We start from the raw sequence: 461,373 nt of genomic DNA on the forward strand, positions 1-461,373 counted from the left end.
AACTGATAAATGTTGGTCATGGATAAGTATCCTCATCACTTTTTTCTTGTGTTTCTAGTTCTAATGAAGCCGAGTTTACACAGTAACGTAAACCTGTAGGCTCAGGTCCATCTGTAAAAACATGGCCTAAATGAGCATCACAGTGATGACATACAATTTCGGTACGCACCATGCCATGTGTTGTATCTTGATGCTCTTCTATCACAGTCGTATTGAGTGGCTTATAAAAACTTGGCCAGCCGCAACCACTGTCATATTTATTTTCAGAATTAAATAATGGCGTACCACAGCAGCGACATACATAAGTGCCGGCTTGTTTAGTATTCCAATATTTCCCCGTAAAGGCTGGTTCCGTCCCCTTTTGTCGCGTAATGCGAAATTCGTCAGGTGATAACTCTCTTTGCCATTCTCGGTCTGTTTTATTGAGTTTTCCCATGATCACGTCCCTTTCTATCTTGCTATTTAAAATAGGATAATCCTATATTTACGTGATTCAACTTAAAATTTCTAGTGTTTAGTTCACAATTTACAAAAGACCTATAATTCCAATAAAAGCAAAAAGAAAGCAATTAATAAAAATGGTAAGCAATTTATTTTCTTAAATGCTTTTTTGTGAGCAAATTTAGTGTTAGTCTTATTGACATTCTTGCTCAGGATTAAAAAAATGTCGCAAAAAAAGAGCGTTATTTTTAAACATCTACTGCCTGTGATTAAACAATATCAACAGGTGGGTTTTACGCATGAAAAAATTGTTGCTTTACTCAGAGATGAACATGATCTCGACCTGGTGACAACTGAAACATTTAAAAGCTATTTATACCGTTATGCAAAAGTGACCTCCACTCTTTCCGAGAACATCAAAATGCCGAACACTCTCCAAACCCCACGCGAAATAAAAAAATCGTCTAAGCTCGAGCATGTATGCTACGACATCCGTGGACCAGTGTTACGAGCGGCCAATGAAATGGAAGAAGCCGGCCATAAGATTATCAAACTCAACATTGGTAACCCTGCACCGTTTGGTTTTGAAGCTCCTCAAGAAATTATTAATGATGTGGCTTTAAACCTGCCAAATGCAGTGGGTTATACCGACTCAAAAGGGATTTTCCCTGCGCGTAAAGCCATCTGTCAGTACTATCAGCAAAAAGGCATCTTAGATATGCATGTCAATGACGTGTATATCGGAAATGGTGTCTCTGAATTGATTATGATGGCCATGCAAGGCTTGTTAGATGATGGTGACGAGATGCTCGTGCCAATGCCTGACTACCCCCTTTGGACGGCTGCGGTAAATCTTTCAGGCGGTACAGCTATTCATTATAAATGTGATGAAGAAAACTTTTGGTATCCCGATATTACGGATATGGAGAGTAAAATCACACCACGTACCCGTGGTATCGTGATTATCAATCCAAACAACCCAACAGGTGCAGTTTATCCACGCCATGTACTTGAGCAAATCGTCGCATTGGCTAAAAAGCATGATTTGATTTTGTTTGCAGATGAAATTTACGACAAAATCGTTTATGACGGTATTGAACATGTTTCTGTAGCAGCATTAGCTGGTGACCAACTCTGTATCTCTTTCAATGGTTTATCTAAAGCATACCGTATTGCGGGTTACCGTTCAGGCTGGATGGCAATCACAGGCGATAAGTCTCGTGCAGTCGACTATATTGAAGGTCTAGACATGCTCGCTTCTATGCGTTTGTGTGCTAACCACCAAGCTCAGTATGCCATTCAAACTGCTTTAGGCGGCTACCAGTCAATCAATGATTTAATTCGCCCAGGTGGTCGTTTATACGAACAGCGTAATATCGCTTGGCAAATGTTGAATGACATTCCAGGCGTATCGTGTGTTAAACCTGAAGGCGCAATGTATTGCTTCCCGAAATTGGACCCAGAAATCTATCCAGTTCAAGATGACGAAAAACTGATGCTTGATCTACTTCGTGCGGAAAAAGTACTTCTGGTTCAAGGCACAGGCTTTAACTGGCCAACACCAGATCATTTCCGTGTGGTGTTCTTACCTGCTGAAAATGAACTACGTGAAGCTATTACCCGAGTAGGTCGTTTCCTTGCGAAAATGCGTTAATTGATCACTTAAAAAAGCCGTACTTTATGTACGGTTTTTTATTTACAAAACTGTAATACTTCACTTTTTAAGTTTGGCATAAGTTTAAATTAAGCAGCCACATTGCTGTGATTCCATGTAAATGATGGGGAGTCGCTTATGGGGACAATTGCGGTAACATCTTGGAAATACAATGCTTCCACACGCTATTTAAAAATTTTCTATGCCGATGGTTCAGGCGAGCTGTACCACCCTGTGCCTGAATTTATTTATAACAACTTAGTTCGATGTAATAATAAAACAGCTTTTGTTCATAAATATTTAGAATATGATTTGCACTTTACGCGCTTAAGTATTCATTAATTTTTGAATCTCAAACAATCAGGATTTATCCTGATTGTTTTTCATGATCCCACGTCACCACCAACAAGCCGGCACCAATCGCTAATGTAGACAGGTTAAACTGCTCGTCCTGCTGAATAATCGCGATGAAGTCCGTGACTTGATCTGCATGCGATAGAACATTATCAACCACCAAAACTCCGCGTGAAACACACATTAGTCGTTTCAAATCTGGCCAATAGTCGACATAAGCATCACGTTCAGCATCTAGCAATATAAAATCAAAGATGGCTTGCGACTGCTTCAAATATTCAGCTGCATCACCCACCCAAAACTCAACACCATTGGATAAATTGAAATCCGCAAGATGGCTAGCGGCTTGTTGACTTCTCCCAGCATCAATTTCTAAAGTGGTTAATCGAGCATTCACTTGTTGCGCTGCATAAGCCAACCATAAGGTTGAGTAACCTGTTGATGTTCCTATTTCTAATATCTGCTGAGGCTGCTGAATATGAACCAGTTGCGCCAAAAATTGTGCAGACTCAGGCTCAATATTGCGAAAGCGCGCAATACGATCTGCTTGCGTACTGTCATGTTCTTGAAAGCGTTGATATAAAGCCGATACTTTACTCAAAAATTCTGCATGCATCATCAAATCCCCCTCTACTTTACTTAGCTTCGTTTATACTTCTTGAATCAGCTTAAAGCGCTCAACTTCACGGTCATCTTCTAGCATTACCGTTTCAGTAAACATGACAAGTGGACGTACCCAAATCGAGTAATCACCATATAAACACTGATAAACCACCAGTTTTTCTTCGGTTTCACTATGTGTCGCTACATGTAAAACTTGATACAGTTGCCCTTTACAATGCTGATAGATACCGCGCTGTAATTGCATCGCTTGCTTCCCTATTTTTTAACTGTCTCGATCATACCTAATTTATACGGCTTAAACTGCAAATCACTTGAAGAATCATTTAAATCCCCCATATAGCTTTATGAAATGATTGAAGAAAACATCTTTAAATCTATAAAACCGATTATTAAAATAAAAACAAACTGTTTTATCTATTTTTAGATTTACTCTATGATTCTTCTATCAAATAATTTTACAGACTGCTTTGGAGAGCTTAACAATGTTAGATCAAAATACTTCAGCTCAATTAAAAACACTTCTTGAACGCCTAGAAGGTCCGATTGAATTGGTTGCGACTTTGAACCGTTCTGAGAAATCAGACAAAATTAAAGAATTGGTTGAAGAAGTTGCAGCACTGTCTCCACTGGTGACTGCACGTTTTGATGGTCAAAACTCACGTGCACCTAGCTTTGGTGTAGCAAAAGCCGGTGAACAACCACGTGTGTTCTTTGCGGGTTTACCGATGGGACATGAGTTTACCTCTTTGATCTTGGCATTGTTACAGACCTCAGGTTATGCACCCAAAGTATCTGATGAAGTTTTGGCCTCAATCAAAGCTTTGGGCATCCAGTCTGACTTTGACGTATTTGTCTCTTTAAGCTGTCATAACTGCCCAGACGTGGTGCAAGCGTTGAACCTGATTGCCATTTACAATCCGGGCACGACAGCAACCATGATTGATGGTGCATTCTTCCAAGACGAAGTCGAAGAGCGCAAAATTATGGCTGTACCGATGGTGTTCCAAGACAATAACCATATCGGTCAAGGCCGTATGACCTTGGAAGAAATTATTGCCAAACTGGATACCAATTCCGCTGCCAAAGAAGCTGAAAAACTCAATGCCAAAGATGCTTTTGATGTTTTAGTGATTGGTGGTGGCCCTGCAGGAAATACCTCTGCCATCTACGCAGCACGTAAAGGCATTAAAACAGGGATCGTGGCTGAACGTATGGGTGGTCAAGTCATGGATACCATGGACATTGAAAACTATACCTCGATTCAAAAGACTCAAGGGCCGAAGTTTGCTGCTGAAATGGAAGCACATGTACGTGAGTACGGTGTGGACATCATGAACTTACAACGTGTTTCTAACATCAAAGGTGCGGATGAGACAGCAAATGGCTTGGTTGAAGTCACTTTAGAAAATGGTGCGAAGCTTGAATCTAAAACAGTGATTCTTTCAACAGGTGCACGTTGGAGAGAAATGAATGTGCCAGGCGAAGCAGAATACCGCACTCGTGGTGTTGCTTACTGTCCACACTGTGATGGTCCACTGTTTAAAGGCAAACGTGTAGCAGTAATTGGCGGGGGGAACTCAGGTGTCGAAGCTGCGATTGATCTTGCTGGGATTGTTGAACATGTAACTTTGGTTGAGTTTGATACCAAACTACGTGCCGACCAAGTGTTGCAAGACAAATTGCATAGCTTGCCTAACACTACGGTGATCCTGAATGCACTCTCGACCGAAGTTGTGGGTGATGGTTCACAAGTGACGGCATTGAAATATAAAGACCGTGCAACTGATGTAGAACATACGGTTGAGCTTGCAGGAATCTTTGTGCAAATTGGTTTATTACCAAACACTGATTTCTTAAAAGAGACTGCTGTTGAGCTTTCAAACCGTAATGAGATTATGATTAACGATCGCAACGAAACCAATGTCAAAGGTGTATTTGCCGCAGGTGACTGTACGACTGTGCCATACAAGCAAATCATCATTGCCACAGGTGAAGGCGCGAAAGCATCTCTATCTGCTTTTGATTATATTATTCGTTCTGGCGTGTAATCCTCTCAGACGCCTCCCTGCTAAAGGCTTATAGGTAACTCAGCTTATAAGCCTTTTTATCACGCTGTTTTTTATAAAAAATTACATTTTTTTAACAATAATGCAGTCTGCTTTACATTCAAAGTAGATTATATTTTGCCCAACCCCTACTTTTGGGTATAAAACGAAAAGGATATGAAAATGAATAAATTACTTATTGCTTTAGGTCTTGCTGCTGCTGTTGTTTTAGTGGGTTGTTCAAAAGAAAAAGCACCTGAAACAGGTGCAACGACAGGTGAACACCTTGAAAATGCTGCTGAACAAGCAGGTCATGACATTAACCAAGCTGCAAGTGAAGCTGTATCTGACACTCAAAAAGCTGCAGATGAAGCATCTGCAAAAATTGGTGCTGCCGCTGACGAAGCTGCTGCGAAAACTGAAGCTGCTGCTGAAGATGTTAAAAATGCCTCTAAAGAAGCAACAGCTCATGTTGCTGGCGCCGTAGAACAAGGTGCTGCTGATGTGAAAGAAAAAGCGCAATAATATTTCTAAACTCAAAAAAGCCTCCCACTCGGAGGCTTTTTTATGGGCTGTGCTATAGTAGATGAAACGTGCATTATTAAATAAATCATAACTTTAAAATTTGAGGATGATCTATCGTCATGTCCTATTCTCACCATGTTGAACCTCATTTAATTCATCGTACTGGTTGGCTACGTGCAGCGGTTTTGGGTGCCAATGACGGCATCATTTCAGTGACCAGTTTGATTATGGGGATGGCGGCCAGTGGCGCAACCAGCCATACCTTACTCATCACATGTATTGCAGGGCTCATTTCAGGTGCAAGCTCTATGGCTGCGGGCGAGTATATTTCGGTGAAGTCTCAATCGGATATTGAAGAAGCCGATTTAAAACATGAAGCTAGGGAATTAGATAAAAACCCGCACTTAGAACTTAAAGAACTGACTCAAATTTATATACAACGTGGACTAGAACCCGAGCTAGCACATGAAGTCGCGGTGCAACTCAGCGCACATGATGCACTGTCTGCACATGCCCGTGATGAAATAGGCATCCATGAAAATACCAGTGCCAAGCCACTTGAAGCCGCGGGTTCTTCTGCCCTCGCCTTTTCACTAGGTGCTCTGTTTCCTATGCTGGCCATTCTCTTAAGCCCTCAAGGTTATCTAACTCAGTCAGTTGCTCTTACAGGGGTACTATCGTTGTTCGGTTTAGGCGCTTTATCAAGTTACTTTTCTGGGACATCTATGTGGAAAGGTGCATTTCGTGTGACGCTATGGGGGATTTTCGCGATGCTGTTTGCCAGTTGGATTGGCTCCCTATTTAATGTGCATGTTTAACGTCAACAACACGATAAGCGTTAACAATCTACCTATTAAAAATGTAAAAAGCCCATGGATTGAATGGGCTTTTTACTATTTACAGCATCATTTATCATCAACTTTAAGCTTGCACATTTTTCTCTGAGCCACTACTCAAATGCACTATTACTGATGGTTGTGCTTCAAGTCTACAGGTGCAACAGCTTATTTTTTTAATTAATATGAATTGTTTAACGTCTGTTCTCCTTCCCATAGCGGCCTAAAACATCATAGAAATGATGAGTCAACGCCATACTTGCATCTCGCTAGATTGTTTTTTCATTCATATAACGCCAGTAGCGTTTAGGAACATATTGCACATGTAGTTTGATATTTGTTCTTGCCTTGATGTTGATACTTTTAAAATAATCTTTCCATAACTGGTCATACAACAGCTCATCATCATCTAATTCAACATTAAAGGACTGACTGTGTCCGACTTTGTGTGCATGATCAATTTGATCCACATCCATCTTCACCTGATGGACGGCTGTCAAATCAAAATAAATCCCAAAATTTCTTTTCTCATCATAAATCAACCATCTTTGATCTTCATATCGGTTTCTAAAATGCCGTTCTATCAACGGTAAAACATTAAAATCTGGCTGTACCAGACTTAAAAACAATCCATCCTTACATTTTTTAAAGCGAACAAAAGCTTCCATACGATGCTTTTCCCTGCCCACTTGTTTGGCCCAGTGCGAAACAGCCAATACATCCGTATGCGCATAGTTACGATCTACCGCATGTGTATTTTTAAATACATAGATACAGAAATTAAAAAGATGTTGATGTGCCTGTTCCTGCTCAGACAGAAAGCAATAATAAAAAGATCGTAGACTTTCAGCCGTAATTTTTTGCTTTAACCCTCGCCAAACTCGCTCTGCGTGTTCGTCATTTGAAGCAACCTCAATACACTCATCAAACAAGCTGGCTTGGGAATTGTTAGATGCAAGCTTGACGTCAAAATCTTTAAACTGAAAGCTTCTATATACACAACTCAGTAGTCCAGTCATGGTTCGATCAAAACGATATATCGACATACTAAAAACCGAAGCCCAGTTGAGGCGAAAGCTGTTTTTGATATTTGGATTGCCCCGATTGCAAAATATGCTGCCGAATCTGGTTCGCTTGTTGTTCTTTTTTAAACTTTGGCGTATCTGCACAGCGAATAAAATGCTGTGCCCGATTGTAAGCAATGCCCATACGCTTTAGTTGATCGATATGAATTTGCCCAAAACGACGAGCTTGCACAATTTTTTTAGCCGATTGAACACCTATACCCGGAACACGTAAAATCATACGATAGTCTGCATGTTGAATATCAACAGGAAAATGCTCAGGGTTACGTAATGCCCAACTTAGCTTCGGGTCGATGTCCAAATCTAAATTCGGATGCTGATCATTCACAATTTCCTGCGCATCAAAACCATAGAAACGCATGAGCCAATCCGACTGATACAGCCGATTTTCTCTTAATAATGGCGGTGCAGAACCCACGACAGGAAGCATTTTTTCCTGTTCATTGATTGGGATATAGCCTGAAAAATACACCCGTTTGAGCTGATACACTTTGTAATGATGATCTGCCATTAAAATAATATCTTTGTCTGTTTCTTGATGTGCGCCCACCACCATCTGAGTGGTTTGTCCAGCGGGTACAAACTTCGGCACATGTTGAATCACACGCCGCTCATCCGTCAACTGAATTAAGCGATCGCGTACAATACCTAAATCCTTTTGTACTTCTGCATGCGATTTTTCTGGTGCAAACTGTTTTAAACCAACTTCTGTCGGCATTTCCAAGTTAATACTCATGCGGTCTACATATAAGCCCGCCTCGGTAATAATCTCTTGGGAAGCACCAGGTATCGTTTTTAGGTGAATATAACCATTAAAGTTTTCTTCAAGACGTAACTTTTTCACCACTTGCAGCATTCGCTCCATAGTGAAATCAGCTGATTTAAAAATACCTGAACTGAGAAATAACCCTTCAATATAATTGCGGCGGTAAAAGTTGATGGTTAAATCCACCACTTCTTGTACAGTAAAAGCGGCTCGCTTGACATCGTTAGAGCGTCTAGAAACACAGTAGGAACAATCAAAAATACAGACATTTGAAAATAGAATTTTAAGCAATGAAACACAGCGACCATCTTCTGTATAACTATGACAAATACCGTTTCCTGTATTTCCCAAACCTTGGTTTTTGTTTTTACGATTGCTACCACTGGACGAACAGGACACGTCATATTTAGCTGCATCAGCTAGAATCTGTAGCTTTTCGCGGATACGATCGGTCATGACGATCCTCGGTAAAATCTAAAATAAAAGTATAAAAAATTTCAGACTAAAAGCATTGCCAATACACATACCCAACGACATGACTTGTCGCTAAAAACCGAAAAATAAACGTGATTGATTTAGATATTTTTCGAGAAAATACTGAATATTATTTGCCAAATTTGCAGTGCTTGGGCAAAGTGTCTATATGTAAAAGGAGCAAGTACATGTCTTTATTATTAGAACGTCTTGAAATTAAACATCCTATCTTCCTTGCACCGATGGCTGGTGTTTCTACACCAGAGCTTGCGGCAGAGGTTTCAAATCAAGGCGGGCTAGGCTCACTTGGATTAGGTGCAAACACCGCAGAAACCGCACGTAGCCAAATTTTAAAAACCCAAGCACTGACCGAACAACCTTTTCAAGTTAATTTTTTCTGTCATCAAAGTATCGAACTTGATCCAACTATCGCACAAACATGGATTGATTTTTTAAGACCTCATTTTGAACAATACGATGCAGAACCACCTACTCAACTGCACTGTATTTATCCTAGCTTTTTGGACAATGATGACTTTTTAAATGTCGTACTTGAAACTCGCCCTAAAGCCGTCAGTTTTCACTTCGGTATTCCGCATCCGCACCAAATACAGGCGCTAAAAGACGCTGGCATTTTAACCATGGTTTCTGCAACCAACTTAGCGGAAGCACGAGCCATTGAAGCAGCAGGGATTGATTTTATTATTGCTCAAGGCATAGAAGGAGGTGGACACCGCGGGATTTTTAATGAACATTTTGATAGCGCATTACGTACGATCGACCTCGTACAACTTCTGACGCAGCACTGTCGGTGCCCGATTATTGCTGCAGGTGGCATTATGAATGGTACACAGGCTCAGCAGATGTTAAGCCTCGGTGCGAGTGCGGTACAGTTGGGGACAGCTTTCGTACAATGCAAAACATCGAATGCCAATGAGGCCTACCGTCATGCACTTTTCCATGAGCACATCACACAAATAAGTGCCAGTATTTCAGGTCGCCCTGCTCGCGGTTTACTGGGTCACTGGCATACTCAAATTGATTTACCGAACCGCCCTGCTGTTGCTGCTTATCCGTACTGTTATGATCTTGGAAAACAATTACATGCCGCAGCGACCAAACAAGGCGATCAAGGCTTTGGTGCATTTTGGGCAGGCACGAATGTTTCGCAAATTCGTGCCATGGAAGCCCCTGACTTAATTAACCAACTGTTGGTTGAAATGCAACAAGTCAGCTATTAAGTCATATTATTCACTTAAAGCTCCATAAATCGAGCTTTATTTATTTAGTTTCCAATAAATTGACCTGTTCAACCTGTACGTCATTCATGGTTTCACCATGAATGAGTAATTGGTCAAAGTAGTCTGCGACCACTTTAAATTGTTCAGTAGTACTTTCCACTTTGTACATGTTCTGACGAAACTCATTACTTGAACGTAAACCTTTGGTGTACCAAGCAATATGTTTACGTGCAATTCGGCAGCCCGAATATTCCCCATAAAATGCATACAGTTCGGCAAGATGTCCAAGTAGAACTTCTTTTACTTCTTGAATGCTTGGTGCAGCCAAATGTTCACCTGTTTCCAAATAATGTGCGATTTCACGAAATATCCATGGACGCCCTTGCGCAGCGCGACCAATCATAATTGCATCTGCACCGGTATAATCGAGTACATATTTCGCTTTTTCTGGACTATCAATATCCCCATTGGCAACCACTGGTATACGAATCAGCTGTTTTACTTCTTTAATTAAATCATAACGAGCCGTATTCAAATACATGTCTTCACGGGTCCGCCCATGCAATGCTAACGCAGCAATACCCGCCTCTTCCGCTCGTTTCGCTACACGCAAGATATTTTCATGACCATTTAAGAAACCCAACCGTGTTTTAAGTGTGACAGGTACATCAACTGCAGCCACAACTTCATCCAAAATTCGAGCCACCAAGTCTTCATCTTTTAAAAGTGCAGAACCCGCCAGCTTATTACAGACTTTCTTGGCAGGACACCCCATATTAATGTCCACAATTTGAGCACCATTTGAGACCTGATATCGTGCAGCTTCCGCTAACTCTTTGGGATCTGATCCTGCAATTTGCGCTGAAATAGGCGCCAATTCACCATCAAAATTAGCACGATATAGGCTTTTTTTACTCATCCGTAACGTTTGGTCTGATGTCATCATTTCACTGACAGCATGCCCTGCACCAAAGTATTTGCACAGAGACCTAAATGGACGGTCAGTTACGCCTGCCATCGGAGCCACAATCAAATTATTTGACAGTTGATACGGACCAATATACATATGAATTCATCACTTTTTCGACCGGCACAGTATACTGCATCTACACTTTCAGCTCATCTTTTATCATGTGTTCTGTGACTACGAAATACTCATAATATAAAAATGCCAGACGAATCTAAAAGGCAACCATATGATAGCCTCTAAATCACATCATTTTTTAAAAAGCATACTTTTTAGGACATTATCTTTGAAAATGAAGTGGTGAATCAATGCCGCACAGGCATGTAAACCCACGAGTGCAATAAAGAGATTCCCTAAAAATTGATGCGCATCTGCAATATAGTCACTCCCCCAAACAGTGCTCAAAAGCGGTAAATTTAACGATAAAACTTGGAAATTATCAGTAAAACTCGATAATGTCATCCAGCCCGCAATTGGAACAATACATAGGCTTAAGTAAAGGAAAAATCTGACCATTTTAAATAACACTATTTGATAAGAATTAATTATTTCAGTTTTAGGAATACTTTTTCTATACAGAAAAACAAAACTCAATCTCAAAAAAAATAAAATAAATATTAAAATCCCACCTGCAACATGAATCTGGCCTTTCCAGTCTGTTATTGTGGGATCACCTGCAGTCAGATACACCATTGCAACTAAAGCAAGGGTAATCCAATGCATGATTATTATAGGTTTTGGATAGTTATTCTTCATCGCTTTTCCTAAGTTTTAAATATTTTTATAAAACGGAGCTGTTAAAAAAAGCTTAAGCGAAAAATGTAAAAAAAAATAGAATGCTCAGCTTTTCATTCAAGCTAGGCTTTACTTAAACCTTAAAAATCAATTACCTGCCTATCCACTATTTCCAACATCTTGTAGATTAAAGTACTTTTAAGTACAACATCCTTCATCCCTTCAAGTATTCCTTACATCCTTTGTAAAACTTCTGGTTGAACATTTGTGCTACATCAACTTTTCTGATCACAATATTCTGCTATCTTTAATTTATTATTATATCCGTAGCAATAGCCCTAATATCTTTTAGATTGTTCCATAAATTGCATCTTCCATGCACATGACATAGGCAACCATATCAATCATTTTATAGGTTGTTGATTATATTGTATAAACTATAAATCAGCATTATTCATTAATTTAAAGTCTAATTTATGATATTAATAAGAATAGGTACAACAATAAAGAAACATAGTGATTCACTCCAATATGCCTCAATATTCTGAACACAAAAAATTAACAGCGACTGAATTAAATAGTTTAATGGCTTTGGCAATTCAGCAATCATTTAATGCGATCGTCATTACAAATGCATGCTTTGAGAATAATGGCCCACACATCCTTTTCTGCAATCCAGCATTTTGTGAAATGACAGGTTATAGCGAAGAAGAGTTAATTGGACAATCGCCCCGTATCTTACAAGGGCCTGAGACAGATCTAACCGTGATTCAGGAATTAAAAGACTGCATATCTCAAGGACTATTTTTCCATAACCATACGATTAATTATCGCAAAGATAAAACACCGTACGATGTAGAGTGGAACATCTCCCCGATTAAAACTGAAACAGGTGAAATCACCCATTTTGTATCCGTTCAACGAGATATCACGGAAAAAAACGAAAGTCTTAAATATCAAGCGATGCTGGTTGCAGCAATCAATACAACACCCGATACGATAGTGATCACGGATGATCAAGCTAAAATTAAATTTATGAATCATGCCGCAGAGGAACTCTCGGGCTACACCCTAGCAGATTTAAAAGATGAACCTATCACAAAATTATATCCACATGATCAAAAGCTGATAGAACTACAAAGAATAAAAAATCAGGATATTGAAAATAAAGACCATGTATATGAAAAGCATTTCTTAGAGCTCGTTTCATCCCCTCTAAAAGACCGTAATGGCACAATTACACACAATGTGAGTATCGGTAGAAATATTAATCATCATATCGAGATCAAGAGTCAACTTGAAGAGTGGGCCAATTACGACAGTTTGACGAGTATTTTTAATCGTCGCTATGGTGAACATCTTCTAGATACCATTCAAAAAGACATGTGCAATGAAGATAACTCTTGCTGCGTGTTATTGGCTGATATCGATTACTTTAAAACCATTAATGATACTCATGGTCATGCATTAGGAGATAAGGTCTTACAACAAGTCATGCATGAGCTCTCCAAAAATTTGCGTAGCAAGGACACTCTCATTCGTTGGGGAGGAGACGAAATATTAATCGTATTACCAAGTATCAAACTAGATTCAGCTTTGAAAATGGCTGATCGACTACGCACAGTCATTGAATCTTGTAAGTTTCCGAGGATTGAAGAAGTGACTATGTCCTTTGGAGTAGTGACTTGGAAAAGGAAAGAGCTTAAAACAACTGTTCTACGAAGAGCAGACGAGCAATTATATCTTGCTAAAGCAAATGGACGTAACTGTATATTTCCACACTCAGTACCTTAAGCTAAAATCCATTTGTAGTACAAAAATCATTCAATTTATCCATTCACAAAAGATTTTTTGCTAGGAATACTTTTTAGCTATGTCATTAAACCACTTATTAACAAAAGTGTTCTGCCTGACATAGCCCTCTTCAAATTATCTAAAATAACTGTTCTATAATTCAAATAGATTTGAGGAGGAGTAATTGGGGCTGATTAAGATAATGTAGTATTAGTCATCACGACCAAATTAAAACTAATAACATTCAGATCAACTTGAAAATTTTACCGCTATTGAGACTTTGGAAGAACATTTCAAAACCAGGACGAATATCTTCGCCATCAACAGTGATATATCTTAAATTTGAATGCAACATTGTGCTGCAAGAGTTTTTATCTACAGTTGCCTGAATAGAGTATTCAGTACCGAATTGATCTTTGACAGTAACATTTTTCTTTAACATTTTTTCTATACCTATAATATTAATTCATTTAAAAAACAATATAATCAAATATTTAGTTAGGCAACTTTATAGTTAAATTTAAATAATTGATTTAAAGCGGTATAGAATGTTCTACCATCTAAATTTAAGTCCACTTCGATTCCAGACTGAAGCAGCACACGCTTACCCACTTCAATAGATTTCAAGCCATCACGGGTATTTTGCATTTTATTTAGAGGAATTAACGAGACTATAATTTCAGTACCATTTGAAGATTTAGCAATTAATGTATTAAGTTTTTTCAAATTTCACCAGTTTTTTTCATATATTCCAACAAGGAATAATTATTTAATTAATAATTTTTAGTCATTAAAAAAGCACTGTTCAGTGCTTTTTTATATTTAATGCTTCTTATAAAGCAACAATATTTACAGCATTTGGGCCTTTTTGACCTTGCTCTATGCTGAATGACACTTGTTGGCCTTCATGCAATGTTTTAAAACCTGAACTAGCGATTTCGCGAAAGTGAGCAAAAACATCTGGACCAGATTCTTGTTGAATGAAACCAAAGCCTTTAGTTTCATTAAACCATTTAACTGTACCGGTAACTGTAGTAGACATAATATATCCTGCTGAATTTTAATAATTTTAGTCAAAAATAAATGACTAGATGTAACTTTGAAAATAATAAAAGTGGAGCTTAAGATCTGAAACAACGGAGGATTATGACTAAAACTGCGATACTTAAAGAAGATTTACTAAACATTACTTTTTTCTAGTTAGGCCAAGTATACATGAAAAAAATAAATATTCAAGTTATTTATAGCTGTCATAAATTTTAATTATATTAAGTGTTCCCTGCAATGAATTGAATCGTCCTTAAAAATAGTAGTTGTAGCATCTAAAAAGCCTTAGTCGTATGTTGAGCTTTAGAATAGCTTGAGCCAAAACATTGAGGCTAGAGATGAAATTTCAAACGTCTCGCATAGGGTGTACTATGGGTTCATTCTGGATAAATAAAATAGCCTTTAAATAAAATTTTTTTAGGATCAATAATGAATAATAAAGTTAGATTAATCTTTTGCATCGCCCTACTCTCAAATTTGGGAGCATGTGTTGGCAATATGAACCCTACAGGCGGCAATGGTAGGCCTGATTATCCTTATTACACCACGACACAACCAATGATCGTGAAAAAGATCAATGTACCTATAGGCACAAAACTAGAATATGAAGAACAACATTTTAAATCAGGCCAACAAGATTCATTACTGAATGAAAAAAAACTCATCAGGATTTCCTTCCCAGAAGATCAATCAATGAATTGGGCTGGTGTACCCATTGGTTTTATTCACAAATATTTTAACTCAGAAATGAAAGGCTTCAGCGTTTATGCACGTTTCAACCAACTCCCAAGCAATAAACAGACACGTTTTTCTCAACTTTGGCAGAAATGTAGTGATGACTTAGGCATTCGTGTTAAAAATACGGATGATTGGACATTCAATCTCAATAATATCGCCGATATCGATAGTTGTAGTGTGAATTATCAACGATACTTTAAAGATAACGTCCAACAACAACATTATCTTGATCAGCTTTACCAAGAAATGCAAAAAGCAGGAACAGTGAAATAGCTCTTGGGTGTTCAAATAATCACAATTATACGAAATCTTCTGTGCCTAAGATTTTTAATACTCGCAAAGCAATGTTTTGATTTAACTTAAATAAGAATAAAGCGCTACACGGCGCTCTATCTAGACTTATGCTGAGAATAATATATTAAATCAAAGTTGTGTGTTTTATTCTTTACAACATAATACTTAATGAATTGAAAAAATTACTCCAAAAGCTCTTTATTATATGTACATGAGTGAAACGAATTTCGAAAAAAGGACAACCATCCTAGTGCGCTGAACCCTAGAATGGCCTTGCTGAGAATATTGATCCTAATTGTATAGTTTCAAGTGTTTAACTTAAAAATTAACCCACTTATTTAAGTTGAGCTTAAAACTATAGTTAAAAGCCTTCCAAAACGATTTTTCCTTTCGCTCGGCCAGTTTCAATCAGTTCATGAGCAAGTTTTAAATTTTTCGCATTAATTTTGCCTAAAGTCTGATTCAGCGTGGTTTTAATTCTGTGGTTATCTACCAGTTCTGCAACCTGATGTAATAGCTGAGATTGTTGTTCAATATCTGTAGTATTGAACATTGAACGTGTAAACATGAACTCCCAATGTACAGAAACTGACTTAGACTTAAACTCAACGATATCCAGTGATTTCGGATCATCAATTAAGCCAAACTTTCCTTGTGGAGCAATTAGCTTAGAGATTTGAGGAAGATACGTTTCTGTTTGATTGGTTGAAAAAATATATCGAGGTGCGTCTAAACCCAATGCTTTGATTTGCGTGTTTAAATCTTCGGTATGATCGATGACATAGTCAGCCCCTAAAGACTTAACCCATGCTTTAGTCTCTTCCCTAGATGCTGTAGCAATAACTCTTAAATTTGTCTTCGCTTTGAGTAATTGAATCGCAATAGACCCTACACCGCCAGCGCCTCCAATCACTAAAATATTATCAAATTTGTCTAAATCAACATTGAAACGATCAAATAACATTTCCCACGCTGTAATAGCGGTTAATGGCAGCGCAGCAGCTTCAGCATCACTCAGGCTTTGAGGTTTTAAGCTAACAATACGCTCATCTACTGCTTGATATTCCGCATTACTCCCATCCCGAGTTAAATCACCTGCATACCAGACCTGATCTCCGACTTTAAAATGTTGCACGCCAGAACCGACTTCAACAACCTCACCCACTGCATCCCATCCTAAGATACGTGTGTTGCCTACTGCTACTGGGTTTCGTCTAACCTTAGTATCGACAGGGTTAACCGAGATCGCTTTGACTTTAACCAACAAATCCCGATCTTTTAAGGTCGGCATTGTTTTTTCAATATCTACCAGTGGATTTTGAAATCCATGATCCATACCGTCAATATAAGAAATAGCCTTCATTCACTTGTCCTCTTGTTTTGTTATTTGAGTTTACTTAATATTCTTTTTTAAGTTATACAGACAAATTCGTCTTATAGTTACCAAAAGGATACTATTGAAATGGGTAAGCTAAAACATTCACGTTTTGATTGCACACCAGGATGTTCTGTTGAAGCTGACATAGGCTTACTTGATGGTAAATGGAAGAGTATTATCTTGTGGCATTTATTAGAAGACGACGTTTTAAGGTTTAATGAACTGAGAAAGAAAATTCCAAATGTCACTCAAAAAATGCTCACTAGACAATTACGTGAACTTGAAGAGGATCAACTGATTCTACGAAAGGTTTATGCCGTTGTTCCACCTAAAGTAGAATATCGATTATCTACACTCGGTACTTCTTTAGCACCTATTTTGGTTGCATTAAAACAATGGGGGGATAAAAATATTGGTTTATTTGGAAAACCCATTATGCCTTTAGAATCAGAATAAGACTTAAACCTGTTTTACGTCACTTACAACTCTGATGTTTTCTAGAAATACTGTGCTTTCACTGCTTACACACCATTCCAGTAACTTGTATAAAAGCACGTTCTTAGAAACCGCTATGTATAAAATTAACTAGCCATAAAAAAAGCCTAATCTGTGAAGACTAGGCTATAAACTTTGAATCTTTTTCGTTGGTAGCGGGAGCTGGATTTGAACCAACGACCTTCGGGTTATGAGCCCGACGAGCTACCAGACTGCTCCATCCCGCATCAACGAGTTAGCTTTATACGCCCTAAGCGTGCACAAAGCAAACTTTATTTGTAATATAAGCCGTTATTACATAAGCAGCATACAAAATACTAGTGTTTAACCAATGCTTGCTTCAGTGATAAAAGCAGGATGTAAAGCTCTATAGATGCTTAATCTTGTTTTTTCACTGTCTAAAAATGACCTAGGCTCTTCAGACCATATTGATTTCCTAGAATCAAGACCCGAATGACTTAAAGCCCAATCAGAAACAGTACTATAAACAAAAGTATTATCAGCGAAAACTAATTTTGTCTTCCTTCCTACACTACTTATAAGAACTTTATGTGTAGGTAATGATCCAAATGTACTAATTTGGGTGTAAATGTATTTATAGGTTTCAGACATAGAAAAAAGTACTTAAATGACAGCGCTACTATACCATTTTAACTCTTGAAAAAGCCCACCATTTGGCGAGCTTTTTCTTACTGATCTTTATCCATGGAATGTGGCGTTGTAGTTTTATCCTGCTCTTTCGTATCTGTATCTCTTTTTTGGCATGCCGTTAATCCCAGCATTAAAACTAAACTTACTATTGCAAATATTTTCATCATTTTTGCCTAGCACGATTTAAAAATATAACTTATCAAAATCTAGAGATTTAAATGTTTAATTTATGAAACAACATGATTCTCTTCTTACAAATGAGGTGCTTAGCGATTTAGAGCTTTATGTGCCCAATGAATAAATTTTTCCTTTTCATGGAAATGTGGAATATTTAATAAATGAATATGAGTAACCTCACCGAAATTACCTGAAATTTTATTCGGGGCCAAAACAACAAAATTCCTCTTATCCCCCACATGTAACTCCCTAAAGAATTCCATAACTTTAAAATGAAGATTCAGAGCAGTGAATCCTTCTCTTTCAATTAGAAAGTCATAGATTTGGCTGAGTACATGTAATTCAAATTTTTTGTTCATGATCTTTTATTCTCATAATTATTTTAACAATCGGTATAATTTAACCTAATTTTATTTTTTGTTAAAGCAGATAAAAAACCCAGCCTCTGGAGAATCAATAGAGCTGGGTTAATGAAACATCATTGTCAAATTTTATTTTATTCTTGAAATTGATTCTAACGCACAAACCCAATAAATGCAAATAATTCTCAATTACAATGCAGTGATTTCAAATATACCATGCCTAAAGATACATACAATTATCTACATCACCTATCAAACAGTGGGCTTACGATATAGATTAAGCAAAGAGAGTACGGGTATCGGGAGGTAGTTACCATTCACAGACACCTCTCCCCCATCTTTTCTGTGCTGTTCCCAGTATTCAATTAATAGTAAAGCAGCTTGTTTAATGGCAGATGGATATTCCGATCCAAAATTATCTGTAATATAATTTTTAATTATAGCGTCAGCAGCAACAATAAAGCTTTTTAATGAGGCATCATTGCTATCATCGGCATAGTGTAAGTGGCGCTTCACTTCATGTAATTCAACAATACTCATAAATCACTCCATTTTTCCGAGTCAGCTTTTACACTTTCATCACTAAACTCGTTCCTAGAGTCTTTTAGGGTGTCATAGCAAATATCACAATTTCACCTCATTCCTATTCTCATATTGATTACTTGGCATTGAAATCCCTTTATCTAGGGATTTTTCTACTATTCTTAATCAGTCCTTCAAAAGATTTCTTATAGATCAATTAATATTTGTTCATATATTTTTTAAATAAGCCATTCAGGCTAAAAAACTAAATCTTTTCGATCTGCTTTTAAATAAACTTCAGGTGCACTATATAAATCAGAGATAATTGCAACTTCTTGAGCACCTAACAAATCTTCATAAATTTTTCTTGCGAAGTTATTCACGCCTGTCGTCACCAGTACGTTTTTTATCTTCTGATTTCTTTGCAATAATTCATTCTCAACGTCCTTAAGCGAGTCTATAATTAGTTTTTTGCTTAATCCCAAACCTTGAAAATCTGGATGGATCGCTATTTGATCTAGTTCCAGTATCACTTCCTCTCGAAAGCCAGACTTTTGAGCCCAAAAAATATAGCCAACCGTTTTATCAGACACGATTACGTGACAAAAAACCGAGGATAAGCCGCAAGTGTTGATGCTATCCATTGCTTAGAATCTGCTTGACGTATAAATGATTTGTGATGAATTTCTGCGATGTCTGTTAAATCATTTTGATGTGCTTTTCTAACTAATTTTTCCATGAACTCATATCGTTACCTGTTTAACTGAAGATTCTATCAATCCCTAAAGGCAGCGGAATTACGGGATCTTAACAACGAATAGTAAACAAGCTGCCATTAAAAAACCCGCTAACTGAAGCGGGTTTTTTAATTCACAATATTCTTAGATTACTGTGATAGAGCTTGCTTGAGGGCCTTTTTTGCCAGCTACAATCGTAAACTGAACACGTTGACCTTCATTCAACACTTTGAAACCGTTTGATTGGATTTCGCTAAAGTGTGCAAAAACGTCTTCTCCAGTATCGCTAGAAATAAAACCAAAGCCTTTAGTTTCATTAAACCACTTAACGGTACCAGTTGTAATGTTTGACATAAATATTCTCTTAAATTTTGAAAAATATAAGAATTAATCTTTTAAATCATATACATCGGATAAACCGCAGAGTTGAATCAATTGCGAAATAACTTTAGTAAATACAATAAAATAAATAATTCTAATACACTATCACTATAAGCTTTTTAGCGCGCAATAGATAGACCTTAACATATTATTTTATTGCTACCACCCAACCCCACATGAAATGCTTTTTCATCGATATTGATAAGAAAATCTTCACTAAAAGCGAATAAAGCTTATTTACCCGCTTCTAGCTAATTTTTCTTTCCTAAAATCAACTCAACTTGATGAGTAACATCCCATATTTTCATTTCTGCATGTCGCCAAAAATTAAAGACTTGATCGCCCTTAACATACTTTTGCTTGATATAGCTCGATGATTTATTTTGATCTATCTCTTTTGCATTAAATCGCATCTTATTTAAAATCACTACTTGACCATCCAAGTCACCACCAATACAGATATTCATATTGTTCTGCCTGCTAAGTAACAATTAAACTATAGCACAAATAGAAAAGCCTACTCTTTGATAAGCTTTTGAGGCTTGTTATCGAGCCTTTGGCTGTACTCCATAACTATTGTTCATAGTTCATCGAAAATTAGAAACATCGTTTTGATATCTTTTTTGCATGATGGTCACGCCCAAAGATGACTTGTAATGACAAAGTAAGGCCTATCCTATCTCTTAAGCGTGAGTTGTATTAGGAATTAGATGCCTTTTAAAGTTGTCATCCTATTCATTGAACTATTTTCTGTTTAATTTATTAAAAAAAAGAATTTCAAAAAATGGAAATATCATAAGTTAAACTCTCCTCAATCTATTGCACAAATTTTGCGCCAGCCGTCATAATAAAACCGATAACAGACTAAATAATACTCATTATCCTTAATAATCGAACCCACCCAGCATCGGAACAGCAATCAAATGATTTGACAGTTGATATCGACCAATATACATATAAACTCATCACTTTTTCGACCGACATAGTATACTGCAACTGCTGTTTCGGCTCACCTTTTATCATGTGTTCTCTGTTTATGAATAAAAAGCTGTTTCTTTCTTCTGGTTTAAAAACACTAAGTGTCTTGGCCATATCTATAGGCTTAACTGCCTGCGGTGATCGTTCATGGTGGACAGATGATGAGCCTAAGCTCAATGCTGAACAAATCGCACGCATCATTCCTGGACGCGTAAATGACCGCCGTTCATGGGCTGAAGATATTTACGATATTTCAGAACAGTTTGGCATTCCTCAAAATAAAGAGAATATGTGTTCGATCATTGCCGTGGTTGATCAAGAGTCTAACTTTGTTGCAGATCCACAAGTTTATGGTTTAGGTGAAAAAGCGGTTAAAGAAGTCCAAGATCGCTTAGATGAAAAATTTAAAGATAAGCTCGGCGATGCCATTGGTGGCACCATCGCAGGCTATTTCCAACAGGTTTTAAAAGAGCAGCCGAGTCCTGAAGATAACTATTTAAGTCAAATGCGCCGCGTTAAAACAGAACGCGAACTGGATGAACTGTACCGTGAAATTTTTGACTATATGTCAAAGCACTATCACGTCAGTGCGCTCACAGGTGCAGCCAAACTTGTCGGTCAGGACGTAGGCGAAAAAATGAACCCGATTACCACGTTGGGTTCAATGCAAGTGCATATCGGTTATGCCAAAGATAATAAACGTGAAGGTGGCAGCATGGCTGACCTACGTACCGACCTTTATAGCCAATATGGTGGTCTGTATTACGGTATTCACCGCCTGATGATGTACCCTGCTGACTATGACAAACCGCTCTACCGTTTTGCCGACTATAACTCAGGTATGTACTCAAGTCGAAATGCAGCCTTCCAAAGTATGTTGAATGACTTAACTGAAGCAGAACTTGATTTAGACGGCGACCTGTTACTTTATGGCAAAGATGGCTCACCTAAATCTGCAAAAAGCCAATCAGAACGTGAACTCATCAGTGTTTTCGCTCAGCACAATATTTTGGTTACGCCGCGTCAAATTCGCTCTGACCTGAAAAAAGAGAAAGAGAAGAAATTTGAAGATACAGCAACCTATCGCGCGGTGGCTAAGCTTTATCAAGAAGTCACTAAAAAAGAACCTTTCTATGCCATGATGCCAGAAGTTGTCATTTCTGGTCCAAAGCTCAGCCGTGACTATAATACCAACTGGTTTGCCACTCGTGTCAATGGACGTTATCAAACATGCATGCAACGTGCAAAGCGCATAAAAATCTAGCCTTATTTGACTTTGATGGTACCCTGTATGACAAAGACAGTTTTACAGGGTTCATCTTCTATGTACATTCAAAACGGCATATTGCTCTACAAGGCTTAAAAGTTCTGCCTTATATTCAAAGTTATTATTTAGGTTTTTATCCTGCCCATCATATGCGCTCTAAACTCTTCCATGCGATGTTTAAGCAAGCTGAAGTGAGCGAAATTGACGCTTATGCAAAACGCTATGCAAAAGTCTTAATCAAAGGACTCAACCCAGCACTTTATAGGCAACTAAAACAACACCAAAGTTTGGGCGATGATGTGGTTTTGGTCTCTGCTTCAATTGATATCTATTTAAAATATGTGTGTGAAATACTCTCAATTGAACTGATCTGTACCAGAGTTGAACAAGACCAACAACGCTATACAGGGCGCTATCTGACTGCGGACTGTAGCTGTGAGTACAAAGCTCAACGTATCCAAGAAAAATATGAGCTAGATAGCTATCATGCCGTTTATGCTTATGGGAATAGCATTGAAGATAAACAAATGTTGTCTTTGGCTGATTTTAGCTATTTGGTAGGGACAGATTTAAGCCTTCCCGACTTGTCAAAAACATCAAATCATCGTCAAATAAGCTAATTATTAAGAATAGATTAATAATTAATCATGTTGAATTTTTTAAAATATTTATTATTAAAATTCAGCATGTTTTATTTACCAAAAAATATATTTATGATAAATTTTGCCTAATAAAAATATTTTGAGAACCATTCCACTTAAATTATAAAAAGGCATCAGTATGGAACAGTTATCTCCACCCAAGTATGTCAAAGGTCTTTCGATCAAATTCGGTGAAAGTCCCTTTGTATTATTGGCGCAGTTCGCTTTTAATGCTTCAAAACAAAAATGGTTAAAACACGAAATTGAACATGTGCTCAATATCGCCAAACAAGGTGATTACAATCATCTGGTAAAGACATTACGTCAATTTAGTAAATAACAAAAAAAGCCACTTCAAATGAAGTGGCTTTTTACTTACTTTTTAAAGGGAAACGCATATTTCACAATACGTTTGATGACGCTACCATACTGTTTTAATAAGCTGGCATTGTTATAGTTAATGCCATACTTTTCACACACCGCTTGTACTTTCGGTGCCATTTTGCGGTAACGACGCGCAGGTACGTCTGGGTATAAGTGATGCTCAATTTGATGACTTAAGTGCCCTGTCAAAATATGGAATGCTTCTGAACCAGTTAAATTCGACGAACCACGAATTTGGCGCATGTACCAGTGACCACGGCTTTCATTTTCCAGTACTTTTTTCGGGAAAACTTCAACGTCTTTGGTGAAGTGACCACAGAAAATCACACTAAATGTCCACATATTGCGGATACCATTTGCAACCAAATTCCCTGTAAACACAGGCAACGCCGCAGGCCCTGCAATGAGTGGGAAAAACACATAATCTTTAAACAATTGTTTACCAATTTTGCGCTGCATAGGTTTCCATTCAGCTAAAGTCTGCGCTTTGCTTTTACGTCCCTTGAAGTATTTGCCTAATTCCAAGTTTTGGATCGCAACGCCCCATTGGAACAACAAACAAAATGGAATGCTATAAATCGGTTGCAATAAAAAGCCCGGTTTCCAACGTTGTTCTGGGAATAATCGAAGCAGACCATATCCAATGTCATCATCCATTCCTTTAATATTGGTATAGGTATGATGCTTGTAGTTATGGGTCTGACGCCAATTGTCTGCTGTACCTACGATGTCCCACTCATAGTTTTGACCATTAAACTTAGGGTCGTTCATCCAGTCATATTGACCGTGCATCACGTTATGACCTAATTCCATGTTTTCCATAATCTTGGCAAAACTCAGCAAGCCCGTGCCCAACACCCATGCAGGTGGGAACCAACCTGCAAATAAACATGCACGACCTGCAATAGATGCATAACGCACCGCTGCATAGACACGACGAATATATTGCGCATCTTTCTCGCCAATATCATCCAGTACTTCTTGCTTAATGGCATCTAGCTCACGTGCAAGTTCATCTAACTCAAATGTCGTTAACTCACGATTCTTCGGGTTTTTAAAATATTCAACTTTAACAGGCATATTCATTGTATTTATTCCCCTTATAAATCAACAATAAGATCGGTTTGTGCCGTATTGACACAAATTTTTAGAAAATTTCCAGGCTCAGAATTTTGTGCACCATTGACCAAGTTTTTGGTTGAACCTTCCACTTTGTTGCAGGCACATTTGTTACAGATTCCCATACGGCAGCCATGTTGAGGCTTCACATTTTGCTGTTCCAAACTTGCAAGAATAGATTGACCTTTTGGAATGCTTAAAATCTTTTTCGACTTTGTTAAGGTAATATTCACAAAACCAACATCATCGTTTGCAAATGGACTCATGCTAAAAGCTTCAGTTTTTAAGGTGTTAGCATGAGCGAAAAGCTGCTCAACCGTAGCCACAAAACCTGAAGGGCCACATGCATATACCGTTGCATTTTCAATCTGATCCAATCCAGACATATGGTTTTGGTTTAAACGCTCACCTTCATCTGATTCTTGGGTATAAAACATGCTGAATGTAAAGTTTGAGTATTGTGCTGCCAACTGCTCAAAATATGCTTTGAAAGCTGCATCAGTATGTTTTTTCACCCAATACATCAAATGTACATGCTGCTTTTTAAGCTTGGCAGTCTTCTCTAAACGTTTCAGTAAACTCAGCATGGGGGTAATACCACTGCCCGCAGCAAGTAAAATTAGCTGTTGATCATTTACAGTCAATTGCATATCGCCATAAGGCTGGCCGAATTCTAAGACATCGCCGATTTGAGCCTGCTCACATAGCCAATGACTTGCCTTGCCTTGGTCTACCATTTTTACATTGAGTAAGACATGTTGCGTATCAATCTGGGTCAAACTATAGGTACGTTCATAACGTACGCCTTGCACCACGACATATACAGGATGGTGTTGCCCCGCTTGCCCCATTTGAAAATGACGATTGGTTTGCAGCGTTAAACTCACCATATCGTGTGCAACTTGCTCTTTTTTTACCACTTTACCCAAAGCTTGGTGTATCGACCAAAGTGGGTTGATTTTTTGAAGCCAAAAGTTAGCAGTGTGTCGGTCTATAACACTCTCAGCATACTCAGTTAAAGGAGATTTAGTTTTTTCAAGGATCTGCATAGTAAAGGACCACGCCATAGATTTTTAATTATTATACACATGTATATATATTTGTATATATACTCTGATTGTTTCGTTTCGTTTCACAATGCCGACCAGTGGGGCTATAATGAACCGATTGATTTAATTGCTTGATAAATATGACACCGACCACCATTCAAACCCATACAACCAACACAGAGCATGAAGCTTCAAAAAAACATGCACCAGTGCTTGCACGTAGTGTTGGTCGAAAAGCAACGATTACAAAAGATGAACTGTTTCAAGCTGCTTTAAATTTGATTGGTCCTGAAAAAAGTATTGCATCCCTGAGCTTGCGTGAAGTCGCACGTGAAGCAGGCATTGCGCCGAATAGTTTTTATCGTCATTTTAAAGATACCGATGAACTGGCTATCGAGTTGATTGAACGTGCAGGTGTTGTGCTACGCCAAATTTTGCATGAAGCACGGATCAAGGCCATTCGCCAAGAAAGTATTATTCGTAGCTCAGTCGAAGTTTTTATTGAACAACTCGATGCGGATGATGGCAACTTAAGCCTGCTATTACGCGAAGCATATACGGGTTCGGCATCTTATAAAAATGCGGTCGAAAGACAGTTGAATTATTTCCAACAAGAACTGAAAGACGATTTAATTCGTTTAGAACGTTTAAATAATAGCAAACTCTTCCACCCTGAATTGGTGTCCATGGCAATCACCCAATTGGTTTTCAATATGGGTGCCAAAGTGATTGATATGCCAAGTGTAGAGCGTAAAAAAATGGCTGAACAAACCATGATCATGATTCGCATGATTTTGGAAGGTTCACGTCATTTGGATGAGGCGATGATTCGCTAATCTGTTATTACACTCAACAGACTCACAGAAATATTTTCTTATTTGTTTCGCTGTTGCTCTTTAATGAGCTGGTGTACAAATTCTGCGGTCTGTTTCGGTTGTTCTAGCGGAAACATATGCCCGCCTTCAAGCACACTATAGTCGATCGCATAGGTTTTTTTCATCCCTTGGGGTAAACCTTGCTTATAGAAATGGCTATCTTTTGCAGTCAACACATGAATCGGCATATCAGGTGCTTTGCGTGGGGTACGCCACCACCATGCAGGCACTGTCCTGAAGATCTCAGCTTCAGTATGTTTGGGAATGGTTAGCGTCACCCCATTTCGAGTCGGATCACTTTTTAAACCACACGCTATAAAGTCTGCAAAACACTGTTCATCAAAGTCTTTAAAAATACGATTCGGTCTGAGCACCTGACTGGCCTGCTCAATACTTTCCCAATGATCACGCCGTTTGACGGTCACCGCAGCTGGGGTAAGTTTTTCAATGGACTTTGATCCCAGCTTTTGTAACGCTTCAAATAAAAAGGCTTTTGAACCGATCACAAACGGTGGGTCCATGATAATCACTTGAGAAAACAACTGTGGTTTTTTATAAGCCGCCATAAGCGTAAGTAAAGAACCAAAAGAATGCCCTAAACCAATCACTTGTTGCCGTGGAAACTGCTGTTCAATATCTGAAATAACTTGATCGACCAACGCTTCCCAACGGTATTCCACAGGATAGTGCGGATCTAGACCAATCATCGGGATCGCTTTGACATCAAAATCTTTATTTAAAAATTGGAAAAATTTTTGATAGCTGCCCGAGGGAATGCCGTTTGCATGGGTAAAGTGTAAGGCTGGTTTGCTCATGTCATTCAGATCTATTGTTTTATAGCCTATTTACCATAATCGTTTTTCAAACTAAACGAAATGGCGCAGGATGAATCCTAAGTCATGGACTTTGATCACTTCGGCCAATTTTTAAAAATATTCTGGGATAGATCTGAGATCACTTTGCAGAAACAGTTAGATTTTGATTGCCTAAGAAAGTAGCGCCACAGTTGGTTTTGTCTCCTGCAATCACCACAGCACGCCCCAAGACCGTTGTACTCTGATCTGCTGCAATCGCAGAAACCACCATTCGACACTTTGGACAAAAGTGCTTCATTCCATTTAAATGCACAGCAATACCATTGATCACAAAACTGTTTTCACACTCAGTGACTATGCCACCATGTGTTGTTTTTGAACCCATTGTTACTAGAGCTTTAGACATAATTTATTGTTCGATACATTAGAGTTTTAATGGCGAAAATTCTAGCATAAGCAAGCGCTTAAAATTTCAATGAATTACTTTTCAAATACAACTTAGACATCCCTTTTTTAAGGATCCATTAAAAAAGCACCCAAAGGTGCTTTTCATACAGCAATTCCAATTATGGTTTAACCACAACCATCACTTGAATTGCTTCTGGTGTAACCGATAGGCCATCTAGCAAACCAAGACCTTCTTTTTGCAGTTTTTGTAGACGTGAAATTTCGTCTTCACGAATACTCGGATTAAACTGCTTTAAGTAAGTCAGACGGTCAATTTCGTATTGCCACTTACTGCCGTAGACTTCTTTCGCCTGTTGCACAAAGCTCGGTAAAGCCGCACGTGCAAGCTCTAATGCTTGTACATAACGCTGTTCAATCACTTCACGGCGTGCTTTCACGACTTGGCGACAGCTATTACCATCCAAATGATGTAAATATGGTTTTAAGATTTCAGGCGCAATTTTCTGCGACAGGTCTTGACCCTTTTCACTCAACAAAACGCGAACCAGCTGCTGCGGTAAGCTTGAAGGCAAATTCAATGCTTTCGGTGCAACCACATCGACCTTAAACCACACTTCTAACAACACCGAACCTTGTGGTAAAGCAGCTGACTTCAACACTGCAACGTTGGTACTACCAAAACCTTGAGTGTTGATCATTTCCATCACACTTTCAGTAAATGGATGTTCAAGGGTTAAATACTGAGCATCTTCACGTATCTGAGCTTGATCGCGGTAGAAGGTTGCAGTCATGCCTTCTTCGTCCAAGGTTAAACCTTGAACTTGCATTTGATCGGTTGGTTTAATGATGACTGTACCATTGCTTTGCTCGTCAAAATCAATGTTTGTCGACGCCATAAAACGCTTCATAAACATTGGCAAAGTGGTGTTGTCATCATAAGACTCAAGCGCTTGCACAATTTCTTGCGCCACAATTGGACGACAAGAGTTGTATTCAAGCAAACGGTCGCGACCTGATTGTAACTCTGCTTCTAAGGCTTCACGTTGTACGCTGACCGCTTCGAGTAAGTCATCAAACTGCTGACCTTGATCTGTCAGTAAACAATCTTTCAATTCAACAATAAAGTTTTCTTGTAAAGTTTGAGCAGTTGGCGAGATATTACTGAAAATATTCAAGGCTTCGTTATACCAACGGAACATACGTTCTTGCGCTGTACCAATTAGATACGGCACATGAATTTGAATCCGGTTTTCTTGACCAATACGGTCTAAACGACCAATACGTTGTTCAAGTACATCTGGGTTTGCAGGCAAGTCAAATAAAATCAAATCTGATGCAAACTGGAAGTTACGACCTTCAGAACCAATTTCAGAGCACAGTAAAATTTGTGCACCATAAGATTCTTCAGCAAAGTAGGCCGACGCTTGGTCACGCTCAAGTAAACTCATGCCTTCATGGAACATAGCGGTACGAATACCCGCATGTAAACGGAGTACATTTTCAAGCGCTTCAACTACTGGACCACTACGTGCAATCAACAACACTTTTTTGTGTTTTAAATCTGTACGTAGTTTTTCCATGAGCCACATGACACGCGGGTCAGCTTCCATCCATGCACCGTCAAGCTGCGCTTCTTCTGGCCACATTTGTTCACGTAATTTACCATCTTTAGACCAGTTTTCTGGTGCAGGCAAAGGTGCAGGTTGACAGTCACGACCTGGGAAGCCTTGAATGGCCTCACGGGTGTTACGGAACAAAATACGCCCTGTACCATGACGGTCTAAAAGCTCATGAATGGCACGGAAACGTTGTTCGGGTGCATCTTCAATGCGATGCCCTAGCAAACCTTCCAATGCAGCCAAATGCCCTTCTTCAAGTGGCATATCTGACATCAGTACTTCAGCAATTTTTGCAGTTTGTTGATACTGGGTTTCTTCATCCAAGAAACGATCCAGTGAACTAAAACGCTGTGGGTCAAGTAAACGTAAACGCGCAAAGTGACTTTCCACACCCAGCTGTTCTGGAGTTGCCGTTAACAGTAAAACACCTGGTGTTTTTTCTGCTAACTCTTCGATCAAGTCATAGCGGTCATTACCACCGTCTTCTTCATTCCACATCAAGTGATGCGCTTCATCGACCACTAACAGATCGAAACCAGCTTCTAGGGCTTGTTCACGCAAGTCATCATGATCAATCATCAAATCGATTGACGCAATAATGCATTGTTCAGTCAGGAATGGATTCAGTTCAGGGTCATGTTCTTTGATTGAAGCCGTACGGGTTAAATCAAATAATGAGAAGTTCAAATTGAAACGACGACGCATTTCAATCATCCACTGATATTGCAGTGAATCGGGTACCAAAATTAGGATGCGTTCTGAACGGCCCGTTTTAAGCTGTTGATGGATGATTAATCCAGCTTCAATGGTTTTACCTAAGCCCACTTCATCGGCTAAAAGGACACGGGGAGCAAAACGCTGACCCACTTCGTGTGCAATATACAACTGATGAGGAATCAAACCGACACGTGAACCGACCATGCCACGTAAAGGGCTCGACTTCATATTGGCTTGCATCAGCATTGCTTCAATACGTAAGTCGTACCATTCTTTATAGTCAATTTGGCTTGCCAATAAGCGATCAAGCGGTTTAGACAGCTGAATTTGAGCGCCAATGCGAGTCTCATTCAGTGATTTACGTTCTTCCGTACTATCTTCTAAGCGACGAACAACATTATAACGCACCACACCATGACGGTCTTCATGTGATTCAACCGTCCACTTGGTGCCTTCTTGATCTTGTAATTCATCGTTCACGTTAAAAATGATACGTGATAAAGGTGCATTATTCCGTGCATATACACGTGTTTCATCACTTTTAGGGAATAAGATGCTGACAGATCGCTCATCTACATCAATAAGAACTCCTAGACCGAGTTCCGTTTCAGTATCTGATAACCAACGTTGACCAATAGCAAACTGCTGCAATTTTTCCACCTTCATCTACAAGTTAGGACTGCAAATTTAATGCTCAAACATTGTTTGATATTTGAGCAAAATTATACACCTTTAAGCAATATATTTTGACATAAAGCTCACTAAAAAAGTGAGCAAATTTGATGATTCCACGTACTTAAAATGGTACTGGACAAATAAATTCGATACGTTCATTGGTTTGGGGATGATGAAAACTCAAACGCTCTGCGTGTAAACACAAACGCGGCATCAAATCTTGCTGGTCAGGCGCAGCATAGAGCGTATCTCCCACGATAGGATGACCTAAAAACTGCATATGTACACGAAGTTGATGTGAACGCCCTGTAATGGGGGTGAGCGCCACACGAGTCACGGGCTGACCCTGTATTTCAAAATGTTCAATGGCTTTCCACTCCGTCAAAGCAGGCTTGTTATGACTGGGCTCTGCAATATGTAACGGTGGACGGGATGGATCATAAATCACAGGCACATCAACAGTGCCCTGACCATCTAAATGACCAGCCACAATCGCTTGATATGTTTTATCGGTTTGACGTTCTTGAAACTGACGAGAAATGGATTTTTGCCCCCAACGGCTGAGACCAAAAACCAAGATACCTGAGGTATCGCGATCAAGACGGTGGATCAGTAGTGTTTTAGGTTCTAGTTTGACTAAACGATTGATCATACAATCTTGTAAGTCTTCTGTCTTCCCCGGAACGGTGAGTATACCTGCAGGCTTATGGATGACCATAAAGTCTTCATCTCGATGAATCAGGTGTTCGGTTAGAAAATTACTCAAGGTTCCATTCCAAGCTGATCGCGAAAACAAGCGGGCAATAATAAAAAGCTTAAGCCAGAAATACAATGCAAAAATCGTTTTTTTTAATCATGAACCGATATTGATTGCATTATTTAACGTCAAATGCCTGATCACAGTCTGTATCGATAAGCGATACATAAAGATACACTCTATTATGACAAACGATTTCGAAATAACCACGCAGCCAAAGGCAAAGTAATTATGGCTAATATCAACATCGGTACAAAGTCCCATTTCACTTGCGCAAAACTCGCACCTTCCAAATACACCCGTTGTACCAAGTCTATGCCAAAGCGTAGCGGGTTGGCATAAGTCAGCCAATTCAACACTTTTGGCATATTTTGTACAGGAGTTAGTAAACCAGATAAAAGTGTCAAAGGCATGATCAAAAAGAAAGTATACAGCATGGCTTGTTGCATATTCAGTGCAATTGCTGAAATCGACAGTCCCACACCCACAACGGCAATATTAAAGGCAAATAATCCAAAATAAAGTAAGGTCAAGGAGCCATTCATCGGGATCTGAAACCAGAACAGAATAATCGCTAAAATAATGGAAGATTGAATAACTCCAATAATAATCGGCGGAATGGCCTTACCAATCATAATCTGCGTCGGGGTATAGGGTGTAACTAAGAGCTGATCAAAAGTCCCTTGTTCACGCTCGCGTGCTACTGAAAGTGCCGAAAGTAACAGTGTCTGCATCATACTTAAAGTTGCAATCAGAGATGGCATGATGCCCCATCTCGACTCGACATTCGGGTTATACCATGTCCGCGCTTGTACCGTAATCGCTAAGCTAGTTCCCAATCGTTCTTGATTGACCTGCCCCACCACACTACTGATGTAGGAGCCCGCCATACTTGCAGTCGATGAGTTTCTCCCATCTAGAATCACTTGAATCGGCGAAGACTCTTGATTATTTAGCTTATCCTCAAAATCAGCAGGAATGGTGATGACCGCCAAGGCTGTTCGATCATTAATCACCTGTTGGATTTGTTGATTATTTTGCAAATCTGCTGTTCGTTTAAAAATTCCTGAACCATCTAAATGCGCTAAAACTTGTTGTGAGCTTTGGCTTCGGCTTTGATCCAGCACGGCATAATCAACATGATTCACATCATAACTTGCGGCATAACCAAACAAGACCGCTTGGATAAATACAGGCGCGATTAAGGTCACCCGATTGGCTGGATCGACTAAAATAGCTAAAAACTCTTTTCGAATCAGTACCCAAAGATAACGAAACCAGCGCATTAACGTTGCCATAACACCATTTTTCCTTTCGTTAGCCCAAGCGCTTTTTCAGTGTACGCGCGGTCATTGCTGTGAATAGCACGATATAAATCAATAAAATGCCACACTCTTTGAGCCACAAAGACCAATCATCACCACCGAGTAATAGAGTTTTAATCAAAGTCATATAGTGCGTTGCAGGTAAAACATTGCTGACGATTTGCACAATTAGCGGTAGGTTTCGTGTGTCGAACACAAAACCTGAAAGCATCAAAGCGGGCATGAAGCTGGCAAGCAGTGCCATCTGACTGGCTTGAAACTGACTTTTTGATAGGCCTGAAATCATCAGCCCCAACAGTAACGACACCATTAAATATAAAAAAGAAGCGCTCATGACAGAGAGCAGTGATGCGCGAATGGGTACATCAAACAGAACATGTGCTGCAACTAAGCACATCACAATATCAATCATCCCAATCACGATATAGGGCGCCAGTTTTGAAAGTACAATTTCTAGAGGACGTACGGGCGTAACATATAATGCTTCTAAAGTGCCACGCTCGCGCTCACGTGCAATCAGCAAACCTGTTAAAAATGCTCCGACCAAGCTCAAAATCAAGACAATTAAACCCGGTACTAAAAACCACGTACTATTTGCGGACTCGTTAAACCACATACGTTGTTCAACCGTGATGACGCTACCCACCGAAGCTGCATTTGTTCGGTCTGCTTGTATCAAACTGGCGGTATTGAGCGCACTGGTAATATAGCCCTGCAAGGCCGAAGCAATACTGGTCGAACGGCCATTGGTAATGACCTGAACAACACCCTCTCCATTTGTATATTGCTCCGCAAAGTTGCTGGGTATATTGACGATGGCATCAATTTCAGCCTTGCCTATTGCGGCTTCAGCTTGGCTAAAGCTTGGATAGTGCTTGACGGTAATGTATTTAGAGCCGTTTAAGCCACTCATCAGTTGCTGACTCTGTGGCGTGGGCTGTTGCTCCACAACCCCAACTCGTCCGTTGGTTAAGTCGAAAGACAGCCCATAACCAAACAGCAAAATTAAAATAATCGGTAGAATGAAACCGATCGCCATACTACTTTTATCACGAAGCAGCTGTTTGGATTCTTTACGTGTCAAGGCAAACAGTCGTGTCCAGAAAGCTGAGAAATGATTCATCTGACGCTCCTCAGTGAGCCTGCATGTCCGCACGGGACTGTTCAACGATGGCAATAAAAGCGCTATTCATATCGTTTACACCCTCTAATTGTGCCATCCCACGAATCTGTTGAGGTGTGCCAATCGCCAACAATTTCCCTGCATCTTGAATCGCAATCCGATCACAATATTCAGCTTCTTCCATAAAGTGTGTGGTCACAATAATGGTTATGCCTTGGTTCGCTAGCTCTCCAATGGTGTACCAAAAAGAGCGCCTTGCTAACGGATCAATACCACTGGTCGGTTCATCTAAAAATACAATTTCAGGCTGATGTAACAGTGCTGCTGCCATCGACAAACGCAGTTTAAAACCATTTGGTAGATCACCGCTTTTTGCGTATGGCTTAAGTTCAAATTGGAGCAACGCTTTATCAATTTGCTGCTTTAACTGTTTGCCCGATAAGCCATAAGCGCCACCAAAGAATTTTAAATTATCCAACACGCTCAAATTGCCATACAGGGCAAACTTCTGCGATACATAACCAATTTTTGCCCTTGCCTGCGCACGAGCTGTACGTAAATTCATGCCTGCCACTTCCAACACACCACTGCTGGCGGGCAGTAAGCCACAGAGCATACGAAACGTCGTGGTCTTACCTGCACCATTAGGGCCAAGTAAACCAAAAATTTCGCCTCGATACACATCAAACGAGGTACTGGCCACGGCGGTAAAATCACCAAAGGTGCGTACCAAATCCTTCACCACAATCACAGGTTTTTCAAGCTGCTGTTTTACACTCTGCTCTGTTTTCACTTGTGGTGGATCAGAGTTTTCTATCAAAGTTATTGAAGGGTCTAAAGCTAAATTTTCCTGTGCCAATACCATTTTTTGAGTATGCTTCGCCACATGTAAAAGCAACATAAATGCATCTTCTAATTCTGCTGGCCTCTGTTCCGCAACAAGGCCTTTGGGTAACAGATCTGTAGGAAGTGTTGAGCTTTCAGTTCGCGTAATAAAACGCACTACATCTCCTTTGGGCACTGTATCGGCAATATAATATTGATTATCAAGTAAATGTGCTTGTAACACCCGCGCCTTCATGTCAGGTCTGGGTTTTACTTGCCATGTTTGTCCCTGTGCCTGAGCCGTCAGCTCGTCGGGTGTACCTTGCTTTAAGACTTGCCCATCCAACATGACATAAACCTGATGACAGCGCTCAGCTTCATCCATATACGCCGTACTGAGAATGACACTCAGGCTCTCCTCCCTCACCAATTGTTCAATGATGATCCACAAATCACGGCGTGAGAGTGGATCGACACCGACACTTGGCTCATCCAACAGCAATAGTTCAGGTGAACGGACTAAAGTGCAGACCAAACCTAACTTCTGCTTCATACCCCCAGAGAGTTTTCCTGCGGGACGTTCAGTAAAGCGCGCCAAGTCGGTAATCTTGAGCAAACGTGCAAAACGCTCCTTGCGAACGTCCATTGGCACGCCATGCAAATCCGCATACAAGTCTAAATTTTCTTGAATACTGAGGTCTTCATACAAACCAAACTTTTGCGGCATGTAGCTGATACGATCTTGCACAAATTGCGGGTCTTTGGCGACATCCATTCCTAAGACTTTTAAGCTTCCAGTAGTTGGCTCATATAAACCTGCGATCAATCTTAAAAATGTAGTTTTACCTGCACCATCAGGCCCAACCAAAGCCGTCAATTGTCCTGTTTTGATCTGCATATTTATGCCTTGCAAAGCCTGCACATCATCCAAACCTTTTTGTTCTGCTTTAAAGGTTTTGTTTAAATCCGTGGCAATCACAATGCTCTCTACTGACATCGACATATTCCCCTGCCTTAAGGATTGTTCGTGGCCATTGGGCGAGATGATTTGGCTATGTTCACCGTCACAGGTTGTCCCATCTTCAGTTGGTCATTCGGGTCATCGACATAAATACGGACTTCATAAACCAAAGTCGTGCGAATATCTTCGGTCTGTACCGTTTTCGGGGTAAATTCCGCGACAGATGAGATATAACCAATTTTTCCTGTGATGGGCTGATTCGGTTGTGAGTCACGAATAACTTGTGCTGCTGCGCCCATGTTGATATGCCCAAGATCCATTTCATTGGCATAAACACGCACCCATTTAGGATGGATCAGGGCAATGGTATAGACGGACTTGTTTGAAGTCGTCATGTCACCAACTTCTTGTAAACGTGCACGAATTACGCCATTCACAGGTGCTTGCAGCTGACTTTGTGTAATTTGATAATCAATCAAATCAAGATTGGCTTTGGTCGATTCATATTGTGCTTTAGCCGCTTCACGATCTTCTGCGCGTGCACCTTTCAAAAGTAGCTCTAGGTTGGCTTTTGTTTCACCTACGGCCGCTTCCGCCATTTTCATATTGCTTTTTGCAGCATCAACCTCTTGCTTACTCACCGCTTGACCCGCAGTACTCCGATTCAAGACATTTAAACGTTGGTATTGTTTATCGGCATTTTCAAATTGGGCTTGGGCAGACTGTACTTTCGCTTTCGCTTGGGTAATCTCTTCAGGTCGATTGCCCGCAGCTTGTTCATTTAAGGTTTGCTGTTGAACTTGTAACTGCGCTTGGGCTTGCTGTGCTTGTATAGTCAGCGAGTCAGTATTCAGTTCTGCAAGAACCTGACCTTTTTGAACGCGATCACCTTCTTGAACAGCCAAGCTTTGAATACGCCCAGCCGTTTCAAATGCAAGCGAGACTTGTCGAATATCAACATTGCCATATAGCACCAGATGATCGGGATCGGCTTTGTCTCGACTGAACCACAACAATGCAGCCGCTACAGCAATGAGCAACACCCCAACCAGCAGTATGAACTTACTTTTGTTCATGCACACCAAACCTTCGCTTAGTTTTAATACAAGTTTAAATTTAATTTAAACTATAACAATTCAGTTAAGAAAGATATACTTCAAGTCTAAATTTTGATGCAGAGTAAATAATGTCTAGAGCTGGACGTAGCGATGGTGATTTAACCAAATCGAAAATTTTGGATGCTGCTGGCCGCCTAATTGCTCAGGATGGTTTTGCAAAAACCACGAGTAAAGCTATTGCCAAGCTGGCCGAAGTCGATTTAGCTGCCATTAACTATCACTTCGATGGTCGTGATGGCTTATATCGTGCCGTACTTGCCGAAGCACATACACATTATATTGATGAACAAGAACTCTTGACCTTGCTTAACAGCTCTAAAACGCCCACTGAAAAACTGGAAGCTTTTTTTGAAAGCCTGATCGGTAAACTGGTTGAAACCGATGTCTGGCACAGCAAAGTGTTTGTTCGCGAACTTTTTTCACCGACTACCCACCTATACACGTTTATGCAAAATGATGGTGCGCGAAAGTTTCTTTTGGTTAAAAAAATTATTAGCCAAGTTTCAGGTATCGATGAAAATCATCCTGCACTTTTGCCTTGTGTACTCAGCACCGTCGCGCCTTGTATGATGCTGATTTTGGCAGATGCAAATGGTCCAAGCCCTCTTAAAAATGTCTCCAAGCTTGAACCTGCACTTTTAGTCAAACATCTCATGACCTTTTCAGTCGCAGGTTTACAAGCCGCTAAACAACTTTATCTTTGATAAACCAACTGTCCTTGCTTATAAGTTGCAAGGACTTTGATATCTTTGATTTTAGACGGATCAATTGTGATTGGATTGTCACTTAAAATAACAAAGTCACCGTATTTCCCTGTACTTAAAGTGCCTTTAATATCTTCTTCAAAATACTGATATGCAGCCCAGTCCGTCATCGTTTTAAGTGCGATATACGGGCTGACTTTTTGTGCCTCACCCAAAACTTTGCCTGTTCGCGTGGTGCGATTAACCGTTGCATCCAACACCATCATGCTTTTCGGTGGGATAACAGGAGCATCGTGATGCTCGGTGAAAATCATGCCTTTTCTTAAGGCTGAACCTGTTGGTGAGATGTGTTCAGCACGCTTTTCACCTAAGGTTTGTGCCACATGCCAATCCCCCCAGTAGTAGGTATGCAAAGAAAAGAAGGATGGAATCAAATGAAGCTGCTTTGCTCGATCCAGTTGATCCTCTCGCATAGTTTGCGCATGAATAATGACATCTCGTCGCTGTGAGGCATCATATTTCTTTTGCGCATTGGCAATCACATTGAGGTATTGATCAATCGCAGCATCACCATTGGCATGTGCCAAAATGGGCCAATGCTGCCTGAAAGCCAAATCAATCATGTGCTGGACTGTTTTTTGCTCTGGAAATGCAGGATAGCCACGATAGTTCCTATCTTTCCCTTCAGGCGGAACCACATAGGGTTCAGTTAACCATGCTGTTTTACCTTGGGGTGAACCATCTAAGCTAATTTTCACGCCACCAATTCTAAAGTGATTGACATAGTTTTTGCTTACTCCTTTTTCGAGCATATACGCCTGTTCTGAACTGATATCAGGATAAGAGACGACATCGATGGCTAATTTGTTTTGATTAGCCAAACTGCGCCAAAGTTCTGAAGTACCACGATCAGCTCGTCCTTCTTGTACCGTGGTATAACCATTTTTCATATAGGTCTGTACCTCAGTCAACGCCATCTGCTGCATCATTTCAGGTGGGACCGTTTTAAAAGCCTGTAACATGGCTTCAATCACAACACTTTCTTCCAGTACACCATTTGGAATATTGGTCCCGACTACGCGTCGAATCACACCACCACTGGGGTTGCTACTTTTTTCATTAATGCCTAACAACTCTAGCGCTTTGTGATTCACAGAGGCCAAATGTCCAGACTGATGCAAAATCAGCACAGGTTGAGCCGTTGAAATCTGATCTAAATCTGTGGCTGTCGGATGGGTTTTCTCTTGTAGCTGGGTATCATCATAACCATTGCCAATAATCCAACCAGAAGTCGCTTGGACAAAAGTTGGATTTTGCTTAGCCCACGCCTTCATTTCTTGGATAAGTGTGGCAATACTCACCACCTTGCCATCTGGCGGCGGATATAAATTTGCCACAGTTTGCTGCATACCGACAGAGTTTAAATGACTATGGGCATCAATGATGCCTGGGATGACGGTATTGTTATTTAAGTTTAAGCGTTTCGCCTGTGGCGCAAGCTTTTCAGCCTCAGACAATGGGCCTGTATAACGGATCTTTCCATCTTGAATTATCATGGCATCGACATAGCTGGGCTGCATGCCTTGCATGGTTAAAATGTGGCCACCATAGACCAATAAGGCATTTTGCGCCTGTTGTTGTGTGTTTGAAGCGGTGCCAGACGGGCTGGTTGTACAACCACTCATCATTACCACAGTGGAAGAAAGTAGAGCCGTGAGTGCAAAAGAAACCTTATTAAAAAGCATGGGTTAAACACCTCATATTGCTAAATATTATATTTTGCTCCATACGAGCATTCGTTATAGGTATAAAACTTTAAATACAACACATTATCACTATACCTTAGCACTTTAAGCCGGCTCTTGTCAGGCAGAATAAGGTGCTCAATATTCAACAGATTATTGCAATAACTTTAAGATGTGTTGCAAACGGACATTGTCTATATTTTCTTTATACACTGCATAAATCGGCGCAATACATGGGTTATTGGCCTTAAGCGTTTTATAAACAATCTGCTTATTCCAAAAGTCACGAATGGCCTCAGGAACGATGGATAAACCAATCCCTGCAGCAATCAAGTTTAAACTCGAGGTTAAACGTGGCGCTTCTTGTACAATTTTGGGACTAAATCCAGCTTGGTAACAACTGGCCAAAATATTATCGAATAAATCTTGTCCAGCTAAACGTCGGTATAACACAAAATCATGCGGTTCAAGATCCAGCAAGTGAATCGGTTCGGCTTGTTCAGCCAAAGGATGATTGTTGGGTAAAGCCACAATGAGCGGTTCATCTAATACATGTAGACTGGTTAAACCAAGGCCAATCGGTGCAGGTTTGCGCAAGAACACAATGTCATTTTTTTCATTACTAATGGAGTCTATCAGCGAGCTACTGCCATCTTCTTCCAGATGAATTGAAACACGTGGAAAAGTTTCCCGAAAGTTACGCAGCAAAGCCGGTAAAAAAGGATGTAAGCCAACCGAGTTGGTAAAGCCAATATTAATCTGACCTTCGACCCCCAAAGAAATATCCTGCACACGTTTAGGAATTAACTGTGCATGCGCCAATATCGCAAGGGCTTCTTTGTACAAAACCTTGCCCGCTTCTGTTACCTCGACACCACGCGGCAAACGCTTTAACAGCTGAGCATTCAGCTCTTCTTCCAAACTTTTTATAATCCGTGTCAACGGTGGTTGTTGCATATTCAAGCGAACAGCAGCATGCGAAATATTACTTTCTTCTACCACTGCAACAAATGCTCTGAGTTTATGAATATCGATCATGTCTGCCCCATCAAACATACTTTTTCAGTATATATAACGTCAAAAATAGCATTTTTCAACATATCTCTACAGGTTCATACTGGGCACATTCCACAAAAGGCGAAAGACATGAACACTGAAGTGCTCCCTGCTGAACAAATAACCCATCCAACTTCACGGGAATTATTTGCAGGCTTTATGAAGCTGGGACTCATGGGCTTTGGTGGCGTATTGCCACTTGCACATCAAATGGTTGTAGAAGACCAAAAATGGCTCAACACAGAAGAGTTCACGCACTTATTGGGTGTCTGTCAAATTCTCCCCGGTGGAAACATCATTAATATGGCTGTTGCGATTGGTTATGAGTTTCAGGGTGCTAAAGGTGCTATTAGTGCTGTTCTCGGGTTGATTTTTGCACCGACGGTGATCGTGATTTTGCTGTATCAGCTCTATACCCAATTTCAAAGTATCCCCGTGATTCAGCACATGATACAAGGACTAGCAGCAGCGGCAGCAGGTTTACTATTTGCGATGGGGTTAAAAATGTTGAAACCCATTCTGAAAAGTTACCTCACGATCTTTACCATTGCGCTGACCATCGTCTTTATGCTGATCATTAAAATTCCCTTGGCATTAACGTTACTGATTTTAGTGAGCATCAATGTCGCAGTCTTAAACTTGAAAAAAAGAGGAAAAAACGCATGATTTTAATCACCCTAGCCATCGTTTTTACCCAACTTTCTATACTGGCATTTGGTGGCGGCAATGCCATTTTGCCTGAAATGCAGCATCAAGTGGTTGAGGTGCATCGCTGGCTCACTGCCACAGAGTTCAGCACCATGTTTGCCATGGCTCAAGCGGCACCGGGCCCCAATATGATGATTGTACCTTTGGTCGGCTGGCATGTGGCTGGACCTGCTGGACTGTTCGTGACTTCATTGGCGAAGTTTGGGCCCTCTTCTGTACTGACTATATTTGCACTCAAGTTTTGGAATCAGTTTAAGGATCACCCGCTACGTAGCATGTTTGAAAAAGCACTGAAACCGATTACCGTTGGCTTGGTTTTGGTCAGTGCATATATTATTGCCGCTGCATCTGCTCAGAACTGGTTACTTATCGCGATCGTTATCGTTGCAACTGGCTTAAGCTTAGTGAAAAAAATTCATCCACTGTGGGTCATGCTCTTTGGAGCAATGTCAGGCGCACTATTTTTATAAACAGTCTGTTCATTATAGTCAGTATCTAATAACACATACTTTCCATTCCATTGTTACTTTCAAATAAACAGTATAAGCCTTATATCTGAAAACCAAGAGCTAAGGCTTAGCCGTTTGAGCCAATAACCATGTGAAAAAACTAAGGCGTTAGGAAATATTTCCACCCAAAGCAGTCATTAATTGCGCTGTATTTTTTAATTGGATTTGTTGCAACTCTAATGTGCTCTGTTCAGCTTGCAGTCTTAAATTCTGCGCCGTGACCACTTCCAAATAACTGACTAAACCTGCGTTATAACGTCGCAACACCACTTGTTCATTTTCTTTGCTCAGTTGTAGTAACTGAACTTGCTCCAGTTGTTGTTGTTTCAAACTTGAAGTTTGCATTAAAGCATCATCAACTTCCTTCCAGCCCGTAAGTACGGCTTGCTTATAGGCTGCTAATTTTTCATCATAACTTGCCTGCGCATGGGCAATTTCAGCTTGACGTTTTCCACCATCAAAAATAACCGAAGCTGCTTCTAGTCCCGTAGACCATAAATATGCAGGGGCTTGGAACAGTTGACCCAACACTTGACTATTTAAACTCGCATTAAGACCAATACTCATATCTGGCAACCAAGCCGTTTGTGCTAAACCCAACTGTGCATGTGTACTCGCAAGCTCCCGCTCTGCACGAATCACATCGGGACGTTGCATGAGTAAGCGACTGGGTAACTGTGCAGGTACAGTAGGAATACTCAAACCTTGCTGTCGTTTCACCAGTTGAAACTGGGCCACACTTTTACCTTGCAAGACCGCCAACACATTTTCCTGTAAATTGCGTTCACGCTGCGTTTCGATTTGCTGTATTTGCACTTGTTTCAACTGTGTTTCTGCCTGTATTACATCTGCCCGCGCAATCATCCCTGCTGTATATTGGTTTTTTAAAATTTGTACTGAACGTAGGTAACTTTTTTGGGTTTGCTGCAATACATCAAGTTGCGCATCCAAAACACGAATGTTCCAATAGGCCTCGGTCGCCAATAACTGTTGATTTAATTTCACTGCGGCTAAGTCCGCCTGCACTGCTTCTAAATTTGCCTGTTGTCCCTCTATCGCTTTCGCTACACGCCCCCAGACATCGGGAATCCAGCTGGCCTGAACCCCTGTGCTAAACTGACTGTTTGGAGAGGTATGCTTTGCGCCATTACGGTTGGCAGCACCTTCTAAGCTTAGACTGACAGAACGACTGGCTTTTTGCTGCTCAAGTAAAGCATTGGCTAGTCTATAACGTGCCTCGGCCTGTTTCAAATTTAAGTTTTCTGCACTTAACTGTTGCAACAGTTGGCTTAAAACAGGGTCTTGATAAATATTCCACCATGCGACTATCGCGCCTTTTAAGCCTACTGTTTCTGTCCAATTAAGCGCAGCATATTTATATTGCTCATCCGCGTGAATCAGCGGTGTTTTATATTCGGGAGGATGTACAACCGCCGTAGAACTACATGCAGTCAACAACAACACACAGCTTAGGCTTAAGACATTTTTATAAACCAAATCTGACATTCTATTTTCCTATTTCTTTATCTATTTGCCTAAGCTTTGCAACACAAATTTACGTTTAAATCTCGAACAAGATTCAGCCCATTTTTCAAAGAGCAAATACAAAACAGGCGTTGTGTACAAAGTTAAGAGCTGCCCAAGCGCTAAGCCACCCACAATGACCACACCCAAAGGCTGACGTAACTCAGCCCCCTCACCCCAACTACAAGCCAGCGGAATTACACCCAATAATGCTGCGGTATTGGTCATTAAAATCGGGCGAAAACGCAGAGCCGCCGCAGACATTACAGCTTGATATGCCGACTTTCCTACCCGCCGTTCATATAAAGTAAAATCAATCAATAAAATGGCATTTTTCACTACGATACCAATAAGTAAAAACATGCCCAACAATGTAATCAGGGTAAACTCAAAGTTAAATATCCATAAGGTCAGCAGTGCGCCCAAAGCCACAACGGGTATGGTCGATAAAATCGTTAACGGATGAACCACACTTTCATAGGTCACCCCAAGCACGATATAAATCAACAAAATCACCGCAAGAATCAGTAACGGTGTACTTAAGCCCGCTTGTAAACTTTCTGCTTCTACATCTTTATCCGTGGTCATAAAAACGTTGTTTGGCAACATCACTTCAGTTAAAACAGATCGGATCGCGGCGTCGGCCTGTTCATAGCTATAGCCCTGTTTCACCACATAGCCAATATCCATCGCGGCATATTGATTACGTCTATACACTCGATCATTGGTAATTCCATAAGACCATGTCGCAAAGTTACGCAGCGGCACAGCTTGTCCATCTTTATTAGGAACTTGTACATTGGCTAAGGATTCAGGATGTTCCGTGAAGTGCCTATCTACTTCCATGACCACATGAAACTGTTGGGTCTGATCATAAATGGTTGAAATCTGGCGCTGTGAAAATGAGTTGTTCAGCACACTTGAAATGCTTTCAATATTCACGCCCAAACGGCGTGCCGCTTCACGGTCTACATCTAGGGTGACATGCTGCGCACCTTCATCCCCCATAGTTTCCACTTCCTCAAGTTCAGGCAGTTTTTGCATGGCCTGTGCGACTTTCGGCACCCATTGGCGTAGCTGTGCAACATCATCTGACTGTAGCAACAGCATATAGTCTTGACCACTGCCACTTGAAAAAGGATCATCCAGTTCTAATTCTTGTTCCACACGTGCTGAGAAAATTGCCCCAGCCTGCCACGGCGCATTTTTTTTCATACGCTCGACAATGGCATGTGAGCTTTGCCCCTCACGCTCTGTTTTGGGTTTTAAACTCACCATGAAAAAAGAATTGGTGGTTCCACCTGCTCCGCCTGAGGTGCCAACCACATCTTTTACAGCAGGGTCACTCAACAAGCTTTCACTAAAGGCTGCAATTTTAGGTTGCATAATTTGAAAGGAAAACCCGTCATCACCACGAATAAAAGCCTCAACTCGTCCTGTATCTTGCTCAGGCAATACCCGTTTAGGAAGGTGTTGATAGATATAAAATGAAGCACCTATCGCACCCAACCAAAATAAAATCACGACATAGCCATGTCCTAGCATCCATTTTAAAGATGTTAAATAAGCATGATTGAACTGCTGCATGCAACGATGGCTAAATTGATATAAAGGCTGATGTTGGTCGCTCTTTAACGGTTTTAGACAACGTGCAGATAAGCTTGGTGTTAGCACCAAAGAAACAAAAACAGATAACACCACAATAAAAACTAAGGTCAGTGAGAACTCGCGAAAAAGCCGCTCAATCACACCGCCCATAAACAGCACTGAAATGAAAATTACCACCAAAGCCAAATTCATGGCCACTAAAGTCAACCCCACTTCTTGAATACCTTTAATGGCAGCCTGTACAGGAGAATCTCCCTGCTCAATATGACGCTCAATGTTTTCCAGCACCACAATCGCATCATCCACCACCAATCCAATAGCGACAATCACCGCCATAATGGAGAGGCTATTGAGCGAAAAGCCTGCCAAATACACCAAACCACAAGCCCCGACCAAAGTCACCAGCATGGCAATACTTGGCACAAGGGCGCTTTGTACACGCCCTAACATTGACGCAACGACAATAATGACCAACAGCATGGAAAACAACAACGTATCGCGGGCTTCCGCTAAACCTGCGCGAATGATTTCAGAACCATCCATCACCGTAGTCAATTGCGCATCTGCAGGAATCAGTGATCTTAATTCAGGCAGTTTTTCTTTGATTTGATCAATGGTCTCCACGGTATTGGCATTGGGTTGACGGCTAATTTTGATAATCACCGCAGGATGACCATTATGAAAACCACTGACATAGCGGTTTTCAACAGAATCTTGCACCTCAGCCACATCTTTTAAACGCACGATGGCTTGAGCATTACGATGAATCACCAAGTTTGAAAAATCTTGCGCTTGTTTTAAATCATTCGACAGTGCAACTTGCCAACGAAGTTGATCGGTTTCAACCACGCCCAATGCTTGTACTGTATTACTTTTTTCAATTGCAGTACGGACTTGTTCCAATGAAACGCCCTGTGCAATGAGTGCATTCGGATTTAAGGTGATCCGCACCGCAGGCATAGACGCACCATCAATTTCAACCTCACCAACTCCACTTATCTGCGCAAAATTGGGCTGAAGTTGATTGCTGGCAATTTCATATAATTTACCCGCAGATAAATGCGCTGAACTCAATGCCAAATAAAAAATTGGGCTTTGGCTTGGATTAACCTTGAAATATTCAGGTGGGCTAGGCATTCCTGATGGAAGCTGTGACATTGCAACATTAATGGCCGCCTGTACTTCTCGTGCCGCCTCATTGATATCGGTCTCTAAGTCAAAGTGCAAAGTCACTTGCGTTGCATTTTGACTACTGGAAGAGTTAATTGCTTTTACCCCAGAAACGCCCATCATGGCCCGTTCTAAAGGTGTTGCAACCGTCGCCGACATACTTTCAGGACTTGCCCCAGGTAAACTGGCTCGCACCACGATGGTCGGAATATCTGCCTGAGGTAAGGACGCCACGGGTAAGCGGAAATACGCCAATACACCAAGCAACACAATTGCGATGCCCAGCAACACACTGGCAACAGGACGATGAACCAAAGCAGAGAGTAACTTCAAAACTCGCTCCTTGATTCATCAAGTTCAACGAAAGGCAACTTCGGCTTTTGAAAAGCATGCTGTAAACGGTCAAAAAACAAATAAACCACAGGCGTAGTAAATAGCGTCAGTACCTGACTTAAAATCAAACCACCAACCATGACAATTCCTAGAGGCTGGCGTAATTCAGCTCCAGTGCCTGATGCTAACATCAGTGGAATAGCACCGACCAATGCCGCCAGTGTCGTCATTAAAATGGGGCGGAATCGCATCAATGCCGCCTGATAAATCGCTTGCTGAGGCGAAAGACCCTCTTGGCGCTGTGCTGCCAAAGCAAAGTCCACCATCATGATGCCGTTTTTCTTCACCAAACCGATCAATAAAATAATGCCTATTAAAGCAATCATATCGAGTGGTCGACCTACCATAAACAGCGCCAATAAAGCCCCGATTGCAGCAGACGGTAAGGTTGAAAGAATGGTGATGGGATGAATAAAACTCTCATACAACATTCCAAGCACGATATACATGGTCACAATCGCGGCGATCACCAACCAAAAAGTATGCTGTTGCGAGTTTTCAAATGCTGCAGCAGCCCCTTGTAACTGAAGTTTAACTTCAGCAGGTAAATTCAGCTGCTGTTCTACACGTTGAATGGCTTGGATGGCATCACCCAAAGCCACACCTGTCGCAAGATTGAAAGAGATAGCATTGGCAGGAAACTGAGCGTGTTGCTGTAAAATAGTCGGGACTCGTTTTTGCACAATGCTTGCCACAGAACTGAGTAAAATCGGCTCTCCGCTGGCATTATGGATATAGGTTTGCTCTAAAGCTTGTATACCTTGAGTTAATTCTGGCGCCAGCTCTAGCACAATGCGGTACTGATTTGACTGGGTATATAGAGTTGCAATTTGTCGCTGTGCAAATAGATTTTGCAAAGCCAAACTAATGTCTTCTACTGTTAAGCCGAATCTCGCTGCTGCATCTCGATTGACATCAATATACGCCTGTAAACCTTGCCCACCGTTTTCACTGCTCACTTCTGCAAATTCAGGTTGTTGGCGTAAAGCATCTACCAAGATAGGTGTCCATAACGCTAAGTCTGTGTTTTTTGCTGCCGTCAAACTGAGTTGATATTGAGTTCGACTAATTTTGTCTTCAATACTCAGCTCTTGCACAGGTTGCATCCAAGCGTGAATACCCTGAACATGGCCCAACTCTCCACGCAGACGTGCCATGACTTGATCTGCACCCTCTCGTTCAGCATGTGACTTTAAGTTAATAAGAATTCGGCCATTACTGAGTTTCGGATTATTGGCATCTATACCAATAAAAGAAGACAGGCTTTCAACAGCGGGATCTTTTACAATTTCAGCCGCTAGTGCTTGCTGACGCTCACTCATGGCTTGAAATGAAATATCGTCTGGCGCTTCGGTCACTACTTGGATAACGCCACTGTCCTGCACAGGGAAAAAGCCTTTCGGAATCATCCAATACAAAAAACCTGCGAGTAACACTGTACTCAGCATAACGGCCAGTGTCAGGGTTTGATGCTGAAATACCCATTGCAAAGCTTTTCCATACTGCTGCATGATGCCATCCAGACTCCATCTATTGGCTGAGGTTTGATGCTCTGCTTCTTCTAATGACGCTTTGCCTTTGAGTAAATAAGCGCACATCATCGGCGTTAAGGTTAAAGAGACCACTAGAGAAATTGCTATTGCAGCCGCCAAAGTCACTGCAAACTCATGGAATAATCGACCTACTACATCGCCCATAAACAACAGTGGAATGAGAACAGCAATCAATGAAATGGTTAAAGAAATGAGCGTAAAACCTATTTCCTTCGACCCTTTGAGTGCCGCTTGCATCAGGCTTTCACCTGCTTCACGATGTCGTGCAATATTTTCCAACATCACAATCGCATCATCCACCACAAAGCCTGTGGCAATGGTCAGTGCCATTAAGGTCAGGTTATTAACTGAAAAACCTAAAAAATACATCAGTACAAAGGTACCAATGATTGACAGTGGAACGGCAATACTCGGAATGATGGTGGCAGATAAATTTCTTAAAAAGAGAAAAGTCACCATTACTACTAAACAAACCGCAAAGACCAATTCCTTTTGCACATCGTGGATCGAACTACGAATACTCTCAGTACGATCGGTCAGTACTCGAATTTTGACATTGTCGGGTAGGTTCTTTTGCAGCTCAGGCAATAGCTGCTTAATCTGATCCGCCACTTGAATCACATTGGCATTCGGTTGACGCTGTACATTCACCAAAATGGCGGCTTGACTGTCTGCCCATGCTGCCATGTAGCGGTCTTCACCACCCTCAATCACCTGTGCCACATCTTTTAATCGAATCGGAGCACCGTTATTCCAGCGTAAAATGAGGCTTTCATAGTCGCCAATTGAACGAATTTGATCATTGGCATCCAGCATAGTACTGCGATATGGCCCATCAAAACTACCTTTGGGTTGACTGGCATTGGCTGCATTAATTGCGGTGCGGACATCTTCGGCACTCATTTTATAAGCGGCAAGCGCAGCAGGATTCATCTGCACCCGTATCGCTGGTCGTTGCCCACCAGCAAGGCTCACCATACCCACACCCGTGAGTTGAGACAGCTTTTGTGCCACCCGAGTATCCACCATGTCATAAACCGTGGTAAAGGGTAAAGTCTCTGAACTAATCGCTAATGTAATGACAGGCACATCGGCTGGATTGACCTTTCGATATACTGGTGGCGTTGGCAAATCACTTGGTAATTTACTGCTTGCAGTACTTAGTGCCGATTGTACTTCTTGCTCCACTACACCCAGCTCAGCACTTAACTCAAACTGTAAGGTAGTGACAGACGCCCCGACAGAACTCTGCGAAGACATTTGCTTTAAGCCCGCAATTTTGCCCATTTCCCGCTCAAGCGGTGCAGTGATAGTTCGTTGTACCGTGTCGGGGTTTGTCCCAGGCTGAAAGGTATAGACCTGAATAATGGGGTAGTCGACCTGTGGTAAAGCCGACACTGGCAAAAGCCGCCAAACCAATAACCCACTAAACAGCAAAGCCAGCATCAACAACGTAGTTGCGACTGGACGGACAATAAAGAACTTTGAAATATTCATGTCTTATCCAACAGCAGGTTTTGATGTGGCCATGGCTTGAGATTGATCCGAGACAATTTGAACTTCTTTGCCTTCTGCAAGTCGGTCAATCCCTTCTAAAACCACCTGCTCCGTACCGTTTAAGCCTGTTAAAACTTGAATCTGCCCGTTAGAACTTAAACCCAGAGTGAGCATCCGAATTTCTGCTTTTTTCTGCGAATTGACGATATACACATAGGTGCCTTTGGCCCCATGTTGCACGGCGTCGCTTGGAATACTGATGGCATCTTGAACGGTCTGTGCATTTAAACGAACATTGACAAACTGATTAGGAAATAAAACATCATCACGATTATCAAAAATGGCCTTGATCTTTAATGTGCCTGTATTGGCATCAATCTGGTTATCCAAAGCCTGTACATGCCCAACCGCAAGTTGCGTTTGTTCTGCTTTATCCCATGCCTTAACGGGTACTTGATGTCCCTGTTTCATGTTGTTACGCAAATGAGCTAGATCATGTTCCGCAACTGAAAACTGTACATAAATAGGATGAACTTGGGTGATGCTGACCAAACCTGTCGTATCATTGGCCTGAATTAAATTACCTGCATCTTTCTGCTGAAAACCAACTCGACCATTAATCGGTGAATAAATTTTGGTATAAGACAATTGTAATTTGGCTGCATCAACCTCAGCTCGGTTGGCTTGTATTTGCCCTTTCAACTGATTGACTAAAGCTTGCTGTTGCTCAACTTGTTGTTTAGCAATTGAGTCTTGCTTAAACAGCAGTTGATAACGTGCTAACTCCGTTTCTGCATTTCGGAGTTGGGCTAAGTTTTGCTGTTGTGTCCCCTCTGCCTGTGCCAAAGCCACTTGAAATGGTGCAGGGTCAACTTGAGCAAGAAGTTGCCCTTTCTGGACAGTCTGACCTTCTTTAAAATAAATCTGCTTGAGAACACCCGAAACCTGAGTTTGAACATTCACTGTATGGGTCGGAATGACTGTACCAATGGCTTTGATTTCCACCTGCAGGTCTTGTCGCTGGACAGGAACGACACGTACAGGCACAGGTTTATCCCATTGACTATATTCTTCGCTAGGCTGCGACATGGCCTTTTTCCAATACAGCCCTCCCATGCCTAACAATAAAATGACAATGATGAATCCAATCCAAAGTGTTCGACGATGAAGAAAATGTTTTGTTGGGTCGTTATTATTCAATGGCTCACTCATTACATTTCCTATTCATTACAAAAAATTCTCGCCCAACACATACTGTTCAAAACCGGAAGTTCCATACAATTTTTTAAAATTTGATCAAATTAAGTATTTAAAAAATTGAAACTTCCTATCCCAAATCACGCATATCTATTAATAAGACGGATGAAAACAAAAAACAGCTCACGCTAAATGTTGCGATTTGTAATTGCATTTAATAATGATTTTCATTAATATTCAATCTTTCATTTCTTTATCCCACTTTTACTGCTGAGATTCAGGATATTTTTCTAGGGTCATGAGTTAAAAATATGAACTTAAATGTCCAAAAAAAATTGTGGTTTAGTCATCTCTACAACACCCATCAAACAACCTTGTTGTCATGGTTTAAACACAAACTGCAACACCACCATCAGTCTGAAGACCTGAGTCAGGAGGTGTTTTATCGTGCACTTAAAAGTGAATATTGTTTTGAAAAAATTAAAGAGCCTCAAGCATGGCTCATGGGTATTGCTAAACATGTGATCATTGATCACTGGCGGCATCAGCATGTTGAAAGGTTGTATTTAGATGCGTTGGCACAACTACCAGAAAACTACTACCCTTCGGCAGAACATGAGGTGTGCATTCGAGAAACCTTGTATCAGGTTCATCGTATGCTTGAGAAACTACCGACACGTACATCTCAAGTCTTTTTGTTGTCTCAGTTAGATGGTCTGACCTATCGAGCGATTAGCGAAAAGCTGAACATTTCTGAAGCAACGGTAAAAAGAGATATGAAGCAGGCTTTTTTAGCTTGTATAACTCTTTATAATCCCGTTGATTAATTCATTTCTTTATAACGCTTATGCCTCAGCACTCTTCTTTACCTAATCATATCCTAGATGAAGCAGCCGATTGGCTGGTACTGATTCATTCTGGAGAGGTAACGGAGGAACAACGAGAGCAATTTGAGCAATGGAAGTCTGAAAGTAAGGAACATGCTTTAGCCATTTCACAGATCGAACGTTTTACTCAAGGTTTATCGGGTTTACCTTCCTCTTTCCAACCTGATGCATTAGTCGAGTCTAAGCAAAAATTTAATACTTCTTTAAAACACAATATGCTGTTTGGGCTATCGGGCTTTTTAGTCCTTGGTTTAAGTGCATATAGTATGCCGTGGGCAAAGTGGCAAGCCGACTACCATACCCAAGTGGGTGAAATTAAAACAGTGCCTTTGGCTGACGGCACGAAGCTGATTTTAGCCAGTAATAGTTATGTGAATGTCGACTTTTCAAAACAAACTCGACAAATTGAATTGGTGGAAGGTGAAATTTATATTCAGACGGCAAAAGATCCGCAGCATCGTCCATTTATGGTTACGACCCAAGATGGCAAAATTGAAGCACTCGGTACTCAATTTACCGTTCGCCAAGAAGACCGACATCGCACCAAAGTCAAAGTTTATGAACACTCAGTAGCTTTATATCCTGCTGAAACAACGACACGAAAACTTTTACAGCAAGGTCAACGTACCAGTTTTGATGCCAGTTCAATTTCAGTCATCAACCCGCTTCAAAATGACCAACCCTATTGGACACAACATTTACTAGTTGTAGAACAATGGCCACTTAAAAAAGTGCTAGATGAATTGTACCGTTATCAAAATGGAACTTATTTTATCGATCCTGAGTTAGAAAAAGTTCGTGTTTCAGGGGTGTTTTCATTAAAAAACCCAAAGCAAAGTCTAGAGAACTTGGCCTATACCCATCGGCTTGAATTAGATTATTACAGTGCTTATTTATTAAAAATAAAAAAAAGATAAAAATTTGACCCTTTTTTTGAACTGACTCGACTTATACAGAAATACACTCCCAGTCGAGAACACCGCATGAAGGATTATCAGGCAAAAAGTAGATTAGCGATGGCTATTCGCGCAGTTTTATGGGGCATGCCACTGATGGCAGGAAGCTTCGCTACTACTGTTGTTTATGCTGCCACAACGTATCCTGTGAATATTACTCAACTCCCTTTAGATGAGGCGCTAAAACAACTCGCAATCCAAACAGGGACAACCATCAGCTATGACTCAAAGGCTCTTTCAAATTTGCAAGCGAAGGCGCTAAAAGGTAATTATGCAGTCGATCAAGCGTTGGCTGCATTATTACAACCTCATGCTTTGCTTGCAGTAAAAGTCAACAATAGCGGCTATAGTGTTCAAGCAAGAGAAGTTCAACTCGAAGCCATTCATAGTCAAGCCAATAACGCTTCAGGTACAAACAATAGTCAAGTGACCAGTGCAGACGGCACAGCTCAACTGGCAACTATTTCTTTAAAAGCAAACTCAGGCAATAACTTAACCACTGAAGGCTCGGGTTCTTATACAGCCAAAGCCACCACAGCCTCGACGGGTTTGGCACTTTCACTCAAAGAGACGCCACAATTGGTGAGTGTTATTACCCGCCAACAAATGGAAGACCAAAACCTGACGCAACTGACCGATGTTGTTTCACAGGCCGCAGGTTTAACTATTAACCAAAGCGGTAACATCGGCAGTGATAATTCGCCTATTTATGCACGTGGTCAAACGGTTGATAACTATTTGCTCGATGGCGTAAAGCTGATGAGTTCATATAGTAGTATTTTCCAAAGTCAGGACACTGCTTTATTTGACCGTGTTGAGGTGGTACGTGGTGCCAATGGTTTAATGACAGGTGCAGGCTCTGCCAGTGCAAGTATTAATATGGTACGTAAGAAACCCTTACAAGACTTTAAAGCCTCTGTCAGCGCTAGCGCAGGTTCATGGGACACCTATCGTACCGATGTCGATGTCTCGGCTCCATTAAACCAAGCAGGCACGATTCGTGGACGTACCGTTTTAGCCTATCAAACGGGTGACTCTTATATCGACCGCTATAGTGAAGAACGTAAAATTGCCTATGGTGTTGTTGAGGCAGACCTCACAGAAAAAACCAAAGCCAGTTTAGGTGTTAGCTACCAACAAATGGATATTTCAGGTATTGCCCGTGGCGGTTTACCTTCATTTTATACCGATGGCAGTCTCATCGATTGGTCACGTTCGGATTCAAATGCTGCCGATTGGACCTATTCAAATCGGACAACAACTGCATATTTTGCAGATGTTGAACACCAGTTTAATGAACGTTGGAAGCTCAAAGGTACAGCCTCCAGAACCATTACTGCCTCTGACGAAGTGGTTGGTTATGGTTATTCTAGTTCTGGTATAAACAAACAAACTGGAGCTGGTGCAGTCCTTTACGGAACACGTTGGGACTATGAACCCACTCAGGACCTATTTAACTTAACTTTAAATGGCTCATTTGACTTATTTAATCAAACTCATGACATGGTTTTAGGTACGACTTATACCAAAAGTGAAAATAAACGCCCAACTTATTCAGGTTGGAGTGTAAGTACTTTAAATAATATTTTCGAGTGGGACGGAAATACACCTACACGCCCTGAAATGCCAATTAATGGTTCTTATAGTGGTGACGACCAAAGCCAATCTGTATTTGGCGCAATCCGTCTAAAACTGTCAGATCCACTGGCGATGATTTTAGGAACGCGTGTGGAAAACTGGCAACGCGTTACTCGTAATTATAATACTGCTGATGTTGTTACCTCATACAAAAAGCAACAAGAAAATGGCGAAGTCATTCCATACTTCGGTATCACTTATGACTTAACAGAGCAGTGGACTGGCTATGCTAGCTATACCACCATTTTCTCTCCGCAAGACAAAATGGATATTAATTTGGGCTATTTAGAGCCTCTGGTCGGGAATAGTACAGAACTTGGGATTAAAGGTGAGTTCTTTGATAATCAGTTAAACGTTGGTGCTGCCATTTACCAAACCCAAGAGGACAACAAGGCTGTAGAAGTCCTTGATGCAAATGGCAATAAACATAAAATTAAAGGGCCTGATGGCAATCTAATTCAAGTTTATCGCACAGAGTCAGGGACAAAAAGCCGCGGCTTTGAGTTAGAAACCACAGGCAAACTGACAGATACATGGCAAGTTTCTGCAAGTTTTGCTCGAAATTTATCTCAGGACAAAAATGGCAAGAACTTAAATACAAGTATCCCAAACAATACCGCTAAATTATTTACCACTTATACCCTGCCTTATCTTGATGAAGCTTTAACAGTAGGTGGCGGCCTTCGCTGGCAAAGTGAAATTTATCAAGATGGCGGGCCGAATGGTGCTCGATTCACACAGGACAGCTATGCATTGGTTGACTTGATGGCACGTTATAAAATCAATGAAAATCTGTTAGTGAACTTCAATTTAAATAACTTATTTAATGAGAAATATCATTTATCCACTACCAATAGTTATTATGGCGCACCAACTAACTTTAGAGTGGGACTAAAATACGACTGGTAAAACTTAAATCTAAGAAATAAGTTTATATCAAGCTTTCACTGATCATTTAGTTGCACATCTACGGCATTATTTTCATATGAAAGTAATGCCGCTTTTTTATGTATTATTTTTCTCTAATGAAACGAGTCGGCTAGACAAAACGTTATTTCTTGCTCAAGAGCGCTCTCAAATGCTGCTGCACCGCAGGCCATTCACTTTTTAAAATACTGTACACATATGTATCTCTTAAAATATCATTCTGCACAATTTGGTGACTTCTAAGTACCCCGTCTAATTTTGCCCCTAAACGTTCAATCGCAGCCCGACTTTTAAAATTAAAAGAAGACGTACGGAACTCAACCGCAATACAATTCAAAGTATCAAATGCATGCGAAAGCAGAAGATTTTTACACTCCGTATTGACATAACTACGCTGCGCGGACTGGCGATACCATGTTGAACCAATTTCAACACGGCGGTGCTCGGCTTCGATATTCATAAAAGTCGTCATCCCTAACAGCCTACCACTGTCTCTTTCTTCCACCGTAAATGGCAACATACTACCCATCTGCTGTAAATCTAGGCGGCGTTGGATTTCAGCCGTCATCTGCTCAGGTGAAGGAATGCGGGTATACCACAGTTTCCATAACTCACCATCACGCACTGACTCACACAGTGCTGGTGCATGTTCAAATTCAAGCGGTTTTAATATAATTCTCTCACCTTGTAAAACCACAGGTTTTAAGCACTGCATGCTCACTCCTTATATTTCAATTCGTTAAATTGGATCATCTGTGGCTAGTTCGAGTTGATTTTTGATGCGGCAATCAAATGCATTGCATCGGCTATCTCAAGCTGTCCCGTTTTTGTCAGTGCATTCGCTACACCTAGAACATCTCGGTGCTCTTTGTTTTGGCCAAGTTTCGATTTGCCTTGCAACTGAGTAATTTCGATTTCGATCCCCACAATTGCTTTTAGCATAGGTTCAAGATAGTCCTTCGGAGCATCTGACATTTTCCACGGCTCGGGTTGTGTCGCTTCATGGGTTCGTGTCAAACGCGCCACCACACCACGAACATAACGTTCATCATCCCAGATAGTCACACGACCATAAGCATGTACCACTCGATAGTTCCATGTCGGTACTTGCTGATGATGCTCTTGTTTGCTGGGATACCACTGCGGTGAGATATACGCATCTCCAGCTCGAAAGACCACCAACACTTCATCACCATTCTTCAGGTCTTGCCAAACAGGATTATTTCGAGAGACATGGGCATGCAATATTCCAAATTCTGTATTATCGGCTTGTAACTCAAAGGGTAAATGATTTGCATCTAAGCCACTGATCCCATGTGTAAATAAGATTCCCAATGGAGCATTACGCATCAACTGGTGCATCTGATCTATTTGAGTCACTTCAAAATCTGCTGGAATATACACGGCACAACCTCCTTAAACTCACTGTTGCTATATTTGTTGTTGTAAATTTTCAGGTTTAATTGGATTATTCAAAAGTACCAGTTTGTATTACTTTAAGTAGACCAGAATTATGGCAAGAATGGCAAAAGTTGTAGAGCTCCCCTCTATCGCAAAACTCAATAAAGTGCAGGGACAAATAGCCGCCCAACTGATTCAAGCCTTGCGACAAGCGGTGCAAAATGGTGATTTACAAGCAGGCGATCCCTTGCCTTCATCGCGAGAATTGGCGATGACATTAAGTGTTTCGCGTGGCACCGTAATTGAAGCATATGATCAACTCTTAGCTGAAGGAGTTTTAGAGGCACGTGCGCGACAAGGAACTTTCGTTTCAGATGCCTTATCGCATTCAAAGTCTCAGCAAACGCAGGAGCGGAGAAATACTCAGCCTACTCACGTTCAGCTGACACCCGCAGCTCAGGCTTATGCTGAAGTATTGAAAGAATTTAAACCGCTTCCCCATCTTCCTTTTGCAGTCTCTGTGCCTATTGGGCGCACCCAACCAGATGATATTTGGAGAAAATTTGGCAACCGCTATCGTGCTCGAGGAGTAGGCGCACCCTCAGGTTATGATGACCCACAAGGTGTATTTTCCTTACGAGTTGCGATTGCTGACTATGTACGACGCTCTCGTTCTGTACACTGTGAACCTGAGCAAATAGTGATTACCAGTGGCATCCAACAGGCACTCTATATCTGTAGTCAGATTCTATTTAAAACACAAGACCAAGTTTGGGTCGAAGACCCTGCCTACCGAGGTACAACCGCGCTACTAGAAAACTCAATACAACCCTTACACATTGTTCGTGTTCCCGTGGATGAAGAAGGAATTCAAGTCGATACAGGTATAAACCTCGCGCCAAATGCCCGAGCTGCTTTTGTCACCCCATCTCATCAATACCCAATTGGCATGCCGATGAGTTTAGCTAGACGCACAGCATTGCTCACGTGGGCCAAACAGCAAAGCGCTTGGATTATTGAAGATGATTATGACAGTGAACTGCGCTACAGTGGCCAGCCTTTTCCAGCCTTGCAAGGGTTAGCACCTGAACAAGTCATCTATTTGGGGACATTTAGCAAAGTGCTATTCCCATCACTGCGACTCGGCTATGCCGTACTACCCAAAGCGTTGGTCGCTCCTTTTTGTGGATTGCGTGTTTTGATCGACCGTCATCCTCCCTCTGCTGATCAGCATGTTTTGGCTGCTTTTATTCAAGAAGGTTATTTAGAACGTCATATTCGACGTATTCGTAATGTCTATGCAGAGAACCGTCGATATTTGATTGACATGATTGAGCGTTATATTCCAAAACACTTAGGCTATTTACAAGCTGGAGATCAAGGCATGCATATGGTGCTATGGCTTGCACATTACATGGATGATCGGAAAATTGCTCAAGCTGTACTAGATGCTGGTATCGCGATTAAAGCGGTTTCTCCAACCTTTTCCTTAGAATGTAAACGCTCTGGCTTAGTGGTTGGTTTAGGAGATTTTGAGTTGACACAAATGGAGTGTGCTGTACAAAGTTTGGCAAATATTCTCAAGCAGCATGAGCAGCCCCTTGAGGTGAAGTAAATTCACGTGATTCATCCTCAGGTTTATAAGCGACTGCCCCCCATTTTTCCGTATAATGTCTGCGGCGCTTAGTAGCCTTTAAAATTGCACTGTAAATCTGTTTTTAAACTAAACAATGGAGATGCTAAACAGAATTTACAAATTAAATGAATATGTTAAAGACTACAAACAAAATGAACTCAACGAAAGCAACATGGATTGGTCTGGCGGCCATTGTATTATGGAGTTTAATTATTGCTCTGATTAAAGAAGTGAGCAACAGCTTTGGAGCAATTGGTGGAGCCGCCCTCATTTACTCGTTGGCCTCTGTTTTTTTGTTGCTCTTATTTGGTTGGCCTCGGCTAAAAGAATTTCCTCTTCCCTATCTGGTTTGGGGTAGCTTGCTGTTTGTCTCTTATGAAATTTGCCTTGCCCTGTCCATTGGTTACTCAACCAGCAGTCGACAAGCCATCGAAGTTGGTATGGTGAACTACCTGTGGCCGACCTTTACCATTATTTTTGCGATTGTATTTAATAAACACAAAGCCAATTTTCTCATCGTACCCGGCTTTTTAATCTCACTGATCGGTATTTGTTGGGTGCTGGGCGGTGATCAAGGATTAAGCTTTAAAGGCATGCTCAGCAATGTTCAAAATAACCCTCTAAGCTATGGTTTGGCATTGCTCGGCACTGTACTTTGGGCATCTTATTGCACCCTCACCGCAAAAATGGCGAAAGGTAAAAATGGAGTAACGCTATTTTTCATTTTAGTTTCAATTGTGCTGTGGGTTAAATGGTTGTTGTTAGGTGAGGGCACTTTCAGTTTTGAACTGCAACCCACCATTTATTTAGTCCTCGCAGCCTTTGCAATGGGTATGGGCTATGGCGCATGGAATATTGGTATATTGCATGGCAATGTCACGCTCTTGGCTGCTGCGTCGTATTTTATTCCTGTGCTTTCTGCTGTGGTTTCCGCTGTCATTTTAAATACTCATTTAACTTTCAGTTTTTGGCAAGGCGCGTTGATGGTCTGTCTCGGTGCTTTGCTGTGCTGGGTTTCGACCAAAACCAAAGCATAAATGATTAAAAACAGCGTCTATCTCAGGCAAATTTTCAGCGCTGATTCTTATTTGTAAAACCCGTAACTTAATAAAAAAGCCAACGCATATGATGTCACCGTTGGCTTTGTTAGTGTTTTAAACCAGTGGACGGATATTAGCGTTCACGCAGCGCTTCTTTGGCTTTGTTAAACGGTTTTATTAAATAGTCCAACACAGTCTTATGCCCCGTTTTAATATCCACGACTGCCACCATACCCGGTGTAATGTTAAATTGTTTACCCTGCTTATTGATGAGTTTGTCAGAGTCTGTACGGATATAAGCACGATAATAGAACTGATCTTGTTTGACTTCATCACGTATTGTATCTGGTGAAATGACCGTCACTTTTCCATGCAAACCGCCATAAATTGAATAATCATAGGCCGTCACTTTCACCAAAGCCTCTTGGTCAGGTCGAATAAAAGCAATATCGCGTGGCGAAATGCGGGCCTCAATTAAAAGCTGTTCATCTAAAGGAACGATGGTCATCAACTTTCCATTTTGTGGAATGACACCACCAATGGTCATCACATCAATTTCTTTGACAATGCCCCGTACAGGTGACTTAAAAACAGTGCGCTCTAAGGTATCCGTTTTGCCTTTAATCACCTGTGCTTGAGTTTCAATATCAATATTGGCTTTGGCCAATTCTTCCCGTGCTTTCACATAATATTGATTGCGAATATCGTTCATCTGATTTCGAAGGTCATTGGCCTCTCGTTTCAAACGAAGTACCTCTACTTCACTGGCTGCCCCTTTTGCGACAAGGGGTTCTGTCATCGCAAGCTCCTGTTCCACCAAAACCAAAGCCTGACTTAAGCCAGATACCGAATCATTTAAATTTGAACGGCGAGATTGATATAATGCAGTTTCTTCACTGACTAACTTAGGTATTTTTAGCACATCTTCTGGAAATACCAAGGGAGTAGCGTTGACCTCCGCACGAAGTCGTGCAGCAGTCGCTTTTGACGCAATTAAGAGTGATTCTGACTCACCTACATTTGAAGCAAAACGCGTTGGATCTAGCTGTGCTAGAACTTGTCCTTGCTTTACAATTTCCCCTTCACTGACATACAGTTTAGTTAAAATCCCGCCTTCTAAGGATTGAATCGATTGTTCTTTAGATGATGGAATGACTTTACCTGAGCCTGTAGAGACTTCTTCTAATTCAAAAAACCATACCCAAGCCAACAGCACAAGTAATCCAATACAAATCACCCAAATGAACTTGCTAACACTCGGTAAAGGCGGTTGAAAGTTGAGAGCAGAAACGCTTTTTTTACTAGATTCCGTTTGACTCATGACTTCAACACCTCAGCAGTTTTTTGTTGTTTTGATTGATTTAGAATCTGATCTCGTGGTCCATCCATTACAATCTTTCCGTCGTTCACCACAATAATCCGATCGACAAGTTCTAAAACCGCACGACGATGCGTCGCAATAATCATGGTTTTTGGTCTTAACCAGTGCTTTAAATGATCAATTAATTGTTTTTCTGTGACTTCATCTAAAAATGACGTTGGTTCATCGAGCAGTAAAATATTCGGCTGACAAATCAACAAGCGCGCCATTAACAAAGCCTGACGTTGCCCACCTGAAAACCCAGTACCACCTTCTAAAATTTGAAAATCAAGCCCTTCCTTTTTAGCTTGAATAAAATCGAGTGCACCTGTAATTTTTAAGACATTTAAAATTTCTTGATCACTGGCCAGAGGTGCTCCAAGCGTCAAATTCTCTCGAACTGTGCCAAAAAAGAGATGTGCATTTTGATTGAGCAATCCCATATCTCGCCTTACATCTGCGGGATCAATCAGTCTTAATTCCAGTCCATCGAGTTTAATTTTGCCTTGTGTGGGTTCTTGCATCCCCGATAACAACTGTAATAAGGTCGATTTACCTGCACCATTTCGTCCAAGAATCGCAATTTTTTCGCCAGCTCTTATGACCAATTTAGCAATGTGTAAATTGGGTTTTGCATCTTCATCGCTGTATTTAAAGCTAACATCTATTAAATCGTAATCACCATTGATCACAGGTCGATGAATTAAATGTGCCCGCTCAGGTTGATCAACAGCACGTTTCATCAGTTCATCTAGACCTGTTTTTGCAACTTTTGCCTGTTGTAAGCGCCCAAGTACCCCTGCAATTTGGGCTATAGGTCCAAGCATGCGAGAAGACAGCATCGAACATGCCACCAATGCCCCCGTTGTCATTTCACCTTTCATGACCGCAAAACACCCCACTAACACGACAACAGCAAAGGTCAACCCTTGAATCTTCTGTGTCCATGCATTCAACACACCCACCAACTTTCTCTGACGCATAGAAATATCCGCAGAAATTTCATTCATTCGGTTCCATTGATTTTGAAAGCGAGACTCAGCTCTAAGCAGTTTTATGTCTTCAATACCCTGTACCACTTCAACGAGCATGGCATTACGAATCGCACCCTCACGCATACCTTCTTTAGCCAGTTTTGCTAAAGGCTTTTGAATCAGCAAACCTGGTAAAATCATCAGGGGGACAACCACAAGCATGACCCAAAACAGATTGCCGCCAATGAGCCAAAAGATTACTAAGAACATTAAGAAAAAAGGTAAGTCGGCAATTGCTGAGATGGTGGTTGAAGTGACTAGTTCACGAACCCCTTCTAATTCTCTAATTTGAGAAATAAATGTCCCCGTAGATTTTGAGCGTTCTTTATTTTTAATGCGTAAAGCATGACCAAATACCCGATCCGATATTTTTAAATCTGCTCTTTTACCAATAATGTCCGATAAAAAAACCCGTGCAACGCGTATCGAAAACTCAAAAATTGCCGCAATTAATACCCCACCTGCCAGCACCCACAACGTTGGGATTGACTGTGCTGGAATGACGCGGTCATAGACATTCATAGAAAATACGACGGTTGCTAATGCAAGAATATTCGCCATTAAAGAGGCAAACATAATGTCGATATAACGTTTCCAGTCTTGTAATACGATGCTCCAAAACCAACTGGCTTCATAAGGCTTGATGTATTCATCAACCCGGACATCACTCACCGATTTTTCAGGTCGAATAATATAAACAAAGCGAATATGTTCTTGTAGTTTCGTAATGGTATAGGTTTGTGTAAGCCCTTCGTCAGCACTGAACTGCATGCTGATATTGCCATCTGAATCGGCTTTTTCAATTACAGCGACTTGTCCATCTGATAACTCGACAACGACAGGTAACAACCATGGGTTGAGTAAATCTTGACTGAATGGCACTTGACGCAGACTCATTCCTAGTTGACGGGTTATGAGTGTCAAAGTCTCCGCGATAGAATCACTTTGATTCCAGTTGAGTTGTAAACGAAGTTGTTCTTCTGATGTTTCGATACGATAATGCTTTGCAATACGAAGCACTGCTTTTAGCCATGGTTGGTAATTCAATGAACTGCTCATGACACCACCTCAAACCCCTGAATAGGCGTATTATTTAACTGATAAACCGCTCTACTACGTCCAGTAATTTCAATGTATCGAATCAGTGCCGCATAAATATCATAGCGCGCGGCCTCAATTTCCTGAGCTGCGCCATGTATTGCTTGTTCTGCATTGAGCAAGTCAACAACAGTTCGTGTGCCTAATTTATATTGTTCTTGATAGAGTTCTTTAGTTCGTTTTGTGGTTTCACGTCGTTGCGCAAGAACCACCATTTGCTTTTGCTTACTTTCCACTTCTGTCTGAATCAAACGAGTTTGATCCAATACATCTAAATAAACAGTACTGACTTGTGCTTTAGCTGCTTCCTCTGCATAACTAGCAGCACGGTTTCTCGCACTAATCGCTCCACCTTGAAAAAAGGTGCTTGAAGCTTCAAGCATGATAGAATTATAAAAACCATCATCTTCGTTATTATTTGGATTACGACCATTTACCGCCTGACTCAGGCTGCCTTTAATATTTAACGTTGGATAGACATTTAATTTAGTTTGCTGCTTCTGAAATTTCGCAATCTGAACTGCCGTTTGCGCTGCCATCATTTTGGAAACGTTATTAAAATCAATTTCATCGTATAGCCCTGCTTTTTCAACTAAAAAACTGGGCATATTTATATTTACATTTGAAACGTCGTATCCCAATAAAGTTCTGAGTTTTTGTTGATACTGATGTAATTGGGCTTCCTGAACCACCTTGGTCGATTGCGCTGCTTCTAAATTTGACTGCGCTTGAATCGGATCTGCTTGACTACTAATACCAGCTTGTGCACGTAACCGCGCTATTTCGGCGATACGACCAATACCACTAATTTGTTGATCAGCAATTTTTACGAGCTCTTCATAACGTTTGATGTTCACAATTGCATTGGCTACTTGGTATGAAATATCATCAATTTCAAGTAATAACTGTGCTTGGTCTTGCATCAACTTTGCTTGTTCGACAGTCACAGCACTTTTTATTTTGCCGAAGTCATAAAGCATTTGTGTCGCAGAAATACTAAAAACTTGTCGGCCACGCTCTCCTGTCGTAAAGTCGCCAGTATTAAATCCTCCTGAAATTTGAGGAAAATACTGTGATTTAACGGTATCAATATTTGCTTGCTGCTGAGCAACTTCCGCAATGCCTTGAGTAATTTCGGGACGACGTTGCAATGCCTGCCGAATCGCATCTAAAAAATCCAGTTGGCTTCTTTTTGTTACAGCGACAGACCTTACACTACTACTAGGCATGTCAGTCGTCACTGCGGCGCTTATTTTTGGTAACTCTTGGACTGACGATGTATTGGTGAATAAACGATTAAAATCATCAATTTTAATCGTATTGGCTTGATCGTCAGGTTTAGGCTGCCATATTTGATTGATTTTACTTTTAACAGAAGATGGTTGTTCTGTATTGGCACTTGCAAATGTCACGGGAAACAATAGAACTAAACTTAAATATAAAGAGGAGTGCCAAAAACCAGAACTCTTAAGCATACAAATAAAATGCGTTCTTTTTTCGGCAATAGACCATTTGTTCATTAAAAAGATGGATTCAGATTTTGATTCAGAGCGAATCATTTCCTTTTTTTTCATTTATAAAATTTCTCATTTGCCAACATGCGCACTTGCTGTGTCTTCGGGTACTTTTTTTCTGTTAGCAATTTTTGCATGGCTTCTTGGCCTTGCTTTTTATATATTTTACAATAGGTTGCTGAAACAGCCAACTCATCTAATGCTCGCCACTCATAGATACTTGCATCCACAAATAACCCGTCTTTGGGGCTAGGAATATCGATAGCTTGCATAGCAAAATAGCAAGCTAAGTCAAAGTCTTTTTTTAGCCGATAGTAACGTGCTAGAGCATAGAGTGGTTCAGCGCGTGACTGATTTGAAATCCATGATTTTAAATATTCACGATGAATGATGACTTCATCTAGCCCTAGACGTTCAGCCATTTGCGCCGCCCGAAATTGGGCCATCCAGCGCTCCTCCTCCCAACCAACTGCTACAGCACGCTTTAAAAAATACTCGCGTGCTTTTTCAAACATGCCAGCATCACGGTAACTTTGTGCCAAATAAAAAACATAGCGCAAATTATCTGGCTCATCTATGAGTCCTTGTTCCAGCAAAGCAATATCATTGAGATATGTATTTTTATTTTTTGCTCGAGCACCATCATGCTGAACAAATATGTTCAAGCCTTCAAGTGTTTGCCAACGATGTAATTGCTGTGAGTGAAGATATTCATGTATGACCCCTTTCCAACTCCACTCTAGAGCTGTAGAAATCATGGCATTGCGTCGATAGCGCAAAGCACCATAAATCACAGGAAAATAATAGGCTTTCGCCGTAAGTGCAGGTAAAACAAAATCTTCAGCGGCTTGTAACTGTTCATCCGCATCAATGAATAATAGATAATCCGCAGCAGGCAGATCTTCTGAGACTGCAAGCTGTAGTGCCTCTGTACGGTTGTACCCAAAATTTTTCCAAGGCCGTTCATATAACTGCCCAGGAATGTCTTTTAAATAGTCTTGAATAATGTCCTGCGTACCATCACTAGAACCGGTATCTACAATGCACCATGAATCTATCCAAGGTTTAACTGACGCCAAACATCTTAAGATGACATGCGCCTCATTTTTAACAATCATATTTAGGCGAATATGCTTTTTCATTTATTATTTATATCCAATTCATCAAATACATAGAGAAGAGATGCTTTGTGTTTAAACCCACAAAGCATCCTTTTTATTCATTTCCTTCGTGTTTAGAAAATGATTTGATTATTGTCTAACAGTGTTTTGAGTTGATCCTCAGCAGTAGCACCCAAATCAATAGCATTGATATTATTGAGAACCAAGAGATCTGCTTTACCAAAACCTCCTGCACTGCCATCACGGTCAATTGCAATCACTGCATGTCCATTCACATCAGTTGTCACAGAGATATAGTTACCTATATTAGTCGCAGTCTGTTGCCCATCAAGCAATGCAGAAACATCAATTTTGTCCGCCCCTGCACCGACAGTAAAGTCAGTCCAAGTATCGACTCCATTGCCACCTGTTGGCGCGTTACCTAGATTATCGAGTAGTTCATACAACACGGTGTCGCTACCTAAACCACCTATGAAGGTGTCATTTCCTGACCCTCCAATCAGTAAGTCATTCCCTGCACCACCAATCAGTGTGTCATCGCCATCGCCACCACGTAACAAGTCATTGCCTGAACCACCTGTTAATGTGTCATTACCAGCATAACCATATAAACGCACCCCATCGGTTGCGGTAGATTGGTCTAAAGCATCTACACCTGTCGTACCCTCAAAAATAAACTCACTACCATTACTGAAGTTATCCAGTAGGTTGATATTAATTAGACTACCGCCACTCTCCGTTGAGGATGCACCTTGACTATCAATGGCTGTCATTGAAACTGAGTTCAGTACATTTGTAGTTAACAAATTACCTGTAAGCAATGTGCCATCTTCCGCACGCATTTCAACTGCTGCTAAAAGCTCATTGATAGCCAAATTGCTAATCGTTCCACCATCTAGTGCCGTAATGATGAGTGTATTGCTATAGCCGAGTAGATTGAGTAAACCACCATCTGTCACTGAGGTAACTTTCAAACCTAGCTCAGTAGCCAACTCTGTACTGACGGCAAAGTAAGCACGTGTTAAGCCAACATTAACTACAGGTTGATAAACCAATTCAACACGTTGCAGGTTGTTGTTTACATCGACAACTGAATAAGCTTGGCGACTTAGATCAAGTAGACCTAGTGCATCTACACCGATTAAGCCTAAGAGCGTAGATACTTCTAGGCTAATTTCTGGAGCCACGTTATTTGGATCAAAGTCTGGTTGATATTTATTGGCATCCTCTAAACTACCAACTGTTAAATCCACGTTATGCGTATCAGTATCGCCATCGCCATCTTTGACTTCAATACTAATATTTAGCTCATTATCCGTTTTAATGGCATCATAAGTAGCTTGGTCAACCGTTTGCTCCCCAATCACCAATTTTCCAGATTTAAGCAAGTAAGAAATTAGTTCATCTTGAGACGAAAATTGCCCTACAAAGCCAGTTACACCTTGCAGAACAATAACTTGATCTACTCCACCATTCCCTGCAGTGCTGATATGAATTTCTGTATTGCCTGCTACTTCAACAAACGATACATAGTCCCCAATGTTGACTGAACTTGTACCTACTCGGTCTGCATTTGGCAACAATCCAGATAAATCAATAATGTCTCCACCTTGGGCAACTGAACGAATATCAAAGTCGGTGACTGTATCTCGTGCAGGAGTAACAGTCGTCCCTTGGTCGCCAAACTCCCACTTAAAGACATCACGACCTAGGTCGCCTGTAAGCGTGTCATCACCTTTGCCACCAATAATAATGTCATTACCTGCACCACCATTAATTGTGTCATTTCCAGTACCACCACGGATAATGTCAGCAAAGTTACTGCCAGTGATAGTGTCATCGCCATCTAAACCAAAGATTTGGACAGAGGTAGTCGCGCCACTTTGATTAAGTGTAAGATCATTGCCAACTGTACCTTTGATTACGCCAACCGTACTTCCTGTACCTGATGTAATCAAATCGACATCAACTAAAGTACTCAATGGGGTTGCTGAGCCCACTGCACCATTTGCATCTTCAGCTTTTAGTGTCATATTTGTTGTGAGTTGGACTCCTGAACCCAGCAAGTCTAAAACGCCTTGGCCATCTGTGGTTCGAACTGTACCCAAAAATTGATTTAAGGCTAAGGCATCTACTTCTACACCAGCTTGCAATGACTCGACCGTTAAACTAGCTTTGAAACCATTACTATTATTTGCAGGAACAGCTGTTACTTTTAATCCTAACTCTGTAGCAAGCTGAACATCATATTCAAGCTTTAATTCACCATTCAATGCAGTTTGTACATTCGCTAATAGTGGATTCAAGATTGCATCACTAACCCACGCCTTAACCAATGGAGAATTTAGTAATGCTGATACTGCACTTAAACTACTGCCTAATATATCGCTAAGAATATCGCCTAATAATGGAATAGGACTCAATGCTGCACTAATACCAGCCTTAACTGCAGTATCTAATGCTCCAATTAATCCTTGTATTTCATAACCAGCGTCAACCTTCACTAAATTATTATTAGCATCTGAAACTGAAAAGGTCTGTGTTTGTGAAAGATCAATTACGCCCAGTGCATCAGCATTGATAATGCCTCCACCAAGTAATCCACCAGCACCAGCAATGTTCGCCTCAGGTGCCTCATTCATCGCTAGACCTTGGCCTGTAACCTCGACCGTATAGTTTCCAGTATCCAAATTCACTGTAATGGTTTCACCACGAACAGTGGTCACCACTAAAGACGTATCTGAGCCATCCGCTACAGTATGTGAGGCAATAACACCTGAGTTGCCAAAGTTAGTAGGCGTTGTCACTATCGTACCATCATAAGTAAACTCAATTCCTTCGATAGTCACTTTACTGACATGTGCGCCTTCTGCATCGCCACCAAAAGTTTCAACAGCAGAGCCACGGTAAGTTTGCGGTACGCTGATATCGAGCGTATCTGCACCTTGTGTAATTTGCTGTGTTAAGTTAGCAGTGCTATCTGTCGCTGCAGTAGGCACACCATCTACAACGTCTAGTATCAATACATCATGCGCAACACCACCATCGAGAACAGGTACAGTAATTGTGATTTTGTCTGCACCAGCCAATGCATGATCCAAACTATGGTTTTGAACAATCGTATAGTCGCCATTGTTATTGATCGTGATACTCAATACTGGTTCTGCAAGACCTGCTACCGTTGCAACAAATGGACTTGCTGCTGTTCCTGCCCCACTCCAAACCACAGCAACGCCACCTACAGCAAGTGTAACTGGGTCACCATTGCCATCCACAGCTGTGACTGGCGCTGTTGCATGATCCATCGTTAGGCTTGTACCTGTTTTAACAGTACTGCCTGTAACAGGTGGATTTAAACCAACTCCTGCAAGTTCAGAGTCATTCAGTACGGCTGGAATATCTAGGGTATAAGCCGCATCAGCCGTTGCAGGTGAAGCATTTCCTGCAGCATCTGTAAATACAGCCTCTACAGATACATTTCCTGCACCATCTGCAAACTGACTACCTGGAATACTGGCTGTCCACGTATTGCCCGTTACTATTGCTGGATAATCCGCTCCATTCACAGTAACTATGACGGTTGTAGTGGCTGCATCAGTTGGAGTCGTAAGCGTTCCTGTAACCGTGATAGTGCCACTCGCCTCGGTTGTGTCAACTACACCATCCACAGCGATAGGCGTATCAATTGAAACAGCGCCGCCTGTTGGTGCAACTGTATCAATTTCGAAAGTTAATGATGGTGACGAAGTCGAAGTATTCCCGTTAGTGTCCGATACCGTGTATGTAATAATATAATTATCATCATCCCAATCCGCTGCTGGGGTATAACTCCACTCACCATCAGGCTGAACGATAATTGGTGTTCCTGCTCCAGTGACTGGTGCTCCATTGACATAAAGGTTAATGGTTTCACCCGGAGCTCGACCAGTCCCTGTAATTTCAGGACGGCTATCATTGGTCACAGAATTATTGGCAATATTTCCAGTTTGAAGCTCAACATCATCTACTGCTGTAGGTGCAAGTGTTGGTGTAGCTGGTGGTAAAACATCGACAACAATAGCATCAGAAATTCGATCTACATTACCCCACTCATCTGTTGCACTAATTTCGATTGGGTTCTGACCTTCACGTACCGAAACATTGACATTTAAAGTTCCATTCGCAACTTCCGTTGCACTCAGAACATATTTGTCACCATTAACAACAACAATGTCTCCAACTTGAGCATCGGCTCCTAAAGTAATTTGAACAGGTGTATTGTTTTTACCATTGAGTTCTTGTCCATTTAGCGTACTGTTGTTATCTAAATCATCTGGGAAATCAATAGACTCCACAATATTACGAGCCGCTCCATCAATCTGCACATCCCTAGACGCATCGTCTAATACACCTCCTGCATCTGATATCGTAACCTGCAACGTTTCTGTTTGCCCTTGAGTGACTGGAACACCAGTAAAGTCAACATACATATTGGCTAAATCTGCTGCTGTAACCGTATGTGGAGGTTGACCCGCTAAAGTAACGATGTCTCCTTCGCGGACATCTGCACCAAGCTGGACGCGTACATCTATTGTGCCACCATTTCCTAGCTCACTGTTATCAATAATATTATTGCCATTCGCATCATTAATGATATTTACATCACCAATATATTGTCCGTCTAGCACTTCAAAGAATTTGAAATCTAGCTCTGTTTGTCCATCCGTATTAGAAGCATCTACACGGATGAAATTCAGACCATCTACTACAGTTACAGGAACGGTTATTTTTAAAGCATCAATTTCAGTTTGAGTTAAGGTGTACAAAGTTCCATTAACAACTATCGTATCCCCAACTTTAGCATCTGCCCCTAAAGTGATCGTGACTGTATTTGTTTGTTGGTCACGAATTTCTCCCTGAGTTAATTTTCCGTTTGTATCGGTATCTGCATTTAATGTAATGCCATTAATCAAATCCGCAGATCCGCTCGCTCCCGTTGCGCCTGTCGAACCAGTGGCTCCTGTAGCACCTGTATCACCCGTTGCGCCCGTAGCGCCCGTAGCACCTGTGGCACCTGTAGCTCCCGTGGCACCATCAGCACCATCTGCGCCTGTGGCTCCTGTTGCACCATCAGCACCAGTAGCACCATCTACGCCCGTAGCTCCAGTGGCACCTGTTGCACCATCAGCACCCGTAGCACCTGTAGCTCCCGTGGCACCATCAGCACCATCAGCACCATTCGCGCCCGTAGCGCCTGTAGCTCCCGTGGCACCTTTTAAGTATTCTATAAGATCGTTAATGTCTGAACCCGGTGGTAATTCACCCGCATCAATCAAAAGCTCTAGTGCTGACTTACCATCTGCACCTGTGGCACCTGTTGCGCCAGTCGCACCATCTGCACCTTTGAGGTAGTCAATCAGATCGTTTGTATCAGAACCTGGTGCTAACTCACCCGCATCAATCAAAAGCTCTAGTGCTGACTTACCATCCGTACCTGTGGCACCTGTTGCGCCAGTCGCACCATCTGCACCTTTGAGGTAGTCAATCAGATCGTTCGTATCTGAACCCGGTGGTAATTCTCCAGCTTCGATCAGCAACTCTAGTGCTGACTTACCATCCGCACCTGTGGCACCTGTTGCACCTGTTGCACCAGTCGCACCATCTGCGCCTTTGAGGTAATCAATCAAGTTATTCGTATCTGAACCCGGTGGTAATTCTCCAGCTTCGATCAGCAACTCTAGTGCTGACTTACCATCCGTACCTGTGGCACCTGTTGCGCCAGTCGCGCCATCTGCACCTTTGAGGTAATCAATCAAGTCATTCGTATCTGAACCCGGTGGTAATTCTCCAGCTTCGATCAGCAACTCTAGTGCTGACTTACCATCTGCACCTGTGGCACCTGTTGCGCCAGTCGCACCATCTGCACCTTTGAGGTAATCAATCAGATCGTTTGTATCAGAACCCGGTGGTAATTCACCTGCATCAATCAAAAGCTCTAGTGCTGACTTACCATCTGCACCTGTGGCACCTGTTGCGCCAGTCGCACCATCTGCACCTTTGAGGTAATCAATCAGATCGTTTGTATCAGAACCCGGTGGTAATTCACCTGCATCAATCAGCAACTCTAGTGCTGACTTACCATCTGCACCTGTGGCACCTGTTGCACCAGTCGCACCATCTGCACCTTTAAGGTAATCAATCAGATCGTTAATGTCTGAACCCGGTGGTAATTCACCCGCATCAATCAGCAACTCTAATGCTGATTTACCATCTGCACCTGTGGCACCTGTTGCGCCAGTCGCACCATCTGCACCTTTGAGGTAATCAATCAGATCGTTTGTATCAGAACCCGGTGGTAATTCACCCGCATCAATCAAAAGCTCTAATGCTGATTTACCATCTGCACCTGTGGCACCTGTTGCACCAGTCGCACCATCTGCACCTTTAAGGTAATCAATCAGATCGTTAATGTCTGAACCCGGTGGTAACTCACCCGCATCAATCAAAAGCTCTAATGCTGATTTACCATCTGCACCTGTGGCACCTGTTGCACCAGTCGCACCATCTGCACCTGTGGCACCTGTTGCTCCGGTTGCGCCATCTGCGCCTTTGAGGTAGTCAATCAGATCGTTTGTATCAGAACCCGGTGGTAATTCACCCGCATCAATCAGCAACTCTAATGCTGATTTACCATCTGCACCTGTGGCACCTGTTGCGCCAGTCGCACCATCTGCACCTTTGAGGTAATCAATCAGATCGTTTGTATCAGAACCCGGTGGTAATTCACCCGCATCAATCAAAAGCTCTAATGCTGATTTACCATCTGCACCTGTGGCACCTGTTGCGCCAGTCGCACCATCTGCACCTTTGAGGTAGTCAATCAGATCGTTTGTATCAGAACCCGGTGGTAACTCACCCGCATCAATCAAAAGCTCTAATGCTGATTTACCATCTGCACCTGTGGCACCTGTGGCACCTGTTGCACCAGTCGCACCATCTGCACCTTTGAGGTAGTCAATCAGATCGTTTGTATCAGAACCTGGTGCTAACTCACCCGCATCAATCAAAAGCTCTAATGCTGATTTACCATCTGCACCTGTGGCACCTGTGGCACCTGTTGCGCCATCTGCGCCTTTGAGGTAATCAATCAAGTCATTAATATCAGAGCCCGGTGGTAACTCACCCGCATCAATCAGCAACTCTAGTGCTGATTTACCATCTGCACCTGTGGCACCTGTGGCACCTGTTGCGCCAGTCGCACCATCTGCACCTTTGAGGTAATCAATCAGATCGTTTGTATCAGAACCCGGTGGTAATTCACCTGCATCAATCAAAAGCTCTAGTGCTGACTTACCATCTGCACCTGTGGCACCTGTTGCGCCAGTCGCACCATCTGCACCTTTGAGGTAATCAATCAGATCGTTTGTATCAGAACCCGGTGGTAATTCACCTGCATCAATCAAAAGCTCTAGTGCTGACTTACCATCTGCACCTGTGGCACCTGTTGCTCCGGTTGCGCCATCTGCGCCTTTGAGGTAATCAATCAAGTCATTAATATCAGAGCCCGGTGGTAATTCACCTGCATCAATCAAAAGCTCTAGTGCTGACTTACCATCCGCACCTGTTGCTCCCGTTGCGCCATCTGCACCTTTGAGGTAATCAATCAGGTCATTAATATCAGAACCCGGTGGTAACTTGCCCTCATCTATCAAAATCTCTAAAAGTGATTTGCCATCTGCTCCTGTGGCACCTGTTGCGCCATCCGCTCCTGTCGCCCCAGTAGCACCATCATTACCCGTAGCACCTGTTCCCCCTGTGGCGCCTGTTTCACCCGTAGATCCAGTGGCACCCATTTCACCTATAGCGCCTTTAGAACCAGAACCTGAATCATCATCTGAATCATTTGCTGCCCAAGCTATCATGCCTCCCGCAGCTAATGGAATTGCAATCCACGCTAATGCAGACATTCCATTATCATCGTAAAGTAAAGGTTCAATATCACTCAAAGTTGAATATGTTGCATTTATAGCATCGCCATTAGCAACAAAATCTACCCATATTAAGGCATTACTACCTTCTAAAACTAAACTATTATCCGATGCGAAAAAACCAACAATTGTTATAATCTCTCCATTATTTAAAATAACTTTGAGATCATTCCCTTCTTTTGAAAAACTCTTAACATCATCTTTATTTAGCTGAAGCTTGACTACCGAAGGGTTTTCTTTTGATAACTGAACTTTATTTGATCCTCCCATATTAGCCACAGCTTCTTTATGAGATTCCTTACCTACTATTGAAATTTGAGTAACCATACAAATAACCCTCTGAAATGGTATTGATTTGTTATTTCCATCCAAAAATAAAAAAACGTTTTCTAGTCTTATTAAACTTAAACAACTTTCAGCTACTCATAACCTGTATGTTCTTATGGTTCATTAAATAAAAAATGAGTATTAAAAGTAAATTCTTTCTTCTCTAAGTGTTTTTACACTAGTTTATTATTCTTTAAAATACACCTGCATAAACCCACTCAATTCTGACAAAAAATTATTAAGATTTTTTAAAAAATCTTATTAAACCTTTTAAAATCCACATGTTAAACCAATGTTTTAAAAATTATTTTTTATATAAAAAACAAATAGATAACAATAATTAATATTTTTAACAAATCGAAAGATATCTATTTTTAAAATTATACACATTAAAAATAAAATTGTTTTTTTATGTAACATTAAGAATGAAAATGCACATTTTTTTTATGGCTTTTTATGAGAACAAAATCACAATAATTTATATATACTGTATTTAAAAACACAATATTTTATACACTGAGTACAACCCACTCCCAAAACCACAAAATCACTATTTTGATTTTACACACACTTTTTTTTATTTTAGATACCCATACATCTAGTACTGAATTAAACGGCTTTGTTGCACAAACATTCAAAAGCTAAACTTCTTCCAAGTTATCTAAATTTAAGTGGCAACTTGGGTGTGAGGTCGGCCTAAATCTGTAAATTTATTTAATACGGCCACACGTGCATGAATCTCATTGACTTGGCTTTGAAAGTTTCTCGCACGGAGTTTATCGCCTAATAATTTGATGCAATGCATCTTGGTTTCTATCAGACTTCTGCGATGATAGCCTGACCAATTTTTCCATATTGTTCTTCCTAAACGTTTAACTGTTCGAAGTAATTCATTTCGCTCTAGCGAGCTGGTCTTTGTATCTTTCCAAGGTTTCGCATTTTTTCTTGGCGGAATCACCGCATGTGCTTGTCGGTCTGCAATTACTTGACGGCATTGCTTGGTGTCATAAGCCCCATCAGTATAGACAGAGTCAATCTGCTCATCTTGTGGAATCTGATCGAGTAAATCACCAAGCACTTGTGAATCACTCACATTATTTGTAGTGAGTTGAATAGCGCGTATTTGAAGAGTTTCAGCATCTATACCAATATGAAGTTTACGCCATTGGCGACGATATTCAGGTTGGTGTTTCTTACGCTTCCATTCACCTTCGCCTAGAAACTTTAAGCCAGTAGAATCGACGAGTAGCTGGAGACCATTACTGCTTTTTTGATAGTTAATTGCAATATCAATATGCTTTTGTCTTCTGCAGATGGTGGAATAGTCTGGTGCTGTCCAATCTAATCTACAAAGATGAATGAGACTTTGCACAAAGCCAGTGACCATGCGTAAAGAAAGACGAAATAAGGATTTGATCATTAAACAGCATTGGATGGCTGTATCTGAATAAGTTTGATTTCGACCATGTTTACCTTTGGGTTGAGCGTACCATTGAGTCTTGGGATCAAACCAAATTGAGAGATTTCCTCGATTTATTAATGCACTGTTATAAGAAGACCAATTGGTTGTACGATAGATTTTAGGTGTGGGCTTATTCATTTGAGAATTATATTGTGGAATAAGCCTTTAGAGATAGGTTTGTGCAACAAAGCCGGATTTAATCATACCTTATCAACAAAATTAAACTTATAAAAAAATCGTTAGTTTTATCATTCACCAACGATTTTAATATATAAAACTAAAATAGATATCATTAAAAAATAAGACTCAAATTTATAAAACCCGAGATAAAAAGTTTTGAGTACGCTCTTCTTTAGGATGTTCCAGAACTTGTTGAACGGTTCCTTGTTCAACAATTCGCCCTTGATCCATAAACACCACATGGTCGGCAACTTCTCGTGCAAAAGCAATTTCATGCGTTACAATCACCATGGTTTTACCTAATTTCGCCAAGTTTTTGATTACATTCAAGACTTCACCTACCAACTCAGGGTCTAAGGCGGACGTTGGCTCATCAAATAAAATTACTTTGGGGTCCAGTGCCAAAGCTCTAGCAATCGCAACACGCTGCTGCTGCTGCTGCCCCCCAGAAAGTTGTTTGGGCCATGCTTCAACTTTATCCCTTAGCCCAACTAGACCCAATAATTGATTGGCTTTTAAAATCGCTTGATCTTTACTAAGTTTTTTATGTGCTAAGGGTGCTTCAATAATATTTTGCAAAACATTTAAATGTGGAAATAAATTAAAATTCTGAAAAACATAACCCACCGATTTACGTTGTTTTAAAATGTCTCGTTCTTTTAACTCATAGAGTTTATCGCCTTTTTTATGATAGCCGATAAACTCATCATCAATTTGAATAAATCCTGCATCTACACGTTCTAAATGATTTATCGTGCGTAGTAAAGTTGATTTACCCGACCCAGATGGACCAATAATTACCGTGACAGATCCCGCAGGAATATCAAGACTAATATCCTGTAATGCCGCATGTCACGCATAGTTTTTAAATACATGGCTCACTTGAATATGACCATTTGTAGGCGATGCTGATTGATTAATTATCATAGCTGGCTCCTATACGCGGCTGAGTTGTGTGTGGCTGCGCTTTCTTGAAAAAAGCAAAGCTATTAATCGCTGATTTCCGTTCACCTTTCGCCAATATTTTTTCGATATACCATTGCACTATGGAAAAAACACTGGTGACGATTACGTACCAAACGGCGGCAACCATCAACAACGGAATCACTTCTTGGTTGCGGTTATAGATCATTTGTACTGTGTAAAAGAGTTCAGGCATTGCCAAAACATACACAATTGATGTGCCTTTAGATAAGCCCACACATTCATTGATAATCGCGGGGATAATACTGCGAATCGATTGTGGTAAAATAATGCGCGTCGTACGGCGCCACCATGACAGACCCAATGCTGCCGCTGCTTCAAATTGACCATGATCGACAGACAGAATCCCACCACGGATGACTTCCGCGGTATAGGCACTTTGTACAATCACCAAACCGACTAAAGCTGTTGAGAACTGATCTAGTGCATTGATGGTTTTAAACTGGGCAAAGACCGTGTCGGTAAAAGGTACACCGACATTAATGTATTCATATAAATAAGAAAAGTTATAGAGAATAATCAACACCAACAGCAATGGTAATGATCTGAACATCCAGATATACACCCATGCCAATGAGCGAATTAACCAAGATGAAGACAGTCTCATCATGGCTACAATGGTGCCCAAAATTAAACTAAACACGATACCCCACTGGTCGATGTGATGTTGGTGCTATTGATCGTGTTTATCATCACGGCGCCTTTATTAACCAATAGCGTCAAGGTCAACTTACCCAAAGCTGCACCGACACAATCTACAGATCAAAACAAAGCACTGGTGATTAGTGTAAAACCTGATGGCGCAATCTTTTTAGATAAAGACCCAGTCAAACTCGAAAATTTTGAGCAAGAAATCACACAGCGTAAAAATACCAACAGCAAGTTAGCATTAAACCTAAATGCCGATGAAACTGTCCCTTATGGCACTGTGGCTAAACTTTTAGCCAGTATAGAACGTGTCGGTGTAGAGAAGTTATCGGTGATTACTGAACCGAAATAATTGATTTTCCATTTGAAAATGAGACCTCTACAACATATCGGTCTGTATTGATAAAAAAGCACCTTCAGGTGCTTTTTTATTCATTCAATATAATCCAAATTCTCTATTGATAGACTTAGCGACTCACTCGCTGAATGGCCTCATCATAGGTCACACTTGGCTTGTATTGATTTGCCAATTGATAATGTTGTTTGGCTTGAACATAGTCCTGATTATTTTCATAAATTTTACCAATGTTGTAATGTGAATACGCTTTGGTATTGTCATTAGACGCTAAGGCTATCGCCTTTTGATTTGCCCATAATGCTTCAGATGAACGATTCAACTTTTGATAAGCAACAGCAAGATTGCTATAGGTTTGTCCAACGTTTGGATTATAATCAATGGATTGTTGATAAATCAGGGCAGCTTGTTCAAATTGATTGTTTTTATACGCTTTATCCGCTTTCAAATTCAGAGCTTTAGCCCTTGCCTGTGCGTTGGCTGAAACAGAAACAGAATGCAACTGCATCGCTTGGCTTTGATAACTCGATACAGTTGAACCAACTTGGCTTGCGCCAATAGTTGTCCCCGAAATACGGTTAATATCTTGGATTTCCCCCTCTGGACTAATGCGGAACACAGTCCATAAGTTCCCTGTCCGCCCGGTTGGAATATAATAAGAACGGATCAAAGACTCGCCAGCATAGACCATAACTTTTGCTTGGCTATTCGATAGGTTCGCAGTATTGGGTTTGGCGCGATCTGAATAATCATGCACTGAATAAACATAATATTGCCCGTCTAAACGTTTATCGATGGTTACGGTTTCAGGGCCATAAGAGTCTGTGTCGTCGACATCTAAATTGGCATCTTGCCCTTGTTTATTGTCCCAATAGACATGTTGATTTTTATAGCTTAAATGCGAGTCCAAATCTAAAGGACTCTGTCCCCAGTTTAAAACAATTCGCATACTGTTTAAGTCTTTCAATACAGGACTTAAAGCATAGGTCATACCATCACAGGGACATTTTGCAACCAGTGTTGAATAGCCTGATTTTTTGATAATCAATAAATTGTCTGCGCCATTCGCACTGCTACTGTTCACCGTTGCTCGGCCGTCTGCATTAGTTGAAGTTGATGCAGACTGTTCACCATTTTTTTGTAAAATGACTTGTGCATTCGCAATATTTTGATCTTTTACCGTTGCACTTAAAACATGAATATTGGTTGTATCTGCATAGCCCAAAGTAGGGATGCTTAAACCCAAGATAGAAGAATAAAGTAGATGTTTTTTCATTGCATATCTCTTATTAAATTGCTTATTTCATTTTAAAGTCTTTTTCAACGCTAGAACTTAAACATTAAATCATTCAAATTATGCGGTACATTTGATGCATATACTATGGCTTAAATATCGATAGTCTGCTTAGGCTATTTCAAAGATGCATCATCAATGTTTACTCTTCATCACCTATCTAACTCAGCATTAGCCATGCTCTAAGCTCTTTGAATGATGCTATTTTAATAAATTAAGCAAGCGTCTCTTCACTTTTTAGGACGGGTTCTAAACTCAGTTTCTGCGCAATAAACTGGATAAAGACCTCTATTTTCGGAGCTAAATAGCGTGTCGGTGGATATAGTAACCAAGCATCTCCACTATAATAAGTCTTGAAATGCCAATCTGGTAATACTTGAATCAGTGCTTGGTTATTTAAAGCATATCTCGCCATAAAATAAGGCAAACTTGCGACTCCCATATGCTTTAAAGCCGCATCTAGTCGGATACCCGTATGATTCGCCGAATATCGTCCTTTTACAGTCACACTGGTGGTTTTATTGCCTTTTTGGAATTTCCACTTTGAATCACTGACTTGTTCACCCAAATAAATACATTGATGTTGGCTTAAATCACTCGGTTGCTGAGGTGTTCCATTCTTTTTTAAATACTTGGCTGTCGCCACTAAGACATGGTCAATGCGAATGAGCTGTCGGCCCTTTAAGCCTAACGGTGGTTCATTGGTAATGCGTATGGCCAAGTCAATTTCATCATCAATAAAGTCTATGAAACGATCTTCCAACAGCAGTTGAATATCTATTTGAGGATAAAGTTCAAGAAACTCGGGTATATACGGATGAATCAGATAATGCCCTACGGCTTTCGGTACACTGATCCGAATGGTCCCACTCGGTTCAGTATTGAATTTGCCTGAATGCTCAATTACGGCTTGGGCAGCTCTAACCATCTCTAAACAATGGTCATACGTTTGTTTCCCACTCTCACTTAAACGCAATTTTCGTGTTGTTCTTTCGAGCAGCCGTGTTCCTAAAGCCCGTTCCAATCGGCTGATGGCTTTACTCACTGCGGACGGTGTATTTCCAAGCTGTCGAGCCGTTTCTGAAAAACTGCCAGTCTCCACAACTTTAACAAAAATAGCCATTTCTTGGAGTAAAGCCATACTTTGATTTGTGCTCATGAGGAAAAAGTAATTTAATTTTTTACTAGATTATCATCAATAATTAAGCCTCATATAATCTTTTCTGTGAAATTTTGACAGAGATAACCATGACTCAAGCTTTATATCTATCTGACATCACTCAGGCTGAGGTAGAAATTTTAAGATGTGAACCTACTGACGATGGACGATTTTCCATTCAGCTTGCCCAAACACCGTTTCATCCGCAAGGTGGTGGTCAACCTAGTGATTTAGGTAAAATCAATGGTGTGGATGTGCTTCATGTCGCTATGCAAGATGATCAAATTATTCATTATTCTAATCACGCGATTACTTTAGGTCTGGCACAGGCTCAAGTTGACCTCAACCGACGCCACTATCACAGTCGCCTACACTCCGCAGGACACTTAATCGGGCATGTGATGCAAGCCTTTGGTTGGCAACCCACCAAAGCACAGCACTGGCCAGACGAATGCAAAATCCAATTTATCAAACAAGACCATTCTGAAAACCAAGATTTAGAAACTTTACAGCAGATATGCAATCAATATATTTCAAGTCAACTCGTCAGACTGACCCAACAAAATGCTGATGGCTACCGTGAAGTCAGTTTTGGGAATTTACCTGCATTTTCTTATGGTGGAACTCATGTCCAAAATTTATCTGAAATTGGAACGCTCAAAATTACAGGCTATAAACTAAAAGAAGATAAGTTAACTGTGAGTTATCGCGTTTCGGATGAGCATCAATAATATGTGGATGCAATATAGTTCAGAATTTTTAGCTTTGGCTTTGGTGCATTTTCTTGCGGTCCTTTTACCCGGCCCCGACTTCGCAATTACAGTTAGAAATAGTGTGCGCTATGGCTATGCAATTGGGTGCATCACGGCTATTGGCATTGGTATAGGAATTTCAGTTCATGTTTTATATACCCTTGTAGGCTTGGGCATTATTATTCAACAAAGTCCGTGGTTCATGCTTATTTTAAGAATCTCAGGCGCACTATATTTAATTTATTTAGGTTGGAGTTTATTACGTGCCCCCTCTGTCAATATCGACCCCTCAATTGAAGAAACTGCCAATATACCTTTGAGTCAAAGCAAAGCCTTTATAACGGGCTTTATGACCAATGCACTCAATCCCAAAGCGACTATTTTTTTTCTGGCTATATTTACCACACTCGTCAGTCCTACAACCCCCATGAAAGTGCAATTTGCTTATGGGATATGGATGTGTAGCATCAATACACTCTGGTTCATGCTGGTCGCTGTTTTGTTTTCTCGACCCGTCGTTCGACAGCAATTTTTAAAGATGGGAAAACAGTTTGAGCGATTGATGGGCCTCATATTAATTGCTCTGGCGCTGAAGCTATTATTTATCCATTTATGATGTTTCATAGCACCAGCAACTGTGGATTATTCAGAATATCGGCGCTGCCGATATTCTGAATAAGTACATAAAAATATGAGCAGCATATTTAAATTATAAAATGTGCAATCATTTCACTAAATCTGGCTGTACATTGGTTTCTATTGATCTTCTAAGGATATCTTTTCGACTCACCCGACATTAAAATAAAACTGTGCTAAAAATAATCAAACAAGCCATACTCTATTTTTATATCATGTGGTAAAAATATATAAAAAAAGGAAATGACATGAAAATAAAAGTATATTCATTACTTTCAATCGGTATTTTTATGAGCCAAAGCACTCAGGCTAAACGCTTTATAGAAGGCTGGCACAGCGCGTTAAAACTGAACCCGAACATGTATGCCTTTGGTGCAGATGTAGACAACACAATAGGCCAAAAAAACTTGAATTTTTTTGCTGACTGGAAAACAACTACAACCTCTCAAGAAAAACATGCATTGTCCCTACCTATTGCTTTAAATACCCAATTAGATCAAACCAGTTATAGAATTTACAATCAAGCGTATCTATCTCCTGAGACTACACAATTCAAAGCAATCTAAAATAAATCTCGGAACGGGTTATCGTTATTTTGAACACAATTATAAAGCGAACAATTTTTATTAAGACATTTAACACCACAGTTACCTATTTTCTAAGAGAGCATGATAATGAACAATGTATTAAAAAAAGTATTATTTGCCGCAGGAATATTTGTGGTAGCAGAAGCTGCTATGGCATGTACTCGTGTGGTTTATCTAGGCAATAATGACGTCATGACAGCACGTTCGATGGACTGGAAAAGCGATATTGGAACCAACTTGTGGATTTTACCCAATAATGTCAAACGTAATGGTATGGCGGGGCCAAAATCGATTCAATGGACATCAAAATACGGCAGTGTGGTTGCAACGGGTTATGACATCTCCACTACCGACGGCGTCAATGAAAAAGGGCTAATGGCAAACTTACTGTGGTTGGTTGAATCTGAATATCCAAATGTGAAAACCTCTAAAAAGCCAACTTTGGGCATTTCACTGTGGGCGCAATACGTCTTAGATAATTATGCCACAGTGAACGAGGCCATTCAGGCATTGGAAAAAGAACCTTTCACGGTGGTGACCGACCAAGTCCCAGGTGAAAAACGGTTAGCGACACTGCATTTATCTATTTCAGATGCCACAGGCGACAGTGCCATCATTGAATATATTGGCGGAAAACAAGTGATTCACCACAGTCGCCAGTACCAAGTAATGACCAACTCACCAATCTTTGATCAGCAGTTGGCGCTAAATGCTTATTGGAAGCAAATTGGTGGAACAACCATGCTCCCGGGTACAAACCGCGCGGCCGATCGTTTTGCGAGAGCATCTTTTTATATCAATGCCATCCCGAAAAATGCGAATTATAAACACTCATTAGCGAGTGTTTTTGGTGTCATTCGCAATGCTTCCGTACCCTTTGGATTGAACACAGAAGAAGAACCAAATATTTCATCAACCCGTTGGCGTACAGTGGTCGACCATAAACGCGGTTTATATTTCTTTGAATCTGCTGTTTCACCCAATGTGTTTTGGGTCGATTTAAAGGAAATTAACTTTAAAGATGGTCAAACCAAGAAGTTAGAACTTGGCCCAGACCAAGCGATGACATATGCAGGCAAAGCCAATGCATCCTTTAAAGTCACCAAACCTTTTGAGTTTTTAGGAACTAATCTCTAAGTTTTCATTTAGATCATCGGCTTAACGATATAATCCCCCCCAATAGTAGCCCTGATCAAAGGGCTACTTATCATCCAAAAGAAAGTTTCTTACTTTTTCTTACCCGCGACCAAAATTGACGGAGCATTGTTTATTCAGCATTTTTAAATTTGAGATTTCTCCCACATCAGCATATTCTAAACAGACAGATTTCACTTCCAAACACGCCTTGTAGCGTAGGAGTATTCACCATGTCAAAGAAGTTACCCATCTACTTCTCGGACGACGCATGGTCGTCTTTACAAGATCTCATGGGGCCAGACGGCAAACCCAGCCCCACCATCAATAACATGCTCGAACAAATTGCGCAGCAAGCTGAACTTGCGGATCAACTTGGGCTGACTCCTGTTCTACCTCAGTCCAAAGTATCTATTCCTGTTTCTTTAGAACGCATTCCAGCAGGCCCAGCGTTCAGCACTAAAGATGAGCAAGGCAAAGCCATCGATCTCAATGAATTCTTAATACAAAACCCCATTTCAACGTTCATCGCTCACGTAGACAGTGAGTCAATGTTGGGCGTAGGTCTTGAAGTAAATGACCCGATTATTATTGATCGGAGTATTGAAGCCAAACACTACGACATCGTGGTGGCTTTAATTGATAATAAAGACTCCACTATTAAAAGACTGATGATGACAAACAAAATGTCAAAGTCGGACATCAAAGACATTTTTGGAGATGAAAACTACCCTCTGCCTCAACTTTGGTTGAAAGCTGAAAACCCTGAATATGAACATATTATTCCTACAGAAAATCAAACCTTTGTTATTTGGGGAGTGGTGACATTTAACTTAAAACGTTTGTATCACCGTTAAAAATAATAAGAAGAAGCAACATGAAAAATGAAACTGAAATATTCGCGCTCGTTGACGTGAATAATTGCTATGTCTCGTGTGAACGCGTATTTAATCCAAAGCTCAATGACCGTCCTGTGATTGTGTTAAGTAATAATGATGGTTGTGTGGTTGCTCGAAGCCAAGAAGCCAAGGATCTCGGCATTGGCATGGCTGTCCCTTTTTTTCAAATTCAAGAACTTGTCCAGCAGCATAATATTCAAGTGTTTTCGAGTAACTATGCTTTATATGGGGAAATGTCTCGCCGCTTCATGCAGTTATTGGGGCAATATGTGGCAGCCGATGAACAAGAGATCTATTCCATTGATGAATGTTTTTTAAAGCTAACGGCTTATGAGTATTTATTTAACCTCACTGACTATGCCAAAGACATGAAAGACAAGGCATGGCAGTGGCTTGGTCTTCCCTGCTGTATTGGAATTGGTCGTTCCAAAACAGAAGCCAAAATAGCCAATCATTTAGCCAAGAAAAATAAGGCGTTGAATGGCGTGTGCAATTTGGCACACATGGATCCATGTACTGCTGAATACATGCTTGCAGATGTGGAGGTCGGTGAAGTCTGGGGCGTCGGTCGACAGAACTGCAAAAAGCTGAACGCGATGGGTATTTATACGGTTTTAGATTTGATCGACTCCAAGCCGAGTGAAATTAAAAAGCAATTTAGCATAGTGATGGAAAAGACTGTCCGTGAACTTCAAGGGATGTCTTGCATCAATATTGAAAGTGATGCGGTTGCACATAAGCAAATTATTAGTAGTCGCTCATACGGTCAAGCTGTGTATGAAATTGATGACATCAAAGCCTCTGTACGCTTATACGTTGCCAGTGCAGTTAAACGTCTACGTCATGATGGCTCTATTTGTAAAATGATCGGGGTGTATATTCAAACAGGTCGTTTTAGTCAAAGTGAACGTTACTCGCCCTATACCATTGTGCACATGCATGAACATACCGATGATCTACTTGAAATTACACAAGCAGCTATGAAAGGCATTGACCAAATTTACAAGTCAGGGTTTAAATACAAAAAGGCAGGCATCGTCCTTTTGGAAATTATGGATAAATCTAAATTTGTGCATGATCTTTTTACCGACTATAGCCATAAAAATAACCGTGAAGAACTCTCCAATACCATGGATGCTATTACTGAACGTTTTGGTAAAAGTATGATTTCTTTAGGGGTTTGCCATGAGAAAAGAGAACCTTGGCAAATGAATCAGTGCAATCGCTCCCCTGCCTATTTAAGCAACTGGTCGGAGCTATTTAGAGTGGGTTGAAGTTAAGTCTTCATAAAAGTAGCTCACTTTATACTACACGAATACTCATAAGGATTTTTTAATGAACATCACGATTCGAGACGAACAGCCAGAAGATATTGAAGGCATTGAGAAGTTGACTCGCGCTGCATTTTTAAATGCAGAACATACCAGCCATACGGAACAATTCATTGTGAACAGTCTCCGAAAAAGTGGTCAACTCCCGATCTCTTTAGTTGCTGTTGAAGATGATTCAATTATCGGTCATGTCGCCATTTCACCTGTATCTATCTCGACAGGTACAACTGGTTGGTATGGCCTAGGCCCAATTTCTGTCTACCCAACTAAACAAGGTTTGGGCATTGGGTCACAGCTGATGCAGGCATCCCTTGAAAAATTAAAACAACTGGGTGCCAAAGGCTGTGTTCTACTAGGGGATCCCAATTATTATCATCGCTTTGGGTTTCGACCTTATCTAGAGTTGGTTTTACCTAGCGTTCCTAGCGAATACTTTCAATCCCTTAGTTTCAATGGAGAAATACCTCAGGGCGTTGTCAGTTATCATGACGCATTTAATGCCACTGAATAAATTGAACTTTTAAATATCAATTTACTCTGTTGTGTAAAGTTTGAATGAATACTTTAAACCGTATTTTGAACCGCTTAAGGTGAATAACAGTACGTTTATACAACGTAAAACTCCATTTATGTAAAGCGAATGTAAAGCAAACTTTTAAACTTAAGATATACCAAATAGTATATATGGACTTATGATTTATATATAAAAAGGTCATTTTTATGAAAAATGCTTTAGGTGCAACACTCGTTACTTTAGCCTTAGTGGGTTGTACTTCTGCACCAACAGGAAAAGTCACTCAAGAAAACACATCAAGCAATAATACTGCAGAAACACAAGTGATTCACTTCACAGGACCAATGGATTTAACCATTGAACTGAAGTCATCTGATAATTTTGAAACAGCGATGATGACGGATAACTCAGATCGAACATTCATGCTGAAAAGTGCACCAGCCGCAAGCGGTATGTTTATGACGGACGGCAAAGGCGTATCGATTCACATCAAAGGAAGTGAAGGCATTGTCGAGTTTGTCAAAGATAAGCCGATCCAGATTACTGAGTTTAAGAAATAAACGTCATAGCTAATACAGCTAATCGTTTATTAGAAAAGGTCATGTAGGACAACTCCCACATGACCTTTATTTTGTCTTTACTCAGGATACGTTAATCAGTTTTCAATATTTAGTGAACTAATACACCACTCAACTTTTGAAACTCATAAGGTGTGTGATTCATAGAGATCGTTTCAATTTAGCGATCTCTAAATCCATCTTGTAATTGGCGTGGGCTTTGTTGCACAAACCTATCTCTAAAGGCTTATTCCACAATATAATTCTCAAATGAATAAGCCCACACCTAAAATCTATCGTACAACCAATTGGTCTTCTTATAACAGTGCATTAATAAATCGAGGAAATCTCTCAATTTGGTTTGATCCCAAGACTCAATGGTACGCTCAACCCAAAGGTAAACATGGTCGAAATCAAACTTATTCAGATACAGCCATCCAATGCTGTTTAATGATCAAATCCTTATTTCGTCTTTCTTTACGCATGGTCACTGGCTTTGTGCAAAGTCTCATTCATCTTTGTAGATTAGATTGGACAGCACCAGACTATTCCACCATCTGCAGAAGACAAAAGCATATTGATATTGCAATTAACTATCAAAAAAGCAGTAATGGTCTCCAGCTACTCGTCGATTCTACTGGCTTAAAGTTTCTAGGCGAAGGTGAATGGAAGCGTAAGAAACACCAACCTGAATATCGTCGCCAATGGCGTAAACTTCATATTGGTATAGATGCTGAAACCCTTCAAATACGCGCTATTCAACTCACTACAAATAATGTGAGTGATTCACAAGTGCTTGGTGATTTACTCGATCAGATTCCACAAGATGAGCAGATTGACTCTGTCTATACTGATGGGGCTTATGACACCAAGCAATGCCGTCAAGTAATTGCAGACCGACAAGCACATGCGGTGATTCCGCCAAGAAAAAATGCGAAACCTTGGAAAGATACAAAGACCAGCTCGCTAGAGCGAAATGAATTACTTCGAACAGTTAAACGTTTAGGAAGAACAATATGGAAAAATTGGTCAGGCTATCATCGCAGAAGTCTGATAGAAACCAAGATGCATTGCATCAAATTATTAGGCGATAAACTCCGTGCGAGAAACTTTCAAAGCCAAGTCAATGAGATTCATGCACGTGTGGCCGTATTAAATAAATTTACAGATTTAGGTCGACCTCACACCCAAGTTGCCACTTAAATTTAGATAACTTGGAAGAAGTTTAGCTTTTGAATGTTTGTGCAACAAAGCCCTTTAAAGCTCAACTTGCTGAAATTACAAAAAAAGAGAAAAAACCTTTAGTCTTTATTGTTGATGAACTTGACCGCTGTAAACCTGAATTTGCGATTCGCCTAATCGAACGTATCAAGCACTTTTTTGACATTCCAAAAGTTGTATTCATTCTTGCTGTGAATAAAAATCAACTAGAAGAATCGATCAATAATTTTTATGGATTTTCGAGTACTGCAAATTATCTTGAGAAGTTTATAGATTTTTCTGTGATGTTGAAAAATAAAGACTTAGATGGGAGCAGGTATGCTGAAATACTAAATAACTATAATAAAGATTATCAACTTGACCTTCAGAGAAATGAACTTCATACTTTCATAGCCTTATGTAAGACATATTCCCCTAATCCAAGGCAACTTGTTAAAATTATTAATAAGTTTTCCTTATTAAAATATGATTTGAATGAGACACAAAAAGTTTTTCTATTTATTTTCCTAATCTATTCTGAATTAAGATTAATTACCTCCTTTACAGATACAGAATTTTCTACGCATTTCTACAATCACCATAAAAATGTTTTCCATAAATTCAATTTTAATAGTACTAATAGCCCAGCAGAAAAGAGAGCTTCATTTTTTCAATTCTTAACTAATGATATTTACTCTAAAAATTCAAACACTAATATTTTCGCTTATTTATCTGCGTACATTGAGTATCAAAATTTATCACCTGCTGAGTCAATAAATTCTAAATATCGCCACTATAAAGATTGCAAAAACCATTACTACCCTACTGAAAATCAATCAAATGATCTAATGGATGAGTGGTATAAGTATGTGCATATGATTGAGGGGTAAAACTTCGATTTTAGCAAAAGAAAAGTGCCTCTTAGGCACTTTTCTTTTGTTGTTTTTCTTCATTGTTATTCATATATTTACAATATTCTAAGTAATCAATGTTGTATTTAATAACTGTTAGTACGGTTTCCGTATATTCATTTTTTCTAAGCTCCTCCAAGAATGAATCAATCATTCCTAAGTAGTTATTTTTTTGCTCGATATGTTCTTTGCAAACGTCTATACTTGAATCCAAATCAGATAGTGAGTAAATTGAAGCTGAATTACATCTAACTTTTTCATAATATACTGGCTCTCTTCCCTCCACCTTAAAATAATTTTCAACATACTCAATCATACTCTTATACTCTTTTATATACCCCTCATAATCTTTAATTTCATTAATTTTTTTATAATATGAAATAGATTTTTCCTTAATAATTTCAATGTTATTTTCCGTGAAAATTAATTCATTCATCTTCCAAGAAATTAGTGAATTAATTGATGCAGCAACTCTAATTGAGTTTAAATTTAAAATGAACTTTACATCTTTTAGTTTTATACAAATACTATTAAAATCCTTCTCACTCAAACCAAATTTAATTCGACTTAACTCATCAAAATAAGATTTATATGCATCACTATCTTCGAAAGCAATTCCATTATATTTATACGCGAATCTAGATATTTTATTTATAGCCTTATGATCATAAACATTGTTTTCAAAAAGAATATGTTCAAATATCCCATATTTTTCAACTAAACTCTTAAAATTATCCTTGCCATATTTCCCTAAGCAATTAAAGAAAAATACTTGGCGAATTCAAACATGAGGTGCGACAGTTTGAAAAGTCTTATGATAATCAACAAGCTGAGCAAATTTCTCTAATGGTGTAAGCCAATCTAACGCTTTTCTAGGACGAGTATTCAGTGACATGGCAACTTGATTTAAATAATGCTGATCTGCCTGATTTAAATCAATCCCGGCGAATTCAAACATGAGGTGCGACAGTTTGAAAAGTCTTATGATAATCAACAAGCTGAGCAAATTTCTCTAATGGTGTAAGCCAATCTAACGCTTTTCTAGGACGAGTATTCAGTGACATGGCAACTTGATTTAAATAATGCTGATCTGCCTGATTTAAATCAATCCCTTTAGGTAAATATTGCCTAATTAAACCATTCATATTTTCGCATGTGCCTTTTTGCCAGGGTGAATGTGGGTCACAGAAATATACATCTATGCCTAAATCTTCTTCAAGTATTTTATGTTCTGCCATCTCGCGTCCACGGTCATAGGTCAACGTTTTACGCAGTTCTGCAGGTAAATATTTCAGAGCTTCAGTTAAAGCCTTGCGCACTGATTCTGCCTTTGCATCAGGTAATGTTGCCAAGATACAGAGCCGTGTATTTCGTTCAATAAGTGTTGCTATCGAACTTTTATTGTCTTTACCTTTAATTAAATCAGCTTCCCAATGACCCGGTATTTTTCTTTCTTGAACTTCGGCTGGGCGCTCATGAATAGTTTTAATATCCTGTAATATAGAATCTTTTTTAGGTTCACCGTTAGCTTTTCGCTTTTTATTTTCATGACGTAGACAGGATAATAAGTCTTTTTTCAACTCACCCTTGGGTAATGCTCGTATCGTTGAATAAATCGTTGTATGGCTTACATTCATTGTTTGATCCAAATCAGGAAATGTCTTTAAACGCTTTGCTATTTGCTGAGGAGACCATAAACAACGGATCGCTTCAACAATAAATTTCCAGAGGATTGAATCGATTTTGAGTTTTCTGTGACCACGTCTACGTCTAGCAAAAGTGTTATCAGAAGCATATCGAGCTTGATAAACGTCATTGATGCTATTTCTTTTAAGCTCACGATAGATCGTACTAGGATGTCTTTTAATAAGTTCAGCAAATTTTCTGGCTGAAAAGCCTTCTTTTCTTGACTCAAGCATTAATGCAGTACGATCTTCAAAGTTAAGATGATGGTATGACAATTTTATATACTCCATAAACCCTTTAAATTAATTAGGTGGTTTATGTCGCACTTCAAGTTTTACTCTGCCCTTCAAGCTCATATTGTGTCAATGTTGCTCTAAAGATATCAAAATATTCTTTTCTCTTTTTAGAGTAGTGTTCAGTATCAGTATGACCATTAAGATCATCTGTATTATCAATTAATTTTGTAATTTGATAGCAAATTCGAAAATAACTACCCATGTAATCTAAGAGGTTATGCCGATAGTATTCTTCCCAAGCCATAGAGGTTTGAGATTGTTTGAATCCTTCTATACCATATTTTATGGCTTCTTTTCCAACAAATAATTCTGCTTCCTGATGTCCTTTAGCTGTTCTAAAATATCTAATATCATTCGTAATATCAGTTTTTGCTTTTAACAACTGGAAAAAAAGGCTTTCAAAATTTTGAAGTGCAATTTGTTGTTGTTGTGCAATTGCTGCATCTTGCTGACTCTTCAATGTATCTTTATTTAACTCTAAAATCTCAACTTGAGTTTTTACGTTTTCACTTTCAAGCCTAGCAATTTCTTCTTGATGTTTTGCTGACTCTTCTTGAGCTTTAGTCGCTTTAGCCAACTCTACTCGTGTTTCTTTTAACTCTTTAATTTGTAGTCGAACTGAATATGTCAGCCAGTAAAAGGCAAATAATGCAAAAATTGGGTTAAGAATGCCCCCAAAGAAATCGCCTACTGGTCCCCAACTTTGAGCAGATTCAGTAACTTTAAGATTAATAAAAATCATATAAAAAAATATAGCTGTAATAAGAATCAGAAAAACCATGATTCGATGGAAATTGATATCTCTATCAATTTTGTCTAAATCAGCATTGTCTTTTTTATCAAGTTGGTTCATATCAAATTATTAGCAAGCAAGTCGATTCAAGCCACAAGTATAATTTGATACGCAGTATCTATCTATTTTTAATTAATATTTTTAAGTGATTTAGGCAGTCAAATTAATTTGAGTCAATCGGTACTGCTCTGCTTCATGAATAAAAATTTGAACATCCTGCTCATATTGAGCATGACTTTCTGATTTATAAAACTCAAGCACAAAATAATGATGTATACCGTTATGCTCGAAATAAGAATAAACTAAATAGCTATCGCTGGTGCATTCCCATTGGGTTTTCGCAGAACCATCAAGAAAGTCCCACTTAGAATGAGGTTGCTTTACGTGCAAGTGTTGAATATTCTGATTACTAGCTTCAGGGTATTTTTTATCGAAACGATCACGCCCAAACAAAGGAGATAAACTTTCGTAGGTTTCTTGTGCATGACGTCTAGGTGATGGGTGTTCATGAGGTTCACTATTTTCTTTGTAATAGCAAAACTCCTCAAAAACTTCTTTGAAATCTGAGTCATTATTAAATTTTGAGTGATATGCAAATACAAATTGAGACAATCTTAGCCTCGAAGACTAACAGACTGTCTCACTTTTTCCATACGTTCTGTACCACGTTGAGCTGCTTGTTCAGCAGTATTTACTAACGTAGCTAAACGTTCTGGTGACATTTCACGACGGTTGGTACGTTTTTCGGCTGGACGAGGTACTACCATAGTGTTCATAACAGACCTCCTTTTTTAATAAATGATGGGCATATAAGATACTATGCTTGGAAGTTCTTAAGAACTTCCAAGCATAGTATCTAAGTAGCATTTTTTGTTCAATTGTTTTTACAAAACTTATACTATTTCTTATCTATCTAAAAAAAGAAAAACTCCATGAACTACATGGCGATTATCTAAATAATCGCCATGTAGTTCATGGATTATACCAGAGTATCTAAGTACCCACAATTGCCGAAATGACATTTCTTATTTTTTTACACCTAATTTAGAAAATTGTATCACATTTAAACCCAACCACTCATTAATCGGGTTTGCAATTCTTTGCATGAGAGGTTCTATCTCCGCATTCCAATGAACTTCTTGCGCTTCCGTAATAGAGCCAAAACCACCCGTATTATTGGGAATAATGCCTAGTAACTGAGGTGGTGTACGCATAGCCGCCAATATGTCATCCCGAGTAATAGACTTAATATGTGCAAACTCATCCTTCGCTGCCACTTCCGACACGGGTATTAACTTAATACCATCGGGCTTACCACTGGGTGAGTACAAAAACAGATTTCTAAAGTTCCCTGGTCCTTTACTGTCTTTAAGTGCCTGACGTAAATTATTTACATCGTCTTCATTCTGCTGCGGATCGGTCAGGTACAAAATAAACCCAGCATGAGAACCATTGTTATAGTACTTACGACGGAACAAAGTCGCAGACTCATTTAACCAAGCAGACTGCAAAGCTGCCAAATATTCAGGTGTGCCATACACTTCCTGATTTATATCGCACTCACGTACCTGAAAAACTGAATCACGCTCAAAATGGTGGTACTTCCAGTTTTCTGTAATCATTAAAAATTCTTTCGGGTCTTGTTTACGTCGCATGTATTTGGCCAAAGGCGTAGTCACCTGCACCACTTGGTTTGAACGACTCTTTACTGCTTCCACATAGCCCATACCAAACACCAAAAAGTCCATGACCAACTGCTCAAAGGCTTTGGAAGACATCAACTTATTCGGCTTAAATGCAGAAACCAACTGATTGCGCTTATAAATAATAGCGGTCGACAAATAAGGTGTAGAACGGAAAGACTTTGCCAAGCCCTCAAGACTCACTGGCGGCTCATAGTAAGTCCCATTCCAATACACCTGAAACATACTCATGTAATCATGCGTATTCATGACAGGTTCAGGGTCACCAAAGGTAAAGGCTTGAATCGCATTGTTTTGCGCCACAGCAGGCAAGTTTTGAGTTTCAGACATTAGAATATTTCCATTGCAGCAGTATTGTGGACGTTACGCCCTTCCAGTGGTTCATTTGCAAAGACATGCATGCACGCCCAAGCAAGGTCGGCATGCCCTACTTCTTCTGAACGTGTAGCTTCAAAAGTGAATTGGCGACCTGAGCCTGTCATGGTCTTTTTGATGGCCATAAAGCTTTGTGCGACATCGGTCCAGCCTGCATCAAACTCAAAACGACCTTGATGAACCACATCCATGGCTTTCAGTACCAACATTGTTTTAACCTCTACCGAATAGCTAAAAGTGGTTAGTGCTGGGAAGAACTGGCGTACCAATTGGGCAACCCCTGTCCCCATGCCTGTGGTGTCTAAACCAATGTAGGTCACACGGTAGTTTTCACAAACTTTTTTGATGTAAGCCGCCTGCGCCTGAAAGTCCATACCTTTAAATTGATGACGTTCCAGTAGGCGGAATTTTGAATAATTAATCGATGGTGGTGCAATCACCACTAAACCCGCTGTGTCACCCGATTCAGCAGGGTCATAACCGACCCATACTTCCTGATAACCAAATGGCCGAAGGGCTAAAGGTTTAAAGTCTCTGTCCCACAGTACCCATGAGTCCACCATGCACGGCTGCATAACTGAAAGTGGAAAGACCGAATGTCCATCATCCATGAACATACACATGAGCAAGTTGGCAAAACTTTCTGCCGAATACTCAAAGCGTAATTCATCAATATCGAATAGGTCACAACCGCCGCGTTCAGCATCTAAAATAGTGACAATCTGTCGCCAAATTTTGTCTTCACAGAGTCGACCATCTTTTAAGGCTTCATGGCTGACATCAATATTCAGTCGTTTATCTTTAGGTCTGCCCTTGTTAAAGATTTCCCCTGTCCAAAAGTTAAAAGCTTCGTGGCTTTTTGATGATGGCGTAGAGAAATAGGTTTTGCGCCAGCGTTTGTGCATAGCCATACCAGAGGCAACTTTCTGTAAGGTCTGAAAACCATGTACCCAAAAGTATTCATCGAAGTAAAAATTGCCGTGGAAGCCCTGAGCTGTTTTGGCATTGGTACCTAAAAATATTAGTTCTGAAGGTGGACCTTCTTCAAAGTTCAGGACGATTGGATCGCCCTGTAGATCAAGATCAATCGACTCAGCAGCAAAGGACTTAATATAGGATTTAAAAACGTGTGCCTGTGCTTTGGAAGCAGAAAGAAAAATCTGATTACCTCCGCCTGTGATCGCATCAACGAAAGCTTCTCGCCCAAAGTAATACGTCGCGCCAATTTGACGACTTTTTAAGATATTGCGTGAGCGCTGATTTTTGGCTTTGAACCAAGTACGTTGATAGTCAAATAATCCCTCATCAAAATCTGCCTGAACCTTTTCAATCATGGCCTGCGTAATCAAGTTTCGCTTAGGCATCTTTTTCGGTTTGGCATTACGGTTTTGAATTTTGGGATTGATGTCGGCTTCATTACCGCCATCACTGAGGTATTTTTCGCGTCGGCTATATTTGTCTTTTTGACGTTCTAATAGGTCGATTTCTTTGAAATCCCCTGGTGTTTTTTTCTCGAGCAAATACAAGGTACACAAACGGGCTTCGAGTGCCTGTGCAGCAATTCCTTCAGGTGCTTCTTTGTCCCATTCGTCACGGGCTTTCCATGAATGAACGGTTTTTTCATTTTCCTGTAGGTATTCCGCAATGCTGCTGATACGCCAACCCATCCAGTAAAGGAACTTTGCCTTTACTCGGTTATCAAATGTTAGCTCGAAGCGTTCGGTGTCAAATGTATTCATGCGCCAATTAAAGCAATGCACTTTGTACAAAGCTTGATTTAGCTTTTGTATGATCCCCTCTTACAAAGGGCTTTATTTAAGAACTTGGATAAGGTTAGAAAGTGCTAAAAGGATTGGTGCAGCTTGAGTAATCAAAATTCCAATTAAAACGTAGGATATGACAACATAAGTCCAAGTACGTAATTCCTTATTTTTAGATTGTTTTTCCATCATTGAGGTAGGCCTACATAAAATGAAATTATATTTAAAAGTGTTCTTGTCGCCATTAGAGCTATAGCAATTAATGCAAGATTCCAGAATATTTTCACAAAACTTTCTGGTTTTAAGTTCATAGCTTCCATTGTCGCTCCTAGAAACTTAACTAAAAATTTAGTATTGTTATCTCTCATATTTTTGATCCTTACTTGATCTAAGGGTTGGAAATAAAAAAGCCAAGAATTGCCGTTCTTGGCTTTTTGCTTTTGTGCCTATTATTCAGTTTTCCTACCTCAGATCATTCCTTGTGATTTGTAGCATCCCCTCTTACAAAGCAGATTTATTTACTAATGCCGTCGGACTTTCAATGATGCTCATTATTTGATGAGCAAATTTCTGAACGGTTAAAACACCATGACAAATAAATCAAAGTTCTTTCGTGTTGCAGTCGAAGGAGAAACCATTGATAAGCGCGTGATTGAACGCTCTTGGATTGAACAAGCTGCAAAAAACTACAACCAGTCTGTATATGGCGCGCGTATTTGGGTTGAGCACCTACGTGGTGTAATGCCCGATTCTTCCTTCCGTGCTTATGGCGATGTGCTTGCAGTCAAAGCCGAAGAAGTCGACATGAACGGTGAGAAGAAGCTGGCATTGTTTGCACAAATTGACGCAACTTCTGACTTGGTCGAAATGAACAAAAAGCGTCAGAAGATTTTCACCAGTATCGAAATTGACCCGAATTTCCAAGGTAAAGGCGAAGCCTATTTAGTAGGCCTAGCAGTGACTGATTCCCCTGCTTCTATCGGTACTGAAAAACTCAGCTTTTCCAGCATGGTTGCTAAGTTTGGTGAAAACTCTGAGAAGAATGCCTTTTCCATTGCTGCAGAAACTCAAATCGAGTTTGAAGACGACAGCAAAGGCTTATTTGCTGGAATGGTTCAGAAGTTCAGTGACCTATTCTCCCCGCAAATTGAACAACAAGGCGCAGAAGCCAAACTGAACTTTACCGAAGTCAAAAAAGTACTCGAGCAAATTGCAGAAACCTTTGGCAAGCAAAGTACGGCTTTCTCAAAAATGCAGCAGGAACTAAACGAGCTGAAAACCCAATATAGCGAACTTGAGCAAAAACACAGCACCCTTTCAGACTCATTCAATCATCAACCTGACCCAAATCATAACAAACGACCTGAAAGCACTGGGCATTCAGGCAGTAATGCTGCTGTCGTTTACTAATACGGAATTTCTTAATCATGCGTAACGATACACGAAAAAAGTTTAATCACTACATGGGCGAAGTTGCCCGCATTAACGAAGTCGACAGTGCAGCGGTTCAGTTCACTGTTGCACCAACACCGGCACAAAAGTTGGAAGAAAAAATTCAGCTATCAAGCGAGTTTTTAGGTCGTATCAATGTCATTGAAGTGGTTGAGGCAACTGGTCAAGCCATTGGTCTTTCTGTAAATAGCACCATTGCTGGTCGTACTGATACCACAGGTGATGCCAAACGTAATCCATCCGATCCGACAGGTCTAACGGCTAACACCTATGCCTGTCAAAAAACAGACTTCGACATTGCCTTACTCTATTCAAAAATCGATGCCTGGGCAAAGTTTGCCGACTTCCCTGAAAAATGGGCAGGTGCTTGTGCCAAAGCGATTGGCTTAGACCGCATTATGATTGGCTGGAACGGTACAAGCATCGCAACAACCACCAACCGCAACACCAATCCATTGCTGCAAGATGTAAACGAAGGCTGGCTATATAAAATTCGTACCCGCAGCCCTGAACGCAATATGACCGAGGTCGTACAAGGCTCAGGCAAAATTACTGTGGGCTCTACAGGTGACTATAAAAACTTGGATGCCTTAGTGAAGCAAGCTGTTGATAGCTTGATTGATGAAGTTCACCAGGATGCGACGGATCTAGTAGTGATCTGCGGTCGTTCTCTATTGAACGATAAGAACTTTGCCATTTTGAACCAAGATCAAGACAACCAAAACACGCTTGCAGGTCAGGTTTTGGTAGGTCAAAAGCAAATTGGTGGCTTACCTGCCGTTCGCGTTCCCTTCTTCCCAGATAACACGTTCCTGATCACCTCTCTCGACAATTTGTCAATTTACTACCAAGAAGGTGGCAAACGTCGCTTCATTCGTGAAGAACCTGAGAAAAACCGTGTTGCAGACTATCAATCGAGCAACGAAGACTACGTGATCGAAGCCTATGAAAAAGTGGCTTTGGTTGAAAACATCGAAGTTCTGTAGGTGACAAATGAATCACGCACGTAACCACTTTCTTCGCGTTTTGGCAGAGAAATCTGCCAAGGCGGATGCCTTTGGAGCAACCCGCCATGATGCATCGATCTATCAACTCCAGTTGGCGGAACTGAAAAATGATAAATCACTGCTTTCACATATCAAATCAGATGAAAGCCGTGCTGAAGCTAAAGGCAAACTGATTCCAAAATACCAACCTTATGTCGAAGGTATTTTGGCGGCCAATCAAAAGGTGGACGACGAAGTTGTCACCACCATCATGCTGTGGTGTTTTGATGCTGGCATGTTCCATGAAGGCTTAAAGATTGCTGTGTTTGCTTTAGAACACGGATTAGATATGCCTGACTCTTTTAGCCGGGACACTCCAAGTATTGTGGCTGAAGAAATTGCTAATGCTGCATTGACCAAGCTGAAAGCAAGCGAAGTATTTGATTTAAATACTTTGCTTGATGCTGAAAAACTTACTGAAGGTTTTGACTTACATGATCCTATTCGCGCCAAGTTGTACTGCGCAATTGGGAAAGTTTTTCTGTCTGAAGACAATTATGTACCTGCAATTGAGTACATGAAAAAAGCGATTGCCAAGAAAGACAACGTCGGCTGTAAACAAGACCTTGATCGTGCTGAAAAGCTCTTGGCCAAACAATTAGAAGAACAGCAAGCTGCTGCATCTTCTTAACCTGTGCCCCCCGCACCTGGTCGGCATGATGGGGATGACAAAACTTTTAAGTTGTTGTTCTGAACCATCATCCACCGACCACCTAGGATATGACTATGACTGGTTTTAGCTTTAATGCACCTACAACCATGCCAGATGAGTCGATTAGCAATGATGGGTTCTTTCCCAATCTTCAATTGAATCTGATCCGGGAATCTGTGCGTTTAGATGGCAGCATTTCCAACCCTCGTCTAAAAGATGCCGCGATTGCAGCCATGTTAGAAATCAATGAGCAACTACGCTCGCTCAAATTTAAAGCATCGGCACTAAGTGAGCTCGCAACTTCGACCATCGATGGAAAGCCCAATACTGAACTTCTGTATTTACGTGCAATTCATTCTGCGATCGCAGCGGACATTAATGAAAAATATCGAAGCTATGACAGCACAGGTGATGGCCAGAAACGGGCTGAAGAATTGTCACCGACCATTGATGAACATCGACGTAACTTGCGTTGGGCGATTCGTGACTTGCTTGGTACCAGTCGCTGTACCGTGGAATTGATATGAAAACAGTGAAGTCCGTTCAGGGGGACACGATTGATCTGATCTGCTGGCGCTATTACGGTCGAACCGCTGGTGTTACTGAGACAGTGTTGGAAAGCAACCCGGCTTTGGCTGAACAAGGTCCAATACTGGTGCTTGGCACTGAGGTTGTTTTGCCTGATATCCCCGCCCAACAGCAGATGACAAAAACAATTAATTTATGGGATTAAGCATGCCTGAACCTACCACGACAACCACAACGGCAACAGCTATCAGTTTAAGTGCCGTTTCCATCCTGCCTTTTATTAATGGTAATGCCCTACTCGGCGCTGTTTTAGGTGCAGCATTTATTGCCACCTATGAAAAAGATTTATCTGCTTGGCAGCGCTTACGCACGATGCTGCTTTCAACGGGTATTGGCTATTTGCTTGCATCTGAAATTACCAGCCGAACTTTTATCACCAGCGATGCGACAGCAGCGCTTATTGCATCCACATTTTCACTTTTCATTTTGATTAAAGCAGTTGATTGGGTGAAGACATCCAAACTGTCTGACATTTGGAAGACTTTTAGAGGTGGAGGTGCCTCATGATCGAATTCTTATTTCAATTTATCGCTGTTTTGGCCTATCTGATTTGCGGTATCCGCATTGCTTGTTATAGCCCTAAAGAAACCGCTTTCCATCGTGGTTACTCATGGCTGGCAACATTGCTTATTGCCTCTTTTCTTGGGCAGTCGGTTCACATTCTCTTCTTTAAAGATCCCGTCACCCTATGGGATGCCATCTTTGCACTGCTTCTTGCTGTCATCGTGCTTCGCAGCAGAGGAAATGTGGCCAAACTAATTTGGAGTCCATCATGAAGCTACTTAAATTTGGAGCTAAGGGTTCAGCCGTTTCTGAGCTACAGCAACTTCTGATTAAAAATGGCATGAAAGGTAAAAATAATAAACCTCTATCTATCGATGGCCACTTTGGTGAAAGTACTGAATATGCCGTGATTCAATTCCAGAAGAAGATGGACATTAAAGTGGATGGCATTGTCGGGAATACCACATTGAATGCCCTCAAAGGTCTGGACCTATCTAAACATCTAAAAGATGCGGACTTAACGATTGGTGCAAAACGGCTTGATGTCCCTGAAATTGTGATTCGTGCGATTGCCGAAGTTGAAACACAAGGCGAAGGGTATTTGCCTGATGGTCGACCGAAGATTCTGTTTGAACGTCACCGTATGTATTTCTACCTCAGCCAGAAACGTGGCAAAGCTTTTGCAGACAAAATGATGAGCCAATATCCCAATGTGATAAATACCCAAACAGGTGGGTACCACGGCAATGCTGCCGAATACACACGGTTAGCTTTAGCAAAGCAAATTGATGAAGACTCTGCTCTGATGTCGGCTTCATGGGGGCGCTTTCAATTGATGGGCGAAAACTGGAAAGACCTCGGTTATTCCTCTGTTCAGGAATTTGTAGAGCAGCATTATCAAAGTGAAAGCCTACAGTTTGAAGCCTTTCTCCGCTTTTGTGAATTTAAGTCGGGAACGGTCGCTGGGAAAAAATGGACTTTGCTAGAAGCATTACGCCAAGAGAATTGGGATGCAGTCTTTAGCTTATATAACGGTCGCAACTATAAAAAGCTGGGCTATGACAGCAAGTTCCTTCGAGTGATGAATCGCCTCGATCCAAACTACCAGAGAAAAACTGCATGAAAAAGCCGATTAGTCTGCGCGAACATTTGGTGAGTCATCTGAAGTTCCTCCAGGACAACCCAGATAAGCTCAGCATGCATATTGAAAGCGGTCGTTATCGTACTACGCTTGCAAATGGCTACGGCATGGAAAGTATTTCACCTGTGAAGTTTGTCATTCAAGACTTTACAGGTGATGCTGACCTGATTGCCTTCTTACTGTTTCAATGGATTCGCGTACACCAATCAGAGTTACTCGCCAATTTAGATAAAAACAAAGATGCTGTGAAGTTCGAGGCTGAATTTATTGATAACGATAAAGTCGATGTCATGTTTGAATTAGAACTGACAGAACGTGTGATTATTCAACTGCAAGAGCATGGTGGCTACAACTTTTCTTATCCCGAAGAACCTCAGTACCAACCCGCTTCACCTGCAACCGAATGCGAATTGCTAGATGATCAAGGCAACCTCTTAGCAACGTGGACCAGTGTTGAAACTTTAAATATAGTCGCACTCGAAATGCCTTTAGCGAAGAAACCATAAGGGTCAAGCCATGCGTGATAACTTAGACGATTTGGTCAAATACCTAACGCCGATGCTGAATAAACTCAGCGATGCTGAAATGACGAAGCTGAATAAAAAGGTTGGAGCAGATTTAAGAAAAAGCCAACAGCAACGTATTGCGGCACAAGTTGGCCCAGATGGCTCAAGCTTTGCTCCGAGACGTTTACGCGAAGGCAAAAGAATTCGTCGTAAAATGTTCACCAAACTCCGATCGCAGCGTTATTTTAGAAATTTTTCAAATGCCGAGATGGTAAGCGTTGGTTTTCTGAGTAATGTCGTTTTTGTAGCTCGTATCCACCAAGATGGTTTACGTGCCCGTGTCAGTAAAAATGGGCCATCCATTACCTATCCCAAACGTGAATTGTTGGGGTTTGCTCCAACTGATATTCAAATGATTGAAGACTCAGTCATGAGGCATTTAAAGCCCTAAATCTTAGAGCAAAATGAAGTCTCTCTATTTGTAATATCCCCTCTTACAAATTGCCATTAATGCAAGCTTTGAACCCTTAACGCAAAGTAGGCACATGAGTGCTGAAATCCATCGCCGCTTAGAAAATTTGATCCGTTTAGGACGAATTAAAAGCGTTACCCCTGCTAAACCTTTTCATACCGTCACAGTCGACCTCGGCGATATCGTGACCGATGAATTACGTCTATTTAATTTACGCGCAGGTGCAGACCTAAGTCATGACTTACCTAGCATCAATGAGGAATGTGTCGTCTTCAGCCCAACTGGTGAGCTTGCCCTCGGCATTGTTTTGGTTGGTTTAAACAATGAATCTTTTCCGACTCCATCATTGAACCCAAATATTAAATTAAGAGTCTATGAGGATGGGGCCATGATCAGCTATGACACTGCTAATCATTCATTACAAGCCATCCTCCCCAATGGAGGAACGGCCATTCTTACTGCATCTGGAGGTATCACGATCAATGGCGATACCTCCATTAACGGTAATTTACAGGTCAATGGCAGTACTGCCATGACTGGAAATAATACAGTAGGTGGCAGCCAATTGATCCAAGGTAGCAGTCACTCTACTGGCAACTTCAGTACAGAATCTGATGTGAATGCCGGAAGCATTAGTCTTAAAAACCACAAGCATAGTGGGGTTCAATCTGGTGGATCAGATACAGGAGTGTCAAAAGCATGATGTCACGTGAAACTGGTCAAAGCCTCGAGGTCATTCCTCACATTAAACAATCCATTCAAGACATTTTATTTACGCCCATTGGCAGCCGAGTGATGCGTCGTGAATACGGTTCTATGATTTTTAAATTGCTCGATCAACCCTTTAATGATGCTGTCCGCCTTCAAGTGATGGCCGCAAGTGCTACAGCCATTTTGACTTGGGAAGACCGAATCAAACTGATCAATGCTCATTTTTCTAAGGCAGAAAATAGCCGTTTCCAATTGGATCTAGAAATGCAAATTGTTGGTTCTTCAGACATCAATAAATTATCAATTCCATTAACAATGGGCGCTTCAACATGACTCAATCGACTAATGCAATTGATCTATCTCAACTACCTGAACCAACAGTTGTAGAGCAAATAAACTACGAAACAATTTTAGATGCTGGACTACAAGAATATTATCGTCGTATGGATGCCCTTGGTATTTCTTATACACGACTTCGTGAATCTGATCCTGCTTACAAACTAGCAGAAGTCTTTGCATTTCGAGAAATGATTGTACGTCAGCATGTCAATGATTCGGCTAAAGCCGTATTACTTGCATATTCTTCAGGAATAGACCTTGAACATAAAGCTGCTGAAAAAAATCTAAAACGCCAATTAATTACTGCTGAAACCTCAACAACAAAAGCTATATACGAAACTGATGCATCACTCCGTAAGCGTGTGCAACTTGCACCTGAAGGCCAAACTACTGCTGGTAGTGAAGGTTCATACATTTTCCATGGCCTCAACGCCGATGTACGGGTTAAAGACATTTATCCTTATGCGCCATTAGATGAAAACCAAAACCCAATGGGTATTTGTAATATCTATGTGCTTTCTACTGAAGGCAATGGTACTGCATCAGAAGACCTTTTAAATGTTGTGAATACAGCTTTGAATGCTAAATCAGTTCGCCCTTTGACAGATCGTCCTATTATTTATTCGGCATCTATTATCAATTACATCATTGAAGCAGAAATTTATATTGATGAAGGTCCAGATGAAACTATCGTTTTGAACAGTTGCTATAAAGCCACAGAAGAATATATCCAAAAAGTCCATTCATTTAATGATGGCGTTTCATTGTCTGGGATTTACCAAGCACTCCACCAAGCAGGTGTCAGCCGTGTCAATTTGATTTCACCTGCAAGCAATATCGATACTTCAATCGGCCAAGTTGCGTATTGCACCAGCATTAATATTTCAAAGGTGGACACATGAGTAAATTACTGCCCCCAAACTCCACTAAATTTGAAATGAATTTTGAAAGTGCATTTTCACGTGTTTCAAATATTGAAGTAAATATACGCAGCTTTAATGATCCACTGAATGCACCAGTTGAAGTTTTGCCATGGTTAGCATGGGAACGTTCAGTTGATGTATGGAATAAAGATTGGACCGAAATTCAAAAGCGGCAAGTCATACAAACCTCCCTGAAGAACCATAGTATTAAAGGTACGATTGGATCGTTAGATGGCGCGCTTAATTCATTGGGGTTTCCAATTGTCGTACAAGAATGGTTCAACATGGTGCCACAAGGTAAGCCTTATACATTCAATATTTTTATTAAGACTAGTCAAAATAATATCAGTAAGTTTGATTTTAAAGAGTTAACGAAAGTTGTCCGTACTTATAAAAATTTACGTTCTCACCTTACTGGAATATCACTCGTTCTTGAAAGTACTTCGAGTATTTACACAGCAGCGGCCGTTATTACTGGCCAAGAAATTGAGTTCGCTCAGGCCGCAGGTGGATTGTATTTAGATGGTACTTGGTTACTCGACGGCAGTTATAGATTAAATGGAGTCAATTTAAGTGAGTGAAATAATCAGTAAATCAGAGTGGTCCCCAATTCGTTTACTTGAAAAAAATGAATTAGCTTTGGGCGGCATTAATGGCAACATGAATGAACAAGCAAAAGCACTAGGAAATCGAACTCTTTTTTTGAAAGATCAAATAACAGAGATAAGCAACTATTTAGGCCAAGATTCCACTCAAGAAGCTTTTCATATCATTGAAAGTACCATCCCTCGTTTTTCCGCCGACTGCTGGACAATTGATGGGCCACGAAGTATGTCCTTCTGCCTTGTGGGTGAGGCTGAAGATGCTTTTGATGTCTATTTTACTTCACGACGTCAAAACGATTTCGCTGCAGCTATTTTCTTTAGTGAAGATCAAGCGATGCACCCATATTTGGCCTATGAAACAAAAGGTGATTTTAGAAACTGTACTTTATCTTTTTCTATCGATACTTCAGGTGATGTGCCTGCAATTGATAATGAACATCTCGGGTTAGTCATGACGATTATTGTTAATGACGATAGCGAAACAGGCCAATCACCTTACTATTTACGATTAGCAAATCTTGCTGATCCAGTAACTTTAACAGCAACCCATGCCGATATCACGATTGATTGGAACACTGTAGTCAGTGGTTATGAGCAGAACATTCCATTTCCGAAAGAAGACATTCACCGTATCTTTATTGGATGTTTAACCCATGGATTTAATGCTGAGTTAAGTGATCCTTTGGAGCGACCACAACAAGGTGAATTGCATGTTAGCAAGATTCGATGTACTGGAAGCAATAGCACGTATAAGCGTAAATCTTTAAGTATTCCACAACATACTTTAGGCATGTGTACTGGCTATGACGATAGCTACAATGTGAACCCAGCTCGCTTGATAAAAAACTGCTATGACTTAGGTTATCGAGGTTTTATTAATCACTATTGTGGAATGTCTCATTTTTATGATTCCCGTTGGGATATAGAACAACAGCGGTTTATCGTCAGACGCGGTCCGGGTGACGACCAATTCGACTCTTACTTGAACCGAGAAGCAACAATTTGGCATACCCATTTTGCCCGTGCAGCACATAAACATTTCATGAAAATGATTTTTTCTATTTCATACGAGATTTATAGTGAAGCAGCAGAGCTTAGTTGGACGCAGCGGGATTGGGATAACAATTATGCATATACAGGTTATGAACCCCCTAGTTATTTGCTGAGTCCCTGTATTCCTGAAGCAATGAATTGGCTACAACAAGTCTTTATCGAGTTTGCAGGCATTTTAAATAATGAAGGTCATACTCCTTACATGCAAGTAGGTGAGCCGTGGTGGTGGATTAATCCCAATGATAAACCGTGTATTTATGACTATCCAACAAAGGTTAAATTTAATAACGAAACAGGTTTGTATGCACCAGAAATTGCCGATCGGATGAGTGATGTTTCAGGGGCGACAGAACAAGAATATTTGCTTTTCTTGCAAGAGGAGCTGGGCAACTCCGTGCGTCGCATACGCGCAGTAGTCAGGGATTATTATCCTAAGGCTCAGGTCTCCACACTTTTCTTTTTACCAAGCATCTTAGGTGAAGGTAGTGGCATTGCTTCAATCATGAATTATCCAATTGAACATTATCGTTATCCGAATTTGGATTTCATTCAAACTGAAACATACGATTGGTTGATCGTCGGAGAGTTTAATAAAGCGCTTCGGGGATTTACCTCAGCAATTGATGAATTGGGATATCCAGCGGACTTAGTACATTACTTAGCAGGATTTGTTCCTGATAATTTCTTAGGAAAGCTAGTAAACCCTGAATATGACTTAATCAATGATGGCCCTAAGGTTTGGCAAGCCATTATGGGTAGTGCCTATCTTGGTAAAGAGTACAACGTCGCAAAGCAATATATCTGGGCATATAACCAAATCATGCGAGATGGCTTAGTTGTACTGCCAGAAGACACGCTTAAACGGTTTTGGCTTGCAGATAAAGCTTATATGAGTCAAACAAGACAAAGTGAAATTACAGGTACTCCTATTCCTGGATTACCAGTCAATCCAACTCGCCCTCCGAAACCCGAAACACCAAATTATCCTGCATGACCTGAACATTGTGGAATTATAAGATTGGAGAATTTTTAGAATGTTATATAAAACTATTCATACAACAATAGGTCTGCAGCTATTAGCAAGTGCCGAGGCTACGGGTTCAAAAATTGAAATCACCCATATGGCTGTTGGTGATGGAAACGGTAATGAAATCATACCCAATCCGACGATGAAACAATTAAAACGTGAACGGTTTCGTGCACCAGTCAACCGAATATACCAAGATCCAGAAAATGAAAATTTATTCACTGCAGAGTTAATTATTCCCGTTGAAACAACGAGTTTTGTCGTTCGTGAAATTGCTGTATTTGACAGAAATGGCAATATGCTCATGATTGGTAATACACCTGAAGTACATAAACCATCTTTAAGTGATGGTGCATTCAGTGACTCTGCATATCGCATTCCATTTGTTGTGAGTAACAGTGACAGTATTGAGTTAAAAATTGATCCCAACGTGGTTACTGCGACACACAGTTGGATCATGAATACTTTGACAACAGCATATTTTTTCCCGGGTGGAACGATTGGTCAAGTTCTGAAGAAAAAATCGAACATTGAAGGAGACATAGAGTGGGATGATGCTTCTAATGCGGACGTCTTTGTTAATACAGTTGAAGAAGAGCAATCGCTAGTTGCTAACCAAACTATTGTAGATCTCACTAGCACGACTACCCGTGGTGCAGCGGTGTACATTAATGGCGAACGTATTACCAACAAAGTTGGTGCCAATGGTTGGCTTGCAACCTCAAATACGCAAATTACTTTGGGTAAGGCTTATGCTGGGGCCAAAATCCTGATTGTTCAAAATGAACCTTTAGGAGCTGCACCTTATCCTTTGGCTCAAAAAAATAACCTTTCCGACATCTTAAATAAACCTTTAGCACGCCAGAACTTAGGTGTCATGAGTTCGGATGAGGCGAGATACAATGACTGTCCACCTGGTACTGTTATCACTTTGGCTTCACAAAATATCCCGACTGGTTACCGATTATTAAAATGTAATGGTGCAGCTTATTCTCGGACTGCTTATGCAGATCTATTTGCTGCAATCGGTATTTATTATGGTGCTGGCGATGGCGTAAATACTTTTAACGTGCCTGATGCACGTGCAGAGTTTCCACGTTATGCAGATGATGGACGTGGTATTGATGTTGGTCGTTTAATCGGCAGCAAACAAGGTGATGCAATTCGAAACATTACAGGTGACACACCTGGTGGGTCAGGTGCAAGAGTGCCCGCATCTTCATATACTGGCGCTTTTTCTCTAAGTGAAAAAGCGGCTGGAAGAATTTCAACAGGTGAAAATTGGGGCTTACTCACAGCAACATTTGATGCATCGCGTGTTGTACCCACTGCAAATGAAAACAGACCACGTAACATCGCATGGCTTGCCTGTATCCGCTATTAAGGAATGAAACATGAATCAGATTACCGTGTATCAAACCAATTATTCAGGTTTATTTGTTGGAGAGACAATAGCCAATGAGTCACCACTTGAACCTGGTGTATTTGCTATCCCTGCAGGTTGTGTCGAGATAGCACCACCTTCTGAATGGTCTGAAGAACAATGGCCACGTTGGAATGGTTTCAAATGGGAACTGATCCAAAAGCCTGAAGTTCAGCAAGTGGAAACACCAGAAGAAAAACTGGCTGAATTTTTGAAAAACAATCCTGATGTTCTGTCTTTAATAAACTCCAATTTGTAGCATACCCTCTTACAAAACCTCGCGCTTAAAACGTGGGGTTTTGTATGTAAGCCTTTTGATGAACTAGAACATCAACAAAAGGTTGCCCTATGGCATTAGATGAATATCACCACGGTGTCCGTGTTGCAGAGGTCAATAACGGTACGCGTTCGATCCGTACAGTGGCCACCAGTATTATCGGTTTGATTGCAACCGCTTCAGATGCGGATGCTACCTCCTTTCCACTCAATACACCTATCCTCATCACCAATATCCAAAGCGTGATTGGTAAAGCAGGAAAGTTAGGTACCTTAAAGTCGTCGCTACAAGCGATCGTCGACCAAACCAATACAACGGTTGTAGTTGTCCGTGTGGATAGCGCTGAGACAGAAGCAGAACAAAGTTCACTTGTCATTGGAACTACAACAGCTTCAGGTCAATACACAGGCTTAAAAGCCCTACTCACGGCAAAAGCAAAACTGGGTGTGACTCCTCGTTTAATTGGTGCACCAGGACTTGATACCCAAGCAGTAACGACAGCACTGGCGAGCACTGCACAAAAGCTACGTGCTTTCGCTTATGCCTATGCTTATGGCTGCGGAACCAAAGAAGAAGTTGTGGCTTATCGTGAATCGTTTGCTGCACGAGAACTCATGCTGATCTGGCCTCAGTTCATTCATTTCAATACCGAGACTTCGCAAAATGAAGCTATCTCCCCTGTAGCTTATGCACTGGGGCTACGTGCCAAAATTGACAATTTAACAGGTTGGCACAAAGTTATTTCCAATGTCGCGGTCAGTGGTGTTGTTGGTATTAGTAAAGATGTCTGGTGGGATCTACAGCAAACTGGCACAGATGCCGACTATCTCAACTCAAATGGCATTACTACGCTCATTCGTGAAGATGGCTTTCGCTTTTGGGGCTCTCGTACCTGCGACGCGGAAGGACTATTTCCTTTCGAGAACTACACACGCACGGCTCAAATCATTGCTGACACGGTTGCTGAAGCGCATATGTGGGCAGTCGATAAACCACTTCATCCATCACTGGCCAGCGACCTCATTGAGGGCATTCGCGCCAAACTCAGTGACCTAACCAATAACGGCTACCTCATGGGTGGTGAAGCTTGGTATGACGAGACAAAGAACCCTGTAGAAAATTTAAAAGCAGGAAAATTCCGCCTCTCTTATGACTACGGTCCAGTTCCACCACTTGAAGATCTTGGCTTCTACCAAATGATCACAGACGACTACCTCGCAGATTTTGGCGCACGAATCACAGCATAAAGCTGTGATTTGTCCTCCCCCTATTTGAGTAAACACACATGGGATTACCAAACAAACTTAAAAACATGAACCTATTCAATGATGCTGAATCATTGGTCGGTGAAGTTGCGGAATGTACGCTTCCAACCTTAGGACGTAACTTCGAGAACTGGCGAGGTGGTGGTATGAATGGCCCTGTTGCCATCGACCAAGGTATGTCTGAAGACTCTATCGATTTTGAATGGAAAATCGGAGGTCTCAATCTGACATCACTACGTCAGTTCGGCATTACCTCTGCCTCTGGCGTCTTACTACGCTTCGCTGGTGCATATCAACAAGACGACACAGGTGCAGTCACTCCTGTCGAAGTTGTGATTCGTGGTCGTCATGAAGAAATCAGTATGGGTACCCAAAAGCCTGGTGATGACACTGAACAAACCATTAAAACCAAATGGACCTATTACAAGCTTACGGTCAACGGCAATAAAGAAATTGAAATCGATACTTTGGCCATGAAAGAAATCGTCAACGGTGTCGATCGTTTAGAAGCACAGCGTAAAGCCTGCGGTCTGTAATGCCCGACCTACTGCACAATTTTATGCAGTAGGTCTTTTTTAAACTTAGGAATTCAAACGCGATGAATATGCAACAACAAGCAGAAAACCTCGAAGTAATCAAAAACCCAAACGAAGCCCAATACACCCTTGAAACACCAATTCAAGTTGGTGGACAAACCATTTCGGAAATTATGATTCGTAAGCCAGGTACGGTCGCACTTTCTGGACTCTCCCTCCAGGACATTTACCGTTCCGATGTAAATGCACTCTGCCAAATCATTCCCAAATGTGTATGGCCACAAATCCCACGTGAAGCAATGCCCCTTTTAGACCCAGTTGATCTTGGTCAAATTGCAGGTCACATCATCTATTTTTTGATGCCGAAGTCGCAACGTGCAGCGACCGATATCCAATTATAGACAGTATTCCCGATGTCATGGCCAACATAGCTTTGGTCTTCCACTGGTCACCACGCGACTTCGCAGAAATGAGCCTCAGCGAATTATTTATGTGGCACCAAAAAGCTTTAGAGCGTAATCAAACCAACGAGTGAAGGTATTCCCACCAATGTCGACCTTAAATTTACGCGTTTTTTTTGACGCAAAGGACAATATGTCTGGCCCCATGAAGGCGATTATTGGTGGCTCACAGAACCTCGGTACCGCCTTTAAAAAAACGCGTACTGAGCTTAAAGCGCTTCAGGATCAACAAGGCCATATCAACCGCTATAAGGAAACGCAAACTGCCTTAGAGGCTACAGCCAATAAAACGGCAGAGTATCGGAGTGAATTAAAGCAACTACAAAGCTTACAGAAAAACGGTAACACCTTAACCGAGACTCAACTCAACAAAATTAAAAACCTCGAACAAGGGATTCGCCGGCTCAAGAGTACTGAAACCACCCAACGTAACGAATTGCAAAACCATATCCAAACTTTGCAAAAAGCTGGACTCAATGTCGACAAACTATCCAGAGGTGTAGAACAGCTCACTGACGAAGAAAGTGCGCTTAAAAATAAAATCCACCTCACCACCATGGAGTTGAATAAACGTCGTGATGCCTTGGATAAAAACAGTAAGGCGCAAGAGCGTTTTGCCAAAACCCAAGCCATCCTACAAAAAGGTTCAGACTTCGCCAAAAAAGGCTTAATGGTGGCAGGTGTTGGCACGGCAGCCATGACTGTGCCCGTAAAACTGGCCATCGATTATGAGTCCTCTCTAGCCGATGTCAAAAAGGTCTTTAACGGTACCGAAGCTGAGTTCAAATCCATTAATAATGAAATTGTTGAAATGTCGACTCGTTTGCCTATGGCAGCCAAGGACATTGCTGCGATTGTCGCCGCTGGTGCGCAGTCCGGTATTGCAAGTAAGGAGCTCACCACCTTTGCTGAAACGGCTGTAAAAATGGGTGTAGCCTTCGATATTTCGGCTGAAGAATCTGGTCAGTCGATGGCTGAACTACGAACAGCTTTTCGGATGTCACAGGCACAAGTAACCACCCTAGCCGACCAAATTAACTACTTAGGCAACAATACCCCAGCAGCAGCCAAAGGCATTTTAGAAATTGTACAAAGGATTGGACCCCTTGGTGAAGTCGGAGGCTTTGCTGCCTCTAGTATTGCCGCGTTAGGTGCGACCTTACGAGGTATGGGTATTCAAGAGGAAATTGCTGCGACTGGTATTAAAAATACTATGTTGGCCTTGGTTGCGGGCGAGTCTGCAACTAAGGGGCAAATCTCAGCCTATAAAGAGCTTGGTTTGGACTATGGCAAAGTCGCAAAAGACATGCAAAAAGATGCCAACGGGACGACTCTCATGGTGTTAAAGCAGATTGCTGCCTTAGACAAATACAAACAGGCTTCCGTTCTTTCAGATTTATTTGGTAAAGAGTCATTGAGTGCGATCGCACCGCTGCTCACCAACATGAGCGCCCTTGAGAAGAATCTGGGCTTGGTAGCAGATAAAAGCCAGTATGCCGGCTCCATGGAAAAAGAGTATGCAGCACGTGCAGCAACGTCGGCGAACAATATCAAATTATTAAAAAATGGCGTGGCTGCATTAGGTATCGATATCGGTAACGTCCTACTGCCACCACTAAATAGTTTAATCCTCAAAGTACGTACGTTTACCAATGACGTCCGTAACTGGGCAAAAGAAAATCCAGCACTTGCTGCAACCCTCACCAAAGTGGCAGTCGCAGGCATTGTTTTACTGGGTGGTATATCAGCGCTTGTGCTGGGTATTGTGACCTTGCTAGGGCCGTTAGCTATTTTAAAAATGACATTCGGCGCTTTAGGGATTGGTTTTGGTGCCTTAGGTGCAATTTTCTCCCCTGTCGGTTTAGTTATTTTAGGGGTAGTCGCTGCGGTAGCAGGTGCTGCCTATCTCATCTACCGCAATTGGGAGCCAATTTCAGGTTTCTTTAAATACGTTTGGTCAACCATCAAAACCGCTTTTAGTGGTGGGATTTTAGGTGTAAGTGCACTCATCCTAAACTGGTCACCATTAGGTTTGTTCTATTCTATATTTGCCAAAGTCCTTTCTTGGTTTGGCATAGAGCTTCCCGCTAAATTCACTGGCTTTGGTAGCATGTTGGTGAAAGGTTTAATCAACGGAATTAAATCAATGTTCCCTGGGCTGCAAAGTATTTGGTCACAAGTCACCAATTTCATGCCCGACTTTATGCGGAAGAAAATGGATATTCACTCTCCGAGCCGTGTCATGGCAGGCATGGGCGGTCATATTGTCGATGGTATAGGTGTAGGACTGAATAACCGCACACCTGCCCTACAGAGTCAGTATCGGCAAACGCTTGGCGTCTTTGATAGTGCTATGCCAACAGTGGGCTCAGGCACCAAACAACCTTTGATAGGTGCAAGCGCCTCAAAGGGAAATACCCAACCATCAAAATCGATGAGTGGCCACGATGCTTGGAATCAAAATGCACCCAAATTTCAGAGAGCAACGCCTATTCAAAACCATAGGAATATCACGATTCATAATAGCGACAATATTCAGATTCACATCGACAACAGCGGTAAAGGTGTTTTACACAACGCTGCCAATGAAGTACGCCAAGCTTTAGCCCAGCGCGATCGGGAACGCAGTGCGCTGATCCGTCGTATGTTGACAGATCGGGAGTAAGACACATGATGATGGCACTTGGTTTATTCGTATTTCAACTCTCGACCGCATCTTATCAAGAGCTACAGCGCTCAACGGCTTGGCGACATCCAAGTAACAGCCGTGTGGGCAATACCCCTGCCTATCAGTTCACTGGAAAAGATGAAGAAACCATCAATTTATCCGGTGTAATTTATCCTGAAATTACGGGCTACCAAAACTCGCTCGATATGCTACGCAACATGGGTGACACAGGTAAGCAGTACATTTTAATTGAAGGGACTGGAAAGATTTATGGGTTGGTGATTATTAAGGACGTTCAGGAAACCCGTTCCAACTTTTTCCATAATGGCGGTACCCGAAAAATTACGTTTAGCGTCTCTTTAATCATCACCGAAGACACTACCAAGAAACTGTTGGGTGCTACAGGTCAGGCATTGTTAAGTCTTGGGGGTCTCATTTTATGAGTTTTATGCCCTCTAACACTGAGCAATATACAAGCCTCAATAACTATCCGCATGCTATTTACCGCATTACCGTGAATGATATTGATATTTCATCGACTTTGGCATCGCGTCTCGTTGGACTGAGTTTGCAAGACAACCGAGGAATGGTGGCAGATAGTGTCGACCTCACTTTAGACGACAGTGACAACGCGCTCGAAATTCCTTCTGTCGGTGCAGAAATGAAAGTTTGGCTCGGTTGGTCGGACACGGGCCTGATGTATAAAGGGTCTTATTTGGTCACGGGCGGTTCACATTCTGGTGCCCCAGATGTTCTGAGAATATCGGCTGAAAGTACCGACCTTGCAGAAGCATTTCGTCAAAAGCGAGAGCGATCGTTCCACCAACAGACCATAGCAGAAATTTTCCAGGCATTGGCCTTTGACTATGGTTTAAAAGTGATGGTACACAGCAGTTTAAGCAGTCGTAAGGTTTCACATATCGACCAGAATGACTCCGATGCCAATATCATGACCCGCATAGCCGATGAACACGATGCGATTGCAACAGTCAAAAACAATACCCTTCTTTTACTTCCCATTGGTGAGGCACAGACCAGTTCAGGGCTCGACCTACCTGCAGTTGAACTGGTCAGATCTGACGGTGACCAACACTCATATTCTTATGGGCAAAGTCATGACAAAGTGGAGTGTGTAAAAGCCTATTATCACAGCCCGAAAAAGGGTGAAAAGCTGTATGTGATTGTCGGTAGTCATACGGATAACCCTAAAGAAATTCGCTTTATTCACCGTGACAAGAAAACAGCCGAACTGGCCGCTTTAGCTGAATTAAAACGATGTAAACGGGCTGAGCAATCTTTGTCTTATACCTTGGCCAAAGGTCGACCCGATTTACTCCCGGAGCAAGAGTTTTCATTTGTGGGTTTAAAGGCTCAGATCGATGAAATCGTTTGGCTAGGCAAAACCATTACCCATGACTTAAACGAATCTTCAGGCTATACCACACGTATAGAGCTAGAGGTACAACTGCCTAATGCTGACGATGTTTCCATAGTGTTTGATGACACGACTAAAATTGAGCAAGAGAAAAAGACCAAGACAGGTTCAGGGCAAAGAAAAGCGAAAAACTATAAAACCTATACTGGTGTAAAAACATGGTATTCGGCAAAGCCTAAACCTCAGCTTATGACGGTAGGTGACCAAAGCCAGCCTTTGATATTGGTACGCACTTATAAGAGTAAAAAGACGGCTCAAGTGGCATTAAATCGGGAGTGGGCTCGTATTCAAAAAGCCAAAGGCGAAAAATAAAAAAAGCTGCCAGTTATTCACTGAGCAGCTATCAAGAGGGTCTAATTAAAATAACGATATTTCGTACATAAATCAACATTAAATCACCATATATAATACTTTTATTATACAATAAGTACGATAAACCGAGAACAGGTCACGTATGGCAAATACAAGAAATCAGAATGCTTGTCCGCACTGCGGATCTAAAGTGATTATTCGGCATTCTCAAGTTGAAAATCCGCTTTTAAAAACACTTTATGGACAGTGCCAAAACCTTGAATGTGGTTGGACTGGTCGGGCTCATTTGGAATGGGCTGCCACGATTTCCCCATCAGCTACACCTAACCCCGCTATCAAGCTTCCTCTTTCACAATGTGCGCTTGCAAGAAACATCATTAACCATGACGCACGCCAGCTTCGGAGTCGTCATGGCTGATATTATAGATATCGCTCAACAACGCCAGCTAGAACAGGTTCGTATCCAACCTAAGGACTATTCACAGCCTTCACTTTCTGAGTGTGAAGAATGTGGGAATGACATTCCACCAGAACGTCAAAAGTATGGTGCAGTGACTTTGTGTGTTGCTTGCCAGAGTAATTTAGAGTTAAAGCGGAGTTTATACCGATGATTCATTTTGGAATTATTTTTATTGTTTTGTTTGTGGTGGCTTTGGTTCTTTTATGGATGATTTTGGACTATCAATACATTCGTATGCAAAGCTTGCTAAAACAAGAGCACAGCATGATTGAACGTTGTATTGATAAAGTGCGAGCAAGGGAGATCTAAATGTGGATCTACCCTTTTCTCATGGGCATTATGATTGGCTGTATTTCTATCAGTATTTATTTCTTATATTTCATAAATTAAATGCAAGTTTTCAACTTGAAAGCTCATTTCCAAAATAAGAAAAGTCAATTTGTATTATCCCCTCTAACAAATTGAAGTCCGTGAAAAATGCTTCTTTCAAAAATAGACTCACCAGACAAAGCAAAACCCCAAAGATTCACAGTCTTTGAGGTTTCTGTATTCAAGCCTTACACCAACTAAGGATCAAATCATGTCTGAAAGTATAGCATTAATCGTTAAAAGTTTAGAGGTCATCATGGAAAAATATGGCTACTGGAAAGTTAGTTTTCTGATTATCTTATGTATGATCATCTGGCGGTGTTCGTATATTATTACGGCACTAAGATGGTGGTGACTTTAGAATTATCTACCCAAGAATATTTCCTACATCTATAAAACTAAAAGCTCGTAAAGAGCTTTTAGAAAATCCAAATCAAAATAAAGAAAACAATAATTCCAATCCAAATCCAATGAACAGAGCTTTTACTTTTAGGTTTGCTTCGAACATACTGCGAATATGAAGAATATGAAAGACCCGTTTTAGGAATACCGACTGTAGTCCTAGTTCCTTTCTTTCCTAAATTTACCCTTGCACTCTTTCCACCTAAAGAAACACTACTGATTCCTTTTTTGGATACATTAAGTTTTACGCCAGGTGCAATTTTAAAACTTTTTCTAAAATTAAAACCCATCATAATTCTCCTTAAGAATTATCTTCCTGTGCATCTCTTTTTAGACTGGCTAACTGAACCATCTCTACACATAAATTTTCCTTCTGCGGTACAGTGTTTAACTCCACCCTTAGAACCTGAGCATGGTTGGCGTCCACGCCCTGCATCTGCGATAGAAGCAAACCCCACAGAAAGGATTAAACCTAGACAGATTTTTTTAGATATATTTCTCATGATACTTCCCCCTAATTATTAATTTTAAATGCAAGGGAATAGTATCTAAGCTACTTATTTTTATCTACAAAAATACAAATTGTTTAACCCTCTTTAGTCTAATTCCGACTCAGTTCACGTTTATTTTTATACTCTTCTCTTATCACCCAAATTGATTTTATTGCGCCCAAAGTACACGCAAAATATGAGTGTTAAAATAATGGACAATAAGAAGAATACTGGCGCGATCGTGCCTTCAGGATACTTAACTGCCGTTTCGATGCCTAAACCGAGAATCATAAACAGCGTAAGGATCGATAAGAAATGGTGTGTAAAAATAGACATCCGTGAAGGTGTCTCACCATTAAAAGTCAGGAAGTAAGTTTTCGGTAGTAGCAAATACCAAATCATAAGTACTGGGATCGCACACCAAATACCTAAGCCAAACATCAAAGCGTAAATCATATTTTACCGCTCCTTATCCAACCTTATTTTCTTTAACTAAGACAGGATTCTTAGCAATATTTCTTTCTTGCTGACTTTCATCTATTTTTTCTATCTCTAAAAAGTAAAGCGCGGCAAATGGTTTCAAAGTTCTGAATGTATACACTAGCGATATGATAAAAAAGACTATAAAGAAAGAAATGCTTTCAAGTACATTAAAATTAAAAGAAATAAGCTCTGGAAATAAACTAGAAATAAGGTTTAAAAAAATTGGTAGGCCACCTATACCATTTATACCAAAGTACATATAAGGAGTTCTCTTTTCTTGGAGTTCTATACTCTCTTTCGTATATTTAGGTTTTAACTTATATGTTTTTGTCTCTTTATCTTTTTCTAAATACTCACAGCCTTTTTTGTACAGACGAATTGCTCTTTGAGAATCCCTGCATGAAATAATATATTTCAGTAAATCTATATCTTTGTTCTTAAATTTTAAGAAGTTTTCAAGTTTAGAAACTTTGATATGGTATTCCATATCGCCTTTAAATTCGCTTAATGCTTCATCATTCAAAAGGTCTTCTTTTTGCTCAATTTCTCTCAGATATTTTTTATTACTATATTCAGAGTAGACTTTAAAGTGTGAAATTATTCCTGACTTGCCAAACATGTATAAAAATGCAGCTAGAACAATTATAAAAAGTAATGAGCAAATGAAAACTAAACCATATTCACTTTTCATGATTTCACTCAGAATAGCAGTAAAATCTACTTTAGCATCAACATTCGCAGCCATACCTTACCCCTTAACTTTCAACACATCAGTTGCAGCTTTCACCATTTCTGTTGTGCTTTTCAATTGGTCAGAGATCAGGTTACTCATATCTTTATGAGCAGCTCCATCTATTTCACGACCGAAGTATTTCAGCGCAAGTTCTTTACGTACCGAAGCGGCCTCTTCAGTTGGTATGCTTTCCATAAAACTTGGATATGCTTGTAGCTCTACTTGGGTTTGGTAGTTTTGGTCTGCAAGACGCTGATAATGAGTAGATTGCTTTAAAAAATAAGTAATTAAAGTAACTCCGACTACTATTATTGAAGCCTTAAGTACCCAAAACTCAACATTTCCAAGAAAAGCTGGAATTAATACTTTTTTTAGAAAAAATGTCCCTAACGAAATTGCTACCGTTAGTCCAAGTGCCCAATAGAAATACCATCTATAATCTTTTTCTAAACCACGATATTTAGTAACAGCTTGATCATAAATATTCTCAGTTTTCGCATTATCTGCTATATTTCTAATACGACGAAATCTACTTATTTCATCATCAGCATGTAATATTATATTTCTAATTTCATCTGTTATTACTCGACTGTAATTATCTTTTTCACGTTTTAATGCTGTGATAAATGATTCCATAGAAAATAAACTAGCATTCGTTACAGCCAAATCATTTGGCATTAAATAGTAATTTTCCTCATCATACTCCTTGATTACAGTTTTTAAAGGAAGGGATATTGAAAATAAATAATCTAAGTTTTCACTATCTGTTTCAATACTTTCAATTATACTTTTTAACCTTGCGGCTTGCCTGACGCATCCACCTATCAAGTGTTTATTAAGATCAAACAAATCAGGATATTTATCACTGGCTTGATAATCAATATGCTTACCGTCTTTTAATTCCTCTAAGTAATCTATCACCTTTTCAATTTCAACAGTAATTTTTGATTTTATCTTCATATTATCATCTTTAATTCTTTCTATTAGTTTCTGATTATCGCTACTAGTATTACGAATTAAATTCTTTATTGGTTCATCTATTATCATGTTAAATTCAACTTAAGTCACATTCTTTAAAATATTGAAGTTCGTATAGCATCTAAGCTAAAAATTTTTCTATAATAAAATCAGTTACAAACACTAAATATAAAATATCAAGCCGCATCTTTCGGTGATTTATCATCCTTTGGTGCTTCTGCCTTTGGCGACAAATCCTTCACTGCTTTAATAAAGTCTGTATTAGCTTTAATGTTTTCATGCATCAAGTTCTCACCACCTGTATAACTTTCGTGGTGAATACTATTACCAAAGTACTTATAAGCAAGGTCAAAGCGAATTTTTTCTTTCATTTCTTCAGGCATACCTTCCATATATCGTGGAAGTGCATCTAACTCTTTAGCTGTGCGGTAGGCATCATCAGCCAAACGACGGTTCATAAACGAACGTTTTAAAAGAAATGCCGCAAGTGTTGTAGAAAGTACTAGCAGGGATACTTTTTGAATATAAAACTCTGGCGAAAGTTTGCCATGAATTTTTTCTGGAAAATCGGCTTCAATAAATAAAAAATTAAAATTATTTACATAAAATGTTAAGCCTAAAAAATAGAGTATCAATACACCCACTATTGAATAAAATGCAAATTCATAGAAGCGTGCTATTAATCTAAATTTTGTTGAATCATCTTCAAAAATTTTATGGACTTTAATATTTTTCTGATCATCTATCAATGTATTAAGATGATTAATTTTAAGACTTAGCATCTCCTCTTTTGACTTTAACACGTCAACAAGCTCTTCTGACTTCCCCTTATAATCCTTATATGTCTGAATTTGAAAGTCTTTCAAAACACTTCTAGCTAAAACTAAAATTTTGACTTTAAATTCAAGAATGAAAGCCTTAAAATGATTAAAATCACTTATATTTTTTATCTCCTCTCCACTTAAGGAAATAAGATTTTCAATTTCAATCTCAAGTGTTTTTGAAATTACATTAAGTCTTTCAATATAATCAAAAATTTCATTAAATTTCTCGTCTATATCTATTAATAATTTTTCAAAATATCCTGCTTGATCAATAGGAACACAAACTTTATCTAGTGTTTTAGATATTAAATCTTTCAAAGATGAAAGTTCTGACTTTATTTTATTGAAGCGTTCAGTATCATTATGACAGCTTAAATTTAATTCCTCACCCATCCCCAAACCCCCACCCAAATCACAATTTTTTATAAAGTATTGACGCGCATATAGTATCTAAGCTACTCTAAATTTACCACAGCAAAATCTGTGGTTAGGCGTGGAAACCTAAAAACACTAACAGGCGTAAAAAGTCCGCCCATGCGGCTATTTTTTTGCGTAAAATTCGGCTGTGCCTTTTATGGCAGGCTGGATAGGGCAGCTTCGGCTGGCCGTTACCTGTTAGTACGGTATTTCCACCCCTATTCAGTCTGTCACCAATACCGTGGAAAGTGTTGGTGTCAGGTTTAAAACTTGACTAACAGGAACAAGCCAATGAAAACATTCGCTTCAATGCATTCGCACACTTCAAAAAAAGTAAAAGAACATTCCCCTATCTATGACCTAGAGGCATATCTCGAGCGTCAAAGAAAACTCAAACAGCAAAAACTCCTCAAAAACTTTGTCGATGCCACAGTATTTCTAAGCATGGCTGTCATGACCTTTTCTATTTTATTTATGGGGAGCTGATCATGAGTGTACCCACCCAAAACACGACTAAACCAAGCTCAAGGCTTCGCCTAAAGTCGTACTAAAAACGTCATAAAATCAGTAAGTAGTGCGACACTGAAAGTCGCACTACCCTATATTTTGTTAAAGATATTTTAGAAAATATACCCATGATCAATAGACAGGGGGAGCAATGCACTCAACAATAGAAATTAACAGCCATAAAGACATGACTGCCGAACAAATACTGGAAGAAGTTAAATTCCCAATTGAAAACTTAGAACTAATGCTTTCCGCACTCACAAAAATGCATTTAGACCACCCACTCACGGGTGAAGAATTAACGGCTCTATTCAACACACTTCACTATCAAGTCGCCCAAATCTCAAAGGCGGTAAAGAATAAATGAGGAAAACCCTAGCTTAGGCTAGGGTTTCTTTTTTTTCATCGAATACTTTTTGCCAATTAAAAGATTCAAAATTTTTATCTTGGTAAAACTGTATTCCATAGTGAACGAGTTTTTTGTTAAAAAATAGATTAAATATTCTGCCATTTTTTAACTTAGCGTAAACTTGAGGTGTTACAGGTGCAATCCAAAATAAAGTTATTTGCTCTCTCATCGTCATTGACGAGCGTAATACATTAAAATAAAAGTCTTTATCTTTCTCTGTTAAATCGCTTGTATTAATAAAATCAATTAAATTAGCTATTTGTAAAAAATGTGCATACCAATCAGAAAATTCTTTTCCATCGTTTACTTCTAAATCACACTTTCTTATGTGGGAATATATATCCTGCTCAATATATGTAGTTAATTCCTTCCACTCTTTTTTAAAGAGGTTATCAAAGTAACAAAAATAAAAATCAAAAATTTGACATCCAAAATATTCAATCCCATCTCTCTTTACACTTAGTGTTTTTAACTTCTCATCTTTGTAGTTAAGTAATGCATAAAATTTAGTCGCAAAAATTGCATTTCTAGATTCATCCATTTGCTCAGTAGTAATTTTTCTTGTTTCCTTTAAGGAAATAACTTGAAGATAAGTAGTGAATGCAATTGCACATAATGCAATAGATGAAACTATTGTATTCAAACTTCCATAAATATCACCAAGTGGTCCTAATTTAGTAAAATCTGTAAGTTCATTTTCAGGAACATTCCAGAAATTTACTGCCCACCAATTGAAAAAAATTGGATATGTCAGCAATACAAACAAACCTAAAGTGATTGAAATTAACCAAACATAGCTAACTTTTCCTGTAGTAAACCAATTTTTTAAATTTGGAAAAAACTTATGACCCAGTGCAAAAAAACCAACTGCTAAAATTACCCACGCAGATACTTGTAAAATTATTGACATATTTATTAGTGATTTAAAAATTATTTAAATTGATTCGCATAAGTTTCAATAAGTGAAACTAATCCCCCACGCATTTCTTCACGCGTCTGACGGTACAGCTCTATTAGCTTTACTTCAGCCTCAGAGAGCTCCCCACTTTTTACAGGTTGTTCACCCCATAAAATAAAATGAATATTAAACCCGTGAGCTTCGAGCTTGTCTAAATAGTCAGTATTCAGCGGCTCATTGTGCTTCTCAAAACGTCCAATAGAGTTCTTTTTTACCCCAAGTATTTCCGCAAGTTCTTCTTGAGTTTGTATCCCCAAACGCTTCCGTTCATCTCGCAAACGTGTACCGCGAGTATTTAAATCATCATTTTTCATACTTTTTCCTAAAAAAGCACTTATAAAGCATCATAAATAGTACTAAATTTAGAAACACTAAGTATCTAAGTACGATTTATGGTGATTTTCGCATGACTTCAACAAACATTCAAACAAAACCAAAACACACCGAACTAACCCAAGTGCGTTGGACGAAAAAACAGTTAAAAGCCCTCAAGAAAATTGCATTCGAAAATGACACCAAAATTGCCATCTATATCCGTGACTTTATGGTGAAACATCATCCCGAACTACAAGACCCTCCAAGCGATGCGCAATTGTAATGAAAGCATTTTAATAAACATCGCATTGCTACAAAAATGCAAAAAAATACACAAACTCAAACAGTTAAGCCGTTAAATTTTAGTGGGTCTAAATGTCAAATATTCACGTTCTCATAGACGAAAAACTGAATCAGCTCTTCAGCTTTAAACGCGTTGGAGAATGGTATCGTCAAGGCATCTGCCCGAACTGCGGTAAAAAAGAACTCTACACACATGCAGTCAACCCGCGTGTGGTCAAGTGCGCCCGCTTAAACAAATGCGGATATGAAGAACACGTCAAAGAAATCTGCGAAGACCTTTTTAAAGACTGGTCAAAAGACTTTCCGCGTACCAAAGAAAATCCAAATGCCGCAGCAGATGCCTACCTACTCCATGCCCGTGGTTTCGACCCAAACATGCTCAAAGGTCTGTACACGCAGGAACTCTTTAGAAACGACCTCAAATACCCAAACGAAGTCACCGCAACCATTCGCTTTAAACTGGCAAGTGGTATTTATTGGGAACGCTTTATCGACCGTCCAGAGCGCTTCGGACGTCAAAAAGCAAACTTTATTGGTAAGTACGAAGGACATGCATGGACGTTAGAACAGCTCGACACCCTGTGTAATGCACAGTCTATTTGGATTACAGAAGGTATTTTTAACGCAATTGCCCTGAGTTTTAGCAAACAACCAAGTATTGCTACGCTTTCGACCTCAAACTATCCAAGCCTCATTCTCAAGCAAATTACCGACCGTTGTATCGAACTTAAAAAAGACCGACCGCGCCTACGTTGGGCTTTTGATAACGACAAAGCGGGCAAAAAAGCCATTAAGAAGTTTCACCTCCGTGCATTACAGGAAAAGTGGAACTCCACCGCAGCCCTGCCATCTGGTCAGTTAGACTGGAACGACCTCTACCAACGCGACCAACTGCACTCCGAATACCGTGACCAGTACAAACATTATGGCGAACTGCACATAGCTGAATCACCTGAGCAAGCAGGTCTACTCATCTATAACTATAAAGATGCTCGTAGAAAAACCTTTTGGTTTATTCATAACTTCCGCTTGTACTGGTTTAATCTCGACATGGACAAATACACTAAAGAACTGGAACGCATCGAGGCAGATCCAGAGCGCGATTTACTTCTCGATAACCAAAAACGAGAGCTCGCACTCCAGCAGTGTGCTGCGGTTTCCGAAATCTGTAATCGACAGCTCAACCCTCTGTATTTTCAGCGGAATGAAATAACCGATGAGTCCTGGTACTACTTCCAAATTTTAAACCCGGAGAGCGAGGCCAAAGCGACCTTTACCGCAGACCAAATTTCCGCACGGGGTAAGTTTGCCCCGCGTTTATTGTCGGTCCAGGTAGGTGCATGGTGGACGGGGAATGACCATCAACTACTCACCTTCATGAAAAATCAAACCGAGCGTTTACGTGAAGTTAAAACCATCGACTTTATTGGCTACAGCAAAGAATATCAGGCCTATATTTTCAACAAACACGCGGTTTATAAAGGACATGTCATCGACATAAATGACCATGACTTCTACAAAGTCGGACGTATCGAATTAAAAACCTTGGCCAACAGTCCAAATGTTCAGTTAAACCCAAAGTCCACATTTAAACCGACATGGTGGAAAGACTTCTACCGCGTGCGTGGTGCCAAAGGTCTGGTCGCTTTAGCATGGTGGACAGGCTCATATTTTGCCGAGCAAATCCGCACTATGCACAGCTCTTTCCCCTTTATAGAAATCGTCGGTGAAGCGGGTGCAGGTAAGTCACGTTTAATCGAATTTATGTGGAAACTTTCAGGTCGACCAGACTATGAAGGTTTCGATGCAAACAAATCGACCAATGTTGCGGTGTATCGTAACTTTGCTCAAATCTCAAACTTACCTGTCGTACTCATTGAGGGCGACCGTAACGACCAAAACGGTAATTCTGTGGGTAAGCCTAAGTTTTCATGGGATGAATTAAAAGACGCCTATAACGGCCGTGCAATTCGCTCAAAAGGCTTAAAAACCGCAGGAAATGAGACCTATGAGCCTCCGTTTCGTGGTGCAATCATGATTAGCCAAAACACCGCTATTCAGGCATCTGAAGCAATTCTGACACGTACTTTGCACCTACATGACCCATTGCCTCCGTCATGAGGACGCCTTTCTTAAAACCTATGCCGAAAAACTAGAGCAAACCGAAAAAGAGTTTCATAACAATGGCATTACCCATACACGTATTGCCCTTTGCCATGCACAGGTTTCGGCACTCATAGATGCTGTGGCCAAACACATTTTGCATGACGTCATTGACCTTGAAGAAGTCTGTGCAGCCCAAGACATGCTACTCGATATGGCGCATGAACGTGTGAAACAGCTCAATGGTGACCATCCATTGGTGGAGCAATTTTGGGACGTTTACGAATACCTCAATTCAAGCCGGTCTACCGAGTTTTCTATTAACCATTTTGACCATGACGCACATCAAATTGCCATCAACTTGAACGAAGTCTACAAAGTCGCTGCGAAGAACTATCAGCAGCTCCCAGACATTAAAGAAATGAAGAATCTTTTAACCGCCAGCCGACGCTATAAATTTGTCGACAAGAGCCGAGTAGTTAAAAGCCACCGTTATCCAGCAGATGAAGTTAAGAATGCCCTGGAGGACAAAACCTTACGCGAACATACCGTTCGTTGTTGGATATTCCAAAATCCTGCCATTTCAGGAAGCCCAAACTCATGAAAATACAAAACAACAGTAAATCTATAGACTTAACTCATGCACAATTTCACGCAATAGAAAAACAGGGAGGCATAAATGGCTGAGTATGTGATTACGGTTGAAGCCGACCGAGCACCTGAAATTTTATTGGGGCAAAAGCTTTTTGGTGGCAAAGTGACTGCATTAAATTTGGGTAAACGTAAACTCGTGTCGGCATCAGAACTTGCTAAAAAGTATGGTTTATCTAACACGACCGTTAGAACCAAACTGGCCACTATTAACCAGGGAACTTGTGGGAAACATTTATACGATCCAGAAATGGCAGATGCCATGCTCACCAAGAACACACGCACCCATAACCGTAGAAAAAACTAAGTAAAAGAATTAAAAATACCCGCCTTGTGCGGGTTTAATTTTCTCGATTAAATGCTTCCACCAAATCTTCAGCATTTGGGTTGTAGTAAGTATTTACCAAGACTTCAATTTTCTTATGGCCAGTAATTTTCGCTAAAATCTCTACTGGCAATTTACGCACCCGTACCATACGCGTAATCGCCTCATGGCGCGTATCATGAAAGTGCAAACCATTCAGACCAATCGCTGCTTTTCTCTTTTCCCACATCAACCGAAAGGCATTTTCAGTCTGTGGAATAACTTTCTTTCCATCATGTTTAATTAAATCGAGTAGTGCCCTGGCTTCTTCAGACAAAGGTACATTGCGCGGTTCACCATTTTTTGTTTTAGGCAGATGAATATGACGTTCATGCACATCCTTCTTTTCTAGTGAAATCAGCTCACCACGACGTAAGGCAGTTTCTAAGGCAAATAAGAAACCCCAAGCAACATAGTGCTGCGGTAAAACCGGTGTATCACCGACTTCATAATCTAGTGCTTTCAGCACCAGTGCAACTTCAGACGGATGGATCCGTCGAGATCTGGCCTTAGGTTTCTTCGGCTTGGTAATGAGCATCCATTGATTGTCATCGAGTAGAAATAGCTCTTTCTGAGCATAGGTAAAAATTGCGCTATAAAAAGAGATCTCTTTTAAAACAGTATTTGCCCCAACTTGAGTCAAACGTCGATTACGCCAGTTGGTTAATTGCTTGGGAGAAATATCATGTACCGATGTACCAGACAGAAAGCCAAATTTCTCATCAAAGGTACTAACCTGTCCTTTAATCCAATTCCTTGAACTCTTGGACTCCCTAAACTGGCCAACGTGCTCATAATAATGATCGACCAACTCTCTAAAGGTAAATTTAGGCTTTATCCCTTGCTCTACTTCTTTCGTAGCAATTTTTGACTCTAAAAATTTTGTCGCAGCCCAATGCTCACATTCTTTAATAGTGTCACGGGTACAGGAGATTCTTTTTCCATCAATTTGGATTTGAATACGGTAAACATCGCCTCTTTTTACGGGCTTTGGGATTTTCATTGGGGAAATCTTGGTGCATTTCTGGGGAAGTTTATTAATTATTTCTACTATTTTTTGAAATATCTAGGGAAAACAACAAAATTCAAACCATAAAAAAAGGGCCTACAAGTCGTTGAAATTGCTTGTAAACCCTTTGTATATCTTGGTAGGTATATCCAGACTCGAACTGGAGACCTCTACGATGTCAACGTAGCGCTCTAACCAACTGAGCTATACACCTGAAGTAAAAGCATAATATTCACTTTTAAAAAGTATGACAAGCGCTATTTCTTGTTTTTTAAAGCAGATGCACAAGTTTTAAGCACTCGTTTAAATTGTTGAATATTTTTTGAATTCAACCTATTGGAATAACGCATTTGCTGATAATAATCAGCCGCCTGCTTAAATAAAACTTGCTGTTCAGGTTTAACGTCTTGAGCTAAACGCAACAACCATTTGTTTACCGTTTCGGCATCTTGTTTACGCTGCTCAGTTGTTAAGCTTCGAGAAAAAGATTGAATGACAATGTCATATTCAGAAGTTTGAGCACGTTTACGGCAAAATATAACCCACCAGTACAGTAAAACTAACCCACCAATGCTAATAATAATCAGCAATACCAATGAATAAGTGGATTGGAGTCCTAGCTTCTGCAACCAACCTCGTTGAGCCTCTGCATTATAGCCAACCACCTTACTTTGCCATTGGTAACTTGCATAGTCACTCCAAATGCGGATTTTGTTTAATACCGAATAGCGCTGTACATTCCATCGACTACTCTCACCCCAAACACTGGCATCTTGGCTCATTAAATCTTGCATACCCTGTTCAATACGCTGCGGTGCAATCATGGCTGTTGGGTCATAGCGTTTCCAGCGCCCATCCACAAAGACTTCCGTCCATGCATGCGCATCTAACTGTCGAACTTCCCAACTTTTTGCATTTGGTGAAGGCTGACCACCTTGATACCCAACCACAATACGTGCTGGAATTCCTGCATAACGCATCAGCATCACGAAGCTAGAAGCATAATGTTCACAAAAACCTTGTTTGGATTGAAACAAAAATTCATCAATACGATGCTGCCCCAACAAACCTGGTTGCAAGGTATAGCTAAAACCATTGTTGCGATACCATTGCAAAACATTTTGGATATAACGTTTCGGGTTCTCGTTACTTTGCTTAAGCAGCTGTTGTGCCAATTGCTGCGCTTTCAAGTCCATGTGCTCAGGCGCTTTTAAGTTTATGCTTCGTTGTATCTTAGATAATTCACTTTGGGAAAATTGAACATTTCCCATCCATTGCAATGCAATAGGTTCCACACGCTGCACTTGACGATAAGCCTGAATACTCCAATCCTGACGTAGCTGATAACGTCGCTCTAAGGGTTGTGAATATTCCAATGCCATAATCCACGGAATCGCGACATCAGCGGGTAAATATTGATAGTTCCATTTTTTGGATGTAGAGATTTGCGTTAATGTATCATCCGAAATACTTTGTTGATTAATAAAACTACTGGTCCACTTTTGCCCATCATATTGATCTAAGACCATCGCGCGCCAATAAAGCTCTGAACGATTTGGGAGCTGAGTGACATCACCAATAATACGAAAAGCCAAATGACTGGACTGGGATAATTGCGCAATATCTCCAGGTGACATACTGTCACTCATGCCTGTCACTGCTTTATTTTCAGGAATGGGAATATGCCAAAGTGGGGGTAAACGCGGAAAAAAGATAAACAGCAGCACAAAAAAAGGCAGTGCGAGACCTACAAATTTAATGACGTGTTTTGCATCTTGCCTTAATGCCATACGATTCGAGTTTTCAGATGCAAAAGCATGGGTTTGCACTCGATACAGCCCCAACAAACAACTCAATAAACACAGCAAAACCATGGCAGCCGTCATAAATGACTGACTATATAAAAACATACTCGCCGCAACAAATAAAGCAAAGTTAAACAAAATGATCACATCACGCTGCGTTTTTGTTTCTAAGGCTTTCGCAAAGAGAAAGATGCTTAAAACAGCTACGCCCGCTTCTACCCCTAAAAAGCTTTGATAGCTCCAAAAAGTGACCGCTAGAACAACAAGGGTCAAAATGTAAATTGCCCATTTCGGGAAATGGTTGCCCGTGGATTTCATGAAATACCATAGACAGCCGATACAAATGGCGAAAATGACACTCAATAGCACAGGACTAAAACTTAGTTGTGTGATCCAAATCAAACTTAGTGTCAGTACAATGGCAATACGAATAGAAGAATGCATACTGTTCTCGCTATGCCTGCGCCAAAAGTAATTTGGCTTGAAGGTATTGTTCTCGTCCTATCCCTTTGGCTAGTTCAGTATGGGGGAAATACAGTGCATAGGCATACTGCAACTGCTCACATTGTTCAACCAAGCCCATCATCAAGCTTAACTTTTCTTCATGCGAAGGACTCGGCATATGTGCATAGTGAATGTCTAAACTGTGTTGATCCTGATGTTGCTCAAAGACTTTAATAAATAAACCTTGTCCTTGTGCCACTTGTTTCCATGAAACCGCCTGTAAAGAGTCGCCCTCTTTAAAATTTCGTAATTCTCGAAATTCATCCATGTCCGGTTCAAAACCGTGCTGTTGCTGTTTATTTTCTGCCGCTAAAGACTTAGCTTTAGGCGCTATCCACACAGGTGCTTGGATAAAAAAATAACTCCATGCACGAACGAGACCAAATGGATAAGTCGAGTAAATTTTAATCTCGGGAAAACTAAACTGTCCGCGCTCTTTTGGAAAAAAATTTAAATCGACCACCTGATGGGTATCTTGAATAAACAACTGTTCTATATGATCAGCATAAGCGAGCCAAAGGTATCGAGGCTGTGAATGCTGTTGTTTGAAATGCATTTGTAATTGCAATGCACTCTCAACCTGCCCTATTTCAGGCAATACAAGATCAACACTTAACCCATGTAGCTGTTTAAAGGTCAAATAAAAACTCATACACAGCACGGCACTGATTAAAAAACAAAACGCTAAAATTAAGTTATTGGCATAATTCACCCCAGCAATAAAGGTGATTAAAATCAGCACCACATATACATATCCTTGCTGATAAATAAACACCAGTACATCTTTTTGGGTCAGTTGTTTTTCAGCCTTAAATTTAAAGCGTTTATTGATCCAGTTTTGCCACAGCATGCGTCAGCTTATCCTATTAGTGAACTTTGACTTGCTTCATAAGCTGCTCAGTTTCAGCTTCACCCAGCCCAATACGATGCGCGGTCACTGCGACAAATACAGCCTGTACATCATCGGGTGTAACAAATGCACGGGCTTTAACCAGAGCATAGGCTTGTGCTGCTTTCTTCAAAGCCAGTACGCCACGTGTAGATAACCCATGTCGACCTTTACGAGTCTCAGCCACCAAATCTAAAATATAATCCAAGACTTCCTCAGACAAATAAATCTGTGGCACCAAAGTTTGTAAGGCAAGAATGTCTTGTTCAGAAAATACAGTCATCAACTGCTGAATCAAGTCATGACGGGATTGTTGCTGCAATAAAGCCTTTTCTGCCTGACGGGATGGATAACCCAAAGATAAACGCATAAGAAAACGGTCGAGCTGTGACTCTGGTAGTGCATAAGTTCCACTTTGAAAAAGTGGGTTTTGCGTTGCAATTACCCAAAAAGGCTGCGGTAGTACATAACGACTTGCATCGATTGTCACCACACCCTCTTCCATCGCCTCTAAGAGCGCACTCTGCGTTTTCGGACTACAGCGGTTAATTTCATCTGCGAGTAAAATTTGAGTAAAAATTGGCCCTTGCTTAAACTCAAACAGATGTTCTTTTTGGTTAAACATATTCACCCCAATCACATCGCTTGCCAGCATGTCATTGGTAAACTGAATCCGTTTAAATTGAAGACCAGCCAAATGGGCCAAGCTACTGGCCAATGTGGTTTTGCCTAAACCAGGCAAGTCTTCAAATAAGATATGCCCACCAGCTAAAAGGCTGCATAAGGCTAATTGGGTTTGTTGATTTTTATCTAAAACGATTTGATTAACTTGATTGAGGAATTCTTGGATTTTTGGATAAAAAATACTTAACTGTGATTCATCGAGCATGTCATATTGCAACGTTTCTACCGTTTTCTCTTTTCCCCAAAGCACCTTATTCTCCCCAATCAAAATATAAATCAAGGTTTAACATACAGGTTTTTCAACCATACTCAAAGATGATCCTTATAAATATTCAATGATTTGCGTATGAATGACTTACCTCACCTCAAGCTATTGTTTCGATGCCGATTTCAACTGATCTTTTACAGCATCTGCGCTCATTGAAAATGATAGAGATGATTTCTCTGCTTGCTTAATCAATTCTATGAGTCGTGCATTGATTGGAGCCTGTCTACCACATTGCTCTGCAAGTTTTAAAACCTCACCATTAATCCAGTCGACCTCTGTGGGGCGACCTGCAATTAAATCATCTTGCATAGACGACCGGGCTAGTGGATCGATTGCCAACATTTTACGACTTAATAATTTAAATAATGGATTGGGTAAACTCAGTAATTTTGGAATCAAATGGGTCGGAACTGCGGTTAACTTTGCAGGTTTAATTTGTGCATAATCAAGCAGTGCTAAGGCTTCCTGCTGCGCCATTGCCACACATGGGCGATATTTATGAATCGACAATTGTTCCTTTAACGGTTTTTTTGACAATACATTGATTGAATTATTTAAATTAAGTAAAAGCTTGGCCCACTGCACAGCCGGCATGTCTTTTTCAAAAACAATCTCTAACCCTGCTTTTTGAAATGCATTCTCAAGCAAATTTTGATTCGGATATTGCTTAACACTTAATGCACCAGAGGTACCTTGATGATAATGCCCAGCTTCTTGCGTGGCGACGTTAAAAGGAACCATTCCCTCTAAAATCATTTGCTCTTGCAAAACCCTTTTTAAAATAGGGACATTGCTTAAACCATTATGAAAGCTGATGATCAGCGGTATTTTAGTTCCTAAATATTCTTTAAGTTCATGCGCAACTTGTTCCGTTGCTGCCGATTTCACACAAATAAAAACAACATCAGCATTCACAACCTGAGCAGGATCAGTCGTTAGTTTGAGTTGATGAGGTGCAAGTTTGATCTTTTTGCCTAAATAATCAGTTAAGACTAAGCCCCATTGGGAAGCTCTGCATGAATACGTGGACGCGTGATAAAAGTAACATCATTACCTGCAGCAACCAACCTTCCGCCTAAATAACACCCAATGCTTCCAGCACCATAAATATATATTTTCATTCAATTTCCCTTTGCAAACATTCCAGTATTTTAAGAACTATAACAATCAAAAGCTGTCAAATATACAACATGAACCTTTTATGCCTCACACTCCGTGTTGCGTTATGATTTAAGCCGTGATGTAACAACTTGCTTCATGCAAAAAGTACACTGTCGAATCTAACACGAGCAACCGCATGTAATTGAGTATTTTCACAAAAAAAACGGCACCGAAGTGCCGTCTTTGAATTGATTAATTATATTAACATGGGCACTTTTTCATGCCATTCGTTGCAGATGGATAACGCGCATCCACACAATGACGATAAAAAGTTTTAGCATCCATCGCTTCTAAATCAGGATGGTGCTTTTTCATATGTTCCAAATAGTTGGGATAGTCTGGCACTCCCACCATCAAGCGAAAACTTTGCTGCAAACGTTGCCACAGCGTCGCAATTCGAGACCAATTTTTAGGGTTCAGAATCAAATCTTTCTGCGACATCACGGTCATTTTGATGATTTTATAAATCATCGTCTTTCCACTTTTAGCAAATTTTAGATTCATCTGACTCTCCTTAATGTCCTGCTTTTGATGGCTGAATGTCTTCAGGATCACGATAAATGGCTTCTGCTTCATGCACAGTCGGGACTGGGCTTGCCAATGCACGACGAATCACTCTAATCGCAGCAAACAGCATCACAATTGCCACAATCATAAAGAATCCACACAGTGCAGCGTTGATCTGATTCGACATTGCAACAGTCTGCATTTCAGCAACAGTTTTTGCTGGTGCTAAAATTTCATTTTTTGCAATTGCATTGTTAAAGCGTTCAGCTTGCGCCAAGAAACCAATTTTTGGGTTTTCGTGGAAAATTTTCTGCCAGCCCGCTGTCATACAGGTTACCAACAAGAAAATGGTCGGAATAATCGTAACCCAAACATATTTTTCTTTCTTCATTTTAAAGAGGATTACAGTACCTAACATTAGCGCCATGGCAGCAAGCATTTGGTTACCCACACCAAACAGTGGCCATAAGCTATTGATACCACCGAGTGGATCCACCACACCTTGATAAACGAAGAAACCCCAACCTGACACAGCAACCGCTGTACCCAACAAGTTTCCAAAGAAGTTATGTGAGTTTTTCACCGCAGGAACCACAATACCTACAGTATCTTGCACCATGAAACGGCAAGCACGCGTACCCGCATCAACCGCTGTTAAGATGAACAGTGCTTCAAACAAAATAGCGAAGTGATACCAAAATGCCATCATTTCACGACTATTGAAAATCTCTGTGATGATATGTGCCATACCAATGGCAAAAGTTGGTGCTCCACCTGTACGCGACAGAATCGTACTTTCACCCACTTCCTGTGCCAACAAAGTTAAAGCTTCTGGAGTAACCACAAAACCAAGATTTCGTATTGCTTCAGCAGCAGTATCAGCACTTGTTCCAATCAATGCTGCTGGTGAGTTAATTGCAAAATATACACCTGGTTCTAATACTGCAGCACAGATCAAGGCCATGATTGCAACAAAAGACTCCATAAGCATACCGCCATATCCGATCATTCGAATATCACGTTCATTGTTCACAAGTTTCGGCGTGGTGCCTGATGATACTAGAGCATGGAAACCTGAAATTGCACCACAGGCAATGGTAATAAATAAGAATGGGAACAACGAACCTGCAAACACAGGACCTGTACCATCAACAAATTTAGTAATCGCAGGAAGTTTCATCTCTGGCATGGCAAAAATAATACCAACCGCTAAGCCTGCAATCACACCAATTTTTAAGAAGGTTGATAGATAATCACGTGGTGCAAGCAATAACCACACAGGCAGTGCTGAAGCAACGAAGCCATAAATAATCAGCGCCCAAGTCAACTGAGTGCCCGACAGTGTAAAGAACGCACCCCAATATGGGTGCTGTGCGATATTTTCACCGTAGACAATGCCGAGCATCATCAAAACGAAACCAATAATAGATACTTCTGCAATTTTACCCGGGCGGATAAAACGCATGTAAATCCCCATAAAGAGTGCAATTGGAATCGTTGCCGCAATACTAAATACGCCCCATGGGCTGTGTGCAAGTGCTTTGACCACGACCAGTGCTAAAACTGCAAGGATAATAATCATTACCCCCAATGCACCAAGCATGACCACAATACCTGCAAAAGTTCCAAGCTCTTGCTTCGCCATTTCACCGAGTGAACGTCCATCACGACGGGTAGAAATAAACAACACCAAAAAGTCTTGTACTGCACCTGCAAGCACAACACCGACAAGTAACCAAATTGTGCCAGGTAAATAGCCCATTTGCGCTGCTAAAATAGGCCCTACTAATGGACCTGCACCTGCAATCGCTGCAAAGTGATGTCCAAATAGAACACTTTTGTTGGTTGGAACATAGTCCAGACCATCATTCAAACGATGTGCGGGAGTTAAGCGGCGTTCATCAAGCTCAAAAACTTTATTTGCAATAAATAAACTATAAAAGCGATAAGCAATACTATAAATACAGCCCGCAGCAAGTACGAGCCAGATGGCATTGACATGCTCACCACGACTCAGTGCCAATATCCCAAAAGAGACTGCACCGACGATGGCTACCAGTAGCCAAATGATTTTCGAAGTCAGAGTTGACTTCGGCTGAACAGATTCCATTTCAATCCCTCATATTTGTTGCATTCAATCAGCGTCTTTAATTATTCGAGGTACTGCTGTTTTCCTTTGCGACTTTACTCTGCATCTCCTTGTTTTGATCTAATACTTTGGCATAAAAAAAGGGATGATTTTCATCATCCCTTCCGATAATAGTCTATTTTTAAACCATTATGCACGTTCTAAATAATCGCCAGTACGCGTATCTACACGAACGCTTTCTTCTTGCTGTACAAATAATGGAACACGAACTACAGCACCTGTTTCCAATTTTGCTGGTTTACCACCACCACCAGAAGTATCACCACGTACACCTGGATCAGTTTCAACAATTTTCAAAACGACGAAGTTTGGTGGGTTTACTGTTAATGGCACGCCATTGAATAGCATAATAGTACATTTTTCATTTGAATCATCTTTTAACCATTTTGCAGCATCGCCCATTGCTGTTTTGTCAGCAGCGATCTGTTCAAATGATACAGGATCCATAAAGTTCCACATTTCGCCGTCGTTGTACAAGTATTCCATTTCTACTTCTACAATGTCAGCCGCTTCTAGAGAATCACCAGACTTAAATGTTTTTTCTAAAACTTTACCAGAACGTAAATTACGTAATTTTACGCGGTTAAATGCTTGACCTTTACCTGGCTTTACATATTCATTTTCCATGATTGAACATGGGTTACCATCAAGCATAACCTTAAGGCCTGACTTGAAATCATTCGTAGAATAATAGGCCATGACTGGCGCACTCCAAACTAACTAACTTAAATATTTATGTCTTTATCTTAGACACCAAAGCTTTGAAAAGCAGGGCCATAAAGATAGGGCATCTTTTTTGATGCCTCGTATTGTAAATGAGCAAGGTGTTATGAATCAATGAAAATCCACTGCCTATAAACCGAAGATCTTGATAAAATAGCTTTGTTCCGCGTGTTTTTGTGTACTAAAAAAGCCTTTTTAGACCGTCCGCATTCGAACAACTCGTTTTGACATCACCCGATTTGATGACCTAACTTTCTTTTGACCTAGTATTTGACCCCTTATTGCATGACTCATTATTTGTACCAAGAGCAAAATTGGCAAGCTCAACTCAGTGATTTAATTACCGATCCTTTAGAATTACTTAACATTCTAGAGCTTTCTCCTGAGCAACTGCTGTCAGGTGCACTGCTTGCATCAACCCAATTTAAACTCCGTGTTCCACGTGCTTTTGTGACAAGAATGCAAAAAGGCAATCCAATTGATCCTTTGCTCCTTCAAGTCCTGCCTCATCATCTTGAGCTTGAAGAACATCCCGACTTCGTGACCGACCCTTTGGGTGAGGAACAAGCCAACCAGCAACCAGGTGTTCTGCACAAATATAAAACTCGCTTTTTACTGACACTGACTGGAGCTTGTGCCGTTCATTGTCGTTACTGTTTTCGCCGACATTTCCCCTACCAAGAGAACCTGCCAAAGTCAGAAGATTGGATCAATATCCAACACTATATTCAGTCGCAACCTGACATTAATGAAGTCATTTTGAGTGGCGGAGACCCCTTAACGCTGTCCAATCGTAAAATAAAATTATGGATTGAACGCTTAGAAAGTATTCCTCAACTTAAATTTTTGAGAATTCACTCACGAGTTCCTATCGTAATGCCTAACCGTGTCGATGATGAGCTAATTTCCATCTTAAAAAACAGTAGGCTGCGCATTATTCTAGTGGTACACTCAAATCATGCATCGGAATTGGATGATTTTACCTGCCGTCAATTGCAGCAATTAGTCGCAGAAAAAATCACCGTTTTCAATCAGGCGGTTTTGTTGAAAGGGGTCAATGATCAGGTTCAAATTTTGACAGATTTGAGCTACCGTTTGTTCGATGCAGGTGTTTTGCCATACTATTTACATGTTTTAGATAAAGTAAAAGGGGCTCACCATTTTGATTTAAACCCGCAAGACATTGATTTGCTGTATCAAGGATTATTGGCAAATCTACCCGGCTATCTGGTTCCCAAACTGGTCAGGGAAATTGCGGGAGAAAAGAATAAGACACCACTTTTCGGGGTTTCAACTTTTTGAGTTAAATAATAACGATGATGACGACGAGCACTTCAGATATCTTCCAGAAACCAACCGAATTGAAGTTGGATAAACTTAGTTTTTGCCCAAGCACAGTCAAAGGCTTACAAGAGTGGTTGGCAAACTTATCCATTTTACAATTGGGTGACTCTTCTCGCTCCTTATTTCAAGCATTACTTGAAGTATCCGAGCTTCAAGTCAGCGAAACACTTCGCTTTGACTTAGTTCAAGTTCTTCATTCAAATCTAGAAAATGTGCTTACCAGTTTAGAGAAACATTTTTTTAATCAGGGCCTCATCACTACAGATCGAAATGACCATATTATTGAGCTTGCCTTATTAATGCGTAGTCATTTTGCTAAAGTCTATATCGACATTGCAAAACGTGTTTCTCAGCAAATCACTCAAAATAAGTTTTCTCTATTTGCTTTTAATCAAAAAAAGAACCTACATACGGCTCGAACCGTATCGAGTTATTATGCTTTACAACAACTGTCCCTTTTGTTGTACCAACAACACTTACTTTATAGCTCCCCGATTCCGGGTCAGTGGCTAGCTGCTCATCAGCTCTTGGATTCTGCTATCCAAAATAACTTCTATTTAACCAACATTAATCAAATACAAGGTACGCAGCATCAGCTCAGCAATATCAGCCAAGCCTATGCGCAGCTCATTCTATTGGATATTTTCAATACCCATCAAATCCGCCCGGGTGAAATTCAAGGATTGTTTTTGTGTAGCTTTGATTGGGCGAAACTGATTCAAATCTTACCTAAAGAAACAACGTTATCTCGCTATATTGTCGATGCATCAAAAGATTATCCACCAACTTATAATTCTCAAAAAAACAGTCACATTCAGCCGAATATTTTTATCTCGACGCAAGCCTTGCTTGATCATCTCTCAGAGATGCAAACCAAACGCGCAGAACCACTGTCACGCGATGAGAAGATTTTTCTTACCCCTGCTTTGCATTTTCACATTCATAACTTATTGACCAATAATATTGAACGTAAGCATGAACGTTATGAATACTCTGCCCAATTACAAATTTGCTTTGGCCTATCAGTCGCACATTTCTATTTATCTAAAGGCAAAAACTTTAATGAAACTTTAGAGCTAGAAGGCAACTACAACTTTCAGAATGAAAGTCACGTGATCAACTCCATGAACAGCAATATTCCTGTGGAGACGAGTTCTGCTCGTATGATTGATCGTGAATCGAAACAAATCTACCCTGCCGAAGTTTTAGATATTAGTGTGAATGGTTACCGTATTCGTTGGACTGGACCAACACCTGCACATTTAAAGACAGGTGAGTTCATTTTGGTTCAAGAAAATGCACATAGCCAATGGCGTGGTGGTGTGATTCGCTGGATTAAACAATCAAGTGAAAAGAGCTTGGAACTAGGGTTAGAAATCTTAGCGCAAGATCTTTTCCCATGTGCTGTTATGGTCAAAACAGACCGAACCACTCAGAACTATCAGCCTGCGTTATTGGTACAAACGTCACAGCTAGATGAAGTACAAACCAGCCTCATTGTGCCGGGTTCGAATATGTACAGAGAAAAACAAACCATTCACTTACGCCTAGGTGATGAAGATCTTAAAATTTATTTAGTAAAAGCACATTTAATTACGCAAAGTTTTATTCGTTTTGATTATGAATTGTTGAATGACCAACAAGAACCATTGGTTCAAAGTTTTATTCAAAAGCAAATGAATGCTATTAAGAATCACGATTTATGGGAAGCATTGAAGTGAGAAATCCATTATTATCTAAAAAGTTAAAACGTACGGAAACACGTTTACTCATTATTGATGATAATCAGATCCGTTATAACCAAATTCGTGACCTTTTAACTTCTAGCGATCATCAAGTTCATGCCACTTTACTGGATGACTTACAAAACTTTGAAAAACAGCTTCATCTGCCTTGGGACGTGGTGATTTTTGGTCGCGCTTATGACCTAAAGTATGAACAAGCACTAACTTTGATTCGCAACTCTAACCAAGTCAATTTACCACTAATTTTATTAAAGCCCGATGAATATCAATCAACCCAATACGCAAGTTTTATTCGTAAAGGGGTCTATGATATTTTGGACTTAGAAGAAGCGGATAACTTTTACTTAGGTCTACTGCGTGCACTGTCATTAAGTCGTTTATTGCAAAGCCAACAACAACTCATGAATGAGCTTGAAACAGCGCAAAACCAAGCACAGGCTTTAGTTGAAGAAAGTAATAAAGCCATTGCTTTAATTCAAGAAGGGATTCATGTTTCAGCCAATGCTGAATACTTACAACTGTTCGGCTTAAGCTCTGAAGATGATATTATCGGTCAACCTTTGCTTGATATTCTCCAGCCGAAAGATGTAAACGATTTTAAAATCCGTTTTAAGAAAATTTCACAAGGTCAGTTTGATTTAGGTGCTTTTGAAGTTGCTACTCTCAATAGCAATGCCCAAACTCACAATCCTTTAAAAGTTGAGTTTTTAACTGCGCCTGAAGATGATGCGCTCCAACTGACGATTGAAGCCGAATCTGAACGCTCTGCTGCTCCATCAGTCAACACTGAAAATCATGCGATACAACCTAATACGTATCAACAAATTAACCGTGCTATGACCAAACAACCTTCTGATCTGAATGCCTTAGTTAGCTTTGCACTCAGCTCTTGTCCAGATGAAATTTTTAAAGCCAACTGGGCAACCACGCGTGATTATTTTAACAATATTTACAGCTTTTTAAATGAACAAACTCATATTCCTCTGTTTAAGGCGGGTGGGCAAACCATCGTTGGTTTATTCCAAGCAGAATCACAGGCCAAACTTGAATCTAAGCTGATTGCGTTAAATGCGCTCACCAAACCACAACTCATTACCGTAGAAAACAATAGCTATCCAGTAAATTTGCGCATTGGCTATACTTTATTGAAAGGTGAAATTTCAAATCAAGATCAGTTTGAAAACTTATTGTGCTCAGCCTTTAAAACCGCTTTACCGACCAATCAAGACGATTGCGAAATTGAGCAAAAAGCCAGTATTGACATGCCTGTGATTGAGTTGATCAACCCTACTGTCAGCGATACTTTAGACACTCAAAAAACAGCAAATGAACCTACGGTGCTTAAAGCCTTACATCTTGCATTAGAGCGTGGCGAGATTCATCTTAAATATCAACAGCTTTACGACAAAGAAGACACTAATTTATACACCTATGAAGTTACTAGTGGCTTTATTTATGGTAATACGTGGAAAAATATATCGAGCCTCAAAGAGTTAAGTGAAGACCACGAACTGTCTATTAAACTTGACCGCTGGATTTTAGTTGAGTCGTGTAAACAGCTACACAATTTTATCACTCAGTATCCTGAAGCAAAGTTGATTGTAAATTTAAACAAAGCCGTACTGTTGAATGACCGCTCTTTCCCTGAATTTATCGCCAAACTGATTACCATTGTACGCAGTAAGTTAAGTCACCCAATTACCCTTCAGTTCTCTGAGGATGATATCAGCCAGAACATTGCTGAAGCGCAAAAATACATTGCCCAGCTTCGCCAATATGGTGCTGAAGTTTCGATTCGTGACTTTGGTAATAGCATTTATAGTGAATCTATTCTACGTCAGCTCGATATCAACAATCTCACCTTACATGAAAACTTAACTCGCATGCTCAGTAGCGACGCCAACACGGAAGAGTTGCAAGAAAAAGTTGCGGTATATCATCAATTGAAAAACATTCAAATTATGTTACGTGATCTGAATGATATGACGTCATTTGCCAATGCATGGAATGTCGATGCCCGCTTCATTCAAGGCGATTATTTCCAAAAGAAACTCGATCATCTGATTGATGTGCAGGATCAGTAAAGCTTTGACCTTGGATACTAACCTCTAAATTTCAAGACCCCTATACGGGGTCTTTTATTATATGGTCTAACTAGCAGCCCTATGACTCTGTATTCAAATATCATAGGCATAAAAAAACGGGCAAATGCCCGTTTTTTTCTTTTGCTATTAGTCGCGTTTGATAGAACGTGACATGCCAGCAAAACGTTGTTTGAACTTGTCGATACGACCGCCAGTGTCAACGTTCTTTTGCTTACCAGTGTAGAATGGGTGGCAAGCTGAACATACGTCTAGGTAAACAGTTTCTTTACCAAGTGCTGAACGAGTTTCGATTACGTTACCGCAAGAACATGTAGCAACTAAAGTTTGGTATTTTGGGTGAATATCGGCGCGCATCGTCGATTACTCCATAAAAATTAAAGAAGGTTTTGCTGTCATCGCAATTGATCACTCTCAAAATTGAGGAAAGGACCACTTAATTAAATTAAGTTGCAGATCAACACCATAACAGACCATTCTTTTGGCCCACCGAGACGGATACCGTCAGAGCTAAGCACAACAAGTGGCAAATATTATACGAGATATAGTATCAGATAGCCAATTATTCTTTCGTTTCAATTTCAGATTGCTTGGCCCAATAGTTAGCAATAATCCCACACACCATCAGCTGGATTTGATGAAAAATCATAATCGGTAAAACAATCATCCCCAAAGGTTGTCCAATAAAAAGAATCTGTGCCATTGGAACACCACTAGCCAAAGTCTTTTTTGAACCACAGAAAAAAATGGTTTTCTGATCGGCACGGTTAAAGCCTAACCAACGTGGTAAAAACAACCCAAGCAACATAATAATCGTCAATAAGACTGAACACACAATAATCAATAGGATTAACGTACCAACACTCACCTCTTGCCATAGGCCCGCTACCACAGCACTGCTGAAAGCACCGTACACCACCATTAATATCGAACCCTGATCGAATGCTTTGACGATGCTTGGCATTTTCTGCATATACGGAAATACATATGGTCGAAGTAACTGCCCAAGGACAAACGGAACTAGCAGCAATAAGGTAATTTGAAGTATAGACGAGGTTGGATCAAAACCATGCTCTGATTGCCCCAAAATAAAAAAAGCCACCATCACAGGGGTAATAAACATCCCAATCAAATTTGAGAATGAAGCACTACATACCGCCCCAGCCACATTGCCTTGCGCGACCGAAGTAAACGCAATTGAAGACTGTACTGTCGATGGCAAAAAGCACATAAACAAAAAGCCCCAATACAACTCCTGCCCAAGTAGTGGTACCAATACAGGTTTAGCAAGCAAACCTAAAACGGGAAAAAGGATGAAGGTAAATGCAAAAACCAAAGCATGGAGTTTCCAATGCATCATGCCCTGAATCACCGCTTCACGGGATAGTTTAGCGCCATGCAAAAAGAATAATATAGCAATCGCGACCGTCGTCAATACACCAAATACACTGGCGGCTTGGCCTGAAACAGGGACTAAGCTGGCTAAGAGCACCATAACAAATAGCAATAACGTAAACCGATCGAGTGCCAATAATTTCAACATACCAACATCCTGTCATTCCTCTAAAAATGAAAAAGCCCAGTGACTCATTTACCTTTGGGTAAATTCATCTTACTGAGCTATATAAGTAAAGCTAGCTTTTACAGGATATGTTCAATATTTTTTTAATTAATACTGTGCATACACACTGCATATGACCTAATAACGGCTTAGTTATTACGTGCATTACTATCTTGTTGAATCAGTTCAATTTTATAACCATCCGGATCTTCTACAAAGGCAATAACCGTTACACCACCCTTCATTGGTCCAGCTTCACGCACGACATTACCACCGCGCGCTTTGATTTCCTCACAAGCTTTATATGCATCGTCTACCGCAATAGCAATATGACCATAAGCATTGCCCAATTCATAACTGTCCGTATCCCAGTTATGTGTCAGCTCTAAAACCGTATGATTTTCTTCATCACCATAACCCACAAATGCCAAAGTAAAACGACCTTCTTCGTAATCACGCTTACGAAGTAAAGTCATACCAAGCACTTCAGTATAGAACGCCAAAGATTGTTCTAAATTGCCTACACGTAGCATGGTATGTAGCATGCGCATGGAATTTCCTCATGATTTATTCTCAGCCACCAATATAGGCAAAACCGTCCTATATTTCAAACCTCAACCATAAAAAAGTAGCCACAAGAGCTACTTTTTTAATTCGAGACAAGTCGATGCTTTAACTTTGTTCAGCGGCATGCTCTCGTAGAAGTTTCGCCACCCAGACCACTAAGATTAAAATTGGGATTCCAATGAGTGTGGTCAGCAAGAAGAAATTTGGATAGCCAATATTGGACACAATTGTCCCCGAATATCCACCTAGAATTTTAGGTGTTAACGTCATCAATGAACTAAAAATCGCATACTGAACAGCAGTGAAAGATACGCTGGTCAAACTTGATAGAAATGCAATAAATGCAGCACCGGCTAAACCTGATGCCAAGTTATCGACAATAATCGCAAAATACAGCCAGTTTGAACTATATTCCTTAATCACCTTCCCTTTAACTTCTAACTGTCCATCAACTGCTTTATTCAAGTTGATTGGCTGAAGATCAACATCTAGAGTTGCAGATTTTTCAGCTGCAGGATCCACCTGATAATTCAGTGCAGTGTGTTGTTGCGCACGCTCATTTTGCATCAATACAGCATTCAGCTTTTTAGAGTTTGAATCAAGGAGCTGTTTCACAGGGATTGCCGCACTAAATACACCTTCTTTGTCTAACTTTGTATCAAAGCTTTGACCATCTAAGCTCAATTTAATACTTTGGTTTTCAGCCAGTGTAGCAAGGTATTGACCTCTTACCACGATGCTTCCTTCAGACTCTCGTTGATTAATCACATTATCAGCCGTGATCGGAAGCAACAGCAATACCCTAGATGCACCCGTTTGACTGATATAAGGCAATGTGACCGAGACAGGCTGTGAAGTATCATTTTGAAAACTGGCCGTTGCAGTTAGACTTTCATTTGCCTGAAGCTGCTTAACAGGAACCTTAATTGTCCATGCACCTGTCTCATCCGCTTGAGTTTTGAAACTTTGCTCACCGACATTGATCACAACATCATTTAAAGGTTGTCCTGATTTGACCAAGCCAATAAAGATGAGATTGGTTGAACTGGCCAAGATTGCTCCGACAAACATCAATTTCATGATGTTCATACGCTGCGCCAGTAGTCCTCCTAAAAAACCACCAACCAAACTAAAAATCACCCCATAAACTTTCACCGCTTCAGCAATCTGTTCTTTGGTAAAGTTTAAGTCTTGATAAAACACATTGGAGATCACACCTGCAATAATGTCGGAAATACGGTAAAATCCAATCAACAACAGCAATACCAACGCCAATTTCACGCCATAACGCTTAAAGAAGTCTGCAACAGGATTCACCCATGTTTCATAGGCCATTTGTTTGTTCACAGCACCCATTTTGACTAGGCTTGAACCCACTAAAAATGCAACAGCACCAGAGCCAATAAAACGTAAAGCCTCAAAACAAAACAGTGCAAAACTATCTTTGATCGACCAGAGCTGAATCAGCATTTCAGTTAAGTTGCCTGAATAAATATAGCTCAGTACAAAACTCACCACAGACACAAAGAAAACTGCCACTAAACGATAATAATCTACTCGTTTATATTCTTTACGTACCCGATCAACTTGTGGCTCACGTATGCATAAAGTGGTTGCGATCCCGACCAACATGACCGCCGCCATTGCCAAATACGTCCACTTCCACGCCTCATAAATATAGTTACCTTTGGCTGTACCCAAATAAGCCGCTAAAAATAACGCACCCGCACCTGCAACGATCATGCCGATGCGATAACCAGCGTTATAAGTTGAAGCCAACACTGTTTGCATTTGCGTTTCTGCCAGCTCAATACGATAGGCATCAATCACAATATCTTGTGTCGCAGCAGAAAAACCTAAAAGCACCGCACCCGCAGCCATTTGGTAAAGATAACTCTGACCAAGAGACGGATCTGAAAAAGCCATGATAGAAATGGCACAGATAATTAAGAGTTGTGCGATCAATAGCCATGCACGGCGACGACCCAATAATTTGGTTAGCACTGGTACAGGTAATTCATCGACCAAAGGGGCCCAAACAAATTTGAATGAATAACCCAGAGCAGCCCAACTAAAAAAAGTCACAGCGCTCTTATCGATACCTGCCTCACCTAACCATAAAGATAAGCTCGAGAAAATTAACAGGATTGGGATACCTGCTGAGAAACCCAAAAACAGCATGATCAACGCACGGCGATCTAAAAATGCAGTAAAGGCGGATTTCCATCCTGAAGATTGTGTTGTCATTACGTTTTTGTTGTCTTAAAACCAATGCTGCTATTCAAACCCTTAATACAATTTGTTTCAACCTGATTTATAAAATCAATGTTCTATTTTTGTCGACAAACACTGCGACTTTGCTTGATCTTTTGCATTAAACCTGTATACCTTTAAGTTTCTAACGCAATCTTTAGTTTCGGATTTCAAAGTGACCCAAAAACACGATCAAATGAGCTCTTCTTTATCTGTACCGCCCGCATTAAATAGTCAAGAAAATCCAGAAAACAACCTTAGTTCAGCATTTGACCAACCCGAAATTCAAACGACCTTAGCAAAGACACAACTTCAAGCAGAGCAACTGACGCATATCCCTGCTCTGGATAAGATTCCAGCCTCAACGCGTCGTATTAAACCGCTCAATAATTTTTTAGGGCAAGATCGTGCACGTGCTTCAGTTGAAGCAGGCATTTCCTTACCTTATTCTGGCTATAACATTTTTGCCGTAGGGACAGCTGGTTTGGGCAAGCGCACCATGGTCAAGCGTTTACTCCAGCAACACGCCAAAAATATGCCGACACCGAACGATTGGGTTTACGTTTATAATTTTAAAAGCCCACGTCAACCGATTGCTTTAGAGTTGCCTGCGGGTCAAGCAGTAAAATTTCAAACCATGTTACATCAAACATGGCAAACCACTTTAAAGCAGCTCGAGCGCCGCTTTACTGCTGAAACCTACCACAACCGTATAGAAGCCATTCGCCAACAAACGGGTGACGTTCAGCAACAAGCCTTGATTGAATTGACCCAAGAAGGCGAAGAACTCGACCTCAAACTGGTCTCTCGGAATGATGAGCACTGCTTTATCCCTGTCCAGTATGTAGACGATAAAGTATTGGAAATGACGCAGGCCGACATCAATGCTTTAAGCTCTAAAGAGCGTTCTGAAATTAATGCCAATATACGCCACATGGATAAAAAACTTGAACGTTTAGGCATGCATTTAGGCGACTTGGAAGAAGATGCCCGCGATAAAGTTCAAGTGTTGAACCGCGATATTGCCAAGCAAGTTTTATTGCCTAAAGTCGAACAGTTACTGACTAAGTTTGCTGAGGTTGAGGGCTTAAAAGACTATTTAAAATATTATGCTGAAGACATTATTAACAATGTCGAGGTGGTACTCGAACAAGAAGAAGATGACTTTACCCCAGGCCTGTTTAGTCGTATCCCTTCGCGCTACCAAGCCAATGTGATTGTGTCGCATAAATCCAATGCTGGTGCACCGGTTATTTTTGAAGACTTCCCCACTCACTACAATTTACTTGGCCATGTAGAGCAACTGACTCAACATGGCACCATTACTACAGACTTTACCCTAATCCGCCCAGGGACATTGCATAAAGCCAATGGTGGTTTTTTAATGTTAGAAGCAGAACAACTGCTTGAACAGCCTTATGCATGGCAAGGTCTAAAACGTGCTTTAAAATCAGGCCAGTTAAAACTTTCTTCACTTGAGCATATGCTAACACTGACAGGAAGTATCTCAATTGAACCTGAGGCAATCCCACTGAATTTGAAAGTGGTTTTATTGGCTGAGCCTGAAATTTACTATGAAATACTCGAAGTAGAACCTGAGCTTGGCAGTGTCTTTAAAATCCGTGCCGACTTTACTGATACGTTGCAGCGTAATGAAGTAAATGAACAAGCCTATATGCAACTGATTGCAGACTATGTACAGGCCGACAAACTGCTTCCTTTCGATCGATCTGCACTTTCTGCACTTTTGACCGACTCTAGCCGTCAAGCCGAAGACCAAAGCTCCTTATCTCTACATGCCCTCACTTTGGGTGATTTGATTCGTGAGGCGCATCATCACGCCTTCCAATCAGGTGATAAAATGGTCTCGGATCAACACATTAATATGGCACTAGATCATCGTAAATATCGCTTAGGCTATTTACGTGAGCTCTATTGGCAGGATTTATCTCGTGGTACACAGCTCATCGAAACGCGTGGACACCGCCTCGGTCAAATTAATGCGCTTTCGGTCATTCACTATGCAGATGTTGAATTTGGCTTGCCGTCACGTTTAACAGCCTCTGTGTATCAAGGCGGCGGCGATATTCTAGATATTGAGCGTAGTGTCGAGCTCGGTGGCTCTCTGCATGCGAAAGGTGTGCTTCTGATGTCCTCATTCTTAAAAGCACATTTCGGTCGTGAGCAAACCCTACACTTCTCTGCTGCGCTTGCCTTTGAACAAAGCTATGGTCAAGTCGATGGTGATAGCGCCACAGTTGCTGAACTCTCCGCTTTAATCTCTGCAATTAGTCAGCTACCGATTGATCAGTCTTGGGCGATTACTGGCTCAATGAACCAATTGGGTCAAGTTCAACCGATTGGTGGTGTCAATGCGAAAATTGAAGGTTTCTTTGATGCATGTAAACTTCAAGGTTTAACTGGTAAGCAAGGTGTGATTATTCCACGTCAAAACATGCAACATTTAATGTTACGTAAAGACGTGATTGAAGCGGTTTCAAATGGCCAGTTCCACATTCATGCTATAGATACGATTGATCAAGCGCTTGAACTACTTATGGCTCGACCAGTCGGCACTTTAGACAAGAAAGGACGCTATACCAAGAAGTCTATTTATGCGGCGGTGATGGATCAGCTAGATTATTGGCAAGCCATTGAAGATGGTGCTGAGTTTGAAGAAGAGCCGAAGAAAAAGAAAAAAAAGAAGAAGGACAAAAAAAAGGCAAAAGCTGAAAAGAAGACTGTTGCAACTGAAAATGCAGCGGAACACACTTCTGAAGCTGTAAGCACTGTAACTACAGCGGATTAACACTTTCCCTCAAACAAAAAAAAGCGCCTCAATGGCGCTTTTTTTTACAACTGAAGATTAAGCTTCAGGTGCTGGACTATGCTGTTCAACTAAAGGTTGTAATTCACCTTTTTGGAACATGTCTAGAATAATGTCACTACCACCAATCAACTCACCGTTGATCCATAACTGTGGGAATGTAGGCCAGTTTGCAATTTGTGGTAACAAAGCACGAATATCTGGATTTTCAAGAATATTCACATAAGCAAACGGACGACCAATTTGACTAAGCGCTTCTACAGCACGTGCAGAGAAACCACATTGTGGAAACTGTGGGGTGCCTTTCATATAAAGAAGTACAGCGTGTTTTGCAATTTGGTCACGAATTAACGCTTCGGTATCGCGTGCTTGTTCAGTCATTGATCAATCCTCAACTAATCTAACCCGCATTATACCCAAAACGTAGAAAAACAGTATGCCTAAAGCAATATTTCGACTTTTATTTAGATTTAGGCTTTAAAACTACAAGCATAATTGCTTAATATTGGATTTCACTTACCCTCTAACAGATAAGAGTTAGTCATGAATAACATTACCCTTGCTCCTGTACAAACTGATCAACCCTCTCATTTGATGCCAGTATTTGGCCGTCAGCCGATCAGCTTTGTCCGAGGTCGAGGCTCTTATCTGTACACAGAAGATGGTACTGAATACTTCGATGCACTGACGGGCATTGCAGTTTGTGGTTTAGGTCATGCACACCCTGTCATTGCAGAAGCGATTGCAGAACAAGCTGCAACGCTCATTCATACCAGTAACTTGTTTGAAGTGCCTTGGCAAACGGCTGCAGCACAAAAACTTGCTGAAGTTGCTGGCATGGAAGAAGTATTCTTTTCAAACAGTGGTGCAGAATCCAATGAGGGTGCAATCAAAATTGCCCGTAAATTTGGCTACATGCAAGGCATTGCCAATCCAAAAATCATTGTTGCAGAGCACTCATTCCATGGTCGTACCATGGCAACTTTATCAGCAACAGGCAACAAAAAAGTCCAAGAAGGCTTCGGCCCATTGGTTGAAGGTTTTATTCGTGTTCCATTCGGCGACATTGAAGCCATTGAAGAAGCCGCAATTCACCATCCAGACATTGTCGCAATTTTTGTCGAGCCAATTCAGGGCGAAGGTGGTGTCAACACTGCTCCGCAAGGCTTTAGCTATTTGGAAGAGATTCGTCAAATCTGTAATCAACACAACTGGCTGATGATGCTGGATGAAGTTCAAACAGGTAATGGCCGTACAGGTGAATACTTTGCCTACCAACACACCAACATCATTCCTGATGTACTCACCACAGCCAAAGGTTTAGGTAATGGTTTCCCCATTGGTGCGGTGATGACTCAAGGTCGTGGTGTAGGCGTATTGACCGCGGGTAACCACGGTTCTACGTATAGCGGTTCAGCATTGGGTTCGCGTGTGGTGTATACCATCATCGACATTATGCAAAAAGAAAACATCGTTCAAAATGCGGCTGAACAAGGCGCTTACATCGTAGAACAACTGCGTAAGCAACTTGCCGATCAAAATGTGATTGTACGTGGCTTTGGTTTGATGATTGGTGTGGAGCTACCAAAAGCATGTGGTGACTTGGTCAACATCGCTCGTGATGAATACCACACTATTATTAACGTTACTGCAGGTTCTGTGGTGCGTTTACTGCCGACCTTGAATATTACCAAAGAACAGGCGAATCAACTGATTGAACGTCTAGTGAAAATGATTAAAGCGTACTTGGCTTAAGACAAAAAAGTCTGGTTCTAAAATTGCTTTTTGCATATTTCGGAACCAGACTTTTTGAAATGAATCGGCCAACTAAATATTAAAGTTTTGGATCACGCATTTGCACCAAACTTGCATTGGTTTTAGTTAAGGTTTCTATCACTTTATTCATGACTGCTGGTACCAAGGCATCTGCAATTTGCACAGCTTGTAAGCCCAACTTCTCACCTAAAGTCGGTTTCTTACGCGTTGAGATGACATAAACATCATGATCGGTCAGTAAATTAAGTAAATAAGCATCTGAAGTTTGTAACTGATCGACCAAATTCAAATCTAAAGCATCTTTCCCATACCAGTGCTCACCTGTCGCAACTTTTTCAACATTGAGTTGCGGACGGTATTTTTCAACAAAGTGTTTAAACAGCACATGCGTCTGTTGTAACTCTTCTTCAAACTTCGCCTTACCTTCGGCTGTATTTTCACCAAACATCGTCACTGTACGTTTATATTGGCCTGCTGTGTACAGTTCAAAATCGATATTGTGTTCTTTTAGCAGACGATTAAAGTTAGGAACTTGCGCGACCACACCAATTGAACCAACAACCGCAAAAGGTGCAGCAATAATCTGATTGGCGATACATGCCATCATATAACCGCCACTCGCTGCAACTTTATCGACACAAATAGTGAGATTGAAACCTGCATCACGTAAACGCACCAATTGGGCAGCAGCCAAACCATAACCATGTACCATACCGCCTGGGCTTTCTAAACGCACCACAACGCGATCACGCCCTGCTTTGGCTGTCGCTAAAATCAAGGTGATTTCTTCACGTAAGCTTTCTACCGCTGTTGCCGCAGTATCACCTTTAAAATCTAGAATATAAACTTTTTGATTAGCCTTTTTACGGTGACGAGACTCTTTCGCTAACTGCTGAGTCAGTTGCAATAACTCCAATTTAGATGCTGTAGTTTGCGTAATTTTTTTACGTTGTTCATTAATACGCGCATTTAAATGTGTAATTCGAATTTCAGCGGGAAGTTTCGGTAAATGAAATAACATAGAAATTATATTCTCTAAAATAATACGTCGGTATATGACCTAGATTAGGTCAATGGCATTTTTTTTCAATAGCCATTTTTTGTTTTATTCTGTAATGCGTTACCTTTCACATTTAATCATTTACAAGATGAGTCTATATCTCAGACGGCACATCTTCGCATCTTTTGTTCAATGTGACGCTAATACGCAATGTCCATCATCATGGCTGTTTTAGTCACCAGACTTAATATCTGCTTATAACAAAAAAACAGAGCATTTAGGCTCTGTTTTTTCAAATATTTCAAGTTATGCGTATTAACCGAAACGACCTGTAATATAAGCTTCAGTTAGCTGATGATCTGGCTGAGTGAAGACTTTCTCGGTTGAGTTCACTTCAATCAAGTCACCTAAATGGAAGTAAGCGGTACGGTCTGATACACGTGCAGCCTGCTGCATTGAGTGCGTCACAATCGCAATCGTATACTGCGTTGAAAGCTCAGAAATAAGCTCTTCCACTTTCGCTGTTGCAATCGGGTCAAGCGCTGAACATGGCTCATCCATCAGAATCACTTCTGGGCTTACCGCAATGGTACGCGCAATACATAAACGCTGCTGCTGACCACCCGACAAGCCTGTGCCCGGTTGGTTTAAACGGTCTTTGACTTCATCCCAAAGACCCGCTTTACGTAAGCTGTTTTCTACAATTTCTTCTAAGTCATACTTATCACGGGCCAAACCATGGAGTTTAGGGCCATAAGCCACGTTATCAAAAATTGACTTTGGGAATGGGTTTGGTTTCTGGAATACCATACCTACTTGAGCGCGAAGCAGTACCACATCTAGGTTTGGGTCATAAATATCTTGATTATCCAACATCACTTTACCCGTCACACGACAGCTATCAATGGTGTCGTTCATACGGTTCAAAGTACGTAAGAAGGTCGATTTACCACAGCCTGATGGCCCAATAAATGCAATCACTTCATTTTCGTAGATATTCAGATCAATCCCTTTAATCGCTTCAGCTTCGCCATAGTAAACATGTACATCTGAAGTGCTGAGTTTGACTTGTCCTTGTGCCTGATCTTTCTTAGTAGAAGTCTGTGTATCAAACTGCGACACAAAAGAAGTACCCTGCTGACCTGAGGTCGTATTTGGGTTTGTAAATTGAGTGTGTTCTTGATTCACTGTTTGATCCTGATCTAAGGAATTTTTAACAACGGTATTCATATTTTGCCCTCACTTACCAACGGACTTCAAATTTCTTACGTAACCAAATTGCAATACTGTTGAGTCCAATCATCATTGCAAGCAGAACAATAATCGCAGCTGCTGTACGTCCTTCGAAGAAGTTACGCAGCTCATTACCTTGCCACAAGAAAATCTGTACAGGTAAAGCACTCGATTGATCAAATGGAGTTGTAGGTACACTTGCAACAAATGCACTCATACCAATTAATAACAGCGGTGCAGTCTCACCTAATGCTTGCGCTACACCAATAATTGCACCTGTTAGAATCCCTGGTAGTGCAAGTGGTAAAACGTGATGGAATACGGTTTGTACACGTGAAGCACCTAGCCCTAAAGCGGCCTGACGAATTGAAGGTGGTACAGCTTTCAACGATGCACGTGTCGTAATAATCACCGTTGGTAAAGTCATTAAGCTCAGCACCAAACCACCGACCAATGGCGCAGAAAGCGGTAAATGCATCCAGCCAATAAAGATCGCAGCACCGAGCAAACCAAAGACAATTGATGGTACAGCTGCAAGGTTGTTAATATTGACTTCAATGACATCAGTGATCCAGTTTTTAGGCGCAAATTCTTCAAGATAAATTGCAGATGCCACGCCAATTGGAATCGAAATAATGATCACGATCAGCATCATGAACAGCGACCCCATGAATGCCCCTGCTAAACCTGAAGTTGCAGGAGAACTACGCGAGTCTGGACTGACAAAGATGTTGGTATTGAAAGTATTTTCCATTACCCCTGAAGCTTTCATTTCATCGGCAAGTTGACGAACTTCTGGGCTCAACTGTTGCTGTTCATCAGGCAAACTACGGTCAATATTTCCTGCGAGCCACACATCAACGTTTGCATCAGCAAGCACTTTAATGTCTTCTTTCTTACCGACCAATGATGGATCTTTCATCACCATATCACGTAAGCGATATGCTTCAGAACTAGTGTACAAAGAAGCCAAGTCATCTCGTTTAGAACCAAGTGCTGGATCTTTTGCAATCATGGCATTCACGATTAAAGCATCCCAATCCACCATACCCATTTCAGTTTGCCAAGCAATAAAACGCTCTTCAAACTGTGCTGGAGATTCACCTGCACGCTGTACAGGTTTTGCACCTGTCGTAATAATGGCAGGGTCAAAGTACACGGGTAAACTCATGCTACTTTGCCAAAAAGCAGGTAAGCCTTTCGATAAAATACTGCCAAAAAGTAGCGCGACAAAGAATAAACCTGCAATCACTGCTGAGAAACCAAAGAAACGAAAGCTTTTTTCTTTACGGTGACGTTTTGCCAATGAATTACTGATCGTTTGCTTACGCTTTTCTCGTAATTCTGCCGCATGTTGTGGATCAAATACTTGATCTGCTGTGCTATTAGAAGTCGTCATTAGTCGTATTGCTCACGATATTTACGCACGATGTACAGTGCAACAATGTTCAAACCAAGCGTAATTACAAAGAGGGTCAGACCTAGTGCAAATGCCACCAAAGCTTGCGGGCTTGCAAAGTCAGTATCACCGGTCAATTGGTTTACGATGGTAATGGTCACAGTTGAAATGGCTTCAAGTGGATTGGCATGCAATAAAGGACTATTCCCTGCTGCAAGCACCACAATCATGGTCTCACCGATGGCACGTGACGCTGCAAGCAAGAACGCGCCGATAATGCCCGGAAGTGCTGCAGGTATCACCACCTGACGAATGGTTTCAGACTTTGTCGCACCCAAACCTAATGAGCCATCACGTAATGCACGTGGCACCTGCGTGATAATGTCATCAGACAGCGATGATACGAAAGGAATAATCATGATCCCCATGACGAAACCAGCAGTGAGTGCGCTGGTTGCGTTGATGTGTAAACCAACGGATTCGCCAAGCATTTTAAAGAATGGGCCAATGATCATCAGTGCAAATACACCGTAAACAATGGTTGGAATCCCTGCGAGCACTTCAATGGTTGGTTTTGCCCATGAGCGGAAACCAGAAGATGCATATTCAGCAAGATAGATCGCGATCATTAAACCCACAGGGACTGCAACCAAGAGTGCAATACCACTGACCATTAAGGTGCCCCAAAGTAGAGGAAGCAAACCATAACTGCCCTCTGCACTACCTGAAGTACTAAAACCTGGGTTCCATTCTGTACCGAAGAAAAAGTCGAGTGGACTCACGAAGTGGAAGAATCGCATCGCTTCGCTGAACATCGACATCACGATACCAATCGTGGTTAGAATCGCGACACCAGAACAGAGCGCAAGTGCAACATTAATGGTTTTTTCAACTTGGTTACGCGCGCGGAATTGAGTTGCAATGCGCTTTTTCGCAGCGACTAAACCTGCCAGTGCAGCACAAATCACCACTGCAATTTTTGCAAATGTTCCAATGCTTTGAAACTTCGCCAGTTGCTCCGCAGCAGCAAGCTCATACGCGGCTGGTGTATCTGTGACACCAAAACCTGAGGCAATCGCTTCTACACGGTTAATCAACACATCCGTACTAGCAGCATCTAAGGTTGCAGCGACTTGTGCTGGCACGTGATTTAACACCACATGATTCAAAACATTTGGTTCAACAATATTCCAAACAATCAAAATTAAAAAAGCAGGGATACCACACCACAAAGCCACTAACGCACCGTAATACCCCGGACGTGAGTGTAATTTTGCAGAATTATTTCCCTTACCTGCTAAGTTACGGCTCTGACTTAAGCCCATTTGATAGGCTATGGCAATCAGTGCCAATAACACACCTATAAGTAGCAGATTCATGTATTCTCCACGGTTCTTTCAATTTTCATTATTTGAAAAAACTTAATCCTAGTAAAAAACGTCAAAGGTAGGACTTGCCTACCGTTGACTGTTTCTACGCTTAATTACTTAACCGCTTTGCCTGCTTTGAAGTTCGCAAGAACTGCTGCACGCTCTTTGTCTGACATTGAGATCAAACCAGCACGCTCAAGCTTAGAACCTTTACCTGATACTTTCTTGCTGATGAAGTATTCCGTGTATTCTTTTAAGCCTTTGATTGATTTCAAGTGCTCACCCTTCACGTAAAAGAATAGTGGGCGAGAAACTGGGTATGAACCATTCAAAATCGTCTTTTCAGATGGTGCAACATTGTTCACTGTAGCTACGCGTAACTTGTCACGGTTTTGGTCGTAGAAACCCAAACCAAACACACCTACTGCGCTAGGCGAGGTTTTTAAGCGCGCTAAAGTTTCAGTGTAGTCACCCGCAATCTCAATCACTTTGCCGTCTTTACGGAAAGTTGAACATGCTTTCTTTTGTGCATCTTTATCCATTGCTTTGATTGCTGCATAAGTTTCGCAGCCTGCATCAACCATTTTTTCTTGGAACACTTCACGTGTACCGTGGTTTGATGCTGGAATCACTAAAGTGATTGGTTCGTTTGGAAGGCTTTTGTCAATTTGGTTCCAACGTGTATATGGGTTTGCAACCATTTTACCGTTAGATGGTAACTGCGCTGCTAAAGCTGCATAGACGTGCTGTGGACGTAATTTATATGCTGCTTTGCTTGCATTTGAAGCGAATACAATACCGTCATAGCCAATTTTGATTTCGATCACTTGGTTCACACCAGCTTTCTTACAAGCAGCTAATTCTGTATCTTTAATTTTACGAGATGCGTTTGCGATATCAATTGTGTTATCACCCACACCATTACAGAACTGTTTTAAGCCACCTGAAGAACCGCCAGAACCAACAACTGGTGCTTTAAATTGTGGGAAAGTATTGCCAAATTCTTCAGCAACAATACTTGCATATGGTAAAACTGTTGAAGAACCCGCAATTTGGATTGTGTCACGAGCTGCGTTTGCCGTGGTTGCTACAGCTGCCCCAGAAACTACTACTGCAAGTGCGATATGGTTTAAGCGCATATTTGTTATCTCACATATTAAACATTTTGAAGTACGCCACTTTTTATTCAGTCTTGTACTTTTTTGGATAACTGCATTTTGATTTCAGAATATGACAAGCAAGTTACAGCATTGTGACACTTTCATGATGTTTATTTTTATTTTTCCATGATTCGTTACACTTTGTTCAATTTCACCCAGTCTAAACACGTAAAGAATTTTTCTTATTTCGATATACCGAGAGTGCGTAATTCATTTTACATAAACATCTTTTACGCTTTTATAAAAAATAAAACACATTTAGAATCAATACATAAAGCAAAAAAGAACTCCATAGACTTTGATTTATTTAACATTGAATATCCCTTCTAATCTATAAAACTTTGCGTATACCTATATGCAAAATCCATATAAATTTTCGCCATTTGTCAGAATTTCATAACCTATAAATGACAAATGAGTGGTGTCATATTTAGAAAATTGAGCATCATTTAGGTCTTAATTTTTACCTTTTATCCCTTATTTATTACTGAAAAATAGCATGCTCATCTCAAATACGAGAGCAAATTTATGACTTTCAGACTCAGGTACTTTTCTTATTTTTAGAAATATTTGTCCGAATAATGGGTATTTCTGACGACACCGCTTTATCTTTTTTCTAAAAGATAGCTCAAAGAAGGAGATTTTGGGTTTCTCCTCCCCTTACTGCCGCCTTAACCATTCATTTTTCGTAATAAGCGTGACAAGTCATATGAGTGCGACATTTCCCATGACAGCTAGCCAAACACGTTTATTTACCCCCCAATTTTTCGGGATTATGATAAGGACTTGCCTGTCGTGCAGGTCATACCTTTAACTTGAAAATTCGTGAAGGAAATCATTTGCCTGTTGAAAATCAAAAGCCCGAATATTTAGCTTTAGTCTTAACTATTGAAGCTCATTTTCCTGAAAATCATAGTTGAAGCAGATATCGACAACTACTTCATAGAAAAATAAAGCATCTCCAACATAATTAAAATTAGAAACTTAGCCAGTGATGTTATGTTCTTTAATATTTAGAACACATAAAAAAGGAGCTGATATCAGCTCCTTTTTTAACACAAACAATCGATTAAGCAATTGCAGGTGTATAGGTTCCATCTGCGATTGGACCTTTGATACGATCCGCTTCTGCAAGGACAAGACTAAGCAGGTTCTTCACGTTATCTAAAGTCGCAACTGGACTTAAAGTCGTCATTTTCAATGATTGATTTTGGCCTACTTTAGTTACACCAATATTCGCTTCACCACGTGCAAACAATTCATCTGCAACGTTTTGGTTTAAGGTATCAAGCAATTCTACTGGATAGCCTGCTGGAACCACACGGAACAATACAGATGCAAATTGTGGATCAACCAACATCTCTAAACCAGCAGTTGCATTGATATAATCAGCAACGTCACGAGTTAAAGTAACGCCGTGGTCAATCATAGAACCATAGAGCTCTTCACCAAGTGCTTCAACAGTCATCCAAAGCTTCAACGCATCAAAACGACGGGTTGTTTGAAGTGACTTAGACACCAAGTTTGGCACGCCATGCTCTTCATCATAAGCTGAGTTTAAATACTCAGCTTCGTAGTGCATGAAACGATAGTTCGCTTCATCTTTTAACAAGAACGCACCACAAGAGATGGTTTGGAAGTAATGCTTATGGAAATCAAGCGTAATAGAGTCAGAAAGCTCGATCCCATCCAACATATCACGGTGATTGTTCGATAGGATTAAAGCACCGCCCCACGCCGCATCAATGTGCATCCACGCGCCATATTTGTTGGTGATTTCACGAATTTGCTTCAGTGGATCAATCGCACCTGCATCGGTTGTGCCCGCAGTTGCAACCACACATGCCACGATTTTACCTTCAGCTTGAAGGTGAGCCATGGTTTTTTCAAGTGCATCCACATCCATCTGAGCGTTTTCGTTCACAGGAACGGTTACGACTGATTGGAAACCCATGCCCATCATCGCCATGTTCTTTTGCACAGAGAAGTGTGCATTTTCAGAACAAATAACTTTGACGTTGCGCATCGCATCGCCCGGCACGCCATCACGCTGTACAGACCACGGATTACCGTTTTCGTCTTTCCAGTTTTTCGCAATACATGCATCACGTGCAAGCAGTACACCCATCAAGTTTGACTGTGTACCACCAGAAGTGAACACACCAGCTTGACCTGCACCATAACCCACTTTTTGACGAAGCCAGTCAATCAACTGAACTTCCATCAATGAACCTGCAGGACTTTGGTCCCAAGAATCCATTGATTGATTCGTTGCATTAATCAGCACTTCAGCAATTTGACTAGTCACCATAGTTGGGCAGTGCAAATGCGCGAGCGAGTGCGGGTGATGGACTTTTAAGCTTTTGTTTAAGAAAAGCTCAATCATACGTTCAAGTGACTTTTGTACACCCAAACCTTCTTTAGAAGGATTAAATGCAATCGCGCTGCGTAGCTCTTTAATGCTACCGCCTGTGTACATTTTATCATTTTGCAACCATGCTGCAACTGCTTTAGTCGCTTGGTCCATTGCTGACGAATAGTCAGCAATGGATGCAGCATCATTGCAGAGTAACGCCTTACGGTGTTCTGCAAAATCAACCATGATTACGCGCCTCGAGTTGCAACAAGTGCTTCAGCAATTGCTTTCTTAAAGCGAACAATTACTTCTTCACATTCAGCTTGAGTGATAATAAGTGGGCAAAGTAAACGAATCACTGTACCGTTACGACCGCCTTTTTCTAACAATAACTTGTTGTTAAAGCATGCCGCTTGAATCGCTGCTGCCAGTTGACCATCTGCAGGTAAAGACCCCATATGATCCGCTGGTTTACGCTCATCAACAATTTCAACACCAATCATCAAACCACGACCACGCACGTTACCGATACATAGGAACTCTTGAGCAAGCTTTTTAAATTCAGCTTGTAAGAAATCACCACGTTCTTGTGCATTTTGCGCAAGCTTTTGTTCTTTGATAGTTTTGATCGTTGCAAGACCAGTACCCATTGCCAATTGGTTACCACGGAAAGTACCCGTGTGACCTGCTGGCTGCCAAGCATCAAACTTACGTTTAATACCCAATACAGCAAGTGGTAAGCTACCACCAACGGCTTTAGACATTACTACTACGTCAGGTTCAATACCCGCATGTTCAAATGCGAACATTTTGCCTGAACGTGCAAAGCCTGCTTGAACTTCGTCAAGAATCAACACAATGTTGTGTTTTTCAGTCACTTCGCGGATTTTTTTCAACCATTTGGTTGGCGCTGTTACCACACCGCCTTCACCTTGAATTGCTTCAAGAATGACAGCAGCTGGCTTGGTTACACCACTTTCAACATCTTCAATGAAGTTTTCAAAGAAATATGTCAAAGCATCCACACCCGCTTCGCCACCTAAACCAAGTGGGCAACGGTATTCATGCGGATACGGCATAAATTGAACGCCTGGCATTAAACCATTTACAGCATTTTTCGCAGACAGATTACCTGTCATTGCAAGAGCGCCGTGCGTCATACCATGGTAGCCACCAGAGAAACTAATCACTGTGCTACGACCGGTATACGTCTTCGCTAATTTAATTGCTGCTTCCGTGCCATCTGCACCAGATGGACCACAGAACTGTAAACAATACTCTTCCTTACCGCCTGGTAATTGTTCAAGCAATGCTTCAGTAAATGCATCTTTTAAAGGTGTCGTTAAATCCAAAGTATGTAAAGGAAGGCCACTTGCAAGTGTATCTTGAATACTTTGAATTACCGCAGGATGATTATGGCCCAAAGCCAATGTTCCTGCCCCAGCTAAACAATCGAGGTACTCTGTACCTTCAACATCAGTAACCCAGCAGCCTAATGCTTTGGCTATCGCTAACGGTAATTTCCGTGGATAGCTACGAACATTGGATTCCATCTGACTTTGGCGAGTCAAATAGTATTCGTTAGTAGTATTAGTGGCAGGGTTTACAGAAGAAACGCTCATATCGAATTACCATCTCTGATATGGGTTGAAAGAAATAAGTCGGGTGACTTTTGGTCCTTTGACTCGGCGCTTTATAAATTCTAGTCAGATAGAGTTTGGATACTTCATAACTAGGAGGCGGATGATACAGAAATTTTCAATAAAATAAACAGCTTTTGCACATTATCTGCCAGAAATTTACTAAAAAAATATATCATGCCAAACCATAGCTTAAATTATCCTCTTATAGTGTGACAACGTAAAGAAAAGCCGATGAATTTATTTATTTTTCAACTTCGCCACAAAAATTCAAAATACTCACCTTGGTTGAAAAATAAGTTTTTGAAATAAATAGATTTATCTAGGTTTTTCTGAAAAATATTTTATACCTTTTTTTTACAATCGAACCACAATATTTTCGCAAATTCACCACAAATTGGCTTTAAGCTTTTTACAAATGTTGCAAAACTCCTCCTAAATAAAAAAGGAATAAAAATGCGTCAATTCTTCATCCCAGCAATCGCGCTTAGTGCTTTATTTAGCTCAGCAGTTTTTGCTCAGTCTGAGAACCAATTAAACTACAATATTGTCAATGTTCAGGCCGAGGCAACACGCCAAGTATCCAACGATTTAATGAATGCAACGCTTTACGTTGAACGTAGTAACAAACAACCTGCCGAGCTCGCTACACAAATTACGCAGCTGATGAATCAAGCCACAGCTTTAGCTCGTAAATATCCAAGCGTAAAAGTCGAAACAGGTTCTCAAACCACCTACCCAATTTACAACGATGACAACCAAAAGTTAAAAGAATGGCGTGGTCGTGCTGAAATTAATTTAGAAAGTACCGATTTTAAAGCGGCGAGCCAATTGATTGGTGAGCTACAGCAAAACTTCCAAACACAGTCAATCGGCTTCAGTGTGTCCGACACACAACGTAAGAAAGTGGAAAATGAGCTGATTGTTGAAGCATCGAAAAACTTTCAACAGCGTGCGCAATCATTAGCACAAGCATGGAGTAAGTCAGGTTATAACTTGGTTAACTTAAACATTAATACCAGCAACTACTACCCTCGCCCAGTCATGATGCGTGCAGAAAGTGCAAAATTTGCAGCAGCTGATGCGCCAATGCAAGATGTTGCAGGCGGTGAATCTAAAATCACTGTGAATGCAAATGGTACTGTTCAACTTAAATAATAGATTTCATTCAAATTCATCTCAAAAGCCATGTTAAACGTGGCTTTTTTATTGTGTATCCATCAATAAAACTTTAATTCGCCTATTAATTTTAGTGTTTTAATTGCAATAAGTGATAATGATTATTATTTAATTTCAACAAAGTTCAGCATATGATAGCCGCGCTCTTTATTATGGATTGCGCACAAAAGAATGATTTCATCACGTCTTCATCTGCAGGATCGCAGATTATTCAAAGCCAAACAACTCAGTATTGCGATTGGACTTTCTATGAGCTGCTTGACCTATGCACAAGCAGAAGAACTCACTGAAGCAACCAGCAACAATGTGCTTCCGACCATCAAACTTGAAGCACAAGGCAACTGGTTAGAAGATGCCAATGCAGAGAAAGTGCAAAAGCATGCAGGCGCTCGTACGATTATTACTCGCAATCGCTTAGATGAAGTTGCTGCGACTTCAATTAAAGATGCCCTGAAGCAAGTGCCTGGTGTTCAAGTCCAAGAAAATAATGGTACTGGTGGCAGTGATGTTTCACTCAATATTGGGGTCCGTGGTTTAGCCTCTCGTTTATCTCCTCGCTCTACAGTACTGCTTGATGGTGTCCCGCTATCATTTGCGCCTTATGGACAGCCTCAGCTTTCTCTAGCACCAGTATCATTAGGCAATATTGAATCTGTGGATGTGGTTCGTGGTGCAGGCTCTGTACGTTTTGGACCGCAGAACGTTGGCGGTATCATTAACTTTGCAACTCGCGCGATTCCTCAAGAGTTTGCAGGTAATGTCAGCCTAACGACCGAATATGCTTCGGGTACAGATCAAGTCAAATACAGCCCGAACTTATTTGTAGGCGGAACCTTAGATAATGGTTTAGGCCTTGCTTTACTGTATTCTGGCACAAAAGGTGATGGCTACCGTGAAGCCAATAATAAAACTGACATTGACGATGTCATGTTAAAAATGGCCTATCAAATTACAGATGCGGATGCGATTGCCTTAAACCTATATCACTATGAAGGTTATGGTGAAATGCCTGAAGGCTTAACTGCTGAAAAATATGCACAAAACCCTTATCAGTCAAATAAGTCACGTAATTATTTTTCTGGTCGCCGCTCAGATGTGTCATTCCGCTATACCCATCAAGATGAAAAAATAACTTTGAATTGCTGACCTATTATATTGACTCATTTCGCACGAGCGACTTAGAGACAGATGTTAGTGCAACGACTTCGCGTATGGACACCTCTCCACGCGACTACAAAGTTTTTGCCATTGAACCGCGCTGGTCTCGTGCATACCAATTAGGTAACTCAAATAGCGAATTCACTATCGGCTATCGTTATTTAGATGAAGATAGTTCTGAGTTCTCAGGTCGCTCATCGACATATGCATTGAATGTACCTGTGACCGAAATTAAAGCACGTACCACGAGTGAAGGTGGCACTAAAGCACATGCAATTTATGCAGATAACCGCTTCGATTTAGGTAACTGGGTCATCACACCGGGACTACGTTTTGAATCAATTGAAACGCATAACAATTTTACTGCCTATAACCAAGGCGTAGCAGTTAATACCGTTTCTCCAAAAATTGATTCACATGAGTTTTTACCCAGCCTATCGGTCATGTATAAAGCAACAGACAATTGGAACATTTTTGCCAATGCGGGCGTTTCATTCGGCCCACAGCAATATAACCAATTGGCACGTTTAGAAGGTGGTGTTGCACAAAGCACAACTGATGGCTTGCATCCTGAAAAGTCCAATAACTATGAAATTGGGACGAAATATTTAGGCAATGGTCTAAATGCAGAATTAACCGCGTTTTATTTAGACTTCAAAAAAGAGTTAATTTTAGAACGCGATGCCCAGAACAATGGCATTTGGACAGACTTAGGCGCAACCAGCCACAAAGGTGTAGAACTTGGTCTGGCTTATGACTTTGCCTATTTAACCGATGCGCTTGAGGGCTTAAAACTCTATAGCAACTACACCTTCACCAAAGCTGTGGCTGAAGCAGGCGACTTTGAAGACAAAGATCTTCCATTCTACTCACGTCACACAGCAAATGTTGGTTTAGGCTATAAAGTGAATCAATGGAGAGTCAATGCAGATATGTTTGCCCAATCTAAGCAGCATTCTCCAGGTTCGGGTGATACCTATCAAACTGACGAATCGGCTGATGGAAAATTAGGTGATATTCCAGGTTATTCCACTTTTGCCGTGCGTACAGCATATGACTTTGGTGAGCAATTTCACGGTTTAAAAATCGCGGGTGGCGTTAAAAACGTGTTTGATAAACAATATTTCACACGTTCTACTGACTCAACAGGCGGAAAATATGTAGGGCAACCACGTACCTTCTACCTTCAAACGTCATTTGATTTCTAAAACTGAAAGCTAATTAGTTCAACTACATTGAACTGTTAAAAAAGACTACATTTTTGTGGTCTTTTTTATTTTAACAATATGACAAAATTATGACTCTCTTCCGTACTTTATAAACACAATCCACTTTCATGACTCTTTCAGAACTTAATTTATCGCTTTTTTCATGGATTAATGCTTCTCCTGAAGCCACTAATACCAGTATTCATTTTGCCATTTTTATCGCCAATGACCTGCTCTATTGTATGATTTTACTGTTTGCTTGGTTTTGGCTACGTGGTAACTATGACACTAAAAAACAGATATTGAAGGCGTTTATTTTTACCAGTATCGCCATTTTGATCAGCCAATGTATTTCTCATGTGTATTATCACCCACGGCCTTTTGTCATGGAGGTCGGACGCACTCTCATTTACCATGCACCCAATGGCTCTTTTCCAAGTGACCATATGCTGATTTTTAGCAGTATCGCCTTTTCTTATCTATTCTCTGCGCAGCGTAAACTGGGAATTTTTCTCTTGGTCATGGCTTGGCTGGTTGCATGGTCACGTGTCTATCTTGGTGTACATTTTCCTTTAGATATGCTCGGCGCTTTTCTATTGGCTTTTGCCTTAAACTTCTTTGGATTAAAGCTTTGGAATCTCTATAAAGAGAAAATCATGCAATGGGCACTCACCCTTCACTTTTACTTATTTAAGCCCCTCATTCAAAAAGGCTATATCAAATAACTTTTGCTTTAAAACAAAAAATCCCGCTCGAAAGCGGGATTTTTTTTAATGCATTTAAATCAGTAGATCGCCATGTGGTTGCGATGAATCATCTCAAGTGAACGTGCTTCACCTAGAACTTGGTGAACTTTATCTGACGCCAAGCCCTTTACCAGCTCCGCAGAGCGCGAACTAAAGTTGACACGCCCGACCGCAACACGGCCACCTTGGATATCAACACATTCAACCACGTCACCGCGTTCAAAATGCCCTTCCACAGCTTTCACACCAACTGGAAGTAAACTACGATGATTATCTTTAATGGCTTTGACAGCACCATCATCCAACACTAAACGACCCGCAGTTTGTAAGTGAGCCGCCAACCACTGTTGATGAGCGGTAATGCGGTCATTATCTGTAATAAACAATGTCCCGAGCATTTCACCATCCATCAAACGCGCAAGCACATTGTCGCTTTCACCACTGGCAATCAGCGTTGGACAGCCAGACTTTGCAGCTAAGCGTGCAGCACGGACTTTGGTCAACATACCACCACGACCAAACTTGCCGCCACCGCCAGCCATATCAAACAAACTCTCATCTAGAGCACGCACAGTATGGAACAGTTTAGCGTCTGGATTTGAACGTGGATCTGAGTCGAACATACCTTGCTGATCAGTCAAAATAATTAACAAATCTGCATGGACTTGACCTGCAACCATCGCAGCAAGCGTGTCATTGTCACCAAAGCGAATTTCATCGGTCGAAACCGTGTCATTCTCGTTGATTACAGGAATGACATGCCATTCAATCAAGTTCTGTAAAGCGTCACACGAGTTCAAATAACGACGACGGTCTGCCAAATCATCATGGGTTAATAACACTTGCGCGGTCTGAATATGATGTTTTTCAAGCACACTTGACCACGTATGAATAAGGCCCATCTGACCAATGGCAGCACACGCCTGAAGACTGGGTAGATCGGTGGGTCGGCTGTCTAGCTTCATACGAACCATACCTTCAGCCACAGCTCCTGACGACACCAGAATAATCTCATGTCCTGCATTGTGTAGATCTGCAATTTGTTTCGCCCAATGCGAAATTGCATCTATATCTAGACCTTGCCCATTTGCTGTGAGTAAAGATGATCCGATTTTAACAACGATTCGTTTACAAGCTTCGAGCTTACGTTGCCCATCTACCACTTCTATCATCTTGTCCTCAGTTACTCATTACGAGCTTAACGTACGTAAAACACTTCCATTTCGCCGTCATCTTCATCATCGTCTTCATCATCATCAGCCAACAGGCCTGCAAGACGTTGTTGGCGACGCATTTCACGATATGCTTCTTTAGCGGCAATAGTTTGTTCGCGTGTTTCAGCTTCAAGCTGCTCACGGAATGCTTTCACTTCTGCTGCATAGTCAGGATCTTCAAGCTCACGTTCACGTTGTTGCTCAATTTGATCCATCAGGTAATAAACAACTGGTTTTGTCCCTTCAGACATCAAACCTGAAGTTTTAAATACAGGGCCATCCCACTGCATTTCATCTAAGATATGCTGACACCATTCATCACGCGTATCGTCTGCAAGTTGGTCAACTTTGTTTAACACTAGAACGATAGGTAACTTTGAAAGTGTCGGAGAGAATTTCTCTAACTCACCCAAGATCGCTTTTGCATTGTATGCAGGATCAGAACCATCAATCGGCTGAACATCTACAATGTGAAGCAAAATACGCGTACGCGCCAAGTGCTTTAAGAAACGAATACCAAGACCCGCACCTTCAGAAGCCCCTTCGATCAAGCCAGGAATATCCGCCATTACAAATGAACGGTGACTGTCTGCATCAACCACACCAAGGTTTGGAACCATCGTAGTAAATGGATAGTCTGCAACCTTAGGTTTTGCTGCTGATACGGCACGAATAAACGTCGATTTACCTGCGTTTGGCATACCCAGTAAGCCAACATCGGCCAGTACTTTTAGCTCTAAGCGAATTTCACGGAATTCACCTTTAAAACCATGGGTACACTTACGTGGCGAACGGTTCGTCGATGATTTGAAGTGAGTATTCCCCAAACCACCATCACCACCCGCTGCAACAAGCACACGTTGACCACTTTCAACCAAGTCGCCAATAATGTCACCTGAGTCAGTGTCAACAATGGTTGTACCTACAGGAACCTTTAATACTGTGTCTTCACCACCACGGCCTGCGCAGTTCGCGCCACGACCATTTTTAGCTCGCTCCGCACGGAAGCGGCGAGTATAACGGAAGTCTACAAGGGTACTGGTATTATCATCAGCTTCGATAAATACGCTACCACCACGACCACCATCACCACCGTCTGGACCACCAAAAGGTACGAATTTTTCACGGCGAAAACTGGCTACGCCATTGCCACCGTCGCCAGCCTCTACGGTAATGACTGCTTCATCAACAAAGCGCATGCTGCCAATCCTCTAAATACTTTAAAACCGCATATTCTGCCATATTTTACAAAATTTCTCGAATAGAATTATTCAGCGAAACATGAAATTTAGTCACAAAAATACCAAAATCTAATTTTTTGACACTTTTCACCTGATTTTCTTCATTTTTTAATTTAAATGTGCTGACCATTTAGTCGTTAGGCCACTCTTCGATTCACTTTATTCAATCCTACTCAACTTTTACTTTCAAAAAGGATTTTCACATCAAAATAGCGCACTAAAAGAATAGCTTGTTTGATAACAAGACTTTTCACAGCCTGAAATTTGAATCAGCTCTAATCCACTTCCGCACTCCTGAGGGATTCACTATTAAAGTGTAATTAAGAATTCACGCAACCAATCCACATTACTTGTCATCTTTTATTTTAAAGCTGCTACTCGCTCCTTGCTTTCTAGAATTTCAGGCAAACTTTTTTCAATCCAACCAATCAAATACATGGTTTTCTCAGCGGCTTGAGAACCCAAGATCGTCAATTGGTACTCTACTTTGGGCGGCACCACGGGATAGACCGTCCGTAGAATAAAGCCATCATGCTCAAGCGTTTTGAGCGTCTGAGAAAGCATTTTCTCACTCACTCCTTCTATACGCTGCTTGAGCTCACTAAAACGATGTACGCCATCACTTAAACAGCGCAACACCAGTACCGACCATTTACTCGTAAGATGCTCCAAAATTTCACGAGATGGACACTCCGTGGATAAAACTTGACCTAACAATTTGCTTGTCGCATAGGTGTGCATCATTTCTCTCCATTTGGTTTATTACTTACTTTTTGGTACGTACTTACATTTAGTAAGTTAACAGATTAAGATACAACCATCAAGTATAGAAAACAACCAACATAGGTGAATTATGAAAATTGCAATCACAGGCGCAACAGGACAACTTGGCAACCTCGTTATAGAGCAACTTTTGCAGCTGACCGCTGCCCAGAATATTGTTGCGCTGGTTCGTAACATTGATAGAGCTGAACATTTCAAAGTCCAAGGTATTGAGCTGCGTGAGTTTGATTATGACCGCCCTGAAACACTAGCTCCTGCTTTATTAGGAATAGATAAGTTATTACTCATTTCAGCCAATGAAATTGGTCGCCGTACACCTCAACACAAAGCAGTGATTGATGCTGCGAAAGTGGCCGGCGTACCTTATCTTGCTTATACTAGCTTACTTCGTGCAGATAAGTCCCCACTCGGCTTAGCCCAAGAACACCGTGAAACCGAAAAACTAATTCAAGACAGTGGAATCACTTATACCTTCTTAAGAAATAACTGGTATAGCGAAAACTACCTTGCAGGTGTTGCTCACACCATTGAAATTGGGACGCTTTTTGGCGCAGCTCAAGATGGCCAAATTAGCTCAGCATCGCGTATAGATTATGCTGAAGCTGCAGCCAAAGTTTTAACTTCAACAGGTCATGAGAATAAAACCTATGAATTGGCAGGTTCTGAAAGTTTTACTAAAGCTGATTTGGCTCAATTCATCAGTCAGGCAACTCATAAGCCAGTTATCTATCAAAATTTGTCTGCCGATGACCTGCGTCAAGGCTTAATTCAAGCCAACCTCCCATCACACTTGATTGATGTGATTGTGGATGCCGATGTGCAGACCGCCAAAGGCGCGATGTACAGCAACAGTAAAGACCTAGAACAATTGATTGGACATAAGACCACCAGTATTCAAGATTCGATTAAAGCCGCACTTTAAGCCAATCATTTAATCTTCACATTCAAACACCACCAGTGATTGGTGGTGTTTTTTATGGATGAATGTTCTTCACAGGTAGTGTCATATTCATCTCCAAATTCGCAGTCGTACTCCGTTCCGTGTTATACATGGTCGCATTGAAGCTTGCTATTTTTCGCATAGTCATTGGGTCATTCAAATTTAACTGTGGTGCAAACTGATGTAACACATGCAGACGCACTTGCTCATCAAACTCAAAATAGACCAAGCCATTAAACATAATTTTGATTGGGATCTGATAGTCTTGCTTTAAATGAAATGGTACAGCCAGCTTAATCGGAATATCTAAAGTGAGTGGGAACTTAGGCAATAGTTTATTTTGATAAATTAGGTCTGTAGTTGTCTCCAACGGCATATTTTGATCAATGAGCACCTCTGTTTGATAATCAATAGATACTGAAACGGGTACTTCTACTTCAAACTCTAAATTTGCCAAATATTTCCCTGTCAAAGGCAGGTTGATTTTCTGATCGATTTTCAGTTGCGTATCTAAAGTCCCAACGGATTGGGTTTCTAAATAATTACCCACTTGGATTTTGGTCGGTAAGGAGTCTGATAGTTGAATTTGGGCTTCACTCGCTGACACTTGCATATTAGCTTGAATATTCAGGTACAACCAAAACAGCACAGCCACCAAAATTACAATGCACACAAAACTCAGTATAAGCCGCTTTGCAGACTGGAATATCCGCATACTCCCCCCCTATGGCTTCACGTGTTCTTGAGGTTGAGGTTTTTCACGCAGTAATTGCAAGCTATTGAGTGGAATTTTCAACTCCCCCTGCTTAATTTCAATTGGCAATGTATTCTGTACATCCACCGACGCTTTCAATGCCGTTTTAATGGGAACCTTTAAATGCCCCTGTATTGGAATATTGGTCTTAACCACTGTATTTACTGGAATATGTAGATTTTCTTTCAGTACGGTTTTCACAGGTGCATCAAATTTGAGGTGTACTTGCTGTTCAAGTGGCACATCGATATGAATCGGCACATCCAACTGAATAGGAATATTGCCTTTTAAAGGCAAAGTCACATCTCGCCCCATGACTTTCACCTGTACCTTGGTATCTACAGGCATGTTCTGATTAATTTTCAAGGTTTCACGCACTGGAATGGTGGTTTTAATCGGAACCTGATTATCAAAATACACTCGTGGAGTCAGCGTTTGGGTCAGTGGAATATTCAGGTTTTCACGGATCGGAATTTCTGCATTGACGCGCCCTGTGATATCAACATCTAAGGCATCATGAATTTTAACCTCAGCTTGTAAAGGCTCTTGCAGATCAATACTGACTTTTTGATTTTCTAAGGGAATATAAATATTAAAGTGTTTAAACATCCAAATAGCGATAAGCACACCGCATACAGATGCCAACACAATGAATGCCAATCCACTTAGCACATGCTTCACTTGCAAATTCAAATTCCTTTTGTTTTATTTTCTTTTATCTGACAAATATCATCCGGTTGTCAGCTTAGAAAGTCATTGGGGGCGGTATACCAACCAGACTCTATAATTTTTATCACCCTATTCTACACAGTATTCTAATTATTCTAAGTAAATTAGTAGGGATTAAACATTGGCAACTCTTACCACTCAAGCCAATACTTATGTCACCCCAACGCACCTGATTGGCCTCATCCACAACAACAGCGCAAAAAAAAGAGCCTCAATTGAGGCTCTTTTTAGTCGCTATTACAAATTATGCATTTGTTTCAGCTGGAATTTTTGGATAGCTTACGCCGCCCATTTGCTCTGCAATACGTAAAACTTGGCAGCTATAACCAACTTCATTATCGTACCAAACATATGCAGTTAAACGGTTGCCCGAAGTGATTGTTGCTTGCGCATCAAATACACCTGCTGTACGCGAACCGATAAAGTCAGATGATACAACTTCAGTCGAGTTGGTATAACCGATCTGACCTTGAAGGCTAGAGCTGATTGAAATTTTACGAATGTATTCGTTCACTTCATCACGATCAACTTCTTTATCTAAAGTTAAGTTCAAAATCGCAAGTGAAACGTTTGGTGTTGGAACACGTACAGAGTTACCTGTTAATTTACCTTGAAGTGCTGGAAGTGCTTTAGCAACCGCTTTAGCCGCACCTGTTTCAGTAATCACCATGTTCAACGTTGCAGCACGACCACGACGGTCTGCTTTATGGTAGTTGTCGATTAAGTTTTGGTCGTTTGTGAACGAGTGAACTGTTTCAACGTGACCATTCAACACTGTGTATTTGTCATGTAAAACTTTAAGTGTTGGTGTAATTGCGTTGGTTGTACAGCTTGCAGCAGAGATAATGGTATCTTCATCAAGAATGTCTGCTTGGTTCACACCAAACACTACGTTCTTCATGTCGCCTTTACCTGGTGCAGTCAAGATCACACGTGCAGCGCCTGGGCACTTAAGGTGTTGAGCAAGACCTTCAGCATCACGCCATTTACCCGTGTTGTCGATCACTAACGCATTGCTAATACCATAATCGGTATAATCAACTTCAGTTGGGTTCGACGCATAAATCACTTTAATGAATTGACCGTTTGCAATGATTGCTTCGTTTTCTTCATCAACAGAAATCGTACCAGAGAATGGACCATGGATTGAGTCACGGCGTAATAAAGACGCACGTTTTTCCAAATCACCATCAGATGACTTACGAACCACAATCGCTTTTAGGTTCAAACCACGGCCAAGACCAGACTGACCAATCATTAAACGTGCAAGAATACGACCGATACGACCAAAACCGTAAAGAACAACGTCACGGCCTTCTACTGAAGTCGCACGACCTTCTACAGATTTAACAGCTGCTGCAACAAATGCATCAACATCGCCACCTTGCTCTTTAAACGCAACGGCTAATTTGCCTAGATCAATTTCAGCAGTACCGATATTTTCAATTTTAGCTAACGCTTCAAGAATTGGGAACGTGTGTACAACTGAAAGTTCAACGTCCATCATACGAGTGAAACGGTGCGCTTTTAAAATTTGGATAACTGAACGGTTAACTAAAGAACGTCCAAACACTGAAACCACAATATTTTTTTCACGGTAAAGCTGACCGATCAAAGCGATCATTTGTTCCGCGATTTCTTCACGGTTTTTCCAGCGACCTTGGTGTTCTGCGTGTAGGGCGATGATAGTCTCTTTGCTCACAGATACGTCCTCTAATTAATTTAATCTAAGCATAAATTTTAAAACCCAACAATTGTAAAGGATTTAGCGCCAAGTTTGAATCGAAAGCTGTAAATGCATGATGTTTTTTGTCGTATATTCATTATTAATTTAAGAAATGATTGCATTTAGTCTTATGATTTTGCAGTATAAAAATTAAAAAAATATTTTTTTAGATAAAAAATAAACAGTTACGCAAATGATGTTTTATCAAACAGTCAATTATTCTTAAAGGGCAAAAAACAAATCAGAAACATGCTTATCGCCCAAATTCTAGTGCAATGACAGCTCCAAACATCATCAAATTAGTCTGAATGTTGCTGTTTTTCAAAATGCTCAATATTTCGTTCGAGCTGTTTTTTATTTTGTTGCTGTTTATATAAATGCAACACGCCTTCAATAATAAGCAATAAGACTGCAAACCAAATTGGAATATAAGTAAACCACTCACCTGCCTCTATACGCTCTCCCATGGCAACTGATGCTCCTGCCAGTAAAACTGGCTCCAAATAACTCAGCAAACCAAAAATCACAAAAGGTAAATAACGACTCGCGAGTATATAACTTCCAAGCCCCATCGCACTTAAGAAACCCAGTCCAATGACCGCCAAAATCAGATGTGGAAACTGTTGTATCAAAGCCAAACTATCGCTATGCACAAAGCCCAAATAGAATGCGACAGGTAAAATCAAAAACAGATCCCACCAGAAGCCACCCAAATGATCCGTTTTACAAACACGGCGCAGGAAGAAATACAAAGGATAAGCCAAAGCGATATAAACCGTTTCCCATGCCATGCTACCAATACGCCAAATTTCATGTCCTACCCCAAGCATAGCAAGGGCTACCGCAGCCATTTGCCAGCGGGATAGTTTTTCCTTGTAAAGGATGCAACCAACCAACACCATGACCAAAGGCAGTAAAAAATAGCCGAGCGACACCTGTAGGCCGCGACCATTCATGGGCCCCCATAAAAATAGCCACAACTGCGTGGTACATAAAACCGAACTAAACAATAACCAAGCAAACATCCAAGGTTGTTTAAAGATACGCTTAAACAACTCCGAAATGAGTTTTAAATCACCACTCCACCACATGAATGCGGTTAAAAAGGGTAAGGTCGAAAGCATACGCCAAGCAAAAGTTTGTTCACTATCCAAAGGCTTTAAAAAAAAGGTATAAAAATACAAAACCCCAAAAGTGACGGATGCTAAAACCGATAGTGCAACACCTTTATACATCCTTCACTCCACATTGATTTACGCGATTTTTACCAGGCTCCGATTATAAAGCGTTCGACTGTATAAAGCTTTATTATTCAAGTTTTAAAATACGTATATGAAACTAAAAAAGCCATGCTTCAGCATGGCTTTCAAGGCTTAATAGATTTTATTTTTGCAATTGTTTGGTATGAATCAAATCATTCAAGTCATAACCCACTGACTTTGCATATTCTAAGTATTCATTAATGACTTTTTGGTCTGGTTGTGGCGAGCGAGAAAGCACCCACATATACTTACGGCGTGGCTCACCCACTAAAACCGTTTCATAGTCATCATCAATTTTTAAAATCCAATAATCCCCCCGTGCCATGGGTAACCAACGCACCACTTCAGGTAAAAAACTCACTTTCAACTTACTGTTAAAAGGTGGGTTTTGTACAAATGCTTCACCTATGGACTGCATCAACTTACCATCTTGGGCATAACATCGGTTATCTACCGTCACATTGCCATTTTCATTCAGGGTATAAGTAGCCGAGACATTACTTCCACATTTATTTTGGAAGTACATGGGCTTACGTGCAATTTCGTACCAAACACCCAAATAACGGTCTAATTCAACCTTATCCACCACAGCTAAGGGTTTGCTCTGGGCATAAGCCATGGTTGCCATGCCTAACCCGACTAAAACAGCACCACCTACAGCAATTTTGGCAAGCGTAAAACCCGCCTTTGGAAGATTTGCAGACATAAACTGTACCTTTAATATTTCAGAATTTATGATCTAAAAATAAACATCTCTTTAAAAAATAATGCTTTCTGCCCAAATTACTGTAGCGTTATGTAAATGCAACTTAGGTTAGAAGTTGTGCTTTTAAGCGCAAAATTTCATCTCGCAGACGTGCAGCTTGCTCAAACTGTAGCTCTTTAGAAGCTTTTAACATTTCTTTTTCCAACTTGCTTAAATGCTTGGCAAGAAGTTTCGGATCGGACAGCAAGTGCTGCTGATCTGCACTTAAGGTTTGGTGTTGATCTGTGATACCACTTTCAACTTGATCATCTGTCAGCACTTCGCCTGTATCAATATCCTTTTTATTTTGTCTGATAGTGCTACGCGGAATAATGCCATGCAGCTCATTAAAGGCCATTTGTTTTTCACGACGACGGGCTGTTTCATCAATGGCTTTTTGCATCGAATCGGTAATCCGATCACCATATAAAATCGCTTTGCCTTTTACATTACGCGCTGCACGACCAATGGTTTGAATCAAAGAACGCTCAGAACGCAAGAAACCCTCTTTGTCCGCATCTAAAATAGCCACTAAAGACACTTCAGGCATGTCCAAGCCTTCACGTAGTAAGTTGATCCCGACGAGGACATCGTAGACACCCGAACGTAAGTCATGAATAATTTTCACCCGTTCAACGGTATCAATATCTGAGTGCAGATAGGCAACCTTGACGCCATACTCTTTCAAATACGAGCTTAAATCTTCTGCCATACGTTTGGTTAAGGTGGTTACCAAAACACGCTCATCTAGATCTTTACGGATATTGATCTCAGACAACACATCATCAACTTGAGTCAATACCGGACGTACTTCAATTTCGGGGTCAATCAACCCTGTAGGACGAACCACCTGCTCAGCTATTTGCTCGGCTTTTTCAATCTCGTATTTGGCTGGTGTAGCACTGACATAAATCGTTGCTGGCGTAATCCGCTCCCATTCTTCAAACTGCATTGGGCGGTTATCTAGCGCACTAGGAAGACGGAAACCATAATTCACCAAGTTTTCTTTACGCGAACGGTCACCTTTATACATCGCGCCAATTTGCGGCACAGTCACGTGTGACTCATCAATAATTAGTAAGGCATCGTCAGGAACATAATCAAATAAGGTTGGCGGCGCTTCGCCCGCAGGACGACCGGATAAATGACGTGAATAGTTTTCAATACCGTTGGTATAGCCCAACTGCTGCATCATTTCTAAATCATAACGGGTACGTTGTTCAATTCGCTGTGCTTCAAGCAATTTGTCATGTGCACGAAAGAAACCTAAGCGTTCTTTTAACTCTTCACGAATCGTGCCGATGGCGCGCTCTAAATTATCTTTCGGTGTTACATAGTGACTTTTTGGGTAAATAGTTATGCGCGGAACTTTACGTACCAGTTTGCCTGTCAGTGGATCGAACCAACGAATCGAATCGACTTCATCATCAAACAACTCGATTCGAATCGCATGCTGGTCTGATTCCGCAGGGAAAATATCAATAATTTCCCCACGAATACGATAGGTACCGCGTAAAAACTCAAGCTCATTACGGCTATATTGCATTTCCACCAAACGACGAATGATATCATCACGTGCAATACGATCGCCCTGTACAATATGCAGCAGCATGCTCATATAGGCATTGGGGTCACCCAAACCATAAATAGCAGAAACTGAAGCAACAATAATTGCATCGCGACGTTCTAAGAGCGAACGTGTTGCAGATAAACGCATTTGGTCAATGTGGTCATTGATCGCTGAATCTTTTTCAATAAATGTGTCTGAAGATGGCACATAGGCTTCGGGTTGGTAATAGTCATAATAACTGACAAAATATTCGACGGCATTGTTCGGAAAGAAAGATTTGAACTCACCATAAAGCTGTGCGGCTAAGGTTTTATTATGTGCCATGACAATGGTCGGACGTTGCGTCCGCGCAATCACGTTGGCCATGGTATAGGTTTTACCTGAACCCGTAACCCCAAGTAACAACTGGTCGTGATAGCCCTTTTCTATTCCAGCAACAAGCTTTTCGATGGCTTGCGGCTGATCACCTGCGGGTTGGTAATTGGTGACTAAATCAAAAGGTTGTTTCTCACTCACAGACATATCCCAAGATTTGCTTCTTCAACCGACTATTTTAACAGATTCAATCCCGAGCAATTCTTGCTTTTAGATTTTTAATGTAATTTACTGAAAATATTACAAAGATTTTTCACTTGACCCCCCCGTATTTCAAGGGCAACATGAAGTGAAGAAGAGCGAAAAATCAGAGCCTATGACATACCAATATCATGACGAAAGCATCGTCAAAAACCTAGATGAACATACCGTATTTGTGTTTGGTAGTAACATGGCAGGTCAACATGCGGATGGTGCTGCCCGAACTGCACTTGAACACTTTGGCGCAATAAAAGGCGTCGGACGTGGTTGGTCAGGGCAAAGTTATGCCATTCCCACCATGAACGAACACTTACAGCAAATGCCGCTCTCGCAAATTCAACACTATATTGATGACTTTAAAATCTATACCAAAAATCACCCTAAAATGACTTACTTTCTAACCTCTATCGGCTGTGGTATTGCAGGTTATAAAGTTGAAGAAATTGCTCCTATGTTTAAAGGCATTTCTCATAATGTTATTTTCCCCGCATCATTTCGCCCATTTGTGGAAAGAACACTACCACGTCTAAATAAAAAGTTTTTGCATACCATTTTTAATGATGCCGTGATTTTCAGCACTCAAAATGATGACATGCTGATTCAGCATTTGGCCTTAACCGATAATGAAAAAAGTTTAGCCAAAATTATTCTCAACACACGCATGTATCCAACCGACAGTAATGGTCGCGATCGTGTTTTTGAAATTGAAGATATTTTACATGCGCTGTCAGGGAAAATATTTGATTTTGAGACCAACGCGGAGGGGCGCATGCTTTTTGGTGGTGCCATTTTAGCGCTGTTGGAACTTTATAATATCAATGAACAAGACTTCATTGAAGTTTGGCAAGGCAGCCGAGAAATCGCACCGCCAAAACCCGAACATCGTGCGCGGAAAGCCTCTCGTTGAAACCCATCTTTCAAACCCCAAAAGCCAACTCTATGAGTTGGCTTTTTAGTTAAAAATAATAGAGTTGTTGAAATCTTCCCTACCCCCCAATCGCCAACTACTACAAAAAATGTGACGGTATTGTTCCTGCTTTTCCCTTTTTAACTTTTAAAGGTTCACTTACACTCTGAATCATAATCATACTTTTCAAAAACTTAAATAAATCATGAAAACAAATAGACAACTTGAAGCCTTAAAATCCAAAAGAAACAAGCATGCACTTTTCAGTATGGCTATTGCCGTTGTCATGCTGATTGCATTTTATCAACTGCCTCAATTTCAGGATTTTAGTTTTATAAATCTATCCCCAGTCTACTTTATCTTCATTGTATGCTTATCCTTCCTCAAAAAGACAAAGAACGAACAACCGAAAAAGAACAACCTCCTCTTAAATATTTTATTCATGACGGCACCCTTCTTCATCATTAATGTTTTTGCACTTTCCAGTCTCAGCAAATTTACTGACTATTCGGCTGTACGTATTGCAAAACATATACCTAACCCACAACACATCGAGGGCCAAATTCGGTTAAATAGCTACACTGTGGGCTCTGGGCGTAATAAATCACACTATGAAGATATTGTATTAAATGAAGCTTCTCAGCAGCAACCACTAAGACTGGTTTGTAATTTCATGGATCGCTTTAAAAGCTGCCCGCTATTAGAAGACCTTCAACAACAAAAGGTTAGTATCCGTTATTACACAGACAACCGTCAGTTTATCTACCCAGAAGTTTTAGTGTTATCGGTCACAGCAGACAACACAACCATCAGCAGCCAAGACTTCATGCAGATCTATCAACAACAACGAAAGAATTTTTTGATTTATTTATTCTTCATGGTATTGATTCCAAACCTATTGGTAATCAATTTATTTTGGCGCGACCATCAATATCAACAATCACAAACTTTTCGCTATCGACCTCAAAGCATTTAGCGCTTATCGCTATCAGCATAAACGCTCTTTAAGCTCCAAAACCATTGGAGCTTATGCACTTTCTATGCGCAATCAATATGCATTTTTTGACTAAATCCCCCATAAACTCACATAAATTTTAAAAATAACTTTTTTTATCACATTATTTTAAAAAGTTTTTTTAGCGCTTATACTGCTTTAAATTCCAACATAAAAACGAGATATAAATGCAATTATTGGACTCTCCTATTTTTGAATTATCTCCCATTGCCATGTGGTTAGAAGACTTTAGTGAAGTACAAAAACAATTTGATCTTTGGCGGAGTGAAGGTGTTGAAGATATTGCGTCTTTTCTGTTGGAAGACAAATCACGTATTTTAAGTTGTGCGCATAAAATTAAAGTCCTGCATGTCAACCCGCAAACCTTAAAACAATTTGAAGCCGAAAGTTTTGAAGATTTAACTGCGAACCTTGCGCAAATTTTTAAAGCAGATATGTCAAGCACTCATTTAAATGAGCTGGTCGCGCTTTGGAATGGTGAGACCTTATTTGAAAACACTGCCGTAAACTATACGCTTACAGGTCATCGCCTTGACATTCGCCTGCGCGGGACAGTACTTCCTGGTCATGAACACGATCTTTCATTGGTTCTGATCAGCACGGAAGACATCACGCCTTATGCCAATGCACAACGCTTAGAAGAAAAAAGTCGTTTAATTGCTGAAGCACGTTTTCAATACTCGCCTACTTCGCTTTGGGTTGAGGACTTTAGCCGAGTCAAAGCACGTTTAGATCATTTACGTCGTTTGGGGATCAGTGACTTTAAAACTTTCCTTGATGTCCACAATGACTTTATTAATGAATGTCTCAGAGACATCATGGTTACCGATGTCAACCAAGCTACACTCGATTTGTTTGCTGCACGTGACAAAGACCATTTACTTAAAAATTTGCATAAAGTCTTTCAGAACGCAACCCAACAGACCTTTCGACATCAGCTGCTCGAACTGTGGGATGGCAATATTCAACATAACTGCGAAGCAGTCAATTATGCACTCGATGGAAGTATTCGCCATGTGTTGTTGCATTTTGCCGTGTTTCCAGGCTTCGAAGACGATTGGGGTATGGTACAACTGGCGCTCACTGATATTACTGCGCGCAAAAAAGCCGAAAATTATCTTGAGTATTTGGCCAAGCATGATGTCTTAACCAAACTTTATAACCGCTCTTTCTACAGCACCGAAATCAACAGACTTGAGCGCAACAACCTACGTCCTGTGTCTTGTATTTTCCTAGATATGAATGGCTTAAAAGCTATCAATGATAACCTTGGTCATGATCAAGGCGATAGCTTATTACGCCGTATGGGTAATACCCTGAATCAGTTAATTGAAAATACCCAATACTCTGCTTCAAGGATCGGTGGTGATGAATTCGTGGTGCTATTACCTGCCGCCGATGAAGCCGCATTGAACCATTGTATTGAAAGTTTGCATGAGCTTTTAATGGTAGATAACCAATTTAATAATCATCAACCGATTAGTGTGTCGATTGGCACTGCTACCAGCCAGCCAAATGAGCGGGTTGAAGATATACTTAAACGTGCCGACACTGCGATGTATGAACACAAAAAAACCTACTATGCACAAAATGATCGACGGGTTAGCAATTACAACCCAGCGAATGATCAATAAAAAAGCGCCCTAACCAGGGCGCTTTTTTATTTCAATGGCGAATTAACGTTTACCCATTGAACGACGGGTGCCACGTGGTGGCATCCAAGTACGATCTGCATATTGTTCAGGTTTTGGACGAACCTGATTATGTGCAACATCGTCAGCACTTTGTTCTGCATTTGGCATTGGGAATGGGAGATTCACCAAAGGTTTTTTTGAAGTAGGCTGTTGCTTACTCATGACCATCACTCTCATCAAATTGCGCTTATTTTAAAGTTTTTTTCATAAAGATGCGAGAAACTTCCTAATTCTGTACATTTTTGAAATCATTAGGGTGTGTTGACACTTTTAGCTTAAAAAAATAGCGAAGTAGTAAAATCAAATCGCCAAACCCAATTTTACTATTCGCTATGCCTCGTACCATGCTGACAGATCAACACTGGCAAAAGTTGAAAGTTATTCTGCGTAATTTATCCATTCACCACAACTCAAATTTACGCAATTTTATTGAAGCTATTCTCTATAGAATTAGAACAGGCTGTCCGTGGCGAGATATTCCTTGTTGTTTTGGTCATTCAAACTCTATTTTCAAACGTTTTAATCGTTGGTCAAGCAGCGGTAAGTTACTTAGATTATTCAAATTACTAGCCTCATGCCCCGATATGGAGTGGATTTTTATTGATGGCTCTCATGTACGTGCTCATCAACATTCTGCCGGCATAGCGAATCAATCTATTTCTAAAAGTGTAGGAGGAAACTCCTCAAAAATACATTTGATTGTTGATGCACATGGCAATCCTATTGATTTCATGATTACCGATGGAACCACACATGATGTTAAAGTTGCACCTGATTTAATATCAACATTAGATTTAAAAGAGACAAAAGTGGTATGTGCAGATAAAGGCTATGATTCAGAACCACTGCGTGAACAGATCAGGAAAACAAGGACTAAAGCGAATATACCAAAAAAAACAAATAGCCAATCGAACAATGACCATATGGACTGGTGTTTATATAAAATCAGGCATTTAGTTGAAAATATGTTTTGTAGATTAAAGCAATTTAGAGGAATAGCTACTCGATATGACAAGCTCAAAAGAAATTATCAAAGTTCTGTTGCTTTAGCCTGTATATTTTTATGGCTACCTTTATAGGGTTAATTATGAACAGTAAATGTCAACAGACCCTAATTCAAAATTGAATTTTTTTATGTTTTTTGCAGAAAATCTGTGTTTTTAAACGCCTTGCTTGAGTTTTTTAAGCTAATATAGTGTGCTTTTTATTTTTTAAACCCTATAAGAAGGAATACTGCCGTGGACGTACGTCTCTCTGATCGTGTGAATGCCATCAAACCGTCCCCAACTCTTGCTGTTACCAACAAAGCTGCTGAATTAAAAGCGGCTGGCAAGAACGTTATTGGCTTGGGCGCAGGTGAACCTGACTTCGACACCCCACAACACATCAAAGATGCAGCAATTGCAGCGATTAACAACGGTTTCACAAAGTACACCGCTGTAGATGGTACGCCTGGCCTTAAAAAAGCGATTATTGCAAAATTCAAGCGTGACAATAACCTTGATTATGCTGCAAACCAAATTTTGGTTTCTTGTGGCGGCAAGCAGTCATTCTTTAACTTAGCATTAGCTTTGTTAAACAAAGGTGATGAAGTAATCATCCCTGCACCATTTTGGGTAAGCTACCCAGACATGGTGATTATCGCTGAAGGTGTTCCTGTTATTGTAAAATGTGGTGAAGAACAACGTTTCAAAATCACACCTGCTCAACTTGAAGCAGCGATCACAGACAAAACTCGTTTAGTGGTTTTAAACAGTCCATCAAACCCAACAGGTATGATCTACACTAAAGCTGAATTAGAAGCTTTGGCTGATGTTCTTCGTAAATACCCAGAAGTTTATATCGCTTCTGACGATATGTACGAACCAATCCGTTGGGATGACGAATTCTACAATATCGCAACAGTTGCACCAGACCTTTATGACCGCACAATCGTGTTAAACGGTGTGTCTAAAGCATATGCAATGACTGGCTGGCGTATTGGCTATGCAGCGGGCCCTGCTAAGCTTATTGGCGCAATGAAAAAAATCCAATCTCAATCAACTTCAAACCCAACTTCTATTTCACAAGTTGCTGCTGAAGCTGCGTTGAATGGCCCTCAAGACGTTCTTGAGCCTATGATTGAAGCATTCAAACGCCGTCATGACTTAGTTGTTAGTGGTTTGAACGACATCAACGGTATTTCTTGCTTACCTGCTGATGGCGCATTCTATGCATATGCAAACATCCGTCCATTAATTCGTGCGAAAGGCTTAAAATCTTGCACAGAATTCTCTGAATGGTTATTGGAAGAAACTGGCGTTGCCGTAGTTCCTGGTGATGCATTCGGCTTAGGCGGTTTTATGCGTATTTCTTATGCAACTGCTGATGACGTACTTGTAGATGCGCTTGCACGTATCAAGAAAGCGGCTGACTCAATCGAAGGCGTAGACGCTGCGATTGCTTCAATTGCTGCTGAAAAATGATTTAACCTTTAAAGTTAGATTAGAGAAACCCGCGAACTTCGCGGGTTTTTTATTTTTAAACAAAATCTGAAAAATTTGCTCTTAAGCCCGTTTAAATAATTTTAGAGCCGTGTAGTACCAGCAGAATCTATTGTATCTACGTCTTTCTTGCGAGATGACGCCGAGATCACCAAGGCAATGCCTGCCAGAATAATCGTCGCAGAAATAATGATTCGGAAACTCAACGCTTCCCCAATAAACAATGCCCCACCCAGAATCGCCAAACATGGCACAGACAATTGCACGCTACTGGCCGTGACCCGATCAATTTTCTTCACTATTGCATACCAAAGTACATATGCTCCACTCGATGCCAAACCACCAGATAAGAGCGCCAACAGCATACCTTTTGGCTGGATAAAACTCTGTGTGTAAAAAAATAAATAGACCAAGACAACAAAAGGAATCGCCACTACAAAATTTGCCAAGCTACTGGCCAGTGGGTTATGCATCTTTTTACCTACAATGCTATACATCGCCCAACCTATGCCTGAAAGTACCATCAATGCAGCATAACCCAAAGGAGGTGCCGAAGACGCTGGTAGCAATAAAATCAAAAGACCTAAAATAGCGATCACCAGCCCCAACCCGCGTCGTAAATTGATTTTTTCACCATGACACAGGCCATAACCAACCATACTTAATTGAACTGTCCCAAACAGTAGTAATGCACCTACACCCGCGTCGATATGCAAATAGGCCAGTGAAAAAGCCACAATATATAAGGCAAGAAAAAAACCGTTTTTTACACTCCACTCTATTTTGGCCTTATGAGTAGAGAGCATATACAGTAGAAATAACACCATTGTACCGCTACAGACCCGAAGTAAGCTAAAACTCATCGGATCAATCTGCTGCTCAGCCAACGCTAAACGACATAGCACCGAATTGGCTGCAAAGGCCAACATTGCAATGGAAATTTTAAGCAGCATGTTTGAGCATCCTTATTCAACAGCCTGCTGATATATCGAATATATCTTATTAAATCTAGAGAGTTTTTCTCATACAATTTATCAATAATCTCGATGTGCAACTCAGATGATTCAGCCTGAATATCTTATTTTTTAGCATCATCTGGTGAAAATAAAGCAATCACATCCGCTTCAGTGAGCTGCTCTGTAGAATACTTGAATTGGTAAAAATCAGGCTTATTATCAATATAAATTTCTGTTGTAAGTTTTAAATCTTTTGGCTGTTCTTCCATCGCAAACACATTGATATTACAATAGCTGCCGTCCTGAGTTCGCCAAAAAAGTGACGTGCCACATTCGCTACAAAAACCACGCTCCCCCCAATCCGATGACTTGAATAATTTTAAATATTCTTGATTGTCAAACTTTAAACTATTGGGTTCGACATCAATACTCATGAGTACCCCGCTCGACTGCTGGCGGCACATCGAACAATGACAAGCATGCACATCATGATTTTTGAGTGCGGCTTGGAACTTAGTTTTACCGCATAAACAGGACACGTTCATTGTGAGTTCCTTCTTCATGTGAAGACTGTATAAAATTACTAAAACCTTGTTTATCTTATATATAAATAAAAAACAAAGAGTGTATAAATTTTGTGCACCACATTAAAACAATGCTCACGTTTAGGTTACTCAGTTCTATCAACACTCAAATCATCAAAATGAATACGCTTACACTTTTTACATGCAATCCGTTCGCAACATCATCTCAATCCGTGATTACGATTTCGTTGATTTTGTACTGATCAATCCAATGCTCAATATTGACGAAAAGACTGAATTTTGTTTAATTGGACAACAAGTTCCAAAAAGGAACTCATAGATAAATATAGGAATGAACAAGATGAATCCCAAAGAAATGACAGGACTACAACTCTTAGAAGCCATGTGTGCAGGAAAAATTCCACCAGCAAGTATCAGTGAAACTATTCCCATGCAGCCTTTTGAAGTTTCTGAAGGAAAAATTAGCTTTAAAGCAAAAGCGGATCACCGCCATTTAAATCCGCTTGGTGGCGTGCATGGTGGCTTTGCAGCAACAGTACTCGACTCAGTAACAGGTTGCGCTGTACATACTATGCTTGAAGCAGGTGTTGGCTATGGCACCATTGATCTGAATACTAAAATGTGCCGACCGATTCCAAGAGACAAAGAACTGCTTGCCATCGGCAGCGTGATCAACATCAGTAAGAACTTAGGTATTTCTGAAGGTAAAATTGTAGATGAAGACGGTAAACTCTACGCCCATGCCACAGCCACCTGTATGATTATTCGTTCCTAAAAACGAAAGGCACTGATAAATTTCAGTGCCTTTTTTACGCCAAATTAAACTTTACTTCAGCATGACAGATCAAATTGCGGTTTTAAACGTCTTCAGCGTCTGCAATTTTGAGGCATCAGGACGCTCAACTCCTTTATAAATACAATAGTATTTAAATGCGCTGTCTAAACTCACGTCTAAACTTTTACCTTCAGCAGCAGACCAGACTTTTGAACGATTATTACCTGATAAAGCACTGCCTGACAACTGATACAAATACAGATCATGTTCTCGCTGCACAGTCTTTTTAAGAGTACTTGTCGACTGTGCGGAAAGCAACTGACAAGGACTGTTGACCAGCCAACGCTCACTAAACCAAAGTTGTAATAAATCACCCAAATACAAGTCTGTACAACCGACTGGCCAAACATCAATATAGGCTGACTCTACAGAGATATAGTATTGTTCAGGGTTGGAAATAATAGAAAGATACTGATTTTGATAATCAGCTAGGTTTGCAAAAATATCGGAAATAGTAAGCGTATTCATTCGCTTTCTCCTGTTTAGCCATTTTAGTGCTGGCAAGTTGGTTATAAATCCACACTGTTTAAGTTTTCACTTAAACGCTCTGTTGTTAAAGTCAGACTATCAACGACTTTCCCACATTGCAAGCACTTCAATACGATTTTTTTTGAAAATGATTTTTTTGTTCAAATAAAAAGCATCCAATATAAAAATGACAGCAACATGACATTTTAGACTTGACCCACTATGAAATGTCCTTATAATCGCATGCAGATTCTCCAATAGCTCAGTCGGTAGAGCGACGGACTGTTAATCCGCAGGTCCCTGGTTCGAGCCCAGGTTGGAGAGCCAAATTCAAGAAAGCCCACACTATAAGTCGTGGGCTTTCTTCTTTTCTACACATTAAAAGTTTTACCGCTTAAGGTGTAAATCCTCCAGCTAAGTTCAACAGAAAGCCAGAACTAAACTATTCTCGAAAAATAACTTATCTTAAAAACACTAAAAAATGATTCACAAGAAAAATCATGAGCACATTTAAAACACATGTGGATGTTCGTCCAGATCACAGCAACTGAAATGAAAAAATGGAAAGGGCAAAAAAATTGGGAATACCAGCTTAGTTTTAGTGATCCTGCTTATAAAGATATTTCTACTGGATGTAATCATTATGAGTAAAATGACAGATTATTTTTAATTTTTATTCACCCACCACAGCCAATCATTAAAAATATTTTTTAAGAAAATAGATCTTTCCACCCAATTAAGTCATGTCTCTGAGACTTTGCGAAATACTCTTTCTGATGTAACCATTTTTCATGATGTGCAATGGTGGAACGTGGAAGATATAAAAAAGTACAAGAAATCATCGTCAAAATTCTAAGCACACCTACTCAAATAACTCATTCCACTGACTCATATTTCGCGATTTTATGGAAAGGAATTACAGCTCTCAATACATCATATCTACCCATCTCTAATTAAAAAGCCCAATCGATAAAGATTGGGCTTTTTAATGAGTTAGAATTATCTACACTGAGAATTTGCAACTTTCGAACAGTCTACAAACTGTGGCATTCACCCACCTTATTTCTAAGTCGCTTGCATAGGCACGCCACTATGGAAACGAAACACATCATCAGGTGTAATAATTAGCTCTTTTTCGACGTTACGGATATGTTCAATACGGGCTTGAATATCTTCTTTCGGATTTTTCAATTTCCCCGTTTGCGCAACATCTAAAGCCAAAGCTAAATAGTCTTCAAAATGGCGTGATTCAGACTTCAGCAGGTAGCGATAGTAACGACCTAATTCATCATCGACCAAAGGTGCTAACGCGTAGAAACGCTCACATGAACGTGCTTCTACAAAGGCACCAATGATTAAAATATCAATTAAAGCCTCAGGCTCATAAGTCCGCACTTCTTTACGTAAACCACCCGCATAACGACCAGCGCTCAGATTGCTCCACTCTAGCCCGCGCTTTTTCATAAATTCAAGCACTTGCTCATAATGCAGCATTTCTTCACGAACCAGTTGTGCAAGCTTGACTTGTAAATCGGTAAAAAAACTATATCGAAACATAAGGTTCATCGCTGTACCTGCAGCTTTCTTCTCACAATTCGCGTGGTCTTGCATCAGCACATCAAGATTAGTTAGTGCTTCAGCCAACCAAGCTTTTGGTGTTTCACAGCCCAAGAAGTCCATGACGGGCTTCATGAGTTCATCATAATTGATATTCGACATATTCAAATCTTAAAAACTTTAAAATTAACGTGCAGCTTTAATCACTGCTTTCATTTCACGCACGGCTTGTTCCAAGCCCACAAAAATTGCATCGGCAATCAGTGAATGACCGATATTTAATTCGTGGATCTGTGGAATTTGCGCAATTGGGGTTACATTTTCAAGGTTGAGTCCATGCCCAGCATTGACTACTAAACCCTTAGATGCCGCATATTCAGCACCTTTGACAATACGTTCAAGCTCATGTTGCTGAGCTTCAGGTGTTTCTGCATCAGCATAAGCGCCTGTATGAATTTCAATGGTTGGTGCACCACAAGCAACCGCTGCATCAATTTGTGCAAAGTCAGCATCAATAAACAAGGACACATCACAACCAATCTCAGACAAGGCTTGAGTTGCCGCTTTAACATCGTCAAAATGTCCAACCACATCCAAACCACCTTCAGTCGTCACTTCTTGGCGTTTTTCAGGAACAAAACATACATGGTGCGGTTTAATTTCTTTGGCAAATGCAATCATTTCATCTGTGACTGCCAACTCCAAATTCATACGTGTTTTAAGCGCTGGACGCATACGACGCACGTCATCATCTTGAATATGACGACGGTCTTCACGTAAATGCAAGGTAATCCCTTCCGCCCCTGCTTGCTCACAGATCAGTGCTGCATTGACTGGATCAGGATAAGACGTTCCACGCGCTTGTCGTAAAGTTGCCACGTGGTCAATATTTACACCAAGTAATGCAGCCATATTCATTTCCTAATTACGATTGAGTTTGAGTGTTCTGAATCCACAACTGACGACTTTTTAAGGGGCGATCGCCCAACAATGAACTGATCATTTGTCGATACAACTTGGTCAGTAATTGTAACTGCTCCAAACCAAAATCCCTACCCTTTTCATATTGGCACATGCTTAAAATTTGCTGTCCATTTAAGGTCGATCGCGAGGCTTGTGCAGTAGGAATAAAGCCTTCATTCAGCTGGAATATATAGTTGAGTGATGCCTGAATTTCAAGTTGATTGGCATCGGTCGAAAAATCTAAGGCATAGCCTAAATCTTCCAGCAGTTCGTGCTCAAACTGTCTTAGAATTTGTTTTAAAAATTGATTAGGATCGGCTTGCTGTGCCAGTTGTTGTAATTGCGTTAGCGTATGCGCATATTGAGCAAAACTTTGCTCCATTTGTACTTCGAGCGGACACAGCCTGAGCAGGATCTCATTGAGATAAAAACCTGAAAAAAAAGCATCCCCGAAGAAAAAAATCGGCTGATTGACAATTTCAAGTTTTGTAAAATTTTTGAGTTCAGATTTACCCGAAGCTTGTAAACAAATCGGCTGATATTGTGGCGGCGGGGTTTGCCTTAGAATACCATCAACTCGCCCATGCTCTTGGGTAAATAAATGCACAATATGACTACGTTCACGGTATTTTCTATGGTGAATTAAATAACCATGCAGTACTTCATTGCGCATGAGAAATTAACTAATCTTTTTTATCTTTATCATTCTGTTCACTGTCTTCATCATCCCCATCTGGGATAACAGCACCAACCACAGCTGCGGTTCCTTTCACCACGCCTTTTGTGGTTTTATAAGCAATCTTTACAGGAACGGTGACGATCTTGTGTATACAACCTTGCAAAAACAACATACAAGCCATTACTGCGAACACTTTGACCATAACACCATCCCTATAAAAATTTGTTTTCTTAAAACTTAGATATCGCTATAACCTAAGCTTTTCAATGCACGTTCATCATCAGACCAACCGCCTTTCACTTTAACCCAAAGTGTCAACATGATCTTTTGTTCAAACATTTTTTCCATATCGATACGGGCATCCATACCGATTTTCTTAAGCTTAGCGCCTTTTTCACCAATCACAATTGCTTTCTGGCCTGGGCGGTCTACAAAAATCGTTGCATCAATATATGTACATGCTGGTTTAGGACGACCTGTTTTTTCATTCACCGTTGCTTCTTCAGTCTTAAACGACTCAATTTGCACGGTTAAATCATAAGGTAGCTCTTCACCCAACTGACGCATAATCTTTTCACGGATAATTTCTGATGCCAAGAAACGTTCAGAACGATCTGTCAATTGATCCAATGAATACATCGGTGGCTGGAAAGGTAAATATTTTTCAATGGTATCGCGCAGATGGTCTAAGTTTGCACCACGTAGTGCAGAAACAGGAACAATCTCAGCAAAATTCATTAATTTTGCACGCTCTTGAATCAAGGGTAATGCATGGTTTTTATTTTCAAGTGTATCAATTTTATTGATCACTAGAATCACTGGCATCTCTGCATTTTTGAGTTTTTCCAAAACGAGCTCATCGTTTTGAGTCCACTTGTCTGCATCCAGAACAAACAATACCAAGTTGACATCACGCAATGCAGAAGACGCAGCACGGTTCATCATTTTGTTGATGGCGCGTACTTCTTTTTTATGCATCCCTGGCGTATCCACAAATACTGCTTGAGATTTTGCACGTGAATCAATTCCCACAATCTTATGCCGTGTGGTTTGTGGTTTACGTGAAGTAATCGATAATTTTTGACCCAATAAATGGTTCATCAACGTAGACTTGCCTACGTTTGGACGACCTACAATTGCCACAAAGCCGCTACGAAAATCCGTTGGGATTTCTGTGCCTTGTTCGCTAAAAAACTGGCTAATTAAATCATTACTGTCGCTTTGCGACTCGTGATCAGCATCGATGTGATCGGAAGAATTTGACATGGCAGATTACTGCTCCAAAAGTTTTAAAATATCCGCCGCAGCAGCTTGCTCAGCAAAACGACGACTGGTGCCCTCACCATTTACAACAGACAATCCATCCACTTTACATTCCACTTTGAAATGCTGATTGGGTGCATCACCTTGAATATCAACCACATCATAAACTGGGAGAGCTTTTTTTCGTGCCTGAAGATATTCTTGTAAACGAGATTTAGGATCTTTAAGTTGATCGGTTGGCTCGATATGGTCTAAATATGGCTCGTACCATTTTAACACAATCGGCTCCAACACCGTTAAATCACTACAATCCACATAGATTGCACCAATAATCGATTCAACCGTATCCGCAAGGATGGACTCGCGATGATGTCCACCTGATTTTAACTCGCCTGTACTTAAAATGAGTGACTGGCTCAGTTTTAAATCATTTGCAATTTTACCTAAAGCTTCCTGACGAACCAAGGTTGCACGCATACGCGTCAAACGGCCTTCGTTCTCAGTTGGATAAGCTTTATAGAGATAATTTGCAATAATCATCCCTAACAAAGAATCGCCTAGAAACTCTAGGCGCTCATAATTGTATTTGTGGCTCACCGATCGGTGGGTCAGTGCAAGCTGAAGTAATTCAGGTTGTTTAAACTGATAACCGATACGGCTCGCTAAGCGGGCTTCACTTAGCTTGGACTGAGCTTTGATCAAAACTTTTCTCGAACTTTAATACTAAATCTATATTCAGTAAGAAGGGTTTTCTTACCTCATACTCCTTTTTCACCTGCAACCCTTCGGTATTGGTGACTTGCATAATTTCTTTAATCTTCACATCGCGAATACCATTCATTTCCAGACGTTTTGAAAGTTGCTTTTCAAACTCCGCAGGCTGAATGCTTTTCGGGCTGCTTTGAAATACTTCCTCAATTTGGCTATTGATCATCCGATCATCAAAATAAGGAGCCCAAACTGCAATTGCCACTTTCGCCATAAATGCAAACCCCATGATTGCAAATAAAATGGCGATATAAGATGCCCCTTGTTGATTCTTGCGCATTTTTTATTTTCCGAATCGATATTAGTCAATGCTACCGTTACGGTTAAATGACGGCAACTTAAAGCCAGGTTCTTTATGCATCCAAATATAAAATGCACGACCTGTTAGGTTCTGTTCAGGAACCATTCCCCAGAAACGACTGTCAGCACTTTGATCGCGATTATCCCCCATCGCAAAGTACTCACCTTCTTTTACTTTCACTTCCCAATATAAACCATTTTCAGCAGAGTATTTACCATTTTCTACAAAGTTAATATACGGTGCTTGGCGTGCCACATTAACACCTTCTAACTCACGCATAGTAAAGGTATGCTTGCCAATGGTTTCTTTATGATATATCGAAGTAGGCGTATCTAAACGGTCTTTTTCACGGCTAAATTCAACAGGAACTTTAGCAATTTTTTGACCATTAATGGTTAATTGCCCATGATCAAAAACAATGTGATCGCCCGGAATACCAACCACACGTTTGATATAGCTGATCGTCGGTTGCGGTGGATAACGGAAGACTATCACATCGCCACGCTCAGGTTCACCCACATCAATCACTTTTTTATTCACAATCGGCAGGCGCACACCATAGTCAAACTTGTTGACCAAGATGAAGTCACCAGTTTCTAAAGTCGGCACCATCGAGTCGGAAGGAATATTAAAAGGTTCATAAAAGAATGAACGTAGACATAGGACAATCGCAAGGACTGGCCAGAAATCATAAGCCCACGTAATGACAAAATTTTCATTTCCCTTGCCTTTCGTCGCTCGTTGTTTAAATACAAACTTATCGAGCAACCACACCAAAAAGAAAATCAGTGTGACAGGAACAAGTATCAAATTAAAATCAAAATCCATGGGCTTATATTCCTACCTTTTTATCTTTCTACTTTCAACACAGCCAAGAACGCTTCTTGTGGGATTTCTACACTTCCCACTTGCTTCATGCGTTTCTTACCTTCTTTTTGCTTCGATAGCAGTTTCTTCTTACGAGAAACGTCACCACCATAACATTTCGCCAATACGTTTTTACGCATTGCCTTTACGGTTGAACGAGCAATAATTTGTGCGCCAATGGCCGCTTGAATTGCCACATCAAACATTTGACGTGGAATCAAATCTTTCATTTTTTCAACCAATGCAATACCTCGGTGACGGGCATCTTGACGGTGACAAATCATTGCCAAGGCATCGACTTTATCGCCATTGATTAGAACATCGACTTTTACCAATGATGAACTTTCAAAGCGTACAAAGTTATAATCGAGCGACGCAAAACCACGTGAACACGACTTCAATTTATCAAAGAAGTCCATCACCACTTCCGCCATTGGAATTTCAAAGGTAATTGAAACTTGGTTCGCCATAAACTTCATGTCTTTTTGAACACCACGGCGTTCAACACATAAAGTCATGACATTACCCAAATACTCTTGCGGTACAAGGATATGGCACTCAGCAATCGGCTCACGTAAGTCTTCGACCGTTGAACCATCTGGCATTTTAGATGGGCTATCGATATAAATCGTTTCACCATTCTTCATCACCGCTTCATAAATCACTGTCGGTGCAGATGAAATGAGGTCTAAATCATACTCACGTTCTAAACGCTCTTGCACGATTTCCATATGTAGCATGCCTAAGAAGCCACAACGGAAACCAAAACCTAAAGCATCTGAGCTTTCAGGTTCAAAAAATAACGCCGAGTCATTGATCTGAAGTTTGTGCAAAGCTTCACGGAACGGTTCAAATTCACTTGAATCAATTGGGAACAAACCTGCATAAACCTGCGGCTTCACTTTTTTAAAGCCCGGTAAGGTTTTGACTTCTGGTGTGTTGGCAAGGGTAATCGTATCACCCACTGGCGCACCAAAAATGTCTTTAATCCCTGCAATTACGAAACCAACTTCACCCGCTTCAAGGATGTCTGTCTCAGTATGCTTAGGATTGAAAATCCCCACAGAAGTAATAATGTGCGTTTGGCCTGTTGATTTCATCAACATCTTGTCGCCCTTACGCACACGACCTTCTTTCACGCGCACCAAAGAAACAACGCCTAAGTAGTTATCAAACCAAGAGTCGATAATTAAAGCTTGTAATGGCGCATTACGATCACCAGTAGGTGCAGGAATGACATTAACAAGGGTTTCTAAAACGCTATCAATCCCAAGACCTGTTTTTGCCGAACAGGTTGGTGCTTCAGTCGCCTCAATACCAATGATGTCTTCAATTTCTTGAATCACACGTTCAGGCTCAGCCTGCGGTAAATCAATTTTGTTGAGCACTGGTAGAACTTCGAGACCTTGCTCAATTGCGGTATAGCAGTTCGCAACTGACTGTGCTTCCACGCCTTGCGCCGCATCTACAACCAACAATGCACCTTCACAAGCCGCCAATGAGCGTGACACTTCATATGAAAAGTCGACGTGCCCTGGTGTATCAATAAAGTTCAATTGATACTCTTGACCATTTGGATGGGTGTAATACAAAGTAACCGACGCAGCTTTAATGGTAATACCACGCTCACGTTCAAGCTCCATGGAGTCAAGTACTTGTGCTTGCATTTCACGATCTTGCAAACCACCACAGGTTTGAATAAAGCGGTCAGCGAGCGTTGACTTCCCGTGGTCAATGTGAGCAATAATGCTAAAGTTTCGTATATTATTGATATCTACAGACTTTTTTACAACTGCCATAAACTACTCTAAAAATATGTACACAATCATGTACTCAACTGTAAAAGTACAAACGACGTGCAAAAAGAATGTTGCTAAAAACTTCGCACAGTATAAGCAGATAAGTGTTAAAAATATATATTATGATTGAGAAAAACTATCTTACAGAACAAACAGAATACAACTCATACATTAAAGCTATAGCGTTGCCCTGATTCATAAGGTTGTCAGCATTTTTTATTTTAATTGTACTTATATAGTCACCCTCTTTAAGTCAAAAAACTATTTATTCTTTTTACGCATATTGTTATTCAATTAAATCCATTACCAAAAAATTAAACATGTTATAAATTAAACAAAATATGTTGAGTTTATAACATGAAATTATCATTACTTGTATCATCACCTCCTAGTCAAAGTACTGCCGCCAGAATGCGAATTTGGCGCTCATTAAAATCGAATGGTGCAGCTACACTAAGAGATGGCGTCTATCTCCTACCAGCAATACATTCTGAAAAATTTAATACTGTTATCGATGATCATTTCAATGAAAATGGACATGCTTATATCTTTCACGCTGAAGCTCCTGCACATCTAGATCTGGGACAACTTTTTGATCGGAGTGGAGAGTATGAGGAACTCAGAACTGAAATTTCTCAAATACAAAGTAAGCTTGAAGAAAGTAAGAAAAAAGAATATCTCAAACAAATCCGAAAATTAAGAAAGTCCATCAATTCACTGGTAGAAATAGACTTTTTCCCCAATATTCAACAAAGTAAAACACTGAATGAACTCACCAGATTAGAACATGCTATTGCTCGTTTAGGTGAAGATGATGAACCCAATAATTTTGAACAGCAAATAAAAGTCCTATTCAAGCAAGATTTTCAAAATAAAATCTGGGCAACTAGAAAGCGTCCTTGGGTTGACCGTTTGGCATCAGCATGGATCATTCAAAAATTTGTAGACCCTCAGGCAGAATTTATTTGGTTAGAGCACCCCGATGATTGCCCAAAGGATGCCTTAGGTTTCGATTTTGATCATGCCAAATTTACGCATATCAATAATCTAGTCACTTATGAAGTGTTAATGCATAGCTTTAAATTACAAAACCCTGCTTTAAATAAAATCGCTGAAATTGTTCATTTTTTAGATGTTGGAGGAAATGAGCCTGCTGAAGCATTAGGTATTGAAAAAATCTTACAAGGTCTCAGAAGCACGATCACAAATGATGATCAATTACTCCAGCTTTCAAACCATATTTTTGATGGCTTGTATGCAGACTTTCAAAGGAATTTAGCATGAACAATAAGCCATCTTTGTCAAATGAAATAGAAATTGAATCTATTAGCTTTTGGCAAGCTTTTAAATTTTGGTTAAAACTCGGATTCATCAGCTTTGGAGGCCCTGCTGGGCAAATTGCTGTTATGCATCAAGAGCTGGTTGAAGAAAAAAAATGGATTTCAGAAAAGCGTTTTATGCATGCTCTGAACTATTGCATGTTGTTACCTGGGCCTGAAGCTCAACAACTCGCAACTTATATTGGTTGGTTAATGCATAAAACCAAAGGAGGCATCGTTGCAGGTGTTTTCTTTGTTTTACCCTCTCTATTTATCCTGATCGGGTTGTCTTGGGTTTATGTTAAATATGGAGATGTCCCGATCATTGCGGGCTTGTTTTATGGCATTAAGCCAGCAGTTGCAGCCATTGTATTTCATGCCACTTATCGTATTGGTAGTCGATCATTAAAGAATAAATTTCTATGGGCAATTGCAGTTGTCGCTTTTATTGCAATATTTATTTTTAATGTCCCTTTCCCTTTAATTGTTCTATGTGCAGCTATATCAGGCTATTTCGCAGGTAAAAAGCTTCCAGAGTTATTTCAGGTAAATGCACATCATTCCAGTCAAAAATCTTATGGTCGTGCAATTATTGATGACGACACTCCCACACCTGAACACGCCATTTTTAAATGGTCGCATCTAATCAAAATAGCAGTAATCTCAGCACTTTTATGGCTAATTCCGCTCATCTCTTTAACAGCAATTTTTGGATGGAGTCATTCTTATACTCAACTTGCTTGGTTTTTTACTAAAGCTGCTCTTATGACATTCGGGGGAGCTTATGCTGTTCTGCCTTACGTATATCAGGGGGCCGTCGGTTTTTATCACTGGCTGACACCAACTCAAATGATTGATGGACTAGCTCTAGGTGAAAGTACTCCTGGTCCGTTGATCATGGTGGTGGCTTTTGTCGGCTTCTTGGCGGCTTACAATCAATCTCTATTAGGTGTTGAGCATCAATTTATTGCGGGTGCATTAGGTGCAATCATTGTCACTTGGTTTACTTTTATTTTCTCATTTTTCTTCATTTTAGCGGGGGCGCCTGTCATAGAGTCCACACATGATCAAATTAGATTCACAGCCCCTTTAACAGCCATTACCGCTGCCGTGGTGGGTGTAATTTTGAATTTAGCCCTCTTTTTATGCTACCACGTGCTTTGGCCAAAGGGCTTTGAAGGAAGTTTTGATTATATTTCTGCCATTATTGCTATTTTAGCTATAGTCGCATTATTTAAGTTTAATCAGAGTGTTCTCCGAGTCATCATCGGTTCGGCGTTACTAGGATTAGTAATTAAGCTCATAATCTGAAAAACAGCTGCGCAACTTATAAGTAGCGCAGCCAATTTTATCACTCATCCTATTACTTATCTTTATGCATTGTCCTTCTGAGAAATTTACGTATTCTGACAGGTGCCAAGCAATTATTTCTCGAAAGAGCTCCTGCAGCCTTTGATAAATGCATCATTGATATTCATTTCAGGATCATCCTTTTCATCATCGCATTGATCCGCACTCTTTAGGTTGTTATCACGTGCGTATTGATAACCGTAATACTCTTCTGTGCCTTCCTTAAAGCCACCAAGCGTGTCAGGTCTCATTTGATACTGGAAAAAGATGAAGGCAGCTATGCCGATGACTGCGAGTATTGCGTTGACGATCCTAAATTGTTTTGAAATCATTTTTTATTCTTGGTTGGGTTATTATTTGTGCGATGATCATAAAGAATAAACAGGGATAAGTCTATGTGCGCAAACTTTGAAGCGATCAGAAAGAATCGTGCATTTCTGCTAGACCTTCCTGAGCCTGATCAGTTGGAGTTCCCTGAAGACATATTCCCGAACTATCCCTCGCCTTTGATCTTTTCCAATGACGGCAAGATCGAATGGAGATCCGTTAATTTTGGGATGATTCCTAAATGGGTCAAGGAAAAGAGTTTCGGCAAGTACACCTACAATGCTCGGACTGAAACGGTCGCTGAGAAACCAAGTTTTAAAGAAGCTTGGCATAAGTCTCAGTTTGGCCTAATCCCTGTCGAAACCATATTTGAGCCAAAATACATTGATGGGAAATCACACTGGTATGGCATTGCACGTGAGGATGGTATGCCCTTTACTGTGGCGGCTATATACGAGAGTGCTGTCATTGATGGAGAGCAAATCCGATCGATGAGTATGCTCACCATCAATGCAGACCAACATCCCTTCATGAAGCAATTCCATAAGCCTAAGGATGAGAAGCGCTCGATCATCGTTATCCCTGATGAATACCGCGAAGAATGGCTGAATTGCAGCTTTAAAGAGGCGCATGAGTTCTTCTTTGAAATGCAGGATGAGTACATCACCTTTCCTAAATCCCGCTTATCTGAAAATGGTGCTCAACCTAATTTAATTTGAAGGCCCGTTGATTATCCACAGCTTTTAAATTTGAATTTATTTTGACCGAAATCTACAATCTTGAAATCTGTTACAGAAATCAAGTTTGGCTATGAATGATATCAATAACCATGGTGGCGTGAGACCCGGTGCAGGGCGAAAACGCTCAGAATTGACCACGCTCATCCGTGTGCCAAACTCTTCTGTTTTAGAAATCAAAGCCTTTCTCAAGAAGGCTAAAGCTGATCCTGAAATCGATCATATACGCCAAGTTGATCCAGTCACACATATGGCTATTCCCTTAGCGACAGAGCGCGTTCAAGCGGGTTTCCCTTCCCCTGCGCAAGATCATGTTGATAAGACCCTAGACCTTAATGAGCACCTGATAAAGAATCCAGCTGCTACGTTTATCGTGCGTGTTAATTCACTATCACTCATCAATATTGGTATCGATATTGGTGATGAGTTGATTGTCGACCGTAGTCTTGAAGCAAAGCATTGGGACATTGTGATTGCACTGGTCGACAATGAGTTCACTGTAAAGCGTCTCATGTGTGAGGAAAATGGAGTGTGTTGGCTAAAAGCTGAAAATCCAGACTATGACGACATTCATTTCAGTGAAGGACAAGAGTTCATTATTTGGGGTGTTGTCACCCGCGTTCTAAAGAGCTTCAGATGAGAAGCGAAAATAAGATCTATGCCTTAATTGACGTAAACAATTGTTATGTCAGTTGTGAGCGCGTGTTCAATCCAAAGTTGAATAATAGACCAGTCATTGTGCTTTCAAACAATGATGGTTGTGCAGTTGCTCGTTCACAGGAAGCTAAAGATCTTGGTATTAAAATGGGTGTGCCCCTATTCCAAATCAAAGACATTGTTGAGAAGCACAATGTAGAAGTGCTTTCGAGCAACTACAAAGTCTATGCTGAAATGTCCAAGCGCTTTCACAGCATCCTTGCCGACTATGTTGCACCAGGTGAGCATGAGATCTACTCTATCGATGAATGTTTTCTAGATCTAACCACTTATGAGCATAAATTCGATTTAACTGAATACGCGCAAGACATGCGTGAGCGTATCTCTAAATGGATCGGCTTGCCTGTATCAATCGGAATTGGTCGAAGTAAGACCGAAGCCAAAATTGCCAACCATATGGCCAAGAAAGCCAAACGCTTTTCGGGTGTCTGCAATTTGGTATCCATGGACCCAAAACATAAGGATTACTTTTTTAGTTTGATCGATGTCTCTGAGGTTTGGGGAGTCGGTCGACAGAACAGCAAGAAACTGCATGCCATGGGCGTGCATACCGTTCAGGATCTCACACGAACTGAGCCGCGCAATATGAAAAGACTCTTTTCCATTGTTATGGCCAAGACCGTAGCCGAGTTGCAAGGTATTTCATGCATTGAAATTGAACATGCTCCACCCGCTAAAAAACAAATCATCTCATCAAGGTCGTTTGGCCAACGTGTAACGGATAAAGAATCTTTGTCTGAGGCAATGAGTGATTACCTGCAGTCAGCAGTTAAACGTCTACGTGAAGACAAAAGCTTATGTGGTTGTGTGATCGCTTTTGCTGAGTCCAATCCATTTGATAAGAATAAACCATTTTATAAGAAATCAATCAGTGTGGGCTTTGCTGAGCCTACCGACTCTGCCGCTGTTATGAATAAAGCAGTGATGAAGCAAATGGATGAACTGTTTCAAGAGGGTGTTGAATTTAAAAAGTGCGGTGTGATTTTAACGTGTATTGAAAGTAAGGCAGCCTATATTCCTGACCTGCTCAGCGATATTGAATCGATAGAACGAAATGAGAAACTACAGCTTGCAATGGAAGGCGTTAAGGAAAGATTTGGGGATAAGAAAATTGCGATCGGACCGTGTAAATTGCCGAATCGTGGTTGGTCGATGAGTCGAGGGAGTTTGACACGGGATTATTTTAGCTGGGAAGGCATGTTGACTATTGTAGATTAAATCCTTTATAAAACATTATTTTATTAAATGCATGAAATGAATAAAGATATATCAGAAGCGATTCAGAACACAATAGGAATTACAGTTGCTTTAATAGTCTTTCTAATTGCAATGTCTGTAATATGTTTGAGCCTAAATGGTAATGCAACACCAATAAAAGATGGAGTTTCCTTAATTGGAGATTATGTTGGGGGTATTACTACACTATCTGCAGCATATATTGCTTATATAATCTACAGTGGCTGGAAAGCTGTTGAGGAATTTAAAACTACGCAATTACTACATGATGAATCGGTTGAAGCTCTGAAAGAATGCATGAAGGAATTAAATCGCATTAAAGGGAAATTAACAATAATTCAAGTTGAAAAGCTAAGGGGTGGACTTACCGATGAGGTTGAACATAATAAATTTATTGATGATTTGAGGATTACAACCACAAATGTCCTCATACAGGTTCAAGAGCTGACCTTTAGTATGTGTGTGAAAATAGCGATGGCTTACACCGCACCGTTAAACAAGGATCAAGACCTTCAGTATATGTTTAAAACACTCAATGAAATAAAAGCTTTTATTGATGAAATTATTAACGGTGGAGTTCTTGATGATGAAATATATCAAAGGGTATTAAAATACATTGAATTATTGTCATTAAATTTAGATAAGAAGGCAAGTAACAAAAATGCAGATAAATCTAATAATTGATTTTTTTCGCAGATATCTAATTAGTGTATAAACCAAATATTATGATACATATCAATAAATGATACAAAAGAGTTTCTAGCAGAAAGTATAGCTATATCATTTCTAGTGCGTAGACGTGAGGGAGTCTTGAAAAGGTGAAAAAGTTGTTAAATGATAAAAAATTAGGTGAATCTTTAATTGGGGTTGAATCTAGTGAGTAAAATAAAACCTTTTGTGTTTAGTGTCGGCGTAAGTCTTTTTATAGCTTTAATTTTTCTATTCATAACTTTCTGGATTTTTTATGAATTCTCTTTTAGTAGTAAATCTGCTGAAATATCCCTTGCTACAACTGGAAGTTACTTTGGTGGAGTTGCCACTTTAGCAGCAGCAATCATTGCAGCGTATTTATATACCGATTGGAAAGAGCCGCATTTTATTTCAAAAATAGCATTAGAACAAAAAGAGATAATTGCCCTAACTAGACGGATGAAGAGAAATATAGATGCCTTCAGTTTATTCATGAACACTCGAAAACCTTTCTATACTGGCTTAAATAATGGCGATGAGTTTGCTCTTCAATATCAAACGTTAGTGAATAACATCTTAGATGATATTGACGATTTAGCGGGTTTATTAAAGGCTTACGAGTTCAATTTTAAAGATGATATACCCCATGAAAAGGAGCACTTACACAGATTAAATACAAGTCAAGGCAAATTAGGTGATCTTCATAGTGTGTTTGCTGAACCCAATCCTGTTATCGGATATATTGACTCATATCCCAAGGTTAAAACCAAAGTAGACTCAGGTGAGTTAATAGAGTTATATAAAGAAATCCTATTGAATATGCCTGATTATTTATCCGAATACTATTCAGCATTAACGAGACGTTAAGATTTTAAAGCCCCCACTTAGAGGGCTTTCTTAATTCACACACTGCACACAAACAGTGACATGTACCTTTGTTGATATCGAATGCGCTGTACAGCCTGAAAGCAGGATGCACAGCATGAATACTTTGATCATGATAGAAACAAAGCCTTTTCTTTAGCACGTCGATTCACAAGCCCTTGCATGCGTTTACCACCTGCATTCACCCATACATCGAACTGATCTGATGCACCGCGAAAATCATTGGCATTCAGCTTTTTTACTAATGTTGATCCACTAAAAGCGCCTGCACCAATGTTGTAAGCAAGCGACACCAGCGCATCAAACTGATTTTGGTTCAGTGGCACCTTCACCGCATTATTTACAGCCGATTCAAATTTCTTTAAATCATGCGCCATGTATGCCTTAGCCTGTGCCTCAGTGCAGGTGTCACCCTTCTTGACTTTGATGCCGTTCGGGTAAACCGTGGTACCGAAACCAATCGTCCACACTCCCACCCCATCGTCATAGGCAGCAAGACGCTTACCCTCAAAACCACAGATGAGATCCACACCAAAAAGACTAACGACCATCTTGTCGATCGCAATACCCAACATATCAGCCACTGTTGCATCTGTAGCTGTGGCAATTACTTGATTCGCAGCATCAACTTGTTTTTGAGTAAGTGTCCCGCCGCTGATCTTTCTTAAAAAATCAAATATCTGTTTCATTTTCACTTACTCACTTAAACATTGCTTTAAAAGCTGATCGAATTTCAAAGATTAATTCACCAATGGTTTTACCACGTAACAGCTGGATTGCTTGATACCAGATGCCAATTAACAACATTCCGAAGATCGCAAAGATCAACATCACAAAACCTTGCGTCATATGTGAATAAACATGCCAACCATAATATTCAATAAAAGCTGACCCCCCATACAAACTAATTGCTACGCTAAAGGTGAATTTCATAATCACACCCATGGTGATTTTAATCCGCCCTTCAGTGTCGATATCCCCCGATAATGTCAGGGCAAAGATTGCCCCAACCACTGCAGCGATAATTTTAAAAAGCCATGGTAGGCCTTTAATGCTTAATGGGTCATTCATAGACCACTCCTAATTTTTGGCAATAAAAAAGCACCCTTAGGTGCCATATACTTTTCTAAACTTAAACTTCGATTTGAATCACTTCACCTAATGGTGCGAGTCGTTTGATCTCACCATCAGATACAAATACGGTTGCTCCTAAGTTGTAGCGTGTTGAACTGGTGACCAGATTCAACCCTGACCCACCCACCACCAATACTTTGTAATTGGGATGGTCCACACTGGTAATGGTTCCTACAAACTCTGCTGCAGTAGGAAGCAAATCAATTAAACGCTGTAATGCATTACTCACGATTCACACGCTCCACTTTCACAGTTTGATTGACCACTGCATGGCTGAACGAAACACTGACACTATCTACAATGCCCCACCACTCTGTATTAAAGGCAAGTACTTCTCCTGGTACACATTCACCCACTTCAGTCGAAATCGGCATGCTGTAGGTGTGTGTTTCGACCATTCCTGCTTTGGCAAGCTTGGCTTTACCATATGCTCCCATGCTAACGTGGTTAAACAGTGGGTTGTTTTCAGGCTGAAGTAAGGTGTCCGCACTTGTACCAGTACGTTTCACTTGAGCAACCAGTGCCTTACGATCATTTGTTAATGTGATGCCGTTGTAGTCTGGATAGATCTGATAATCCGTCGACTGACTCACCACCGCAGACTCAGGCAATAAACGATCATATTCAGCGATCGACAGCACATCCCAAAAGGTCTTTTTATATAGCGGTTTAATGGTCAGCGTATTGCTACCCTTTTCGCTATAAATAAACCCACCGCCGCTTTCAACCACCATCTTAATGGCATCGATTGGGGCTAAATTGGAATAACTTAAGCACTCACGCTCAACGATCCAGCCCAGTGCATCGATCAACTGCCAATTCAGTACCGTATCGCTAAACACGCGATCAAGCTCTGCTTGGCATAACTGGACAGAGGTTCGATCGTTCTCATGTAAAAATGAACGTAAAGGTGCAGTCGGTGCAGCAAGCAGCGCGGTTTGACTGCGACCAATCAAGGTATAGGTATCTTGGGCAAACTTACGAGAACGTCGGCGGTTCTCAAGCAACATTTGATGCTCGGTACCATTCACGATAATTTTTAAAATTACAGGTTTACCATTGATCGGTTCCAGTTTGCCAATCTGGGATGCCGGTACGGTCAAACTATAAGACCAACACCAGCAGCTGCGATCAGTACTGTAATTCCCATCATAAACTTCAATCTCTTCGCCATTGTCGAGGCGCGTCACAGATAAACTATTCAATATGTACCACCAATTGCGATTTGGTATGCCAGGTATGCAATCATCTGCACCGAAGTTGAGTTCAACATTGTGTGCATCTACTTCATGGCATAGGCATATGAAATTAAGATCACCTGTACCCTCATATTGAGGAATCTCAGGCTCTGGCCATGGTTCAATCGGATGCTTGCGATAATGAATGGATTTGGCTTTATCCCAAGGAATCTCATTCTGGGTGACTAGCTCCAGTCCTTTGTCCCAATCAAAGCTAAAACGCTTTTCAAAGACGTGTGCGACTTGATGTGAAAACGAGATATTGCGGCGTTTGCGGATCATCTCTTGATGTATAAATTCACGGTTCAATCGACGCTTAATTGATTCCTCAAAATACAAATCACGCACAATTCGAATCTTTAGATTTTCTTGCCAGCGCACGCCTTGGTTGCGGCTAAGCTTTACGCCCTGATCAAAAGCACTATAGATAGATTCAGATAAAGTCAGTCCACGCTCAAAAACCAGCTCTGTAGCATGATTAATGACTAAACTACGGTCGTAAAAAAAGGTGTCATTTGACACCCTTAATATTGGTTTGGCCCATGGCACTTCGGTAAATCCTAGTCGCGCCATTGCTTTTTCAAAGACAGTTTTAATTCTAAGCTCAACACCGAGTTGATGATTAATATCGAACAGCGCTTTAAATACAGGCTTGAATGAAGTATCGATCACCGCATCAAGAGAACAATATTCATCAATACCAACTGCAGATATAACACCAATAAAACCAGTATTCATTACCGCATTGAGTTGTGCAGACTGCCCTGAAACTGCATTAAATTGCGCAATAAAAGACGTGCTTACGCTTGCTTCCAGCGCATTAAAATCATAACTTTCAGCATGAAAAACAGCGATAAACTGGGTATTGATTACAGTATTAAGTGAAGCTAGGTTTTGTTCATCTGCACCAAAATTTAAGTCTGTCGATCCTGTTACCAGATCTTTAAAATTAAGATTTACATGATGTGCATCGGGTGGAATATAGTTCGACACATGCCCACCTCTATGATGTAGACGGTTTTAAAATCAATGAATTCATCATTAAAGTACTACCCAAAACCAATTCAGGTTTAGCGAGTGTGATATCTACACCCACTGCGAAATCCGCAACAGCTTCACCCGCACCATTGAGTAGTCGGGCCCATGTTGCAGTTCCAGCTTTGGTTACTGTTGATGCATCTGTTTGATGAAGCTCAATGCTATCTGCATGTAAAGTTTTAAAGCATGGTTTTGGTAATGTGCAAATTACTAATTTTGCCGAATTATTGGCTACATCAGCAATCGAAGGTGGTTTGGTATCATCATAAAAAATAAAGGAAGCATTTGAGCTTCCTTGGTCGAGATATGTTGCGAATGCTTGAAGTTGCGCCAAGCCTGCTTTTAGAGAGGGTTGAATCATTTTGGCACCACATTGTCTTGAATGACTGCATTAAATTGGTTTTGAGGGTGGTGTGCCACTAAAAAGAATTTAGCTTGTGTTAAATGGCTAAATTCATAATTACCAGCACCATCCGTTAAGACATCAGTGATCATTCTGCCACTTAATTTTTCAAAAAGACGCACACGACATGGGATAGGGATATTTTTTTGATTAACCGTTCCCTTAATTGATAAACCATTGTTGTGGGCAAACGAAGCATCCTCTTGGCTTTTAAATGACATAATATTAAAATCCATTATGCTATTCTCACTAAAATCTGTCCGACAGAAAGAGCTACTGACAGTGTTTTTAATGCTAAAAATACCTTTTCACCATCTACAATAATGGAATTTTCCACATATGGCGTTGCTTGAAATAACCAGTGTATAAGTGGAAGTTTTCCGCGCAATGTTCCATCATTTATAAAAATTGGTGCACTGGGAATGTGATTTGAGGATGCTGGTGCTGTTATTTTATTTGTATACCCTGACCCACCGGTAAATAAGCTTGTGATCTTTGCATTATTAACGGGTTTCGCCATCTGCGTATAATCTCGTTGCAAACAAAGGACATTATAATCACTAGCGATAGAGCTGAGTGTTGAGAGAGAAACAAAGCTTGAGGCTACCGAATCCTGAAGTGTAGCCGCAAGGAAATTGCTTGAAATGTCTGCTGCAATGTAGCTCTCAAAAGCACCAAAACCGTAAGCAATCCTGGTAAGATTTGCAGGATCAGTGTTGTTAAAAACATAAAAATAGTCTTCTGATCCCACAACCAACCACTCTCTTCTAGCATTGGCTGGTGAATTTGTATCATTTCCATTCAGAAGTGGGTCTATACGAGCATAATACCACTTCGCCCATCCGTTAATAACGTTCGAGCTAGCGCCGGTACTATCCCAATTCTTCCCTGGTTTCGAAACATCATAAGGTGCTTGCACCCCGAACATGGTATCAATATCCCCCATGTCTTCTACAATTCCAACTTTGGCATACTTGGCGTAAGATGCACTATATGCTGGAGCTCTTTCATCCACGACTCGTAAAAATGGTCGACTTGGTAGCAATACATTATTGGATCGATAGGCGGCTTTCCCGCCTCCAGCCTCATTCGTGCTACTGAACGGCTTTTCCCAACCTAATGGTGGTAGTGACGCTGAGATTGTGCCTGTTGCTGTTGTTACGCTTGGCACGCTTGCCAGTTGAAAGGTCACACTCGTTGCGTTCGGTACTGTTAAAATACGATGTTCACCGTTGTATTCAGCTTGATTCGCACCGACGATTTTAAATACTTGATATTGCATTAGGTTGTGAGCAGTGCTAAATACTGCTGTCACCGTAGTACCCATTGCAGTCAAGCTAGAAACCAATCCAAGACTAATCCCATTCACTAAACACGCATCCAACACACCAATCATCGAACCATAGGCATTTTGCAGTTGCGGCGCGTTGTTATTGCTATGTACGTAAAACTTAATATCTGTACTTGCGACCATTTTGATTACCCATAAAAAAGACCGCCGAAGCGGTCATATTTGAATTAAAGCTTACGCAACCCGGTCAATGTCACCGCGTAGCATGATTTGGAATGAATCAGACAATACCGTAGGTTCTGATTGCTTCACCGTACGAATTACCCAGATCGGATGATTGGCTGCGATGGTGTTAAAACGCAGAACGTTACCACTTGCCCATCCATTGCCCCAACCTTCCTTTTTGATGGTGAAATAAGGTGCATTGGTGACTGGATTAATTGGGGAGCAGTCTTCAGTCGTGACCCCTGTGCCAATCTGGCCAGAAGTTTCACCAATGATTCGAAATGCGGTTGTGCTTGTAAAAACAATCGCCCAACGCTCTTGAATGTTACCTTTATTGGTAACCTCAATCGGGTACAGGGTGTCGTTGTAATTGGCTGAAATAGCCGCACCCACCGCCTCATCTTTCCAAATGCTATCCCACGACGACTGTACAAACTTTCGGGTATAACGCGCTTGCATATCACCAATCACTAGTGCTGATCCGACGATGGTATGGGCTGGATCATAGTTGTGCGTCAGTGGTTTGGTGAAAGTCACTTGGCCATTAATTTTGACATCACGCACTAAACCCATATCTTGATAGCGATACTTGGCTGAGATAGGTCCAGTTAAATTACCCAAGGCAAAATCACCGTTTAAAGTCACTTTGCCGTAGTCATAGTCCACTGTGTACATATCAAATGGAATTTTAATGCCATCCGCATCTTCAAGTTCACACCAAGAGATCCGTGCATCATTCAATGGATAGGTCTGGCCAGCAATATAATCAGCTAATTCCTGCGACTTACTTGCACTCACTATCCCAATCTCACCCGATCGGAAAATCGGTACCCGACCATCAATCGGCAAACGGACTGCAGATAAACCCAACAACTCAGCATCAATTGGGATATAGCTATAACCCACTGCACTGTACTTGATGGTTTCAGGTAGAACCATGATAGGCTTATGAATCCACTGCTTGCCATCCTTGGTATATTCAAGCTCTGCCACATACCAATCCTGCGCCATGATTTCAGCGCGATTCGCTTGTGTGATTTCAACCTTTTGACGAAATACAAACTGACCATAACCCTGATCAAAGTTAAAGAAACCATCACACTCTGCTGTATCAATGGTACCTGAGCCATCAGGGGTGATATTCAATACCCCGCCTTCCACCTTAGTTGCTGACAAGGTTAAAGACTGAGCCCGAATAGGAATCATCGGTGCGCGATATGACACTTGGTTGGTTTTTACACTTTCAAGCTGAGTTACTAAGGTTTCTAAGGTAGGATTATTCGCCCCACCTACATCCCAAGCGAATAACTCAACCGCACCATTGCCATAATGGATCTGGCCTGCAACTGTACCCGCCCCCGTGGTTAACGATGGATTACGGTAAAGCGATCCAAGTTTATCGACATAGGTTGAATCAGCCAGTGTAAAGCGAACCGAACCTGCAAGAATCTGCTCAGCAAAGCCTTCGGTTAAATCCGTTTTTAGAACAGAACCAATGAGGGTATCCGACCACGACTGAGCCGCTGAACTATCTCGATACGAGACGCTCACCGTCACCGCAGTCGCCACTTCATTCAGGCTTAGAGTATGCGTCTCACTGGTATTTTCATACTTAATGGTCATCCCCAGCATGCCTGCCGCAATTGCCTCCTGAGACGTATTATGCGTGCCGTAGTACGGTCGCATGATCTTCTCGCGCTCAATCGCTTCAAGTGTAGTGCTCGGAGTGATACTCATCGTACGAGATGAATAGTTAATGGTACCTTGTTGCTGGCCTTCACCATTGATTAAACGTCCTGTAGTGGCATCAATCGGCATATCGCGCAGCTCAACCTCACCTGTGTGGCTCATATACTTAACGGGTACACGTACTTTCACAGACTTGGGAATCAACGCAGCAGAGCCATTGTCCAATTCAATTGAGATGCTGCCACTGGTCGGTACCGCAGTCACTTGAATTGAAGACTTAGCCCCTTTCTGACCTGATACATTGAACGTGGTACCACCATTAGGTAATAAGGTCGGCATCAGCTTGGCTATACCATCCGCATAATCAATGGTACCTGTGGCATCCCCTGTGAATTGCCCTTGGCCGTTATCGGTTGCTGTCTTGGCGACGCCATTCAACAACCAACCAACAGTTAAAGTGCCTGCCACAATCGAATCGTTTACGGGAATCTCAACATAGGCTTTGTTAATTGTTAATCCTGAACGCTCCTGAGCCGTGATCATATTGCTCCACGTGATCAAGATTGCACTGCCGACATCGGCGAGCTCACCTGTTGTTAATGACATGGTACCCGTATCGTAATCAATACTGCCTGAGCCAAATGACGAATCTCCACCGCGCAACTGCCCTGCACCATTGTCTCGAAGCGTGTAGACCTGATTCTGAACCAAGTACGACACTTGCAAACTACCTGGTGATGGCAACGGGACCAAATTACGGATCCAGTTAAAACCGATGTTCTCCTGATTGACATAAATCAGATCAGACTCAACTGGTGCCGTCACCGCAGCCGCAGGCATAAAGTTGATCGTTAAATTGGTAGTTCCCGTCCCCGCGCTTGCATTCCATGCAATCGAACCGTTTTGATAGTTGATGGTGCCAATGGATGTACCAGCGGCATTTTTAAGTTCACCGCCGACGTCGGTAACCGCCGAACCAAATAAAGTAAACTCAACTGATTTTGGCATGACCGATGAGCCGACATATAAGCTCGACACGGTATTAATGGCGACATTATTAAAAGTCTTGCTCAGGGCACCATTCTTGGCTTTCACCAAAGCCACAGAATCACCTGCAGCATTGATATTCACCATCGGGGTTTCTGTCTGCGCTGAGGGTACCAACTGCGTATAGACATCCTCTGCAACCACAGAATAATCACCGACTTGGGCGACTTCTTTTAAATTCGCACTGGAGTAATACTTCCCTGTATCCGCCACAATGGTGTCACGGATGATGGTGGTACTCTTTTCACCGCTATACCATTGCTTCGCAGACAGGCCGACAAAATCGGCTTTCAATGCATCACTCAGGCCATAAGTGGCAATCTTATATTCAACTTGTTTGCCATCAACCATCACATAAGCCGTGCGGGTCGATACTTCAGTAATACGTAGGTATTGCTCAATCTCTAAGGCTTTACCCTCATTCGAGATCAATACAATTGATGTACCTATAGCGCTTTCCGCTTCCTGGGGAAACATGGCCACTTGTAGTGACTTCATGCCTTGCCAATGGGTGTCCAACGGTGTGCCGGCAATTTGTGCACCCTTGGCCAAATAGTTTTCAATTCGGTTTTGAGCGCTCGAACGTTCATCCGTCCAACTATCGGTACTGAATAACACGGCGGACACATTGGGATCTTGGGCATTCTGCGAGATGAATACCGTCGCCCCCATCAATGCATCGGTATCGGCTGTATCCACTGCAGCATAGATCTTTTGGATCGAAGTACGACCCGTAGTGCGATCCATCTCAGAAATATCATTGAACAGGTTATTACTCTGACCATCGACAATTTCACGACCAGAGTATTTACCCCCACCATCTTCAGCATCTGTACGAATGCGTTCTGACTCAAGGAGCTTTAAATTATGGGTTTCAATTGTCATCGCTTACCTCAATGAATCGCATAGTGACGTTAAAATAAGTATCAAGTGATGTTGCTGGAGTGCCTTTAACAGTAGAGCTTTCCAATGCACCGTCTTTATGATTCCAAATCACATTGAATACACGCTGGTCATGTGGCCACTCAAACTGAAGCGTGAATTGCTCCTGCAGGTTCTGCCATAAACGAAGCGTATTCAGGTCGCTCAGCTTGATCCAGCCTTTCGTTTTATTGGCTGGCTGCAATGTGATTGGTCGACCTGCTTGCTTGCGTCCCTCTTGAATAATCAAGGCACCACTAATGGCATACTCCTGGTTCTGCTCGATCTCAGCCCAGTTTTCATCAGACCAAAAAAAACCATCCTCAATTTGGATGGTTTCTCCGGTCGACTTTCGTTTTAATCGCATTACGATCTTCCTTTAATTGCTTCGAGTTCTCGCATCATTTCCTCAAGAGCTGTGGCTTGATCGGGTGCCGCTGATACAGTCGCTGTCTGCCCCGTACCCATATCAATTTTGATTTCCACACTTTGCTTTGTCTCCATACCTTCCATTGGTTGAATATCAAGACTAGTCGCAATAAGTGGTGCATCAGGCACGGCGGAAATTTGCTGAGCTGAATCACCGCCATTCGACAGTAATGAAGCATTACCACCACCTGAGCCGCGTGATTGTGATTTGGCATTCAGCTCATCCGTACGTGCTTTCATCTTGGTTTTGAAATCATCCCAATGGTCATTGGTAGCTTTTTGCTCGGCACTGATCTCAGGTTCTTCCCGTGCCGTAGATTGGCTAACTTGACTTACAGTGCGCTGAGTCTCGATTGCAGCCTGCTGGATCTCACCCAGTTTAGTAACTGTGGCTTTGCCAGTGGCGTCTAGTTGCACTTCAAGTCCCAAATAAGCGGCCTTGGCGTTAGCTGCAGCAATGACTTGGGCATCGCCCGAGGCATAAGCTAAACGAATGGTTTCCTCATATGCTTGTTGCAGACTATCTTGATTAGCCTCACCACTTTTTAAAATGGTATTGAAGTCATTCAAGGCGAGATCTGCTGCAAGTTTAAGTTGCTCTTTGGTTTTAATCCCTAACCGCTCAAAAGCTGCTTCGACTGGTGATAGGCTATCGGGAATTTCTTGCACGGCGCGTTTTACAGCCTGCATTCCCATCTCAACTTGTGATGTTGATAACTTCCCTTGTTCACCAAACGATTGAAGCTTGGCTTTAGCAGCCTCTATCTCAACTTCAGACTTTGCTGATGCTAACCATTTCTCCCACCCCATATACAGTGCATTAGCAGCTTGCTCCCCCTTTAAACCCAATTCATCAAGGCCATTAGCGTAATTGGTTAAGTGAACTTGGTTAGCAGCAAATTTTTCGGAAACACGATTGAGGGCAATATCAAGATCAACACCCAAAGCCTCAGCACCTTTACGTGCTTGGACGAGTGCTTTACCAGTGTTATTCACACTATCAGTGGCTTGGTTGAACGCTTGTACTGAAACTTTTCCAGCTTGATCCGTGGTGACCATATAGCCTTTTGCTATTAGATCAGCCTGCATCATGCCATCCATGACGCCTTTATTCGCAGCAATAGCAGCTTCAGCATAAGCCGTAACAGCCTTTAACTTTTCATCCTCGGTGACTTTCTTGCCATTTAACTCAGTCTGCTGATTAGCAAGCATTTGGTCCAAGGTTGCCTTAGATTGAGCCAGACTTTCTGCATTTTTCTGATCTTGGGTTTTACCGATCTCATCAAGAGCTTGCACACCTTTGGATTTAAACTCTAAAGCACCATCCGAAGCTTTCTTATAGTACTCCTGAGCCTTAGTCGCCATTGCATCCATATCAGCAATAGCTTGCTGCTTAACATCACCCCATGTGAACTTTGAAACTAGCTGCACCCAAGCGGCTGCCAAATCATAAATAATTCCAACGAATAGATTTGCAGCAATTTGAATTCCTTTAAACCCATCACTAACAAAACCAATGGCAACATTGAAAGCTTGTATAACCTTAGTTAATCCATTCGTTTTAGAACCAGCCTCATCAATTCCGTTATTGAAGTCATATAGGCCGCTTAGTACATCATTTAGGACATCAAGAGTAATGACAAAAGCTTCACCCAGAGTTTCACCTAGTGTTTTGATTGCTTCATAAATACTGGTTAAGGCATTTTTTAAAGCGATGATTGTCGCTGTATCAATTCTCTTAAATTGGTCACCAACCCAAATAAATCCTTTCCCAATATCATTTAATAAGCTTTCAACAATATCCATATTGTCTGCGATAGTGACTAACCAATCAGCAACAGTTGCACTTGCACCATTAGATTGATCCATTTCACCAATAAGGATTTGCCAAGAAGTTGCAATCTTTTGAAGGGCATTGGTAATAGTGGTCGGAAATTGATCGTAAGTCTTTTGAACCTCACCGGCTTGGCTTTGCAGGGCTTTTGCCACTCGCTCAGCTGATAGTTCGCCAGCTTCAGCCATTTTACGAAGTTCGCCAGTAGTAACACCCAAGCCTCTAGCTAGAGCCTCTGCAACACCAAAACCATTCTCCATGATCGAGTTAAACTCTTCCCCGCGAAGAACTCCACCTTGCATTGCTTGAATGAATTGCTGCACTGCTGCTTCACTTGCTTGGGCTGATCCACCACCAATCTGAATAGCTTGTGTAACCGTTTTGGTTAAATTTAATGCTTGTTGCTGGGTCATACCCATGTCTTTACCAACAGCATTCAAGCGAGCAAACAAACTGCCTGTAGCATCAAGGCTAGAGTTTGTCATTAAAGCAACTTGGTGCACACCAGCCATTGCTGATGTGAAATCACCACCTTCTTTGGTTGCAATATTAATGCGTGTCGAAAGGTTAGTGTATGAGTCAGCAGTAGTCGCCAATCCACTCACAGTAACACCAACACCCACTGCTGCCATTGCTGCAACCAATGCATTCACAGCAAACCTTGCGCCATTTATGCCCTGTTGCAAGCCAGTAGTGTTTGCAAGCAGATTTAATCGAAAGTCTAAATTCCCAGCCATGTTTTTCCCTTAATTTTTAGACATAAAAAAGCCCACATAAGTGGGCTAAATCTAGGAATAAAAAAACCCACTCAATGGCGGGTCTGTAATAATCTTAAACCTTTATTTTTGTATCTTACGATTCACTACATAGAAAGATGCTGAAAGCGATAAATTATTAATTGCTTTGCAAAAAATTGGACGAAAGAGTAAAAAAGCACCCTAGGGTGCTTTTTTGATTACCTACCACATTGTGAACAAACCCAACGATTAGCTACTGCGGATGCTGGTTTAGCAATCATATGCCATAGAAGCATTAACACCCAGATCATTAACCAAATCCCTGCGGTAAAAATTGTTAAGACTAGGTGCATCAACCAACTCATTTCTTTGATGTTTTTTTGATGCAGAGTTTGTTTTCCGCATGACTTACAAAACATCATCTGTTGCGCTACTTTAGTTGCCATTTCAGTACCCCTCAACGCCCGCTACGAATCGTAGTAACTTTGCCGTTCTCAATCACAACGACATATGTTTTCCCATTACTTACATAACTAACTTCGCGCACTGGGGTTTCTTTACCATTGATGTTTTTTGTGTAGTCATATGAAGAAGCAGGCTGACCAAGTTTTCCGACAATTTGACCATAAGTATCACCCACACGAACGCGCTCACCATTAATACTCGCATTGGTGATATTCGCATTTGCTAATGTAAAAACAGACATCAAAGCAGCTGTAATTAATAATTTTTTCATGAATTTACCCCTCGTTATAATTGGGTAAATAATAACCTGCTAAAATTCACAGCACAATGTGAAAGTTACTGGTCTTTCTCAAGACTCTTAATGAATTCATTAAACTTCTTATTGATAGCATTCTGCGCCCGAGTTGCAATCGCTAAATTACGCATCTTCATACGCTCAGCTTTTTGAGCGGCTTTTAGGTAGTAACGGAATGAACCGTAGCTCATTTGCATAATGCATTCATGTGAGTGGCCATTCGATACGAGAAGCTGAAAAACATCAAACCAACTGCTCTTTTTACGCGGATCTACATCGTCCCGGTGTTTAGGTTTTGGCTCGGAAAAAAATGCGTCATTCACTTTAATGACTGCATCCAATAACAAGATATTAATTTCGCCCTCTTTCTTGAATAGATCGATGACCTGTTCAATGTTGTGTTGCAAACAATGGGCTATCAATTGCGTCGATTCAAATGGATGAGTATCAAAAATCTTTTGTGTGGTTTCATCTGGATGATTATTCAAAAAGTCTTTGATAACCTGCGCTGCACCCGACCACTCATCAAAGTTATGCATCTGCAGCTGGTGCACCAATAGATCGCTAACTTTGACAGGTCGATTTGAAGCTATAAAAAAATCATTCATGATGAAATCTCAAAAAGTACAGGCACAAAAAAAGATGCCTAATGCATCCTATTTAAGTGCCTGTAGTGGGTTTATGCAGCTTTAGGAATTTGGGTGTAGTAACCGTATAAGCCAAGCGCACCATCTTTGTCTTTGGTCAGATCACCCAAAGCATCACCGCTGATTTCGTATGAACCAAATTCTTCATGAATTAGGCCAAAGCTCGAATCGGGCGATTTAATTGTACGGTGCAAAGCTAAGAACACTTTGTCTTTGCTGATCTTATCAATACCTTCAAAGAACAATGCATATTCAGCACCGAAATCAGATGCGATCGTAGTATGTGTCACGGCGCCAGTCGTATAACCAATCACAACTTTTGGCAGATCATCAAGAAACTCAATAGTGCCATAAACCGCATCTAGCTTATATTTCGTTGATTCAATAGGAACTGGTGTTGATGCTCCATCAGTCACTGTTGGTAGAGTTAGATTAAAACCATCCAGTTTAATCTTCTGACCTTTGGTGACTGCACCTAAATCATGGACAGCTACGGTTTTGGTCGCTACAGCTACATTTTTACCTGACAGGATATATGCTAGGTTATCAGCATCAACCTGCTCAAGTGTGCCGCTAAACGAAACCGCTGTAGTGTTGTATAGCACTAAATCGGTCATATCATCACCCGACATTGACTCGGTATGCTCAATCTTGTCAGCAGTGATTTCCAGCGTAAAGTCAGGAATGTTGCCAAGTTCACGCATGGCACCAACAACGCCTTCAACAATTGGGGCAAGGGAGAACTTACCACGTAATGAAATGTACTTCTTAGCCATTCGCAGGTACCTCTTTAGTTTTTGGTTTAACTTCTACTTTTACCTCTGGCTTGATTGCTTCAATCACACCATCATCTAAAAGCTGTTTAATTTTGACTTGTGGTAGATCACCCACAATTTGCCCTTCCATCCATGGACCAATTGGCTTTAAGGCTTTGTATTGCGTTTTCATAATTTACCTAATTCACATTAAAAATTTTTGCTTCAAATAAAAAAGGCATCCACAATTTTCCTGCCGCACTCATATGTTGAACGCCAGCATTCGCTCGCTGTAAAACATCAACCCCAACTAGATCAGCATCAAAACCTTGTAATTTTTTGAGAACCTCAATAATAAAGGGACTGGCTTTCTTGCGAATTTCAATCGTGTTTTCAAGTTGCGATCCAGCTTCTTCAACTGCCAACACAATCAACCACTGCTGATAAATGCAATTTACCTGACTATTATTGAGCGTCTCACCAATCCGATCATCGATATAAATCACACTAACTGATGGGGATGCAGCAGTACCCTGCATCATATCTTCGATAGAAAAGTGGGTATAAACCGCCTCAATACCATCAATTGTTTTAAGTTGATCAACAATCGGTTGCTCAAGCGCAAAGTAATCACCGTTTTGCATCTTTTAATACCTTCTCTAGATAATCTTCGATTTCAAGCAGCATATTTTGCGCATCATCTTCTGACACGCCCAAAATTGGACGTGCAGGATTTACAACACGCTTAGCACTCACCCAACCACCCATTGGTGTTCTGAACTTTAAATGAGGCTTCGATTTGGGGGTGATGACTGCACCATAATGAAACCAAGGTGCATAAACCACATTCGTTGCGATCTGCACACCACCATTACTTGTTTTAGCAAAAAACGAGTTAAGCAAACGACCTGTATCACGCCCCGTTTTTCCACCCTGAGCAATAGCACGCCAAGACTTTTGCCAAGGTTTGCCATTTGGTGCTACACCGCGATCAAAACGATCATGAATACCATCGAGTAAAATATCGCCGAGATCGTTAAACAGAGGCTTAAGATCACTCGTCTCTTTTACAACACGAGCAAGCCATTGATTAAGCTTTTCTTGCCCCTGAAAGTAGACCGAATCACGTGTCATAATCCACCTCACATGGTTGGCATTTTTCCAAGCACATCATCACCAAAAACACCGCCTGTGTAAGTTGTGCCTATTGGTGCTGTTGATGGTGATTTAGTTGCTACCTTTACCTCTTCAGTTATCTCATTTTTCACTAGAAGCTTAGCTTTACCTGAGGCAACCAACTTTAAGTAACTGATAGCATCCTCATAACGCTGACGTACTTCTTCAGATGCACGACTTTTCCAGAGCAGGTATCGAGCAATATCACATACATAAATCTTGAGATTTTGCGGTGCACCTTCCAGTGGCACAGTGTAATAAGCGCAGATGTAACCATCAGCAATCTGACTTGCATCATCCAATGCAGTATTAATCGATTGGCTTTCTGTTAATCCACGCTCAAGCTGTGCAACCTCAGGAACACCGTAACGCAACTCAAGATCAGCTTTAGTTGCGTACATAGATCACCTTACTTATCAGCAGTAGCTTTCTTGGCTTCGGTGGTGGCTTTTTTCAAAGCAGCTTGAGAATCAGCTACAGCCTTTTCAAGCTCAGCCACTTTAGCTTTAAGCTCTGCATTTTCTTGATCTGATTTGACCTTTTCATCGGTCATCAGCTTATTTTCTGCTGTCAGATCCGTATTGGCCTTTTCAAGCTCAGCCAATCGTGCAGCAGCACCATCTTCTTTTGGCTCTTCAGGCTCTTGATACTCTTCAATAGCGCCAGATGCTAAAAGGGCTTGAATACGTTTCGCATCAAGCCCTTTAATTTCTTCACCCGGCATAAACTGCCCGATGGATTGTGTTGCAATGTACTTTGGCATTTAAGCCTCCTTATAGAGTGATAAAGCCAGTGCCACACACCACACCATTTTTATTTGATGGAATGACCAGTGGAGCAGATTCAGTCATCAACATGATGCCGCTTGGATCTTCACAATACCATTGGCGGTCAAAGTACTGCTGAGCAACACCATTGGCTAACATATTTTTGATTTTGCAATGTGCTACAGAACCATTGGTATCAGAAATCAGTGAGAAGAAATCTTTAGGAATAAAGCGATTAACCTGACCTTTAGAGCGATAAGTCGCGTCATACACCCAAAACTCAATCCCATCAAAAGACCCTTTAAAAGTGGCTTTTTCACTTACACCAAAACTTGGCGCTACTGGTACAGAAATACCTGCATAAGGTTTAATGAATTCATCTTTAAATGCCGTGTTATTCCATAATGCCGCCCACACTGAACCAGACATAATAGCTTTTTTGGCCTCACCACCATCAGCAGCAAGTTGACGTTCAAGCATAAGTTTAATATCGCTAACAGGCTTAGCGCCAACTTCATTCCATGCTGTCGAAGGAGTAAAGGTAAGAGATGCAGCACGGCGATAATCTACCAGATTGTATTCATAGTCATCAGAATGAAGAACGTATTTACCATTTTTCAGTAGATCAATGGCCATCATGAGTACTGAGTTATCAATCGCATCGTGGTTGCGCTTCATGACAGCAACTTGGGAAATCAACATTTTTTCTTGATCAGATAATTTCTGATTACCTGTTGAGATAATTCCTGCTGTACGTAAACGCTCAAGCAACGCAATTTCAAAAGTTTCTGCTGGTGTGACCTGATTTTTAGGCTTGTAATAAGCAGGTTTAACAGTACGCACTTCACCAGACTGTGTAGTGTCAAATGGTTTACCTGGTTGTTGTGGCGAGACTAATGGTGCTAGGTCGTGCTCAGCTGTTACTTCAGCAAGAGGTACATCATCACGATCAAAAACAGGACGATTTGGGAAAAGCTGATCTAATAACCATGTATCCATTGGACGATAGTTATTATGAATTAACGCAAGCTCACCCACATCAAGCAATTCAAGTGGGATGCCTTCAAGATTAAAAGACTGTGGCATGTTGTTTACACCTTCGAAAGTTCAATTTTGTTTTTAGTTGCTTTAGCACGTGCTGCATCATATTTAGCGGTAGTGAGTAAAGTCCCATTTAAAGACACAGCTTCAATATTGAAGACACCACCGAAATACATCGGGATTTCAATTCCGTTTGCTGCTTTGATTGTTGCTTCAGCCGCAGTGACATCCTGACCACAAATCACATCCCAAGTAGATTCGTCTGTAGCATGGGTCAGCACATTGGCAGCAGATAGTGTTAGCAAATCACCGTATTTATATGCTGTGGCAGTCGTTACTTTTGCATTAGCACGACGTAACTTTTCATTATCCAGAATCAGTCGTTGTGACGTGACCGTGATAGGCGGTACATAGTGAGTAACCATGGATTATTTCCCCTTTTGCTCTGCAAATGCTTGTGCACCAGCTGTGAATTTATGTTTATCGCCACCACCTTGATTACCGCCTTGGCCACCCTGACCACCTGTAGCCTGGTGTGTGAACAAATGATTAAGATGTGATGGAATCTGTTGCTGACCAGCTGATGGTTGATTACCTGCTGAGAATTGCGTTAATTGCTGAGACATGAATGCAAATGAAGTGTCATCCATATTGGTATAAGACGTCTTTTCTTCAGCGCTAAATTGCTTATTTAAAGATGTCTCAAGCGCTTTGATGTCCCCTTCACGCTTGTCAGCTTTGAACTTTTTAAGTTCTTCCTGAGCATCATCACGCTCTTTTTCAGCTTGTTTCTGTGCGGCTTGCGCCTTTTCTAATTCGGTCACGTCTGTGTCCTCTGTGGGTTGGTTAGGGTTATGGCTTGCGGCTACTGCCATCGTGTTTTCATCTGCACCTAAGGCACAAAATGAAACTTCACGAATACGACCACCGCGGAATATCGTAATAGGTCCTTGAAGCGTCTTTCCGTTAACAATCACTGTTTGATCAGCTGCAACTTCTTCAGTCTTAGCAGGCTCAATACGGACAGACATCTGCCACGGAAATCCATCATCTGAGTCTTGTGCTACCTGAGTACCAAACTCATTGCTCATCAAGTCCCCATGTACAACCAAACCCTCTTGATGGCTAATCGTATGAGTATTGATTGCACCTGCCCGTTGGCGTGAGCTGTGTTCTAAAAGTGCTGGAATGCGACCCTTAATCTGCATACTATCCAAATCAAAAATCACTCGTGTCCAATACCAGTGATCTGTAATAACCTCACCGCTATAAGCCACTCCTGAGAAGGTGCGTTTCTTTTTACCTTCCTCACCAGGATCTACACTTAGGTCACCAAGCCGAAAGCAATAATGATCCTGCTTTTGTTCATCTGGCATTTTTCATGCTCCATAAAAAAACCGCCAATTAGGCGGCTTCAGTTAATTTTGACTCATGGTTTCTTAGGTGGTCGCGATAGAACGCAGCACATGGCACGTACTAGATTATTCACTCTTGATGGGCTACCAATCACAACAACTGTTTTCCCGCAACCGCATGGTGAATAACCATTTCCATTTCGACCATTCAAACTACGTCGACACGATTCACATTTTTCAGCCATTAATTCACCCTAAACTAAACACTGTCTGATTCGCCACAAAATAACGTGTAGCGTCCTCATTTGTGCGCTTCAGCACCAAGCCATTGTCATCAATACTAACAACCTCTAAATTAAGATCAGGTGCAAGTAAAGCACCATCAAGCCCACTAATTTTAGATAAATCGATTGCAACACCTTTGGCGTCCAAAATAGTGATGTTTTTCCCTGCATTTTGGGCGGTTTTAAACAAAGTTGGGGTGACAACACCAATGATGTTGCCTGGTGATAAATTCAACCCATCAAGCCCATGGATCGAATTGCCTGTAAGTTTGCTCTTGGTATTTTTAGCAATAGCAAAAACCCGATTAAAAGCACGCTGGATCTTATCTAAAATACGTTTGCCAATACTGCCGTCTTGGTCATTCTGCAAAGCAGATGTTTTAACTAGATCAGTTAGTGAATTATCACTATCAGACAAACCAATAGTCATCACTAAATCGCTTGGCCGTACTTCCATTCCCTTACTCACCGTTTTAGACACAACATCCTCAAATAGATCGGGCTGAATATTGGGCATCGCTTTAACAATTGCATCATCCGCCTGCATATCAAGCTGTAATTCAAGTTGCTGTGCCTGCAGCAAGTCATATACAGGTTGATTCCCTATTTCTCGAATCATGCGACTTTCAAGAATCTTAAGCGCATGGCGATCATATTCACCAGGGTTAAAATTCCAACCTTTATCAATTATTGATACATCAGGCAATTGATCATCGGGCGTAATGCCATATCGCAATGCTTGCTTCTCAGTAATCGCACGTACACCACAACGACAGCGATACCCATTTGGTGGGTAAAACGTTTTCCAAAAGTCATCATCAATATGACGAATAATGCGATGCAATTTTAAATGCCCTGGTCTTGTGCGACTATCTTCAATCGCCCAGTACATCAAATACTGACGCTTTTCCTTATTCGATTGCTGATGTTGCCAACGCCCATGTGCATAAGCATTTTGGATATTAGTCCTAAAGATATTATCCAAATGATTTTTAGAGAGCTTAATATCACCAGCCTCAATCAAATTTTGGAAATCGTTAAACGTACCACCATCCTTTAACGTTTTATGGACCGCATCAAGAACAGTTTGGATTTGATCAATCGTAGCCAATTGACTAACAGTTGCTGCATAACGTCGTGTGGCCACATCAAGTTTGTAATAATCACTAGGAAGTAAAACCTTTCGACTCCTAGCAAACTCGATAGCCTCAAGCAAAGAGATATCATCCATTACTTACCCTCTTTGCTATCCACAAACCCCATAACATCAGCTGTGAATAATGCACGATCCAAAGCCTCGTTAAATTGAGAACTTTCAGCATTTGCAAATAATGAAAATAATTTGTTCTGCATATCCTCAATACTTTCGCTACTTGCTGCGATCTGCACTATCTGATCATCACTGAGCAGTTGCATTGGTCGAACTGCAAGGCTATCCACCTCTTGCTGCTCAGGTGACTGTTTTTGCACTGATGCCTTAAAGCTGAATGCTTGATGAGGTAATGCTGAGAATTGCTTAAGCGGGATTTGAACAGGATCTGCAATATCACCCTCCTCTAATCCATATTCACGCTGGAAGTATTGAGGGGTTAAATTTGCACCGGCATTCTTTAACTTTACGTCACGATCTGCTTTAGGGCCTTCTAGTGACTTTTCCTCACCAATAATGATTCGATGGCGTTCCCATCTATTTAAGTCACACAAAGCATTTAGAATTGCTTGAATGGTGGGCAGGATCATGCGGATATCAGCTTTATATTTGCTGTTTTGGACTTCCATATGCACATCGCCTAGTGCACGACTACCAGCTCCATCCGTCCCACTAGTTAGCGTTCCACCTAAAACCACCTTTTGAATCCGACGTTCTAAGTTCTTGTCGAACGTATCGTATGTCCCGCTTGCATTCCCCGAGTTGACACCTGATGCAGTAACTTCGATGGTATCTGATGCACTCACCGCTAAGACTCTGCTTGCATGAGCACGTAGTAATGCATCTCGCATGTCATCATTTTTACCAATAGATGACTTACCTACGAGCATAGGCATACCAAACTGCTCAACAAACTTGGCCCACATCTTGAAGCCATTGTTCTTAAAGAACCAAACCCAATAAAGTCGACTCAATAAAGCCTCGCCATATGGGTTTTCATATGTAGGTTTGCAGCGTGTTAAGAAATGCTTGAAATGCTGATTACACTCTTCATCAAGGCGAGACTTACTGAAGTTCTGCAATAAGATTAAGCGGCCGTCATTCTTAGGCTCATACCACTGCATTGGCTTTTCACCAATCCACTCAAGACCTATAAACGGTGTAATGGTATCGCCGTTCACGTGTAATGCATTCTCGTTATAAACAGCCTCTAATACTGAATAGCCATACCAACGTGCATTTTGAGCTCCAATGACGATATCAGACCACCATTCTCGCAAATGATCATTCAGGATCTGAGCTGCCGTTGTATCAGCTGGCTCCAATCGCCACGGCGCTGATTCAAGCTTATCCTGTCGCTTTTCAACACACTGATAAATTTCATCGTCATACATCATGACTTTAAGGCGGTGACGGGTTATTCCTGCTTTGCGCAGTACTTCATCACCATCAGGCATCTTGGTCAGATAATTAATCAGCGCCAATTCAGCTTCATGTAAAAACAATCCACCAGATTCAGGCTTACTATCAGATTTAGATTTGTTTGGTTTCTTCTTGGCCATAAATTTACCTATGCAGCTGGTGGGCTGTAATTTGCGATCAGAACTGCCTCTTCAATGGCATCAATTAAGGTATCAACCTGGTCATCATGATCGTGTGTCATCTGTGCCGTGAAAGCCTCACACTCATCTAAAAATTCCTGCTTCCAGATGGCTTCACGTGGCAACATTACAAATCGATTCTGATTCTCTGGATAGACTTCAAAGTTGTTCTCAATATGTGGTGCAACGTCCATAAAGCGTGTGAGCTTATCTTTCTCACGCTGTACGGGAATGATTGGGATACCGCCATACTTCTGCCAACCTTGGACCAGTTGGGTACCATGCGCCTTGTCTTCAACTTTCATGTATCGAATAGGCTTGGTTCTCCAGTCATAAGTCTTATGCTTATCAATGAATTGTTTTGCCATTTCATTCATTTTTGGCGCTTCCCATTTCCCACGCAAAATATCAATGACATACAGCTTCCCATCTACCCCCATACCCACAAGTGTGAATACAGTAAAGTCGTTTTGCTCTTTGATCTTTTGGGCCGTATCAACAAAGACAGCACGCCACAATAGCTCTGGTAATTCGTGATATTCACCAAACCACTCAGCCTTGATCAGATCACCACCGAGCTTTTTAGGCTCTTGCTGATACTGGCTGCTGAATGTGTAACGCGATACCGTAGCACCGTCTTTGTCCTGCCCACCTTTCTCTAACTGCAGCAATGACTGCAATGATTCTTTCAGTGGCCAATAGCTTTGACGGCCCTTTTCATCACGCTCAACATCTAAAGGCACTTTCTTGCGAATGTGCTCAGGTAGACGTTCTATGTAATCGTCATCGATTAATGCCGGTATAGAGATTTGATGCCATTTACCAGGCACGTTGCCCGTCATCACAAAGTTAGTCGGATCCTCAACGTGTAAGCGCTGCATGATCAAAATAATTGGTGTGGATGACTTAGCCTTACGTGAGTTGACCGTGTTTAAGATTTTACGATTAGCCTTGTTACGTGCCGTCTTACTAAATGCATCCTCAGGCTTCAGCGGATCGTCTAGGATAATTGCACCTGTGAATCCGTTATCAGCCAATGTACCTGCACGGCGGCCCGTAACCTGACCACCCATCGAAGCAGAATAAACATGCCCTGCTTCATAGCCATCTACAGTCGTTTTCCAACTGGCCTTAGCATCGGTATTTGTTGAGATCTTCACAGGCCATAAGCCCTGAAAATCAGCCGATTTAACGATGTTTCGTGCTGTAGATGACACATCCTCAACAAGCGATTGAGAGAATGACAAATACAAGAATCTTGAACGCTGGTTCCGTGCGATACCTCGCGGGATTAAGTTGGTCAGCAGTTCGGTTTTACCTGAACCAGGAGGAACGTTAATTACGAGGTTTTCAATCCGCCCCGCAATAACCTCATCAATAGCCCAAGCCATATACTCATGGTGCCAATTGACTGAGAACTTAAATCCCATACGTGGCTTAAAGAATGCACGTGTAAAAAACAGGTGTTCATCTTCACACTTCATGCGCTTTGCTTTGAGTTTTACAGGATCAATATTCACTCTCGAGTTCATTTATTGCCTGCCTTATCTGCTCATCGGTAGCGGTCACAGGAGTGACGTTTTCACTCTGCAATGGTCCACCATCTGCTCCAGTAATTTCTTTACGGTTGGTATAGAGCCCACCCACTTCTTTTGCAGCTTGCTCCAATAGATCAGGAACAATCACAGCGTTATCTTTGTAGCGGTCATGATCGATAAAGTTTTGAAGCCGCCTTAAGCGATAGGCAATATTTGCAATTGGAATTGAATTAACGTTCTTATTCATATCCTCTCGGATTCGATAAAATTCCTTTTTGAATTCTTCGCTTAAATCCTGCCCTGTCTTTTTGGTTGGGTCGTATGCTTCACACTGTTGCTTCGTTACCGTAATACCAAATTCTTCTTGGACGCCCTTAGCTGTTTCAGTGGGTGTCTCATAGGTTGCTAATGACCGAACTATATAGAGTTTCACCCGTTTATTAAGTCTTGCCATTTATCTAAATCCGTCCAAGTACGTCCAAGTAAAATGGCAAAAAAATTTAAGCCAATTTTAAAAGACAGGTACCACATGCATGTGCAATTTTAGCTTTCCCAATTGTTGGCCCATCATTAGCAAGGTCTACCATCTTCTGCACATCTTCTGATGCACCATAGCGTTGAACCACACCATGAAACTCTTCTACATCGTGTGGTCGTAAATAGTATTTATATTCACCCGTTGAAGGACTTATTAAGTAATTCCCATCTTCGTCCCGCTTGGCACCAAGGTGGTAAAGCTCATGCTCAATCAATGCGCAAAATTCTGTATCACTTGCCTGTGAGGCAAACTTTGCATCGATGGTGATAACGAAATCAGGCACACAGCCAAACCAATCAATCATTTGTTTTTCTTGTCGTAACTTTCTCCAGCCACCCGCCATAGGCGAAAACTTCTCGGTTTGGCCCAATACAACTCTGTCAGCTTTGATGAATGCAGAAGATGCCCATAGAACTTTAAATAAGGTGCTAGACCACGGCGATATATGAGCGTGATCAGAGTTGTAGAGCTTTCCATCACTGGAAATGAAAGTATCGATAATCCATTCTTCAAGCTCTTTTGCTGGCTCAAAATCAACATTATCCAATGGATCAATATTTAGAAGTCGTTCTGGTGGTTGTGGCCTTTTCATATATTGTGCCCATTAAAAAAGCCACCTGGCGGCAGCTCTATTTTTAACCCCTGGCCTCTCGACCAGGCTCATCTTCAGGAACTCTATAACGCCAATATCGATCAGGCTTAACCCACACAACATTGTCTTCAGTCTTCTTTTTAAATGCACTATTTACACTTAAATTTAAAACCAAATTACCGTCGGGATTCTCTTTCAGAAGATCCATCAAATCGTTTTTAACCAAGTAATCGACTACATCCTCTTGATAAAGACAACCATCTTTATCAAGATTCGCAAGCATCCATTGAACAACATCTTCAAGTTTCATTTGCTTCACTTTGACTCTTAACAAGAATTAAGCCGGCTTCTTGAAACTCCCCAGAATCTAGCTTTTTACCCGCAAACCATTGACACTGATATAAACCAGAAAAATATGATGGCCCACTTAAAGGTGTTCGTATAACGCGCTTTAAAATTGTCATATCAGGCCCGCCGGCATTCAATTTAACAATATCCCCGATTTGATATTTAGGCTTGCGCTCTTCGCTCATGTTTTTCTCTTAAAGTTTCATTTGAATTAGAACCTTAAGATGAAGAATATTTACACAAGAGTCAATCCTGATAACACCACTTCAAATCATCCGGCACAGTTAAATACACACCCAACTGAGTCACAGTAAAGTCATGCACGTAATTCAAATACTCGGTCATCTGCTTAACGCTTAATTTGGTTGTACTGCAAAGTCTTATCACCTGCTCTGCAATCACTCTGTATTCTTCACACTCATTCTGCTTAAGCATTGCAATCGCACTACAGGTCTCAGCAAACTCTTGATCATCACGACGGTAGATATAAATCAGGAATTTCTTCTTGAACTCGTAATGCAGTGAGTCTTTATCCTGACCAGTCTTTCTTTCAATCTGGCCAAGCCACATCCAATACAAGCGATTCTGTGCAGTAGATCTATCATCCTGCTTCCGATCAATCACCACCCTTAAAGGCTTACCCTCATTAATTGCCTGAGTGTAATTGGTATGCATGTAGTTAATGGCTTTAGTGATGTCAGCATGACTCTGGATAGGAAACACGGCTTTTTGCATTTCCTACTCCAAATAAAAAAGACGCCTAATAGCGCCTTTTCAATATCTGTTATATCAAACTAATGATGTTTCAATAATATTCTCATGCCTACCCGATATATCCAGGCTTTCTAATGCGCATAATTGTAATTTCTTCAATATATCTGAAGTTAAATTACAAACAGGGCTAATAATCCCTGAAAATCTTTTTTGCAGTACTTCATTTGCATTTAATTCATAAAATTCATCCAAGCAAACCCAGGTACATTTTTTAAAGTAGCAAGAGTGCTGAGGGAGGTAAAAATTATGCAGTCGATCATTTGGCTGACAACCAAATGTTGTTCCTCTGCCATGTTGTCTTGATGTGGTTTTAGCTACAATTGCAACTCCACTATCCCAACCAAGCACAACAAAAAGCTTTTCCCCTGACTCACCATCATGAAAACTAAAATTAGTGTCAAAAAATACCGATCCTGGTGTCATGATAGTTTTTCGATAACCTCTAATCGATCTTGAGCAATACGCTTCATCTCATCATATTCTTGTCTTCTAAAAGCAAGATCGTATGGAATTAGACCGCGTTTATTGTTTTCAATATTGTAGATTTGATGCCAAGGCAAATTTTCCAGGTGGGTTGCCTCAATCATATCGTCAGCAAGAGTGTCTCTATAGGCAGCCACAAGGTCATTCATAATCTTTAATTCTCGTTTTGTAAAATAACTAGAATCAAAGTCTTTTTTGGTTTCCACCTTAAGCATTGTGTTTTTACCCTGATACACAGGAATTTCTTTGAAGCTTAAAATTTCTGCCATATCTGGCTCAGGCGAATTTATTTCATCAAATAACTCTACCGGCACAGGCCCCATTTGCCATGCAAAGTAATCCATTCCAGTTACATTGCGACCAGTTAATTTATAGTGTTCAAAGTCAAGAAAATATAAAAGCTTGAACAATTTAATCTTTCCGCACTTCTCTACGTTTTTTGCAAAAAACGCTACAGAATGCAGAAGCTTTTCACGATCACGATTTATGAGCATAGCACCTTACCTCTGGGTTAATGATACCAAATCGCCAACAGTAAAAGCAGAAAAATTGCATATTTGAGAGTCACCCCATCAAAACACCTCTTTATCTTCCATTACCAACATCCGCTCAACTCTCACCAACCACTTCTCAAACATTGCTTCACTCTCTGCCCGATTACCTAATTCAAAACGATCAAACGCAGCATGGCATTTAAAACAAAGGGGAATTGTGAACTCGTCACTTGCTTTAATCGATCTACCCTTACCATGCTTAGCGCTATTTGAATGAGCAGCTTGTGAGTCTGGATTACCACATCGTACGCACGGCAGCTTTCTGATTGCTGCTAATCGCTTTGCATCACGCATACAGTGCTTCACGTAAATTCTTAATCCGTTCTTTCAACTTAATCATGATGCCGTCAATTGCCAGCAGCTCATTACGTGTTAATCCTGATCTACTAAGATTCTGATACTTAGACAGCTCAGCACTGCAAAATTCTAAGTCTTTTTTCGCTTGTACTTTGTCTGTCATGTAATCACCAATAAGAAAAGAAAAACCCCTCAACATCTAGAATGCGAGGGGCTTTGTTTGCCGTAATCCGTTCGGCTATTTAAGGTTTCGATTAAAGTGTATTGTTTGTGTATAATTTACGTTAATGATAACTTAAATTTTATGTTAATTTGATCACTCTTTATTTTCCGAATACTCACCCCATCATGAAAATATCTTTTCTTTATTCCGTATTAGGCATTTTTATTTGTGTATCTGTGGTTTGTTTGGTATTAGCAATAATTTCACATGACATATTCTTTTTAGGAATTTCAGGGCTTCTCGCCTTGTCAGCAGTTTTAGTGGGTTTAGAAATCAAGGACATAAAAAATGATCCTTTTAATCTGCAATAAAGCACAGGTGATATATTCTTATTCAGGCCCCATTTTTTAATGGGGTTTTTATTACCTCACTTCTTTCAAACAATCCCGACACACCTTGATTTCTTCATCATCAATCGTGTAATCGATCTCAGTCGAACCATGCAGGCCCAATAAACACAATAAGAATTGGAGCATCTTGATTACCTCAGCAGGGTAAATGTCTTTTTATGGGCATTTCGAGCGATTACTCGATATGGTTATCTCGTCGACATAACAATCAACTCATGTTGATATTTTATGTTTTTTTAAACACATCGAATTCGAAGGGTTTAAAATATGGCGAATTCGCCAGAATTAGAATCTAGGTGGCGGCATTAAAATTTAAACCACTACGATTAAAGTTAAACCGCCATAAAAAAAGCCCTACATCACTGTAAGGCTTTTCCCCTTGGTCATTTGCGCTGATACAAGGAATCGTTGTTTTTTTATTCACAACAAAATAATTAAATCATTAATCGAATAAAAAATGAAGCAAAAAACTACTAATAAAAAAGCCCATCGTTTGATGAGCTTTCCTTGATGTTTAAACCTATTCTTTTGAACACTTCACTTCAAGCTGGTATTCGTCTTGGGTAACCTTAATTTTAATATTTTTATATTTTCGTTTGTTTGGATCCATTGCCGATCCTGCTACTTCCTCAAAAAAGCTACGATCATTCATTAGCTCGCCATACGCTTTATAACCCAACAAAATCTTTTCAGGTTTTTTGCCGTTAACTACTAATTCACTAAGAGTATCATCTAATTTCTTGACAGTTAGAATTGCCATTTCAGTTAAAGCTCAAAAACAAAAAGGCATTATCACTTAATTTTATGAATAAATGATGTCAAAAAAAGCCCATCGTTTGATGAGCTTAATTTAGTCATGGTCAAAAACTGCGTAATACGACCAGTATAGTGAAACTATAACTTGGTTTCCGAAATAATGGAATCCCTATGCTCGCATTTCTTTGTAAGTATTTTTACGATAATTTTCAATTGCTTTTGCGGCACAATCAATCGCTGACTCTAAGGCCAATGTCATTAGATTCTCATACTGCTTCCATGTCTTACGATATAGCTCATCATCCATTTGCCAAGAGCGAATGCCTGCGTAATACAAGCGGCCTTTTGCAGTAAAGTTTTTCTCTAATTCAGGATTCATTGAGAAATCAATAACCATTCTGGCAATCAACATGGCCAACTCATTAAGTCCTATTTTTTGTGGTTCTTTTCGTTTTTCTAATTTTGCATTTGTGACCATAATCAAAGCTAAATGCGACTGAATGTATTGATAATCCATTTCTGATACATTTCCAAAAACAATCGCGCTCGTCACCGACTTCTCCAACTGTGTTTCCATACTTGCAATAGCGCCCAAACGATCTTGATAGTCCAGAGGTTTTTCTCCCGTGCCTTTTGCCTCATCATTGAATTGCGGCGACTTAGCTGTAATACCGTGAGTCAACCATTCAAATTGTTCAAATTTATCTGCCATAACTGCATTCATCCCAAATCCCCTACCATCTTCTCTATTTGCTCAATCGCTGAACCTGATTTCACTTGCTCTGTACTAAAACGTATTACCTGGTAACCCATCATCGTTGCTGAGTTATATTTTTCCATGTCCCCGATATACCCCTTGCCTCTGGTATGGCGTCCACCACTCCATATACCGCCTTCGACCTCAATCAATATTTTCTTGCCGATTAGGTGAAAATCAGCTCTCCATTTACGTGTAGGATGAAACTTAAACTCCTGTTCAAACTCAATCTTTAAAGCTCTCAGGGCTGTGACCAATATCACTTCACCCTCACTCTGTACTTTTTGACCTTTTATTTTTGGACGCTTAGATCCTCTTTTAGGTTTCTTCGCACCGATCATCTTTTTGTATTCAGCAATGGAGTAAGTTGTCATTGCTCGCCCAAACTAGGTACTCTAGTCGCTTTGACCAGTAAACATTCACACCATGCCGCTTACGTAGCTTTCGTGCTCGTTTACTTGAGATTGGACGTTCAGCTGCAGTGATCATGCTGTTACCCCAATCTATTTAATTTATATGCTTCATTCACATGCGCCTCTGAAACTCTCGTATTGGGGCTAATGTGATTGCGAATATCGGTTACATGGTCGGTACGGTCGTGGTCGGCTAGAGCGGTGCGGAGCTCAGAGATTAAAAAGCTCTGCTGACCTGTCATATTCGGAAAGCTCAACATTGAAATGTGGTACTCATTTCGTGTAATCCAGAACACAGCCCACTCTGGCGCACCCGCCACAATTTCTCGCATCTGTTCGATTGTTAAATTCATGGCTGCACCTCAAATAACTGTTTGGCCTTTTCGGTAGCCTTAAGACTCATAGGGCTCTTGCTGTTTGTCTCCAAATACCCTTCTGCTAAAAGCTGATTTACAAACACATTGGCATTACGTGGTGATATTTCCATCCACTCAGTAACTTCTTTCAAACTGGTTCGCCCAGACTTCTGAATGATTTTCTTCAAAACCAGTACCATGCGTTCGCCCTGTTTCACGGCTTGTTTTGTGCTGAAGTTCTTCTGCTTCACGCTTCACCCCCAACACTCATAAACCCATTAGCTTTCATTGCCTGGTATTCAGCTGGATTGTCGAAAGGGTCAGGCCATTCGTTTTGAAGTCGCTTTTTTGCTTCGTTAATTTCAAGCTTTTGAGGTTTAGGTATTTCACGATTACGGACATTCAGTTTTCGCTTTAGGTTCTCCAGCTGCTGACGTGCAATATCGTTGGTCACGGGTTTGTGGCTTGGATCATCACCAGTAAATCCACATTGAGCAATTGCTTCTAGTAATTCATCCGCTTCATTACGCTCCTTAGCCTCAGATATGATTCGCTTGTAAACACTGCTATAAACTTTATAAAACGTATCCGTTGAACCTAAATATCCATAAGGCTTTACAACTTCATCAAATGCTTGTTTTGCAAATTTATTGATTTCATGAGATCGATTCTGTTTTTCGTAAGTCAAAGCCTGCAACCAAGCCTCATCATGGCTTTGGTATTCATACTTACCTAAACACCAATCTTTAAATTCGTTTACAGAAGGTGGCCAACCTGAGGTCTCAAGTCGAATCAAGCCCCGATTAAATTGTTCAAAAGTAATACCTGAAAGCTTTTGGACAAACTTATCAATCACCTGCCCTTTTTTTAAGCCCGACCATTGATCTGTAAATCGTTTACCGTATGACAAAAGCATGTCTTCAACCAACTTTCGCGCATCTTGCTCGCTAAACTGTTGAACAGAATGATCTTGGTTTTGAGTTAATTCATTACGCATATTTCACACCCTCCACTTCATGAACATCTCGAATTGATGGAGTGTCTTCACCACCAATTTCAGATAGCCACTCATTGACCTCACCCTGAGTTCTATTTCCTGCGCTTGATTGAGATTTTGGTTTTTGAGGTGTTGAGTGTGATTCACGCTGGCGTTTCGTGGCATCCTTGTTGTTTTGAATCCATGTGTACCACTTGACCAACCATAGGCTTGGCGTGTTCTTGGATTCATCGCCCTTTGCCGAGAAGAAATCACCAAAGTTGGTAAACATGGAAATCAAATCTTGAATTTCAACTTCACAGAATCTTTGTCTTCCAAGTTCAATAAAATCGTTTTGGAGTGAGTATTGATTTACGCATTCGAGAATTGAATATCGCTTATGGTCTTCAGATTTGTATTGTGAAAACTGAATTGCTGGTAATGGAAAATTTTCCTCACACGTATTACTACTACTATCAATAATATTGGTTACTGGTTCATGGTTTATGGTTAGTTGCTCGTCCGTTAAATTCTCGTCTAACGGATTTTCAACGGTCGTTGAACTTTCGTTATTCGTAAGCTTAACTTGTGATGAACCACCATTAGGGTCTTGTTGCTTTTTCGCTGCACGCTTTTTAGCAGATGCTTTACCTGCCTCACTCGCTTGTTTACGTTTTCCGTGGTATTCAGCAATTTCACGCTCACAACGATTGTTGATATAAAGACCATCATTCAACGTGAAAAACTCATCTAGCACATATTGAAGAGCTTTTACTTGCTCATCAGTTGAGCATTGAACACGGCGAGCCAAACGATCTAAATTTGAAGCATCGAGAGGTTGCTCTGTGTCGTAATACATATCCAGTAAATCACGATAAATAGCACGCTCAACCAAGCTCAAATGGCGAGTCGCATTGTTGAAATCCCCAATATGATGTTGGTAATAGTTCATTTAGCTTCCTCCAATTTGACCAAGCCACGTTTTTCCAACTGACGAATAATTCGAGGTTCGACAAATTGATTGTTGATCTTGTACCTGGTGCGTGACTTTTCTTTCACCTGGATAAGTTGGGTACCTTCTTGCATTTGGCGACGTATCGCTATGGCTTGCCCCCCCCATTTGGGTTGTATGCTCAAGAATGAAATAAGCTTCCTGAGCCTCAATAGCTTGGTTCATGACTGATAAAGGCATTGCGGCAAGTTCTTTAGGTGTGTATATCTTCACTGGATCAAGCAAAGGGATCATCACCTCGATAGGTGCTGGAGCTTGAACATCTTTCTGCCCACGTTTAGCTGAATATCTCACTGAGCACCCCCTTTTTCGATATTTTTAATAAAGCGGCCAAACATAAAAATATGACCTGCTCGATGTAGGCTTGAAATAATTTCACCTGCATACCAAACTGAAACATGATGTTCATTGATCAACGTTTCCATAAACTCGTCACGGGTGACGGCAGCATTCTTTTCATCACCCTTGATCTTGCGAAGATTTGCCCTACGGATCTCCAGCAATCCATCTAATGTGCGGAGTGCTGGCTCGTACCATGATTGAAGCTGCATCATCTGCTTATGCTCGGGCTTCTTTTGAATAGCCTTATTAGTAATCATGGAACCTCCGCTAAGGCTTGTTCGGCCAAAGTGAGACGACGTTTGGCATTGAGCTCAGTGGTTGAGGCACTACGAACGAACCTTTTGTTTAGGGTTAAAGTGCCAATACCGATATACACATCGACGTTGTTCTCATAAACCTCTGTGATTTCATAAATTCCATCAAAGCTGCCTAAAGCTTCATCAAGTACAACTGCATCCCCATTTAAAAGATCTATATTGTCTTCAATGACTTGTTGTGCTAAATTAATGTTATTCATTAAGATTTACCCTCTGAATTGAATATTTGAAAAGCCTGATCCCCAAGATCAGGCTTTTTCTTTTTGTGCATTTGCTGTGTACTTCTGCATTTGCTTAAGTGCTGCCTGATCCACGGCGGTAATCAACTCGATCAAGCCTTGGGTAATTTGGTGGATCTCTTCGTATTCCGCTGGTGTAATTACCCCATCCTCGTAAGCTTCATACACAACTCGGTTTGCTTTTCCGCTCTTAATGTTGTGCTGCATCATTGCTTCAAAGATCGATAGCTCATGATGTTTGCTTGAGTCACAATCCACTGGTACTAATGCGTATCCCATCTGATGCGCCCACACCTTTAAAATTTCAGGGTTCTGCGTATACATCATTATGGTTTCAAGCTTCTTCAAACTCGGTAAGTGATTTGGCATCCCTACGTTGCCGTAGTTGCAAATCGTGTTATGTGAGTCACCAGTGACCTGAGCAATTTCCTTAGGTGAAATCCCCTGCGTCTGGTTAATCATTTTAAAAATTGCCGTTTGCGCTTCACGACTTAGTGTTATTTCTTGCATTTGTGAAATCCTTGATTTGTTTCACGTTTATTTGAGTCATCTATGAAGTGATAATTGTTTATGCAATAAGCACAGCCATATTCGCCTTTACTTCACCATTGGTTAGAAGCTGAAGACGTGCCTGTGTATCTATGGGAATTCCACGATGTCGCCATTTACATATAGCTCCTCGTGTGTGTTTTAGCTTTCTAGCTAGTTCAGCATCAGATTTGACACCGTAGTGATTTTTTAAATCATCAACAGTCATGGTTTACTCTAATAAACTAATAGTTTCCATTAGTAAACCATAAGTTTCTCCGTTAATCAACATGCATGTTTACTATAGGAAACATTAAAAGAGGATTTGTTTTATGGACACTATTAGCGATCGAATAATTAAAAGAATGAAGGAAATGAATGTTCGCCAAGTAGACATTGTAGAAGCAACAGGCGCGACAAAAGGAGCTGTATCTAAATGGGTTGCTGGAACAAATATTCCTAAAGCTGAGTTCCTTCCCGCACTTGCAGCCGTTTTAAAAACATCTCAAAACTGGTTGTTGACTGGAAATCAGGAAAAATCTTTAAGCAATTTCAATATGCAAGACTTTATTGATAAACATGGTCTTGATAAAAAAGAGGCAGCATCTTTCGATACAAATGATGTTCATAAACCAACGGTTATTGAATATGAAACTGAAAATGGATTTATTTGGATTGATGTCGTGGAGGCTAATTTTTCTTGTGGTACAGGTGAATCCATAGAATTCCATTTTGATGTGATAAATGGAAAATTTCCATTCCCTCCTTCATTCTTTCAAAAAAAATACGTTGACCCTAGCTGTATGCGAATAATAAAAGCCAAAGGCGATAGTATGTCTGACTTCATCCATGATGGTGATTTAGTTGGTATTGATATTTCTCAAACAGAAATTGTAGACGGCGGTATATATGCTGTTTATTTCGAAGGTGAAGGAATGATTAAGCAGATATTTAAAGAGGAAGGTGGGAAACTAAGCCTTCACAGCCTTAACCCCAAGTATCGTGATAGAGAAGTCTCAGAACAGAATGGTTTGAATTTCCGTGTAATGGGTCGCCAATTTTGGCGTGCTGGATAGTTATTTTTTAATTTAACAATTTGTAATTTATTTATTATTTTAGTGGTGATCTATAAATGTCGTCCATGCCAATTCCAACTCGTTTATTTCATATGACTGCCTGTAATAATCTAGAATCAATTTTAAATTCTGGGGCACTTCTTTGTAAAAATTCCACATCTGTGAATGGAATCGCCTATGAAAACATAGCACACACTACAATACAAAATAGACGTAGTGCCAAAGCTATACCTATTCCTCCCTGTGGAGTGCTACACGATTATGTTCCTTTCTATTTTGCACCCCGCTCACCTATGCTTTACGCTATCAATCAAGGTAATGTAGACGGATGTGATTATCGTCAAGATGACATAATATATTTTCAAACTACAGTTCAATCTCTAAATGAGAATGGATCTTTATATATATTTAGTGACCGTAATGCTACTTTGGAATACGCATTATTTGAAAATGATTATGATCAATTAAGTCAGATGATTAATTGGAATTACATTACATCTAGTCCGAGTCTTGATGGCTATTGTAGATATTTTCATACAACATCACAGTATCCTGAGCGTGGTGAAATTCGACAAGCAGAGCTATTAATTTATAGACAACTTGCACTAAATCACATTCAAAGTATTGGTGTTTACAATCAAAATACTTTAGAAATTGTCAATGAATTACTATCACGTTATCATTACAATCTACCTGTAAGCATTCAATCTGCTTGGTACTTTTAGGAGATTATGCATGACAATTTCAATCCATAAAGGAGATTTATTATCTTCTTCAGACGTTGATGCTATTGTAAATACAGTGAATTGCGTTGGAGTGATGGGCAAAGGCATAGCTTTACAGTTTAAGAAGAAATGGCCAGATAACTTTAAAGAATACCAGAAAGCATGCAAAAATCACCAAGTAGTAATCGGTAAAATGTTCATACATCATTTAGGCGCACTGGCGACTCCTAAATATATTGTTAACTTCCCTACCAAACAACACTGGCGCTCTCCATCAAAGATCAGTGACATCAAGGCTGGACTTGCTGACCTAATAGAAACAGTAAACAATTGTGGTATTGAATCTATAGCAATTCCACCACTCGGTTGTGGTAATGGTGGGCTAAATTGGGATGATGTATACCCTTTGATTGTTGAAACATTCGCAAATTATCCTGATGTTGATGTTCGAATTTATCCACCTAGCAATCAACCTGATGCGACTACAATTTCTGAGAATACTAATACTACTAGGCCCAAAATGACCAAAGGTAGAGCAGCACTGTTGCTCTTATTGGAAAACTATCGAGAAATTGGTTATGGTTTATCAAAAATCGAAACTCAAAAGTTAGCATATTTTCTTCAAGAGAGTGGTTTTGATTTAAATCTTAATTTTGTAAAATACGAGTACGGTCCATATGCTGACCAGTTACGGCACGTTCTTGAAAGAATTGATGGGCATTTTATAAAAGGTGTTGGAGATGGAGTAGTTGCATCTGAAATTCGACCTACAGATGGGGCTGTGGCTGAAGCCAATGATTATATAACTAACTTTTTTCCGGAGTTGAAACAACATATTACCAAAGTAAATGAGCTAATCAGTGGCTATGAAACATTATATGGTCTGGAGTTGTTATCAACAGTGCACTGGGTTATTAAAAATGAAAATGTAAATACTTTTGAAGAAGCTGTGGAGCATGTTCACAACTGGAATAAAAGAAAGAAAACTATGCAACCCAACCATATCAAGGCAGCTTGGAACAGATTACATACATACAGTTTCTAATGTGATTATTAACCAGCCCACTAATAGTGGGTTTTCTTTTGCCTATTAAAACACATAGGTTTCTTTTAATAAACTCAATGTTTCTCTTAATAAACTTTTAATTGACATAAAAGTTTCCTTTGGTAAACTAAATCTCGTAAACAACAAAAAGCCCTGACACTTTCGACGGGATCAGGGCTTTTGCAAACTTTGCGAGATCAATTATGAACAAAACCTTATCCCCTTTCAATACCATCAAGATATCACTTGGTGTAGCTGCTGTAACAATAGGCGTGCTTAGCAGTGGGTTTAAGACCTCACCGCAGGCTGCTCAACCTATAGTTGCCAATGTAGCCCCTTCTGAATATCAACTCCTTGCATTACGCATGACTGGTGAAAACCACGGCGAAGCGGTTATTCGCTTAGATGGTTTCCGCGTTACTGCACGTTTTGAAGTTGAAGCATTTGAAGACAGCTACGGCGTACCAGGTAGTGAATTCACAGCTGTAGACGTAACCAGCCTTGATGAAGTGACCGTTTCAGATGCCCTAGGCAATCCATACAACGACTTCACAAACCACATCGACCATCAGAACTTCAATGTTCTTATTAAGGGTTATATCGAAAAACATCGTTTAGTGGAGGCAGGCTAATGACTACTTCTACTAAAAATTTTTCTGAGTTCATCAGCCAAGATGACGAAGGCAACATTCGTATGCGTCTAGGCCATTCAACCTACTTTGAAAAAGGCCGCCATATCTATGTGGTCAATAAGGATGGTACCGAACAGTTAATCACGCTTGAGGTTCATGCTGCTAAACCTTGGATCCGTGAAAACTTTGAACGTGAACGAGCTTTCCAGCGTAAGAAGAACTTAGCAATCGCCCTACAACGTACACATATTCCACTTCGTGAACGGCGTGAGTATAAGCGTCGCGCAGGTTGGGTTGGTGCTCGATAGCAACCAATCTCCCCCCTCTAAATAATGAATAGTGAGTAATGAATAATGAGTATTGCAACTTTAATCCTTGGCCAGTCTGGTACTGGCAAATCTACAAGCCTAAGAAACTTGGACCCGCGAAATGTGTTGTTAATTCAGGTAATCAAAAAGCCATTGCCGTTTCGTTCGCCTAATTGGAAATACATCACACCTGAAAACAAGCAGGGTTCAATTTTGGTCTCTGATAATCCCCAATTCATCATTAATGTAATTAATGGATCTAAGCGTCCAATCATTATTATTGATGACTTTCAGTATGTTATGGCGAATGAGTTCATGCGTCGCAGTTCTGAAAAGAGCTTTGATAAGTTCACCGAGATTGGCCGCAATGCATGGGATGTATTCAACGCAGCAATTAATGCCCATGACCATAAGCGCGTATACCTTTTAAGTCATACCGAAGAAGACGCTCAGGGTAAAACCAAGATCAAAACTATTGGGAAAATGCTAGACGAGAAAATCACTCTTGAGGGCATGGTAACCACTTGCCTTCAGACTGCGGTGATTAATGGTCAATACGTATTCCAGACTAAAAACAATGGCAATTCGACTGTTAAGTCCCCTGATGGCTTGTTTGAAACTGACCATATTGAAAACGATTTAAACCATGTGGATGTAGCGATTTGCGAATTCTATGGCATCCCGAACCCTCAAATTCAAACACAAGACCAATCTGCTTAATAACCTAAATTTAAACTTGGAGTAATTTTCATGAATCAGCAATACAAACAATTTGGCTTTAACCCTGACTCAGCAAAGCAAGCAGACAGTAGTCTACGTATTGAAGAAGCTGGTAAATATGTTGGTGTGATTAAGCATATGGAATTTATCACAGCGAAATCAGGTACAACTGGTTTTGAAATTGAATTTGAAACAGACAATAAAGAATCTGCTTCATTTTCTATTTGGACCGAGAAAAAAGACGGTACTCCATTGGGTGGAGTTCATAAAATTAATGCACTGCTTGCTTGTGTTGGTGCTCGTGGTCTAACACCAACAAATGCACCTTTAGAGAAATATGACTTTGACGCTAAAGAGCGTATTACTAAAAATTGTGTAGTAGCCCCTGAAGTGGCCAACCAGCGTATTGGTTTTCTTCTGCAGCGTGAAAACTACCAAAATGACAACGGTGAATGGAAACACCAGATGAATTTCTTCTCTTGTTTTCACGCTCAAAGTGAGTTGATGGCCAAGGAAATTATTGAACGTAAAACTACACCTGAAGCACTACCAAAATCACTTGCTTCGCTTATGTCTAACCCTATCACGACACGTAAGCCTAAAAACAACAATGGTGGTGGCTACCAACAAAGTAATGGTGGAAGTAACCAGGGTTTTAACCAGAACAATGGTTACAACCAAGGCGGGTTTGATGGTTATTACGATGATGTGCCACCAGTGTTAGGTGGCAACCAGCAAGATGATTTTCCGTACTGAGGTTAATTGGCTATGAATGCATTGATTTTAGACACTGAAACTCACGACTTGAATGGTTACCCAATTGAGATTGCTTACGCACCTTGCTCTTTTGAGCAAGGGGTGTTGGTAATCAACCAAGGGGAAGTTTTTGATGAGTACTTCTCATGCCCTGAGCCTATCGCTCTGGGTGCTTTAGCAACGCACCACATTCTTGAAACTGATATTGCTGAAAAGCCAAGCTTTGACACATTCAATATGCCTCAAGGTGTTCAATACCTGATTGGCCACAATATTGATTATGACATTAAGGCTGTACAGAAATGCCAGCCAGACTTCACTGTCAAAGGAATTTGCACATTGGCTTTATGTCGCATGGTATGGCCCGACCTACCCCACACACTAGGCGCAATGTACTACCACGTTATGGATGATTTGGAGCTTGCACGAAAACACCTTCGACATGCCCACAATGCTAAAGCTGACATCTATTTCACTGGTGTAATTCTAAAAACATTAGTAGAGCAGCTAGGTATTAAAGACATGAATTCGCTTTTCATCATGTCAGAAAGTGCCCGCATACCGAAGTACATAACTTTTGGGAAACATAAAGGCACAGCAGTTAAAGACCTTGATCCAAGTTATGTAACTTGGTTACTACGTCAAGATGACTTAGATCCTTACCTCCGTAAAGCAATTGAGGTGGCGTGATAGGTATTCGCAATACTTAAAACGCGATAATTAAAGATTTCGAGCAAATATTTGCGCAATTTAAACAATAAATTAGGTTTTTGCGCAGATGTTTGCTCAGGAGAGTGTGATGGAAAAAAAACAACTGGAACCGGTTGAAATTATCAGGAGTGAGATGGGAACTTGGACCCACCCTGTTTACTCAAGCTATGTCAGTGAAAATCTAGATGGCAAAGAGTACATAAGCCGTGACGAATGGGATCAGCTTAAAAACCATTTCAATATTCAAACAGTCACGTACTGGATGGAAGGTCATGTAAACCCTGATGAATGGGAGAAAATGATGGATGCTTGCGATATTTCAACATGGGATCCGATTGCTCCACATGGTTTTTTCTTAATTGATATTCATTTTGGCGAGGATGATGCATATGCGCTTTTCGCTCGAAATAAACGTGAAATCGAGGTGGCGTGATGGAAATTCAAGAAGCTATAGACATTCGATATGAAGAAATTGAAGGCTTACAACAGAAGCTGACTGAAGATCATTATATGAATCCAGAGCAAGAAGATGAACTGGAAGAACTGATAACTAAGGCTATTAAGTTTGGGGAGCTATGCGCACAACGTGATGCAAAAGCTCAAGTGATTCCTGAGGGATTCGAGCAAGCATACAGCAAAATATTTTCCCCTATCGTCAAACGACCATATCCTCGTTTAGAAAATGGCAATTACAAGTACATCGAAATCGATCAGGGATGGAAGTTATGGCAAGCGGCTACTGCCCAAGCGGTGTCACAAGAGAAAGGTCGTACTGATTTTGAAATTATCGCTCAAACAATTGAATTGGTTGATTTGATTGCTTTATCAACTAATGTTTTTCAGCGAGATCCAAAAAGTAAAGTTCATCCTTTTGAATCTGAAAATCCGCGTGTGATGGAATGGTGGCGTACAGCCTGCCAAATCCAAGAGCTACTTACTAATACAGATCCAGATAATTGTGACTTTGAAGAATATAAAGCCATGATCGAAGCACTGGAGCCAGCCAATGACTAACCTCCAACACATCGCCCAAGAGCTTGCTGAAGAATTTGCACCACTCGTCATAGGGCAGTCAGGCACAACCAAAACATTCACGGCGGAGCAAGCCTCTGCCCTTTATCACATCCTTGTAAGTTTTGGATATAAGGATGAATGCAAGGGCTTGGACACCAAATTACCCTTTGAGTTAATTGATATTAAGAAGGAGGTATTATGAATAAGTTTGAAGGAATGACTATTAAAGAGGCGCTTTGTTCACGCCCAGTACTAAAAACTCCTGACTTAGAGGAAATTTTTGGTAGGTCGTCACGAACTCTAAACCGTTGGCAGAATGGTGAGCTTTATGAAAACCCAATGCCTAAACCCTTTTCTGAATGCAGAGGCGCAGGAAATAACTATGATTCAGGCAAATTACTAGGTTGGTATGAATCGTGGCCATTACAAAAAAAAGCGCTAGTTATCTAGCGCTTCATTCTTCCAAATTGATTCCAGCCTATCCACCCACTTCTCGTAGGCTTCTTTCTGCTCTGATAAATAATCATGCTTATCGTATGTACCCCATATCTTTGGAAGTGCATGCCCCAACATGATCTCACATACGTGAGGCTGTGCAATCGTTGACATATTGGTACGCATAGTTCTGCGAAGATCATGTACAGACCAGTGCTCCAGATCAACGCCTTTATGCCTCTTAAGCCATTGGAAAATGTTGTTTGGCATTGTGAGATGGGATGTCTCACCTAGCGGCCTTGTAGTCCCATCAATTGTGAACAAGTACTCAGAACCTTGGCTGAATTCCATTGCTTCAAGCAAGTAAGGTTTAATATTTTCCGTAATTGGTCTTAAAATCGGCTTTTTACTTTTCTTCCCTGTTTTGTGATTTTCAGGAGGAACAGTCCATATCATCTCTTTTAAATCAAAATGAGATTTTTTAGCAAGCTTAAGCTCACCCACACGACAGCCGTAGATAATCAAGAGTGTGAGAAACAGCTTATTTTTATAAGTCATCTTGGTTCGCTTTAGGGCATACCAAGTTAAATAGATTTCCTTGTCACTCAGCGCTCGTTCTTTTACGCCTTTTTCAATACGCAGGTCATGCTTGGCTGAAACATTCATTAGGTGATTGGCTGAGATTAAACCGCGCTTCTGCCCCCACTTGAGGCACTGGTTTGCATTAATCAAAAGACGGGCAGAAATGGAAGGTGATTTCTTTGCTACATCCTCCAGTAATGAAAGCCACTGATATGCGCTTATATCATCACTATTCTGCTTTCCAATATTTGGAAGCACGTATATCTCAAAAGAACGCTTTATCTCATTATGACTAGATTTATTGGGTACACAGAATTTCTCATACCATTCATAAAACAAAGTCTCTAGTGTGTATGCATCTCTAATGCTCACCTTCTCTTTCAATCTTACCTGTTTGGGATCAAGCCCTTTTTCAAGTTCTGCTCTAAGACGATCTGATTCTACGCGTGCATTTTTCAATGTTAAATTTGGATATGAGCCAAGATCTAGTCGATGCTGCTTGCCGTTATACCTGTAGCGTAGTTGAAAGACGATTTTACCTTTTGGAGTAATACGAACACTCATGGCATCGCGATCGGCGAACTCTTCTATTTTTTCTCTGTCTTTACCAAGTTGAGCTTTTAACCAAGCCTCTGAAATCGCCATATATCACCATGTACACACTAGACCCATCAAACTTGTGCCATATTCCTAAATATGTACACGTTTGTGTACATATTTAGCTTGGCTCATAGTTTCCATTAGTGTTTCATTGTGTCTTATAGTGACGCATAAAAAAAGCCTAATTAAAGGCTTTTATTGTGTTTCATGACTTAATGCGTCTAGTTGTGTCTTATAGCTTCTTAATGTCAGTCATAAATGTGAGCAATAATACTGAAATTACGGATATTTTTAATATCAACAGATTTTTTAGCTTGCGCCATGGGCTACCTTGAACAAAATGAAGCGTTATGCAGACAAATTTCGATGCACAACAAAAGCCGAATAGAAATTGCGAAGGATTATAACAGATGGTTTTTTTAAAGTATCCATATTAATACGCTTCCTTTTCACAACTCTGACGCTTTTTTACGTGTTTTCGCTTTTCACTGGGCTTTTTGAATAATCCATTGAAAAATCTAGGGCATTCACATCTTTTGCAAGCGGTTGGTAAGCTTGAGTAAAACTGGGTGACATACGTTTCGCACGTCCTGTTTCAATCTCTACGCAAGCCCACTTGGTTTGAGCAACAAATAAAATGCTATTGTCTTTGGGTCTATAAAACACATATTGGCGTGATGAATATAATGCGTTTATATCGTCAAACCATGTGCGTAAGATTATTTCATCCTCTTTAAATGCAGCTTTTCGGTACTGCACATGATGCTCAACCGCGACCATGGCATGTTTTAACTCGATATATTCTTTTAAGCCTAAACCCAATGCATCAATATGTGCTGTTGCGACATCCTGCATCCAATGCATATAAACCACATTATTCACATGGCCTAACTGGTCGATATGTTCTGCTTGTACCTGAAGTCTTAAGTCAAAAATACTACTCATAAACACTCTATTGAATCTAAATATCCTTATGAAGATGGAAGTGTACGCAAATAACAGACATCATCAAATTGCAAAAAATAAAAAACCACTCCAAAGAGTGGTTTTTTTTCGCTTATTGGATGCGCATCCCTAAAATGGCTGGTGTGCCTTGTCGGATGATTCCAACGCGGGCAACCTGACCTTTTTTCAATTCAGATGCCGCTTGGACAAAATCATTGGTGTCGTTTACGACTTTACTATTAATGTGAGTGACCACATCACCAGCCGCCATACCTGACTGTGCTGCTGCGCCGCCACGTTTCACTTCTTGAATTAACACACCACCTTTCACATTGAGTTGTGACAATTCAGCAGGTGCTAAATTTCGGATAGCAATACCTAAGACAGGTCCTTTACTTTGTGTGACTGTGTCTGATTTTGCAGGTGTATCATCTGGTGCAGTAGTTAATGTTGCCGATATATTCCGCTTTTTATCATCACGCAGTACTTCAAGCTGTACCGTTTGATTTGGCATGGTACGATTTAAATAGTTCAATAACTCAGAGGTACGTGAAATCGGCGTTCCATTGAATTTTAAAATAATATCGCCTGCTTTTAGTCCCGCTTTCTGCGCAGGTGAATTTGGCTGAACATTAGTAATCAGTGAACCTTCAGGTTTTGGCAAATTATAAGACTCTGCCAAATTTCGATCTAGATCTTGTAGATTGAAGCCTAAATAAGAGCGCGTAACTTTACCTGTTTTCTTAAGTTGGTCAGCAATATCCATTGCGACATCAATGGGAATCGAGAAAGACAGCCCCATATAACCGCCCGTACCACTGAAGATACGCGAGTTCACTCCAACCACTTCACCCTGCTGGTTAAATAACGGACCACCTGAGTTTCCTGGGTTGAGAGCCACATCGGTTTGAATGAAGGGTACCGATGTCTCCCCCATCATATTACGCATTTTCGCACTCACGATTCCCGCTGAAGCCGAGTAATCAAAACCAAACGGTGAACCGATCGCAAGCACAGGTTCGCCTACGCGCAGTTGATCAACATTGCCTGCGCGGAGTGATGGAAAATTCGTACCATTCACCTTAAGCAAGGCCACATCAGTTCGTTCATCACTACCTACCACAGTCGCATCCAGTTCACGACGGTCATTAAACATAATCGTGACTTTCGATGCATCTTCTACGACGTGGTGGTTTGTCAGTAAATACCCATCTTTACTAATAAAAAATGCGCTGCCATAAGCCGTTTTTTCTTGCGGCGCTTGCTGCTGCGGAATAATGACTTGATTACCAAAAAAACGCTTCAAAATCTCAGGTATTTGCTGCTGCAATAACTCTTCTTGAGTCATCTTTTTAACCACATTTACACTCACTACCGCAGGGCTGACTTGCTCAACCAAGTTTGAGAAATCAACAGGTGCTGCTTGTGTTTGCACCGTAGCCATTGTGCATGCAACAGCAAAAAAACCAGTTTGTATCGCGCGACTTTTCATATCAAGTATTGACCTATATGCTTGTTATCAGTTTATGTATTAGCGTTTTTAGCATAATCTTTGTCTATCTTGGGTAATAATATGTTCTATTATGTTTGTATAAACAAGAGCTTAAAATTTGCTTAAAAAATACGTTCTTTATTTATATTTCCCATCAATTGTAGAGATTTTACTCTTGCCTTTTCGTGAAAAAAGCGCTGTCATTAGCGAACTTTTTTCCAAATTAGCTGATGGACATGTCTAATTTAAACACAACACATCATTTTGATGTGATTATTGTGGGAAGTGGCGGTGCAGGCCTGAGCTTAGCCTTATCGTTGCCTCAACATTTCAATATTGCTGTTCTTGCAAAATCAAACCTGACCGATGCAAGTACCTTCTATGCGCAAGGTGGCGTTGCCGCTGTTTTAGATGAAACGGATTCCATCGAACAGCACATTGATGACACCATGATTGCGGGCGCTCACTTGTGCGAGACCGAAGCCGTAAAGCAAACCGTTGAAGGTGGTAAACCTTCTGTTGATTTTCTATTGAAACACGGCGTGCAGTTTACCCTTGATGATCAAGAACAGTTGCATCTAACACGTGAAGGTGGACACTCTCAACGCCGTATTATTCATGCCGCAGATGCTACAGGTCGAGCCATTTCAACTACCTTAGTGGAACGTGCGATTGAAAAAGATAACATCACCATTTTTGAGAATTACATTGCCATCGATTTAATTACCTCTCAAAAACTGGGCTTAGAAGAACAAAATCGTGCATTAGGCCTCTATGCACTCGATGAAAAGACTGAAAAAGTCCATACCTTTTTAGCACCCTTTACCGCGCTGGCGTGTGGCGGTGCCATGAAAGCCTATCTGTATACCTCGAACCCAGACATTGCAACGGGCGATGGTATTGCCATGGCGTTTCGTGCGGGTTGCCGCGTGGCCAATATGGAATTTAACCAATTCCACCCGACCTGTTTATACCACCCGCAAGCACGCTCTTTCCTCATTACCGAAGCAATGCGTGGTGAAGGTGCTTATTTACGTTTACCCGATGGCGAACGCTTTATGTTGCGCTTTGATGAACGTGCAGAACTTGCTCCACGTGACATTGTGGCGCGAGCGATTGACTATGAAATTAAACGTTTAGGTATTCGTCACGTTTGGCTCGACATTAGCCATAAGCCCGAAAGTTTCATTAAAGAACATTTCCCAACCCTGTACGCACGCTTACTTGAACTCAGCATCGACATTACCAAGGAAATGATTCCTGTTGTTCCTGCTGCGCACTATACCTGTGGCGGTGTGGTGGTTGATGAACATAGTCAAACTGACATTGCAGGCCTCTATGCGATTGGGGAAACCTCATATACTGGCTTGCATGGCGCCAACCGTATGGCCAGTAACTCACTATTAGAGTGTTTTGTGTATGGCATGAGTGCAGCAGAACACATCGAAAAAAGTTTTGATATAACTTACCAATCTCCTACTGCCCCATCTTGGGATGACTCACAAGTGATGAATCCTGATGAAGATGTGGTGATTTTGCAAAACTGGGATGAACTCCGTCAAACCATGTGGAACTACGTCGGCATTGTGCGTACTACGAAACGTCTTGAACGTGCGCTACACCGCATTGAAATGTTGAAGCGGGAAATTACCGAGTATTACCAAGATTACCAAGTCAGCAAAAATCTGATTGAACTGCGCAATTTAGTTTTAGTCTCTGAAATGATCGTGCGCTGTGCCATGGAGCGTAAAGAATCGCGTGGTCTACACTACACTTTAGATTACCCTGAACTGTCGAATGAACTGCGTAAAACCGTACTCACCCCTTTCAATTTTAAAGTTGAAACCCCTTTAGTGAATAACTAATTTAAAAAAAGCCTGATTCGTCAGGCTTTTTTATTCAGACATTTTTTAGGATTTGGGTGGAATAGAATAAGTTCCTACCACATGTGCAATGGGTTCATCCTTACCCACTGAATACAACCACACATCCCCAACCACCAATGCTTTGCCAACTTTCATTAACTTACATTCACCGCGGATATTTGTTGAAGCTGCGGGTTTACTTAGAAAGTTGACCGATAAATTGGTGGTCACGGTTAAACCGACCAGCCCAATTTCCCCTAAAATGGCGATATACAATGCATAGTCTGCAAGAGTCATCATGGTTGGGCCTGAAACCGTCCCACCCGGTCTCAAATCGCGCTCATCTACCTGATACACGACTGTTGCTGCGCGCTCAGTGACAGATTCGATACGACATTTTTCTAAACTTTGCGGGAATTCCTTTTCTAAAAAAGCCACAATCTCAGTTAAGTTACTTTTCATTTTTCCTTCAACATTCAGTCCTTTGTCACTGACTATAAAAGAAAAATGCATTTCACTACAGCATGAAATAACATTTCTGGCTTATTTTTTAGTTTAAATATTGCAACGCTTGTGCAAAAACCTGCTCTGGTGACTGGGTCGCATCCAAACGTTTAACCCGCTCAGGATATTGTTCCCATAACTGCTGATAACCTGCTCTAACTTTTTCAAAGAAAGTGGCTTTTTCTTGTTCAAAACGGTCCAAAGCCCCCCTTTCCCGCGCACGAGACATGCCTGTCTCAATCGGGGCATCGAGCCAAAATGTAATATTTGGCATATGGCTGACAAAGTTTTCATTCAGAAGTTGCAGCTTCGACTGGCTTAAACCACGTCCTGCACATTGGTAAGCAAAGCTGGCATCGGTAAAACGGTCACACAATACGGTTTTATGTTTCGTTAAAGCAGGCACGATCAGTTGTTGTAAGTGCTGTGCACGAGCCGCGTACATCAGCAGCAGTTCGGTATCATTCGACATCGACTCTTCATGATTGACTGACAATAATAGCGAGCGAATTTGCTCAGCCATTGGTGTACCACCTGGCTCACGCGTTAAAACAACCTGCTGACCTTGTTGTTCTAGATGCTCATAAATTTTGCGAATCAGTGTGGTTTTACCGACACCTTCTGTGCCCTCAAAACTAATAAACATCTATTCATCCTTCTTGGTTTTTAAAACGCTGAGATATTCTTTTACAGCTTGATTGTGCTGCTCTAAAGTCTCACTAAATGTGTGTCCACCATTGCCCGTTGCAACAAAGTAGATGTTTTTACTGTTATCTGGGTGCATGGTAGCTTCAATGGCTTTTTTACTTGGTAAAGCAATTGGCGTAGGAGGTAAACCATTGATGGTATAAGTATTATAGGCTGTTGGAGTACGCAAGTCTTGGCGGGTAATATTGCCTGTATATTTATCGCCCATGCCATAAATCACGGTCGGATCCGTTTGCAAACGCATGCCGAGTTGAAGACGACGCGCAAACACACCTGAAACTTGCTCCAGTTCGCGGTCAACATTGGTTTCTTTTTCAATGATAGAGGCCATGATCAGGGCTTCGTATTTGTCTTTATACGGCAAATTTGCCGCACGGTTTGCCCACGCTTCATCTAAAGCTTTCATTTGGCGTTTGTATAAATCCGTTAAGATTTTTTTGTCTGACTCACCTTTGGCGAAGAAGTAAGTATCGGGAGCAAAAAGCCCTTCAGCATGCGTATACGGAATATCTAATGCTTTTAAAAGCTGATCCATGGGTAAATTGGAGACTTCCTTTTTAACCAATGCATCCTTTTTCAACGCCTCGATCAGCTGTTTAAAGGTCGTCCCCTCAATCACCAATATACGATTCATCTCGGCATTATCGACATTGGAAATCATATCCAAAACTTGGCGAATACTCATACCTTCACGCACTTCATAAACACCGGCTTTCAAGGTGTCATGAATAAATATTTTTTGGTAAAGCTTTAAAATAATAGGAAAACTAGCCATGTCTTCTTTGGCTAAGCGGTCAATAAAACCGGAATAGGTATCGCCAGAGTTAATTGCCAATAACTGCTTTTTACCCTCAACAGGATAGGACTTAAATAAACTCGACCACAGTACAATCATCAATAAAACAATGATGCTCACAGCAATCAATAACACCCCTTTCATTTTTCGTTGGGGTGGTTGCGTTTTCTTTTTCGATTTGGTTTTGGCTGCGGACATACTACTGCATCTGATTAAGTTGAAGACGATGGAACAAATCTATACACGGCTGAACATCTAAGTGCTGATGATTCAGACTTTTGGCTATTTTCATAGGACTCAAGGCATTGCAGAAAAATAAACTTTGAAAGCGTGGAATTTCTTCCATATCAATCATTCTCAGCTCACAGCTCATTCCTTGTTGCTGCATCCGTGCCAATATTTCGGCACGCATGACACCATGTACGCCATTATAACGAAGTTCGGGACTAATCCATCGATCATTTAGCAGAATGAAACAATTACTACTCACACCTTCAACGACAGAACCTTGCACATCTGTGACCAAAGCTTCCAACCAACCGTGCTGTTCTGCTTCATGCTTGAGTAAGACTTGCTCTAAACGGTTTAAGCTTTTCACACCCACCATTTGCGGCATACTTAACCCCATCGCATGTTGCAGTACCCCTGAATCAATTTCGCTGTATGTCAAAACCTCTGATGCTTGCGGATAGAAAAATACCCAAACGTCAGCAGGATGTGCTGGCAAACTATAACCGCGCTGCCCTTCACCCCGACTAATAATAATTTTCAGCGTTCCGTTTAAGTGTTCATAGGTTTGTTTTAATTGCACGATGCTGCGCTGAATAAAGGCTAAATCTGCTGACAACAACAGTCTTTCACAGGCCAATTTCAAGCGTGCTATGTGTAGAGACTCTAGCTCAATCACACCCTCACGGATACGCGCTGTACTAAAACAGCCATCTCCATAGTGAAATGCACGATCTAATAATTCTATTTGTTTGACTTCTTGTGCATTTTTATAGCAATGCATGCCAATCTACCCTGAAACAATTTTCTGCTTTAGTTTAATGAATTCTAAGCTGAACTCTTTTTCTTTTTTATTCATATAAAATTCATTTTTTATTATTTTTTTAGCAATAAGACTCACAGTATTCTTGCCTCATGTTTAAAAACGTTTAAAATTTGAGGTCTCACATGAGCTTATCTAAGTTAAAAATTGGGGTACTAGCGGCGCTAGTTTCAGTCACATCTTTTGGTGTTGCAGCAAAAGATTTCCTTAACGTGTCGTATGATCCAACACGCGAACTGTATGAAGATGTCAACAAACAGTTTGGCGCTTATTGGAAACAACGCACAGGACAAGACATTAACTTCAAACAATCTCACGGCGGCTCGGGTAAACAAGCCCGTTCGGTCATTGATGGTTTAGGTGCAGATGTTGTGACACTTGCTCTTGCAGCAGATATCGATGTAATTGCTGAAAAAGCGAAACTTTTACCGACAAACTGGCAAAAGAAATTACCCAATAACTCGACACCATATACTTCAACTATCGTGTTCCTCGTCCGTAAAGGAAATCCACAAGGTATTAAAGACTGGGGCGACCTCGTTAAGCCGGGTGTTGGCATTATTACACCAAATCCAAAAACATCAGGTGGTGCACGCTGGAACTACTTAGCAGCTTGGGCTTGGGCGAAACATCAACCTGCGGGTAACGATGCCAAAGCACAAGAATTCGTGCGTAAAATTTATAAAAATACCAAAGTGCTGGATTCAGGTGCACGTGGCGCAACCACAACCTTTGCTGAGCGCGGTATCGGTGATGTTCTCTTAGCATGGGAAAACGAAGCACACTTAGCAATTCGTGAACAACCGGGTAAGTTTGAGATCGTGACGCCTTCGCTATCTATTTTGGCAGAACCACCCGTTGCCATTGTTGAAAAAAATGCGGAAAAAGACGGCAATCTGAATCTGGCGAAAGCATATCTCAACTATTTGTATTCACCTGCAGGACAAGAAATTGCAGCGAAAAACTTCTATCGCCCACGTAATGCAACTGTCTTGAAAAAATATGCAGCCACATTCAAACCGTTGAAGTTGGTGACCATTGATAAAGAATTTGGTGGTTGGAGCAAGGTACAAAAACAGCACTTTGAAAATGGTGGTGTATTTGACCAAATTGTGAAAGCCAATACGACGAAATAAAACCGAGTCCAGTAAATAGCTGTAAGGGAGCATCGACATGATTCATACTGTAATTGTACCAGGCGTGGGTGGGAGTGAACATGACCACTGGCAATCATGGTTACAACGTCAGCTCAAGTCGTGCTCTCGTGTGCAGCAGCAGGATTGGAATAAACCCATACTCCATGAATGGATTGAACAATTTATCAAAACAGTTCAATCCATTCAGGAACCGATTCAAATTGTGGCGCATAGCTTTGGCTGTCTAACGACAGTCGCTGCTTTAGCACAGCATCCTGAACTAAATCAAAACATTAAAAATTTAGTTCTGGTTGCACCGGCCAACCCTGCTCGCTTTGGTGATGCTGGTTTTGCTCGTGATAGCCAAAATGACTATCAACAATATTTCCACCAACTCAAGCTACAAGTTCCTACCCAAATGATCATCAGTGAAAATGATCCTTGGCTCAATTTTCAAGATGCGCTGCAACTGGCAAAAGCATGGAAAATTAGGCCTAAGAACTTGGGCCAAGTCGGACATATTAATGTTGCGTCAGGTTTTGGGCCATTCCCTGAAATTTATGATTTTTTGATTTCAGAAAATGTGCTAAAAAACATTAGTTTTCACAATGAAAGCAAGTATTTATTTAAATTTGCAATTTAACACTGCAAATGATACTTGTGCCGAAATTCAGTTTTATTTGAGCTGACTCTTTTTAGGTCAGCTTTCTCTCTTTGAGGAGTAATCATGTCGCAGCGATCCCGAGTGCTGCCAGGATTTGGTCTTTCTCTAGGCTTTACCCTAGCATATTTGTCATTAATCGTTCTTATTCCGTTGTCCGCTGTTTTTATTAAATCTTTAGGCATAGGTTGGGATGGTTTATGGGAAATTTTAAGTTCAGAACGTATTTTAAAATCTTTGCAGCTCAGTTTTAGTACAGCCCTGATCGCCGCGTTTATTAATGTGGTTTTTGGTCTCCTTCTAGCATGGTGTTTGGTTCGCTATCGTTTTCCGGGTAAACGCATTGTAGATGCCTTGGTCGACTTGCCGTTTGCCTTACCCACCGCTGTTGCAGGTATTGCACTCACCTCACTTTATGCGCCTACAGGTTGGATCGGTCAGTATCTTGAGCCTTTAGGGATTCAAGTGGCCTATACCCCAATTGGTATTACATTGGCACTGATTTTTATTGGTATTCCTTTTGTAGTGCGGACTGTGCAACCTGTTCTCAGTGACTTGGAAACAGAGTTAGAAGAAGCAGCATCAGCATTAGGTGCCAACCGTTTACAGATCGTGACCAAAGTGATTTTGCCGATTTTATTTCCAGCACTCATCACAGGTTTTGCACTTGCCTTTGCACGTGGCGTCGGTGAATACGGTTCAGTGATCTTTATTGCAGGGAACCAACCGTTTAAAACAGAAATTGCGCCGCTCATGATTATTTCACGCTTAGAAGAATATGATTATGCGGGTGCAACCACAATTGCAGTCGTCATGTTGGTGCTGTCTTTTGCCATTTTATTCCTGATTAACTTGTTACAAGCATGGGCAAGCCGTCGTACAGGGAGAACAGCACGATGAATATCAACAGTAATGCGCTTGCTGAAAAGTTACAATCGCGTGATGCAACACGTGAGCCAACTTGGGTTCGCTACACCCTGATTACGATTGCTCTACTGTTCTTTTTAAGCTGTTTGATCTTACCGCTGATTTTGGTGTTCGTTGAGGCCTTTAAACAAGGGGTTGGCGTCTATGCACAAGCCTTGGTTCATCCAGACACTCTCTCCGCAGTCAAACTCACTTTATTAACCGCGGTGATTGCAGTCCCACTGAATGTCGTATTTGGTGTTGCAGCCGCTTGGTGTGTGGCCAAATTTAACTTCCGTGGCAAATCCATCTTGACCACGATTATTGATATGCCATTTTCAGTATCCCCTGTTATCGCGGGCTTAATGCTGGTACTGATTTTTGGTACGCAAGGTTGGTTCGGTAGTTGGCTGATGGATAATGACATCAAAATTCTGTATGCCGTTCCTGCCATTGTATTAGCAACAATCTTTATCACCGTTCCTTTTGTTGCACGTGAACTTATTCCGCTCATGGAAGCCCAAGGAACTGAAGAGGAAGAAGCTGCGATTGTACTCGGTGCATCAGGCTGGCAAACCTTCTGGAAAGTAACCCTACCCAACATCAAATGGGGTTTAATTTACGGCGTCATTCTGTGTAATGCACGTGCCATGGGTGAGTTTGGTGCGGTATCGGTCGTTTCAGGTCATATTCGTGGTGAAACCAATACCTTGCCTCTGCATGTCGAAATTCTCTATAACGAATATACCTTCAGTGCGGCTTTTGCTGTCTCTTCACTCTTGGCGCTTTTAGCGATTGTGACTCTTGTTTTAAAAACATGGGTTGAGATTCGTCAAGAAAAGCAAAACAAACATAATGATTCAACAGTTTAAAGGAATGACCTCATGAGTATTCAAGTTAAAAATATTGAAAAACACTTTGGTGCATTCCATGCGCTGAACAACATTTCCCTCGATTTCCCTGATGGTCAATTGGTTGCATTACTTGGGCCATCGGGCTGTGGTAAAACCACCCTACTTCGTATCATTGCGGGTTTAGAATCGGCAGATCGTGGACAAGTCATTTTAGAAGGTCAGGACGCAACCGATGTGCATGTGCGTGAACGTCAAGTCGGTTTTGTTTTCCAGCACTATGCCCTATTCCGCCATATGACCGTATTTGACAATATCGCCTTTGGTCTCCGCGTTCGCCCACGTGCAACACGCCCATCTGAAGCTGAAATTAAAAAACGTGTCACGCGTTTACTGGACTTAGTCCAATTGGGGTTCTTGGCAGAACGTTACCCAGCGCAACTTTCTGGCGGTCAGCGTCAACGTATTGCACTGGCACGTGCTTTGGCGGTTGAACCACGTGTACTGTTACTAGATGAGCCTTTTGGTGCTTTGGATGCAAAAGTACGTAAAGAGCTCCGTCGTTGGTTACGTACTTTGCATGATGAACTTCATATCACCTCAATCTTTGTAACGCATGACCAAGAAGAAGCTTTAGAAGTCGCAGATCAAATCATTGTGATGAATAAAGGGAATGTTGAGCAAATTGGATCACCCCGCGAGGTTTATGAAAAGCCTGCAACGCCGTTTGTGTTTGACTTCTTAGGTCAAGCAAACCGTTTCGAAGGTCAAAACAACGCAGGGACAATCCAAATTGGTGAAGACCGTATTCAATTAGACTCTTTACGCAATGCACCTTCGGGTGACGTGATTGCCTTTGCCCGTCCAGATGAATTACGTATTCATGCACAGCCGCAAGACAATGCCATCCAAGCAACGTTCGTACGAGAATTATGGATCGCGGGCAAAGTGGTTGCCGAGCTCCATGATCGCCAAGGCAAACTGATTGAAATCTCACTAACTTCTGAAGAAGCAAAATTACACCAATTTAGACCGAATCAAACGGTATGGTTAAGCCCATCAAACTTGCATTTATTTGCAAAACCTGCGGCTTAAGACCAATTGAATGGGGCATGTTAAATGCCTCATTCATCATAAAAGAGATCCAAAACTATGAACTTTCAACAACTCAGAATAATTCGAGAAACGGTGAGACAAAACTTCAACCTCACCGAAGCCTCTGCTGCACTATATACCTCTCAGTCGGGGGTGAGTAAGCACATCAAAGACCTAGAAGATGAATTAGGTGTACAGCTTTTTATTCGTAAAGGGAAACGCTTACTAGGTTTAACTGAACCTGGCCAAGCACTATTGGGTATTGTTGAACGCATGTTGGTCGATGCAGACAATATTAAACGTCTTGCAGATGATTTTAACCGTGTCGATGAAGGTACTTTGACGATTGCAACTACACATACGCAAGCGCGTTACGTGCTACCCCCGATTGTCAATCAATTCAAAAAAGAGTTTCCAAAAGTTCATCTTATTTTGCAACAAGCTAGCCCTGTTGAAATTACCGAAATGCTTCTACAAGGTGAAGCTGATATTGGTATTGCAACTGAGTCACTCACCACTGAGGACAATCTGGCCAGTGTACCGTTCTATAATTGGCAACACAGCATTATTACCCCACAAAGCCACCCACTGGCGAGCAAGCAAAATATTAGCATTGTAGACTTGGCGGAATATCCACTGATTACCTACCACGGCGGTTTCACAGGTCGCTCAAAAATTGACAAAGCCTTTGAAGATGCCGGTGTGGATTTCGACATCGTAATGTCTGCTTTAGATGCCGATGTGATTAAAACCTATGTTGAACTGAATATGGGTGTTGGTATTGTCAATAATGTGGCCTATGACGTTGAACGTGACTATCGCTTAAAACAAATTCCAACTGATATTTTTGGTCTCAATACCACATGGATTGCAGTGCGTAAAGGTCACCTCCTACGTGGCTATGGCTATGAATTTATCTCGCTGTGCTCACCAGATGCAGATATTAAAGCACTGAAAAGAGTAGCTTATCCTGAAGACTAAAACGCTTTTATTCTAAAAAGAGACCTCAGAGTCTCTTTTTTTATTTTTAAAATCATATACTTTAAATGAGTATAGTGTATTATTTGATCAACTGATATAAACAATAGTGAGCAATAACAGTGAGTAAAAATCTGTTGGGCTCTCCATTACTTTGTTTATGTTTCTATTCGTCGGGATCAAGTTTTGCTGCTGCTTTTGAACTGTCAGGTCAAACAATACAACCCTTTTTTGAACATGGAAATTATGCAGAAATTTCTCTGGCTTATATTGATCCAGATGTTTCTGGCCAAGTTCAACATACAGAGATACTGCAACAGTTTGGCATCACTGACTTTTCAACAGGCAATTTAAGCAATAAACAAGTAATGCTGGGAGCTGCGTTAAAACTGCAACTAAATCCTCAATTCAACTTTGCTGTCATTTATGACCAGCCTTTTGCTGTAGACATCGATTATCGCTATCGCCCAAAAATTTACGGTGAAAGTTATGAGGTTGAATCTGCCGATATCGACTTTGAAAGTCATAATCTCAGTTCGCTTTTAGGCTACAAAATCAACCCACAATGGGAAATCTATGGTGGTTTAAGCTATCAAAGTTTTGCAGGCTCTTTAAAAGCGAAAGGTCAGGCCTATTCTGTGTTTGATGGCTATGATGCCGAGTTTAAACAAGATGAAAGCTTGGGCTGGTTAGCAGGTATTAGTTATCAAATCCCTGAATATTATTTTAGAACGTCTTTGACTTATCGCTCAGCGATTAAACATGAAATCACCACAACAGAGTCTATCGAAGTCGGCATAGATACACCCAATGTGATGGAAGTGAAAACACCACAATCTGTAAACCTTGATTTCATGACAGGACTTCCCAATCAAAATATCTTGTACGGGACAATACGCTGGGTAAATTGGCAAGACTTTGTCATTCAACCACCCAAATTTAAAGCTGTGATCGATTATGTTGCGATATTTTACCCTGAAGCCACAGAAGTCAAACTTATTCAGTACAATGAAGATCAATGGTCTGCAAAACTCGGCTTAGCACACGTATGGAACAAAAAGTGGCTGAGTACTATGGAACTACTCTGGGACTCTGGGATTAATAATCCTGCATCTACCCTTAACCCAAGTGATGGGTACCAAGGCATTGGGCTAGGCAGCATGTACACATATAACACTGAGTTTGATATTGCGGCTGGTCTATATTATTTGCATTTTAAGAAGTCCAAAACATCTTCCGACTCAAATCCACTGGCAAACATTACAGGACTTTCAGCGCTGAATGATAATGATGCATGGATCTTAGGACTCAAGTTAGCCCATCATTTTTAAAGACTTTAGCTAAAATCACACATAAAAAAACGAGCCGAAGCTCGTTTTTTTATGTGTTGATTACCAGTGGTAACTTACACCCAATTTTGCAACTGGCATCCACTCGTATTTATCGTCATTCGCAATTTTACGCGCTTCATTATCAGCAGCAGTTTGACCTGAAGTTGAACCACCGACTTCTTGTAATCCTGTCGCTGTTAAATTCACAGAAGGGTTACCAGTGTAGTAAGCACCTACTTCACCAAATACACCCCAGTTTTGATTAATCTTAGGCGCTAAACCAAAACCTACATATGGAGCAATATCATTTTTATATGCTAAAGAACCATCGACAGAACCACTACCTGATGGAGCATTGAAGTTCTTACCATCAATTTTGATTGTGTCATTTGAATTATTCAAACGTTTGCTCAATGCATAATCGTTATCAATGTAACCTACACCAGCTGCAACGTATAAACCTTGAGCCCATCGATTTGTACTTGTACCCCATGGACGAATCTCAGCATTTAAATAAGCAAGGCTGTTGTCCATATCCATGTCGTATTTGGTGCCATCGATAGACAAATCATCAGACCATGAAATGTCACCACCGTTGTAACCTAAAGCTAAACCAACATATGGGTTAGCTGTCCACAACAAAGCACCGCCATAACCTGTTGTACCGACTTCAGCACGAACACCTGTAGGAATTAATTTATTTTGGTCAAAAGCATAACCATCTTTTACGACTGCATCATCAGCAAAAGCTGTACCTGCGACTGCTGACATTGCTGCTGCGATTGCAACGAAACGTAATGATTTCATGTTTTTTCTCCTCCAATTAAAGATTTTTTTACATCATTTACAATTTTTTGATGAGGTCATCTTAGAACAGTCTCGGACTATTTTTTATTCAAGATTTGGGCTGTTTTTGTTATTTTTTGATACATTTTAGATTTTATTGTTGTTGTATATCGCAATTCTTTACTTAACGCCTCTACTCAAACAGCTCTAAAAGTCTTATTTCCAATCATTCATTATTATTTCCGATCCTATGCTGTTTTTTCATCTATTCTCTGCACAATATAGTGTAAAATCAGGAAAATTTTTTTTCTGGAAGGAAGATCATGTCTCAGCTTTCAACAATTATTGAACAAGCGTTTGAAGACCGTGCGAATTTTACAGCAGCGGACTGTCCTGCTGAAGTTCGTGCAGCAGTTGAAGAAGTCATTGCTGGTTTAGATAACGGGACATTACGTGTTGCTGAAAAAATTGATGGTGAGTGGGTTGTTCATCAATGGGTGAAAAAAGCTGTGCTTTTATCATTCAAACTAAATGACAACAAACCAATTGAGTCATGTGACCTTCAATTCTACGACAAAGTAGATACCAAATTTACAGGTTGGACTGAAGAACAGTTTAAAGCGGCTGGCGTACGTGTTGTTCCTCCTGCGGTTGCACGTAAAGGCTCTTTCCAAGCGAAAAACGTGGTGTTAATGCCTTCTTATGTCAACATTGGTGCATATGTTGACGAAGGCACCATGGTTGACACATGGGCAACTGTTGGTTCATGTGCTCAAATTGGTAAAAACGTTCACTTATCTGGTGGTGTAGGAATTGGTGGTGTTCTTGAGCCACTTCAAGCAAACCCAACGATTATTGAAGACAACTGCTTCATCGGTGCACGTTCTGAAATCGTAGAAGGCGTGATCGTAGAAGAAGGTTCTGTGATTTCGATGGGCGTGTTCATTGGTCAATCGACTAAGATTTTTGACCGTGCAACTGGCGAAATTCACTATGGTCGTGTACCAGCAGGTTCTGTTGTAGTTGCAGGTAGCTTACCTTCTAAATGCGGTACTTACAGCCTGTATGCTGCAATCATCGTGAAAAAAGTAGATGCACAAACACGTTCTAAAACGAGCTTGAACGATTTACTACGCGACGAATAATTTTTAGTTGTCGTACGGAACTCAAGTTCCTCATCTCTACGGTTAAGACTAGCCGTAGAGATTTTTGTTTTTCTAACCTGTGGTTTAATTTTGCTATGAATACGCTTCGATCTTCTGCTATCCCTGTTTCTGATCCTTCTGCGGGTCTACGTATCACGGAGATCTTTTATTCTTTGCAAGGAGAAGCCAACACCTCAGGACTGCCAACAGTTTTTATTCGTTTAACGGGTTGTCCACTACGTTGTACATACTGCGATACGACCTATTCGTTTGAAGGTGGCGAACGCCAATCTTTAGATCAGATTATTCAAACCACGCTTGATTTTAAAACCCCTTATGTCTGCGTGACAGGTGGTGAACCCCTTGCACAGCCCAATGCATTACCTCTAATGCAACGTCTTGCTGACCTCGGCTGTGAAGTCTCTTTAGAAACCAGTGGTGCTTTAGATGTGTCTAAGGTTGACCCACGTGTTTCAAAAGTATTAGATTTGAAGACTCCAACTTCAGGTGAAGTTGCACGAAATTTGCTTTCGAATCTCGACCATTTAACCCAGCACGACCAAATCAAATTTGTAATTTGTAACCGTGAGGATTATGAGTGGTCAAAACAGCAAGTTGAAGACTATAAACTCAATGAAAAAGTCAGCACAGTATGGTTCTCTCCTGCTTTTGCCGTTGAGAAAGGTGCTGCTCGTTTACCTCAACTTGCACGTGATCTTGCGCAATGGATATTAGAAGACCATCTCCCTGTTTGCTTCCAACTGCAACTCCACAAGTTGCTTTGGAATGACGAAACTGGTCGCTAATACATTGCCTATTCATCTTTAATTTATATTTGGAGAATTTGTATGCGCCCTCGTGCCATAGTTTTGTTATCTGGCGGTTTAGACTCAACAACTTGTTTAGCATGGGCGCAAGCACAGTATGACTGTACAGCGCTCAGCTTTATGTATGGTCAACGCTCAACCACTGAGCTCGATGCCGCACGCGAACTGACAAAAAAAGCAGGCGTAGAACATCGTGTCATTAATATCGACTTAGGTAATTTGGGCGGTTCTGCGTTAACAGACCATAGCATTGATGTTCCAGATCATGAACAAGTCGGTATTCCTGTAACTTATGTTCCAGCACGTAACACGATTTTCTTATCTTATGCCCTCGCAGCAGCCGAAGTTTTAGATGCTGAAGCCATTGTGATTGGTATTAATGCTGTTGATTATTCAGGGTATCCTGACTGTCGACCTGAATTTATTGAGGCATTTGCCAACATGGCTCGCCTTGCCACCAAGGTTGGCGTTGAAGGAAAACCTCTTAAATTTGAAACACCTCTGTTACATTTATCCAAAGCAAATATTATTCGCTTAGGTATAGAACATGGCGTAGACTATAGTCAAACGGTGTCTTGCTACCAAGCAGATGACCAAGGACGTGCTTGTGGGAAATGCGACAGCTGCCGTCTTCGTAAAGAAGGTTTTGCAGATGCTGGCGTAACAGACCCAACGCGTTATATACCGTAACGACAAGGTACAGTTTATGAAAAATTTAAAATCAAACATTTTGCTTTCTACATTGGTGTCTGCAGCTGCATTGTTCGCTACAGCTTCAAATGCTGCTGAATCGAACAAATTACAAGAAGCGTATAAAAGCAGCAATGTAAAATCGGCATTAATTAATGTTTGTAAAGAAGAAACTGCAAAAAGCAAAAAGCTTAGCGCAGCAGAAGTAAGCAAATACTGTACTTGTGCAGTTGAAGCTGATGGTAAGTTGACCAATGCACAAAAATGGGAAATCCAAAGTGCGATCAACCAAAAGAAAAGCCCGTCTACTTTAGCTTTTGTACAAAAGCAAAATAACGACTTACAAACATGTTTCGGTCCACAGTTAACAGGTAAATTAAAATCTTTAACTGAAGAAGCAATGAAAGCTGCTCCGAAAAAATAATTCACTGAATGTGAATGAAGCCTGCTCTATGCAGGCTTTTTTATATGTTCAAAATAGATAGAACCTGAAAATATGCTCACCCAATGGAATACACGCGCCCAAAATCGAAAATTTGTTGCGTCATATAGTGGTGGAAAAGACAGCAGCCTTGCTTTATATCAGGCGATGCAAATGGGTGAACCTGTTGCATTAATTGTCATGTTAGAAGAGCAAGGTCTGAAATCACGTTCACATGGAATGTCCCTCGATATTATTCATGCGCAGGCAAAAGCAATTGGGCTTCCCATCTACAGTGCCTCCGCAACGTGGCAAGACTATGAAAACCAGTTCATTCAACTGTTACGAAAAGCTCAAGCTCTTGGAGCAGAAAGTTTAGTCACAGGTGATATTGATTTAATGGCACATGCCGAATGGAATCAATCCGTTTGCGATAAAAGTGAGCTCAGCTTATGTATGCCACTGTGGCAACGTCCGCGTTTAGACATTGTGCATGAGTTTATTCAACTTGGATTTCAAAGCATCATCGTTACGGTCAACTTAAACTTAGGCATGACAGTTGAAGACTTAGGTCAAGTGCTTAGCCTTGAATATGTCGATGAACTGGTTGCAAGAGGCATTGACCCATGCGGCGAAGCGGGTGAATTCCACACTACGGTGATTGATGGCCCAATTTTGAAACATCCACTTTCGGTTGTTAAAGGTGATATTCTGTATCACGAAAATTATGCCTTTTTACCACTTGAATTAGAACAACGCGACATTTAAGGATAGAACATGACTGATACCATCCAACTTCCGAATCAGAATTTCCCAACCACAACAGGTGAAGTGAACTTAACTGAAGTGCCGACTGAATGGCTAATTGTGTATTTCTACCCGAAAGATTCAACGTCAGGTTGCACAACTCAAGCCGTTGGTTTTTCATGTTTAAAAGATCAGTTTGATGCCCTACAAACCACAATTATTGGTGTTTCACGTGACTCGGTTAAAGCGCACCAGAATTTTACAGAAAAGCAGGCTTTAACCATTAATTTAATCAGCGACAAAGAAGAAGTACTGTGTAAACACTTTGATGTGATTAAAGAAAAAAATATGTATGGTAAAAAAGTGATGGGCATTGAGCGCTCAACTTTTATTTTCCATAACGGTAAACTGGTTAAAGAGTATCGTAAGGTAAAAGCTGCGGGACATGCTGAACAAGTTTTAGAAGACTTAAAAGCATTACAAGCTTAATGTACATAAGCCCGCAGATGCGGGCTTTGTTTTTTGTGATTTTTTAATTTATTGTTTTTTATTGCACACACTTTTTATTTCACAAGCAGTGAAATGGCGATCCCCCACATCACCAACGCGATGATCCCATCCAGTACATTCCACGCTTTCGGATTTGCAAAAATGGGGATAAGCACACGAGCCCCATAGCCCAAAGCAAAGAAAAACAACCAAGATGCACACACAGCCCCCAAAGCAAAGTACGCAGGTTGCTCAAACTGAGTTGAAATAGAACCCAGTAAAATAACCGTATCTAAATACACATGCGGATTAAGCCAAGTCAGCGCCAAACACAGCAAAACAATATTCATTAAATGATGCTTTTCAATGGAACTTGCCTCCAAGCCCTGCTGTGATTTGAATGCCCGCAGTGCATGTTGGAATCCATAACAAAACAGGAAAAGTGCCCCCGCCCATTTGGCAAACTGAATAATTTCAGGATAGTGCTCAAGCACTTTTGAAAAACCAGAAACGCCCAAGACAATTAAAATCGAATCCGACAGTGCACAGACAAAACATACCCAAAAAACAAACTGCTTTTTGAGCCCCTGTTTAAGCACGAATGCATTTTGAGCCCCAATGGCAATAATGAGGCTCATCCCGACTGCAAGCCCTTGTACATATGTACTTAACATTTTGACTTTTCAACTTAATTGATGATGTCGGGATTATCTTTCATTTTTAATTAAATTAAGTATTATTTAGAAAATATCAATATAACTAAAATATTTTTAGTTTAAAGTGAGTCCAGATATGCTGAATCATAAACAGTGCGACGCATTTTTAGCTGTGGCAGAAACAGGAAGTTTTGACCTTGCTGCTGAACAGCTATGCATTACTGCTTCAGCCGTCACTTTACGCATACAAAGCCTAGAAAAAAGTTTGGGGCATTTATTAATTGTTCGAGAAAGACCTTGCCGCCCGACACAAGCAGGTCAATCACTGCTGCATTATTTGCAACATAGCCGACTGTTAGAGCAAAGTTTCATTCAGAACCTCACGGGTCATATGAACACCTCTGCTTTTTATCAAATCAACATTGCAACCAATGCCGACTCCTTAGCGACATGGTTGTTGCCCTTGCTACAGTCAACATTAATTGAACAAAAGATCGTGGTGCATTTTCAGGTCGATGACCAATCACAAACCCATCACTTACTTGAAGCCGGTTTGGTGAATGCCTGCGTGACAGATGAATCACAAGCCATGAAAGGCTGTGTAGCCGAATACATTGGCGATATGAACTATCGTTTTGTCGCCACCCCAACATTTGTACAGCAATGGTTTAAACAAGGCGTTAACCGGGAGTCTCTACGTGCAGCTCCTGCACTGATCTTTAACGCAAAAGATCAACTCCACACCGCGCATATCCAACAAAAGTTTGGCCTCAATCCAACTCAATATCCACATCACTTTATTCCGTCTTCCAGTGCATTTTTTGATGCGGTTACGATGGGACTCGGCTACGGTTGGTTACCCTATTACCAAGCCAAACCGCGTTTGCAGGATGGCTCATTGGTTGAGGTGGATCCTCAGCACAATATCGATTTGCCTTTGTATTGGCACCATTGGAAACAGCAGTCGCTGCAGTTAAATGTGCTGACAGATCTCTTGATTGAACAAGCTCACGCAGCGATGAATTAATAAAGCCCTGAATATAGGTCTTTAAGATATGAAGCCCCTATTGCACTTTCCACTGCCCTGACAGTTGAATATTCACTTTTTCGCCTACACCAGCAATGGCTTTTTTCATGCCAAAGTCACTTCGGTTAATCACGGCTGAGGACTGAACATCTAGCAGATTAGCATTATTAGCACTTGGTTTTAAGGTCGTGCTAAAGCTAACAGGCTTGGTAATGCCGCGAAGTGTTAAGTTTCCGAGAATATTATATTGACCGCCACCCAAATCTTTAAAACTGGTGCTTTTAAAGTTAGCGGTTTTGTACTTGGATGCATAAAACAAATCTTCACCCAAAATCATATTTTTCAATGAAGGTTTACTCAAGCTTAGGCTATTTACATCCATGACAAAATTCGTTGAGGCATGCTGTGGTGCTTTGGCATCAAACTGCATGCTGGATTGCACCCGATTAAATTTAGCTCTTACAACGGTCACGCCTAAGGATTTAATTTCAAAGCCTACATTACTCTGAGGCGTCAATGTCCATGACTGGGCCTGCACTTGAGTGCTGAATGCAAATGTAACACCTGCAATCAGCAAAGCATTTTTAATGGCCGTATGACTTGCAATCTGTTTCGTCTGTTGTCTTCTATCCATTGAACTCGATCCTCGTCGAAATATTTTTATTCGAATGAGAACCTTAGTCTAAATTGGATGGGTCCTGAGTTAAAAATTTGTGTTGTAACTGTTTATATATTTCACTTTGTTGGAATTTATGTAAAAACTCACTGGTTCCCAATGGAAACGCCTGCTCTAAAATATCACCTCGATAATAAGCCTCACGAACAGGTGTTGCAGACATCGCGTCTTGTAGACTATCGAGCTCAACCATTTGCCACTCAGGAAAAAGCTGTAAATAATACGAAGAATCATCTTTAAAATGGCCAATCAGTCCAACCTTCGCCTCAGGTGTGACTACATGATTCACTAATTTTTTTACCAATTGCACCCATTTAACATCATTATAAACATCAATTACATGTACAAAGTGAATCCGTTTTTGATGTGCTTCTGAAAAGTTCGATAAAATCATTTCTTCACGTTCAGATGCTAAAAATGGATTTTTCGTATTTCGTTCATTTTGCGCAGAGCCTAAAGCCAAAATGACATTTTGACTTTGCTCTAAAGCAATCTTGATGGTTTGCATATGTGCCAAGTGAAATGGCTGGAAGCGACCAATGAATACGAGATAATCAAATGTATATGGCATAAATCTTTTACTTTTTTATGAACTGGTCAGTTGTGTCGATCATAAAATTATGCGACATAATGAGCCCATAAAATTAAACCAAACTTTCTAGCAAGGATAGTACGATGACACTGAGCTGTATTCAACAACCTCATCAACATTTGAATGCAAAATTAGACAATGGCGTACTGACATTAGCCATTCACCGTCCTGAAGCAAAGAATGCGTTGTATGGCGAACTTTATTTATGGATCGCAAAAGCTTTAGATGAAGCAGATCTAGACAATAGCGTTCGTGCTGTCATTCTACGTGGTGAAGACGCGGACTTTACCGCAGGCAACGACATGCAAGATTTTATGAAATCTGCAGCGCAAAAAGGTCAAGCACCTGCGGCTGAAGGCCCTCCATTTATTTTACTTAAATCTGCGGCAAAATTTTCTAAACCGTTGATTGCGGCTGTACGTGGTGTGGCGATTGGTATTGGGGTAACGATCCTGTTACATTGTGACTTGGTTTATAGCGACAACACTGCCCTATTCCAGATTCCATTTGTAAGCCTTGGTTTATCTCCAGAAGGTGCTTCAAGCAAATTATTGGTAGAACAAGCAGGTTATCACAAAGCTGCTGAATTACTGCTGACCGCTCAGAAGTTTGACAGTGCAACTGCAGTTGCTGCAAACCTTGTCAACAGTATTGAAGATGATGTCTATGCAGCAGCAGCTAAAAAAGCGGCACAATTGTCTGCTTTACCTTTAGCCTCTTTAGTGCAGTCTAAAGCTTTGATGAAACACAATGTAAATGAAATTGTGGCTTGGATTGATCATGAAGCTGAAATTTTCATGGATCGTGTCGGCTCTCCAGAAATGATGGAAGCCGTATCAGCATTTATGCAAAAGCGTAAACCTGATTTCACCCAGTTCAACTAATCCTTCATCGTTGAATGACTAAAAACCACTGTGTTGCATATTACACAGTGGTTTTTTTATTTTCCGTCCCAACATATTTAAGAACCCATTCGGAAAAACTACTTATGTCGAACACTACAGAAAAAAAGCGTTACTTTGAGCCTGCACCACAAGGTATCGATGTTGAAAATTTTAAGAAAGTCATCCAAAGCCGCCGTTCGGTTCGCAAATTTACCAAGAAAGAAATTCCAACTGAAGTACTTGATGACTGTTTAGATTTGGCCCTACTTGCACCAAACTCATCTAACTTACAGCCTTGGACTTTTTATGTGGTGCAGAATCCCACTAAGAAAAAACAGCTGGTCAAAGCTTGTCTAAATCAGCTTGCGGCAAAAACTGCGTCAGAACTGATCGTGTGTGTCGCGCGTACAGACCGTAATGATGAAATGGCAAAACGCAACATTACAGAGTTCCCTTTTCCTGAAGCGCCTGCGACTGTACAGAAATATTATAAGTTCATTCCTTATAACTATAAGACAGGTTACTTAAATGCACTGGGTAACTTTAAGAAAGTGGCTTTCAAAATTGCACGTAGCTTAGACAAACAACTGCCTGTAACTGCATTTAATCAAGCCGATGCAAAACTTTGGGCAAGTAAAACCACAGCTTTAGCATGTGAGAATCTAGTGCTAGCTTTACGTGCCTATGGTTTCGATAGTTGTATGATGGAAGGTTTTGATGAGCCTTTGGTTCGTAAACTGTTAAATCTAAATGATCAGCAATACCCTGTGATGGTGATTGGTGCAGGTGAGCGTGCAGAAGACGGTGTGTTTTTCCCGCAGTATCGTTTTGATCGTGAGTTATTTATTCAGAAGGTTTAGCTGCTGTCTTAATTACAGTGATTGCAAAAGTTTGATACGCGTTAAGGTCATCAGCAACTGTTCGAGCTAACCTAAATACCTATCATAGAGTTTCTGCGACTTATTTAATCAAATGATGAAAGCAGTCGAGTTTTGCTGATGACAATGGTTTTGCCTACTTTTCCCGAAAGAAAAGTAGGTCGAACCGAAGGTTAAAGTCTCAATTAAATATTAAACCTTAAGACTCCGCCACAAACTTCTTTTAAGATTAAATATCCACGATTTGAATAAACTCAAAAGCGGGTTCTTCATAGGGATGACTTAATTTTAAAGCCTTTGTCACAGCAGAAGCTTTTTCCTCTGGAACAATGGTTTCCACCCGCCACTCTGGAATTTGCTCCAAAGCATCTAACTGACCTATAAACGGATTTGCGTCTTTTACAGGTTTAAACTGCCCTGTGCCCAAAACTTGCCATGCACAGTGTTCATAATTCCCTATACCACCTGCTCCTGCTTCAAAAATCGCAAGTTTGGTGGATTCAAGATGAGATTCGGGGACATAGTAGATGAGTTTGAGCATAGCGCTTTAATGTAGATTTTATTAATATCACATCAATCATATTGATCGACTGTACCTATGTCTAATAAAAATATTGCCCGTGAACTTGCTTTAACAACAACTGAAAATTTAGCAGATGAAATTATCTTTAAAACAGCCAATACTCTGCTAGAAGACACAATTAAATCTATCCCTTTTGCATCTTTAATTACAGGTTCAATTGAAAGCTATACTAAATTTCGTACTTTGAAAGAACAAAAACAATTATTAGCTTTTATTGAAGAAGCAGAAAATATAAATGTTGGGTTTATCGAAAAGTTTTTTAAAGACAAGGACAATTTAGAATTAAGCATTGAAATTTTAGGAATACTTGATCAAACCTACCTAGAAAAACAAGCAAAAATGATAGGCCGTGCTTCTGTACTGTTTAAAAACCTTAGTATTTCAAAGCAAATTTTTGATAAATATACATATATTATTACTAGATTAAATAGCCATTTAATTTACCTAATAGAGGAAATTTACACCATAGAAACCAATCGTGATGATCCTGAATTCGAATATGATATTAAAAATCCCAATATGGAATTAGTAAACTTTGGTTTTTTAATTGAGGTACCGTCACAACTTTATCCTGGTTCAACACAAATTTCTCAATTTAAAAAGACCAGTGACTTTTACTACTTTTATGAAAACATTTTCAAAGGCTAAATTCAATCACATGACTTGTGACATAGATGTCGCCCGTCAAACTGTGAACAAGGATGCCCCATCAGACGAACAAAGGGCTTTTGTTACTTTTCGCCCATGAAAAGTAAAGTCATATAGATATAAATTTTGTTTAAAATTACGCCAACTAAAAATGCAGTCTATTTTATATAAATAGTACATTCAATAAAAAACCGCCTCTCGGCGGTTTTTTTATATTCTCAAAATCACATCTGCAACATATACCCCAAAATCAAAAAGATCAATTGCAAGCTCAAAATCACAGCAAACAACTTCCATCCTTTTTTACGTAACGCAGACTTATCGACTGCTTCGTATGTAACTGTTTTAATCATGTCATCACCTCATACATAAGTGTTGATACTGAAATTGTTTAGTAATCCATGGCAGAGTAAAACTTGAAGTGCGACATAAACCACCTAATTAATTTAAAGGGTTTATGGAGTATATAAAATTGTCATACCATCATCTTAACTTTGAAGATCGTACTGCATTAATGCTTGAGTCAAGAAAAGAAGGCTTTTCAGCCAGAAAATTTGCTGAACTCATTAAAAGACATCCTAGTACGATCTATCGTGAGCTTAAAAGAAATAGCATCAATGACGTTTATCAAGCTCGATATGCTTCTGATAACACCTTCGCTAGACGTAGACGTGGTCACAGAAAACTCAAAATCGATTCAATCCTCTGGAAATTTATTGTTGAAGCGATCCGTTGTTTATGGTCTCCTCAGCAAATAGCAAAGCGTTTAAAGACATTTCCTGATTTGGATCAAACAATGAATGTAAGCCATACAACGATTTATTCAACGATACGAGCATTACCCAAGGGTGAGTTGAAAAAAGACTTATTATCCTGTCTGCGTCATGAAAATAAAAAGCGAAAAGCTAACGGTGAACCTAAAAAAGATTCTATATTACAGGATATTAAAACTATTCATGAGCGCCCAGCCGAAGTTCAAGAAAGAAAAATACCGGGTCATTGGGAAGCTGATTTAATTAAAGGTAAAGACAATAAAAGTTCGATAGCAACACTTATTGAACGAAATACACGGCTCTGTATCTTGGCAACATTACCTGATGCAAAGGCAGAATCAGTGCGCAAGGCTTTAACTGAAGCTCTGAAATATTTACCTGCAGAACTGCGTAAAACGTTGACCTATGACCGTGGACGCGAGATGTCAGAACATAAAATACTCGAAGAAGATTTAGGCATAGATGTATATTTCTGTGACCCACATTCACCTTGGCAAAAAGGCACATGCGAAAATATGAATGGTTTAATTAGGCAATATTTACCTAAAGGGATTGATTTAAATCAGGCAGATCAGCATTATTTAAATCAAGTTGCCATGTCACTGAATACTCGTCCTAGAAAGGCGTTAGATTGGCTTACACCATTAGAGAAATTTGCTCAGCTTGTTGATTATCATATGGCTTTTGAAACTGTCGCACCTCATGTTTGAATTCGCCCATCTTTCTTCTATTTTGCATGATATTTGTGCACTTATTACACAATATCACTTTCACATAAATATAAAAGCAAAATCTAAACCAACTTCAACGGGAGAAATAAAAATTCAAAAAACAAAAAAATTAATTCAATAAAAAAGCCACCCGAAGGTGGCTTTTCAAAACACAGACTTCAAATTAACCAATGAACTTACGTGCATTACGGAACATACGTAACCATGCACCATCTTCCGTCCACTCTTCAGGCTTCCAAGAATGCTGTACCGCACGGAAGTTACGTTCAGGGTGCGGCATCATAATCGTTGCACGACCATCTTTCGATGTGACACCTGAAATCGCTTCTGGTGAACCATTCGGGTTCATTGGATAGTGTTGAGTCGGGTTCCCTTGGCTATCGACATAACGCAAGATCACTTGATTGCCTGCATTTAATGCAGCCAAGTTATCCGCGCTTGTTACCACACGACCTTCACCATGTGCAACTGCGATCGGCAGGATTGAACCTTCCATACCTTCTAACAATACAGAGTTCGATTTTTCAACACGAACGTTTACTGCACGCGCTTCAAACATCTCAGAAGTGTTGCGGTGGAAACGCGGCCAAGCTTCAGCACCCGGAATCAGTGGCGCCAATTGCGACAACATTTGACAGCCATTACAAATACCAAGAGAGAACGTTTCGTCACGATTGAAGAATTTTTCAAATTGGTCACGAAGTTTTGGGTTGAACAAAACTGATTTCGCCCAGCCACCACCAGCACCCATTACGTCACCGTAAGAGAAACCACCACATGCCACAAGACCTTCAAAGTCATCTAGGCTGATACGACCTGCAAGCAAGTCGCTCATGTGCACGTCTACAGTATTGAAACCAACTTTGTCGAATGCCGCAGCCATTTCAACATGACCGTTTACGCCTTGTTCACGTAAGATCACCATGTTTGGACGGCGTTCGTTGATGTACGGCGCTTCGATTGGCTCGTTCAAATCAAATGTAGGTTTTGCAATAATACCTGCATGTGATTTGTCCGTGATCAATGCAAATTCTTGATCCGCTGTTTCCACGTTATCACGTAGACGTTGAATCTGATGTGACACTTCAGTCCACGCCACTTGCAAGTCTGCACGTTCAAGCACTAAGCCATTTACAGTCAATTGATCTGTATTATTTACAGTACCAATAACCGCAATTGCATCGCGTAATGTAGATGCCGCAACTTCTTCTGCAAGTGTTGCCCAATCAGACGCGCTGATTTGAAGCACTGCACCAATTTCTTCTGCAAATAGACTTTCAGTTGATTGATCTTCTAAAGCCACACCGAGACGTGCCGCAAACATCATTTCCGCAACAGTTGCAAGCAAACCACCATCACCGATGTCGTGGTAAGCCTTAATTAAGCCGCGGTTATTCCAGTCTTGAACCAATGTAAAGAAAGCTTTGAAGTCGTCAAAACTATCCACATCAGGTGTCACTGAACCAATCGCTTTATAGACCTGAGCAAGGATTGAGCCACCTAAACGGAACTGACCTTTAGAAAGATCGATACGGACAAGTACTGATTCTTCATTTTTCAATTCAGGCGTTAAGGTTTTACGTACATCAGTCACAGGAGCAAAGGCTGTGATTACACCTGACATCGGTGAAGTCACCGATTTGTCTTCGCCTTCATCATTCCAAGTCGTACGCATTGACAATGAGTCTTTACCGACTGGAATTGCAATACCGAGTGCAGGACACATTTCCATACCGATGGCTTTTACACCTTCGAATAAAGCTTGGTCTTCACCTTTTTGCCCTGCCGCCGCCATCCAGTTTGCAGACAATTTAATGTCACTGATCTGGTCGATTTTTGCAGACATAATATTTGAAATCGACTCTGCAACCGATAAACGCGCAGATGCCGCAGGATTTAACAAGGCAACAGGCGGACGTTCACCCATCGCCATTGCTTCACCTGTATAGCCTTGTAAGCTTGTTGTGGTTACTGCTGCATCTGCAACAGGAACCTGCCAACGGCCTACAAACTGATCACGTGCAACCATACCTGTAATTGAACGGTCACCAATGGTGATCAAAAATGATTTCGATGCAACCGTTGGATTTTTAAGTACACGGTAAATTGCATCTTTCAAATCTGTGACTTTAGATGCATCAAAGTCGTCACCTTGACGTTCAATCGTTTCATACGAACGACTCATACGTGGTGTGCCACCTAGCATGACCTGCATTGGCATATCCACGGCTTTGTTTTCAAACAATGGATCTTCAACAGTTAAGTGACGTGCTTCAGTCGCTTCACCCAATACTGCAAACGGACAACGTTCACGTGCACAAAGTGATTCAAACAGGCTTAAAGAACTTGGACGAATAGCTAAAACATAACGTTCTTGCGCTTCGTTTGACCAAATCTCCATTGGAGACATGCCCGGCTCAAGCGATGGAATCTTACGCAAATCAAGAATCGCACCCAGTTCGTGGTCATTCACCAACTCAGGCATTGCGTTAGAAACACCACCTGCACCCACGTCATGCACAGACACGATTGGGTTGAAGTCTTCCATACGCCAGCATGCATCAATCACTTCTTGGCAACGACGTTCCATTTCAGGGTTTTCACGTTGTACAGAAGCGAAATCTAAGTTTTCACCGAGTTTACCGCTGTCTACAGAAGATGCAGCACCGCCACCAAGACCGATCAGCATTGCAGGGCCACCAAGGACGATCAATAAATCGCCTGGTTGAATCGCATCTTTTTCCACGTGGTCTGGACGGATGTTACCGTAACCACCAGCAATCATGATTGGCTTATGGAAGCCTTTCACATCGCCATTCACATTTTGTTCAAAAGTACGGAAGTAACCATTTAACGCAGGACGACCAAATTCGTTGTTGAACGCAGCACCACCCAAAGGCCCTTCAATCATAATTTGAAGCGGAGATGCCATACGAGATGGTTTGCCGTAGTTCTCTTCCCAAGGCTGTTCAAAACCCGGAATGTTCAAGTTAGACACAGTAAATCCTGTCAAACCTGCTTTTGGTTTACCACCACGACCTGTTGCACCTTCATCACGGATTTCACCGCCCGAACCAGTCGCAGCACCCGCAAATGGTGCAATCGCTGTTGGGTGGTTATGCGTTTCCACTTTCATCAGGATGTGAGCGGCTTGGCTCTTGTATTTATAAACGTGGTGACCAGTCGCTTCATCTTTCTTCGGATAGAAACGCTGAGTATCAAAACCAACAATCACCGAAGCATTGTCTTTATATGCTGACAATACGTCTGTCGGTGATTCTTTATAGGTGTTTTTAATCATTTGGAACAATGACAATGGCTGTTTTTCACCGTCAATCGTCCATTCAGAACCAAAGATTTTATGACGACAGTGTTCTGAGTTTGCCTGAGCAAACATCATCAGTTCGATATCGTGTGGATTACGACCGAGCTTGTTAAAAGCAGCAACTAAATAATCAATTTCTTCATCAGAGAGTGCGAAACCAAACTCAGAGTTTGCTTTCACTAAAGCGTCTTTACCCTGACCTAAAATGTCGATTGCGTTTAAAGGCTTTGGTGCAGTTTCAGAGAACAATGCAGCAGCGTCTTCAATTTGATTGAACACACTTTCAGTCATACGGTCATGTAAAACTTGTTTTACTACATCCGATACTTCAGAAATACCTTTTAAAGTAAACAAAACACCGCGTTCTAAGCGGTGTATCGGGGTATTACAGTTAGCAAAAATATCCGTTGCCTTTGATGACCACGGCGAGATTGTGCCTACACGTGGCGTCACAAGGACTTGAACTTCATCACTTGTCGCTTGGCGAACTTGGAAGGTTGCGCCATCATTTAATAGCTGCAAAGCAGATTGCTGTTGTTGCTCGTCGAGCGCTTGGTCGAAAAGGTAAACCCATTGGCTTTCTATTGATTGAACAGAACTGATAGACGATAGACGTGTTAAAAGTTGTGTTTGCTTAAAAGAAGAGTGTGCAGGTGCACCGGCAACGATAAACATGCTGTTTTTGGCTCCACGGGCAGGTCTAGACAACCTACCTCAATGTGACTTGAAGAGAGCGCATATTCTACTGTGAATGCAAGTTTTGAGCTAGTCATATCAGACTTAAAATATGCTGAAATCGTGGTTTTAAATGTCCGAATTTCTTTGACTTTCGCTGCTAAACATGATTAGTAACAATTGATTTACTTGACTGAATATATGTACTCGCCTGTTTTCGGATCTTCTTTAGCAATGATGCCGTTCTTTTTATAAAACATATTCCCACATTGAAGCTCTTCATCAATTTCACCATCTATTGCATAAGGAAGTTGCACATTCACTCGCTTTAAATAAGGATGATCAAAAGCTGGTTCGATAAAAAATGCATCTAAACTTTCCATGTTATAACAAACATAGATTTGCTCAGGTGTACCGTTTTTATTCAGGTCAATGCTAAAGGTGTGATCAGAATTTTGTACTATTCGATCATTTTTCAATGATACAAAATTAACTAAATCACCTTCTCTATCAATTTCATAGGAATATTTTTGATTTTCATCCTCTGAGCCACCATTACAGTTTTTAATTGGTTTTCCAATTTTAACTTTTTCGGATTGAAGCTCTTCTTTGGTAAATTTAGATTTACCATTTATTTCATTACTGAGCAAAATCGCCCAATAATTTTTCCCCTCTGCGCGTGGAGCATCTGTCCAAATACAATTTTTAGCAATGAACTGATCGCCCTCTTGTTGAAAGGCAAAAGTAGCGATAGGTAAATCTTGGATCACTTTATTTTCAACCGATAAGTTTGGTTTAACTTGAGAAACTTTTGATTCAACTTTTTCAGATGCAGTCATCTGTTTATTTTGATTAGGTTGGCTGCAAGCGGATAATAAGATACTGATAGCTAATAATAAGCTTTTATTCATATTTTTCTCAGGCTCATAATAAATAGGTTCTGGATCCCATCCATTGTGGAAAATCAATAGTCGTTTACACTCAAGATATAAAATAACTGATTTCAAATCTTTATATAGGGTGTGTTGACACTTTTAGCTTAAAAAAATAGCGAAGTAGTAAAATCAAATCGCCAAACCCAATTTTACTATTCGCTATGCCTCGTACCATGCTGACAGATCAACACTGGCAAAAGTTGAAAGTTATTCTGCGTAATTTATCCATTCACCACAACTCAAATTTACGCAATTTTATTGAAGCTATTCTCTATAGAATTAGAACAGGCTGTCCGTGGCGAGATATTCCTTGTTGTTTTGGTCATTCAAACTCTATTTTCAAACGTTTTAATCGTTGGTCAAGCAGCGGTAAGTTACTTAGATTATTCAAATTACTAGCCTCATGCCCCGATATGGAGTGGATTTTTATTGATGGCTCTCATGTACGTGCTCATCAACATTCTGCCGGCATAGCGAATCAATCTATTTCTAAAAGTGTAGGAGGAAACTCCTCAAAAATACATTTGATTGTTGATGCACATGGCAATCCTATTGATTTCATGATTACCGATGGAACCACACATGATGTTAAAGTTGCACCTGATTTAATATCAACATTAGATTTAAAAGAGACAAAAGTGGTATGTGCAGATAAAGGCTATGATTCAGAACCACTGCGTGAACAGATCAGGAAAACAAGGACTAAAGCGAATATACCAAAAAAAACAAATAGCCAATCGAACAATGACCATATGGACTGGTGTTTATATAAAATCAGGCATTTAGTTGAAAATATGTTTTGTAGATTAAAGCAATTTAGAGGAATAGCTACTCGATATGACAAGCTCAAAAGAAATTATCAAAGTTCTGTTGCTTTAGCCTGTATATTTTTATGGCTACCTTTATAGGGTTAATTATGAACAGTAAATGTCAACAGACCCTAATTCTTCCGCATCAATTTGTGCTGAATATTGATCATAGTTTTGATCTGAAATATAAGATTATTCGTGTAGGCAAGGTATTTCCCCTAAAGAAATAATCGTATTACACTTACACAGGAGTTTTGGCATACCGCCCGTAGTTAGTTTATTTAAAAAATCAATATAGTTAGGTCTAATTAGTCATACTTGATCAAAACAGAGTGGAATTTAGAACAATCATGATTGTTTCCCCCCTTTCAGCACGAAATAAATGGCAGATGATTGAAATGAATTTATATGATTTCATCATCCATTTTTTTCAGAATAATGGTGAAAAGTATAGGGAAAACCAAAAGTCATAAATTAAAAGACAACTTATGTCGCAGCCCTCTAGAGCTCGTCACACTTTTTTGGCATGATGAAGCCAATAACTCACTGAATAACGATAAATGATGCAAATGCGTTGGTTGGAACTGCTCTCAACAGTTCGTATTGGAAGTAAAAAACAAAATACCGAATTGGCACGTAGCCCATTTCACAAAGATTATGATCGAATTATTTTTTCCCAAAGTTTTCGCCAACTGAACCGAAAAACCCAAGTCCATCCACTGACTCAACACGATGGCATTCACACCCGTTTAACTCATTCGCTCGAAGTCTCCTGCATTGGACGCTCTCTTGGCATGCTCGCAGCGGAAAAAATCAAAGATGAACTACCAATGTGGATTTCCCCTGCCGATGTTGGAGCCATTATTCAAGCGGCTTGTTTAGCACATGATATTGGGAACCCACCGTTTGGTCATGCGGGTGAATATGCTATTCGTGAATGGTTTGACGATGCGTCACATGGAAACTTTTTAGAGAAACTTTCCGCAGAAGAACAAGCCGATGTACGTCAATTTGAAGGTAATGCCCAAGGTCTACGCTTACTGACTAAAATTGACTATCACCCTAATGATGGTGGCATGCGTCTGACTTATGCAACACTTGGGGCTTACTTAAAATATCCATGGTTGTCTAAAACCATCGAGTCACAAGGTAATACTCCTGCCAGTAAACGTGCCAAATTTGGTTGCTATCAGGCAGAAAAAGAAATCCTTCAACAAATTGCAGAGCAACTTGGACTGATTCAACTGGGTGAATATCATTATTGCCGTCATCCGCTGACTTATTTACTTGAAGCAGCAGATGATATTTGCTACGCCCTGATTGATCTTGAAGATGGCATTATTTTAAATATGTTGTCTTATGAAGAAGTCGAACCGACTTTTTTAAGCTTACTAGGTGAATATAGCGCACCAACTGAACTGTCGATGCCAGATACAACTTGGCAGCAAAAAATTGCAGCCCTACGTGGACGAGTGATGAAACGTCTGGTTGAAGAAGTCACATCGGCATTTGCTAAGCATCATTTTGAAATTTTAAACGGACAACTGGCTGGCAGCTTACTGCAATACTGCGCTGCTGATATTGAGTTAGGCATTAACCGTGCAAAGGATTTAGCTCGCGATAAAATATTTGAACACCCACAAAAAGCGGGTTTGGAAATTATTGCCCATCAAAGCTTACAAAACATTTTAGATGCCTTTATTCCGCTCACTACACCGCATAAAACATTGAGCTTTAAAGAACAACGCTTAATGGCTATTTTATGTCGTTCTGGTGCGCACTTTGGTAGCAACCACTATGAAAATATCATGCAGGTCTTAGATATTATTTCTAAATTTTCGGACCACCAAGCGTACAACTTGTCTCAAGAGTTACAAGGCAATAAGGCAGGATTGATTTAAATAAGTCATCAACATCCAGTTTGATGATAAAGCCATCAATCCGAACTCAATTTTCCATGAGTCTTTTGCCTTTCTGCGCAATGCTCACTACTATGCAACCATAGATAAAAAAGTGAATCACACAACATGATCGGATGTCTTATTGGTGAAGTCTTCGCACTAGAAGCACCCACCGTACTTTTAAATGTAAATGGTGTCGGTTATGAAATTGATACACCACTGACGACCTTCTGCCAACTACAAAAAGGCCAGAACATTACCTTATGGACGCACCTTGCCGTGCGTGAAGATGCTCAACTGCTCTATGGTTTTCTACATCAACAAGAAAAAATCATTTTTCGCACCCTATTAAAGGTCAACGGTGTCGGCCCTAAAATGGCTTTAGGTATCTTATCCACGCTCAGCGTCGATATGCTGATTCATACTGTCGAACATGAAGATATAAATACACTGGTTAAAGTACCGGGCGTGGGTAAAAAAACTGCTGAACGTTTGATGATTGAGTTACGTGATCGCTTTAAAGCGATGTCTTCAGGCACTGTGCCAAGCAACTCAACCGTTGAACAAATTCAGTTCACAGGCAACTCTGCCGTGGCAGAAGCTGAAGCGGCCTTACAATCTTTAGGTTACAAACCTTTAGAAGCACAGAAATTGGTCAATGCTGCAAAAGGTGATTTTACTGAAGCGAGCGACATCATCCGTGCTGCACTCAAATCGATGAATAAATAATCCAAAATAGACACACCAATACACCTAAATTGGATACATGAAGGCGACATGGATGTCGCCATGTTGGATTGGGATATAAGGACATATCCTCAATCCAACATAAGATTTTTGTTACTTTTGATCTTTCAAAAGTAAGGCAATGCCTACACAATGGTACCTAAACACAAATCATAATTTGAGGCTGTGCCTCGAAAGTTCAGCCAGAGATTGATTTAACTATATGCAAGACCGTCTCATCGGTGGTTCCGAAAAACCCGAAGATCATATCGACCGCGCTATCCGCCCGACCTCACTCGATGACTACATCGGTCAGCCCGTAGTTCGTGAGCAAATGGAAATCTTTATTGGCGCAGCACGTGGTCGAGGTGAAGCCCTCGATCACACCTTAATTTTTGGTCCACCGGGACTAGGTAAAACCACACTTGCCAATATTATTGCCCGTGAAATGGGTGGAAACCTCAAGTCGACTTCAGGCCCCGTACTAGAACGGGCTGGGGATTTGGCAGCCATGCTGACCAACCTTGAAGAAGGTGATGTGCTGTTCATCGACGAAATTCACCGTCTTTCCCCCGTGATTGAAGAAATTCTTTACCCAGCCATGGAAGACTACCAACTCGACATTATGATTGGCGAAGGTCCTGCGGCGCGTTCAATTAAGCTCGACTTACCCCCTTTTACTTTAGTTGCCGCAACCACACGTGCTGGACTCCTCACCTCTCCTTTACGTGACCGTTTTGGTATTGTGCAACGCCTTGAATTCTATTCAGTCACTGACTTGACACATATTGTGACTCGTTCTGCCAATTTGATGGATGTACCTATTACACGTGAAGGTTCAGCAGAAATTGCACGTCGTTCACGTGGTACACCACGTATTGCAAACCGTTTACTGCGTCGTGTCCGTGACTATGCGCAAGTCAAAGGTACTGGTGAAGTGACACAAGATATGGCTCAGCGTGCACTCGATATGCTCAATGTCGATAAAGATGGTTTAGACACTTTAGACCGTCGTTATTTGAGTATGTTACTTGAACGTTTTGATGGCGGCCCTGGTGGTGTAGAAGCTTTGGCAGCTGCAATGGCTGAAGACTCAGGTACTTTAGAAGATGTGATTGAACCATATTTGATTCAACAAGGTTATGTCATGCGGACAGCCCGTGGCCGTATTGCCACCAATATGGCGTATTTGCAGTTTGGTATGACACCGCCTGAACCGAAGGATAAACCCTAAAATACCTGTTTAATGCAAAAGAAGGAGGCTTAATGCCGCCTTCTTTTTGGTTCACTATCTATTCTTTGTTTCTTTAAACTCATTAAAGTCTGCTTTACGGATCATGGCATGAATACCTTTGGTACGATCAACCACTTGGGATACCTCAAAGTCTGTAGCGGCACTTAAATAAGCATATGCAATTTCTTCTGAAATACCATATTCATCAACCAAAAAGCGAATCGCTTCACGTGTTGATTTACGCATTGCTTCGTCCAAATCTTCGTCTAAACCAGGCGTAATCCAAAACTCCGCATTCTCTGCTAGAGGTTGTCTAATGGTTTTACCAGGTACTTTATCCTTGCCCGCTTTTAACAATGTAATTTTAAACGTTGCCCGTGCTGATCCCTCAAGAGCAGTCAAGGAAACTTCACCATCTCCTTGAACAAAATGACTATCACCTGTATAGAACAGTGCACCTGGCACTTGTACAGGATAGTACACCGTTGCCCCAGCACTTAACTCATTAATATCAATATTTCCTCCATAAAATGATGGGGGTACTGAATGCACAGGTTCGCTTGTATTTGCAGCCACCCCCATAGTTCCCATAAATGGGTTTAAAGGAAAGCGGATTGATGGGCCTGTATCAGTTTTTAAAACACCTTCCCAAACTCCATTTTTATTTTTTTCAATTGGCGTAAAGATAGAAACATTACCATATGCATCTGGATTATTTGCTGAAGCTCCATCCATCTTTTTACGCTTTGGAAACTCAGGTAATGTACCCTTTCCATGTCTATTTGAAATCACACCATAAGGAACTCGTGGTTCAACTTTTAAGATTTCAACTTTTAAAATATCCCCAGGCATTGCACCATCAATTGCAATTGGACCTGTGATGATGTGTGGACCATCTTTATGAAAATCATGCTTTAAATTGGAGCTCGTAATTAATTTTGCTTCATCTAGAACATTTTCAGATTCAACCCCATGCGATGAAAAATACTTTTCAGCATCTCTCCCCTGATCTTCAAGCAATCCTTCATGTGAAACAGTATCAAAGGTCACTGTACTTTCCGATGGAACTGTTAATACTGGTTTAGCATTCTTATTTGGTAAATAGCCCCATGTAATTGTTTTTAATGTACTTGGAACATAATAATTCCCTTGATATTCACCTTTTTTTAATAACATTGGCTTATTTTCTAGTTGTTTTAAAACCTGAAAGTCATCAGCAAAAGTGAAAGATGAAAGTGCTAAAAGACCAGATGTGACAGCTATAGATAATGCTAAACGCGTTGACATATGTAAATTTCCCTAATTTAATTACATAACGCTAAAAGCAAATTTAATGCCATTTTAAGTTATTATTCACGTTTTAATAAAGTTATACCTAGTCGCTCTATTAGTCAGCTTCTTAATACAATACTGGGTATGCATTTATAAAATATTTAAATAACATTATCTTTTTTTTAAACGAGAATCCATCACAAGCCTTGGCTATACATCCCCTCTCGACAATTTATAAAGAGGAAATTTCTCTCACCTCTTCGACCAGCATTAACTCACACGCCCCATTCCCTGTGTCTGTCCGACTCAGTGAACTGCGCCACGTCCAACCATCAGCCGATTTAACTTCAACCAGTTGCCCTTTTAAATAAACCATGTCGTCTACATCAATATCTGCAAGTTTTTGTGCAACAACTTTATTGGCTGGGATCAAATGCGTATTGGCACTACTCGAGGCAATATCATTTACTGGAATGGGTGGATTGTTCTCATAACGCCGATAATACCAACGATTACTTTGTGTAATAGATAGTTGCTTGTAGACTTCAGGCTTCGCCATCTCGTTCCAACCCAAAGCAAAATCCACAGGACTTAGCTCTGCTTCACGACCCATCCTATAGTTTTCACGCGCCAACACACGAAACTCTCCCGCATATGGTTCTAAGGAAGTAATTGTGTAGCCTTCAACTTGCTGTACATTTTCAATCGGTGAATATAACTCTAAACTTCTGCTTCCTTGCTCAGGCTTAAGCCAATATGTCCACAGCGCAAATGCCACAGCCAAAATAAGCAGCAGTTTAAAATAACCATTCATTCCCTTATCCTTATATTTTTATAGCCATACAGCGTTCAACTCCCCCAACAGTCATGAATCACAATATTTGACATCTTGTGCCATTGGAGTGAAATCTCATAATGCTAAACTGCGACGCATTAGTACTTTGACGTGCATCAATTTTAAGACCCTGTCCTTAAATATAAAAGCGCCAAGTCAATCTAAATCGACTCGTACAACTGGAAAAACGGAATACTCTCATGGCGAATAAATTTGAATTCAACATTCGTGTCTATATTGAAGATACTGATGCAGGTGGCATTGTTTACCACGCCAATCATATTCGCTTTATGGAGCGTACCCGTACTGAGTGGTTACGTGCTTCTGGTGTAGATCATTACTGGCATCAAAAAGACTATAACTTCGTTGTACACAAAATTAATGTGAAATATTCACGTCCAATTTTAATGGATGATTTAATTACTGTTACAGCAAGTGTTGTTTCGTGTAAGGCTACGTCATTTGTGTTGCAACAAAATATTTATCGTGGTGAAATCATGCTTGCATCTGGTGAGGTCGAATTGGCATGTATCAGTTCAGAAATGAAACCACGTCGACTTCCCGATGAAATCCGCGAACTGATTCTAAAAGAATTAGGACAAGACTAAAAAAATTATTGGCACATGTAGTAACTATGGCAACTCAACTCGAATCATCTCTTCAAGTTTCAGATCTAATATTACAAGCAAGCCCAGTCGTACAACTGGTAATGCTGGCTTTACTTTTGGCCTCGCTGTTTAGCTGGTATCTGATTGCCAAGTTACACATGAGTTATAAAAAAGCACAGGCAGACGATGACCATTTCCAAAAAATTTTTTGGTCAGGTGCTGAACTGAATACGCTGTATAACAATGCGCAACTTAACTCCAAACGTGTCGGCCTTGAGGATATTTTTTATCAAGGTTTAGGCGAGTTTTTAAAACTAAAAAAACGCAATGCTGCTACAGCTCAAACCATTGAAGGCACAGAACGTATTTTACGCGTCGGTCTAAGTCGTGACCAAAGCCAACTTGAACAAGGCTTAGGTGCTTTGGCCAGCATTGGTTCTGTTGCCCCGTATGTTGGCTTATTTGGTACCGTTTGGGGCATCATGAATGCATTCATCGGTTTAGCAGACGTAGATCAAGTCACCCTTGCAACGGTTGCACCCGGTATTGCTGAAGCCCTCATTGCTACAGCGATTGGTTTATTTGCAGCGATTCCTGCAGTATTGGCATTTAACCATTACACAGGAAAAGGCGAAACGGTTTACTCCGATCGTGCTTTATTTGCAGAAGAAATGGTTGCGTTATTACAACGTCAGTCTTTGGGTGAAACTAAGGAACATGACTAATGGCAATTCAACGTTCAGGACGCTTCGAGCGCATTAAAAAACCACTAAAAAGTGAGATGAACGTCGTCCCATATATTGACGTCATGCTCGTATTATTAGTGATTTTTATGGTCACCGCACCCATGATTACTAGCGGCATCAATGTCGATCTTCCTCAGGCCAATGGCAACCCCATTGAATCAAAAGATGCACCTGCAATGGTCAGCTTAGATAAAGAAGGTCGCTATTTCCTTAAATATAAAACACACAGTTCAGCTGAACCTTTGGCTTTATCTGAATTGACGTCTATTTTAAGTGAAGCACAGCAACAAGCTCAGGCTGAAAATAAAACTTTAACCGTTGTTGTGGAAGGTGAACAGTCACGCTCTTATGGCGAAGTCATGTCGCTCATGAACAGCCTACAAGAAGCGGGCCTCAGCCAAGTTGGATTACTCACAGAGCCATTAAAGTAATTTATGAAAGATTTTAAAAAGCCACCTTTTAAACAAAAAGCCATCGCGCTTGGATTTACCTTTGGTGTCCATGTGATTGCTGTTGTTGGCTTACTTTATCTTGGTATGAGTAAACCACCAGAGCCACCGAAGCAAATTAGAACTGTGCTCATCAAACCTGAGGACTTAAAGCCTGTTACGCTTGAAGAAACAGAGTTTACGGAAACAGCACATGAAAATGTAGCCAAAGAAATCACACAAACTGCTCCACCAGTTGTAGAGCCTGCACCTGTTATCCCAACTGCACCACCTATAACACCCGTTGTGCCAAAGGTCGACGCTCAAAAGGCAGCAGCGGATGCTAAAGCTGCTGAAGCGGCAGCGCGTAAAGCTGAACTACAGCAGCAGATTCAGGCACGTGCAAAGGCTGAAGCTGAAAAACTACAAGCTCAGCAAGAACGTGCTGCTGCCCGTGCAGCGGAGCAAGCTAAAAATGCTGAGAAAGCCAAAGCAGATGCAGCGGCGAAAGCCGAAGCAGATGCCAAACGCCGAGCAAACTTAGAAGCATTGAAAAAAGCAGAGGCAGTACAAAAAGCGAAGCTAGAGGCACAAAAGAAAGCAGATCTCGCTAAAAAGCAGCAACAAATTACTGACGCCAATAAAGCTAAAGTTGCGGCTGATGCAAAAGCCAAAACCGATGCCGATAAAGCCAAGGCTGCCGCTGATGCAAAACGTAAAGCCGATGCGGACAAAGCAAAAGCCACCGCTGATGCAAAAGCCAAAGCAGACGCCGATAAAGCCAAGGCAAATGCCGATGCTAAAGCTAAAGCAGATGCAGCGAAGGCCAAAGCTGACGCTGATGCGAAACGTAAGGCTGATGCGGATAAAGCTAAGGCAAATGCTGACGCAAAAGCCAAAGCTGATGCCGAAAGAGCCAAAGCCGCCGCTGATGCCAAACGTAAAGCCGATGCCGATGCCAAAGAGCGTGCGGCTGAAGAAGCACGTGCTTCATCTGCAAAACAAGCTGCCGAAGAAGCCGCACAAAAGAAAGCTGAAGCAAAGCAAATTGCTTCAACGGCAAAGCGCGACTTTGAAAATAAAATTAAGCGTGCTTGGGATACCCCAGCAGGTTCAACGGGTAAAACCGCGACTGCACGTGTCACGCTTTCGGATAGTGGCGCTGTACGTTCTGTGATCGTGAGCTCCAGTGACCCGGACATGAAAGCCAGCGTCGAAGCAGCTGTTCGTTCTGCTGCACCCTATCCAATGCCTTCAGATCCAGAAGCGCGCCGGCAAGCACAAAGCTTTACCTCATCCTTTACTGCAAAATAATCCAAATCCCTCTGAACAGTCAGGGGGATTTTTAGCCTAAATCTCAGTACTTTTATATACTCAAATAACTTATTTTAAATACGTTTAATCTGTATCCATGTTCAATAGTAATCGATGTGAAGTCTTTAATTTCAGTCGATATTTCACTCCATATAAGCAAACCGCCACTCTCCCTTATCACACATATCTACCTATGTGTTTTTGCATTTACGCTTAAACGACTTAATTCTTACTCATTTTTCACAGTGTTATAACAGATCAGTCATAATTTCATGCTTTTAATATTAGAAAATCATGCCATTATGTAGAACAATTAAACCCACAATAAAAGCCGTTTGTTTGAGTAAATAACGAATGATGGAAATGACGCGTAAACACCTTCTTAGCCTAGCCATTTTAACTGCTTTCAGCCCAGTCTTAGTGACTCAAGTGCATGCTCAGCTTCATTTAGAAATTGCAAAAGCACCTGAAGAAGCGCCTAAAATTGCAATCGTACCTTTTAGCAATGACAGTAGCCTCTATCCTATTATTGAAACAGATTTAAACCGCTCAGGGAAATTTACCAGCGCTTCAAAAAATTTACCTGCAACCGCCAGCATGAATAATCCGAACGCAGCCAACTGGCAGGCTGCAGGTGTTCCATATGTCGTTACAGGAACAGTAAAAACCACTGAAAATGGCAGTTACGAAGTTCATTACCAACTTTATGATGTCCAAAAACAACAATATCTTTTAAATGAATTATTAACTGTTCCAGCATCACGCGTTCGTTCTGCTGCACACATGATTAGTGATGCTATTTATCAAGCATTAACTGGTATTCCAGGAGACTTTAGCGGTCGTATTGCTTATGTACTACGCAATCCTGCTACACCAGAGCAACGCTATACACTACAAATCGCGGATACTGATGGTGAGCAACCACGTACAATTTTAACGTCACGCGACCCCATTCTATCGCCTGCTTGGACTCCAGATGCCAAGAAAATCGCTTATGTGTCGTTTGAAACCAAACGCCCTGCAATTTATGTCCAAGACCTTTCCACAGGTGCGCGTGAAAAGCTTGCTAGCTTCCGGGGTCTAAATGGCGCACCAAGCTTCTCTCCAGACGGGAAAAGTATGCTGTTCACCGCTTCTATGCATGGCAACCCGGAAATCTATCAAATGAACTTGGAAACCCGTCAGCTGCAACGTATGACCAACGACAGTGCCATTGATACTGAAGCGCGTTATGCACCAGATGGTAAGTCATTTATCTTTACTTCTGACCGTGGTGGTTCTGCACAAATTTACCGTTATGACTTGGCAAATAGTAATTATAACCGCCTGACCTTCCGTGGCGCATTCAATGCACGTGGTACGCTCAGTGCCGATGGCAAAAAGCTGGCACTGGTTCACCGTCCAAGTGGTAGTAACTATAAAGTCGCTATTCAAGATTTAAACTCAAGTGTCACCAATATTTTAACGCCAACCAGTTTGGATGAATCACCAAGTTTCTCGCCAAATGGGCAGATGGTGGTCTATGCAACGCGTGAAGGTTCACGTGGTTTGTTGTCGATCATGTCACTGGATGGCCGTTTCCGTATGAATTTACCAAGTGAACAAGGTGAAGTCCGTGAACCCGCTTGGGCACCCAAATAACTTTTTTAATGACTAGTCATTTAATAATCATCAATTTTCATGGAGATGAAGAATGAAATCGATCAAACTTTTAGCCCTTCCAATCTTAGCGACTGCTCTTGTAGTTACAGGATGTGCGAGCCGCAAACCCGCTGCGACAATTGAAGCGGGTCAAAACCCAAATGGTTCAACCACAGTCAATACTCAAGGTCTAAGTGAAGATGCTGCTTTAAATGCACAAAATCTTGCAGGTGCATCGGCAAAAGGCGTAACTGAAGCCAACAAAGCATTTTTAGCAAAACGCGTTGTGCATTTTGACTATGACAGTAGCGACCTCAGCAATGATGATTACCAAACGCTACAAGCTCATGCGCAGTTCTTAATGGCAAATGCAAATTCGCGTGTGGCGTTAACAGGTCATACCGATGAGCGCGGTACACGTGAATACAATATGGCATTGGGTGAACGTCGTGCCAAAGCGGTTGAAAGTTTCTTAATCACCACAGGTGTGAGTCCGAACCAGCTTGAAGCAGTTAGTTACGGTAAAGAAATGCCAATCAATGCAGGCCATGACGAAAATGCATGGAAAGAAAACCGTCGCGTAGAAATTAACTACGAAGCAGTGCCACCACTTTTAAAATAATGCTGGTATTACAACTGAAATAAAAAAAGCGCTCCTTTCGATGAGCGCTTTTTTTATGACTTAAACTTGTTCAGGCTTGGGATTTTCATCAGATTCTTCAGCATGTTGCATAGATTCAATCATGTCATGTTTATTGAACTTTTTATACTCAGCCTTTGCTTCGTAATCTTGCCACGCTTTTTTCACGCTATCGTCTGAAATATCATCTAAGTTAATCCCTTCGCTCGGCGTTGGAGTCGCATCAAATTTTTGCGTTGTCATTGTTGTGCTCCTATTTTTACCTGATATTCCTTCCATCAACATAGCACTTTCCACAAGACTTGCAAGGGTAAAATCGAAGCAAATAGTCGAGTTTAATTGTTCTTTTGTCTCGTTCTCGACTAAAATATAGCGCAATGTTGATTTTGTTACGTATTCAAGTTTTAGTGGAGTCCTCCCCCTTATGTCATATCTCAATCTGTCCCAATTTTTAGAACAACAAACGGGAAATCTTACGCCTGAATTGGCACAAGTGATTAGCACCATTGCTGCTACTTGCCAAACCATCGATCAAGCTTTACAAAAAGGTGCTTTAGCTGGTGTCTTAGGTAGCGCGCAGCATGAAAACGTGCAAGGTGAAGAACAGAAAAAACTGGATGTAATTTCAAATGATTATTTGATTGATGCTCTAAAAATCCACCCACAAGTTGGTGGTTTAGCGTCTGAAGAATTGGATGAATTCACGCCAGCTCAAGAAAATGGCAAATATTTAGTTTTATTTGACCCACTTGATGGTTCAAGCAACATCGACATCAATATGTGTGTGGGGACTATTTTCTCAATCTTGCCTGCAAAAAATGCAGTGACACAAGCTGAAGACTTTATGCAAGCAGGCAACCAACAAGTTGCTGCGGGTTATGTACTTTATGGCCCATCAACCATGTTGGCACTAACAGTCGGCGCAGGTACGGTGTTCTTTACCTTTGACCCAGAAACTCAACAATTCTTGCTCACCTCTGAAAATATTCAAGTGGCAGCAGATACCAAAGAATATGCCATTAACTCATCAAACCAACGCCACTGGGAAAACCCAGTAAAACGTTATATTGAAGAACTTCTTGCAGGTAAAACAGGTCCACGTGAGAAAGACTTCAATATGCGTTGGGTGGCTTGTATGGTGGGCGACATTCACCGTATTCTTTGCCGTAGCGGGATTTTCATGTATCCATACGACCTCAAAGATCCGAAAAAAGCAGGTCGCCTGCGTTTAATGTATGAAGCAAACCCTATGAGTATGCTAATTGAACAAGCTGGCGGTGCATCAACAACGGGTCGCGTTCGTATTTTAGACATCGAACCAACTGACCTACACCAACGTGTCCCAGTGATTATTGGTTCTAAAAACGAAGTCGATTTAGTGACCGGCTACCACAACTAATTTTTTTTAAATGCGCATAGCCATCTGAAGCGTTATGCGCATGAGTCTCTCCCATGTCAATCGTTTTTCTTGAATCAAAAGACAACCCAAAGATTAAACATCTGCGCGGTTTAATAGAGCAAAGTAGCTACCGTAAAAAGCAAGGTCAAACTGTGCTTGAAGGGACACACTTAGGCTTAGCTTGGGTTGAAAAAAAGAAGAAACTCAATTCTATTTTCACCACTGAAAATGCACTCGAACACCCTGATATTTGCGATATTTTAGATGAATATGAGGGTGCTGTTTTTGTCATTGCTGAAAGCCTATATCGTGACTTAAGCACATTAGGGACCACTTTGCCCTTCCTGGCAGTTGTAGACTTACCAAGTTCAAGCCAAAGTGTAGACTTTAGCTTCGATACCTTGATTTTGGAAAACATTCAAGATCCAGGCAATGTAGGTACACTGCTCCGCTCTGCTGCAGCAGCGGGTATTAAGCAAGTTATTTGTACCAAAGGTTCTGCTGCACTCTGGTCACCACGTGTATTACGCGCAGGCATGGGTGCACACTTCTCACTCAACACCTATGAAAACGTTGCCATCGAAGATGTACTCGAACGCTTTGAAATTCCAGTGTATGTGACCAGCTCACATCAGGCCGAAAGTTTATATCAAAAAGATTTAACACAAGCTTGTGTCTGGATCTTAGGCAATGAAGGCCAAGGAGTTTCTGACTTTGCTTTGGCACATGCTCAAGCACTAAGCATCCCACAGCCTGGTGGCCAAGAATCTCTCAATGTCGCTATTGCGGGTTCAATCTGCTTTTTTGAAATGGTGCGTCAACGACTTTAAAATCGTTAAGTTATATTAACTAAAGTCGGCTCAGTAGAAAAAATAGATTACACTAGAAAAAATAATTACTTGTGTTGTCAACCAAACCATTATTTCCAACGTTATAGGCACATGATCGAGGAAATAATGGTGGGTATCCGATGACAGGATTTTCCATCTCTATGGATTTAGCACCCAAACAGTCTAAAACGCAGGATTCTAGTACTCTAAAGAGTACCGCCGAGTCTCGCCTAAAAAACTTCATGCAAGAAGTGACTGGTCGTGCGTTAGTAATGATGGAAACTGCCACCCAAAACCAGCAGGGTATCGCCATGGATTTGGTGCAAGAAGCTTTTATTTCATTACACAAATCTTATTCAGATCGATCTACGGAAGAATGGTATCCCCTGTTCTATACCATTTTAACCAATAAATTACAGGATTGGCGTCGTAAAGAAGCACGTCGAGCACAACCGTTTTCTTTCTTCAAAAAAGTCAGTCTTGATGATGACGATTTTGAAGTCAATGAGGTGGTCGATGAAAGAGCGCTGAATCCTTCAGACTTCTTAAGTCAAGCTGTCACTGCGGATGAAATTCAAGAAGCCATTGCTGGTCTTCCGGTTCGTCAGCAGCAAGCATTTATGTTACGTGCATGGGAAGGTTTTGATACTGCAACCACTGCGCAAATCATGAATTGCTCTGAAGGCAGCGTTAAAACTCATTACCACCGTGCGATTCAAGGCTTACGCAATGCTCTCGCACATTTGAATCCACATCTAGGAGGATCATCCGAATGAAAGATGATTTCTTAAAGCAAGTAACCTCCAAACTTGATGGGCTCGCGCAACACCACAAGAACAAACCCGTGGTGATGCAACATGTTCTTGATGACATTCAAGATCAAAAGTCCTCACGTTATGGCCTTTGGAAAATGTCTGGTTTTGCTTTAGCTGCGGCTATTGCTGGCTTTGTCGTACTTCCGAACTCTATAACCCTTGATGAAAAGCCACATAACCAAGTGGTTTCGACTCCTAAACTTTCACCTCAAATGGTTGAAGATTTAGAAATGTTATTGGTTTTAGGTGAGGACACTGTTCCACATGGCAGCTAAACGTGTCGCTTTCGCACTTTGCACGCTAGGTTTTTTACAAACCAGTTTTGCAGGTTTTGATCGTTTTTGGATTTTTTCTAAAGATGCAGATACCCAAGTGTCTGAAACATGGGAGTCGTTGTCTGAAGAAGAACAACGAGCGTTGATTCAACGTTACCAATCCCTTAAAGAACTGCCCGATGCGCAAAGTGCAGCCCTGCAACAACGTATGGACTGGTTTACTCAGTTACCTGAACAAGAAAAGCAAAAAATGCGTGACACTTGGCAACAGATGAGCACCCAAGAACGACGTGATTTACGTGTACGCATGCAAAAAGCAGATGCAGATGAACGTGTGAATATTCGAAATGAATATATCAACAAGTACATCCATAGCAACACTGCTACACATTAAGATGCCTAGTTGAATGTAAATACTTTAGAAACAGCCATAAAAAATGCCTCATGTGAGGCATTTTTTATGGCTACATTTATATTTTTCGTCGTTGTCTAAACCACGCTAATGACAACAATCCAAGCACCCCAAGGCCACTGATTGAGCCACCACCACCGCCACTCGCTTCCGTATTGGTATTTTTAGCGGTGTTCGTAAAATACATCATCGCAGATTTAGACTCTTCAGCCTCTGCATCATAGATCACATATTCAATTTCATAAGGGAATGGACTGAAATTATTGCGGACTTCGACTTCAATATTGCCGCCATAACATACATATTTTTCATATTCTCCCGGACAAGAACCTGTACGTTCTGGCTTAATATTAATGCCTGCATCCTGACGTACAATACGAATAGCAAGATCCTTTCCATTCGCATCACGGTGAAATGCTGGACGCTGATGTTCTGCCGCGACTGTACTAATCGGTCCATCACCATCATCACTATCATTTGCAAGTGGATTTACATTGAGTTTTAAAGTGCCACCATAATTCAGGGTGTATTCATCCGTTTTGGCAATAGGTTGTATATTGCTAAACTCCGCTTTTAGAATCCCCGAAGAACTTGCCTGCGTAGCCTTACTCTTTACACTATATTGGCAATACACATATTCCGTGCTTGTTGTAGGCTTACCATCGGTGCGATAAATCATGATTTGTTTTAAATCATCCTTCCACTCACAGCGTAAAGTTGGATCCGCTCTGAGTTTTGAGGTATCCAACACACCATCTTTGGCGCTGAGAACACCTACACCTAATACCTGAGTTTCAGTAATGGTATAATTCTCAGTGTTCATTTCTTTTAAAGCCGACGTTCCATCAGCAGTGTTGACCACAGCCTCATCTTGCAAGACAAACTGAAAGGGATCGACATAAATCGCTCGGTATTTTTGATGTAGTTTGGTTGCCGCTAAAAGCTCTTTATAACGCTTTAACTCTTCATTAAACTCGATCAAAAAGTCTGGATTGGTGTTTTTATCGGCGATTAATTCTTCCAATTCCTTAATATTATTCTCATACGCCTGAAGACGTTCTGCCTGCGAGGTATTTTTCAAATCAGCAATATCCGCTGCTGCTAAACGACGCAACTCAACCGATCCAATATCACAGCTGTTAGCTTCCGCAGGTGCTAACATCAATGTTCCGTCGACAATACGGTCTAGACCACGCTGGTCACTATCATTGCAGCTCAATTTACTGTTGGTATCTAGTAAATCAACTCCTCCACTATTCACTTTCGGAAAATACATTGGGCGGAATAAATTATATTTTGATGGCGAAGTTAAGGAACTGAGTAGACTTCCTATAGCCACATTTTTCACATCAATATTGGTATCTGTCGTACCATCGAGTATTCGTGCACTTGCTGCCAGTTCACACTGACTGGTTGCAGTATCAAACGCATTGTAACCTGCCGTCACACCGGCATCATATTTGTCGGATAGTGTCTGAGAACCGACATAGCGGCATGATGTATTTCCATTATATGCAAGTACATTGTAATACAACGACTTCGTACCGAAATCATCATAATCCAAAACGCTCGCGGCACTGTTTTCTACAATGGTGTTATTTGAAAATAAGAAACTACTTTCAAGACTCAGATTATGCTCTCGGGTATTAACGGCATACAAGATGCTCCCGTTTAGAGTATTCACAGTATTTTTTGCGATCGTATTATTCGCCATAGCAACTTTTGGGTTACCACAAAAATCGAATGTATTTAGATTCGATATCTGACCATTTGAAATAATACTATTCGCTCTAAACTCTATATTCGTTTTTACATCCAACAGCCCTGCATAACATTGCATTGCAAGCACACTACCTACAGTCGCTTGGTTACCTTGTAATACACTATTATTTACAGTCACCTGATGCTCACCAGAACCAACGAGATAGAGTGCTCCACCTTTTTTATCCGACTTTGAGTTTAGAATTTGTACATTATTTAAGGTTAATGCTCCACCGACCAGTAAAGCACCGCCTTCATCTGCCGAATAACCATTTTCTAGAATGACATTCTCTAGCGTCAAACTGGTCTTGGTAATGGTATTAAATAAACGTGACTTTCCACCCGCATCAATCCGTGAAGTCAGCTCACCTAGCGCTGGATACTTAAAAGTGATGGGATTTTTTTCACGATCTAAATAAGGGCTTTTCCCAAAAACCACCACTTTAGACTCGGGAACAATTTCCTTACTCAGCTTATACGTCCCGGCTGCTAACTGAATATAATCGGTTTGACCTGAACCCGTATTCCCAGCACTACAGCCGCCATAAGCCTTATTTAAACTGGCTGTTTTGATTGCCTCACGGAGTGAACATTGATTCATGTTCACATTATCTTCATCATCAAATGTGTTGACATGAATTGTTCTATCTTCTGCAGCCATTAATGTCATAGCAGCTACCACCATGACACCCAATAGTCCTTTTTTAAAGTGTTTCATGTTCGCCCTTTTCTTTTTATTTTCGACGCAGCAAAATTAAAGCAAATAACCCCAGTAAGCTCAGAATACCCGTGCTGCCCCCAGAAGTTTTAATTTTGTCACTTTCCATATGATTTTGCGGTTCTTGTACAATTTGTACATTCACTTCGACGAACGGAATATGTTCATCAAAACGTGTCGTGGTTGTGACCAGCTGTAACCTGAAAATATCAGCACCATGCCATGCTCCATTTGGCGTGTAAGTAATATTTCCTAGTTCATCAATCACCACTTTACCTTTCGATACCGTTTGAGTCTGCTGCACCCGCATACAACCGGGTTGCCACTCTTCACCATTTGGCGCTTTAGCCGATTTGAACAAGCTTGCACATTCGGTTTTGGACAGTAGATCACTATCTCCAAGCAGATCTGCAACAGAAAGTTTAGCTACTTGCCCCGCTATCAGATCTTCACCAATTAAGCTAATGGTCGTTGGGACCTCAATCTCAATTGCACCACGGTCACAAAAGGTATTATTCGTATTTCGATTCACACCACGTTGATCTGAATTTTCACAGCCAATTAAAGAATCCGTTGTGTTTACAACCACTTTACCCTTGTTCACAATTGGAGAATCTAACCAATGCGTCTGACTCATTAAAATGCGTGGACGGATATAGCCTAAAAATTTTTGGTTGGGAACAATATAAGGACACAATAAACTGTCAGCATCTGCAGACATGGTTTTACACTCACCCACCACATCACTGCCTGCAATCAAAGCGCCAGACCAAAACTCATTCGGATAATAGCTCGCACCACTGCCACAGTCACTTTGCGTGACTAAGTTGTTCTGAAGAACTGCTTTACTTAAATCCCCAGCACAGTTTTGTGTGATGGTATTTTCAGCATTCCCTAAAACGATACTATTGGCCAGATAAGCCAAGTTTGTAGATGGATTGAAATAAATCCCTTTACTGTTTCCCACCACCGTTAAGTTATTCAAAGCCATGCCATCTCGAACATTGACGACATAACCTGTATTTTTCACAAAGGTACTACTGACCAGACGTGATGCTAAACTGGATAAGGTTGTATCTTCTTTAACAGCTGCATTATTGACAGAGTAAATATTGGCACTGCTTGCATCTGTTGTTTTATTTTCTTTGAAAACTGAATTATAAATCCGAAAAGAAGGCGCGTCCCCATACAAAATAGCACCTTGTGCCGCTTGGTTTTGCTCAACCAGAGTAGAGCGAATTTCAACTAGACTACGACTAGTACCATCTTTGAGCAAGGTTGCGACATTGTAAATCGCACCCCCTTGCCCTGCAAAACCACCTGTTAATTTGACGTATTCAAGACCTAAATATTCATTGTTATAAATTAAACCACCTTGATTCACACCGCAGTCTTTCGCACAGCCCTGTAGAGTAACCTCTTTTACTAACACACGAATTAAAGCATTCTCAGCATTATCAACCCTTAATAAGTTGTCAGAACCATTCATTTTTAAGATGGCATTACTTAAACCCTGAACAGTTTCTTCCCCCACAGAACTGTCATAACTTGTTCTGAGTGTTAAATCTTTTTTGATCGCAAGATGGGTATTTAGCAAATAGGTTTTATTTTTCTCAAGCATGACGGTGGAAATCGCATCTTTGCCCCCGCAACCATAATAACCCGCCTCAGGCATACCTTGATTAATATAGTCGATAGCTTCGCGAAGTGAACATTCCGTGTCATTTTTGACAATATCGTCAGTGATGGTCACTTTAATATTATCCGAATAGGCATGACTCGCCACCAATAGCGTAGCTACACCTATGCTCTTCTTGAGCATAACGATCTCCTTGCTTTTATTTTATCTTTTCTTTTTATTCTTAGATTGCAAAATCCCTGCAATATCTAACAATTTTTTGTACTCTGTCACAGCTCGGACAATTTCTCAAGTAATATTATGATTTACCGATATTCGTCAATTAGCGCATAAATTTGTCTGAGATTTGCATTACTCAGTTTGGTTTTCTCACCTTTTAGTAGTTGAATTAGTTGTTCTAAACTTTGCAATAATACCGAGGTTTGATGCGGCCCATGCGCGAGTAAATAATCAATAATCTGTTGATCGATATGAATCCCACGACGCGATAAAACCGACATCACTAATGTAGAACGATCGGCATACAAACTTCCGTTTGGTACTTTCACACTTACAGCTTGCGTCAGGCGAGATTGTAAATCAGGTAGTTCAAGTTTTAATTCAATCGGTGCAACACGAGAAGAGAACACCAATTGGCCGCCTTCTTCGTTATTGTAGTTGATCAGGTGAAAAACCGCTTTCTGCCAATGCGGCACACCGCTTATGGCTTCGATGTCATCTAAAGCGACAAGGTCAAAACGCTCTAAAGAAGTAATTGCTTCTGTTGGCGCATCCAACAGTTCAAGTAATGAAACCTGAATCGCTGTTTTACCCACATCCAAATAAGAATCACAAATTGCTGAAAGTAAATGACTTTTCCCAGAACCTGCACTACCATACACATAAAAACGATTCATTAAACCCGCATGTAACTGACGAATCGCATCGATAACATGCCCCCATCCCGGCCCAGAAAAATCACTGATTCGGGCATCGAGTTGGGGTTCAATATCTAGTTGCAATTGACGCATGCTGGTTTGTGTATCCTAAATTTCTTTATGGTCTATCTGATCAATCTTACTTGAATTTTCAGATGCTTGCTGAGCTTTTACCGCTTGATTTTTTAGTTCAATATCAACATCGACCTGATCAGTTTCAATCGTAATTGAACCCGCTGATGAATCTTGCACAACATAAGTAGATGTACTATACATTGGGCTGTTTTCATAAAACTCACGTGCATGTCTTAATAAGACCACAATCACAGCAGCGACAGGCAATGCAATTAACATTCCTAAAATACCGCCCAATTGCGCACCAGCCAGCACTGCAAATACCACAGCAACTGGAGACAAGCCAATTTTATCGCCCAACAAAAACGGTTGTAATATATAGCCTTCCACTGCCTGACCAATCATAAAGACCACGCCAACCAAGAGTAGTTGCATCCAATCAATACCAAACTGGAATAAACTTGCAATCACTGCAGCAATAATTCCGACAGCAAAACCTAAGTACGGAATGATACTGCATAGCCCAGCCACCATCCCAATAATCAAACCGACTTCAAGTCCAATTAACTGTAAGCCCATTGCATAGACCACGCCCAAGAGCACCATGACCAAGAACTGACCTTTAACAAATGCACCAAGTACACTATGACATTCTTTAACAATGACTAAGGTCTGTTCTTCATATCGCCGTGGAATAAGACGACGGAAACTGTCCAGCATGCGATCCCAATCTAATAAAAAATAGAATGCAATAATTGGGATCAGCACAACAGTACCACCAATCTGAATGAAGTTCAGTCCAGACTGAGCCAATTTGGCAATCATAGCCTGAATACTGTCTGCACTATAGTTGGTCTGTACATATTCCATAATTGCGGCTGAAATCTGATCAACATCTAATTCCATTGGGACCAGATTAAAACTGTCAGATAACCAAGGGAGGAATTTATAATTTGCCCAATGTATACCTGAAGGAATGCTGTTCTTTGCATACATCAACTGTTCCCATACCAGTGGAACTAAATACCAAAATGCCAATGTAATGACAACGCCAATACCGATAAAAACAGCACTAATAGATAACCAACGTGGTAAGCCAATTTTATGCAGTTTATCGACCAGTGGACTAAACAGATAAGCGACTAAAAATGCACCAATAAAAGGTAAAACAACAGGCTTGAGTAGATACAACACCCAGAGTATGAGCGCGATTCCTGCCAAAATAAAAATACGTTTAAGTGTACGATCTTGCATGCAATCTCGCCTTTGTCAGATTTAATCGTTATTGAGAAAAATATTTTAGTAAAGATAACATTTTAGCGCAGAAATAACATATGTGTTTCGTATATTCAGGTATAATCGCCCCGCGAATGCGGAGACTTCATTATGAGCAACTCAACTTCTACCCCAAACACTGGTTTAAGCTACAAAGATGCAGGTGTCGACATTGAAGCGGGCGACGCGTTAGTCGATCGTATCAAATCTGTCGCGAAGCGTACTACTCGTCCTGAAGTAATGGGCGGATTAGGTGGCTTCGGTGCACTTTGTAAAATCCCTAAAGGTTATGAAGAACCTGTTCTCGTATCTGGCACGGACGGTGTTGGTACAAAATTACGTTTAGCATTGAATTTGAACCGTCATGACACGATTGGTCAAGACTTGGTTGCAATGTGTGTAAACGATCTTCTTGTATGTGGCGCTGAGCCATTATTCTTCCTTGACTACTATGCAACTGGCCATCTTAATGTAGATGTGGCTGCAAACGTAGTTACTGGTATCGGTACAGGCTGTGAACTTGCTGGTTGTGCATTGGTTGGTGGTGAAACTGCCGAAATGCCTGGCATGTATGAAGGCGAAGATTACGACTTGGCAGGTTTCTGTGTAGGCGTAGTTGAGCAAAGCAAAATTATTGATGGCTCTAAAGTCAAAGCGGGTGACGTTTTAATTGGTGTTGCATCAAGTGGTGCTCACTCAAACGGTTACTCTCTACTTCGTAAAATTTTAGACGTGAAAAACGTTGACTTGGCGCAAATCGTTGATGGTCGTCCACTTGCCGATGTTGCAATGGAACCAACACGTATTTACGTGAAGCCTATTCTTCAACTTTTAAAAGAAGTTGATGTACACGCAATGGCGCACATTACTGGTGGTGGTTTACCAGGTAACTTACCACGCGTATTGCCGAATGGTGCTCAAGCTGTTGTGAATGAAGCATCTTGGGAATGGCCAGAATTGTTTAAACTTCTTCAACGTGAAGGTGGTGTTGAACAGTTCGAAATGTATCGCACATTCAACTGTGGCGTAGGCATGGTCTTAGTTGTTGATGCAGCTGATGCGGATAAAACAGTTGAACGACTCAATAGCCTTGGTGAAAAAGCTTTCACTATGGGGCATATCGCAGACAATGCTGAGTCAGTTGAAGGCGCAGACGAAAAAATCCGTGTGGTATTCGCTTAAGTCATATGATTAAAATTGCTGTTCTGGTTTCGGGAAGTGGATCAAACCTTCAAGCCTTGATTGATGCCAATCTGTCAGGGCAAATTGTGGGTGTCATTTCCAACAAACCTGAAGCCTATGCGCTACAGCGTGCTGAAAATGCAGGTATTGCGACAGCGGTCATTGAGCACAAACAGTATCCTCATCGTGAAGCTTTTGATGATGTCATGCATCAACAATTGCTCGATTGGGATGTGGACTTGGTGGTTCTTGCTGGCTTTATGCGTATTTTAAGTGAGAAATTTGTCAGTGCTTGGGAAGGGAAAATGATCAACATTCACCCTTCTCTTCTACCGCATTACAAAGGTATGCATACCCATCAGCGCGTCTTGAATACTGGCGATCAACTGCATGGCTGTACCGTGCACTATGTGACGGCTGAACTCGATGCAGGTCAAGCTTTAGCACAAGGTGTACTGCAAGTTGGTTCACATGATGGTGTGAATAGTTTGGCCCAGCGTGTACATACGCTTGAGCATATCATCTACCCGCAAGTGGTAGAGTGGATTTGTACACAAACGATTCAGCATACAGACCAAGGCGTTCTCTACCGCGACACCTTGATGCACGAGCCAATTCAGTTTTGCAAATTTTGAAAATAGAAAACGCCTCCAAGGAGGCGTTTTTTTATGGTTGCTAAAAAGTACTATTAAACATTTTCTTGAATCAGCGCCTTAATCAGAGCAACCGTTTCTTCTGGTCGCTCCAAAGGAAACATATGGCTTCCCTCAACGATTTGATAAGGAATGCCAAATTTCTTTTTCACTATTTGTGGAAAACCTGGACCAATAAAAGGACCTTTTTTAGCAATCATTAAATGCATCGGCACTTGTGGTTTGCACTGAGGTAGCCACCATAAAGAAGGATTGGTTCTGAAGATATGAACTTCATCCATTTTTGCAATCGTAAGTTCAACACCGCCACGGACACGATCTTCCGTTAAAGCATATTCAATATAAGCTTGAAAGCAGTCTGGATCAAAGTCTTTATAAAAACCTTTTGGACGTAAAAGTTCAGCTGCTTGCTCACGGCTTTCCCAATGGTCACGACGCCGTAAAGATAGCGCTGCTGGTGACATGGTATCAACCATTTTTAACTTCAACATTTTCGCAAAGTGTAATGCAAACGAGGCTTTGCCCATGATCAAAGGCGGGTCTATCATGATGACTTGTTGAAATAACTCAGGACGCTGTAACGCCGCCTGAAACGTCAGCACTGATCCTAATGAATGTCCTAAACCAATCACTTTACGACCCTGTGCCTGACGAACAATACTGTCAATCACTTGCTGAGTTAAGCTTTTCCAATGGTTATCAATCGGGTAGTTTTTATCTGGTCCTAGTAAAGGGACATAGATCACATCATACTGATCTGACAATAAATCAAATAATTTCTGATAGACCTTAGAAGGCACGCCATTGGCGTGCGCAAAATGAATTAAAGGTTTCATTGCAGTTTCGTGGTCTGTTCAGATTGCATTTGATTTGAAAGTGAAGATGCAAAACCAGCTCCCATAGATGCACCTAAACGGCCTAATACAGCATCTAGTGGGCTATGTACCACCGTATAATCCATCGCTTTATCGGTATTTAGTTCACGTTTTAAAGTATGTAAATTACCAATACGATCAGCAATACCCAGTTTGACCGCCTGATCCCCTGTCCAGAAAAGACCTGAGAAAAGTGCAGGATCGTTCGACTTTAACTTTTTGCCACGACCTTGTTTCACAGCATTAATAAAATGCTCGTGTACATTATCAAGTACACCTTGAACATGTGCGCGCTGCGCAGGGTTAACGGGTTGTGTCATTGATAATAAAGCTTTGTTTTGACCAGAGGTCATAGTGCGGTCTTCAACACCTAGTTTTTGCATGAGGCCATTCACCCCATAGTTCGGCATAATCACACCGATTGAACCCACTAAACTCGAAGGATTCACCAAGATTTCGTCCGCAGCAGATGCGATATAGTAAGCACCTGATGCACCTGTATCACCAATCACCGCATACAATTTTTTATCGCTATGCGCTTTTTTCAAATATTGAATTTCTTGCCAGATTTCATCCGACTGAACCGGAGAACCGCCCGGTGAATTAATATTGAGCACCACCGCTTGGCTTTGTTTATTTTCAAAAGCTTTCTTTAATGACTTAATCGTGTCATCACTGTTTACGCTTTGCTCATCAGCGGCAATGGTACCAACAATATCAACTACAGCTATGTGTTTAGATGCGGTTGCATCCGTACCACTAGTCGAACAGCTCTTGGTCATGGCAAATAGAATAAACAAAAGATAGGCGAAAGTTAGACATTTGAAAAAGATGCCCCAACGACGTGCACGACGTTGTTCCTCGACGGAAGCTAAAACTGCTTTCTCTAAAAGTTTCCATTCGTTTCCTGTCGGTTGTTCATGTACAGGCTGTTGTTTCGGCGTTTCATTTTCTGGTTTTGGTGGCCAATCGGACATATAACAATCCAAACTTGAATAAAATTGCCCTCATTATATACACTGATTTGTAGAAAACTGTCGAAACAGTTTATTTTAGCCTATAATATTTTATGTTTTTATCCACATGCACCATTGACTCTAAAGAATGACTAAAGCACAAGAGCAAAACTCGACTTATCGTTTACTGCGTTTTGTAAGCAAACAACCTATTAAATTTGCACGTTTTTTTGCTAAAGGTTTAGCAGGCTTAGTCAATCTTTTAAAAATCAGTAAAAACAATGACGCCCTCAGACTCAACTTAAAAATTGCACTGCCTGAGCTGAGTGATGAGCGACGTGAAATGATTGCGAAGCAAGCAGTGCGTAATGAACTGACCACCTATTTTGAGTTTTTTAGTATCTGGGGTTCAAGCAACCAAAAAAATATTGAACGCGTCCAAAAAGTACATGGCGAACATTTGCTACATCAGGCGCTTGCCGCTCAGAAAGGTTTAGTCTTAATCGTACCTCATTTTGGGACTTGGGAAATTATGAATAGTTATGTCGCCCAATTTACTGAAATGACTATTATGTATAAACCGGTCAAAGATCCTGGTGCTGACTTATTTGTTCGTGAGGCGCGCAGTCGTGAAGGCGCTCAGCTTGTGCCGACCGATGAATCAGGGGTACGCCAAATTTTTAAGGCGCTCAAACAAGGGGGAACAACCGTAATTCTGCCCGATCATACCCCAAAACAAGGCGGTGAAATGATTCCTTATTTTGGCTTTCCTTTGGCTTCAAGTAACCTGAGCGCCAAACTGATTCAAAAAACCAAAGCCAAGGCTTTACTGCTCTATGCTATTCGTAATGACGATGGCTTTGATATGTACATTGAAGAAATGAGCGAAAGTATTTATCAAGGTACAGCCAATGATGGCACCTTCGTCATTCACCAAGCTATTGAGGACTTGGTCCACCGTTATCCTGAGCATTATCATTGGACCTATAAGCGCTTTAAAGCCAACCCTAAACTTCGAGCACTGTATAACCTTCCCTTTAATGAGGCTGTGACCCGTTTAGAGCAATTGCGTTTGGAACAACAGAATCAGTCGACTGCAACCACTGTCGAGTCTGACGTTGTATCGTCAGTTCAATAATCCCTGTAGGCTGCACAATAAAACCGATACTGCCTTGCTCTACTGTTGTTAAGAGTGGGATATTTAAAGCTTTCAAACGAGTTTGCGTTACTGTACTTGGATGTCCATAACGGTTATTGAACCCTGCTGAGGCAATTGCTAATTTCGGTTGATAATGTTTTAAAAACGCATAGGCTGAACTATGTCGACTGCCATGATGACCCAAGACCAATACATCAACTTTTAAGTCTGGATAATCCTGTAATAATTGAAACTCGGTTTGCCAGCCTGCATCCCCCATAATCAAAAAATACTGATAAGGCTGTACACCCTTCACTTGTATATAGACTACACAAGATAACTCATTTTGCTGATATGGCACTTGTGCCAATTGATTGGCTTTCGGTGACAAAATTTTGATTTCCACTTGTTCAGACCATTGCCAGATCTGACCTTGTTGGCAATAGTTAAAGTTTGACGTAGTCGCCACATCCAATTGCTGATTAGAGTAAACTTGATTGATCGACAACTCATTTTTTAATGTGGCATAACTTCCACTATGATCTTGATCCAAATGTGTAAGTATCAGCTGATCTAATTGGCTCACGCCTTGCTTCGATAAAAATGGCTGAATAATCTGCTTAGCAACGCTAAACTTCGATTCATCATAGGAGCCACCAACATCAATCATGGCATGCTGTTGCCCATCTTGCATATACACCGCTTGTCCCTGACCGACATCCAATACGACCAACTCAAAAGGACGGTTTTGGCTGCTAAACCCCAACAAAGGAATCAAACCTAACACCAGCCATGATTTTGGTAGACTCGGTTTGGGCATAAAAATAATGATTAAGAGCACAATCAATAAAATGACTTGCCAAGTATTGAGCGCAATCGGGTATAACTTAATCGGTAGTAGCGCATCCAATCCATTGAGTATGCCCAATAAAAATACCAGCACCCAATCTGCCAACTGAAACAAAAGGCTGCTCAGCGGTTCAAAAAGATAAAAAGTAAATGCTGCCAAAACCTCCAGTGGTACAACCAGTAAACTGATCAGTGGAATAGCGACAAGGTTACTGATTGGACTCACCCATGAGACTTGCTTGAAGAAAATAATCACCAAAGGCATCAGAGCCACAAATATTTTCCACTGCGACTCAACCAAAAGTTTTAAGCTAAAAACGAGTTTTTTCTGCCAAGACTGCGGGCGACTCAAATCCAGCCGAATAGTCGTTTGATAAATGCGTAAAAGCACAAAGCATGCACCATAGGACAGCCAAAAGGCAGCTGATAGAATTGAAAAAGAGTCTAACAGTAAAAGGAGTGATGCACTCAATAAGAGTAACGTCAAAGCTGAAATTTTCTGCCTGAGCCAAATCAACACACTTAAACAGAAACAACTGAGTAAAGTACGAAGTGCAGGAATTTCAAAACCAACAAAGGCACAATACAGCAATACGCAGCAACAAAATGGCAGTAACAATGCATAAGGTCGTGGGATTTTTAGAAAAATCTGTGGCCAATAACGATTCAGCACCTTTTGTAACAGCCAACACAGCATCACGGCAAAGATCAGCACATGTGGCCCAGAAATCGCTAATAAATGGCTAATGCCAAAGCGTTGAAAAAGTGCTGTCGTCTCCTTATCTAAAAAACTTTCATCCCCAGTCAGGAGTGCTAGAATTAAGCCCTTATGGCTTAAAGGCTGGCTATAAATAAAATGACGAATGTTTAAGCGCTGTTGTTCTATACCCAGTTGAATTTTATTGAGTACACCCTGCTGTTTTCTTAAATAATGGGTATAGCCTAATGCAGAAATTTCTGACTCAGACAAGGGGTGTATGTGCTTGAGTTTAAAACCCGACATGAGATTACGTTGCAGATACCACTGCTCAACATCGAATACACCTTGCACCGCATAACTATGCGCAGGACGTATTTCCCCTATCAGTCGGTAGTATTTCCCAAGTTCCAAGACCACTTGCTCATCCGAGATCCTTTTTTGAAAACCCAACCACTGCACTGGTTGCACATGTCGGTTCAAGACCTGTATTTCTTGCTGAATGGTCTCAGCACCCAGTTGGTTAACTTTTGCGATATAAACAATAATTTCAGCATCTTCAACTTTTGTTTCTTTATAGGCTAGACGCTGTTGCAAAGCTGATTGTGCATAATGATATCCTGCAGTTAAAAACAACATTGAATAAATCAGTCCACATAAAAACTGCAAAATAAGGACGTGTTTGTGCTTAAAGAGAAAAAGCTGTAACGGCAAAAGTACAGTGACCAAAATCAATGCTGGGTAAAAAAGGTGATTTAGGATGGGGACGGTCTGCCCCATCAGTGCAATTCCTACAATCCAAGCAGCAGCATATAAAAACTTCATTCTTTTAATCAGTTATTTTTTTATTGGCGCCATAATAAAGCCCACCGAAGTGGGCTTCAATAGATAGTGGCTTTATCTCATATTTTTATCGGCACTCAGCCTAGTCATTGACCCAAAGACCATCTTGCATATGCAAAATCGAATCGGCGGACTGAGCCAGTTGTTCATCATGCGTCACGATCAACATCGCCATATTGAATTCCTGACGTAAATCCATCAGCAGCTCAAAAATTTTACTTGCTGTTTTACGATCTAGGTTGCCTGTCGGTTCATCTGCCATCATCAACGCAGGCTTGGCCACCAATGCACGCGCTAATGCAACACGTTGCCGTTCCCCGCCCGAAAGCTCACCCGGTTTATGGGTTAAACGATGCGTCAATCCTACACGTTCAAGTAAATATTCGGCTTGCTTTTGTACATCTTTAAAGTTGGTGCCTTGACGTAACATCAGTGGCATTGCCACATTTTCCAAAGCCGTAAACTCAGGCAACAGATGATGGAACTGGTAAACAAAACCTAAGTGTTGGTTACGTAAATAACCACGCTCAGCTTCATTCAAACTGTCAAAACGACTGCCCTGCAAAAACACTTGGCCCGAACTCGGACGGTCTAAACCACCCAAGACATGCAACAAAGTACTTTTACCCGAACCACTCGACCCCACAATCGAGACAAATTCACCTGCTTTGACTTGTAGAGAGAGGCCTTTAATCACCTCAACGGTCGACTTACCGTCAGTAAAATGCTTTTCAATATTTTGCGCTTCTAAAACAATTTTACTCATAACGTAATGCCTCCGCAGGTTGGATTTTTGCGGCACGCATTGCAGGATAAATTGTTGCAAGGAAACTTAAAACTAAAGACAGTGACACAATGGTTAATACATCTTGCCATCTTAAATACGATGGTAAGTAATTGATAAAGTAGGCATCAAACAGATGAAGTCCCATCACATTGTTTAACCAACCCACAAAACCACTAATTCCAGAAGCGAAAACAATGCCGAGAATCGCACCCGATACCGTACCAATCACACCAATAATCGTGCCCTGAACCATAAAAATACGGGTAATGGTTGCAGGTGAGGCGCCAAGGGTACGTAATATGGCAATATCCGATTTTTTATCGGTCACGACCATCACTAAGGATGACACAATATTAAATGCAGCCACCAAGACAATCAGGAAGAGCAATAAGCTCACCATGGCTTTTTCCATTTGGATCGCACTAAATAAATTGCCGTGAGTATAGGTCCAATTCGAGGCATAAAAACCGCTTGGCAGATCCATCACAATTTCATCAGCCACTTTAGGTGCTGCAAAAATATCATCCAATTTCAAGCGAATGCCTTGCGCGCCATCAGGTAGGCGTAACAACGTTGATGCATCATTCAAGGCAATGTAGCCCATCATCGAATCAACCTCAGCACCAATGCTGAAAATGCCCACAATTTTGAAACGTTTAAAACGCGGTACCACACCCGCTGGTGATGGTGTTGCCTCTGGTAAAACCAAAGTCACACTATCATTTAAACCTAAACCTAAGGCATCGGTCATTTGTTTACCTAAAACAATACCAAACTCACCTTTTTTTAAGTTATCAATACCACCTTCAACCATGTGGTCTTGGATAATCGAAACCTTTTTTTCATATTGAGGTTCGATCCCCGTGACCATAATTCCAGCCACTTGGCCTTGTGCCGTAAGCATCCCCTGCAATTGAGTAAACGGTGCTACGCCTGTGACGTGTTCCTTTGTCTCAATTTTTTTTGCAAGTTCAGGCCAATCTGTTAAAATTTGTGTTGAAGAAACAGTGGCTTGAGGTATCATTCCAAGTACACGTGTTTTCAGCTCTCGGTCGAAACCATTCATTACAGATAAGACTGTAATAAGTACAGCCACACCCAGTGTCAGACCGATCATCGAAACCAGTGCAATAAAAGAAATAAAGTGGTTGCTACGCCGTGCGCGAGTATATCTCAACCCTATATACAGCGAGATTGGTTTAAACATACCATCTAGTCCGAGGTCATAATTATGGAAAATTTACAGCATCAAAACGTTCAAGCAGAACGTCGTGTGATGTCACGAATCGATGCGGCCTTGAGAATTAACTATCAGATCATTTCTGATGATGTTGCCCTGAATGACCCTTACGATCCTAATTTTGTTTTACCGCGCTATTTTCTACTACTCGCAGAATTAGATCAATTTGATCATGCACTAAACTACGAATTAGAACAATTATCTGAAAAAGATCAACAAATTGCTCGAATCTTATCCCTATTTAACCAGAAATTAAACCTGATCACGGGGTCTTTGTACGACACAATTGTACAAACCATGTTACCTACGCCTGAACATGTGAATTTTTCTGAAAGTGGTTTGAGTTTCTATAGCGAAAAACAAATTCAAGATGGTACCTATATCCACTTAACCTTGAGCCACCCTGAAAACTTCTTCCATATTGCCGCGATTGCACAAGTGGTGTACAGCAATGAAGAGGAAAATGGCAAGTGCCGCACGGGAGCATACTTTATTACCTTGCACCCGCAAGATCGTGTCAAATTGGCCGACTGTATTTCTTTGACGGTCGAAGATCATTAAAGCCAGAACCTTGGACTAGTTTTGGCTTTTTAACTTTTGGGCAAGTTTCCGACTTGCCTGAAGATCTTTATAAAAGTAAACGAATAAACCTGACAGTAAAACCACTGCACCCAACATCACCATCATCGAAAGTTTTTCCTGATTCAGTACCGCACCTATAAATAGAGCAATCATCGGCGTCATGACGGTAGTCAGCGATAAAGTCGTAGGTTGAATTTTCTGTACCAATTTAAAATAACAGAACATCGCAATCAATGACGCCATGACGACCGTATATAGCAGCGCCAAGCAAGTTTTCAAATCGGGCATTTGCTGCGGTGCATGCTGCCAAATAAAAGGCACAATACATATAGCCGCCAATGTCGACACCAAAATTGAACCTGTCGCTTGTGCAACGGGTTCAATATTCGCATTGACTTTTTTCACCCAGAAAATAGAGGCTGCATAAGAAAATACACTAAGTAACATCAGTCCAATCCCAAACGGATGGACATGCTGTGCTGTACCTGCAAGGCAAATTATCGCAAGTCCTAGCAGTGCAATACACATTCCAAACCACTGCATTGCACTCAAATAGCTCTTAAAGTAAAAACGTCCGATCAGCCCTGCCATAATCGGTGCTAAGCCAAACATCAATGCAATCATGCCTGAACTAATATAATTGGTGGCAACATAGGTAAAAAACTGCGAACCAATCAAGCTAAAAGAACCAGCGAAATAACTATGCCAAGCGACTTTATCGGTGGGGAACTGTCGTTTTAAAACCAATAACAAACAAATCGCCAAAGGCAAAGCAATGAAAAAACGTAATACCAATGCCCACAGCATATGTAAATCGGTCACACTCCACACAATCGCTAAAGGCGTTGTGGACCAAATAAAAACCAATAATCCATAGGTTGCCATCAGATTGGCTTTAGAAGACATAATCAGCTCGATGCTAAATGGCAGTTTTGCGTTTTTGCTTTTGAATGGTTTGGTCTAAAGAACTAGAAAATTCGCGTTTATCACGCTCAGAAATAGGTGGTGGCCCACCCGTGTTTACACCTGCTCCACGTAATGAATCCATAAAATCACGTAAATGTAGGCGGGCTTTGACATTAGCGGTAGTATAGATTTCACCACGTGGGTGAATTGCGATTCCACCCTTTTCAATCACCTGTGCTGCCAGCGGAATGTCTTGTGTCATCACAATATCATTCTCTTTCATGCGTTCGATGATTTCTTTATCCGCGGCATCCGCCCCACTCATCACTTGAATCGAATTAATACGAACGGAAGGCGTAATCCCGACATTTTGATTGGCCACAAAGGTCACTTCAAGTTGATAACGATCTGAAGCACGTAAAATCACTTCACGTAAAATTTTAGGCAATGCATCTGCATCGACCCAGAGCTTAAATGGCAGCACTGCACATCCATAAACAAAAGAAACTGCCTTAGTCTAACAAACTCAGTGCTTGAGCATAATAGATAAAACCGCTCAAAATCACCTATACAAAGCTCGCTTCATACTTTTTAAGTATCAGATGAAAATACTTTGTTCTTTTGTCTATCAAATAAAGTAAGGCTTTACTCTTTTTTGATGATTTTCTAGTAAAAATAAAATATAGGACTTGAAATATAGAAATAACCCTCGATTTAATAGGGATATATAACCTCATTCAATCGTGCATATGAACAATCAAAATAGTCCAGAAATAATCACCATTGATGACCAAAACTTTGGTAGCCACGTCGAGCATTGGAATTTACTCACAGATAACCCTGCACAAGATGTCCCTAAATGGTTAGGTTTAGCTTTAAATGCACCAATCATGCCGATGGGTTTATGCCAGACTGAACAAGATATGGATACGGGTTGTTGGCTCATTCAAGGTCCAAGTCAAGCGGCTGTTCAACTGACTCAAGTCATCGCGGTTGAAGACAATAAACCCAAGGCCGTTAAAACTGCATTTCCAAGTTTTAATAGCCCCTATAAAGTGTCTGCTGTGGTTGAACGCATCATTCGCGGTCAATCCAACACACAAGCCGTTTTACGTTTAAACTTAGGCAATAACAGCATCGTCTACGCTTATGACAGCTTATATAGCGTCAATCATGCTCAATACCAAAAAGACCAAACCTATATTGCACATCTCAATGCATGGGCATATGAACTAGAAGCAGTCGCAGAGCACGAGCAACTAGTGGTTGATGACCCTGCATCGATTAAACATCATCGTGCCTTGAACGATATTTTGGCAGCAAACAATGGCATTGCTCCTGCAAACTTGCAAGAACAGATTGATGCATGGGAACCAAAGTCGGATGATGACAAAGAACCTGTGACTGTCGATTTTTCAAAAATGGTCGCTTATTTGTATGGAGAAAAGATAGGTCAGGAAGATGAAGCATGGTTCCAAGGGAATATTGTTGGCAAAACCAACATGCAATTTATGGAACAAGACTACACTCTGCTTGATGTTGCCTTGATTCATGAAGACAACCAAGCTGCAACACTGATTCGTATTGCCACTAAAAATCCAGAGTACGCCAACTTTAATATCGGACAATACATTCGCGGCAATATTTGGATTCAAGCCAATATTTATGCATTAAATCAATAATTTATAAAAATAAGCCAACGCAGCCTATACCAGATCGATGTATAGGTTGCGTTGGCTTTTTTATTTATATCAGTACGATTTATTTTAATTTGAATTCATTTGTATAAAACTTATCCACATATTTTATTATCTCTTGGCATTTTAATTCATTTAAAAGAACTTTTATCCACAGTTTTAAATTCAATTATCTTATTTTAACGATGAATAATAAAATCTTAAGTTCTATGACTTTCAGATAGTTAGTTATTGGTAGCTACTGGCTTCTGGGTTAACTCAGCATAAACTTGAATATTTAAGTGATTATGTATAGTGGAGATCTGATTATTTTTAATTAGTACTTTATTTAAGCAATTTTTTATGTTAAAAATACAAACATGCAATAGGATTTTAACGATAATTAAATCGGAATAAAAACTTCCATGAAAATTATGCAAGAAGAAAATATACAGCATGTTGAACATCAATTAGAAAAGCGTTATCAGCTTGACGCTTATTCGTGCATGTTTTTTGTGTTAGGCATGATGATTTCTGCCTACTTCTTACATCAGTTCATCCTGTAACTGATTTCACGTCGCAGCCTAATTCAAAAAAGCCAACTTTGTTGGTTTTTTTATGTCTAAAAATATCTGCTACGCCGTATCACTGGATCATTCTTTCCATGTTCTACGCTAAGAAACATGGCACCCACAAAATTACTTGCCTCTCATAAGCAAAGTTGCTCCCTCCCCCCTTACTTGTCACACTCACCTACCACCGCACAAATCGTTAAAAAGTTTTAGGCATTTAGATATGCCTACACTTACAAAATAGCAATTTTAGGTATAAAAAAACCTGCAAGTCTAAACTTACAGGCCTCTGAAAATACTATAAAAATTAGAATAAACGATTCATACCATTTAAGGTCGCTACACGATATGCTTCAGCCATCGTCGGATAGTTAAACGTCGTTTCTACGAAATAATTGATGGTATTGTTTGGACTATTCATCACCGCCTGACCAATGTGAATAATTTCCGATGCGTTATTACCGAAGCAATGAACACCCAGCACTTCCAAAGTTTCACGGTGGAATAAAATTTTCAATTCACCCACTGTGTCACCTGTAATTTGCGCACGCGCCAAATGACGGAAAGAAGCCTGACCCACTTCATACGGAATTTTTTCTTCGGTTAACTCTTGTTCAGTTTTACCAATCGAAGAAATTTCTGGAATGGTATAAATTCCTGTCGGAATATCAACCACAGGTTCCACACCCACTTCACCGCTCATGTTTGCACCTGCACAACGACCTTGGTCATATGCAGCAGAAGCCAGTGAAGGCCAACCAATCACATCACCAGCAGCGTAAATGTTTTCCACTTCGGTTTGGTATTGATCATTGACTGTAATTTGACCACGGCTGTTTGGTGTAATACCCACATTTTCTAAGCCTAAGCCATCCGTATTTCCAGAACGACCATTACACCACAAAATAGCATCTGCTTTAATTTTCTTACCGCTTTGTAAATGTAGCACCACGTGATCATCATAGGTTTCAAGATGATCAATCTGCTCATTATGGCGAATCAAGACACCTTGTTGACGTAAGTGATAAGACAAAGCATCAGAAATTTCATCGTCTAGATAACTCAGCAATTTATGCTGTGTATTAATCAGGTCAACTTTATGATCTAGTCCAATGAAAATAGACGCATATTCGCAACCAATTACACCTGCACCATAAATGATGATTTTTTGAATCGAATAATCAAGGTCTAAAATTTTGTCCGAATCAAATACACGTGGATGGTTAAAATCAAGCGCCGCAGGACGGTATGGACGGCTACCCGTTGCGATCACGATTTGTTTGCACATGATCGTTTCTTTAATACCTTCAGGGCTAAATACTAAAACTGTATTTTGGTCTTGAACGTAAGCACGACCATGGTAAATATCAATTTTATTGCGGTCATAAAAACGTGAGTGTGTATCAACCTGTTGTTGAATCACTTTATGTGCATTTTGAAGCACTTGCTTCATGGTAAACTGGCGCCAGTCGCCCATTTTTTTAAACATTGGGTCACGGCGATAACGGATAATACTCGATACCGTTTGACGTAAAGCTTTACTTGGAATGGTCCCCACGTGGGTACAGTTACCACCGAGCTGCTCACGTACATCTACAATCGCAACACGCTTTCCAGATTTGGCAAGTTTCATTGCCGCGCCTTCACCCGCAGGGCCTGAACCTAGAACGACCGCATCGTATTTAACGAAAGTTCCACCAACGACCTCTTTTTTACGTGGCATTCAACGCTCCTTCTTCAAAAACTTATTACTTATCTTGGGCATATTATGACGTAATTGCAGGCAATTTGCTGTATTTAGCTTACATATATTAAGTGATAACCACATTTAGTAAATGAATAGTATTTCCGCCCTATCAATTCGCATTTCCGCTATACTAATACTGCTATTTTTAGCATCTCCCCCGTCAAAAACAGTGGAATAGTTGAATATGTCTGAAAACCGTAAACCTGAGCAGGGTATCAAACTTCGTGGCGCAGAAAAGGTCGCGCGTATACCTGTAAAAGTTATTCCTACGGTTGAAACGCCACGCAAGCCGGATTGGATTCGCGTGAAAATGGCAGCACCCGAAGAAGTGCAACGCATTAAATCAACCCTACGTGAACAAAAACTGCATACCGTTTGTGAAGAAGCTGCGTGTCCAAACCTCCCCGAATGTTTTGGTGGCGGTACTGCAACCTTTATGATTATGGGTGACATTTGTACACGTCGTTGTCCTTTCTGCGACGTGGCACATGGCCGTCCAAATGCACTTGACGCAGACGAACCACGTCACATGGCTGAAACAATTTCAAACTTAGGTTTAAAATATGCCGTGATTACGTCTGTAGACCGTGATGACTTACTTGACGGTGGCGCACAACACTTTGTTGACTGTATTAAAGAAGCACGTGCATTAAGCCCGAATACTTTACTTGAGATTTTGGTACCTGACTTCCGTGGTCGTATGGACATTGCGCTTCGCATTATGACTGAGTGTCCACCTGATGTATTTAACCACAACATTGAAACTGTGCCGCGTTTATACAAAGCGATGCGTCCAGGTTCAGACTACCAACACTCTTTAAATCTGTTGAAAATGTTTAAAGAATATTGCCCTGACGTTCCAACCAAATGTGGTTTGATGGTCGGTATTGGTGAAACTGAAGAAGAAGTCATTTCACTTTTAGATGATTTGCATGCACACGGCGTTGACTATGTAACAATTGGTCAGTATTTACAGCCTTCAAAAGAGCATGCGCCGATTGACCGCTTCGTTACACCAGAAGAATTTGAACGCTACACTGCGCACGGTCAAAAGTTGGGTTTTAGAAATATTTGGGCAGCACCGATGGTTCGGTCAAGCTACTTCGCTGACCGCCAATACTATGGTGAACCTGTACCAGCAGTACGTCGCAAAGCAGATCCTGCGAAAAAGATTGCTGTTCAAACGATTGAAGCTTAATTTACTGTGGCGTTAAACAGTTAAAACGCAAAAATTAAAAGCCCTCATATGAGGGCTTTTTTTATTACGATCTTCGTTCTTTATATTTTTCAATTACGTATTCATACATTTCTAACACAGTCATTGTTCAATAAACATCCTAATCTAATTCAAAGTCTAAAATAATCGTGATGCTACACATCACATCAAATTCATTTTATTACACCTTTTTAGTCTACGTTTTTGCCTTATTTTCCGTGGAATTCTATAAAACGTATGACTGACCTCACGGTGTAAACAACGGGAGGTTTCAATGGGTTTCATTTTCGCCATTCTGTTTTTAATCTGTATCCTCTGGGCTATTTTTTATTTTGAACTCAGTCGCTTAATGGCAACTGCAATCATTATTTTTACGTCCCTCTTCGCTGCTATTTTTATCAGTCCGTGGTCATTACTTCTAGGTCTGCCCTTAATTATTCTCAGCCTGATTGTGGTTATTGATCCATTACGAAAGTCTTTAATCACTCAACCTGCCTATAAAGCTTTAGCCAAAGCCATGCCGAGTATGAGCAGTACCGAGCGTGAAGCATTGGATGCAGGCACCAGTTGGTGGGAAAAAGAATTATTTATGGGTGCGCCTGACTGGAAAAAATTTGATGGTTATGTCTACCCAACTCTGTCTGCTGAAGAGCAATCCTTCTTAGATCATGAAGTTGAACACCTTTGTGGTTTACTCAATGAATGGGAAATTCATCACCACTTAAAAGATCTTCCTGTTGAAGCATGGCAATACATCAAAGAACAAAGCTTTTTAGGTTTAATTATTCCCAAAGAATACGGAGGTCGTGCCTTTAGCTCCTTTGCCCAAAGCCGCATCATGAGCAAAATTTCTTCACGTTCACTGACCACTGCCGTCAGTTGTATGGTGCCCAACTCTCTAGGCCCAGGTGAGTTGCTTTTACATTATGGAACTGAGGAACAAAAACAACGCTACCTACCAAGACTAGCCAAAGGCGAAGAAATCCCCTGCTTTGGTTTAACCAGTCCTGAGGCGGGTTCAGACGCTGGTGCGATACCTGATACAGGTGTGGTCTGCTATGGTGTGTTTGAAGGCCAAGAAGTACTCGGTTTACGTATGAACTTTTCAAAACGCTGGATTACACTGGCACCTATTGCGACTGTGATTGGTCTCGCTTTTAAACTCTATGACCCTGATGGACTATTAGGCGATGCAAGCAAAACTGAATACGGCATCACCTGTGCCTTATTACCGGCCAGTCATGACGGCGTCCAAGTCGGCGCGCGACATAATCCTGGTTCCCCCTTTATGAATGGCACGGTCGATGGACAAGATGTTTTTATCCCACTCGATTGGATTATTGGTGGGGTGGAAAATGCAGGTAAAGGTTGGCGCATGCTGATGGAGTGCTTAGCCGTAGGTCGTGGGATTTCACTGCCAGCGCTCTCCACTGCTTCAGCTGAAATGGCTTATTTAAGTGTCGGTGCTTTTGCCAAAGTACGCCAACAATTTAAAATTTCTGTAGGACATTTTGAAGGCGTGCAAGAAGCCACCAGTGATATTGCCAGTGGTACATATATGCTCGAAGCTTTCCGCTATATGGTCACTTGTGGTTTAAACGAAGGCGGCAAGCCCGCAGTGATGACAGCTATGGCCAAATACTATGCCACCGAAACCATGCGTAAAATTGTCAATCATGGGATGGATGTCGTTGGCGGACGGGCAGTACAAATGGGGCCGCGCAATTTTTTAGCATTGAATTATCAAGCCATCCCCATTTCAATTACCGTTGAAGGGGCCAATATTTTAAGCCGTTCTTTAATGATCTTTGGTCAAGGCTCAATGCGCTGTCATCCTTATTTATATGAAGAACTCCAACTCCTTCAAGCAGAAGATACAAAGTCAGCTTTAGCGCCTTTCGACACGCTACTTTTTAAACATTTGGCTTATACTTTTAACCGAACAGCCCGTTCATTCAGTTATGGCATATTCGGTGGCCCTTCAGATGCTTCCGCACAGACAGATGCTTTCTCACGCCCTTTTTACAAAACCATTAACCGTTTCAGTTCAAACTTTGCCTTAACAGCAGACCTGTGTTTAGGCTTACTTGCAGGCGATATTAAACGCAAAGAAATGCTTTCAGGACGTTTGGCTGACATTCATGCCCATCTATTTATAGCAACCGCTATTTTGAAGTTTTATGAAAAAGGACAACGTAGTGAGGCTGAACAACAGCATGCTCAACTGGCTTTAGAAAAAGCATTTGTCCAAATTCAGGATGCATTTGATGGACTATTCGCAAACTTTCCTATGCGAGCCGCTGCTTGTGTAGTCAAGTTCATCTGTTTCCCTTTTGGTCGTGTTGCTCAGCAACCAAGCGATCAGCTAAAAACGCAATTAGGACGTGCGATCATGGAAAATAATCCTTTCCGTGAACAACTGAAGCAGCATGTTTTTTACAATACCGATCCCAATGACGTCTTTGGGCGTATGGAAAATGCCTTCCAAGCTGCATTGAAAATTGATCCACTATGGACGAAGTTTAAAAAAGCGGAAGCCAAAGGACAATTTGAAGGCTTAGATTTTGAATCGCATATTCAACATGCACTTGAAACAGGATTCATAAGCCCTGAAGAAGCAGATCAGTTGATTCATTACAATGCTCAACGCTTCGATAGTATGCTCACCGATATTTTTGATCATGAGCTTGAACAGACACTAGATTTAAAGAATCCTTACAATACTAAGGCTTCCGATATTCAACTATAACCTTTCATCGGTTTTCGAAACTCCTAAAAAATAAAAGTCCGTTTACGGGCTTTTATTTATCCACACAATATAAACCAGACATCAAAGCGAAGTTTTAAATCCAATACACGTTTAAACGATAATAGAACTCTTCCACTTCCAAACGAACTTGATATCCCAGTTGGGTCAGTTCTGCTGAAAAATGACGAATATCTTCTAGGGGTAAATGTTTTGGCAGAACTGTAAATACCGCAGTATTTCCCTGTTTCGCACTCTCCTCAATGAGTGAAGCTAAACGTAATTTATAGACTTCAATATCTAAATACGCTTGGTTGGACATAATTTTTGCCTGTTCGGCATTAATAAAAGCAGCCATCTTTTCCTCCAAATTCGCCCAAGTATTGACTATGAAACTAACGCAGATCAAAACAGCGTATAACGTGATTTGGTAACACTGTGTAGCCATTCCTTAGAGAAATAACAATAAGAATCAAATCTATTTAAAAAGGCAGCGACTACAATCCAAATTTTTCTGTTCACCAAACTCACTTACCGTTACAGAAAAAATAAATAAAGTTACCATCTATTTTATTTAAATAATAATTGTTATCATTTGCAATATTGTTTACTAATACACCAACTCTCTTCCATGAATAGCACCACTCAAATTGATGCCTTGGTTCATTCGGAAAAAGTCCATCCGAAGCCTGCCAAAAAGAAGAAAGTCGACACACCACTTAGCTACCGTCTGATGGTGTTGTATCGATTTGCACTTGCATTGCTCGGAGGTTATCTCCTTGCTGCACTCTCTGCATTAACCATTGCTAAAGTCTTTATTGCAAATCCTGTGAATGCGGCCATGAGCGCCACACTCATTGCATTTTGTCTTAACTGTGCTGCCTTTATTTGGGTCTTTATGGTTCAAAAAACCTTAAAAGCAACACTCGGCATTGCTGTGCCATGTATTGCACTGTATGCCCTACTCAAATTTTTAGGATAGTTTTTCAATGCGTGTTGATCAAAAAGCGGAAGGACCGCGCCAATCCATGTCATGGTTGCATACATGGGCCAGTCTCATTTTAGGGTGGCTGCTGTATGCAATTTTTGTGACTGGAACCCTCAGTTTTTTCCAAAATGAAATTTCTACTTGGATGAAACCCGAAACACATCAATCTATCCCTGCGCAGTCTCAAGTGCAACAAATGCAGGTCGCGCTCAACTATTTACAGAAAAACCACCCAGATGCAGGCAGTTGGAATATTCAACTACCCAACTCACGCCAAACCACAACTGAAGTGACTATTCGTGCCGTTGGTGAAGACCCGAAAGCACGTCGTGGTGGAACACGCATCACCTTAGACAGTGCGACTGGTGAAGTGATTGAACCACGGGATACGCGTGGTGGTGGATTCCTATATCGTTTCCATTTTGAGTTGTACGGTTTACCCCGCCTGTGGACGCGTTGGTTAGTCGGGATTGCCACCATGTTCATGTTGGTCGCAATTGTCAGCGGCATCATTGCCCATAAAAAAATCTTTAAAGATTTCTTTACCTTTCGCTCAGGCAAAGGTCAGCGCTCATGGCTGGATGCACACAATGCAACCGCTGTTTTTGCACTGCCTTTTCATCTAATGATTACCTTTAGTGGCTTACTACTGCTCATGTTTATGTTCATGCCTTGGGGAATTAACCAAGCGTATGAAAATCGACAACAGTTTTTACGTGACCAACAGGCCAGCATGATTGAGCAGCCCCAAAAGGCTGAAGATGTGCCACGCGAAGGCGAAAGAGCGGCTCGTGGAGAACGCGGACAGCAACGCGGTGAACATACAGAAGGTCGTGGTGAGGAACATCCAAAACCCGAACTCCGCCCTGCTCCACTGACAGACTTAGCCCCAATTATGGCAGCGGTACAACAACAGTGGAAAGACAATCCAATTGCTTCAATTAACATTATTTCACCCAATACAGACCAAGCCAAAATTGAATTGCGTGCTTTACGTGCTGAAAGTGTCGCGCATCGCAATGTGTATGCAACCCTCAACTACAATGGGGTCACGGGTCAAGACGAAACGGATAAAAATATACGAATCAAAAATCCATCGATTCCAAGTGCCATCTATAACGTGGTCACCGTCTTACACGAAGCGCGTGGCCTCGACTTAGCGCTGCGTTGGTTATTATTCTGCTCAGGTATTTTAGGTACGCTCATGGTGGCTACGGGTCTTATCCTTTGGTGTTTAAAACGTGCTCCCCAACAGCAGAAACAAGGCTATAAATCGTTTGGTTTCCGACTGGTTGAAGTCTTAAATATTACAGCCATTATTGGTTTGCCTTTGGCCTGCGCGGCATATTTTTATGCCAACCGTTTCATTCCTGCAGATGTAGAAATGCGCCTGAACTGGGAAATTCGTAGCTTCTTTACCGTATGGTTACTCACGCTAATTTATGCCATTTTCCGTACCCACCGCCAAGCATGGTTAGACTTACTTTTATTGGCAACACTCGCTTTCGTCCTGCTGCCAGTGGTCAACTTGATGACAGGCGGTCAAGCTTTGTGGAACAGCATCGCGCAGGGCCAATGGATGATTGCATCGGTTGATTTAGCCATGTGGGTAATGGCAGTGATTTTCTATTTCGCTTATGACAAAGTTAAAAAACATCAAGGTTTGCCGAACAAAAAAGTGAAAGTAGCTGTTCAGGAGGCCGAAGCATGATTTGGTTTCTGATCATTTGGACTTTAGCGACCTTAGGTTTTTTTTCACTTGCCAGCAGTATGTCTAAGCACCAAAAGCAAATCTTTGCTAAAGAACTGACACTTCAGCAAACACGCTTAGCAACCACTGTGGGTTGGTTACTGTTAATTGTTTCTTTGCTCATTTGCTTAACGCAAGGACATTGGAGCACTGAAATCAGTTATTGGATCGGCGTGATTAGCTTCGCAGCACTGTTTGTTGGACTTTGCTTAAGTTATTTTGAGCAAAAAATTAAGAATATCGCTGTTTCAGTTTTACTCTTATTTATATTCAGCCTAACTTTGCACCTGATCTGAACCTAAAAGCCAATCTTCGGATTGGCTTTTTCACTTGAAAGCATTAGGCTATCCACAGTTTAAATCTTTGGTTATTTGTATGCCTAAATCTCCTAAAATTCCTGCTGAATTGGTCAACCTTGCAACAACAGGCAATAGTGACGCTCAATTTGAACTCGCTGAACTATATATGCAAAGTGAAAATGAAGATGACATTACGCTTGCAGAAGAATGGGCGCTCAAAGCAGCAGCATTGGGTCATGTAGAAGCCATGTATTGGCTGGGTGAAGGTTATGCTTTTTATGCCAAAGAACTTCGAGAAGAAGATCCAAGCGAAGCTGAAACCTACTTTGGACATGCACATCACTGGTTAAAACAAGCCGCTGAACTGAAACACCCTACTGCAATATTAGAGTTAGCTGGTTTTTACCGTCGTGGTGATGTGGTTGAAAAAGATGTCGCTAAGTCAATTGAACTGGTACAACAAGCAGCGGAACTGGGTGAGGCTCAAGCCATGCGTGATTTGGCATTCATTTATGAAAATGCGCTAGGTGTCGATACAGATGAAGCAAAAGCCAAATACTGGCACGACAAGACAGATGCCGCAGAGCAAGAATAAGCAAAAGCCCATCCTTTGATGGGCTTTTTACTACTTAAAACTTATGCACAAAAATAATATCTAAATCCTGCTTCGGCACAAAATTCTTTTCTGTCATTTGAAATTGTGTCGAACTGATCTTTTTCACCTGACCCTTCCAACAAAATGAAACCAACTCATTCGGGTCACGCTCAATGGTCAGTTTAAAACTTTGAATAGGTTTCGCCCAATTTGCACCCGTTTTTAAGATATAGCCCAAAGCTTGATAAGGTGGATATTGCGACTTGGCCTTTTTCAAACCCGCTTTGAAGTTTTGATCCATACAATAGGTTTTTTCATCCTCTTCAGGATATAAAGAGACCGAACCACCGACCAATGGCATGTACTCATGTTGTACATAGGTCAGCGCATTGGCCTTAAACGTCTACTGCCAACTATAAATAATTTGCGATTCCCAATAAATTTCATCATCCGCCTGATAGGGCTTTAAAAGCTGCTGTACCGTTTTGTCCTCACAACGATACAAACGCTGATTAAGCGTAGAGTCTTGTTGCAATAACCACGGATGCATCAAATCTCGATCTGAAAAACCACATTTTTTCAAACCTGCAGTCACATCGACGACGTCACCATTGGAACTGAAGTCTCCAGTTGCTGTTAAAGCAGGTAAAAATGCACGCACATGTGTTTCTGGCTGAATCTTTTGTGCATTGGCTTGTACTTTAAAGCTTTGAATCAATTGTTCGGTATGCGCAAAATCGCTTTCACGCGAACTGCCCACACGCGGCAAGGGAAATAAAACAGTTTCCGTAATATCTTGAGCGGTAAGATTTTTAAATTGGTAATTCACCCGAATGATGTTTTTACTGATAAACAAATCTTCACTTTGCATACTGATTTTTGGATTTTTCAGATATTGCACACCGCCCGTTGCCACATAACCCGTGCTGTCATTCGCGCTGATCTGCATAGAGATGAACACGCATAGTCCGAGGATCTTTTTCATTTAACATCTTCTTTTCATGTTTATTGTGCTGTTTCCATGCGAGCGTTTGAATGATCAAGCACGATCACTTGTCGGCAGATGCCCTCGACTTGACGTTGCTGCTCAAATACAGATGCAGGCATCGCATCAAAACTGTCAAAGAAACAGATTTCCTGCTCATCTATAGAATAAACCAGTGAATGGTTTCCGACGCCTTCTAAAGTATCGTAATAGACAATGATAAATTTATTTTGCTCAAATGCCTGTTGAATTTGTTGGTAATTGATGGCCGCTAAAACTGGCAGCTTTAGTTGCTCAGCTTCTGCATAACTCAATTTTTCTTGTGCTTGAAGCTCTGGGTCTTCATCAGTATAAAATTGAACATCAAAGCCAAATTTCTTTAATCCGACTGCCAAGCCAATGGTTGTCGTTCCGTTTTCTGCATCATAACCGCAGACCTCTATCAACTGTTCAATATCCGCATCGATATATAAATGCTGGAGTAGCATCCATACCGCATAAATACCACCATTAGCTTCAAGGTTCATTAAGGATTCAGGGATATTCAAGGCCATAACACAATTCAAAAAAGATGATTGTGTTGATAATAAACAAAACATCGTTGGAACTGAATCAATTTCCAAGTACAATACTTCGCTAGTCGAGGGATGCTGCGACTTTTTCACAGGTACATAAATGTGGAATCGCTAGGCTCGACGATTCGGTTAGACACTCGTTCCAATCAACAACGGCATCCGCGAACATAATGATCAATTTTTATTTTAAATTAAGGAGATCGTAATGAACGCGGTTACTGCTTCATTTACAGATTACAAAGTTGCTGATATTTCACTTGCTGATTACGGCCGTAAAGAAATCAAACTTGCTGAAGCAGAAATGCCAGCACTTATGGGCCTACGTAAGCGTTATGCTGCTGCAAAACCACTTGCAGGTGCGAAAATCCTTGGCTGTATCCACATGACCATTCAAACTGCTGTTTTAATTGAAACATTAGTTGAATTAGGCGCAGAAGTTCGTTGGACTTCATGCAACATCTTCTCGACTCAAGACCACGCTGCTGCTGCAATTGCAGCTTCTGGTGTTCCTGTATTTGCTTGGAAAGGCGAAACAGAAGAAGAATACATGTGGTGTTTAGAACAACAAATCAATGTGAATGGTACCCCTTGGGATGCCAACATGATTTTGGATGATGGCGGTGATTTAACCCTACTTGTTCATGAAAAATATCCTGAAGTGATTGCAAAAATCCACGGCGTAACTGAAGAAACGACGACAGGTGTTCAACGTCTGTATGAAATGCTTCGTGACGGTACTTTGAAAGTTCCTGCAATCAACGTGAATGACTCTGTAACTAAGTCTAAAAATGACAACAAATATGGTTGCCGCCACTCACTGAATGATGCCATCAAACGCGGTACAGATATGCTTTTATCTGGTCGTCGTGCACTTGTGATTGGTTACGGTGACGTAGGTAAAGGTTCTGCACAATCACTTCGTCAAGAAGGCATGATTGTACGTGTGACTGAAGTTGACCCAATATGTGCGATGCAAGCATGCATGGACGGTTACGAAGTTGTATCTCCATACAAAAATGGCGTACAAACAGGCAAGAAAGAAGACATCAATGTTGACCTTCTTCAAAATACTGATCTAATCGTAACAACAACAGGTAACTACCACGTATGTGACGCTGCAATGCTTGATTCATTAAAAGCAGGTGCAGTGGTGTGTAACATCGGTCACTTCGACACTGAAATCGACACCAACTACTTACGTGGTTACAAATGGGTTGAAGTGAAGCCACAAGTTCACCAAGTGTATCGTTCAGAAAATGACAGCGACTACCTCATTCTTCTTTCTGAAGGTCGTTTAGTTAACCTAGGTAATGCAACGGGTCACCCATCACGTATTATGGATGGTTCTTTTGCCAACCAAGTACTAGGTCAAATGCACTTGTTCGCTGAAAAATTTGCTGATCTCGCTGAAGATCAAAAACAAGCAGCGATTCGTGTAGAACTGCTTCCTAAGAAATTAGATGAAGAAGTTGCTGCGGCAATGGTTGCTGGTTTTGGTGGTGTCTTGACTCAATTGACTCAAGAACAAGCAGACTACTTAGGTGTAGCTGTTGAAGGTCCGTTCAAATCTGACGCTTATAAATACTAAGTTGCAAACCTCTCTTGCGCTGAACTTTAAAGCAGTGCTTAAAGTCTGCTCAGGAGAGGGACTTTCATTACCGAATGATGTTAGCAGTGAAATCTTGTTATCTCTATTCAATGTAATGAATCCCCTTCTCCCTCTGGGAGAAGGATGGGATGAGAGCAAACACAAAAAATAGCATTTATAAAAAAGGATTTGATGATGAGCAAAAAAGTTCCAATTTCTTTTGAGTTTTTCCCAACCAAAACCGATGCTGGTGCAGAAAAACTTAAAGTCGTACACCAAGAACTTCAGTTATTAAACCCAGAGTTCTTCTCAATTACTTACGGTGCTGGTGGTTCTACCCGTGAACGTACCCTTGCTGCCATTGCTGAATTCAATGGTAAAGGTACGCCTGTTGCACCGCACTTATCTTGTATTGGCGATGACAAAGCACGTATTGCTGAATTACTCGACATTTATAAAGATCAAGGCATTGACCGTATTGTGGCGCTGCGTGGTGACTTACCTTCAGGTCAAGTCGGTCTAGGGGAACTACCTTATGCCACGGATTTGGTTCGCTTTATTCGTGAACATTCGGGCGATCATTTCAAAATTGAGGTTGCCGCTTATCCAGAAATGCACCCTCAAGCAGATAGTTTTGACCTAGACATTCAACGCTTTTGCGACAAAGCCAATGCAGGTGCGAATGCCGCACTGACTCAGTTCTTCTTTAATCCAGATGCCTACTTCTACTTTGTCGATCGCATTCAAAAAGAAGGCGTGAACATTCCTGTAGCACCAGGCATTATGCCAATTACCAATGCCAGCAACTTGATTCGCTTTGCAGATGGTACAGGCGCTGAGATTCCACGTTGGATTCGTAAGCAACTGGCAACTTATGGTGATGACACTGCCAGCATCAAAGCATTTGGTCATGAAGTGATTGTGAAACTTTGCGAACGCCTGATTGCAGGTGGCGCACCGAGTTTGCACTTCTACACCATGAACACCACTGATCCTACCCGTCAGCTTGTACTAGACCTCGGTTTAGCATAAGCATTTAAACTAGATTCACCCTATTTGAGAGTAAAACCGAATGCCTCGTTTTTTTATGGAAGCAGAACTCAATGTTGATCACACTGTCGAACTGACTGAAACTGTGTTTCACCACTGGGTAAAAGTTTTGCGTGCTCAAGTCGGTGAAACGGCTACTTTGTTTAATGGACAAGGCGGCGAATATGAAGTGACCTTAAGTGACGTTGCTAAAAAGTCAGCATTAGTTCAGGTCACTGCTTTTAACCCAACCAATCGTACGCCTGCGTTTAAAACTTTACTCGGTCAAGTCATGAGTAAAGGTGATCGTATGGACTATGTCATTCAAAAGGCAGTTGAATTAGGCGTTTCGGAGATTCAACTATTAACGTCTGAACGCTGTGAAATGCGTTTGAAATATGACCGCGATCAAAAGAAAATTGATCACTGGCAAGGCATCGCCATCGCAGCTTGTGAACAATGCGGCATGAATATTGTTCCAAAAATCCTTGCACCACTCAGTTTAGAGAAATGGCTCGCATCCGAATTACCTGCGACTCGACTTGTACTCGCCCCGAATAAAGAAAAAATCGATGTTTTGGCACATGCGACACCAAACATTGCACTACTCATTGGGCCTGAAGGTGGTTTAAGTGAGGCTGAAATTACAACAGCCAATGAGAACGGTTTTATTAACTGGTGTATTGGTGAGCGTGTATTGCGTACAGAGACAGCACCAGTCGTAGCTTTGTCAATCCTCAACTACAATTTAGTGATTTAAATCACATAAACAGCAGAGTCACCCTTTTGTTCTGTTAATATATTGATTATGATGTACAACAATATTACCCTTGACTTATATCAAAATATAAATTGATTGTGTTTTACACAATGTATTTAAATTTGAAAAAAGACACAACACAATGCCATTGGGTCATAAAAAAAATAAGGTTTCGCGATTCATGCCAGATATTTCTACAGAAAATCTTGATCGGCACTTGCAGACTGCGCAAATATCGCATTCCATTAGCCATCTTCGTTTCCTCATCAGTAGTTTACTGATTCTAAATTTTTATATTTTCTGCGCATATCACTATAATTTTTCTCAAGATTCTTTTTATTTTAACCTGTGGTTTTTTGTTTCTGAGTTTATTCTCAGCATTTTTTGGCTCGTGAACACCGTGTATTTCAACCCGAAAAATCACTCTGCCAAACATGCACACCGCTGGATTCAAGGCATCTGTTTAAGTATTGGTCTTTTGGTTGCAGCAGGCGTCGTCTGTATCTATTACTATTTACCCAGCCTATCTGGCAATTTTAACTATACAAATGCCCTACTCTTGTCTGCACTTTTAGTGATTGTCACACAGACCGTTTGCCTTACCTATTTAACGCAGCGCATTAGTTATTTTTGTTTGGTTTTTATTCCGTCCATCACCCCTTATGTCCTCTCGCAATTTATCAACTTCGATGCCAATCACACTCTTTTTCACCTTGCTGTGAACTTTATTCTGATTGTGATTTTGCTCTGTGCCAATGCCACCAACCGTATTAATCAGCACTTATCTCGTCTCTCAATTAAAAATCGAGAGCTCAAAAAAGAAGCTGAAAAACAAGTCTCTTGGACCGATGATTTATGCAAACAGCTACAAAACGAAGTGAATAAATCCAAAGAAATTGAACAACAGTTACAACTGAATAATCAATTGCTTGAGCAAAAAGTACGTGAACGAACCTTTGATGTAAATCAAATCAATAAAGACTTAAAAAATAAGCAAGAAAACCTATCGCTTGCCCATGAAATTTCAGGTATTCGTCCTTGGGATTGGAATATTAAAGATCGGCTCATTTCCCTGACCAATCACAAACAAGAAAAAGTACTTAAAAATTCCACAGAGCATCAACTTCAGCTTCAGTATCTAATTCATCCAAATGATATTGCCCCGTTTAAATCTGCAATGAAAAGTCATTTACGGGGTCATTCAGACCGCTATGAAGCCACTTACCGTGTGCAACACAATAACGGGAAATGGTACTGGGTACATGACACTGGGCGTGTCATTGCTCGCGATCCAATCAATCAAAAACCGTTACAAATGGTCGGTATTCGACGTGACATTCAACATGAAAAAAGCAACCAAGAACGTCTGCGACTAGCAGCGAGCGTACTTGAACAAGCTGAACAAGGGATTTTCATCTTAGATGAAGACCTGCGTTATATCGACGTAAATCCGTTCTTTGAACGTTTGGCTGGCTTTGAAGCTGCACAAATTAATGGCAAACATCTGTTTGATATTGTTGCGAACTATAAGTCGCATCAACGCAGCACACATAACCAAATCATTGGACAGCTCCTAAAAAAAGGCGAATACGACGGTGAACTTAATGAAAAGTTCCTATCAGGCAAAGAGCTGTGTATTTGGATGCATCTGAATGCTATTACCGATGAGCAAGATCGTGTCACACATTATATTGGTATCGTGTCCGATTTAACCGAACGCAAACTGCAAGAACAGCGTTTATCCTATTTAGAAAACTACGATACGCTGACCGACCTACCCAACCGTTTTTACTATAACTATCAGCTTCATCAATATTTGGTTTCTCAACAAGACAGCATTAAACAACTGGCGATTATTCGACTCAATATTGACCGTTTCCGTCCATTGAATGAATTCTTAAGCAATAATGGCGGCGATGAACTGCTGCGCCAAGTTGCCCAGCGCCTTCGTTTAACCAATGCTGAAGCCCTTATGGTGGCTCACTTAAATGGTGACGATTTTGCAATTGTATATGAGGTCTCTCATATTCGCCCCTCCGTTCAGGAACATATCGATCGCATTAACAAAGCCTTTAGTCTACCTTTTGATATTTTTGGTCAAGAGCACATTATTACGCTTTCAATGGGGATTTCGCAGTACCCTGAACATGGTCGTCAACTTGACTACTTAAACAACTGTGCAGAACAAGCACTGAGTGAAGCAAAACGTTTAGGTGGAAATGCGACCAAGTTCTACAGCCTGAGTAATACCGTTGCATTAGAAGAAGGGATTTATTTAGAGCGCGATTTAAGACTAGCGATACAAAACAATGAGTTGGTGGTTTACTACCAACCCAAAATCAACTTTCACGATCAGAAAATTTATGGTTTTGAGGCGTTGGTACGTTGGAACCACCCAAGCAAAGGCATTGTGCCGCCAGGTCTCTTCATTCCGATGGCAGAAAAAACCAGCTTAATTTCAGACATTGGCCGCATTGTAATTTTACAAACCGCAAAGCAAATCAAAGAATGGAATAAATTGGGTTTTGATAATATCTGCGTCTCGGTCAATGTGGTTGCTCAACAATTACAACGTGGACAGCTTTTAAAAGACTTAGATGAGGCTCTTGATCGATACAAAATCAGTGGTAGTAGTCTCGAATTAGAAATTACAGAATCCACTTTGGTTGAAAACTCAGAAGCGGTGAAGAACCTCCTTGAAACCATCAAATCGCGTGGCATTCACATTTCTTTAGATGATTTTGGCACAGGTTATTCATCGCTGTCTTACCTCACTGACTTCCCAATCGATACTTTAAAAATTGATCGAAGCTTCATTTCAAAAATTGGGCACTGCAAACAAGAAGCTATTGTGAGTGCCATGATTGCCATGGGGAAAGCCATGGGTATGACCGTGGTGGCGGAAGGAATTGAGACCGAACAACAACTGAGTTACCTGCAAAACTTAGAATGTGATATCGCGCAAGGTTATTTATTTTCAAAACCTCTTCCACAGCTCGATGCTACCCAATACTTAAGAGATCATCTAGATACGCCCTCTTATACATACTTAATATAAATCAGACTGTTTTAGCTCTAAGTTTGCCTTAAAAAGCACCAGCTATCACTGGGATATACCAGCAACTAATGGTATATTCGGTCTTGTCTACTAAAAAACCACCAGCTCCGCTGGCTAACCCACGCTACAAAGAGATTCAGATGGACGATCAATCATTAAAACAGCAAGCTTTGTATTATCACGAATTTCCAACTCCAGGGAAAATCAGCGTTACACCAAGCAAGCAGCTGGTCAACCAACGTGACTTAGCTTTAGCTTATTCACCAGGTGTTGCTGCACCATGTTTAGAGATTGAACGCGACCCGTCTACTGCGGCGCTTTACACAGCGCGTGGTAACTTAGTTGCTGTGGTCAGTAACGGTACAGCCGTTCTTGGCCTTGGTAACATTGGTCCTTTAGCGTCTAAACCTGTTATGGAAGGTAAAGGCGTACTGTTTAAAAAATTCGCTGGTGTTGACGTTTTTGACATCGAAATTGCAGAAAATGATCCTGACAAAATCGTGGACATTGTCGCTGCATTAGAACCGACTTTTGGTGGTATCAACCTTGAGGACATCAAGGCACCAGAGTGTTTCTATATCGAGCAAAAACTACGTGAACGCATGAACATTCCTGTGTTCCACGACGACCAACATGGTACTTCTATTATTGTCGGTTCTGCTTTGCTAAACGCTTTGCAGTTAAATGGCAAAAAAATTGATGAAATCAAGATTGTTGCTTCAGGCGCAGGTGCTGCAGCATTATCTTGTTTAGATCTTCTTTGTGCAATTGGTGCGAAGAAAGAAAATATCGTTGTGGCTGACTCTCGCGGTCTGCTCACCACGAAACGTGAAGGCTTAGATGAGTCTAAAAAACGTTATGTGCAAGATATCGAAGGCACTCAACTGGCTGACGTGATTGCAGGCGCAGACATGTTCCTTGGTTTATCTGCTGCGGGTATCTTAACCAAAGAAATGGTTAAGGTCATGGCGAAAGATCCGATTATCTTCGCACTTGCTAACCCAGATCCTGAAATTCTTCCTGAACATGCACATGAAGTTCGTGATGACGTGATCATGGCGACAGGTCGTTCAGACTATCCAAACCAAGTGAACAACGCACTTTGCTTCCCTTACATTTTCCGTGGTGCTCTTGATGTAGGTGCAACAACGATCAATGAAGAGATGAAAATCGCATGTGTCTATGCAATTGCGCGTATGGCACACATTGAAGCAGATGCAGCATCTTATGGTGAAAAATCAGCATCTTTTGGTCGTGACTACCTTATTCCACGTCCACTCGATCAACGTCTGATTTTAGAAATTGCACCTGCTGTCGCACAAGCAGCAATGGACTCTGGTGTAGCTGATCGACCAATTCAAGACTTCTCTGCTTATCGTCAGCGTCTGTCTGAGTTTGTCTACAACTCTGCATTTATGATGAAGCCTATTTTTGCTCAAGCAAAATCCGACCCAAAACGTATTGCCTATGCTGAAGGTGAAGACCTACGCGTACTTCGTGCAGTACAAATTGCGGTCGATGAAGATCTTGCAAAACCAATTTTAGTCGGTCGAACTGCGGTTATTGAAGCGAACATTAAAAAGTTAGGCTTACGTCTTGAACATGGTGTGAACATCACGATTGTCGATCAAGAAAAAAATCCTGACTACGAATTGTTTGCAGATGACTACTACACGCTTATGCAGCGTAAAGGTGTAACACCTGAATATGCACAACGTGAAGCACGTCGTCGTTCGACCTTGATCGCGTCGATGTTAGTGAAACATGGTAAAGCAGACGGGATGCTATGTGGTACGTATTCAAGCTACGATATCCACTTAGACTTCGTTAAAAACATCATTGGTAAAAAAGAAGGTCACAACTCTTTCTTTACATTGAATGCTTTAATGCTTGAAGACCGCAACCTGTTTATTGCTGACACTTACATCAACCGTAATCCAACGGCTGAACAACTGGCTGAAATGACTATTTTAGCCGCTGAAGAAGTGCGTCGTTTTGGTATGACACCACGTGTTGCGCTACTATCTCACTCAAGCTTCGGTTCAGACCAGACCGACCCAAGCGCACAAAAAATGCGTAAAGTGTTTGAGATTTTGTCGCAAATCGCGCCAGAACTTGAAGTTGAAGGTGAAATGCATGCGGATGCAGCATTGGATGAAAACATTCGTAGCTTTGCATACTCAAACTCACGCTTCAAAGGTTCTGCGAACCTATTGATCATGCCGAACTTGGATGCAGCCAACATTTCATTTAACCTGTTGAAATCAACGTCAGGTAATAATGTCACCATTGGCCCTATCCTACTGGGTGCAGCAAAGCCAGTTCATATTTTGACACCGACAACCACAACACGTCGTTTAGTGAATATGACTGCACTAACTGTAGCTGAAATTCAAGAAGCGGAGAAAAACGGCGAATAATTGTTTGTCGTTGTACTCGCATCTTGTGACTTGAGAAAACCTCTATTCTGTAGCATGATGGCTGTAAGAGTAGAGGTTTTTTCATGCAAGTTTATTTAGTAGGCGGTGCGGTCCGAGATCAGCTTCTGGGTCACCCCTATCACGAAAAAGATTATGTAGTTGTCGGTGCAATGCCTGAACAACTGCTTGCCCAAGGTTTCCAACCTGTAGGTAAAGATTTTCCTGTTTTTTTACATCCTGAAACCAAAGATGAATATGCGCTGGCACGCACCGAACGTAAGTCAGGGCATGGTTATCATGGCTTTGAGTTTTATACCGACAGTACCGTTACCCTAGAACAAGATTTAATTCGACGCGACCTCACCATCAATGCCATCGCCATGGATGATGAAGGCACACTGTATGACCCCTATGGTGGCCAGCGCGACTTAGAGCTGCGTGTTTTAAGGCATGTTTCTGATGCTTTCGTAGAAGACCCTCTACGCGTCCTCCGTGTTGCACGATTTGCTGCACGTTATAAAACCCTAGGATTTACGGTAGCCGAAGAAACGTTGGCACTGATGCAGCAACTCGCAGACTCGGGTGAACTGGAGGCACTAACTCCTGAACGCATTTGGAAAGAAACCTCTCGTGCTCTGATGGAAGATCATGCCGATGAATACTTTGAAGTGCTACGTCGCTGTGGTGCTTTAAAAGTACTTTTTCCAGAAATCGCGGCACTTTACGGTATTCCACAGCGCCCTGAGTATCACCCTGAAATTGACTGCGGTATTCATACCATGATGTCATTGCAGCAAGCATGTCGTGCCAACTACGCATTGGATGTTCGTTTTGCTGTTTTAGTGCATGACTTAGGCAAAGCTTTGACACCTGTGGACGAGCTACCGCGTCATATCATGCATGAAGAACGTGGGGTCAAACCTGTGACAGAAGTGTGTGAACGTCTAAAAGTTCCAACGCAGATGAAACAGCTCGCAATTACGGTCTGTAAAGAACATTTGAAATGTCATCAAGCTCTAACCTTAAAACCAGGCACTTTATGGCGCTTACTGCAACGCTTAGATGTACTACGTCGTCCAGAACGGGTTGAAGCCTTTGTGCAGGCCTGTGAATGTGACTCACGTGGTCGTTTAGGGCTTGAAGATCGTGAATACCCACAGTCGGCATATATTTTAAAGGTGATGGATGTTGTGCGAAATATCAAAGCACAAGACCTACCTGCGGATATTAAAGGCCCGGATATCGGTGAAATGCTGATTGAACGTCGAATACACGCAATTGGAGAACTGAAGGCTCAATACAGTTAAACCTTGATCGACTCAAATAAAGCGCCACAATCGGCGCTTTATTTAATTTCACTTAAGAAATGGATGCGGGAAAGGTAATCACCTTTTCCAACTGCATGTGTTCTGTTGCAATCATTAACAAACGATCCACACCTAAAGCAATACCTGCACATGCGGTCATTTGAGGCAAAGCAGTCAATAAAAACTCATCAATTGGCATCACATGTAAGCCTAATTTTTCACGTTCAGCATTATCGGCTTCAAAACGCGAACGCAACACCTCTGCGTCGATCAACTCATCATAAGCATTGGCGAGTTCCAAACCTTCAATATACAGCTCAAAACGTGCTGCAACCAATTCACCGTCTTCATCCGTTTTAGTTTTGGCAAGCGAGGCTAGCTCTGGTGGAAAATCGGTTAGAAATACGGGCGTATCAAAACCTAGACTTGGTTCTACAAAATGTGAAAAGAGCAAATCGATATAGCCAAGTCGGTCATCGCCCAAGTCCAAATTTAAACCTACGCGATTACAACAGTCTTTTAACTCTTTCAAACTGGCTTGCAGTGGGTTCAAATCCAAACGATCCATAAACGCATGCTTATAGCTCAAAATGGTAGGGCGAACCTCACCAAAACGCTGCTTTAATGTGACATTCAATAAATCTGTCACTTCAAACATCAAATCCTTCAAACTGAAATTCGGTCTATACCATTCCAGCATGGTAAATTCACTATTGTGTTTACGACCATGTTCATCATCACGGAAAACTTTACAGATTTGATAAATCGGCCCACTACCACTGGCCAATAAACGCTTCATGGCAAACTCAGGTGAGGTCTGCAAATAATGCGTTTGTTGTTTGCCTTGTACATGGCGCTGCGCTTGAACCGAAGCCAAATGCACATCGGTCACACCAGCTTGAGATAAAACCGGGGTTTCAACCTCAAGCACTTCACGTTCAGCAAAAAACTGACGAATTTGGCTATACATTTGCGCACGCGCTCGCATGGCTTTTAAGTCACAGGTTGGCTGATAATGGATCACGTCCTGACTCATGCCTTCGGCCCTCCATGTGCAGCCCATTCACGGCGTAATGGATAGGTCTTTCTTAAATGATCAAAGGCTTTTTGGTCAATCATTCCCTCTTTTAAGCAAGCACGTAAGGCTTGGTCATCTCGTGCAATCGGGTAGATTTCCCTTAAATGCTGTTGAAGTGCAGATTTCAAATCTTGCCCTTCAAAATATTGAGCACATACAGGCAACTGCGACTCGAAGCTTTTATCTGCTTCAAATTGGAAAGTTTTACAGAAAGCCTCATAGATCATTTGTGTACCACGCGCTTTGCCTTCTAAGCTATAACCTGCGATATGTGGTGTCACCAGACTCACAGCATTCAACACTTGTTCAGAAATCACAGGCTCATGCTCAAAGACATCTAGTACCACTTTGCGCTGCGTTTTTTCGATGTCGGCCAATAAAGCTTGCTCTTCAATCACAGGCCCACGTGCAGAATTAATCAATATTGCTGTCGCTTTCATCGCAGCGAAAGCTTCGGCGTTGAATAAATGATAGGTTGGATGTGGTCCTGTTTTGGTTAAAGGTACATGCAATGAAATTGCATCGGCAGTGCTTAATAGGGTATTTAAATTGACCTGCTGAATCGTATCTTGCTGTACAAAAGGATCATGACCGATCACATTCCAGCCCAATAGTTTGGCCATATAAGCTAAGCGAGAACCGACATTTCCTAGACCAATGATCCCTAAAGTAAAACTTTCTTCAGCATTCAGCAATGCTGGCTTGAGATGGAGCAAAGCCGTAATCACATATTCAGCCACCGCCTGTGCATTACAACCTGCAGCATTCGCCCATTGAATATTCTGCTTTTCAATAGCGTTAATATCTAAGTGGTCTGTACCAATCGTTGCACTACCCACATATTGAAGTGTGGTGTTATTGATTAATGCTGGATTGACTTGAGTTACGGAACGCACCAACAGTGCTTTGGCATCTACAACATCGGCATGCGTTAAAGTACGCCCTGCTTTGTGCTCAACTTCACCAAATTCGGCAAAAAAATAATCGGTAAATGCGAGATTTTCATCTGCCACGATTTTCATAATGTCTTCCAACGCTTTGTTGACTCTATGATAACCGTTGCACAAGCTCAACACTATGTTGCTCTGCAATACATCTGAATAAACAGTCACGATGTTTCATCTTCATGGTAAAAAACCGAATACTTTAAAGAATTGTTTAATATAGATTTACTTCGTTCAAAATACTGAAAAATATAAAGTCAACTCCGTAAACGCTATGATAGTACAAACAACTAGACAAATAATTTAATACTGTTATAAAAAAACCTTCTCCCAACATTTCAGAGAGAAGGCAAAACCTCAAGCAAGTAATAAGCGAGATAATTATTTAGATTTATAAGAGAGTTTCATCCCCACGATATAGCCTGTATTGTCCTCAAACTCGCCAACAATACGACGATCCGAAGTTTCACCTTCCGCATCACCAAACCACATATAGCGACCACCTACGCTGAAAGCCATTTTTTGACTAATATTGTATTTAGCAGCCAAACCAGCACCCCAATAACCCTTCACAGGACCTAAAGTTGGTGCGGGGTCACCTGCACCTGAGTCCCATAAACCAGAGACTGCAATTGCTAAATTTGGCGACAATTGTTTGCCTAATCCAATTTCGACTGCCATTTGATCTTCAGAATAATCAACTAAAGGTAAACCTTTACCTAAAGCTTCTGTCGTTGCTGCTTTCAGTACTGGTGGGCTTTGTTGCACAAACCTATCTCTAAAGGCTTATTCCACAATATAATTCTCAAATGAATAAGCCCACACCTAAAATCTATCGTACAACCAATTGGTCTTCTTATAACAGTGCATTAATAAATCGAGGAAATCTCTCAATTTGGTTTGATCCCAAGACTCAATGGTACGCTCAACCCAAAGGTAAACATGGTCGAAATCAAACTTATTCAGATACAGCCATCCAATGCTGTTTAATGATCAAATCCTTATTTCGTCTTTCTTTACGCATGGTCACTGGCTTTGTGCAAAGTCTCATTCATCTTTGTAGATTAGATTGGACAGCACCAGACTATTCCACCATCTGCAGAAGACAAAAGCATATTGATATTGCAATTAACTATCAAAAAAGCAGTAATGGTCTCCAGCTACTCGTCGATTCTACTGGCTTAAAGTTTCTAGGCGAAGGTGAATGGAAGCGTAAGAAACACCAACCTGAATATCGTCGCCAATGGCGTAAACTTCATATTGGTATAGATGCTGAAACCCTTCAAATACGCGCTATTCAACTCACTACAAATAATGTGAGTGATTCACAAGTGCTTGGTGATTTACTCGATCAGATTCCACAAGATGAGCAGATTGACTCTGTCTATACTGATGGGGCTTATGACACCAAGCAATGCCGTCAAGTAATTGCAGACCGACAAGCACATGCGGTGATTCCGCCAAGAAAAAATGCGAAACCTTGGAAAGATACAAAGACCAGCTCGCTAGAGCGAAATGAATTACTTCGAACAGTTAAACGTTTAGGAAGAACAATATGGAAAAATTGGTCAGGCTATCATCGCAGAAGTCTGATAGAAACCAAGATGCATTGCATCAAATTATTAGGCGATAAACTCCGTGCGAGAAACTTTCAAAGCCAAGTCAATGAGATTCATGCACGTGTGGCCGTATTAAATAAATTTACAGATTTAGGTCGACCTCACACCCAAGTTGCCACTTAAATTTAGATAACTTGGAAGAAGTTTAGCTTTTGAATGTTTGTGCAACAAAGCCTATATTTACTATTACTCTATATCTATAAATCAAAGAATATTCTATCTATTTATAGATGATCAGTAGTTTTAAAGTATTCAGCTACATCAATGTTCATGTTACCCGACAAGTTATTGATGTATTGGCAATACTGGTGAAGTAAATACGATCATAGTTTATTCTAAATTAGCTGAACCAACCTTACATCCCATCATGGATACTGCGCTAAACAGTATCCATTGGATGCCTATACCCAGAATACTGATCACAGTTGCGCTTTTAACTTTAAATCGAGTTTAATTTATATGCGCATTATAAATGTAAATGCTGGTCGACATATGGGAACACATGACCAATGGCTCCAGCAATTTGAAACCGAACTGCAAATTACTCCAGTCAACGATGGTTTTAAAACCACCTTTTTAGTAAATTCACAGGATAACATCCTAGCTCCTGCTATAGGGAAAGCTAAACTGGTCAAACAGTTCAAAAAACGTAACTTCCCTGAAGTCATAACTGAAACGAAAATACTATCGAATGGTCGGTATGGCTTTGCCGTCAAACACCATGCTCAAATGAGTAATTTACCTTCTGATATTGCAGAACTTATAAACTATTCTACGCTTTCAGACATTATCAGCGGTCTTGATATTCAGGCATTTGATTATGCACTAAGCCAGATGTCAGAGGATGAATTAGATCTTCTACGTAATGGCACACCTCTACCTTCCAGTCTAAAGGAGAATTTGCTCCCGTACATTAATGCAATAAATAAGTTTATTGGATTAATTCGTGCCTTTTTTCGTCGCCCGAACATCAGACGCAAAGTTTACGATGAGCGGAAGAATCTGAAAAAAAATAAGTCTCGAATGATCGAAATGTTCAACTCTTTAATTGAACGGTATTCGCGTGTAGTCGTTGTTCGACTTGATTTATATCTCAAGCATAAACCTAAAACATTACTGCAAACCTGTTTCAAAACTGAAGATTGTTTATCTAAAAATGATTTCGATGCATTTAAAAAGTGTGTTGAACAACTACTAGAAAACAAGCGGCATAATCCTGTGTTGAAACAAGCCATCGGTTATATTTTTCGTTTTGAATATACGCCAAGACGTGGATTCCATCTGCATACATTCTGGTTTTTCAATGGGAATAAAAATCAGGAAGACATTAGCCTCGCACAAGGTATTGAAAAGCTTTGGAAAAAAGTGACCAATGATCAAGGTTATGCCTACATCTGTAATATGCGGAAGCATACTTACGAAAACTGTTTTTTAGGCACGATTGAATACAATCAATCGCAGAAAAGAAAGTGGCTTGAAGACGGCTTTGATTATCTCTGTAAAACCAGCCAGTTATTCATTTTCAGCAATATGAAAAATGGAAGACGTTTCCAGATTAGTCAGCCTTTAAAACCACAGACTCGTGGCCGTCCGAGAAAAAACCACCTAGAACTCAATGCCTTTGCGGGAGATGAAGCATGATTAGATTACAGCCTGACGAATCCTATGCATCTCTACTCAGTACTCACCATATCACTCAAGCGTATATCCAGCCTTTTATTGGCTATATACCCAATAATCGCCCTCCTGTTGGCTTGGATGATTATCTGAAGTTGTATTCTATGATTACTGAAAATAAGACTTTTAAGATTATCTCTAAACAACCAACTTACGACTATCTGGTGCCTCATGTTTATCTAACGCCCAAGGGTGTTAATTTACTCAAGATTATTCAAGATATTCCGATTAATCCTTTTCTGACGGGTAAATTTTCAGATGTGATCATCAGACCTGAAATAAAGCTGATGGTTGATTTACTGTACAAGCACAGACTCATTGACTTTCCACTTGGATTGTATCAACAGTTTGAAGCAGTTGTTGATGGCTTCTGTCAGGATCTGAAAGTGAGGTCTAAAACACGAGATTTTGTGAGCTTGAAAAATCACTGGGATTCTTCATTTAGCAACTCTAGGAAGGCTTATAATCGTTTTGAAGAAGCTGTCTTATGTAACAATCCAATGTTTCAGGTTCATTCATTGCTTGTTTCTGCTGAGTTTATGAATGTTGATGATTTTTCAATGGATCAGAAAACATTTAGTCCTGTAACTGTTGAGGATATGCTGCGGGCCACGTCGAGTAAAATTATCGAAGCAGTGTGGGCTAACAATGCTGAAAATCACACTCTAGGTATTTTGTCGAAACAGGAAACGACTATTCGAGGTTTTAAGAGTATTCGGCTCATATTTTTTGTAGCACGCGAAGATACCGACTTTACCCCTTTTGCTGAATCTCAACTTTATACAGATGTTGAACCTTTTGAATTCCGAGAAGGGAAAACCAGTGTTGCGTGGAGTGATATTGCCTGCATGAACTCAGGGGTAGAGCCTTTGGTTTATGGTATAGAATCCAATTTTTACGATACAAATCAGAACTACATTGGTATGCGTCTTACCACTTTAAAATACAGTTTGATTGGTCCTGAATATTGGGTTCGATTTAAGTACACCAATACAACGTTTAAAGTCGAAAAAAGTTCATATTAATCAATTATTTTATGATTAATAACATTCGTGTAACCCTGAAAGTTTCGGCTTTCGGGGTTTTAAGTTATGCGTAATTTCACCTGTATTGTGTTGAAGTTATTCGACTTCACTTAAACATTCTAACTATTTTAAGGTCTGTTGACATTTACTATGCAAAAAATAGCGAGAAAGCGATATTTAATCGCCAAACCAAATCTACTTCTCACTATGCCTCGTACAATGCTGACTGATCAACACTGGTTGAATCGTACCGAGATTGTAGGAGGCCATTTTTCTTGAGCAAATAAGTCTATGACAAAATCAAAATATCCCCTAGAAATCAAAGAACGAGCAGTTCATTTACTTCTCGAATCTGAAAAAAATTATTCATCAACTTAGGCAGTAATCACAGCGATTGCTCCTAAATTCGGCTGTACACCCGAAACACTTCGTCGTTGGCATCAGAAGTACCTCGATCAACAGAATCCTGTCAAAGTACAGCGAAGCCATACCGATGCTACTTTTTGACGTAACTCAATACGAAGAATTTCTGTTTGAGCGTTAGCTGAAACCATATTCTCAGCGCCTTCAATCTGAGCGCTATTGATCCTTAGAGTAGGTGCATATTGCTCAGCAAGCTTCAACGCTGTATCCAAAGTCAATGGCTAGGATAAGCATGACCATAACTCAAGATAAAAATAGATTGTCGTAATTGAGCATCCATCCCATTTTAGGGACAGCTTTTCTTTATTAAAGTTCATATTTTTAGCTCTAAAATAATGTACACTCGCACGTGCAGAACATCCATAGAAAATTCAATGAATGATGATTAGTCATCAAATTAATTAGAGCGTGGAGGTTTCCATAAATTGGAAGGATCAAATGAGGTGAAATTTTGATTTAATGGAGAAAAAGTAGACTGTTCCGCAGGGGAAGAAACCATAGATTGCAAAACACCTAGCACTATAGATATATATGCAATTTTAGAAAATGACATAATACAATCTTGCTTAGACATACATGATGAATCATGTATTTGCTTCTTAATCTGTACATCAGCTTTCATACAATCTATGTGCATAGTACTTGCTTTTTCATGATCTTTAGAATTCATCATTTGCATGGATTGCATATTGAGATGACATTAAATATGGACTATGTACAGATGCAGTGGCGGCTGTCGATCCTACGATGGTAAGCATCCAGTGAAACCCGCTTGAACTCAAGCAGGCTTCCAGTTATGTGGCAGTAGCGCTTCAATATCTTTCATTTTATGTGTCGGCAGCCTTTTCAGCACATCACTTAAATAAGCATACGGATCTAAGCCATTCAGCTTGGCTGACTGGATTAAAGTCATGATATTGGCAGCACGTTGGCCACTACGCAGTGATCCTGCAAATAGCCAATTCTTTCTGCCTAAAGCCCATGGGTGCATTTGATTTTCAACCCAATTATTACAAATAGGCAAATTCCCATCATCTAAATAGCGGCTTAAGGCAGACCAGCGTTTTAGACTGTAATTGATGGCTTTCGCTGCAGGCGAACTCTTGGATACTTTATCCTGATGCTCTTCTAGCCAGGCATACAGTTGTCGCATGATCGGTTGACTGTCCTGTTGCCTTCGCTGGTGGCGTTGTTCGGCACTACAGTTTGGTAACTCTCTTAATTCCGCTTCAATTTGGTAAAGCTGTTGAATCAATTGCAGGGCTTGTTCGGCAATGAAACTTTTCTTCGTCACATGCAGTTCGTGAAATTTACGACGCGCATGCGCCATGCAACCCACTTCGATGACCTGACCTGTTTTAAAGCGTGCCTTATAACCACTGTAATCATCACAGACCAAATGACCTTGCCAGCCTGTCAGGAAATCTTCAGCATGTTGACCTGATCGACTCGGCTGGAAGTCATAAATAACCGCCTGAATGGGATTGTATTGTGTGGTGGCATAGGCCCAGACATAACCTTTCTTCGGTTTTTTCTCATCATCACCTAGCTGCATGATGGTGACCGGTGTTTCGTCCGCATGAATCACCTGTTGCTGCAATATGATCTGTTTTAAGGCTTCTGCCAATGGCTCCAGCTCAACCCCGCAGCGACCTATCCAGTCCGATAATGTGGATCTAGACAGATCAACACCTGCGCGCAGAAAGATCTGGCGTTGGCGATACAGAGGTAAATGATCGGCATATTTGGACACCAGCACATGGCTGAGCAGTTCAGGACTGGCAATGCCTTTATCAATCACATAAGCAGGCATCGCTTGCTGCGTCAAGGTATCACACTGATCACAGACCCATTTACCACGGATATGCTGTTCCTTATAGAACTGTGCCGGTCTGAAATTCAATTTCTCGCTGATATCTTCACCAATACGACGTAATTGGCAGCCACAGGCACATTTTGTCGATGCGGGTTCATGCTCAATACGAAGGGTTAGCAGGTGATCCGGTAGCGGTCGACGTTTAGGTTTGTTGACTGGGGCTTTTTGTGCAGCTGCATCAGTTTTATCCGCATTTAGCCGTTCCAGTTCCAGATCAACGGCTGCGATATCTTCTTCAACGGCTTCATCCCACAGATGGATTTGTTTTGCTGTGAGATGTTCATTCTTCTGAGCGAATTTGTGCCGTTTAAACAGCGCCAGTTCATGCTCGTATTTTTGGTTGAGAATGGAAAGATGTTGAACTTTAGAATCTAAATGCTGATTGGTGACTTCAAGATGTTGAACTCTGGCATCTAATTGCTGATTTGATTGTGCCAGAGACTGATGCTGCATCGCCAACTGTCTGGTAAATTCCAGCAATTGTTCATGGCTCAGTTGGGTTAAATCAGGCAATGTATTCATGACCGCAGTATGCCTGAGGTCATGACAAGAATGAAATAGAACATTCGGAGAATAGCAGAATGCACACGTCTGGTTTAGAGCAGAGTGACCACCTGTTGTTGTCCAATGCGCTGCCAGGGCAAGCCCTGAATCAATGCCTGTAACTGTTCTGCACTGATGCTCATCGTTTCACCCTGATGAATCTTCGCCCAGTGGAACTTTCCTTGTTCCAATCTCCGGGCACACAGCCAAATCCCCAGACCATCATGCAGCAACACTTTCATACGATGGCCACGTTTATTACAGAACAGGTAGGCACAATGCGGTTTGATTGAGCCAAAGGTTTTCATGATCTGGGCCATGGCCGTATCTATACCCGCACGCATATCCATGGGTTGGGTAGCGAGCCAGATTTCATCAATGCGGATCATGTCGCCAGTGCCTTGAGTAATTCTGCCAAAGCGGACATTTCTGATCCCTGCCATTTCAACCCGATCTCTATGTTCGAATCAGGCAAAGTAATGTGAACGGGTAGCATTGCTATAGTGGATGGATTGAACGCTGCAGGGTAAGGCAATGCAATAAATGTGGGCTTGGGTGGTGCCGAGTTGTCCAGAGCTTGTTCGCCATCCAAAAGGCGAATCCATTTACATACGAGATTTGCATTCAGTCCATGCTGCAAGGCGACTGAGGCGATGGATGTGTTGGGTACTCTACAGGCTTGAACAATACTATTTTTAAATTCAGTACTGTATGTTCTTCGCTTTCTAGGAGCAGATGCAGATATTGTTGATGCATGGGTAATTGTGGTCATGAATTAAGTCCCCACTTAAAAATAAGTGGGGACTAACATAAGGCTAATTCGATAGATTGGTAAGGAGCTGCTTTACCGGATGCTTACCTACGATGAGGATTGCAAATGATAAAAACAGCGAAAGGCATGTTTTTAACCAGCGCATAAAATCATGACCAAAATTTAAGCTTTTTTAGTTTTACAGATTTAGAAAAATTAACAACTTTATTCATTAAAAATAGCAGGCCCTAGGGCCTGCTATTTTTAATATCGAGACAAAATTAAAAAACTAATTCAATACCTGCACCATATAGCCATCCCTTTTCAGAATCTGTTGCTTCTTGAAAAGGAGTTGATTTTTGTCCTTTCTCATATTGATAAGCTATATCAACAAATGGTCTGATACGCTTGGTAATTTCGTATCGAGTTTTGATACCAGTTTTTAATTCTGATAAACCAGACTTTGCAGCAAAATCAGAATTATCATTAAGCACAATATCTGCTGCAATATATGGCTGAGTAATTAGCTTTTGAGTGAGTAATAAATCTCGATCAAACTCAAAACTGGCTCCCCAAAAATTATTTTCACCACCATAAAGGTAAGCTTTTGTCTCAAAGAAATAAGGAGCAAGACCTAATAATCCAATAACGCCATCAATGCGATTACTATTACGGTTATTTTTGTCCTCACTATACCTTACCCCAGCTTGAACATCCCAAAATGGTGCAACATTTCTACTGTAAAGAGCTGATACATCATAATTGGGATCATTACTCTCTGCTTTATTCAGATTGGCTTCAACAAACATTCGATTTTCATCTGTTCCAATCAATGTTTCGAAACTCGAACCTAAACTGCCTTTACCATCTTTATCAACTATCCACTCATTGGAAAATTTAGTTGTTTGGTAAATCTGCCCACCATGCTCGTTCAGATGTTTATCATGATTTTGGCTAAGAGTTAAAGTTTCAATTCCTTTGTCTTTTGAAGTTTTTTGAGCAACATTGCGTTCAACATAACCTAATCCGCCTGATTCTCTTAAAAGCACATTCATACTTGAAGTACTCTTATTTAGATTTTCAGTCGAATTATCATTCGCAAATGCCATACCTGCTAAACCAATTAAAGCAACTGATAAAAGTGTTTTTGAAAAAAGTTTTTTAATGGTTTGCATGTTGATTCACTCCCTTATCATTTGCATGGGGTTGGGCAACGATACTTTTTGAATCAACATCATTGCTATCTACATTTGCCACAATGAGTTTGTTCATCATTCCAGCTGCCATGTGATATAACAAATGGCAGTGGATAGCCCATTCACCTAATTCATCAGCAGTAAGTAAAGTTGTAACTGTTTTCCCCGGTGGCACAATGATCGTGTGTTTATTTGGCATATTACTTGGATCTTGACCATTTTCAAGCTGCATAAACATACCGTGCAAGTGCATTGGGTGAGCCATCATACTGTCATTCACAAATTTCAAGCGTATACGTTCCCCATATTTCACTTTGAATGGTTCTGTTTCATTAAACTTCTTACCATTAATTGTCCAAATGTAGCGCTCCATATTCCCACCAAGACGGATTTCCATTTCACGTTCAGGGGCACGAGTATCTGGTTGAGGATTTAGAGATTGTAAGTCACTATACTGGAGTGCTTTTTGACCAACGGGTGTTGAAGCATTCGCCCAACCATATACAACATCACCATTCTTTTCTTGTGTAGATGCATTAGATGTAGTCATTTGCATGCTATGGTTCATACCTGACATAGATTGATCTTTTGAACTACCTGTCATAGATGACATATCGTGATCCATGCCTTTCATTGAAGACATATCTTGATCCATGCCTTTCATTGAAGACATGTCATGATCCATACCTTTCATCGAAGACATGTCATGATCCATACCTTTCATCGAAGACATGTCGTGATTCATGCCCTTCATTGAAGACATATCGTGATCCATGCCCGCCATAGACGACATATCATGCCCCATCCCCATATCTTCCATAGTTAATAAAGAACGAGGACGTGACTTCGGCATTTTGATTTGATTTATTGGAGGAGTATTTTCATCATGTAATGAACCAACTGAAAAGCCACTCCTATCAATTGATTCTGCTTCAATTTGATAATTTGATTGTTTAGGTTCTACGATGACATCATACGTTTCAGCCGTTCCTATTCTGAATTCATCAACAGGAACAGGTTTCACTGGCTGCCCATCTGCACTGACTACCGTCATTTTCAAGTTAGGGATTCTGACGTCAAAGAATGACATTGCTGAGGCATTAATGAACCGAAGACGTACTTTTTCACCCGTCTTAAAATTACCAATCCAATTTTGTTCTGGAGTCTTACCATTCATCAAAAAAGTATATTTTGTCACATCAGACATATCAGTCTTGAGCATTCGCATCTGGTTCCACATCGAACGGTCTTGCCATGTCGCTTTTAGGCCATTTCTTTTGACCTGTTTTAGTACATCAAATACGGTTTCACGACGATTCTGATAATAATCAGCTTCTTTTTTAAGATTTTTCATAATCTGTCCGCTAGTAGAATTATGAAAATCAGAAAGTAGTACTACATAATCTTTGTCAGCTTTTTCTTCTGGTGACAAAGGTACTTTATTCTTTGGGTAAATGACTAACGGACCATACAAGCCCTCTTGCTCTTGACCTTTACTGTGAGAATGGTACCAATAAGTACCATTTTGACGAACCTTGAATTTATATTCGTAAGTTTTGTTAGGAGCAATACCATCAAACTGATTAAATCCAGGTACTCCATCCATGATGCCAGGCAAAATTAAACCATGCCAATGAATAGAAGAATCTTGGTTTTTTAACTTGTTATGAACACGAATAATCGCCTCATCACCCTCTTCAAATTCAAGAAGGGGGGCCACAAATTTGCCATTTACTGTGATTCTCTTTAAAGGCTTTCCAGTTATATTTACTGTTTGCTCAGCGATGGTTAAATCATATTCTTTAACAGCAGCCATCACCCAAGTCGACGAAAATAAACCAATTCCTATTAGGAGGACATGACTTAATTTTTTAGACATTTATTTCACCTATCTAATATTTAGTTAAAAGGCAAAGTAGTTTCTCGACTTCTTTGCCTTCGATCTCTTTTATCGTATTAATTATTTGACATATTCATTTTGGAGTGATCCATGTCGCCCATTTTAGAGTGATCCATGTTCATCATCTTAGAATGATCCATCTGGGACATATCACTCATTTTACTGTGATTATGCTGGGCCTTCTCATCACCCTTCATATCACAAGGTTTTTGGCATTTCTCTTGAGCTTTTGAATTAGCTTTAACCTCTGTAGTAACTGTATTCGCTTGTTTAGTTTCTGCTGCCCAAGATTGAGTTCCTGCAATTAAAGCACCAGCACACATAAGAGTTGTTAAAGTACGACGAAATAGAACTTTCATTTTTTGCTCCGAAATTAGCTTATATGGATACATTAAAGGCCAGCACCAAACATCTATATGACATGAAAATGACATTTTTGTAATCTACAAAGAATCACGTATTTATAACGTTATTATATTCTTAATGAGTGATATTGGATTTTTATCAATGAGAATCTTACTAGTTGAAGATGAACAAAAAACTGGTGATTACCTTAAACAAGGTCTATCTGAAGCTGGGTATATTACGGATTGGGTCACAGATGGATTATCAGGTAAACATCAAGCACTTTCCGAAGAATATGACCTCATCATTTTGGACGTTATGTTACCAAAATTAGATGGCTGGAATATCATTTATGATATTCGCAAAAGCGGAAAGACAATGCCTATTCTATTTCTTTCAGCGCGTGATCAAATTGAAGATCGAGTTAAGGGATTAGATTTGGGAGCTGATGACTACCTCGTAAAACCTTTTGCTTTTGCTGAGTTATTAGCACGCATTAAAAGCTTACTCCGACGGGGACAACAAAAAGAAGATAGTAACCTTATTACAATTGCTGATCTTGAACTTGATCTTCGTAAACGCCGCGTCACTCGCGCTGGGCAACGTATTGACTTAACAGCTAAAGAATTCGCGCTGATGGAATTATTTATGCGTAGACGTGGTGAAATTTTACCTCGCGCACTCATAGCTTCTCAAATTTGGGATATGAATTTTGATAGTGATACCAACGTCGTAGAAGTCGCTATTAAACGTTTGAGAAGTAAAATTGACAGTAACTTTAGCCCTAAGCTAATCCAGAACATACGGGGAATGGGTTATGTTCTAGAGGTTGAAGATGACTCGTAAATTGTTTAATGCAATCAGCTTTCGTATAGCTATTATTTTTTCTCTATCTACCGTAATCATTCTAATGATTATGGGACTAGTTATTCATCAACTCGTAATGCATCATTTCGAAACTCAGGACCGGACACAACTAGAAGGGAAAATTCAACTTCTAGAAAATTTACTAGAACAAAATCCAGCCAATTCCCAAGAGCTAAATATTTATTTAAAAGACGCCTTAGTTGGTCATCATGATCTAATTGTTCAAATTGAACGACCAACGGGTCAAATTATTTTTAGTTCAGCACCATCCACCTTTCATACCCAAACACTCAATAAATCAAAACGAAAGCCTTGGGTTGAATGGAGCATTCAAAATAAAACCTACCGTGGTTTAATTTATACAAAGTCTTTTAATAGAAATAGTAGCATTCCAACAGCTCAAATTATTGTTGGAATCGATACATCCGAGCATTTGCATTTCTTAAATGATTTTAGGCGCCAGTTATTATACATTGGCATTGTCGGTACTATCTGCTTAATGTTTTTAGGCTGGTTTGCTGCATGGCGAGGATTACGTCCCGTACAAAAAATGGCAAAGGTTGCAGAAGGCATCTCTGCTCAACACCTATCGGAGCGTCTAGAAGTTGATAACACTCCAACTGAACTTAAATCACTAGCTGTTGCATTTAACGACATGTTAGATCGGCTAGAAACAGCAGTAGAAAAACTCTCAGATTTTTCATCAGACCTTGCCCATGAGATTAGAACACCTATCAACAATTTGATGACCCAAACCCAAGTATGTTTATCTCGTAGTCGAGATATTAATACCTATCAAGAAGTTCTGTTCTCCAATTTGGAAGAATTTGAACGTTTAGCTCGAATGATTTCCGATATGTTGTTTCTTGCAAAGGCTGAACATGGCTTGCATTTACCAAACTTAAAACAAGTTGATCTAGTAAAAGAAGTTTCTGCCTTATTTGATTTTTATGATGCGATTGCTGCCGAAAAGAGTATCTCTTTGGAACAAAAAGGTTATGGAGTTGTAAATGGTGACCCATCTATGTTACGTCGTGCTCTGAGCAACTTACTATCAAATGCAATAAAATATGGTAAAACAGAATCGGTAGTCAGAATCAAAACCCAACAAAACTTTGATACAACTGTTTTTACAATTGAGAATGAAAGCTCTCCATTGACATCTGAACAGTTAAGCCGATTATTTGACCGTTTTTATCGTACAGATGTATCCAGACAGCGAGTTGAGGAAGGTACTGGCTTAGGGCTAGCAATTACCAAATCCATTCTTGATGTACATGGCGCAACAATTAGAGCAGACTATCATAATGGCCGCATAACCTTTAAAATTATTTTTAAAAATTAATCGCTTATATAAAAATAAACAACTACTGACTACTCATCTTTAATAGTTAAAAATAATGAGTAGTCAGAAAAACTTAGTTTTGGCTACGTAGTCGTAAAGCATTACCAATGACTGATGCTGAACTTAGACTCATTGCTAAGGCTGCGATCATAGGAGAAAGTAACCAGCCAGTAAATGGATATAAAATACCCGCTGCTAAAGGAATACCTAAAGCATTATAAAGAAATGCGAACATAAGGTTCTGCTTCATGTTTTTAATGGTTGCTTCTGATAATGAACGAGCAATCTCTATACCGCGTAAATCACCTTTTACCAAAGTAACTTGTGCACTATTCATTGCTACATCTGTTCCTGTACCCATTGCAATTCCGATATCAGCCTGAGCTAAAGCTGGGGCATCATTGATCCCATCACCAGCCATCGCAACCACTCTTCCTTCTTTTTGCAATTTCTTAACCAATTCTAATTTATCTGCGGGTTTAACCTCACCATAAACCTCATCAATACCTAATCTAGCGCCAACAGACTTAGCTGTTGTTAATCCATCACCAGTAGCCATTACGATTCTTAGACCAGAATCTTTTAATGAAAGAACAGCCTCAGGTGTACTTGCTTTGATTGGATCTGAAACAGCTATTAACCCTATCAGTTTTCCATCCACAGCTAAATGCATGACACTTGCACCTTCGGCTCTTAACTTTTCAGCTTCGGGAACAAATGCTTTAACTGATATTCCCAGCTGTTCCATTAATGCTGCATTACCAAGAGATAATTGTTGTCCATTTAACTCTCCTTTAACACCAATCCCAGAGCCAGATTCAAAAGATGTTGGTCTAGACAGTACAAGATCTCTTTCACGGGCAGCACGTACGATTGCATCAGCTAAAGGGTGTTCACTCCCCTGATCCAGACTAGCTGCTAACCGAAGTACCTCATTTTCTTCATAGCCCGAAAGAGCGATAACCTTATCGAATGAGGGTTGGCCTTCAGTTAAAGTACCTGTCTTATCAATAATTAAAGTATCAATCTTACGTAAATTTTCTATTGCAGCTGCATCACGAAAAAGTACACCATTCGATGCACCACGACCTGTTGCCACCATAATTGACATAGGTGTCGCTAAGCCTAAAGCACATGGGCAAGCAATAATTAACACTGCGACAGCATTAATTAACCCGTAAACCCAGCTAGGCTCTGGGCCAAATATCCCCCAACCAAAAAATGTAAGCACAGAAATAGCAATAACTACCATAACAAACCAACCTGCAACATGATCTGCCATTCTTTGCATCGGCGCTTTAGAACGTTGAGCTTGCGATACCATTTGTACGATCTGAGAAAGTACCGTTGAAGATCCAACCTTTTCTGAACGCATTACTAATGAACCATTCATATTTATTGTTGCACCTATTACTTGATCGCCTTCACGTTTTGTAACGGGAACAGGTTCTCCTGTTAACATTGATTCATCAATAGAACTTGACCCTTCAGTAACAACTCCATCAACAGGGACCTTTTCACCTGGTCGTACTCGGAGCAAATCTCCAACATGTACATGGGAAAGAGGAATATCTTCTTCTTTACCATCGTCATTTATTTTTCTTGCAGTCTTAGGTGCTAGCCCAAGTAAAGATTTAATTGCTGCCGAGGTCTGTGATCGAGCTTTCAACTCAAGAACTTGGCCTAATAAGGTCAGCGAAATAATGGCTGCTGTGGCTTCGAAATATACAGCGACACGTCCCATAGAAACAAAAGAGTCTGGAAATACTTGTGGAGCCAAAGTTCCAATGAGGCTGTATATAAATGCGGCACCAGTACCAATTCCAATTAAGGTCCACATATTCGGACTACGATTTAAAACTGATTGCCAACATCTAACAAAAAATGGCCACCCTGCCCAAAAAACGATAGGTAATGTAAGAATGAGTTCAATCCAACTCTGTATCTTCATATCAAATAAATTCAGCTGATGCCCAAACATGGCTAAAAATACAACGATAAGAGTTAAAGGTAAGGTATACCAAAATCGTCTTTTAAAATCTTTTAGTTCAGGGTTTTCGTCAGCTTCATCCAGATTTGGAAGTAAAGGCTCTAAAGTCATACCACATTTAGGACAATTCCCAGGGTGATTTTGTTGAATTTCGGGATGCATCGGACAAGTGTAAATAGTAGAAGTATTCACATTTATCGGCTGATCAACCACAATTGAATTTATCCCAATCTCTTTTGGATTAGTCGCTTTTGCTAGTTTATTAATATAAAAAGCAGGATCATTCTTAAACTTTAACCAGCAATTTTCACTGCAAAAATAGAAAGTTTTACTGTCAACTTTTTCATAAAATTGAGATGTTTCTTTTACTGCCATGCCACAGACAGGATCAGTAAGTGTATTTTTATCTTCGTGATGATGATGGTCCATACAACCTCCTTCATATTTAATTTTAAAAGTAATAAATTGATTAAAACGTAAATAATTTCCTATTACTTGATCATTAGATAAGCGAAATTTTCTTTATAGTCAGTGTAGCACTTGTGACTTTTCAATTTTTAAAATGACAAAAATGTAATTTTGAAGTCATCGGAGTGTTTCTATCTTTCTTTGATAATAGGATTACAAAGTTGGTGACCAAGCTATCAATCAATGAATTTCATTCGGTCATTACTGGGCCCAAGATTAATTTAAAGAGGATGAAGAAATGAAAATTTTTCAAAATAAAATGTCTACTCTACGTAACGTACTCGTAGGCACGACTATGGTTGTAGCTACTTCAAGTGCATTCGCACATGTGAAACTTGAAAGTGCAACACCTGCTATTAATGCATCTGTAGCTAGCCAACCGAAAAATATAACTTTGAATTTTGGTGAAGAAGTTATGTTAATGAACGTCAAGTTGCTTGATGCACAACGTAAGGACATTCCTTTAAATTATAAAATAACTCATGATATGAAAAAATCATTTGACGTCGCTGCACCTAAACTAAAAAAAGGAAAATATACAGTCGTGTGGACCACAATGGGAGCGGATGGCCACAACATGAATGGCGAATATAATTTCACCATTAAATCAGCAAAATAAAAATCAAGTGCTAATAGCAACATGCCAGCGAACTGCTGGCATGTTGCTATTACGATGGAGAAAATTATGATTCCTGAATCTTGGATATATGCATCATGGCTTGTTAAAGTCATTTTATATTTAGGTATTGCATTTGTTGTTGGTGGTACTTTCTCCTACTTCTTACTTGGACGTTATGTAGAAATAAAGGAAACTATTCTGAAATACATAACTCTTGGCACAGCATTAGGACTAATTTCCAGTATTCTAGGATTCTTCCTTCTCATCGGAAGTTTTGCCAATACTGGACTATCTGGTATGTGGGATACTAACTATATAAATCTAGTAATTAACACTCCAATTGGCCATACCCATATCATACGATCAGTGGGTTTTCTGCTTTTATTTTTATTTATGCTCGTGAAATTAAGCAGAAGAACTAATCAGTTTTCTAAAGTTGAAGGGTTAATCTTTACCATCTTACTCTTACCTATTGTTTTTAGTTTTTCCCAATTAGGTCATGTCACGAATTTACCCTTATTCGCTCAAGCTTTATTATCAATACATGTACTTGTAATATCCTTATGGATGGGGTCGCTTTATCCATTATGGAAAACAAGCAAAAAAATTAATGGCTTACCACTTAAAGAACGTATGCATCTATTTGGGCAAATAGCAGCCTTTATTGTAGGAATACTCATCGCTTGTGGTCTTAGTATTGCTTTATTACTCTTTAAAGATTTTAATACTCTAATCAATACACCTTATGGGCATGGATTTATTATTAAAATATTATTTGTCCTAAGTATTTTATTGTTAGCAGCCTTTAACAAATGGTATTTCACACCTCGCTTACAAGACCCGAAATTTGCGAAACAATTGGGCTATGCCATTTTATTTGAAATGTCGTTAGGTCTATTAATTCTTTTAGCCACTGGTTATATCACCACCGTAGTCGGTATTGAGTAAAAAAAGGATCATGCTATGACTTCAAGGATGAAGTACAATTTATTATTTCCCATTTTTTAAAAACGTACTACCGTCCTCCAAATAAATAATTCTTAAATAATGTTTTTTCATTCAATAAGTGGTTCTAATTTTGGAATAAAAATATGTGGTAAGAATACTGTTGGAGGCTAAGAAGCCCCCAACAGTATTTAATTCAAAGCATGCACTGACAGCTGTAACCCTTTCTGCATATCCTGTACAAATCCATCACCCTGATTGAATTTAGGCTTTGCCTTGATTTTTGAGTCAGTCTGAGCTTGTTCAGACTCAACAACCTCATCCGAGTAAAACTCTTCCACAATCTCCAATCCCTCCTCTCCATCCATCTCAAACTGAGCATTAGCATAACCCTGCCGTGCCATTTGATCTAAAGCAGCCTGATTAAAACCACATAACTTACTCTTCTGATCAATCTCCTTGGCAGTTTGAATCGCTTCTTGTAAATGAACACCTTCACGTAAAGTCAAATCCACGTAGTACACAGGCGTGCGATAGCTTTGAGTTGTGGACTTTCCTCTAAGCGTGAGTTGTAGCGGTAAACACGAAAGCAAGCCATTGGATGCTGCATGGTAGTAGCTCAGTCTTGCTGCCAAAGTTCGAATGCTATTAAAGCCTGTGGTCCTAAAAATGAATGTACCCAGTTCATCCGACTCATCTAAATTCACATACAGTCTACCGTAGGGTTTACATAGTCCACCTTGTGCCAACGGACATAAATCAGGCGATGGACATGTATGTTGTTCAATACCTTGTTGTCCAAGTCGTTGACAGGTTTCACCATTTCCCACGCAAATAGGTCGTCCTGTCTGACGGTCAAATAAACTGTATTCCGCTCGTAGATTCAGTTCAGGATCATTGAAAATCATACGGACTGGGATTGAACGGAGTTTTTGATTCGGTGCTTTAGTACGTAGTTGCTCATCCAGTGGATGTTTCACCCAACCACTGTCTTTATTTTGGATTTGGCTGGTAATGGTGAATTGGTCATCCTTTTCAGGGATGCGCTTGCCGTTCTTTTCGACAACCTTGCCGATACTGATCCGCCCAAGAATTGGCGGTGTAATGGCTAGACCTTTAATCATGGTGTTTTCCTCTTCTGCTTAAATGTGTTGCTTGGTTAAAATAAAATTTGCATAAAAAAATCCCATGCGCTGAGGCATGGGATTCTCGGATATTGGTTGAGTGTTTTGCTTATGAATTGAACTTAGGCTAAATCTATTTCAGTCAGCATCGGTATAGATGTTAAAGCGCCGTGTGCCCTGCTTGCTTTGTGGAAATTGATTGAGATATTCAGGATGCTGTTTGAGTAATGCCTTACTATCTAAGCTGATTGAGTCTTTCGATTTCTTCCACGTCACTGAACCCGCTTTAAAGGTGGCACGTTCAGCCTGCTGCATCTTGGCTTGAAGTTGGTGCTTCAGCAGATCAAACTGCTCCTGATGCTTGTCAATTTGGTTGCGCGCTTGAAGCAGTTGCTCAAACTGTTGATTGGCCTGCTCATCTTCAGATAAGTCTGTGGTGCTGAGTGGCACATGTTCTGGATAAAGCAGTTGTAAAGCTTTGGCTGCGGATTCACTGGCATCGGCTTCAGGTGGTGTATCCTTTTCCACGCATTCCCAGAAGTAACGCTCCGCATTGATGATGTGTTGAATCACCGATTCTGAACGGGTGACTTTAAAAATTCGAGTTTCATGCCCACAAATCAGTACGCAGATATGCGCTGCTTTCTTGCCTGTCACTGCCAATTGATGTTGTACCTGACACAACACGTATAACGGTACACCATCTCGCCACAACTTGGCGCCATACTCCCCTGCGGTTTTGCATTCTAATATCTGCACATCAGCATCCCCAACCACGGAGTAATCCAGATTTGCCAGCATGAAGTGCTTGTCTGGATCAGGATGTTGTAATACCGCATTGACTCGACGTACTTTGTAGTTGGTATGCATGCTGTAGTATTCTGCCACTAAAGGCTCAAGCCTTTTCCCCCAGTACAAGGGTGCATGGCCTTCACTTTCATCTTCTATATTTTGTTGAATACGTCCAGTCTTAATCATCCATAGTTCGAGCATCGACATATAGGGATTGAGGCCACACGCCGCGGCACAGTCACTACTGCCAATGCCCTTGCGTCTTACTTCTAGCCATTCGGCCTGACTTAGGTTTTTGGTCTCTACAAAGCGTTTTGGATGGGTGAGTTTAGGCCGATGAGCATGGATATTTGCTCGAGTGGGATGAGGTTGAATTAATACTGAGTTCATATAGATATCCTCTGATTATTAAATTTTAGGCATAAAAAAAGCCACATCTGGAGATGTGGCAAAGAGGTATTTGGATTGAAGGAGATTTACAGGATCATGTTGATCTGATGTGATCATCTTAAATCCCAAATGTGAATCTAAACTTAAACAATCAAACGCAACGCTTGTTCAAGTCCACGTTGTTTTAAGCCTGCTCCAGCACCGAACCATGCCGAATCTAAGCGATGATCCTGACTCATTGCTCGGCGCTCGTGATCTGCAAATTCCGTGATACTGCATAATAAGCCATACGCTGTGTCTTTAGCTGAGCTAAGTTCTGCCCCACGGCCATGTCCATTAAACATAGTCATGACCTTAGACATCGCTCGGCCATTGGGTTCAGTCTTGTTGTCAGCTTTAGTGGATTGGCTTCCTTGCGCTGCCACATTGCGATAAAACTGAATAATACTGTCATCCTGTTCGGTTGGACTCAAACTAGTATTGTTAAACACCGCATCAAAATAAGCCGCAGCTTCAGTCTGTGTAACTTTACGCTGACTGAGCTGTTTCATTTCATACATATGCTCATTCCATGCCTGCACTGAAATCCCCAATTGCTGTTTGATCTTCTGGGCATCAAACTTGGTACTGTGTGGCACTTTGACCACGCCTGCACTTGCGTTCTGTCCTTTTAAAGCAATCGCTAAAGTGTTGTTACACACTACTCGAATACTGGTGAATTGTGCTGTAGTTGCCAGTGTACCGTCACACGCTGTAGCCAAGAGAATGTAACCATTGCTGACATCTTTACCCTTTAAAGCAGAAGTTTGCCCAGTTTTGGCTAAAGCCCAGAATTTCTTACCACCTTTCAGTACGCCTGCGGTTTCCAGTTCAAAGCCTGATTGTTCAGTCAAGTCTCGATAGAATTCTAGAATCTCTCGGGGTTGGACTTCCTGATAACGCTGACTGACCACCGATAAAGGCGCATGCGTATCGGAACGGTACAAAACCCGCTGTTCATCATGCGGTAGGATTAAGCTTTGTCCTTTATGGTTTTCCGCCATATAACTGACATTCGAGCTTTCGATCTGCCAGTCCATGCCTGCTTGCTTGGCCCAGACTTCGATCGGTTGGTTCGGTGTGAGCTGATTGCCCAAACCATGCCAAGGGGTTTGACCTACATAAGCCATTTGTTCAATTTGATGTGCCATTGTGAATATTCCTAAAATGAAAATGTAAAGATGTGGTGTAAGGTTTTAAAGAATGAAGAATGCGTGCATGTAAATGTATATAGCGATGTAACTATTGCTTCACCCATGCAAAGGGTTGTTGGCAATCCAAGCAGACATACTGCTCGGCATTGCTGTAATACTTTTCAAAGTAGTACTGACTAACCACCACCAGTACGCCGCCGATCACCACCCCGACGGCTGCACCGAAGAGCGGTGAAAAGCCTGACTTGCGAGCGACCTGCATGCCAAACATCGCCATCTGTGTAGGTGAAATACAGCGTTGTAACTGTTCAAAATAGTTAAAGTTGGCGTTGCCTGAATCGGTCTGTCTGACATGGGTAGACTGACAGTAGGGGCATTGAATAAAGGACATTGATATTCCTTGTTAAATGAATTCAGTACGAAGAGCTGAATTAAGGGCATAAAAAAACCGTGCCCATTGAGGACACGGTTTGATTTAGTTTTTGCTTTGTCGTGGAGAGTCGAAGGCCGTTATTGAAAGCTATATCTTGCAGTGCCTTTTTCCGTTTCAACATCAACACGCACTACGTTGTCATAGCCACAGCCTGTTAATTTCAGTCTTAAACGCAGACCTATTTTAAAATGCTGTGGATATTCCAACGATCGACGATAGCCTTCATAACTGCATTCACCGTTGTTGATCAGCACATTGGTGACATCAATCGGATCTGCACTGTTAGAACGGATCGTCAATACTGTAGCGGATTGATTTTGTGCATACCAGTTACTGGTATCTTTGACATCGAGTTCTACCGTAAATGTATTTGGATCAAGGCCAGAATTACAGCCACCCATTAACATTCCTGTCGTTGCAGTCAATGCGAGTAGGATCGGTTTAAAAAATTGCGTCATAAAATTCATCCCTAGCAGTAGTTATAGCTCACGCCATAATCGCCCGTGTTTAAATCAATGCTGACCAGATGGATTTCACAGTCTGTGCCATTATCAAATTTATAAACGTAGTAACGATTGCCCGCCTGCTCCGATTCCAGTGCACCATGTTCCTGCAAGCTGAAGTCTTTCACTGATTTTCCTGTATCTTTTGCGGCTTTGGCGAAGACATAGCGTTGATACTTGTCTATGTTGTCCTGCTCAAACTGAGGCAGTTCGTCATAAGGCAGCATCGACAGTAAGGTATCGACAGACTTTAAGTTTTTATCAAATTCAAAACTCAGCAATTCAGGTTCATGATCTGATGGACTCAGACTTTTACTTCCCGTAGTCAATTCTTTGACATCGATCCCATCCACTTCTGCCGCTGCAATCTCGGTTGAAGCTGGCTCTGAACTGGCAGTTTCCAAAGACTGTGCAGAGCTGGCCTCCGAAGCACTAGCAGCTTGAACAGTTTTTTCAGATACGTGTTTGGGGCTAAAGAAATAGAAGCCCGCGATACTGATCAAGGTCAGGGCTAAAATCGCCGCCAAGCCCAATATGGTTTTTTGGTTCATCTTAAATGCTCCCCGTCTTTAGTTGGGTACAGTGACTTGACCATTCTGAGCATTAAAGTGAACAAAGCGCGGACAACCACCCTGAAAGTTCACCGTAAAATTACGCCAACCACGATTGCCCGGATTGGTTTTATACATGCACTGATACACCCCACCACCCAAATTACGGGCCTTAACAAAATAGGCTTCACTGGCTTGCGCAAACCAGCCTGCCTGCGCCAATGATGCGCCTGCAAGTAGTGATGAAATAAGGGCAGTTTTTAGGAAGGTTTTAAACATAATCATTTCTCTTTTTATAGGCATCACTCGTCTTGGTCTTAATCAAACGCAGTGCTCCCCATGCATGAATGTTGGAATGAATATCTCTGTTTTTTTGAAGTGTTATAGACGATAAAGCACACGGATCTATGCCCCTCAAAACAGCATGAGAGATTCATCTTCATATCGGTAATATGTACTTGAAAAAGTTTTATTCTTAGAAAGTTATCGACACAGCTATGCATTGATTGCACAGCATCAGGTCTAATCACCCATCGGCACAAACATGAAAAAAGAGAAATGTAAAAGACGGCATTGATGTAAGCGCATGGCGTACTCCTTTGTTTTTAAAAGAATCTTGCCAAATCACTGCTAATATGATGGTGGCAGAACGAAGGAGGGTTAGCAGACTGGTAACAAAGAAACCAGCACGCGCAAGCGCGTCCCCCCTCCGCCCTACCGCAAAGAAAGGGGGACGAACGGGTCCACAACATGCAAAATGAGATTTCACATATTGTCTTTGTTAATGGGTCTGCTAAAACCCGCTGACGATGTAGGTCAGCAGGCTAAGGATAATCTGCACGTTATAGAGCGTCAAGCAAGCTAAGCAAATGGATAGTGAAAATATTTAGAATTAAGAATCGTTTGAATAAGAATATAGTTAGATTTAAATACAGTTTTTTAAACTGCATTCCTTTGTCTTCTAAATACAGCTAAAAGTAGCCAATCCAATCCAAAATTTGATGAGGGGTAGGTTGTGGGGTAAAACTACAGACAAAAAATAAGCCCTTGTAAAAACAAGGGCTTATTTAGATATTTGGCGGAAGCGGTGAGATTCGAACTCACGGAGGGGTATAAGCCCTCGTCGGTTTTCAAGACCGGTGCATTAAACCGCTCTGCCACGCTTCCATGTGCGCCATCATACGGAGCTTTTGTTTTGATGACAAGTAAAACTTACCGTCAAAGCAATCAACTGCATATTGTTTCATCAAAAGTTTATAATTTCGAAGCGATTTCAGCACCTTCACGAATCGCACGCTTCGCATCTAGCTCAGCAGCCAGTTTAGCACCACCAATAATGTGATAATTCGCTAGTGTATTTTGCTCAGCACTTGGCATCAGATCCTTTACAGACTCCTGCCCTGCACACACAACGATAGTATCGACACGTAGCAATTGATCTTGTCCTGCCATATCCACCCAAAGCCCTTCATCAGTCACAGCTTTGTACTGAACCCCACGTAACATACGTACTGCATGCTTTTTCAACTGTGCACGGTGTACCCAGCCCGAAGTTTTGCCCAAACCTGCTCCAAGTGCAGAGGTTTTACGCTGTAATAAATAAATCTCACGAACAGGCGGATGAACTTCTGCGGCCTGCGTGCCTCCTTCAGAAACATAATTCGGGTTTGGATCTACGCCCCATTCACGTTGCCAATCTGCAAGTGGTTGTGGCTGAGGTTGATGCTCTGGTTTCAATAAATACTCAGACACATCAAAACCAATCCCTCCAGCACCAATCACTGCAACCTTTTGACCGACAGGTGCGCCGCGTAACACTTCTGCATAAGACAAGACTTGCGGTGAATCACTCCCTTCGATACGTAATACGCGTGGCACAACACCTGTTGCAATAATAATTTCTTCAAAGCCTTCACGCTCAAGCTGCTCACGATTCACCTTGGTGTTTAAACGTAAGTCGACGCCAGTTTTTTCAATCTGTACTTTGAAATAGCGAATGGTTTCATGAAACTCTTCTTTACCGGGTACAACTTTTGCCAAATTGAACTGTCCACCCACTTCATGACTTGCTTCAAACAGAGTCACTTGGTGTCCACGACTGGCTGCAACTGTCGCGGCTGACATACCTGCGACGCCACCACCCACAACCGCAACTCGTTTCGGTTGTTTCGCTTTCAAATAAACCAACTCAGTTTCAAACGCTGCACGCGGGTTAACTAAACAAGTAGCACGTTGGTTTTTAAAGGTATGATCTAAGCATGCTTGGTTACAAGCGATACACGTATTGATTTCATCGACACGATTGGTCGCTGTTTTATTCACCCAAAAAGCATCAGCCAATAACGGACGCGCCATTTGCACCATATCGGCTTTGCCCGATGCCAAAATCTCTTCTGCCGTGTCTGGCATATTGATACGGTTTGAAGCAATCACTGGCACAGCCACGTGCTTTTTCACTTCCGCAGTATAGTCAACAAAAGCAGCACGTGGCACCGAAGTCACAATGGTCGGAATACGCGCTTCATGCCAGCCAATTCCTGTATTCAATAAGGTAATGCCTGCTTTTTCTAGTGCTTGCGCAATCGTAACCACTTCTTGCATGGTATTGCCGTCATGCACCAAATCGAGCAATGACAAACGGAAGCAAATAATAAATTTCTCGCCGACTTGTGCACGTATCCCTTTGACAATTTCGACCGCAAAACGCATACGGTTTTCAATCGGCCCGCCCCAACGGTCTTCACGTTGGTTCACATGACGGCTTAAGAATTGATTCAGTAAATAACCTTCTGAACCCATAATTTCTACACCGTCATAGCCTGCCTTTTTGGCAAGACTGGCACAGTTAACATAGTCATCAATGGTATTTAAAATTTGCTTTTCAGACATTTGACGCGGTTTAAAAGGCGAAATCGGCGACTTGATTGGACTGGCAGACACAACAAAAGGTTGGTAGCCATAACGTCCAGCATGCAAAATCTGCATTAAAATTTTTGCGCCATGCTTATGTACGGCATGGGTCACTAAACGATGCGGAGCAATATCCCCCAGCGTATTCATCGTCCCGCCCGCAGGAAGAAGCCAACCTTGACGGTTTGGAGAAATCCCGCCTGTAATGATCAGGCCGACTCCGCCTTTAGCACGCTCACCGAAGTATGCAGCCAATTTTGGATAATTATAAAAACGATCTTCCAAGCCCGTATGCATGGAGCCCATCACCACACGGTTTTTAATGGTGGTAAAACCCAAATGTAAGGGTTTTAAAATATGTGCATAGCTATTGGTTGTCATCATGAATCCTTATCTTTGGCTTTGCAACTTGTTGCATACTACTTTAGCTGTTTTTTAAAATATTGGGATGACAATTTATAAAAAATTCTTGGCATCTACGGTCAATCCGACTGAACTCTCAAAAACATACGACAATAAAAAAACCAGTGACGTTGCCCTCACTGGTTTAGTTTTTTAGACCAAAGCCCTTTACTGCCAATGCTTCAGCTTACTGGTTTGACCAATACCCACATTAAAACTATTGGTTGGATCAAGCTTTTCATAATGCGTTCGTAGTGCAGGTTTTGCTACATATAAATGTCCGACATTATGCTCGGCTGGGTATTCGGCCCCACGTGCATCCAGTAAATGCCACATTTGGTGTTCCATCGCCAAAGGATCCACGCCCTTTTTCACAATATAGTCCTGATGAAACACATGACATAAAAAGTGACCATAATAGAGCTTATGAACAATCAGATCATCCATCTCTTTGGGTAAGGTTTCCACCCACTCTCGATCATTACGACGCAATGCGATATCCAGAGCTACAATATCTTCAACTTCTGAACGGTGCGTATCCCGATAGCGAATTGCTGCACCTGCAACGGCAAAGCGATGTAAAAATGCTTTACGTCCTTCTTCCTCGGTACAGTGGAAAAAATCACCTGAGGTTTTATCTTGGAAATAACGTTTTAAAAAGATTTCAACTGTCTCGACATCTTGATTTTCAATCCGAATAACCAAATGATGTTCATACAGGTCACGAAAAGCATTCATCCGTTTCGGTAAATGATTGGGCATGAATTTGGTCACCAGCTGCAAAACTTTATCTGACAGACCTTTCATACCAAATTTTTCTAAGTACGCATCGACCTTATCTTTCATTGCAAATGCAGCAGGTACTTTGGCTGTGCCGAGTTTTTCAATGAACATGAAGGTGTCTTTACCGTACTCTGCCCCAATGTCATAAGCCACGCGGTGGATGTATTCCCCTGCAATCGGCAATCGCGGCAAATCTTTTAGTAAAAAACGGCGGATTTCAGTCAAATCATCATGTGAATTTGTACCCACGTAGAATACTTGGCTTGGAATTTTTTCAAAGGTATCCAAACGTACGGCAAAAACACACACTTTACCCGCCGAACCCGATGCTTCATATAAACGAGATGGATCGGCATTAAAACGCGCGGGCGTATTTTCATCAACTTGTTTAACATCATGTCCATAACGATGGTCCGATGCGCAGCAGCCTGAGTTATTAATAATATCGCCGATTTGATAATTTTTCGTTTCAAGCTTGCTTAGAATTTCTTCAGGTGTTTCGCCTAGGTTCACTCCCAAGTGATTAACCAACTCTAACTGACCATCATCATTAACACGGGCATACAATGCCAGCTCAGTATAAGCAGGACCACGGCGAACCAAAGCACCGCCTGAGTTATTACAGACGCCACCTAAAACTGAAGCTCCAATACACGATGAACCAATCACCGAGTGTGGCTCCCGATTAAATGGCACCAATTCTTTTTCAAGTCGATCTAATGTTGCACCAGGTAGACAAATCACTTGCTGACCGTCATTAATGACCTGAATGCCAACCAAACGACGCGTGCTGATCAGAACCACAGGACGGTCATAGTCATCGCCAAAAGGTGTTGAACCACCAGTCAAACCTGTATTGGCTGCTTGCATAATCACAATACAATCTGCATCAACAGCCGCTTGCAGTACTTGCCACTGTTCCAGTAATGACCCTGGTGCAACAACAGCGAGTACTTTCCCTGCACCGTAACGACGACCTTGGCGGTATAAACGTGTGTCTTTATCGTCAGTTAAAACGTGTTGTTTACCCACAATAGTGATGAGCTTTTGAATAGTTTGCGGTGCGTCTAAATTGGATTGCATTTTATATCCTGCCCATTAATTTTTTGAGCTTTTCAATAAAGCTAGATTATGAAATAACACATTCATTTTTTAAGCGTATTAATCACGGTATTCGATGTCGTGTGGCGGCATGGATGCCGGCGTTGGGCGGGGTACAGGACCTACCCCTCGCCCAACAAAAGATTTTTGTTACTTTTCATCTTTGAAAAGTAAGGTATCGCCTACGCAATTGAACTTAAATTTTTTAATTCAAAATGAGGCAAAGGATGCTTCTTTATATTCATTCGCTTTTATTAGAGAGTTTTACTCAGCCAACTCTCGTTCTAACTTCACTAAACAGTCAGACGTAATATCAGCAATGGTTTTTGCACCTGTTAAAGTCATTGCCACACGCATTTCTTTATCAATTAAATCAAGCAGATTTGAAACACCCTCACCGCCTGCCGCACCTAAAGCATAAACAAAGGCACGACCGAGCATACACGTGTCCGCACCCAACGCCAGCATACGTACCACGTCTAAACCATTACGAATACCCGAATCCGCGAGGATTTTAATATCACCCTTCACTGCATCTGCAATTGGTGGAAGTGCACGTGCAGAAGATAAAACGCCATCCAGCTGACGACCACCATGGTTTGAAACCACAATCCCATCTGCACCGAAACGCACTGCATCTTTGGCATCTTCAGGATCCAAAATTCCTTTAATGACCATTGGCCCATCCCAAAACTCACGAATCCACTCAAGGTCTTTCCACGAAATAGACGGATCAAAGTTAGAACCTAACCAACCAATATAATCTTCTAGACCTGTAGGTTTGCCTAAGTATTTAGAAATATTGCCCAAGTCATGCGGACGTCCCATCATGCCGACATTCCATGCCCAATGTGGATGGAAACACGACTGCATATAACGACGCATTGCTGCATTTGGGCCACTCATACCCGAGTGGGCATCACGGTAACGCGCACCCGGTACAGGCATATCCACGGTAAATACCAAGGTTGAACAGCCTGCCGCTTTAGCACGTTCCAAAGCATTTTTCATGAAACCACGGTCACGCAGCACATAGAGCTGGAACCACATTGGACGCTGAATCGCAGGCGCCACTTCCTCAATTGGACATACTGAAACGGTAGAAAGCGTAAACGGAATACCCTTTTTATCTGCAGCGACCGCAGCTTGAACTTCGCCGCGGCGTGCATACATGCCTGTTAAACCGACAGGAGATAATGCAACAGGCATCGACAAAGTTTCATCAAACAGTTTGGTCTCTAAACTTAACTGTGACATGTCGTTCAGTACACGCTGGCGCAAAGCTATTTTTGATAAATCTTCTACATTACGCTTCAGGGTATATTCTGCATACGCACCACCATCGATGTAATGGAATAAAAATGGCGGTAAACGACGTCGTGCCGCTTCACGGTAGTCATTGGCAGAAGAAATAATCATGCTTATATCCTGTTTAATCGACTGGCGCGCTGACGACGAGCTTCTTCTTCATCAATCATTCGCACCTGTTGTACTACAAACTCAATGTGTCCACAGACTGCTTTACGTGCAGCTTCTGGATCACGACGTTCAATTGCATTCATGACTTGAAAGTGCTGATCATGCAATTGATCAAACCGGTGTGCTTCGCTATAGACTTTTCGGCGTCCCAAAGCGACGTTGAACTGCAACAAATCAAACAGACCACGCATCATCTGAATCAAAACCAAATTATGAGATGCTTCAGCAATCGCTAAATGAAATTTCGCATCTGCACGAGCCGCCTCGTCATCATTTCCCAAAGCCTGAAAATGGTTAATCTGATCATAATGATGTCGGATGTTCACCAGATCTTCTTGGGTTGCGCGTTGTGCTGCATACCAAGTTGTTCCACCTTCTAAAATAATGCGCGCCTCTTGCACATCAAATCGGTAGGCAGGATCTTCACTTATCAAATTACTAATCGGTTGTACGATTTGATAACTGGACCAAGTTGCTGGTAATTGTTTTAAAAAAGTTCCCGCTCCCACTTTGCTGACCAACATACCCATGCTGGTCAACTGCGAAATGGCCTCTCTTAAAGAAGAGCGAGAGACTTGAAGCTGTTCACACAGTTTTCTTTCAGCAGGCAGACGGTCTCCAACTTGCATATTGCTTTGTTCAATCAATACACGCAGGCTTTGTACAGCTTTATCGGAGACTTTCATCTGCTTTCCTTAACGTTGATACACAATTTGTGTTATGGAATCATCCATGGGAACACATAGGCTTGTAGGGTAATCATAATACCCATCATAATTGTGAACGTTATACTGTGTTTTAAGGTAAAACGGAATAAATCAGACTCTTTACCAACCAGTCCTACTGCCGCACACGCAATCGCAATCGATTGCGGTGAAATCATCTTACCGGTCACACCACCGCTGGTATTTGCTGCCACCAGTAAAACTTCTGGCACACCAATTTGCTGAGCTGTAGTAGCCTGAAGTGCTGAAAACAGTGCATTGGCAGAGGTATCTGAACCCGTGAGGAATACACCCAACCAACCCAAGAAAGGCGAGAAGAACGTAAATGCCGAACCTGTATGTGCAAGAGCCAAAGCCAAGGTCGAAGACATACCCGAATAATTTGCGATAAAAGCAAAAGACAACACCATACCAATTGAATAAATGGGAACTTTCAACTCATTCAGAGTTTCACCAAAAGTTACCACAGCATCTTTCGGTTTCATCTTCAAATAGGCAATTGTGATCAATGCTGCAATAAAGATCGCAGTTCCTGTAGCCGAGATCCAATCAAACTTGTAAATCGCGTCATAGTCTTTAATTTCAGCAACCACGGGTGGCATTTTTTGAATCATTTGATGCAAAAATGGCACTTTGATTGAAATCACGAGATCATGCAATGCACCGTCTTTGGCAAATAAATCCTTAAACGGTTTCACACTCCAGATCGTCACCATCACAGTTAAAATCGCGAATGGAGACCATGCTTTTGCAATTTGTCCTACAGTGTATTTTTGCTGTTTTTGTGCAGCCACATCTTCACTCATCGTTGCGTCTTGATCTGCAAAACGGAAAATGTGCTTCGGCTGCCAGTATTTAAACAAAATCGTTAAAGAAACCAAGGATGCAATTGCAGCCGTAATATCAGGTAATTCTGGACCGACAAAGTTAGAAGTTAGGTATTGTGCAATTGCAAAGCTACTTGCACCCACCACAACTGCAGGCCATGTTTCTTTAACACCGCGCCAGCCGTCCATAATTGCCATAATCCAGAACAACACGATTGGCACCATAAATGGTAGCTGACGGCCCACCATTTGGCTGATTTCCATCGTATCAACACCAGAGACTTGTCCAGCAACAATAATTGGAATACCCATTGCACCAAAAGCCACAGGTGCTGTGTTTACGATTAGACAGAGACCTGCTGCATATAACGGTTTAAAGCCTAAACCGACTAATAATGCTGCGGTAATCGCCACAGGAGCACCAAAGCCTGCAGCACCCTCTAAGAAAGTACCGAAAGCAAAACCCACCAACAGCATTTGTAAACGCTGATCTTCAGTAATTGAGAGAATAGAAGAACGAATGATGTCAAACTGGCCTGTCTTCACTGAAATTTTATACAGGAATACCGCACCAATAATGATCCATGCAATTGGCCATAAACCGTAGAGGAAACCATAAGCCATCGATGCGAATGCCATCAGCACCGGCATCTTATAGGTAAATAAAGAGACAAGAAGTGCAAGTACAACAGTGATCGTACCTGCCACACTGCCTTTTAAACGAAATATCGCGAGCGCCAAAAAGAAGAAGATAATCGGAATCAGTGCAATTAGACTTGAAATCCAAATATTCCCCATCGGGTCATACATTTGCTGCCATTGAAGCATTGTCATCTCCTTGAAATGCTTACTAAGATTTAATTTTGAGCATATTATTGGCACTTTTGCCAATATTGGACACACCAATATGAGCAACCGTAAAGAGAAACAAACCAATAATGACTTATACTTGGCTTATTTTGATTTAAAATGAAGTAAAACTTCAATTAAAAGTTAATATTGGTATGACCAATATCAACTACCTTTATAAACACGATCATATTTCAATCAAATTAATATCATTGTTTTTACTGATATTTTTATGAAAATAATGCTAATTTTAGACTTTAGTCTAATAATATAAAAAATAATCACCGAACTTAAATCCAGCTTAATACTCAAAAAATGGAAAAATCACACAATATTGGTAATACCAATTTAAAACCAAACCAACCTCCCCACTTTTTTGATTAATTTACAGCCTAAACATCTTCTAAAAAGACAAAAATTGAGCACACAATATAGAAACCGATTTTATCCAGATTTTTTTCAACAGTATCGATATGCACATGAGCCTTAATATTTTTAAAGCCCTATGATTTTTTAGAAAAACCATTTGGAAAAGTGCTACAATCGCGGACATATGTATTCTTTCAGGCCACCCATTCTCGGTGCCTATATTTATATCGTTAGGATTAACAATGACTGATAATGCAACTATCTTGCAGAATGTCCCAGTTGGCAAAAAAGTTGGTATTGCCTTCTCTGGTGGTCTAGATACTTCAGCTGCACTTTTGTGGATGAAACAAAAAGGCGCAGAACCTTATGCTTATACAGCAAACTTAGGTCAGCCTGATGAAGACGACTACGATGCGATTCCAAAAAAAGCGGAAGCGTATGGCGCAGTCAAAGCTCGCTTAGTTGACTGCCGTTTACAGCTTGCACTTGAAGGTATTGCTGCAATTCAATGTGGTGCGTTCCACATTTCAACTGGTGGTGTACCGTATTTCAACACGACGCCATTGGGTCGCGCAGTAACAGGGACTATGCTTGTTACCGCAATGAAAGAAGATGATGTCAACATCTGGGGTGATGGTTCAACATATAAAGGAAACGATATTGAACGTTTCTACCGTTATGGTTTGTTGACCAACCCTGCACTTAAAATCTATAAGCCTTGGTTAGACCAAACGTTTATTGATGAATTAGGTGGCCGTGCTGAAATGTCGCAATTCTTGATCGACAACGGCTTTGACTACAAAATGTCAAAAGAAAAAGCGTATTCAACTGACTCAAACATGTTGGGTGCGACCCACGAAGCAAAAGATCTTGAATACCTCAATGCAGGGATCAAAATTGTTGACCCAATCATGGGCGTTGCATTCTGGAAAGACGACGTAGAAGTTAAAGCTGAAGAAGTATCGATTACTTTTGAAGAAGGCTTCCCTGTTGCAATTAATGGTCAACGTATCGAAGACCCTGTTGAGTTCATTCTTGAAGCCAACCGTATTGGTGGTCGTCATGGTCTAGGTATGTCTGACCAAATCGAAAACCGTATTATTGAAGCAAAATCTCGCGGTATTTATGAAGCACCAGGTATGGCACTTCTACATATTGCTTATGAGCGCTTGGTTACTGGTATTCATAACGAAGACACGATTGAACAGTACCGTATTAACGGTCTACGTTTAGGTCGTTTACTTTACCAAGGTCGTTGGTTCGACTCTCAAGCATTAATGCTTCGTGAAACTGCACAGCGTTGGGTTGCCAAAGCCATCACTGGTACTGTGACTTTAGAGCTTCGTCGTGGTAATGACTACACCATCATGAACACTGAGTCTGAAAACCTCACTTATGAAGCTGAGCGTTTGACGATGGAGAAAGGCGATTCAATGTTTACGCCAATGGACCGTATTGGTCAGTTAACTATGCGTAACTTGGACATCACAGATACTCGTGCGAAACTTGGTATTTATACCAATACTGGTTTATTAGCTGTAGGTACTGGTTCTGCTGTTCCACAGTTAAAAGACAAAAACAAATAAGTTTGTTGAATGTCAAAAAAACCGCTCATAAGAGCGGTTTTTTTTATTTTAGCGATTCATTCTATACAAGTCGATGTGGTTAAGGGCTGATAATAAATCTGGTTACGCCCCAATTGCTTGGCGCGGTATAAAGCCTGATCTGCGATACCCAGCAACTCGACTTTACTCAAATCCACCTCACCTTTAAAGACCGTAATTCCTAAACTAATGGTGACAAATGGAGATACTTCAGACATTTGATGCGGAATTTCCAAACGTTCAATCGCTCGGTAAATATTTGAAGCCACCGCATAAGCGCCATGTGCATCAGTTTCAGGTAATAACACCACAAACTCTTCGCCGCCATAACGCGCCACAAAATCCATATGCCGAATCGCATTTTTAATAGATTTTGCAATCGATGAAATCACATCATCGCCCTTTTGGTGACCATAACAGTCGTTATATTTTTTGAAAAAATCAACATCAATAAACAAAATCGACAAGGGTGTTTCATCCTGACGTGATTGCTCATAATAAGTATCCATCATTTCGTCAAAATTACGCCGATTTGATATCTTCGTCAGCTCATCATTCTGACTCAAATGCAGCAATTCTGAAGTATGTATTCGATGTATTTTTTCACTAATTTTAGCGCGACGAATATTTAAAAAAATGATGCGCTCGCGGGCGTAGATCATACGGCTGATGATAAACCCCAGCAAACAGCTACCAAACATTACACGCCCCATCACGATCGCATCAAACTTGACCAGAGTCGAAATCAGGACTAAAAATGAAACCCCAGCGGCTGCCATACCAGTCATAAAAACATATCCTGGTTTTACCCCAGTCAGCAAATACCCCAAGACATAAATCATGCAAATGATCATCATCGCTTGATGACGCAAAGCTTCGGTATGCACCGACATGGTCAACCAAGTCGTCGAGACCACGGCCCAAAACACAGCAAACATGGCTGCATAGGCAAAAAAAGGCTTCAGCTTGACAAAATGTGAAAAAACATAAAGAAATAAAAGACAAACTGCACCATTTAGCAGCCCCAATAAGCAATGAATAAAATCTTGTTTAAAGTGAGACTGTTCAATAATCCAGTAATCCCCCGGAATCGTCAAAATGGCGAAAATAAAATAAGCCAAAACACCAGACCAAAGAAAGTCATTAATATTGCGACGTGCGCGCTCTAAGTTTAATCGCCAAAACTCTTGTTCTAATTTCTGAGGAAAAACCTGACCAATGCGACGGTTGTGTCGTGTAATCAGCTCTTCCATTTTTTCTTTGTCATACTGAAGTTTGGCGAGGTTGTATTTATATTCCATACCAGACCAGATTTAATTCTTGTAGTTGCCTAAAAATAACACAAAATTACAAAGATAAATCATAATAATCAGACAAGATGCCTTTATTTGTCATTACCATTTTTGGCGCATATGCATTATCATCTGTTTTATTTCTTTGACAGAAATCGCCTTGAATACGATTACGATTCTCCAGCCAGATGATTGGCACGCTCACCTTCGTGATGGTCTTGCATTACAACGTACGGTTCCCGATTTAGCCCAACAGTTTTCACGCGCTATTTGTATGCCAAATACCGTACCGCCTGTTAAAACGGTTGAGGAAGCGAATGCGTACCGTGAACGCATCATGGCGCACGTACCAGAAGGTAATGCTTTCGACCCACGTATGGTGTTGTATTTTACTGACACAACTTCACCTGAAGAAGTCAAGAAAATTAAAAACTCTGAGTTTGTAAATGCGATTAAACTCTACCCTGCTGGCGCGACCACCAATTCAGACAATGGTGTAAGCGACATTCGTAAAGTCTATGCCGTTATTGAGCAACTTGAAGAACATCAGGTTCCATTACTGCTGCATGGTGAAGTCACACACAATCATGTCGATATTTTCGACCGTGAAAAGCGATTCTTAGACGAAGTTCTTTCTCCGTTGCTAAAGCAATTTCCAAAACTGAAATTGGTTTTAGAACACATTACCACCAGTGAAGCGGCCAACTTTGTTTTAGAACAAGACCGCAATGTCGCTGCAACCATTACCCCGCAGCATTTACTGTTTAACCGCAATGATATGTTGGTTGGTGGCATTAAACCGCACTTCTATTGCTTACCCATTTTAAAACGTCAAACCCATCAGCAAACTTTGCTCGAAGTTGCGACCAGTGCCAACCCTAAGTTTTTCTTAGGCACAGACAGTGCACCACACTCTAAAAATGCCAAAGAAAATGCATGTGGATGTGCAGGCTGCTACAGCGCACCAACGGCAATTGAACTTTATGCTCAAGCCTTTGATCAAGTGGGTAAACTTGAACGCCTTGAAGGTTTTGCCAGCCACTTTGGTGCAGACTTCTACGGTCTACCGCGCAATACTTCAACAATTACACTGGTAAAAGAAGACCAAGTCATCCCTGAGAGTTTAGACTATTTGGATGGTGAACAGATTATTCCGCTGTATGCGGGTAAAACCATTCAATGGAGAAAAGTGTGACAAATGAAACATTGCCAATAATTGGTCAGCGTTTCCGTGGTTTTCTACCTGTTGTTGTCGATGTCGAAACAGCAGGTTTTAATGCACAGACCGATGCCTTATTGGAAATTGCTGCAATTCCGATTATTTATAATGAAGAAGGTCAATTTGTACCGGGCCCTGCACATCATGCGCATATCAATCCCTTTGAAGGTGCAAATCTAGACCGTCGTTCACTGGACTTTATTGGTATTGATCCCTTTAATCCCATGCGCATGGCCATGGCTGAAGACGAAAAAACAGCATTAAAACGTATTTTTAAAGCCGTCAATGAAGTCCGTCGCCAACAGAACTGTACACATGCGGTCTTGGTCGGTCATAACGCCCACTTTGATTTAGGCTTTGTACAAGCAGCGATTGCACGTACAGGTACTAAAAATCAAAACCCATTTCACAGTTTTTCAGTATTTGACACCGTCACCCTAAGTGCTGTGATGTTTGGTCAGACTGTTCTTGCGAAGTCATGTATTCAAGCTGGGATAGAGTTCGATGGTAAAGAGGCCCACTCGGCTTTATACGATACTCAAAAGACCGCCGAACTGTTCTGTTATATTTTGAACAAACTCGCACCACACCTACTTGACACTCTGATGGCGGATCAATAAGATACCGCCATCCTCGCAACGTCCCTATCGTCTAGAGGCCTAGGACATCGCCCTTTCACGGCGGTAACCGGGGTTCGAATCCCCGTAGGGACGCCATCTTATTCTATTTCTAGAACACATCACTTTTCATTTAATCGGCTATTGACCACCGATGTTTCATTTCAGTTTTAACCATACGCTCGCTATACTATGGTCTGTGTTTTTCAAGGTTGATTGTTATGCTTAAGAAAATTCTAATCTTTTTATTAATTCTATCGCCTTCTATTTTTTATCTATGGTTTGTCCAACAAGGAACCAATAACACTAAACAAGACCCTGTCGCACAAGAAATCCACTCAAGTGTTGAAAACAGCCCTTCTTACCCAACACCTGACCACTAAAAGATAGTCTTTAAGCATTTGTTTTTTAAATTGATACCGATAGTTCATCAGAAAATTTCAATTCACGTGATTTTTCATCTTATTAAAAACTAGAATATAACTTTAAGCCCATTCTTTGATTTTCTATGCAATCTGCAACGCCGCCTTCGCAGTCGTCAACTGATTCACTGCAAAATACCTCATTAAAACGTGCCATGAGCACACGCCACCTGATCATGTTATCGCTTGGTGGTGCCATTGGTACAGGCCTGTTCATGGGCTCAGGCGAAGTGATCTCTCAGGCAGGCCCTCTCGGTGCTGTGCTGGCTTATATTATTGGGGGTTTGATCGCATATATGGTCATGCTTTGCCTTGGAGAGCTTGCAGTACATTTACCTGTTTCTGGTTCATTTGGTGCCTTTGCAACACGTTATATTGGCCCTGGCACAGGTTATATGGTGTCGTGGATGTATTGGCTCGGCTGGTCGGCAACACTTGGCACCGAATTTACCGCAGCAGCCATTTTGGTACAGGAATGGTTCCCACATACGTCGATCTGGTTATGGACGCTAATCTTTGCCAGTGGCGTCCTGATTTCAAACCTTAGTTCAACCCGAGCTTTTGCAGAGTCTGAGTTTTGGCTGTCCATGATTAAAGTCGCAACTGTACTTATTTTCATTCTATTAGGCTTTGCCTGTATTTTCGGTGTTATCCCTTTTCAAGGGTATGAATCTGCCCCCTTATTTAACAGCTTAACCGCACAAGGCTGGCTACCAAATGGCCTTATTCCGTTGTTTACCACCTTATTAATTGTGAACTTTGCCTTTAATGGCACAGAAATGATTGGTATTGCCGCAGGTGAAACTGAAAACCCAGAAAAAAATGTACCCAAGGCCATTCATGCCGCGGTTTGGCGCCTGATTATTTTCTTTGTTGGTACCATCATTGTCATCAGTTCGCTACTTAGCTACACAAACACAGGTTTGCAAGTAGGTGGACATGGCGGCTTAAGCAGCAGCCCGTTTGTGACTGTATTTACCCAGATGGGTATTCCTTACGCCGAAGATTTTATCCGTTTTGTGATTATCACGGCATTATTATCAACCGCAAACTCAGGCTTATATGCTGCATCTCGTATGATGTGGGCCCTGTCCTCACAAAACCAACTCCCCAAACTTTTTGCCAAAGTAAGTAAATCTGGGGTGCCTTATATTGCCATTTGGGTCACCATGATTGGTGGCTTACCAGGCTTGCTCTCTGAGCAGTTTGGTGCAGATGTCATTTTTAAGAACTTGATGGGTGTTGCAGCATTCACTATGGTGATTGTCTGGATGAGTATTTGCTGGAGTCAGTTTAACTTCCGTCGCCAATGGTTAAAGCAAGGTCATGCTTTATCGGAATTGAAATTCCGTACCCCGTGGTATCCGTTGGTTCCGATCCTAGGCTTTATCTGCTGTACTGCGACAGGTTTAAGTATGGCGGCAGACCCTGAAATGCTTTCAGGTTTTATTGGCTGCTTGCTCTTTATGGCCGCTTGCTATACCAGTTACTATTGGCTCTATCACAATAAAAACTAAGCATCTTCAGCAAAGTGAGCTCAAGCTTATTTTTTGAGCTCACTTTTGCAACAATAAAAAATTCATTCAATTTAATTACTTGTTTTGCCTAATGTTTGAACTTTCAACCATCACAGAGCAAAAACCCTTTTGACAAATAGGCCTTTAATCCTTAATATACGCATCACCTCACAACGTCCCTATCGTCTAGAGGCCTAGGACATCGCCCTTTCACGGCGGTAACCGGGGTTCGAATCCCCGTAGGGACGCCATCTCTTGATCTTATCCGATCAACACTTATTCATAATTACTATTATTTCATTGCAGATTTGCAGTTTTTCACTACAATAGCCCGCTTCATTCCTGAACTTATTAACGCTTATGCACTCATCTCCGAATGATGCTTCGCATCAGGGCAATTCTGCGCCTTTAAAACGCGCTATGAGTACTCGACATCTGGTTATGATTTCGCTTGGTGGCGCAATCGGGACTGGCCTATTTTTAGGATCGGGTGAAGTCATTGCACAAACGGGGCCTGTAGGTGCCATTATTTCTTATTTCCTCGGCGGGATCATTGCATATATGGTCATGCTGTGTTTAGGGGAACTTGCTGTTCATATGCCTGAGTCTGGCTCATTTGGCGCCTATGCCAAACGCTATATCGGACCAGGTACAGGTTATACCATCACATGGCTGTACTGGCTAACGTGGTCAGTCACGCTAGGAACCGAGTTTACAGCTGCCGCACTGCTCATGCAGGAGTGGTTTCCAGATAGTTCAATGTGGATGTGGACTCTAATTTTTGGTGCATTTGTATTTAGTTTAAATATGATTTCGACCAAATGGTTCGCTGAATCTGAGTTTTGGTTGGCTTTAGTCAAAGTTATCACCGTTGTTATTTTTATTTTATTGGGTCTACTCGCTATTTTTGGCGTGATTGGCTACAGAGGCTATGAAGCTGCGCCTTTATTTAGCAACTTAACAGCTCAGGGTTGGTTCCCAGAAGGCTTGTTCCCTATCTTTACCACCATGTTGATCGTGAACTTTGCATTTTCTGGTACAGAGCTGATTGGTGTTGCTGCGGGTGAAACCAAAGATCCTGCTAAGAATGTACCCAAAGCCATCAATACTGCGATTTTCCGCTTATTGATTTTCTTTGTGGGTACCATATTGGTCGTGACTTCACTCCTTCCGCATCAAGAGGCAGGTTTAGCGGCTGAAGGCGTGAGTAGTAGTCCATTTGTAACCGTATTCCAACACATTGGCATTCCTTATGCTGAAGATATCATTCGTTTTGTGATTATCACTGCGTTGCTATCTGCTGCGAACTCGGGACTATTTGCCGCTTCGCGTATGATGTGGTCGTTGTCTTACCAAAAACAGTTGCCAGCAGTCTTCTCAAAAATCAATGCACGTGGTGTCCCTTATGTGGCAGTCATCGTGACCATGATTGGGGGGATGCCGGGTTTACTGTCTGAACAGTTTGCACCTGAAGCCATTTTTACAAACCTTTTAGGTATTGCAGCGTTTACCATGGTCGTCGTTTGGATGAGTATTTGCTTAAGCCAATTTAACTTCCGTCGCCAATGGTATAAACAAGGACGTAAAAAAGAAGAATTAGGTTTTGCAGCACCCCTGTTCCCTATTGTGCCAATCCTTGGCTTTATCTTCTGTTTTATCACCTGCGTCAGTATGGTGTTTGATCCAAGTATGCGTATTAGCTTCTTTGGTTGTTTACTGTTTATTGCAGTATGTTATGCAAGTTATTACACCTTTTATCACAAGAAATCTTAATCCTTACTGTTAAAAAGAGCGACTTCGGTCGCTCTTTTTTTTATACTGTTTTTATCGAGTACATCATCGGTGCATGCCTGATGAATATTGTATGGATTCATGGGATGAATCAGCAGCACAAGACTGCGCGTACCCTGCTTCAACATTGGCTTATGATCTTACAACAGGTACTGAGCGAACTTGGCCGTGCAAATGACCTTCGCTATCTTCAGCGGCACAGTCGGCTGGCCTTTTACGGAGATCTTCTAACACGTCAGCATTTAGAAAACACCCTCAATGCCAGCACCCTCATGCCACAACATTGGTCTCCTTTTTCTTTTTTACATCCTATTCACCTGACGCACAACGCTGCACCCAATATCGAACATCAAGCTGAAATTTCTAAAAACCCCCAGCTCACCATTTCAGATGAACTCTCATTCAATAATAAAATTAAATACATCAGCCTCCTCAGCAAAGATCTGGCCTTACGCGACTTAGCTAGTTTAATCAACCACTTCCCAGAGCTGCATAGTAGCTTTATTCATCGTTTTTTGATGGAAGCGTATCTATATTTATCCAATCCACACTTCATCCACACCGTGCATACGCGTCTGCATGAGCACTTACACGGTACGAAACCCAATATTGTGATTGCCCACTCTTTAGGCAGCGTGATTGCCTATAATTATTTAATTCGACACCCTGAACTTAAGATTCAAGCACTAATTACCCTCGGTTCACCACTTGCTTTTCGCGTTATCCAGTGCCATTTACAGCAACCTATTCAACGGCCTGCAGCTTTATGTGGCGATTGGATCAATTTTTATTCAGATGCTGATTTTCTGAGTGCTTTTCCACTGAACCAAAAACCGTTTGCTTTTACTCCCGCCATTATCAACAAGCAAATCACCACCGATCTTGCTCATCCTCATCTGATCGAAGGCTATTTACGCCATCCCGAGTTCATCAACAACTTGCTTAAGTTGCTTAAAAAATCGGCTTAAATCATATGATTTTTAATCATTTTATCTAGATTGTTTTAAATTTATGCACTCAACACTTAAAACTAGAATTATTTAGAGAAAAGCGTTTGACACCCCTCTATTTTCGCCCTAATATACGCCCACCTCTGAAACGTCCCTATCGTCTAGAGGCCTAGGACATCGCCCTTTCACGGCGGTAACCGGGGTTCGAATCCCCGTAGGGACGCCAATTTCAGAAGTAAAGTTTTATTAAGTCCCTATCGTCTAGAGGCCTAGGACATCGCCCTTTCACGGCGGTAACCGGGGTTCGAATCCCCGTAGGGACGCCATTACTTAAGATCAAAAGTAATTGGTTTTAAAACATCACTTCTGTACTGTCCCTATCGTCTAGAGGCCTAGGACATCGCCCTTTCACGGCGGTAACCGGGGTTCGAATCCCCGTAGGGACGCCATATTCGAGATTGATTCTTTCTAAAGTCATCTCACAAAAAAGCCCAAGCATTATGACTTGGGCTTTTTTATTGCTTGTCTATTTACGATCAACTTCAATTAAAGCGGTCGAGGCAAAAATAGCCTGTGGCGCAATCACAGTTTCATTCAAGGGAATGTTTTTCCCATATCGCTGTTGCATGAGTTGCTTGACTTCAGGCGAACTTAAATTAAATTGCTTCAGTTTGGATAACGGCGCCAACTCAATGCCTAAAGCATCATGATAGGCCTTCCAGACTATTTCTGAGCAATATAAAGCACGATTGTCCCACTCAAAATAAAGATCATAAGGCTGGCCTAAGTATTGTTCTGCGTTCTTGATCAAGTGCTGCTTTTGCTGAACAGTCAAATTCGTTTTAAAGCGCTTCACCACATAATGCCGTTCAACCCCGCGATCAATCCACTGCTGAAGTGCAGTATATTTCACAGGCTGAACCGCCTCTAAAACCCATGATTTTCCATTTTTATGAACAATTAAACCCATATGGCTATAACGGGACTTGGTCGCTTTTTGTATCCCTAAACTTTGCTGAGACTTCGAAACATGAAAAATAATATCGCCCGTTTGATAGGACATATTCGCCCATAGCAGCTGAGGACTTACCAACAGTAAAACAGCACTTAAAATCGCAACATTTCTATTTTTCATCCTAGATTTCCTTTATTCTTCTTTTATAGATACGATCAATCACTTAAAACTAAAAATATTTATGATCTTACATCATCTTCAAAACTCGCGTTCACAACGTATTCTTTGGCTACTTGAGGAACTTGAGCTATCTTATGAACTCAAGCTGTATGATGCAACACAAGCTAGACAAACGAATCTGAAATTTCCAACGCTCGACATTCCACATTATACTCAGACGATACGACTTACGGAAAGCAGCGCAATCGTAGAATACTTATGCCAACTGTGCCAGAAGTTGATTATTCCTCATAAGCATACACAGTATTGGAACTTCTGTTTTTATAGCCATTATAGCGATGCCAGTCTCATGCCCAATTTGGCATTGAAACAAGTTTTCCAACACATTAAACAACAAACACCTTTGCTTGTACGTTTTGTGAGTTTGGCCTTTCAAAGCGCGTTCAATCGTGCTTATTTAAACCCTGAGCTACATCGGCAACTTAAAGAAATTGATACCCACTTAAGCACGCATTCATACTTTGCAGGCGATGTGTTTAGTTATGTGGATATCTTGATGTGGTTTCCAATCTATGCGGCCAGTTATGCCACTCCGCAGTTTGCCCAGTATCAGTCTATTCAACACTATTTCACCCAAAAACAAAGCAGACCTGCCTTTAATGCTGCAATGGCACGTGGGCAATGGTCTGCTTCTTATTTTGAACACTATTGGTCTATCACACAGTGAGGCTATGCTTAAGCTGACTTTCTAGAGTTGACTTGCCCCTTAATCACGGCTTTCACATTGCCTTTTAAATAATTAAAAAACACTTTGAGCGGTGACAGTTTCGGATTTGGTTGTTTACCTTCTGCGATATCCTTAAATTGTGCGGCATACCAGATCACTTCCATAATCGCCATTTTATCAATCATCGAAATACCTGTTTTGATCTTATCGACTGCATAACGTACATCTTGCCCTGCAATTAAACGATTGGTCACGTCGGGTTCTACCGCAAATGGACGCGCCATCCCAATAAAATCACACGCGCCACTCGCTAAGGCTGCGTTCATACCCGCAGCAGTACGAAAACCGCCTGTCACCATCAGCTTACACTGGACTTGTTCACGAATTTTTTCAGCAAACTCTAAAAAGTAAGCCTCACGTGCAATGGTCGACGCTTTACGTTTTTCTTGCTTCACCCCTGCCATCGCAGGTGCTTCATAGCTGCCCCCTGAAATTTCAATCAAATCAATCCCAGCCGCATCAATAGCTTTAAATGTCGCAATGACATCTTCTTCACTAATCCCGCCACGCTGAAAATCTGCTGAATTAAGTTTGACAGAAATAATAAACTGATCCGAGGTCGCTGCACGTACCGCTTTATAAATTTCCAATAAAAAACGCATGCGGTTTTCAGCAGAGCCACCCCATTGATCTTGGCGTTTATTGGTCAACGGCGATAAAAACTGACTGATAAGATAACCATGCGCACCATGTAATTGCACGCCTTCAAAACCCGCTTTTTCACAGATGGCGGCTGAAGTTGCAAAACGTTGGATAATATCAAGGATTTCATCTTCACGAAGCGCTCGCGGCGTTCCGAAGCTCATTGCTAAAGCAGGGCTAAACGGTACTGCTGAAGGTGCAACCGTTTCCTTATTTAAACCCTTAGGACATTGACGGCCCGGATGTGACAACTGCACCAATTGCACCATGCCATGTTTTTTACCAATCGCAGCCCATTGTTTTAGTGGTTCTAAGTCACGTTCGGTTTCAATCACCACCACGCCTGGTTCATTTTTAGCTCGGAAGTCCACCATCACATTACCTGTAATGGCACAGCCTAGGCCTCCTTTTGCCCAAGCCTCATACAAGCCTAAGTGCAAATGATTCGGCTGGCCAGCATGATTGGCCAGTGCTTCACTCATTGCCCCTTTAATCATCTTATTTTTAAAATGGACCTGCCCAATGTCGATTGCGCTTGCAAGCTGGCTCATGAAAATTCATCCTTTAATATTTTTTAGTGTTTTTACTCTATGTGTTTTTTGGCTACAGTCAAGAGAATTTGACAATTCATTTTGTCAAAATTTCTGATCTTTTATTTAGAAAATGATTTTACTGATACTGACTGGCTTGAATCAATTGACGCGTATAGTCAGACTGCGGTTGCTCAAAAAGTTGTTCAGTGGCTTGCAATTCCACTACTTTGGCATGTCGCAAAACCAAAACCTGTTGGCAGAGTGCACGTACCACTTGTAAGTCATGGCCAATAAACAAATAGCTGATACCCTGCTCGTGTTGTAGACGGCGTAATAACGCCACAATCGAACGCTGCGTACTTCGGTCTAAGGCCGAAGTTGGTTCATCTAAAATCAATAGTTTAGGTTGAAGCACCAAGGCTCGTGCCAAAGCCACACGCTGCCTTTGCCCACCAGATAGCTCATGTGGATAATAGCTTTTAAATGCGACTGGCAACTCCACCTGAGTTAAGACATTCTCAATACGCTGTGTTCGCTCAAACAAAGACAAAGGCTTTAAAGTCAAACCTTCTGCAATGATCTGTTCAACACTCATGCGTGGGTTCAAACTTGCGAACGGGTCTTGAAACACGATTTGAAAATCACGACGTAGCGGACGCAATGCCTTTTGCGAGAGTTGGTTTAAATCATGTTCTCCAAACTGGATCTTTCCTCGACTTTCAATCAGCCTTGCTACGGCCAGTGCCAAAGAACTTTTGCCTGCACCACTTTCCCCAACAATTCCCAAAGAATGCCCTTGAGCCAAGCTCAAGTCCAAAGCTTCAACCGCAGCAAGATACTGTGTCGTGCGATTAAACCAGCCTTTTTTAATCGGAAATTTAACCTCAAGTTGTTTTAAGCGGAGCAAAGATGCTGCATCTTGTACGTTAATGGCTTGACCAAAAGAATGATTGAGTAGGTTTTGAGTATAAGTAGACTGCGACTGCTCAAAAATCTGCGCAACCTCTCCTTGCTCTACAACCTTACCTTGATGGATGACCACGACATCATCAGCATAGTGTTTCACCAAGTTGAGGTCATGGCTAATCAAAATCATGGCCATGTTATGGCGCTGTTGTAAAGACTTCAGCAAGTCTAAAATTTGAACTTGCAGCATGACGTCTAGTGCTGTGGTGGGTTCATCTGCAATCAAAATATCAGGCTCTTGCACCAGTGCCATGGCAATCATGACCCGCTGACGCTGCCCGCCAGACAACTCATAAGGAAAACGCTGTAACACACTTTCAGGATTTGGAATACCCACATCCTCTAGCAAGGTAATTACTCGTTGTCGCGCTTGAGCTTTCGACCAACCCTGTGACCATAAAGTCTCGGCAATGATCTTTTCCACCCGATGCAAAGAATTTAAAGCGGTCATTGGCTCTTGAAAAACCATCGCGATTTTTTGCCCACGAATCGGCCTAAGTTGCGCATCGCTCAGCTTTAAGAGATTTTTTCTGTCTAATAATAGTGAGCCTTGCACTTGTAAATCTTTCGGCAATAAACCCATCAAGGCTAAAGCACTGACCGATTTTCCTGAACCGCTCTCTCCAACCAGCGCCAAAGTCTGCCCAGCACGTAGTTCAAAACTGAGCTGATCGACTAATACCCGTTCTGAACTGTGAATGCTCAGGGCATTCACTTCAAGTATCGGAGCTGTTCTATTGGCGTCTAGGGTCAAATGCATCGCGCAAAGCCTCCCCGATATACATCAGCAACGCAAGCACAATAGCCAAGCTAAAAAAGCCAGACAGAGCTAACCATGGTGCATTTAAATTATTCTTGCCTTGTAACAAAAGCTCACCTAATGATGCCGCATCAGGCGGTAGGCCATAGCCCAAGAAATCCAGTGCGGTTAGCGCTGTAATATTGGCTGTTAAGATAAAAGGCAGTTGTGACAGACTCGAGCTGATTGCGTTAGGTAAAATATGCCGAAAAATAATAGCTCGGTTGGTGACACCTAAACTTCGCGCAGCACGGACATAGTCCAACTGGCGGGCCCTTAAAAACTCAGCACGTACCAGTGGAACTAAAATCGTCCAACTAAATAACAGCATGATTAAAAATAACCAGTAGATATTTGGGCTGAACATGCTGACTAAAATCATCACCATGAATAGCATGGGTAGCCCACCCCACACTTCTAAAATACGCTGTCCGATTAAATCGACCCAACCACCGTAATAACCTTGTAGTGCACCAATCACAATGCCCAGTACAGCTGAGCTGAAAGTCAAAACAAAACCGAACAACAATGAGACACGTAAGCCATATAATATTCGTGCCAAAACATCACGACCTTGGTCATCTGTCCCGAGCCAATTTTGCATCGTGGGTGGTGACGGTACAGGGACAGTCAAATCTACATTGGGAGTTTGATATGAATATTGGATCAACGGCCAAACAACCCAACCTTTTGCTTGAATCAGCTGTTGTACCACTGGATCTTTATATTCAGTTTCAGTTTCGAACACACCGCCAAAAGTCGTTTCAGGATGGTGTTTCAATACAGGGAAATACAAAGCATGATCATACTTAACCAACAGCGGCTTATCATTCGCGATCAATTCTGCAGCTAAAGACAGTACAAAAATACAAAGAAATAAAATACAACAACTAAGACCAAGCTTATTTTGCTTAAATCGCTTGAAACCTGCCTGTAAAATAGGTGACATCAGCCTCTCCCTTGCGAATCAAAATGAATTCGCGGATCAATCAACTGATACAACACATCGCCAATCAGACGCAGCAGCAAGCCCAACAAAGTAAAAATGAACAATGTGCCAAAAATCACAGGATAGTCTCGTTGCACAATCGCCTCAAAGCCCAATAGGCCTAAACCATCCAGATTAAATATGATCTCTATAAATAAATTGCCCACAAAGAAGTAAGCGATTAAAGCTTCAGGTAAGCCTGCCACCACAATTAATATCGCATTACGAAACACATGACCATACAACACTTGAGACTCAGTCAGGCCTTTAGACCGTGCCGTCAGCACATAAGGCTTGCTGAGCTCTTCCATAAACGAATACTTGGTGAGATAAGTCACTGTAGCAAAACCACCAATCACCATCGCTAAAAGCGGTAAAGCCATATGCCAGAAATAATCTTTAATTTTGCCCCATAGTGACAAGTCCGCAAAATTCTCCGAAACCAAACCTTGTAAGGGGAACCATTGGAAGTAAGATCCGCCTGCAAAAAAGACAATCAAGAGAATTGCAAAAATAAACGCAGGAACCGCATAAGCCACTGCCAACAGGAGCGATGTAGACTGATCAAACACTGTGCCGTGGAATCGGGCTTTTTTAATGCCCAAAGGAATCGAAATCAGATAAATCAGCAAAGCACTCCACAGCCCCAAGGACAGCGATACAGGTAATTTATCCTTAATCAATGCTGTAACGGGCTGGTCTTTAAAAAAGCTCGTGCCGAAGTCCAGTTGCGCGTAATTTTTCACCATTTCAAAGAAGCGTATATGCATGGGCTGATCAAAACCATAATGTGCTTTGATCTTTGCGAGCATTTCATCACTTAGTCCTTGCGCGCCTTGGTAGACATTTGAGCCTCCACCTGCACCGCCCAAATTACCCAAAGTTTGCATAGCTTCCGCTTGTTGAATGGCTTGCTCAACAGGCCCACCAGGTGCAATTTGGATCACAGCAAAATTGATCAGCAAAATCAGAAATAAGGTCGGAACGATCAGCAACAGCCTTTTGAATATATACATACGCATCTCAAAACCCCCTATGCCAGCTTATGGCTTGGCTGCCTGACCTAAGTACTGACTCACCTTTTTCGCCTGTTTGGCATCACTCCACCAATAATCCAAACCGACATGCAACTGTGGACTCCGTGCTGGTTTTTGATACATGTTCCAATAGGCATACCATTGATCCGCTTTACCATAGGTCGGTATTTGATAATAACCTGCACGCAACAAGCGATCTAAAATACGCGTTTGCACGACCACTTGCTTACGATCAGGCGCTTGAATCAACTGTTGAATCATCTGATCAATCACCGGATTTTGAATACCCGAATAATTATAATTTCCCACCTGATGGGCTGAAGCACTGCCCCACAGTTGCACCTGTTCTTTACCCGGTGTCAAAGACTGCGGCATCGTTTGTAGGGTCATATCAAAATCTTGAGTACGCATCCGCTCATAGTACTGCGGTGTATCAACCTGTCGAATGTTCAGCTGTATTCCTAGGCGCTTTAGATGGCGAACAAAAGGCGTAATTTCACGTACAGCATCACTCGGCTGAATCAGAAATTCAAACTGAATCGGCTTATTTTTCCGATCCAACAATTGCCCTTTGGCATTATATCTATAGCCGTTTTTTAATAAAATCTGTCGTGCGATAAGCAAATTATTTCGATTATAGCCCGATCCATCTGAAGCTGAATAACGCCAGTTCTTTAAAACGCCATCTCGCTGTACGGGATGCAATTTCGCCAAATAAGGCTTTAAGATTTTGATTTCAGCAGCCGAAGGCACACCCTTCGCCTCTAGTTCACTATTAGAAAAATAACTTTGCAAGCGTTGATATTGCCCATAGAACATCGCTTTGTTTTGCCACTCAAAGTCGTAGGCATAAGTTAAAGCTTGGCGAAAATAAATATCTTGAAAGGGCTGACGACGGGTATTAAACACAAAACTTTGCGTCGGTATCGGATTGAAATGCTTAAAGCGATATTTTTTAACGAGACCTTGTTTTACTGCAGGAAAATTATAAGCAGTCACCCATTGTCGTGCGGACTCTTCCTCATGCAAGGTATATAAACCCGCCTTAAATGCAGTAAAAGCAATATCTTTGCTACGATAATACACATAACTCACGCGGTTAAAATTATAGCGCCCTTGGTTGGCCTTTAAATCTCTGGCCCAATACTTTGGATTACGTTTATAAACAACCCTCTGCCCTGCATTGATTTTCTCTAAGAGATAAGGGCCTGATCCTAAAATCGGTTTGATCGAAGTTTTACTAAAATCTTTGCCTTGCCAGTCTTTTTTGGAATAAATTGGCATTCTGGCCACAATCAAAGGCATTTCCACATTATTCCGGGTTTTAAAATGCATTTTGACGCTGTATTTGGACAACACTTCTGTCTTGGCTAAATCTGACAAATACATCTGTAAGCCAAAATTGGATTTGCTTTGAAAGATATCAAAACTGAACTTTACATCGGCTGCGGTAACAAGACTGCCATCACTAAACCGTGCGTTAGGGTTTAAATGAAAAATGATAGCGTTAAAATTTTTCGGGTCATAGCTGACCTTTTCTGCCAGCAACGGATACATCACCGCAGGCTCATCCAAAGAACTACTCATAAGTGAGTCAAATAAATAGTTGGTTCCCTCAACCGCAGTACCGCGACCATTCATGCTGTTTAAGTTATCAAAACTCCCAATGACTGCACGTGTTAATTCGCCACCCTTCGGTGCCTGCACATTGGCATAAGGCAGATGATCCAATTGGCTGTATTTCGGCGTACCATAAGGTGCAATAAAAGGCATGGTCTGCAGTGCAGACCATGCCTTTAAAGGAATCGTTACAAGGCTGAACAGCAAGAGTGTTGTTCTAACCGTCATCGAAGCTTTCTCTGAAATTGCATTTCAACTCAATATTAGTTCGGCACCTTAATTACATCGCCAATGCGCAACTGCGTATTCGGTTTAATGTCATTGAGCTCAGCCAATTGCGAAGTGTCCATACCATAACGACTTGCCAGTCCAATTAAGGTATCGCCACGTTTTACTGTGTACTGCGTAATCAGTTTCGGGATTTGAATGGTCTGCCCAACTTGTAAGCCTGCACGTGCACTCAGGTTATTTAAACTAGCAAGCTCTGACACCGACATCCCAGCACGGCTTGCAATTGAGTTTAACGACTCGCCTGACTTCACTTTATAAGCTTCAGTTGCTCGACCTGAAGTTGCTTGTGATTTTGCTGCCACAGTTTCTGTTTTGACTGGAGCTGAATCAACATCACCTTCAATTTTCAAACGCTGACCGACACGAACATTCGCCGTCCGACTCAGGTTGTTCAATTCAGCCAAATAGTTCAGTTGCAAATGATATTTACGTGCAATGCTATTTAGGGTTTCACCCGATTTCACAACGTGAATATCGGTTGAGTTATTACTTGCAGTGGTTTGTTTTTCGACTGTTTTCGGCGTTTCAACAGCAGGCACTTCACCGGTTAATTTGAGTTTTTGACCTGCACGTAAGCCTGCTGTACGACTCATGTTGTTGAGGTCAGCAATATAATCCATACCCAAATTATATTTCGAAGCAATCGCAGTTAACGAATCTCCTGACTGAACGGTATAAGTATCTGGCACAGTTGAACCCGCAGGGATCTTAATACTTTGACCCACTTGTAAACCGCTATTGGTTGACAGATTATTGAGATCAGCCAACTCCGACAAGCTCATCTTCGACTGTGATGCAATGCTATATAATGTGTCACCACGTTGTACTTTATAACTTTCAACTTTGAACTGTGGCTCAGCTTTGACTGGAAATGCTTTGGCACTACTTGTCGTTAAGCTTTTGACATCATTGAGTGGCACATTAATTTTTTGTCCCACCAACAGGTTGCTGCCCGCATTTAAACCTGGTGTTAAATCTGCCAATTCTTGATTTGACAGCGCATAGCGGTCTGCAATCAGTTTCAGATATTCGCCACGTTTCACCGTATACGACTGGGTTGCCACTTTGGTTGGGCTGCTAGTTTTTTCATCGTTGGATTTAGTACGGGATTGAGCTGTTTCTTTTAAAGAAAGCTTTTGCCCCACACGTACACCACTCGTTACGCTTAAACCGTTATAATCAGCCAACTGTTTTAAGCTTAAACCGAACTCATCCGCGATACCGGTTAAGGTATCATTGGCACGAACAGTATAACTCTCAGGTTTAGTCTCAGCTTTCACGGTAGAACGTACTTCTACTTTTTCAGCTTGTGGCTTTGCATCATATAAATAAATCGATGTACCGACATAAAGTGTGGCATTGGCATCCATTTGGTTCCACTTCGCCACATCACGCCAGTTCACCCCATTTTTGGCAGCAATCAGCGCCAAAGTATCACCCGGTTGTACGGTATAAGTTGAACGTTTACCTTTTGGCGGAACAATTACAATTTCAGAGTCAGTCTTAACAAAATTTTTGCCTTGATTACGCTTCACTTCATCTGAATCTAAACGAGTATTGTCAGCCACAGATTTTGGATAAGCAAAACCTTTGGTTAACTCTTTACCTTGCAGCTCTGCCACAGACTGACTGGTTTGAATTGCGGTGAGCTTAATTTTACCATCTAAAGGATCCACAATTTCTGTGCCTTGAGGGGCCAAAGCTTGAATTTCAGCTACCACTTCAGCTTGCTCTGCTTTCGTCGCAACTGGTTTCAGAACTTCATCGACAGTTTTGCTTTGACCTTCAGCTTGAATTGCCGCGGTTAACTGCTCACGTTCTGCTACTGAAATTGGTGGTTCAACGGAAACTGGTTTCACTGGGGTCGCTGGCGTCACCGCAACTGGAATACGCGGCGCACTTGGAATATCGCTATTGGCAGCAAAAGCAGCCAGTGCATTAGAACCCTTAGGCGTTGAACCACGAGGCGGCGTAGAGATAGCTGCACCGCTTGACGACGTAACCACAGATGAAGTGGTAGGCTTTCCTGTTGTGGTTTTTGTGGTTGTCGTCGCTAAAACAGGTGGTGTAGTTTTCGACGGTGTGATCGCTTTGGTATTTAACCTCGGTGATTCAATTTTGCTTGGTTGAATCGTTTGGTTATTTTCAGGCAGTTTGGTATTTGCAGATGCCCACAAGCCGCCTGAACCACCCTGTAATTTTTTCAAACGTACATCCACTGAAGGGCTCAAATCCGCAGGAATTAAAATCCGCATTGGACTTGCACCATCAATCCATTCACCACGGTGTCCCGGATTTAACTGATACAGCTCGGCACGACTTAAACCGGTAATCGACGCAACTTCATTTAGACTCACCGCGCCCACAGTGACTTCTCTAAAGTGCGGACGATTGGCAATCGGCGGTAAATTGATGTTATAGGCATTTGGATTTTTAATGATCTGCGCAACCGCCAAGAAACGTGGCACATAGTTCATGGTTTCTTCAGGCAGTTTTAATGACCAATAGTCCGTCGGCAAACCTGCGGCTTTATTACGGTTAATCGCTTGTTGAATACGGCCCGGACCTGCATTATAAGCTGCTAGGGCAAGTTCCCACGAACCGAACTGGTTATATAAACTGCCCAAGAACTCATACGCAGCCCGTGTTGACTCCACCACATCACGGCGTCCGTCATATTGGCTACTTTGTTTTAAGCCATAAATACGTCCCGTACTTGGAATAAACTGCCATAAGCCGGCAGCCGCAGCACTACTGGTTGCAGCAGGATCGTACGAACTTTCAATCACAGGCAGAAGAGCCAGCTCTGTTGGTAATCCGCGACGCTCGGCTTCTTTAACGGTGTGATACAAATAACGTGAAGCACGTGCACTTAAACGATCCAAATACGGTTGACGTGAAATGAACCACCCGCGCTGTGCATCAATACGCGGATTCCAATGATCGCTGTTCATTTTAAAGCCCACGGTCATACGCTTCCAAACGTCACCGTGCTTTAACACCAACAGGCGATCCCCTTCCACCGCACGCATGTCGGTTGCAGAAAGTAAATCTTCTAAAGAATCTAGACTATTTGCGTCTAAGTAGTTTGATCCGACTTGTTTGGATTTAGATGTTTGCGTTGCACTTTGCGTCGAGGAGCAACCAGCCAGTCCAAGTGTCGCGAGAGCTGAACCGAGTACTGTAATTTTAAATAATGTCGGTAACATCGGTTGGCCAAAAATGGCAGCTGACTTATACATAAGAAAATCCAAACAACTCGTATAAAATTTATTTTTTAGATCTGCCATTGTAGTAAAGCACGCCGCAGACACAAGGCGTTAATTTAACTTGAAATCAGTATAAATGTTACAAGAAATTAAAAAAGCTGCATCTTATACACTTCTCTAGTGCATTTGCGTTATACAATGGTGCCCGCTTAGTTTTAATTTTCAGTTTACGGAAGTTGTGTATGTCACAAACAATTACCCTGTATGTCGATGGTGCTTGTCGTGGAAACCCTGGTCTTGGGGGATGGGGCGCCTACATTATTACAGAAACTGAAGAACATAAACTGTGTGGCGGTGAAGACAACACCACCAATAACCGTATGGAACTCACCGCGGCCATTGAAGGCATTCTTTTTTGCCCAACCGATGCAAAGTTGGTTGTCTGGACAGATTCAACCTATGTCAAACGCGGCATTACCGAGTGGATTACGGGTTGGAAAAAGAAAAACTGGAAAGATGTTAAAAACCCAGATTTGTGGAAAAAACTCGATGCAGCCTGCCAAGGCCGTGATATCGACTGGCACTGGGTTAAAGGCCATGCAGGTCATGAAGGTAACGAAATGGCAGATCAATTGGCAAACCTTGGTGCCGATCAAACACAGGCTCAACTTCGTCAGTCTAAAACAGCGACAACAGAACCGTCTGTAGATAAAAAAAAAGTTGAACCAGACTGGTTGTTAAACGACCCTTTTGGTTTAGGTTTCGATGACGAAGAAGCCGATGACAGCGAAGATTTAGCCGAAAGTGAAATACACGTTACAGAACAAGAGCCAAGTTTAGTCGCTGAACCAGAACTTGCTACAACAACTCAGTGTTCTATTGAACAAACGCCTGAAGTTGTGGCAAGTGTGGATTTAACACAACTCAAACAACATCCACAAATTGTGATTACTCCACGTAAGGTTGAGGTCTTTGGACCTCGACAGCTCATCCTCGATACAGAGACCACCGGTTTTTATTATCAAGATGGCGATCGCATTATTGAAGTTGGTGCGATTGAAATGGTGAACCGGAAGCTCACAGGCAGCTCTATTCATATCTACATCAACCCGAAAAAACCTGTGGGCGATTCTGAAAATGTCCACGGGATCTCTGATGACTTTTTAAAAGATAAACCGCTGTATCAAGAGATTGCTGACACTTTATTTGCCTATCTCAAAGGTGCGGAAATCATTGCGCATAATGCAAGCTTCGATATGAACTTCTTAGACATGGAGTTCAAGCGTGCAGGATTTGTTGCACTTTCTGAAGTTTGTGCAGTGACAGATACCCTCGCGATGGCAAAATCTAAGCATCCGGGGCAAAAAAACTCACTCGATGCCTTAGTTCGCCGTTACGAAATTCCACAGCGTGACCGTACCTTCCACGGGGCCTTACTGGATGCTGAAATTCTAGCCGACGTTTACTTGGCTATGACAGGTGGTCAGGTTTCCTTTGATATGGATGCCCTGTCACATAGTGAACAACAAAATGGGCAAAGTCAGCGTCAAACACTGGATATTGAACTGGCGGTAATTCACCCTTCAGCCGAAGAACTTGAAGCACATGAGACTTGGGTCAAACAATACCAAGAAAAACATGGCACACCCTGCCTTTTTGCCAAATAAATTCTAAAGTTTTTGTTAACTTTTGTATTACAAGATTTTTCAGTTAGGCTATAGTGATAAACAAGTTGCTATGCCTTCTTTGGGCCGCATATAAACACGATAAAACACTAGGATAGGTGCAGATCAATGTCTTACCAAACCTCTATTCATTTTGATCCAACGGCGCTGCTGATAATAAAAAATGAAGTGGATAACTCCATTAAGCTGGTTGAATCAGCTGTGAGCACCTTAGCGGAAGATCAGACTTTACCTTTTGGAATTGACGATGCATTAAACCAATTTGAGCAATGTGCTCAAGTGCTTGCATTGATTGATATGTCGAGCTTAGCCAAAATTGCTGAATATTCCGCAGAGCTTATGCGCAAGATCATGGGGAATCCTGCACAGATTAATACGCAAGATGTGATTGCACTCAGCGAAGGCACGACCATGCTGAAGCGCTATATTGAATTCATTTGTTTAAGAGAAGTGAAAATTCCACAGTTTTTACTCGACACCTTAAACCGTCTTGAAATTGCATTAGCAAAGCCTTTAACGCAAGAAGGTCAGCACATCGAGTCCTTACTAGACTGTATCACCCCAGATTTCAGCCTCCCTCAAGCACCAAGTCTTGAAAAATCTCAATATGTTCACCGCCTGTACAAGCTGTCTTTAAGTCAAATGTTGAAACAAGAAGAAAGCGAACTTGATTTACAAGCAATGAAATTGGTGGGCACTTATTTAGCGGGTCTAGCAGAACAAACGCCGAGTAAACAATATTGGAACTTGGTCTATGTTGCACTCAATCAAATTGAACAATTGCTCATTAATGAACCACGTTTACGCACTCTGATTAGCATCGAACGTAACATTGCACAGTTCTTTACTGCGCCTGAACGTTTCAAAGCCAGCCTCACCGATCTTGCCAACATTCTCAGCTTATGTATCAGCCAAGAAGACGAAGTGTCTCAACACATCCGTGGCAAACTCAATATTGGCGACGACCTACTCACAGATACGCAGCTGCAAGTTTTCAGTCGTCATCTGTATGGCCCAGATTTCGACACGATGCATACCATTAGTGATTTGGTAACCACCGAAATGTCGCAAATCCGCAATGACATTGAGTACAACTACCAAAACATGACCCCTGAAAAGACCCAAGAGCTCCAAGCAAAACTGGTCGATTTGGCGAACATTTTCAAAGTATTGAACTTAAATGAAGCGCATAATGACTTAAACCGTCAAGCAGCATCACTTAGTCAAGCAGATATGCTGAAAGATGAAGGTTTTGCGCAGCAGTTGATGAACGTGATCTTGTCGGCAATGAACTCGATTGGCGTGTTAGAACGTCACCATACTTCAAGCCGCCTACAGCTTCGTGTGAACAACATGAATATTTCACTAGACCGTTTAGATGAAGCCCATGCTGCTTTATTGACTGAGACTAAAACGTCTATTGACTTAAGTAGTCAAGCGTTGGCGCAATATCAGCAAGAACAAGATTTAACTGCTCTTGAGAATACTCCTGCACAACTACGTGAAGTTGCTGGCGCAATGCTGTTCTTAGGCGCTGAAAATGGTCAAACTGCTCTGAATCTTTCAGCAGATTTTGTGCAACAACAAATCACGGCTGAAACTGCGCTCACTGCCGCTCAGGTGAATCATGTACTTGATGCTCTCGCAAGTGCAGATATGCTGATTGATAACTTAAAAAACAAACAGCCTGTATTACACAGTATGTTTGATGTAGCATTGAACAGTAGCCAAAAACTAAAGACTGTTGCCTAATGTCAGAACTTTCACTTGCTTATATTTTCCACCAACAACAATTGTTGGTGGACCATAACTTTCAATTGCCTCGTGTAGAAAAGCTAGCAAGTGATTTAAGTTTTCACTCGGATGATCAAGTGATTGCCCGAGACCTGCTAGACAATGAGCCGATTCCTGATGGCTTAGAACTCATCCCAATTCGCCAGTTGCTTCCACTCTGGAGCACCAAACAATTCGAACAGGCCAGCCGAGCTATTCAACTGTTAGAATGGCGTCGCAATCATAAATTTTGTAGTCATTGCGGCCACGCCACAGAAGCGCATGCCAGCGAATATGCCATGATCTGCCCTGCCTGCGGTTATCATCAGTATCCACGAGTACAACCCTGTGTTATCACCGTCATTACACGAGGTGAAGATGAAATTCTGTTGGCAAAAAATGCGCGTAATACCCGTAGCAATATGTATGGGTTGATTGCAGGCTTTGTTGAAGTCGGTGAAACCTTAGAAGAAGCGGTACGCCGCGAAACCTTGGAAGAAGTCGGCATTCAAGTTAAAAATATTCAATACTTGGCGAGTCAGCCTTGGCCTTTTCCAAGTAACTTAATGATTGCGTTTAAAGCAGAATACGCATCGGGTGAGCTTTGCTTACAAGAAGAAGAAATCAGCGATGCCCAGTTCTTTAAGTTTGATCAATTGCCTGAAATTCCGTTCAAAGGCAGTATTGCACATGCCATGATCATGCATGCGACAGAAGGCACAACGGTCGCAGATGATACACGTGAGTGGCTGTAAGCTCACTCACCATCGCTACAACAAATACATTTTAAAACCTAATTAGTGCTTAAGCGCATCCTCGAGCGCCTGCATAATTTTTTGCTTGGTCGTGAAGTAACGACTAAACAAACTCGATACCGAACCAATCATTGAAATATGACCAATGCGTGGCACCGTCCAAAGTTGACTGTAGTTGCCTTTTTCTTTCAATCTACGATCCAAATCAACAGCATTGCTTAACCCAACAACATCATCATTCTCAGCAACCAACAGATAATGTTTAACCCTATTCGACTCGACGAAATAATATGGCATCACTTCTTGATAAGGTCTGTTCTGATCAAAAGCATCCGCACAAATTGGATCACCTTTATAGTCAAAATGATAAGGGCCTGCCAAACCAATAATAGCAGTAATTTGACTGCGGCATTGTATTTCATATGGCTTCGGATGATAGAGCGCAGACATCACATTAAACGCGCCCGCAGAATGCCCCATCAACACCACTTTTTCCGTTGAAATTTGATATTTAAGCTGATGTACATTGAGATAATTTAAAGCCAAGCTGAGATCATCAATAGAGGCAGGAAAAATATGCTCAGGCGCCAAGTGGTAGTTAATTACAGCCACATCAAAGCCTTCTTTTGCAAAGGCTTCTCCAATAAAACGATAATCTTTTTTATCGCCATGCATCCATGCGCCGCCATGCACAAATACGATCAGAGGTCGGTGTTCACGCGGTGTTTGTGTACGAAACAAATCTAAACGATGTCGCGCGCGTAGCCCATAGGCCACATTTTCTTGGACCGAATAACCCTTACGCGGTGTTAAACGGTTTAAGGCATAACTACCGACATCATAAATACGAAAGTCACGATAGAGTAATCTTGCATACTCTACCGAACGATTCAGTCTTTGAACAAAAGGCTGAAGCTTATTGAACATTATTTGGCTCAACTTGGTCTGGGTCTATCGCAACAGGCGTTTGCTCTGTCGGTGTTGAATTAATCATTGGTGATGCAAATGCACTGGTCGTTTGCGTCTGTTGCTCTATATTATCCACCAATGTGATAATTTTAGTCACATTCCCCACTTGCTGTAACACTTGGTTTAAATCGGTAATTTCAGCACCATTTAAACGTCCCATCACATATAACACGCCATCTTCGGTGTGAATACGCACTTTCGCATCTGAAACAACAGCAGCTTTCATGATCAAGCCACGTGTATTTGCTGTAACTGAGGTGTCTTGCATGATGGTGCTATAACTAATTTGGTTTCCAACTGTAATGTAGTTATGCACGGTTTTGACATCCGACATCGCACGTACATTGTCTTCAGCCAATTGACGTAAGTGTTGATCGGGTACTTGTCCTGTTAATAAGACATTGCCATGAAAACTTTCGATATTGACACGTGACTGTTTAAAACGACTGTCCAATTTATATAAGTTAATTTTTGCAGTACGCTCAATTGAAGAGTCAATAAAGACCTGCCCTAATGAACGTGCACCGCTTTCTGTTCCTACAGCGGCTGTTCCTGTCCCACCCGAAATGAAACTTGCACATCCAGATAAACTTGCGACGCATAATACGGTCATTGCAATACGATTGAACACTCAGCAAGACTCCTCAACTTTTCAAACTATTTTAATTCAGCATTTCAGCTTTGATTTTGTTCAAAGATTAATAAAGTCTTGATCAAAAGTAAAAGCATTTTCTATCCATTGCTGATCATAAGTGAATTTTGAAAAATCTTGCTGTATGGTTTTTGCAATTTCTTTAAAAAAATCAAAACAAATCACATCAAAGCGGCAATAATATTGCTGGAAATGTGGATGATCTTGTAAAAATAACATGGCCGTTTTTGCTATTTTGCGTTGTTTTGAATAGGAAATTGTTTCAATAGCCTGCGCAAAACGCGTTTTTGAGCGTGCTTTGACCTCAACAAAAACCAATTCCTGCCCTTTTTGTACAATCAGATCAATTTCACCAAAGCGCGAGTGATAATTGGACTGCACATGAACATAACCCTGTTCTTCTAGCACAGTCAAAGCTTGTTGCTCTGCCCATTGTCCCAGTTTCATCTCTTTATCTTCCCTACTTCGTTTTTATTTTTTTAATCATCACATTTCGAAAAACTAAATATCGATCAAAAATCTCACGTCTTGATGTTTAAAACCACTGCTGTGAGTCTCTCGAACCAAACAATTCATTTCATTCTACGTTTTAAAGCCTTTTTGGCGTTTAGATTTCAATCGAATGTCTTCCCGACTCCTGCAAATCCATCGCCGACAATATTCTAACTCACGCCACGACGGACAATTCAGGTAGAATGCTTATCGTGGTATCGGTTGAATGCATCAAAGCACTCAAGCCAACCTATTATTTTATTATTTTGCAGCGCGGAGAAAACCCATGAGTGCCCAGTTATTTGTAGTCGCAACCCCTATTGGGCACTTAGATGACATGACTTACCGCGCAATTGATGTACTAAAATCAGTCAAAATCATTGCTGCTGAGGATACACGAACTTCAACACAATTACTGAAACACTTTAATATTCAAACACCTCTCACCGCATGCCACGATCATAACGAAAGCAACAAAATTGACACCCTTATTCAGCGTTTGTTGAAAGGTGAAGATATGGCGCTTATCAGTGATGCAGGAACGCCTCTTATCAGTGATCCAGGTTTTAAATTGGTTCGTGCGGCACAAGAGCATAATATCCGCGTAATCCCTGTACCGGGCGCATGTGCTGCCATTGCAGCTTTAAGCTCAGTGGGCTTACCAAGTGATCGTTTCAGCTTTGAAGGTTTTTTGTCTTCTAAACAAACCCAACGACTGGCAAGTTTGGAAAAGCTCAAAGACGAAACGCAAACCCTTATTTTTTATGAAGCACCACATCGTATTTTAGACAGTGTCAGTGACATGGCTAAAGTCTTTGGTGCTGACCGCCCTGTCGGTTTTGCCCGTGAAATTACCAAAACCTTTGAAACCATCAAGAAGATGACATTAGGTGAGTTGGTTGAATTTATTGCAAACGATCATCATCAACAAAAAGGTGAGATTGTATTGGTTGTTGGTGGCGCGACCACTGAAAAAGATATGGCACAAGAAAAACTCGACCAGCTTTTAACGCGTCTCTTACAAGATTTGTCAGTGAAAGCTGCATCACAGTTAGCGGCTGATTTGACAGGTATTAAAAAGAAAATTGCATACCAACGCGCTTTAGAACTAACGCAAGATCAGGCTGAATAGGCTTCAATAGCTTAGAATAAAAGTACTGTTTTTATTGTGAATGAAAAAAATAAAGAGCAACAGACGTAAGTGCTTTGGCCTTTCTCTGCTGCTCTCCATGTTAAGCGGTTCCATGTGAACCGCTTAACTCAAATTATGTAGTTATATCATTTAAAATTTATAAGCATGTGTATGGGTTGACTGATCGTCAGTTATAATCTCTATCGAATTAGCTTGCTTCTTGGTAAATACGACCGCCGGGTAGTTGGCAAAAGTATTGTTTCAATGCATCCAAACAACGATGGATCTTCATCGGCTGTTGCTCATGCTTTGAAATGATGGCATATAGCGTAAAGTTAGGGAGCTTCCACTCTGGAAGAACTTCCACTAAAGAACCGTTAACCAATTCTTTTTGCACATCCAAATATAAAATACGTGCAACCCCATGCCCATGTTGGCATAAAGTCTTTGTCACTAAAATATTATTACTGGCTACTCTTGATTTCATCTCAAGTTTAACCGCGTCACCTGTCACCACATTTTTAAAATCAAAATCATGATTATTTTTCATAATCGTGATCGGAATAAGATCATGATTTTTCAAATCTTCAGGTCGTGAAATTGGTGCAGACTGATTCAAATAGCTCGGTGAAGCAACCAAAATCTGTTCCACACGCGCCAGTGGCACGACATGTACACTTTGATCGTCAACTGTTGGGCTCATTCTTAGGGCAATATCAATTCGCCCATTCATCAAATCCACATAATGATTATCTGCTTCAATATGAATAGATAATCCGCGATGTGCAGACATCCAATGCGACAAAGCAGGAATCACATGATTGGCACCTAACTCTGGCGTAGTGGCTATTCGCAGCTCACCCACAAGATCATCGCGCAATTCATTGATACGTATTTTGCCACGTTCAGCAGCGGCGAGCATTTCTTGACAGCTGTGGAAAAAAGCTTGGCCTGCTTCAGTTAAATTCAACTTTCTTGTTGAGCGATGTAAAAGAACAACTTCCATCTCTTGCTCTAAAGAACGAATTTGCTGACTCACAGCACTTGTAGTGATGCCTAACTCACGCGCGGCCCCACTAAATGAACTCTTTTCAACAACACAAGCAAAAACACCCATTGCCCGTAGTTGATCTAACATAAAATTCTCTCTGGATTCATGAGAAGTTTTCATCTATTTGATAAAAACAACTCATTGTATTATACGGTGAATTTTTTGCGTTGCATCCAGATTTTTTAATTTAATGGTAAAACTATAGTCGGATTGATTGGCTTGCCATCTAAGCGTACTTGGAACTCTAACATGGTGCGCGTTGCACCTGTGGATCCCATTTCAGCAATTTTCTGTCCTGCCGTCACATTTTGACCGCTCTTCACATTCATTGCACTGTTGTGTGCATATGCTGTGATATAACCATCAATATGCTTAACCAAAATTAAGTTCCCATATTCTTTCAATCCGTCTGCTGCATACACCACTTGGCCATCTGCTGCTGCATAAATTGGATCACCTTGGTTACCAGCATAGCGAATACCTTTTACATTATTTGCTAAATTATAACCTTGCAAAACAGCGCCGTTACTTGGTTTTACCCAGCGTAAAGTTGAACTTTTCGAGCTCGCAACAGGTGCGGTCGGTACTTTAGCAGGAGTTGTTGTAGTTGTGGTGGTCGTATTTTGACTCGGGAGACCAATATTTTGACGTTGAATTGGAGCGGTTTGTGTAATAGGTTGCGTCGTGGTTGTACGCGGACTACCCGAACCTTTTAAACGTAATGACTGCCCCACATAAATACGATACGGCGCAGCAATATCATTCATGTCTGCAACAGAGGTATAACTCAGCCCATAACGAGTTGCAATACCGCTCAGCGTGTCGCCTGAACGAACTGTATAATAGTCTGGTGCTTTCGCAAAACGTGTTGCATTGTTAACCTGTGGTTTAGAAGCACAACCACTCAAAATAACAGTTGAAACTACAGCTGTGGATAACACGACAGTTTTCAGTAGTGCTGTAGGAATTGCAATGAAACGAATTTGAGACAACACAGACATTTATCTTACTCTCTAAAAATACAAAAAAATAATCAGTTTAATTTGCGCTAAGATTAGCAAAAAAGTATGTGAAAATAGTATCTCTGCGCGTATTTTCACAAAGTTATAACAAACAGCTGAATACATTCCTTGTATTGCTCAGCTGTAGCGCCTTTTAAGCACTTATTTGCCCTTGTAATGCATGCAAAACTTCATAGTTGGTTGCATCCATCTGAATAGGCGTAATACTCACAAAACCATTCGCCACAGCGAAAAAGTCTGACTCTACCTCATCATAACCTCTTTTCGGTTCTGCCACAGCTTCACCCGCAAGCCCAATCCAGTACACTTGACGACCACGTGGGTCAACATGACTGGTAATCGGCTTAGACTGACGACGACGTCCTTGATAAGTAATTTTAGCGCCCTGTAACTCAGCGACATCTGGAATATTAATATTTAAAATATGGCGTGGTGGCAGTGCTGGCAAACCTTGTTTCACAAAGTCATGCACCCACTGTGCAGCATGATGATAATCTTCTGGGCTGTTGTACGATCGCACTTCAGGGCCCGCAAGTGATACCGCAATGGCTGGCTGTTTCATCAGTCGCCCTTCAAAGGCTGCTCCGACTGTACCTGAGTAGAGTACATCATCACCCAAGTTTGCCCCGCTATTGATACCACTAACAACCAGATCAAACTCAAAGTCAAATAAGCCATTCATGGACAAATAGACACAGTCGGCGGGTGTTCCATTGACTGCCCACATGTCGGGTGCAATTTCGATTGGGCGTAAGGGGCGATCTAAAGTCAAAGCACTGGAAAAACCACTGCGTTCACTTTCAGGTGCTACAATCACCACGCGACCTAATGGACGTAAAGCATGTGCGAGCGCTTGAATACCTGGTGCAAAAACACCATCGTCATTGGCTATTAAAATATTCACTGATGGATCTTCTTAAATCTATATGAGTCGGTAAAAGCCTTATACATCTATTTTGCACTCGTCTTCGTCTTTTTAATCTTTACGGGTAGCTTGAAAAAACTAAATCTTTAAAGCGAAAAGAAAAGCTATAGAGTCCTCGATGCAGAACGACTATACATTGAGATCAGGCAATCTGAAAAGATGAAATCATTGATCTGGGTGAGTACTTTAATCTTGCATGAGCAGAGTGCAAAAAAAGAGAGAGCCTAAAAACAGAAGAAGCTCAGCATACGTTCTATTACAGAAAATGCTTTTAAGTGTTTTGATATTAAGCCAATTTATTCGCGTTTTTTACTCATTTCGGATAACAAATCCAGTTGTATTTCTTGTATTTGGGTTAACCTATTCCACTGATGCATCAACAGATGATCTAGTTTTTCATTTAAGTGTTGAATTTCTAACTCTGCCTTTAAATTAATTTTATAATCGTTTTGCGAACGCAATCTGTCTTTGGCTTCCTGTCTATTTTGGCTCATCATAATCACGGGAGCTTGAACCGCAGCAATACAGGATAAAATTAAATTTAATAAAATAAAGGGATAAGGATCGGCAGGATGCGTAACCATGACCACTGTATTAACAATAATCCAAATGGCTAGGAAAGTCGCAAAGCACATGAGAAAAGCCCAACTACCGCCAAAGGTCGCAATTTTATCTGCCAGCCTTTCCCCTAAAGTCCAATTTTGATCCAACTGGTTTTCAACATTCTTGGTGATCACTTCATGTTGTTGCAAACTTTTAATCACCTCATATTCAAGATCAGTCACTTCCCCCTTTTCAGACTTTAACAGGGAATGAACATACTGAATTCGATACTTGGTTAAGTCTGCTTGGCATATATAACTTTGAGGCGACCATTCTGGAAAATCATGTGAAATTTCTTCGGTAATAGATTTTCGTATTGCCCCCATAGGAATGAGGTTTTTAATGAGGAATTTCTGCCCACAGACTAAACATTCATGACTTTGATTTTTTTCGCTCATGCTCGTTCTCTTTTATAATCATTATTGGTTTTGGGGAGATAAACATCATCGAACAAATTTTAAACCAATGTCAAATTTTCACCATCACTCAGAGTAGCTCCTCATTAAGATTTTTCTAGACAGTAGCCATGAATAAAAAAATGCCACAGATATAATCATGATTCTGTGTCTTAAATAAGGCTAAACAAGTTCATATCATCAGGCTAAAAATTAAAAAAATCCAGCTTTAGAGCAAGGAGACAATCAATGCCTAACTCCGCAAGGCCTATGCGTTTAGGTCTACTTTTTCACGCCATATTACTCACAGGTGTCGCAGCTAATGTAGATGCGAATACACCCTCTGTAGTGTTGAGTTCTTCCAAAAATTTTATGTATCCAGATATAGATCATGGTCTAAGTGAAAGTCTTTATCCGAATGAGGCCGCCACTGCTAAAGAAATCGCGAATATCATTGAAATGACGATCCGAAAACAATATGCCACAGATATCGCACTACGTGATGCACACCCTAAAGCACATGGTTGCGTACGCGCAGAATTTAAGATAAACGAGACATTGCCTCCAAACATGGCTTATGGTGTTTTTATTCCGGGGAAAACTTATCAAGCATGGATTCGTTTTTCGAATGGATCGAGTAATGCAAAACAGGCGGATATAAAAAAAGATGCACGCGGCATGGCGATCAAACTTTTAGCCGTGCCAGAGAAAAACCTTTTAGATGAACCTGCGCCTACGCAAGATTTTATCATGGTCAATCACCCTGTATTCTTTGCCAATGACCCTGCTCGTTATCTATCATTTATGCAAGATATCAATAGCGATCGTTTTCTAAAAAAACTGCATGTCCCTTTTGCATTAGGAGCTAAAGGCACTTGGATTGCCTTGAACACTAGAAATAAAATTTCAAATCCACTGCAAACCAGATACTGGTCTATGGTGCCCTATCAGTTAGGAGTTGGCGATCATCGTCAAGCAGTAAAGTACTCTGCTCGTGCATGTTCAAGCGTTGTTAGCCCGATTCCAGTTACTCCTCAAAAGGACTTTTTAAGAGAGGCACTTCGAACGACCTTACAAGACCGTGATGCCTGCATGGAGTTTTTAGTACAACCTCGAACATCCAACTCAATGTCTGTTGAAGACTCGATGACGGAATGGAAAGAAGACCAAGCCCCTTTCTATAAGGTGGCCACTATTCGTATTCCTCAGCAAGTTTTTGATACCCCTGAGCAAAATAAGTTTTGTGAAAATCTATCCTTTACACCATGGCATGCATTAGCTGAACATAAACCACTGGGTGCGATAAACCGAATGCGCAAAGTCATATATGACCAGATTAGTCGCGTCAGACATGAGATGAATTCGGCTAAACAAACAAACGCTAACAATGTCGAAGATCAATAAGGAGTCCTATGGTTAAACTCAATGGCCTGTTAATCTGTGTGTCTAAAGAAGAAGTCTGTATGGTGATAGAACTCCTTCCAGCGCATATTGAATTAACTCATCAAGAAGAAGGCTGCATTTCTTTTGAGGTCAAGCAAAGCCTCGACCCTTTTATCTGGGAGGTGCAGGAAGTGTTTGATAGCATGAAAAGTTTTAAGCATCACCAAAGTAGAACGGCCTCGTCCATTTGGGGAGTGAAAACGCAAAATATTAAACGGCAGTACAAAATATCTGAGGGTGAATAAGGTTTAAGTTTCTAGCTATAAAATGACAGGTCTATGACTAAAACTTGAAATAGCCCTCAAATGAAAGCTCTCTCTATTCAGATCATAAAATTTAAAAATGTTCTGCACTAAAAAACACAATGAAGAATAGCGGTTTTTGTATGGATCATCATGCATTGATCAGGTGTTAAAGCTAAGAGCTTTTTTAGTGAGCAATCGCTGCTGCTTTGGGTTTAAAAGCCACCAAACAAAAGACGATAAAAGCACATAGAACAAAGGATGCGCCAAATCGACTCAGATCCAACCCTCCGTGACTAATGGGCTTATCTAGGAAATCCCCCAGTACGGCACCTAATGGTCGCGTGAGTACAAATGCAGCCCCAAATAAGAAAGTTCTAGAGATTTTGGTCCACATATAAAGCATGGTCAGCAATAAAAGTAAACCGCCAAAGATAAGTGCTGCACTGGTATAGCCCAGCCCTTGTGTATCTGCTGTCCAATCCCCTAGCGCTGTGCCCAATGTTTGGGAAAACATGATGGTCAGCCAATAAAACGCTTCACTTTTGGAAGATTGAATACTTTGTACCGCAATTGACCCGCTGCTGTAGTACCACGCCAATAAAGATAAAATAAGTAAGCCGAATAAGATTAAGCTGCCACCTAAATAGCCCAGTCCTAAGGTACGATCAACATAGTCCGCTATAGTTGTCCCTAGAGTTGTTGTTGCAATAATTGTAGACCAATAAAAAAATGCATTATATTTTTTGGCCTTAATCTGTGCCGCAACGAATATTGCAAAAATAATGGCGAAGATGCCCGTACTTACGATATATCCCAGATTAAGCGACATGGATAAGGCATCCCCCGCTGTTTCACCCAGTGTTGTTGCCGCAATTTTAATGATCCAAAACAACAAAGTGACTTCAGGCACCTTGCTCAACAACTCATGCAGTGTTTTTTCCTCAGTCATGATACGTACCCAAACCTTATTCTTTTGTCTATGCTGAATAATAGTGCTCACAACTGAAACCAATCTTAAATTTCAAAGACCTCGCCCATAGAGGCTGTTTATGGCTTTCAACACCACAACATCTATAGACTTTTCATTCGCTTTATAAATCGTATATTGACCATGAAACCAAGCTGAGTTGCGTTAAACAGCTAAGCTCATGTTGTCGCTCGCTACTCGTAAAGACAGCTGTAAAATAAGTCATGACAAATGTTCTGTTCGCATCAATTTAATTTGCGATATTTTTGAATTTACCTGATTGACCCGTCTATAAGTAAAGGGTTTAGCTTAATGGAACAATGAACGAATGATGGAAACTATGCTTACTGTATCTCGCTTAGCGAAAAAACTCGGTTTATCCAGAACGACTATTCTCTATTATGAGCAACAGGGTTTATTAAAACCAAGCTTAATCGCTGAAAATGGATACCGGTGGTACGGTGAAAGTGAAATTGAGCGTCTTAAAAGCATCATCTCCTACCGTTCTTACGGACTATCCATTTCAGATATTCGTTTTCTTTTATAACCACTTAGCATATCCCAAGGGCAGATCTTGGAAAATCATTTTCGGGCATTGGAACAAGAGATCAATAACTTAAGAGCTCATCAAAAAGCCATCATTGAGTTATTGAAAAAGTCCATTTTATTAAAGGAAAAGTTCGTGAATAAAGCTAAATGGGTAGAGATTATGATCGCAGCAGGTTTATCAAAAGAAGATATTAGGACTTACGCATTGACGGATTCAAAAAAGTATTAAAATACTTTATAAAGTATCTGTGATCAGACGAATTAAAAATGCTTCTACAGCAACTTGTACTCTACCCATTTATATGGGCTTTCTCATGACAGAACCGAACTCTATTAGCTGCACACAACTTGCCGAGACTTATAATATCTCGCATGATAGTGTAAATCGCTTTCTAGAGCGTGAAGACTACACACCTCACGACCTATATCAAGAAGCAATTCAACATATTGATAATAATAAACTTATAGTCAGTATTGATGATACTGTTTTAGATAAACCATATAGTCAACATATGGACTTGGTTGGCTATTTTTGGTCAGGCAAACACCACCGATCCGTCAAGGGGATTAATCTCATTACCTTGTATGCGACAGATCAGAATGGTCAAAATATTCCAATTAATTTCCGAATTTATGACAAATCTGAGGGTAAAACCAAGAATGATTACTTTATGGATATGTTAAGTGAAGTACTTAGTTGGGGTGCAAAGATTCAATTTATTACAGGTGATAGTTGGTATTCATCGACTGCAAATCTAAAAACCATAAGAAAACATGGTATTCGATTTATGTTTGGTATCGACTGTAACCGTAAGGTTTCCCCAGAAAAAGGACAATGGTTTCAACTGCGTTTATTGCCGAATTTCCATCAGGGTCAAGTGGTCTGGCTCAAAGATTTTGGCTTTGTACAATTATTTAAGACTCAGTTAAAAGAACAGCAGAGGTTTTATATTGTGCATCAAGATGAAGATGATTTATTGTCCTTTGAGGGTTTTCATGAATTACATTCAAGTCATTGGAAAATAGAACAATATCACCGAGTGATTAAACAGGTTTGTCATATTGAAAAGTTTCAAGTAAGACGATCTAAACTGATTTTGAATCATATTTTTTCAGCCTTGATGGCCTACGTTGAGATACAAAAGAACCAGTTTGAGGGGATCTTTGCAAATGTATATCGTTGGCAGAAGAAATTATTTAGACCAATGATCAAAAACTTCATTGATGACTTTATTCTCGATAAAAATCATCTGCTACCACAGAGAGTCTATAAATAACAGTGCGTAAGTCCTAGATATGATGAAGTGGCATCAAAAATTTGAAGAGATGGAACCTGAGGAGCATCAAAAATTCTTAGAGTCACTCGACATGACACAAGATGAAATTACAGCTATTCGAAGCTTATAGTGCTTTTTAGCTCTCCAATCTTGAACATGGTGACTATCAAACTCAAGACTCAGTAGCTCTCATCTAAGGGCTATTGTGGATTCACTGCTTACCTATCGTCAGTATTTTTTATCCCTAAATATGATTCCTGCACCAACAAGCAGCTCATCCTAAAGACCGCCAAAACAGAAGATTAGAAGTCGTTAGGATGATCATTGGCGATTAAAAGGTCCAAAACAAAAAACTTTATTAAAAAATGACTGGTCAGAACTTTTCATTGAATTCTAACTGAAAATATATATATTGAGTCTCCGCATCCACCATAAATATGTGATTTTAGAAATGATTAAAAGCTTAACATTACGTAATTTCTTCGGATTAGGCATGGCTATCATGATTTCTCAATCTGCTTTTGCACTAGAGGGATTAAGCACAGAAGAAGCCAACACCATCGTGAAAGAAGATATTGCAGCAGCGCAAGTCATGACCGAATTTTGCCCTGCTTTGGTGGGTCAAGGCCCTAAAATTGAAAGCAACATTCAAACTTTAATTCAAACCTATTTACAAGACTACTCAGATAAGTCGATGACCTATGCAAAATTACAGTCAGACAGCGAATACCAGTCGATTCTGAAAGAAGCTCGTACAGATGCAAAGGGTACTGACAAAGCAGAACAAAAGTCAGTATGTGATGACGTTGTAAACTTTGAAGGTTAATTCAAGTTCTACATCTATATCGCAAAAAAGGATGAATAATGGGGTTATTCATCCTTTTTTTATTGGACGGAAAAATGTAAAAACAATGAAGCGACTTCAACAGCTTCTATACATTTTTGCGCTTACATTTACTTAAAATTTGTTTAAGCTCATCCTATTATGGCAACAACATGTATGCACTTAGGGTTTAGAATGAATTTAAATGTAATGAAAAAAGTGATTTTGGCAGTTTGTGGTTCTTCTTTGATTGCCATCGGTTCGGCTCATGCGGCCAATAAAGACGAAAATATTGAAGTGACTCCACTGCAACAAGTGACGCAGCAAGAGTTGGCTGCAATTTATGTCCTATCAGAAGTTTGTCCAAGTCTCGTTTCAGACCAGAGTCAGTTTGAAAATGGCTACAACGCTTTGGCTAAAGAGTATCTACCGCAACAGAAAAATCCGACTGAATACCTTAAAAGCCTTAGCAAAGAGAAAAAATTCAAGCCTATTTTAGCCGAAGCTCAATCCGATGCGAAAAAAGCAGGCAAAGCAAAAAACCAAGAAATTTGTAAAGAATTGAGCACTTACAGCAAATAATACCAATTGGTTACAATATCTTTGAAATAAGCCGATTTCTACCGTAGAAGTCGGCAGAACTTTGTCCTAAAATGCAAAGCTCTCGTGCTTATACTAAAGAAATCGGAACCCCTTAGAATGATTCAAAAAAGCGCCCTTGCTGCGGCATTACTCGTACCAAGCATTTCATTTGCAGCAACTGTCTTATCCTCACCACCAGAACTAAATAATAAATCATATGTGCTGATGGATTATGAGACTGGGCAAATCCTCGCATCTAAAAATGAAAATGAAAAATTAGCACCAGCATCAATGACAAAAATGATGACGAGTTTCATTATTGAGCAAAAGTTGTTGGCGGGTGAGCTAACCGAAGATGAAAAAGTTCGGATGAACGAGTCTGCTTGGTGTCGTGGTAGTAGTTCAGAATCATGTATGTATGTGCCATTAAATGGTACTGCGACTGCATTAGAGATGTTACGCGGCATTATCATTCAATCGGGTAATGATGCATCTAAAGCTATGGCTGAGCACATTGCTGGGAACGAAGGCACTTTCGTTCACATGATGAACACTGAAGCAAAACGTATCGGCATGACCAATACCAGCTTCATGAACTCAACAGGCATGCCTGCTGAAGGTCACTACTCGACCGCTAAAGACATGGCAACGCTTGCACAGCACATCATTCACGACAGTTCAAAATATTATCCGATTTATTCTGAAAAAGAATTTACCTTTAACGGTATCAAACAAGGCAACCGTAATGCCCTGCTTTATACTGACCCAAGTGTCGATGGTTTAAAAACTGGTCATACTGACGAAGCGGGTTATTGCTTAACAACTTCGGCTAAACGTGGCCCAATGCGTTTGATTTCTGTGATTTTTGGTGCGCCAAGCATTCAAGAACGCGCAACGCAAACACGTGAAATTTTAGCGTGGGGTTATGCAAACTTTGAAACCAAAAATGTTCAAGCTGCGAACCAAGTTTTAGCAAAATCAAAAGTATGGTTTGGTAAAGAAAATGACGTACAAATTGGTTTAGCTGAAACCTTCAACGTAACGATGCCGAAAGGCCAGGCCAACGCAATCAAAACACAACTGGTGGTTCAACCAAAACTGACTGCACCGTTGAAAAAAGGACAAGTGGTTGGTAAATATGTAGCAAGCCTTGATGGTAAAGTGATTGCTGAAAAACCACTTGTGGCGCTAAAAGATGTTGAAGAAGCAGGTTTCTTTGCACGTATGCTTGACCACATCAAACAATTCTTCTCAAACTTATTCTAAGCAGCAACATTTAGACTTAAGTTAAAGCATCCACACCTCGGTCTGGGTGCTTTTTTATTTTATAATGGACACCTACATAAAAGCAGAACACCAACATGGCTAAAAATATTCGCCCTTATTTGAACAGCACGCCACAGCTTGGCAACAACTGCTATATCGATGAAATGTCGGTAGTGATTGGTGATGTCATCTTGGCTGAAAATGTTTCTGTATGGCCTTTTGCCGTAATTCGGGGTGATGTAAACCATATTCGGATTGGTAAAAACTCGAATGTACAAGACCATGCAATGCTGCATGTTAGTCATAAAAAAGCGGACAAACCAAATGGCTCGCCTTTAATCATTGGTGAAGATGTCACCATTGGTCACCATGTCACCTTACATGGCTGTACCATCGGCAACCGTGTTTTGATTGGTATCAATAGCATTGTTTTGGACGATGTCATCATTCCTGACGATGTTATGATTGGTGCAGGAACACTGGTTCCCCCAGGTAAAGTGCTTGAAAGTGGCTATTTATATGTCGGTAGTCCTGCCAAAAAAGTTCGCCTTCTGACAGAAACAGAATTAGCATTCTTACCATATTCAGCACAAAACTATGTCAAAGTATCGGGACATTATTTAGAGCCATGATCATTGGGAGCATTTTGCTCCCCTTTTCATATCAGATCAAATAACAAGCATCACCTTCAAAAATGCTGAATCTGCGGATTAATACTTCTCAAACTCAGTCACTAAAAAATCAATTAGTGCTTTTACCGATGGTAATAAACCACGTCGAGAGGTATAAGCCAGATGAATCAGTTCGGGTTTTGGCTCCCAGTTTGGAATCACTTTGACCAAACGGCCTTCTTTTAAATCATTATGAATAATCAGCTCTGGTAACTTGGCAATCCACCCTACCACAATACCTGTATAGCCTAGCGGATGAAGAAGATACCAAAAGCGTGGAACTAAGCTACTAATTTTATATCCATAACATAGCCACCACCGCCTAAATTTTGTAGAATACTCCTTTTACCCCATGGTGCTTTTACATGACCGCTTGGACAGCTCACGTCACCGTCGCAACTGTTGTTGAAAAAGACGGAAAATTTCTATTTGTAGAAGAGCATACTGCGGGTGTGACACACACTGTATTTAACCAACCTGCAGGCCATGTTGAATCAGGTGAAACACTCATCGAAGCTGCCATTCGTGAAACTATGGAAGAAACTGGACATGAAGTGTCTATAGATGCGTTATTGGGCATTTATACCTATACACCACCTATGTTTCCAGATCGCACGTATTATCGTTTCTGCTTTTTAGCGCAGTCACTTCATCACAATCCAACGGCCGAACTCGATACAGGTATCGTGGGTGCAGTATGGATGACTTTAGATGAGCTGCTCGAAACGGCTCGTGCACGTAGTCCATTGGTGATTAAAGCGGTTCAAGACGCACTCGCGGGGCAAAAATATCCTTTATCGCTCGTTTATGAGCACCAAAATTCTCCCCTTATTTCAAGTTTGGATGCCTAGTCCTATGCAACAACGTGTCATCGTCGGTATGTCGGGTGGTGTAGATTCATCTGTTTCTGCTGCTCTTCTTCTTCAACAAGGTTATCAAGTTGAAGGTCTTTTCATGAAGAACTGGGAAGAAGACGACGGCACGGAATACTGCACGGCGATGGAAGACTTAGCCGATGCTCAAGCCGTCTGTGACAAACTAGGGATTAAACTACACACCGCCAACTTTGCTATGGAATATTGGGATCGTGTATTTGAGCATTTCTTAGCGGAATATGCTGCAGGCCGTACTCCAAACCCAGATATTTTATGTAATAAAGAAATCAAATTCCGTGCGTTCTTAGATCATGCTATGCAACTGGGCGCAGACTTTATTGCGACTGGTCACTATGCACGTCGCGGCGAAACTATGACCAACTCTAAAGGTGAGGAATACGCACCTTTACTGCGTGGTTTAGATAAAAACAAAGACCAGACCTATTTCTTACATGCTGTGCATGGCCGTGAAATTAATAAGACGTTGTTCCCTGTAGGGGAAATTGAAAAGCCTGAAGTACGTAAAATTGCGGAACAATACGACTTAGTCACAGCGAAGAAAAAAGACTCAACGGGCATCTGTTTTATTGGTGAACGTCGTTTTAATGACTTCTTAAAACAATACTTACCTGCACAAGCTGGAAAAATCGTCTTAGATGATGGCAAAGAGGTTGGTGAACATCACGGCTTAATGTACTATACGCTCGGTCAACGCGGTGGTATTGGTATTGGTGGTTTGAAAGGTGTAGCTGAAGGCGCATGGTTCGTTCTACATAAAGATATTGAAAACAACCGTTTGGTGATTGGTCAAGGTCATGAACATCCACTGATGCAAAGCACTGCGCTTTGGAGTGAAACGATTGACTGGGTCGCAGGTGAAATGCAGATTCCTGAAACAGGTTTCCGTTGTACCTCACGGACGCGCTATCGCCAAGATGACCAAGATTGTGTGATCTTTAATGATCCGACTACCCAAGGTGGCGTACGTGTTGAGTTCGATGAACCCCAACGTGCCGTGACGCCGGGTCAGAGTGTCGTATTCTACTCAGGTGAAGTTTGTTTAGGCGGTGGCGTGATTCATCATACCAATGCTCCTAAACCTGATTTTATTTAAAGGATTTTAAGACATGGCTGAGTTACCGTTTCAACAGCCTCAAACTTTGAACGAACGCCAAAACCGAGCTTTAGCGTTGGCGGCTGTTTTTCAGTCCGCGCAACTGACGCATATGACCGCCTTGAGCGGTCAGCAAAGTATTGGGGAAAGCGGTAACTTCTATTTAGAGCAGTTGATTAAAGCCAGTTTAAATATCCGACCAAAGGGCAACCAAAGCGGACAAACTTTAGACTTCTTTCATCAGCTGGCGGACATCTCCTTAGGACTAAAAACCTTAGAAAGTAGCATTACCCAACCCTTTAATACCTCACCCAAAACTCGAATTCCCAAATTATCCACTGCTAAACTTCCCATTACTTATGCCATGGCGCTCTTACAACTCGAAAAGAAAGTGTATAGCAACCCCAAATTCGTTGAAATTATTGAACAGTCCCAACAAAAAATCTTAAGACAGCTTTCTTTTTTCGATAATAACTATTTACATCCAAGCATCATTGCCAACCTCGCACAAACCTACGTCGACACCGCAGGACAAATTAACCCACGCATTATGGTGCGAGGTAATGCAGAAGCATTTAAAGATTCATCGCATACCAACCGCATTCGAGCTTCCCTCTTCACTGGCTTACAAATGGCACATTTATGGCGTCAGCTCGGTGGAAGTTCATGGGGCATGGTGTTTAGCAAACGCAAATTGCTTAAAGATATTCAAGATCTCGCTCGTTTACAGTATCAGGTGATTTAACACATGATCGACGGGCTTTTTAGTTTTACGTTTAATTCCAAAGTTTAAGGAATCGCTATGAACGCTTTAACCGCACTTTCTCCATTAGATGGACGCTACGCTAGCAAATGTGATGCGCTTCGTCCTTTCCTCTCTGAGTTTGGTTTAATCCATGCTCGTGTGACTGTTGAAGTGCGTTGGTTACAAGCGCTTGCAAACCGTCCAGAAATCACTGAAGTGCCTGCTTTCAGTGCTGCGACCAATGCTGCACTTGATGCAATTGTTGCTGACTTTTCTGAAAACGACGCCAACCGTATTAAAGACATCGAACGTACTACAAACCATGACGTCAAAGCGGTTGAGTACTTCCTGAAAGAAAAAATTGAAGGCATCGAAGAGCTTAAAAATGCGGGTGAATTCATTCACTTTGCATGTACGTCTGAAGACATCAACAACTTGTCGCATGCATTAATGCTGAAAAGTGGTCGTGATGTATTGGTTGCATCTATGCAGCAAATCATTGACTCAATCGTGGCATTGTCTGAAAAGCATGCTGACCAACCTATGTTGTCTCGTACACATGGTCAGACGGCAAGCCCAACCACTTTGGGTAAAGAAATGGCAAACGTAGCATATCGTCTTGCGCGCCAAATTAAACAATTCAAACAAGTTGAGCTTTTAGGCAAAATTAACGGTGCAGTGGGTAACTATAATGCTCACCTTTCTGCTTACCCAGACATCAACTGGCCTGCACACTCACAAGCATTCGTTGAGTCTTTAGGTCTAAGCTTTAACCCGTACACCACTCAAATTGAGCCGCATGACTACATGGCGGAATTGTTTGATGCTTTACGTCGTTTCAATACGATTTTGATCGACTTTAACCGTGACGTTTGGGGTTATATCTCGCTTGGTTTCTTCAAGCAAAAACTCAAAGATGGTGAAGTTGGTTCTTCAACGATGCCACACAAAGTAAACCCTATTGACTTCGAAAACTCAGAAGGCAACTTAGGCTTAGCCAATGCTGTACTTGCGCACCTTGGCGAAAAACTTCCAATTTCTCGCTGGCAGCGTGACCTAACGGACTCAACTGTACTACGTAACATGGGTGTTGGTTTTGCACAAAGCTTGATCGCTTTTGAAGCCTGTTTAAAAGGTATTGGTAAACTTGAACTGAATGCTGCACGTATTGATGAAGACTTGAACAATGCGCAAGAAGTTCTAGCTGAACCAATTCAAACGGTAATGCGTCGTTACAACGTTGAAAAACCATATGAAAAACTAAAAGCATTAACTCGTGGTCAAGCCATGACACGTGACATGATGGTTGACTTCGTCAATGGTAATGAACTTGAAGCTGTCCCTGCTGCTGACCGCGCACGTTTAGCGGAAATGACACCTGCAACCTATACAGGTAACGCAGCTGAACAAGCAAAACAAGTTGCTGACTTAATTTCTAAAATCTAATTTTTAGAAATTGAAAAAAAGCGGAGCTTAGGCTTCGCTTTTTTATCTATAATTCAAACAAGAATCTCCTATACGCATAATTGAAAAACCAATAAAAATGATGACAATCCTGAAAAGTAAAACAACGAAAGCTCACATTGACTATCAACTGAAAAAGCCGCATTGGATTGCGCTCATTGTACTCGCTGTCGCCATTGCTTTCGCATCGATCCACCCCCTTGAACTCAGCTCTTATATTTTGCATCAGGTCGGAACCGTATTCATGTTGGTGACGCTGATCATTTGTCTTTATAAAATGGGGCTCAGCTTAATCAGTTTTATGCTTTATATTGGATTTTTGCTGATTCATATACTCGGTGCGCATTATCTATATTCTTATGTACCCTATAATGAATGGTCAATTCAATATTTAAACCTCGACCTCAACCAAAGTTTAGGTTGGACGCGGAATATGTATGATCGCTTTGTACATTTAGCATATGGTCTGCTGCTCTACCCGTTTTTCTACCGTCTGTTTCAAGTGTGGCTGCCTCAACTTTCTAAACTCACCCTATTCTTGCTGGTCATTCAATTTGTGATGGCAAGTAGCCTCATTTACGAATGGATTGAATGGTTTATTGCGATGGGCTTATCGCCTGAAGATGCTGAAAACTACAATGGGCAACAAGGTGATATTTGGGACGCACACCAAGACATGCTTTTAGCCACAGTTGGTGCAATCATCACAGGCATAGCCTGTCTATTGAAAAAGTAATCATTTTGCCTACGATTCGTCTAGCACAACAATTAACGACGATACAGGACTCATTCAAGCGCAAATGATTTGTACATCAGTTTTAAAAAACAAAAAAACACCACGTCAGGCGTGGTGTTTTTAACTCTCTTAGTCTTTCGCAGACTCATCTGTTGGCACTTCAGTAATTCGGCCACCGCGAGCAAGGAATGCCGCAACTTCGTCTTCAAGTGCTTGGCGTTGTTTTAATTTTGCAGTCACCGTAAGTGTTTCAGCTTCGGCAACATCACCATCACTTGCAGCATTATCAGAAGAATCTGATGCGCCTTTTTCCGCTGCTTGAGCTTCGTCTTCGTCGACTGTTGAGTCTTCTACATCATCATAATCATTTGAATCAGTCATCTTAATCTCCCCACAAATGACATTTTAGGTTCCCATGAATTACTGGTTTCCAATTATGTTGAAATTTAACAAGCTCTCAGCCTTTCGCATAGTCTTATTCAACGGAAAATCGTATCTTTTTTAATCAAAATCGTAATCTTATTTTACGACTGGCTAAAAAATAACACTTCCTTTCTTACACAGCATAACGCGTCTCTTTGAGCAACCCTAAACCATTGGCCTGTGCCATAAAAGCATCTTTTAATACAGGCAATTTTTCAACCTGTTTCAAACCAAAGTTTCGCGCCCATACCACAGGAAAGAGTTGTGTGGTTTCCATCCAACCGATGGCAGACATACTATGCATCATGGCATCATTTTGTCCTTTACGGCGGTGTTCATAACGCTTCAGTGTTTGCTCATGTGCCCACACGCCACGTGCTAGATCATGTAGTAATACATCACACAGTACAGCCGCATCAAGACAACCAATATTCACCCCCTGTCCTGCTAAGGGATGAATCACATGAGCCGCATCACCAATTAAAGCCAAGCCCGCTTTAACATATTGCTGTGCAGCACGTGCTTTGAGTGGGAAAGTGGCACGCGGTGTTGCTTCCAACACTTCGCCTAACATATGATGACTTTCTCGCGTTAACAGCTGGGTAAATTCAGCATCTGAAAGTGCAGCATATTCTTCTGCATAATCATCGGGGAGCGTCCATACGATAGACTGCCAATGCCCTGCTTGCTCTGGTTTTAAACTCGCCATTGGTAAAAATGCCAAAGGCCCCGTTTCTAAAAAAATCTGACGTGCAACGTGTTGATGAGGCTGTGCAGTGCGAATGGCACAGCTTAAACCAGCCTGTTTGTAGTCCAGCACATCGATATCGATAAACGCTTGTTCCCGTACAAAAGAGTTTGCACCATCTGCACCAATCACCAGTTTGGTTTTCAACACCGTACCATCGGCCAAATGGATATACCATAGCCCAACACCTTCTTCGACACGCGTAACTTTAACTTGGGTGCGGTAATCGTTGAGTACAGCAAGCATCTGCTGTTGAATCGCTAAATTAAGCAAACTTGGCTCAACCATAGAACCGAGGGCTTGTTCGCCATGTGGTTCCTGCTTGGACGCATGACCAAAGTTAATTTCACCATAGCCATTTTTATTCCACACCTGCATGCCACTATACGGCATCTGGCGGGCAATTTTATCCCAAACATCAACGGTTTTAAGTAGGTGTATCGTCGCTTGACTGAGTGCCAAGACACGTGGGTTTGCAACACTTAAGGTCTTGTGCTCATCTAAAATAGGTGCAGCATCCAATACGGTAGCTTGCACACCGCCTTGTGCCAAAAGCAAGGCGGTCAGTCCACCAACCAAACCACCGCCAATAATCACCACATCTAAAACATCAGTTTGAACATGACTCATGCTTTTAGCCCCATGGCATAGTTGGCAACGAGTGGTTTAATGCCTGGAATCGTATCAAATGCGACCAGACCAGTATTCCGAATAAACTTTAAGATTGGATTGCTATTGCTAAAGCCTCGTACCACCGAATCACAGAACTTAATTACGCGTTGTTGATCGGTCAAACGTGAAGCCTCATAGGCTTGCAGCATTACGGCATCGCCCAAGTCGGCATTTTGCGCAATTTGCTCCGTTAAATAACGTACTAAGACGTGCGCATCTCGCATACACAAGTTAAAACCTTGCCCCGCAACGGGGTGAATGGTATGCGCAGCATTGCCCATTAAGACCACTCGTCCTACGGCCTGCTTTTCTGCTAGTACTTGTGATAATGGAAAGCTAAAACGCTTACCTGTTTTTTGAAACTTTCCTGCACGGTCGCCATAAGTGTCTTGTAAGGCATCTAAGAAATGTTGGTCATTTTCATCGCCCAACCATTCACCTTCAGTACCTTTTTTCACAGGCCAAACCACGGAGCGACGGTATTCACCTGGAAGCGGCAACAGTGCCAATGGCCCTAAGCTACTAAAACGCTCAAAACCCACATGGTTATGCGGTTTTGAAGTTTGTACCGTGGTCACAATAGCGACTTGATCATAGTCATGCTCCGAAGCACCTATTCCTAAGGCTTTACGGCAGAATGAATCACGTCCATCTGCGGCAATGACAAGTTTTGCTTGCAATGACAGTTGTTCTTCTCCACGACTCGCTTCTATGTAGGCCATATCAGCATCTTGGGTCAGTTGGGTGACTTGTACACCATCAATCAGTTCAATGAATGGTTTCTTCTGAACTTCCGTCAGTAGTACACGACCGAGCCATGCGTTTTCTATGACCTGTCCGAAGCTTTCGACTTTTTCTTGTTCTGCTTTGAGTCGCGCCTTCCCAAAGCTACCTTGTTCGGTGATATTCACTTCTAAAATAGGTGTTGCATGTTCTTGTAAAGCGCTCCACAAACCCAGTTCTTGGTAAATTTGAACTGTCCGACGTGACAAGGCGCTGTTTCTTGCATCAAAGCTAGAGTGGTATGGTGCAAGGTTTACATCATCATAATTTGGGTATTTGATCGCCTCTAAAAGCTTCACCGCAATGTTTTGTTTGGCTAACATCAACGCCAGACTGAGTCCGACCATACCACCACCGACTATGATGACTTCTTGTTGCATGCTTCTATCCTTTTTATGGCGTACCTAAAGTCAAAAACTTCAAATACCTATAAGTTTTAATGGATTTATATTACATCAAAGATTTTCTTTTTTATAATGAAATGGATGTTTTTACGTACTTTCACCGTAAAGTGTCATGTCATGATTTCTGAAAAGACAGTCTTTTAAAGTTCCCTCAAAACTTCTTCAGGACACTGTTTAAACAGACTTATAAGAAATGTGCAACTTTAAACAAATAATGATCATGAAAAATGAATAATACATAAAAAAGCCCAACCACTTCAGATTGAGCTCTTCAATAAAACATAAGCAATTGAATTTAAAATGTAATTTAAAGGATTACTAATAAGGTGTATTATGTTATTTTTAGCAAATTTAAACATTTACCTTATAATTCAACTGTAGTTCATCCGCATTTCTCCCTCTAATGCCCCAGTTTTCTTTAGGAGTTTCAAATATAGTTATCTCAACATCATTTGAATCAATACCGCATAGATTGTTTATATTTTCGAATAGAGACCTAATAAATGCTTTTTTAGTCTCTTTTGTTCGTCCATCGAACATAGAAATTTCAATAATTATATAAGATTTACTGCGATCTACTGGATATACAAAATTCTTGGATTCTAGTGCGATAAAACGTTGAAACCTTTTCTCTTCAGGGTATTTTAATTCTTTAACTAAAGCCTGATGGATAGCTTTACTTAAATTATCACGATGTAATTCTATTGTTTCATTTAAAGCATAAATTTTTATCTGAGACATTACTTTCTCTAAATTAAAATCCTAATTTTAGCTTAGTTTCTCCCCTATTTAACATAATAGTGCTTATTCGAAACAAGAGTCTTAGAATCTAATCAAAGTATCTCTAATTCCTTTAATGCAATTCTCAGCGTCCGAATTGCGGAAGCACGAAAAAGAGGATTTGTCCCATCAGCGGAAGGATTTTTATCTGTCCAAGCGATTGCGGCAAGACATTGAATACCCACATAGAATAGAAATTTCATTTTAGGCACTGTCTGCTTATATGTACACTCCCAACCTTCTAAAAAAGCATTCCGTAATTCTAAATCAGAGAAATCTATATCCACCCAAATAATTTTGGCTAAATCATAAACCGCATCTCCAATACGAGCAGCGTCAAAGTCTATAATACCCGAAATCCGATTTTCACTGTCTGCAAGGATATTTCGACCAATATAGTCACAATGCAGTAAATGAAGCTGTGTCGGCTCACATATCGCTTTAGCGTATTTTCGTAACTCATTCAATTGGTCACAAAACTCATGATAATCAGATGACAATGGATTTATACGAGACATCCATTTTGAGATCATCAATTCTAATTGTTGCTTCCACAATACCCAATGTGTTGATAAGCCGTCTCGATCTTGCCAGAACCTCATATTCAATATGCGCGTTTGTGGAAGCGCACGATGAAGTTCGCCCAAAGCTCGTCCTACATTCCAAAGCAAAGAGATTTTCTGTACCCGCGTACAATTCTTTAATGCTTGATCGACTTGAGTACCTTGTATGGCACTCATGACAAGGATAGAAGAACCTTCCCATTCAAACTTATTTAATACATTTGGCGTTAGTGGAAATTCTTTGAGAGCTTCTAAGATTTCACAGTAACGATCATTAGCCGTTTGATTATTTGCTATTTTGATAAAGACTTCTCCTTGAAAGGATTGCCCTTGATACACTGAAACCCCATTTCTCTGTGTAACTAAATCTAACGTCTTTGCCTGAATTCTATGCTTTAAATCAGATAAATCTTTCATGCTGTCTAATTTCTGTTGTTAATAAAAATGATGATGAAATAACTAAAATTTTTTATTTATAAATATTAGAACTATTGCAAAAGTCAAAAAAACGATCATTTATTGGCAATATAATGAGTGTTGAATGTCACTTTCTCTTGGTGAGAACGTCAGGATGAGGGATGATTCTTCATATAAATCCTCTCCCTAGCCCTCTCCTTTGAAAAGGAAAGGGAACTTTCATTGTGATTTCAATACAGTTCAAAAAACGACTTATGCAAGAACACTATTCTACTTGTCTATTTAACAACTCCATAAACACCTTATAAAAAATAAAAGCCGATCTCATGATCGGCTTTTATACAGTAAATTATATTTATCGCGCCATTAACGCTTCAATCTCTTCTACCGACTTCACCACTTTCGCAGTCAAATTCAGTGGACCGTTTTTGGTTGCTACGATGTCATCTTCAATACGAATACCAATGCCACGCCATTTCACATCAACCGTTTCATCATCAGGTGCAATATACAAGCCTGGTTCAACCGTCACCACCATGCCTTCTTCATAGGTACGCCACACACCTTCTTGCTTATATGAACCAACATCATGCACATCCATACCGAGCCAATGTCCTGTACCATGCATATAAAACTGACGGAAACTTTCCTTTTGGATAATCTCTTCAATATCACCTTGCATAATCCCCAGATCAAGTAGGCCTTGGACTAGAATGCGCACAGCAACATTATGTGGTTCTTTATACGAGTTGCCTACACGCACTGCGTCAATTGCAGCAAGTTGTGCATCGAGAATTACATTATAAAGAGCTTTTTGCTCAGGGCTGAACTTTCCATTGACGGGGAAAGTACGGGTGATGTCTGAAGCATAATATTCATATTCACACGCTGCGTCGATCAGCACCAAATCGCCATCTTTTAGCTCTTTGTTATTCTCTACATAGTGCAAAATGCAAGCGTTTTCACCACCACCGACAATGCTGTTATACGACGGTACACAGCCATTTTGACCAAATACATAATTCAGCTCAGCTTCTAGAGCATATTCCATCATGCCTGGCTTAACAGTTTGCATGGCACGAGTATGCGCTTGTGCGGAAATATCTGAAGCTGTTTGCATCAATGCAATTTCTTGTTCTGACTTAAACAAACGCATTTCATCTAAAATACGATCGAGCTGTATCACTTGTGCAGGTGCAGCAGTCCCACGACGTGACTCACCATTGGCCGTCGTGATCCATTTTGCTACACGCGCATCAAATTCGGGCTGTTGCCCAATACGATAAAATAATTTTTCTTTGCTTAAGAGTTTTTCAATGATTTCTTCATCTAACAAATCTATCGCATACGCTTCGTCAGCTTCATAGTCGTCTACCGCACCATCCACACCTGCGCGGTAACCATTCCAGATTTCCATCTCGCGGTCACGTTCACGGCAGAACAAACTGTAGCTGTACCCGTCTTCATCGTCTTCGGCAAAGGTTTCAATAACCGCTACGGCTTCGGGCTCAGCAAAACCAGTCAGATAAAAGAAGCTGCTATCGGTACGGTATTTATAGTCTGCATCACGATTACGCATCGCCACTGGACTGGTTGCGATAATGGCAATACTGTTCGGACCCATTTGTGCAGCTAAACGGTCACGGCGTTCCTGAAAATCCACTTGCGTTAGTTTCATGTTTGATCTGTCTTTTTTATACCAAAGAATAAAAATGCCACGCGCACCCTATCATGTACGCGCAGCAAGTCTTATGCCAATCAGCTTGGGCGATGCGGCGTAAACATTTCTACAACATTGTTCGCTTCTGTTACAGAACGATCAATTTTTTGCTTGTTATGAAAGTGTTTAAGCAGCGAACTTTCATCAACTGCAATCTTTTTGCGGCCTACAGATAAGCTCACAGGAATTAAACGTACAAACTCGTATAACTCTTGATAGCTCTCTTCACCCTCTTCATCATCATCAGTTTCTTCAAACTCAACTGCCGCCACATCTTGTAAATGTTCGATAAGTTCCATTTCATCTGGGCGAATATGACCCGACGCCAAACCAAAGCCCAGCACTACGCCTGCGCACCAATCCGCCAAAGCTTGTACACGATCTGCTAGCGTATGAGTGTCATCGGGAAGTAACGGTAAATAGTCCAATTCATCGTCAGAAAGTGCATGTGCGACATCTTCTGCTTCATCGGCTAACAAAGCCAAAGCTTCTTCGCTTAACTCAGGAATTTCCAAAGTCGTGAGGATGTGTTGCCACTCTTCACGGCTCGGTGCCTGAGTTACACAAATGATACCCGTGAGTAAACCATGTAACTCACTTGGGCTAGAAATCTCTTCAATTTTAGAAAAATTTGGCTGCCATTCTGACCAACCTGAAATATCGTCTTGCATTCGTTTATCCAATCTCTATACTTCTTATATATTACCTTTGTTTGCAGCACTGTGCGACCACGATATGTTAGAAGAATTACAGCGTCTACAGGCGCATATTGGCGTTTTAAAAACGCGACTTGCTCATTTTGAAAGTGAAAATAGCACTTTAAATGCAGCTAAACTGGATGCTGAAGAACAGCACCGTTCTCAAGTTGTGCAAAAAAATGGCTTAATTACCCAGAAGCAAGAACAAATTGATGATTTAACTGAGCAATTAAGCAGCGCTCAGACCCAATATCAACACTTAAACACTGATGCGACTGCTTTGGCCGATCGTTATAGTCGTTTGGAAAAAAGTTGTACGGATTTAAAAAATCGCTTTCAGGAAATCTTGGCTGAACGTAATGAATTACGTGCAATTAAAGAAAAAATGAACAATGATCAGCGGCAAGCTCAGCAAGAAATCCAAGCACTTCAGCAAGAACGTGAAAGATTGTTACAAAAAAATGAGCATGCCAAAGCTAAAGTCGAAGCCATCATCCAACGTTTGGCTGTTTTAGGCACAGAGCAAGATCATCACGCGCAAGAAATTCAACAACTTGCCCACCCTACTGAAGCTGGCGAGGAAGTTTAATCATGAGCGAACCAATTACCGTTGAATTACGTGTCTTAGGTCATAGCTTTCGTTTAGTCACAACGGAAAAAGAAAAAGCCGACCTTGAACGTGCAGCTCTGCTTTTAAATGATAAATATGATGAGTTTCGCCGTAAAGCGCCACGGGTAGAACCCAGTAAAATTATCATTATGGTGGCACTAGAGTTAATGCAAGAAGTATTGTCGATGAATAAAACACTGCAAGAGTATGCACACGCAGAACGATTACTGGCAAATATTATCGATGACGTTGCGGAACTTGTTTAAACTCGACTGAATTGAATAAAGTATCAACACTTACTCCAGTTGTTTACAGTTCGTAGCGGTGTATGAGTTGCCATCAGCGTGAGATTCGTTATACTTAAGGCAACTCTGAGGTGTTCGCCAGCGGGTCTATTCCCCTGCCGATACTTAAACTTATGGATGTGTTCTGTATATTTAGAGTGTATGCCCACTTTCATGTGGGAAACCCAGCAAGTATACGTCGCGTCCACCTTGAACTCATCGGGTTCAGGGTAACGACACATGCAGCGGCATCTTCGGAGTACTTTAAGTGATTGTTTTTTAATAATCATGAACAAAATTTCTAAATTCTCTATCAAATTAATTTTCATTTTCTAGCCCTTTGTATACTCCATGTATACCAAAGATCTAATCACTAATTCAGCTAGTGCTGTTAGGAAATGAAAATGTCTAATAAGAAAGTAATTATTACCCTCTCGTTTGTTAAAAACCTGATTAAACAACTGTCAGATCCAAACGCGGAAGATTCATTAAAAGAATCAAAATCATATTGTTTTGATATTCCCACGGGTAAACAAATCTTCTTTCGTGACCTTAAACTTATTGGCTTTGCTATCAGGGCCACTCGCCATTCTCTGGTATATACCGTTGAGAAAAAGATGCCAAGTGGCGCTCCTTGTCGTGTAACCATCGGTGATCATGGTCTTTATACACCTGAAACAGCAAGGCAAAAAGCTACCGAGTACCTTCTAGAGATGTCCCAAGGGATAAACCCTAATGACAAAAAAGAACAGCTACGTCAAAAAGCTTCTCAGGAACGTCATAATCATCGGCAAATTCCGACTGTGTTAAATGCTCATAAACACTATATTGAATCTAAATCAGAGCTAAAACCCAATACAGTCGCTGTATATGACAGAGATATGAATCTGTATTTAAAAGATTGGCATCATTTAAAAATTACAGATATAACCATGGAAATGGTAGTTGAAAAGGGCTTTGTTGCACAAACCTATCTCTAAAGGCTTATTCCACAATATAATTCTCAAATGAATAAGCCCACACCTAAAATCTATCGTACAACCAATTGGTCTTCTTATAACAGTGCATTAATAAATCGAGGAAATCTCTCAATTTGGTTTGATCCCAAGACTCAATGGTACGCTCAACCCAAAGGTAAACATGGTCGAAATCAAACTTATTCAGATACAGCCATCCAATGCTGTTTAATGATCAAATCCTTATTTCGTCTTTCTTTACGCATGGTCACTGGCTTTGTGCAAAGTCTCATTCATCTTTGTAGATTAGATTGGACAGCACCAGACTATTCCACCATCTGCAGAAGACAAAAGCATATTGATATTGCAATTAACTATCAAAAAAGCAGTAATGGTCTCCAGCTACTCGTCGATTCTACTGGCTTAAAGTTTCTAGGCGAAGGTGAATGGAAGCGTAAGAAACACCAACCTGAATATCGTCGCCAATGGCGTAAACTTCATATTGGTATAGATGCTGAAACCCTTCAAATACGCGCTATTCAACTCACTACAAATAATGTGAGTGATTCACAAGTGCTTGGTGATTTACTCGATCAGATTCCACAAGATGAGCAGATTGACTCTGTCTATACTGATGGGGCTTATGACACCAAGCAATGCCGTCAAGTAATTGCAGACCGACAAGCACATGCGGTGATTCCGCCAAGAAAAAATGCGAAACCTTGGAAAGATACAAAGACCAGCTCGCTAGAGCGAAATGAATTACTTCGAACAGTTAAACGTTTAGGAAGAACAATATGGAAAAATTGGTCAGGCTATCATCGCAGAAGTCTGATAGAAACCAAGATGCATTGCATCAAATTATTAGGCGATAAACTCCGTGCGAGAAACTTTCAAAGCCAAGTCAATGAGATTCATGCACGTGTGGCCGTATTAAATAAATTTACAGATTTAGGTCGACCTCACACCCAAGTTGCCACTTAAATTTAGATAACTTGGAAGAAGTTTAGCTTTTGAATGTTTGTGCAACAAAGCCACATAAAATTAACTTTCAATACGATATTGGAAGGTATTTTTAACATTCGACACACTGGTCGGTTTGCCATCGACGAGACGAGGCTGATATTTAAAAGTGAGTGCAGCCTGAATCGAAGGTCGTACAAACATCGGATGACAATCGCCTTGTGCTTTAGGATTTTCTACCCGTCCTTTTTCATTTACGCTATACATCACTGTGCAATCCCCCTCAAGTTTACGATCCAAAGCTTGTTCAGGATAGGCTGGTGCTATTTTTGCAACAGGTTGATAATTTTTAACATCAAATGTTTCAGGATGAGTTTGTGCTTTGGGTTCTACTGATTTCTGGGTCTTTGTCTGAGTTGGTATATCCGCTTTAGACTGCGTATCTACTGTTTTCTGAGATTCAGCTGCTGCCGTTTGCTTTTCTGTCATGACTTGCTGTGTCGGTTTAGCCGCTGTAGGTACAATTTTGTTGCTCTGTGATTCTACAAACTTCTTGGTGGTTTTCGGTTGAACTTCAGCAGGTTTCACAATCTGTTTTTTTGGGACAGGCTCATGTAGCAGTTTTTCTTCGACTATCAGTTCAGGCTTTTTAGGTTGTGGTTGCTGTTTGGCAGGAGGTGGTATTTGCACAAATTGTAATTGAATGGTTTTCGGCTTAGGTTCCACCAATGTTTCATGCATCTCAACCGTACATAACCATGCAATTAGCGCAATATGCAATCCAGCCGTGACCGAAAGCGCTAGACCTTGATCACGAAACCTAATTTTGGAAACGGTTGCCATCATGATTGTGGTTCCTCTGTCACTAGCCCCAAGTTCGTTACCCCACTTTTTTGCAAGGATGCTATGGCCTGTGCAACCAGTTGATAATCGGCATCCTGATCGGCACGCACATAAAACTGTAGGCTTTTATCTTTTTGAATAATCGGAACGAGCTTTTGTTGCATACTGGCTAAATCAATGGCCTGATCCGTGACTTTCTCAGTATTCACTTCCGAACCAATATTCCAGTAATACTGACCATTGGCTTGAATAGATAAGGTCACAATACGCTGCTGTTGTGACGCGGGCATGACATTGGCATCCACTTTAGGCAAATCAATTTGAATGCCTTGTGTCAACATCGGTGCAGTCACCATAAAAATCACCAATAGCACCAACATGACATCAATATAAGGAACCACATTCATTTCAGCATTGAGTTTTAATTTTTGAGGACGCTTAATCATGGCTGTTGCTCCTTAACGCGAAGCGCGCTCAGTGTGCCCCAACAAACGATAAATACGCGTTTGCAACTCATTGGCAAAACCGTAATAACGACTGGAAAGCTTGTCAGCACGTGCCGAAAAGCGGTTATACGCGACTACCGCAGGAATAGCGGCAAATAAACCAATGGCTGTTGCAATCAGCGCTTCTGCAATTCCAGGTGCAACTGTATTGAGGGTTGCCTGTTCAACGGCAGACAGTCCAATAAACGCATTCATAATGCCCCAGACCGTTCCAAATAAGCCTATATACGGGCTGACTGAACCGACTGTTGCAAGAAAGGTCAGATTTTGCTGAAGCTTTTCTTCTTCTTCACTGATGCTGCTGAGCAAACGACGTTCTACCCCATCAATCACATCACTTGTAGTGAGTTGCTCATCTTTGATCAATTGATGGTATTCATCCACCCCATGTTGAAAAATGCTGACTACGCCTTTCTGTTGTTCAGGCTGTTGGTAATCTTGCTGTAAAAGATTGAGATCTTTTTGCTGTCTAAAATTCTTTAAAAAGCGGTTCCAAAGCTGCTCTTGTCCACGAAGTAACATACCGTGACGCACGATTAAATACCAACTTACTACTGAGGATAAAACCAAAATCAACATCACTACTTTCACCAACACACTGGCATGGCTAATCAACATCCAAACCGACATTTGATCCATTGTTGCTTGCATAACGCACTCCAATTTTTTACTGCATGGTGCAGTACATGTATATTTTTAAAATGGGCTGTGACTCTTTGCCCCAGCCTATGTACTAAAGCGCTATTTAGTCTAAATGCAGGGCTTGAGCGATTTTTTCCCATGGCACATATTTAAAGTTCTGATTGGTTTCAGGCATCCGTTTACGTCCATCTTGCACCACCAACATGCCTTGCTTCCATTTGCCACCAAAATTTAGGGAACTCACATCTAGTCCATCTGTTTCAGACACAGCGTCAATGCCTTTGTCGATATTGATGCCTACACGAAATGCGCCACGAACCGTATAAGGTGCTGCGGCATCAAGCACCACAAAGCTGTCATTGCCTTGGCTTGAAACTACCAAATAACTTTGCTTTTTACCGTGATAAAGTCCCATTCCCTCAATGTCATCATGCATCACCTCTCCTACACCTATCACCTGCTGCATAGGGAGCTGAGTTTTTGGATTGAGATCTTTTACCCACACCGCGACATCTTCTTCACCCAAGAAAATACGTCCTGTGGCGTCGTCTACGACACAGCCTTCAGGTTGGGTTTTAACTGAAAAACGTTGTACTTCTTCAGCCCTTAATTTTTGCTGCGTAGCGGTAATGTGGTATTGAACAAAAGTCCCGTTTTTATCGTTTGGAATGGCATAGATTTCACCTTGAGCATCGCGATACATACAAATGCCGTAGATGTCATCTAAAGTCGTTGGTAACTCACCAAGCACAAAGACCCTGCCTGTTTTTGGTTGAATCGCAAATACATGTAAGCTGTTGTGGTCTCGGTTCGATGCCACAGCCAAATCAACCGTTTGATTACCCCACTTAAAGCCATGGCGTACATCGACATTATTGAGTCTCCCGACTGGCAAATACTGTACAGCTTTACCTTGTAGGTCATTGACTTGTAAGCCGCCTTGTTTATCTGTCGCTAAAATACGGGATTGACTCGGCTGTGTGGCATTGTGCCAAATAGCAGGATCATCAGCCGCATCACCTGTACTTGGCACACCCTCTGTCTGCACTTCTGCAGGGATAGTGATGATACTTTGAGCTTTGGTCTGGGTCTGAGTTTCCCATTCAACATCGGCTGCTTTCACCGTTTTATCATCTAAAATCAGTAGAGATTTATCGGTTAAATTTCCGCGAATACTCAGACTTTCCGCCTCCTTTAAACCACTCAGCTGTAATGGTTCTAGGATGTTCCAATGCTTGTCTTGTTTTTGATAACGATAAAGCAGTGGTTTTTCTTCATCAAGCACCGCAATGTGATCATCCACAATGCTAATTGCGGATGGTGTCCCTTGAATCGAGCCAAACGGTTTTACCAAATCGACTGCTTGGCGCACCATATCTGCTTCAGAATGGGCAGGATAGACCCAAACACCGACATTTTCTTCATTGATTAAGAGTTCTGCACTAGTATCATTCACCTTGCAAACAGTACTTGCAGGTGGAAAACTTAAACGACGTACCAACTGCGGCAGGGCCAATGCTTTTTCACGATTCGCCACAAGCCACTGCTCACCTATCCCTTCTTCACCGACTAAAAAGGCAAAACTCAAGCCTTGAGCATCGGTGTATAGACAAACATCTTCGGACTTAAATGAACGCTTTGGAATAAAGCTGGCTTTGTCCCATACTTTATTTTTTAAGTTCATGCTCATCAGTTGAATTTGCTGTTGTTGCAAATTCGATGCAGCAATCAATAAACGCTCCGAACCAATCCGGTAATCAAAACGTCCAAACTGCCCTTGAATGTGATGCAATACATTTTGTTCATCATCTAAAAACTGAAGACCTTTATTCTTACTGCTCAATAGAGCTGTCACTTCTGGCCATGTACTTAAGCTCAACCATTGCACATCTTCAGTTTTAGCTTCATTTGTATCAACTTCGCGTAATTGGAGCTTTTCTGCTGTTGGCTGATCCACCGTTAATGGTTGTGAGCTTACAGGAGATGGAGAAACACCATGCTGACTACATGCTGTCAGTAACACTATGCAACTTGTTAAAACAGACAATTTAAAGCTTGAAAAATTCATAAAATTACTCAAATTTGGGCAACCATATCTCGAGGTTTTCTTCTCAACAAAGAAAACCTGAGCGTTTATTTAGTGAAATTTAAAAATGGGTGTAAGTCAGAGCAAGCTTATAGGCTGGGCCATATTCTTCATACTGCGCGTTGTAAGCCTTCGCACCTGCGTAGTTGTAATAGTGCTCATCGGTGATGTTTTGTACATCAAACTTTAATTGTAAATTTTTTGACAAATTCAGATGACTACTAAAGTCGAGAAAGACTTGCTCATCGGTATAAGTATCTTTTTCAGGCGTATCAATATCACCTAACTCATATAAATAGCTAGACTTATAGTTTGCAGACAAACGTACGCCGAAACGCTCATTTTCCCAACCAATCATGGCATTGCCTACCACATCCGACTGGTTTGGTAAATGAATACGACGGCTCAGAAGCTCGCCATCTTTCATCGAATCAATATCTGCTTCTGACTTACTAAAGGTGGTATTCAAACCCAATAAGAAACCATTCCAAGGTGCTCCTAGATGGTCAAACTTTTGTGAATAAGCAAATTCCATTCCGTACAGTTTCGCTTCATTGCCATTTTTATAAGTAATGGCTTCATCAAAGTCAGCCCACTGGCCCGTTCCTGCAATATTGGTGTTGTAAATAAAATTGTCGATATCTTTATAAAATGCGTAGAAGCCCACCATACTGGCTTTGCCAAAATACTTTTCTACACCTAAGTCAAAATTCGAAGACTCCAACGGTTTCAGCATTGGATTACCAAATTCAGCTTCATCACCATCAATATAAACACCCGGTGCACTTTGCGCAAAGTTTGGACGTACCACACTATTGGTCCAAGCGGCACGGAGGTATGCGTTATCGGCCAATTGATAACGAAAATGCAAACTCGGCAACCAATGATCATAGTCATTTTCATATTTAGTCGCAGTAATCACATCATCATTAAACTCAAAACCACGTGCTTCAAAGTTGGTATTTTCATAACGTAATCCTGCAATCACACGCAGTTGATCAATATCTATCGTATTCATGACATAAGCCGCTTGTATGTCTTCATTCGACTTAAAATCATTAATGATTGAACCGTCAGCAACCACATCATCATTTGGATTTAATCCACTGATTTTATCTTTAATAGCATTTTCATTAATGGTTGGACCAAACTGTCCCAGTTCATAATGGCTGTTTGAATTGAAATCTGAACTTGACGTACTGAGATCTTCATATTTCCATTCATCGGTATTGTTGGTTTTTTCACGTTGACTGATTTTTCCGCCGAACTTCAATGCAGCCGCATAATTCCCCAGCATATAGTCTTTCAAAAAGTCTAATTTACCGTTGTATTCTTTATCGGTGGTTTTAGATTTTTCCCAAGAAACCGAATCTAACTCATAGTTGGCCGCATCATAAAAATCTTGGTCTGCCGTAATTACAGGTTTTTGCGTACTATTAAATCCAACGTTACTAAAATCACCTTGGTATTTTGCCCCCGAAATTCCCCCTGGATTTTCCTCCGATGCTTCGCTATAACCGAGCTGGCCTTCCACCGTCCACGTGCCAAAACCTTGCTTACCACCGAGGACAAAAGACTGTATTTCTTGTGTTTCTTCACGGCTCTTCAGTGAACGAGTCACTTCTGCATCACCACGCTGGCCTGCAAGTTGTGGTTCAGAAAATTCAGCCGCCACTTCCTGACGTGATTCAGTGTCTTTAAAGCGACTATATAAAGTTCTTAAATAGTATTCGCCTGTGTCATTGGGGCGATAATCAAAATTCAGTCCCGCACCAATGCGCTCACGCTCGATGTCATATTGACGCATTGCGGTTTCTTCAAGTGCGTCACCATCCCAAGCCCCACCCGTTTCAACATTGTCCGAGCCAAATTTTCGGTTTTGATAACTCAGTGCCAGTGCCACCCCAAGGTTGTCTTGCCCTTCACCAACACTGAAACGGTTACTGATAGCACCAGATGCTTTAGGGCTATATTTTTCCCGTTTTTCATCATAACCACCTTCAACCGTTCCTGTATAAAACAAACCGTCATGGTCAAAAGCCGATAAGCTTTCAACCTGCACCGTACCACCTAATGAGTTGGCATCCATATCTGGTGTCAGCGTTTTCACCACAGCCAAAGACTGCACCAGCTCTGAAGGTAAGACATCCAATGCTACGCCACGGCGATCGCTTTCAGGCGCGGGAACCAAAGTACCATTGATGGTTACTGCATTTAAGTCAGCGCCTAAACCACGAACCGAAACAAAACGTCCTTCGCCTTGGTCACGCTCTGTAGATACACCCGGTATCCGTTGCAACGCTTCTGCGGCATTGTCATCGGGTAATTGTCCAATGCCATCAGCATGTACCACACTGCTGATTTGGTCGGCACGTTTTTGTTCTTTGAGTGCTTTATCCATACTTGCAGCTTGACCAATAACCTGTACATATTCCACCGTGTTATCTTCGGCATGTAGATGCGTCATGCTCAGCATTGACAGGACCAGTGTGCTAAGCTGAAAACCCGCACGCTTATGTTTCATGAAACGGCTCTGATTATTTTGCATTATGTTCTTCCCCTCAAGCCAAAGTGGCATGGTTTGAACGCACAATAGAAATTGAATGTGAACATGATGTGACAGTCCCTTTTACGATCTGCCCTTTTTATTTGTTTTTAGCCATTTTCAGCAAAAAGTGAGCTAATTTGATCTGTATAGAGAAAATACTGAGCATACAGAATGATGCATATTCACCTCAAGGATAGGGTTTTTCAGCATTTTTATTCTCAAAAATCAAAAATACATTGATCTATTTTGACCCTAGCCATTGCCATCAAACTGTCATCTAAATCTGTTTAGCTTGGGCGAAAATAAATCATTTCAAAAAATGCTATGCCTAAATACTTTGCTTACTACCGCTGGCCTTTGTTATGTGTAGCGACTGCCTGTAGCTTATCCCTTTGGTTATTTATCCTACTTGGGCAGAGCAAGTCGTTTGCTGAATGGAACTGGGTCGATATTTTAGGTGAAGGGGGAGCAACTGTTTTTATTGGTATTTGGATTTTCTTTATTATTAAAAGCCGTCCTTTGGGCCGTGTAACCAACTATATCTTTTATGGACTATGTTTTATTTTTTTTCACATGTGGATGGACAGCTTAGATGAGTTTATTCGCCTGCCTAAAGAAATCATGTGGGATGCATGGCTTGAGTCCATTCCTTTTCCAATTGGACTGTGTCTATTTACCATCGGGATTTATTTTTGGCATCAAGAAGAACTAGCAATTTCTAAACACATGCAAAAACGAGAACGCATTTATCGGGATCATCGTTTATTCGATGCACTCACCCCTTTGGCCGATGCTCATTATTTTAAAACACAGCTCAAAGCCGCAATCGAGCAAAACTTGCATGAACCAAGCGAAATGTCAGTCATACTGCTAGATATGCATAATTTTAATCAGATTAATCAAACATATGGCTTTGATGAAGGTACATCGATTTTACAGCATGTTTCACAATTGATTAGCTTAAACTTACGACCACAAGACCTGCTCTGCCGCTTCGCAGGAGATCGTTTTATTATGCTATTACCAAAGACGAAGCTACAACAGGCTGAAAAAATGGCTGCTCAACTTGAACGCATGCTTATGGTCAGTGCTTATTATCAACGTGATCTGTCCGTGCACATTCCTTTAAAAGCACTCACGACCTGCTGTTCAGTCGGGCAATACCAAACGGCCCAACAACTCTTGAGTGCCTTAAATCAGCAATTGCTCCAAGTGAAGCAGTACTACTCACCGAAGCGAGTCATGGTATGAGCTTTGAATGCGACTACAGCTACATTCCTGCGCATCATCAATTGTCTATTTTAATTGATTTGGCAGCGAGTCATGAAGTCGAACATCACGTCCTGCTCAGTGGCAGCAGTATTTTCTTAGAAGATATCTTTTCGGGGCAAAAACTAATTAGTCAACAACAGTTACAACAGGTTTTAAAAAATGCTGAACAGTGTTTTCGCAATCAGGACATCAGTTTTTTATTTGGTCAACGCAGCCTAACCACCCCCTTTAATGACGCCATTAAATCCATGCTGTATGCATCGACCTTCGATGAGGCACTTAGCCGTTATTTAACATTTTCCGCGTCCGTTTCACCTTGGTTATGCCCTCGACTCATGTACAGTCAAAGCCATATTCATATTTATTGGTTAGATGAAAACAAGCTTGAAAATCGCTTTTTAATCGAAAGCGCAATGAGTGCAGTACAAGCGTTTAGCCGTCAACTGTACCAAGCCAAATTAGCGTGGAAATTCGAGTTTAATTTTTCTGAACCGGATTATATTGAACAATATTGGACACATTTAGGCAGTGCTTTAGAGTTTAATCGCCCGATCAACATGATGAGCCTACCTCGCGATTTGATTTATGAAAAACTTCCTAATGCCTCTTCGACCTTAGCTTCAATCAGTTATCAATATGCGCTGAAAGAAATGACAGCTCAAAATATTCAACAGAGTTTTTTGCTCAGTTTGCACCAATATTTAATGCAGAATATTCAAAATAATATTCAACTTGAACAAACCGCTGACTATTTTCAAATGAGTTCTGCCACCTTAAAACGTAAACTGAAAAAGCATCAGACCCATTTTCAGGCGCAACTCGATCAAAGTCGTTTGCATACTGCCATCATTTTATATCGTGTACATGGTTTTAAAACTGAACAGATTTCTCAGTATTTACAAATTAACGATGCCACTAATTTTCGACGTGCGTTTAAGCGGTGGAGTGGTTTAACCGTACAAGCGGCACAGTCCTAAGCGCTTATTTTTCCCAAAAAAATCACGGGTATTTCTATTGTAACGTCGAAATTAAAAGTCAAAAACTCATCGGCTAATCACTAAAGTCCGCATAGTCACGTTCGCTGTATTTTTCTGTTTGTGTCCAAGGTATAGCAACATGTTGGCCAATTTTGCGCACGGTAAAGGTTTTGGCATAGCCTGAGGTCGGTTTGAGCAATTCGTATTTTTGAACCAGTTGATCCTGTTCACTCCATATAATATTCAACGTTTGCCCAGCACTGCGTATTTGATAATGCGCTAACTTCGGATCACGTTGAATCAATTGTGCTCGCTTTAAAATGTCAGGATGAATCAAACTATATTCACAGCGCCAACAGTTTTTCATCCCTAGCATTTCTTGATCGACATCCTGCAATTGCACCCGCATTTTTTCATCTGGCAAAATATAAAAACGCTGAAACGGACTTTCTACGTTTGCTTGCCCGACTACATCTTTGCGCTGCATCCACTGAATTGCACTGTCAAAACTCACATGCTCATGGGTGTCTGTTTTGGCAGACACATGAGCGTTGCTATGTGTCTGGGCTTCGTCAGCATGCGTTTGTGTGTTTAAACGTTCAATCCAAATATTTTGCTCATCTCGAATTATTTTCTCACTGTATTTTTGAATGGTCGTGACCCCATTGGCATCCAACCGTTCAATCTGATAATCAATACGATATTCATCGGCCGACCATACCCATGGACTGAGCAAACTGAAAGACAATGCTAAGAATTTCATTTTGAATTTGAACGGCCGTATAAATCTTGTATCCATTAGAATCCAAACGCCTTTTTCAATTGCTCAAATACCCATGTATTTTCTTGTGTGCCTTTGAATAGATTTGAATTCTTTCCTTCAGCAAACAGCATCACATCTCCGCCGCCATGTGTTTCGCTTTTCGTCAATTGTACCCCGACTTCTTGTTTATAGTCGTCAGCAAAGGCTTGCTCGTTGCTAATACTGTCACGAATATCTAAACGTTTACCCGTACCATTTCCAAAAACAAGCGTCGTTCCTGTTGCCCCATTTACATCGCGGTATGGATTATGTACTTGGCCATCAGCCAGCACTTTGCTGTAAGCATTTTGCTCTTTTGCAATATTATAGTCATAGCTCAGCCCCAAAATACCTGGATTAGTTTCCGTCGTTTGACCCGTTCGTGCGGCATAACCATTAAAGGTCATCACATGGTCATGGTCTGCCGTCACTACAATCAAGGTATTGCTCAAATCCACTTTATCCAGTGCAGTTTGAATTGCATCATTAAATGCCTTGGTTTCCTGCAATGCCCGTTTGGCATTATTGGCATGTAGCGCATGGTCAATACGCCCACCCTCAACCATCAAGAAATAGCCTTGTCCATGACTCTGTGCTTGCAGTGCATCAATCGCTTTACTGGTCATCGCCGCAAGACTCGGTTCAGTCTCTATATTCTTCTTGAGTCGGTCCAAATCAAAATTTAAATGCGACTGTGTGGAGAATACGCCGAAAATTTTCTGAGTATTGACCGTCTGTGCCAAATCACTTTGGCTTAAAACGGTTTGATAACCCTGCTGTTTAAACTCTGCCAATAAATCACGACCATCCAAGCGTCCTTTGGGGTTAGAGACTGCATCATAAGGCGTCCAATGATTTAAGCCGCCTCCCATAAGGACATTAATGCCATCCAATAAGTTTGGATTATAAGCTTTACCTTTTGGAACAGCTTGAAGCGCGATATCGTATTGCGCATCACGGTGACAGATATGTGCATAGGTTGCCGCAGGTGTGGCATGGGTGAGTTCGGTCGTCGTCACTACGCCAACCGCTTTACCCTGCTTTTTTGCCAGTTCTAAAATACTTAACGCAGGCATCCCTGCGACCATACTACTGCCCTGTTCTGGACAACGGTTGATGGCTTTCGCTAAGCTTTTGCCATTCGGCAATTTTCCTTCTTCAGGTTCGACCGCAACCGTTCCTGTTGTCATGGCAATCACTTCATTTTTATTTTTCTGCCCAGTCATATAGGCGCCCATAGAGGGAGCGCTATCTGTGGTTTGACCATCCTCAGAATAGGTTTTAATCCGTGCTGCGTGCTTCATGCGGTCCATGGCCAGTTTGCCATTTTCCCCCACAGCATAAATACGACTTGCCGTCACTGTGGTTGGTCCCATGCCATCGCCTAAAAAGAATATAACGCTTTTCGTCGGTGTAACTGTGGTGTCCGCAGCATACAAAGCACTTGAAGAAATCGACGCTGTAAGCAGAAGCATCATGTATGGGATGGTTTTTAAAGTATGTTTCATGTGATATCCCTCTGCTATAAGCCTGTGATCTTACGAATGAGGTGATTGACCTCAATATTTTCAAGGCTACCTGAGAACTGATCGGCTCCCTGACCAATCGCACCTAAAAACACATCTGCACCGCCATGCGTTTCTTTATCTTTATAGCCCGTTTGAATCACAGCTTCTTGTTGGAAATCATCCGCAGCAGTGCCCGTACACCAACCCGTTTCAGCCAAAGGATAGGTGAAACTATATTTTTCACCTTGTGGTGCCTTTGGCCCTTGTACAGGATGACAGACATCAGTGTCTTTTAAGTTCAGTACCAAGTCATCCATACGGTTTTGAGTGGGGCGTTTTTTGCCCGTACCAAAACCGATAATCGGATAAGGTTGACCATGAATATCTTGAGCAAAGCCCGCTTGATCATAGTTTTTTACCAATCCAAGCACACTGGTTTCCTTACCTTCGACGTATTTTCCTGTACGCTTGGCATAACCATTTAAAACCAAGGTGTGATCATGGTCGGCTGTGATTACAATCAGTGTATTTTTAAGTTCAGGATCACTTTGTTTAAGCTTTTGAATGGTTGCTTCTAAAGCATCATTTAAGGCAATCGTGTCTTGTAAAGCACGTTTGGCATTGGTGTCATGCAGCGCATGATCTATACGCCCGCCCTCCACCATCAGGAAAAAACCTTTTTTATTTTGCGTCAGGATGTCTAAAGCAGACAGCGTCATTTGCTTGAGACTCGGCTCTGCCAAGTTTTTCTTGGTGCGATCCAAGTCGTAATTTAAATGGCTGTGATTAAATAAACCCAATAATTTTTCATTTTTCGCCAGCTGCACTTGGGAGAGTTGGTTTTCATCAAAAACTACGCGGTAGCCTGCCTTTTGCATCTCGGTAATTAGATTGCGCCCATCAGTACGCTCTCCGTCTGCATCTTTAGGCAAAAATTGACGCTTGCCGCCGCCTAAAACCACATCCACTCCATCTTTGAGTTTTGGGTTATATCTTTGATAAGCATCCCCTTTTGAACTCGGCACCAGCTGTGATGCAATATCATTTTCAGCATCACGGTGGCAAATATGCGCATAAGTCGATGCTGGTGTGGCATGCGTGATCCGCGTCGTGGTCACAACCCCTGTCCCCCAACCCTTTGCTTTGGCTAATTCGAGTAAAGTCTGTGTGTTTTGCTTATTTTTGTTTTGTGGGTTAGTCCCGCACTGGTTATTCCCTACTGAATCAGGTTCAACTGCAATTGTCCCTGTCTGCATCGAGATCACCTCATTTTTCATCTTCACACCGGTCATGTACGCACCCATCGAAGGTGCACTGTCAGTGACTTGCGCATCTTCAGAAAAGGTACGAACAAAGGCAGACTCAGGTAACCGATCAATTGCTAACTGACCATCTTCACCGACAGCATAAATGCGGGAAGCGGTAAGTGTAGTCATGCCCATTCCATCACCCAAGAAAAACACTACACGTTTCGGTTGTTGGACTTTTTGTTGTTTGAGTAGTTGTACTGCATGAGTTGGTTGAGCTTGCATTAAATCACTACTTTGACAAGCGGAGAGAAATAAAGCATTCAAACTTATATATGCCACACTGATTGTTTTTAATTGGAATTTTTCAAGAAAACCGAGCATTGCATCAACCCATCTAAAGATGGCTGAAACATACACTTCGGATATTTAAATCCGATGACATTTAAGCATCAATATAAATTTACTCACTTTCGAAACGCTTTTTCATTTTTTACAATTATCAATATTAACCATCAAATTTGTAACGCAATCTAACGTCTTTATTCTCATTTGACAATGGTTATTATTTACTTTTTGGTAAAATTCAATCAAAATCCCCCAGCCTTCTACAAACCAATCTTTTGAATTACTGCTAAAAATGAAATAGTTAAGCTTTTTTATAACGTATCTTATTAACTTTATGCACTTTTTTACAATAACCACCACTCTCGGGGATCTTAAATGAAACGCTCTTCCATGTTACTTGCTATAGGGCTCTTAATAACCACTCTTTCAGGCTGTGCGACATCACGCGGATTGATTCAAGTTCCAACGCCTAATACTTCCGCATCCTCTCAAGAAGTGCCGAGTTCTAAGAAAGCAATTATCGCGCTGGTCGAAGATAATAGAACATTCCAAGACAAACCCACCACACCTGATATTCCGTCTTTAAAGGATGGTTTAGCCAAAGCAACTACTGAAGAAAAAGCAAAAGCTGTTGCGCGTAAAAGAAATGGCTACGGAAAAGCGTTAGGCGATATTCTTTTAGAAAAAGAGACCGTGTCTGAGTTATTACAAAAACGCACAACTCATGCACTTAAACAATCAGGTTATGAAGTCATTACAGACAATGAAACCAATCGAGCAAATGCCGATCTAATCCTCACCATTAAAATTAATAAATTTTGGTCATGGTTCCAGCCTGGATTTGCGTCAATCAAAATTCACTCAGAAATAGATACAAATGTCGTGAATGCGAAAGACTTGAATACAGCCCCTCTCCACATTTATAGCAAGGTGACAAAATCAGCTCAAATTGCCAATGGTACGAAATGGGTAGAAAACATTGATGGGGTACTTGATGATTATGAGTCTAAATTAATTTCTGCATTGCCAAAAGCAAATCCATAAATAGCTATAAAGTAAAAAAAGCCCTATGTAGAGGGCCTTAAAAGCTAACGAATGTTATACGTTAAAACTTGGGCCATTCTTTAATGACCCATGTTTTTTTAACCACAAATAAAGATAAGTACTACCACTTATGACTATAAGAAACTTTTAACGTTGCTCCATTCGCTACTAAGTGACTTGTGTTGTCACCAGATCTTAGCAATTGGCTATAAAGTGGGTAATATTTTCGGTTAAACATATTTTCTAAACCAATAGTTACAATATCTTTTTTGTTAAGCGCAAAACTACTGATTAAGTCGGCCGTTGTATAAGATTTCACATCATAACGACCAAAACCGTTTACGCCATTCAACCTGTAGTCCTTCGCACCAAAGTAAGTTGCCTGTAGTCTATTCGTCCAAGTATCAGTTGGACTATAAGAGATGTAACCAGTCAATTTTAATGGTGGGATTCTGAAGCCCGTCATATCTTGTTCTTTATTCGTGTTTTGTGGAGTTTCACGACCTTTCATCCACGTTACACTCCCCCCAGTCCCCCAAACATTAACATCATCAATGTAGTCAATAGTTGCTTCAACACCAGAAACTTTCTCTTTTGTTCTAGCAAGAACCAATCCATTGTTAAAAGATTGGACACCTCCAAGGTCAGAGGTTGAATGGAATACGGCAAAACTAGATGAGATATTTTTAAAATCACCCTTCCAACCCAGCTCATAATTATCAACTTTTACAGGTTCTAAAAATGATGAAGCAAGGTTAAAACCGACTCCAGCATTACGTATAACTAAACCAACATCAGGAAGTTGAAAGCCTTGATTAAAAGAGCCGTATATCGAGTGTTGATCAGTTGGAGAGAAAGTAAGATTTGCATTATATAACCATGCATCAGCTTTAACTTTACCCCCTTGGACTGTATAAGGGTTTGGTTTACCTAACTGAGATAATGGGATGAAACTATCGATTTCAGCGTAACTATCTTCATAACGAGTTCCAATCTCAGCAGCCCATTGGTCATTAAATTGATGCTTAAATTGAACAAATCCGCCAAGACTTTGAGTTGTGAGCTCAGGCAAATAAATAAGATTCCCAATTTTAACAAACTCTAGACCACCAGACTGATCATAAATTTGAGGGTCAAAAATATCCAAGGGCATCTCGCTCTTTTCACGACTAAAGTCACCGCCCCAAACGACAGTTGTATCACCCAAGAATTCAAGTGGAGTCGAGACTGTTAAGCGACTACCTAGGACATTATTTTCTTGGTAAATTTGATCTACTTGTTTTCCACGATTTGCATTACCACGCGCATCAAATGGTGAGAAGCGAGTAAAGAAGTCTCGATAGTAAAGTTGTGCATCAACTTTATTTCCTAATAAATCTTTATTGATATAGGTCAAATTATAGATTTGATTTTCATTTTTATTTTGATCTTTTAATTTTAAACCTTTAATTGCTTGAGCAGGTACACTACCAAGAGGATATTTTTTTGTGCTCGTATCAGCTGCATAATCAGAATCTTGTTCTGCATTATAGTAATTCGCCGCAAGCTGTAGGTATTGATTGTCATCAATATGATAGCCAATTTTACCCCCTATGCTATAGGCATCAGCATCATAAAGATCACCTTGACTGGGTTCTGGAGCAACTCTATCACCACTGGCATCATATGGACTACCAATACGTTGATAGCCAAAGTCCAATGCATAGTCAAAATTATCCAAGCTTCCCGTAAAATATTGGTGAATATCCCCACTTAATGCATCTGTACGGAAATTAGTTAAAGGGCTTTGTAAGCCAATAACAGTTTTAGCTGTAGGTTCTCCACCAGCAGCTTTAGTTGTTATAGATATAATCCCGCCTGCTGCACCACTACCGTAAATGGCGTTGCTTCCTCGAATAACTTCAATATTTTGAATACTTTCCGGATCAATAGAAGAAAGACCTCTAGAAGTATCACGCGTTAAATTCATCGGAACACCATCAACTAAGATAAGTGCATTTCGCCCACGTAATGTTTGTCCATAATCTGTAATTGTACGACTTGAATCAGATAAGCCAGGCACAGCTTTTGCTAAAACAGTTGCAATATTCCCTGAAGAACCATTTTTTAAAAGTTCAATTTGTTTTTCATCTAAATTTGTCACTTGTTTTGATTTTTCTTGTACTTCATCAGCACGTGAGGCAGTGAATGTCATTGTTTCTAACTGTTGTACAGTATTTTCTGATGGAGAAACCTTTTCTGAGTTTTCTGCAAAACTCGAATTAGAAATGAAAATTACACCTGTTGTTGCTAATATTGGGAAAAGTTTTTTAGACATAGATATTGAAGAGGGCTTTTTCATAATTTGCAAATAGTAATAAGAATTTTTATCAAAATAATTCTTGTTTACTTTCCAGTCAATTTTTTTATCAAATAACTTTAAATTATTTATTGTAAATAAATAATTTAAAGAAAAAACTATTCAGCTGTTTTGATACGTAATTTTCTAATATTGAAGGGCTTTGTTGCACAAACATTCAAAAGCTAAACTTCTTCCAAGTTATCTAAATTTAAGTGGCAACTTGGGTGTGAGGTCGACCTAAATCTGTAAATTTATTTAATACGGCCACACGTGCATGAATCTCATTGACTTGGCTTTGAAAGTTTCTCGCACGGAGTTTATCGCCTAATAATTTGATGCAATGCATCTTGGTTTCTATCAGACTTCTGCGATGATAGCCTGACCAATTTTTCCATATTGTTCTTCCTAAACGTTTAACTGTTCGAAGTAATTCATTTCGCTCTAGCGAGCTGGTCTTTGTATCTTTCCAAGGTTTCGCATTTTTTCTTGGCGGAATCACCGCATGTGCTTGTCGGTCTGCAATTACTTGACGGCATTGCTTGGTGTCATAAGCCCCATCAGTATAGACAGAGTCAATCTGCTCATCTTGTGGAATCTGATCGAGTAAATCACCAAGCACTTGTGAATCACTCACATTATTTGTAGTGAGTTGAATAGCGCGTATTTGAAGGGTTTCAGCATCTATACCAATATGAAGTTTACGCCATTGGCGACGATATTCAGGTTGGTGTTTCTTACGCTTCCATTCACCTTCGCCTAGAAACTTTAAGCCAGTAGAATCGACGAGTAGCTGGAGACCATTACTGCTTTTTTGATAGTTAATTGCAATATCAATATGCTTTTGTCTTCTGCAGATGGTGGAATAGTCTGGTGCTGTCCAATCTAATCTACAAAGATGAATGAGACTTTGCACAAAGCCAGTGACCATGCGTAAAGAAAGACGAAATAAGGATTTGATCATTAAACAGCATTGGATGGCTGTATCTGAATAAGTTTGATTTCGACCATGTTTACCTTTGGGTTGAGCGTACCATTGAGTCTTGGGATCAAACCAAATTGAGAGATTTCCTCGATTTATTAATGCACTGTTATAAGAAGACCAATTGGTTGTACGATAGATTTTAGGTGTGGGCTTATTCATTTGAGAATTATATTGTGGAATAAGCCTTTAGAGATAGGTTTGTGCAACAAAGCCTCTTCGGAGTACTTTATTTAGTTAAAATAATAATTACATACAACGCTAATACTCTTTCATTTTTATTTTTCAAGCTTATAGTTTTCATCTTGTCTCTCTGCTACCAAACAAAATGATTATTGAATATCTCTATCTCTTAAAATAACGCTTTTATTGGACTATTAAATCTTTATCGAACCATTTTTCCACTACATTTGTCCATAAAACAAAGCCAATCAGCCCTCAATTATTAAGAATTTCTAAATGAAAAGCCTGACTTAGCTAAATGCTGCATCAGGCTCATTCACATGATTTAATTTTTTAGCAAATCGATCCAATAATATGCTCTGCGTGACAGGTCGCTCCCTGCTGAGCTGTCAACTGAATTACCCCACTTTGATGTGCAAGTACAGGAACTTCCATTTTCATGGCCTCCATAATCGCAACCACTTGCCCCTCTGCAACCTGCTCCCCGTTTTCTACTTTCCAAGCGCTAATTACGCCATTGATTGGTGCAAGTAAGTGTTCAGCACTCACTGCTGTTTCTGTAGCCGGTTGGTCTTGAAACGTCATTGTAGGGTTTTGTGCAAACATACCCGCAGGTAAGCCTAAACGATGTAATTTCCCATCAATTTCAATATAACTGAGTAACATCGGCTGTTGATGATTCGGAATACTGCGTTTCGTTGGCTTTAAGTCCTGTTTAAAATCATTTTCAATCCAACGAGTATGGACATTAAATGTGTCGGTAAAATCAGCTTCATTTAATACAGCACGATGAAAGTCTAAAACCGAAACAACACCTTCAATTTTAAATTGCTTCAGCGCACGTTTAGCGCGAGCGATCGCAATTTCACGGGTTGGGCCTGTGATAATCAGTTTTGCCATAAGCGAATCAAAATGACTCGACACCAAAGAACCAGTACGAACACCTGTGTCTACGCGTACGCCCTGGCCAAATGGTGCTTCAAATAAACTCAATACACCAAATGCAGGAATGAAGCCGCGAGCAGGGTCTTCAGCATTGATACGAAACTCAATGGCATGCCCCTGCACTTTCGGGGTTTCTTTGATTGAAAGTTCATGGCCTTGAGCCACTCGAATTTGCTCAACCACCAAATCGACTTTGGCCGTTTCTTCCGTGACAGGATGTTCCACCTGCAAGCGGGTATTTACTTCTAAAAATGAAAGCTTTCCATCACGGCTTAGCAAATATTCAACGGTACCCGCACCGACATAGTTGGCTGCCTGACAGATATTTTTGGCTGAAGTTAAAATTTCTTCATAAATTGCATCGCTGATAAAAGGCGCTGGGGCTTCTTCAACCAACTTCTGATTACGACGCTGTAGCGAACAATCACGTGTACCTAAAACCACTACATTGCCATGTTGATCGGCAATCACTTGCGCTTCGACATGGCGAGGCTGATCTAAGTATTGCTCAACAAAACACTCACCGCGGCCAAAGGCAGCTTGCGCTTCACGTACAGCCGAATCATACAGCTCTTTTACATCTTCCAGTTTCCAAACGACTTTTAAACCGCGACCACCACCGCCAAACGCGGCTTTAATCGCAATAGGTAAACCAAACTGCTTTGCAAACTCGAGGGCTTCATCAGCATTATGTAAGGGGTCTTGTGTGCCTTGAACTAAAGGTGCACCCACTGAAGCAGCTATCTTACGTGCTTCAATTTTATCACCCAATTTTTCAATGGCGCTTGGCGATGGCCCTACCCACTTTAAGCCTGCATCAATTACGGCCTGTGCAAATTCAGCACGTTCAGATAAAAAGCCATAACCCGGATGCACCATGGTCGCTTTGGATTTTTTAGCAACCTCAAGAATGGCTGGAATATTCAAATAAGTTTCACGTGCAGTTGCACCCGCCAAACCCCATGCTTCATCCGCCAGTTCGACATGCATACTGTCCATATCGTCATCAGCATATAAAGCAACCGATGAAATACCCATATCACGGCAAGCATGAATAATACGAACGGCAATTTCACCACGGTTTGCAATTAATAATTTTTCAGTAGTCATCATTCATTCTCAAAATCTGTAAATTCGGTCATTTTTTTAAATTTGATTTGGCAATCTGCTGGAATCTGTGCCACCAAGTCCCAATGGTGCTTCGCCACAGCCGCAATCACGGGGTAGCCACCAGTTAAAGGATGGTCATTCATAAACAGTACAGGTTGACCGTTTGGCGGAATCTGCAAGGCACCAATACAAGTTCCTTCACTTTCCAACTCATGAGTAATTTTGCGCTGCAACGGCTGCTCACCTGAAAGCCTCAGTCCAACCCGATTACTTTCATTGGTCACAAGCCAAGCTTGCTGACATAAGCGCTCAATGCTCTCTACTTCGAACCAATCCGTTCGCGGTCCCATTACAATGTCGAGCTCAACCACATCGCCGACTTTGGGCAAGTGTAACTTCGCAATTTCGGTATTACTGATATTTGAAACTTCAACCTGTCCTTGATTAACCGTATCCCCCATTTTTAGAGGTTCTGGTCCTAATACAGCCAAACTATCAAATGAGGCGCTATTCAGCACAGGCTGTACGTCGATACCACCACGAATCGCCAGATAATTTCTTAGCCCTGCCGTCGGTGCTTGAATCTGAAATTCATCACCTTCATCAAGGGCAATCGCTTGATAACTCTCAAAGTCAGCCTTTTGGTCATCACTAAATTTCACGTGGATGTTTGAAATTGCTCCCGTAACCGCAATGACTGCGGACTGATGCATTTTGGCTTTCAAACCACCATTTAAAATTTCAATCACAGGCGTCGGAGTTGGGTTACCGACAATTCGATTTGCACTGTGCATCGCCGATACATCCATCGCCCCTGCAACACCAACCCCAATCTTGGTCTGGTTAAAACGCCCTTCATCTTGGATCAGCATCTGTAAACTCGGTGCTGTTACCGTAAACAAAGGCATGGATTGTTTAGGTTCAACTGTACGAGTGACTTGCTGTGGTACGCTAACCGTGGTCGGTTGATGTGTGATATCTTCAAAATGTACTGTCATCCCCGGTAACAGTAGCGCTGGATTTTTACGTTCCAAATCCCACATTTTTTCAGCAGTCGTACCGATCAACTGCCAGCCCCCCGGACTGTCTTTCGGGTAAATCCCTGAATATTGTCCTGCCAGTCCCAAAGAACCCGACGGTATTTTTTTACGTGGCACAGCTAAACGAGGAATATCTGTAAAAGGTCGATCGGGACTGCTCATATAAGCAAAGCCCGGCGCAAAGCCAATAAAAGCCACATTCCAAACACTTTGACGATGCTTCAAGATAACTTCAGCAATTGAAAGCCCTTGTAACTCTGCAACTTGAGCAAGATCTTCGCCCGTATAGCAGATAGGAATAATCAGCTCTTGGACATTACGCTCAACGCCTGAACCAATTTTTATAGTCTGAATCGAAGCAACCAGTGTTTTAAAGGTGGTTTCGATTTCATTAAAAAACACTAAAATTGTTTTTGCAGCAGGGACTAAGTCTTTAATTCCATTCAATTGCATCGTGTGCAATTTATTGTACAACGCCAATGTTTCCTCTAGGCTGGCAAGCTCTATGAGAAAACAATCCGCGTTTACCGATAAAAAACGCATGTGCCTATCCTTTTTAATTGTTCTTTCGTCCCGCTTAACCTATCCATGCACGATCAGGAATGTCGGTAATGAACATATGACCGGGTGCATGGCTAATGGCAAAAGGAATTTTTGAGTTCATCACCGCCGCTTGTGGGGTTACACCACAAGCCCAAAACACAGGAATTTCCCCAGCCTCAATACGTGAAGCATCACCAAAGTCTGGCTGATTCACATCACGAATGCCTAAACCTTCAGGATGTCCAATATGTACAGGCGCACCATGCACACTTGGCATCCGTGCTGTAATTTTGACGGCATCCGCGATTTGATGGGATGGAATTGGACGCATAGAAACCACCATATTGCCCGAAATACGTCCCGCAGGCTGACACTGAATATTACTCAAATACATCGGCACATTGGTCTGATCATGGATATGACGAACTTCAATGCCCGCCTCTTGCAATGCAGTTTCAAAAGAGAAACTACAGCCAATTAGAAACGTCACCAAGTCAGGATGTGCATGATAAATGTCACTCGCATCCGTTACTTCATCGACCATTTCACCCTCTTTCCAGATGCGATAACGTGGAAAGTCGGTGCGTATATCTGAGTTTTCTGCCAGTCTTGTGGCATAAACACCTTCCTCTAGCACGTCTAAAACAGGGCAGCTTTGCGGATTGCGATGTGCATACAGTAGAAAATCATAAGCCCAATCTTTAGGTACCGAAATCATATTGACCTGCGTCATGCCCGCAGCCATACCCGCCGTTGGTTTGTCAAAGCCTGCACGAATTTTTAAACGTGCGGCTAAAGCGGCTTCAAGCTGCGCTGAATCGACTCGGATATCCTTATACATTGCTTACTTCCTCATGCTTTAAGACAAAGGGACGAATTTCAATATGATGATTTAGCAGTTCAGCTTTAATCGCAGCCGACATCTCTAAAGCACCTGCGGTGTCACCATGTAAGCAAATCGTGTCCGCTTGAATAGGGGTAAATACACCATCAATCGACTCAACGCCGCCATTTTTCAACATAGACACCACACGGCGTGCCACAAAGGCTGAGTCATGTAAAACAGCCCCGTCCAAACGTCGTGAAACCAATGAACCATCACTGTTATAAGCACGGTCTGCAAATGCCTCAGATACAACCTTTAAGCCTGCTGCACGTGCTTGCTCAACCAAATGGGAACCTGCCAGTGCCACCAAAACCAGTTCTGGGTTATACATTTTAACGGCATCAATCACCGCAGCGGCCTGAGCGTGATCGTGTGCAATGGTGTTATACAGTGCGCCATGTGGTTTCACATATTGCACGTGAGAACCAGCCACTTTAGCTAGACCATCCAGTGCAGAAATTTGATACAGCACATCGGCAATCAGCTCATCACGTGACACATCCATATTGCGGCGACCAAAACCAACGAGGTCTGGATAAGATACATGCGCGCCAATCGCGACGTTTAATTCAACAGCTTTACGCAGTGTCTTTAAAATCCCCAGCGGATCTCCTGCATGAAAACCACATGCAATGTTGGCACTTGTCACCACGGGTAGAATTTGGTCATCATTGCCCATTTTCCACGAACCAAAACTTTCACCTAAGTCACTATTTAAATCTACAAACATGGCTTAATTCCTTTATCACTTCACCGTCTACTGGCTTAAAGTTTGGTTAAATAATTAAAGACTGTGGTAAAGGACATATAGCCCATCCACCATGTCAACATACATGTGAGTACACCCAAAATAAGTAACCATTTTGGATAGTTATAATTCCCCATCATATCTTTACGGCAAGCGGCAACATAAACAAAAATAGTTAAACCAATCGGCAGTACCAAACCATTAAAGCCACCAACGAAGATCAATAATCCAGCAGGGGTCGCGCCCAGTACGACATACAGTAATAAAGCCAAAGCGATAAATGTAATGGTGGTGTAATTGGTTTGTTTTGGACTGAGGTTTTTCTTAAATGCGGTAAAGAATGAAACCGAAGTATAAGCCGCGCCAATGGTACTACTGATCCCTGCTGCCCAGAAAATCAGACCAAATAATTTATAACCGAAAGTCCCTGCGGCATATTGAAAAGCTTGTGCTGCTGGGTTGGCATCATGGCTGGCTAAATCAATGCTTGCACCACTCACCACTACGCCCAAGAAAGCTAAAAACAGCACATAACGCATGATGCCCACAACCACAATACCTTTGGTTGCAGCTCTTGCGACTTCATCAATATTTTCAGGGCCAACCGCGCCTTTATCCAGTAAACGATGGGCGCCTGCATAACAGATATAGCCGCCGACCGTTCCACCAACAATCGTGGTGATGATGGCAAAATCAATCTGGTCGGGTGCAAACGTTTGATGAACAGCTTGGCCCACAGGTGGCATCACAATGACAGCAACAATGATAATCAAGATGATTTTGAGCAACCCCAAAACGATCATGCTTTTATCCATCGCCAGCGTGGCTTTTCTTGAAGCAAAAATTAAAATGGCTAAAGCACCACTTAAAATGCCGCCCCATTTAGTGTCTAACCCAAATAAGGCATTGAGACCTAAAGCCGCACCTGCAATATTACCAATACTGAAGAAAAAGCCACCCAAAATGACCAGAAAAGCCAGTAAATAACCACTGCCCGGCAAGGCTTTATTGGCAATATCCGAGGCACGCATTTGCGTCAGCGTTACGACACGCCAAATGTTTTGTTGAACCACATAATCAATCAAAATAGACACGAGAATGGCAAAGCCAAACGCCGCACCCAATTTCACAGTAAAGACCGCGGTTTGAGTGAGAAAACCAGGTCCCATGGCGGAGGTTGCCATCATGAAGATTGAAGCAACAATGGCCCATTGGCGATCTGATAAAAAAGAAGATTTTAATAAAGACATATTTAATGCGTTCCTCGTCCATTTGAGCTTAATAACGCTATTTTCAAGTTGAACCAAGAACATCATTTTGTTTGCAAATTCTGTTCTTAAATCCCTTTAACTGACAAAGATTCCCTGTTGCCCAACCAAAGCCATGGCGGATCAAATCTTCTATTTGAAATAAGAACATAGGCAAGCGCGATGAACAATACGACTTTTTACATCCATTATTAAAACTAAATGGCTGTATTTTATTATTTTTTATTTATTAAAAGTCTAATGATAAATTTTACTTATCACGCACGATAAGCTGCTTTTATAGTTTTTCAAACAAATTACGTTTTGAGATAAAGAAACATCACTTGTCAAAAAACTGCGTACGCCTCAATTATTTTTTAATTTTCTCAAGCAATCTTTTCATTGCGCTTTCAGAAACAGTGACTGCGACATCGGTTAATTTCTCTTTCAAGGCAGCATCATTTCCTTGCATATAAATCGAGGTGAAATGAAAGGTCTTGAGCTGGATCGGGGTATTTAAAATTTCCAAGCGACCATCGGTAATTTCCTTTAGCGCCGTTAAGGTCGGCACAACGGCGATTCCCAAACCTTGCTCCGCAAGACGCAATAAGGTCGCAAGCGAATAACTGGTAATTGAAAGCGGCTCATCCAGTGCCTGCTCTTTCATTTTGGCCTTGAGCTCTTTATAGGGATAGGTAATTTTTGGGTAAGTTAAAATGGTATGAGACATCAATGCCTTAAATGACATTTGCCCCACACCACCTTTAAAAGAAGGCGCTGCCAAGAAACTCAGTTCAAAGTCGCACAGCGCCTGCTCTACACACTCGAAAGCCAAAGTCGGACCCAGCAAAAAGGCCATGTCCAAATCTCCCGTACGCACACCTTCTTGCAAATTTGGGGTTAAATCCACCACAATTTCCACAGAAACTTTGGGAAACTCTTTTTGCACTTTTTCGATATATTCAACCAACCACGTATAAACGATGGTCTCGGAAACGCCTAAACGAATTGTTCCTGTGAGGTGCTGGTTTTCAGTCAGCTCAGCCACCAAATCGGTTTCTAAACGCATAAACTTTTCAGCATATTTAAACAGGGTCATGCCTTTATGGGTGGGTTTAAGCTGTCGAAAGCTGCGATCTAGAACTTTAAAACCTAAATCATTTTCAAGAGAGGTGATTTTTTGTGAAACGGCAGGCTGAGTCGTTTGTAATTTTGTGGCAGCCTTATTGAAACTATTTAAAGTCACAACCCAATAAAATGCTTCTAGATTTTTTAAATTCACCCTGAATCCTGCCTTTACTCCATCCCGCTTATAGTACGGCAGTTCCCACTATTTTTTAAGTTACTGTTTTATATAATTTCAAAATGTCTCACGAGATGATGATCATTCAAGCGCTATGCCTTGCCCAAATACATCTATTTTGCGTCTTATACAACCTTACTCGCTCGAACCGGATCAAGGCTCTTTAAATCAAGTTTAGTCAAAAAAAGACGCTTGTAAAAATCAATGTTTATTCGCGCTGCACTTCATCCCATCACGAATCATCATAAAAAAAGCACCTTTGTTAAAAAGATGCTTTTTTTAAACTCAACTGAAAAGGGAGTGTAAAAATCTAAAAGCGCTTATTTACTCTTCTGTAAACGTAAAGCATTTAAGACTACGGACAATGAGCTCAATGACATAGCCACCGCAGCGAACATTGGGGTGAGTAATAACCCTGTTAATGGATAGAAAATTCCTGCTGCCACAGGTACACCTAAACCGTTATACACAAAGGAAAAAGCAAGGTTTTGTTTCATATTCCGCACACCCAGTTTCGCCATATGTAGCGCATCGGCTGCGCCACGAATATCACCTTTAACCAAAGTCACTTGTGCGGTTTGTTTAGCAATATCGGTTCCGTTCCCCATTGCAATTCCGACATTGGCTTGTGCCAAGGCTGGTGCATCGTTAATGCCATCTCCCGCCATCGCCACAATTTTACCTTGGGCCTGATATTTCTTCACGATGTCCAGTTTTTCAGTTGGAGTGCAGTTGCCATATACATGCTGAATCCCCAGTTCTTTTGCGACTAACTGTGCATTCTGCTCATGGTCACCTGTTGCCATCACCACTTCAATGCCATCAGCCATCAATTGCTTAATGACCTCTTGCGCATTTGATTTAATCGCATCGTGAATAGAAATATAAGCCAGCACTTCTTGGCTATTGCTTAAGAAACTGATCACATTGCCTGTCGCACGCTGCTGGTTCAACTGGCTTTGCAAAGTATCATCTAAAGTGATGCCGAGCTGTTCAAGCAGCTTTTGGCTACCAATATAGAGGGTTTGCTCGCCAATCTGACCTTTGACACCAAAGCCAGTCACATCCTCAAAGTCTGCCACTTTCAGCAACTGCTGTGAAGGCACAATTTGCGTCAAAGTCTGTGCAATCGGGTGACTTGAATATTGCTCAATCGAAGCAATCCACTGTTCCGCTTGCGCTTGGTTCACATTTGGGCTGAGCAACTGAATTTCTTTAAGGCTTGGTTTACCTTCCGTCAGAGTCCCTGTTTTATCGACAATCAGGGTATTCACTTTACTTAAAGCTTCAATCGCCTCTGCATCTTTAAACAGTACCCCTTTTTGTGCCGCACGACCGGTGGTGGCCATCACTGACATTGGCGTCGCCAAACCCAGCGCACACGGGCAGGCAATAATCAGTACCGCCACCGCACACATCAGTGCCAGATCAAATTGCGCACCACCAAACACCATCCAAGTGGCAAAGGTCAATACACTAATCAGTAACACCACAATCACAAAATACTTGGCAAACACATCTGCCAAACGTTGTAACGGTGCTTTAGAACGCTGTGCTTCTGCCACCGTCTGAATCATTTTCGCCAAAGTGGTATTTGCCCCAACCGCCGTGGTTTGAATACGAATACTGCCTTGTTGATTGACCGTCCCGCCGATCACGGTGTCATGCACTTGCTTTTTCACAGGCACAGGTTCACCGGTCATCATGGCTTCATCGACATAGGTTTTGCCTTCAACCACCACACCATCCAGTGGAATCTGCTCACCCGAGGAAATCTGTAAAATATCGCCTTGTTTGACCATGCCGATATCCACTTCTACCACTTGATCGTTTTGAACCAACTTGGCCGTATTGGCTTGCAGTTTGAGTAAGGCTTTGAGTGAATTTGCAGTCTTGGCACGTGCTTTTAACTCCATGATTTGCCCAAGTAAACTTAAAGACACGATCATACAAGCTGCTTCAAAGTACACTGCAACGCCATGCCCTGTTTTGGCTTCCATTGGAATTACACTTGGGAAAATCGTTGCCACTACACTATAAATATAGGCCGCCAACACCCCGACACCAATGAGGCTCCACATATTCAAGTTGCGGGTTTTATATGAGGTCCAGCAACGCTCAATAAACGGTTTACCCGCCCATAGCACTACAGGAGTCGCCAGTACCAACTCAATCCACGGCTGAATATGCGGTGAAATGAAACTATGAATATGTGAACCCATCGCCAGTACAAATACAATCAACGTCAGCGGCAAGGTCATCCAAAAGCGATGGCTAAAATCCACCAATTCAGGGTTCGGTGCATCATCTAAAGTCGGTTGCATCGGCTCTAGTGCCATACCACAAATCGGACACGTCCCCGGCCCCTTTTGTACAATTTCAGGGTCCATCGGACAGGTATAGTCCATATCCGCAGCCCCTTCAGGCACAGGACGCTGATCGGGTGGAATTAAGTAGAACTCAGGGTCAGCCTTAAACTTATCTAAGCAAGAAGGATTACAGAAATAATAAGTCTGTTGCTGATAATCCGTTTTTAACTCTGTATTCGGATCAACGGACATACCACAGACAGGGTCCATAAACTCAGCTGATCCAGACGGAGCATGATGTTCATGTTGATGTTTCCCACCACCACAGCAGCTACTTTTATCAGCTTCTACTTTCGGCTTGGGTGCACAGCAACTGGCTTTGCTTTCTGCTTCTGTTTCAGGTTTAGGCGCACAACAAGATGCTTTTTTCTCAACCACTTTTGAGGTCGAACCACAACAACCTGAGGCTTTAACTACAGAATCTGAATGTTCAGCCTTTACATAAGCCTCTGGGGTTGCAATAAACGTTTGCAAGCATTTTTCACTACAAAAATAGTAGTTCTGCCCCTGCCACTCGGTGTGCGGTTTAGTTAAATCAGTTACAGTCATGCCACACACAGGGTCAATAAATGTGGTCTTTGCCGTATCTGAAACAGCTTTTGATCCACAACCACAACCTTTGGAAGTAACTACAGCACTTTCCTCTTTCGCCTGAGATGAAGCCTCGCTTATATCTGTTTGGGATTGACTGCAACAAGCACTGGGCGCTTTTTCTGATGTTAAGTAAGCCTCTGGATTGGCCGAAAATTTCTTTAAACAGCCTGAACAACAAAACAAATAACGAACTGATTGATGCTCATACGCATGAGGAGAGTCCTCTGCGACCGTCATCCCACAGACAGGATCGATATTCACCACCATCGGCGCTAATTTCTGTTTAGAACAGCAAGACGTTTTGTGTTGCTCACTCATTCTGACTCACCTTTTATTTTTGATTGTGTTAGCATAAAGTCTGTACCTAGGTACTGAGTCAAGCCTTTTGGAGATTATTTTATGCTTACTATTGGCAAACTAGCAAAACACTGTCAGGTGAATGTGGAAACCATTCGTTATTATCAACGGATCGGTCTGATGCGCATTCCTGAAACCTCGCAAAACTATCGTTATTACAGCCAACAAGACATTGAAACCTTAAGCTTTATACAAAAAGGCAAAGATGCGGGCTTACAACTCAGTGAAATTCAGGATCTACTACATTTGCAACTGGATGATCGCGAAAAAGTACGTGATGTGATTCAGCAACGACTGGAAAAAATTGATCAACGGATTCAAGAGCTGAATGCTTTGAAACAACGTCTTTCAACTTGGGTGGATGAATGTAAAACCACCACTGACAGTTGCTGCCCAATTTTGCAAGAACTGAAAAAAGGTTCAACGACTACGCCATAAACAGATGCCATCTTTTAAATTTGGCGCTCACTTTAACACTCACTATTTCGATACTCAGGACTGCGTTCACCATGTCGATTGAACTTGCCCAACTCAGAAAACAGCTTCGCAAACAACGCAGACAAGTTTCCGCCTATCAACAGCAGCAGTCCGAATTGCAAATTTTACAACGTTTAAGACGTGTGCCCGAATTCAAACATGCCACCCGTATTGGGATCTACCTACATGCTTTTGGGGAAATTCAGACCCATAAAATCATTGAATATTGCTTTCATCAAAAAAAGTCGGTGTATTTACCGATGATTTGCAATATGAATCAGCGCTTGGTGTGGGTCAAAGTTTCACGCAATCAATTTCAAAATAAACGCTTTTCACACCATCCGCTAGGTATGCAAGAGCCTATGGCAACACGTGGTCAGCACGTTTCACATTTAGACCTGCTGCTCATGCCTTTATTGGCTTGTGATCCTTATGGCACACGCATTGGTATGGGCGGTGGTTTTTATGACAAAACCTTGGCTTCTGCGCCCTATCACCGTCCATTTCGTCTTGGTTTGGCTCATCACTTCCAGTTATTACCACAGCGCTTGATTCGAGAAACATGGGATCAGCCTTTAGATGGACTGCTGACCCCTCAACAACATTTACGCTTCAAGCGCTAAAATTGACATTTGTGACTGTTGAGAATACTTAAAAATCACATGTTTAGTCATTTTTTATACAATTTATTTTGACCTGCCCTTGTATTTTTTAAAATACCCATCACTATAAAAAACATGGCAACACCGTTGTCACTCATTAGGAGTGCCCATGTCTGAAATTATTATGAATCAAGAAACCTTAGAGCCTCAGGTTCCAAGTGTATTACCACTTTTAGCGTTACGTGATGTGGTGGTGTATCCACACATGCAAATCGCGCTATTTGTAGGTCGTGAAAAATCGATCAATGCAGTTGATGTGGCTCGTAACAGTGACAATCTAGTATTTGTAGTTGCTCAAAAAGATTCTCTTTCAGAAGAAATTGATCACGACAACTTATATCAATACGGTACTGTCGCGAAGATTGTGCAAGTTGTGAATCATGAAAATGATGAAAACTGTATAAAAGTATTAATTGAAGGCTTGCATCGTTCAAAGCTAGAAAAAATCATTGATGAAAATGATTATCTAACCGCAGAACATGCGCTTAGCCCAATGTCAGTCCACATTGACGAAACCACGCAAGAAACACGTGTCCAAGAATTACGTGCCCTATTTGCTCAATATGCTGAAGCAAAGCTGCGTAATGCACGTGAACTGATTGCTGCTGCGAACAAAATTGACGATTTACTGCAGTTGTTATTCTTCGTAGCGACCCGTGTTCCACTGAATATTGATGTGAAGCAAAAATTCCTCGAACACGATGAGTTTGAAGCCCATCTACAAGAACTGATGACGTATTTATTGCAGCAATCTGAAGAACAACAGATTGAGCAAACTTTACATGACTCAGTGAAGCGTCAAATGGAGAAAAATCAACGCGAATACTTCCTCAATGAAAAGATGAAGGTGATTCAGCGTGAGCTTTCTGACATGAATGGCGGCGCGGAAGATGACGTTGCTGAAATTGAAAAACGTCTTGCCGAAGCTGATTTGCCTGAACACGTGCGCAAAAAAGCTGAAAGCGAATTCCGTAAGCTTAAAGCGATGCAACCTGCGTCTAGTGAAGCGGCTGTGGTGCGCAATTATATCGAGGCCATTTTAGATACGCCTTGGAATAAAGCCAGCAAAGTCAGCATTAACTTAAGCAAAGCGCAAGAAATTTTAGATACCGATCATTACGGCTTAGATGACGTAAAAGATCGTATTGTGGAATATTTAGCGGTTCAATCTCGCGTGAAAAAACTCAAAGGCCCAATCCTTTGTTTGGTTGGCCCTCCAGGTGTAGGTAAAACTTCACTGGGTGAATCTGTTGCGAAAGCGACAGGTCGTGAGTTTGTGCGTATGGCACTCGGTGGCGTACGTGACGAAGCGGAAATCCGTGGGCACCGTCGTACTTATATCGGTGCGATGCCGGGTAAAATTGTGCAGTCTTTAACGAAGGTCGGCGTGAAGAACCCATTGTTCTTGCTCGACGAAATCGACAAGATGGCACAAGACTACCGTGGCGACCCTGCTTCTGCGTTGCTTGAAGTACTCGATCCATCACAGAACAGCAAGTTTAACGATCACTATTTAGATCTTGATCTGGACTTGTCTGAAGTGATGTTCATTTGTACTGCGAACAGCATGAATATTCCAGAAGCCTTGCTTGACCGTATGGAAGTGATTCGTCTACCGGGGTATACCGAAGATGAAAAAGTGAATATTGCTGAGCGTTACCTTGTTCCGAAAGCAATGAAGAACAATGGCCTACGTGCGAAAGAATTGACTGTTCATGAAGAAGCGATTCGTGACATCGTACAACGTTATACACGTGAAGCCGGTGTGCGTAGTTTAGAGCGTGAAGTCTCTAAAATTGCCCGTAAAGTGGTAAAAGAAGCGGTCAGCAAGAAGGCGAAAAACCTACAAGTCGACGTGACTTCGGCTAACCTTCCAGACTACTTAGGTCCACATAAGTTTGACTTTGGTATGGCGGAAGACGAAGCCCAAGTGGGTCGTGTCAATGGTTTAGCATGGACTTCGGTCGGTGGTGAGTTGTTGACCATTGAAGTTGCAGCGGTCAAAGGTAAAGGTAAATTCATTACCACGGGTTCACTCGGCGATGTAATGAAAGAGTCCATTACCGCAGCTATGACTGTCGTGCGTACCCGTGCAGATGAATTGGGTATCGAATCGACCCGCTTTGAAGAAACCGATGTTCACGTGCACTTACCAGAAGGTGCAACACCGAAAGATGGTCCATCTGCAGGTTTAGCGTTAACAACTGCATTGGTTTCTGCTTTCACAGGCATCCCAATTCGTCCAGATATTGCCATGACAGGTGAAACCAGTCTTGGTGGTCGTGCAATGCGCATTGGTGGCTTGAAAGAGAAACTACTGGCTGCACACCGTGGTGGAATTAAGCTGGTCTTCATTCCTCAAGACAACGTCCGTGATTTATCTGAAATCCCTGACAATGTCAAAGAAGGTTTAGAGATTAAAGCGGTGAAATCGATTGATGAGATTTTACCACTGGCGTTGACCTCTATGCCTGAGCCTTTGGTCAAAGCACCAATAGTGAAAGCGGTCGATGAAGGCAAAAAAGCTGCACGCCACTAATTCGGCATCGTAAAAAAGAGAGCTTCGGCTCTCTTTTTTATTACAATTTACTGTAGATAACACCACACATCTTTATGCTTTTATTTCCTACAATAATTTGATCAAGGGATACATGTAGGACAACTAAAATGAAAAACCCGATTGGCTGGTTTGAAATTTATGTGGATGACTTATCTCGTGCCAAACAATTTTATGAATCTGTTTTTAATATTCAATTAACTGAATTAACCCCACCAGCAGATGATAATTCACTGCAAATGTGGGCTTTCCCCTCAGACATGCAAGCCTATGGTGCTTCAGGTGCACTGGTGAAAATGCCAGGCCTATCCGCAGGAGGAAACAGTACCTTAATCTATTTTTCATGTGACGATTGTGCGAATGAAGCGAGCCGACTTGTTGAGTCTGGTGGAAAAATTCATGAAGCAAAAACGGCCATTGGTGAATATGGTTTTATTGTGCTGGCCTTTGATAGCGAAGGAAATATGATTGGCCTACATTCCATGACGTGAAATGAATCTACCCATTTTCGCTTAGTTGGTTTGAATTTTTGTATAAAACCTTTTCCTCTATCATCCATCAGACTTGAAAAATCGATAAAAAGCCCGATATAAATAATAAGAACAGATACGCGCTGTATGTTTCTTTTTATTGATAATTTGAAATTGCATGGTCATCTGATTCTCCAGACGGATGACCTTTTATCGCAGTTCTCGCTACTTGGGAACTGCGTTTTTTATTGCTCAAAATACATTAAGGTTTCAATAAATGCTGTACCAACCCATCGATCACATTCGCCATTTTGGTCAAATTCAACGTTGCTAAGCGGTCTGCTTTGGTATGGTAGTGACCATTTCGATAAAATGCGGTATCGGTAATCATGACTGCGGGAATATCAAACTCCCAATAATTCAAATGATCTGAAAAATCAAAAGCATTGGCAAAGCTCGGAGCAACCAAACGCTGACATTCTAACTGATCAAGTTGCTGCATCGCTGCACAATAGCCTGCGCCTAAATCACGTGAACTGACATTACTCACTGTCGCAATAAAATTACCATGGCTTGGATAAATCCACTTTAAGCCCACAGGATAGCTTTGGATGGGTTGTTCGCTAAAGAAGCCGATCATTTCTAAAATATACACACCTTTAATCTTATCTTTTTGTGCCTGAACCGATTTCGCATGCACATAACTGCCCATTTGTTCAGTTTTAGAAAACGGTGGTTCTTCTAAACTATAGAACACAAAGTCCACATTGTTAGGCAGTTTAAACTTCTGCTCTGCCAAAATACGCGCCGTTTCAATAACGCCTGCAACACCAGAGGCATTGTCATCTGCACCATCTTGATCGCCAAAGACGTCATAATGCGCCCCAACAATCACGCGGTCTGCCCGTCCGACGTTTAAACTACACACTACATTTCGGTAAATTTGCTGATTGGCCGTAAAGTTTTGATAGTGACACGGAACGCCCAATAAGCGCATTTGTTCTTTGATCCATGCAGAGACACGGTTCAGTTCATCAAGGTTTTTATAGTTACGTGCTTTGCCCTGACCAATCACTTGCTCCAAATAGACTTGTAGGTTTTGTTCATCAGCCATTTTGGCGTTGCTTGCAAATACCTGCCCTGTGAAAGTACCCAGTACAACAATCAACAAAAAAGCCTGTTTTTTTAAAGTTTTGAGCCACATTGTTATTATTCCAAGTATTTCTTATTCCTTTCATCTGTTGAATTAAGCAACATTAGTTCAGTGAATTCAATTGCATTTTGTTTCGTCTCACTGCAAAGCATTGCTTTCACCGTTATAATGAATCGTCTCCTTATACATGCCCCATTATGAAAATCCGTATTCTGACCATTGGTCAAAAAATGCCTGCATGGGTACTGACTGGTTTTGAAGATTATTTCAAACGTATTCAACCTTTTGTGCAAACGCAGATTATTGAACTGCCAATGGCAAAGCGCGGTAAAAATGATTCAGAAGCAGATATTTTAAAATACCGTCAAATTGAAGGTGATAGCATTTTAAATGCAATGAAAGGTAACGAAGTACTGATTGCTTTGGAAGTCGGTGGTCGTGAGTTTAGCACCGAAAAACTGGCAGAAACCATGAAAGGGTGGATGCTTGAGGGCAATGATATTGTACTGGCAATTGGTGGGCCTGACGGTCACTCTGAAGCAGTACGTAAAGCAGCTGCTTGGCATTGGTCTTTATCCAAACTGACTTTACCACACCCGATGGTTCGCGTGATGCTGATTGAACAGCTTTATCGTGCTATGAGTATTAACCATAATCACCCTTATCATCGTGCAGGTTAAGCTCAAGTATTGTTCTTTTTTTGGAACAATACGTTGATATTTCCCCCATTACACAGATGATAAGAATCTGACAAAATCCTTTTCATCTTCCCTTATTAGGCTTTCACAATGAACTTACAAACGCTACCCGGCTTATTCATTTCTCATGGCTCTCCCATGCTTGCGTTGAATCCAGAGCAAGTTGGGCCTGCGTTACATCGTTTGGGTCTAAACTTACCGACACCACAAGCAATTGTGATTATGTCCGCTCACTGGGAAAGTAACTCACTTGAAGTAAGTACTGGAGCCCGTCCTGAGACATGGCATGACTTTCGAGGCTTTCCTGCTGAGCTTTATGACATTCGCTACCCAGCACCCGGTCAACCTGTTCTAGCCGAAGAAATTCTACATTTATTGGCAGAAGCGGGTTTTTCAGCTCATGCAAACAGTACTCGTCCGCGTGATCATGGCGTTTGGATGCCTTTACTCCATATGTATCCAGATGCAGACATCCCTGTGGTGGAAATTTCACTCCCGATGAATCTGTCGGCAGAAGAGATTTATAAAATTGGTCAAACCCTTGCGCCACTACGCGAGCAGCAGGTCTTGCTCATTGGCTCAGGGAGTATTACCCATAACTTAGCCGAGTTGTCTTGGCATGGTCAGTCACAAGCGGTACCTGAGTGGGCATCGACATTTCGTAATCATGTGGTCGCGAAACTTAGCCATCAGGACTTTGACGCCATTTTAGACTGGGAATCGATTCCTTTTGTCCGTCGTAACCACCCAACGTTAGAACACTTTGCCCCAATATTTTTTGCGATGGGTACAGGACATCGTTTTAATATTGTGCATAGTAGCTTTACCATGGGTGCACTGGGCATGGACATTTACCGTTTTGATTAATGTATAAATTTTACTTATATATTAACAAAAAAATATTTATGGATATATTTTGAAACCCAAAAGAACTGAATGTATCCATTCTTTTAAAAACAACATCGGATATCATGTATCTTGTTATTTTAAATCAAGAACTTGTAACCCATGAAATTAAAATATTTAGCGATTGCCCTTTTCCCACTCGCACTGGCTGCTTGCCAATCATCTGATATTCAAAAAGTAGGAGATTTGGCTGTGTCTGTACTACAACAACAAAATGCAGATCAAACACTCGCAAACTACCATTGGAGCGCGAACACCGCAGGTACGCCTAAACCTTTGGTTTTAAACTTTGACAAACAAGCTGGTCGCTTAGGCATTGCAACCAGTTGTAACGGTATGGGGACTAGCTGGAAAGTTGAGAGTAATCAAATCGTGACGGGTAACCTGATGGCGACTCAAATGGCATGTGAACCAAAAGCCATGGCTCAGGAAGGCATGGCAGCAGATTTATTTGACAACCGTAAAGCACCGTTTGTTTTAAACCTAAATGATCCTGATGCGCCAACACTGACCGTGGTATCGGCAAAAGGTGAAAAAATTGTATTCACAGGTAAGCAAACTGCTGAATCGAAATATCAAAGCCAAGGTGAAACTGTTTTCTTAGAAATTTCACCAGAAACCAAAACATGTTCTGCAGGTGTTGCCCGTATGGAATGCCTACAAGTTCGTGAAATTAAATATGCTGAAAATGGCCTAAAAACGCAGGTCGATAAAGACTGGACGTTATTCTATAACCATATCGATGGTTTCACCCACAATCCGAAAGAGCGTCAAATCGTACGTGTTAAACGTTTTGAAATTGCCAACCCTGCGGCTGACCAATCAAAATATGCTTATGTTCAAGACATGATTATTGAACGTGAAGCGGTCAAAGGTTCATTGTAATCGTTCAATGACCTAGAAAAAAACCGAGGCTATCGCCTCGGTTTTTTATTGGGATTTTCTAAGTGTACAAAACTTAGAATACGCCTTGAGCTAGCATTGCATCTGCAACTTTTACAAAGCCTGCAATGTTCGCACCATTGACATAGTTCACAGTACCATCTGCTTGTGTACCGTATTTCACACAGTTACGGTGAATTTCTTTCATGATCGCATGTAAGCGCTCATCGACTTCTTCAAAAGTCCAACCCAAACGCAAAGCATTTTGTGACATTTCTAAGCCAGAAGTCGCAACACCACCCGCGTTCGATGCTTTACCTGGTGCGTATAAAATTTTCGCTTCAACGAATTTTTCGACTGCATCTAAGGTAGAAGGCATGTTTGCCCCTTCAGCGACACAAATCACACCATTTGCAAGAAGTACTTCAGCATCTGCCTGATCTAACTCATTTTGAGTTGCACATGGCAGTGCAATATCACATGGAATAGACCATGGACGCTGACCTTCTAAGTATTCAAAGCCATGCTTAGATGCAAACTCAGAAATACGACCGCGCTTCACATTTTTCAATTCCATCACTTCAGCAAGTAAAGCATCGGTAAAACCTGCTTTTACATATACCGTACCCGCAGAGTCAGACAATGAAACGACTTTTGCACCCAGATACATTGCTTTTTCAGCAGCGTACTGTGCTACGTTACCAGAACCAGAAATCGTGACTGTTTTGCCTTGGAAGCAGTCGCCACGTGTTTTCAGCATTTCTTCAGCAAAATACACTGTGCCGTAGCCCGTTGCTTCAGGACGCGCCAAAGAACCACCAAAGGTCAAACCTTTACCCGTAAACACAGATGAAGTGTCATTACTTAACTTCTTCATCATGCCAGCCATATAACCCACTTCACGGCCACCCACACCAATATCACCCGCAGGGATATCCGTATTTGAACCTAGGTGACGGTATAGCTCAATCATTAGCGCTTGGCAGAAACGCATAATTTCGCCTTCAGACTTACCCTTAGGATCAAAGTCTGAACCACCTTTACCACCGCCCATTGGCAGTGTAGTGAGGGCATTTTTAAAGGTCTGTTCAAAACCCAAGAACTTAAGAATAGACAAGTTCACCGATGGATGAAAACGCATACCACCTTTAAATGGACCAATAGCCGAGTTGTATTGAACACGGAAAGCACGATTTACATGCGTTTGACCTTGATCATCCACCCATGAAACGCGGAATTGAATCGCACGCTCTGGCTCAACCAAACGCTCCAGCAAACCGTGGTCTGCATAACGAGGATTTTTTTCAATGAACGGCCAAAGGCTGGTCATGACTTCCTCTACCGCTTGTAGAAATTCGGGTTGATGTTCATCACGTGTTTTCACGTAATCTAAAAACTCATTAAGGCTGTTATATTTCAACGCTTAATCCTCAGCAGAAAATGGATCAAAATTGGTCAAATTTTATAAACAATGTTAAATTTTGGCGCAAACAATTAAATATCTTTTACCAACAATTCACAACACATTTCTATAAAAAAACATATTTATCATTTATATAACAATTATTTATATAAAACATACCTCAAAACTGGTTATAAAAAAACACCAATGAAAACACAGGTTTAAAATCTTTTTTTGCTCAAAAATGATGCAGTTAATGAACCGTTTTAGAACACAGGATTATTCAAAAAAAACATGGTAAAATTCAGTGATCTACCTATTTCTCCTAATATCTCTGCAAATTCAGTTGCAGGATTGGTTTACGCATGAATTCGCACATTTCCCTGATCCAAAATATCGATGCCCTCCTTCCCCAAACCCAATGTGGACTCTGCGGACATCGTGATGGATGTCTGCCTTATGCCCAAGCCATCAGCGAAGGTGAAGCAGCCAATAAATGTGTACCCGGCGGGCAGCCTGTAGCCGATGCATTGGCTCAGTTGCTAAACAGGCCAGCATTAATTGCAGAAGAAAGTATTTGGCCTATTCAAGCCGATGGCCGCCCACAGAGAATGAAAGCAGTTATTCGTGAAGATGAATGCATTGGTTGTACCAAATGTATTAGTGCCTGTCCTGTAGATGCCATTATTGGCTCAGGTAAACTTATGCACAGTATTTTGAGTGACCTGTGTACAGGCTGTGAACTGTGTATCCCGCCTTGTCCTGTTGACTGTATTGATCTTATTCCAGATGTAGACGGCATACCGACGGAAATCCTGCGCAAAGCTGAGCAAGATGATTTAAGACAACGCTATTACGCACATATTCAACGTGAAGAAAAACAGCGTCTACACCGTAAAGGCCCAGTGGTTCGTGCAGAAATTGATACGGCGTTATTTGCCCAATTTTCAGCCCAAAATGATACTGTGCCTGATATTCAGATTATTGAAAAAGAACCAGAAATGGCAGCAAAGCTCGATGCAAAATCCACCATTGAGCTGGCGAAATTACGCGTACAAATTAAAAAATTAGAAAAGCAGCTTAGTGTTCGTGAAGATGCGAAAAAACGTCTGTTGTTAGATGACTTAACCCAACAGCTTCATCAGTTACAGGGAGTTTAAAACATGCTAACGACAAGCGGAAAACCTGTAAAAAACATGACCAAAAAGCAAATCCAAATCTTTTTTGAACGTTTACGTGCACAACGTCCAAACCCCAAAACTGAATTGAATTATTCGAGTCCTTTTGAGCTGTTGGTGGCTGTGACCTTGTCTGCTCAGGCGACAGATGTGAGTGTCAACAAAGCCACCGATAAACTCTTTCCTGTTGCCAATACACCTGAAACGATTTATGCCTTAGGGGTCGATGGTTTAAAAACCTATATTAAAACCATAGGCTTATATAATGCGAAGGCTGAAAATGTCATCAAAGCCTGTAAAATACTGATTGAAAAACATAACAGCATCGTGCCAAATAACCGTGCCGATTTAGAAGCTTTGCCCGGTGTAGGACGAAAAACTGCCAATGTGGTGTTAAATACTGCTTTTGGACAACCCACCATGGCGGTCGATACGCATATTTTTCGTTTAGGCAATCGTACGGGATTAGCGGTCGGCAAAAATGTGCTTGAAGTCGAACATCGTTTGGTAAAAGTCATACCAAAAGAATTTATTGTCGACTCGCATCATTGGCTGATTTTACATGGTCGATACTGCTGTATCGCACGCAAACCGAAATGCCATGAGTGTATTGTTTCAGATGTGTGTAACTGGCCAGATCGTTTTGAATTTGGTGCAGCACGTATTGCCACAACGACGATAGAAGCAGAACATTAAAGTTCAGTTTTTTATTGTTGATTCGATTTATCTTTTAAGTCTTGCTGCAACTTCGGATGCAACTGACGTTCTGGTTGCTTCTTCGACAGTTTTTCTTGTTTACTGACATCGCGTAGCATTTTTACGCTAATGCAAAACAAACCCACCAATACCGCCACGGCAACAATAATTAAAACAATGATTCCAACTTGTGCCACACGCGACTCCATTTTTAGAGGATCAAGAAAAAGAGCCCTAATATGACTTAGAGCTCTTTCAATGTCAAAACATTGCCATGTTTAAAACATGCAATTATTTGTCTTGATCAAGAATCGCGAACAAATCTGCTTGTACTTCGTCAATTGGACGTAAGCCATTCAGCTTGTCATAGGTTGGTGCATTTTCACCAGACGCTGCGCGACCTTGGTAGAAACCAACCAACTGTTCAGTTTCAGTGTGGTATGAACCTAAACGCTTACGAATCGTTGCTTCTTGGTCATCTGGACGCTGTACCAGCTCTTCACCAGTTTCGTCGTCCTTACCTTCCACTTTAGGTGGGTTGTAAACGATGTGATAAACACGGCCCGATGCAGGGTGCTGACGGCGACCAGAAAGACGTTGTACGATTTCTTCGTCAGGTACATCAATTTCAATCACGTGATCAATGTTGATGCCTTCATTTTCAAGCGCTTCGGCTTGAGGAATGGTACGAGGGAAACCATCAAAGATACAGCCATTTACACAGTCAGGTTGTGCAATACGTTCTTTCACTAAACCAATGATCAGTTCATCAGATACAAGACCACCATTGTCCATCACGCTTTTAGCTTGTAGACCGAGTTCAGTTCCTTCACGAATTGCAGCACGGAGCATATCACCGGTTGAAATTTGTGGGACATTGTAGCGCTTACAGATCAACTGAGCTTGTGTACCTTTACCTGCTCCAGGTGGTCCGAGTAAGATAATGCGCATAAAAAAACATCCTCATTTAAACAATATATTTGACGCTTTATACATGCCGACAAATTCGACATATTTTTAGCATCTAATTATAAGAAAGCTACAAACAAATGTATTGTACCCGCAATGAAGCCCGTTACCCCACCCAATAAAATCAAAATCCATTCGTCTTCCTGAAATGCAGGACGTAATAAGTTTTGAAATTCTTTCGGCGTTAGCTCCCGAATACGGTCTCTAAACATTTGATAGATTTTCTGTGCACGGCTCGCATTGAACGCTGGGTCGCATACAGGCACCATCGTAATTTCAATTGAACGATCAATCAAGTCCGTCTTGAGTTTTGCGTATTCACGTGGCCCCAAAGACAGCTGCAAAGATGTTCTCACCAATGGTGTTTCCATAATTTCATTAATATGACGTTTGACAATACGACGGGTCTTGTCTTTTTTATTGCCATACATCATTTCAGTCATGATGGATTTTAACGTAATCAGGTCTTCTGTGACTACACTTGCAAACACATCAGACACTTCTTCTTGACGCTTCATGAAAGCGCCTTGCACATTATAAGTCCCAATGCGCGGAATCACAGGCTTAATCCATGGAAACTTACGATCTTTTGTTAATTCAGTCAGTTGCAGATATCGAACATAGTGTGGCTCAATTGGATTAAACACCATCCAAATCGCAATCCAGTTGGTTAAGAAGCCCCATACTGCCGCCCAAAATGGCACGGTCCAATGCCATGGCACCACAAACCAAACAATCATTTGGAAGATACCAAAGAACATCCCAATGAGGGCACTAATATGCCAAATAAAGTTGATTTCTTTCTGACCCACTTTCAAGAACATACGCACCATTAGTCTGCGGTCACCTTCCATTTGGCTGACCACCATATCGCGCATATCCACAAGTGACTCGACGTTCATGGTCAGTTCGGTCACTAATTCTCTGAGCACAGCCGGAAGCTGTTTGTGTGCCTGCGCATAAATTCGACGCTTAATCGAATAAGGTAAGTTTTCCCAAAGTACAGCATTACGGTCAATCATGACTTCATCAATCAGGTGCTCAAGTTCAAAACCAACTTGCTCACCAATGATTCGCGCCATATCCTCAGGATCCATTGCATCTAAAAATTCACGCAAAGAACCAAGCTTAGATAAGGTGTTATCCGTAATGATGCCTGAAATACGCCCCGCTTTTCTGGGCACAATGCCCTGCCAACCCACAGGCAAAGGCCCAATATGAAAGCCCCAAAATGTAATCGGGTAAAAGACCATTTTCAGGGCCATCCAAACGTGCGCCCAAGTCACAAAAGCAGTCACAGGAATAATGCTGAGTACAGCCCAAAAATCGGGTCGATTCAAAAAGGTTTGCCACAACTGATTGACGTACTCAAGCATGCATAACTTCCATATTTAATTTTATTAACTGAATTATATAGCGTTTTAAAAAAGATATTGTGTCTACAAACCGAAACTTAGAGTATAGGAAAATTGTAGTCTCGGTTCAGTTTCTGCAACCACATAGCCCGATTTGGCTTCGAGTTTTTCCCCTGCACCAATCCCTACACTGAAAGTGCTGATTCGTTCAGGACTCAGTAACACATAAGCAAGATCTACACCACCACCAAGGCGAGATTCGTACTCGTCATCCACTTTCTTACTGTCAATATGCCCCGCATAAACACCGAGATAATAGCCATTTTTATCTTTACCAGTAAAATGAACTGGAAATCTAAAACCCAACTGACCACCTACAGGGTAATCATCATTGATAAATACCCCAGCTTTTGCGTATGCAATGCCATAAGGATTCACCCATTCCAGATTGGTGTGCAGTAATTTCTGCGTTACACCAGCCCCTACATTCCACGTTTGAGCACTGCCAGCAGGAATTTTTGCATCTGGCAAAAAGGAATTATCTTGAGCGTAGGCTACGTTTGCACAGGCAACAAGTGCCAACACTGGATAAATTCTTGTCATTATTGTCACCATTATCCGTAATGTTATTTTAGTAATTGGTCCCTTTTTACAGGATTTTGACTGTAGCAGAATTTATAAAACACTTATATACAGCAATTTATATTTTTGATGTCTATAAAGTCAAAATTTAGGCAAAAATGAAAAGCAGAAGCCGCGATTACAAATATCAAAACAGTGTGACATGCGTTAGAATAGCGCGCAGGTATTTTCCTCTTTATCCATGTGTTTAAGTCGATTTGGTATGAAACAGCACTTTCCTTTAAAAAATGTCCAACAAGAAAAGCGCATTTTTCGAAATCGTACCTTTATCTCCATGGGTATTGTGGTTTTCTTCTTGCTGATTTTAGTCACTCGCTATGCCTATTTACAGCTGGTTCAATTTGACGAGTTTTCAACTGCATCCGATCAAAACCGTATCCGCCTACAACCTTTAGCCC

446 protein-coding genes, 9 tRNA genes, 1 other RNA gene and 13 pseudogenes (2 of these 469 cut by a window edge) are annotated in these 461,373 nt (G+C 41.0%); 207 read left to right on the plus strand and 262 right to left on the minus strand.

Going from position 1 to position 461,373, the window contains the following annotated elements:
- Together AC5EUN_RS09040 and msrB are read right to left on the minus strand one after the other, a co-directional pair.
- A protein-coding gene (locus AC5EUN_RS09040; protein ID WP_010326572.1) for a glutathione peroxidase crosses the window boundary here: on the minus strand, nt 1-20 show its start. Its footprint begins 463 nt before the window's first position; the window shows 20 of its 483 coding nt (coding positions 1-20); its start codon is at nt 18-20; the stop codon falls past the left edge of the window.
- On the minus strand, nt 17-436 hold the full coding sequence (gene msrB, locus AC5EUN_RS09045; RefSeq protein ID WP_005399615.1) for a peptide-methionine (R)-S-oxide reductase MsrB: 420 nt from the start codon (nt 434-436) through the stop codon (nt 17-19). Before msrB ends, AC5EUN_RS09040 begins: the two co-directional genes overlap by 4 nt.
- Nucleotides 437-664: 228 nt before the next feature.
- Between msrB and AC5EUN_RS09050 the strand changes: the two genes are divergently transcribed.
- Nucleotides 665-2,095 (plus strand): pyridoxal phosphate-dependent aminotransferase, encoded by a 1,431-nt coding sequence (locus AC5EUN_RS09050; protein ID WP_010326571.1) that lies wholly within the window; start codon nt 665-667, stop codon nt 2,093-2,095.
- A gap of 138 nt (nt 2,096-2,233) precedes the next feature.
- Entirely contained in the window at nt 2,234-2,437 is a 204-nt protein-coding gene (locus AC5EUN_RS09055; RefSeq protein ID WP_004980128.1) for a KTSC domain-containing protein, read from the plus strand.
- Nucleotides 2,438-2,462: 25 nt separating this feature from the next.
- Here AC5EUN_RS09055 and AC5EUN_RS09060 read toward each other — a convergent pair whose 3' ends face one another.
- Nucleotides 2,463-3,068, minus strand: coding sequence for an O-methyltransferase (locus tag AC5EUN_RS09060; RefSeq protein WP_010326570.1), 606 nt, complete (start codon nt 3,066-3,068; stop codon nt 2,463-2,465).
- A 30-nt stretch (nt 3,069-3,098) separates the two neighbouring features.
- Nucleotides 3,099-3,317 carry a DUF1653 domain-containing protein gene (locus AC5EUN_RS09065; RefSeq protein ID WP_159153753.1) on the minus strand — a complete coding sequence of 73 codons (219 nt, stop codon included), beginning with the start codon at nt 3,315-3,317 and terminating at the stop codon, nt 3,099-3,101.
- 238 nt (nt 3,318-3,555) lie between these two features.
- On the opposite strand from AC5EUN_RS09065, the gene ahpF reads away from it, so the two are divergent.
- From ahpF to AC5EUN_RS09080, 3 genes are all read left to right on the plus strand, one after another.
- Nucleotides 3,556-5,121: an alkyl hydroperoxide reductase subunit F gene (ahpF, locus tag AC5EUN_RS09070; RefSeq protein WP_010326568.1), complete on the plus strand. Its 1,566-nt coding sequence runs from the start codon at nt 3,556-3,558 to the stop codon at nt 5,119-5,121.
- A 180-nt stretch (nt 5,122-5,301) separates the two neighbouring features.
- Complete coding sequence (locus AC5EUN_RS09075) at nt 5,302-5,643, plus strand: hypothetical protein (RefSeq protein WP_010326567.1); 342 nt, start codon at nt 5,302-5,304, stop codon at nt 5,641-5,643.
- Between the two features lie 119 nt (nt 5,644-5,762).
- Entirely contained in the window at nt 5,763-6,461 is a 699-nt protein-coding gene (locus tag AC5EUN_RS09080; protein ID WP_010326566.1) for a VIT1/CCC1 transporter family protein, read from the plus strand.
- A 287-nt stretch (nt 6,462-6,748) separates the two neighbouring features.
- Here AC5EUN_RS09080 and AC5EUN_RS09085 read toward each other — a convergent pair whose 3' ends face one another.
- On the minus strand, nt 6,749-7,525 hold the full coding sequence (locus AC5EUN_RS09085; protein WP_029575007.1) for a TIGR03915 family putative DNA repair protein: 777 nt from the start codon (nt 7,523-7,525) through the stop codon (nt 6,749-6,751).
- Nucleotide 7,526: 1 nt separating this feature from the next.
- Entirely contained in the window at nt 7,527-8,786 is a 1,260-nt protein-coding gene (locus AC5EUN_RS09090) for a putative DNA modification/repair radical SAM protein (protein ID WP_010326564.1), read from the minus strand.
- Between the two features lie 206 nt (nt 8,787-8,992).
- Here AC5EUN_RS09090 and AC5EUN_RS09095 point away from each other — a divergent pair, with 206 nt between their 5' ends.
- A complete protein-coding gene (locus tag AC5EUN_RS09095) occupies nt 8,993-10,045 on the plus strand; it encodes an NAD(P)H-dependent flavin oxidoreductase (protein WP_010326563.1) in 1,053 nt (350 codons plus the stop codon).
- Nucleotides 10,046-10,085: 40 nt separating this feature from the next.
- Here AC5EUN_RS09095 and dusB read toward each other — a convergent pair whose 3' ends face one another.
- Nucleotides 10,086-11,111 (minus strand): tRNA dihydrouridine synthase DusB, encoded by a 1,026-nt coding sequence (gene dusB, locus AC5EUN_RS09100; protein WP_004980152.1) that lies wholly within the window; start codon nt 11,109-11,111, stop codon nt 10,086-10,088.
- A 150-nt stretch (nt 11,112-11,261) separates the two neighbouring features.
- Complete coding sequence (locus AC5EUN_RS09105; protein ID WP_279731929.1) at nt 11,262-11,768, minus strand: cytochrome b; 507 nt, start codon at nt 11,766-11,768, stop codon at nt 11,262-11,264.
- A 510-nt stretch (nt 11,769-12,278) separates the two neighbouring features.
- On the opposite strand from AC5EUN_RS09105, the gene AC5EUN_RS09110 reads away from it, so the two are divergent.
- Nucleotides 12,279-13,541 (plus strand): sensor domain-containing diguanylate cyclase, encoded by a 1,263-nt coding sequence (locus AC5EUN_RS09110; RefSeq protein ID WP_010326561.1) that lies wholly within the window; start codon nt 12,279-12,281, stop codon nt 13,539-13,541.
- A gap of 244 nt (nt 13,542-13,785) precedes the next feature.
- On the opposite strand, the gene AC5EUN_RS09115 is transcribed toward AC5EUN_RS09110, so the two are convergent.
- From AC5EUN_RS09115 to AC5EUN_RS09125, 3 genes are all read right to left on the minus strand, one after another.
- Nucleotides 13,786-13,983 (minus strand): hypothetical protein, encoded by a 198-nt coding sequence (locus AC5EUN_RS09115; RefSeq protein WP_010326560.1) that lies wholly within the window; start codon nt 13,981-13,983, stop codon nt 13,786-13,788.
- 56 nt (nt 13,984-14,039) lie between these two features.
- Entirely contained in the window at nt 14,040-14,267 is a 228-nt protein-coding gene (locus AC5EUN_RS09120) for a hypothetical protein (RefSeq protein WP_004980159.1), read from the minus strand.
- 106 nt (nt 14,268-14,373) lie between these two features.
- A complete protein-coding gene (locus AC5EUN_RS09125) occupies nt 14,374-14,583 on the minus strand; it encodes a cold-shock protein (protein ID WP_004693506.1) in 210 nt (69 codons plus the stop codon).
- A gap of 434 nt (nt 14,584-15,017) precedes the next feature.
- On the opposite strand from AC5EUN_RS09125, the gene AC5EUN_RS09130 reads away from it, so the two are divergent.
- Nucleotides 15,018-15,599 carry a hypothetical protein gene (locus tag AC5EUN_RS09130; protein ID WP_029575005.1) on the plus strand — a complete coding sequence of 194 codons (582 nt, stop codon included), beginning with the start codon at nt 15,018-15,020 and terminating at the stop codon, nt 15,597-15,599.
- Nucleotides 15,600-15,981: 382 nt separating this feature from the next.
- Here the strand turns inward: AC5EUN_RS09130 and AC5EUN_RS09135 are convergent, their stop codons facing one another.
- Nucleotides 15,982-16,983, minus strand: coding sequence for a zinc-binding alcohol dehydrogenase family protein (locus AC5EUN_RS09135; RefSeq protein WP_010326558.1), 1,002 nt, complete (start codon nt 16,981-16,983; stop codon nt 15,982-15,984).
- Between the two features lie 99 nt (nt 16,984-17,082).
- On the opposite strand from AC5EUN_RS09135, the gene AC5EUN_RS09140 reads away from it, so the two are divergent.
- Nucleotides 17,083-17,454, plus strand: coding sequence for a winged helix-turn-helix transcriptional regulator (locus tag AC5EUN_RS09140; protein WP_010326557.1), 372 nt, complete (start codon nt 17,083-17,085; stop codon nt 17,452-17,454).
- Between the two features lie 189 nt (nt 17,455-17,643).
- On the opposite strand, the gene AC5EUN_RS09145 is transcribed toward AC5EUN_RS09140, so the two are convergent.
- From AC5EUN_RS09145 to AC5EUN_RS09185, 9 genes are all read right to left on the minus strand, one after another.
- Nucleotides 17,644-17,720 (minus strand) — tRNA-Met (locus AC5EUN_RS09145).
- Nucleotides 17,721-17,817: 97 nt separating this feature from the next.
- On the minus strand, nt 17,818-18,105 hold the full coding sequence (locus AC5EUN_RS09150; RefSeq protein ID WP_081241755.1) for a hypothetical protein: 288 nt from the start codon (nt 18,103-18,105) through the stop codon (nt 17,818-17,820).
- A gap of 77 nt (nt 18,106-18,182) precedes the next feature.
- Nucleotides 18,183-18,308, minus strand: coding sequence for a hypothetical protein (locus AC5EUN_RS09155; protein WP_017397253.1), 126 nt, complete (start codon nt 18,306-18,308; stop codon nt 18,183-18,185).
- Nucleotides 18,309-18,410: 102 nt separating this feature from the next.
- Complete coding sequence (locus AC5EUN_RS09160) at nt 18,411-18,680, minus strand: hypothetical protein (protein ID WP_010326556.1); 270 nt, start codon at nt 18,678-18,680, stop codon at nt 18,411-18,413.
- Between the two features lie 255 nt (nt 18,681-18,935).
- Nucleotides 18,936-19,223 carry a head-tail connector protein gene (locus AC5EUN_RS09165; protein WP_010326555.1) on the minus strand — a complete coding sequence of 96 codons (288 nt, stop codon included), beginning with the start codon at nt 19,221-19,223 and terminating at the stop codon, nt 18,936-18,938.
- A gap of 239 nt (nt 19,224-19,462) precedes the next feature.
- Nucleotides 19,463-19,798, minus strand: coding sequence for a GNAT family N-acetyltransferase (locus tag AC5EUN_RS09170; protein WP_263507264.1), 336 nt, complete (start codon nt 19,796-19,798; stop codon nt 19,463-19,465).
- Nucleotides 19,799-19,800: 2 nt separating this feature from the next.
- Nucleotides 19,801-19,944 (minus strand): hypothetical protein, encoded by a 144-nt coding sequence (locus AC5EUN_RS09175; protein WP_224466390.1) that lies wholly within the window; start codon nt 19,942-19,944, stop codon nt 19,801-19,803.
- A 142-nt stretch (nt 19,945-20,086) separates the two neighbouring features.
- Nucleotides 20,087-20,296, minus strand: coding sequence for a cold-shock protein (locus AC5EUN_RS09180; RefSeq protein WP_004693516.1), 210 nt, complete (start codon nt 20,294-20,296; stop codon nt 20,087-20,089).
- 278 nt (nt 20,297-20,574) lie between these two features.
- Nucleotides 20,575-20,790 carry a hypothetical protein gene (locus AC5EUN_RS09185; protein ID WP_004693517.1) on the minus strand — a complete coding sequence of 72 codons (216 nt, stop codon included), beginning with the start codon at nt 20,788-20,790 and terminating at the stop codon, nt 20,575-20,577.
- Nucleotides 20,791-21,359: 569 nt separating this feature from the next.
- Between AC5EUN_RS09185 and AC5EUN_RS09190 the strand changes: the two genes are divergently transcribed.
- The 3 genes from AC5EUN_RS09190 (at nt 21,360) to AC5EUN_RS09200 (ending at nt 23,549) form a co-directional block, all read left to right on the plus strand.
- A complete protein-coding gene (locus AC5EUN_RS09190) occupies nt 21,360-22,565 on the plus strand; it encodes a DUF1615 family protein (protein ID WP_004980175.1) in 1,206 nt (401 codons plus the stop codon).
- Nucleotides 22,532-23,188: an HAD-IB family hydrolase gene (locus tag AC5EUN_RS09195; protein ID WP_279731842.1), complete on the plus strand. Its 657-nt coding sequence runs from the start codon at nt 22,532-22,534 to the stop codon at nt 23,186-23,188. Before AC5EUN_RS09190 ends, AC5EUN_RS09195 begins: the two co-directional genes overlap by 34 nt.
- Before the next feature lie 160 nt (nt 23,189-23,348).
- On the plus strand, nt 23,349-23,549 hold the full coding sequence (locus tag AC5EUN_RS09200) for a hypothetical protein (protein ID WP_010326552.1): 201 nt from the start codon (nt 23,349-23,351) through the stop codon (nt 23,547-23,549).
- A gap of 35 nt (nt 23,550-23,584) precedes the next feature.
- On the opposite strand, the gene AC5EUN_RS09205 is transcribed toward AC5EUN_RS09200, so the two are convergent.
- Nucleotides 23,585-24,679 (minus strand): fatty acid desaturase family protein, encoded by a 1,095-nt coding sequence (locus AC5EUN_RS09205; RefSeq protein ID WP_010326551.1) that lies wholly within the window; start codon nt 24,677-24,679, stop codon nt 23,585-23,587.
- A 14-nt stretch (nt 24,680-24,693) separates the two neighbouring features.
- Nucleotides 24,694-25,761 (minus strand): ferredoxin reductase, encoded by a 1,068-nt coding sequence (locus AC5EUN_RS09210; protein ID WP_010326550.1) that lies wholly within the window; start codon nt 25,759-25,761, stop codon nt 24,694-24,696.
- Between the two features lie 140 nt (nt 25,762-25,901).
- Here AC5EUN_RS09210 and fabR point away from each other — a divergent pair, with 140 nt between their 5' ends.
- Complete coding sequence (fabR, locus tag AC5EUN_RS09215) at nt 25,902-26,597, plus strand: HTH-type transcriptional repressor FabR (protein ID WP_004693528.1); 696 nt, start codon at nt 25,902-25,904, stop codon at nt 26,595-26,597.
- A 38-nt stretch (nt 26,598-26,635) separates the two neighbouring features.
- Here the strand turns inward: fabR and AC5EUN_RS09220 are convergent, their stop codons facing one another.
- From AC5EUN_RS09220 to AC5EUN_RS09255, 8 genes are all read right to left on the minus strand, one after another.
- Complete coding sequence (locus AC5EUN_RS09220; protein ID WP_010326549.1) at nt 26,636-27,451, minus strand: alpha/beta fold hydrolase; 816 nt, start codon at nt 27,449-27,451, stop codon at nt 26,636-26,638.
- 139 nt (nt 27,452-27,590) lie between these two features.
- Entirely contained in the window at nt 27,591-27,857 is a 267-nt protein-coding gene (locus tag AC5EUN_RS09225; RefSeq protein WP_005399638.1) for a PAAR domain-containing protein, read from the minus strand.
- 160 nt (nt 27,858-28,017) lie between these two features.
- Complete coding sequence (gene rapA / locus AC5EUN_RS09230; protein ID WP_058869470.1) at nt 28,018-30,855, minus strand: RNA polymerase-associated protein RapA; 2,838 nt, start codon at nt 30,853-30,855, stop codon at nt 28,018-28,020.
- Nucleotides 30,856-30,991: 136 nt separating this feature from the next.
- Nucleotides 30,992-31,636, minus strand: coding sequence for an RluA family pseudouridine synthase (locus AC5EUN_RS09235; RefSeq protein ID WP_010326546.1), 645 nt, complete (start codon nt 31,634-31,636; stop codon nt 30,992-30,994).
- A gap of 173 nt (nt 31,637-31,809) precedes the next feature.
- Complete coding sequence (locus AC5EUN_RS09240; protein ID WP_029575002.1) at nt 31,810-32,925, minus strand: ABC transporter permease; 1,116 nt, start codon at nt 32,923-32,925, stop codon at nt 31,810-31,812.
- Between the two features lie 19 nt (nt 32,926-32,944).
- Nucleotides 32,945-34,075 carry an ABC transporter permease gene (locus AC5EUN_RS09245; RefSeq protein ID WP_058952063.1) on the minus strand — a complete coding sequence of 377 codons (1,131 nt, stop codon included), beginning with the start codon at nt 34,073-34,075 and terminating at the stop codon, nt 32,945-32,947.
- Nucleotides 34,076-34,085: 10 nt separating this feature from the next.
- Nucleotides 34,086-35,903, minus strand: a complete 1,818-nt coding sequence (locus AC5EUN_RS09250) for an ATP-binding cassette domain-containing protein (RefSeq protein ID WP_010326543.1) — start codon at nt 35,901-35,903, stop codon at nt 34,086-34,088.
- Nucleotides 35,904-35,914: 11 nt separating this feature from the next.
- Nucleotides 35,915-36,937, minus strand: coding sequence for an HlyD family secretion protein (locus AC5EUN_RS09255; RefSeq protein WP_010326542.1), 1,023 nt, complete (start codon nt 36,935-36,937; stop codon nt 35,915-35,917).
- Nucleotides 36,938-37,047: 110 nt separating this feature from the next.
- Between AC5EUN_RS09255 and AC5EUN_RS09260 the strand changes: the two genes are divergently transcribed.
- Entirely contained in the window at nt 37,048-37,683 is a 636-nt protein-coding gene (locus AC5EUN_RS09260; RefSeq protein WP_004693547.1) for a TetR/AcrR family transcriptional regulator, read from the plus strand.
- Here the strand turns inward: AC5EUN_RS09260 and AC5EUN_RS09265 are convergent.
- Both AC5EUN_RS09265 and AC5EUN_RS09270 read right to left on the minus strand, forming a co-directional pair.
- The gene (locus AC5EUN_RS09265; protein ID WP_279731834.1) at nt 37,674-39,428 is read right to left on the minus strand and encodes an amidohydrolase; all 1,755 of its coding nucleotides are present in this window, start codon (nt 39,426-39,428) and stop codon (nt 37,674-37,676) included. The genes AC5EUN_RS09260 and AC5EUN_RS09265 overlap by 10 nt on opposite strands.
- Before the next feature lie 153 nt (nt 39,429-39,581).
- Nucleotides 39,582-40,466 (minus strand): LysR family transcriptional regulator, encoded by an 885-nt coding sequence (locus AC5EUN_RS09270; protein WP_078389689.1) that lies wholly within the window; start codon nt 40,464-40,466, stop codon nt 39,582-39,584.
- A 108-nt stretch (nt 40,467-40,574) separates the two neighbouring features.
- On the opposite strand from AC5EUN_RS09270, the gene AC5EUN_RS09275 reads away from it, so the two are divergent.
- Together AC5EUN_RS09275 and AC5EUN_RS09280 are read left to right on the plus strand one after the other, a co-directional pair.
- Nucleotides 40,575-41,150 carry a chromate transporter gene (locus AC5EUN_RS09275; protein WP_183176150.1) on the plus strand — a complete coding sequence of 192 codons (576 nt, stop codon included), beginning with the start codon at nt 40,575-40,577 and terminating at the stop codon, nt 41,148-41,150.
- Nucleotides 41,147-41,662: a chromate transporter gene (locus AC5EUN_RS09280; protein WP_148826244.1), complete on the plus strand. Its 516-nt coding sequence runs from the start codon at nt 41,147-41,149 to the stop codon at nt 41,660-41,662. Before AC5EUN_RS09275 ends, AC5EUN_RS09280 begins: the two co-directional genes overlap by 4 nt.
- 147 nt (nt 41,663-41,809) lie before the next feature.
- On the opposite strand, the gene AC5EUN_RS09285 is transcribed toward AC5EUN_RS09280, so the two are convergent.
- From AC5EUN_RS09285 to AC5EUN_RS09300, 4 genes are read right to left on the minus strand one after another with little or no spacing between them, the layout of a single operon-like run.
- On the minus strand, nt 41,810-43,207 hold the full coding sequence (locus tag AC5EUN_RS09285; protein WP_279731828.1) for an efflux transporter outer membrane subunit: 1,398 nt from the start codon (nt 43,205-43,207) through the stop codon (nt 41,810-41,812).
- A gap of 21 nt (nt 43,208-43,228) precedes the next feature.
- The gene (locus tag AC5EUN_RS09290; protein WP_493352290.1) at nt 43,229-46,336 is read right to left on the minus strand and encodes an efflux RND transporter permease subunit; all 3,108 of its coding nucleotides are present in this window, start codon (nt 46,334-46,336) and stop codon (nt 43,229-43,231) included.
- A complete protein-coding gene (locus AC5EUN_RS09295; RefSeq protein ID WP_493352291.1) occupies nt 46,333-49,446 on the minus strand; it encodes a multidrug efflux RND transporter permease subunit in 3,114 nt (1,037 codons plus the stop codon). The genes AC5EUN_RS09290 and AC5EUN_RS09295 overlap by 4 nt, the downstream gene beginning before the upstream one ends.
- Nucleotides 49,447-49,449: 3 nt before the next feature.
- A complete protein-coding gene (locus AC5EUN_RS09300; RefSeq protein WP_279731825.1) occupies nt 49,450-50,658 on the minus strand; it encodes an efflux RND transporter periplasmic adaptor subunit in 1,209 nt (402 codons plus the stop codon).
- 296 nt (nt 50,659-50,954) lie between these two features.
- On the opposite strand from AC5EUN_RS09300, the gene AC5EUN_RS09305 reads away from it, so the two are divergent.
- The 3 genes from AC5EUN_RS09305 to AC5EUN_RS09315 all read left to right on the plus strand — a co-directional run bounded on the left by AC5EUN_RS09305 (nt 50,955) and on the right by AC5EUN_RS09315 (nt 55,033).
- A complete protein-coding gene (locus AC5EUN_RS09305; protein ID WP_279731824.1) occupies nt 50,955-51,470 on the plus strand; it encodes a sigma-70 family RNA polymerase sigma factor in 516 nt (171 codons plus the stop codon).
- A 20-nt stretch (nt 51,471-51,490) separates the two neighbouring features.
- Nucleotides 51,491-52,447 (plus strand): FecR family protein, encoded by a 957-nt coding sequence (locus tag AC5EUN_RS09310; RefSeq protein WP_279731823.1) that lies wholly within the window; start codon nt 51,491-51,493, stop codon nt 52,445-52,447.
- Between the two features lie 66 nt (nt 52,448-52,513).
- Complete coding sequence (locus AC5EUN_RS09315) at nt 52,514-55,033, plus strand: TonB-dependent siderophore receptor (protein ID WP_279731822.1); 2,520 nt, start codon at nt 52,514-52,516, stop codon at nt 55,031-55,033.
- Nucleotides 55,034-55,175: 142 nt separating this feature from the next.
- Here AC5EUN_RS09315 and AC5EUN_RS09320 read toward each other — a convergent pair whose 3' ends face one another.
- Both AC5EUN_RS09320 and AC5EUN_RS09325 read right to left on the minus strand, forming a co-directional pair.
- Entirely contained in the window at nt 55,176-55,766 is a 591-nt protein-coding gene (locus AC5EUN_RS09320; protein WP_493352292.1) for a GNAT family N-acetyltransferase, read from the minus strand.
- A gap of 44 nt (nt 55,767-55,810) precedes the next feature.
- A complete protein-coding gene (locus tag AC5EUN_RS09325; RefSeq protein WP_279731889.1) occupies nt 55,811-56,455 on the minus strand; it encodes an FMN-binding negative transcriptional regulator in 645 nt (214 codons plus the stop codon).
- Nucleotides 56,456-56,564: 109 nt separating this feature from the next.
- On the opposite strand from AC5EUN_RS09325, the gene pdxR reads away from it, so the two are divergent.
- Both pdxR and yddG read left to right on the plus strand, forming a co-directional pair.
- Nucleotides 56,565-58,067: a MocR-like pyridoxine biosynthesis transcription factor PdxR gene (pdxR, locus tag AC5EUN_RS09330; RefSeq protein WP_279731891.1), complete on the plus strand. Its 1,503-nt coding sequence runs from the start codon at nt 56,565-56,567 to the stop codon at nt 58,065-58,067.
- Nucleotides 58,068-58,240: 173 nt separating this feature from the next.
- Nucleotides 58,241-59,125 (plus strand): aromatic amino acid DMT transporter YddG, encoded by an 885-nt coding sequence (gene yddG / locus AC5EUN_RS09335; RefSeq protein WP_279731892.1) that lies wholly within the window; start codon nt 58,241-58,243, stop codon nt 59,123-59,125.
- A gap of 136 nt (nt 59,126-59,261) precedes the next feature.
- On the opposite strand, the gene AC5EUN_RS09340 is transcribed toward yddG, so the two are convergent.
- From AC5EUN_RS09340 to AC5EUN_RS09375, 8 genes are all read right to left on the minus strand, one after another.
- Nucleotides 59,262-60,449, minus strand: a complete 1,188-nt coding sequence (locus AC5EUN_RS09340; protein WP_493352293.1) for a beta-barrel domain-containing protein — start codon at nt 60,447-60,449, stop codon at nt 59,262-59,264.
- Nucleotides 60,446-62,581 (minus strand): type I secretion system permease/ATPase, encoded by a 2,136-nt coding sequence (locus AC5EUN_RS09345; RefSeq protein WP_493352294.1) that lies wholly within the window; start codon nt 62,579-62,581, stop codon nt 60,446-60,448. Before AC5EUN_RS09345 ends, AC5EUN_RS09340 begins: the two co-directional genes overlap by 4 nt.
- Nucleotides 62,578-64,194 (minus strand): TolC family protein, encoded by a 1,617-nt coding sequence (locus AC5EUN_RS09350; protein ID WP_159153714.1) that lies wholly within the window; start codon nt 64,192-64,194, stop codon nt 62,578-62,580. The genes AC5EUN_RS09345 and AC5EUN_RS09350 overlap by 4 nt, the downstream gene beginning before the upstream one ends.
- Nucleotides 64,191-65,276 (minus strand): tetratricopeptide repeat-containing glycosyltransferase, encoded by a 1,086-nt coding sequence (locus AC5EUN_RS09355; protein ID WP_159153713.1) that lies wholly within the window; start codon nt 65,274-65,276, stop codon nt 64,191-64,193. The genes AC5EUN_RS09350 and AC5EUN_RS09355 overlap by 4 nt, the downstream gene beginning before the upstream one ends.
- A gap of 92 nt (nt 65,277-65,368) precedes the next feature.
- Complete coding sequence (locus AC5EUN_RS09360) at nt 65,369-73,549, minus strand: type I secretion C-terminal target domain-containing protein (RefSeq protein ID WP_493352295.1); 8,181 nt, start codon at nt 73,547-73,549, stop codon at nt 65,369-65,371.
- 667 nt (nt 73,550-74,216) lie between these two features.
- Nucleotides 74,217-75,149 (minus strand): IS5-like element ISAha1 family transposase, encoded by a 933-nt coding sequence (locus tag AC5EUN_RS09365; protein ID WP_004637176.1) that lies wholly within the window; start codon nt 75,147-75,149, stop codon nt 74,217-74,219.
- 174 nt (nt 75,150-75,323) lie between these two features.
- Nucleotides 75,324-76,025, minus strand: a complete 702-nt coding sequence (locus tag AC5EUN_RS09370; protein WP_035330447.1) for an amino acid ABC transporter ATP-binding protein — start codon at nt 76,023-76,025, stop codon at nt 75,324-75,326.
- A gap of 82 nt (nt 76,026-76,107) precedes the next feature.
- Complete coding sequence (locus tag AC5EUN_RS09375; protein WP_010326531.1) at nt 76,108-76,818, minus strand: amino acid ABC transporter permease; 711 nt, start codon at nt 76,816-76,818, stop codon at nt 76,108-76,110.
- 21 nt (nt 76,819-76,839) lie between these two features.
- Between AC5EUN_RS09375 and AC5EUN_RS09380 the strand changes: the two genes are divergently transcribed.
- A complete protein-coding gene (locus tag AC5EUN_RS09380; protein WP_010326530.1) occupies nt 76,840-77,175 on the plus strand; it encodes an ExbD/TolR family protein in 336 nt (111 codons plus the stop codon).
- Nucleotides 77,176-77,290: 115 nt separating this feature from the next.
- On the opposite strand, the gene AC5EUN_RS09385 is transcribed toward AC5EUN_RS09380, so the two are convergent.
- On the minus strand, nt 77,291-78,454 hold the full coding sequence (locus AC5EUN_RS09385; protein ID WP_010326529.1) for a DUF2135 domain-containing protein: 1,164 nt from the start codon (nt 78,452-78,454) through the stop codon (nt 77,291-77,293).
- 232 nt (nt 78,455-78,686) lie between these two features.
- Entirely contained in the window at nt 78,687-79,631 is a 945-nt protein-coding gene (locus tag AC5EUN_RS09390; protein ID WP_029574999.1) for a LysR family transcriptional regulator, read from the minus strand.
- 89 nt (nt 79,632-79,720) lie between these two features.
- Between AC5EUN_RS09390 and AC5EUN_RS09395 the strand changes: the two genes are divergently transcribed.
- The 10 genes from AC5EUN_RS09395 (at nt 79,721) to AC5EUN_RS09440 (ending at nt 88,131) form a co-directional block, all read left to right on the plus strand.
- Nucleotides 79,721-80,362: an alanyl-tRNA editing protein gene (locus AC5EUN_RS09395; RefSeq protein WP_010326527.1), complete on the plus strand. Its 642-nt coding sequence runs from the start codon at nt 79,721-79,723 to the stop codon at nt 80,360-80,362.
- Nucleotide 80,363: 1 nt separating this feature from the next.
- Nucleotides 80,364-80,999, plus strand: a complete 636-nt coding sequence (locus tag AC5EUN_RS09400; RefSeq protein WP_010326526.1) for a LysE family translocator — start codon at nt 80,364-80,366, stop codon at nt 80,997-80,999.
- A 268-nt stretch (nt 81,000-81,267) separates the two neighbouring features.
- Nucleotides 81,268-81,585, plus strand: a complete 318-nt coding sequence (locus AC5EUN_RS09405) for a hypothetical protein (protein WP_010326525.1) — start codon at nt 81,268-81,270, stop codon at nt 81,583-81,585.
- A gap of 108 nt (nt 81,586-81,693) precedes the next feature.
- Complete coding sequence (locus tag AC5EUN_RS09410) at nt 81,694-82,743, plus strand: linear amide C-N hydrolase (RefSeq protein WP_010326524.1); 1,050 nt, start codon at nt 81,694-81,696, stop codon at nt 82,741-82,743.
- 230 nt (nt 82,744-82,973) lie between these two features.
- Nucleotides 82,974-83,597 (plus strand): LexA family protein, encoded by a 624-nt coding sequence (locus AC5EUN_RS09415; RefSeq protein WP_010326523.1) that lies wholly within the window; start codon nt 82,974-82,976, stop codon nt 83,595-83,597.
- Nucleotides 83,598-83,617: 20 nt separating this feature from the next.
- A complete protein-coding gene (locus AC5EUN_RS09420) occupies nt 83,618-84,913 on the plus strand; it encodes a Y-family DNA polymerase (RefSeq protein ID WP_010326522.1) in 1,296 nt (431 codons plus the stop codon).
- A 61-nt stretch (nt 84,914-84,974) separates the two neighbouring features.
- The gene (locus tag AC5EUN_RS09425) at nt 84,975-85,481 is read left to right on the plus strand and encodes a GNAT family N-acetyltransferase (protein ID WP_010326521.1); all 507 of its coding nucleotides are present in this window, start codon (nt 84,975-84,977) and stop codon (nt 85,479-85,481) included.
- 209 nt (nt 85,482-85,690) lie between these two features.
- A complete protein-coding gene (locus AC5EUN_RS09430; protein WP_010326520.1) occupies nt 85,691-86,044 on the plus strand; it encodes a hypothetical protein in 354 nt (117 codons plus the stop codon).
- Between the two features lie 267 nt (nt 86,045-86,311).
- On the plus strand, nt 86,312-87,244 hold the full coding sequence (locus tag AC5EUN_RS09435) for an IS5-like element ISAha1 family transposase (RefSeq protein ID WP_004637176.1): 933 nt from the start codon (nt 86,312-86,314) through the stop codon (nt 87,242-87,244).
- A 29-nt stretch (nt 87,245-87,273) separates the two neighbouring features.
- Nucleotides 87,274-88,131 (plus strand): KAP family P-loop NTPase fold protein, encoded by an 858-nt coding sequence (locus tag AC5EUN_RS09440; protein WP_010326519.1) that lies wholly within the window; start codon nt 87,274-87,276, stop codon nt 88,129-88,131.
- A 31-nt stretch (nt 88,132-88,162) separates the two neighbouring features.
- On the opposite strand, the gene AC5EUN_RS09445 is transcribed toward AC5EUN_RS09440, so the two are convergent.
- The 9 genes from AC5EUN_RS09445 to AC5EUN_RS09485 all read right to left on the minus strand — a co-directional run bounded on the left by AC5EUN_RS09445 (nt 88,163) and on the right by AC5EUN_RS09485 (nt 95,133).
- Nucleotides 88,163-88,588 carry a hypothetical protein gene (locus tag AC5EUN_RS09445; RefSeq protein WP_493352296.1) on the minus strand — a complete coding sequence of 142 codons (426 nt, stop codon included), beginning with the start codon at nt 88,586-88,588 and terminating at the stop codon, nt 88,163-88,165.
- A gap of 345 nt (nt 88,589-88,933) precedes the next feature.
- Nucleotides 88,934-89,110 carry a hypothetical protein gene (locus tag AC5EUN_RS09450; RefSeq protein WP_493352297.1) on the minus strand — a complete coding sequence of 59 codons (177 nt, stop codon included), beginning with the start codon at nt 89,108-89,110 and terminating at the stop codon, nt 88,934-88,936.
- Complete coding sequence (locus AC5EUN_RS09455; RefSeq protein WP_010326927.1) at nt 89,103-90,128, minus strand: IS30-like element ISAba125 family transposase; 1,026 nt, start codon at nt 90,126-90,128, stop codon at nt 89,103-89,105. Before AC5EUN_RS09455 ends, AC5EUN_RS09450 begins: the two co-directional genes overlap by 8 nt.
- A gap of 37 nt (nt 90,129-90,165) precedes the next feature.
- A complete protein-coding gene (locus tag AC5EUN_RS09460; RefSeq protein ID WP_493352298.1) occupies nt 90,166-90,987 on the minus strand; it encodes a putative phage abortive infection protein in 822 nt (273 codons plus the stop codon).
- A gap of 90 nt (nt 90,988-91,077) precedes the next feature.
- Nucleotides 91,078-91,539 carry a type II toxin-antitoxin system YafO family toxin gene (locus tag AC5EUN_RS09465; RefSeq protein ID WP_010326517.1) on the minus strand — a complete coding sequence of 154 codons (462 nt, stop codon included), beginning with the start codon at nt 91,537-91,539 and terminating at the stop codon, nt 91,078-91,080.
- 2 nt (nt 91,540-91,541) lie between these two features.
- Nucleotides 91,542-91,703, minus strand: a complete 162-nt coding sequence (locus AC5EUN_RS09470; protein ID WP_155115399.1) for a hypothetical protein — start codon at nt 91,701-91,703, stop codon at nt 91,542-91,544.
- A 249-nt stretch (nt 91,704-91,952) separates the two neighbouring features.
- Nucleotides 91,953-92,960: a phage portal protein gene (locus tag AC5EUN_RS09475; RefSeq protein ID WP_010326516.1), complete on the minus strand. Its 1,008-nt coding sequence runs from the start codon at nt 92,958-92,960 to the stop codon at nt 91,953-91,955.
- Complete coding sequence (locus tag AC5EUN_RS09480) at nt 92,960-94,744, minus strand: terminase large subunit domain-containing protein (RefSeq protein WP_058952066.1); 1,785 nt, start codon at nt 94,742-94,744, stop codon at nt 92,960-92,962. Before AC5EUN_RS09480 ends, AC5EUN_RS09475 begins: the two co-directional genes overlap by 1 nt.
- A 209-nt stretch (nt 94,745-94,953) precedes the next feature.
- Entirely contained in the window at nt 94,954-95,133 is a 180-nt protein-coding gene (locus tag AC5EUN_RS09485; RefSeq protein ID WP_029574996.1) for a hypothetical protein, read from the minus strand.
- Between the two features lie 220 nt (nt 95,134-95,353).
- On the opposite strand from AC5EUN_RS09485, the gene AC5EUN_RS09490 reads away from it, so the two are divergent.
- From AC5EUN_RS09490 to AC5EUN_RS09620, 27 genes are all read left to right on the plus strand, one after another.
- Entirely contained in the window at nt 95,354-96,175 is an 822-nt protein-coding gene (locus AC5EUN_RS09490) for a GPO family capsid scaffolding protein (RefSeq protein ID WP_010326514.1), read from the plus strand.
- Between the two features lie 17 nt (nt 96,176-96,192).
- Nucleotides 96,193-97,203, plus strand: coding sequence for a phage major capsid protein, P2 family (locus AC5EUN_RS09495; protein ID WP_010326513.1), 1,011 nt, complete (start codon nt 96,193-96,195; stop codon nt 97,201-97,203).
- 7 nt (nt 97,204-97,210) lie between these two features.
- Nucleotides 97,211-97,894 carry a phage terminase small subunit gene (gpM, locus tag AC5EUN_RS09500; RefSeq protein ID WP_010326512.1) on the plus strand — a complete coding sequence of 228 codons (684 nt, stop codon included), beginning with the start codon at nt 97,211-97,213 and terminating at the stop codon, nt 97,892-97,894.
- Nucleotides 97,895-97,989: 95 nt separating this feature from the next.
- On the plus strand, nt 97,990-98,442 hold the full coding sequence (locus AC5EUN_RS09505; protein WP_010326511.1) for a head completion/stabilization protein: 453 nt from the start codon (nt 97,990-97,992) through the stop codon (nt 98,440-98,442).
- Nucleotides 98,439-98,648, plus strand: a complete 210-nt coding sequence (locus AC5EUN_RS09510; RefSeq protein ID WP_010326510.1) for a tail protein X — start codon at nt 98,439-98,441, stop codon at nt 98,646-98,648. The genes AC5EUN_RS09505 and AC5EUN_RS09510 overlap by 4 nt, the downstream gene beginning before the upstream one ends.
- A 2-nt stretch (nt 98,649-98,650) precedes the next feature.
- Nucleotides 98,651-99,010, plus strand: a complete 360-nt coding sequence (locus tag AC5EUN_RS09515; RefSeq protein WP_010326509.1) for a putative holin — start codon at nt 98,651-98,653, stop codon at nt 99,008-99,010.
- The gene (locus AC5EUN_RS09520; RefSeq protein WP_010326508.1) at nt 99,007-99,279 is read left to right on the plus strand and encodes a phage holin family protein; all 273 of its coding nucleotides are present in this window, start codon (nt 99,007-99,009) and stop codon (nt 99,277-99,279) included. The genes AC5EUN_RS09515 and AC5EUN_RS09520 overlap by 4 nt, the downstream gene beginning before the upstream one ends.
- Nucleotides 99,276-100,130 carry an N-acetylmuramidase domain-containing protein gene (locus tag AC5EUN_RS09525; RefSeq protein WP_010326507.1) on the plus strand — a complete coding sequence of 285 codons (855 nt, stop codon included), beginning with the start codon at nt 99,276-99,278 and terminating at the stop codon, nt 100,128-100,130. Before AC5EUN_RS09520 ends, AC5EUN_RS09525 begins: the two co-directional genes overlap by 4 nt.
- Nucleotides 100,127-100,654, plus strand: a complete 528-nt coding sequence (locus AC5EUN_RS09530; RefSeq protein WP_010326506.1) for a phage tail protein — start codon at nt 100,127-100,129, stop codon at nt 100,652-100,654. Before AC5EUN_RS09525 ends, AC5EUN_RS09530 begins: the two co-directional genes overlap by 4 nt.
- 10 nt (nt 100,655-100,664) lie before the next feature.
- Entirely contained in the window at nt 100,665-101,105 is a 441-nt protein-coding gene (locus tag AC5EUN_RS09535) for a phage virion morphogenesis protein (protein ID WP_010326505.1), read from the plus strand.
- 94 nt (nt 101,106-101,199) lie between these two features.
- The gene (locus AC5EUN_RS09540) at nt 101,200-101,829 is read left to right on the plus strand and encodes a phage baseplate assembly protein V (protein ID WP_010326504.1); all 630 of its coding nucleotides are present in this window, start codon (nt 101,200-101,202) and stop codon (nt 101,827-101,829) included.
- Nucleotides 101,826-102,170 (plus strand): GPW/gp25 family protein, encoded by a 345-nt coding sequence (locus AC5EUN_RS09545; RefSeq protein ID WP_010326503.1) that lies wholly within the window; start codon nt 101,826-101,828, stop codon nt 102,168-102,170. The genes AC5EUN_RS09540 and AC5EUN_RS09545 overlap by 4 nt, the downstream gene beginning before the upstream one ends.
- A complete protein-coding gene (locus AC5EUN_RS09550) occupies nt 102,167-103,078 on the plus strand; it encodes a baseplate assembly protein (RefSeq protein WP_010326502.1) in 912 nt (303 codons plus the stop codon). The genes AC5EUN_RS09545 and AC5EUN_RS09550 overlap by 4 nt, the downstream gene beginning before the upstream one ends.
- The gene (locus tag AC5EUN_RS09555) at nt 103,075-103,680 is read left to right on the plus strand and encodes a phage tail protein I (protein WP_010326501.1); all 606 of its coding nucleotides are present in this window, start codon (nt 103,075-103,077) and stop codon (nt 103,678-103,680) included. Before AC5EUN_RS09550 ends, AC5EUN_RS09555 begins: the two co-directional genes overlap by 4 nt.
- Nucleotides 103,673-105,751 carry a non-contractile tail sheath protein gene (locus AC5EUN_RS09560; RefSeq protein WP_010326500.1) on the plus strand — a complete coding sequence of 693 codons (2,079 nt, stop codon included), beginning with the start codon at nt 103,673-103,675 and terminating at the stop codon, nt 105,749-105,751. The genes AC5EUN_RS09555 and AC5EUN_RS09560 overlap by 8 nt, the downstream gene beginning before the upstream one ends.
- A 40-nt stretch (nt 105,752-105,791) precedes the next feature.
- Complete coding sequence (locus AC5EUN_RS09565; protein ID WP_010326499.1) at nt 105,792-107,168, plus strand: phage tail-collar fiber domain-containing protein; 1,377 nt, start codon at nt 105,792-105,794, stop codon at nt 107,166-107,168.
- Between the two features lie 10 nt (nt 107,169-107,178).
- Nucleotides 107,179-107,466, plus strand: a complete 288-nt coding sequence (locus AC5EUN_RS09570; protein WP_010326498.1) for a hypothetical protein — start codon at nt 107,179-107,181, stop codon at nt 107,464-107,466.
- Between the two features lie 89 nt (nt 107,467-107,555).
- A complete protein-coding gene (locus AC5EUN_RS09575) occupies nt 107,556-108,731 on the plus strand; it encodes a phage tail sheath protein (protein ID WP_010326497.1) in 1,176 nt (391 codons plus the stop codon).
- A 38-nt stretch (nt 108,732-108,769) separates the two neighbouring features.
- A complete protein-coding gene (locus AC5EUN_RS09580; RefSeq protein ID WP_010326496.1) occupies nt 108,770-109,285 on the plus strand; it encodes a phage major tail tube protein in 516 nt (171 codons plus the stop codon).
- A 62-nt stretch (nt 109,286-109,347) separates the two neighbouring features.
- Nucleotides 109,348-109,686, plus strand: coding sequence for a phage tail assembly protein (locus AC5EUN_RS09585; protein WP_010326495.1), 339 nt, complete (start codon nt 109,348-109,350; stop codon nt 109,684-109,686).
- Nucleotides 109,687-109,703: 17 nt separating this feature from the next.
- Nucleotides 109,704-109,820, plus strand: coding sequence for a GpE family phage tail protein (locus AC5EUN_RS09590; protein WP_081241752.1), 117 nt, complete (start codon nt 109,704-109,706; stop codon nt 109,818-109,820).
- 14 nt (nt 109,821-109,834) lie between these two features.
- Nucleotides 109,835-112,411: a phage tail tape measure protein gene (locus AC5EUN_RS09595; protein WP_010326494.1), complete on the plus strand. Its 2,577-nt coding sequence runs from the start codon at nt 109,835-109,837 to the stop codon at nt 112,409-112,411.
- Between the two features lie 5 nt (nt 112,412-112,416).
- On the plus strand, nt 112,417-112,857 hold the full coding sequence (locus tag AC5EUN_RS09600) for a phage tail protein (protein WP_010326493.1): 441 nt from the start codon (nt 112,417-112,419) through the stop codon (nt 112,855-112,857).
- Nucleotides 112,854-114,161 carry a contractile injection system protein, VgrG/Pvc8 family gene (locus AC5EUN_RS09605; RefSeq protein WP_493352299.1) on the plus strand — a complete coding sequence of 436 codons (1,308 nt, stop codon included), beginning with the start codon at nt 112,854-112,856 and terminating at the stop codon, nt 114,159-114,161. Before AC5EUN_RS09600 ends, AC5EUN_RS09605 begins: the two co-directional genes overlap by 4 nt.
- A 142-nt stretch (nt 114,162-114,303) precedes the next feature.
- The gene (locus tag AC5EUN_RS09610; RefSeq protein ID WP_081241753.1) at nt 114,304-114,579 is read left to right on the plus strand and encodes an Ogr/Delta-like zinc finger protein; all 276 of its coding nucleotides are present in this window, start codon (nt 114,304-114,306) and stop codon (nt 114,577-114,579) included.
- Nucleotides 114,572-114,772: a TraR/DksA C4-type zinc finger protein gene (locus tag AC5EUN_RS09615; protein WP_029574995.1), complete on the plus strand. Its 201-nt coding sequence runs from the start codon at nt 114,572-114,574 to the stop codon at nt 114,770-114,772. Before AC5EUN_RS09610 ends, AC5EUN_RS09615 begins: the two co-directional genes overlap by 8 nt.
- The gene (locus AC5EUN_RS09620) at nt 114,769-114,930 is read left to right on the plus strand and encodes a hypothetical protein (protein ID WP_155115398.1); all 162 of its coding nucleotides are present in this window, start codon (nt 114,769-114,771) and stop codon (nt 114,928-114,930) included. Before AC5EUN_RS09615 ends, AC5EUN_RS09620 begins: the two co-directional genes overlap by 4 nt.
- A 479-nt stretch (nt 114,931-115,409) precedes the next feature.
- Here the strand turns inward: AC5EUN_RS09620 and AC5EUN_RS09625 are convergent, their stop codons facing one another.
- The 5 genes from AC5EUN_RS09625 to AC5EUN_RS09645 form a co-directional block, all read right to left on the minus strand.
- Nucleotides 115,410-115,682, minus strand: a complete 273-nt coding sequence (locus tag AC5EUN_RS09625) for a DUF4236 domain-containing protein (protein WP_035330444.1) — start codon at nt 115,680-115,682, stop codon at nt 115,410-115,412.
- Between the two features lie 18 nt (nt 115,683-115,700).
- Nucleotides 115,701-115,895 (minus strand): YdcA family protein, encoded by a 195-nt coding sequence (locus AC5EUN_RS09630; RefSeq protein WP_081241754.1) that lies wholly within the window; start codon nt 115,893-115,895, stop codon nt 115,701-115,703.
- Between the two features lie 457 nt (nt 115,896-116,352).
- Entirely contained in the window at nt 116,353-117,111 is a 759-nt protein-coding gene (locus AC5EUN_RS09635; RefSeq protein ID WP_010326488.1) for a hypothetical protein, read from the minus strand.
- A 3-nt stretch (nt 117,112-117,114) separates the two neighbouring features.
- A complete protein-coding gene (locus AC5EUN_RS09640; RefSeq protein WP_010326487.1) occupies nt 117,115-118,146 on the minus strand; it encodes a CydX/CbdX family cytochrome bd oxidase small subunit in 1,032 nt (343 codons plus the stop codon).
- Between the two features lie 107 nt (nt 118,147-118,253).
- Nucleotides 118,254-119,294 carry a hypothetical protein gene (locus AC5EUN_RS09645; protein WP_058952067.1) on the minus strand — a complete coding sequence of 347 codons (1,041 nt, stop codon included), beginning with the start codon at nt 119,292-119,294 and terminating at the stop codon, nt 118,254-118,256.
- A 315-nt stretch (nt 119,295-119,609) separates the two neighbouring features.
- Between AC5EUN_RS09645 and AC5EUN_RS09650 the strand changes: the two genes are divergently transcribed.
- A complete protein-coding gene (locus AC5EUN_RS09650; RefSeq protein ID WP_010326484.1) occupies nt 119,610-119,804 on the plus strand; it encodes a hypothetical protein in 195 nt (64 codons plus the stop codon).
- Between the two features lie 172 nt (nt 119,805-119,976).
- Nucleotides 119,977-120,192 carry a hypothetical protein gene (locus AC5EUN_RS09655; RefSeq protein WP_010326483.1) on the plus strand — a complete coding sequence of 72 codons (216 nt, stop codon included), beginning with the start codon at nt 119,977-119,979 and terminating at the stop codon, nt 120,190-120,192.
- Between the two features lie 13 nt (nt 120,193-120,205).
- Here AC5EUN_RS09655 and AC5EUN_RS09660 read toward each other — a convergent pair whose 3' ends face one another.
- Both AC5EUN_RS09660 and AC5EUN_RS09665 read right to left on the minus strand, forming a co-directional pair.
- Nucleotides 120,206-121,144 carry a putative phage abortive infection protein gene (locus tag AC5EUN_RS09660; protein ID WP_058952068.1) on the minus strand — a complete coding sequence of 313 codons (939 nt, stop codon included), beginning with the start codon at nt 121,142-121,144 and terminating at the stop codon, nt 120,206-120,208.
- A 20-nt stretch (nt 121,145-121,164) separates the two neighbouring features.
- Nucleotides 121,165-121,506: a helix-turn-helix domain-containing protein gene (locus AC5EUN_RS09665; RefSeq protein WP_010326481.1), complete on the minus strand. Its 342-nt coding sequence runs from the start codon at nt 121,504-121,506 to the stop codon at nt 121,165-121,167.
- Nucleotides 121,507-121,598: 92 nt separating this feature from the next.
- Between AC5EUN_RS09665 and AC5EUN_RS09670 the strand changes: the two genes are divergently transcribed.
- The 3 genes and pseudogenes from AC5EUN_RS09670 to AC5EUN_RS09680 all read left to right on the plus strand — a co-directional run bounded on the left by AC5EUN_RS09670 (nt 121,599) and on the right by AC5EUN_RS09680 (nt 124,871).
- On the plus strand, nt 121,599-121,790 hold the full coding sequence (locus AC5EUN_RS09670) for a hypothetical protein (RefSeq protein ID WP_010326480.1): 192 nt from the start codon (nt 121,599-121,601) through the stop codon (nt 121,788-121,790).
- A gap of 92 nt (nt 121,791-121,882) precedes the next feature.
- Nucleotides 121,883-124,517 (plus strand): annotated as a pseudogene (locus AC5EUN_RS09675) (toprim domain-containing protein).
- Between the two features lie 75 nt (nt 124,518-124,592).
- A complete protein-coding gene (locus AC5EUN_RS09680; RefSeq protein ID WP_010326477.1) occupies nt 124,593-124,871 on the plus strand; it encodes a helix-turn-helix domain-containing protein in 279 nt (92 codons plus the stop codon).
- A gap of 34 nt (nt 124,872-124,905) precedes the next feature.
- On the opposite strand, the gene AC5EUN_RS09685 is transcribed toward AC5EUN_RS09680, so the two are convergent.
- The 9 genes and pseudogenes from AC5EUN_RS09685 to efp all read right to left on the minus strand — a co-directional run bounded on the left by AC5EUN_RS09685 (nt 124,906) and on the right by efp (nt 134,603).
- Complete coding sequence (locus tag AC5EUN_RS09685) at nt 124,906-125,931, minus strand: tyrosine-type recombinase/integrase (RefSeq protein ID WP_010326476.1); 1,026 nt, start codon at nt 125,929-125,931, stop codon at nt 124,906-124,908.
- Between the two features lie 143 nt (nt 125,932-126,074).
- Nucleotides 126,075-126,151, minus strand: a tRNA-Val gene (locus AC5EUN_RS09690).
- A gap of 43 nt (nt 126,152-126,194) precedes the next feature.
- Entirely contained in the window at nt 126,195-128,186 is a 1,992-nt protein-coding gene (locus AC5EUN_RS09695) for a transglutaminase TgpA family protein (protein ID WP_010326475.1), read from the minus strand.
- A gap of 10 nt (nt 128,187-128,196) precedes the next feature.
- A complete protein-coding gene (locus tag AC5EUN_RS09700) occupies nt 128,197-129,096 on the minus strand; it encodes a DUF58 domain-containing protein (RefSeq protein WP_010326474.1) in 900 nt (299 codons plus the stop codon).
- Nucleotides 129,097-129,112: 16 nt separating this feature from the next.
- Entirely contained in the window at nt 129,113-130,069 is a 957-nt protein-coding gene (locus AC5EUN_RS09705; protein WP_010326473.1) for an AAA family ATPase, read from the minus strand.
- A 120-nt stretch (nt 130,070-130,189) separates the two neighbouring features.
- Nucleotides 130,190-131,208, minus strand: a pseudogene (locus tag AC5EUN_RS09710) (2-dehydropantoate 2-reductase).
- 241 nt (nt 131,209-131,449) lie between these two features.
- Nucleotides 131,450-131,752, minus strand: coding sequence for a YbdD/YjiX family protein (locus tag AC5EUN_RS09715; protein WP_004693572.1), 303 nt, complete (start codon nt 131,750-131,752; stop codon nt 131,450-131,452).
- A gap of 10 nt (nt 131,753-131,762) precedes the next feature.
- A complete protein-coding gene (locus AC5EUN_RS09720) occupies nt 131,763-133,865 on the minus strand; it encodes a carbon starvation CstA family protein (protein ID WP_493352300.1) in 2,103 nt (700 codons plus the stop codon).
- Nucleotides 133,866-134,033: 168 nt separating this feature from the next.
- On the minus strand, nt 134,034-134,603 hold the full coding sequence (gene efp, locus AC5EUN_RS09725) for an elongation factor P (protein WP_004693574.1): 570 nt from the start codon (nt 134,601-134,603) through the stop codon (nt 134,034-134,036).
- 309 nt (nt 134,604-134,912) lie between these two features.
- Between efp and epmB the strand changes: the two genes are divergently transcribed.
- The 3 genes from epmB to AC5EUN_RS09740 are packed head-to-tail and all read left to right on the plus strand — an operon-like array spanning nt 134,913 to nt 139,800.
- The gene (gene epmB, locus AC5EUN_RS09730; protein WP_493352301.1) at nt 134,913-135,929 is read left to right on the plus strand and encodes an EF-P beta-lysylation protein EpmB; all 1,017 of its coding nucleotides are present in this window, start codon (nt 134,913-134,915) and stop codon (nt 135,927-135,929) included.
- A gap of 17 nt (nt 135,930-135,946) precedes the next feature.
- Nucleotides 135,947-137,692 carry a cyclic-di-GMP receptor FimW-related protein gene (locus AC5EUN_RS09735; protein WP_087528565.1) on the plus strand — a complete coding sequence of 582 codons (1,746 nt, stop codon included), beginning with the start codon at nt 135,947-135,949 and terminating at the stop codon, nt 137,690-137,692.
- Nucleotides 137,674-139,800, plus strand: a complete 2,127-nt coding sequence (locus AC5EUN_RS09740) for a sensor domain-containing phosphodiesterase (protein WP_058952069.1) — start codon at nt 137,674-137,676, stop codon at nt 139,798-139,800. Before AC5EUN_RS09735 ends, AC5EUN_RS09740 begins: the two co-directional genes overlap by 19 nt.
- 147 nt (nt 139,801-139,947) lie before the next feature.
- Here AC5EUN_RS09740 and rpmE read toward each other — a convergent pair whose 3' ends face one another.
- The 4 genes from rpmE to AC5EUN_RS09760 all read right to left on the minus strand — a co-directional run bounded on the left by rpmE (nt 139,948) and on the right by AC5EUN_RS09760 (nt 144,193).
- Nucleotides 139,948-140,175, minus strand: coding sequence for a 50S ribosomal protein L31 (gene rpmE, locus AC5EUN_RS09745; RefSeq protein ID WP_004693579.1), 228 nt, complete (start codon nt 140,173-140,175; stop codon nt 139,948-139,950).
- Between the two features lie 205 nt (nt 140,176-140,380).
- Nucleotides 140,381-141,361, minus strand: coding sequence for a bile acid:sodium symporter family protein (locus AC5EUN_RS09750; protein WP_010326467.1), 981 nt, complete (start codon nt 141,359-141,361; stop codon nt 140,381-140,383).
- A gap of 167 nt (nt 141,362-141,528) precedes the next feature.
- Nucleotides 141,529-141,930, minus strand: a complete 402-nt coding sequence (gene gloA, locus AC5EUN_RS09755) for a lactoylglutathione lyase (protein WP_010326466.1) — start codon at nt 141,928-141,930, stop codon at nt 141,529-141,531.
- A gap of 121 nt (nt 141,931-142,051) precedes the next feature.
- A complete protein-coding gene (locus AC5EUN_RS09760) occupies nt 142,052-144,193 on the minus strand; it encodes an AmpG family muropeptide MFS transporter (protein ID WP_010326465.1) in 2,142 nt (713 codons plus the stop codon).
- Nucleotides 144,194-144,374: 181 nt separating this feature from the next.
- On the opposite strand from AC5EUN_RS09760, the gene AC5EUN_RS09765 reads away from it, so the two are divergent.
- A complete protein-coding gene (locus AC5EUN_RS09765) occupies nt 144,375-147,008 on the plus strand; it encodes a Lon protease family protein (RefSeq protein WP_010326464.1) in 2,634 nt (877 codons plus the stop codon).
- A gap of 57 nt (nt 147,009-147,065) precedes the next feature.
- On the opposite strand, the gene grxD is transcribed toward AC5EUN_RS09765, so the two are convergent.
- A complete protein-coding gene (gene grxD / locus AC5EUN_RS09770; RefSeq protein ID WP_004693588.1) occupies nt 147,066-147,407 on the minus strand; it encodes a Grx4 family monothiol glutaredoxin in 342 nt (113 codons plus the stop codon).
- Nucleotides 147,408-147,569: 162 nt separating this feature from the next.
- Here grxD and AC5EUN_RS09775 point away from each other — a divergent pair, with 162 nt between their 5' ends.
- The gene (locus AC5EUN_RS09775; RefSeq protein ID WP_058952071.1) at nt 147,570-148,781 is read left to right on the plus strand and encodes an aspartate aminotransferase family protein; all 1,212 of its coding nucleotides are present in this window, start codon (nt 147,570-147,572) and stop codon (nt 148,779-148,781) included.
- Nucleotides 148,782-148,860: 79 nt separating this feature from the next.
- On the opposite strand, the gene sohB is transcribed toward AC5EUN_RS09775, so the two are convergent.
- The 7 genes from sohB to AC5EUN_RS09810 all read right to left on the minus strand — a co-directional run bounded on the left by sohB (nt 148,861) and on the right by AC5EUN_RS09810 (nt 158,942).
- Nucleotides 148,861-149,832 carry a protease SohB gene (sohB, locus tag AC5EUN_RS09780; protein WP_291389646.1) on the minus strand — a complete coding sequence of 324 codons (972 nt, stop codon included), beginning with the start codon at nt 149,830-149,832 and terminating at the stop codon, nt 148,861-148,863.
- Between the two features lie 285 nt (nt 149,833-150,117).
- Complete coding sequence (gene pstB / locus AC5EUN_RS09785) at nt 150,118-151,032, minus strand: phosphate ABC transporter ATP-binding protein PstB (protein WP_058952073.1); 915 nt, start codon at nt 151,030-151,032, stop codon at nt 150,118-150,120.
- Nucleotides 151,033-151,045: 13 nt separating this feature from the next.
- Entirely contained in the window at nt 151,046-152,434 is a 1,389-nt protein-coding gene (gene pstA, locus AC5EUN_RS09790; protein ID WP_058952074.1) for a phosphate ABC transporter permease PstA, read from the minus strand.
- The gene (pstC, locus tag AC5EUN_RS09795) at nt 152,434-153,813 is read right to left on the minus strand and encodes a phosphate ABC transporter permease subunit PstC (protein WP_058952075.1); all 1,380 of its coding nucleotides are present in this window, start codon (nt 153,811-153,813) and stop codon (nt 152,434-152,436) included. Before pstC ends, pstA begins: the two co-directional genes overlap by 1 nt.
- Nucleotides 153,814-153,917: 104 nt before the next feature.
- Nucleotides 153,918-154,943 carry a substrate-binding domain-containing protein gene (locus AC5EUN_RS09800; RefSeq protein ID WP_004693599.1) on the minus strand — a complete coding sequence of 342 codons (1,026 nt, stop codon included), beginning with the start codon at nt 154,941-154,943 and terminating at the stop codon, nt 153,918-153,920.
- A 1,090-nt stretch (nt 154,944-156,033) separates the two neighbouring features.
- Nucleotides 156,034-157,566, minus strand: a complete 1,533-nt coding sequence (locus AC5EUN_RS09805) for a pyridoxal phosphate-dependent decarboxylase family protein (protein ID WP_058952076.1) — start codon at nt 157,564-157,566, stop codon at nt 156,034-156,036.
- A gap of 2 nt (nt 157,567-157,568) precedes the next feature.
- Complete coding sequence (locus AC5EUN_RS09810) at nt 157,569-158,942, minus strand: diaminobutyrate--2-oxoglutarate transaminase (protein WP_010326460.1); 1,374 nt, start codon at nt 158,940-158,942, stop codon at nt 157,569-157,571.
- A gap of 474 nt (nt 158,943-159,416) precedes the next feature.
- Between AC5EUN_RS09810 and AC5EUN_RS09815 the strand changes: the two genes are divergently transcribed.
- The 3 genes and pseudogenes from AC5EUN_RS09815 to AC5EUN_RS09825 all read left to right on the plus strand — a co-directional run bounded on the left by AC5EUN_RS09815 (nt 159,417) and on the right by AC5EUN_RS09825 (nt 163,230).
- Nucleotides 159,417-160,118 carry an SIMPL domain-containing protein gene (locus tag AC5EUN_RS09815; protein WP_010326459.1) on the plus strand — a complete coding sequence of 234 codons (702 nt, stop codon included), beginning with the start codon at nt 159,417-159,419 and terminating at the stop codon, nt 160,116-160,118.
- A gap of 192 nt (nt 160,119-160,310) precedes the next feature.
- Nucleotides 160,311-162,505 (plus strand): annotated as a pseudogene (locus tag AC5EUN_RS09820) (TonB-dependent receptor family protein).
- A 128-nt stretch (nt 162,506-162,633) separates the two neighbouring features.
- Nucleotides 162,634-163,230: a phosphatase PAP2 family protein gene (locus AC5EUN_RS09825; protein WP_010326458.1), complete on the plus strand. Its 597-nt coding sequence runs from the start codon at nt 162,634-162,636 to the stop codon at nt 163,228-163,230.
- A gap of 59 nt (nt 163,231-163,289) precedes the next feature.
- On the opposite strand, the gene proB is transcribed toward AC5EUN_RS09825, so the two are convergent.
- The 3 genes from proB to AC5EUN_RS09840 form a co-directional block, all read right to left on the minus strand.
- Nucleotides 163,290-164,423, minus strand: a complete 1,134-nt coding sequence (gene proB, locus AC5EUN_RS09830; protein ID WP_005399671.1) for a glutamate 5-kinase — start codon at nt 164,421-164,423, stop codon at nt 163,290-163,292.
- Nucleotides 164,424-164,449: 26 nt separating this feature from the next.
- Nucleotides 164,450-165,664: an Obg family GTPase CgtA gene (gene cgtA, locus AC5EUN_RS09835; RefSeq protein WP_004980365.1), complete on the minus strand. Its 1,215-nt coding sequence runs from the start codon at nt 165,662-165,664 to the stop codon at nt 164,450-164,452.
- 402 nt (nt 165,665-166,066) lie between these two features.
- Nucleotides 166,067-166,447, minus strand: coding sequence for a winged helix-turn-helix transcriptional regulator (locus AC5EUN_RS09840; RefSeq protein WP_004980366.1), 381 nt, complete (start codon nt 166,445-166,447; stop codon nt 166,067-166,069).
- A 112-nt stretch (nt 166,448-166,559) separates the two neighbouring features.
- Here AC5EUN_RS09840 and AC5EUN_RS09845 point away from each other — a divergent pair, with 112 nt between their 5' ends.
- The gene (locus AC5EUN_RS09845; RefSeq protein ID WP_010326457.1) at nt 166,560-167,411 is read left to right on the plus strand and encodes an SDR family oxidoreductase; all 852 of its coding nucleotides are present in this window, start codon (nt 166,560-166,562) and stop codon (nt 167,409-167,411) included.
- Nucleotides 167,412-167,463: 52 nt separating this feature from the next.
- On the opposite strand, the gene AC5EUN_RS09850 is transcribed toward AC5EUN_RS09845, so the two are convergent.
- The 6 genes from AC5EUN_RS09850 to uvrB form a co-directional block, all read right to left on the minus strand.
- Entirely contained in the window at nt 167,464-168,144 is a 681-nt protein-coding gene (locus AC5EUN_RS09850; protein WP_010326456.1) for a hypothetical protein, read from the minus strand.
- Between the two features lie 9 nt (nt 168,145-168,153).
- Nucleotides 168,154-168,870: a hypothetical protein gene (locus AC5EUN_RS09855; protein WP_010326455.1), complete on the minus strand. Its 717-nt coding sequence runs from the start codon at nt 168,868-168,870 to the stop codon at nt 168,154-168,156.
- A 286-nt stretch (nt 168,871-169,156) separates the two neighbouring features.
- The gene (locus AC5EUN_RS09860; protein WP_004980374.1) at nt 169,157-170,614 is read right to left on the minus strand and encodes a glyceraldehyde-3-phosphate dehydrogenase; all 1,458 of its coding nucleotides are present in this window, start codon (nt 170,612-170,614) and stop codon (nt 169,157-169,159) included.
- A 323-nt stretch (nt 170,615-170,937) separates the two neighbouring features.
- Nucleotides 170,938-171,873, minus strand: coding sequence for an EamA family transporter RarD (gene rarD / locus AC5EUN_RS09865; RefSeq protein WP_010326454.1), 936 nt, complete (start codon nt 171,871-171,873; stop codon nt 170,938-170,940).
- Between the two features lie 148 nt (nt 171,874-172,021).
- Nucleotides 172,022-172,606: a lipocalin family protein gene (locus AC5EUN_RS09870; RefSeq protein ID WP_010326453.1), complete on the minus strand. Its 585-nt coding sequence runs from the start codon at nt 172,604-172,606 to the stop codon at nt 172,022-172,024.
- Between the two features lie 103 nt (nt 172,607-172,709).
- Nucleotides 172,710-174,731: an excinuclease ABC subunit UvrB gene (uvrB, locus tag AC5EUN_RS09875; RefSeq protein ID WP_010326452.1), complete on the minus strand. Its 2,022-nt coding sequence runs from the start codon at nt 174,729-174,731 to the stop codon at nt 172,710-172,712.
- Nucleotides 174,732-174,906: 175 nt separating this feature from the next.
- On the opposite strand from uvrB, the gene AC5EUN_RS09880 reads away from it, so the two are divergent.
- The 3 genes from AC5EUN_RS09880 to AC5EUN_RS09890 all read left to right on the plus strand — a co-directional run bounded on the left by AC5EUN_RS09880 (nt 174,907) and on the right by AC5EUN_RS09890 (nt 178,347).
- Complete coding sequence (locus AC5EUN_RS09880; RefSeq protein WP_010326451.1) at nt 174,907-175,698, plus strand: A1S_2505 family phage non-structural protein; 792 nt, start codon at nt 174,907-174,909, stop codon at nt 175,696-175,698.
- A gap of 268 nt (nt 175,699-175,966) precedes the next feature.
- Entirely contained in the window at nt 175,967-176,674 is a 708-nt protein-coding gene (locus AC5EUN_RS09885) for a hypothetical protein (RefSeq protein WP_171056717.1), read from the plus strand.
- A 206-nt stretch (nt 176,675-176,880) separates the two neighbouring features.
- On the plus strand, nt 176,881-178,347 hold the full coding sequence (locus AC5EUN_RS09890; RefSeq protein WP_010326449.1) for a sensor domain-containing diguanylate cyclase: 1,467 nt from the start codon (nt 176,881-176,883) through the stop codon (nt 178,345-178,347).
- A 42-nt stretch (nt 178,348-178,389) separates the two neighbouring features.
- On the opposite strand, the gene AC5EUN_RS09895 is transcribed toward AC5EUN_RS09890, so the two are convergent.
- On the minus strand, nt 178,390-178,569 hold the full coding sequence (locus AC5EUN_RS09895) for a hypothetical protein (protein WP_004693646.1): 180 nt from the start codon (nt 178,567-178,569) through the stop codon (nt 178,390-178,392).
- A gap of 170 nt (nt 178,570-178,739) precedes the next feature.
- On the opposite strand from AC5EUN_RS09895, the pseudogene AC5EUN_RS09900 reads away from it, so the two are divergent.
- Nucleotides 178,740-179,505: pseudogene (locus AC5EUN_RS09900) on the plus strand (IS5-like element ISAba31 family transposase).
- A 140-nt stretch (nt 179,506-179,645) separates the two neighbouring features.
- Nucleotides 179,646-180,872, plus strand: a complete 1,227-nt coding sequence (locus AC5EUN_RS09905) for a pyridoxal phosphate-dependent aminotransferase (RefSeq protein ID WP_004693649.1) — start codon at nt 179,646-179,648, stop codon at nt 180,870-180,872.
- Nucleotides 180,873-180,973: 101 nt separating this feature from the next.
- On the opposite strand, the gene AC5EUN_RS09910 is transcribed toward AC5EUN_RS09905, so the two are convergent.
- Together AC5EUN_RS09910 and AC5EUN_RS09915 are read right to left on the minus strand one after the other, a co-directional pair.
- Complete coding sequence (locus AC5EUN_RS09910; RefSeq protein ID WP_010326448.1) at nt 180,974-181,843, minus strand: DMT family transporter; 870 nt, start codon at nt 181,841-181,843, stop codon at nt 180,974-180,976.
- Nucleotides 181,844-181,968: 125 nt separating this feature from the next.
- Complete coding sequence (locus tag AC5EUN_RS09915) at nt 181,969-182,391, minus strand: GFA family protein (RefSeq protein WP_010326447.1); 423 nt, start codon at nt 182,389-182,391, stop codon at nt 181,969-181,971.
- Between the two features lie 340 nt (nt 182,392-182,731).
- Between AC5EUN_RS09915 and AC5EUN_RS09920 the strand changes: the two genes are divergently transcribed.
- Complete coding sequence (locus AC5EUN_RS09920; RefSeq protein WP_010326446.1) at nt 182,732-183,166, plus strand: PaaI family thioesterase; 435 nt, start codon at nt 182,732-182,734, stop codon at nt 183,164-183,166.
- Nucleotides 183,167-183,235: 69 nt separating this feature from the next.
- On the opposite strand, the gene AC5EUN_RS09925 is transcribed toward AC5EUN_RS09920, so the two are convergent.
- Nucleotides 183,236-183,694, minus strand: coding sequence for a hypothetical protein (locus tag AC5EUN_RS09925; protein WP_010326445.1), 459 nt, complete (start codon nt 183,692-183,694; stop codon nt 183,236-183,238).
- Nucleotides 183,695-183,945: 251 nt separating this feature from the next.
- Here AC5EUN_RS09925 and AC5EUN_RS09930 point away from each other — a divergent pair.
- Nucleotides 183,946-184,021, plus strand: a tRNA-Asn gene (locus AC5EUN_RS09930).
- Nucleotides 184,022-184,759: 738 nt separating this feature from the next.
- Here AC5EUN_RS09930 and AC5EUN_RS09935 read toward each other — a convergent pair.
- Genes AC5EUN_RS09935 through lepA form a run of 9 tightly spaced genes read right to left on the minus strand, consistent with a single transcriptional unit; the run spans nt 184,760 to nt 191,891 of the window.
- Nucleotides 184,760-185,413 (minus strand): MiaE family protein, encoded by a 654-nt coding sequence (locus tag AC5EUN_RS09935; RefSeq protein WP_010326444.1) that lies wholly within the window; start codon nt 185,411-185,413, stop codon nt 184,760-184,762.
- Between the two features lie 24 nt (nt 185,414-185,437).
- Complete coding sequence (pdxJ, locus tag AC5EUN_RS09940; RefSeq protein ID WP_004980400.1) at nt 185,438-186,163, minus strand: pyridoxine 5'-phosphate synthase; 726 nt, start codon at nt 186,161-186,163, stop codon at nt 185,438-185,440.
- Between the two features lie 13 nt (nt 186,164-186,176).
- Nucleotides 186,177-186,887, minus strand: coding sequence for a DNA repair protein RecO (recO, locus tag AC5EUN_RS09945; protein WP_004693661.1), 711 nt, complete (start codon nt 186,885-186,887; stop codon nt 186,177-186,179).
- 10 nt (nt 186,888-186,897) lie between these two features.
- On the minus strand, nt 186,898-187,095 hold the full coding sequence (locus tag AC5EUN_RS09950; protein ID WP_004693662.1) for an NF038104 family lipoprotein: 198 nt from the start codon (nt 187,093-187,095) through the stop codon (nt 186,898-186,900).
- 35 nt (nt 187,096-187,130) lie between these two features.
- Complete coding sequence (gene era / locus AC5EUN_RS09955; RefSeq protein ID WP_004693663.1) at nt 187,131-188,159, minus strand: GTPase Era; 1,029 nt, start codon at nt 188,157-188,159, stop codon at nt 187,131-187,133.
- A 6-nt stretch (nt 188,160-188,165) separates the two neighbouring features.
- Nucleotides 188,166-188,858 carry a ribonuclease III gene (gene rnc / locus AC5EUN_RS09960; RefSeq protein WP_004693665.1) on the minus strand — a complete coding sequence of 231 codons (693 nt, stop codon included), beginning with the start codon at nt 188,856-188,858 and terminating at the stop codon, nt 188,166-188,168.
- Nucleotides 188,830-189,204, minus strand: coding sequence for a DUF4845 domain-containing protein (locus tag AC5EUN_RS09965; protein ID WP_159153584.1), 375 nt, complete (start codon nt 189,202-189,204; stop codon nt 188,830-188,832). The genes rnc and AC5EUN_RS09965 overlap by 29 nt, the downstream gene beginning before the upstream one ends.
- Before the next feature lie 21 nt (nt 189,205-189,225).
- Nucleotides 189,226-190,053 carry a signal peptidase I gene (gene lepB, locus AC5EUN_RS09970; protein ID WP_010326441.1) on the minus strand — a complete coding sequence of 276 codons (828 nt, stop codon included), beginning with the start codon at nt 190,051-190,053 and terminating at the stop codon, nt 189,226-189,228.
- 20 nt (nt 190,054-190,073) lie between these two features.
- Nucleotides 190,074-191,891, minus strand: coding sequence for a translation elongation factor 4 (gene lepA / locus AC5EUN_RS09975; RefSeq protein WP_004693672.1), 1,818 nt, complete (start codon nt 191,889-191,891; stop codon nt 190,074-190,076).
- Nucleotides 191,892-192,248: 357 nt separating this feature from the next.
- On the opposite strand from lepA, the gene AC5EUN_RS09980 reads away from it, so the two are divergent.
- Together AC5EUN_RS09980 and chrA are read left to right on the plus strand one after the other, a co-directional pair.
- Nucleotides 192,249-193,175, plus strand: a complete 927-nt coding sequence (locus AC5EUN_RS09980; RefSeq protein WP_493352302.1) for a chromate resistance protein ChrB domain-containing protein — start codon at nt 192,249-192,251, stop codon at nt 193,173-193,175.
- Entirely contained in the window at nt 193,172-194,521 is a 1,350-nt protein-coding gene (gene chrA, locus AC5EUN_RS09985; RefSeq protein ID WP_279731558.1) for a chromate efflux transporter, read from the plus strand. Before AC5EUN_RS09980 ends, chrA begins: the two co-directional genes overlap by 4 nt.
- 113 nt (nt 194,522-194,634) lie before the next feature.
- Here the strand turns inward: chrA and AC5EUN_RS09990 are convergent, their stop codons facing one another.
- A complete protein-coding gene (locus tag AC5EUN_RS09990; protein ID WP_058869416.1) occupies nt 194,635-194,892 on the minus strand; it encodes a hypothetical protein in 258 nt (85 codons plus the stop codon).
- Nucleotides 194,893-194,955: 63 nt separating this feature from the next.
- On the opposite strand from AC5EUN_RS09990, the gene AC5EUN_RS09995 reads away from it, so the two are divergent.
- The 5 genes from AC5EUN_RS09995 (at nt 194,956) to AC5EUN_RS10015 (ending at nt 199,134) form a co-directional block, all read left to right on the plus strand.
- A complete protein-coding gene (locus AC5EUN_RS09995; protein WP_058869415.1) occupies nt 194,956-195,606 on the plus strand; it encodes an SOS response-associated peptidase family protein in 651 nt (216 codons plus the stop codon).
- A 91-nt stretch (nt 195,607-195,697) separates the two neighbouring features.
- On the plus strand, nt 195,698-196,264 hold the full coding sequence (locus AC5EUN_RS10000) for a LexA family protein (protein ID WP_291390505.1): 567 nt from the start codon (nt 195,698-195,700) through the stop codon (nt 196,262-196,264).
- Nucleotides 196,261-197,559, plus strand: coding sequence for a Y-family DNA polymerase (locus tag AC5EUN_RS10005; protein ID WP_493352303.1), 1,299 nt, complete (start codon nt 196,261-196,263; stop codon nt 197,557-197,559). The genes AC5EUN_RS10000 and AC5EUN_RS10005 overlap by 4 nt, the downstream gene beginning before the upstream one ends.
- 36 nt (nt 197,560-197,595) lie before the next feature.
- On the plus strand, nt 197,596-198,261 hold the full coding sequence (locus AC5EUN_RS10010; RefSeq protein ID WP_493352304.1) for a hypothetical protein: 666 nt from the start codon (nt 197,596-197,598) through the stop codon (nt 198,259-198,261).
- A gap of 192 nt (nt 198,262-198,453) precedes the next feature.
- Nucleotides 198,454-199,134: a hypothetical protein gene (locus AC5EUN_RS10015; protein WP_493352305.1), complete on the plus strand. Its 681-nt coding sequence runs from the start codon at nt 198,454-198,456 to the stop codon at nt 199,132-199,134.
- 128 nt (nt 199,135-199,262) lie between these two features.
- Here the strand turns inward: AC5EUN_RS10015 and AC5EUN_RS10020 are convergent, their stop codons facing one another.
- The 47 genes and pseudogenes from AC5EUN_RS10020 to AC5EUN_RS10250 form a co-directional block, all read right to left on the minus strand.
- Entirely contained in the window at nt 199,263-199,841 is a 579-nt protein-coding gene (locus AC5EUN_RS10020) for a lysozyme (RefSeq protein ID WP_493352306.1), read from the minus strand.
- A gap of 10 nt (nt 199,842-199,851) precedes the next feature.
- Nucleotides 199,852-200,223: a hypothetical protein gene (locus tag AC5EUN_RS10025; protein WP_087010935.1), complete on the minus strand. Its 372-nt coding sequence runs from the start codon at nt 200,221-200,223 to the stop codon at nt 199,852-199,854.
- Nucleotides 200,224-200,284: 61 nt separating this feature from the next.
- On the minus strand, nt 200,285-200,515 hold the full coding sequence (locus tag AC5EUN_RS10030) for a hypothetical protein (protein WP_004980417.1): 231 nt from the start codon (nt 200,513-200,515) through the stop codon (nt 200,285-200,287).
- On the minus strand, nt 200,508-202,517 hold the full coding sequence (locus tag AC5EUN_RS10035; RefSeq protein WP_493352307.1) for a hypothetical protein: 2,010 nt from the start codon (nt 202,515-202,517) through the stop codon (nt 200,508-200,510). The genes AC5EUN_RS10030 and AC5EUN_RS10035 overlap by 8 nt, the downstream gene beginning before the upstream one ends.
- 10 nt (nt 202,518-202,527) lie before the next feature.
- Complete coding sequence (locus AC5EUN_RS10040) at nt 202,528-202,923, minus strand: hypothetical protein (RefSeq protein WP_493352308.1); 396 nt, start codon at nt 202,921-202,923, stop codon at nt 202,528-202,530.
- Entirely contained in the window at nt 202,920-203,201 is a 282-nt protein-coding gene (locus AC5EUN_RS10045) for a carboxypeptidase regulatory-like domain-containing protein (RefSeq protein WP_493352309.1), read from the minus strand. The genes AC5EUN_RS10040 and AC5EUN_RS10045 overlap by 4 nt, the downstream gene beginning before the upstream one ends.
- Nucleotides 203,201-204,439: a hypothetical protein gene (locus tag AC5EUN_RS10050; protein ID WP_493352310.1), complete on the minus strand. Its 1,239-nt coding sequence runs from the start codon at nt 204,437-204,439 to the stop codon at nt 203,201-203,203. Before AC5EUN_RS10050 ends, AC5EUN_RS10045 begins: the two co-directional genes overlap by 1 nt.
- Nucleotides 204,440-204,490: 51 nt before the next feature.
- Complete coding sequence (locus AC5EUN_RS10055; protein ID WP_493352311.1) at nt 204,491-208,102, minus strand: hypothetical protein; 3,612 nt, start codon at nt 208,100-208,102, stop codon at nt 204,491-204,493.
- Nucleotides 208,092-208,505, minus strand: a complete 414-nt coding sequence (locus AC5EUN_RS10060) for a hypothetical protein (RefSeq protein WP_493352312.1) — start codon at nt 208,503-208,505, stop codon at nt 208,092-208,094. The genes AC5EUN_RS10055 and AC5EUN_RS10060 overlap by 11 nt, the downstream gene beginning before the upstream one ends.
- Complete coding sequence (locus AC5EUN_RS10065) at nt 208,505-211,138, minus strand: tape measure protein (protein WP_493352313.1); 2,634 nt, start codon at nt 211,136-211,138, stop codon at nt 208,505-208,507. The genes AC5EUN_RS10060 and AC5EUN_RS10065 overlap by 1 nt, the downstream gene beginning before the upstream one ends.
- A 218-nt stretch (nt 211,139-211,356) precedes the next feature.
- Nucleotides 211,357-211,584, minus strand: a complete 228-nt coding sequence (locus tag AC5EUN_RS10070; protein WP_094148698.1) for a hypothetical protein — start codon at nt 211,582-211,584, stop codon at nt 211,357-211,359.
- A gap of 11 nt (nt 211,585-211,595) precedes the next feature.
- Complete coding sequence (locus AC5EUN_RS10075; protein ID WP_094148699.1) at nt 211,596-211,874, minus strand: DUF2845 domain-containing protein; 279 nt, start codon at nt 211,872-211,874, stop codon at nt 211,596-211,598.
- A gap of 65 nt (nt 211,875-211,939) precedes the next feature.
- Nucleotides 211,940-212,506, minus strand: a complete 567-nt coding sequence (locus tag AC5EUN_RS10080; RefSeq protein ID WP_493352314.1) for a hypothetical protein — start codon at nt 212,504-212,506, stop codon at nt 211,940-211,942.
- A gap of 71 nt (nt 212,507-212,577) precedes the next feature.
- Nucleotides 212,578-213,321: a phage tail tube protein gene (locus AC5EUN_RS10085; protein ID WP_493352315.1), complete on the minus strand. Its 744-nt coding sequence runs from the start codon at nt 213,319-213,321 to the stop codon at nt 212,578-212,580.
- Nucleotides 213,314-213,493 (minus strand): hypothetical protein, encoded by a 180-nt coding sequence (locus AC5EUN_RS10090; RefSeq protein ID WP_087010908.1) that lies wholly within the window; start codon nt 213,491-213,493, stop codon nt 213,314-213,316. The genes AC5EUN_RS10085 and AC5EUN_RS10090 overlap by 8 nt, the downstream gene beginning before the upstream one ends.
- Before the next feature lie 7 nt (nt 213,494-213,500).
- Entirely contained in the window at nt 213,501-213,944 is a 444-nt protein-coding gene (locus AC5EUN_RS10095) for a phage tail terminator protein (protein WP_493352316.1), read from the minus strand.
- Nucleotides 213,931-214,434, minus strand: a complete 504-nt coding sequence (locus AC5EUN_RS10100; protein WP_493352317.1) for a phage virion morphogenesis protein — start codon at nt 214,432-214,434, stop codon at nt 213,931-213,933. Before AC5EUN_RS10100 ends, AC5EUN_RS10095 begins: the two co-directional genes overlap by 14 nt.
- An 8-nt stretch (nt 214,435-214,442) precedes the next feature.
- Nucleotides 214,443-214,877 carry a gp436 family protein gene (locus AC5EUN_RS10105; RefSeq protein ID WP_279731586.1) on the minus strand — a complete coding sequence of 145 codons (435 nt, stop codon included), beginning with the start codon at nt 214,875-214,877 and terminating at the stop codon, nt 214,443-214,445.
- Nucleotides 214,878-214,885: 8 nt separating this feature from the next.
- Nucleotides 214,886-215,239, minus strand: a complete 354-nt coding sequence (locus tag AC5EUN_RS10110; RefSeq protein WP_493352318.1) for a hypothetical protein — start codon at nt 215,237-215,239, stop codon at nt 214,886-214,888.
- Nucleotides 215,240-215,249: 10 nt separating this feature from the next.
- Nucleotides 215,250-216,329 carry a major capsid protein gene (locus AC5EUN_RS10115; RefSeq protein WP_087010898.1) on the minus strand — a complete coding sequence of 360 codons (1,080 nt, stop codon included), beginning with the start codon at nt 216,327-216,329 and terminating at the stop codon, nt 215,250-215,252.
- 5 nt (nt 216,330-216,334) lie between these two features.
- On the minus strand, nt 216,335-216,709 hold the full coding sequence (locus AC5EUN_RS10120) for a hypothetical protein (RefSeq protein WP_333652711.1): 375 nt from the start codon (nt 216,707-216,709) through the stop codon (nt 216,335-216,337).
- A gap of 3 nt (nt 216,710-216,712) precedes the next feature.
- Nucleotides 216,713-217,660, minus strand: a complete 948-nt coding sequence (locus AC5EUN_RS10125; protein WP_493352319.1) for a hypothetical protein — start codon at nt 217,658-217,660, stop codon at nt 216,713-216,715.
- Between the two features lie 228 nt (nt 217,661-217,888).
- Nucleotides 217,889-219,154, minus strand: coding sequence for a phage head morphogenesis protein (locus AC5EUN_RS10130; RefSeq protein ID WP_493352320.1), 1,266 nt, complete (start codon nt 219,152-219,154; stop codon nt 217,889-217,891).
- The gene (locus AC5EUN_RS10135; protein WP_428871411.1) at nt 219,154-220,635 is read right to left on the minus strand and encodes a phage portal protein family protein; all 1,482 of its coding nucleotides are present in this window, start codon (nt 220,633-220,635) and stop codon (nt 219,154-219,156) included. The genes AC5EUN_RS10130 and AC5EUN_RS10135 overlap by 1 nt, the downstream gene beginning before the upstream one ends.
- Nucleotides 220,636-220,643: 8 nt before the next feature.
- A complete protein-coding gene (gene terL / locus AC5EUN_RS10140; RefSeq protein ID WP_428871410.1) occupies nt 220,644-222,206 on the minus strand; it encodes a phage terminase large subunit in 1,563 nt (520 codons plus the stop codon).
- Nucleotides 222,184-222,666, minus strand: a complete 483-nt coding sequence (locus tag AC5EUN_RS10145) for a DUF2280 domain-containing protein (RefSeq protein ID WP_004980473.1) — start codon at nt 222,664-222,666, stop codon at nt 222,184-222,186. Before AC5EUN_RS10145 ends, terL begins: the two co-directional genes overlap by 23 nt.
- 46 nt (nt 222,667-222,712) lie before the next feature.
- Nucleotides 222,713-223,342, minus strand: coding sequence for a putative metallopeptidase (locus AC5EUN_RS10150; protein ID WP_493352321.1), 630 nt, complete (start codon nt 223,340-223,342; stop codon nt 222,713-222,715).
- 43 nt (nt 223,343-223,385) lie between these two features.
- Nucleotides 223,386-223,652 carry a DUF6953 family protein gene (locus tag AC5EUN_RS10155; RefSeq protein WP_493352322.1) on the minus strand — a complete coding sequence of 89 codons (267 nt, stop codon included), beginning with the start codon at nt 223,650-223,652 and terminating at the stop codon, nt 223,386-223,388.
- Entirely contained in the window at nt 223,642-223,875 is a 234-nt protein-coding gene (locus AC5EUN_RS10160) for a YodC family protein (protein ID WP_273798867.1), read from the minus strand. Before AC5EUN_RS10160 ends, AC5EUN_RS10155 begins: the two co-directional genes overlap by 11 nt.
- A gap of 61 nt (nt 223,876-223,936) precedes the next feature.
- Nucleotides 223,937-224,425, minus strand: coding sequence for a recombination protein NinB (locus AC5EUN_RS10165; protein ID WP_493352323.1), 489 nt, complete (start codon nt 224,423-224,425; stop codon nt 223,937-223,939).
- A 54-nt stretch (nt 224,426-224,479) separates the two neighbouring features.
- A complete protein-coding gene (locus AC5EUN_RS10170; protein WP_493352324.1) occupies nt 224,480-224,887 on the minus strand; it encodes a hypothetical protein in 408 nt (135 codons plus the stop codon).
- Nucleotides 224,884-225,441 (minus strand): Panacea domain-containing protein, encoded by a 558-nt coding sequence (locus tag AC5EUN_RS10175; protein WP_374955965.1) that lies wholly within the window; start codon nt 225,439-225,441, stop codon nt 224,884-224,886. The genes AC5EUN_RS10170 and AC5EUN_RS10175 overlap by 4 nt, the downstream gene beginning before the upstream one ends.
- Nucleotides 225,442-225,519: 78 nt before the next feature.
- Entirely contained in the window at nt 225,520-225,795 is a 276-nt protein-coding gene (locus tag AC5EUN_RS10180; protein ID WP_493352325.1) for a DUF968 domain-containing protein, read from the minus strand.
- Nucleotides 225,788-225,961: a hypothetical protein gene (locus AC5EUN_RS10185; RefSeq protein WP_493352326.1), complete on the minus strand. Its 174-nt coding sequence runs from the start codon at nt 225,959-225,961 to the stop codon at nt 225,788-225,790. Before AC5EUN_RS10185 ends, AC5EUN_RS10180 begins: the two co-directional genes overlap by 8 nt.
- A 202-nt stretch (nt 225,962-226,163) precedes the next feature.
- On the minus strand, nt 226,164-226,304 hold the full coding sequence (locus AC5EUN_RS10190; RefSeq protein ID WP_183175594.1) for a hypothetical protein: 141 nt from the start codon (nt 226,302-226,304) through the stop codon (nt 226,164-226,166).
- Between the two features lie 587 nt (nt 226,305-226,891).
- Nucleotides 226,892-227,131, minus strand: a complete 240-nt coding sequence (locus AC5EUN_RS10195) for a hypothetical protein (RefSeq protein WP_005400119.1) — start codon at nt 227,129-227,131, stop codon at nt 226,892-226,894.
- Nucleotides 227,132-227,296: 165 nt separating this feature from the next.
- Entirely contained in the window at nt 227,297-227,851 is a 555-nt protein-coding gene (locus AC5EUN_RS10200; protein WP_493352327.1) for a hypothetical protein, read from the minus strand.
- A complete protein-coding gene (locus AC5EUN_RS10205; protein WP_493352328.1) occupies nt 227,848-228,258 on the minus strand; it encodes a DUF559 domain-containing protein in 411 nt (136 codons plus the stop codon). The genes AC5EUN_RS10200 and AC5EUN_RS10205 overlap by 4 nt, the downstream gene beginning before the upstream one ends.
- A 119-nt stretch (nt 228,259-228,377) precedes the next feature.
- Nucleotides 228,378-228,650: a hypothetical protein gene (locus AC5EUN_RS10210; RefSeq protein WP_493352329.1), complete on the minus strand. Its 273-nt coding sequence runs from the start codon at nt 228,648-228,650 to the stop codon at nt 228,378-228,380.
- Entirely contained in the window at nt 228,647-228,904 is a 258-nt protein-coding gene (locus AC5EUN_RS10215; RefSeq protein ID WP_493352330.1) for a hypothetical protein, read from the minus strand. The genes AC5EUN_RS10210 and AC5EUN_RS10215 overlap by 4 nt, the downstream gene beginning before the upstream one ends.
- Complete coding sequence (locus AC5EUN_RS10220) at nt 228,901-229,650, minus strand: hypothetical protein (RefSeq protein ID WP_340874111.1); 750 nt, start codon at nt 229,648-229,650, stop codon at nt 228,901-228,903. The genes AC5EUN_RS10215 and AC5EUN_RS10220 overlap by 4 nt, the downstream gene beginning before the upstream one ends.
- A complete protein-coding gene (locus AC5EUN_RS10225) occupies nt 229,643-230,581 on the minus strand; it encodes a YdaU family protein (protein ID WP_493352331.1) in 939 nt (312 codons plus the stop codon). The genes AC5EUN_RS10220 and AC5EUN_RS10225 overlap by 8 nt, the downstream gene beginning before the upstream one ends.
- Nucleotides 230,578-230,935, minus strand: a pseudogene (locus tag AC5EUN_RS10230) (hypothetical protein). The gene AC5EUN_RS10225 and the pseudogene AC5EUN_RS10230 overlap by 4 nt, the downstream one beginning before the upstream one ends.
- A complete protein-coding gene (locus AC5EUN_RS10235) occupies nt 230,932-231,240 on the minus strand; it encodes a hypothetical protein (RefSeq protein WP_278344995.1) in 309 nt (102 codons plus the stop codon). The pseudogene AC5EUN_RS10230 and the gene AC5EUN_RS10235 overlap by 4 nt, the downstream one beginning before the upstream one ends.
- Complete coding sequence (locus AC5EUN_RS10240) at nt 231,237-231,500, minus strand: hypothetical protein (protein ID WP_493352332.1); 264 nt, start codon at nt 231,498-231,500, stop codon at nt 231,237-231,239. Before AC5EUN_RS10240 ends, AC5EUN_RS10235 begins: the two co-directional genes overlap by 4 nt.
- Nucleotides 231,501-231,548: 48 nt before the next feature.
- The gene (locus tag AC5EUN_RS10245; RefSeq protein ID WP_062034641.1) at nt 231,549-232,049 is read right to left on the minus strand and encodes a phage regulatory CII family protein; all 501 of its coding nucleotides are present in this window, start codon (nt 232,047-232,049) and stop codon (nt 231,549-231,551) included.
- A 58-nt stretch (nt 232,050-232,107) separates the two neighbouring features.
- Nucleotides 232,108-232,296 (minus strand): helix-turn-helix domain-containing protein, encoded by a 189-nt coding sequence (locus tag AC5EUN_RS10250; protein ID WP_094148393.1) that lies wholly within the window; start codon nt 232,294-232,296, stop codon nt 232,108-232,110.
- A 103-nt stretch (nt 232,297-232,399) separates the two neighbouring features.
- On the opposite strand from AC5EUN_RS10250, the gene AC5EUN_RS10255 reads away from it, so the two are divergent.
- From AC5EUN_RS10255 to AC5EUN_RS10310, 12 genes are all read left to right on the plus strand, one after another.
- Nucleotides 232,400-233,143 carry a S24 family peptidase gene (locus AC5EUN_RS10255; protein WP_094148394.1) on the plus strand — a complete coding sequence of 248 codons (744 nt, stop codon included), beginning with the start codon at nt 232,400-232,402 and terminating at the stop codon, nt 233,141-233,143.
- Nucleotides 233,144-233,199: 56 nt separating this feature from the next.
- Nucleotides 233,200-233,868 (plus strand): type II toxin-antitoxin system toxin DNA ADP-ribosyl transferase DarT, encoded by a 669-nt coding sequence (darT, locus tag AC5EUN_RS10260; protein WP_094148395.1) that lies wholly within the window; start codon nt 233,200-233,202, stop codon nt 233,866-233,868.
- 10 nt (nt 233,869-233,878) lie between these two features.
- The gene (gene darG, locus AC5EUN_RS10265; protein ID WP_094148396.1) at nt 233,879-234,913 is read left to right on the plus strand and encodes a type II toxin-antitoxin system antitoxin DNA ADP-ribosyl glycohydrolase DarG; all 1,035 of its coding nucleotides are present in this window, start codon (nt 233,879-233,881) and stop codon (nt 234,911-234,913) included.
- 203 nt (nt 234,914-235,116) lie between these two features.
- Entirely contained in the window at nt 235,117-235,545 is a 429-nt protein-coding gene (locus tag AC5EUN_RS10270; protein ID WP_493352333.1) for a hypothetical protein, read from the plus strand.
- Nucleotides 235,545-235,853 (plus strand): hypothetical protein, encoded by a 309-nt coding sequence (locus AC5EUN_RS10275; RefSeq protein WP_493352334.1) that lies wholly within the window; start codon nt 235,545-235,547, stop codon nt 235,851-235,853. The genes AC5EUN_RS10270 and AC5EUN_RS10275 overlap by 1 nt, the downstream gene beginning before the upstream one ends.
- 45 nt (nt 235,854-235,898) lie before the next feature.
- Nucleotides 235,899-236,573 carry a hypothetical protein gene (locus tag AC5EUN_RS10280; RefSeq protein ID WP_058869364.1) on the plus strand — a complete coding sequence of 225 codons (675 nt, stop codon included), beginning with the start codon at nt 235,899-235,901 and terminating at the stop codon, nt 236,571-236,573.
- A gap of 30 nt (nt 236,574-236,603) precedes the next feature.
- Nucleotides 236,604-237,329: a hypothetical protein gene (locus tag AC5EUN_RS10285; protein ID WP_493352335.1), complete on the plus strand. Its 726-nt coding sequence runs from the start codon at nt 236,604-236,606 to the stop codon at nt 237,327-237,329.
- Between the two features lie 12 nt (nt 237,330-237,341).
- Entirely contained in the window at nt 237,342-238,019 is a 678-nt protein-coding gene (locus tag AC5EUN_RS10290) for a 3'-5' exonuclease (RefSeq protein ID WP_263507178.1), read from the plus strand.
- 109 nt (nt 238,020-238,128) lie between these two features.
- Entirely contained in the window at nt 238,129-238,473 is a 345-nt protein-coding gene (locus tag AC5EUN_RS10295; RefSeq protein ID WP_493352336.1) for a hypothetical protein, read from the plus strand.
- Entirely contained in the window at nt 238,473-239,054 is a 582-nt protein-coding gene (locus tag AC5EUN_RS10300; protein ID WP_493352337.1) for a hypothetical protein, read from the plus strand. Before AC5EUN_RS10295 ends, AC5EUN_RS10300 begins: the two co-directional genes overlap by 1 nt.
- A complete protein-coding gene (locus AC5EUN_RS10305) occupies nt 239,047-239,256 on the plus strand; it encodes a hypothetical protein (RefSeq protein ID WP_062034653.1) in 210 nt (69 codons plus the stop codon). The genes AC5EUN_RS10300 and AC5EUN_RS10305 overlap by 8 nt, the downstream gene beginning before the upstream one ends.
- On the plus strand, nt 239,253-239,504 hold the full coding sequence (locus AC5EUN_RS10310; RefSeq protein WP_004693796.1) for a hypothetical protein: 252 nt from the start codon (nt 239,253-239,255) through the stop codon (nt 239,502-239,504). Before AC5EUN_RS10305 ends, AC5EUN_RS10310 begins: the two co-directional genes overlap by 4 nt.
- On the opposite strand, the gene AC5EUN_RS10315 is transcribed toward AC5EUN_RS10310, so the two are convergent.
- The 4 genes and pseudogenes from AC5EUN_RS10315 to AC5EUN_RS10330 all read right to left on the minus strand — a co-directional run bounded on the left by AC5EUN_RS10315 (nt 239,493) and on the right by AC5EUN_RS10330 (nt 243,108).
- Nucleotides 239,493-240,716, minus strand: coding sequence for a tyrosine-type recombinase/integrase (locus AC5EUN_RS10315; protein ID WP_493352338.1), 1,224 nt, complete (start codon nt 240,714-240,716; stop codon nt 239,493-239,495). The two genes, AC5EUN_RS10310 and AC5EUN_RS10315, sit on opposite strands and share 12 nt — an antisense overlap.
- Nucleotides 240,717-240,928: 212 nt before the next feature.
- Nucleotides 240,929-240,994 (minus strand): annotated as a pseudogene (locus AC5EUN_RS10320) (hypothetical protein); the annotation flags it as partial.
- A 145-nt stretch (nt 240,995-241,139) separates the two neighbouring features.
- Nucleotides 241,140-241,616: an acyl-CoA thioesterase gene (locus AC5EUN_RS10325; protein ID WP_010326440.1), complete on the minus strand. Its 477-nt coding sequence runs from the start codon at nt 241,614-241,616 to the stop codon at nt 241,140-241,142.
- Nucleotides 241,617-241,728: 112 nt separating this feature from the next.
- Nucleotides 241,729-243,108 carry a Do family serine endopeptidase gene (locus tag AC5EUN_RS10330; RefSeq protein WP_010326439.1) on the minus strand — a complete coding sequence of 460 codons (1,380 nt, stop codon included), beginning with the start codon at nt 243,106-243,108 and terminating at the stop codon, nt 241,729-241,731.
- 230 nt (nt 243,109-243,338) lie between these two features.
- Here AC5EUN_RS10330 and nadB point away from each other — a divergent pair, with 230 nt between their 5' ends.
- A complete protein-coding gene (gene nadB, locus AC5EUN_RS10335; RefSeq protein ID WP_035330439.1) occupies nt 243,339-244,973 on the plus strand; it encodes an L-aspartate oxidase in 1,635 nt (544 codons plus the stop codon).
- Nucleotides 244,974-245,018: 45 nt separating this feature from the next.
- Here the strand turns inward: nadB and AC5EUN_RS10340 are convergent, their stop codons facing one another.
- The 4 genes from AC5EUN_RS10340 to pabC form a co-directional block, all read right to left on the minus strand.
- Nucleotides 245,019-245,435 carry a PaaI family thioesterase gene (locus tag AC5EUN_RS10340; RefSeq protein ID WP_010326437.1) on the minus strand — a complete coding sequence of 139 codons (417 nt, stop codon included), beginning with the start codon at nt 245,433-245,435 and terminating at the stop codon, nt 245,019-245,021.
- Nucleotides 245,436-245,523: 88 nt separating this feature from the next.
- A complete protein-coding gene (tmk, locus tag AC5EUN_RS10345; protein ID WP_010326436.1) occupies nt 245,524-246,123 on the minus strand; it encodes a dTMP kinase in 600 nt (199 codons plus the stop codon).
- Complete coding sequence (gene mltG / locus AC5EUN_RS10350; protein ID WP_371746436.1) at nt 246,124-247,125, minus strand: endolytic transglycosylase MltG; 1,002 nt, start codon at nt 247,123-247,125, stop codon at nt 246,124-246,126.
- Nucleotides 247,126-247,180: 55 nt separating this feature from the next.
- Nucleotides 247,181-247,993, minus strand: coding sequence for an aminodeoxychorismate lyase (gene pabC, locus AC5EUN_RS10355; RefSeq protein WP_010326434.1), 813 nt, complete (start codon nt 247,991-247,993; stop codon nt 247,181-247,183).
- A gap of 164 nt (nt 247,994-248,157) precedes the next feature.
- Between pabC and AC5EUN_RS10360 the strand changes: the two genes are divergently transcribed.
- From AC5EUN_RS10360 to AC5EUN_RS10390, 7 genes are all read left to right on the plus strand, one after another.
- Nucleotides 248,158-249,168: a sulfate ABC transporter substrate-binding protein gene (locus tag AC5EUN_RS10360; protein ID WP_010326433.1), complete on the plus strand. Its 1,011-nt coding sequence runs from the start codon at nt 248,158-248,160 to the stop codon at nt 249,166-249,168.
- Nucleotides 249,169-249,205: 37 nt separating this feature from the next.
- Nucleotides 249,206-249,811, plus strand: a complete 606-nt coding sequence (locus AC5EUN_RS10365) for an RBBP9/YdeN family alpha/beta hydrolase (protein ID WP_010326432.1) — start codon at nt 249,206-249,208, stop codon at nt 249,809-249,811.
- A gap of 84 nt (nt 249,812-249,895) precedes the next feature.
- Entirely contained in the window at nt 249,896-250,729 is an 834-nt protein-coding gene (cysT, locus tag AC5EUN_RS10370) for a sulfate ABC transporter permease subunit CysT (protein WP_004693816.1), read from the plus strand.
- Nucleotides 250,726-251,607, plus strand: a complete 882-nt coding sequence (cysW, locus tag AC5EUN_RS10375; RefSeq protein WP_004693818.1) for a sulfate ABC transporter permease subunit CysW — start codon at nt 250,726-250,728, stop codon at nt 251,605-251,607. Before cysT ends, cysW begins: the two co-directional genes overlap by 4 nt.
- A 12-nt stretch (nt 251,608-251,619) precedes the next feature.
- Nucleotides 251,620-252,681: a sulfate/molybdate ABC transporter ATP-binding protein gene (locus tag AC5EUN_RS10380; protein ID WP_010326431.1), complete on the plus strand. Its 1,062-nt coding sequence runs from the start codon at nt 251,620-251,622 to the stop codon at nt 252,679-252,681.
- Nucleotides 252,682-252,738: 57 nt separating this feature from the next.
- Nucleotides 252,739-253,662 (plus strand): CysB family HTH-type transcriptional regulator, encoded by a 924-nt coding sequence (locus AC5EUN_RS10385; protein ID WP_010326430.1) that lies wholly within the window; start codon nt 252,739-252,741, stop codon nt 253,660-253,662.
- 119 nt (nt 253,663-253,781) lie between these two features.
- Nucleotides 253,782-254,990 carry an OmpP1/FadL family transporter gene (locus AC5EUN_RS10390; RefSeq protein ID WP_130234746.1) on the plus strand — a complete coding sequence of 403 codons (1,209 nt, stop codon included), beginning with the start codon at nt 253,782-253,784 and terminating at the stop codon, nt 254,988-254,990.
- A gap of 60 nt (nt 254,991-255,050) precedes the next feature.
- Here the strand turns inward: AC5EUN_RS10390 and carO are convergent, their stop codons facing one another.
- A complete protein-coding gene (gene carO / locus AC5EUN_RS10395; RefSeq protein WP_130234745.1) occupies nt 255,051-255,797 on the minus strand; it encodes an ornithine uptake porin CarO in 747 nt (248 codons plus the stop codon).
- Between the two features lie 302 nt (nt 255,798-256,099).
- On the opposite strand from carO, the gene dapD reads away from it, so the two are divergent.
- The 6 genes from dapD (at nt 256,100) to AC5EUN_RS10425 (ending at nt 260,095) form a co-directional block, all read left to right on the plus strand.
- Nucleotides 256,100-256,921, plus strand: a complete 822-nt coding sequence (gene dapD, locus AC5EUN_RS10400) for a 2,3,4,5-tetrahydropyridine-2,6-dicarboxylate N-succinyltransferase (RefSeq protein WP_004693827.1) — start codon at nt 256,100-256,102, stop codon at nt 256,919-256,921.
- A 95-nt stretch (nt 256,922-257,016) separates the two neighbouring features.
- Nucleotides 257,017-257,727, plus strand: a complete 711-nt coding sequence (gene queE, locus AC5EUN_RS10405; RefSeq protein ID WP_005399705.1) for a 7-carboxy-7-deazaguanine synthase QueE — start codon at nt 257,017-257,019, stop codon at nt 257,725-257,727.
- A gap of 42 nt (nt 257,728-257,769) precedes the next feature.
- Nucleotides 257,770-258,438: a 7-cyano-7-deazaguanine synthase QueC gene (gene queC, locus AC5EUN_RS10410; protein ID WP_004693831.1), complete on the plus strand. Its 669-nt coding sequence runs from the start codon at nt 257,770-257,772 to the stop codon at nt 258,436-258,438.
- A 16-nt stretch (nt 258,439-258,454) separates the two neighbouring features.
- A complete protein-coding gene (locus AC5EUN_RS10415; RefSeq protein WP_004980581.1) occupies nt 258,455-258,862 on the plus strand; it encodes a hypothetical protein in 408 nt (135 codons plus the stop codon).
- Between the two features lie 72 nt (nt 258,863-258,934).
- Nucleotides 258,935-259,627 (plus strand): Dph6-related ATP pyrophosphatase, encoded by a 693-nt coding sequence (locus tag AC5EUN_RS10420; RefSeq protein WP_493352339.1) that lies wholly within the window; start codon nt 258,935-258,937, stop codon nt 259,625-259,627.
- Between the two features lie 9 nt (nt 259,628-259,636).
- Nucleotides 259,637-260,095: a peroxiredoxin gene (locus tag AC5EUN_RS10425; protein WP_130234743.1), complete on the plus strand. Its 459-nt coding sequence runs from the start codon at nt 259,637-259,639 to the stop codon at nt 260,093-260,095.
- Nucleotides 260,096-260,169: 74 nt separating this feature from the next.
- On the opposite strand, the gene AC5EUN_RS10430 is transcribed toward AC5EUN_RS10425, so the two are convergent.
- Nucleotides 260,170-260,769: a LysE/ArgO family amino acid transporter gene (locus AC5EUN_RS10430; protein WP_130234742.1), complete on the minus strand. Its 600-nt coding sequence runs from the start codon at nt 260,767-260,769 to the stop codon at nt 260,170-260,172.
- Between the two features lie 118 nt (nt 260,770-260,887).
- Between AC5EUN_RS10430 and AC5EUN_RS10435 the strand changes: the two genes are divergently transcribed.
- Nucleotides 260,888-261,778, plus strand: coding sequence for a LysR family transcriptional regulator ArgP (locus tag AC5EUN_RS10435; protein WP_130234741.1), 891 nt, complete (start codon nt 260,888-260,890; stop codon nt 261,776-261,778).
- Nucleotides 261,779-261,815: 37 nt separating this feature from the next.
- On the opposite strand, the gene AC5EUN_RS10440 is transcribed toward AC5EUN_RS10435, so the two are convergent.
- Both AC5EUN_RS10440 and AC5EUN_RS10445 read right to left on the minus strand, forming a co-directional pair.
- A complete protein-coding gene (locus tag AC5EUN_RS10440) occupies nt 261,816-262,412 on the minus strand; it encodes a YceI family protein (RefSeq protein WP_130234740.1) in 597 nt (198 codons plus the stop codon).
- Between the two features lie 43 nt (nt 262,413-262,455).
- The gene (locus AC5EUN_RS10445; protein ID WP_010326421.1) at nt 262,456-263,025 is read right to left on the minus strand and encodes a nicotinate-nicotinamide nucleotide adenylyltransferase; all 570 of its coding nucleotides are present in this window, start codon (nt 263,023-263,025) and stop codon (nt 262,456-262,458) included.
- A gap of 104 nt (nt 263,026-263,129) precedes the next feature.
- On the opposite strand from AC5EUN_RS10445, the gene AC5EUN_RS10450 reads away from it, so the two are divergent.
- Both AC5EUN_RS10450 and AC5EUN_RS10455 read left to right on the plus strand, forming a co-directional pair.
- A complete protein-coding gene (locus tag AC5EUN_RS10450; protein ID WP_004693847.1) occupies nt 263,130-263,930 on the plus strand; it encodes an enoyl-CoA hydratase-related protein in 801 nt (266 codons plus the stop codon).
- Nucleotides 263,931-264,034: 104 nt separating this feature from the next.
- Nucleotides 264,035-264,790, plus strand: coding sequence for a nitroreductase family protein (locus tag AC5EUN_RS10455; RefSeq protein ID WP_062034674.1), 756 nt, complete (start codon nt 264,035-264,037; stop codon nt 264,788-264,790).
- A gap of 247 nt (nt 264,791-265,037) precedes the next feature.
- Here the strand turns inward: AC5EUN_RS10455 and AC5EUN_RS10460 are convergent, their stop codons facing one another.
- The gene (locus AC5EUN_RS10460; RefSeq protein WP_010326419.1) at nt 265,038-265,349 is read right to left on the minus strand and encodes a YqfO family protein; all 312 of its coding nucleotides are present in this window, start codon (nt 265,347-265,349) and stop codon (nt 265,038-265,040) included.
- Nucleotides 265,350-265,406: 57 nt separating this feature from the next.
- Here AC5EUN_RS10460 and AC5EUN_RS10465 point away from each other — a divergent pair, with 57 nt between their 5' ends.
- Nucleotides 265,407-266,039, plus strand: coding sequence for a hypothetical protein (locus AC5EUN_RS10465; protein WP_010326418.1), 633 nt, complete (start codon nt 265,407-265,409; stop codon nt 266,037-266,039).
- Nucleotides 266,040-266,263: 224 nt separating this feature from the next.
- On the opposite strand, the gene AC5EUN_RS10470 is transcribed toward AC5EUN_RS10465, so the two are convergent.
- A complete protein-coding gene (locus tag AC5EUN_RS10470; protein WP_252716368.1) occupies nt 266,264-266,392 on the minus strand; it encodes a KGW motif small protein in 129 nt (42 codons plus the stop codon).
- Nucleotides 266,393-266,496: 104 nt separating this feature from the next.
- Between AC5EUN_RS10470 and AC5EUN_RS10475 the strand changes: the two genes are divergently transcribed.
- Nucleotides 266,497-267,522 carry an IS30-like element ISAba125 family transposase gene (locus AC5EUN_RS10475; protein WP_004994718.1) on the plus strand — a complete coding sequence of 342 codons (1,026 nt, stop codon included), beginning with the start codon at nt 266,497-266,499 and terminating at the stop codon, nt 267,520-267,522.
- Nucleotides 267,523-267,706: 184 nt separating this feature from the next.
- Here the strand turns inward: AC5EUN_RS10475 and purL are convergent, their stop codons facing one another.
- Both purL and AC5EUN_RS10485 read right to left on the minus strand, forming a co-directional pair.
- Entirely contained in the window at nt 267,707-271,543 is a 3,837-nt protein-coding gene (purL, locus tag AC5EUN_RS10480; RefSeq protein ID WP_493352340.1) for a phosphoribosylformylglycinamidine synthase, read from the minus strand.
- A gap of 185 nt (nt 271,544-271,728) precedes the next feature.
- Nucleotides 271,729-272,454, minus strand: a complete 726-nt coding sequence (locus tag AC5EUN_RS10485; protein WP_010326416.1) for a hypothetical protein — start codon at nt 272,452-272,454, stop codon at nt 271,729-271,731.
- A gap of 185 nt (nt 272,455-272,639) precedes the next feature.
- Here AC5EUN_RS10485 and AC5EUN_RS10490 point away from each other — a divergent pair.
- The 4 genes and pseudogenes from AC5EUN_RS10490 (at nt 272,640) to ruvB (ending at nt 277,148) form a co-directional block, all read left to right on the plus strand.
- Nucleotides 272,640-273,405: pseudogene (locus AC5EUN_RS10490) on the plus strand (IS5-like element ISAba31 family transposase).
- A gap of 442 nt (nt 273,406-273,847) precedes the next feature.
- On the plus strand, nt 273,848-275,188 hold the full coding sequence (locus AC5EUN_RS10495) for a deoxyguanosinetriphosphate triphosphohydrolase (protein ID WP_029574990.1): 1,341 nt from the start codon (nt 273,848-273,850) through the stop codon (nt 275,186-275,188).
- A gap of 126 nt (nt 275,189-275,314) precedes the next feature.
- Nucleotides 275,315-275,917: a Holliday junction branch migration protein RuvA gene (gene ruvA, locus AC5EUN_RS10500; RefSeq protein WP_010326413.1), complete on the plus strand. Its 603-nt coding sequence runs from the start codon at nt 275,315-275,317 to the stop codon at nt 275,915-275,917.
- Nucleotides 275,918-276,137: 220 nt separating this feature from the next.
- Nucleotides 276,138-277,148, plus strand: coding sequence for a Holliday junction branch migration DNA helicase RuvB (gene ruvB / locus AC5EUN_RS10505; protein ID WP_005399718.1), 1,011 nt, complete (start codon nt 276,138-276,140; stop codon nt 277,146-277,148).
- A gap of 54 nt (nt 277,149-277,202) precedes the next feature.
- Here ruvB and AC5EUN_RS10510 read toward each other — a convergent pair whose 3' ends face one another.
- Together AC5EUN_RS10510 and AC5EUN_RS10515 are read right to left on the minus strand one after the other, a co-directional pair.
- Complete coding sequence (locus AC5EUN_RS10510; protein WP_493352341.1) at nt 277,203-278,435, minus strand: acetamidase/formamidase family protein; 1,233 nt, start codon at nt 278,433-278,435, stop codon at nt 277,203-277,205.
- A gap of 217 nt (nt 278,436-278,652) precedes the next feature.
- Entirely contained in the window at nt 278,653-279,234 is a 582-nt protein-coding gene (locus tag AC5EUN_RS10515) for a hypothetical protein (RefSeq protein ID WP_010326411.1), read from the minus strand.
- Nucleotides 279,235-279,455: 221 nt separating this feature from the next.
- Here AC5EUN_RS10515 and ybgC point away from each other — a divergent pair, with 221 nt between their 5' ends.
- From ybgC to pal, 6 genes are all read left to right on the plus strand, one after another.
- Entirely contained in the window at nt 279,456-279,863 is a 408-nt protein-coding gene (ybgC, locus tag AC5EUN_RS10520) for a tol-pal system-associated acyl-CoA thioesterase (protein WP_004693869.1), read from the plus strand.
- Between the two features lie 26 nt (nt 279,864-279,889).
- Nucleotides 279,890-280,588 (plus strand): protein TolQ, encoded by a 699-nt coding sequence (gene tolQ / locus AC5EUN_RS10525; protein ID WP_004980607.1) that lies wholly within the window; start codon nt 279,890-279,892, stop codon nt 280,586-280,588.
- Nucleotides 280,588-281,040 carry a protein TolR gene (gene tolR, locus AC5EUN_RS10530; protein ID WP_004693872.1) on the plus strand — a complete coding sequence of 151 codons (453 nt, stop codon included), beginning with the start codon at nt 280,588-280,590 and terminating at the stop codon, nt 281,038-281,040. Before tolQ (AC5EUN_RS10525) ends, tolR (AC5EUN_RS10530) begins: the two co-directional genes overlap by 1 nt.
- Before the next feature lie 3 nt (nt 281,041-281,043).
- On the plus strand, nt 281,044-282,351 hold the full coding sequence (gene tolA, locus AC5EUN_RS10535; RefSeq protein ID WP_010326410.1) for a cell envelope integrity protein TolA: 1,308 nt from the start codon (nt 281,044-281,046) through the stop codon (nt 282,349-282,351).
- A 357-nt stretch (nt 282,352-282,708) separates the two neighbouring features.
- Nucleotides 282,709-283,992, plus strand: coding sequence for a Tol-Pal system beta propeller repeat protein TolB (tolB, locus tag AC5EUN_RS10540; protein ID WP_010326409.1), 1,284 nt, complete (start codon nt 282,709-282,711; stop codon nt 283,990-283,992).
- Nucleotides 283,993-284,044: 52 nt separating this feature from the next.
- On the plus strand, nt 284,045-284,614 hold the full coding sequence (gene pal / locus AC5EUN_RS10545) for a peptidoglycan-associated lipoprotein Pal (RefSeq protein WP_004693879.1): 570 nt from the start codon (nt 284,045-284,047) through the stop codon (nt 284,612-284,614).
- Between the two features lie 60 nt (nt 284,615-284,674).
- Here the strand turns inward: pal and AC5EUN_RS10550 are convergent, their stop codons facing one another.
- The gene (locus AC5EUN_RS10550; protein ID WP_004980614.1) at nt 284,675-284,875 is read right to left on the minus strand and encodes an NF038105 family protein; all 201 of its coding nucleotides are present in this window, start codon (nt 284,873-284,875) and stop codon (nt 284,675-284,677) included.
- A 181-nt stretch (nt 284,876-285,056) separates the two neighbouring features.
- On the opposite strand from AC5EUN_RS10550, the gene AC5EUN_RS10555 reads away from it, so the two are divergent.
- The 5 genes from AC5EUN_RS10555 (at nt 285,057) to AC5EUN_RS10575 (ending at nt 288,345) form a co-directional block, all read left to right on the plus strand.
- Nucleotides 285,057-286,031: a class 1 fructose-bisphosphatase gene (locus AC5EUN_RS10555; protein WP_058952079.1), complete on the plus strand. Its 975-nt coding sequence runs from the start codon at nt 285,057-285,059 to the stop codon at nt 286,029-286,031.
- Nucleotides 286,032-286,084: 53 nt separating this feature from the next.
- Nucleotides 286,085-286,861, plus strand: coding sequence for a TrmH family RNA methyltransferase (locus tag AC5EUN_RS10560; protein WP_010326407.1), 777 nt, complete (start codon nt 286,085-286,087; stop codon nt 286,859-286,861).
- Nucleotides 286,862-287,022: 161 nt separating this feature from the next.
- On the plus strand, nt 287,023-287,637 hold the full coding sequence (locus AC5EUN_RS10565; protein ID WP_010326406.1) for an RNA polymerase sigma factor: 615 nt from the start codon (nt 287,023-287,025) through the stop codon (nt 287,635-287,637).
- Nucleotides 287,634-287,951, plus strand: a complete 318-nt coding sequence (locus AC5EUN_RS10570; RefSeq protein ID WP_010326405.1) for a hypothetical protein — start codon at nt 287,634-287,636, stop codon at nt 287,949-287,951. The genes AC5EUN_RS10565 and AC5EUN_RS10570 overlap by 4 nt, the downstream gene beginning before the upstream one ends.
- Nucleotides 287,941-288,345 carry a DUF3106 domain-containing protein gene (locus AC5EUN_RS10575; protein ID WP_010326404.1) on the plus strand — a complete coding sequence of 135 codons (405 nt, stop codon included), beginning with the start codon at nt 287,941-287,943 and terminating at the stop codon, nt 288,343-288,345. Before AC5EUN_RS10570 ends, AC5EUN_RS10575 begins: the two co-directional genes overlap by 11 nt.
- A gap of 76 nt (nt 288,346-288,421) precedes the next feature.
- Here the strand turns inward: AC5EUN_RS10575 and AC5EUN_RS10580 are convergent, their stop codons facing one another.
- The 4 genes from AC5EUN_RS10580 to cxpE all read right to left on the minus strand — a co-directional run bounded on the left by AC5EUN_RS10580 (nt 288,422) and on the right by cxpE (nt 294,727).
- Complete coding sequence (locus AC5EUN_RS10580) at nt 288,422-290,842, minus strand: CSLREA domain-containing protein (RefSeq protein ID WP_010326403.1); 2,421 nt, start codon at nt 290,840-290,842, stop codon at nt 288,422-288,424.
- 16 nt (nt 290,843-290,858) lie between these two features.
- Nucleotides 290,859-292,664, minus strand: coding sequence for a rhombotarget A (rbtA, locus tag AC5EUN_RS10585; protein ID WP_010326402.1), 1,806 nt, complete (start codon nt 292,662-292,664; stop codon nt 290,859-290,861).
- A 122-nt stretch (nt 292,665-292,786) separates the two neighbouring features.
- A complete protein-coding gene (gene hda / locus AC5EUN_RS10590; RefSeq protein WP_010326401.1) occupies nt 292,787-293,491 on the minus strand; it encodes a DnaA regulatory inactivator Hda in 705 nt (234 codons plus the stop codon).
- 15 nt (nt 293,492-293,506) lie between these two features.
- The gene (gene cxpE / locus AC5EUN_RS10595; protein ID WP_010326400.1) at nt 293,507-294,727 is read right to left on the minus strand and encodes a chloramphenicol efflux transporter CxpE; all 1,221 of its coding nucleotides are present in this window, start codon (nt 294,725-294,727) and stop codon (nt 293,507-293,509) included.
- Nucleotides 294,728-294,859: 132 nt separating this feature from the next.
- Here cxpE and purM point away from each other — a divergent pair, with 132 nt between their 5' ends.
- Both purM and purN read left to right on the plus strand, forming a co-directional pair.
- The gene (gene purM, locus AC5EUN_RS10600; protein ID WP_010326399.1) at nt 294,860-295,930 is read left to right on the plus strand and encodes a phosphoribosylformylglycinamidine cyclo-ligase; all 1,071 of its coding nucleotides are present in this window, start codon (nt 294,860-294,862) and stop codon (nt 295,928-295,930) included.
- 5 nt (nt 295,931-295,935) lie between these two features.
- Nucleotides 295,936-296,565: a phosphoribosylglycinamide formyltransferase gene (gene purN, locus AC5EUN_RS10605; RefSeq protein WP_010326398.1), complete on the plus strand. Its 630-nt coding sequence runs from the start codon at nt 295,936-295,938 to the stop codon at nt 296,563-296,565.
- A 53-nt stretch (nt 296,566-296,618) separates the two neighbouring features.
- Here purN and AC5EUN_RS10610 read toward each other — a convergent pair whose 3' ends face one another.
- Nucleotides 296,619-297,419 (minus strand): alpha/beta fold hydrolase, encoded by an 801-nt coding sequence (locus AC5EUN_RS10610; protein WP_010326397.1) that lies wholly within the window; start codon nt 297,417-297,419, stop codon nt 296,619-296,621.
- On the minus strand, nt 297,416-298,435 hold the full coding sequence (gene sppA, locus AC5EUN_RS10615) for a signal peptide peptidase SppA (RefSeq protein WP_010326396.1): 1,020 nt from the start codon (nt 298,433-298,435) through the stop codon (nt 297,416-297,418). The genes AC5EUN_RS10610 and sppA overlap by 4 nt, the downstream gene beginning before the upstream one ends.
- Nucleotides 298,436-298,562: 127 nt before the next feature.
- Between sppA and AC5EUN_RS10620 the strand changes: the two genes are divergently transcribed.
- Nucleotides 298,563-299,552 (plus strand): lysophospholipid acyltransferase family protein, encoded by a 990-nt coding sequence (locus AC5EUN_RS10620; protein WP_010326395.1) that lies wholly within the window; start codon nt 298,563-298,565, stop codon nt 299,550-299,552.
- Here AC5EUN_RS10620 and AC5EUN_RS10625 read toward each other — a convergent pair.
- The 3 genes from AC5EUN_RS10625 to AC5EUN_RS10635 form a co-directional block, all read right to left on the minus strand.
- Nucleotides 299,452-301,923, minus strand: a complete 2,472-nt coding sequence (locus tag AC5EUN_RS10625; RefSeq protein WP_317455069.1) for a DNA internalization-related competence protein ComEC/Rec2 — start codon at nt 301,921-301,923, stop codon at nt 299,452-299,454. The two genes, AC5EUN_RS10620 and AC5EUN_RS10625, sit on opposite strands and share 101 nt — an antisense overlap.
- Before the next feature lie 100 nt (nt 301,924-302,023).
- Nucleotides 302,024-302,707, minus strand: a complete 684-nt coding sequence (gene lolD, locus AC5EUN_RS10630) for a lipoprotein-releasing ABC transporter ATP-binding protein LolD (protein WP_004693913.1) — start codon at nt 302,705-302,707, stop codon at nt 302,024-302,026.
- Nucleotides 302,700-303,935 carry a lipoprotein-releasing ABC transporter permease subunit gene (locus AC5EUN_RS10635; protein WP_004980646.1) on the minus strand — a complete coding sequence of 412 codons (1,236 nt, stop codon included), beginning with the start codon at nt 303,933-303,935 and terminating at the stop codon, nt 302,700-302,702. The genes lolD and AC5EUN_RS10635 overlap by 8 nt, the downstream gene beginning before the upstream one ends.
- A gap of 24 nt (nt 303,936-303,959) precedes the next feature.
- Between AC5EUN_RS10635 and AC5EUN_RS10640 the strand changes: the two genes are divergently transcribed.
- Complete coding sequence (locus AC5EUN_RS10640; RefSeq protein WP_004980648.1) at nt 303,960-304,529, plus strand: PilZ domain-containing protein; 570 nt, start codon at nt 303,960-303,962, stop codon at nt 304,527-304,529.
- Nucleotides 304,530-304,544: 15 nt separating this feature from the next.
- On the opposite strand, the gene AC5EUN_RS10645 is transcribed toward AC5EUN_RS10640, so the two are convergent.
- Both AC5EUN_RS10645 and AC5EUN_RS10650 read right to left on the minus strand, forming a co-directional pair.
- Nucleotides 304,545-305,456: a DMT family transporter gene (locus tag AC5EUN_RS10645; RefSeq protein ID WP_493352342.1), complete on the minus strand. Its 912-nt coding sequence runs from the start codon at nt 305,454-305,456 to the stop codon at nt 304,545-304,547.
- 13 nt (nt 305,457-305,469) lie between these two features.
- Nucleotides 305,470-305,940: a YaiI/YqxD family protein gene (locus tag AC5EUN_RS10650; RefSeq protein WP_004693920.1), complete on the minus strand. Its 471-nt coding sequence runs from the start codon at nt 305,938-305,940 to the stop codon at nt 305,470-305,472.
- A gap of 265 nt (nt 305,941-306,205) precedes the next feature.
- On the opposite strand from AC5EUN_RS10650, the gene AC5EUN_RS10655 reads away from it, so the two are divergent.
- Nucleotides 306,206-307,138: a hypothetical protein gene (locus tag AC5EUN_RS10655; protein ID WP_010326391.1), complete on the plus strand. Its 933-nt coding sequence runs from the start codon at nt 306,206-306,208 to the stop codon at nt 307,136-307,138.
- Between the two features lie 419 nt (nt 307,139-307,557).
- Nucleotides 307,558-307,698: a hypothetical protein gene (locus tag AC5EUN_RS10660; RefSeq protein WP_004693924.1), complete on the plus strand. Its 141-nt coding sequence runs from the start codon at nt 307,558-307,560 to the stop codon at nt 307,696-307,698.
- A gap of 313 nt (nt 307,699-308,011) precedes the next feature.
- Here the strand turns inward: AC5EUN_RS10660 and sthA are convergent, their stop codons facing one another.
- On the minus strand, nt 308,012-309,427 hold the full coding sequence (sthA, locus tag AC5EUN_RS10665; RefSeq protein WP_004693926.1) for a Si-specific NAD(P)(+) transhydrogenase: 1,416 nt from the start codon (nt 309,425-309,427) through the stop codon (nt 308,012-308,014).
- A gap of 208 nt (nt 309,428-309,635) precedes the next feature.
- Here sthA and lipA point away from each other — a divergent pair, with 208 nt between their 5' ends.
- Entirely contained in the window at nt 309,636-310,649 is a 1,014-nt protein-coding gene (gene lipA, locus AC5EUN_RS10670) for a lipoyl synthase (RefSeq protein ID WP_004693928.1), read from the plus strand.
- Nucleotides 310,650-310,941: 292 nt separating this feature from the next.
- A complete protein-coding gene (locus AC5EUN_RS10675) occupies nt 310,942-313,416 on the plus strand; it encodes an acyl-CoA dehydrogenase (RefSeq protein WP_010326390.1) in 2,475 nt (824 codons plus the stop codon).
- 94 nt (nt 313,417-313,510) lie between these two features.
- Here AC5EUN_RS10675 and AC5EUN_RS10680 read toward each other — a convergent pair whose 3' ends face one another.
- A complete protein-coding gene (locus tag AC5EUN_RS10680; protein ID WP_010326389.1) occupies nt 313,511-313,771 on the minus strand; it encodes a hypothetical protein in 261 nt (86 codons plus the stop codon).
- 273 nt (nt 313,772-314,044) lie between these two features.
- Here AC5EUN_RS10680 and AC5EUN_RS10685 point away from each other — a divergent pair, with 273 nt between their 5' ends.
- From AC5EUN_RS10685 to AC5EUN_RS10700, 4 genes are all read left to right on the plus strand, one after another.
- Nucleotides 314,045-314,395, plus strand: coding sequence for a hypothetical protein (locus tag AC5EUN_RS10685; RefSeq protein WP_010326388.1), 351 nt, complete (start codon nt 314,045-314,047; stop codon nt 314,393-314,395).
- Nucleotides 314,396-314,402: 7 nt separating this feature from the next.
- Nucleotides 314,403-316,112 carry a PepSY-associated TM helix domain-containing protein gene (locus AC5EUN_RS10690; protein WP_010326387.1) on the plus strand — a complete coding sequence of 570 codons (1,710 nt, stop codon included), beginning with the start codon at nt 314,403-314,405 and terminating at the stop codon, nt 316,110-316,112.
- Nucleotides 316,109-316,447 (plus strand): DUF3325 domain-containing protein, encoded by a 339-nt coding sequence (locus AC5EUN_RS10695; RefSeq protein WP_010326386.1) that lies wholly within the window; start codon nt 316,109-316,111, stop codon nt 316,445-316,447. The genes AC5EUN_RS10690 and AC5EUN_RS10695 overlap by 4 nt, the downstream gene beginning before the upstream one ends.
- A gap of 79 nt (nt 316,448-316,526) precedes the next feature.
- Nucleotides 316,527-317,045, plus strand: a complete 519-nt coding sequence (locus AC5EUN_RS10700) for a tetratricopeptide repeat protein (protein WP_029574988.1) — start codon at nt 316,527-316,529, stop codon at nt 317,043-317,045.
- A gap of 34 nt (nt 317,046-317,079) precedes the next feature.
- Here AC5EUN_RS10700 and AC5EUN_RS10705 read toward each other — a convergent pair.
- Nucleotides 317,080-318,030: pseudogene (locus AC5EUN_RS10705) on the minus strand (DUF4424 family protein).
- A 20-nt stretch (nt 318,031-318,050) separates the two neighbouring features.
- The gene (locus tag AC5EUN_RS10710; RefSeq protein ID WP_029574987.1) at nt 318,051-318,584 is read right to left on the minus strand and encodes a cysteine peptidase family C39 domain-containing protein; all 534 of its coding nucleotides are present in this window, start codon (nt 318,582-318,584) and stop codon (nt 318,051-318,053) included.
- A gap of 226 nt (nt 318,585-318,810) precedes the next feature.
- Between AC5EUN_RS10710 and ahcY the strand changes: the two genes are divergently transcribed.
- From ahcY to AC5EUN_RS10740, 6 genes are all read left to right on the plus strand, one after another.
- On the plus strand, nt 318,811-320,193 hold the full coding sequence (gene ahcY / locus AC5EUN_RS10715) for an adenosylhomocysteinase (RefSeq protein ID WP_010326383.1): 1,383 nt from the start codon (nt 318,811-318,813) through the stop codon (nt 320,191-320,193).
- Between the two features lie 195 nt (nt 320,194-320,388).
- Nucleotides 320,389-321,225: a methylenetetrahydrofolate reductase [NAD(P)H] gene (metF, locus tag AC5EUN_RS10720; RefSeq protein WP_010326382.1), complete on the plus strand. Its 837-nt coding sequence runs from the start codon at nt 320,389-320,391 to the stop codon at nt 321,223-321,225.
- 40 nt (nt 321,226-321,265) lie between these two features.
- On the plus strand, nt 321,266-321,982 hold the full coding sequence (locus tag AC5EUN_RS10725; RefSeq protein WP_010326381.1) for a 16S rRNA (uracil(1498)-N(3))-methyltransferase: 717 nt from the start codon (nt 321,266-321,268) through the stop codon (nt 321,980-321,982).
- 181 nt (nt 321,983-322,163) lie between these two features.
- On the plus strand, nt 322,164-325,040 hold the full coding sequence (locus AC5EUN_RS10730) for a bifunctional diguanylate cyclase/phosphodiesterase (protein ID WP_010326380.1): 2,877 nt from the start codon (nt 322,164-322,166) through the stop codon (nt 325,038-325,040).
- A 140-nt stretch (nt 325,041-325,180) separates the two neighbouring features.
- Nucleotides 325,181-327,460 carry an NADP-dependent malic enzyme gene (locus AC5EUN_RS10735; protein WP_010326379.1) on the plus strand — a complete coding sequence of 760 codons (2,280 nt, stop codon included), beginning with the start codon at nt 325,181-325,183 and terminating at the stop codon, nt 327,458-327,460.
- A gap of 83 nt (nt 327,461-327,543) precedes the next feature.
- A complete protein-coding gene (locus AC5EUN_RS10740; RefSeq protein ID WP_010326378.1) occupies nt 327,544-328,767 on the plus strand; it encodes a multifunctional CCA addition/repair protein in 1,224 nt (407 codons plus the stop codon).
- Nucleotides 328,768-328,819: 52 nt separating this feature from the next.
- Here AC5EUN_RS10740 and epmA read toward each other — a convergent pair whose 3' ends face one another.
- From epmA to AC5EUN_RS10755, 3 genes are all read right to left on the minus strand, one after another.
- Nucleotides 328,820-329,803 (minus strand): EF-P lysine aminoacylase EpmA, encoded by a 984-nt coding sequence (gene epmA / locus AC5EUN_RS10745; protein ID WP_010326377.1) that lies wholly within the window; start codon nt 329,801-329,803, stop codon nt 328,820-328,822.
- Entirely contained in the window at nt 329,800-330,867 is a 1,068-nt protein-coding gene (locus tag AC5EUN_RS10750; RefSeq protein ID WP_010326376.1) for a 4-phosphoerythronate dehydrogenase, read from the minus strand. Before AC5EUN_RS10750 ends, epmA begins: the two co-directional genes overlap by 4 nt.
- Before the next feature lie 303 nt (nt 330,868-331,170).
- Nucleotides 331,171-331,557, minus strand: a complete 387-nt coding sequence (locus AC5EUN_RS10755; RefSeq protein ID WP_010326375.1) for an aromatic hydrocarbon degradation membrane protein — start codon at nt 331,555-331,557, stop codon at nt 331,171-331,173.
- Between the two features lie 41 nt (nt 331,558-331,598).
- On the opposite strand from AC5EUN_RS10755, the gene AC5EUN_RS10760 reads away from it, so the two are divergent.
- The 4 genes and pseudogenes from AC5EUN_RS10760 to AC5EUN_RS10775 all read left to right on the plus strand — a co-directional run.
- Entirely contained in the window at nt 331,599-332,531 is a 933-nt protein-coding gene (locus AC5EUN_RS10760) for an IS5-like element ISAha1 family transposase (RefSeq protein WP_004637176.1), read from the plus strand.
- A gap of 336 nt (nt 332,532-332,867) precedes the next feature.
- Nucleotides 332,868-334,049, plus strand: coding sequence for a YagK/YfjJ domain-containing protein (locus AC5EUN_RS10765; protein ID WP_253860766.1), 1,182 nt, complete (start codon nt 332,868-332,870; stop codon nt 334,047-334,049).
- The gene (locus tag AC5EUN_RS10770) at nt 334,046-335,110 is read left to right on the plus strand and encodes a hypothetical protein (RefSeq protein WP_493352343.1); all 1,065 of its coding nucleotides are present in this window, start codon (nt 334,046-334,048) and stop codon (nt 335,108-335,110) included. The genes AC5EUN_RS10765 and AC5EUN_RS10770 overlap by 4 nt, the downstream gene beginning before the upstream one ends.
- Nucleotides 335,111-335,401: 291 nt before the next feature.
- Nucleotides 335,402-335,593 (plus strand): annotated as a pseudogene (locus tag AC5EUN_RS10775) (transposase); the annotation flags it as partial.
- Here AC5EUN_RS10775 and AC5EUN_RS10780 read toward each other — a convergent pair.
- The 8 genes and pseudogenes from AC5EUN_RS10780 to AC5EUN_RS10815 form a co-directional block, all read right to left on the minus strand.
- Nucleotides 335,590-335,850 (minus strand): annotated as a pseudogene (locus AC5EUN_RS10780) (hypothetical protein); the annotation flags it as partial. The pseudogenes AC5EUN_RS10775 and AC5EUN_RS10780 overlap by 4 nt on opposite strands.
- 80 nt (nt 335,851-335,930) lie before the next feature.
- Nucleotides 335,931-336,291: pseudogene (locus AC5EUN_RS10785) on the minus strand (hypothetical protein).
- Between the two features lie 20 nt (nt 336,292-336,311).
- On the minus strand, nt 336,312-337,931 hold the full coding sequence (gene tnpC / locus AC5EUN_RS10790; RefSeq protein ID WP_493352344.1) for an IS66 family transposase: 1,620 nt from the start codon (nt 337,929-337,931) through the stop codon (nt 336,312-336,314).
- A 74-nt stretch (nt 337,932-338,005) separates the two neighbouring features.
- On the minus strand, nt 338,006-338,341 hold the full coding sequence (gene tnpB, locus AC5EUN_RS10795; protein ID WP_493352345.1) for an IS66 family insertion sequence element accessory protein TnpB: 336 nt from the start codon (nt 338,339-338,341) through the stop codon (nt 338,006-338,008).
- Entirely contained in the window at nt 338,338-338,724 is a 387-nt protein-coding gene (locus AC5EUN_RS10800; RefSeq protein WP_151711100.1) for a transposase, read from the minus strand. Before AC5EUN_RS10800 ends, tnpB begins: the two co-directional genes overlap by 4 nt.
- Before the next feature lie 260 nt (nt 338,725-338,984).
- Nucleotides 338,985-339,878 carry a copper resistance protein B gene (locus AC5EUN_RS10805; RefSeq protein ID WP_279731961.1) on the minus strand — a complete coding sequence of 298 codons (894 nt, stop codon included), beginning with the start codon at nt 339,876-339,878 and terminating at the stop codon, nt 338,985-338,987.
- A complete protein-coding gene (locus AC5EUN_RS10810) occupies nt 339,865-341,778 on the minus strand; it encodes a copper resistance system multicopper oxidase (RefSeq protein ID WP_279731960.1) in 1,914 nt (637 codons plus the stop codon). Before AC5EUN_RS10810 ends, AC5EUN_RS10805 begins: the two co-directional genes overlap by 14 nt.
- Before the next feature lie 77 nt (nt 341,779-341,855).
- Nucleotides 341,856-342,158 carry a hypothetical protein gene (locus AC5EUN_RS10815; protein WP_005091424.1) on the minus strand — a complete coding sequence of 101 codons (303 nt, stop codon included), beginning with the start codon at nt 342,156-342,158 and terminating at the stop codon, nt 341,856-341,858.
- A gap of 148 nt (nt 342,159-342,306) precedes the next feature.
- On the opposite strand from AC5EUN_RS10815, the gene AC5EUN_RS10820 reads away from it, so the two are divergent.
- Nucleotides 342,307-342,990 (plus strand): heavy metal response regulator transcription factor, encoded by a 684-nt coding sequence (locus AC5EUN_RS10820; protein WP_002058525.1) that lies wholly within the window; start codon nt 342,307-342,309, stop codon nt 342,988-342,990.
- The gene (locus tag AC5EUN_RS10825) at nt 342,980-344,356 is read left to right on the plus strand and encodes a heavy metal sensor histidine kinase (RefSeq protein ID WP_279731667.1); all 1,377 of its coding nucleotides are present in this window, start codon (nt 342,980-342,982) and stop codon (nt 344,354-344,356) included. Before AC5EUN_RS10820 ends, AC5EUN_RS10825 begins: the two co-directional genes overlap by 11 nt.
- Nucleotides 344,357-344,429: 73 nt before the next feature.
- Here AC5EUN_RS10825 and AC5EUN_RS10830 read toward each other — a convergent pair whose 3' ends face one another.
- Nucleotides 344,430-346,775, minus strand: a complete 2,346-nt coding sequence (locus AC5EUN_RS10830) for a heavy metal translocating P-type ATPase (RefSeq protein WP_279731666.1) — start codon at nt 346,773-346,775, stop codon at nt 344,430-344,432.
- Nucleotides 346,776-347,052: 277 nt separating this feature from the next.
- On the opposite strand from AC5EUN_RS10830, the gene AC5EUN_RS10835 reads away from it, so the two are divergent.
- Entirely contained in the window at nt 347,053-347,433 is a 381-nt protein-coding gene (locus AC5EUN_RS10835; protein ID WP_002058523.1) for a copper resistance CopC family protein, read from the plus strand.
- A 66-nt stretch (nt 347,434-347,499) separates the two neighbouring features.
- Nucleotides 347,500-348,381, plus strand: coding sequence for a copper resistance D family protein (locus AC5EUN_RS10840; protein ID WP_253860769.1), 882 nt, complete (start codon nt 347,500-347,502; stop codon nt 348,379-348,381).
- A 188-nt stretch (nt 348,382-348,569) separates the two neighbouring features.
- Here the strand turns inward: AC5EUN_RS10840 and AC5EUN_RS10845 are convergent, their stop codons facing one another.
- From AC5EUN_RS10845 to lldP, 13 genes are all read right to left on the minus strand, one after another.
- A complete protein-coding gene (locus AC5EUN_RS10845) occupies nt 348,570-349,502 on the minus strand; it encodes a recombination directionality factor (RefSeq protein ID WP_279731663.1) in 933 nt (310 codons plus the stop codon).
- A 138-nt stretch (nt 349,503-349,640) separates the two neighbouring features.
- A complete protein-coding gene (locus AC5EUN_RS10850; RefSeq protein WP_279731662.1) occupies nt 349,641-350,684 on the minus strand; it encodes a YqaJ viral recombinase family nuclease in 1,044 nt (347 codons plus the stop codon).
- Between the two features lie 143 nt (nt 350,685-350,827).
- Nucleotides 350,828-351,874: a DUF932 domain-containing protein gene (locus AC5EUN_RS10855; protein ID WP_279731660.1), complete on the minus strand. Its 1,047-nt coding sequence runs from the start codon at nt 351,872-351,874 to the stop codon at nt 350,828-350,830.
- A gap of 91 nt (nt 351,875-351,965) precedes the next feature.
- Nucleotides 351,966-352,268 carry a hypothetical protein gene (locus tag AC5EUN_RS10860; RefSeq protein WP_005127863.1) on the minus strand — a complete coding sequence of 101 codons (303 nt, stop codon included), beginning with the start codon at nt 352,266-352,268 and terminating at the stop codon, nt 351,966-351,968.
- A gap of 119 nt (nt 352,269-352,387) precedes the next feature.
- On the minus strand, nt 352,388-352,768 hold the full coding sequence (locus tag AC5EUN_RS10865; protein ID WP_279731657.1) for a hypothetical protein: 381 nt from the start codon (nt 352,766-352,768) through the stop codon (nt 352,388-352,390).
- 11 nt (nt 352,769-352,779) lie between these two features.
- Complete coding sequence (locus AC5EUN_RS10870; RefSeq protein WP_002116896.1) at nt 352,780-353,364, minus strand: hypothetical protein; 585 nt, start codon at nt 353,362-353,364, stop codon at nt 352,780-352,782.
- 18 nt (nt 353,365-353,382) lie between these two features.
- On the minus strand, nt 353,383-353,643 hold the full coding sequence (locus AC5EUN_RS10875; protein WP_004650270.1) for a hypothetical protein: 261 nt from the start codon (nt 353,641-353,643) through the stop codon (nt 353,383-353,385).
- Nucleotides 353,644-354,440: 797 nt separating this feature from the next.
- Nucleotides 354,441-354,531, minus strand: a tRNA-Ser gene (locus AC5EUN_RS10880).
- Nucleotides 354,532-354,618: 87 nt separating this feature from the next.
- Nucleotides 354,619-356,655 carry an NADPH-dependent 2,4-dienoyl-CoA reductase gene (locus AC5EUN_RS10885; protein ID WP_010326374.1) on the minus strand — a complete coding sequence of 679 codons (2,037 nt, stop codon included), beginning with the start codon at nt 356,653-356,655 and terminating at the stop codon, nt 354,619-354,621.
- 189 nt (nt 356,656-356,844) lie between these two features.
- A complete protein-coding gene (gene dld, locus AC5EUN_RS10890) occupies nt 356,845-358,542 on the minus strand; it encodes a D-lactate dehydrogenase (RefSeq protein WP_010326373.1) in 1,698 nt (565 codons plus the stop codon).
- A gap of 282 nt (nt 358,543-358,824) precedes the next feature.
- On the minus strand, nt 358,825-359,979 hold the full coding sequence (gene lldD, locus AC5EUN_RS10895) for an FMN-dependent L-lactate dehydrogenase LldD (protein ID WP_005399760.1): 1,155 nt from the start codon (nt 359,977-359,979) through the stop codon (nt 358,825-358,827).
- 2 nt (nt 359,980-359,981) lie between these two features.
- Nucleotides 359,982-360,725 (minus strand): transcriptional regulator LldR, encoded by a 744-nt coding sequence (gene lldR / locus AC5EUN_RS10900; RefSeq protein ID WP_010326372.1) that lies wholly within the window; start codon nt 360,723-360,725, stop codon nt 359,982-359,984.
- Between the two features lie 32 nt (nt 360,726-360,757).
- Entirely contained in the window at nt 360,758-362,425 is a 1,668-nt protein-coding gene (gene lldP, locus AC5EUN_RS10905) for an L-lactate permease (protein WP_171056716.1), read from the minus strand.
- A 626-nt stretch (nt 362,426-363,051) separates the two neighbouring features.
- Between lldP and argG the strand changes: the two genes are divergently transcribed.
- Nucleotides 363,052-364,395: an argininosuccinate synthase gene (argG, locus tag AC5EUN_RS10910; protein WP_004694013.1), complete on the plus strand. Its 1,344-nt coding sequence runs from the start codon at nt 363,052-363,054 to the stop codon at nt 364,393-364,395.
- Between the two features lie 56 nt (nt 364,396-364,451).
- Here the strand turns inward: argG and AC5EUN_RS10915 are convergent, their stop codons facing one another.
- Entirely contained in the window at nt 364,452-365,714 is a 1,263-nt protein-coding gene (locus AC5EUN_RS10915; RefSeq protein ID WP_159153836.1) for a GGDEF domain-containing protein, read from the minus strand.
- Nucleotides 365,715-365,865: 151 nt separating this feature from the next.
- On the opposite strand from AC5EUN_RS10915, the gene pyrC reads away from it, so the two are divergent.
- The 10 genes from pyrC to AC5EUN_RS10965 all read left to right on the plus strand — a co-directional run bounded on the left by pyrC (nt 365,866) and on the right by AC5EUN_RS10965 (nt 372,670).
- Nucleotides 365,866-366,900 carry a dihydroorotase gene (gene pyrC / locus AC5EUN_RS10920; protein WP_010326368.1) on the plus strand — a complete coding sequence of 345 codons (1,035 nt, stop codon included), beginning with the start codon at nt 365,866-365,868 and terminating at the stop codon, nt 366,898-366,900.
- On the plus strand, nt 366,885-367,544 hold the full coding sequence (gene rnt / locus AC5EUN_RS10925) for a ribonuclease T (RefSeq protein WP_010326367.1): 660 nt from the start codon (nt 366,885-366,887) through the stop codon (nt 367,542-367,544). Before pyrC ends, rnt begins: the two co-directional genes overlap by 16 nt.
- Nucleotides 367,545-367,564: 20 nt before the next feature.
- A tRNA-Glu gene (locus AC5EUN_RS10930) sits at nt 367,565-367,640 on the plus strand.
- A 409-nt stretch (nt 367,641-368,049) separates the two neighbouring features.
- Nucleotides 368,050-369,480 carry an amino acid permease gene (locus AC5EUN_RS10935; protein ID WP_010326366.1) on the plus strand — a complete coding sequence of 477 codons (1,431 nt, stop codon included), beginning with the start codon at nt 368,050-368,052 and terminating at the stop codon, nt 369,478-369,480.
- A 175-nt stretch (nt 369,481-369,655) separates the two neighbouring features.
- Nucleotides 369,656-369,731 (plus strand) — tRNA-Glu (locus AC5EUN_RS10940).
- A 109-nt stretch (nt 369,732-369,840) separates the two neighbouring features.
- A complete protein-coding gene (locus AC5EUN_RS10945) occupies nt 369,841-371,253 on the plus strand; it encodes an amino acid permease (protein WP_058952081.1) in 1,413 nt (470 codons plus the stop codon).
- An 80-nt stretch (nt 371,254-371,333) separates the two neighbouring features.
- On the plus strand, nt 371,334-372,239 hold the full coding sequence (locus AC5EUN_RS10950; protein ID WP_493352346.1) for an alpha/beta hydrolase: 906 nt from the start codon (nt 371,334-371,336) through the stop codon (nt 372,237-372,239).
- Between the two features lie 132 nt (nt 372,240-372,371).
- A tRNA-Glu gene (locus tag AC5EUN_RS10955) sits at nt 372,372-372,447 on the plus strand.
- Nucleotides 372,448-372,471: 24 nt separating this feature from the next.
- Nucleotides 372,472-372,547 (plus strand) — tRNA-Glu (locus AC5EUN_RS10960).
- Between the two features lie 47 nt (nt 372,548-372,594).
- A tRNA-Glu gene (locus tag AC5EUN_RS10965) sits at nt 372,595-372,670 on the plus strand.
- A gap of 77 nt (nt 372,671-372,747) precedes the next feature.
- Here the strand turns inward: AC5EUN_RS10965 and AC5EUN_RS10970 are convergent.
- Nucleotides 372,748-373,356, minus strand: coding sequence for a YiiX family permuted papain-like enzyme (locus tag AC5EUN_RS10970; protein ID WP_010326364.1), 609 nt, complete (start codon nt 373,354-373,356; stop codon nt 372,748-372,750).
- Nucleotides 373,357-373,417: 61 nt separating this feature from the next.
- Here AC5EUN_RS10970 and AC5EUN_RS10975 point away from each other — a divergent pair, with 61 nt between their 5' ends.
- A complete protein-coding gene (locus AC5EUN_RS10975) occupies nt 373,418-374,083 on the plus strand; it encodes a glutathione binding-like protein (protein ID WP_010326363.1) in 666 nt (221 codons plus the stop codon).
- An 8-nt stretch (nt 374,084-374,091) separates the two neighbouring features.
- Here the strand turns inward: AC5EUN_RS10975 and AC5EUN_RS10980 are convergent, their stop codons facing one another.
- From AC5EUN_RS10980 to AC5EUN_RS11005, 6 genes are all read right to left on the minus strand, one after another.
- Nucleotides 374,092-375,336, minus strand: coding sequence for an NADH:flavin oxidoreductase/NADH oxidase family protein (locus AC5EUN_RS10980; RefSeq protein WP_010326362.1), 1,245 nt, complete (start codon nt 375,334-375,336; stop codon nt 374,092-374,094).
- 118 nt (nt 375,337-375,454) lie between these two features.
- A complete protein-coding gene (locus AC5EUN_RS10985) occupies nt 375,455-377,044 on the minus strand; it encodes an ABC transporter ATP-binding protein (protein WP_010326361.1) in 1,590 nt (529 codons plus the stop codon).
- Complete coding sequence (locus AC5EUN_RS10990; RefSeq protein WP_010326360.1) at nt 377,019-378,032, minus strand: ABC transporter permease; 1,014 nt, start codon at nt 378,030-378,032, stop codon at nt 377,019-377,021. Before AC5EUN_RS10990 ends, AC5EUN_RS10985 begins: the two co-directional genes overlap by 26 nt.
- Nucleotides 378,032-379,093 carry a microcin C ABC transporter permease YejB gene (gene yejB, locus AC5EUN_RS10995; RefSeq protein ID WP_058952083.1) on the minus strand — a complete coding sequence of 354 codons (1,062 nt, stop codon included), beginning with the start codon at nt 379,091-379,093 and terminating at the stop codon, nt 378,032-378,034. The genes AC5EUN_RS10990 and yejB overlap by 1 nt, the downstream gene beginning before the upstream one ends.
- Before the next feature lie 21 nt (nt 379,094-379,114).
- Entirely contained in the window at nt 379,115-380,956 is a 1,842-nt protein-coding gene (locus AC5EUN_RS11000; protein WP_010326358.1) for an extracellular solute-binding protein, read from the minus strand.
- 35 nt (nt 380,957-380,991) lie between these two features.
- Nucleotides 380,992-384,261, minus strand: coding sequence for a LysM peptidoglycan-binding domain-containing protein (locus AC5EUN_RS11005; RefSeq protein ID WP_279731652.1), 3,270 nt, complete (start codon nt 384,259-384,261; stop codon nt 380,992-380,994).
- Nucleotides 384,262-384,470: 209 nt separating this feature from the next.
- Between AC5EUN_RS11005 and dnaQ the strand changes: the two genes are divergently transcribed.
- From dnaQ to nudC, 3 genes are all read left to right on the plus strand, one after another.
- The gene (gene dnaQ, locus AC5EUN_RS11010; protein WP_010326356.1) at nt 384,471-385,895 is read left to right on the plus strand and encodes a DNA polymerase III subunit epsilon; all 1,425 of its coding nucleotides are present in this window, start codon (nt 384,471-384,473) and stop codon (nt 385,893-385,895) included.
- A 126-nt stretch (nt 385,896-386,021) separates the two neighbouring features.
- Complete coding sequence (locus tag AC5EUN_RS11015; protein WP_010326355.1) at nt 386,022-387,665, plus strand: hypothetical protein; 1,644 nt, start codon at nt 386,022-386,024, stop codon at nt 387,663-387,665.
- A complete protein-coding gene (gene nudC / locus AC5EUN_RS11020) occupies nt 387,665-388,441 on the plus strand; it encodes an NAD(+) diphosphatase (RefSeq protein WP_010326354.1) in 777 nt (258 codons plus the stop codon). The genes AC5EUN_RS11015 and nudC overlap by 1 nt, the downstream gene beginning before the upstream one ends.
- A 42-nt stretch (nt 388,442-388,483) precedes the next feature.
- On the opposite strand, the gene AC5EUN_RS11025 is transcribed toward nudC, so the two are convergent.
- From AC5EUN_RS11025 to AC5EUN_RS11035, 3 genes are read right to left on the minus strand one after another with little or no spacing between them, the layout of a single operon-like run.
- Nucleotides 388,484-389,368 carry an alpha/beta hydrolase gene (locus tag AC5EUN_RS11025; RefSeq protein WP_010326353.1) on the minus strand — a complete coding sequence of 295 codons (885 nt, stop codon included), beginning with the start codon at nt 389,366-389,368 and terminating at the stop codon, nt 388,484-388,486.
- Entirely contained in the window at nt 389,358-390,041 is a 684-nt protein-coding gene (locus AC5EUN_RS11030) for a BON domain-containing protein (RefSeq protein WP_010326352.1), read from the minus strand. The genes AC5EUN_RS11025 and AC5EUN_RS11030 overlap by 11 nt, the downstream gene beginning before the upstream one ends.
- Nucleotides 390,042-390,101: 60 nt before the next feature.
- On the minus strand, nt 390,102-390,509 hold the full coding sequence (locus tag AC5EUN_RS11035; RefSeq protein ID WP_005399780.1) for a YraN family protein: 408 nt from the start codon (nt 390,507-390,509) through the stop codon (nt 390,102-390,104).
- 331 nt (nt 390,510-390,840) lie between these two features.
- Between AC5EUN_RS11035 and rsmI the strand changes: the two genes are divergently transcribed.
- On the plus strand, nt 390,841-391,686 hold the full coding sequence (gene rsmI, locus AC5EUN_RS11040; protein ID WP_010326351.1) for a 16S rRNA (cytidine(1402)-2'-O)-methyltransferase: 846 nt from the start codon (nt 390,841-390,843) through the stop codon (nt 391,684-391,686).
- 208 nt (nt 391,687-391,894) lie between these two features.
- Here rsmI and AC5EUN_RS11045 read toward each other — a convergent pair whose 3' ends face one another.
- From AC5EUN_RS11045 to AC5EUN_RS11060, 4 genes are all read right to left on the minus strand, one after another.
- Nucleotides 391,895-392,824 carry a LysR family transcriptional regulator gene (locus AC5EUN_RS11045; RefSeq protein WP_010326350.1) on the minus strand — a complete coding sequence of 310 codons (930 nt, stop codon included), beginning with the start codon at nt 392,822-392,824 and terminating at the stop codon, nt 391,895-391,897.
- A 95-nt stretch (nt 392,825-392,919) separates the two neighbouring features.
- A complete protein-coding gene (locus tag AC5EUN_RS11050) occupies nt 392,920-393,738 on the minus strand; it encodes a peptidoglycan DD-metalloendopeptidase family protein (protein WP_010326349.1) in 819 nt (272 codons plus the stop codon).
- A gap of 154 nt (nt 393,739-393,892) precedes the next feature.
- The gene (surE, locus tag AC5EUN_RS11055) at nt 393,893-394,663 is read right to left on the minus strand and encodes a 5'/3'-nucleotidase SurE (RefSeq protein WP_005399784.1); all 771 of its coding nucleotides are present in this window, start codon (nt 394,661-394,663) and stop codon (nt 393,893-393,895) included.
- Between the two features lie 317 nt (nt 394,664-394,980).
- Entirely contained in the window at nt 394,981-395,685 is a 705-nt protein-coding gene (locus tag AC5EUN_RS11060; protein WP_010326348.1) for a DUF1003 domain-containing protein, read from the minus strand.
- A 246-nt stretch (nt 395,686-395,931) separates the two neighbouring features.
- On the opposite strand from AC5EUN_RS11060, the gene AC5EUN_RS11065 reads away from it, so the two are divergent.
- Together AC5EUN_RS11065 and AC5EUN_RS11070 are read left to right on the plus strand one after the other, a co-directional pair.
- Nucleotides 395,932-397,086 carry a catalase family protein gene (locus tag AC5EUN_RS11065; RefSeq protein WP_029574985.1) on the plus strand — a complete coding sequence of 385 codons (1,155 nt, stop codon included), beginning with the start codon at nt 395,932-395,934 and terminating at the stop codon, nt 397,084-397,086.
- Between the two features lie 8 nt (nt 397,087-397,094).
- Complete coding sequence (locus AC5EUN_RS11070; protein WP_010326346.1) at nt 397,095-397,370, plus strand: putative quinol monooxygenase; 276 nt, start codon at nt 397,095-397,097, stop codon at nt 397,368-397,370.
- 184 nt (nt 397,371-397,554) lie between these two features.
- Here the strand turns inward: AC5EUN_RS11070 and AC5EUN_RS11075 are convergent, their stop codons facing one another.
- Nucleotides 397,555-398,319 (minus strand): COG4705 family protein, encoded by a 765-nt coding sequence (locus AC5EUN_RS11075; protein WP_010326345.1) that lies wholly within the window; start codon nt 398,317-398,319, stop codon nt 397,555-397,557.
- Between the two features lie 358 nt (nt 398,320-398,677).
- Between AC5EUN_RS11075 and AC5EUN_RS11080 the strand changes: the two genes are divergently transcribed.
- The 7 genes from AC5EUN_RS11080 to AC5EUN_RS11110 all read left to right on the plus strand — a co-directional run bounded on the left by AC5EUN_RS11080 (nt 398,678) and on the right by AC5EUN_RS11110 (nt 403,466).
- Complete coding sequence (locus AC5EUN_RS11080) at nt 398,678-398,884, plus strand: MerR family transcriptional regulator (RefSeq protein ID WP_228127597.1); 207 nt, start codon at nt 398,678-398,680, stop codon at nt 398,882-398,884.
- 27 nt (nt 398,885-398,911) lie between these two features.
- The gene (locus tag AC5EUN_RS11085) at nt 398,912-399,115 is read left to right on the plus strand and encodes a hypothetical protein (protein ID WP_493352347.1); all 204 of its coding nucleotides are present in this window, start codon (nt 398,912-398,914) and stop codon (nt 399,113-399,115) included.
- A gap of 19 nt (nt 399,116-399,134) precedes the next feature.
- Entirely contained in the window at nt 399,135-400,163 is a 1,029-nt protein-coding gene (locus AC5EUN_RS11090; protein WP_074964441.1) for an IS701 family transposase, read from the plus strand.
- Nucleotides 400,164-400,614: 451 nt separating this feature from the next.
- Nucleotides 400,615-400,989 carry an MCR_0457 family protein gene (locus AC5EUN_RS11095; RefSeq protein WP_010326344.1) on the plus strand — a complete coding sequence of 125 codons (375 nt, stop codon included), beginning with the start codon at nt 400,615-400,617 and terminating at the stop codon, nt 400,987-400,989.
- A 192-nt stretch (nt 400,990-401,181) separates the two neighbouring features.
- Nucleotides 401,182-401,568, plus strand: a complete 387-nt coding sequence (locus AC5EUN_RS11100; protein WP_010326343.1) for an MCR_0457 family protein — start codon at nt 401,182-401,184, stop codon at nt 401,566-401,568.
- Nucleotides 401,569-401,685: 117 nt separating this feature from the next.
- Nucleotides 401,686-402,834 (plus strand): D-alanyl-D-alanine carboxypeptidase PBP5/6, encoded by a 1,149-nt coding sequence (gene dacC, locus AC5EUN_RS11105; RefSeq protein WP_010326342.1) that lies wholly within the window; start codon nt 401,686-401,688, stop codon nt 402,832-402,834.
- 95 nt (nt 402,835-402,929) lie between these two features.
- On the plus strand, nt 402,930-403,466 hold the full coding sequence (locus AC5EUN_RS11110; RefSeq protein ID WP_010326341.1) for a gamma carbonic anhydrase family protein: 537 nt from the start codon (nt 402,930-402,932) through the stop codon (nt 403,464-403,466).
- Between the two features lie 78 nt (nt 403,467-403,544).
- On the opposite strand, the pseudogene AC5EUN_RS11115 reads toward AC5EUN_RS11110, so the two are convergent.
- Nucleotides 403,545-403,727 (minus strand): annotated as a pseudogene (locus tag AC5EUN_RS11115) (LysR substrate-binding domain-containing protein); the annotation flags it as partial.
- Between the two features lie 143 nt (nt 403,728-403,870).
- Between AC5EUN_RS11115 and AC5EUN_RS11120 the strand changes: the two are divergent.
- From AC5EUN_RS11120 to AC5EUN_RS11140, 5 genes are all read left to right on the plus strand, one after another.
- A complete protein-coding gene (locus tag AC5EUN_RS11120) occupies nt 403,871-404,356 on the plus strand; it encodes an NUDIX hydrolase (protein ID WP_010326339.1) in 486 nt (161 codons plus the stop codon).
- Between the two features lie 4 nt (nt 404,357-404,360).
- Complete coding sequence (gene mnmA, locus AC5EUN_RS11125; RefSeq protein WP_010326338.1) at nt 404,361-405,494, plus strand: tRNA 2-thiouridine(34) synthase MnmA; 1,134 nt, start codon at nt 404,361-404,363, stop codon at nt 405,492-405,494.
- A gap of 13 nt (nt 405,495-405,507) precedes the next feature.
- Nucleotides 405,508-406,239 (plus strand): high frequency lysogenization protein HflD, encoded by a 732-nt coding sequence (gene hflD / locus AC5EUN_RS11130; protein ID WP_010326337.1) that lies wholly within the window; start codon nt 405,508-405,510, stop codon nt 406,237-406,239.
- 57 nt (nt 406,240-406,296) lie between these two features.
- On the plus strand, nt 406,297-407,685 hold the full coding sequence (purB, locus tag AC5EUN_RS11135) for an adenylosuccinate lyase (RefSeq protein WP_287166499.1): 1,389 nt from the start codon (nt 406,297-406,299) through the stop codon (nt 407,683-407,685).
- Nucleotides 407,686-407,782: 97 nt separating this feature from the next.
- Nucleotides 407,783-408,439 (plus strand): DUF2238 domain-containing protein, encoded by a 657-nt coding sequence (locus AC5EUN_RS11140; RefSeq protein WP_010326335.1) that lies wholly within the window; start codon nt 407,783-407,785, stop codon nt 408,437-408,439.
- A 129-nt stretch (nt 408,440-408,568) separates the two neighbouring features.
- On the opposite strand, the gene AC5EUN_RS11145 is transcribed toward AC5EUN_RS11140, so the two are convergent.
- The 7 genes from AC5EUN_RS11145 to AC5EUN_RS11175 form a co-directional block, all read right to left on the minus strand.
- Entirely contained in the window at nt 408,569-408,820 is a 252-nt protein-coding gene (locus AC5EUN_RS11145) for a hypothetical protein (RefSeq protein WP_010326334.1), read from the minus strand.
- A 175-nt stretch (nt 408,821-408,995) separates the two neighbouring features.
- Entirely contained in the window at nt 408,996-410,240 is a 1,245-nt protein-coding gene (locus AC5EUN_RS11150) for an FAD-dependent monooxygenase (RefSeq protein WP_010326333.1), read from the minus strand.
- Entirely contained in the window at nt 410,237-411,445 is a 1,209-nt protein-coding gene (ubiH, locus tag AC5EUN_RS11155; RefSeq protein ID WP_010326332.1) for a 2-octaprenyl-6-methoxyphenyl hydroxylase, read from the minus strand. Before ubiH ends, AC5EUN_RS11150 begins: the two co-directional genes overlap by 4 nt.
- Before the next feature lie 375 nt (nt 411,446-411,820).
- The gene (locus AC5EUN_RS11160; RefSeq protein WP_010326331.1) at nt 411,821-412,210 is read right to left on the minus strand and encodes a tautomerase family protein; all 390 of its coding nucleotides are present in this window, start codon (nt 412,208-412,210) and stop codon (nt 411,821-411,823) included.
- A 92-nt stretch (nt 412,211-412,302) separates the two neighbouring features.
- Nucleotides 412,303-413,229, minus strand: a complete 927-nt coding sequence (locus AC5EUN_RS11165) for a phosphotransferase family protein (RefSeq protein WP_010326330.1) — start codon at nt 413,227-413,229, stop codon at nt 412,303-412,305.
- A 355-nt stretch (nt 413,230-413,584) separates the two neighbouring features.
- A complete protein-coding gene (pepP, locus tag AC5EUN_RS11170) occupies nt 413,585-414,907 on the minus strand; it encodes a Xaa-Pro aminopeptidase (RefSeq protein WP_010326329.1) in 1,323 nt (440 codons plus the stop codon).
- Between the two features lie 80 nt (nt 414,908-414,987).
- On the minus strand, nt 414,988-415,620 hold the full coding sequence (locus tag AC5EUN_RS11175; protein WP_010326328.1) for a UPF0149 family protein: 633 nt from the start codon (nt 415,618-415,620) through the stop codon (nt 414,988-414,990).
- Between the two features lie 64 nt (nt 415,621-415,684).
- On the opposite strand from AC5EUN_RS11175, the gene AC5EUN_RS11180 reads away from it, so the two are divergent.
- From AC5EUN_RS11180 to AC5EUN_RS11200, 5 genes are all read left to right on the plus strand, one after another.
- Nucleotides 415,685-416,236 (plus strand): hypothetical protein, encoded by a 552-nt coding sequence (locus AC5EUN_RS11180; protein WP_010326327.1) that lies wholly within the window; start codon nt 415,685-415,687, stop codon nt 416,234-416,236.
- 2 nt (nt 416,237-416,238) lie between these two features.
- Complete coding sequence (locus AC5EUN_RS11185; RefSeq protein ID WP_004694243.1) at nt 416,239-416,523, plus strand: cell division protein ZapA; 285 nt, start codon at nt 416,239-416,241, stop codon at nt 416,521-416,523.
- A gap of 99 nt (nt 416,524-416,622) precedes the next feature.
- Nucleotides 416,623-416,806, plus strand: a non-coding RNA gene (gene ssrS / locus AC5EUN_RS11190) — 6S RNA.
- A gap of 139 nt (nt 416,807-416,945) precedes the next feature.
- On the plus strand, nt 416,946-417,521 hold the full coding sequence (locus tag AC5EUN_RS11195) for an integrase arm-type DNA-binding domain-containing protein (RefSeq protein ID WP_010326325.1): 576 nt from the start codon (nt 416,946-416,948) through the stop codon (nt 417,519-417,521).
- Nucleotides 417,522-417,548: 27 nt separating this feature from the next.
- Nucleotides 417,549-418,481 carry an IS5-like element ISAha1 family transposase gene (locus AC5EUN_RS11200; protein WP_004637176.1) on the plus strand — a complete coding sequence of 311 codons (933 nt, stop codon included), beginning with the start codon at nt 417,549-417,551 and terminating at the stop codon, nt 418,479-418,481.
- A 60-nt stretch (nt 418,482-418,541) separates the two neighbouring features.
- On the opposite strand, the gene AC5EUN_RS11205 is transcribed toward AC5EUN_RS11200, so the two are convergent.
- From AC5EUN_RS11205 to AC5EUN_RS11225, 5 genes are all read right to left on the minus strand, one after another.
- Nucleotides 418,542-419,306, minus strand: a complete 765-nt coding sequence (locus AC5EUN_RS11205; protein ID WP_010326323.1) for an energy transducer TonB — start codon at nt 419,304-419,306, stop codon at nt 418,542-418,544.
- Nucleotides 419,303-419,749: a protein TolR gene (gene tolR, locus AC5EUN_RS11210; protein ID WP_010326322.1), complete on the minus strand. Its 447-nt coding sequence runs from the start codon at nt 419,747-419,749 to the stop codon at nt 419,303-419,305. Before tolR (AC5EUN_RS11210) ends, AC5EUN_RS11205 begins: the two co-directional genes overlap by 4 nt.
- 12 nt (nt 419,750-419,761) lie before the next feature.
- A complete protein-coding gene (gene tolQ, locus AC5EUN_RS11215; protein WP_004694253.1) occupies nt 419,762-420,460 on the minus strand; it encodes a protein TolQ in 699 nt (232 codons plus the stop codon).
- 94 nt (nt 420,461-420,554) lie between these two features.
- A complete protein-coding gene (locus AC5EUN_RS11220) occupies nt 420,555-422,519 on the minus strand; it encodes a phytase (RefSeq protein WP_010326321.1) in 1,965 nt (654 codons plus the stop codon).
- A 79-nt stretch (nt 422,520-422,598) separates the two neighbouring features.
- Nucleotides 422,599-425,085: a TonB-dependent receptor gene (locus AC5EUN_RS11225; protein ID WP_493352348.1), complete on the minus strand. Its 2,487-nt coding sequence runs from the start codon at nt 425,083-425,085 to the stop codon at nt 422,599-422,601.
- 324 nt (nt 425,086-425,409) lie between these two features.
- Here AC5EUN_RS11225 and AC5EUN_RS11230 point away from each other — a divergent pair, with 324 nt between their 5' ends.
- Nucleotides 425,410-426,336: a diguanylate cyclase domain-containing protein gene (locus tag AC5EUN_RS11230; protein WP_493352349.1), complete on the plus strand. Its 927-nt coding sequence runs from the start codon at nt 425,410-425,412 to the stop codon at nt 426,334-426,336.
- Complete coding sequence (locus AC5EUN_RS11235) at nt 426,333-427,334, plus strand: helix-turn-helix transcriptional regulator (RefSeq protein ID WP_005399817.1); 1,002 nt, start codon at nt 426,333-426,335, stop codon at nt 427,332-427,334. The genes AC5EUN_RS11230 and AC5EUN_RS11235 overlap by 4 nt, the downstream gene beginning before the upstream one ends.
- A 73-nt stretch (nt 427,335-427,407) precedes the next feature.
- On the opposite strand, the gene AC5EUN_RS11240 is transcribed toward AC5EUN_RS11235, so the two are convergent.
- Genes AC5EUN_RS11240 through AC5EUN_RS11250 form a run of 3 tightly spaced genes read right to left on the minus strand, consistent with a single transcriptional unit; the run spans nt 427,408 to nt 431,275 of the window.
- The gene (locus AC5EUN_RS11240) at nt 427,408-428,097 is read right to left on the minus strand and encodes a hypothetical protein (protein WP_228276958.1); all 690 of its coding nucleotides are present in this window, start codon (nt 428,095-428,097) and stop codon (nt 427,408-427,410) included.
- A gap of 35 nt (nt 428,098-428,132) precedes the next feature.
- Nucleotides 428,133-429,644: an alkaline phosphatase gene (locus tag AC5EUN_RS11245; RefSeq protein WP_049590879.1), complete on the minus strand. Its 1,512-nt coding sequence runs from the start codon at nt 429,642-429,644 to the stop codon at nt 428,133-428,135.
- A gap of 14 nt (nt 429,645-429,658) precedes the next feature.
- Nucleotides 429,659-431,275: an alkaline phosphatase gene (locus AC5EUN_RS11250; protein ID WP_010326315.1), complete on the minus strand. Its 1,617-nt coding sequence runs from the start codon at nt 431,273-431,275 to the stop codon at nt 429,659-429,661.
- Between the two features lie 354 nt (nt 431,276-431,629).
- On the opposite strand from AC5EUN_RS11250, the gene AC5EUN_RS11255 reads away from it, so the two are divergent.
- Nucleotides 431,630-432,283 carry a YajG family lipoprotein gene (locus tag AC5EUN_RS11255; RefSeq protein WP_010326313.1) on the plus strand — a complete coding sequence of 218 codons (654 nt, stop codon included), beginning with the start codon at nt 431,630-431,632 and terminating at the stop codon, nt 432,281-432,283.
- 121 nt (nt 432,284-432,404) lie between these two features.
- Here AC5EUN_RS11255 and AC5EUN_RS11260 read toward each other — a convergent pair whose 3' ends face one another.
- The 9 genes and pseudogenes from AC5EUN_RS11260 to AC5EUN_RS11300 all read right to left on the minus strand — a co-directional run bounded on the left by AC5EUN_RS11260 (nt 432,405) and on the right by AC5EUN_RS11300 (nt 446,889).
- Entirely contained in the window at nt 432,405-434,624 is a 2,220-nt protein-coding gene (locus AC5EUN_RS11260; RefSeq protein WP_171253705.1) for a TonB-dependent receptor, read from the minus strand.
- 208 nt (nt 434,625-434,832) lie between these two features.
- Nucleotides 434,833-435,765, minus strand: coding sequence for an IS5-like element ISAha1 family transposase (locus tag AC5EUN_RS11265; protein WP_004637176.1), 933 nt, complete (start codon nt 435,763-435,765; stop codon nt 434,833-434,835).
- Nucleotides 435,766-436,119: 354 nt separating this feature from the next.
- Nucleotides 436,120-437,841: an acetyl/propionyl/methylcrotonyl-CoA carboxylase subunit alpha gene (locus AC5EUN_RS11270; RefSeq protein ID WP_010326311.1), complete on the minus strand. Its 1,722-nt coding sequence runs from the start codon at nt 437,839-437,841 to the stop codon at nt 436,120-436,122.
- A complete protein-coding gene (locus tag AC5EUN_RS11275; protein WP_493352350.1) occupies nt 437,841-439,424 on the minus strand; it encodes a 5-oxoprolinase subunit B/C family protein in 1,584 nt (527 codons plus the stop codon). The genes AC5EUN_RS11270 and AC5EUN_RS11275 overlap by 1 nt, the downstream gene beginning before the upstream one ends.
- Before the next feature lie 34 nt (nt 439,425-439,458).
- Nucleotides 439,459-440,265 carry a putative hydro-lyase gene (locus AC5EUN_RS11280; RefSeq protein WP_010326309.1) on the minus strand — a complete coding sequence of 269 codons (807 nt, stop codon included), beginning with the start codon at nt 440,263-440,265 and terminating at the stop codon, nt 439,459-439,461.
- Nucleotides 440,258-441,040: a LamB/YcsF family protein gene (locus AC5EUN_RS11285; RefSeq protein ID WP_010326308.1), complete on the minus strand. Its 783-nt coding sequence runs from the start codon at nt 441,038-441,040 to the stop codon at nt 440,258-440,260. Before AC5EUN_RS11285 ends, AC5EUN_RS11280 begins: the two co-directional genes overlap by 8 nt.
- Before the next feature lie 35 nt (nt 441,041-441,075).
- A pseudogene (locus tag AC5EUN_RS11290) lies at nt 441,076-442,330 on the minus strand (NRAMP family divalent metal transporter).
- Nucleotides 442,331-442,675: 345 nt separating this feature from the next.
- Nucleotides 442,676-443,587: a LysR family transcriptional regulator MumR gene (gene mumR / locus AC5EUN_RS11295; protein ID WP_004694273.1), complete on the minus strand. Its 912-nt coding sequence runs from the start codon at nt 443,585-443,587 to the stop codon at nt 442,676-442,678.
- Nucleotides 443,588-443,928: 341 nt separating this feature from the next.
- Nucleotides 443,929-446,889, minus strand: a complete 2,961-nt coding sequence (locus tag AC5EUN_RS11300) for a heavy metal translocating P-type ATPase (protein ID WP_493352351.1) — start codon at nt 446,887-446,889, stop codon at nt 443,929-443,931.
- A gap of 81 nt (nt 446,890-446,970) precedes the next feature.
- On the opposite strand from AC5EUN_RS11300, the gene AC5EUN_RS11305 reads away from it, so the two are divergent.
- The 4 genes from AC5EUN_RS11305 to AC5EUN_RS11320 all read left to right on the plus strand — a co-directional run bounded on the left by AC5EUN_RS11305 (nt 446,971) and on the right by AC5EUN_RS11320 (nt 451,115).
- Nucleotides 446,971-447,366: a MerR family transcriptional regulator gene (locus tag AC5EUN_RS11305; RefSeq protein ID WP_493352352.1), complete on the plus strand. Its 396-nt coding sequence runs from the start codon at nt 446,971-446,973 to the stop codon at nt 447,364-447,366.
- A gap of 71 nt (nt 447,367-447,437) precedes the next feature.
- The gene (locus AC5EUN_RS11310; RefSeq protein WP_493352353.1) at nt 447,438-448,028 is read left to right on the plus strand and encodes a 5-formyltetrahydrofolate cyclo-ligase; all 591 of its coding nucleotides are present in this window, start codon (nt 447,438-447,440) and stop codon (nt 448,026-448,028) included.
- A gap of 148 nt (nt 448,029-448,176) precedes the next feature.
- Complete coding sequence (lon, locus tag AC5EUN_RS11315; protein ID WP_010326303.1) at nt 448,177-450,606, plus strand: endopeptidase La; 2,430 nt, start codon at nt 448,177-448,179, stop codon at nt 450,604-450,606.
- Between the two features lie 128 nt (nt 450,607-450,734).
- Nucleotides 450,735-451,115 (plus strand): VOC family protein, encoded by a 381-nt coding sequence (locus tag AC5EUN_RS11320; protein ID WP_004980894.1) that lies wholly within the window; start codon nt 450,735-450,737, stop codon nt 451,113-451,115.
- 241 nt (nt 451,116-451,356) lie between these two features.
- On the opposite strand, the gene AC5EUN_RS11325 is transcribed toward AC5EUN_RS11320, so the two are convergent.
- Nucleotides 451,357-452,298, minus strand: coding sequence for a M20/M25/M40 family metallo-hydrolase (locus tag AC5EUN_RS11325; RefSeq protein ID WP_058952086.1), 942 nt, complete (start codon nt 452,296-452,298; stop codon nt 451,357-451,359).
- A gap of 146 nt (nt 452,299-452,444) precedes the next feature.
- On the opposite strand from AC5EUN_RS11325, the gene rlmH reads away from it, so the two are divergent.
- From rlmH to AC5EUN_RS11340, 3 genes are all read left to right on the plus strand, one after another.
- Complete coding sequence (rlmH, locus tag AC5EUN_RS11330) at nt 452,445-452,927, plus strand: 23S rRNA (pseudouridine(1915)-N(3))-methyltransferase RlmH (RefSeq protein ID WP_004980899.1); 483 nt, start codon at nt 452,445-452,447, stop codon at nt 452,925-452,927.
- Nucleotides 452,928-453,035: 108 nt separating this feature from the next.
- Nucleotides 453,036-453,812, plus strand: a complete 777-nt coding sequence (locus tag AC5EUN_RS11335; RefSeq protein WP_010326300.1) for a dioxygenase family protein — start codon at nt 453,036-453,038, stop codon at nt 453,810-453,812.
- Between the two features lie 141 nt (nt 453,813-453,953).
- A complete protein-coding gene (locus AC5EUN_RS11340; RefSeq protein WP_010326299.1) occupies nt 453,954-454,736 on the plus strand; it encodes a DUF4377 domain-containing protein in 783 nt (260 codons plus the stop codon).
- Nucleotides 454,737-454,809: 73 nt separating this feature from the next.
- On the opposite strand, the gene gdhA is transcribed toward AC5EUN_RS11340, so the two are convergent.
- Nucleotides 454,810-456,153: an NADP-specific glutamate dehydrogenase gene (gdhA, locus tag AC5EUN_RS11345; protein WP_004980905.1), complete on the minus strand. Its 1,344-nt coding sequence runs from the start codon at nt 456,151-456,153 to the stop codon at nt 454,810-454,812.
- 347 nt (nt 456,154-456,500) lie between these two features.
- Here gdhA and AC5EUN_RS11350 point away from each other — a divergent pair, with 347 nt between their 5' ends.
- The gene (locus AC5EUN_RS11350) at nt 456,501-457,295 is read left to right on the plus strand and encodes an RnfABCDGE type electron transport complex subunit B (RefSeq protein WP_493352354.1); all 795 of its coding nucleotides are present in this window, start codon (nt 456,501-456,503) and stop codon (nt 457,293-457,295) included.
- Nucleotides 457,296-457,298: 3 nt separating this feature from the next.
- Nucleotides 457,299-458,009, plus strand: coding sequence for an endonuclease III (gene nth / locus AC5EUN_RS11355; protein ID WP_148826427.1), 711 nt, complete (start codon nt 457,299-457,301; stop codon nt 458,007-458,009).
- Nucleotides 458,010-458,020: 11 nt separating this feature from the next.
- Here nth and AC5EUN_RS11360 read toward each other — a convergent pair whose 3' ends face one another.
- From AC5EUN_RS11360 to AC5EUN_RS11375, 4 genes are all read right to left on the minus strand, one after another.
- Entirely contained in the window at nt 458,021-458,206 is a 186-nt protein-coding gene (locus tag AC5EUN_RS11360; protein WP_371746420.1) for a hypothetical protein, read from the minus strand.
- Between the two features lie 94 nt (nt 458,207-458,300).
- A complete protein-coding gene (adk, locus tag AC5EUN_RS11365; protein WP_004980915.1) occupies nt 458,301-458,960 on the minus strand; it encodes an adenylate kinase in 660 nt (219 codons plus the stop codon).
- 77 nt (nt 458,961-459,037) lie between these two features.
- Nucleotides 459,038-460,354 (minus strand): DUF445 domain-containing protein, encoded by a 1,317-nt coding sequence (locus AC5EUN_RS11370; protein WP_004694304.1) that lies wholly within the window; start codon nt 460,352-460,354, stop codon nt 459,038-459,040.
- A gap of 63 nt (nt 460,355-460,417) precedes the next feature.
- Nucleotides 460,418-460,936 carry a hypothetical protein gene (locus AC5EUN_RS11375; RefSeq protein WP_493352355.1) on the minus strand — a complete coding sequence of 173 codons (519 nt, stop codon included), beginning with the start codon at nt 460,934-460,936 and terminating at the stop codon, nt 460,418-460,420.
- Nucleotides 460,937-461,177: 241 nt separating this feature from the next.
- Here AC5EUN_RS11375 and mrdA point away from each other — a divergent pair, with 241 nt between their 5' ends.
- Nucleotides 461,178-461,373 carry the beginning of a penicillin-binding protein 2 gene (gene mrdA / locus AC5EUN_RS11380; protein ID WP_010326295.1) on the plus strand. It continues 1,850 nt past the right edge of the window, so only the first 196 of its 2,046 coding nucleotides appear in the window; its start codon is at nt 461,178-461,180; the stop codon falls past the right edge of the window.

This window comes from Acinetobacter sp. CAU_H_S170_2, from assembly GCF_058890445.1.

What these genes read in the sequence shown, in the direction of transcription:
- msrB (WP_005399615.1), bottom strand. Translation starts at nt 436, where the DNA reads ATGGGAAAACTCAATAAAACAGACCGAGAATGGCAAAGAGAGTTATCA.
- AC5EUN_RS09050 (WP_010326571.1), top strand. Translation starts at nt 665, where the DNA reads ATGTCGCAAAAAAAGAGCGTTATTTTTAAACATCTACTGCCTGTGATT.
- AC5EUN_RS09055 (WP_004980128.1), top strand. Translation starts at nt 2,234, where the DNA reads ATGGGGACAATTGCGGTAACATCTTGGAAATACAATGCTTCCACACGC.
- AC5EUN_RS09060 (WP_010326570.1), bottom strand. Translation starts at nt 3,068, where the DNA reads ATGATGCATGCAGAATTTTTGAGTAAAGTATCGGCTTTATATCAACGC.
- AC5EUN_RS09065 (WP_159153753.1), bottom strand. Translation starts at nt 3,317, where the DNA reads ATGCAATTACAGCGCGGTATCTATCAGCATTGTAAAGGGCAACTGTAT.
- ahpF (WP_010326568.1), top strand. Translation starts at nt 3,556, where the DNA reads ATGTTAGATCAAAATACTTCAGCTCAATTAAAAACACTTCTTGAACGC.
- AC5EUN_RS09075 (WP_010326567.1), top strand. Translation starts at nt 5,302, where the DNA reads ATGAATAAATTACTTATTGCTTTAGGTCTTGCTGCTGCTGTTGTTTTA.
- AC5EUN_RS09080 (WP_010326566.1), top strand. Translation starts at nt 5,763, where the DNA reads ATGTCCTATTCTCACCATGTTGAACCTCATTTAATTCATCGTACTGGT.
- AC5EUN_RS09085 (WP_029575007.1), bottom strand. Translation starts at nt 7,525, where the DNA reads ATGTCGATATATCGTTTTGATCGAACCATGACTGGACTACTGAGTTGT.
- AC5EUN_RS09090 (WP_010326564.1), bottom strand. Translation starts at nt 8,786, where the DNA reads ATGACCGATCGTATCCGCGAAAAGCTACAGATTCTAGCTGATGCAGCT.
- AC5EUN_RS09095 (WP_010326563.1), top strand. Translation starts at nt 8,993, where the DNA reads ATGTCTTTATTATTAGAACGTCTTGAAATTAAACATCCTATCTTCCTT.
- dusB (WP_004980152.1), bottom strand. Translation starts at nt 11,111, where the DNA reads ATGTATATTGGTCCGTATCAACTGTCAAATAATTTGATTGTGGCTCCG.
- AC5EUN_RS09105 (WP_279731929.1), bottom strand. Translation starts at nt 11,768, where the DNA reads ATGAAGAATAACTATCCAAAACCTATAATAATCATGCATTGGATTACC.
- AC5EUN_RS09110 (WP_010326561.1), top strand. Translation starts at nt 12,279, where the DNA reads ATGCCTCAATATTCTGAACACAAAAAATTAACAGCGACTGAATTAAAT.
- AC5EUN_RS09115 (WP_010326560.1), bottom strand. Translation starts at nt 13,983, where the DNA reads ATGTTAAAGAAAAATGTTACTGTCAAAGATCAATTCGGTACTGAATAC.
- AC5EUN_RS09125 (WP_004693506.1), bottom strand. Translation starts at nt 14,583, where the DNA reads ATGTCTACTACAGTTACCGGTACAGTTAAATGGTTTAATGAAACTAAA.
- AC5EUN_RS09130 (WP_029575005.1), top strand. Translation starts at nt 15,018, where the DNA reads ATGAATAATAAAGTTAGATTAATCTTTTGCATCGCCCTACTCTCAAAT.
- AC5EUN_RS09135 (WP_010326558.1), bottom strand. Translation starts at nt 16,983, where the DNA reads ATGAAGGCTATTTCTTATATTGACGGTATGGATCATGGATTTCAAAAT.
- AC5EUN_RS09140 (WP_010326557.1), top strand. Translation starts at nt 17,083, where the DNA reads ATGGGTAAGCTAAAACATTCACGTTTTGATTGCACACCAGGATGTTCT.
- AC5EUN_RS09150 (WP_081241755.1), bottom strand. Translation starts at nt 18,105, where the DNA reads ATGTCTGAAACCTATAAATACATTTACACCCAAATTAGTACATTTGGA.
- AC5EUN_RS09155 (WP_017397253.1), bottom strand. Translation starts at nt 18,308, where the DNA reads ATGAAAATATTTGCAATAGTAAGTTTAGTTTTAATGCTGGGATTAACG.
- AC5EUN_RS09160 (WP_010326556.1), bottom strand. Translation starts at nt 18,680, where the DNA reads ATGAACAAAAAATTTGAATTACATGTACTCAGCCAAATCTATGACTTT.
- AC5EUN_RS09165 (WP_010326555.1), bottom strand. Translation starts at nt 19,223, where the DNA reads ATGAGTATTGTTGAATTACATGAAGTGAAGCGCCACTTACACTATGCC.
- AC5EUN_RS09175 (WP_224466390.1), bottom strand. Translation starts at nt 19,944, where the DNA reads ATGGAAAAATTAGTTAGAAAAGCACATCAAAATGATTTAACAGACATC.
- AC5EUN_RS09180 (WP_004693516.1), bottom strand. Translation starts at nt 20,296, where the DNA reads ATGTCAAACATTACAACTGGTACCGTTAAGTGGTTTAATGAAACTAAA.
- AC5EUN_RS09185 (WP_004693517.1), bottom strand. Translation starts at nt 20,790, where the DNA reads ATGAATATCTGTATTGGTGGTGACTTGGATGGTCAAGTAGTGATTTTA.
- AC5EUN_RS09190 (WP_004980175.1), top strand. Translation starts at nt 21,360, where the DNA reads ATGAATAAAAAGCTGTTTCTTTCTTCTGGTTTAAAAACACTAAGTGTC.
- AC5EUN_RS09195 (WP_279731842.1), top strand. Translation starts at nt 22,532, where the DNA reads ATGCATGCAACGTGCAAAGCGCATAAAAATCTAGCCTTATTTGACTTT.
- AC5EUN_RS09200 (WP_010326552.1), top strand. Translation starts at nt 23,349, where the DNA reads ATGGAACAGTTATCTCCACCCAAGTATGTCAAAGGTCTTTCGATCAAA.
- AC5EUN_RS09205 (WP_010326551.1), bottom strand. Translation starts at nt 24,679, where the DNA reads ATGAATATGCCTGTTAAAGTTGAATATTTTAAAAACCCGAAGAATCGT.
- AC5EUN_RS09210 (WP_010326550.1), bottom strand. Translation starts at nt 25,761, where the DNA reads ATGCAGATCCTTGAAAAAACTAAATCTCCTTTAACTGAGTATGCTGAG.
- fabR (WP_004693528.1), top strand. Translation starts at nt 25,902, where the DNA reads ATGACACCGACCACCATTCAAACCCATACAACCAACACAGAGCATGAA.
- AC5EUN_RS09220 (WP_010326549.1), bottom strand. Translation starts at nt 27,451, where the DNA reads ATGAGCAAACCAGCCTTACACTTTACCCATGCAAACGGCATTCCCTCG.
- AC5EUN_RS09225 (WP_005399638.1), bottom strand. Translation starts at nt 27,857, where the DNA reads ATGTCTAAAGCTCTAGTAACAATGGGTTCAAAAACAACACATGGTGGC.
- AC5EUN_RS09240 (WP_029575002.1), bottom strand. Translation starts at nt 32,925, where the DNA reads ATGGCAACGTTAATGCGCTGGTTTCGTTATCTTTGGGTACTGATTCGA.
- AC5EUN_RS09245 (WP_058952063.1), bottom strand. Translation starts at nt 34,075, where the DNA reads ATGAATCATTTCTCAGCTTTCTGGACACGACTGTTTGCCTTGACACGT.
- AC5EUN_RS09250 (WP_010326543.1), bottom strand. Translation starts at nt 35,903, where the DNA reads ATGTCGATGTCAGTAGAGAGCATTGTGATTGCCACGGATTTAAACAAA.
- AC5EUN_RS09255 (WP_010326542.1), bottom strand. Translation starts at nt 36,937, where the DNA reads ATGAACAAAAGTAAGTTCATACTGCTGGTTGGGGTGTTGCTCATTGCT.
- AC5EUN_RS09260 (WP_004693547.1), top strand. Translation starts at nt 37,048, where the DNA reads ATGTCTAGAGCTGGACGTAGCGATGGTGATTTAACCAAATCGAAAATT.
- AC5EUN_RS09265 (WP_279731834.1), bottom strand. Translation starts at nt 39,428, where the DNA reads ATGCTTTTTAATAAGGTTTCTTTTGCACTCACGGCTCTACTTTCTTCC.
- AC5EUN_RS09270 (WP_078389689.1), bottom strand. Translation starts at nt 40,466, where the DNA reads ATGATCGATATTCATAAACTCAGAGCATTTGTTGCAGTGGTAGAAGAA.
- AC5EUN_RS09275 (WP_183176150.1), top strand. Translation starts at nt 40,575, where the DNA reads ATGAACACTGAAGTGCTCCCTGCTGAACAAATAACCCATCCAACTTCA.
- AC5EUN_RS09280 (WP_148826244.1), top strand. Translation starts at nt 41,147, where the DNA reads ATGATTTTAATCACCCTAGCCATCGTTTTTACCCAACTTTCTATACTG.
- AC5EUN_RS09285 (WP_279731828.1), bottom strand. Translation starts at nt 43,207, where the DNA reads ATGTCAGATTTGGTTTATAAAAATGTCTTAAGCCTAAGCTGTGTGTTG.
- AC5EUN_RS09295 (WP_493352291.1), bottom strand. Translation starts at nt 49,446, where the DNA reads ATGAATATTTCAAAGTTCTTTATTGTCCGTCCAGTCGCAACTACGTTG.
- AC5EUN_RS09300 (WP_279731825.1), bottom strand. Translation starts at nt 50,658, where the DNA reads ATGAGTGAGCCATTGAATAATAACGACCCAACAAAACATTTTCTTCAT.
- AC5EUN_RS09305 (WP_279731824.1), top strand. Translation starts at nt 50,955, where the DNA reads ATGAACTTAAATGTCCAAAAAAAATTGTGGTTTAGTCATCTCTACAAC.
- AC5EUN_RS09310 (WP_279731823.1), top strand. Translation starts at nt 51,491, where the DNA reads ATGCCTCAGCACTCTTCTTTACCTAATCATATCCTAGATGAAGCAGCC.
- AC5EUN_RS09315 (WP_279731822.1), top strand. Translation starts at nt 52,514, where the DNA reads ATGAAGGATTATCAGGCAAAAAGTAGATTAGCGATGGCTATTCGCGCA.
- AC5EUN_RS09320 (WP_493352292.1), bottom strand. Translation starts at nt 55,766, where the DNA reads ATGCAGTGCTTAAAACCTGTGGTTTTACAAGGTGAGAGAATTATATTA.
- pdxR (WP_279731891.1), top strand. Translation starts at nt 56,565, where the DNA reads ATGGCAAGAATGGCAAAAGTTGTAGAGCTCCCCTCTATCGCAAAACTC.
- yddG (WP_279731892.1), top strand. Translation starts at nt 58,241, where the DNA reads ATGAACTCAACGAAAGCAACATGGATTGGTCTGGCGGCCATTGTATTA.
- AC5EUN_RS09340 (WP_493352293.1), bottom strand. Translation starts at nt 60,449, where the DNA reads ATGAGTCAAACGGAATCTAGTAAAAAAAGCGTTTCTGCTCTCAACTTT.
- AC5EUN_RS09345 (WP_493352294.1), bottom strand. Translation starts at nt 62,581, where the DNA reads ATGAGCAGTTCATTGAATTACCAACCATGGCTAAAAGCAGTGCTTCGT.
- AC5EUN_RS09350 (WP_159153714.1), bottom strand. Translation starts at nt 64,194, where the DNA reads ATGAAAAAAAAGGAAATGATTCGCTCTGAATCAAAATCTGAATCCATC.
- AC5EUN_RS09355 (WP_159153713.1), bottom strand. Translation starts at nt 65,276, where the DNA reads ATGAAAAAGCATATTCGCCTAAATATGATTGTTAAAAATGAGGCGCAT.
- AC5EUN_RS09360 (WP_493352295.1), bottom strand. Translation starts at nt 73,549, where the DNA reads ATGGTTACTCAAATTTCAATAGTAGGTAAGGAATCTCATAAAGAAGCT.
- AC5EUN_RS09365 (WP_004637176.1), bottom strand. Translation starts at nt 75,149, where the DNA reads ATGAATAAGCCCACACCTAAAATCTATCGTACAACCAATTGGTCTTCT.
- AC5EUN_RS09380 (WP_010326530.1), top strand. Translation starts at nt 76,840, where the DNA reads ATGTTGGTGCTATTGATCGTGTTTATCATCACGGCGCCTTTATTAACC.
- AC5EUN_RS09385 (WP_010326529.1), bottom strand. Translation starts at nt 78,454, where the DNA reads ATGAAAAAACATCTACTTTATTCTTCTATCTTGGGTTTAAGCATCCCT.
- AC5EUN_RS09390 (WP_029574999.1), bottom strand. Translation starts at nt 79,631, where the DNA reads ATGAGCACAAATCAAAGTATGGCTTTACTCCAAGAAATGGCTATTTTT.
- AC5EUN_RS09395 (WP_010326527.1), top strand. Translation starts at nt 79,721, where the DNA reads ATGACTCAAGCTTTATATCTATCTGACATCACTCAGGCTGAGGTAGAA.
- AC5EUN_RS09400 (WP_010326526.1), top strand. Translation starts at nt 80,364, where the DNA reads ATGTGGATGCAATATAGTTCAGAATTTTTAGCTTTGGCTTTGGTGCAT.
- AC5EUN_RS09405 (WP_010326525.1), top strand. Translation starts at nt 81,268, where the DNA reads ATGAAAATAAAAGTATATTCATTACTTTCAATCGGTATTTTTATGAGC.
- AC5EUN_RS09410 (WP_010326524.1), top strand. Translation starts at nt 81,694, where the DNA reads ATGAACAATGTATTAAAAAAAGTATTATTTGCCGCAGGAATATTTGTG.
- AC5EUN_RS09415 (WP_010326523.1), top strand. Translation starts at nt 82,974, where the DNA reads ATGTCAAAGAAGTTACCCATCTACTTCTCGGACGACGCATGGTCGTCT.
- AC5EUN_RS09420 (WP_010326522.1), top strand. Translation starts at nt 83,618, where the DNA reads ATGAAAAATGAAACTGAAATATTCGCGCTCGTTGACGTGAATAATTGC.
- AC5EUN_RS09425 (WP_010326521.1), top strand. Translation starts at nt 84,975, where the DNA reads ATGAACATCACGATTCGAGACGAACAGCCAGAAGATATTGAAGGCATT.
- AC5EUN_RS09430 (WP_010326520.1), top strand. Translation starts at nt 85,691, where the DNA reads ATGAAAAATGCTTTAGGTGCAACACTCGTTACTTTAGCCTTAGTGGGT.
- AC5EUN_RS09435 (WP_004637176.1), top strand. Translation starts at nt 86,312, where the DNA reads ATGAATAAGCCCACACCTAAAATCTATCGTACAACCAATTGGTCTTCT.
- AC5EUN_RS09445 (WP_493352296.1), bottom strand. Translation starts at nt 88,588, where the DNA reads ATGAATGAATTAATTTTCACGGAAAATAACATTGAAATTATTAAGGAA.
- AC5EUN_RS09450 (WP_493352297.1), bottom strand. Translation starts at nt 89,110, where the DNA reads ATGTTTGAATTCGCCGGGATTGATTTAAATCAGGCAGATCAGCATTAT.
- AC5EUN_RS09455 (WP_010326927.1), bottom strand. Translation starts at nt 90,128, where the DNA reads ATGGAGTATATAAAATTGTCATACCATCATCTTAACTTTGAAGATCGT.
- AC5EUN_RS09460 (WP_493352298.1), bottom strand. Translation starts at nt 90,987, where the DNA reads ATGAACCAACTTGATAAAAAAGACAATGCTGATTTAGACAAAATTGAT.
- AC5EUN_RS09470 (WP_155115399.1), bottom strand. Translation starts at nt 91,703, where the DNA reads ATGAACACTATGGTAGTACCTCGTCCAGCCGAAAAACGTACCAACCGT.
- AC5EUN_RS09475 (WP_010326516.1), bottom strand. Translation starts at nt 92,960, where the DNA reads ATGTCTGAAACTCAAAACTTGCCTGCTGTGGCGCAAAACAATGCGATT.
- AC5EUN_RS09480 (WP_058952066.1), bottom strand. Translation starts at nt 94,744, where the DNA reads ATGAATACATTTGACACCGAACGCTTCGAGCTAACATTTGATAACCGA.
- AC5EUN_RS09485 (WP_029574996.1), bottom strand. Translation starts at nt 95,133, where the DNA reads ATGAGAGATAACAATACTAAATTTTTAGTTAAGTTTCTAGGAGCGACA.
- AC5EUN_RS09490 (WP_010326514.1), top strand. Translation starts at nt 95,354, where the DNA reads ATGACAAATAAATCAAAGTTCTTTCGTGTTGCAGTCGAAGGAGAAACC.
- AC5EUN_RS09495 (WP_010326513.1), top strand. Translation starts at nt 96,193, where the DNA reads ATGCGTAACGATACACGAAAAAAGTTTAATCACTACATGGGCGAAGTT.
- gpM (WP_010326512.1), top strand. Translation starts at nt 97,211, where the DNA reads ATGAATCACGCACGTAACCACTTTCTTCGCGTTTTGGCAGAGAAATCT.
- AC5EUN_RS09505 (WP_010326511.1), top strand. Translation starts at nt 97,990, where the DNA reads ATGACTGGTTTTAGCTTTAATGCACCTACAACCATGCCAGATGAGTCG.
- AC5EUN_RS09510 (WP_010326510.1), top strand. Translation starts at nt 98,439, where the DNA reads ATGAAAACAGTGAAGTCCGTTCAGGGGGACACGATTGATCTGATCTGC.
- AC5EUN_RS09515 (WP_010326509.1), top strand. Translation starts at nt 98,651, where the DNA reads ATGCCTGAACCTACCACGACAACCACAACGGCAACAGCTATCAGTTTA.
- AC5EUN_RS09520 (WP_010326508.1), top strand. Translation starts at nt 99,007, where the DNA reads ATGATCGAATTCTTATTTCAATTTATCGCTGTTTTGGCCTATCTGATT.
- AC5EUN_RS09525 (WP_010326507.1), top strand. Translation starts at nt 99,276, where the DNA reads ATGAAGCTACTTAAATTTGGAGCTAAGGGTTCAGCCGTTTCTGAGCTA.
- AC5EUN_RS09530 (WP_010326506.1), top strand. Translation starts at nt 100,127, where the DNA reads ATGAAAAAGCCGATTAGTCTGCGCGAACATTTGGTGAGTCATCTGAAG.
- AC5EUN_RS09535 (WP_010326505.1), top strand. Translation starts at nt 100,665, where the DNA reads ATGCGTGATAACTTAGACGATTTGGTCAAATACCTAACGCCGATGCTG.
- AC5EUN_RS09540 (WP_010326504.1), top strand. Translation starts at nt 101,200, where the DNA reads ATGAGTGCTGAAATCCATCGCCGCTTAGAAAATTTGATCCGTTTAGGA.
- AC5EUN_RS09545 (WP_010326503.1), top strand. Translation starts at nt 101,826, where the DNA reads ATGATGTCACGTGAAACTGGTCAAAGCCTCGAGGTCATTCCTCACATT.
- AC5EUN_RS09550 (WP_010326502.1), top strand. Translation starts at nt 102,167, where the DNA reads ATGACTCAATCGACTAATGCAATTGATCTATCTCAACTACCTGAACCA.
- AC5EUN_RS09555 (WP_010326501.1), top strand. Translation starts at nt 103,075, where the DNA reads ATGAGTAAATTACTGCCCCCAAACTCCACTAAATTTGAAATGAATTTT.
- AC5EUN_RS09565 (WP_010326499.1), top strand. Translation starts at nt 105,792, where the DNA reads ATGTTATATAAAACTATTCATACAACAATAGGTCTGCAGCTATTAGCA.
- AC5EUN_RS09570 (WP_010326498.1), top strand. Translation starts at nt 107,179, where the DNA reads ATGAATCAGATTACCGTGTATCAAACCAATTATTCAGGTTTATTTGTT.
- AC5EUN_RS09575 (WP_010326497.1), top strand. Translation starts at nt 107,556, where the DNA reads ATGGCATTAGATGAATATCACCACGGTGTCCGTGTTGCAGAGGTCAAT.
- AC5EUN_RS09580 (WP_010326496.1), top strand. Translation starts at nt 108,770, where the DNA reads ATGGGATTACCAAACAAACTTAAAAACATGAACCTATTCAATGATGCT.
- AC5EUN_RS09585 (WP_010326495.1), top strand. Translation starts at nt 109,348, where the DNA reads ATGAATATGCAACAACAAGCAGAAAACCTCGAAGTAATCAAAAACCCA.
- AC5EUN_RS09590 (WP_081241752.1), top strand. Translation starts at nt 109,704, where the DNA reads ATGGCCAACATAGCTTTGGTCTTCCACTGGTCACCACGCGACTTCGCA.
- AC5EUN_RS09595 (WP_010326494.1), top strand. Translation starts at nt 109,835, where the DNA reads ATGTCGACCTTAAATTTACGCGTTTTTTTTGACGCAAAGGACAATATG.
- AC5EUN_RS09600 (WP_010326493.1), top strand. Translation starts at nt 112,417, where the DNA reads ATGATGATGGCACTTGGTTTATTCGTATTTCAACTCTCGACCGCATCT.
- AC5EUN_RS09605 (WP_493352299.1), top strand. Translation starts at nt 112,854, where the DNA reads ATGAGTTTTATGCCCTCTAACACTGAGCAATATACAAGCCTCAATAAC.
- AC5EUN_RS09610 (WP_081241753.1), top strand. Translation starts at nt 114,304, where the DNA reads ATGGCAAATACAAGAAATCAGAATGCTTGTCCGCACTGCGGATCTAAA.
- AC5EUN_RS09615 (WP_029574995.1), top strand. Translation starts at nt 114,572, where the DNA reads ATGGCTGATATTATAGATATCGCTCAACAACGCCAGCTAGAACAGGTT.
- AC5EUN_RS09620 (WP_155115398.1), top strand. Translation starts at nt 114,769, where the DNA reads ATGATTCATTTTGGAATTATTTTTATTGTTTTGTTTGTGGTGGCTTTG.
- AC5EUN_RS09625 (WP_035330444.1), bottom strand. Translation starts at nt 115,682, where the DNA reads ATGGGTTTTAATTTTAGAAAAAGTTTTAAAATTGCACCTGGCGTAAAA.
- AC5EUN_RS09630 (WP_081241754.1), bottom strand. Translation starts at nt 115,895, where the DNA reads ATGAGAAATATATCTAAAAAAATCTGTCTAGGTTTAATCCTTTCTGTG.
- AC5EUN_RS09635 (WP_010326488.1), bottom strand. Translation starts at nt 117,111, where the DNA reads ATGGCTGCGAATGTTGATGCTAAAGTAGATTTTACTGCTATTCTGAGT.
- AC5EUN_RS09640 (WP_010326487.1), bottom strand. Translation starts at nt 118,146, where the DNA reads ATGATAATAGATGAACCAATAAAGAATTTAATTCGTAATACTAGTAGC.
- AC5EUN_RS09645 (WP_058952067.1), bottom strand. Translation starts at nt 119,294, where the DNA reads ATGGGTGAGGAATTAAATTTAAGCTGTCATAATGATACTGAACGCTTC.
- AC5EUN_RS09650 (WP_010326484.1), top strand. Translation starts at nt 119,610, where the DNA reads ATGAAAACATTCGCTTCAATGCATTCGCACACTTCAAAAAAAGTAAAA.
- AC5EUN_RS09655 (WP_010326483.1), top strand. Translation starts at nt 119,977, where the DNA reads ATGCACTCAACAATAGAAATTAACAGCCATAAAGACATGACTGCCGAA.
- AC5EUN_RS09660 (WP_058952068.1), bottom strand. Translation starts at nt 121,144, where the DNA reads ATGTCAATAATTTTACAAGTATCTGCGTGGGTAATTTTAGCAGTTGGT.
- AC5EUN_RS09665 (WP_010326481.1), bottom strand. Translation starts at nt 121,506, where the DNA reads ATGAAAAATGATGATTTAAATACTCGCGGTACACGTTTGCGAGATGAA.
- AC5EUN_RS09670 (WP_010326480.1), top strand. Translation starts at nt 121,599, where the DNA reads ATGACTTCAACAAACATTCAAACAAAACCAAAACACACCGAACTAACC.
- AC5EUN_RS09680 (WP_010326477.1), top strand. Translation starts at nt 124,593, where the DNA reads ATGGCTGAGTATGTGATTACGGTTGAAGCCGACCGAGCACCTGAAATT.
- AC5EUN_RS09685 (WP_010326476.1), bottom strand. Translation starts at nt 125,931, where the DNA reads ATGAAAATCCCAAAGCCCGTAAAAAGAGGCGATGTTTACCGTATTCAA.
- AC5EUN_RS09695 (WP_010326475.1), bottom strand. Translation starts at nt 128,186, where the DNA reads ATGCATTCTTCTATTCGTATTGCCATTGTACTGACACTAAGTTTGATT.
- AC5EUN_RS09700 (WP_010326474.1), bottom strand. Translation starts at nt 129,096, where the DNA reads ATGCTGTGGCAAAACTGGATCAATAAACGCTTTAAATTTAAGGCTGAA.
- AC5EUN_RS09715 (WP_004693572.1), bottom strand. Translation starts at nt 131,752, where the DNA reads ATGAATCTAAAATTTGCTAAAAGTGGAAAGACGATGATTTATAAAATC.
- AC5EUN_RS09720 (WP_493352300.1), bottom strand. Translation starts at nt 133,865, where the DNA reads ATGGAATCTGTTCAGCCGAAGTCAACTCTGACTTCGAAAATCATTTGG.
- efp (WP_004693574.1), bottom strand. Translation starts at nt 134,603, where the DNA reads ATGGCCTATTATTCTACGAATGATTTCAAGTCAGGCCTTAAGGTTATG.
- epmB (WP_493352301.1), top strand. Translation starts at nt 134,913, where the DNA reads ATGACTCATTATTTGTACCAAGAGCAAAATTGGCAAGCTCAACTCAGT.
- AC5EUN_RS09735 (WP_087528565.1), top strand. Translation starts at nt 135,947, where the DNA reads ATGACGACGAGCACTTCAGATATCTTCCAGAAACCAACCGAATTGAAG.
- AC5EUN_RS09740 (WP_058952069.1), top strand. Translation starts at nt 137,674, where the DNA reads ATGGGAAGCATTGAAGTGAGAAATCCATTATTATCTAAAAAGTTAAAA.
- rpmE (WP_004693579.1), bottom strand. Translation starts at nt 140,175, where the DNA reads ATGCGCGCCGATATTCACCCAAAATACCAAACTTTAGTTGCTACATGT.
- AC5EUN_RS09750 (WP_010326467.1), bottom strand. Translation starts at nt 141,361, where the DNA reads ATGTTGAAATTATTGGCACTCGATCGGTTTACGTTATTGCTATTTGTT.
- gloA (WP_010326466.1), bottom strand. Translation starts at nt 141,930, where the DNA reads ATGCGCATGCTACATACCATGCTACGTGTAGGCAATTTAGAACAATCT.
- AC5EUN_RS09760 (WP_010326465.1), bottom strand. Translation starts at nt 144,193, where the DNA reads ATGACAACACAATCTTCAGGATGGAAATCCGCCTTTACTGCATTTTTA.
- grxD (WP_004693588.1), bottom strand. Translation starts at nt 147,407, where the DNA reads ATGACTGAACAAGCACGCGATACCGAAGCGTTAATTCGTGACCAAATT.
- AC5EUN_RS09775 (WP_058952071.1), top strand. Translation starts at nt 147,570, where the DNA reads ATGAATAACATTACCCTTGCTCCTGTACAAACTGATCAACCCTCTCAT.
- pstB (WP_058952073.1), bottom strand. Translation starts at nt 151,032, where the DNA reads ATGAATACCGTTGTTAAAAATTCCTTAGATCAGGATCAAACAGTGAAT.
- pstA (WP_058952074.1), bottom strand. Translation starts at nt 152,434, where the DNA reads ATGACGACTTCTAATAGCACAGCAGATCAAGTATTTGATCCACAACAT.
- pstC (WP_058952075.1), bottom strand. Translation starts at nt 153,813, where the DNA reads ATGAATCTGCTACTTATAGGTGTGTTATTGGCACTGATTGCCATAGCC.
- AC5EUN_RS09800 (WP_004693599.1), bottom strand. Translation starts at nt 154,943, where the DNA reads ATGCGCTTAAACCATATCGCACTTGCAGTAGTAGTTTCTGGGGCAGCT.
- AC5EUN_RS09805 (WP_058952076.1), bottom strand. Translation starts at nt 157,566, where the DNA reads ATGGTTGATTTTGCAGAACACCGTAAGGCGTTACTCTGCAATGATGCT.
- AC5EUN_RS09810 (WP_010326460.1), bottom strand. Translation starts at nt 158,942, where the DNA reads ATGAGCGTTTCTTCTGTAAACCCTGCCACTAATACTACTAACGAATAC.
- AC5EUN_RS09815 (WP_010326459.1), top strand. Translation starts at nt 159,417, where the DNA reads ATGCGTCAATTCTTCATCCCAGCAATCGCGCTTAGTGCTTTATTTAGC.
- AC5EUN_RS09825 (WP_010326458.1), top strand. Translation starts at nt 162,634, where the DNA reads ATGACTCTTTCAGAACTTAATTTATCGCTTTTTTCATGGATTAATGCT.
- proB (WP_005399671.1), bottom strand. Translation starts at nt 164,423, where the DNA reads ATGATAGAAGTGGTAGATGGGCAACGTAAGCTCGAAGCTTGTAAACGA.
- cgtA (WP_004980365.1), bottom strand. Translation starts at nt 165,664, where the DNA reads ATGCGCTTTGTTGATGAAGCAGTCATTACCGTAGAGGCTGGCGACGGT.
- AC5EUN_RS09840 (WP_004980366.1), bottom strand. Translation starts at nt 166,447, where the DNA reads ATGCACACCTATGCGACAAGCAAATTGTTAGGTCAAGTTTTATCCACG.
- AC5EUN_RS09845 (WP_010326457.1), top strand. Translation starts at nt 166,560, where the DNA reads ATGAAAATTGCAATCACAGGCGCAACAGGACAACTTGGCAACCTCGTT.
- AC5EUN_RS09850 (WP_010326456.1), bottom strand. Translation starts at nt 168,144, where the DNA reads ATGCGGATATTCCAGTCTGCAAAGCGGCTTATACTGAGTTTTGTGTGC.
- rarD (WP_010326454.1), bottom strand. Translation starts at nt 171,873, where the DNA reads ATGTATAAAGGTGTTGCACTATCGGTTTTAGCATCCGTCACTTTTGGG.
- AC5EUN_RS09870 (WP_010326453.1), bottom strand. Translation starts at nt 172,606, where the DNA reads ATGTCTGCAAATCTTCCAAAGGCGGGTTTTACGCTTGCCAAAATTGCT.
- AC5EUN_RS09880 (WP_010326451.1), top strand. Translation starts at nt 174,907, where the DNA reads ATGACATACCAATATCATGACGAAAGCATCGTCAAAAACCTAGATGAA.
- AC5EUN_RS09885 (WP_171056717.1), top strand. Translation starts at nt 175,967, where the DNA reads ATGGCTATTGCCGTTGTCATGCTGATTGCATTTTATCAACTGCCTCAA.
- AC5EUN_RS09890 (WP_010326449.1), top strand. Translation starts at nt 176,881, where the DNA reads ATGCAATTATTGGACTCTCCTATTTTTGAATTATCTCCCATTGCCATG.
- AC5EUN_RS09895 (WP_004693646.1), bottom strand. Translation starts at nt 178,569, where the DNA reads ATGAGTAAGCAACAGCCTACTTCAAAAAAACCTTTGGTGAATCTCCCA.
- AC5EUN_RS09910 (WP_010326448.1), bottom strand. Translation starts at nt 181,843, where the DNA reads ATGCTGCTTAAAATTTCCATTGCAATGTTGGCCTTTGCAGCCAATTCG.
- AC5EUN_RS09915 (WP_010326447.1), bottom strand. Translation starts at nt 182,391, where the DNA reads ATGAACGTGTCCTGTTTATGCGGTAAAACTAAGTTCCAAGCCGCACTC.
- AC5EUN_RS09920 (WP_010326446.1), top strand. Translation starts at nt 182,732, where the DNA reads ATGAATCCCAAAGAAATGACAGGACTACAACTCTTAGAAGCCATGTGT.
- AC5EUN_RS09925 (WP_010326445.1), bottom strand. Translation starts at nt 183,694, where the DNA reads ATGAATACGCTTACTATTTCCGATATTTTTGCAAACCTAGCTGATTAT.
- AC5EUN_RS09935 (WP_010326444.1), bottom strand. Translation starts at nt 185,413, where the DNA reads ATGTCGAATATCAATTATGATGAACTCATGAAGCCCGTCATGGACTTC.
- pdxJ (WP_004980400.1), bottom strand. Translation starts at nt 186,163, where the DNA reads ATGGCTGCATTACTTGGTGTAAATATTGACCACGTGGCAACTTTACGA.
- recO (WP_004693661.1), bottom strand. Translation starts at nt 186,887, where the DNA reads ATGCGCAATGAAGTACTGCATGGTTATTTAATTCACCATAGAAAATAC.
- AC5EUN_RS09950 (WP_004693662.1), bottom strand. Translation starts at nt 187,095, where the DNA reads ATGGTCAAAGTGTTCGCAGTAATGGCTTGTATGTTGTTTTTGCAAGGT.
- era (WP_004693663.1), bottom strand. Translation starts at nt 188,159, where the DNA reads ATGTCAAATTCTTCCGATCACATCGATGCTGATCACGAGTCGCAAAGC.
- AC5EUN_RS09965 (WP_159153584.1), bottom strand. Translation starts at nt 189,204, where the DNA reads ATGCGCAAGAATCAACAAGGGGCATCTTATATCGCCATTTTATTTGCA.
- lepB (WP_010326441.1), bottom strand. Translation starts at nt 190,053, where the DNA reads ATGGATTTTGATTTTAATTTGATACTTGTTCCTGTCACACTGATTTTC.
- lepA (WP_004693672.1), bottom strand. Translation starts at nt 191,891, where the DNA reads ATGGCAGTTGTAAAAAAGTCTGTAGATATCAATAATATACGAAACTTT.
- AC5EUN_RS09980 (WP_493352302.1), top strand. Translation starts at nt 192,249, where the DNA reads ATGAAATTATCATTACTTGTATCATCACCTCCTAGTCAAAGTACTGCC.
- chrA (WP_279731558.1), top strand. Translation starts at nt 193,172, where the DNA reads ATGAACAATAAGCCATCTTTGTCAAATGAAATAGAAATTGAATCTATT.
- AC5EUN_RS09990 (WP_058869416.1), bottom strand. Translation starts at nt 194,892, where the DNA reads ATGATTTCAAAACAATTTAGGATCGTCAACGCAATACTCGCAGTCATC.
- AC5EUN_RS09995 (WP_058869415.1), top strand. Translation starts at nt 194,956, where the DNA reads ATGTGCGCAAACTTTGAAGCGATCAGAAAGAATCGTGCATTTCTGCTA.
- AC5EUN_RS10000 (WP_291390505.1), top strand. Translation starts at nt 195,698, where the DNA reads ATGAATGATATCAATAACCATGGTGGCGTGAGACCCGGTGCAGGGCGA.
- AC5EUN_RS10005 (WP_493352303.1), top strand. Translation starts at nt 196,261, where the DNA reads ATGAGAAGCGAAAATAAGATCTATGCCTTAATTGACGTAAACAATTGT.
- AC5EUN_RS10010 (WP_493352304.1), top strand. Translation starts at nt 197,596, where the DNA reads ATGAATAAAGATATATCAGAAGCGATTCAGAACACAATAGGAATTACA.
- AC5EUN_RS10020 (WP_493352306.1), bottom strand. Translation starts at nt 199,841, where the DNA reads ATGAAACAGATATTTGATTTTTTAAGAAAGATCAGCGGCGGGACACTT.
- AC5EUN_RS10025 (WP_087010935.1), bottom strand. Translation starts at nt 200,223, where the DNA reads ATGAATGACCCATTAAGCATTAAAGGCCTACCATGGCTTTTTAAAATT.
- AC5EUN_RS10040 (WP_493352308.1), bottom strand. Translation starts at nt 202,923, where the DNA reads ATGATTCAACCCTCTCTAAAAGCAGGCTTGGCGCAACTTCAAGCATTC.
- AC5EUN_RS10045 (WP_493352309.1), bottom strand. Translation starts at nt 203,201, where the DNA reads ATGGATTTTAATATTATGTCATTTAAAAGCCAAGAGGATGCTTCGTTT.
- AC5EUN_RS10050 (WP_493352310.1), bottom strand. Translation starts at nt 204,439, where the DNA reads ATGGTCGCAAGTACAGATATTAAGTTTTACGTACATAGCAATAACAAC.
- AC5EUN_RS10055 (WP_493352311.1), bottom strand. Translation starts at nt 208,102, where the DNA reads ATGACAATTGAAACCCATAATTTAAAGCTCCTTGAGTCAGAACGCATT.
- AC5EUN_RS10060 (WP_493352312.1), bottom strand. Translation starts at nt 208,505, where the DNA reads ATGCGATTAAAACGAAAGTCGACCGGAGAAACCATCCAAATTGAGGAT.
- AC5EUN_RS10065 (WP_493352313.1), bottom strand. Translation starts at nt 211,138, where the DNA reads ATGGCTGGGAATTTAGACTTTCGATTAAATCTGCTTGCAAACACTACT.
- AC5EUN_RS10070 (WP_094148698.1), bottom strand. Translation starts at nt 211,584, where the DNA reads ATGGCAACTAAAGTAGCGCAACAGATGATGTTTTGTAAGTCATGCGGA.
- AC5EUN_RS10075 (WP_094148699.1), bottom strand. Translation starts at nt 211,874, where the DNA reads ATGAAAAAATTATTAATTACAGCTGCTTTGATGTCTGTTTTTACATTA.
- AC5EUN_RS10080 (WP_493352314.1), bottom strand. Translation starts at nt 212,506, where the DNA reads ATGAATGATTTTTTTATAGCTTCAAATCGACCTGTCAAAGTTAGCGAT.
- AC5EUN_RS10085 (WP_493352315.1), bottom strand. Translation starts at nt 213,321, where the DNA reads ATGGCTAAGAAGTACATTTCATTACGTGGTAAGTTCTCCCTTGCCCCA.
- AC5EUN_RS10090 (WP_087010908.1), bottom strand. Translation starts at nt 213,493, where the DNA reads ATGAAAACGCAATACAAAGCCTTAAAGCCAATTGGTCCATGGATGGAA.
- AC5EUN_RS10095 (WP_493352316.1), bottom strand. Translation starts at nt 213,944, where the DNA reads ATGCAAAACGGTGATTACTTTGCGCTTGAGCAACCGATTGTTGATCAA.
- AC5EUN_RS10100 (WP_493352317.1), bottom strand. Translation starts at nt 214,434, where the DNA reads ATGACACGTGATTCGGTCTACTTTCAGGGGCAAGAAAAGCTTAATCAA.
- AC5EUN_RS10105 (WP_279731586.1), bottom strand. Translation starts at nt 214,877, where the DNA reads ATGTACGCAACTAAAGCTGATCTTGAGTTGCGTTACGGTGTTCCTGAG.
- AC5EUN_RS10110 (WP_493352318.1), bottom strand. Translation starts at nt 215,239, where the DNA reads ATGCCAAAGTACATTGCAACACAATCCATCGGGCAGTTTATGCCGGGT.
- AC5EUN_RS10115 (WP_087010898.1), bottom strand. Translation starts at nt 216,329, where the DNA reads ATGCCACAGTCTTTTAATCTTGAAGGCATCCCACTTGAATTGCTTGAT.
- AC5EUN_RS10120 (WP_333652711.1), bottom strand. Translation starts at nt 216,709, where the DNA reads ATGGTTACTCACTATGTACCGCCTATCACGGTCACGTCACAACGACTG.
- AC5EUN_RS10125 (WP_493352319.1), bottom strand. Translation starts at nt 217,660, where the DNA reads ATGCCAGATGAACAAAAGCAGGATCATTATTGCTTTCGGCTTGGTGAC.
- AC5EUN_RS10130 (WP_493352320.1), bottom strand. Translation starts at nt 219,154, where the DNA reads ATGGATGATATCTCTTTGCTTGAGGCTATCGAGTTTGCTAGGAGTCGA.
- AC5EUN_RS10135 (WP_428871411.1), bottom strand. Translation starts at nt 220,635, where the DNA reads ATGGCCAAGAAGAAACCAAACAAATCTAAATCTGATAGTAAGCCTGAA.
- terL (WP_428871410.1), bottom strand. Translation starts at nt 222,206, where the DNA reads ATGAACTCGAGAGTGAATATTGATCCTGTAAAACTCAAAGCAAAGCGC.
- AC5EUN_RS10145 (WP_004980473.1), bottom strand. Translation starts at nt 222,666, where the DNA reads ATGGCAAGACTTAATAAACGGGTGAAACTCTATATAGTTCGGTCATTA.
- AC5EUN_RS10150 (WP_493352321.1), bottom strand. Translation starts at nt 223,342, where the DNA reads ATGAAAAGGCCACAACCACCAGAACGACTTCTAAATATTGATCCATTG.
- AC5EUN_RS10155 (WP_493352322.1), bottom strand. Translation starts at nt 223,652, where the DNA reads ATGAAACTTGAAGATGTTGTTCAATGGATGCTTGCGAATCTTGATAAA.
- AC5EUN_RS10160 (WP_273798867.1), bottom strand. Translation starts at nt 223,875, where the DNA reads ATGAGCGAAGAGCGCAAGCCTAAATATCAAATCGGGGATATTGTTAAA.
- AC5EUN_RS10165 (WP_493352323.1), bottom strand. Translation starts at nt 224,425, where the DNA reads ATGCAAAAAGCCGTGTTTCCTATCCAGAGTCATGCTGACATCACTAAA.
- AC5EUN_RS10170 (WP_493352324.1), bottom strand. Translation starts at nt 224,887, where the DNA reads ATGACACCAGGATCGGTATTTTTTGACACTAATTTTAGTTTTCATGAT.
- AC5EUN_RS10175 (WP_374955965.1), bottom strand. Translation starts at nt 225,441, where the DNA reads ATGCTCATAAATCGTGATCGTGAAAAGCTTCTGCATTCTGTAGCGTTT.
- AC5EUN_RS10180 (WP_493352325.1), bottom strand. Translation starts at nt 225,795, where the DNA reads ATGCGTGATGCAAAGCGATTAGCAGCAATCAGAAAGCTGCCGTGCGTA.
- AC5EUN_RS10185 (WP_493352326.1), bottom strand. Translation starts at nt 225,961, where the DNA reads ATGACAGACAAAGTACAAGCGAAAAAAGACTTAGAATTTTGCAGTGCT.
- AC5EUN_RS10190 (WP_183175594.1), bottom strand. Translation starts at nt 226,304, where the DNA reads ATGTCCTTGATTTCTAAACCCACTAAAACTGCTGACAAGGCGAGAAGC.
- AC5EUN_RS10195 (WP_005400119.1), bottom strand. Translation starts at nt 227,131, where the DNA reads ATGGCAATTCTAACTGTCAAGAAATTAGATGATACTCTTAGTGAATTA.
- AC5EUN_RS10200 (WP_493352327.1), bottom strand. Translation starts at nt 227,851, where the DNA reads ATGAATGCAGTTATGGCAGATAAATTTGAACAATTTGAATGGTTGACT.
- AC5EUN_RS10205 (WP_493352328.1), bottom strand. Translation starts at nt 228,258, where the DNA reads ATGACAACTTACTCCATTGCTGAATACAAAAAGATGATCGGTGCGAAG.
- AC5EUN_RS10210 (WP_493352329.1), bottom strand. Translation starts at nt 228,650, where the DNA reads ATGAATTTAACAATCGAACAGATGCGAGAAATTGTGGCGGGTGCGCCA.
- AC5EUN_RS10220 (WP_340874111.1), bottom strand. Translation starts at nt 229,650, where the DNA reads ATGCGTAATGAATTAACTCAAAACCAAGATCATTCTGTTCAACAGTTT.
- AC5EUN_RS10225 (WP_493352331.1), bottom strand. Translation starts at nt 230,581, where the DNA reads ATGAACTATTACCAACATCATATTGGGGATTTCAACAATGCGACTCGC.
- AC5EUN_RS10235 (WP_278344995.1), bottom strand. Translation starts at nt 231,240, where the DNA reads ATGATTACTAATAAGGCTATTCAAAAGAAGCCCGAGCATAAGCAGATG.
- AC5EUN_RS10240 (WP_493352332.1), bottom strand. Translation starts at nt 231,500, where the DNA reads ATGAATAACATTAATTTAGCACAACAAGTCATTGAAGACAATATAGAT.
- AC5EUN_RS10245 (WP_062034641.1), bottom strand. Translation starts at nt 232,049, where the DNA reads ATGCAAGAAATAACACTAAGTCGTGAAGCGCAAACGGCAATTTTTAAA.
- AC5EUN_RS10250 (WP_094148393.1), bottom strand. Translation starts at nt 232,296, where the DNA reads ATGACTGTTGATGATTTAAAAAATCACTACGGTGTCAAATCTGATGCT.
- AC5EUN_RS10255 (WP_094148394.1), top strand. Translation starts at nt 232,400, where the DNA reads ATGGACACTATTAGCGATCGAATAATTAAAAGAATGAAGGAAATGAAT.
- darT (WP_094148395.1), top strand. Translation starts at nt 233,200, where the DNA reads ATGTCGTCCATGCCAATTCCAACTCGTTTATTTCATATGACTGCCTGT.
- darG (WP_094148396.1), top strand. Translation starts at nt 233,879, where the DNA reads ATGACAATTTCAATCCATAAAGGAGATTTATTATCTTCTTCAGACGTT.
- AC5EUN_RS10270 (WP_493352333.1), top strand. Translation starts at nt 235,117, where the DNA reads ATGAACAAAACCTTATCCCCTTTCAATACCATCAAGATATCACTTGGT.
- AC5EUN_RS10275 (WP_493352334.1), top strand. Translation starts at nt 235,545, where the DNA reads ATGACTACTTCTACTAAAAATTTTTCTGAGTTCATCAGCCAAGATGAC.
- AC5EUN_RS10280 (WP_058869364.1), top strand. Translation starts at nt 235,899, where the DNA reads ATGAGTATTGCAACTTTAATCCTTGGCCAGTCTGGTACTGGCAAATCT.
- AC5EUN_RS10285 (WP_493352335.1), top strand. Translation starts at nt 236,604, where the DNA reads ATGAATCAGCAATACAAACAATTTGGCTTTAACCCTGACTCAGCAAAG.
- AC5EUN_RS10290 (WP_263507178.1), top strand. Translation starts at nt 237,342, where the DNA reads ATGAATGCATTGATTTTAGACACTGAAACTCACGACTTGAATGGTTAC.
- AC5EUN_RS10295 (WP_493352336.1), top strand. Translation starts at nt 238,129, where the DNA reads ATGGAAAAAAAACAACTGGAACCGGTTGAAATTATCAGGAGTGAGATG.
- AC5EUN_RS10300 (WP_493352337.1), top strand. Translation starts at nt 238,473, where the DNA reads ATGGAAATTCAAGAAGCTATAGACATTCGATATGAAGAAATTGAAGGC.
- AC5EUN_RS10305 (WP_062034653.1), top strand. Translation starts at nt 239,047, where the DNA reads ATGACTAACCTCCAACACATCGCCCAAGAGCTTGCTGAAGAATTTGCA.
- AC5EUN_RS10310 (WP_004693796.1), top strand. Translation starts at nt 239,253, where the DNA reads ATGAATAAGTTTGAAGGAATGACTATTAAAGAGGCGCTTTGTTCACGC.
- AC5EUN_RS10315 (WP_493352338.1), bottom strand. Translation starts at nt 240,716, where the DNA reads ATGGCGATTTCAGAGGCTTGGTTAAAAGCTCAACTTGGTAAAGACAGA.
- AC5EUN_RS10325 (WP_010326440.1), bottom strand. Translation starts at nt 241,616, where the DNA reads ATGAGTAGTATTTTTGACTTAAGACTTCAGGTACAAGCAGAACATATC.
- AC5EUN_RS10330 (WP_010326439.1), bottom strand. Translation starts at nt 243,108, where the DNA reads ATGAAAAGTCGCGCGATACAAACTGGTTTTTTTGCTGTTGCATGCACA.
- nadB (WP_035330439.1), top strand. Translation starts at nt 243,339, where the DNA reads ATGGACATGTCTAATTTAAACACAACACATCATTTTGATGTGATTATT.
- AC5EUN_RS10340 (WP_010326437.1), bottom strand. Translation starts at nt 245,435, where the DNA reads ATGAAAAGTAACTTAACTGAGATTGTGGCTTTTTTAGAAAAGGAATTC.
- tmk (WP_010326436.1), bottom strand. Translation starts at nt 246,123, where the DNA reads ATGTTTATTAGTTTTGAGGGCACAGAAGGTGTCGGTAAAACCACACTG.
- mltG (WP_371746436.1), bottom strand. Translation starts at nt 247,125, where the DNA reads ATGAAAGGGGTGTTATTGATTGCTGTGAGCATCATTGTTTTATTGATG.
- pabC (WP_010326434.1), bottom strand. Translation starts at nt 247,993, where the DNA reads ATGCATTGCTATAAAAATGCACAAGAAGTCAAACAAATAGAATTATTA.
- AC5EUN_RS10360 (WP_010326433.1), top strand. Translation starts at nt 248,158, where the DNA reads ATGAGCTTATCTAAGTTAAAAATTGGGGTACTAGCGGCGCTAGTTTCA.
- AC5EUN_RS10365 (WP_010326432.1), top strand. Translation starts at nt 249,206, where the DNA reads ATGATTCATACTGTAATTGTACCAGGCGTGGGTGGGAGTGAACATGAC.
- cysT (WP_004693816.1), top strand. Translation starts at nt 249,896, where the DNA reads ATGTCGCAGCGATCCCGAGTGCTGCCAGGATTTGGTCTTTCTCTAGGC.
- cysW (WP_004693818.1), top strand. Translation starts at nt 250,726, where the DNA reads ATGAATATCAACAGTAATGCGCTTGCTGAAAAGTTACAATCGCGTGAT.
- AC5EUN_RS10380 (WP_010326431.1), top strand. Translation starts at nt 251,620, where the DNA reads ATGAGTATTCAAGTTAAAAATATTGAAAAACACTTTGGTGCATTCCAT.
- AC5EUN_RS10385 (WP_010326430.1), top strand. Translation starts at nt 252,739, where the DNA reads ATGAACTTTCAACAACTCAGAATAATTCGAGAAACGGTGAGACAAAAC.
- carO (WP_130234745.1), bottom strand. Translation starts at nt 255,797, where the DNA reads ATGAAATCATTACGTTTCGTTGCAATCGCAGCAGCAATGTCAGCAGTC.
- dapD (WP_004693827.1), top strand. Translation starts at nt 256,100, where the DNA reads ATGTCTCAGCTTTCAACAATTATTGAACAAGCGTTTGAAGACCGTGCG.
- queE (WP_005399705.1), top strand. Translation starts at nt 257,017, where the DNA reads ATGAATACGCTTCGATCTTCTGCTATCCCTGTTTCTGATCCTTCTGCG.
- queC (WP_004693831.1), top strand. Translation starts at nt 257,770, where the DNA reads ATGCGCCCTCGTGCCATAGTTTTGTTATCTGGCGGTTTAGACTCAACA.
- AC5EUN_RS10415 (WP_004980581.1), top strand. Translation starts at nt 258,455, where the DNA reads ATGAAAAATTTAAAATCAAACATTTTGCTTTCTACATTGGTGTCTGCA.
- AC5EUN_RS10420 (WP_493352339.1), top strand. Translation starts at nt 258,935, where the DNA reads ATGCTCACCCAATGGAATACACGCGCCCAAAATCGAAAATTTGTTGCG.
- AC5EUN_RS10425 (WP_130234743.1), top strand. Translation starts at nt 259,637, where the DNA reads ATGACTGATACCATCCAACTTCCGAATCAGAATTTCCCAACCACAACA.
- AC5EUN_RS10430 (WP_130234742.1), bottom strand. Translation starts at nt 260,769, where the DNA reads ATGTTAAGTACATATGTACAAGGGCTTGCAGTCGGGATGAGCCTCATT.
- AC5EUN_RS10435 (WP_130234741.1), top strand. Translation starts at nt 260,888, where the DNA reads ATGCTGAATCATAAACAGTGCGACGCATTTTTAGCTGTGGCAGAAACA.
- AC5EUN_RS10440 (WP_130234740.1), bottom strand. Translation starts at nt 262,412, where the DNA reads ATGGATAGAAGACAACAGACGAAACAGATTGCAAGTCATACGGCCATT.
- AC5EUN_RS10445 (WP_010326421.1), bottom strand. Translation starts at nt 263,025, where the DNA reads ATGCCATATACATTTGATTATCTCGTATTCATTGGTCGCTTCCAGCCA.
- AC5EUN_RS10450 (WP_004693847.1), top strand. Translation starts at nt 263,130, where the DNA reads ATGACACTGAGCTGTATTCAACAACCTCATCAACATTTGAATGCAAAA.
- AC5EUN_RS10455 (WP_062034674.1), top strand. Translation starts at nt 264,035, where the DNA reads ATGTCGAACACTACAGAAAAAAAGCGTTACTTTGAGCCTGCACCACAA.
- AC5EUN_RS10460 (WP_010326419.1), bottom strand. Translation starts at nt 265,349, where the DNA reads ATGCTCAAACTCATCTACTATGTCCCCGAATCTCATCTTGAATCCACC.
- AC5EUN_RS10465 (WP_010326418.1), top strand. Translation starts at nt 265,407, where the DNA reads ATGTCTAATAAAAATATTGCCCGTGAACTTGCTTTAACAACAACTGAA.
- AC5EUN_RS10470 (WP_252716368.1), bottom strand. Translation starts at nt 266,392, where the DNA reads ATGATTAAAACAGTTACATACGAAGCAGTCGATAAGTCTGCGTTACGT.
- AC5EUN_RS10475 (WP_004994718.1), top strand. Translation starts at nt 266,497, where the DNA reads ATGGAGTATATAAAATTGTCATACCATCATCTTAACTTTGAAGATCGT.
- purL (WP_493352340.1), bottom strand. Translation starts at nt 271,543, where the DNA reads ATGTTTATCGTTGCCGGTGCACCTGCACACTCTTCTTTTAAGCAAACA.
- AC5EUN_RS10485 (WP_010326416.1), bottom strand. Translation starts at nt 272,454, where the DNA reads ATGAATAAAAGCTTATTATTAGCTATCAGTATCTTATTATCCGCTTGC.
- AC5EUN_RS10495 (WP_029574990.1), top strand. Translation starts at nt 273,848, where the DNA reads ATGATGCAAATGCGTTGGTTGGAACTGCTCTCAACAGTTCGTATTGGA.
- ruvA (WP_010326413.1), top strand. Translation starts at nt 275,315, where the DNA reads ATGATCGGATGTCTTATTGGTGAAGTCTTCGCACTAGAAGCACCCACC.
- ruvB (WP_005399718.1), top strand. Translation starts at nt 276,138, where the DNA reads ATGCAAGACCGTCTCATCGGTGGTTCCGAAAAACCCGAAGATCATATC.
- AC5EUN_RS10510 (WP_493352341.1), bottom strand. Translation starts at nt 278,435, where the DNA reads ATGTCAACGCGTTTAGCATTATCTATAGCTGTCACATCTGGTCTTTTA.
- AC5EUN_RS10515 (WP_010326411.1), bottom strand. Translation starts at nt 279,234, where the DNA reads ATGAATGGTTATTTTAAACTGCTGCTTATTTTGGCTGTGGCATTTGCG.
- ybgC (WP_004693869.1), top strand. Translation starts at nt 279,456, where the DNA reads ATGGCGAATAAATTTGAATTCAACATTCGTGTCTATATTGAAGATACT.
- tolQ (WP_004980607.1), top strand. Translation starts at nt 279,890, where the DNA reads ATGGCAACTCAACTCGAATCATCTCTTCAAGTTTCAGATCTAATATTA.
- tolR (WP_004693872.1), top strand. Translation starts at nt 280,588, where the DNA reads ATGGCAATTCAACGTTCAGGACGCTTCGAGCGCATTAAAAAACCACTA.
- tolA (WP_010326410.1), top strand. Translation starts at nt 281,044, where the DNA reads ATGAAAGATTTTAAAAAGCCACCTTTTAAACAAAAAGCCATCGCGCTT.
- tolB (WP_010326409.1), top strand. Translation starts at nt 282,709, where the DNA reads ATGGAAATGACGCGTAAACACCTTCTTAGCCTAGCCATTTTAACTGCT.
- pal (WP_004693879.1), top strand. Translation starts at nt 284,045, where the DNA reads ATGAAATCGATCAAACTTTTAGCCCTTCCAATCTTAGCGACTGCTCTT.
- AC5EUN_RS10550 (WP_004980614.1), bottom strand. Translation starts at nt 284,875, where the DNA reads ATGACAACGCAAAAATTTGATGCGACTCCAACGCCGAGCGAAGGGATT.
- AC5EUN_RS10555 (WP_058952079.1), top strand. Translation starts at nt 285,057, where the DNA reads ATGTCATATCTCAATCTGTCCCAATTTTTAGAACAACAAACGGGAAAT.
- AC5EUN_RS10560 (WP_010326407.1), top strand. Translation starts at nt 286,085, where the DNA reads ATGTCAATCGTTTTTCTTGAATCAAAAGACAACCCAAAGATTAAACAT.
- AC5EUN_RS10565 (WP_010326406.1), top strand. Translation starts at nt 287,023, where the DNA reads ATGGATTTAGCACCCAAACAGTCTAAAACGCAGGATTCTAGTACTCTA.
- AC5EUN_RS10570 (WP_010326405.1), top strand. Translation starts at nt 287,634, where the DNA reads ATGAAAGATGATTTCTTAAAGCAAGTAACCTCCAAACTTGATGGGCTC.
- AC5EUN_RS10575 (WP_010326404.1), top strand. Translation starts at nt 287,941, where the DNA reads ATGGCAGCTAAACGTGTCGCTTTCGCACTTTGCACGCTAGGTTTTTTA.
- AC5EUN_RS10580 (WP_010326403.1), bottom strand. Translation starts at nt 290,842, where the DNA reads ATGAAACACTTTAAAAAAGGACTATTGGGTGTCATGGTGGTAGCTGCT.
- rbtA (WP_010326402.1), bottom strand. Translation starts at nt 292,664, where the DNA reads ATGCTCAAGAAGAGCATAGGTGTAGCTACGCTATTGGTGGCGAGTCAT.
- hda (WP_010326401.1), bottom strand. Translation starts at nt 293,491, where the DNA reads ATGCGTCAATTGCAACTAGATATTGAACCCCAACTCGATGCCCGAATC.
- cxpE (WP_010326400.1), bottom strand. Translation starts at nt 294,727, where the DNA reads ATGCAAGATCGTACACTTAAACGTATTTTTATTTTGGCAGGAATCGCG.
- purM (WP_010326399.1), top strand. Translation starts at nt 294,860, where the DNA reads ATGAGCAACTCAACTTCTACCCCAAACACTGGTTTAAGCTACAAAGAT.
- purN (WP_010326398.1), top strand. Translation starts at nt 295,936, where the DNA reads ATGATTAAAATTGCTGTTCTGGTTTCGGGAAGTGGATCAAACCTTCAA.
- AC5EUN_RS10610 (WP_010326397.1), bottom strand. Translation starts at nt 297,419, where the DNA reads ATGAAACCTTTAATTCATTTTGCGCACGCCAATGGCGTGCCTTCTAAG.
- sppA (WP_010326396.1), bottom strand. Translation starts at nt 298,435, where the DNA reads ATGTCCGATTGGCCACCAAAACCAGAAAATGAAACGCCGAAACAACAG.
- AC5EUN_RS10620 (WP_010326395.1), top strand. Translation starts at nt 298,563, where the DNA reads ATGACTAAAGCACAAGAGCAAAACTCGACTTATCGTTTACTGCGTTTT.
- AC5EUN_RS10625 (WP_317455069.1), bottom strand. Translation starts at nt 301,923, where the DNA reads ATGAAGTTTTTATATGCTGCTGCTTGGATTGTAGGAATTGCACTGATG.
- lolD (WP_004693913.1), bottom strand. Translation starts at nt 302,707, where the DNA reads ATGAGTAAAATTGTTTTAGAAGCGCAAAATATTGAAAAGCATTTTACT.
- AC5EUN_RS10635 (WP_004980646.1), bottom strand. Translation starts at nt 303,935, where the DNA reads ATGTTTAAACCAATCTCGCTGTATATAGGGTTGAGATATACTCGCGCA.
- AC5EUN_RS10640 (WP_004980648.1), top strand. Translation starts at nt 303,960, where the DNA reads ATGGAAAATTTACAGCATCAAAACGTTCAAGCAGAACGTCGTGTGATG.
- AC5EUN_RS10645 (WP_493352342.1), bottom strand. Translation starts at nt 305,456, where the DNA reads ATGTCTTCTAAAGCCAATCTGATGGCAACCTATGGATTATTGGTTTTT.
- AC5EUN_RS10655 (WP_010326391.1), top strand. Translation starts at nt 306,206, where the DNA reads ATGAACAATCAAAATAGTCCAGAAATAATCACCATTGATGACCAAAAC.
- AC5EUN_RS10660 (WP_004693924.1), top strand. Translation starts at nt 307,558, where the DNA reads ATGAAAATTATGCAAGAAGAAAATATACAGCATGTTGAACATCAATTA.
- sthA (WP_004693926.1), bottom strand. Translation starts at nt 309,427, where the DNA reads ATGCCACGTAAAAAAGAGGTCGTTGGTGGAACTTTCGTTAAATACGAT.
- lipA (WP_004693928.1), top strand. Translation starts at nt 309,636, where the DNA reads ATGTCTGAAAACCGTAAACCTGAGCAGGGTATCAAACTTCGTGGCGCA.
- AC5EUN_RS10675 (WP_010326390.1), top strand. Translation starts at nt 310,942, where the DNA reads ATGGGTTTCATTTTCGCCATTCTGTTTTTAATCTGTATCCTCTGGGCT.
- AC5EUN_RS10680 (WP_010326389.1), bottom strand. Translation starts at nt 313,771, where the DNA reads ATGGCTGCTTTTATTAATGCCGAACAGGCAAAAATTATGTCCAACCAA.
- AC5EUN_RS10685 (WP_010326388.1), top strand. Translation starts at nt 314,045, where the DNA reads ATGAATAGCACCACTCAAATTGATGCCTTGGTTCATTCGGAAAAAGTC.
- AC5EUN_RS10690 (WP_010326387.1), top strand. Translation starts at nt 314,403, where the DNA reads ATGCGTGTTGATCAAAAAGCGGAAGGACCGCGCCAATCCATGTCATGG.
- AC5EUN_RS10695 (WP_010326386.1), top strand. Translation starts at nt 316,109, where the DNA reads ATGATTTGGTTTCTGATCATTTGGACTTTAGCGACCTTAGGTTTTTTT.
- AC5EUN_RS10700 (WP_029574988.1), top strand. Translation starts at nt 316,527, where the DNA reads ATGCCTAAATCTCCTAAAATTCCTGCTGAATTGGTCAACCTTGCAACA.
- AC5EUN_RS10710 (WP_029574987.1), bottom strand. Translation starts at nt 318,584, where the DNA reads ATGGCCTTGAATATCCCTGAATCCTTAATGAACCTTGAAGCTAATGGT.
- ahcY (WP_010326383.1), top strand. Translation starts at nt 318,811, where the DNA reads ATGAACGCGGTTACTGCTTCATTTACAGATTACAAAGTTGCTGATATT.
- metF (WP_010326382.1), top strand. Translation starts at nt 320,389, where the DNA reads ATGAGCAAAAAAGTTCCAATTTCTTTTGAGTTTTTCCCAACCAAAACC.
- AC5EUN_RS10725 (WP_010326381.1), top strand. Translation starts at nt 321,266, where the DNA reads ATGCCTCGTTTTTTTATGGAAGCAGAACTCAATGTTGATCACACTGTC.
- AC5EUN_RS10730 (WP_010326380.1), top strand. Translation starts at nt 322,164, where the DNA reads ATGCCAGATATTTCTACAGAAAATCTTGATCGGCACTTGCAGACTGCG.
- AC5EUN_RS10735 (WP_010326379.1), top strand. Translation starts at nt 325,181, where the DNA reads ATGGACGATCAATCATTAAAACAGCAAGCTTTGTATTATCACGAATTT.
- AC5EUN_RS10740 (WP_010326378.1), top strand. Translation starts at nt 327,544, where the DNA reads ATGCAAGTTTATTTAGTAGGCGGTGCGGTCCGAGATCAGCTTCTGGGT.
- epmA (WP_010326377.1), bottom strand. Translation starts at nt 329,803, where the DNA reads ATGAGTCAGGACGTGATCCATTATCAGCCAACCTGTGACTTAAAAGCC.
- AC5EUN_RS10750 (WP_010326376.1), bottom strand. Translation starts at nt 330,867, where the DNA reads ATGAAAATCGTGGCAGATGAAAATCTCGCATTTACCGATTATTTTTTT.
- AC5EUN_RS10760 (WP_004637176.1), top strand. Translation starts at nt 331,599, where the DNA reads ATGAATAAGCCCACACCTAAAATCTATCGTACAACCAATTGGTCTTCT.
- AC5EUN_RS10765 (WP_253860766.1), top strand. Translation starts at nt 332,868, where the DNA reads ATGCGCATTATAAATGTAAATGCTGGTCGACATATGGGAACACATGAC.
- AC5EUN_RS10770 (WP_493352343.1), top strand. Translation starts at nt 334,046, where the DNA reads ATGATTAGATTACAGCCTGACGAATCCTATGCATCTCTACTCAGTACT.
- tnpC (WP_493352344.1), bottom strand. Translation starts at nt 337,931, where the DNA reads ATGAATACATTGCCTGATTTAACCCAACTGAGCCATGAACAATTGCTG.
- tnpB (WP_493352345.1), bottom strand. Translation starts at nt 338,341, where the DNA reads ATGATCCGCATTGATGAAATCTGGCTCGCTACCCAACCCATGGATATG.
- AC5EUN_RS10800 (WP_151711100.1), bottom strand. Translation starts at nt 338,724, where the DNA reads ATGACCACAATTACCCATGCATCAACAATATCTGCATCTGCTCCTAGA.
- AC5EUN_RS10805 (WP_279731961.1), bottom strand. Translation starts at nt 339,878, where the DNA reads ATGCAAACCATTAAAAAACTTTTTTCAAAAACACTTTTATCAGTTGCT.
- AC5EUN_RS10810 (WP_279731960.1), bottom strand. Translation starts at nt 341,778, where the DNA reads ATGTCTAAAAAATTAAGTCATGTCCTCCTAATAGGAATTGGTTTATTT.
- AC5EUN_RS10815 (WP_005091424.1), bottom strand. Translation starts at nt 342,158, where the DNA reads ATGAAAGTTCTATTTCGTCGTACTTTAACAACTCTTATGTGTGCTGGT.
- AC5EUN_RS10820 (WP_002058525.1), top strand. Translation starts at nt 342,307, where the DNA reads ATGAGAATCTTACTAGTTGAAGATGAACAAAAAACTGGTGATTACCTT.
- AC5EUN_RS10825 (WP_279731667.1), top strand. Translation starts at nt 342,980, where the DNA reads ATGACTCGTAAATTGTTTAATGCAATCAGCTTTCGTATAGCTATTATT.
- AC5EUN_RS10830 (WP_279731666.1), bottom strand. Translation starts at nt 346,775, where the DNA reads ATGGACCATCATCATCACGAAGATAAAAATACACTTACTGATCCTGTC.
- AC5EUN_RS10835 (WP_002058523.1), top strand. Translation starts at nt 347,053, where the DNA reads ATGAAAATTTTTCAAAATAAAATGTCTACTCTACGTAACGTACTCGTA.
- AC5EUN_RS10840 (WP_253860769.1), top strand. Translation starts at nt 347,500, where the DNA reads ATGATTCCTGAATCTTGGATATATGCATCATGGCTTGTTAAAGTCATT.
- AC5EUN_RS10845 (WP_279731663.1), bottom strand. Translation starts at nt 349,502, where the DNA reads ATGATTAAAGGTCTAGCCATTACACCGCCAATTCTTGGGCGGATCAGT.
- AC5EUN_RS10850 (WP_279731662.1), bottom strand. Translation starts at nt 350,684, where the DNA reads ATGAACTCAGTATTAATTCAACCTCATCCCACTCGAGCAAATATCCAT.
- AC5EUN_RS10855 (WP_279731660.1), bottom strand. Translation starts at nt 351,874, where the DNA reads ATGGCACATCAAATTGAACAAATGGCTTATGTAGGTCAAACCCCTTGG.
- AC5EUN_RS10860 (WP_005127863.1), bottom strand. Translation starts at nt 352,268, where the DNA reads ATGTCCTTTATTCAATGCCCCTACTGTCAGTCTACCCATGTCAGACAG.
- AC5EUN_RS10865 (WP_279731657.1), bottom strand. Translation starts at nt 352,768, where the DNA reads ATGACGCAATTTTTTAAACCGATCCTACTCGCATTGACTGCAACGACA.
- AC5EUN_RS10870 (WP_002116896.1), bottom strand. Translation starts at nt 353,364, where the DNA reads ATGAACCAAAAAACCATATTGGGCTTGGCGGCGATTTTAGCCCTGACC.
- AC5EUN_RS10875 (WP_004650270.1), bottom strand. Translation starts at nt 353,643, where the DNA reads ATGTTTAAAACCTTCCTAAAAACTGCCCTTATTTCATCACTACTTGCA.
- AC5EUN_RS10885 (WP_010326374.1), bottom strand. Translation starts at nt 356,655, where the DNA reads ATGACAACCAATAGCTATGCACATATTTTAAAACCCTTACATTTGGGT.
- dld (WP_010326373.1), bottom strand. Translation starts at nt 358,542, where the DNA reads ATGCAATCCAATTTAGACGCACCGCAAACTATTCAAAAGCTCATCACT.
- lldD (WP_005399760.1), bottom strand. Translation starts at nt 359,979, where the DNA reads ATGATTATTTCTTCTGCCAATGACTACCGTGAAGCGGCACGACGTCGT.
- lldR (WP_010326372.1), bottom strand. Translation starts at nt 360,725, where the DNA reads ATGAAAGTCTCCGATAAAGCTGTACAAAGCCTGCGTGTATTGATTGAA.
- lldP (WP_171056716.1), bottom strand. Translation starts at nt 362,425, where the DNA reads ATGACAATGCTTCAATGGCAGCAAATGTATGACCCGATGGGGAATATT.
- argG (WP_004694013.1), top strand. Translation starts at nt 363,052, where the DNA reads ATGACTGATAATGCAACTATCTTGCAGAATGTCCCAGTTGGCAAAAAA.
- AC5EUN_RS10915 (WP_159153836.1), bottom strand. Translation starts at nt 365,714, where the DNA reads ATGGAATATAAATACAACCTCGCCAAACTTCAGTATGACAAAGAAAAA.
- rnt (WP_010326367.1), top strand. Translation starts at nt 366,885, where the DNA reads ATGGAGAAAAGTGTGACAAATGAAACATTGCCAATAATTGGTCAGCGT.
- AC5EUN_RS10935 (WP_010326366.1), top strand. Translation starts at nt 368,050, where the DNA reads ATGCAATCTGCAACGCCGCCTTCGCAGTCGTCAACTGATTCACTGCAA.
- AC5EUN_RS10945 (WP_058952081.1), top strand. Translation starts at nt 369,841, where the DNA reads ATGCACTCATCTCCGAATGATGCTTCGCATCAGGGCAATTCTGCGCCT.
- AC5EUN_RS10950 (WP_493352346.1), top strand. Translation starts at nt 371,334, where the DNA reads ATGAATATTGTATGGATTCATGGGATGAATCAGCAGCACAAGACTGCG.
- AC5EUN_RS10970 (WP_010326364.1), bottom strand. Translation starts at nt 373,356, where the DNA reads ATGAAAAATAGAAATGTTGCGATTTTAAGTGCTGTTTTACTGTTGGTA.
- AC5EUN_RS10975 (WP_010326363.1), top strand. Translation starts at nt 373,418, where the DNA reads ATGATCTTACATCATCTTCAAAACTCGCGTTCACAACGTATTCTTTGG.
- AC5EUN_RS10980 (WP_010326362.1), bottom strand. Translation starts at nt 375,336, where the DNA reads ATGAGCCAGCTTGCAAGCGCAATCGACATTGGGCAGGTCCATTTTAAA.
- AC5EUN_RS10985 (WP_010326361.1), bottom strand. Translation starts at nt 377,044, where the DNA reads ATGCATTTGACCCTAGACGCCAATAGAACAGCTCCGATACTTGAAGTG.
- AC5EUN_RS10990 (WP_010326360.1), bottom strand. Translation starts at nt 378,032, where the DNA reads ATGTCACCTATTTTACAGGCAGGTTTCAAGCGATTTAAGCAAAATAAG.
- yejB (WP_058952083.1), bottom strand. Translation starts at nt 379,093, where the DNA reads ATGCGTATGTATATATTCAAAAGGCTGTTGCTGATCGTTCCGACCTTA.
- AC5EUN_RS11000 (WP_010326358.1), bottom strand. Translation starts at nt 380,956, where the DNA reads ATGACGGTTAGAACAACACTCTTGCTGTTCAGCCTTGTAACGATTCCT.
- AC5EUN_RS11005 (WP_279731652.1), bottom strand. Translation starts at nt 384,261, where the DNA reads ATGTATAAGTCAGCTGCCATTTTTGGCCAACCGATGTTACCGACATTA.
- dnaQ (WP_010326356.1), top strand. Translation starts at nt 384,471, where the DNA reads ATGTCACAAACAATTACCCTGTATGTCGATGGTGCTTGTCGTGGAAAC.
- AC5EUN_RS11015 (WP_010326355.1), top strand. Translation starts at nt 386,022, where the DNA reads ATGTCTTACCAAACCTCTATTCATTTTGATCCAACGGCGCTGCTGATA.
- nudC (WP_010326354.1), top strand. Translation starts at nt 387,665, where the DNA reads ATGTCAGAACTTTCACTTGCTTATATTTTCCACCAACAACAATTGTTG.
- AC5EUN_RS11025 (WP_010326353.1), bottom strand. Translation starts at nt 389,368, where the DNA reads ATGTTCAATAAGCTTCAGCCTTTTGTTCAAAGACTGAATCGTTCGGTA.
- AC5EUN_RS11035 (WP_005399780.1), bottom strand. Translation starts at nt 390,509, where the DNA reads ATGAAACTGGGACAATGGGCAGAGCAACAAGCTTTGACTGTGCTAGAA.
- rsmI (WP_010326351.1), top strand. Translation starts at nt 390,841, where the DNA reads ATGAGTGCCCAGTTATTTGTAGTCGCAACCCCTATTGGGCACTTAGAT.
- AC5EUN_RS11045 (WP_010326350.1), bottom strand. Translation starts at nt 392,824, where the DNA reads ATGTTAGATCAACTACGGGCAATGGGTGTTTTTGCTTGTGTTGTTGAA.
- AC5EUN_RS11050 (WP_010326349.1), bottom strand. Translation starts at nt 393,738, where the DNA reads ATGTCTGTGTTGTCTCAAATTCGTTTCATTGCAATTCCTACAGCACTA.
- AC5EUN_RS11060 (WP_010326348.1), bottom strand. Translation starts at nt 395,685, where the DNA reads ATGAGCGAAAAAAATCAAAGTCATGAATGTTTAGTCTGTGGGCAGAAA.
- AC5EUN_RS11065 (WP_029574985.1), top strand. Translation starts at nt 395,932, where the DNA reads ATGCCTAACTCCGCAAGGCCTATGCGTTTAGGTCTACTTTTTCACGCC.
- AC5EUN_RS11070 (WP_010326346.1), top strand. Translation starts at nt 397,095, where the DNA reads ATGGTTAAACTCAATGGCCTGTTAATCTGTGTGTCTAAAGAAGAAGTC.
- AC5EUN_RS11075 (WP_010326345.1), bottom strand. Translation starts at nt 398,319, where the DNA reads ATGACTGAGGAAAAAACACTGCATGAGTTGTTGAGCAAGGTGCCTGAA.
- AC5EUN_RS11080 (WP_228127597.1), top strand. Translation starts at nt 398,678, where the DNA reads ATGCTTACTGTATCTCGCTTAGCGAAAAAACTCGGTTTATCCAGAACG.
- AC5EUN_RS11095 (WP_010326344.1), top strand. Translation starts at nt 400,615, where the DNA reads ATGATTAAAAGCTTAACATTACGTAATTTCTTCGGATTAGGCATGGCT.
- AC5EUN_RS11100 (WP_010326343.1), top strand. Translation starts at nt 401,182, where the DNA reads ATGAATTTAAATGTAATGAAAAAAGTGATTTTGGCAGTTTGTGGTTCT.
- dacC (WP_010326342.1), top strand. Translation starts at nt 401,686, where the DNA reads ATGATTCAAAAAAGCGCCCTTGCTGCGGCATTACTCGTACCAAGCATT.
- AC5EUN_RS11110 (WP_010326341.1), top strand. Translation starts at nt 402,930, where the DNA reads ATGGCTAAAAATATTCGCCCTTATTTGAACAGCACGCCACAGCTTGGC.
- AC5EUN_RS11120 (WP_010326339.1), top strand. Translation starts at nt 403,871, where the DNA reads ATGACCGCTTGGACAGCTCACGTCACCGTCGCAACTGTTGTTGAAAAA.
- mnmA (WP_010326338.1), top strand. Translation starts at nt 404,361, where the DNA reads ATGCAACAACGTGTCATCGTCGGTATGTCGGGTGGTGTAGATTCATCT.
- hflD (WP_010326337.1), top strand. Translation starts at nt 405,508, where the DNA reads ATGGCTGAGTTACCGTTTCAACAGCCTCAAACTTTGAACGAACGCCAA.
- purB (WP_287166499.1), top strand. Translation starts at nt 406,297, where the DNA reads ATGAACGCTTTAACCGCACTTTCTCCATTAGATGGACGCTACGCTAGC.
- AC5EUN_RS11140 (WP_010326335.1), top strand. Translation starts at nt 407,783, where the DNA reads ATGATGACAATCCTGAAAAGTAAAACAACGAAAGCTCACATTGACTAT.
- AC5EUN_RS11145 (WP_010326334.1), bottom strand. Translation starts at nt 408,820, where the DNA reads ATGACTGATTCAAATGATTATGATGATGTAGAAGACTCAACAGTCGAC.
- AC5EUN_RS11150 (WP_010326333.1), bottom strand. Translation starts at nt 410,240, where the DNA reads ATGAGTCATGTTCAAACTGATGTTTTAGATGTGGTGATTATTGGCGGT.
- ubiH (WP_010326332.1), bottom strand. Translation starts at nt 411,445, where the DNA reads ATGCAACAAGAAGTCATCATAGTCGGTGGTGGTATGGTCGGACTCAGT.
- AC5EUN_RS11160 (WP_010326331.1), bottom strand. Translation starts at nt 412,210, where the DNA reads ATGTCTCAGATAAAAATTTATGCTTTAAATGAAACAATAGAATTACAT.
- AC5EUN_RS11165 (WP_010326330.1), bottom strand. Translation starts at nt 413,229, where the DNA reads ATGAAAGATTTATCTGATTTAAAGCATAGAATTCAGGCAAAGACGTTA.
- pepP (WP_010326329.1), bottom strand. Translation starts at nt 414,907, where the DNA reads ATGAAACTAACGCAAGTGGATTTTCAGGAACGCCGTGACCGTTTAGCT.
- AC5EUN_RS11175 (WP_010326328.1), bottom strand. Translation starts at nt 415,620, where the DNA reads ATGCAAGACGATATTTCAGGTTGGTCAGAATGGCAGCCAAATTTTTCT.
- AC5EUN_RS11180 (WP_010326327.1), top strand. Translation starts at nt 415,685, where the DNA reads ATGTTAGAAGAATTACAGCGTCTACAGGCGCATATTGGCGTTTTAAAA.
- AC5EUN_RS11185 (WP_004694243.1), top strand. Translation starts at nt 416,239, where the DNA reads ATGAGCGAACCAATTACCGTTGAATTACGTGTCTTAGGTCATAGCTTT.
- AC5EUN_RS11195 (WP_010326325.1), top strand. Translation starts at nt 416,946, where the DNA reads ATGTCTAATAAGAAAGTAATTATTACCCTCTCGTTTGTTAAAAACCTG.
- AC5EUN_RS11200 (WP_004637176.1), top strand. Translation starts at nt 417,549, where the DNA reads ATGAATAAGCCCACACCTAAAATCTATCGTACAACCAATTGGTCTTCT.
- AC5EUN_RS11205 (WP_010326323.1), bottom strand. Translation starts at nt 419,306, where the DNA reads ATGATGGCAACCGTTTCCAAAATTAGGTTTCGTGATCAAGGTCTAGCG.
- tolR (WP_010326322.1), bottom strand. Translation starts at nt 419,749, where the DNA reads ATGATTAAGCGTCCTCAAAAATTAAAACTCAATGCTGAAATGAATGTG.
- tolQ (WP_004694253.1), bottom strand. Translation starts at nt 420,460, where the DNA reads ATGCAAGCAACAATGGATCAAATGTCGGTTTGGATGTTGATTAGCCAT.
- AC5EUN_RS11220 (WP_010326321.1), bottom strand. Translation starts at nt 422,519, where the DNA reads ATGAATTTTTCAAGCTTTAAATTGTCTGTTTTAACAAGTTGCATAGTG.
- AC5EUN_RS11225 (WP_493352348.1), bottom strand. Translation starts at nt 425,085, where the DNA reads ATGCAAAATAATCAGAGCCGTTTCATGAAACATAAGCGTGCGGGTTTT.
- AC5EUN_RS11230 (WP_493352349.1), top strand. Translation starts at nt 425,410, where the DNA reads ATGCCTAAATACTTTGCTTACTACCGCTGGCCTTTGTTATGTGTAGCG.
- AC5EUN_RS11235 (WP_005399817.1), top strand. Translation starts at nt 426,333, where the DNA reads ATGAGCTTTGAATGCGACTACAGCTACATTCCTGCGCATCATCAATTG.
- AC5EUN_RS11240 (WP_228276958.1), bottom strand. Translation starts at nt 428,097, where the DNA reads ATGAAATTCTTAGCATTGTCTTTCAGTTTGCTCAGTCCATGGGTATGG.
- AC5EUN_RS11245 (WP_049590879.1), bottom strand. Translation starts at nt 429,644, where the DNA reads ATGAAACATACTTTAAAAACCATCCCATACATGATGCTTCTGCTTACA.
- AC5EUN_RS11250 (WP_010326315.1), bottom strand. Translation starts at nt 431,275, where the DNA reads ATGCTCGGTTTTCTTGAAAAATTCCAATTAAAAACAATCAGTGTGGCA.
- AC5EUN_RS11255 (WP_010326313.1), top strand. Translation starts at nt 431,630, where the DNA reads ATGTTACTTGCTATAGGGCTCTTAATAACCACTCTTTCAGGCTGTGCG.
- AC5EUN_RS11260 (WP_171253705.1), bottom strand. Translation starts at nt 434,624, where the DNA reads ATGAAAAAGCCCTCTTCAATATCTATGTCTAAAAAACTTTTCCCAATA.
- AC5EUN_RS11265 (WP_004637176.1), bottom strand. Translation starts at nt 435,765, where the DNA reads ATGAATAAGCCCACACCTAAAATCTATCGTACAACCAATTGGTCTTCT.
- AC5EUN_RS11270 (WP_010326311.1), bottom strand. Translation starts at nt 437,841, where the DNA reads ATGACTACTGAAAAATTATTAATTGCAAACCGTGGTGAAATTGCCGTT.
- AC5EUN_RS11275 (WP_493352350.1), bottom strand. Translation starts at nt 439,424, where the DNA reads ATGCGTTTTTTATCGGTAAACGCGGATTGTTTTCTCATAGAGCTTGCC.
- AC5EUN_RS11280 (WP_010326309.1), bottom strand. Translation starts at nt 440,265, where the DNA reads ATGTATAAGGATATCCGAGTCGATTCAGCGCAGCTTGAAGCCGCTTTA.
- AC5EUN_RS11285 (WP_010326308.1), bottom strand. Translation starts at nt 441,040, where the DNA reads ATGTTTGTAGATTTAAATAGTGACTTAGGTGAAAGTTTTGGTTCGTGG.
- AC5EUN_RS11300 (WP_493352351.1), bottom strand. Translation starts at nt 446,889, where the DNA reads ATGAGTGAGCAACACAAAACGTCTTGCTGTTCTAAACAGAAATTAGCG.
- AC5EUN_RS11305 (WP_493352352.1), top strand. Translation starts at nt 446,971, where the DNA reads ATGCTTACTATTGGCAAACTAGCAAAACACTGTCAGGTGAATGTGGAA.
- AC5EUN_RS11310 (WP_493352353.1), top strand. Translation starts at nt 447,438, where the DNA reads ATGTCGATTGAACTTGCCCAACTCAGAAAACAGCTTCGCAAACAACGC.
- lon (WP_010326303.1), top strand. Translation starts at nt 448,177, where the DNA reads ATGTCTGAAATTATTATGAATCAAGAAACCTTAGAGCCTCAGGTTCCA.
- AC5EUN_RS11320 (WP_004980894.1), top strand. Translation starts at nt 450,735, where the DNA reads ATGAAAAACCCGATTGGCTGGTTTGAAATTTATGTGGATGACTTATCT.
- AC5EUN_RS11325 (WP_058952086.1), bottom strand. Translation starts at nt 452,298, where the DNA reads ATGTGGCTCAAAACTTTAAAAAAACAGGCTTTTTTGTTGATTGTTGTA.
- rlmH (WP_004980899.1), top strand. Translation starts at nt 452,445, where the DNA reads ATGAAAATCCGTATTCTGACCATTGGTCAAAAAATGCCTGCATGGGTA.
- AC5EUN_RS11335 (WP_010326300.1), top strand. Translation starts at nt 453,036, where the DNA reads ATGAACTTACAAACGCTACCCGGCTTATTCATTTCTCATGGCTCTCCC.
- AC5EUN_RS11340 (WP_010326299.1), top strand. Translation starts at nt 453,954, where the DNA reads ATGAAATTAAAATATTTAGCGATTGCCCTTTTCCCACTCGCACTGGCT.
- AC5EUN_RS11350 (WP_493352354.1), top strand. Translation starts at nt 456,501, where the DNA reads ATGAATTCGCACATTTCCCTGATCCAAAATATCGATGCCCTCCTTCCC.
- nth (WP_148826427.1), top strand. Translation starts at nt 457,299, where the DNA reads ATGCTAACGACAAGCGGAAAACCTGTAAAAAACATGACCAAAAAGCAA.
- adk (WP_004980915.1), bottom strand. Translation starts at nt 458,960, where the DNA reads ATGCGCATTATCTTACTCGGACCACCTGGAGCAGGTAAAGGTACACAA.
- AC5EUN_RS11370 (WP_004694304.1), bottom strand. Translation starts at nt 460,354, where the DNA reads ATGCTTGAGTACGTCAATCAGTTGTGGCAAACCTTTTTGAATCGACCC.
- AC5EUN_RS11375 (WP_493352355.1), bottom strand. Translation starts at nt 460,936, where the DNA reads ATGACAAGAATTTATCCAGTGTTGGCACTTGTTGCCTGTGCAAACGTA.